Raw genomic sequence first — 461,373 nt, 5'->3', positions numbered from 1 at the left:
GATCGCCTCTGCGCGCTCGACCGTCGCCGCGAGCCCCTCCTCGTCGACGTCGGTAGCGAGGACCGACAGGCCGTTCACCGCGGCAGCGAGCGCGGTCGCACGTCCGATGCCCGAGGCCGCGCCCGTGACGACGGCAACCCGGTCGCGGACGAAGCGCTCGTCGTCGATCGTGTGGACGTCCTCGCGAGCGAGTTCGGGCGGCGAAACCTCGGGCGACATGATTCACTAGACGATCTTTCGTACCGAAACAGGCCGGGTTGACATGCGAACCCGTGGCGGTGGCGACTGTCGAGCGCTCGGATCGGCTCGCTCACTCGTCCTGGTTCCGTCGGCGCTGCAGGTCGCGAGCGCCGGAGTGGCCGCGGAACGTGTCCACGACCCAGCCACCGGCGACGATGACGACCTGCCAGACGCGCCGCAGTGGTCCCGTCTGCGCGGTTTCTGACTCGCTCTCCACCGTTCCTGCGTGGCTCTCTGGGACCGCCGTTTCGTTCGCTCCCCGGTCCGCGCGGTCCTCGCTCACGGCGCTCCTCCTATCGGGTGCGACCCGCAGGCGAACTGTCGAGGGATTCCAGCGCGTTGACGACCCGGCGGAGCACCTTGCGCTCGCCGCGCCGGAGGTTCTTCGAAACGGCGGTGTCGGACACCTCGAACTCGTCGGCGAGCGTCTGGAGCGTCGCGTCGCGGGGCTGCTCGAAGTAGCCCGAGTCGGCGGCGACGGAGAGGGTCTGTCGCTCGACGTCCGAGAGGTCCCGGCACCCCTCGAGTAGCTCCGCGGCGGCGTCGGCGTTCTCCAGCAGGTCGAAGCAGTCGTCGAGCGCGAGCACGTCGCGGGACTCGACGGTGAACTCGTTGTTCCGGTCGAGTTCGGAGAGGGCGTCGCCGGCGATGCGCTTGTCGTCGAAGCCGACCTCCCACGTCTCCGAGCCCTCGGCGATGCGGAACGGGCCGGTGATGTAGCCGTCGTTGGCACGGATGACGCCCATCGCGTCGGTCTCCTCGATGACGGTCCGGATGAAGGCGGTGTCACCGCGCTTGCGGAAGAGGTCGCACTGGTTCATTCCCGGGTGGGACTGCAGCGCGTCGAGCCCGTTCTCCAGCGTCGGCTGCGAGGACCCCTCCACGACGAGCCGCGTCTCCAGTTCCCGCGCTCCCTCGTCGAACTCCCAGTGGACGGCCGCGAAAGAGACCTCGTAGTCGTCCGTCGTCGCGATGAACGGGCAGTCGTACTGCTCCATGTCCATCGTGAGGTCGATCATGATCGTCCATTCGCAACAGCCATGCTTAACCTTGGCGCACCCCGATATTTGGGAATCGGGAGGCGAGCGAGCGTAGGCGGTTGCTACTAGAGGTCGCAGGAACGAACTATTGCGGCCCGCCGAAGCGCTCCTCGACCGCCTGCCGATCGATCTTCGAGGGCCCGCTCGTCGGGAGTTCCTCGACGAACGCCAGCGCTCTGGGCACCTCGAAGCGGGCGAGTCGATCCTCGAGGAACGCTTCCAGCGCCGCCAGATCGAACGGCTCGCCGTCCACCCCGGCCGCCGGCTCCACGACCGCCTTTCCCACCGTGCCCCAGGTCTCGTCGTCGATCCCGATCACGATCACGTCGCCTACGTCGGGGTGTTCGGCGATCGCGTCCTCGACGGCGGGCGGGTAGACGTTCTCGCCGCCACTGACGAACATGTTCTTCTTCCGCCCCTCGATGGAGACGAAGCCGTCGTCGTCGACGCGAGCCAGGTCGCCCGTCGAGACCCAGCGCTGGCCGTCGGGCGCCTCGCCGAACGCTGCCTCGGTCTCCTCGGGGTTACGCCAGTAACCCGCGGCGGCGTGCTGCCCTGCCAGTTCCAGTTCGCCGATCTCGCCGTCCGGCAGTGGCTCGCCGTCCTCGCCGACGACGCGTGCGTCGACGTGGAGCGCCGGCTTCCCGACGCTGGCGACCCGGTCGCGGACCTGCTCTTCCGGCCCGTCCGCCCAGCCGTCGGGCATCGCGAAGTTGTTGGGGCCACACTCGGTGAGGCCGTAGCCCTGCGAGAGGTCGACGCCGTCGTCCCCGTCCGTCGGGCCGTCGCGCTCGCGCCACGCCCGGATGACGGACTCGCGGCAGGGCCCGCCGCCGCTCTTGACGAACCGCAAACTGGAGAGGTCCGTCTCGGCCCAGTCGTCGTGGTCGGCCATCATCCGGAGGACCGCGGGGACGGCGACGAGCAGGGTCGCCGATTCTGATTCGATCTGTTCGAGCACGCGACCCGGCTCCACCTCCCGATCGATGACGATCGTGCCGCCCATGTGGAACAGTGGGATGGAGATGACGTTCCAGCCGCCGGTGTGGAACGTCGGGAACACCATCGGCGTCACGTCGTCCGGGCGGAGGCCCCAGGACGCGATCGTGTTGAAGGAGTTCCAGGCGATCGAGCCGTGGGTGACGATCGTCTCCTTGGGCGTCCCCGTCGAGCCGCCGGTGTGCAACAGGAGGTGGGGATCGTCGAGTGCGACGGCGGCGGTCTCGACCGGCGAGTCGTCGGCCGGGAGCGCCTCGCCGTAGTCCGCGGCAGCCAGCGAGCCGAACTCCGAGTCGGGTGCGCTCGCGACGTCCCCGGCCGTGTCGTCCGGCAGCCCGAGCACCGGCGGATCGACCGCCGCAGCGTCCAGCGCGTCGGCGACCCGCTCGGCGAAGGGTTCCTCGACGACGAGGAGCCGGGGATCCACGAGTTCGAGCAGCTCCCCGAGTTCTCGGGGCGCGAGCCGGTGGGACAGCGGGGCGAGCACCCCTCCTGTCTTCCCGGTCGCGAAAAAGAGGTCGAACACCTCGATCCGGTTCCGGGAGACGACTGCCACGCGCTCTCCGCCAGCGTCGGCGCCGGGGGCGTTCTCGCCGGTGTCGTCCGTCACGGGATCGTCGTCTGCGGCGGTGACGCCGTGATCCTCGAGGAGCCGCGCAGTGCGGTTCCCGCGCCGATCGAGGTCGGCGTAGGTGTAGCGCTCGCCAGTCGTCGCGTCGACGATCGCCTCGCGATCGGGCGAGAGCGACCGCCGGCGGGCGCTCCAGTCGCCGACCCACTCGTAGGGGCGGGCGTTCCAGTCCATCAGTTGCCTCCGGCGGCCGAGGAGTCAGCGTCGGCCGCCCCGCCCTCGGCGTCCGTCTCGATCGGATTCGCTTCGAGGTGCTCCCGCGTCCGCTCCCCGGCGAGATCCGGCTGCTCGACGAAGAAGAGGTGCGGGCCGTCCTCGACCTCGACCAGCTCGGCATTCGGGAGCTTCTCGTCGAGCATGCGGCCGTTCTCGACGGGCACCACGCGGTCGGCGTCGCCGTGGAGGAGCCGCACCGGCAGTTCGATCTCGTCGACGCGGTCGCTCACGTCGAACGCCTGGACCGCCGCGGCCTGGGCGTTCCGCCCCGCCTCCGTCGCGTCGCCGGCGAGGCGCCAGTCCACGATCGACTCGACGAGGTCGGGGTTCGCCTCGTAGAAGCCGTCGGAGACGGCGGGCTCCATCCGGTGCTTGATCGTCTCGCGCTCGTCGTACCCCTCGGGGACCTCCAAGATCTGTTGGGCGGTGTCTTCGGGGATCGGCACGGACTCCTCGCCGCCGTGGCTCGTACAGAGGAGGGTGAGCGTCGCGGCGCGGTCGTAGTCGAACGCGTACTGCTGGGCGATCATCCCGCCCATGCTCGCGCCGACGACGTGGACGGCGTCGAGGCCGGCGGTGCCGTCCGCTGCTTCGACGTCCGCCAGCACGGCCTCCAGATCGGCGGCCATGTCGGCCATCGAGTACGGTCCCTCGGGAACGTCCGAGTCGCCGGTGCCGCGGTTGTCAGGGAGGACGACGCGGTACTCGTCGTTGAGACGCTCGCGCTGCCAGCGCCACATCCAGCGACCGTAGCCCAGCCCCTCGAGCAGGACCACGGGCTCGCCGTCGTCGGGCCCGTCGAGTTCGTAGTGAATCCCGACGTCACCGTTGTGCGCAGTGGGCATAGGTTCTAATTGGCCTCCAGCGCCATGTACGGTGGCGTTCGCATATCAACGGGGGACGGTGCGATAGCGCGTGGCAGTAGTCCTCCGTCGGACGGGGTGCTCGGACGGCACTCCGCTCTGCTTCGACGTGATCAGACTGCACTCCGCTCTGCTTCGATCGCCTCGACGTAGGCGTCGACGACCGTCTGGACGATCGTCTCGCCGGCCTCGGCGGTCGCTTCCCGTGGATCGCCGAGGACGCCGTTCTCCGTGATCGCGTCGAACCCCTCGCTGAGGAGCCGGGCCGTGGAGAACTCGCCTTCGGGACCGGGTTCCATCTCCTCGGTCCGGACGAGCCCCTCGTCGATCGCCAGCACGATCGCGGTCTCCGCCGCACCGGCGTGGATCACGTCCTGCTGGTAGTCGATTCCGGCCTTGGCGAGCCCGTCGTTCAGGAGCTGCATGTGCTCGTCGAGGTCCGCGAGCGGAATCACGGTCGCGTCGACCTCGCGGGCGATCTCGGGTGCGACGGTTTTGACGGGGCCGAAGTTACCGCCGTGGGTCGGCACCAGTACGACGTGCTCGAACCCGTGCTCGTCGAGCGACCGACAGTAGCCCCTGATCACGTCCATCAGGGTCTCGGGCGGGATCGTGATGGTCCCCGGGAATGCCATGTGGTGGCCGGAGCAGCCGGGCCGGATCGTCGGTGCGGCGAGCGCGTCGCCCAGTTCCACGGCGATCCGCCGGGCGAGTTCGTCGCCGTCGAGCGTGTCCATGTTCACCGGGAGGTGGGGACCGTGCTGTTCGATCGAGCCGACGGCGACGACCGCCGTGCGCGTGCCGTCTTCGATCGCTGCCTCGATTTCGGGCGATACCATCTCCTCAAGGAGTACTGACCTGCGAGAAGACACGACTGGAGATCGTCGGTTCTGGGACGAAAATCTTCCGAGCGTCCGGTATCGGTTCCACGGTCCCAGTGCCGGGCCGATCCCCAGCGTACGATCCTGGGGCGTAGCCCTCGATTACGTGCTCCTGCGTACACGGCAGTCCGACCGTCCGAAACCCGTGACTTCAGTAGGCCCCGGACAGAATCCTGTCGTATCCCACGAGGTTATTCATGACCGGCCACGACACCGGCACTCCTTTCGCCCCACATACGCCCGAAGAGACGGCAGCGATGCTCGACGCCGTCGGCGCCGAGACCGTCGAGGACCTCTTCGACGTCCCCGACTCGGTCCGCTTCGACGGCGAGTTCGGGATCGAATCGCGCGACGAGCAGACCGTCCGCGCCGAGTTCACCGAACAGCTCGACGACACCGACGAGCAGATCGAGTTCCTCGGCCGCGGCCACTACGACCACTACGTTCCCTCGGCGGTCGAGCACCTCGCCGACCGCTCGGAGTTCCTCACGAGCTACACGCAGTACCAGCCCGAGGTCGCGCAGGGCTTCCTGCAGGCGCTCTTCGAGTACCAGTCGATCGTCGTCGAACTCACCGGGCTCGACGTCGCGAACTGCTCGCTGTACGACGCCGCGACCGCGCTCGGCGAGGCCGCCCTGCTCGCGAAACGCGTCCGGGCGACCAGCGGCGACGTGGTGCTCGTTCCGGAACTGCTCCGCGAGGAACGGCGGTCGGTCCTCGAGAACTACGTCGGCGGGACCGACCTCCGCGTCGAGGCCTATCCCCACGACGACGGCGTTGCGGACGTCGAAGCCCTCCGCGGGCGGGTCGATGCGGACGTCGCGATGGTCTACGCCGAGTCGCCGACGGTCCGCGGGACGCTCGATCCACACCTCGCGGCGATCGGTGACCTCGCCGACGAGCACGACGCGCTGTTCACGCTCGGCTCGGATCCGATCGCGCTCTCGGTGCTCGAACGGCCGGCCGTCCTCGGCGCCGACGTCGTCGTCGGCGACGCGAGCGTGCTCGGCCTGCCCGCGAGCTTCGGGACTGGCCTCGGCCTCTTCGCCACACGGGACGAGTTCCTCCGGCAGGTTCCCGGGCGACTCGTCGGGGCGAGCGAGGACGCCGACGGCAACCGGGCGTACACGCTCACGCTCCAGACTCGGGAGCAACACATCCGCAAGGAGCGCGCGACCTCGAACGTCTGTACGAACCAGGCGTGGGTCGCGCTGCGCTCGGCGATGCACGCCGTCTCGCTCGGACCCGAGGGGCTCGTCGAGCTAGCCCAGACGTGCATCGAGGAGCCGGCATCCCTCGCCGCGACGATCGACGATCTTCCGGGGTACGCGGCCCCGGTCCACGACAAGGCGCACTTCCGCGAGTTCGTCGTCGAGACCGATGCCTCCGCGGCGACGATCGGTGCTGGTCTCCGCGAGGAAGGCTTCGCCGTCCACGTGCTGGATGAGGACCGGTTGCAACTCTGCGTGACGGACACGAATCGGGAGCACGTCGGTGACCTCGTCGAGGCCATGGAGGTGGTTCGATGAACTGGGACTGCGATAACCGCGACCGCAGCCGCAAACGCCTCGAAAGCCCTCGGCGCTCTCGCGCGCGCTCAGCCGGATATCCTCGCTTCGCTCGGATAGGGCCGGCTGACCGCGCGCGAGCCCGCCTCGCCCTTTCATTCCGCCAGGGCGGGGTGGCTGGTCGAATTGGCCTTTGCCCACCTGGCCCCAGCGAGCTTCGAGGCCCGGGAAGTCCCAGCTTCCACAGCAACCACCGCCTGGCGGACTTCCAAAGGGCGAGGCCGTTCGACGCGGCCTCGCGACGAAAGCACCGCAGGCCGGAGGCCGAGGAGCGCAGCGAGCGAGGGCGTTCGAACGGCCGAGGGCTTTGGGAGACGGCTGCGGTCGCAGTCTCTCCAACTGCTGCGCCGTTTCGAGGTGATTTCCAATGAAGTTCGATCAGGCCAGATGGTCGCGAGACGACGCGCCGGTGTACGAGCCCCTGCTCTCGGAATCCGACGATCGGACGGTGGAGGTCGACGTCGACCTGCCGGACGACCTTACCCGGAACGAACTCACGCTCCCGGATCCCGCGGAACCCCAGCTCGCACGGCACTACACCCGGCTCTCGGAGATGACCTACGGCGTCGAGCACGGCCCGTACCCGCTGGGCTCCTGCACGATGAAGTACAACCCGTGGTACGTCGAGGACCTCGCTGCCGATCCGAACGCGCTGGTCCATCCGGACCGCTCCGACGAGGCCGCACAGGGGATCCTCGCGGTCATGCACCGCCTCCAGGAGGACCTCGCAGCCATCGGCGGCATGGACGCCGTCACGCTCCAGCCGCCCGCAGGGGCCGCCGGCGAGTTCGCTGGCATCCTGATCGCGAAGGCCTACCACGAGGCCAACGGCGACGACCGCTCGGAGGTCATCGTCCCCGACACTGCTCACGGCACGAACTTCGCCTCGGCGGCGATGGGCGGCTACGAGGTCGTCGAGTTGCCCAGCGGCGAGGACGGCCGCGTCGACGTCGACGCGCTGGAAGGGGCGCTCTCGGAGGACACCGCCGCCCTCATGCTCACGAACCCGAACACGCTCGGGCTCTTCGAGCGCGACATCGAGGAGATCGCCGATCTCGTCCACGACGTTGGCGGGCTGCTCTACTACGACGGCGCGAACCTCAACGCACTGTTGGGCCGCGCTCGCCCCGGCGACATGGGCTTCGACGTGATGCACTACAACGTCCACAAGACGTTCGCGACGCCCCACGGCGGCGGTGGCCCGGGCGCGGGCCCGGTCGGCGTCGCGGAGCGCCTCGCCGAGTTCCTGCCCGATCCGCACGTCCGGAAGACCACCGGCGCCGGCGAAGACAGCGAGCGTGCCGGCGAAGACAGCGAGCGCGCCGGCGCCACGATCCCGACGTTCGAGCGCTACACGCCCGAGCACTCCATCGGCAAGGTCCACGGCTTCGACGGCAACTGGCTGGTGCTCCTGAAAGCAGCCGCGTACATCGCGCGGCTCGGCGACGAGGGCCTGAGCGACGCCAGCGCGAAGGCCGTACTCAACGCGAACTACCTCGCGAGCCAACTGCACTACGACGTGCCGTACGGCCCGTTCCACCACGAGTTCGTGGCCTCCGCCGGCGACCGCGACGCCGCGGAGGTGGCCAAGCGCATGCTCGACCACGGCGTCCACCCACCGACGACGAAGTGGCCCGAGATCGTGCCGGAGGCGCTGATGACCGAGCCGACGGAGGTCGAGTCGCGAGACTCGCTCGACCAGCTCGCCGCGGCCTTCGACGCCGTCCAGGCCGAGGACGACGAGACCCTGGCGAACGCGCCCGAGCGGACCGCCGCGAAGCGGATCGACCAGACGAGTGCGGCGCGGAACCCTCGGCTGTGCTGGCAGGATCTGGACGGCGAGGAGTAGCGTAACCTGTTCTAGAATTCTCCTCCATACGCTTCAAAAGTCCCCGAAACAGAGACGGACCCTAGTTGGAATCCGGGGGCGACTCCGGGATCTCGAAGTCGTCGTCCACGCCCTCGTCCGTCTCCTCGGCGATCTCGTCGACGAGTGCCCACTCTAGCTCGGCGAGTTCTTTGGAAACTCGGTTCTCCTTGTCGATCTGATACAGTGGGCTTCCGCCGATCTCCCGCGTCTTCTCGACGACGCCGAGCTCGATCAGATCGTCCAGATGGCGATAGACGGAGCTCCGGCTCATGCCCCCGACGTCCGCAATCGTGCTGACGTTCGTGTCACGGCCCTGCTGGAGCAATACGGCGAGGATCTTCGTCCGGGGACTGTCGCCGAATAGGCGGGTGAGGGCTGCGTTATCCGTGTAATGCTGGCTTTCTTCGTTTTCCATTCCGGACATAGCTATCACTGGGCACGGTATCTTGCCCGAACACGACACACCAGCATTGCTGATGCGCCTCTGTTCTTACAGTAGTGTACTGTCCTTCAGTACATAGTGTTAACGGTTTGTGCGGAATCGCATCTATGATGGAGGTATAGAACACTGTATTAGAACGGACTTGTGCTGCATCGAAACACTTTTGTCAGTCGAACCAGCATTTACAGATGAGGACTACGTATGGAATCTTGGAACGATACTCATCTGCAGGTGGTCTCTACGATGGTCCGTGAGCCCGTCGCGAAGACTCGTCATGTGCAGCGTCAGACGCTAAAAGGCTGGTGTGGAGGCTACGATGGTGACCAGTTGGACGAAGCGATCGACGATCTCGTTGCGATCGGACTCGTGCGTGAGAAGGGCCGAGGCACCATCACGCTACGAAGCGTCCAGGCAGGGAAACGATTTCTAGAAAAGCACGATGAGGGGGGCGACTACGTGTGGTTCTACTGACCCCGGACCTCATCTAATTCGTCTGCCAGCGTCGTACCTTCCGTGACCGGTCGATTTCCACAGATGGATGACTGGCGAATTTGTTAATCGAGTCCTCTATCTCTCGCTATATTAGCAAGCCTTAGGTAATCGTCACACTCTCCAGTAACACATGGCAGTCGTCTCCGTCTCGATGCCCGACGAATTGCTCGATCGCCTCGACGAGTTCTCCGAGGAACACGGCTACACCGGCCGCAGCGAGGTCGTCCGGGAGGCCAGCCGAAATCTGCTCGGCGAGTTCGAGGACGCGAGCCTCGAGGACAAGGAGCTGATGGGCGTCGTCACCGTCGTCTTCGACTACGAGACCACCAACGTCGAGCAGCGCATGACCGAACTCCGCCACGAGCACGAGCACCTCGTCGCCTCCAACTTCCACAGCCACGTCGCGGAGCGCTACTGCATGGAACTGTTCGTCCTGGAGGGTACCCTGCCGGAGATCTCGACCTTCGTCGGGAAGATTCGCGCGACCCACGACACGCTGTCGGTGGACTACTCGGTCCACCCGATCGAGGAGTTCTCGCAGACGCTGGAGGCCGCGGAGGAGGCGTCTGACTAGGTCTCGCGACGGTCTTCAGCAACCACAAACCGCCCGGAAGCCCCCTCCCGCTCGCGCACTCTCACTCGCTGTCGCCGAAAGACGCGACGCGTCTTTCGAGATGACGAGAGAGCTCGCTCTCTCAATCCACGCGCTTTCGCTCAGTCGCTAGCGCTCCTTCGCTGCAGTGCTTGCTTCGTGGGAGCACGCGAGCGGTCGGCCCCTTCCAGTCCCACCCGGAGTGATTTTGTCGCCGAACTACGTCTCCGGCTGTCCAGGCCCACTACGTCCGTTACTCGTGCAGCTTCTCCCCTCGATGCAGCCGCGTCGCGATCGAGAACGTCTGCTCGGCCTCGCGTCGCGTCGGGAAGTGGGCCGCCTGGTAGCGGGCGACGGCTACCAGTGCTCTGCGCCGCTCGCTACCGCTCGCGGCTCTGTGGAACTGCCGCCAGCCGGCCTCGTAGTTCTGGAGCGTGTGGAACCCGGCGTCTTCCCGGAGCAGCGTCTCGCCGAGCGTGGTCCAGACCGCCTCGGGCCCGTCGGCGACGGCGAGCCACTCGACCGCGGCCCGTCCGGCCTCGTTCACAGCGCCCTCGCGATCCATCGCGTCGAGCAGGTCTTCGCGGAGTGATTCGGGGTCTCCATCGCCGTCCGGTTCGGGGATCGTTGCGGGCGGGCTGTTGAGGAACCGATCCAGGTAGACGGAGATCGCCGTGTCGAAGACGCCGCGGTACAGTGCGTCGGCTTCAGTCCGTAGCGCTGCCTCCCGGACGGCGTTGGCGTAGGTGAACGTGTGGTGGACGGTGTTCCAATCGTTGAACTCGTTGGAGGTGCCGAACTGCGCGACGCGGGTCGCGGCGGCGTCGACGACCGGCGCCGCGAGGTCGCTCGGCGCTGCGCCGTCCCGGACGCCGGCGAGCAGTGCGTCGACGATTGCCTGGGGGTCGTCCGACAGCAGCGTCTCGCGGAACTGGTCGTCCGGCGTCCACCGCCAGCCGTTCGATTCGTCGGCGGCGTTCCGCCGCTCGGCCCGGAGGTTAGCACCCTGGGCCGCTGCTTCCTCCAGTTCGTCGAACGCGTCGAAGCACATGCCCGCGACGTCGACGGGCTGGCGCCACTGGGAGCGCTCCTCCATGCGAGTCGCCTCGGTCAGCCGGGGAACGAGACTCGCGAGAATGGGTTCGGCGTTGGCCCACTGCGTCCGATCGAGCGCCTCGATCGCCTTGTTGATCATGTCGAGGCTGTGGCCCGAATCGAGGTACAGATGGTCGGTGGCGGCGCCGAACAGCATCCGCTCGATCGTCTCGCGCCCGTGCTCCTCGCTCTCGACGGCGTCCTCAGGAGCCTGCGAGTGAGGGCCCGTCGAGCTTTGCTCGACGGCGGTCCGGAGGCAGCGCTCGACGCCGTCGCGGTCGCGGACTTCCACGGCGTCCCGGAACCACCGGACGAGCCGGTCGGGCTCGACGTCGGCGTCGAACGCGGGCTGGGAGAAGTTCGGCGGTTCGCCCGAACAGTCGCTCGCGACGTGGCGGAGTCCGGTGTAGAGCGCGCGACGGTGATCGTGCCCGGTGAGCGTGGGGAGGACGTTCCCCATCGCGGCGAGGATGGTGAGCCCGGAGCTCCAGCCCGATTCGCGGTAGGTCGCACCGAATTCGAGCCCGCGCTCGAGTGGCTCCTCGTCGGGGACGCCGGCGGCATCGAGCCCGATGACAGACTTCGCGATCACGAGCCGGAGGTTCTCCTCGAGGCCGGTGTCGAGGCGGTCGCGCCAGCGTTCTTCCGGCGGTCGATCGGTGGCTGGCTCGGGGCGGACGTAGACGCGGCCGTCCTCGATCCTGGTGGGGTAGCTCGCCACGTCGTCGGCCCAGGGGTCGAACGTGTCGCCACAGGAGAGTTCGAAGCGGGCGTGGTGCCAGTGGCAGGTGAGGATGCCGTCGTCGACGCTGCCCTCGATCAGCGGGAAGCCCATGTGCGGACAGGCGTTGTCGACCGCGTGGACCTCGCCGTCGTGGTAGAAGAGCGCGATCGGCGTCCCGTCCGCGGCCGCGACGGCGGCGCCGTCGTCCTGGAGCGTCTGGAGGTCGGTGGCCTCGACGTAGCCCTCGGGAGCGGGGGCGGAGTCGTCGGCTGCCATGTTACAGAGTAGCGCACTCGGACGGATAATCGTTCCCTGGAGCGAATTCTTGTAAGCGACCCGCTACGATATTCGGGTGATATTCGGCACGTAGCTGGCAACCACTTTCACCCCGCTGCCGGGAGGTTTTTCTTCGATCGGGTGAACCACCCGGGTAGATGGACCTCGAGGCGATCCCGGGCGTCGGCGCCAAGACGGCCGAGTCCCTCGAAACGCTCGACGACCCCGAGCGCGCGCTGCGGGAGGGCGACGTCGCCCGCATCGCGGAGGCACCGGACGTCACGCCGGGCCGCGCGGCGCGGATCGCCCGCGGCGCGATCCGGGCCGAGCACGACGATCCCGGCGGCTTCCTCGGGACGAGTCGCGCCAGAGAGATCCACTCCGAACTGCTCGGCTTGCTCCAGGAGCGAACCGTCACGGACTACGCCGCCCACAGGCTCGAGACGTTCTACCCCTCACCCGCAGCCTCGCGCATCGCCGAGGCCCGCTCGATCGCCACCGCGGCGATGGAGCGCGACCCCGAGGAAGCGGTGCTGGAGGCGCTGGAGGGCGTCGAGCCGCTCTCTGCCCCTTCCGACGTCCGGGTCCGGGATCGCTGCCTCGCGACGACCGACGCCGAGCGCTACGCCGAGGCGCAAGAGGCGATCCCGGAGGTCGCCATCGAGGTCGTCGACGACGCCCGTGGATTGGCGGAACTCGCGCGGGGCTACGCCACCGTCGTCGCGCTCGACGAGTCCTTCGCGGGCGTGGACGTCGACGGCGACGTTCGCGTCGAACCGGACGCGCTCGATCGACCGCAGGACGTGGTGCCCGAGCGGACACTCGCCTTCTTCGCGGCGAACCGGGAGGCGCTCGCCGCTGCGATCGACGTCCACCGCGCGGCGGCCCTCGACGCGCCGCTGGACCTCGACGAACTGGAGGACGCCCTCGACCGGCTCGGCGAGGACGGCGAACCCGTCGGGGACGAGGAACTCCAGCGGCTCCAGACCGCTCTCGACGACCTCGACGCGACGGTGTCGACCGCCGAGAGCGTCGCGACGGATCACCTCCGGGACTCGCTCCGGGAGCGCGACGTGACCGTCGAGGGCGCGGACCTCCTCTCGCTCGTCGAGCAGGGCGCCGGCGTCGACTCGATCCTCGATCGCGAACTGGCCGACGAGCACGCCGAGGCCGTCGAGGCTGCCCGGGAACACCTTGTCGACGCGCTCGAACTGGGCCCCGCCGAGGCAGAGCGCGCCCACCGGATCATCCCCGACGACCCGACGTTCCCCGTCGAGCGCAATGAGGATGCGATGTCTCGGCTGCGCGAGTCCCTTCGGGCGGATGCGGAGCGGCGGGCTGCGAAGCGGAAACGGGAGCTGGCCGACGACCTCGCGGGGATGCGGGAGGACGCCCGGGCGCTGGTGCGGGCCGCGCTGGAACTCGACGTGGAACTCGCGATCGCCCGGTTCGCCCGCGACTTCGAGTGTACGATGCCCCGCTTTGCCGATCCGGAGCTCGCCGCCGCGGCGGACTCGGCCGGTGAGCCCGCCGCGGCGCCCGACGGCATCGGCGTCGACCCCGAGGCGGACGCTGCGACCGCCGAGCGCACCGGCCCCGGCTGGATCGCGATCGAGGGCGGCCGCTCGCCGTTGCTCGACGAGCCGCCCGACGCCATCGAGCCGGTGGACTACGCCGTCGGCGGGGTCGCGCTGCTCTCCGGCGTCAACAGCGGCGGGAAGACCTCCACGCTCGACCTCGTCGCGGCGACGGTCGTCCTCGCGCAGATGGGGCTGCCCGTTCCCGCGGACGAGGTCGCGCTCACCCGGTTCGACGCGCTGCACTACCACGCCAAGACCCAGGGCACGCTCGACGCCGGCGCGTTCGAGGCGACCGTCCGCGAGTTCGGGGACCTGGCCGCCGGCGGCGAGGGCGCCCTCGTGCTCGTCGACGAGCTCGAATCGATCACGGAGCCGGGCGCCTCCGCGAAGATCGTCGCCGGCGTGCTCGAAGCGCTCGACGACCAGGGCGCGACCGGCATCTTCGTCTCTCACCTCGCTGGGGAAATTGCAGAGACGGCCTCCTTCGACGTGGCCGTCGACGGGATTCAGGCGGAGGGCCTCGAGGACGGGGAGCTGGTCGTCGATCGCTCGCCGCGGAAGGACCATCTCGCGCGGTCGACGCCGGAGCTGATCGTCGAGAAGCTGGCCGAGGAGCAGGGCGAGGACTTCTACGAGGACCTGCTAGCGAAGTTCTGATTGACGAAAGTTGCGGCAGGTCTGCGTCGTGAGAGTGCTGGTGGGGTTGCGCCCTCCGAAAGCCCCCGAACGCTCGGAATCCCGGGGCTCGCTGCGCTCCTCGCCTCCCGTTGGTCGGCTGCGGTGCTTGCGTCGCCCGGGGACCGCCGAGAGTCCGGCCCCTTTCGAAGTCCCACCCGACCGCATCCTCAGTCCTCCCCAACCTCCTGCGCTGCTCGGGTTCGCTTCGCTCACCACTGCGCTGCTCGTCCCTCGCACGCTACGCGGCTGTTGACACAGCCGCGAAACGCGCGCCACGGCACCTCCACCGGGGTTTCTGAGGATTAGGGAAGCTCCCCGGGTGGGGCTCCGGAAGGGGCCGACCGGTCGACCCGGCCCCGGCGACGTAAGCTCTGGACCGAGCGACCATCGGTAGCGAGGGAAGCGCGCAGCGAGCCGCGGCCGGTCGAGCGGGAGGGGGCTTCCGATCGCTGTCGTCGCGGTCGAACTGCCCATCACAATCACTCCAGAACAACCACCAACACCAGCAAACACTGCGTTCAGTGGCGGTCCATTTTTGAGGGATGGGCGTGTCCCCACCATCGAATGGAGTTCGAGTGGCAGGGAGCGGTCGTCGACGAGGTCGGGGGCGAGGGACCGCCGGAGCCGGCGTCCTGGGAGCGCGTGGCGGTGCCGGGGCGGCCCTCCTCGCTTGCAGGAGCGGACGCGGTCGCCTACCGGACGCGCTTCGCCGATCCGCGATCGGCGGACGTCGAGCGCGGATTGTTGACGATCGAGGGCGTGTACGCGACGGCGACGGTGTATTTGAACGGCCAGCAGCTGGTCCGCGGCGATTGGGCGGCGCCGATCCGGGCGCCGTTCTCGCCGATGGAGGAGAACGAACTGGTCGTGGTCTGCCGGTCGGCAGAGGATCGCTTCGGCGGGATCGAGGACACGGGCCGGGTGCCTGCGAGCGCCCGCGTCCCGTCGATCCGCGGCGGCGTCGAGGTCGAGGCCGTGCCGCCCGTCTACGTCCACGATCTCACGGTGCGGGGCGACCTCGACGGCGAGGAGCCCACGATCGAGGTCTCCGCGCTGATCGACGCGGCGAAACCGATCGACGATCGGCTGACGCTCTCGTTGCGACCCGAAGGCTTCCGCGCCAGCGGGTCGATGGAGCGGTTGGCGGTCTCGGCCGACGCTGGCGAGCGGGTCCGCGCGGAGGGTTCCGTCCAGGTTCGGAACGAGCAGCGCTGGTGGCCCTACGACCTCGGCGAGCAGCCCCGCTATACCGTCCGCGCGAAACTGGACGCCCACGAGCGGAGCGCGACGACCGGCCTCGTCGACGTCGAGCGCGAGGGCGGCGAGTTCCTGCTCAACGGCGCCCGGCACCGACCCCGGGGGGTCACGGTCCCACCCAACGCGGATCCAGAGACCGTCGTCGAGAACGCGCTCGACGCGAACGCGACGCTCGTGAGAGCACGGGGCCACGTCCCCACGAAGCGACTCGCCGAGGCCTGTGACGAGGCCGGCCTCCTCTACTGGCAGGACCTCCCGATCGTCGGGCCCGACGGCTCCGGCCCGGACGCTGCGGGGCCGATCGACGTGGAGCGCGGGCGGAACCTCGCTCGTGCGCTCGCGGCCTCGCGCGGGAACCACCCGAGCCTGGTCGCCTGGGGCGTCCACGACGATCCGGCCGATCCCTACGGCGGGCTCGGCGGCGGCACGCTCGACAAGCTGAAGTTCCGCTGGCGGGCCTGGCGATCGGACTACGATTCGGCGGGTGCCGAGGCCCTCGCGGGCTCGCTGCCCGCCGATTCGATCGTCTTCCCGGTCACCGGACCGCCCGGCACCGACGCGGACGCCGTCCACGCCTACCCCGGGTGGGAGTACCTAGAGGCGACGGACGCGGAGTGGCTCCTCGAGCAGTTCCCCGAGGTCGGCGACGTCGTCGGGAGTTTCGGGGCGGGCTCGCTCTCGCGCCCCGGCGACGGCCACGCCGCGGGGCTCGACCGCGGCCACTTCTCGGCGGGCGCGGCGGGCGATCCCGACGCCACCCAGGCCGAGCAGGCGCGGACCGTCCGCACGGTGCTCGACGCGCTCCGGCGGAACGGCGTCGGCACGCTCGTCCTCGATTCGCTGCAGGACGCCGACGTCTCCGGCGGCATGGGGATCCTCGACGCCGAGGGCGAGCGGAAGGCCGGGTTCCACGGCGTCGCCCGCGGGTTCATGCCGCTGCAGGCGGTGCTCGACGGCCCGCCACGCGGCGGCAGCTCCGTCGGGATCACGCTCTGTAACGACACGGCGACGGAGTACACCGGCGAACTCGCCTGGACCGCGGGCGGGCGCAACGGTGCGACGGACGTGACCGTCGGCCCCTGGGAGCGCGCCGACGGCGGGGCAGTCGACGTGCCCGACGCCGCGGATCGCCTGACGCTGGAGTTCCGGATCGACGAGGGGACGGTGACGAACTCCTACGATCTCACGATCTGGTGACCTGCCGTGGGCGGCCCGCCGGGGGTCTCGAGTGTCGATTACGTACACTCGCGCCGAATGGGTGCTTTCGAGCGCCGATTTTCTGCTTTCGAGGGCCGAATACGTGCTCTCGAGTGCCGAGCACGTGCTCATCGGGGGACGACGCGGGTGCTGTCGCAGCCAGCCGGTGTGATGACGCCGGCCACGACGACCGTGCCTGCTCGGGTCGCTCCGGGGGCATGACGTACGTCAAGCACGACCGTGTGTCGGCCTAACACGGCGGTAGCGGGCCCGTGCTAGCCGTTTTCACGCGAATTCACCGGTACCTTTACAAATGGCCCCACGATAGGTGTGGGTACCCAGAACGTCACTGGCGCATCGGTGGTATCGCTCGCGGAAGAACGACACGAACTCCTTGTGGTGGGTCGTTACCTTCCGGAGCGCCGCCACCTCCCAGTGCAGTATGGCACAGAGGCACGATCGAACACATGGCAGACGTAGACACACTCGACGACGCGGATAACATCGAACTTACCGACGAGGACCTCGAGTCCGAGTCGAAGGGCGAACTGATCAAACGAGCCGGACAGCTGCGAGACCGGCGCAACGAACTCAACCAGATGGCCTCCGAGCGGGCCGGCAAGCGCGACGACCTCAACGCGGCCACGCGTGAGAAGGTCGACGAGGCCCAGGAACACCGCGAGCGCCGCGACGAGCTCAACGAGCTGGTCCAGTCCCACAAGGAACAGCGCAACGAGCTCAACGCCAAGGCCAACGAGCTCTTCGACAAGGTCGACGACGAGAAGGAGGACCTCGAACTCGAGGACGGCAAGTCCCTCGACCAGCTCGAAGAGGAGATCGAGGACCTCGAGTTCAAGCAGCAGACCGAGGTACTCAGCTCCGAGGACGAGCGCGAACTCATCGAGCAGATCGAGGAGAAGCGCGAGGAGTACCAGGCGCGCAAGGAGAAGCTCGAGAACTCCGGCGACCTCGAGGAGCTCAAGGAGCGCGCCGAACAGGTCCGTTCCGAGGCCTCCAAGCACCACCGCAAGGTGACCACCCTGGCCGACGAGGCCCAGGAGCACCACAACGAGATGATCGAGGCCTACCGCGAGGCCGACGACATCCGCGACGAGGCCGACGAGATGCACGAGCTGTTCGTCGAGGCCCAGGAAGCCGCCGACCGCCACCACGAGGACTTCGTCCGCGTCCAGAAGCGTCTGCGCGAGCTCGACAAGGAAGAGGAGGAGGAGCGCAAGACCGAGCGCCAGGAGAAGAAGGAGGACGCCAAGGAGGAGGCCGAAGAGATCTACCAGAAGTTCAAGGACGGCGAGACCCTCGACACCGAGGACCTGATGAAGCTCCAGAAGACGGGGCTGCTCTGAACGCGGTTACGTAATCTGCGGTTTCGGTTTCTTCTGCTTTCTGCGCCCGAAGAGCGGTTGGTCTATCGAGTGGTGTATCGAAGGCCTCCGAAAGCCCAGGTCGCTCCGGGAAGCCCGGTGAAGTAAGCACTGCAACGAGCGAACGCAGTGAGCGAGTGAACCGCGAAGCGAGTCGCGCGAGCGGAGCGAACTGCCCCTTTCGAAGTCCCACCCACCGCACCTCGGCCCTCCCCAACCGCTTGTGCTGCTCACTCAGTCGCTAGCGCTCCCTCGCTGCGCTGCTCATCCCTCGCGCGTAGCTCGCTCGGCTGCTCGCCCGTGGGAGGGCTCGCAGCCTGCGCAGCGCGCGCCGACGTGGTCCACCGAGGCTTCGAGATCTATCAGAAGATCACCGGGTGGGACTGGAAGGCGCAATCCGCTCGTGTCTTGAAGCAGAATATATTGAATCACATACTTACAAATAGGGGAGATTCATGTTCATTGACAGCACCAATGGATCGACGAACCTTCCTTGCCACGACAGTTACCGGTACGACAGCAGCACTTGCAGGATGCTCCGGTATCATTGGTTCGAACGATACCGACGACAGTGACGCCGGCAACGGTGACAGTGACGGTAGTTCCGGAACCACCGATTCCAGTACCGACGGTAGTTCCGACACCGGAACTGATAGCGGTGGACAGGAGGGTTCCGGAGGCGAGACTGGTGGCGGACCGTTCACGACGGTGGAACCACCTGCGAGCGATCTGTTGCTCGAACCAAGTGAGGTCGGTGAGCAGTGGGAAGAAGACACAAGGCGAACGACCGATGGAAGCAACTCGGGGTTCGACCAGGAAAATCTGCACGGCATTACTCACTGGCAATTCATCAACGGCGAGGACCTGTTCTTCAAACAGATTGCGGTCCTATTCAAAGAGCCCGAGCTAGCAGCAGACGGGTATCAGCTAACCCGTAACTCGATCGAGCCGGCCGGTGAAGAGTACCTGAACTTCCAAGAACTGTCCTACGGGGAGGAAGGCATCGCTGCTCTCGGAGCAGAACCGGTCGCTAACCGGGCGAACACGCTTCTACTCCAAGGCAACCTAATGGTGAACGTTGTCGTCGAGCCGTACGACGACTCCGCAGAACCGCAAGAACAGCACTTCGAGATGGTGCTCGATTATACGGAACAGTTGTACAACAGTTGGGGCTGACTCTCAGCCTGAATCTTAGCGTAGCCCGAGGGTTCTTCCGAGTCACTCCCCTCGCCCGTGTTACTTAATCGCTCCGTGTGTGAAGCCGCACTGCAAGGCAGGGTGACCCGGTTTCAAGAGACACAGCCCGCGCAGCGTAGCGAGCAGAAATGTCTCTTGGCGAGTTAGATCGGTCGGCGGGAGGTGGCTGTCGTAGCGGAAGCCGCGACGGCGGAAATCTTTGATCTCCCGGAATCCGAAGGTGGTTGCAGTGCCGGACCAGCCAACAACTCCAACGCTCGACCTCGACCCGTCACTGCGTAACCTTAACCCGGATCACGAGCGGAGTTCTAGGCATGACCACCTTCGACGCCGACGGGATCACCCTGGAGCAGGTCGAGGAGTACGTCTGGGAGATCCCGCAGTCCGGCGACATGCGGGTCCCCGCACGGGTCTTCGCCAGCGAGGCGCTGCTCGAGGAGATCTCCGACGACAAGACCCTCCAGCAGCTCACAAACACGACCAACCTCCCCGGGATCACGAGCCACGCGATCTGCATGCCCGACGGACACCAGGGCTACGGCTTCCCGGTCGGTGGCGTGGGCGCGATGGACGCCGAGGACGGCTGCATCTCGCCGGGAGCGGTGGGCTACGACATCAACTGCTTGCCGGGCGATACGGAAGTGCTCCTGGAGTACGGTCGGAGCGTGCCGATCGAGGAGCTACGCGACCGGTTCGAGGAGGAGCGTGCAATTGTGGCCGACGGCAACCTCGAATCCGCCGACATCAGGCTGTTTACCGAGCGCGACGGGGCCACAGTCTACGAGATCGAGACCGACACGGGCGACGTGATCGAGGCGACGGCCGACCACCCGATCTCCACGCATGATGGCATGGTCGATGTCGAGGATCTCGCCGTCGGCGACGAGGTTCGACTCCAGCCGTTCCGTGGTATCGAGGACAAGGAGCCCGAGGCGTTCACGCTTCTCGACGAGTCCGACTTCGAAGACGATAACCCCCAGCTCGTACGGGCGCTCACGGACAGGGATCTCCTCCCGCTTCGATCGACCGACGACGCGTTTCACCGACTGCTCAAGCTCGTGGGCTTTCACACCGGCGACGGAGCGATCGGTGCCGGCGGACAGACGTGGTTCTACGGCGATCCGGAGGACCTTGCGTCGATTCAGGACGACATTCGCGCGATCGGATTCACGCCGTCGAAGATCTACGAGCGCGATCGCTCCCACGAGGTGAACGGGAACCAGTTCGAGGCGACGGAGTACAGTGTCCGTGGCTCCTCGAAGGCGTTCCAGCAGCTCCTGTTGAAGCTTGGTGCACCCGACGGCCGGAAGATCGAGTCGGACTTCACCACTCCCGAGTACTTCGACCGCCTCGCCACGTGGCAACAGGCGCTCTACGCGTCAGCGTACTTCGGGGCAGAGATGAACGCGCCCGCTGCCCAGCACGACAAGAATCTATACTGCCCGAAAGTTTCCCAGACGAGGGTCGCCGAGCACGCAGATGCCGCCGAGCAGTTCCTGATCGACCTCGCGAGCTTCCTCGCGGACCTCGGTATCGAGACGAACCCGATCGAACGGTTCGAGACGGACTCCAGTGCAGACCGAGAAACCGAACGACTCCGCCTGGGGATCAAGAACGACTCCCAGAATCTGATCCAGTTCTTCTCCACGGTCGGCTACCGCTACAATCGATCGAAGCGACGGAAATCGATCAAGGCGTTGCAGTACTGCAAGCGGAAGGAACGCGAGATCGAGCGTCGCGTCGACATCGCCGACCAGGCCAGGGCGATGGCCGACGGGGGCACGCCCGTCCCGGAGATCAAGACAGAGTTCGAGATCAACGATCGGTTCATCGAGCGGAGCGTCTGGAGTGGCCGCGACGGTCGCCCACGTCCGCCTCTCGATTTTCCCGACTTCGACGACTACTGTGATGCCCTATCCGTCGGCGACGACCTCTCGGTCGATGCTACCATCGAATCGATCGAGCCGGCCGGCGAACGAACGGTCTACGATATCGGTGTCGATCATCCGGCACACAACTTCGTTGCGAACGGGTTCGTCGTCTCGAACTGCGGCGTCAGGATGATGACGACGGACCTCACCTACGAGGACATCCAGGGGAACGAACAGGAACTCGTCGAGAGCCTGTTCGCGAACGTCCCCTGCGGCCTCGGCGGCGGTGGGATCGTCGAGACCGACGTCGACACGATCGACGAGATTCTCGATCGGGGGGTCGAGTGGGCCGTCGAGAACGGCTTCGGCGTCGAGGACGACCTGCTGCACTGCGAGGACGAGGGCCGACGGCCCGACGCGGATCCCAGCGCGATCACGCAGAAGGCGAAAAACCGGGGGAAGAACCAGGTCGGAAGCCTCGGCAGTGGCAACCACTTCCTCGAGGTCCAGCGCGTCACCGACGTCTACCGCGAGGACGTGGCCGATTCTTTCGACCTCGAGGAGAACCAGATCGTCGTCCTGATCCACTGTGGCTCCCGCGGCCTCGGCCACCAGACCTGCAACGACTACCTCCGGAAGATCGAGCAGACGCACGAGGGCCTGCTCGACCAGCTGCCGGACAGGGAGCTCGCCGCCGCGCCCGCCGGCTCCCAGCTCGCCGAGGAGTACTACGGCGCGATGTGCGCGGCGATCAACTTCGCGTGGGTGAACCGCCAACTGATCATGCACCGGGTGCGGCAGGTCTTCGAGAAGACCTTCGATCGCTCCTGGGAGGACATGGAGATGGAGCTCCTCTACGACGTCGCCCACAACATCGCGAAGAAGGAGGTCCACGAGGTCGGCCTCGACGAGCACGGCGCCGCGGTCCCTCGCGACCGCGCGGAATCCACCGAAGAACGCGAACTGTACGTCCACCGCAAGGGCGCGACCCGCGCGTTCCCGGCGGGTCGCGAGGAGGTCCCCGCCGCGTACCGCGACGTGGGCCAGCCGATCATCATCCCCGGGAGCATGGGCGCGGGCTCCTACGTCCTCCGGGGCGGCGAGGAGTCGATGGCGCGTACCTTCGGCTCGACGGCCCACGGCGCCGGACGATTGATGAGCCGGACGCAGGCGAAGAAGGACTACTGGGGCGGCGACGTGCAGACGGACCTCCGCGAACAGCAGCACGTCTACGTCAAAGCCGACAGCGGCGCCACGATCGCGGAGGAGGCGCCGGGCGTCTACAAGGACGTCGACGAGGTCGTCCGGGTCTCGGATGCGCTGGGCATCGGCGATCGGGTCGCGCGGACGTTCCCGGTCTGCAACGTCAAGGGGTAGCCGTCGGCACGGGTCCGCGTCGGCCCCATCGACGGCGAGGATCCGACGGGCACGGTCGCCGAAAGCCGGGCGTTGAAGCCGCTGGCGCGTCGACCGTGTATCGTGCCCCTCCACTGGCACCGCCGGGACCTCCGCCCGGCGGACAACGTCGGGCTCGCGGCGGCCGCGGACGCCGCGACGGACGACGCGGGAACCGACGCACCGGACGAGCGCGCAGACGGCGACCTCCTGGCGCTGTTCGTCCTCGACGACGCGCTGCTCGCCCACGCCGGCCCGCCACGGGTCGCGTTCATGCTGGAAGCGCTCGCGGAACTCCGCGGGTGGTACCGCGACCATGGCAGCGACCTCCTCCTGGCCCACGGTGACCCACGCGAGGTCGTCCCCGAGGTCGCAGTGGCGTCCGACGTCGACCTCGTCACGTGGAACCGCGACTACTCGAAGATCGCTCGCGAGCGCGACAGTGCAGTCCGCCGAGAACTCGCCGACCGCGAGATCGACCGGGCGTCCTACGACGACGCCGTCTGTCACGCACCCGGTTCGATCCTCACGAGCGAGGGCGAGCACTACTCCGTGTTCAGCTACTACTGGCGGAAGTGGGCAGAACGCGACCCCGGCGAGCCGCCGGCCGCGCCCGACGCCGATCGCCTCGCGAGCCCCGACCGGCTGGCGGCCGTCGAGGCTGCGAAACTTCGGAATCTCGACGATCCCATCCCGGGTCTCGACGACCTCGGCGTTCCCGAGCCGACTGCCGACGTCCAGCCCGGCACCCGCGCCGACGGACTCGACCGGCTCCACCAGTTCTGCGACGGCCCGATCTACGAATACGACGACAGGCGGGACGATCCGGCAGCCGCAGCCACCTCCAGGCTCTCGCCGCACCTTTCCTTCGGCACGCTCGGACCGCGGGAGGTCCACGCCGCCGTCGAGGCGGCCAAGGCCGACGCGCCGGACGACGACGCTCGGGAGAACTCTGAGGAGTACCGCCGCCAACTGTGCTGGCGGGAGTTCTACGCCCAGGTGCTCGCGGACAATCCCGACATGCCGACGACGCCGCTCAAGGACTTCCAGAATCCCATCGAGTGGCGGGACGACCCCGAGGCGCTCCAGGCCTGGAAGGACGGGAAGACCGGCTTTCCGATCGTCGACGCGGGCATGCGACAGCTCCGCGAGGAGGCGTTCATGCACAACCGCCTGCGGATGATCGTCGCCTCCTTCCTCACCAAGGACCTCCTGCTCGACTGGCGCGAGGGGCTGGCCTGGTTCCGCGAGCGCCTCGTCGACCACGATCCGGCCAACGACGCCGGCGGCTGGCAGTGGGCCGCGTCGGTCGGCGTCGACGCCCAGCCGTACTTCCGGGTGTTCAACCCCGTTACGCAGGGCGAGCGCCACGACCCCGACGCCGAGTACATCAGACGGTACGTCCCCGAACTCCGCGACGTCGAGCCAGACGTGATCCACGACTGGTCGGAGCTCTCACCGACCCAGCGCCAGCGGACGGCGCCGGCGTACCCCGCGCCGATCGTCGACCACGCCGAGCGCCGGGAGGAAGCGATCGCGACGTTCGAACGAGCCCGCGGCGACGAGTAGGCGGGCTATCCTGGGAGTTGCGACCCGGAGTTACTGTGCGATCGCGACGAGGAGGAACGTCTCCGGCCGCTCGGCGGCGTGCTCGACCGCGAAGCCGTGGTCCTCGAGCGCTGCCGTGGTCTCCGCGGCGCTGAAGCGCTCCTCGACTGGCGGTCCCGCCTCGCCGGATCCCCGTGCGCTCCAATCGAGGATCGCGAGTCGGCCGCTCTCGGTGAGCACCCGCCCGAGTTCGGTGAGCGCCTCGTCGCTCGCGAACTCGTGGTAGGTCATCGTCGAGAAGGCGCCGTCGAGTGCGTCGTCCTCGAAGGGCAGGTCGGCGACGCCGCTGGTCACCAGTTCGACGTTCTCCGGGACCCCCTTCTCGCGGTAGTACTCGTGCATCGCCGCCTGGACGTCGACGGCGTGGCAGGTCTCGACGTGCGGTGCGACCACGTCGGTGAAGAAACCGGTGCCGCTGCCGAGGTCGGCGACCGTGGCGTCGGCGTCGGCACCGAGCGCCCAGCGCAGCTCTTCGGCAGAACAGAATCGGAAGCGACGCTCCGCCCGCTCGAGTTTGTCGGCGCGGGAGGCGTCGAACGTGTGGTAGCCCATCGGTGCGCCGTTCGGCCTGCGGCCGGGAGTGTCCTCCGGTCCCGGCGATCAGGCGCGATCCGCGGGGCAGGTGCTCATCCCCAGTACTCTGTACAGGCCGCAGAACTGCGTGGCCGCGGTGACGAGCAAGACGACGCCGACGACGCCGGCGACGGCAGCCAGGGCGGTGCTCCCGCTCGAGAACGTGACCGCTGCCGCGACCAGCAGGAGTGCGCCAACGATACCTCGGACGATCCGGTCCGTCTTTCCGACGTTCGGCGTGAGTGCCATACCGTACCAAAGGTCATCGAGAACGGTAAGCGTTCGGCCACTTCTCGCGTCCCAAGAATTATGCGTGGGTAGCGATCCGCGACAGCGCCGCCGGCACGCGGGATGCACCCATTCGGCCGCCCAGGCTCCGCGTCCCGCCGTCGGCATCAAAGTGCGGCCATCCACCGTCCACGATCCGCATCAGGCTTGCCGGCGGCCGTCGCGTCAGCGGTCCTCACCGGGCGGCTGGTCCGCCGTCGACCGATCGGTGGCCGTGATCTGCGTCATTCGCTCGCCGTGTTTCTCGAGCGCGTACTCGACGAGGTCGACGTCGACCGCTTCGGGGATCGCTCCCTCGGTCTGCTCCATGGTGGCCGCGAGCGATCCCTGGACGAGCGTCGCGAGCTCGCCGACGGTCTCCTCGATCAGACTGGGGTCGACGCCACGTTCGTGGACGAGCTCCCGGAGCTTCGCGATCCCGAAGCCGACGTGCCGTCCCTCGTCGCCCTGGATCAGGCGGACCCCCTCGACCAGCCCGGGGAGCGTCGGCGTCTCGTCGGACTCGTCGCCGTAGACCGTCCGCAGCCCGTAGTACCCCGTCCGGGCGAAGATCCCCTCGACGACGAGGTGGTAGACGCTGTAGGCACGGGCTCTCGTTTCCGGGGTATCCTCGTCCAGGAGCGCGTGCAGGTACGTCTCCTGGCGATCGAACAGCGTCTCGTAGTCCGGGTCGAACCACCGCTCGTCGGTCGGCGACGAGACGGCGACGTCGCGCTCGCGCTCGACCTGCCGGATCACCTCCCGCCAGTACCGGTCGAAGAAGTCGGCGTGTTTCGCCTCCTCGTAACACTGCGTCGCGAGAAAGGACTGGTCCTCGATGCCGTCGAGCACGACGCCGAGTGGCGCGAGGTCGGCAGTCACCGACTGCTCGCCCGCCCCGAACTTGGCGAGCGCGTCGCGCAGTCCGTCCAGCACCGCCGCAGGGGCGTCCACGAGCGCCTCGACGTCGTCCTCGAGCGCGACGTCGGCCGGGTCCCAGTGGCGCTCGACCTCGGTCCGATAGTACTGGTAGCTCCGGTGGTCGCGGTCGATACCGGTCGGTGGGCTCGCGACGTTACTCATGTGGTACCAATCCGCACGCGAGCCGTATAAATCGACTCGTGGGGCGGATCCAGGAGCGAGCATTCCCTGACCGAGCGGCGGGTCGACGCGTCGCCGGACGTGTCGACTACGCGTCGGACTCGAGGCGTTCCCGCCGTTCCTCGAACTCCTCGTCGGTGATGTCGCCGCGGGCGTACGCCATGCGCAGTTCCTCGATCGCCGGGTCCGTGGACGTCCGCTTCGGACCGCGGAGGGCCCGCGCGATGGCGTACCCGATCAGGCCGATCACGGCGAGCATCACGAGCCAGGATCCGACCCACGCCCAGCCGGCGCCGTCGGACATTCCGCCGCCGTCCCACATGTGGCCGCCGCTCATCCCCAGCATCGGGACGGCGAACAGCAACATGAGGAACGGGATCAGGAGAAAGGCCGCAACCACGATCACTGCTGCCCGGAGGATGGTGTCGTCCGTGGCCATACGTCTGGGTACGGTCCGTGCGTGGATAAACGTCCGTCCGAATCCCTTCGCGGTGTTCGGTCATCGGGACTGTTGCTCACGATCGCGTCGCCTTTTCGATGCCCGGGCCGCTGGGGACGATGACGCCACGCACCGCTAAGAACGCCGACGCCTCGCTATCGCTCGGCGTTGTGCTCGACAGAAGTGGGTTAGGGCGGAGTTGAACTCGAGGAAGACAGTCCGGGGTGCTCGCTGGCGCTGCGCTCCCGGGCTGTGACTTCCAGCGTTCAACTCCGCCCGCCCTACTTCGACGCCACGGACCGCTCGCTGCGCTCGCGGTTGCGGTGTCGTTAGAAGTGGGTTGGGGCGGAGTTGAACCGCCGATCTCCTCCATGTCAAGGAGGTGTCATAACCGGACTAGACTACCAACCCGCCTTGCAATCACGAGTTTGCCACGGCACCAATAAAGGGTTTCGATGTGGGGGACGGCGGGCGACTCCGACCGCCTGGATCTCCCCACCCTGGCCGTCCGGACGGCGATTCGTTCCTCCGAAACCGTTGTATCGATCGCGCTCTCACCCTGTTGCAGATGCCAGACTGCGACTACTGCGAGCAGTCCTTCCCCGACGAGGGGTCGCTCCTCGAGCACATGGGCGAGGCCCACGAGGGCGAACTCGGTCGGATCGACCAGCGCCGCGTGGCGGACCACTATGGCGGTGACGGCGAGGGACTCTCGACGACGATCGTCTACGCAATCGTGGGAATCGTCGTGGTCGGAGTGATCGGCGGTGCGGTCTACGCGGCGGTCGGGGCGTTCAGCGGCGGCCCGGCACAGCCCGTCCACGAGCACGGGACGATCAACATGACGGTGAACGGCGAGCGGCTGGCGTTCGACGAGCCCCAGCACACCGCCAGCGGCGCCTTCCACTTCCACGACAGCGGCCCGACGTGGCACATGCACCCCAGCGAGCCCGGCCGCCTGACCCTCGCCGAGGCGATGCAGGACGTCGGCATCGACCTCACCGAGTCGACGGTCACCGTCGACGGCACAACCTACAGGGCGAGCGACGACGGGACCACGGTGACGATCCGCGTCAACGGCGAGCCCGTCGATCCGACGGCGTACGAACTCCACGAGGACGATCACGTCCGCATCGTCGTCGATTCGGAGAACTGACGGTCGGCGGTTCGACCCCTCGACGTTGCCGCCGGGGTATCACTTGCTCAGTCCAGGGGCTCCGGACTCGGCGGCGTCGCTCGCTTGTGCGCACTCTGGGCGTGCAGTTCGCGCACGCGATCCACCGTCTCGCGCTCGACGTCGAGCTCCCGCGCCGTGGCGTCGGCCGACAGCGGCCCGTCGACGTGCAGCGCGAGGATCGGATCGAGCGTCTCGTAGCGCAGGCCCAGCTCCTCCTCGTCGGTCTGGTCTGCCCACAGCCCCGCCGTCGGGGGCTTCTCGACGATCGCCTCGGGCACGCCGAGGGCCCGCGCGAGCTGGCGGACCTGCACCTTGTACAGGTTCCCGATCGGGTGGCAGTCCACGGCGCCGTCGCCGTACTTCGTGAAGTAGCCCACCTGCGCCTCCGAGCGGTTGCCCGTCCCGATCACGAGGCGCTCGTCGTGGTTCGCGATGAGGTACGTACAGACCGCCCGCATCCGGGCGCGAGCGTTCCCGATCGCGACTTTGTCGTCGCTGATCTCGGGGAAGCCGTCGAGTACCGAGTCCACCATCCCGCCGATCGGCACGAGGTCGTAGGCGATCCCGAGTTCCTCGGCGACGAGTTCGGCGTGGCTCATGTTCTGGTCGGTGCTGACCGTTCCGGGGAGGACCAGTGCCCGCACGGCGTTGGCGCCTAGCGCTTCCACGGCGAGGGAGGCCGCCGTCGCGCTGTCGATGCCGCCGGAGAGCCCGATCACCGCGCCCTCCGCCCCGGCAGCGGCGACCTGTTCCTGGAGAAAGCTCCCGATGTGCTCGCGCCGTCGCGCCAGCTCCGCCTCTGAGAACCGAAGGTCGATCATTGCTGCCTCGTTGGGTGCGGGCCACCAAATAGCCGTCCGTCGGCATCAATTTCTGCACGCACGTTGCCCGGTCGCTCGACTGCGGTCCGGAGCGCTACGTTCAAGTGCGCCACGGCGATACCTTCGAGTGAACCTCACCGCCGTTCCCGAGCGCCGGTGTCCTGCCGGGCGAGGCGAGGCAGGCATCGGCCCGGATATCGTGCGCCGGTGGTGAGCAAATCCGGAGGATTTGCGAACCTCGGCGCACGAGCGAACGGAGTGAGCGAGTGCGCCGGTGGTCTAGTGGTAGGACATGAGCTTCCCAAGCTCATAGCGCGGGTTCAATTCCCGCCCGGCGCATTCTGCGACGAACGGACGGAGGAGCGAATGCGCAATGAAGGGATTGAAGCCTGGAAGTCGCAGTCCCGGAACGGCCGAGCACAGCGAGGCCGCACGCCCGGAACGTCTTCCTCTGGTCCAATTCCCGCCCGGCGTCCTGGCGAGCAAAGCGAGCCAGGGCTCGGGAGACGAGCGGAGTGAGTCTCCCGGCGCATTCGAGGCGCGAGCGAAGTGAGCGCATCCGTCCCGAACCTGATCGCGGAGCGACAGCGACGAGCGGATCGTGCGGGAAGCATGCTTCCGGAACTGAATCGGTGACCGATAGCGACCAGCGTGGGCAGGGATCGGCGCCCAACACGCCACCGGACGGCCTCCGACGTGCTACCCTCGGCCGTTCCCGATCCGGAACTCGAAAACGTCCGGAGACCGTTCGTCGTCGTATCGAACGAATGCGACGCCAGCCCACAGCACGGCAGTCCGCGGTGATCCCAACGGACGCTACGTCGGGCAGCGACGATTCCTCGCGTGTGATACCAGGCCCCCACCAGTCGGCCGACGGGTGGACGATCGAGTGGGGGCCGAACGCGTGACTGCCCGACTGCCCTCGTCGGACCTCGAGTGGTGTCACGACGCCGTCCAGGACGTCTCTCGAACGTTCGCACTCACCGTCGACGTGCTCGAGGAACCGATGTCCTCCCAGATCTGCCTGGGCTACCTCCTCTGTCGCGTCGCCGACACGATCGAGGACGCCAGCCACCTTCCGCCGGCCGAACAGGTCGCGCTGCTGGATCGCTACGACGCCGCGCTCTCGTCCGACACGGACGTCACGATGGCGCAGTTTCGCTCGGAGGTCGACGAGTGGCTCCCGTCGCCGGCCGAGCGGAATGCGGACTGGTCGGTCGTGGCGAACGTCCCGACCGTGTGGGCGACGTTCGAGGAACGCCCCGAAGCCGTCCGCTGCGCCGTCGTGCCGCCGGTCCGGGAGATGGTCACCGGGATGGGGCAGTTCATCGAGCGCTACGAAGACGCGGGCGGGCTCCGGATCGCCGACCGCGCCGAACTCGAGTCCTACTGTCACTACGCCGCTGGAACGGTCGGGACCCTCATTACGAACCTCCTCACCCGGGGCGACGTCGGCCAGGACAGATCACGGCAGCTCTACGACACTGCCGGCGCCTTCGGGCTCCTCCTGCAGCTCGTGAACGTCTCGAAGGACGTCTACGCCGACTTCCACGAAGAGAACAACGTCTACCTCCCCGCGGAGTGGCTCGACGCTGCTGGCGTCGAGCAGGATGCCGTCCTCGATCCCGACAATCGGGACGCGGTCGCCACGGTCGTCGACCGGACGGCAGCGTTCGCCCAGACGTTCCTCGACGACGCACAGTCCTACCTCGAAACCGCCCCGATGGCCTTCGGCAACACGATCGCTGCCTGGTCGATCCCCTATCTCCTGAGTGTGGGGACGCTCCGGGAACTGCGCGATCGGCCGAAGGACGCGCTCACGGACGGTGGTGTGAAAGTGTCCCGGCAGGAGGTCCTCGCCGTGGTCCACGCTGCAAACGGTACGAGTCCGGCTGGACTCTCGGACCTCCGCGAGACGATCGCCCGCGAGCCGTTCCACCTCGCGAGCACCTACCGCTGAACAGCGTACCGGCAGCCGCCTCACTCGAGGATGGGGTCAGCTTCCTCGGTGTCATCGAGCGAGCGGAACAGCGCCTCGAAGTCGCGGTGTTCGAACCGGTCGACGCAGTGTTCGAGGTCGGCCTCGAGGTCGTCGATCTGCTCGGAGAACTCCCGATAGCGGTCGTCGTCGAGTTCGGCGCTTGACTTGTGCTCTTCGAGGACGGATCGCTTGGCCACGAGCGCGAAGTACCGCTGGAGGGAGTCCGCGTAGTTGTCGCGGGCGAGGAGCCGCTCGATGGTCCCGATGAGTTCACCACGGGTGAGCGGCTTCACGACGTACTCGTCGAACCCCATCTCGAGGATGTCGAAGTCCGGCTCGACGGCGGTCGCCATCGCGACGCTGCAGTCGCTCACGTCGCGGATAGCCTGGAGCACTTCGTCACCGGGGCGGCCGGGGAGCCGCCGGTCGAGGACGACGACGTCGACGCTCTGGTCGAAGGTGTCGACCGCGTCGTCGCCGTCGTGGGACACGGAGACGTCGTAGTCCTCGGAGAGCCAGCTCTCGTAGAGCCGGGCGATCTCCGGCCGGTCCTCGACGATCAGGACGTGTGCTCGTGTGCCAGGTGCCATCGTGGGACTCCAGACTGCGTGGTACTTCCTAACGAAAAGCCGTGAGTAAAGTGTTGTGGCCATTGGCAACGGTAGGAAAATACGAGGAATGAGCGGCTCTATTCGGTGTTTTGGCCAACGTTCGACGAGTCCGGTCGTAGTTTCAGCGTCGGCAGCGAGTGCAGATATAATGTGAACTATTCACACGCCCCGAGCGTTTCCCAGGTCGGTCGCTCCGGGTTACGTCCCGCCCAGCGCGTCGAGACACTCGATCATTGCGCGGCCGTTGTGGTAGGCGCCCTTGTAGAGCGCGCCCTTCCGGCCGACCGGCTCGAGGTCGTCGGTAACCCCGGAGTGCCACTCGCCGACCTCGTCGTCGAACTGGTAGGACTCGAGGAAGTCCCAGGTCTCCTCAAACACCTCGGCGTAGCGCTCCTCCCCGGTCAGGTCGAACATTCGCAGCGCGCTCGTCAGGACCTCGGCCTGGACCCACCACGCCTTCACGCGGTTGGTCGCGGGCTCCCCGATCGGGCCGAAGAAGTAGAAGCCCCCGTGTTCGTCGTCGTAGCCGTACTCCAGGGAGTAGTCCCAGAGCGTTTCGTAGAAGTCCTCGAAGAGCTCCTGGGAGAGCCCGAGCGCCTCGACGGCGTCCATGACGAGCCAGACGCTCTCGAGGTCGTGGCCGTAGGAGGCCAGCGCGAGGTCGCCGAGCTGGGGTGTCCAGTCGGGCGCGTACTTGTCGGTGCAGGCGCCCACGTCCTTGCGAAGGACGGTGTTCGTACAGATGTGCAACAGCTCCTCGAGCTGATCGCGGCCGGCCCCCGTCGCCCGGTGGTACTCCGTAACGGACTCCAGCAGGTGAATGTGGGTGTTCATCAGCTTGAACGAGGCGTCGAGTTCCTCGTCGTCGGACTCCTTCGTCGACCAGTCGGGCTCGATGCCGTCGAGGTAGGTCCGCCCCTCGAGGATCGGCGTCCAGTCGGGCTCGAAGTACTCGACGTAGCCGCCGTTCTCGTCGTCGTGCGCCTCCTCGTCGAACAGTGCGACGAGGCGCTCGGCGTACTCGCGTGCCTGATTCCCGCCCGTGGAGAGGCCACTGTCGAAGGCGCGGTCGAACTCCGAGAGCGCGTACAGCCCGAACGACTGGCCGTACATGTGCTTGTTCGGCTTGGTGACCGTGCCGTCGCGCTCGACCTGCCAGTAGAACCCGCCGTGCTCGTCGTCCCACATCTCCTCGATGAGGAACTCGAGGCCCTGCTCGGCGGCTTCGCGATAGTCGCCGTGGCCCTCCCGATCGAGTCGGGCGAAGAACCAGACGAAGCGGGCCTGCGTGACGATCTGCTTCTCGGACGTGCCGGCGAACTCGCCGTCGGCGTCGTAGCTGGTGATGTAGCCGCCGTGCTCCTCGTCGATGCAGCGGGGGTACCAGAAGTCCAGGATCGAGTCCTCGAGGTTCGCCGCGACTTTCGGCGCGTACTCCGCCCCGAGCGCATCCATGTCTGCCATACACACGCTCGCGCTCGGCGGGAGGTAGTCGTTTCGCTCGCGGTGGCCCTGGCCAGCCAGGATCGCTGGCCCGAACCGGATCGGCTGCCGCGAGCGGCGCGCACGTCGGCAACGGCCGGATAGCTGCCGGGCCGCGGTCAGGGCCTACCGCTCCGCCGCCAGGTCGACCCGGGCGTCGAGTTCGCCCGCGTCGAGGCCGTCGGCCGTCATCGCTGCGACGGCGTCGTGGAACGCGGTCCGGTAGCTCGCGGGGCCGTTCCAGTCGCCCTCCTCGGCCGCGTCTTCGCCGGCGACGCCGAAGGCGGCCGTGCCTGCGAGGGCGGCCTCGAGAGCGCGGTCCTCGCCGAGCGCGCCGGCGAAGACGGCTTCGGTGACGCCGAGCATGCAGCCGGTGCCGACGAAGCGGCCCATCATCGGGTCCCCCGACTCGACCTCGTAAGCAGCGTCGGCGTCTGCGACCACGTCGACCTCGCCGGAGGCGACGACCACGGCGTCGGTGTCCGCCGCGAGGGACATCGCTGTCTCGGCGATCTCGGCGTACTCGCCGACGGACTCGACGCCCTGGACCTCGGCGTCCTCGCCGGCGAGCGCGGTGACCTCGCCGTAGTTGCCCTTGACGATCGAGACGTCGACCTGTTCGAGGATCTCCGCCGCGACCTCGTCGCGGGTCGGCGTCGCGCCGACGCCGACGGGATCGAACGCGACGGGCGTGCCGGCCTCGTTGGCGGCCTGCCCGGCGGCGATCATCTCCTCTTCGTCCTCGTCGACGGTCCCCATGTTGAGGTAGAGGCCGGCCGCTGCGCCGGCCATCGTCTCGACCTCTCGCGGATCGACCGCCATGACGGGGAGGGCGCCCCAGTGCAGGGTGACGTTCGCGACGTCGTTGACGGTGACGTCGTTGGTGATGCAGTGGACCAGCGGGGGCTGCTCGGCGATCGCGTCGAGCGCCGACGGGAGCGTGACCTCGCCGTCGAAGGGGGAGGCGTCCGTCCCACCGTCGGCGACGAGGCGGTCGTCGCTCATCGGGCACGCACCCCCTGGGCGACGGCGTCGCCGAGGTCACGCGTCGCGGCCGCCGGGTCGTCGGCCTGCGTGATCGCCGTGATCACCGCGACGCCCGCCGCGCCAGCGGCGGTCACGTCCGCGGCGTTGTCGGAGGTGACCCCGCCGATGCCGACGATCGGAATCGACACCGCCTCGCGCACCGCGGCGATCCCTTCGGCCCCGAGATCGGACTCCTCGGGCGGCTTCTCCTTCGAGTCCGTCGGGTAGATCGCGCCGACGCCGAGGTAGTCCGCGCCCGCCTCCTCGGCGGCGACGGCTGCCTCGGGCGTCGCGACCGAGCGGCCGACGATCACGTCGGGGCCGAGCTGCTCGCGGGCGACGGCGATCGGCAGGTCCTCGTCGCCGAGGTGCACGCCGTCGGCGTCGATCGCACTCGCGAGGTCGATGCGGTCGTTGACGATCAGCGGGACGCCGGCGTCGGCGGTCAGCTCGCGGAGCTCCCGTCCGAGTTCGTACCGGTCGCTCGCGGGACTGTCCTTCTCGCGCAACTGGACGACGTCGACGCCGCCCTCGATCGCGGCCTCGACGATCTCGACCGTCGAGCGGCCGGCCGAGGCGTCGGCCTGCGTGACCAGGTACACCACGCCGTCGGTTGGGAAGTCGGTCATCGTTCGAGGATTTTTCGCCGAACGTAAGATTCCGTCGGGTGAGCGTCACCGACGGGTTCGGACGCCGACGCGCGTCACGACGGGGCTCCGAGCTGTCCGCGTCGCTGGTCGCCACTCGCTGCCCACGGCCCGGCCAGTGGCGAACCGCCCAATTGCCTGGAGCGTCGGCGTCGCCGCTCGCTCGTCGCCGGTTCGTCACCGGATTCCTGTCCAGAAATCGCCCTCCGAAGGCAGGTTCAAACGTTTCTGTGTCATAGAGTAACACGCAATGTCCTCCACATCGTCAACGGAGAGCGAGTCCCACGAGGTGGACCGCACGTCCGTCCGCCCCGTTCCGGCGGTCGTCGACTGGCTGGTCGGCGCACTGCTGATCATCGTGGGCTTCGCGTTCACACTCGGCGGCGGAGCGCTGTTCACCGTGATCGACCGCTCGGAGATCCGCGAGGCGCTCGTCGACGCCGAGACCGATCCGGATCCCCTCACGCTCCAGGAACTCGTCGACGTGTCGGCGACGACCGGGACGTGGTCGAGCGTCGGCCTGATCGTCTTCGGCGTGCTCGTCGTGCTCGTCGGCCTGGGCTACGTGTTCCGGCGTGGCCGAGCACGGCGCAGGGCCAAGGCGGGCGAAGCAGTCAGCAGCTACGGCGCGAACGCGCTTCTCGGCGCGATCGTCGCCGTCGTGCTCTCCTTCGTCCCGTTCTCGCAGGTGCTCGGCGGCATCGTCGCCGGCTACCTCGAGCGCGCGACGTCGCCGCGTGACGTCAGCGCCGGCGCGCTCTCGGGGTTCCTGACCGTGGTCCCACTGTTGTTCGTGTCGATCTTCGTGCTCGTCGGCGGCGTGATCGGCCTGCTGGACATCGGCGAGGCGGGCCTCGCGCTCGCCGCGAGCGCAGGACTCCTGTTGTCGCTCGCGATCGTGGCGACGCTCAGCGCCGCCCTCGGCGCCATCGGGGGCTGGCTCGGCGGCAAGCTCCGCGGCACCGGCACCCGCCGCGAGGTGAGCGAGCCCGGAACGACGACCTGAGCCGGATCCCAGCGCGCCGACGCGTCGCTCCCGCCTCGCGCCGGTCCGACGGTCGCACGCGCTTGCGGGGTAATCGCCAGTTCTCTGGTCCTTACAGCACGGGTAAAAGGCAGATTCAAGCCTCCAGCAGACGTATCTGTACCTGCTATGGTATCCACACCAACCACGGAGAGCGGGTCGTTCGACGCCGACCGAACCGCCCTCCGACCGGTCCCCGAGGTCGTCGACTGGGTCCTCGGCGCCCTCCTCGTCCTCGTCGGCCTCGCGAGCGCGCTCGCCGGTTCGGCGTTGTTCTTCGCGATCGATCGCTCGGAGATCCGGTAGGCCGTCGCCGACGAGGAGATCCAGTCCGACGTGCTCTCGAACGCCGAACTCGTCGACGTGACCCAGGCGCTCGCGACCTGGACAGCCGTCGGACTGATCGCCATCGGCGCGATCCTGTTCGTGCTCGGGTTCGCGTACGTCGCCGTCCGTCGTCGTACCCACAGCCGGGCCGCCGCAGGCGAGCAGGTGAGCAACTTCGGTGCGAACGCACTGCTGGGCGCGATCCTCGCGATCGTCCTCTCCTTCGTCCCCTTCTCCCAGGCGCTGGGCGGGATCGTCGCGGGCTACCTCGAGTCGGGGAGCTCCGAACGCGTCGTCGGCGTCGGCGCGTTCTCCGGGTTCCTGTCGGTTGCGCCGCTGCTCGCACTCCTGGTCTTCGTCTTGGCCGGCATCGTTGCCGGGCTCCTCGAGGTCGGCGAGGGCGCACTCGCGCTCGTCGTCGGCGCAGCGTTGCTCCTGTCGCTGGCGCTCCTCGCGACGGTCGGCGCCGGGCTTGGCGCCATCGGCGGCTTCCTCGGCGGCAAACTCGCCGACCGGGAGCGGAATGGCGGGTCCTCGGCGAACGAGTCGGACCAGACGCCCTGAGACGATTGCGCCGTCCGATCACGTCCGTCCACGGGCCGAGACCCGTACGACCGTGGAAGCGCTACCGACGATCCTCCGCGAACCGACGAACCTGGCGGACATGGAATAACTATTTGCTTATGTATTTCGAGATCTAACGATTCGCAGTAACTATTCTGGGGCTCACATCGATAGTTCATAAATTGGTGGAAATTTTCGGTCTTTAGCGCACTGTTTGCCGTCACTTCTCCTGTTCTGTCTGGACTATCCGCATATCAATGGACGTTATTTCACTAATATTGCCTCTCTTCACTGCCCGCGAGTCTCGCACCGGACTCCCGTCAGAAGCAAGGGTTTTATTCGCATTTAATAGGCGCTAACTTCCGATTCGTCCCCGATCGCCGCAGCGAAATCCGGCCGATCGGCATCGGCCTGCCTATCGATCGTATCTGAAAATAGTAATATTTCTCGAATAGGTAGGATCGTCAACCGACGGTTCGCTCCGACCACGATTGCGTTCCTGAGCACCTCCGACACGGTGACCGTCGGCCGGGCGTCCAGCCTATCCGGCACCCTCGGGGAGCCGGCGGACGTCGCCGGGCGTCTTCGGCTCGCCGTCCTCCGCGCTCGCGACCGCCGCGAAGGTCAGTTCCAGCGTCGCGAGGTTGTCCCGGCCGCTGTTGGTGGGCTCCCGGTCCGCCTCGATCGCGCTGAGCAACTCGGCCATCGCGCCGTGGAAGCCGTCGGGGAACCACGCGCCGTCGAGCTCCGGCGTCGCGTAGCCATCCTCGGTGAAGACGGTCACCTCCTGCTCCTCGAGGTCCGGCCCCTCGCTCTTGAGCGTGCCCTCACCACCGGTGACTACGGTGCGGTCCTCCGGCCCGAGCTTGGTGTCCGCGTCGAAGGCGAGCGTCACCTGCGCGCCGTCGAACTCGACGATCGCGCTGCCGAGCAGCGGCGGCGAGGCGGTCTGGCTGGGCGAGGGCTCGTAGTTCGCGTACACTCGCTCGGGCGGGTCCTCGACGAGTTGCGTGACCATATCGAACCAGTGGATCGCGAAGTCGTAGAGCACGATGTGCTCGACGTCGTCCAGGGGCGTGTCGCCGATCCAGTTGTGGTCCCAGTGGACGTTGCAGGCGACGCCGTGGACGTCGCCGATGAGGCCGTCCGCGACGGCCTGACGGAGGTAGGCGAAGTGCGGCGCCCACCGGCCGTTCTGGTTGACTGCCAGTTTGACGTCGTACTCGTCGGCGAGCTCCACGAGTCGCTCGGCGTCGTCGAGGTCGGTCGCGAACGGCTTCTGGCTCAGGACGTGCTTGCCGGCGCGAATGGCGTCCTCGACGATCGGCACGCGCTGTTCGGGGTGTGGTGTGACGTCGACGACCTCGACCGCGTCCAGTTCGAGGACCTCCTCGTAGTCGGCGTAGACGTCGGCGTCGAGGTCGAACTCTTCCCGGCGGTCCTCGGCCTTCTCGACCGTCCGATTGCACAGGGCGACGACGTCGTAGCCCGCCGCGGTGTAGGCTTTCAGGTGCTGTTCGCTGATGCCGCCGGTGCCGATCAGGGCGATCCCGGGGTCGTAGTCGTCCGGGTCCTGCGGCTGGTAGGGGTAGGTCGGGGCGGTCGTCTCCTCGAGGTCGACGATCTCCGCGAGCCCGTAGTCGTCTTCGTCACCCCCTCCGGCGCCATCCTCCGTCCCGTCCCCGCTCATAGGAACACTTCTTCGCCGCGCTCGGCGCTCTCGACGGCGGCGTCAGCGATGCGCTGGGCGTCGCGACAGAGGTCCGGACGCAGCGGGCCGAACTCGACTGGCTCCTCGGTCTCCATCCGATCGACCATGTACTGGATCGGGCCCTGCTTGGGCGGCGCGAGGTCGTCGACCTCGACCTCGTAGCCCTCGGGGTGGTCCTCGTCCTGCACGCGGACGGTCTCCTCGTAGTCGTAACAGGAGATCGTTCCTTCGGTGCCCACGAGGACGAACCCGCACTTCGGCTGGGGCTGGTCGATCCAGGGGTCAGTGAAGGTCCCCCACCGGGACTCGAACTTCGAGAGTCCTTCCTCGTACTTCGCCACGGCGATGCAGTGGGTGTCGACGTCCATATGGTCGGGGACGAAGGTGTTCGCCGTCACCGAGATCGGCAGGTCGCCGCCGCGGAACCAGGTGCCGAACGTCGTCCCGTAGCCGAGGTAGTCGTGGAGCGATCCGCCGCCGGAGTCGGGGTCGTGCCACCAGGCCTGCTCGTCGCGCTGGCGCGGCTCGACGTTCTCGATCGGGCCGCCGCCCTCGAGGTCGCCCATGAAGTGCATCTCCCCCTCGTCGCCGTACTCGACCTCCGTGAACCGCTGGCCGCCGCGGTTGCCATCGTAGTAGTGGACCTCGATCACCTCGCCGATGCGGCCCTCCTCGACGAGGCGCTTCGTCGTCCGGTGCGTGGGGTACCACGCCAGCGGCCAGTTGATCGCGAGTTCGCCCGCCGAGTCCTCCATGGCGGCCATCGCCCGCTCGCAGTCCTCCACGGAGGTGGCGAAGGGCTTCTCGAGCTGGACGTGGACGTCGTACTCGGCGAGGTGCTCGACCCAGTCGGCGTGCTCGGTCGGCACCGGACAGGTGACCACGAGGTCGACGTCGTTCTCCTCGAGGCAGCGCTCGTGGTCGCGATAGACTTGCTCGTCGTCGAGGTCGAACTGTTCGGCCGTCGTCTCCAGGGAGAGCGTCGCGCGCTCGGGATCCTCGTCGCAGATCGCGACGAGTTCCGTGTCTGGGTTGTCCACGACGTTGCCGAGCTGGTCGCCCATGTGGAAGTGTGCGAAGTTGATGCCGGCGACTGTCCAGGTCATGCGAATCGGTCGCTAGGTCACCTGCGCGGAGCAAAAAGGTTCGGCCAGAGGAACCGGGTGGCGTTTGGAAATGTGCGAATCGCTTCCGCAGCAGCCTCGAAAGCCCTCGGCCGTCTCGGCTCCCGCGACTCGCTGCGCGCTTCGCTCGTTCGCTACGCTCACTCGCTGCAGTGCTTGCGTCGTCGAGGTTTGCCGAGACGGCCTCGCCCTTTCATTCCGCCAGGTCGCGGTAGATCAGACGGCCGTTTCCGTGCGGTTGGTACTCTACCCGAATACGTGACGGGGAATCAACGCCGACGCGTGTCGCCCCGTCCGGCCGCGAGACGGCGAATCGGCCCGCCGCCGATCGCCCGCTCCCGCACCCACTCAGTCCTCGGCCGCGACCGCTCCCTCCGATTCCACGTCCTCCAGGATCTCCTGCATGTAGCCAAGCGACATCTCGTTTGCCTCGTCGATCGCCTCGATGCCCTGCACCTCGTGGTCCTCCATGACCGGGACGCAGTACTCCGAGACGAGGTAGCCGTCGTAGCCGACGTCGTCGAGGGCGCGGACGAACGCCTCGTTGTTGATCAGCTCGCCCGACAGCGGCGACGGCGTCTGGACGACCTCGCCGTCCTCGCGGGCGAAGTTCCAGGCGCCGTAGTGGGAGAGTTCGATGTGCTCGGCGCAGGCTTCGACGGCCTCCCGAACGTACTCGTCGCTCTGGCGCTCGTAGAACAGGACGGCGTCGAGGCAGAGCCCGACGTTGTCGCGGTCGATCTCCTGGACCATCTGCAGGGCGTCCTCGTAGCCGCCCGCGAGCACCGGCGGGTGGTTCTGCAGCGCGAGCGTGATGTCCATCTCCGCCGCCCAGTCGGCGACCTCGCGGATCCCCTCGACGCAGCGGCTCCACTTGGCGTACTGCTCGGTGCCGGGATACTGCTGCTCCCAGTGGGCGCGCATCGGGATCTCGCCGTAGATCGCGGTCTCGGCCTGGTCGTCCTTGATGCCGGGCCACGCCGGGAACACCTTCACGAGGTCGACCCCGAGGTCGTCGGCGAACTCGAGGACGTCGTGCATCATCGCGAGGTTGTTCTCCCGCTCCTCGTGGAACTCGCTCGCGAAGTTCGACATAGACTCGACGGCGCAGATCTCGATGCCCGCCTCGTCGGCGGTCTCGCGGATCCGCTGGCGATCGTCGGCGTCGAAATCCAGCGGGAACGCCGTCGGTCGCTTCGTCTCGATCGAGATCGCGTCGTAGCCCAGTTCGTCGGCGCGCTCGATCTGTTCTTCGATCGATAGCCCTGGCCCGTCGTGCCAGAGGCCGCTATAGGATACCGTGAGGAGGCCTAACTTCATGGTCGAACACCACAGAACAGTTTGTCACCCGTTACCATAAAATCGGTGGGTGATCTCCTCGTAGTCGTCCCTCGGACCCAAATCGGCGTCCAGCGACAGCTACCGGCCCGCCGGATCCGGGGCCTGCCGCCCCGTCCCGTGGGGGTTCGTCCGGTTACTCCGCGTGCTCCTGCGAGCCGTAGGTGTCCTTGAACTCGCTGGAGAGGAAGTTGTGGTCGGGCATCGGGTTACAGTCGTGCTCCTCGGCGAGGTCCGCGTCGAACTCGATGCCGAGGCCGGGCTCCTCGGGCACGTCGATGGTTCCGTCCTCGATGGAGATCGGATCCTCGATGACGTCGGTCACCCAGTCCGGGCGCGTGAACTCGTTGAACCCCTCCTGGATCTTGAAGTTCGGGAGCACGGCGTCCAGGTGCACGGTGGCGGTCATCGCCACTGGACCGCCCGCGGCATGCGGTGCGATCGAGATCGAGGCCGCGTCGGCCATCTGCGCGATGTACTGGACCTCCCGGAGGCCGCCGACGTTCGCGGCGTCGGGCTGGATGACGTCGATCGCGCGCTCGGAGATGAACTCGAAGGCCTCGAACTTGTTCTCGATGCTCGCGAGGTCGTCCGAGATGGGGATCGACAGCGCCTCCCGGACCTCCCGGAACGCGTCCGGTCCCTGGTGGGCCTGGATCGGCGCCTCGAACCAGGTCGGGTTGTACTCCTCGAGACGGGAGCCGATCTTGATCGCCTCGCCTGGCGTCAGGCGGGCGTGCCCCTCGATCATGAGCGAGGGCTCCTCGCCGACCTCCTCTCTGATTGCGGCGATGCGGTCGAGCGCCAGCTGCATCTCGTCGTTCTCGATGTCGCGCACGGAGTTCTCGTAGGGGTCGAACTTCAGCGCGTCGTACCCCCGATCGATCACGTCGGCAGCTCCCTCGGCCCACTCCTCGGGCGTCTCCAGCCCGTCGTACCAGCCGTTCGCGTAGGCGGGCAGTTCGGTTCGGATCGCGCCGCCGAGCAGTTTGTGAACAGGCTCGCCGTAATGCTTGCCGGCGATGTCCCAGCAGGCCATCTCGATGCCCGAGAGCATCGCCTGGGAGATGCGCGACTGCCCCCACGCGGTCTCCTGGGCCTTCACGCGGAGCGACTCGATGTTGAGCGGGTCCATCCCCTCGAACCACTCGTCGAACTTCTTCGCGTACTCGACCTTCGCGTAGAGGTCGGTGTTGGCCCAGAGGCCGCCGGCTTCGCCGACGCCGCGAAGGCCGTCGTCGGTCTCGACCGTGACGATACACCAGGGGTTCCACAGGTCGTCCTGCAGGGGGTACGCAGTAATGTCTCTGATCTGCATTGGCTTCCCCTAGTGAGATTCACGACGGTCTTCATAAATGATGGGGCCACGGTGCGTCGAACGCGGGGTACCAGCCGTGATCGTGCGATCCGGGGCGTCGACCGTCCGCCACGACAGCGGTCGTCGCCCACGCTCCAGCGGCGACCGGCCACAGTCCAGCGGTGACCGGCCCCTCGCGCTCAAACGGAGACGACGCCCGCCCGGTTCGCCAGCGCAACTGCGACGTAGTAGTCCGTCCAGACGAGTTCGTTTGCGTCGGCGTACCCCGCGGGCCCGTTGTAGCATCCCTCGATGACCATTCCCGGCTGCCGATCGTCCTCGGCCCCGGTCGGGGTCTGGTAGTTTTCCACCAGCGAGTCAAGGATCGCGTCGCCGGTCTCGCGGAGGTCGGCCGTCTCGGGCGAGTCGTCGAGTCGCGTGAGTCCGTAGGCCGCCAGCCCCGCGGCACTGGTGTCGCGGGGGACGTCGGGCGCGTCGGGGTGTTCGAAGTCCCAGTAGGGAACGAGGTCGGCGGGCGCGTGCGTCTCGTAGTAGCCGACCGTCCGCTCCAGGGCGTCCAGGTAGCGCTCCGCACCGGTCTCGTCGTAGGCCCGGGCGAGTCCGGCGATCGCCCAGCCCTGCCCCCGCGCCCAGCAGGTGTCGTCGCTGTAGGCGAGTTCGTTGTACTGGCGGACGAGTTCGCCGGTCTCCGGGTCGAACTCTGCGTGATGCCAGGTCCGCCCGTCCTCGCGAACGAACCAGTCCAGCGTCCGATCGGCGTGGGAGACCGCCGTGTCGCGGTAGGTCGGATCGCCGGTCTCGCGGTAGGCCCGCCACAGGACCGGCAGGGCGGTGTAGACCGAGTCCACGGCGCCGAGGACGTCGCCGGAGGGTCCCTCGTCGGCCTCCGGGCCGCGAAAGTTCGTCGCTGGGGCCTCGATGGGCTGGGTGCCGAGTGGCACCTGTCGGGCGCCCTGGTGGAAGTAGTCGACCGTCCGGTCGGCGCCGTCGATCCCGATCTCGCGGAAGCGCTGCTCGCCTGTCAGATCGAATGCCCGGAAGCCACAGTAGTTCGCGTTCATCCCGTAGAACATCGACCGCGGCTCGACCGACGCCACGACGGTCTCCGTCGCACGCTCGGCAGCCGTCCGAAACCGATCCTCGCCGGTGTACTCGTGGGCGAGCCACAGCAGGCCGACCCAGTGGCCGCCACACCAGTTGCCGTCGTCGGTCGTCGTCCACGCCCCCGTGTCGGGCTCCGCGACGTAGGGAAACGCCTCGCCCACCGCGTCGAGCGTCGTGTCGACGCGGGCTACCATCTGCTCGAAGGCACGCTCTGCGTCGGGCTGCATACCGGCTGGTCGTCCGTTGCCCTCTTAAGTATCTCGGCGAGCGACCCGCTCGACCACGACTCGACGCGGAGTGCGAGGAGGCAGGATTCGCGGAGAGCGTTTATTGTCCCTCGCGTGGGTCACTCCCACATGGCCGCAGGCACACACCTCCGTGTCGACGACGCCTACGCGTACAGGGGAATCGACGCGGTCCTCCTCGAGAACCGCCACCTCCAGCTCCTCGTCCTCTCCGGCAAGGGCGGCGACGTCCTCGAGTTCCGCGACAAGCGCACCGACGTCGACGTCCTCTGGCACGCCGACCACGACTGGCAGGCGCCGGGCGACGGCCGACTCCCGATCACGGAGCCCGACGCATATCACGATCACTACCCCGGCGGGTGGCAACTCCACCTGCCGATGGCCGGCGAGACCGACGACTTCGACGGGACGCCCTACGGGCTCCACGGCGAGAGCGCACTCCTGGCGTGGGACGCCACGTCTGAGCGACGCGAGGAGGCAGTCACGCTCCACCTCGAGACCGACCTGCTCCGGTATCCCTTCGCGATCGAACGCGACCTGACGCTCCGCCGAGACGAGCCGACGCTGTTCGTCGAGGAGACGGTCACGAACGAGGGTGGCGTCGCGGTTCCGTTCGTCTGGCAACAGCACCTCGCGCTCGGGCCGCCGCTCGTCGGGCCGGACGCGCGCCTCGAACTTCCCGCGGAGACCGGCCACGTCGAGGACTACGGCGACGGCCACGAGAACGCGCGCCTCGCCGGCGGGGAACGCTTCGCCTGGCCCGACGCACCGGGCGCTGACGGCGAGACCGTCGACCTCCGGGAGTTCCCGCCGTACGACGCGACGATCCACGACCTCGCGTACGCGACCGACCTGCGGGAGGGCCGCTACGCCGTGTCCAACGAGGAAATCGACCTCCGCTTCGAGTTCTCGTTCCCGCTCGATCCCTTCGAGCACGTCTGGTACTGGCAGCCCTTCGGCGGGCACGCGGCCTACCCCTACTGGAACCGGAACTACAACGTCGGCCTCGAGCCCACCTCCGCCTACCCAGCAGGCGACGTCCCCGACGCACAGCGCGCGAACGGAACGCTCGACCACCTCGCCCCTGGCGAGGAGCGCTCGGCGTCCTACGAAGCGACGGTCGGTCCCTCCTGAGGAGCCGGCAGCAGATCAACGGACCCCGTCGACAGCGGCGATCCGTGTCACGCGATTCCCTCTACCAGTCCCTGCGCGGCAACCGTTTCCGACGCAGGTGGTGACGCCGGGGAGCAGCAAAATCGGGACGACGGCGGTGAGCGTCTACTCGCTCTCGGTCTCGTAGGGCTCGCCGGCCGCGGACGGAATGCGGGTGCCTCCGACGAACGCGAGGACGATCAGCACCGCGATGTAGGGGAACAGCCCCGAGAGGCGGTTCGGGATGCTGACGCCGATCGTCTGCAACTGGATCTGGAGCGCGTTGACCCCGCCGAACAGCAGGGAGGCGCCGAACGCGCCCAGCGGGTTGTAGTTCCCGAACAGGTAGGCGACGATCGCGATCCAGCCACGGCCGTCGACCATCGTGACGCCCCGGCCGACGAACCCCTCGGAGAAGCCGATCGAGAGTGCTGCGCCGCCGAGGCCACAGAGGACCCCGGAGAAGATGACGGAGGCGTAGCGGACCCGGTTGACGCTCACGCCGGCCGTGTCGAGCGCCTCGGGGTTCTCGCCCGCCGCCTGCACCCAGTAGCCCCACCGGGTGTAGTAGAGGACGAGGTAGGCGAGGATCACGATCCCCACGGTGATCGGCACGAACGGCGACGCCTCGAAGAGCACCGGACCGAGGAGCGGGATCTCCGAGAGCCCGGGCACGACGATCGTGTCGATACCGTTGAGCGACGGGCTGTTGACCCGGTCCCAGAGCACGATCGCGGCGAAGGGCGCGAAGCCCAGCCCGAGGAACCAGATCGCCAGTCCCGCGACGATCTGGTTCGCCTTGTACCGGATCGTGAACACCGCGAAGATGGCCGCGATGGCGGCGGAGACGGCCATCGCCACGAGCACGGCGATCCAGAGGTCGAGCTGGCTGATCTGACTTCCACCGAGTTCCCACGAGACGGCCGCTGCCGTGAACGCCCCGAAGATGAGCAGTCCCTCGAGCCCGATGTTGAACACGCCGCTCTTCTCGGCGTAGAGCCCGCCGACGGCGGCGAGCGCGATCGGCACGGAGAGCCGTAGCGACCGTGCGACCATTCCGGTCGTGAAGATCTCGCCGACGACCGTCTCCGGGAAGAGCCTCCCGACGAACCACAGCACGACGACGCCGAGCACGCTCGCGAGCGCCATCAGTCGCTGGTTCGTCATCGAGAGGTACTTCATTCCCGATCACCCCGGCGACGGCCAGCCATCCGGAAGAGCTCCGGCGTGGCAACGAAGAGGACGATCAGTCCGACGATGCCGTCGACGAGCTCCTGGGGCACGTTCTGGTTGATCTCCACGAACTGCTTGCCAGAGGAGAGGCTCCCGAAGAGGAGACTCGACGGCACGACCCCGATCGGGTTGTTCGCCGCGAGCAGGCTCACCGCGATCGCGTCGAAGCCGAACGTCGGCGTGACGCCCGGATCCTGGTAGTAGCCGAGCACCATGATCGTGTAGACCGCACCGCACAGACCGGCGACGATCCCGGAGAAGACCATCGTCGAGACGATCATTCGCTCCGGGATCACGCCGCTGTAGGCCGCTGCCTCGGCCTGTTCGCCGCTCGTGCGGAGGTCGTAGCCGAAGGCGGTCCGGTTCATCACGACCGAGACGACAACGACGGCCGCGAGCGCGATGAGCAGCCCGTAAAGCGAGAACCGGCTCGAGTCGAGGACCACGGAGGGGAACTCGACGCTGTCCGGGAAGTCGACGGTCTTCGGCGCGGGCGAGTCGGGGTCCTTGAGCGGACCGTCGACGAGGACGAACAGGACGCCGGTCGCGATGAAGTTCAACATCAACGTCGTGATGACCTCGTTCGCGTCGGCGTAGGCCTTCATCACGCCGGGAATGGCGGCGTAGAGGCCGCCACAGACCATCCCGATCGGAATCCCGATCAGCATCAGGACGATCCCGCCGAGCGTACCCGAGGGCACGTACGGTGCGAGCCAGATGATCGACATCGCGGTCCCGAACCCGCCGACGACCAGCTGTCCCTGGACCCCGATGTTGAAGATGTTCGCACGGAACGCCAGCGCGACCGCGACGCCGGCGAGGATCAACAGCGTGGTCTTGCGCAGGGTGAACGCGACGTCACCCGCACTGCCGAACGCGCCCCAGAAGAGGAACAGGAGGAAGGTGATCGGGTCGTACCCCGCCGCGAAGACGATGATCGAGCCGATGAACAGCGCGAGCAGGACCGACCCGATCCCGATCAGCAGCCGCTCGCCGCCTGAGGCCGTCGCCATCCGATCGGCGACCCCGCGCAGTCTGCCGAGGGCGTTCATGGGTCACCCCCTTCCGCTGCCGCGTTGGCACCGGCAGCCGCGTCGTCGCTAGAGGACGTGGGCACGTCCGCGTCGGCCTGGCCAGGTCGCTGGCCGGCCATCATGAGACCGAGCTCCTGCTCGTTCACGGCCTCGGGCTCGACGACGTCGGTGAACTCGCCCTCGTAGAGCACGCCGATGCGATCGGAGAGCTTCTGCACCTCGTCGAGTTTCGAGGAGACGAGCAACACCGCGGCGCCCTCGTCGCGGATCTCGAGGAGCCGGTCGTGGATGAACTCGATGCTCCCGACGTCGACACCGCGCGTCGGGTGGGCGGCGACGATCAGGGTCGGGTCGTGCTCGAACTCGCGACCGACGATGAACTTCTGCTGGTTGCCACCCGAGAGGTCCGCCGACCGCGTGGCGACGTTCCGCGGCTCCACGTCGTACTCCTCGACGATTCGTTCGGCCTGTCGCTCCACTTCGTCCCAGTCGAGGAAGCGACCGTTCTGGAACACTTCCGCGGTCTGGTTCCCGAGGAGCGCGTTCTGGACGAGGTCGTAGTTCATCACGATGCCCTCCTCCTGGCGGTCCTCGGGCACGTAGGCGATGCCGGCTTCGATTCGCTCGCGGCGCGATAGGTCGGAGATGTCCGCTTCCTCGTAGACGACCGTTCCCCGGGAGGCCTCTCGCAGGCCGGTGATGGCCTCGACGAGTTCGCGCTGTCCGTTGCCCTCGACGCCGGCGATGCCGAAGATCTCGCCCTCCTTGATCGTGAAGTCGAGCCCGCTGACTTTCTCGATGTCCCGGTCGTCGTTCACGTGGAGTCCCGCGACGTCGAGGACTTCGGCACCGACGTCGTGTTCGTGCTGCTCGACCTCGAAGAGGACCTCGCGCCCGACCATCAGTTCGGCGAGTTGCTCCTGCGTCGCCTCCTCGGCGTCGACGGTCCCGACCGTGTGGCCGTCGCGCAGGACGGTGATCTCGTCGGCGGCACGCATCGCCTCCTCGAGCTTGTGCGTGATGAAGATGATCGAGTGGCCCTGTGCCGTCAGCTCATCCATCACCTGGTAGAGCGACTCGACCTCCTGTGGGGTCAACACGGCCGTCGGCTCGTCGAGCACGATCGTGTCCGCGTCGCGGTAGAGCGTCTTGAGGATCTCGACGCGCTGTTGCACGCCGACGCCGACGTCTTCGATCCGGTCGTCGAGGTACTCGTCGACGTCGAAGCCGTACTCCTCGCAGATCTCTGTGATCTCGCGGCGCGCCCGCTCGGTGTCGACCCTGCCGAATCGGTCCGTGGGTTCGTTCCCGAGCACGACGTTCTGGAGGACGGTCAACGTGTCGATCAGCATGAAGTGCTGGTGGATCATGCCGATCCCCGCGTCGATCGCGTCGCGCGACGACTCGAACGATCGCTCCTCGCCGTCGACGTAGATCCGCCCAGCGTCCGGCGTGTACTGGCCGTAGAGGATCTTCATCAGCGTCGTCTTTCCCGCCCCGTTCTCTCCGATGAGTGCGTGCACGGAGCCTCGCTCGAGGTCGAAGTTGACGTCGTCGTTCGCGACGACGTCGCCGAAGTGCTTCGAGATGCCCTCGAGCCTGACCGCCGGCGGTCGTGACCCACTCATGCGTCTCTCCCCTGTCTCTGTGTGATCATGTGACGAAGAAACTGCGGTGCGGATAAAAAACCTACTGACAGCCCGTCGCCGAGCACGGGACGGTGATGTCGCCGTTGACGATGCCCTCCGTCGCCTCCTGGAGGTTCTCGTCGACGACGCTGGGCAGCTCCCCACCAACGTCTGCACCCTTGTTGAACCGGACTGCCTCCTGCTCGAGTCCGTACGTCTTGAAGCCGGACACGTCTCCCCAGTTGCCGTTGTAGGCGGCCGTCGACACGTCGTACGTGCCGACGTTGATGTCCTTGACCGCACTGCCGACGATGACGTCGCTGTAGTCGGGCAGCGCGAGGGACTGCTCGCCGTCCACGCCGATGGCGAACCGGCTCTCTTCCTGGGCCGCCTGGAAGATGCCCGGTCCCGTCCCCGCTGCGGCGTGGTAGACGATGTCCGCGCCCGCCTCGTACTGCGAGAGGGCGACCTCCCGACCTGCAGCCGGGTCCTGGAAGGACCCGGCGTACCCGACCGTGACGTCGACGTTGGAGTCCGCCCACTGTGCGCCAGCCACGTAGGCCTCCTCGAACGCGTTGATGAGTGCGCTGTCGACGCCCCCGACGAAGCCGACGGTCGAGCCGCTCGGGTCGTTGCTGTTGCCCTCGTAGGTCAGCTCCCGGGTCGTCATCGTTCCGGCGACGACGCCGGCGAGGTACGACATCTCGTGGTTGCCCCACACGTACCCGGCGACGTTCTCGTAGTGGTCGCCGCTTTCACGGTAGAGGCCCTGGTTGATGAGCATCCAGTTCTGGTCGGAGTACTCGTCGGCGCTCTGTTTGAGCGCCTCGGCCTGGTAGAACCCGACGCAGACGATCACGTCGTAGTCGTCGGAGCTCTCCGCGAGCTGGCTCTGGAGACTGCGGTACTCGCCACCCGCACCCTGCACCTGGTTGACCGATCCGTCGTTCTCTTCGGCGGCCTGCTCGAGTCCCTGGAGCGCACTGTCGTTGTACGCGTTGTCTCCGAACCCACCCGGTCCGGAGATGATCGCAGCGGAGAAGTCGTCGCTTCCCCCGCCACCACCCGGGAGTCGGTCCAGGCAGCCGGCGAGGCCCGTGAGGGCGACGCCGCCACCTGCAGCTTTGATAAACGATCGTCGTCGAATGTCAGTGCTATCCCGCATCAACGAAGCATATAAAATCGCCTGCATATATAATTTGTGTATGTTAACCAACATCACGGTGCGATCTGCACCTCTCGCCTGAGGATTCGCGGCAACACCTGCCGCGTCACCGCGGTCTCCACGCCGGCCCCTGCACCTCCCGGCGATGGCAACCTATCCGGCAATCCGTCCGGCGATCGGCAATCCGCCCGGGGATCGGCAACCTGCCCAGCGATCGGTGACACATCCGTCGATCGGCCGACCGCATCTCCCGCTCCGGCCCCGGGCCGTTCTCAGCCCGGTACCACGATCCGGTGGAGAACGCCCCGACCGCACCATTAACTACGCTCGGCGGCAGTCTGGACGTATGGAGCTAGCTTTCCCGAGCAGGGAGCGCCTCGAAGGGAGTGCGGACGTGACGCCGGCGGACTTCCCCCGGTTCGCACGGGCCACGCGCTCTCGCGACGATCCTCGCGTCTCGGACGTCGCCGACGCCACGCGGCGTGCACTCGACGCGATCGACGGCCTCGACTCGCTCGCCGACGGTGCCGAGGTCGCCGTGACCGCCGGGAGCCGGGGGATCCACGACGTCCCCGAGGTGCTCGCGACGACCGTCTCGGCGCTGGACGAACGCGGCCTCTCCCCGTTCGTCATGCCCGCGATGGGGAGCCACGGCGGCGCGACGGCGGCGGGCCAACTCGAGACACTGGAGTCACTCGGCATCACGGAGGAGACGATCGGCTGTGAGTTCCGGTCCTCGATGGCCGTCGAGCAGGTGGGGGAGGACGAGGACGGTCGGCCCGTGTTCGCCGCACGAGACGCCCTCGACGCCGAGGCCGTCCTCCTCGTGAATCGCGTCAAGCCCCACACCGACTACGCCGGCCCCTACGAGAGCGGCCTCGCGAAGATGGCCGTGGTCGGCCTCGGCAAGCACCGCGGCGCGGAGGCGATGCACAACGCTGCGCTCGCCCGCGGCTTTCAGGAGGTGATTCCCGAGCGCGCGGAGATTCTCATCGAGGAGACGCCCGTGGTCGGCGGGCTCGCACTGCTCGAAAACGCGAACGAGCGAGCGGCCGATATCGTCGGGCTCGACGCCGGGGAAATCATGGAGCGCGAACCGGCGCTCCTCGAGCGCGCGGCCGACCTCCTCCCGACGCTCCCGGTCGACGACCTCGACTTCCTGCTCGTCGAGGAGATGGGCAAGGAGGTCAGCGGCACGGGGCTGGACACGAACGTCGTCGGCCGACAGCTCTTCCACGGCCAGCCCGAACCCGCCGACGCCATCGACGTCACGCGGATCTACGTCCGGTCGCTCACCCCGGCCTCCCACGGCAACGCCCTCGGGATGGGGCTCGCGGACTTCGTCCACCGGGACCTCGTCGCCGACGTCGACTTCGGCGACACCTACGTCAACATCGCCACGAGCGGTGAACCCGTCCGCGCGAAGCTTCCGTTCGTCGTCCCCTCGGACGCGACCGCCCTCACACTCGCGAACTCGACGACCGGCGTCCAGTCGATCGGTGACCTGCGGGCCGCCGTGATCGAGAACACGCTCGAACCCGACGATCTGCTCGTCTCTGCGCCGGTTGCCGAGGAGCTCGCGGAGCATCCGGACGTCGAGGTCGGACCGCTGGAGCCGCTCTCCTTCGACGAAAACGGGGACCTCGAGCTGCCCTGGTAACGGATCCGGCGGGGGACACTGGGTCGGCCGTCGACCCAGCGCAGTCCAGTCGACGTCGACCCAGCGCAGTTCAGTCGACGTCGACCCAGGCGCCGGTCTCGTCGCTCTCCTCGATCGCCCCCAGGACCTGCTGGACCTGGAGCCCGCTCTGGAAGTCGGGCTGGAACTGCTCGCCCGCTTCGAGCGCCGTGAGGAACTCGTAGTTCTCGTGGACGAACGTGTGCTCCCAGCCGATGATGTGGCCGGGGGGCCACCAGCGGTCGACGTAGGGATCGTCGGCGTCGGTGACCAGGATCGTCTCGTAGCCGCGGTCGTCCTCCCGGAGCACCTCGAGTTCGTTGAGGCGCTCGTGGTCGTACCGGAGGCTCCCCTTCGAGCCCTCGATCTCGATGGTGTGGTCGTTCTTCCGACCGTTCGCGAACCGCGACGCCTCGATCGTCCCGATCGCGCCGTTCTCGAGTTCGACGTTGGCGGTGTAGGCGTCGTCGACGGTGACGGGCTTGGTCTCCGTCTCGGCGCCCTCCTCGTGGCCGACGGAGTCGCCGCGGGCGTCCTGTCCCTCGACGGGCCGCTCGTCGACGAACGTCTTGAGCTGGCCACTGACGCGAGCGACGTCGTCCACGAGCCACTGGATCGCGTCGACGGTGTGAGCGCCGAGGTCGCCGAGCGCGCCGCTGCCGGCCATCTCCTCGTCGTTGCGCCAGGACCACGGCGCATCGGGGTCGACGAGCCAGTCCTGCAGGTACTGTGCCCGGACGTGGTGGATCTCGCCGAGGACGCCGTCGTCGATCAGCTGTTTGGCGTAGATCAGCGCCGGCACCGCGCGGAAGTTGAAGGCGACGCCCGCCATCGCGTCGCTGGCTTCGGCGGCCTGGGCGACGCGCGCCGCGTCCTCGGCCGTCGGGGCGAGCGGTTTCTCCGAGAACACGTGGATCCCGCGGTCCAGTGCCTCGATCGTCGGCTCGACGTGGAGCCAGTTCGGACCGAGGTTGTACAGGACGTCGATCTCGTCGAGCGCGGCCTCCCAGTCGGTGCTCGTCGTCTCGAACCCGAACCGGTCGGCGGCGTCGGCGAGCGCTTCCTCGTCCCGGCCGATCAGGACGTGGCGATTCGTCTCGGGGGCTTCGGGGAAGAACATCGGCAGACGCGCCAGCGCGTTGCCGTGGGCCTTCCCCATGAACTTGTAGCCGAGGAATCCTACGTCGTACATGGTCACACGTCGGAGTCGACCCAGTAGGCCTCGCCGGGCTGGGTCTCGAAGATCGCTTCGTCGAGCGTGCCGATGGCCTTCTCGAGGCCCTCACGTGCGGAGGTGAGGGAGTCCTCGTGCTCGACGGAGAGCGTGCCGTCGTAGCCGACCATCCGCAGCGTCGAGACGAGGTCCTTCCAGTAGTCCATGTCGTGGCCGTAGCCGATCGAGCGGAAGATCCAGGACCGATCGATCTCCTCGGTGTAGGGCTTCGTGTCGAGCGCGCCGGTGACGTCCTTGTTGGACTCGTAGGTGCGGAGGTCCTTCGCGTGGACGTGGTGGATGGCGTCCTCCTCGCCGAGGTAGCGGATCGCCTCGGGCACGTCGATGCCCTGCCAGACGATGTTCGCGGGGTCGAGGTTCGTCCCGATCCGCTCGTTCGTCGCCTCCCGGAGCTTCAGCATCGACGGCGGGTTGTACACCAGGAAGTTCGGGTGCATCTCGATGGCGACGTCGACTCCGTGGTCGTCGGCGAACTCGGCCATGTCCTGCCAGTACGGAATCGCCACCTCTTCCCACTGGTACTCCAGCGCGTCGAGGTGCTCGTTCGGCCACGGTGCTGTGACCCAGTTCGGGACCTCGTCGTTCGGACCGCCCGCTGGCAGGCCGGAGAAGCAGGTGATCGTGTTCGCGTCGAGCTGGTCGGCCAGCCGGATCGCGTTCCGGAGCTGTTCGTCGGCCGCCTCGGCCCGCTCCTCGTCGGGGTGGAGCGGGTTGTTGTGCGTCGCGAGCGCGCTGATCCCGACGCCGTGCTCGTCGAGGAGCGCCTGCAGTTCGGCCTGTGCCTCCTCGTCGTCGAGGTACTCGTCCATCGGCAGGTGGTCGTCGCCCGGGTCGCCGCCGCAGCCTAGTTCGACCATCTCGACGCCGAGGCCGGTCAGGTACTCGAGTGCTTCGTCCAGCGACTGTCCGCCGAGCGGAACAGTCAATACTCCGACTTGCATAGCGGATTGCTGTTCTCTTTTTTCATTATTAATACTTTGTGCGCAGGCAGTCTGCCAGTGGCGTGGTCCCCCAGTTGTGGGGACCACAGAGTGTGGGAATGACAGGGCCTCGCGGTGCCCTCACAACACCCTGCGCGGCCCGCCACTGTACGCCGTCGCAGTTGAAACCGGCAAGCTGTACGCACTGGGGCCACCACAATCTATTTACAACGAAATTCGCTATTCAGCTACCAGATGCGCAGTCTCGACAAGATGATCGTCTCCTGTGCAGTGACGGGAGCGATCCACACGCCGACGATGTCTCCGCACCTCCCGGTGACGCCAGCGGAGATCGCGACCGCCGCGATCGAGGCCTCGGAGGCCGGAGCCAGTATCGTCCACGTCCACGTCCGGGATCCCGAGACGGGGCAGCCGGTCAACGACTGGGACCTCTTTCGCGAGGTCGCAGAACGGATCGCCGCCGAGACGGACGTGATCGTCCAGCCGACGACCGGCGGGGCGCCGATGGACCCGCCGGAGGAGCGCGTCGGCGTCGTCCCCGAACTCGAACCGGAGATGGCCTCCTGCAACATGGGGTCGATCAACTTCGGGCTCTACCAGCTGCTCGATAAGTACGACGACTGGGAGTACGACTGGGAGCCCGAGTACCTGGCTGGCACTCGCGACCTGATCTTCCAGAACACGTTCGCGGACCTCGAAACCGTCCTCCCGATCTTCAACGAGCACGACACCAAGCCCGAACTCGAGTGCTACGACGTCGGCCACCTCTACAATGCCAAGCACTTCGTCGACCGCGGGCTGATCGAGACGCCGATCCACCTCCAGTTCGTCACGGGCATCCACGGCGGCATCGCCTCGACGGCCGCGAACCTCACGCACATGGTCCGGATCGCCGACGAACTGTTCGGCGAGGACTACTCCTTCTCGGTCATCGGCGCCGGCCGGAACGAGTTCAGCATGGCCACCCAGGCGATCTCGATGGGCGGCAACCCCCGCGTCGGCCTGGAGGACAACCTCTACCTCGGCCCCGGCGAACTCGCCGAGTCCAACGCCGCGATGGTCGAGAAGATCGTCCGCCTCGGCGACGAACTGACCGGCCGCGAGCCTGCCGAACCCGACGAGGTCCGCGAGTTCCTCGGGCTGAAGGGACTCGAGAACACGGCGATCGTCTGAGCCCATGAGCGATACCCCCGACGCAGACGCCTCGGAACCAGCCGATGCAACCGACCACGACGCGCCGGACCACGACGTCGACGCGCCGGATCACGACGTCGACGGGATCGCCGTCGTCGGCGCGGGCAGGATGGGCCACGGCATCGCGCTGACCTACGCGCTCGCCGGGCACCCGGTCCGCCTGTTCGACGTCGACGAGGAGACGCTCGCGTCCAGCCCCGACCGCATCGCAGACGCCCTCGACACGTTCACCGAGCGCGGACGGTACTCCGAATCGGCGGCGACCGACGCGCTCGATCGGATCTCGCTGCACACCGACGTCGCCGAGGCCGTCGACGGCGTCGACTTCGTGACGGAGGCCGTCGCTGAGGACGCCGCGATCAAGCAGGCCGTGTTCGAGGACCTCGACGAGCACGCCCCCGCCGACGCGATCCTCGCGACGAACACCTCCGGCATCTCCATCGACGAGATCGCCGGGCCGGTCGAGGACGCGAGTCGCGTGCTCGGCACCCACTGGTTCAACCCGCCCCACCTCGTGCCGCTGGTGGAGGTCGTCAAGGGCTCGGCGACGACGGACGCGGCGGCGCAGCGAATCCGTGCGCTCCTCGAGGACGCGGACAAAACCCCGATCGTCGTCCAGAAGGACGTCCCCGGGTTCATCGGCAACCGGATCCAGGCGGCGATGTCCTACGAGGCGTTCTCGCTGCTCGCCCGCGGCGTCGCGACGCCCCAGGACATCGACCGGGCGGTCAAGGCAGGGTTCGGCTTCCGCCTCCCGATCATGGGTATCTTCGAGAAGATGGACCAGTCCGGCCTCGCGATCCACCACGAAGTCGAGAAGCGCCTCATGGGCGACCTCGACCGCGGCACCGATCCCAACCCCGTCATCGAGGAACTCCTCGAAGAGGGCTACACCGGCACGGAGACGGGCAAGGGCATCTACGACTGGACGGACGTCGACCTCGAGTCGGTGCGGGAGCGCCGCGACGGCGCGTTGCTCGACATGCTCGACCTCTACGAGGAGAGCGACGCCGAATCGTCGCCGCCGGCGTACTACGATCGGACCTGAGGCGGGCGAGCGGGCACGCCTCCTCGCTGCGCCGTCGTTCCTGGCGATGCGTGGCACGTGCTCGGTATTGGTGCATCTGGCGTGCACATCTCGCTGCATCGCACCCCTGACTGCCCGGGACACACAGTACAATTATTAGGATCGTCCGTCCACTTCCAGTGACGATGACACGCGAGGACGCCCAGCGGAGCGAATCGTTCGCGTTCGAACCCGAGGAGTCGTTCGTCGAGTCGACCAACGTCTGGCAGTTTATGCAGGAGTACGGCATCGATGACTACGACGAACTGATCGAGCGCACCACGAGCGAGGTCCCCGGCGAACCGGACTCGGGCGTCGAGTGGTTCTGGGACGAACTGGTCGACTACCTCGGGATCGAGTTCTACGAGGACTACGAGCGGGTTCGGGACGATTCCGACGGGCCGCAGTTCACCGACTGGTACCCCGGGGGCGAGCTCAACGTCGCCCACAACGTGCTCGACAGGCACGCCGCGGTGGACGCCGAGGCTCGCAACTCGGTCGCACTCATCTGGGAGGGCGAGCCGGGCGACGTGCGCGAGGTGACCTACCACGAACTGCACCGCGAGGCGAACCGGGTCGCGAACTACCTGGAGTCCGTCGGGATCGAGACCGGCGACACGGTCGGGCTGTACATGCCGATGGTCCCCGAGGTCGTCTCGATCCTCTACGGCTGCCTCAAGGTCGGGGCGATCGCGGTGCCGATCTTCTCGGGGTTCGGCGTCGACGCGACCGCGACCCGGATCGCCGACAGCGAGTGCAGCGTCCTGTTCACCGGCGACGGCTTCTACCGGCGTGGGAGCGAGGTGGTGCTCAAGGACACCGCCGACGAGGCCATCGAGGCCGCGGGGCACGTCGAGCACACCGTCGTCGTCGACCGGATCGGTGCGAGCGACGGCGCGGTCGACGTCGGCTGGGACGACGAGCGCGACGCCTGGTGGGCCGACGCGATCGGCCCACAGCCCGACGAGTACGCGACCAAACACCTCCCGTCCGACCAGGAGTCGATGCTGCTGTACTCCTCCGGGACGACCGGCGAACCGAAGGGGATCGTCCACACGCACGCCGGGATCCTCACGCAGTGCGCCAAGGAGATCCACTTCGGGTTCGACCAGCAACCGGCCGACCGCTTCTTTTGGGTGTCGGACATCGGCTGGATGATGGGCCCCTGGACGCTCGTCGGGAACCACACCTTCGGCGGGACCGTGTTCATGTACGAGGGAGCGCCCGACCACCCGGAGCCCGACCGGTTCTGGCGCATGATCGACCGGCACGGACTCACGCAGTTCGGCATCTCGCCGACGGCGATCCGCGCCCTCCGGAAGCACGGCGAGGAGTGGCTGGAGGGCCACGACCTCTCCTCGCTCCGGCTCCTCGGCTCGACGGGCGAGCCCTGGGACCCCGAGTCCTGGCAGTGGTTCCTCGAGCACGTCGGCGGCGGCGAGTGTCCGATCGTCAATATCTCCGGCGGCACGGAGATCTGTGGCTGCTTCCTGATGCCGATGCCGATCCAGTCGCTGAAGCCCTGCACGCTCGGCGGCCCCGGCCTCGGGATGGACATCGACGTCGTCGACGCCGAGGGCAACTCCGTCGCCGACGAGCACGAACGGGGGTACCTCGTCGCCAAGGACTCCTGCCCGTCGATGACGAAGTCGCTGTGGTCCGGCGACGAGCGCTACCTCGAGGAGTACTGGTCGACCTGGGAGGACCTGTGGGACCACGGCGACTGGGCGCAGGTCGACGAGGACGGCCTGTGGTTCCTCCACGGCCGGGCCGACGACGCGCTCAACGTCGCCGGTCGGAAGGTCGGCCCGGCGGAGGTCGAAGGCGCCGCGATGGAGCACGACGCGGTCAACCAGGCGGCGGCCATCGGCGTCCCCGACGACACCACGGGAACCGCGGTGGTCCTCTACGTCGTCCCCGAACCGGACGTCGATCCAGACTCGGACCTGGCCGAAGGGATCATGGAAACCGTCGGCGAGGAGCAGGGCAAACCGTTCCGTCCCCGCGAGGTGCTGTTCGTCGACGCGTTCCCGAAGACGCAGAGCGGCAAGATCGTCCGCCGTGCGGTCCAGGCCGCCTACACGGGCGAGGAACTCGGCGACCTGAGCAGCGTCGAGAACCCCGAGGCACTGGACGCGATCGAAGCGGCGAGGTGAGGCGCTCGGCCGGTACGGTTCCGTCGACCTACCGAGCGTTCCTGAGCGCACTGGCGCAGTTGTCGTTTCCGCGAACTCTCCTCGCGGCCTCACGCCGTGACCGCTACCGCGCAGCCCTGACGGCGACCTCGACGGCGTCGATCAGACTCGTCGGGTCGGCCTGGCACGTGCCAGCGATATCGAAAGCAGTCCCGTGGTCGACGCTGGTGCGGACGATCGGCAGCCCGATCGTCACGTTGACGCCGGTGACGGCGCCGTCGCCGAAGCCGAGCATCTTGATCGGGATGTGGCCCTGGTCGTGGTACATCGAGACGACGCAATCGGCGGCGCCGCCAGCGGCCTGCGGATAGACGGTGTCCGGCGGTTCCGGGCCAACCGCGTCGATGCCCTCCTCGCGAGCTCGCTCGACGGCGGGTTCGATCTCCGCGGCCTCCTCGTCGCCGAGCAGGCCACCGTCGCTGGCGTGGGGATTGAGTCCCGCGACGGCGATGATTGGCTCCTCGACGCCGAGCTGGCGGAGCCCCTCGTCGGTCACGCGGATCGTGTCGAGGACGGCCTCCGTCGTGACCAGGTCGCAGGCCTCTCGGAGCGGGACGTGCGTGCTCACGTGGGAGACGCGGAGGTCGTCGTGGACGAGCATCATCGAGTAGACGTCGGTGTCGGTGCGGGCGGCGAGCAGGCCGGTGTGGCCAGCGTGCTCGCTGCCGGCCATGCGGGTCGCCTGCTTGTGGATGGGCGCGGTCGTGATCGCGTCGATCGTGCCGGCCTTCGCCAGTTCGATCGCCTTCTCGACGTAGGCGAGGCTCGCCGCGCCGTACTCCTCGCGGATGACCCCGTACTCGAGGTCGTCGACGAGGTCGAGGTCGAGGACGCTGACGGCGTCGTCGGCGAAGGACGCCTCGGCGACGTCGTCGACCGCCTCGACGGACAGCGACGAGTCACAGCACTCCACGGCGGCGCGAAGGACCGACGCGTCGCCGATCACGACGACGTCGGCGAGCGCGGCGATTTCGTCGTGCCCCTCGACGACGATTTCGGCCCCGATCCCCGCCGGATCGCCCATCGTGACGCCCACGACTGGCAGGTCAGTCATCGTACCTCGCGAGGAAGCGGAGTCCATTAACGATTGCCGTTTCGCCGCCGAACGCGCCCGCTTTCGTGACGACCGCCAGGCCGTCGGCCCGTCCGCCCTGGATCCGTCCCAGCGGAATACCGGCCTCGACCTGGTGGCCCGTCAGGCGGACGCCCATCGCGTCGAACGCGTCGAAGGTCGCCGTGGCCACGGCGCCGCCCGTCGCGAACAGCCCGTCGATCCCGTGGTCCCGTTCGACGGTGAGGGCCGTCTTCCCCAGAGCCTCGGCGACGTGGTCGCGGATCTCCTCGTCGTCGAGCCCCGTGGCCCGACCGGCGGCGAGCGTCGCTTCGACGTCCTCCCGGTCGGTCGCGGCGGTCACGACGGCCGGCTGGTCGTCGTCGAGCCGTTGCCCGAGCGCCTCGGCGGCGTCGGCGACCGCGGCCGCCGGCTCGGTGACGACCAGTTCGGAGTCGAGTAGAACGACCTGGTCGTCCGGGACCGCCTCGAGTTGCTCGAACGTCTCGGGGGCGACGCTCCCGACGACGCCGAGGACGGCGCTCGATCCACCGCTTCCCACGTGGGCCGCCAGCCCGCCGCTCCCGACGAACAGCACGTCGATGCCCGCCGCTTCCCTCGCCGCGGCCGCGGCGTCGGCCACGCGTTCGAGGTGCTCGTCGGTGGTCGCGTCGGCGACGACGAGGGCGCCGTCGCCGGAGGCCGCCAGTTCCTCGAAGGACGCCCGGAGCGCCACAGACTCGCCGAGGTCGTCGAGCGACCGGTGGACGACCGGGTACGACGACGCCTCGAGGAGCGTCGGCACGTGGGACGTCGTCGGCCCCTTGGCGTCGCGGCCAGCCGCGGTCTCAGCCACCGGCGTCTCCTCGACGAGGTGGTAGCCGCCGACAGTGATCCGGCCGGTCGCCGGGAACGCCGGGGCCACGATCGCGAGGTCCGCACCGCTGGCCGCCATCGCCGCGTCGATCTCGGCGACGAGGTTCCCCCGGAGCGTCGAATCGACCTTCTTGTAGACGTCGGCGTCGGGCGCACGCTCGACGGCCGATCGGACTCGCTCGGCGGCGGTCGCCGGATCGCTGTAGCGTGAGTCGGTGTTGACGACCCGAACGGCAGCATCGCTAGCGTCCTCGCGTCCATCTCCACCGCCCTCGATCTCGATCACCGTCTCCTGGCCCGTGGCGGCGAACGCGGCACCGGTGTCGTTCGCACCGGTGAGGTCGTCGGCGACGACGAGGTAGGACACGGTCAGACCCGGTGGGCTGCCCACCCGCCGTCGACGTAGATGTCGGCGCCGTGGACGTAGCTCGCCTCCTCGCTAGCGAGGAAGGTCACGACGGTCGCGACCTCCTCTGGCTCGCCGAGTTCGGGGAGGAGCGTCTGCTCCCGGGAGATCTGGATGCTCTCCTCGTCCTGGTAGTCCTGGATCGGCGTCTTGATGTAGCCCGGCGAGAGGCAGTTGACGTTGACGTCGTGGGGACCGAGTTCGACCGCGAGGTCGCGGGTGAGGTTGACCTGCCCGGCGTTCGCCGCCGCATAGGCGGGTCCGGAGCCGCCTTCGGTCGCGTTCACCGAGGCGATGTTGACGATGTGGCCCGAGGACTCCTTGAGGTGCGGGATCGCGAACTTGCAGCAGTAGAACGTGCCGTCGAGGTCGACGGAGAGCATGAACTGCCAGTCGTCGACGGAGGTCTCCTGGGAGTCGCCCTCGACGAAGACGCCGGCGTTGTTGACGAGCACGTCGATGCCGCCGAAGCGATCGACGGTCTCGTCGACGAGATTCCGGACCTCGTCGGGGTCGCTCACGTCCGTCGAGACGAAGATGGCGTCGCCGTCGTAGTCCTCCCGAATCACCTGCTCGGTGGGCCTCGCGACGTCGGTGTCGTGGTGTACCCCCTGGTGGGGTTCGTTGCTCCGGGAGGCACAGACGACGTTCGCGCCCTCTTCGGCGAACTGGAGTGCGATGCGACGACCGATCCCGCTGGATGCGCCGGTGACGATCGCAGTCCGCTCGGCGTGTCTCTTGGTAGCCATCGTGTGGCCTGAATCGGTAATGCGGTACGATAAATGTTGGTCCGGCGGCAGCGCCGTCCCGGGTCACCGCGCTGGCCAGTGACCGCCCCGCCCGGTCAGCGCTCCGCCCGGCCACAGGTTTATGCCCGCGAGCGTGGTGACGCCGGGTATGGTCGAACCAGTCGCCGTGAGTCCCGAGACGTACGTCGTCGACACCCACGAGATGGGGATTCCCGAGCGGACCGCCGCCTACGTCGTCGACGACGAACAGCCCACGATCGTGGACACCGGACTCTCGACGGGTGCGCCGCACATTCTCGACGCCCTCGACGAGATCGGCCTCGATCCCGCGGACGTGGAGTACGTCGCGCTCACGCACATCCACATGGATCACGCGGGGGGTGCCGCCGAGATCGTCGAGGCCTGTGCGAACGCGACCGTGCTCTGTCACGAGTACGGCGTGGACTTCATCTCCGACCCGGAGGTCGTTCCGAAACTCGTCGAGGGCGTCCACGAAGCGGTCGGCGATCTCGCAAACGACTACGGGACGATGCGGCCGATCCCTCGCGACCGAATCCGCGTCCTCGAGGGCGGCGAGACGATCGACCTCGGCGCACGGTCGCTGGAGGTCGTCCACGCCCCGGGTCACGCACCCCACCAGGTCGCGTACTACGACGGCGACAACGGTTGTCTGTTCCCCGGTGACGAGTGCGGCGAGTACGTAGACGACACGGTCGTCCCGAGCACGCCCCCACCGGACTTCGATCCCGACGCGATCGAGGAGAGCCTCGACGGCTTCGCCGACAGCGAACTCGACGCCATCTACTTCCCGCACTACGGCGAACACACGGCTCCCCAGCAGGCGATCGCCGAGTATCGCACGGTGCTCGATGAGTGGGTCGAGGCGGTCGCCGAACTGCACGAGCGCCACGACGACACCGCGGCCATCGTCGACGCGCTGCTCGAGGACCACCTGTACGCCGATCTGTACGAGGAGCGCGTCGCGTGGGAACTCGTCCGGCTCAACGTCGACGGCGTACTGACGTACCTCGACGAGTAACTCTCCCGACGATCGCGGATACCGATCGCCAGGGCGTTCGGAATAGCGGAACACGCCCCGACGTCCTCGGAGTACTCTCGTGCCCGCGGGCCCGTGGATAGCGTCTCTGCCTCCTGAGAGCTGGAACTCCGTCTCCAGCGAACTGGAACGAACTCCGAGATTGCCGATCGTTCGTTATTACGGAACGTCCTGACGTCAACTCGGCCTCCTTCGCTGCCAACGGTTGCGCTACGAACGGCGGTTAGCAGCGCTACAACGCCAGATTCTGGCGCAATGAGAAGCGAGTTCGTTACCCGTTACCACACAACGGGTTCGCCGGGCGCTCGCTGGCGCGATCGTTCGGTGATGGGGAACAGAACTAAGGGGAACCGGACCGAAGACCGTCGTATGCACGGGCGCGAGACCGACCGGGTGAAGGCGATCGGGACGGCGCTGGAGATCCTGGAGATCCTGCGGGACGCCAACGGCGCCAGGGTCACCGAGGTCGCCGACGAACTCGGCGTCTCGAAGAGTACCGTCCACGACCACCTCGCGACCCTCCGGGAGCGCGGGTTCGTCGAACGGGACGGCGACCGGTACGTCGTCGGGCTGCGGTGGCTCCGCTTCGGCGGTCACGCTCGCGACGACCTCGAACTGTTCCAGCACGGCCAGATCCCGGCGACGAACCTCGCCCGGGAGACCGAGGAGCTCTCCGTCCTCTCGGCCTTCTACGGGACCAACTCCGTTCCGGTCTACCAGGCGCGGGGGTCGAAGGCCGTGACTACGGACTCCTACCCCGGCCTGGAACTCCCGATCCACGCCACCGCGACCGGCAAGGCGATGCTCGCGAACTTGTCGACGGAGACCTTCGAGGCGGTGCTCGACGAGATCGACCTCGATCGACACGCCAAGAACACGATCGTCGACGAGGACGAACTCCGCGAGGACGTTCAGCGTACCCGCGAGCGTGGGTTCTCGCTCGACGACGAGGAGCGCATCGACGGGATGCGCGGGATCGGCGCCCCGATCACGCACGAGGGGTCCGGCGAGGTCCTCGGCGCACTCGCGATGACCGGCCCGACCCACCGCGTCCGCGGGGAGCGGTTCAGGGAGGAGTACCCCCAGCTCGTCTCGAACGTGGCTCGCGAGATCGAGATCAACGTCACGCACCAGCGCGCCCAGCACGACTGACTGGAGCCGACGGGCGCCAATCCGTTACACCGGTACGGCTGTAACGGCGACCTGCTTCGCCAGTCGTCCCCGAGCCATTCACTCTCTGCTGTCGTAGCAACGTCCACAGAGGCGTCGAGGAACGCGGCGCTCGACGGGCCTTGGGTCACTCCGCGGCGAGGAACTGCAGGCAGGTCGGCGAGGGAATCGCCTCGACGTCGTCGGTCGGCTCGAGGGTCCCGTCCTCGGAATCGATCGCGAACGTGACGACCTCGTCGGTGTGGGCGTTCTCCGCGAGCAGGTAGTCGCCGCCGGGCGTGAGCGCGACGTTCCGAGGCCACTCCCCGCCCGTCGAGACGACCTGGGTACGCGAGAGCGACCGGCCGTCCTCGCCCACGGCGAAGACCGCGACGCTGTCGTGGCCCCGATTCGAGGCGTACACCCACTCGCCGGAGTCGTGGACGTGAACGTCGGCTGTGAGGTTGTCGTCGACGCCATCGGGAAGCGTCGAGGCGGCGTCGAGGACCTCGAGCGCGCCGGTGTCGGGATCGCGCTCCAGGACGGTCAGCGTCGAGTCCAGTTCGTTCAGCAGGTAGACGAGTGGCTCCTCCGGGTGGAAGGCCATGTGCCGTGGGCCAGCACCGCCGGGGAGTTCGACGGCGGGCTGCTCGGCCGGTTCGAGTCGGCCGGCGTCGACGTCGAACTCGTAGACGAACACGCGGTCGGCGCCGAGGTCGGGGGCGTAGACGAACCGGTTGGCCGGCCCCGCACGGATGCTGTGGGGATGGGCGGCCTCCTGTCGCTCCTCGTTCGGGCCGGAGCCCTCGTGCTCGACCAGGTGCGTCGGATCGTCGACGCGGCCGTCCTCGCCGATGGGGACGACCGCGACGCTGCCGCCGGTGTAGTGGGCGACGAGGAGATGCTCGCCAGTGGCGTCGACCTCGCAGTAACACGGGTCCGCGCCGCCCCCGGTGACGACCCGGTTGAGCACGGAGAGGTCGCCGGATTCCCGGTCGATCTCCATGGCCGTGACGGCGCCGTCGTCGACCTCGTTCACGGCGTAGAGGTAGTCGCCGCTCGGGTGGACCGCGACGAACGACGGGTCATCGCCCGCGTCGGTGACGCCGACGCGTTCGAGCACGCCGGTCGTCGGATCGAGCGAGCAGGTGTAGATGCCGTCGCTGTCGCCATCGGTGTACGTCCCAACGAACGCGTGGTACCGCGAGGCGTCGGTGTCCATGCGTCTGGTGAGTGTGCGCCCGTCCCTTAGCTTCCCCGATTCCCGTCGTTCACTGCCGCCTCGAGGCGCTCCCGTGCGCTTCGCCGAATCGCACGAGGCGGATCACTGGGTGCCTGGAGGCGTCCACGTCGTCCGGACGTCCGCCTAGAACTCACAGATCGTCACGTCCTCGGCGTCCTCGAAGACCGCCGCGTCCTCTTCGAGGAGTGCGATCACCAGCGAATCGACGTACTCCTCGAGGTAGTCCACGAGCGCTTCGATGCGCTCGCTGTCGAGCGCCTCGAGGGAGTCCAGGAGCATCAGCGGCATCTCCTCGTACACCTCGTGGGTCAGGTGGCCCGCGAGCGCGAACACGAGGCCGATCACTTCCCGCTCGCTCTCGCTCAGGTGCTCCAGGGTGTCCTCGTAGGCTTCGCCGGACTCGGTCTCCCGCACGACGTGGAGTTCGAACGTGCTCCTGGCGACGGTGCGACGGCCCTCCCGCACCTCGCGTTCTCGCTGTTCGATCCAGACGCGCTCGACGTTCTCGTACTCCAGGGCGTTCAGCACGTCGTCCATGTGATGGTTGAAGGACTCGACGGCGCGCTGTTCGGTCCGGTCGATCTGCGTCCGGCGGTCGCGCAGCCGGGCGACGACGTCCGCTCGCTCGTCTTCGAGGTCGGCTCGCCGGTCGAGGCGCTCCTCGATCGACTCGATCTCCCCGGTGGTCGCGGCCAGTTCGTCCTCCAGGCGGTCGATCTCGAACTCTAGCTGGTTGGCCTCCGTGTGTAGCTCCAGCAGTTCGCTGTACTCCTCCCGTTCGAGCGCTTCGATCTCCGCCTCGAGCGATCCGATCTCGTCGGCGAGTTCCTCGCTCCGCGCCTCGAGGGATTCGATCCGCTCCTCGGTGTCCTCGATCTCCTCGGTCCGTCGATCGAGGGTCCGCTGGAGCTTCTCGTGGCGCTGTTGCTGGCGCTCGAGCTCCTGCTTCTCGGACTGGAGGTCGCCGATCTCCTCGTCGACGTCGCTGCGCTCCGCCAGTTTCTCACGGCGGAGCTCCTCGATGCCGTCGACGACCGACTCGACGTGCGCCCGCTCGACGGTGTTGCCGCACGTCCAGCAGGTGAGTTGCTCGGCGTCATCGACGAGTCTGTCGGTGGGGGACCTCGACTCGGCACCGTCCGCGGCGTCCCCTTCGGTGACGGCCTCGACCAGGTCGTTGTCCGCACCGTCGAGCAGTTCCTCGTTGAACTGGACGATGGTCTGGAGCTGTGAGAGGTCCGACGAGATCGATTGTTTGCGGTCCCGGAGCGCTTCGAGGCGCGCCTCGATCTCCCCGTGCTCGCCCGCCGGCATCTCGGGCAGCGACGCGAGTTCCGCCTCGAGGTCCTCGCGTTCCGTCCGCAACGACGCGAGGCTCTCGCGCTCGGTCTCGAGGTCGTAGCGGACGTCCTCCCGCTCGGATCTGACCGCCCGCAGTTCCGCGAGTTTCCCCTCCAGTTCGTCCTTCGTCTCTCGCGTCTCCTCGATCCCGCCGTCGGCCTCGTCGATCTCGGCTTCCGCGTCAGCCAGCGCGTCGCGCTTCTCCTCGATGGCGTCCTCCAGCCGGGACCGTTCCGCCTCGAGCTCGGGCAGTCGGCGCTTCGCCTCGTCGAGGTCGGCGATCTCGTCGTCGAGTCGCTCCTTCTCGGCGGTGAGTTCGTCGATCTCCGCGTGGATCGCGTCCGTGTCGACCGGCCGCATGATCACCTCGCGCAGGTCGCCGTTCTGCTCGACGGCCTGTCTGGCCTCGTTGTCCTCCAGCAAAAACGCGAAGAGGTCGGCAATGTCGGGCTCTTCGAGATACGGTTCTCCGTCCGTCAACACGGCGTCGCCCTCGCGCCACAGTTCGCGGTCGTACGTCTCGCCGTCCACGGTCAGCGAGACGGTACCCGCCTCCGCGTCGGCCTTGAGCGAGGCTCGATCGCTTCCCAGGGCGGCCATGATCGCCTGTAGAAAGGAGGTTCGGTTGGTCGCGTTTCGGCCCGAGAGGATCGTGATCCCCGGCGCGAACCGCAGGTGGGACTCCTCGATGCCCCCGATATTTTCGACCTCGACGTCGTAGTACGCGTTCGAGGCTCCCTGCGAACTCATTGTATATTCCACGTCGGTTCTCGGCATAAAACCTACCGGTCCGGGACGATCCGGCGGCCACCCGGGGCGTCAGTCGCCGCAGCTACAGCCGCCTGCCTCGATCAGTTCGCCGAACGTGAACGAGTCGCCACAGTCGGTGCAGACGACGTCGATCGTCACGATCACGTCGACCTCCCCGACGTCGACGTTCCCCGCCGCCCGCTGTCGCTCGACGTTCGACTTCGTGACCGTCGCGGTCTTGCTCTGGAGCCGATCGATGGCCTCCTCGACGTCTTCCAGGCTCGACGAGCGCACGTCGTCCTCGAGCGACGCGTCCCGGTAGGACGTCAGGTACGTGTGGATCGCCTGGTGGGAGACGAAGTCGGCTTCGAGGTCGTCGACGTCGATCCCCTTCCGTTCGAGGTCGCGCCTGGTCTGTGTCTGCGCCGTCGGGCCGACCTCGTCGTCGGTGAGGAGCCGATAGGTCGTCTCGGTCGTTTCCGCGGCAGGCTGCCGGTCGTGCTCGGCCAGGACTGCCTCCAGCACCCGCTGGTTGAACCAGTCGGCCAGATCGCGCAGACTCGCGCGTTCGCCAGCCTCGCCGGTCCACCGGCGCTCCAGCGTCTCACCGGCGCCGGACAGGTCGTTCTCCGCGATCAGGCGGCCCACTTTGCTCCGTTCGGCCGGCGGCAGATCGTCACTCATCGTTCCTGGGCGTCGGCCGTCGGCGTTCGTCCGTCGGTCGCATGGCCATTACACCGGTACCGCTGTAAATAGGTCTACCGAATTTCGTGGCCGGGTGATCAGCGCAGCGTCTGCTGAGCGCTGCACTGGTGCCGAAATATGACAATAGTAAATAACTCATATACCACTGATGTTTAGTACCGGCGCTATTATTGCGATACGAATTATAATCGGGCGAATACGAATCAATCGTGGATAATGGCTCCGAAATCCGGTGATATTACTATATATCTCTGCGATTCCCGAAGAAACTGTGTAAATTTCGGTATTGGTCAATATACGAGATTCCGCGGTCCAAACCCATCTCGACACCAGATTCTACGGTATCTCGAATCCGACTCGCCCTTTCAAAGATTACAGACTACTGATGGAATACCGTATTAGTAAGCCTGCTTCTATAATCACTGTCGTCAGGTGGACGCTCTGTAACTCGACGCGACCGCCGGGCTCCTCGAAGCGCTCCGGGGCCAGTTGATCGGGGCAGCGCCGCTGCCTCGTTGCGGGTGCGTCTCGTCAGTAGGCGGGCCGGACGCCGCCAGTCCCGTCGCTCGGCGCCGACCGCACTCGCCTCGGACTGGGCGTCACTCGTGGTGACGAATCCACTGCTCCATCGGGACGAACTCCTCGCCCTCGCAGGCACCGCAGGCCGGTGGCTCCTCCCAGGAGTGAGTGCCGTCCGCTTGGTGAATCGGCGTGCCGGCGTGGACGACGTTACAACTCGAACAGACGAACTGTTTGACGTTCTCGGGGACGTGCGCCATGCCGTGCTAGTTCGTGGCAGCTTTCAATAAGTGTTGGTCGTGCAGGGTCATAATCTGGGAAGGAGTTGGGAACAATGCACATTGGCTCGACCCGGACGCTGCACTGCTACAGCACGCGCTCCAATAACTCCGGAATCGCAGTATCGAGTTCGGAGGCTTGGAGAATTCGGATGGTTTCCTGCTCGTGCAGAGATGCAGTGTCTTGCTCTTCCATGTCCTGAACCACGAGGACACCGTTCCAGCCCGTGCCGAATGGGGTCTCTTCTTCGTAGACGAGTTGGTCGTCCCGTCGAAGGAATGCAAGATACTCCAGCGTCTCGGTGATTCCATTCCGGATCGTTCGCCTTCCAATCGAGTTTTTCACCTCGGTCACCAGATATTCGTACTGGTCGTCTCGCTGAATCTCGAGGACGATGACGTCCGGCCGATTCGACCGCACCTGAAAGTCGCTGTCTTTGAAGTATCGGTTGGTGATTTTCTGGGTCTCGTGGTAGATTCGCTCCGATCGCGTGAGGTCGCTCTCGGCCTTCTCCCGCGGATGCGTGATGAAAGAAATGTCGTCGCGCCCCGAGTTATCGTGATAGAGGACCACGTCGGAGCCGTCCTCGCTCTCAATTCGGGCCACCTCTTGCCGATCTGTCTGGATCGTCGAGACGGTTGCATCACCGTCTTTGTGGTCTTCGATGGCGTTGACGTACTGGAAGAGGACGTACAGTTCGAAGAGCGTCTCCTCGTCTCCCGGCGTGATCGCCGTGTCTGCGAGTAGTGTTCGAATTGCATCCACGTCCCCACGACGGCTCGCTTGGTGATCCCGAAGCAAGGCCGCAGCCTCCCGGTAGATTTCATTCCGTGCTCCATCGGCACGCTGCAACATACGATCCGTCGGTTCGTACCGCTCCGGTGCACGAATTCTCGTGACGTGGACGTTCCGCTCGAAGAGATCACGCATTCGATCGACGAGTTCGAGATTCTCTTGCCAACGATCCGTCACCCAGTCATATTCCTGCTTGAGGTAGTATTCGGCGTCGTCGAGCGTCGTGTAGATCAACGAGAGGAGCCGCTTGAGCACGACGTTCTCGTCGACGTCGTAGCTCTCGTGACGCGTATCGCAGACGAACAGTGATCGATCGCCGGGCGCACTCGACGCTCGAGTGGTCATCGTGGACTCCCAGTCGATCCGGCCGTCGATCTCGCCTCGACTCGCCGTCGAGACGTTCTTCGTCTGCGTCTTGATGCTTCGAATTCGATGCGGTAGGGCCTCGACGAAGTCGATCACTTCCGGTTTGAGGATAAAATGGAGGTCGACGAGGGCGTCGAAGTCCTCGAACCGCTCGTCCAGACCGTTCGGTTTGATCTGCTCGGCGACGTGCGTTTCGGGCATCGTGCCGTGCATCACGTAGGCGAAGAGGTCCTCCGCCACCGAGTCGATCAGTTCGGCCCTATCCATCGATCTCGACCTGCAGTACGTCCTCCGAGAGATCGATCAGGCGCGTTCGATCGACCGCTTCGACTCTCGAAAGCCGATTGACGATTGTCTCTTGACGACGGGTCCCTTCCAGCTGCGGCAGTACGTAATTGGCGACGGCTGCAGTGATTGCAGTACGTTCGTCTCTGTGCGGCCCGTGTTCGATCCCTCTGAGGATGTCCTGGACGATTGCCGGCCCGATTTTCCGGTCCTCGTTCCCGCTGTTGAGCACACGCCAGATCTCTGCGACTGCGTCGAGGATCGCCTCGTCTGGATCGAGGTCCCACGCAGCGGTGTACTCGGCGAGGAGTGCGAGGCGATCCTCGCGATCCTCTGGGACGGTCGGCGCGTCGACGTGTACGAACGAGAAGCGCCGCATGAACGCGTAGGAGAGTTCGTATAGCGAGGTCTTGTCGTACGTGTTCATCGTCGCGATGAGACGCCATGACGCCGGCATGACGTACTCGTGATCCGCGGCTTCGCCGTCGTCAGCGTCTGCAGGTCGAACGACAATCTCCTCCCCCTGTTTGCGGTAGGGGAGTTGGACCGATTGACCGGAAAGCAGCGTGAACAACTGACCGAATGCCTTGTCGATGTCGGCGCGATTGATCTCGTCGATGACGAGCAGTTCGTTGCGTTGCTGTCCGTCTTGCTTGAACCGGCGGAGAACCTGTCCCGGTTCGAACGAGAGGTTCTCGCCGTCGGATTCTGTGGGCATGTAGCCGCCGACAGTCTCGAAGGTGGACCAGTCGGCCGTAGCGGTCGTTATCTGGTGCCCCGAGTATACGTCGGGGTGGTCTTCGACAAGTTCGCTGCAGACTCGGCGTGCGAGTTCGGTCTTTCCGGTCCCCGGCGGTCCGGTGAAGATAACGTGCTTTCCACTGTCGAAGGCCGATGCCACCTGGTCGAGAATTTCTTCGCCTCGACCGTCTGGGAAGTAGAGCCCATCGAGGAGGTTGTCCCCGAAATCGACTTCGGGTTCCCTATGAACGTCGATCGCGCTGTCGGCATCGCTAACACCAGCTCGTACCGCCGACCGTCGTTCGATAGGATCCCCTCCGTTGGCGAACGCTTCGACCGAACCGTACTGTCCGCGAATGCCGCCGACGCCCAGATCGTGGAGCGAGCTAAATCCTTGTGGGTGGTCCCGATCGTACCCAGCGAGTTCGTGGACGTTCTCCGACGGAACGTCGATCGCTACTGGGGCCTCCAGATAGATGATCTGACTCCAGGGTTCTTCGTCGAAATTTGGCCAGATATCGCGACCTAGCTCTTCGTTCTCCTCGGTTCCCAGAACCTCCGCGGAGTGCGTATAGCTTCCATCGAGGTAGAATAGGAGGTAGTCACCGGGCTCTATTTTTCTCCACGATCCTTTGACCGTCGACTTCGTCCCCCACAACCGGACGACGTCGGTCTCTTCGTTGGGGAAATCAGTAAACGAAGCTATACGTTCGGCCGAAATGCCTTCCAGAACTGTCTTCTGGAAGTTCTCCTGCGCCGCGTTGCTTCCGTAGGGCGCCAGAAAGATTTTCGGCCCATCGTATGCCATATCCCGTTGATTTGAAGATCGCCTTCAAATAACTACTGGGCCCGCAGGTTGAAATTCTAAGCCGGGGCGAGCTATCGTTGTGCTGGTACGTCGAGTCGACGATCGAAGCTGTCCTCGTTGTGGTAGTGCTGTCGGCGTTGGACTGAAAGAGGAGCCAACGGGCTGGAAGGTTTACCGTGTGTGCCAAGCAGGCAACAGTTCTTGCCCTACTGTCAGGGTCGGCACCGTCTCACGCGAGTCCGTCTCTCACCTCGACGAAGTCGTACAACGCGCCGAGTCGTATCTCTGAGTCCCTTCGATGTATGTCAGAAGACGTCGCAGGTCGGATCCTCCTCCAGAGGAACCAATTCGAACTCCCGATCTACACCGACCTTCGCTCAGACCAGCGCGATCGCCAGACTCCGCATCGCCTCCGTCTCGTCGATCGCCACTAGCCACTCGCGGTCGAGGTCCACCGCGCCGAACCGGGCGCCGGCGACGGCACCCGCCACGGCGCCGATCGTGTCCGCGTCGCCGCCGCGATTCACGGCGGTGACGATCGCGTCGCTGGCCGAGTCTGCGGCGATGGCGTCGTGGAGCGCCGTCTGGAGCGTGTCGACGACGTAGCCCGACGTGGACAGCGAGTCGGGCGTCTCGCCGGCGGCGATGGGGTCGAGCGCGTCGACCAGCTCGTCGGGGGCGTCCGATCGAATCCGGTCGAGCGCCCACTGCAGTGGCGCCTCTCGATCCGTGAGATACCCGGCGATCGTGAGGTTCAGCGCCGCACAGCCCCAGGTGCACCGTGGATCGGCGTGGGTGATCTGCGAGGACTGCTTGCTCGCCTCGACGAGCCGTTCGGGCTCGTTCCGGAGGGGAATCGTGAGCGGCGGACACCGCATCACGCTCCCGTTGCCGGCGTTCTGTCCCTCGGGGCTGTCCTCCCAGACGGACTGGCCCGCCTCGTCCCAGGCCGCCCCGCGGTCGAGCGCTTCGAGCGATCGCCGGGTCATGACGCCGACGTCGAAGGGCTCCGACTCGTACCAGGTGCGGAAGCGCTCCGCGACGTCTGCGGGGTCGAAGGAGCCGTGTTCGGCGACGCTGCTGGCGATGCACAGCGCCTGTTCGGTGTCGTCGGTGAGCGTGCCGGCCGGCTGGTTCCAGGTTCCGAAGCCGACCATATCGGTGAGCGTCCCGTGCTCGTCGGCGATCTGCTCGGGCGAGTCGAACTCGACCGGTCGTCCGAGGGCGTCGCCACAGGCCAGCCCCAGGAGCACGCCCTCGGCTCGATTCGGGTTCATACACCTCCTTGTCGCGCCCTCGCCGATAAACGTGGCTGCAGCCGAATACGCAGGCTTCGAGGAGCTTTCGCTGGTGGGCCTGGCGACGCACGAAGCGATGTCGACGACGTCGGATTCGATTGATCGGGCCGGGAATCCGTGATCCGTCGCCGCCGGTCAGGTCGTGTGGTCCGCTGCGTCCGTGCGTTCGCCCAGCAGATACCCACCCAGCCCCGCCACCCACACCAGCAGCGGGTAGACCACCCAGCGCTCGATGCCGCCGAGTTCCAGGTCGCCGAGCGGTCCGGTGTCGCCGAGGAAGATCGCGTACACCAGCGACGCCAGCGAGAAGCCGCCGAAGAGCAGACAGACGTACGCGAAGGGCTTGGACACCGCTCGGGCGGAGAGGGCCGCCGCGATGCCGCCGCTCGTGAACGTCAGCAGCGCGAAGATACCGTGCCAGGGCGTGACGTCGCCGGGGAACACGCCGACGCCGAAGATGCCGAGTCCGAACACGCCGAGTGGCAGCCAGAGCGCTCGCCGGCGGCCGTCGCGATACAGGAAGAACGCGGCCGTGAGCACCAGCGCCCCCGAGACCAGCATGGTCGCGTTGAAGATCGTGGCGGTCGGCTCGTAGCTGACCGGATCCGGCGGCCTGGTCGAGCCGAGGTCGCTGATCTCCTGGGTCGTGGCGTAGTCGGGGTGGAGCGCCTCCGCGGTGATGATCCCGAGTAGCGAGACGCCGCCGGTGAGCAGCAGGGCGACGCCAGCGAGTGCCGCGTCGGCGATGCCGTCGACGAGGGAGTCCGATTCCGTGGCCATGGATGGACTGTCGACGTACCAGCGGGTAAACCTAGGCCGGATCCGGGCGGCCCAGCCGCTATCACCGGATCGCTCGGTCCCAGCACGCCGGCGGCAACTCGTCCGCGTCGATCCTGCACCGATTCGTCGCGCCGCTGGCGGGCGACTCGACCATTCCCCCGCTTCGATTGCTCCAGCCTAAAATCTCAAGAGCGTCGAGGAATGCGACGCGGCATGGCCAGATCGATTTCGATCCTCCACGTCGAGGACGATTCGAGTTTTGCGTCCTTGGCGGCGGAGTTCCTCGAGCGGGAGGACGACCGGTTCGAGGTGGAACCGGCCGCCTCGGCTAGCGAGGGGCTCGAGTTGCTCGATGCGGGCGACTACGACTGCGTCGTCTCCGATTACGACATGCCCGGTCGAAACGGCATCGAACTGCTCGAGGCCGTTCGCGAGGACTACCCGTCGCTGCCGTTCGTCCTGTTCACAGGCAAGGGGAGCGAGGAGGTCGCCAGCGAAGCCATCTCTGCCGGCGTCTCCGACTACCTCCAGAAGGGAACCGGGACGGAACGGTACGAGCTACTCGCGAACCGCATCGCCACGCACGTCGAACGAACCCGGACCCAGCGCGACCTCGAGCGCCGCGAATCGCAGCTCCGAACCGCACAGGAGATGGCGGACCTCGGGCGATGGCACTACGACCTCGTCGAGGACGACCTCGTGTGGTCGGATGCAGTCGCCGACATCTTCGACCTCCCGGACGACGTGTCGATGACCTTCGAGTCGTTCCTGGAGTACGTCCATCCCGACGATAGAGACCACGTCCTGGAGTCCTGGGACCGCGCCCTCAAGGGCGACACCTACGACATCGAACACCGGATCCTGACCGGGAGCGGCGAGACCCGCTGGGTCCGGGAGCGGGCAGAGGTCGATTTCGACGATGACGGCGAGCCGGTCCACGCGCTCGGCGTCGTCCAGGACGTCACGGATCGCAAGCAGCGCGAACAGCGACTCCGCGAGGAGCGCGACCGTCGCGAGGCGCTCTTCGAGAATCCCACCGACCCGGTCATCGAGATCGAGTTCGACGACCGGACGCCGATCATTCAGGACGTGAACGACACGTTCGAGACGCTGTTCGGCCACGACCGGGAGGCGGTGATCGGGGAACCAGTTTCGGAGGCGATCGTCCCGCCCGATTCGGAATCACAGCGTCACCACGACGAGATCACTGCGCAGGTCCTTCAGGGCGAACCGGTCGTCTCCGAAGTGCGTCGCCAGACCCACGACGGGCCCCGCCAGTTTCTCCTCCGCGTGTTCCCCTTCGAGGTCTCCGATACCTCCACCGGAACCTACGCCATCTACGCCGATCTCGCCGATCGGAAGCAGGAGCAAGAACGACTCCGCCGCTATCAGCGGGCCGTCGAGGCGTCCGGGCACTCGATCTACTGGACCGAGCCGAACGGCACGATCACGTACGTGAATCCGGCGTTCGAGGAGAAGACGGGATACACCGCCGAGGAGGCCATCGGGCAGACCCCGAGCATTCTCAAATCGGGCGAGCACGACAGCGAGTACTACCGGGATCTGTGGCAGACGATTCTCTCCGGCGACGTCTGGCAATCCGAGATCGTGAACACGACGAAATCGGGCGAGCGGTACGTGGCACACCAGACGATCGCGCCCGTCACGAACGACGGCGAGATCGAACACTTCGTCGCCGTCAACGCGGACGTCACCGAACGGAAGCAGTACGAACAGGAGATCGCCGACCTCCACCGCACCGCGACCGAACTCGTCGGAGCCGACTCGCGGCAGGCGATCTACGACCGGACGATCGAGGCGGCCGAGGTGCTCCTGGACTTCGGCAGCGCCGCAATCGCGACCGAAGCGGACGGCAAGCTCCACGTGCGATCGATGTCCGAGAACGTCCCGCTGGAGGAACGGCCGTCGCTGCCCGTCGAGGAGGGGCTGGCCGGCAAGACGTACCGAACGGGCGAATCCTACCTCGTCGACGACGCAGCTGTCGACGAGACGGCCGCCCCACAGTCCGAGGCCATTCGCGCGGCGCTGAGCGTTCCGGTCGGTGACTACGGCGTCTTCCAGGTCACGGACGATCGCCCTGGCGCCTTCGACGAGCGCGACCTCGAGCTCGCCCAGCTGCTCGTCCTCCACACCCGGACGGCGCTCCGGACGCTCGACCGAGAACGGGAGCTAGAACGACGGAACGACCGACTCGACCAGTTCGCGAGAGCCGTCTCTCACGACGTCACGAACCCGCTGGCGCTGGCAACCGGCCGCGTGGAGCTCCTCCAGGAGCGGTACGACGACGCCGACCTCGACGACGTTCAGTACGCACTCGATCGCATCCGACAGCTGCTGGACGACCTCTTCGTCCTGTCGAAGACCGGCGAGGCCGTGATCGATACGGAACCGGTGGCGCTGTCGACGGTCGCGGAGACCTGCTTTCGCACGATCCGGGACACCGATGCGACCCTCGACTTCGACGGGAGCTGCGAGATTCTGGCGGATCGAACCAGGCTGCGCCAGCTCCTGGAGAACCTCTTCCACAACGCGGTCGAGCACGGCGACGGCAGCGCTCGGATCACCGTCGGCGTCCTCGACGACCGCCAGGGACTGTACGTGGCGGACGACGGGCCCGGTGTTCCCGAGACGGATCGGGATCGGATCTTCGAGGAGGGCCACTCCGGATCCGACGGTGGCACTGGACTCGGACTCGCGATCGTTCGGGAGATTGCCGCCGCCCACGGGTGGGAGGTCACGGTCTGTGAGAGCGCCGACGGCGGCGCCTGCTTCGAGCTCACCGGCGTCGAATTCGTGGACTGAGGAACCGATTGGATTGGTGTGGACTGGCTCCCTGGGCCAATTCGCGTCCGCAACTACGTGTCACGTCGTCGTGGTCGGCGTAGCGGTACGGCTCGTACAGGGGCTGTTGTAGCGTGTCGAAATTGTTGCAGTACTCGTCTGCGTCGAACCCATCGTATAGGGCCCCAGTGGACTGCTGGAGACTGTCCTCGTCGAAGTCGTCGACGTGGCTGTGACCGTCTTCGAGAACGAACAGCTCGCGGTAGAGCCCACCGAACCGATCGTTGCTCTCGTTCCGGAGCGATCGATCGACAGCGGCCCGATCGTCCACGTTCATCAGGAAGCTCTTGGTGTCCTCGAGTGACGAGAGCGGTTTCCCCCGATCGTCGGTGCTCTCGAAAATCGACGCCGCTCCGGCGTCGTCGTCGACCTCGACGACGTCGATCTCGAAGTCGTAGAGCAGCCGGCTGGTCAGCTTGGAAACGTCGCTCTCGGACCCCGACTCTCGGAACTCGTCGCGGAGGTCCCTGTGCGCTCGCTCGAGTCGAGTCTGCGACGGCGTATCGGCCGTCAGCGATCGATCGCCCAGCACGCTGTCGCGGAAGAACGCCCGATCTTGATCCTGGGGAAGCAGTCGAGGCCGATCGTTCGGAACTCGGACCGCGTTCGATTCCTCGAGAGTGGTCTCGACTGCAGCATCCAACCCGTCGCGACAGCCAGCAGGATGCGAACGGTCGTCAGTCGCTGTTGGCCGTCGACGACGGTGGACGCGTCGGGCCGCCGACCAGATGCGGTGGTGTACCGTTCGTCCTGCTTTTTCGAATACTATTTCCAACGAAGTGTGTTCGGTCCTCCGGGAGATACCGAATGTCGTCGAGTAGCTCTCCGCACTGGCAGGCTTCCCACGAGTAACGTCGTTGCTATTCTGGACTATCGAAGACGCCGTCAGTGCGGAGAGATTCGACGCGTTCGGTTACGGGCTTGTATGTGACTCACCGGGTCAGCAGTTCCATTGTACCTTGGAGGATCGAACTCGCCTACTCGATCGGGTGGGCCGATGATGGTGGGGAACCGATTCCCCCGGTAGCTCACACTGGGAGCGCGAGGCAGATACTTTCGACTTCGGGTGCAAGGGAGATGACCTGTGCTTTCCGCTCGAGTTCCTCCCGACGGTCCTCGATCCGCTGTTCGAGTTTGCTGAGTCGATCTCGCTGTCCTCGGATGGCGATGTCCATGTCCGTGCCAGCGTCGGCCTTCCGCTCGTACTCGTCGATGAACGCTCGAATCCGCTCGCGCTCGGTGTCGGCGTATGCTTCCAGATCGTCGAGTTCCTGCTGCGTCTCCGATCGTCGTCGTTCGTGTAGCTCCTCACGGAGGGAGCGAACCGTCTGACTACTGTAGCGATCCGCGGCCGATCGCAACTGTTCCTGGCTCTGAATGAGCGATCGGACACGGTCCGCGTCGTGAGTGCCTGTCACGCTATCGCCCGCTACGATACGCTCTCCCAATCGCTGTCGGGTGTCCTGGTGGCGAGCATCGACGTACACCGGGAGCAATTCTTCTCGGATGACCGCCCCAGTACCGTCTTCGAACCTCAGGCGATACGTGTAGACGATCCCCGGTTCGTCGACGAAGGGGAGCAGCTTCAGCCCAACGTCCCCCCGGTCGCTTTCGAGCACCTCCTGCATGAGGCGCTGGACGAGGTCGTCGTCCGGCGATACGTACTCGATCCCGTCGTGGTCCATCGCGAAGTCACGGCTGAACGTGAACGGCCCGTACTCCTCCTCCATTCCCGTCCGGAGCGATGCGGGGAGTTCCGCCCGGAAGAGATCGGTACCGGTCGTCTCCACGCTGCCACCGAGGGCCTCCACACCCCGTTCCACGAACTCGCGAATATCGGCCTCCGAGCCGTAGACGTCCTCGGATTGATCCATCACTTCCTGGATCTTCTCGCGGCTCTCCTGGTCGAACGTGCTCGTGTCGATGAGGCTGCGTTCGTACCACTCCTGGAGCGTCCGCTGTCGCTCGTCGATGAGCTCCTCGAGTTCCTCCTTCGTCGCCCCCGGCGGCTCCTCGTTCCGGATCGATTCCATGATCAGGGAGTCGACGTCGACGTCGTCGAGCATCCCTAGCACGTCGGCGGTGTTCCCGAGTTTGCCGCGGATGCTCTCGACCTTGTTCTGGAGCATCTCGAAGATCTCGCCCTCGCGAGTGTCCTCGAAGGAGAAGTTCCAGACCTTGACCTCCTTGTCCTGTCCGTATCGATGGATTCGGCCGATCCGTTGCTCGAGGCGGTTCGGATTCCACGGCAGTTCGTAGTTCACCATGATGTGGCAGCTGTGCTGCAGGTCGATCCCTTCGCTGGCAGCGTCGGTGGCGAACAGCAGCCGTGACTCGCCGTGGTTGAACTCGTCCTCGATACGGGCGCGGTCCGCTTTGTCGACGTCGCCGTGGATGACCAGGATTTCGTCGGCCCAGGGTTCGTCCTCGACCAGTTCGAGGAGGTAGTCGAGCGTGTCGCGGTACTCCGTGAACAGCAGGAGCTTCTCGTCGGGCTGCTCCTCGAGCAACTGCTGGACGTAGCGGCGAACTTTCTGGCCCTTGGAGTCGACCGAGATGTTCTCGGCGAGGCCAACCAGGTCGCGGAGCGTCTCGATCTCCTCCTCGAGCTGGGCGTCGCTCTCGGTGACGGTCAGCGCCGACAGTTCGTCCTCTGCGGCCTGCTTGTCCGCCTCGTCGAGATCTTCGCCGTCGAGATACGCCGTGGCTTCCGCAGACAGACTGGTGGCGGTCGATTGCTCCTCGACCAGGTCGCCCAGCCGCCGGCTGAGCGTGGCCTGGATCGCGCCGACGCTGCTGACGAGGCGCTTTTGCATCAGCGCCATGGCGAACCCGACTGCGGGCTCGTTGAGCTGCTCGGAGCGGTTGTAGACGTGCTGGACGTACTCCGTGACGGCCTGGTAGAACTGCCGCTCCTCGTGGGTCATCTCCACGGGAACGGTGTTGACCGTCCGATCCGGGAAGATCCGCTCGCCGTCGTCGTCGTAGATCGTCTGCTTCCCGCGGCGGATCATCACCCGGTCGACCGCCTCCCTCGAGAGCTCCCGATCCTCGGCGACGAGGAACGGGTCGACGTACTCGACGAGCGAGCGGAACGCCTCGCCCTTGCCGTCGTGTGGCGTCGCGCTGAGCAGGAGGCAGGAATCGGAGTTGCCCGCGACCCGCTCGACCATCTTCGAGGTCTCGCTGGGCGACTCGCCCCGCTTGGCGGCCTTGTGGGCCTCGTCGACGATCACGACGTCCCAGAAGGCCTCATCGAGCGCGGGCTGGAACTCGTCCTGGCGGAGGAAGGCCTGGCTGGCAACCATCCGCTGGTGGTCCTGGTCCCAGATGTTGGCCTCCTCGCCGAGCCGTCGACGCTCGCCCTCGACCCACTGGCGATCGGCGGGCGTCAGGTCGACGTCGAAGAAGCGGTCCATATCTCGAATCCACTTCTTCTGGAGGTGCGCGGGGACGACGAACAGGACGCGATCGGCCCGATTTCGAGCGGTAAGTTCCTTGAGGATCAGGCCGGCCTCGATGGTCTTCCCGAGCCCGACGTCGTCGGCGATCAGGGCGCGCTGCCGGAGTTTCTGCATCACCCAGTTGACGGCGGCGAGCTGGTAGGGCTCGAGGCGAACCCGTGAATTCGAGATGCTGAGCAGTTGCCCCTGCTCGTGGGCGATCTGGAGCTGGAGGGCCTGAGAACGGAGATCGAACCACTCGGCGGAGACGGCGTCGTGGTCGGGGTGGAGGTCGTCGGCAGTGGCGGGGTCCAGCGCAGCGAGCTGGTCCGGCTTCGGCTCGATCTCGACGTCGTCGATGCAGACGGTCTTCACGCCGTCTCCATCGACGTATGCTCGGATGTACTCGAGATCGCCAACAGCGTACGTTTTGATGACCTCGGCTGGGGTCCCATTGAGGCGCACGGCGTCGCCAGGGTTGAGTGAATCCATCTGTGGCTACTCCCGTTCCAGTTCCGTCACGGCCCGTTCGAACGTGAAGTCATCGAGCAGCTTCGCTTGGCTCCGGTTTTCGGGTATCAACTGCTCGCGTGATTTGGTGTTGATCCTGAACCTGGATCCCGCGTCTTCGAACGTCGTGTAGAACGTTTCCTCCAGCGCAGGAATGTATCCGGCGAAGAGGTCGACGTCCCCTTCTTCGTACCGGTCGGTGAAGATCCTGTACTTCCAGGGCTTGTCGTTGTCCTGGTTGGCCTTCTTGACCTGGACTCGCAGCAACTCATCGTCCCTGTCTGCGATCAGGTCGTACTTGTACTGGCCGTGGGTGTACGACACCCGACACCCCTTCGCCACGAGATCGGCGGCGACGGCGAACTCCGCCAGTTCCCCGTCGACGTGCCCCGCGTTCCGACTCATTACCAACTGCAAACGACAGCCATGATCAATAAGGCCACTGGCGGCTCGCGCGGGAGGATGGAACCCTGCTCCGCCATCACCGTCCTCAGAGCACGTCTTCGTTCACGGTCTTCGGGACGATCTCCACCTCGGCGAGCGGCGTGATGTTGATCTCGACGCCGTGTTTGTGGTTTGGCTGGTAGCCGGCGGTCGTGATCTCGGAGAGTGCGCGATCGGACCACTCGTCGGGAATCCGCTGATCGATCGTCTGGCACCGATCGTCGATCTCCTCGGCCAGGGCCTTGAACTGGGCAAGTGGCGGGAGGTCGTCTACGTGTTCGACTCCTTCCTCTTCGGCCATCTCTTCGAGGTATTCATCGTCCACGATCGACGGGTCGTCGAGGCCCATCGCAAGCGTAGCAAGGTTCCGTTCTTCGTCGGTCAGGTTGTCGAACGGCTGGCCGTCCTCGTCGAGCAAGGGCGCGCCCTCCCGCTCGAAGTAGTACGTCATGAACAGAATGCCCGTGCTTGAGTAGTGGTCCGAGCCCTTGAGTCGCCAGTTGAAGTAGTCGAAGAGATCGGCAAGATGGGCTTCGACAGGCTCGTCGGCGGGCTCGGCATACTGCTCGCAGGCGTACGCCAGGTCTTCCAAGGCGTCGATCCACTCGTCTCGCCACTCGTCTACGGCCTCCCAGAAGTTGTCGGAGAACGTGTCCTGGAACCATTCTTCGCCGTTGCGATCCCGGAGCGCTGCAAGTGTTTCTACCCGCTCTTTGGTCGCTTCGCGGAAGGAGGCGACCTTCGGCGCCAGCTCCTCGACGAGACGGCGGTCCTTCTGGTCGAACTCCCGCTCGTCAGTGCTGCCGAGGTCCTGGAGGACGTCCTCGAAGACGGTGATCTGGTCAAGGCCACTCGCACATCGCTCGTACAGCTCGGCGGCTTGGGCTTGCTCACTCGCCGACAGCGAGTCGTCATTTCGACGGCGATTTGCGGCGCTACGACGCTCCCGAAGCTCGGCCTTCCGCGGTTCGAGGTACTGGTTCGAGAGGCGGTCGAACAGCCCTGCGTCGAGACTGTGGTAGTCGACGAAGCACGCGAAGCCCTCGCCGGTTGAGTCCGCGAGCAGGCGCCCGGTGGTGAGCTCCCAGACGATAGGCGAGTTCTCCATCCGGCTCACGTGGTAATCGAACAAATCCTCGGCGATCCAACGGCTGAGGTTGGGGTAGGCCTCCTCGGTGGCGGACTCGGCGCCGAGAATTTCGTCAACCTCGATTAATCGGTCCTCGGCGAGCTCGCCGTAGGCATGCTTGAACCGGTCGACGATGCGGTCCAGCATACCCGGCTGACCATTGACGCCCTGGAGTGGAACGATGCCGTCGTCCTCCTCCCGGACGACCTCCATCGCGAAGTGGTGGACGAGGTCCTTGACATCCTGCTCGAAATCGTCTGGTATCTCCTGCACCTCAGCAGGGTCTGGAACGTTCCGACTCCGGGGGTCTTCGTTCGTTCGCAGCGCGATCTCGGTGAGGACATCCTGCTGAGCAGTATCTTCTATTCCGAATATCTCGAACACGGTTTCGTCAATCTCCCGTGCCATCGTCTCAAGTGACGCCTCGATCTCCGCCCTATGTTTGGCTAGCGCAATCCCCATTTCCCAGAGAGAGTCTGCGCGCGACGTACTCGCCTCCGTCTGATAGCTCGCCACTTCCGAGAGGAGTGTTCTGTGTGGGTGGTCAAACGGCGATTCTGAAGAGTACTCCTGTAGCACACGGAGAAGCCCCGGCGCTTCGTAGTGGGGTGAGTCGGGCATCTCCTTCCGCCGTGCGAGCATGACCCCCAGCATCGCCTTGGCCTGTTCAGCTAGCGTCTCCTCCTCCCCTACCTCGGCGGCCCAGGGTAGTTTGGCAACTTCACCGGCGTTCCAGTGACGCCCGGTCGTCTGTGCGATCATCAGATAGGTCAGCAGACTGCTGTTGGTGTAGGAGAGGAGGTGCCAGAGACTGTGTTTGGGGAGGAAGACGAACCCCGTGTTGCTAAACACTGACTCTTCGTGTAGGAATCCGAACCGGCGCCCTCCCTCTTTGATGTACGTGTACGTCAACCCCTCCGTGAAGTAATCTTCCTCGTTCGGAGTACCGTTCCCGGACTCGCATCTTTTGAGCTCGCTGCCTTCGTTCCCCCAGATCAGCATCTCGTTCAGCTTGGGGAGGATCCACGCGTCTTTTCCACCCATCGCGAACGGCACCCAGTCTTCGTTCGGCGTCTCCCAGAACCGCCGCACAAATCGGTCGTTGTTCCCGGAAGCGATTCCCTGGTTCACTGAGCCCAAGCTTTCTGCTCCGACCTTCGCGTTTCCTTCGTCGAATACGGTGTTTGCCCCGTAAATTTCTCGAATGTCCCGTGATACCCAGTAGGAGAGCGGGGCGCCGGGGATTACGTTGAACTCCGACATCTCGCGAGTGTATTTCCTCGTCACACCGTCTCCGTCAACGCGGGCCTCGAAGGCGGCTCGGAGGAAGAATTCCTCTTTTTTACCTTTTAAGACGTCGTGGAGCCGAATGAATGTTCCATCCCTAGCCGTATTTGCGCTGTCCCCAGAACGAACAACGGTTCCAACGGTTCGAACGGTCGCGTTGTCCAGAATCCCGATTCCGAACTCGGCGAGGAACTCGAAATTTCCTCGGCTGCCCACGAAATCCTCGCGGAATCCTTCGAAGCTCGTCTTGAACATGAACGTCCGAGGAATTAGCATCCCGATTCGGCCTTCGCGAGTAACGAGCGTGTCACACACTTCGAAGAAGTTGATGTAGAACTCCGGTTTGTACGTGTAGTGCTCGGACACGTACTCCTTCACCGAATCCGGCATTCGGTTCCGTGACCCATACGGCGGGTTCATCAGCGCAACGTCGTATTCTTGGGCCAAAATGTCCAGCAACCGAACGAAGCTTCGGAGATCTTGGGCCAAAAACGAGTCTGCATCGCGGTGCTCCTCCACTGCCCCGCGAAGGCTGTGCAGCACCTGGGAGAGCGTATGGCTCTCGCGGGGGTCGTCGCCGAGGGTCAGCTGCGTGCCACCGATCTCGGCATCGTCCTCGAAGAGGTCGCCGAGGGTGCCGCGCACATCGAGCAAACTACCGAGACCGTGGACCTCCTCGAAGGCGTCGAGGATACGCTCTAGCGCCTGCTGGACCTCGGGATCGTCGCCGGCAACCTCCTCGAACACCGCCTCGACGCCGTCGATATCGGCGATCGTTGCGTCAGCACAGACGATGCCGATTTCGGGCATGTCGAAGCCGTCGGCGCCCTCGGCTTCGGTTCGCGTTCGGCCCTTGAGGTAGAGGTTGAATGCCGCGAGCTGACAGGCGCGCATGTCGAGGTCGACGCCGTAGAGGTTGTGCTCGAGGATCTTCCGCGGGATCGTCTCGGGAGCGAGATCGGTCTCGGCCCGCCAGATGCGCTCGAGGACGTCGAAGGCGTAGAGCAGGAAGTGACCGCTCCCACAGGCGGGGTCGATGACGCGGAGTTCTCGCGGATGGTCGAAGTCCGTCGGCTCGCCCTCTTCTTCGGAGGGAACGAGGTAGGTGCAGAAGTCCGCAATATCCGGTGACTCGTCGGGAGACAGCGGCCGGTTCTTGCGCTCGTCGGGTGAGAGGGCTTCCTGCGTCTCGACGACGTCCTGGAGTTCGCCGGTGTGTTCGAGATAGAGCTTCCCCAGCGAGTTGTCCGTGAGCATCCGGACCACCCAGTGGGGCGTGTAGAACTGATTCGCCGGCGGGACGTCCTCCGGATCCAGACCCGTGCGGTCTCCCTTCCGCCGGAGGTCGTCGAGGAGCTTGACGTTGTAGTATTCATAGACCCAGCCGAGCACGTCGTCGGCTCGCCAGACCTCGTCGGGGACTGAATCGAGCATCCGACAGAGGTCCTCGAACGTGTCGTCGTCGGGATCGACCTGGCTGTACGCCGTTTCTCGATCGAAGAGGATCTCGATCTCCGCGGCGAGCTCGTCGCAGGCGTCGTGGTAGGCCTGGAGGATCGCCTCGTCCTCCAGCAGGAACTCCTCGGTGACGAGCGTCTCGGCTGCGGGCGTGAGCCCGTTGTCCTTGAAGACGGTGACCTCCTCGTCGACGAAGTCCCGGACCTCCATGCAGCGCAGGGCGGCGAGGCGGTTGACGATGGTGTAGCCGACGCCGGTGACGTACTGCTCGAAGGCCTCTCCCCAGGTGTTGCCGTCGACGGCCTCGAGTTCGATCGCCTCGACGAGTTGCTCGGCCTCCTCGTCGAGGGCCGAGCGATCCTCTGGCTCGTCGTCGAGTGCGTGCTGGGTGAGCTGGAAGCGGACGTTGTCCTCGACGCGCTCTCGCATGTCGGCGACGACGTCCTCGAGGTGCTCGCGCTCTTCCTTGTCGAGTTGGGCCTTCCGTGGTACTGTAGGTGCAGACATGAGTTACTCCTGTGTGATCGTCACGAAGTTCAGCACGAACTCCTGGGGGAGCACGCCCCCGTGATAGAACCGGGCATCCGGGAGGCCCTGGTTCCGGAACCGCTGGATCGGATCTGCGAGCGCCCGGATCTTCGTCTCGCCGTCGAGGTACCCGAGGTGGGCGTTCTCGTCGAGCAGCACGCCGGGACCGTCGTCGTCGAGGTCTTCGCCGGCGACCCACCGCCTGGTGACGTGCTCGGCTCCGTCAGGAGGATGGATGTCGTCGATGTCGATCTGGCGGGGCAGGGAGACGAATCCGTGGTCCGCCAGAATGTAGGCGCGATCCCACTCGCCCTTCTGTAACTTCTCGCAGATGATCTCGGAGATCGTCTCGATGCGATCGCTGAAGACGTGCTCGAAGTCGGTGAGTTCCTCCTCGCCGGCCTTGTCGAGGTCGTTCCAGTAGTACGCGACGCGGTTCTCGCCCCAGCCCACTTTTTCGTCATCGCTCTGCATGATGTAACTCCAGCCGTCGTCCGTGAGCAGTTTCTCGCGCTGATAGTTCGTGATCTTGCGGCCGTTGCGCTCCGGGACGAGTTCCCCGTCGTCGAGCGTGACGTTGAAGCTGAACTTGCTTCCCGGGGTGAGCGCCGCCTTTCCGAAGTCAGTGTCGGAGGGGAGCGTGCCGACCCAGGCGCTCTCGTCGACCTCGAGGCCCGGCAGTGCCCGCCGGACGGACTCGGCCAGTTCGTGGGCGAGATCGAACCGGAGCGCGTCGACGACGAACAGCGCGACGCTCTGCCCGCTCTGGAGGTGCTCTTGCTCCTGATCGAAGAACTGGTGGGCGAAGTTCTCGCCGACGAAGGGCGATCCGGTCTCGATCTGGTCGACGACGAGATCGCCGAGGTCGCCGAGGTACTCGAGGTAGCGGGACTCCACGAGCGAGGTCCGGAGGTCGTCGAGCGACGCCGTCGCCGGATGCTCTTCCGGCAGGTCGGACTCGGGCTCGCCCGAGGTGATGAGGTTGAAGACCGCGTTGTCGATCTGCCAGGTGCCATCCTCGACGTCGCCGTACACCTCGACGACGTCGTCGACGTCGGTGCTCTCCGCCCAGTCCTGGAGCTCCGCGGCGAGGTTTGCGACGTCGATCGCCTGCTCCCAGACGACGGTCCAGGGGACGTCGTCGTAGGTCGCTTCGAGGCGCTCGTGGCGCCGGGTCGCCCGGTCCGCACAGGTATCGTACTCGCCGTCGTTGAAGGCTCGCGTCCAGGCGTCCCAGAGTTCGTGCTCGAGCGCGGCGTCGACGGGACAGTCCGCGAGTTCCCAGGGATCGTCGAGCGTCCGGAGTACGTCGTGCCAGTAGCGAGCGCCCGGATCGAGATAGGTTTCGGCCAGCTCCGCTTTGCGCTCGGTCTTGCTCAGCATCGACTGGAGCTCGGGTCGCGACACGCCGAGGCCGGAATCGGGTTCGGGCCGATAGCCGGACTCGAGGAGCGAAGGGTCGAGCCCCTCGTCGACGAGCCACTCCGCGACGGCCCAGCGTCGCGTTCGCTCGACGAGGGCCCCCGCTTCGGTGACGCCCTCGACGGCGGTGACGCCGTCGTCGACCAGGAGGTCGCGGATCTCCAGCAGGTCGTCGGTATCCTCGGGGAGGTTCGCCTCGCCGTGCTCGAGGACGAACGCCACGGGATCGTCGTGGCCGTCGAGGACGATCTGGGTCTGGAGGCTCTGGAGCGTCGGCAGGCCGCCCTCGCCGTCGAGCGCGTCGTAGAGCGTCCGCGCGATCTGCTCGCGGTCCCTCTCGTCAGAACTCTCGTAGGCCGTCCGGATCGAGGCGGCGTTGATGCGGTCGTTCTGGAAGCAGCGGGCCGCGAGCTTCCCGATGTGAGCCTCGACGACGCCACCGGTATTCTCGACGTCCCGGAACCAGTCCACGTCGTCGTCGGGTGCCTGGGGAACGTACCAGACGGTTCGATCGCGGGGCGCATCGGCGCGAAGTTCGAGGGGCGTCGTCTCGGCGGCGTGGAACTCACAGCCGAGCGAGTCGCTCACGCTCTCGACGATCTCGCGAAGGTGCCCGCCATCGTCCCACCACAGCACGACCGGCTCCTCGTCGGGCGCCCCCTCGATTCTGGTCTGGATCGCGTCCTCGGCGGCCTGGGGGATCGTCTTCGTTGCTGGCATGGTTAGAGGACCTGTTCCTCGACAGTCTCCGGAACGATCTCCGCCTCGGCGAGCGGTGTGATATTGATCTCGACGCCGTGCTTGTGGTTTGGCTGGTAGCCAGCGGCCGTGATTTCGGAGAGTGCGCGGTCTTCCCAGTCCGAGGAGATCTCCGACGAGAGTTCCTCACAGTCCTCAGCAATGGCCTCGCCGAGGTCGATGTACTCGTCCAGGTCACGTGCGAGCTGTGAGATCAGCCGCTGTCGCCGCGCAACGCCGGCGTCGCCGAGGCGGCCCTGATCGGCCTGCTCGAACTCGTCGAAGTAGTAGGTCATGTAGAGGATGCCGTTGCTCGCGAAGTGCGAACTCCCGAGGAGGTCGTCGGTGTAATAGTCGAACAGATCGTACAGGTGCGCTCCCACGGGCTGTTCCGAGTCCGCAGCGTAGGCATCGAACGCCGCTTCGAGGTCTCCCAGCGCGTCGATCCATTCCTCGCGCTGGTTTTCGATCTTCTCGTAGAAGTTCCCGGTGAACAGCTCACCCACGTCGACGTCGTCCATCGCGGCAAGTTCGTCGACGATCTCGAGGCGCTTCTCGGTTCGCCGGCGGAACTCAGCGACACGTTTGGCGGCCGCATCAGCGGCCGCCTGTTCCTCCGTCGACCACTGTCGGGGCTCGGGCTGCGCCAGCTCGGCGAGTCGGTCCTCGAGCACCGAGATCTGTTCTAGCCCGCTCTCACAGCGGGCGTACTCCTCGGCAGCCTCGGCCTGCTTGCTCGCCGAGAGCGAGTCGTCGCTTCGGCGCCGGTTCGCGGCGCTGCGGCGCTCCCGCAAGCGGTTCTTCCGTGGTTCGAGGTAGCGGTTCTGCAGCCCATCGAAGGCTCCCCCGTCCAGTTGGTGGTAGTCGACCAGACAGCCGAACCCCTCGCCCTCGGAGTCCGAAACGAGGCGCTCGGTCGTGAACCGCCAGAGAATGGGCACACGGTCGAACTTCGAGACGTGGTAGTCGAAGAGATCCTCCTCGAGCCACGTCCGAAGGTTGGGATAGGCCGCTTCGCCAGCGCTCTTCCTCCCGAGCACGTCGTCGACTTCGGCGAGCCGCGCGTCGGCGTGGTCGCCCCATACGCGCTCGAACTCGGCCGTGATATGTGTCAGGAGGTCGTCCTCACCCTCGACGTCGGAGACAGGGATGATGCCGTCGTCAGCCCTCCGGACGGCGCAGAGTGCGAGGTGGAGAATGAGGTCCTTGATCTGTTTGGGGAATATTTCAGGATACTCCGGAACTTCGTCAGGGCTGGGTACCTCGCGATCGGACTTCTCTTCCACGGTCCGAAGCCAGATTTCTTCTTTGACCTGGTTTCTCGTCGCGCTATCCACTCCTAACGCTTGGAATATCTCCTGGTCAATCTCGTCTGCGAGCGTCTCTATCCGCTTTTGCCGTCGTCGATCTAAGACAACTGCTTGCCGGGAACGTTCCAAGAGCGTCTCATCGGTCTGCCCAGTCTCGAACAGCGTGTCAGGTTCTGCTGCAATTGCTCGCTGGTGATCGTGTTCAGTATAGAAAAACGTCGGCCGACGTGACTCGGGAAGCAGTACAGGGCCGATATAGTACGGACTCCCGAAGTTGTGGACACTCTGTTTGATCATCGTCCGGTACTGCTCTTTGACCTTCTCGGCCAGGTCCGCTCGACCTTCTAACTTCTTGAACCACGGTAGCTTCCCGACGTATCCCGCCTCCCACTTCCGTTCCGGGGTGAGGCACAGCATCAATCCGTGATACGCATCGGAATTTAGCACACCCAGCAGTGACCAGAGAGAAATATCCGAGATCGGGAATATCATGTTGCTTGCATGACCGAAGAGGCCTCCGTCTGGGTAGTATCCGAACCGCCGCCCTGTCCGCTTGATATACGCCCACGTCAGCCCTTCACGATGGTAGTATTGGGTGTTCTGGAATCGAGAACCGGAATACCGACGAATTCGGCTTCCGCTATCGGTCCAATCGATCACCTCGTCGACCTCTGGGAGAACCCACACCTTCCCGCCAGCGTTTGTGAACGGCTGAAAGTCGCTGGAGGACGTTTCCCAGTGCGCTCGCAAGAATCGACTATTATCTCCGGTAGCAAGCCCCTGTTTTACATCTGCGATACGTTCGACGCCGCCTGTATCGTCTTCTACACCGATCTTTCTATCCGACGAATGAAGGTCCCTGATCTTTTCGGGGAGCGAGTAACAGAGCGTACGTCCGGGGATCTCGTTGAATTCATCGATAGCGATTTCGAAGTGCCTGACAATCTCGTCGTCTTCTCGCGAAGTGAATGCCGTTCTCAGGTAGGTCGCTTCCTTGTCGCCTTTTTCGACGTCGTGAAGCCGAATGAAGCTTCCCACGGTGTCCTGCGACGAGCCGCTCCGAACTACCGTTCCGGCCGTTCCAACTGTCGCGTTATCCAGGATTCCGTACCCGAACTCTGCCAAGAAATCAAACGAACCTCGATTTCCGATGAAGTCGGCTCTAAAGGGCTCTAAGGTTTGATTGAACAGGAATGATCTCGGGACCAACATCCCCACCCGGCCCCCGTCACGCGCTAAGCGATCACATGCCTCGAAGAAGTTGGCATAATATTCGGTCATGTACTCGTAGTGTTCCTCAACGTACGCTTGCACGCTGCTGGGCATCCGCCCACCTGACCCATACGGTGGATTCATCAGAGCGACGTCGTAGTCCTGCGTGAGCACCGCCAATAAATGTAGGAAACTCCGCAGGTTCTGTTCACGAAACGAATCGTTCGTCTGGTCCGCTACTGCTCGCCGGAGCGCTTTCAGGAAAGAATGCAGCGACTGGTGAGCGCCCCCGTTGTAGTCACTAAGCTCCGCTTGCATCTTACTCGAGTCGAAGGCTTCTTCGAGCGTTCCACCCACATCCAGCAGGCTCCCGAGTGCTTCGGTATGCTGGAACGTTTCGGTCACGTCGTCCAGCTCCTCCCGAAGATCGCTCCCCTCACCAGTGATATCGTCCAGGACGTCGGTAGCCTCATCGACCTCGGCGACGCGGGCGTCCGCGCAGACGATGCCGACGTTTGGCATCTCGAACTGTCCGTCTTGCGCCTCGGCGCGCGTCCTGGCTTTGAGATAGAGGTTGAACGCTGAGAGCTGACAGGAGCGCAGGTCGATGTCGACGCCGTAGAGGTTGTGCTCCAGTACCTTCTCGGGGATCGCTGCTCGATCCAGATCAGTTTCGGCCCACCAGATGCGCTCCAGGACGTCGAAGGCGTACAGCAGGAAGTGCCCGCTTCCACAGGCAGGATCGATGACACGTAGTTCCCGCGGATGGTCGAACTCCGGGGCCTCGCCGGGCTCCTCATCCGGAATGAGGTACGTACAGAGGTCCGTAACGCTGGGAGCGTCCGCTGGCGTGACCAGACGGTCTTTTCGCTCCTCGGGAGAGAGGGCTTCGGGTTCCGGGATAGCGTCCGTCTGGTCAGTCGCCTCGAGATAGAGCTTCCCCAGCGAGTTGTCGGTGAGCATCCGCACGACCCAGTGGGGCGTGTAGAACTGGTTCGCAGGCCCGACGTCCTCCGGCGCAAGCGTGTTCTTCGCGTCGAGTGCTTCGACGACGGGGCGATTGTAGTACTCGTAGACCCAGCCGAGCACGTCGTCGGCGCGCCAGACCTCGTCGGGGACCGAATCGAGCATCCCGCAAAGATCGTCGAAGGTGTCGTCGTCGGGATCGACCTGGCTGTAGGCCGAGGAGCGATCGAAGAGGATCTCGATCTCCGCGGCGAGGTCGTCGCAGGCGTCGTGGTAGGCCTGGAGGATGGCCTCCTCTTCGAGGAGGAACTCCTCGGTGACGAGCGTCTCGGCGGCGGGCGTGAGCCCGTTGTCCTTGAAGACGGTGACCTCCTCGTCGACGAAGTCCCGGACCTCCATGCAGCGCAGGGCGGCGAGGCGGTTGACGATGGTGTAGCCGACGCCGGTGACGTACTGCTCGAAGGCCTCTCCCCAGGTGTTGCCGTCGACGGCCTCGAGTTCGATCGCCTCGACGAGTTGCTCGGCCTCCTCGTCGAGGGCCGAGCGATCCTCTGGCTCGTCGCCGAGTCCGTGCTGGGTGAGCTGGAAGCGGACGTTGTCCTCGACGCGCTCTCGCATGTCGGCGACGACGTCCTCGAGGTGCTCGCGCTCTTCCTTGTCGAGTTGGGCCTTGTGGTGGGAGAGAGAATCGCTTGCCATTGGAAACTCGGAATAGGACCGAAAATGCGCAGGGACCACTTGAAGATTGGCAAGAAGACACAAGTCGAACCACGGGGCGGAGATACGCTTCCCGCGTCCGGTGTCTCATACTGGCTGCACGACGATCGAAACCGGTGCATCGATCGGTTGCACTTCGACAGGTGCGTGACGATCACCAGAAATCGTGATGGGACGCGCCACCGAGGTAACGCGTGTTCGACAGAAAGCCACTCGGACGAGCATCTACTCACGGTCTACGCCGTGATCCAGCGATGACCGACGAGAAGATACAGATTGGGAGACTTGAAATATAACACAAAAATATTTTGCATTACCGGGAAACTGGCTGCTTGTCTCCATGAATGACCGGCCTGTGATCGAGCATCTAACTGAAGTCAAACTCCACGGTGACTACGCCACGAAAGAGGTCATGGCAAAGTGTGACAGTGGATCTGAAAGCACGTCGATTCATTACGATCTCATCGTAGAGATCGGGGGCGCCGAACGTCTCGGCCAACGCGAGGTCTATTCCGCTCTCGGCAGTGAAAAACGCGATACCGTCCAAACCTCAATCGAACTGGCGGGCAAACGGTTCGACACCAAGGTGGATATCGGGGACCGGAGCGGGATGGATCACAAAGTATTGATCGGCTGTGATATCCTGAAAAACTTTCTCATCGCTGTTACATAGCGGTCGGGGTGGCAACGCACTCGCCATCGGGTGTCTCACGTCGTCCCCGACGCTCCTAGCCGATGGGCACTCGTGTTCCGTCCCACGCGACAGATACCTTCTCTTGTATGGCTCGTTCGAATTCCGCCCCGCTCTCGAAATTGCCGCGTCGAACACGGCCTCGCATGCTCGGCCGTTGCTGACTGCCCTAGCCACTTCCCGAATCAACGAACCTTGGGTTACCGGTCCTCGATAAGCACGATACTTCCATCTTCGAGCTCGTCGAGGCGCTCTGTGACACGGTTAATCCGCTCCAGAACCGGCCGAGCCCCTTCCAGCAGTTCCGTGACGCGCTCCGCGTCAGGCCGCTCGTTACCGTCGACGGCCGCAGTCACCTCGTCAGTGATCTCCGCGGCCGGGTGATTCTGCCGGAGCTCCTCGGTGATCCGGAGCAGCGCTGCCCAGTCGTCGTCATCCGGACGAGGCGGTCTGGGATCCTCGGCACGCTCGAGGAGCTGGCGAACGCGTCGCTCGGTCGGCGGTCGGGAGGAGTCGAGTGCGGTCTCGACGGCGTCCGTCGTCGGCGAATCAGGATGGTCCGACCGCAGGTGGTCACCGGCATCCTGTAACTGCGACCAGAGGCTCTGACCGTCCGCGTCGTCGAGCAATTGACGCAGCCGTTCGTAGGTTTCCACCTGCTGAACCGCGGTCGCGTCGACGATTGTAGCTTCCGTCACTGCTTTTCCCTCCCAGACCGCTTCGAAGAGCGTCTCGAGATCGGCCAGCGTGGCCGCCTCGAATTCGTCCGCTGCAGCTTCGAGGATGCTCCGAACGCGCTCCTCGTTCGACCCCAGCCACTCCATCAGTTCGTTACAGGCACCGGCTGGAGTAGCTGCGTCAGTGGTCGTGCCGGTGATCCGCCGGAACTGTGCTGCGACCGCTTCGACGCGATGAGATCTCGCCTCATCGAGGCGCGACTCGACGGTGGAGACGCTCGGGACGGTCTCGCTCGCTGCCGTCGCTTGCATGCTGTCGGTGGTCGACGAGTCTGGGTACAGCGACGTCATCACCTCCAACTCCTCGGTGAACTGTTCCCAGAGCGGCGTCTCGCCCTCGTCCGATTCGAAGAGTTCCCGCGCTGTCGCGAAGGTCTCGGCCTCCTCGATCGCGTCGTCGAGTAGCGACTCGCTCCCGAAGGCGGACATCGAGAGTTCTCCACCGGTGAGCGCGGGCTCGATCAGCGATTCGAACGTATCCATCGACGCGTCGAACTCCCGAGAAACGTCCTTGAGAGTGCGCTTGATCGAGGCGCTGTTCGCGTCGGCCCACCCAGCGAGTTCGTGCAGCCACTCGTCGGGCCCGTCGCCGTCCGGTCCCGATCCCTGGACGGTCGTGACGAACTCTCGGACCTTTTTGGGCGGGATAATCGGCTCGAAGCGAACCGTCAGGGACGTCAATCCCCCTTTCGTCCTCACCTGGCGGCCGATGGCAGCTGGATCGCTCAATTGGTCCGTATCCTGCTTGAGGACGACGTCCTCGTTCGAGGTCGCGAGCGTGATCAGCAGGGCGGCGATCGATTCCCGCGGCGATCCGCGATAGGCACCGTTAGCGGTTCTGGTCTGCTGGAGGAGCGTCTCGACGTCCACAGCCTGTTGGCCCTCGTAGTTCTCGATGAATTCCGCACACCAGCCGGTCTCGGCGACGGCCCCATTGGCAGTATCCACGCCGAGGGTCGCGGCGTCCGCGTTCGATAGTGGCCACTCGCCGCTCCCTCGGAAGAAGGACGCCATCGCTTTCGCATCGTCGACCTCAGCAAGTGGCCTGGAGAGCGTCCGGCGAGACGAGCCGAAGACCTCCTCCACCTGCTCCGCGACGACGGTTTCGAGGACGCTATCACGTTGCCCTCGCTCGCCTTCGATCGTGTGGACGGTGGCCTCCTCCAGCACCTCGGTCACGTCCGCCTCGAGACGGCGCTTGTCGGTGCGGTGCTCCCGCTCGAGCTCCTCGTGGGACTCGGTCTCCTCGTCGAGGACCTGTCCCATCCCGATGACGTTCTGAATCCGCTCGAGCATCGTGCTGGCGACGTCCATCGTGACGAGGACGTGCTCGCCTCCGTCGCGCCCGTCGTTCACGTCCCGCCACGTCGAGACCTGGTCGGAGACGGTCTCGCCCTCGTCGGCGAGGACGCGAACCTGGATCGCGTCGTACTCCGGCGACGGCGCTCTGTCCACGGGCTCGAGGATCGAGTACTCGTATCGGAGCGGAACCAGTCGCTCGTCGCCGACGTCGGTCTCGTGGCGGGTGCCCTCTCTCCGGAGGAACGAGTCGTTCTCTCGGAGCCGGGTTTCCAGCCACGCAGATAGCTGGTGTGGGGAGATCTGTGCAGCTTTGTCCTGTGCCCGGCTGAGAACGCTCTCCTGTTCTTCTGAGACGAGCGTGTAGACCTCGTCGCCCTCGTCGTTCGTCTCGGTCAGGACCTTCTGTTTGTCGACGAGCGTCTGGAGTCCCGACTCGGCACGTTCGACGACCGCCTCGACGTCGGCCGTGACGTCGTCGACCAGCAGCCGGCCGAGGTTCTCGGGCGTCGCCGGAACCGCTGGCGTCTGATTCAGCAGGTAGAGGGCCTTCGCGAGTCTGACTTCCCAGGCATCCTCGTCCCCGTCGAAAGTGGGAACCAGGGTGTTGTCGATCATCTCCTGGACCCACAGCGGGAGGTAGGTGGTCTCCTCGACCAGCAAATCGAACAGGACGTCCCACGTGACGAGCGCCCCGGGTTCCCGGGAAGCCCAGTCGAACGTCGTGAACAGCGATCTGACCAGCACGAGCAGCGCACGCCCCTGGATGTACTCCCGGTCCGTCGAACGGCCCTGCGTGATCAGCTCCTGCATCACCGCCCGAAGCAAGGTCAGGTCGTACTCGCGGAACGGGTAGGACTCGATCGGATCGGGGTCCATGCTCGCCACTGACGAGTACGTGTCGAGGGACAAGTCGGAGAGATCAGACAGCAGCGTTTCGACGCTGTCTCCTCCGTCTTCGGACTTCCGGAGCCATCGTTTCCGGACGATGATCTCGGTGTCCGCGCCCTCGAGCTCGACTTGCTTGTACGTCCAGTGATCGGTTGGCGGTTCTCCGATGAGACTCTCTCGCGTGATCGGGAGCGAGTACTGTCCGGTCGAGACGACCACCGGATTCGGCCCACGCTGCAGGGCCTCCATCGTCTCCTCGAACTCCCTGTATCGATGGCTGCTGTCACCGACGAACAGCGCAACTTCGTCGAGCCCGAGGAGCAACTCGGTCCGCGAACCGTCGTCGTTCAATGCCTCGGTGGCGGTTTGGACGCGTGAGACCAGTTCGTCGGGATCGAACGACTCCGGATCGACCTCGGCTACCGCTCGCTCGATCGAGTCCTTCACGCCGGCAACTGAATCGAGGTCAGTGCCGTCCGTTTCCGCCAATGCCGGCACCGCTTCGTATAGCCATTTCCGTAACGAGGCGCGCTCCTCGAGAACGTCCTCGAAGGTCTGCCTATCGTGCTCGCCGGCCTGGAGCGCTTCCCAGACGCCGTCGTACTCCATATCGACGGTCCAGGCCCACTCGAGCAGCCAGTTCGGATCCGTGGGATACCCAAGCTCCCGGCCGATCGCCTCGAAGATTAGGAACGGTAGCGGGGGTTCCTTGGAGGCGTCACGGTCCAAGAGATTCAGGAACACGGGGACGAGCCGATCCACGTGTGACGCACCGATTGATTGCTGCAGCGCGTGGAATCCGCCCCACTGATCGGCGAGACGGTCACCCAGGTACGCGTAATCGGACTGATCGTCCGTGAGGAGTCCGACGAGTTTCAACAGGTGCGTCTTCCCCGATCCGAACGTCGCGTGAATGTACAGGAACCGTGCCGCTTCACCGGGATGGGTCTCGATCGTATCGCCGAGTTCGCTGAGGACTTGCTCTGCGCTCTCCGTCTGGTGGAACTCCGCGACGTCAGTCTCCGCCTGCTCGCTGGCGTTGATCTTCTGGACTTCCTCGAGCTGTCTCGTAGGGTCGCGTTCGAAGAGATCGGCGATCGTCATTGCTGGAGATGCACCTCCGTGATCGGCCGATCGATCTGATGCGCCGGGTAGTAGTGACGGGAGTCTCCTCCGAAGAAACTGAGCTTCCCGCCGATGACGTCGCCCGGGAACGGAATTCCGATGGTGGATTTCACGTTCCGGCGATCGAGTTCGTCGAGGAGTTCCGACGCTCGCGTGAACGGGTAGAGGCTCCCGAGATTGAGCAAGAGTACCACGTGTTGCTGACTCGTGAGCTGCTCCTCTGATAGCTCTTCCTCGATCATTTCCTCGACGAGTTCGGTGGCGAGTTGATCCTGCATCGTCTCCGTGATTCGCTCGCCCGCAGAAGCGTCGCCCTCGAGCTCGGTCAGTGACTCGCCGAGGTCGACGAGCAGGTTGTATACGTCGGTGCGGGGGAGCAACTCGTCGAGCCAGATCGGCTGGACGGTGACCTCGTCGGGAATCGCGGGCGCTTCTGATCCGCCAGTTGCCCACTCTTCGAGCCGCTTCGTCGTGCGGTGTTCGACCGGGGGATCGACGGCAACGATCACGAACGGATTCCGGATCCCGTGCTGCCCCTCGGCGAACGTACAGAGCCGGTCCTTGAACGCTCGCAACGGCGAGGAACTGCTGTCGCTCATCGAATGATCACCCCTTGGCCGCTGTCCTCGACGTCGAGGTCACCGTCCTCGGCGAGTCGTTCCAGTCTCCGCTGGAGCTTGTCTCGATCCGAGGGCACGATGCCGATCTGATCGACGTCGTCCGGCGTTCGCTCACCGACGATCGCCGATAGACCGTCGAGTTTCGCCGCGAGATCCTCTGGTCCGTCGTCGAATGCGTCGGCCATCGGTTCCAGCGCCATTGTGTCGTCGGCGATTTCGACGTACGCTCCAGCGTCGGAATCGCTCGGAAGCGTCGTGAGTGCTTCGTCGAGCGTCTCGAACCAGCGTACGAACTGGCGCATCGGCGTGATGTAGGTTCGCTCGAAGGAGGCATGGACGCCCGTCGGCAGGGAAGTGGCTGGGAGAATCCACGGATTGTCGTCGATCCGTTCGACGAGTGCATCGATATCTCCTTGGTCGACGAACTCCTGCCATGCCCGACCGAGTTCGGGTGCGAGATCCGGAACCAACTGCTCCGAGAACGTTTTCCACCCCTCGGCAGTCCACCATTCGCCGTCGTAGCTCGCTACAGACTCCGATCGCGTCTCGATCGCCCGTTGGGCATCGTCGTCGATCCACTCGAAGTCGCGATCCCCGATCGTCAGGACGGCGTCGAGCTGCTGGAGTTGCGACAGCCGCCGGTTCCACACGTCGGTAACGTCGCTGAGCCACTCTCCAACCTCGTTCGTGCCTTCGATCACGCCCTCGAGGTCGCCGCTCTGTGATTTCACGACGGCGATGCGTCCCTTCGTGTCCTCCATCCGCTCGGCGAGTTCGTCGGCGAACGCGTCGAGTAATGCTCCGACCTCGTCGGCGCGCACATCGGTTTCAGCAATCAGCGTAACGTCCTCGTGGAGTCCCCGGAGCGTCGAGTGAATCCGACGATTTTCCTCCTGAAGATTAATCAGCCCCTCGGCGACGGTGTCAGTCGTCTCCTTGAATCCGCCAGTTTCGAGGAGGTTGCCGAGTTGATCGCTGGACAGAAGTTGGAGTCGAGTGGTGGCAGTTGTGTCGATATCGAGCACTGCCTCGTCGTCGAGGGTGTTACCGGCTTCGTCGACAGCGACGAGTCGCCCTCGCCTGCAGAGGCCCCAGATGATCGCACACAGCGCCGGCCGGGCGTCGCTATAGAACGGCTTCTTCTCGACGATCCCGTCGAGAATCGTCTCGAGCGTGAGCCCTTCGTCTCGCCCGTGCAACTGCCGCCCGGTCAACGACATCACGTTCCGTCGAATCGTCTGGTTTCGGTCGTCACCACCGTGATCGGCGGTGGGTACCTGGATCGCTTCGGCCCACTGAGGAAGCACCGCATCGCTGTCCAGTTCCCGAAGCTCTCGCAACCGGCTCTCGTCGACCTGGAGGAGCATCGGGTGGAAATCGTCTGGATACGATACGTCGACCGTTTCCTGTACCGCCGTACTGAGCCCTGAAATATCCGTTCGATCGTTGACGGAGTACGATCCGCCCGACATCGCACTGACGAGCTTACTTCGGACCGACGCACTCCGTCGGTCGAGGTCCTGTTCTACGGCTGGCGGGACGTCATGGGACGCTATCGCGTTTCGCAGTGCCCACCAGTCGACGATGCTCTCGCGGAGATCCTGGAGGCCGTCCGAATCGATCTCCCAATGCAGGACGTCTGGATCATCCTGGTCGGTTGTCACGTCCGGGCGGATCCCGTGGATGGCGATATCGACGTCCAATCCACCATCCGCAGTCTGCGACGTCGAAAACGCCACTCCATCCACTTCGAAGTGGTACGAGACCGGATACTCTGCTCCGGACTCTTTATACGGAGCCGAATCCGGCAGCGAAAGCTCTCGGGCGATGTCCGCCCAGAGGTGCTCGTCGAGCGCCTCGACGATCTCGTCCCAGTTCGGGTTCGCCTCGTTTTCCTCGGCATCGTGGTAGATCAGCCGCTCTTCCTGGGTGGCGAATCGATATCTGGGACTGCTTCCATCCTCCGTTGGCCGGATGTACTTCTCGAGCCGATCCAGCGAGTCCTCGACCCGATTAGTGGTGCTGATCCAGGACCGTCCGTTCAGGTCGGACATCACAGCTACCGCGATGTTCCCCTCGTTCAGCGGAACGATCTCGTTTACCTGTCGGAGCAACAGGACGGCTTTTGCGACTTTCAGGTCGAATTCCCGGATCTCTCTCTCCGTGTCGTTTACTTCTGCAACGATACTGGTGGCAATCTCGCCGGTGGAAGCGGCGTGTGAACCGTCTTCTGCGTCCGGCGACGGGTTGCTCCCTTCGATCACTCGCATATCCGAGGAGAGAATCTCGCGAAGCTCGGGCTCGATCAGGTCGAAGAAATCGACGAGGGTGACGATCGTATCGTCCTCTCCTTCTTCGATCCACTCTTCGAGCAATCCGTGCATGAGTGCGAGGATTGCCCGCGCCGTTCCCGAGAAGATGGATTTGGCCGGGTCGTTCGCCTCTCGTCGGAGGTTGAACAGGATCTCCAGGAACAGTGGGGCGTGATATGGGAGGAACGGGTAATACTCGACGAGTGCCTCCTCGTCGATCTCGTCCAGGGGCGGTTTCGTATTCTGCCTGATATCGTTGTAGACGAGCGATTCGCCGGGCTTCACGTCCGCTTCGTCGAGGACCTGTCTAACGCTTGCCTCCCCGGTTTCGGACTTGGCGAACAGCCGTCTTTTGGCGATGTCGCCGACGTGTTTGCTCGGCAGCTGGTATCGGTGGGGGAACCGGTCTTTGACGATGCTGAAGTCGGCACCGTGGGCGGCGAACTTCGGTTGGACGTCCTCGATCTTCGCCTGGGCCGTCGCCACGAGTTGGATGTTCCCGTCACCGATGTCGTCGACGTTTTCGGCGAGCGTCTGGAGTTCGGTCAACCGCTCAAAGTCGGTGCCGATGAAGAGACTCACCTCGTCAAGCAGCAGTACGAGCTTGACCGGCGTTCCCATCGTCTCCTCGCGTTCTTGCCGTAGCGATTCGAGCCGGCTCACCACCTCGTTCGGATCGATGTCGGACGGCTGAAGGTCCGTATAGCCGTCCCTTGTTCCCTGCACTCCTTCGAAGAGTGCTGGGAGCACGACGTCAGAGAGCGCACTGTATTGCTGGATGTCCTTCCAAAGTTGCTCCTCAGGCCAGTCGTAACGAGGGGTGTCGGGGACGACCTCCTCAACAACGTCGGCAGCGAGCGCTTGGCGGTCGTCCCAGGCTGGGGTCGTTCGATACCAATCTTCGAAATAGGCGACGCCGAGCTGCGCCGACAACCCGGTGGAAATCCCGTTATCCACGCCAGTGAGTGTCGGGTGTTGGTGGGCGTGGCGCAGCACGATCTCGCTGAAGCTGCGTTTCTTCTGTCCCTGGTACTTGAGGAGGTTCACTGAAACCGGAATCACGTGATAGTCCGCGTGTACGTCTTCCCACCGTTCACGGAGCGTCTCGAGATTCCTTCCCTCGGCAGCAGCTGGAACGAGGTCTGACCAGACCTCCTCGTACTGGCCAGCTACCCAGGAAGAATCCATCAGCCCCTCGAGCACTGTCAGCAGGTGGCTCTTTCCGCTTCCGTAGTAGCCGTAGAGCCAGTAGTTCGACCCGGTGCGCATGTCCTCCGCTTCGTCGAGCGTCCGCTCGACGACGTCTTCGAGGAACGCTTGGGAATCCGAAGTGACGTGGTACGATTCGATCGCCTGCGTGCGGTGTCTGAATGACTCCTCCGATCGATCCTGTCGATCGATCCGCACCGACTCTTCGAACTCATCGGGGAGGTCCGAAAACCAGGTCGAATCAACCATCAGTCACCACCCCCAACCCAATCGTACGTTCCGTCGACGGGTCGAAGCTCGAGCGATCCGTGTAACTCGACGAACTCCCAGTCGTCTGTCGCTCCGACTCTGTCGAACTGTTCCTCCCATCGGCTACCCGCTTGAAACAGATAGCAGAGCCCGATCGGGCATTCCAGCCAATCGTCCCCGCCTTCCTCGTAGGAGTATCCCATCGCAACGAGGAGCGGCACGTCGCCAGTGGATGGGGAAGAGCCAGTGACGGCCTGTTGATCTTCGAGGACACCGATCTCCCGCATCACGGAGCGGAACCCTTCACACCAACGTACCGTCGTCGAATCTGCGTAATCGAAACTGGATCCATCCTCGTACTCGAGTCGATCGAGAACCTCGGTCAGTGTGGAATTCGAGAAGTCGAGAGAATTCGTGACGTCTTCCGTGAGATAGCGGCTGTACGCTTCGACGACGTAGCGAACGAGGGGATCGTCGGCGACGAGATAGAGGTAGACGACCTGCGCTTTGTCACGTGTAGTTGCACAGGCATCGAGCACGTCGGGAAGCTCACTCGGTGCGGGGAGACTCCCCGGCGGATTCTGCAAACGAGACGTCAGTACGCGGAAAATCTTCTGAGCGCTCCCGCGTGTGCTACGATTCGAGCGCCATTCGTCGAACCAGACCTGCTTGACCTGATTCCAGCTACCGTGTTCCCGATAGAGTCGCGCGAGCTCCTCCGTGCGATCGACGAGTAGACCGCACATCGTCAGATCCATCGTCACGTCACCGGCTGAGATCTGGCGAGAAGAGGAGGGCAGTAGTGGTGAACCGCCATCCGGATGGACCTCCATGGAACCCCGATGCCTGTCGATCCACTTTACTGTTCGTCATCCTCTGGATCTGGATCCGTTCAGACTCACAACGAGTCCGTCAGAAGCGGTCATTCGAAACCATACTATCTTCGCCACTCCCGCAGTCGACCGTGCTCATTTTTGGGTGATGGGTCGAATCCACCCGGGAACTGCTTCGCTCCTCACGTCCGTTCACCGAAGCGGCGGAGCCGCTTCGAGTATTCGCTCACTCCGTTCCGGAATACCTCGCAGAAGCAGTGGGTTGGGGCGGACTCAGTATGCCCCTCGTCTTCACCCTTCGGCCCCGAAATCGAGCGGTTCACGGCGTCTAACGGGGCTCCATGAGACACCATGGCAACCCGAAACGACGACCTCGAACCGATCGAACCGCGCACCGCGCAGCAACTGTTCCTCGACCACAAGGAGACCCACTGCTCCGACGCCACCGTGCAGGCGCATCGCTACAAGACGAACCACTTCATGGAGTGGTGCGAGGAGAACGACGTCGACAACCTCAACGAGATCTCCGGCCGCGACGTGCAGACCTACCGGCTCTGGCTCCAGGAGAAGAGCGATATGAAGAAGATCACCATGCGGATCCATATGTCGACGATGCGCGTCTTCTTCAAGTGGGCCGGGAGCGTCGAAGCGGTCCCCGAGAACCTCTACGACAAGGTGATGGTCCCGAGCGTCAGCCGGGAGGATCGCAAGCGCGACGAGACGCTGGACACCGAACGAGCCGAGGAGATCCTCGAGTACCTCTCGACGTACGAGTACGCCTCGGACAGGCACGTCGTCATGGCGCTGCTCTGGAACACCGGCATCCGCATCGGCTCGGCGAAGTCGATAGATATCGAGGATATCGACTTCAAGAACGGACACCTGGAACTGCAGCATCGGCCCGATGAGGGGACCGAGCTGAAGAACGGGGAAGGCGGCGAGCGGCTGATTGCAATCTCCTCTGACCTCGCGAAGCTGTTCGGGGACTACATCGACGACATTCGGATTCCGATCGAGGACGATCACGGCCGACGGCCGCTGCTGACGACGCGACGCGGCCGCATGTCGCGGGCCACGATGCGCCGGCTCGTGTACGACGTCACGGCCCCGTGCTTCTTCGACGACCCGTGTGAGGATTGCAAGGCGGACATCAAAGGCGCTCGTTGTGGCGGCGCAGTCAGTCCCCACTCGATCAGGCGCGGCAGCATCACGCACTACCTCTCCGAGGACGTGCCGGTCGACGTGGTGAGTGAGCGGATGAACGTCAGCAGGAAGACGCTGGAGCAGCACTACGACAAGCGTTCAGAGGAGGTGAAGGTCGAGCAGCGGCGGGCGCATCTCGAAGAAATGTGATGTGATCTCTGGATGAATCAGTAACCTAACAGCAGTTCAGCGGTTTTGTCACCGCTGCTGCTTTCTACGTGGCACCACGAGGTCGCAACTGACCGATGGATCGTCTCGTACACTACCACCATCCCTGCGACGATACATTCTCACTCGCATATTGTGGTGAATCTCCTGCAGATCTTGACGACTATCGAAGCGACGCAGATGGTCCCACGAAGAGCCTCGGGTATCCCTTCGAGACGCCGGTCTATCTCCTCTTCGAGGGAACTCATTCGGCCAAGACTGCGAGCGATCTCGAGTACGATTCTGACTTCGTGGAAGACCAAATTGCAGGGCAACCCCGACCGACGCAGATCGTCGCCTTTCGGCTCATCGAACTCCTGGAAGCAGCCGTCGACGTACGCGAGGAAGACGAGTTTCGCCTCTACAAGGAGTTCGAACCGGAGCAAATTCACGAGGCCCTCCAGAACGTTTCCTGGGGTGAGGTGCTCCCGACTGTTGCGGGAGAGTTGCTCTCAAACCTCGTTCTCAGGCATTCGCTCCCGAACGCCAACCACCGGACCGGCATTGCACTCGCCCAGCTCTGCATCGAGACCGTCGATCCCTCTTTCAAGATGCCCAGCACGCACGTTGACGACGAAACGTGGAAGGAGTGGATCGACCCCTACATTGTCGAGTCAAAGCGCATCATTACTGTCAGGCGGAACAACGTCCGATTCAAACATCTCGCCGAGCTCGACGTGGATCTCGTCGAACGAAAGGGCGGCATTCGGATTCGGCTCTCTGACTACGAGCTGGACATGTATCCGAGAGAGGCTCTGAGAAAATACGCGAAGATACACGAGGAGCACTGTGTCGATTTGATCACAGAACTTCTCAAACGGGCAGATCGGTCAGATCTCATCACGCAATCTGGACCGACGAAAGAGGAATTCGTGGAGTATCTAGATACTGGCGTCGACAGAGACTTCAGAGAACTCTTCTGACTAGTCGCGAAGCTCCGCAACGGATTCGCCAACCTCACGCACGTGCTCGCTCCGTTCGATGTCGAGCTCTTCGGCGAGGTAATCGACGGTCTCTTCGAGGCTCATATCGCTAGAAAGCTACTCTGTAGTCATAAGCCTAGTGCTCGCTAGCGAGGGAAATCATTGCTAGAAAGGAATCTTCTAGCTGGACTAGGATCGTTTTGGGGTAATCTTTATCCGGGATGGTGGTGCCACCGTCCTTGTGCTACTAGACCATCTCCCACCGCTATTAGTACAGAACCTGTCGGTGTTCGGCCTCATTGTAGTGGGCTTTCTCGTAGAGAAGCGGTATGTGAGCCGGCCGTCGATATTCGCAAACGCAATAGCGATAAATGTTCACGTGAATCAGAAGACTCTCCCTCCCGAGTGGTTGGTGTGGTACGCCAACATCGCCTTTATCGCAGGGATGATTGCAATATGCTTCTACGCCGTAGATGAGTCTCTACCGAGCGAATTCTATGGACTCGCGCTTCTTACCTATTCGTCACTACCAGTTGCGGGAGTGGTCATCATCTCTTCCCTGTATGTCTGAATAGCAAATGAGATAGGTGCCGGTGCTGAGCCGGCTCCGGATATGAGGACTTTCCTCATTCCTTATCGACTGTTTGGCCGCCATCCGTCACCGCGTACTGCTGCATATTCTCCTCTAGAACCTCCAGCCTCCGCCGCGATTTCTGTTCCTCTGTCCGGTGGTCGTAGTGTTTGTCCAGCACGGGAACGGAGACGTCGACGCGATCGCTCAGGAGTTCCTTCGAAATCCCCTCGTCGAGCTGGTTCATGATGGCCCATTTCCGCAGCGGATGCGTGCTGAACCGTGACGGGCACTCTGCGGCCTTGGAGTTCGTCGCCGCATCGCAGTCATCGATGTCCCGATCGTGCGGGCACTCGTTCGAGTAAACGCAGGGGCGACTCATCTTGTAGAAGTCCCGCCGAATAGTTGCTTTCGTCGGCCTGCCATCGGAGGTCGTAAACAGCGGCTCCCTGCCGTACTGGTCGGTCACGTCGATCCGACGATGGTCGATGTAGGCGACGATGAGATTTCGCAGTTCCGGCGAGACGTTGACGATCCGCTCGCCCTTGGCGTCGTTCTTGAGCGGCGTTCCATACTCGTCGGTCCCCTCCGGCCGATCGCGAATGTAGATCGTCTTCTCCTCTGGGTCGAAGTCCTCCAAGTCCATGCCCCGAACGGCGCCCAGCCGCATCCCGACCTCCGCGATGAGCTCGAATTCGAGGTGCCGCCGGGAGGCTCGATCGAACTGCCGGGAGTACGATTTGATCCCTTCGACCTCCTCGTCGGACGGCACCTCGTAGTTGACCTCTTCCGCCTCGGGTACGTTGGGCATGGGCACGCGCTCGGCGAGCCCCTCGGGCACCGCGTCGATGTTCTCACAGAAGCGGAGGAAGCGCTGCAGGATCGCGAGGTTTCCGTTGAGGGACACCGTCGCCAGACCGGCCTCCTGCTTCCGCCACGTCTTGAACTGCATGAGCTGACGGCCCTTCACGTCGTTCATGTCGTCGATGTCGGCCTCGTCGGTCCAGTCGACGAAGATGCTCAATGCCGACTCGTACTTCCGGAGCGTCGCAGTCCGAAGGTCGTCCTCCCGGTGCTCGAGGTACCAGTCCAGCGCGTCCTGCGGTGAGATCGGATCGAGTGTGTCCATCGTCATGTCATCCTCTCAGTCGCCGAAGCTCTCCTGCGTTGGATCGTAGGGGTCGGTCCCTCCGATCGGACGGTTGTTCTTGGACTCCGTACGCAACGCGGGGATGTCCTTCGGGTTCTTCTCCAGGTAGTAGCGGAGTGCCCTTTCGACGAACTCCGATTGTGTAACTCCCATCTGTTCGCGTGCTGCTTCGATCGCCCTGGCTCGCTCGCGGGAAACCCGCGTCGCGTAGGCCGTTGATTCCTCGCCCATCGTCAGTCACTCCCAGAAGTTCCAGCCTTAAATAAAAAGGCGAAAAATAGGGAAAGGCGTGGATGGACAATGGGGTTGCCCGGATTTAGGAATTCAATTGTAGTATTCTTTCACCTTTGCTGCCTTCATTTGGAAAATTCGTAAAGGCGACCGGAAGTCATCCGATCGCCCCCGGTCCATTTCGAGCACCCGGATGTGCAGAATGGAATAAAGGCGATAATGGGGAATTTGGCCTTTGGAGCGGCCAGGTATTGAATGGAACAATGTTGGGTTCTCAGACAAAGCGCCGAAAATTATACTGGGTGCTCTCGGGCGCATATTGCCAGGTGAAAATTTAGAGTAGATTTCCCAATTCGGCCGAATTCGCCTATAGCTGGCCAATTAATTGGGGGAATTCGGCGTTTCGACCTCCGCGGTGCCGGTTGGATAGGCCTGGACGCTCACGGGAGAAGGATCGAGGCCAGCCGTCGCAGAGTCCGATCCATATCACCGGCATCCGTTTCTGCCGGCCGACTAATCGCAAATCCGCCGGGCCCGATGAGGCCGGGCACATTTGATCGCGAGAGGCGCTGTAACACTCTGTTACGTCACGGATTGGATGGCGACCGATCAGCCGCCAACTCCGAGACTGGTGCTGTAACGGACTGTTACACCGGAATTCGCTACTCAAGCGAATTGCCAGATTTGGATCCCCCGAACAAGCTGGGGCCAAGCAGATTGATATGGGTGGCTCGACGTAACCATGTCGTGACCGAGGCCGCCTCCCTCCTCGCGGGCCCAGATCCCGACGCCGCCACCCGGAGGGCCTTCCACTGGGCCGACGCGGAGGCCGACGACGCACCCGACGCTGTCCTCTGCCTCACCCAGAGTACCGACCGCGCAGACGAGCTCGAACGGCGTTGGGCCGAGGACCGCAATCCGCTCCGCTTCACTGCGACGACGCTCGACCGGTTCGTCAGCGGTTGCTACGAGCGAGCAACGGGGTCGCTGGCGGACACGACGCTCAGCAAGCCCGAGCGACTCCGCCTTGTAGAAGCCGCTATCGAGCGATTCGATGGCGGCGATGGCCCCTTTGGAGCGATCGAGCAGCCCACGAACGCCCTCGTCGACCAGGTCCAGGGGCTCTTCTCGCTTCTCGAGTACGCGGGGTACGCGACGCCAGACGAAATGGAACAGGCGCTTCGGTCGGCCGGCGCCGTCGGGGACGACGCCCTGGATCCCGACCTTTTCGCCTCCTTTCGCTCGACGGAGATCACTGACGGCGACGGGACACTCGAGTCCCAGGCCGCCATAATCCCAGAGCTGTATGCCGAATATCAATCGCTCCGTGAGGAGCTTCATCCCGACTGGAAGACGGTCAATTCCGAGCAGTATCTGGCGTTGCTCGACGGCGACCAATTACTCGACGCCGTCCCGGCTTCCGTCGACGCCGTCGTCCTCGATGGACTGACCCGACTCGCCCCAGCCGAACGGGAGACCATCGCCCGAATTGGTCGGAACCTCCCGACGGTCGCCGTCCTGTCGCTCGTCCACGACTCGATGGGTGGGAATGGACTCGACTTCGGCGTCCAACAGGAGCTCACGGTCTACCAGGCGATCGGCTTCCAGCTCGATTACAAGCCCCCCGAGTCCGTCGACGACCGACGGCTGGACGCCGTTCGGAGCCTCCACGTCGCCTCCCGCGATCCGCGGTCGTACGCCCCGTCGGAGGTAGGCATCGAGTGGCTCGAACCGTCGACGGAGCGCGAGGAAGTACGGACGATCGCCCGTCGGATTCGCGGGCTGCTCGCCCGGAACGACGTCGACCCGTCCGACGTCGGCGTCGTCGTCACTGACCGGACGACGTACCGGGGGATCCTCGCCGAGACGCTCGGGGGCTACGACGTCCCGTTCACGTTCACGAACGACATCGGGATCGAGCAGACCCTCGTCGGTGACGCCGTCGAGGGGCTCCTGGATCTCGCCGACGGGGAATCCGGCGTAACTCCACTCAGATCGCTCTGTTCGAACGCACTCGTCTCGCTGGAGGCGTTCGGCGTCGACCCGGCCGCGGTCCGTCGGGCGAAGGAGTCGGCTGACGGGGACTCAATCGAGGCCCTGCTCGACGCGCTCGAGGACGACGAGGCCGCGACGACGGCCGTCGGGATCGAAGACCTCCGCGACCGGGTGGATCCCGACGGCGCGTCCCTGGCGGGCTACGTGAAGGAGCTCGGGGACCTCCTGGAAGACCTCACCGTCGGCGAAGCCGTCGAGGAGCACGGATCGCCGTCGACGGCGACGGGCTCCCATCGACCCGCCTACGAGCGGTCGGCCTGGGAGTCGGTCGAAGGGGTGCTCGACTCCCTCGAGGCCATCGCTCCGAAAGTCTCCGACGAGGAGCCCGTCGGTCGGGGCCGACGGGCGTTACGCGCCGAACTGGTCGGCGGACCGAGCCAGCGCGACGGCTACGTCCGGGTGCTCCCGATGGCGGAAGCCGAGATGGCCTCCTTCGAGCACACCTTCGTGCTCGGGCTGACGTCGGGCTACTTCCCGACGGAACAGGACACGATGGCCTTCTTCGGCGCCGTTAACGACGCCGACGAGGAGTTCAGTCGGGCCCATACCGGCCGACGGGCCCGGTACATTCTCGGAACGTTGCTCACGGGCTCCGGCCAGGTGGTGCTATCCACCCCACGGCACTCCGTCGATGGCGTCGAGCACGTTCCGGCGCCCGTCGTCACCGAACTCCGACGGTACGTCGACGGGCCGTCCGACGGAGATGAGGCCGGCCGATCCGTCTGGCCAACCGACGGCGCTCCCGACGGAGCCCCGTCGGTGACGAGCGAAGACGTCCAGCGGCGGTACGCCAAGTGGGCCGGTCCCCAGTCGTTCGACTCCGTCGACGAGCCCGTCGCAGCCCTCGACGGGGCCGACGGGCTCACCGACGACGGACGGACCTTCGCTGAGAGGGGCCTCACGACTGCCTGGCGACGGGCCCAGCCCCATCACACGGCTCACGACGGGCATATCGGCGAGCTACTCGAGGAGATCTACCCGAGTTGGCGACGGGAGCCCTACAGCCCGAGTGCCCTGGAGAACTACGCCCGCTGTCCGTTCCTCTACCTCGCTAACAACGTCCTGGGGTTCGACGAGGACTACGGCGAGGAGAACGACGTCAGTCGGGCCGACCGAGGAATCTTCATCCACGAGGTCCTCGCGGACTTCTATCGCGAGCTCCGCGAAGAGGCCCATTCCCCGGTCGCCCTCTCCGAGTTTGATCGAGAACACCTCGAGTCAGAGCTACTCTCGAAATCGCTTGCCCGCGTCGACGAATTGGGATCGATCGAGACGCCCTTCGCCCGGCGGACCGTCACCCGGATCCTCGCGGGACTGGGGTCCCCCTCGGAGAACCCCTATTACGGCCCATCACACGACGGGGCTGATGGGCTCTTCGTCCGCTTCCTCGATGCCGAACTCGAGTCGGCCGACGGCGCCCATGCACGCCCGACCTATTTCGAGGGGGCGATCGGCATCGACTATCTTGACGACGTCGAGCTGCTGGCCGAGGAGCCGGTGACCGTCGAGACACCCGACGGGCCTGTCGACGTGTCGGGGATCGCCGACCGCATCGACGTCGTTCCCGATGGGGCGTCGCCCCATCTTCCCGACGGGGTCCGCGGGATCTACGTTCGAGACTACAAGACCGGGAATACTCCGGCCAGGGCCGACGTCACCGACGGGACGAAGCTCCAGCTTCCCCTTTACGGCCTCGCCCTCGAGGAGATTCTTGAGGACGCGACTGGCATTCCCCACGAGGCCATCGGTGGCTCCTACTATGGGCTCAAATCACCGACCGACGTCGATCCGACTGCCGGGCAGGTAACCTCGAAAGCGGCCGTCGGGTCAGACGACGGGCTCCCGCTCGTCACGCCGACGGGCCAGACCTGGCGGCTCCCGTTCGACGACGTCGAGCAGCACCGACGGTTCATTCGCGATGTGACCTCGTCGCGGCTCGGTCGGATCGCGTCGGCCATCGACGACGGCGCGTTCCACACGACCTTGTTGAGCGCGGACCACGCCGATTGCGAGGATTGCACGTTCCGGAATTCCTGCGACGTGCGCCATCACCTCCGACAGGACCAACTCGACGAGATCGACGAAGGCGAGCACTACGTCTCCGAGCGAGCCCGGGACGCGGAGCTCGATTTGGACGCCTACGGCGCCGGAGGTGGTAACTGATGGTCGACTTCGAGGACCTGGAGGAGCCCCAGCAGCTCGCCGCCCTCGCCCACGACCGGAACTACGCCGTTACGGCCGGCGCCGGGAGCGGGAAGACGACGACGTTCGCGATGCGGTATCTGAAGCTGCTGGAGCAGACCGACGCCGACCCCCACTCTATCGCCGCAATCACCTTCACGGAGAGCGGTGCAACGGAGCTCGAGGAGCGGGTGCGGTCGTCGGTGGGTGACCGGCTCTCCGGCCTCGATGGCGAGGAGTACGACCGGTGGCGCGAGTACCACGACGCGCTCCCGGAGGCCTACGTCCACACGATCCACGGCTTCTGCTCGCGACTGCTTCGTGAGTACGCCCTGGAGGCCGACGTCCCCGTGGGCTTCGACGTGATCGAGGAGACGGCCGCCAGAGGGCATCAGCTCGAGACCGTCGAGCGGTTCGTCGAGGAGAACCTCGAGGATCCCCGCATCGAGCGCCTCACCGAGCTCTACTATCGGGACCGGCTTGATGAGCTCCTCGGCGATCTGCTGGCCGAGCACCACGACGCCCGCCAGTGGGCCGACGAGTGGGCCGACCGAGACGCTGCGGAGTATCTCGAATTCGTCCAGAAGCGATACTCACCGATCGATCCCGACGATGCGCGGGATCGGTTGGGCCGGACGTCAGTCCAGAACGCGCTCGGCGACCTGCAGCAGGTGGCTGCCGAGGAGGATGCTGGCCAGAACCGCATCGGAATCGCGAGGAACGTCGCGGAGGCCGTCGAGACGTACGGCGGCGACGAGCGCCCCGGGCTCCCTGTGGATGCCCTGGAGACGTGGAGATCCATGACGCCGCTGCAGCGATCTGTGAGGCCCTCACAGCGGACGGCACGCCCTACAACGGCGGCTGGGACAGCTGGGCCTACGATCGACACGGCGATTGGGCCGGCGCGAACGGGAACCGCTACGAAGCAGCCACGACGGAGCTCGTCGACGCCTTCTCCGTCGAAGAGTGGGCGATCCCGGATCGGCTCGGCGTCGACCGGAACGCTGGCGAGTATTACGTCGCGCTCGCCTCGCTCTTCCAAGACCTGCACGACGCCTACGAGGAGCGCAAGCGCCGGGAGAACGTCCTGGACTTCGCCGACCTCATCGACGGCGCCATCGAGCTGTTACAGTCGTCTCCGGACGTTCGCGAGGACCTCCGCGAGACGTTCGACCACGTCATGCTCGACGAGGTCCAGGACACCGATCCGCGCCAGTGGGAACTGGTCGAGTTGCTCACCTCTCTCGATGACGAATACGATCGGCTGAACGTCTTCGTCGTCGGTGACGAGAAGCAGAGCATCTTCCGCTTCCGGGGCGCCGACGTCACGCAGTACCGGGCGGAGCGGATGCGACTTGCCGGGGCAAACGAGCGGGCCGGAACGCCCCCGCTGGACTCGGTGTACGAGAACGCTGGCGAGCGAGATCTGTCGGTGAACTTCCGGTCGCTTCCGTCGGTCCTCGAGCCGATCAACGGGCTCTTCGATGAGGTGTTCGGGAGCGTCCCCGAGATCCACAGAGACGCACCGCCCGGGATCGACGGCGACGCGACGGAGTTCGAGCCCGATCCCCAGGCGCTCCAGCCCGATCGATCGGATCACGACGGCGTCGGCACAGAGACGACGTTCGTAGCGGTGCCCGAGGAGGAAGAAGTGAGAGAAGGGGTGCTCGATGCGGAGCATCCGCTCCGGGATTTACCGGACGATTCCGTCGAACTCGACGCCAGGGCGCTCGCCGGTGAGGTGGCATCGCTGCTCGACGGGGATACCCAACGATACGAGCAAGAGGAAGACGGCGAGGTAGACGACAGGCCGACTGATCTCGACCCGTCCGACGTCGCGATCTTGCTCCGCAAGCGGACGCACCTCGAGACATACGAGCGGGCACTTGCATCGCTGAACGTGCCCTACACCGTCGCCTCCGGCATCGGCTTCTACGACAGCCCCGAGATCGTGGCACTGCGGAATCTCTTCAGCGTTCTCCAGGATCCGGACGACGACCTCGCGCTGTTCGGCGTGTTGCGCTCGCCGCTTTTCGGCTTCGACGATCCGACGGTCGTCGGGCTCTGGGAGGACGTAGACCGCAAGGAGGTCGGCAGCGGGGAGCTCTGGGCTGCGCTGGAGAGAACCGATCACGAGGAACTCTCCGCCGCTCGTGAGGCCATCGAGCGCTGGCGGGGGCTGGCTGGGGCCGACGGACCGACGACCGTCGTCGAGTCGTGGGACTCTCTGCTGGGCCGGATCATCGAGGACACCGGCTTCCTCGCGAGCCTGGCCGTCGGCGAGCGAGGTCAGCAGGCCGTCGCGAACGTCGAGAAGTTCCGCTCGCGGCTCCGTGGCTGGAGCGAGGACGGCCTGCAAACGCTGCCGGCGCTCGTCGAGCGAATCGAGCGGGAGGTCGAACTCTCCACGCGGGAGGGTGAGGCGACGGTGCCGGAGGACGCCGACGGCGTCCGGATCATGACGATCCACGACGCGAAGGGGCGGGAGTTCCCGGCGGTGTTCGTGCCGGGGATCTCGAAGGATTTCAATCTCAAAGCGAGCCATGGCGAGGGCATCGCGGAGTTCGAGACGGTTGAGGATCTTGTATCAAGCGAGCGGACGACGCTGTTGGGGATCAAGGGGCTCTCAGTTGGTGACGCGTTCGAGGAAGCCAACACGACACTCAAGCGGCGCCTGGAGTTCCAGCGCAAGCGCGAGGCAGTGGCCGAGGAGAAGCGGATTCTCTACGTTGCGATGACGCGGGCTCGGGATCACCTGCGGCTTGTCGGGACGGTCGGGTGTGACGGCGATGGGATCGAATCACTCGACACTGGTGATGAAGCGGACCCCTCGAACTGGCACGACCTAATCGGGCCGGTGCTCTTCGACGACGATGCTATCGCCAATCTGGCGGCGAAAGGGGAGGCGACGGCGCTTCGGAACGGGATGGGGCGAGCGACGGTCCGACTTCCTTTGGAGGGAACCGAACTACAGCAATCTGGATCGGAGGAGTCACCGGAGCTGACTCTCGACGTCGAAACGTCGGGGTTGGACCCGGAGTATTCGATACCGGCCTCGTACCTTGGCTCGTTGATCGAGGATGGCGCCCCCGGCGACGTCACGATGGATCACACGGGGCGCTACGTCAGCTACACGCCGCCGGATTACGAGGGACCGGTGGGCGATGGCGGGGCAGGCTCGATGCCGCGGAACGTCTTTGGCGACGTCGTCCACAAAGCGGTTGAGCTTGGTGTGACTCCAGAAGACGAGATGACGATTCGGCGGATGGCCGAGCAGTTCGCAACCGAGGACGACGAGTTCGTGAGAATCGAGGATTCGGACATCTCCGAGCTGCAGGCACACGTCCGGACAGCTGTCGAGTTCGTCGAAGGGATCCAGGGGACCGCAGTGGACGAGAAGCCCGTGCGGGCAACGCTCGAATCGGGCGAGGTCTATAAGGACATCGACCGGCTGGTGGTCACCGAGGATGCGTTCCACGTCGTCGACTACAAGACGAGCGCTGTAGAGGACCGGGCTCGAATTCAGGAGAAGGCGGAGCACCATGCCTGGCAGATGCGAGCGTACGCGGTCGCGCTTCACCAGGCCGATCCCGAGCGAGAGGTAGAGGCGACGTTACTCTTCACGACCTCGGATCACCCGGAACGGTTCCACTGGATACCCGAGGACCTCGAGAGTCTGACCGAAGAACTGGATGCGCGGATCGCATCGACTGTCGCCGAGCGTCGCGAAAATGAATAGCCGAATCGGTGGGGCGACGCGTGTTTCATCGGTCCACGAAACTTAGGACCTGTAACTGGCCTATTCTTCCCTACTACCACCGTCCGTCATGTGATATTGCCTGTGGTTGGACTCGAGGACCTCCCGTCGCCGCTGTGATTTCCGCTCTTCGCTCCGCTGGTCGTAGTGCTTGTCGAGGATCGGAACGGAGACGTCCACCCTGTCACTGAGGATTTCCTTGGGAACGCCGTCGTTCAGTTGCTGCATGATCGACCACTTTCGGAGCGGATGGGTGGTGAACGAGGACGGACAAGTCGTCGCCTGTACGGGAGCCGTCGCCTCACAATCGCTGATGTCGCGATCGTGCGGACAGTCGTTCGAGTACTCGCAGGGTCGCGTGAGTTTATAGAAGTCCCTCCGGATCGTGGTCGTCGACGCCCGGCCTTTTGACGTCGTGAACAGTGGCTCGCGACCAACGTCGTCTTCGACGTCGTGGCGATTGTGCTGGACGTAATCCTCCAGTAGTCCGGTGAACGACGGCGAGAGGTTGACGATTCGCTCTCCACCGGCCCCGTTCTTCAGGGGCGTCTCTCCCTCGGACTCCATGGGTCGATGTCTGATCTGTATGGCTTCCCGATCCCACTGAATGTCGTCGAGATCGATCGCGATGGCTGTGCCGAGCCTCACGCCTATTTCAGCAATCAGTTCGAACTGGGTGTGGCGGCGCGACGCATACTCGAATTGCTGGTAGTACGACCGAATCGCTTCGACGGCCTCGTCCTCCGGGGCGTCGTCCTTGACTTCCGCGTCCGGTGGGACGTTGGGCAACGGAACGCGCTCGTGGAAGTCAGGCTCGACGGCTTCGATGATCTCACAAAAGCGGAAGAACCGCTTGAGAATCCCGAGGGCCCCGTTGAGCGTGACCGTCGAGATGTCCGTCTCCTTCTTTCGCCAGTTCTTGAACGCGATGAGGTCGCGCCCACTGAGGTCGTTGAGGTTGGTGAGGCCGTATTCCGCTGCCCACTCTTCGAAGATGCCGAGTGCAGACCGATGGGCGCGTTGCGTTGCGGTCCTGAGCTCGTCGCTTCGATCCTCGAGGTACAGTTCAATCGCTCGCTCCGGTTCGATCGGTTCGAGGGCGTCTTGAGACATGCCCATCTGCCCTTTGAGGATCCCCTGACTTCGTTGTCGCACGGCGTCTCGAAAACGTGCGGAATTCCTCTGTCCGCTGTATCGGATCTTCTACTGTAGAGCAGTCTCTGTAACCGAGAAGAGCCGGTTTCCGGCACCGACAATCGAAATGCCGGAAGTTTCGCGATTCAACCCCTCCTTGCACAGTATCAATGTGACGTATCCCTAGGTGTTTACTGACGCCCCACATGGAACCGAACGAGATGAGCGACGGAACCGGCCAACTTCGGTCCGAACTGGAGGGCATTCTTCAGCCTCCGATCGACGTACTTCTCGATCCTTCCTTACTCGTCGCCAAAGCATCGGCCGAGAAGGTAGAAGGGTCGCAACTCTTCGAGGCACAAACGCAGGCTACGCTGGGTGCAGCTCCAACAGAACCTCGATTAGGCGATCTACATATTCCCGCTTCATTTGCGGAACTCGTGAACGGAGGTTCTGAGGTACCAGTCAGTGAATCTGCCTCACTGGAGTTCTTTCGAGGAAAGGCCGCACCAGCAACTGAAGAACAAATCGCTGACATTGTGGGCAATTCACTCATTTCGCCATTCGCTTCGAGCGATTTCGAGTCGTCGCCCCTGGAGGAGAATCTCGCGGGTCGAACGAGGCAGATCCTTTCCGAAGAGATGTCCTTCCTCCAGGAGGGAGGTATCGTCCTCGCTCGGACGCCTACTTTTCTCGAGGCCATCAGGGACTCCGGGACGCCGACGATCGACGTTGGGTCTAGTTCGCTCGCATCCGATACTGAAGTGACGCTTTCGGACGTCGGATATCAGCACCCGGCACCGGTCTGTGCGTTCGCTGTATCTGGAGCGGATGCAGTCGTGGATGCCCTGGCATCCGGAATACTATCTTCCGATCCGGCGATGCTCGTGTACCGGATCGGGCGATAGCTTCACCTCTCACAACAGGAGTTCCCGACGACTTCACCGTCCTCGATTGTCAATGCGCTCTCCCCGTCTAACGTCCGTCCACAGCGGGAGCAAGTGGGCGCCTCCATGACCCCAATTCCGACGGCATATGGACAGGTAACGGTCGTTCTCGCCCCGTCGATTTCCAGTTGGTATTCGATATCGCCTCTTTCGTAGGTCACCGTCGTCAGGATGGACGGTTGAACGCGGACGGTTAGCGCGTGCCGATCGCGGATTTCCCGTCGCTGCTCTGGGAACCCGGCTTCGATCTTCTCGACGAGCTCGTCGCGTTCGGCAGCGAGTTCCTCACGATCTGCACGAAGCTGTTTTCGCGTCCTGAGTGCCTCGACCCGATCGTGTTGCTCGTCCGCGGAATCGATTTCCTTACTAATCTCGGCGATCCGTTCGTCTAGTCGGTCAATCTCGTCGTCGAGTTCCTGCCGGCGCTGTCGAACAACTTCTCGGTACTCTTCTAGTTCCACGTCCGCTGCTCGAGTCGCCCGTTCTCGGATTTCTTCGACAGTGGGAGCGATTTCTTGCTCGATCTGCTCCTTCGCAGCATCCAGCGTGGTCTCAAGGGCTTGAGCGTCCAGCTCTTTCCCTTCTTCGAGCGGCGGGGAATCAGCCCCGGTGACCTCCAGATACGTCTCTGCCAGACGCGGCAACGGCTCAGCGTTCTTCGCGTCGACAGCAACCGCTCTGAGCTCTTCGGATTGGAACTGGCTCACGGTCTCGATCCCGACATCGAACAGTACACAGAGGGCGCGCCGATCGTAGTACGGAGAAAACGAGGTCTCGAGTACCTGCGCGGGGCCACCGGTGATCCATGAAGGAAGTCGATTCTGCAGGTCGAAGGTGCCGGCAGTCAGCGAGAACGAACCGACGGGTGCCAGCTTCCCGGCTTCTTCGAGCAGGCGGTTCACGAAATCGCTATCGGGGGCGATAGCGAGGGCGCCATCCGGAACCTCTTCGGGATCACTCGCCACGACCAGGTCGGTCCCCTCGATGTCGAGCTCCGTCGGCGCAGCATCGGGCAACGTAACTGACCACGTTCGGTCCCGCTTCTGGATCTCCCCGCCGATCGATGTGAGATATTCCTCGACGAACTGCTCGACTGCGCGTTCGGTTACCGGCAGAGCCGCGTCAGTCATCGTCTGCCCCCAGATCGAAGCCCTCGAAGACGCCGGTGTTGAAGTCGCTCACCTTGTCAGCGAGTTCGCGTTGTTCCTGGAGATCAACGGCCATTGCGTCGAAGTCGTTCTCGAGCTCGATGTCGGAGTCGGCGTCGACGAGGCGCTCGAAGACTTCGTCCTCGAAGTTTCGGCCGGTCTCCTCGAGCCGGGTGAGGATCTCGCTGAGCTCGCCGACGGATTGTTGGAAGAGATCGATCTTGTGATAGAGCTTTTCCAAGACGTACTCCTCGATGGTATCCTCCAGAGCGACGTTGAAGACGTAGACCTCGCGGTCCTGGCCGATGCGGTGGATGCGGCCGATCCGCTGTTCGACCTTCATCGGGTTCCAGGGGAGATCGTAGTTCACCATCACATTACAAAACTGGAGGTTTCGCCCCTCGTTCATGGCGTCCGTCGAGACGAGCACGCCCCCCTCGTCCTCGAACCGCTCGACGATTGCTTCCTTCTCGTCGCTGGAGTGTCCACCGTGGAATGCGTGAACAGTGTAGCCTTCCTCTCGGAGCGTTTCCAGGATCAAGGACTGGGTGGCCCGGAACTGAGTAAAAACAACCACTCGCCCTTTCTTGACTCGTTCTGCGGCTTCTTCGGTGATTTCCCGGAGATGCTTAAGCTTGGTTGGCGTCTCGACGGCGTCGGCACACTCGAGAATGTATTCGAGCTCGTCGGAGTGGGCCGGTGGTTCGTCTTCATCGTCGTCGAGGCGCTTCTCGATCGTGCCCCTGAGGGCGGCTGGACTGCTGACGACTTCCTTCTGGAGCGTCATCAGGACGAGCTTCTGTCCTTGACTTTCGCGATATGCACCCCGGACGTAGTTCGTTACAGCTTCGTAGAGGTCGCGCTCGGTGGGAGAGGGCTCGAAGGTTGTCGTCGTGACGTTCCGCTCCGTGAAGTCGATATCCGTCTCCTCGCGCCGGTTGCGGATCATGACGTTGCGGAGCCGTTGCTGGAGGTCGTCGCGATTGACCAGCGTGTCCTGACCGTTCTCGACGAAGTAGTTGTGGAAGGCCTCCCGCGTTCCGAAGAGCCCGGGTCGGAGGAGCGAGACGACGTTGTAGAGGTCGGTGACGTCGTTTTGGATCGGCGTCGCCGTGAGGAAGAACGCGTAGTCGTAGGAGAGCCTGTCGACGAGATCGTAGCGATCCGTCTCCTCGTTTTTAACGTAGTGGGCCTCGTCGAGGACGAGGACATCCCAGTCCCGGGCGAGGACCGTCGATCGGTGGCGATCGCTCTTGGCGGTGTCGATGCTGGCGATGATCCGGTCGTGCACGCCGAACCCCTCGAACTCGTCGTCGTAGTTGCAGACGAACTCCAGGCCAAACTTCTCGAGGAGTTCGGCCTGCCACTGCTGAGCGAGCTGGGCCGGCGTGAGGATGAGCACTGCTTCGTCAGTCCCTCGGTGGTGCATCTCTGCGAGGATCATCCCGACCTCGATTGTCTTCCCGAGGCCCACTTCGTCGGCGAGGAGCGCCTTGCCATCCATCTCGAAGAGGGCGCGATGAGCCGCGTCGACCTGGTGCTCGAGGAGCTTGACAGCTTCTTGATCGAGGTGGGAGAGGGAGCGGAGCTCTGTGTCGGGCTTGCCGGCTTTTAGTCGGTTGGCCTCTATAGAAATTCGATGGTTTTTGAGCTTACCTGAAGCCCTATCTCTCTCCACCGGCCGGTCAGCCTCCTCGTGGTTGAAGGCCACCTCCACGAGGTTTCTCTCCTTCATCTAAAGGCAAATTAGAGGGAGGTCACTTGTATCTCCGGACCTCGTTATAACGTTCTAATCCTGGACCTCTTGAGGGACTTTGATAGTTGTACTTCGCACAGCGAATTACTATCTCTGAACTGATGAGTGCCAATTAATCCCTTTGGAAATCACTTTAGAGAACTGGTTTGGGGGAAACGCTAATGGTAATTGCGTTTGTTGCTCCATTTAAACATGAATTCGGAAATACATTCGATGACCTATTCTCCGGTCTCTCCTAGCCTTGACAATGCAAACCAATGGAAGGAATCTGTAGGCGGAGATATTGACGAAGATCTGGAGCTGTTTGAACGGTATATCGAGCAAGTTGTAGTGAAGGCGGATATCTCCGACGTCACCCGTGGAGATTTCGTGACCTCGGATACAGAGGCAGAGGAATGGTTGGAAACCGCAAGGACGACAGATTTCAACTCCTCTCCAGACGAATTTGAAGCAGCTGGAAAAGCGCTGGCAGAGGAGTTGAATTCTCAGATTCATCCCCGGGCAAATGATGGCGTATTATTTATTATCCAGGCAACAGTTGAGGGAGAGCCACTTCTTGATAACGAGGAACATGAGATTGTCTCAGTCCTCAAACTGGATCTAGTCGAGGAAGAACGGCTAAGACTCGCAGACGATAGAGGGATTGAAGAGTTAGACTTGGAAGATATTTTCCCAGAGCCAAACGAACTTCAGAAGGGTTTAATTTATCCGATCGTTCAAGCCGAGGGCTATCGGCTTCCGGGAGATGTAAAATTCTATCAGTCTGGGTCTGTTTCAGACTACTTCCATGAATTTCTCCAGTGTGAGGTCGAAGAAGGATCTCTCGAGCAAGCAAAGAACGTATTCGAAGTAGTGAGCGAGTTGAAGAAGGAACACACTGGCCAAAGCGCCGACGGAGCAGATACCTCGCGCTTTAGAGAGCTGAAAGAACAATCAGATTCAGGGATCGTGGGGATCGATGAGGTGACGGCCGTTGCCAGTGATATCGTTGGACGGCAGGTTACCCGAGAAGAACTAGGAGACCGCTTGGGAGTGGAGAATCCAGATGCGCTGGCAATCGATACTGAGAACCTTCCAAGTACAGTAAAGTACGAGGTGGACAAGGAGATTCGGGTCAAATTCCCCTCAACGGCGGAAGACAGGGTTGAAAAAGAAGAGAGCGAAGATGATGTACGTGTGACGATACGCGGAACAGAACTTGATACCGAAGTACTTGATAGTTGATGATATCGGACTTTGAGAGATATATTGATCGCCTTGAGGCAGATTGGGAAATAGAGGTTGTAGGTCGACGCCTGAGGATTGAGGACGATCTCTCTTCTGAGGATGTTGAGTCAATTTTCGAGACCGTTGAGGATATTCGTGAATTGTTCGACGGGCGCAATCTGATTATTGAACTCGAACATCAAGCATCTGCGTTCGTTTACCGAATTCTCTGGGAGATTTCCGGTGACGTAACAATTGAGCGGAGATCAGACAATGAGGCGGAGATTGACCGTCTATTTGGCCAGGAACGATCGAAGTCCGCTTTTCGATCGGTACGTAACGATACTCTCTCATCGAAAGATCATCTAGTGGAGTGTATTTCTGCGCTTTTAGAATCAGGCGAGGTCGATTCGAATTTTCAGTATGTAATCGACGGGGCGAGCGTTGACGAATATCTTCAGAATCAACTCGACCTAGATTGTTGCGTTAGTTACCATTTTGAGAAGTCTGAGGTTGTCGACAGTGTCAACGGGTTATCCTTCGATGAATTGAAAGAGTACTATTACTGTTCTGGAGGGAAGCGGCTGTTTGTCATTCGAGATCTCGTCCAAGCAATTTCAGGCCCCGAAGTGGGGTACTTCCCTCCCGACCGACTCGGTGAAAACGACTTCCATTCGTTCTTACAGAGAGAATCGTACGTCGAAGATCAGTTACAGCGAATTAGGCGAGAATGTGCAATTGATCGCTTTGAGGATCAGTATCTCCCGCCGGATTATACGAAACTCGATGCCTCTGAACGCTCTGATTTCGCAGAGCAAATTCAATCCTCTTTACAACCGCACCGGATAATTTCTGGAATTTTAGGTGTATCGAACGTCAGCCGGATGACAGAAAGTGGGTGGCAAGTTCGCATCAACGGGCGCCGGGTCATCGAGTCGAATCTTGTTCTGAACGACGACGATGGATTGGTTCTTGTAGAGGAGGGTGGGGACAGTTTAACGGATATTGATAAAGAGACCGTGGAGAACTTCGTCGATCTTTTCAACTGGATATACCGGTCACGATCGACGGATCGAATCTCTGTATTTAGGAACATTGCCACCTTGTATTCGACGTCGATATCAGGAATGTTCACCGAAATTGAGGATATCGGTGAGAGTGTCAAATCGAATTTCGAGTTTTACATCCGAGATAGCATTGAGGAATTTGTTGAAGTACAACAGGATGTCACGGAATACGTTCTAAATACTCACAGGGAGCTTTCCGACATTCGGAGGGGCCTGGCCAATAACCTGAATCGAGATTTGTTTCGAATGGTAGCTTACGTGGCGATCACGTGGGCGGGAATACTCTCTCAGGTATCGGGTGTTACAGCGATTCAAACTGCACTGATTGTGTCGTTGGTGCCTGTTGGTGTTTACGTCCTTCTTGGTCTCCGGACAACCTACAGCTTGAGTCAGCAGTTCCAAGCCGTCGAGGACGGTCGCAACCAGTACTATTCCATGTACGAAAACCGGATTGACGAGAATACTTTTTCAGAAATCAAGGACGCCGACGGTAGTGAAAACATGAAGCATCAATTCAAGATCGATCTGTGGATTTACTACGTCCTATTCACACTCATGCTGATCCTCTGTTTACTCGCGGTCCTGGACCTCGCGATCCTGGAAGGTCCTCTTACAGGATTCATCGAATCTATCGAGAACTGAGGGAATTGATGCCGCATTTCCAGAACCGGCAATCTGTGTGGGTAATCGTTTATAATACTCTCGGATGACTGTACTCTTAGGAGGCGTTCACCGCCCCGGTTTCGGGGAATGAGCGAATATCCACGATGTCAGGTAACCCCTCGGACGATAGTGGCTACACTATCCAACGTTGGTCACCTCTCGAGCTGGCGACGGTCCTATCCACGACGGTGGGATCTGCTGCCTCGATCACAGCGGTCGCCACGCGATCGATGGGTGACTTCTTGATCTTTCTCTCTGTGGCCATCGCGATCCTCAGTAGTCTGATTCTGCTATCCGAGAAGGACCCAAGCTAATATAGGCATTACACCATCTAGGCACTTCTCATTTTACTGCTCCTCGAGATCAAATTTTTAATCCTCTATCACAAAGGTCCAACATGAGTATTGAAACCGCCGGGGATGCGTTTATTGCGGGTGTTGCGGCAGCAGGAAGTCTCCTAATGCTGCTCTATCTCCTCCTTCTGTTGAATTCCGATTCTGTCGATCAGTCAAGCGAGATCTTTGCTCGCACCTTCTATACATTCATGATGGCGTTTTTCCCGACGAATGAGGTTGCATTGATACTCGACGTAATTATGGGAACGCTCGGTGCGTCGGTCGCTGCCTCGGAACTTCGAGCGAAAACAGTCGGTATCCTCATCGCATTTGGCTTCTGCTGGTCTGCAACGAATATCCTGATTAACTGGTTTACGGCGCCAATTTAGCGGTCAAGCATCGATAATCCGCTTGACCTCGTCAAAGAAATCTTCGACTGGTTCGATGCATTGCCCTTGATCGTACATTGCTGCAACAACATCCTTCCCCTTTGATTTGTGATATCCCTTGCCTGGGTGTTCAATGCGGCCACATTCGTCACACGTACGATCTGCTTGCGGTGGAACTGATTCACCGGCATGGTGACGCCGTACTTCGGCACCCAATTTATCCGGGATGTCCTCAAAGTCGCCAATGAAATCTGAGTCGACTTCGAGTCTGAGGGCTTCGTTCACTCCCTCTGGGGTAAAGTAGTTCTCAATCTCGCGTTTTTCGAGTACCTCGATCACGACCTCAGGTTCGATACTTTCGTTCTCTTCGCGTAAATCGTCGATATAGTCTTTCTCAGTGTCTTCGGGATCCGATTTATCGCTATCGAGCAAAAATCCGAAGGTCCGATTAATCTCTGACAGGTCCGAAAGGCTACACTGTTGAATATTCCCTCCACCTCCTAAGTGTTGGATAGTAATTCTGGCCCTCTCGGTTTCGTTGAGGTAGTTATCCGCAACAATCTCAACCATCTGAACGTCTGTGATCCCCTCAACGTAAACTACGAAATCGCTCTGGAGGATATCACTGTTTCTAGCACCTAATTCCTCGACGATGGTCAGGTAATTCTCCTCAATCTCTCGGACCGAGGTCTTCCCCTCGTGCCGTTGTACGAGGAACACATCTCCATGGCCCCTCCGGTCAATGAAAATCGGTGAGTGGGTGGACAGCATCACCTGGCCACCATTTTCAGAAATCCGTTTGAGAGCTCCCAGCATCCGCCGTTTCGCCTCAGGATGCAGCCAGTTTCCTGGCTCTTCGAACAGCATCACGTACCCTTCTCCGACTTGGCGTTCTCGGTATGTTTCAACGAGTGATAGCACAAGCAAACTCCCAACTCCAGACCCTCGTTCCGCAATTGGCACAGATATTTCTGAGAATTCGTCTGTTACCTGAATCGAGGGTGAAAACGCCTTTCCAAGGTTGATGTCGCCAGTTACGAGTTCGAGTTGGCTGATCGAGTCTACGTGATCTGTGAGTCGATCCTCGATATCGGTCTGTAATCCATCAACCCCGTCGTTCAGCTCGCTTTCCAGTTCGTTCCTTTTCGATCGGATGTCGTCATTCTCTTCCAGTAGTGGCGTGAGCAGCTGGTCGATCAACGTATCCGATTTGAATTTGGTTTCCTCCGCAATGTTGCGCTCAGCTGGAATGTAAATCGGGTCCGGGAGCAACTTCCAGAGATACTGCCTCGTGTCCCTCTTCCCATCTGATTCATGGTCTCCGACAAGAGTGCCAGCGCCCAATTGTTCCTCGTCGGGGCCGAGATATGTATCGGCCATGCTTCGCGAGTCTTCCGGGTATTCCCACCGCCGGCTAATTTTGAGTCTGCCGTTGGTGAGTTCGATTGAGTCGTTCAGACAATCTGCAAGCTCGGCAGGAACGTCCTCGAAGAACGCCGTGATGACGATGTCGTCATCACATTCCATGTGAAATTGGTCGCGTTCCGGTTTTCCTTTCTCTTCCAAAAACATCTTCACCGCCTCCAAGACAGATGATTTCCCGGCGTCGTTTTTCCCAACGAGCACGGAAAGATCGTCAACCGAGTCGATATGGGTCTCCTCGATTGATTTGAAATTCTCTACGTGGAGTTCGGAAAGCTGCATATGGGTCATTGGTAGTCACCCAGCCGCGATTCCAGAATGTTCCGATAGGTCTCGTCGCCGGTTGCGTCGGCCAGTCCTTCACACAGTTCTCTGAGATCGTCGGTGATCTCCCACTGCTCGAGGTACTCGGTGACGGACTTGCCCTGCTCCCATCGCCATCGGAGGAACTGCGCTCTATCGAGGTCCGTGAGCTCGTCACCACTGTCGACGCGTGACTGGATGTATGCGATGCGCTTCTCGTCGTCCCAGGTCCCGAGCGTGAAACCATCCTCCATTCGATAGAGGCGCATGTCTTCCATGCGCTCGGGCGTGGCGTCGGTCCCTCGTGTGAGCTTGTTGAGGTCGTCGTAGGTCGCGTTCGGAGTTTCCAATAGGTCAACAAACACGTCGATCTCACCGACGTCGGCGCCGTGTTGAATGACGCCGTAGATCTCGTCGACGACATCTTTGGCGCTCATGGGCTCGCCGGCGCGTTTAACCTCGCCGTGGTGCTTCGAATACTCGTGGAAACACCGTCCCATCTCGACGACACCAATGTCACCCCGAGAGAGATTGCGATTTTCTTCAAGGCGGGTTCGTGTCTTTTGCGCCGTACGGTAGATATTGCGCCGGAGACTATTCCATGAGATTGGCTCCCTGTCTTGTGCAGGCCGAGCAACGATGATAATGTCAAAGTCTACAGATTCTCCCTCGGTGAGTTTGTAGGTTGCTCGATTTGTATCTGCGGTCACCGGATATGTGGCAGTTACTTCGAAGCCAACCTCACAGAGTGCTTCGAGGAGCTCTCCCCACGATTCAGCGTCGCTATGATGGTAGGTAAAGGCGAGAACTCCGTCCTGCTTGAGTGCTTGATGAATCTTCGAGAATGACTGATGAAGTTCTTCCTCGAAGTCGGTTTCGTCCTTCCCTTCGGCAGGATTGGCAACGATACTCTCTGCCCGTGGAGTCGTCTCAGTTTCGAACGGCTCGTACTCATCTTGCAGGACGATCCGGAGCCATACGTAGAAGAAATTGGACAACTCTGAATAGATCACGTTATTGTAATATGGGGGATCTGTCAGAACAGCATCAAACTCGTCCTCGTATTCCAACTGGCGGGCATCCCCACAGTGTACCTCATGGTCATCCCCTACAGCCTTGTTGAAGGGTGGGGTCTTCTGAGTGGATCCATCTTCGATATATCGCTCCACAGGGGCAGCTGCCCATTCAACACCGGCGAGGACCTTTTTCCAACTTTTGACGAATGTTCCCCGGCCGAATTCTGTACCCCATACGTTATTTTCAACAAACTCCTTCTGGGGCTTGAATGAGTTTGTCTTAAAGATCCCCTCGACCTTGTGGCCTTGGAGATTATATATCGTGAATGTATTATTAAACATCAACGAGTCTGAGAGCGCCAACAACAGATACTCCTTAGCATTCTGGTTCTCGACATCATCGATTGCCTCCAGCAGTTTTGACAGACAGAGAAGCTGCCGCTCGTCGAATATGTCCGTCCACTGTTCGTAGCCGTGTCCGAGTAGATTATGTCCTCCACCAATGCTTCCCTCGAACGCTGTGCTATCGGTTAGAATTCCTAGAGGGACGTCCTGCGAAGGAACAAACTCCCTCAAATCATCGGCATCTTCCCACTCCCGAACTGCTGCTTCGTATTTCTCAATATCGACCTCTTCGGCCTGCTTATACCCTTTATACACTGCCCGGTCACGCCCTTCTTCGTCGCAGTGGGGACAATAGTACTCGATGGCATACATTCGGGATCCATAGCCACCCTGCTCACGGCCAGCATCCATAACGCCGTACTGTTGACCGCAACTCGTGCAGGAGTATTCTGCACCGCTTGCCGGCCCTTCAGCGGGCACGAAGTTGTTCCCACAGTCACATTCGCACTCGCTTCGCCAATCCTCTACGTGAAAAATCGACTCACAATCTGGGCAGAGTACATTGTACTTGTCTTTATCACCGTATCTGCCCTTTGCCACTCTGTAATCTTTGAAGAGAGAGACGGTTTCGGAACAAGAAGTACAATCCAACTCCGTCACCCAGAGATAGTACATCACGTCAGCCGTACGCTCACAGTTCGGACACTCTGTGCTGTAGTGTTCAGTGAGTTCCTTCTTCACTTGCTCCTCGACTCTACTGAACGCTTCTTCTAGCTCTGAAATGTCTGTCTGACCGGCTTCTAACTCTTTCTTAGTCACAAACCATGCGACTGGGTTCAAGTCGTTGCCAACGACAGATGCACCGAACCGTGAAGCCTCAATTAGCGAGGTACCTCCTCCCATAAACGGGTCCAGAACTCGTTTATCCTCTACTCTGACGTCCTTGCTATAGAGTTGCCAGAGCGAATCGGGATCACCCAAATCAACATTATCTACTAGATTTTCAATTGACTCTCCGTCATCCAAAAAATCGCCGAGTTTCTGGTTGTCACTGCCCGGGTTGTGGATGGAAATTGACTGTGGATCGTCGAGGAGTGTATAGAGTGAAATTGTCCGGAATACAGACCCGAGACGTCGGGCCCACCATTTGTGCATGGTGTAAAGTGGGCGATAGTACCGTTTAGATTGATTTTCTCTGCTAACAATTTCGTTCACTTGCTCAATGGGATACCCTTTCTCAATAGGGAGGGTTGGCCGATCGTCTTCATCCGACTCGCTGATTTCCTGAGACATAGACGTATGCTCACCCCTGTCGGCGGGAGCGTTGTATAGCTTTCCGCTGTCGGGGGCGATCCACCATCGCTCCTCACATAGAACTATGGGCCTCGTCATTCGGAATGGACGTATGGCTGGTCTCTGGACTGCTCCCCTGCGGCTCCTTGCGAAGATGTCGTCTCACGTGGATACACAAGCTGAGGTTGAGGACGAGCTGAATGAGCAATTCGCAGGAAAGGAATGGGAGCTAGAGACGTATTCCGGCCAATCAGTTACGTTGACGATCTATTCGATCAAGGTACGGGCCCCTGTTGATCTGGGGGATCGAGGATCACTTGAGGAGCCGGAGATGTTCGACGGCCTCAATTGGCGTGATGAACCAACGTTATCGGAGCGAGCGAAGGCAAGTCTGAAGAATCGCTGGATGACGATAGTCAAGTTCGACGTATCAGAAGACCCAGAGTGTCTGCGGCCACCTGGTCTCAACCTCGGATTTGCTTCGAGTATTTCCAGCTCGGCCGTTGCCCTCGAAGAGCGAAATATCGTCACTCGAATGGTTCGGATCACTGACGAGCCAGCAATGCACTCCAACAAACTCGCCACCAAAATCATCTACGACGGGTCAAAGGCTGAGTACAAAGAATCGATTGACAAGGTCGTCGACAACGTGGAGTACATGCAAGAGAACATGAAACAGGTGGCGGGGAATTTCCTGGTGAATCTCTATAATCCGACGAAAGAGGAGTGGGGTGACGAGGAGATGGCTCGAGACCTCTCGCGGTACCTTCTCGAGGAGGACGTAAACATCGGCGTTGTAGAATTGGTCGTGAAAGACCTCTGGGAGAATCCTCCAGCGGAGAACGAGGATTCTGTTCAAAGCGATGGTGGGTCAGCCGGTACCCGCTGAAACAGAGGTGCATGGACGCCTGAAACGGACTCGGAATTCTGGGGTATTCGTCGTCATTTGAATGGGAACAGCAGTCGAATTCGGACATTGGTCGCCAGTGGATCTTTAGGGGTGGCGGATACAGCAGTCGACCATGGAATCTGGCAAGAAGTCGCTTGAGGAATTAACTACTGCTGGCGTATTCCACGTCCCCCAGTACCAGCGATACTACTCTTGGACGGAGCCCGAATGGGATGATCTCTGGACGGATCTCTCGACGCTTCCGGAAGGGAAGCAACACTACTTCGGGACGGTCATTATTCAAGAGACACAGCGGACGGTGACGGCACATCGAGACGGATACGGGAGTGACACCGAGAAGGATGTGAACTTGCTCATCGACGGCCAGCAGCGATTGACGTCCCTGACACTACTGGTCAAGTCGATGACTGAGGCGCTTCGAGAAATCGCACCTGAGACCGAGCACGAGGACCAGATCCTCGAAGAGGTCGCGGATATGCGTCAGCAGTTCATCGAGGAGGATAACGTCTACTTCTTGAAGCTCCTTGACGAGGATGACAGCGAGTTTCTCGAACGTATTGTCGACGGCCGATACCAGCGCGACCCGGAACGACCGTCACAACGGAAGCTCGTAGACGCAAAGTCGTTCTTCGACGAGAAGATTGCCGAGCTTCGTAATCGACCCGATCTCGAACCACTCGACGTCGCCAACCAACTCAATCGGATTTGGGAGACGATCCTCGACCTCGAGTTGATGGTCTACGTTGTCGAAGCGGGTAATCCGGAGAAGGCAACGCTCATTTTCGACAGCGTCAACGACCGAGGCAGGGCCCTCTCGACGTTCGACAAGACGAAGTCGTTCCTGATGCGGATGGCCTACTTAGCTGCTGACGACGAATCGGAAGGCCAGGCGACGATCGACTCTATTCGTCAAGCCTTCGGGGAGATGTATGACGACCATCAGAAGATTCTCGACTCCCCTTACGTCGACGATATCAGTGACGACGCGATCCAACGATACCACTTCATTACCTTCTTCGATTGGACCGAACGACAGGATCACCAGACCCCGACGTTTCTGGATCTCCTCAAGGCGCGCATACGCTCGTTGCGAGAGGAGGACCCGGAGGCCTGTCTAGCATACATCAGAGAGTACACTGAAGGACTCGAGGCGGGCTTCGACAATCTCGCCGACGTACTCTCCCAGACGGGCGATGGCGATATTGCCAATCTCGTCCACCGAATCCACAAACTTCGGCACGCGACGAAATTTTATCCGATCTTGCTCAAGGCGTGGCCCGATCTTGACCAAGCGGAACAGGAGGACCTTTTAGATGTTATTGAGACCTACATCTTCCGCGTTTACGCGATTGGCAATCATCCGACTTACACAGGCCGGTCATCCCTTCAGACCCTCGCGAGAGACACTGAACAAGGGAGTGATGCCGAAGCTTGGATCAATGGGATTGTCGACGTGATGAATAACTACCAGGATGACGACCAGTTCACACGAACGCTTTCTCGGTCTGATCTGTACACGAGTGTATCCTCACAGGATCTCCGCTACCTCTTCTACTTCTACAACGAGTATCGAGCTCGTGAGGAGAAGGAAGAGGGATCAATCACACTCGACGAGGCAATGGGCGAGGAGTATACTGTGGAACACATCTGGCCTCAGACGGTCGACGAGATCCCCTTTGAGGATACAGGATCCTATCCCAACCTCGAACAGCGATACAATGCATACAAGCACCGACTTGGGAACCTCACACTAGCAAGCAAATCTTGGAACTCCGAGTGGGGCAACGATGACTTTGAGACGAAGCGGACTGAGGGGTATGAGGAGTCAACTCTCTGGGTGCAGAAGGACATCCGCGACTACGAGGATTGGTCTATCGATAACATCCAGGATCGAGAGGAGATTCTGATCCAGTTCGTCATGGAATTCTGGGATGCACCGAGCACTCGCTTCGGCGACATTGACGAGCCGGAAAATGCAATCTCTGAACTCTCCAGTAGAGAAAACACCGTTCTTCACGCTCTGTGTGATGCCTCAAGTGGAGGCGCCAGGCGGTACATCCATCGAAAGGCTTGCGAAAGGGCGGATTCGTCTTTCGAGAACCCCGATTCGAACGACGAACGGAACGAAGTTGGGTCGATCCTGTCTAGGCTCGCGAGAGTCGGCTTAGCGGATCGGGAGAAGCGTACTTGGTACGCGACGGACGAAGCAAGAGCAGCAGTATCCGACTGAAGCCCTGCCTTGGGACATTTCTCGAAGCGGTCTCATCTACCACAGTACTTAAGCGAGTTACCCACCGTCATCGGCATACGCAATGGCCAGCACGGAACCGCTGTCACGAACGATCGCGGACACGGTGACCATCAGCCGTGAACTCCGCGAGGAGGGGGAGATCGACGGGCAGGTCAAACTCTACAACGTCGAGGACGACGAGGAGTTCGAATCTGACGCGACGACGTTCTTCGACCGGACGCTCATGACGCAGGGACTCCGGGAGGGCTTCGTCGATCTTCGAGACACCCTTCGCGGAGACGCGAACTACGGAACGCACATTCTCTACGGGCCGTACGGGAGCGGGAAGTCCCACCAGATGGTCGCGATGTACCACTGCTTTGCCGATCCTGATGGAGCCGGAGCATTCGGCGACCAGCACATCGATGGATTCAGCGATGCGCTACCGGCTTCCGAGGAGTCCGAAGCCATCACCGTCTCCCTCCAACAGAGCCAGCCCGAATTTCTCTGGGAGCCCTTCTTCGACGTTCTCGACTACGAACCGAGCGAGAGCGATCTCGAACCGTATCCCGAGATGGACGTCATCCAGGAGGCCGTCGATGGCCGGACGGTCGCGTACCTGATGGACGAGCTTGAGGACTGGTTCGAGCCGCTGAGCGGTGACCGTAAGAAGCGAAACCGTGGATTCCTGCAGGCCCTCCTCGAGACCGCAGATCTCGACGATAGCGGCGTGTTCGCGATCGTCTCGGTTCTCCGCAAGGGCTCGGACGTTCACCGGATCCTCGACCGCGAGAACGCCTCCGAGGTCAACATGAGCAGCAAGGTGAGCAAGCAGGAGGTCATTCGCCACCGGCTCATCGACGAGGTCGACGAAGCAGCCGTCGCGGACATCGTCGACGGGTACGTAGAAGCTTACGCTGGCAACGACCACGTTCCGGACTCGGAACTCCCGACGGACCTCGCGGACGATATGCGCGACTCCTATCCGTTCCACCCCGTCCTCCTCCAGGCCTTGGAGACGCGATACTACGCGGACGAGGGGAACCAGAACACTCGCGGGATGATCTACCTCTTCTCGAAGATTCTGACCACTGCTGCCGATCCCGAGGCTGACCCGGACGACCCCGATGCCGCGAAGCTCATCGAAGAGACGGATCTCGTCACCCACGGCGATATCGACGCTGTTCTGTTCGACGACGAACTGACGCGGATCAACATTGACCGCCCAGGCGTCTGCGTGGACGACATAAGAAACCGGGTCGACCCCGACGAGATTCCCTACGGCAGACGGATTCTCAACACGATTCTCCTCTACAGCCTGAAGCCCGACGAGGGAGAGGGAGCGAGCAAGGCCGAGATCGTGATGGGGACCTACGAGACGAACGACCTCGTCTCCGACATCGTCCTCAATTTGGAGCAGCTCTACGGCGTGGCGTGGTATCTCCACAAGCTGAACGGGAAGTACGCGATCCGGGATCGCCAGAACCCTAACGCGCTCATCCAGAACAAGGCCAGTGACGTCGACGAGCAGCTCGCACTCGAACAGATTGCGCAGACTGTCCAGACCGTCTTCGGTGACAACGCGTATCCAGTCGGATTCACTGGAAGCGATCTCAAAGACGTCCCCGACAACCGGGACGTCAAGGTCGTTGTCAGCGCCAGTGACTGGACTCGGGACGACGTCGAGAAGGTAATCAAGAACGCCGACAGGAGCCCCGGCCGGGAGTGGCGCAATACCCTCGTTTTCGTCCAGCCGAGTGGGGACAAGGAGATCGAATCCGGGACCGGTTTCATCGAGAAGGCCCGCTACATCGAGGGTGCCGAGCGCGTTCTCAAGGACGAATCACTCGACGACGAGATTCGGTCGTCAGTCAAACGCCAGCGCGAGGACGAGCGACGGGAACTCCAGGATCGTGTCGAGCTCGCGTACGGTGAGATCATTGACGGGGACGATCTGCTGAACGAGTTCGATCTGGCGGCAGAAATGGATCTCGACGTGTTCGTTTCTGAGGGAGACCCCCTCAACGCCGCAGATCTCACGGAGAACGTCGCAGCGGAAGGGATCGATCTCCAGCAGCACGTTTGGGAAATCGTCGATGACCTGTTGGATCGTCGTGGCGAGGCGAGCATTGAGGACATCTACGAGCAGTTCCTCCGTCAGCCGACCTATCCGATTCCGGGCGGTCCGAGTGACGTCCTGGAGGCGACGGTTCAGACTCTGGAGGACAAGCCGGTCGTCACGCACGGGTCCAACGGCTTCTCGGAGTCACTCAAAGGCAGTTCGTTGGATACGACGATTCTCCACGAACGCGACGTCGAGCAGTGGACTGTCGAAGACGTCGAACAGGAACTCCGGAGGCGATTCGGCAGTGGTTCCGACTCCATCGACGTAGGGAACTTTGAACTCGAGCTGCTCGAGGATACCGAGATCTGGCTGGAGGGAGATGGCCACGACACCGTCATGACGGCGGTCGGCCGCGTCGGCAAGGACGACCAGTACGTCCTCTACAGCGGAACGGATATCGTAAGCAAAGCCCAGTCCGACGCGACGATCCGGGATATCTCTGAAGCAGAGCGGATCGGAGTCGCCGAGGTGCGAGATCGGATTCGAGCCCAGCTCGAAGAGCAGGGTCGAGCGAACACGTACCGCATTCTCGAAGAGATCCGGTCCGACGGGACCATCTACCTCCCCGGTAGTCAGACTGAGCAAGCGTTCCGCGAGGCCGTGACCGATTTCCTCGTCGACGATTACGTCATCGACGTCGAGAGGCGGTACTACGATTCGCTGGGCGATCGGGATCCGACTGACCTCGTCCTCGTTCCGGACGTATCCGACGACGTAGGCGACGAGATTCTGGACTACCTCGACGACCTTGATGGCGGGGAAGAATTCACTGTCGGTAGCGTAGCCGACCGGTTCGATTCGACGGTGTCGGATGACGCTGTCCAGACGTTCCTCCTCCGGAACCTTGGTCGAGGCGAGGATCCGGAGTACGTGATCGGAACCGACGGCTCAGGTGATCCGACCCGGTGGTCGAAGGGCTATCAGTTCCGCATTCCGAGTGGCGGCTGGCGTTTCCAGTTTGATGGGGACGATCCGGCGGAACTCCGACGCAAGTGGCGACAGGAGGAAGATTCGGGTGAGGTGACCTTCGGCGAAGTCAGATTCACTCTGATGGACAAACGAGGAATTCCAGGCCCGCTCCAGGGGACCGCGAGGATCCAAGAGACGATGACCAAATTGACGATTGCGTCGGGGGAGGACTTTACGAAGGTCCGGGAACTCTTCGAGGAGATGCCGTCCGATGCGTCGAATATCTCGGTGGAGATCAACTTCGAATGACCATGGTCGAGAAAGGAAAACTCCCCGGCAAGTACAACATCGTCCTCGAGGATGCGATCGATCTGTTCGATCATCGTGTCCCCGTCGAAGAGTTCGAGGAACGCCTCGAGGAGAATGATCTCCCCGATGAACTCTGCGTGGTCGGTCTGAGCGACGTATTCGGAGAAGATGAAGCCGTAAGCGACCTCCGTTCGAGTATGGACCGGCGAGCGAACAGTCTCGAAAACCGATCGAGCCTCCCGACAATCCAGTTCGCCGTTGAGGGGTCATTCCAACGCAGGCAGAGAGACTACGAGCTGCAAGTCGGTGACGAACTGTATCGTCTGAGTCGGATTTTCGGACCCCAGATCGATCGGGAGAGCAGCGATTGGTTGACTGCGCCCTTCTAGAGGAGCCGGAATCCGCCTTCGACCGTCACCGCTGTTGGCACGTCGTTTTCATCACGTTCGATGAAGTAGAGGTAGATGTGCTCCTCCCCGTCTTCACGACGGAACACCGGGACACAGGTGGTCGATTCGGCTTCCCTGGCATTGCATTGCGTTTCGATCCGCCGTCGGGTCCATTTGCCTTGCTGTTCGAGATCCGAACGCGATCGGTGTCGATTAGAGAGCGTATCTGCGGCTGCGTTTACGACTCGAAGAGAGAATTCGGGGACATTGCTGAAGTCAAACGGTCCACCGGCTTCGACGACGCGATCGAGATCCTCAGCGTCGTGCTGCTCGAGGCACAGGGCGTGGTCTTCAACAGCACGAAATACTGATAGTGTCGGATAGGTCCCTTCGAGGACGTGCTGAAGGTACTCTCGTACGCTCTTATGATACGCTTCGAGCGAAAATCCGGATCCGCTGGGTGAAATCACCTGCAGCTCAGCCCCCGTTTGTTTGACCGTTCGTACCATCGACTCGTTGAGTGGCGTCAGAAATCCCATGTGCCGAGTGTCGAGGAGATACGCGTAACTGAACAAACGGGACCTAGATCCGCCGCTCTTCACTGGGTCCTTGTCCTCGCTGTAGTATTTCGAGTCGAGAACCGCGAGTGTGTCCTCTCCTTCCTCGACGGCGTGATCCGGCTGGTGGTAGATTTGCCCTTCGTCCTCGAAAGGTTTGAGCGTCGGAGACCGTACCGCACTTACGTTCTTGGTGTGGCCCAACCGATCGGACTCTCTCACTGCTTCCAGCTCCTCCTCGATCGCGACTTGAGAGTACTGCTCGAAGAGCGACTCCATGTTGAGCACGTAATCGACGGTCAGCTCCCAGCCACCTTCCACCGAAGGAGTGCCGAGAGACGACGCAGTGATGGCTTTCGACACGTCCACTGCTTGCTCGTAGTAGTGACGCTGTTTCGGGAGGTCGTGAAGTGAGAAGTTCCTGTACTCCGGGATGCGACGACGGTCACACGTTACGTCAAGGCTCTCGAGGTTCCTGACTTCCTGATGTACCTTCGAAAAGATGGTGTAGTACATGCCCTGCGAGTACTTCTCCTCATACTCTCTGAACAGGCGAAGTAGGTGCTTGCCAGCGTACAAAAGAAGCGAGTTGGCCGCATTATCGTACTCGACTTCTTTCAACAGACAGTTCTGCTGAGCTCGCCCTTCCGCTTGATTGACGAGTGACTGCTCGATGTCGATAACGCCTCTCGGTTGATCGAGATCGGCCCGCCGAGTCACTAACTCTCGGACGAACCCGTTACGGTGGACTGCCTCGAGCGCGTCGAGGTAGTTGATCGCCAGGATCAGGAACACGTCTTCGAGGTCCACATCCTCCGATTGGACGTCCGAAAGCGGAATCCCGTGATATTCGACGGAGCGTTTGCGGCCGTGAACCGCGAGAAGCATGTCGAAGATGTGGTCCCAATCGATCTTGGGTTCGATCCGAAGCTTCGATCTGGGTGTAAAGCTGATGATCCCGACGTTGTCCCTGACATCTATATGGGCAGTGGGGCCGTCGATCCGTACGCGCACCACGCGGTACTCCTCGTCGCTATCGTCGAGCGAAGCCTGGGACTTGACGAAGACGTTCGCAGCTTCCTGTTCGAAGGAAGCCCGCCGAAGTTGCTCGCCGATAGACGGGGGACAGCCCTCGATGCGCGCGGATCCACGCTCAGGCACGCTAAACGTGCCCGGTTCGTACTGATACGTTACGTCCGGATCGGAGGCGCTCATCACTCGTACGAGCCCATCTGGCGCTGCTCGGCTTCGAGCTCTCGACCCGCCAGCTCAACGGCCGGTGAGAGGTCGAAGTCGTCGAACTCCTTATCGAGGTATCGGTAGTGTTGTTCGATCTGCTCGATCTGAGGGAATGCGGCGGAGTTGAGCAGACGTGGAACGATAAACGTCTGAAAGGCTTGTCCGACTGCTTCCTCGGGTTCGTCCATGTAGAGCTCCTCGTCTTGGAGCGCCTCGCGGAGGAACACCGTCACGTCTCGGTAGTGCATCGGCCCGAACCGCATGATTCTGCCCCGAGACGCTTGCTCGCTCCCGTGATTGATGCCCTGGTAATCGGCCTCGAACAGATCGAGCAAATCCCCAGAATCGACAAGCGGGATGTCTCCGAGCTCTTCCTCGATCCATCCCGTGAAGAGTGACTCTCGGTCGTCGTCCTCGTACTCGTCGAGTTCGACCATCGCGAACCGACGAGTGATTGCGTTGTCGAGTTCGTTGACGGTCCGGTCCGACATGTTCATCGTGCAGATGATGGAGACGTCCTCGTCGAGTTCGATCGGTTCGCCATCATCAGTCTCGATCAACGTCTGATTCCGGTTTTCGATGGCAGTATAGAGCGGACCGAAGATTTGCGAGATGTCTGCTCGGGTGATCTCGTCGAGGATGACGGCATAGGAAATATCGAAATCACGAGCGCGCTTGACACCGTCCGAAACTGCGCCGAGTTCAGTGTGATAGTTCAATGAACGTCGGCCTGAAGAACCCGTGAGCTGGGGACCGATGCCCCCGATGATGTCCTTCGCCGTCCATGACGGGGTCGCGGTGTGGAGAGAATAGCCGGTGCAGTGATTGAGTGCGAGTTGCTTGGCGAACGTGGTCTTACCGGTCCCGGTCGGGCCGTATAGGACCACGGGCTTCCCAGTTCGAAGCGCAGTCTTCGCGTTGCGCAGGACGTCGTCCGGGACCAGTACTTCAGGGGGAGTATCGTCTCCGCGGGTGATCACGTCGCGTTTCAGCGAGGGAGTGGCTTTGTCGGACTCGAGTACTGCCCGTCGGATCGGACCGACCCCTCGCTCCCCCTCGTGGTGGATATCTAGCTTTTGGTCACGAACGAGAAACTCGAGAACCTCTTGATTGGCCGCGTTTTCGACTGCTTGAACGACCCGGTTCGGGACTTCATGGAGGATCTCGAGTTTTTCCTGGACGTCCTCAAGTGAATAGCCCTCATCCATGGTTAGTGATAACTGATGTATTTTCCCGCAGTATTGAAAAGCGTACCTGCTGGCAGCTAGTCCCTCGTTGACCGTCTCGACTCCAGTCGCGAAGAGTGACTTTGTATATCGAGATGCAGCCGCGACTATTGAATCAATCTGATAATATGTCTTCTGGACATTGGGGCTCGGTTCCTATACACGGATTCACGTAGATTCCATTCAACCAATCAACCGACGGTACCTTTATTGCAATTCACGATTTCCAATATGGCGAGTCCCAGACGGCGTCGGGCCGCGCTCACAGGGTGAATGGGTTACACCGGCTCCGGTCGGTATTCCGAAGACTCCGAAACCGGAATTCCCCGGCCTAGAGGGCCTGAGGAGCAAGATCCCGATCGGTTACTCACCGTTCGGACCTCGAATGGGTTGGGGCGGATTCGAACCGCCGACCCGCTCCGTGTGAAGGAGCTGTCATAACCGGGCTAGACCACCAACCCGTATCCCGACCTACCCGAGTGCCAGCCTTAAGGGTTACTTTGTCCCGCATCACCACTCTATTCCATGCCCACCGACACCGAAGCCAACCGTGTCAAACAGCCACAAACGGCCGTCTGACGCCCGTCAGACCTGCCAATGGACTTAACAGTACGTACCGTTACTGAGGGCGTATGGTGGGAGTTCGTGGTGGGGTCGACCAGCCGTTGGCCCCGGAGGTGCGCCCGTGATCGAGAACCCACGGGTGCGCCTGGCGCTGGCCGAACACGGCCGGCGCATCGCGCTGGCGCTGGCGATCCTGGGGGCGGTGCTCCTCGTCCTCGCGATCTGGACGGTCGTCACGCCGGCGTCGGAAACCGTCCGCCAGCCGGCGGACAGTCAGACGATCGAGACGGAAGTGAGTCACTCGGCAGTGGTGCAGTCGGCGGACTCGCCGTGGGAGCAGGGAACGACGCTGCAGGACCATCCGGCGTACCTCCTGAACGCGTCGCCGACGCTCGACGTGGCGGTGCGGACCGACGCGCCGCCGGGATCGACGGTGGTCCACGACGCGCGTCTCCAGTTGCGGGTCGTTCGAAACGGCGACGTCGTCTGGGAAGAGACCCGCGCGCTGGCCGCCGAGGAGCAGACGGCGACCAACGGCACGGCGATCTCGACCGCCGCAATCGACGTCGAGCGGCTGCAGGCCCAGCGCCGCGACCTCCAGGAGCAGTTCGCGGGCGTCGGGACGGTCCAGACGCGGATCGTCGCGGACGCACGCTACGAGACGGATACCTACGAGGGCACGCTGAGCGCGACGGGGCCGCTGACGGTCACGAACCGTGCGTACTGGATCGACGGCGACCCGAGCGATAGCGCGGCCCGGAGCCGGACCGTCACCGTCGAGCGCACCGCCCCTGTCGACTGGGGCACGGTTGCGCTGTTCGTCGTGCTCGGGCTCCTCGCCGTCGGCGGCGCCGCGGCAGCAGCGACGTACCGCGTCGAAGCGGACATCGACTGGCTACAGCAGGAGGTCCACCGCCAGCGCTACGACGACTGGATCTCCGACGGCAACCTCCCGATGGGCGTCGGCAGCGAGTACGTCGCGCTCGACTCGCTGAAGGACGTCGTCGACGTCGCGATCGACACGAACCAGCGGGTCGTCTACGACGACCGCCGGAACGTCTTCGCGGTGATCAGCGGCGAGGTCGTCTACTACTACAGCAAAGACGGCGACTGGAACCGCGTCGCGTGGCCCCAGACCCAATCCGACGACAGCGGGCCGTCCTTCCTCGAGGCGTTCGGGATGGGCGACGAGGACGTCCCGGGGGCCGAAGCGACCCCGCCCGGCGACGGCGGGTTCGGTGGGGGTCCCGACGCGGGGGATGGCCCAGGATTCGCCAGCGGCGGTGCGGACGCTGTTCCCGCCGACGCTGCCAGCGATTCGAGTGCCGATGAGTCCGACGACGCCGACGCGACCGACGCGGACGACGCTCCCGAGGCGGTGTTCGGAACCGACGAGGACGCGGCCGACCCACCGGACGACGCCGGCGGCGACGGATCGGTCGGCCCGGCGGAACGCCCGCCGGAGGATCGGCCGTTCGGTGGCGACGACGAAGAGTGAGTACCGGCCGATCGCCTCGCACCCGTTCGATCCGTCCGTTTGCTCGATCGAGCACGGTAGCGAGCGACGCTGCTCCCCTCTTGATAGTCGGCGAGAACTGAACACCGCGACGCCTGCCAGTGAACCGCCTCAGCAGTTGCCGGCGGCCGAGATGTCGGCCTCGCCCGCGTTCCGCTCGTCGCGAGCGGTCGCCAGGTCGCCGGACTGGGCGGCCACCGCGGAGGCCTCGAAGTGGGCTGCGGCGTTCGTGAGCGCCTGCGAGCGACAGAGTGCGGTGTCGATCTGGGACTGGAGTTCACCGTCCGTCTCCTGACGAGCGGTCTGGAAGTGCCCGGTGGCGGTCTGGAAGGCGGATTTGGCGGCCTGGAACTCCGACTCCGCGGTGGCGAAGTTCCCCTGCTGGACGGCCACCTGGCCCGACTCGAGGTGACCGCGGCCGGTGAGTATCGCGTCGTAGCCGCCGGTCAACTCGTCGGCGCCGACGGCGATGTTCTGCACCGTGGTGAGGCCGTCGGTCAACTCGCCCATCTTCGCACCGTAGGGATCGAGCACCGCGGGGTCGATGGCGTTCGCCGTCGACTCGGCGTCCGTGACGGTGGATCGGGCGTCGCCGACGACCGGCTGGATCGAGTTCAGGGTCTGCCCGGCGGCCTGGTAGTCGCCGTTGGCGATGCTCGATTCCACGCGCTGGAGTTCGCCCGCTGCGTCGGCGAGCGACGCCGATCCGGTGAGCAGCCCGGCGACGACGTCGACGTAGCTCCGGGCTGCCGGAATCTCGGCCTCGTAGTCGTCGGCGGCCTCGCGCTGGGCCGCCTCGTCCAGGGCCTGCCGGCTCGTCGCGAGGCCGGATTCCAGCGCCTCGCGGTCGAAGGACACGTCCGCGGGCGTCGCCGCGTCCTCTCTGGCGGTCGCCAGCTGCAACGCGACGGTGTTCGCTTCGCCGATGGCGGTCCGGAGGTCGTCGACGACGGCGTTCTCCGGCGGTCGCTCGGCGAGCGTTTCGCGTGCGCTTCCCAGACAGCCCGCGAGCGCCGACAGGGCGAGTCCGCCAGTGCCGACGAGGAGGTCTCGACGCCGCATATGCCTCCCATGTGAGGGCAGGGCATTTCACCGTTCCGGGCGCTGCGGTAGGCCGTCGCTACCGCTCGTCGGTGCCTGCGGAAGCCGTAACTGCGCTGCGAAGGGCGATCGGCCGCGAAAAACGCTGCGCGACGAAGCACCCGCGCCACTCTGCCCCGAAGGGTCCTACTCAGTCCCCGAACGGGTTGCCGCCAGGGCCACCGCCGCCCATGCCGCCCATCCCGCCGCCGGGGCCGCCACCGCCCTCCATCTGCTTCATCATCCGCTGCATGTCGGCGTCGCCCATGCCCTGGAACTGCTTGATGGTCTGCTCCATCATCTTGTGTTGCTGGAGCAGTTCGCGGACTCGCTCCTCGCTCGTCCCCGAGCCCCGCGCGATGCGCTCGGTGCGGCTCTGCCCGACGCTCCGGGGGTTCTCGAGTTCGCCGTCGGTCATCGAGTCCATGATGACTTCGAACTCGCGCATCCGCTCCTCGGTGACGCCCATCGCGTCGTCGGGAAGCTGGTCCATCATCCCGCCGCCCATCCCGGGGATCATGTCCATCACCTGGTCGAGCGGCCCCATCTTGTTCATCGCCTCCATCTGCTTTTGCATGTCCCGGAGGGTGAACTGCCCCTCGAGCATGTCCTCGGGGTCCCAGTCGTCGTCCTCCTCGAGCCCGGTCTCCTCCATCGCGCGCTCGACGCGCTCGGCGAGCTGCTTGAGGTCGCCCATCCCGAGCAGCCGGGAGATGAAGCCGTCGGGCTCGAAGCGCTCGACGTCCTTCACGCCCTCGCCGGTCCCGAGGAAGGCGATCGAGGAGTCGGTCTGGTCGACGGCCGCTAGCGCACCGCCACCTTTCGCGGTCCCGTCGAGCTTCGTGATCACGACGCCGTCGATGCCGATCGACTCGTCGAACTGCCTGGCCTGGTCCTTCGCGCCCTGTCCGATCGCCGCGTCGAGCACGAGCAGCGAGCGGTCGGGATCGACGGCCGCCTCGATCTCCTCGATCTCGGCGATCAGGTCGTCCTCGAGCGCGTGGCGACCGGCGGTGTCGACGATGTGGACGTCCGCATCAGCGGTCTCTTCGAGGCCGTCGCGGGCGATCTTGACCGGGTCGTCGCCGTCGGGGTCGCCGTAGAAGTCGACCTCCGCGCGGGAGGCCATCTCCTTCCCCTGGTCGTAGGCGCCGGGCCGGAAGGTGTCGGTCTGGATGACTGCGGGCTGGAGCCCCTTCGTCTGGAACCACCAGGCCATCTTCGCGGCGCTCGTCGTCTTCCCCGACCCCTGGAGGCCGGCCAGCAGGATCGTCTGGTCCTCCAGCGGGAGGTCGGTGGATTCGCCGACGAGGCCCACCAGTTCCTCGTAGACGATGCGCAGCACGTGCTCGCGAGCGGAGGTGCCGGCCGGCGGCTCCTCCTCCAGCGACCGCTCCTTGATCGAGTCCGATAGCTCCTGGACGAGCGCGACGTCGACGTCGCCCTGGAGCAGCGAGCGCTGGATCTCCCGGACGACCTCGTCGACGTCCTCCTCGGAGATCCGGCCCTTGCCCCGGAGATTGTCGAGGGTAGACCGCAGGGAACTCCCCAGATCGTCGAGTACCATTGTTGTCCTTCGGTAGGCAGTCACCCCGGGAAAGCCTTTTCGTCGCGTTCGAATCCGGCATCCGGCCGCGATTCGGTGGCCGGGTAGCCCGAGTGGTCCGAGGAAGACGGCCGACGGCGTCTGTTTCGCTTGCTCGACGGGGGCTTGATCTGAGTATTCCAGTCGGGGAGAGTTGTACTACCTCGTGTACCGAGGAATGGTGGAGCAGAAGGAACGTCCCGTGAGGTCCGATGGACTCGGTAGATCCGGAACGTCCTCGTCCGGTCGAAGGTACGTACTGTCAAACAGGATCGTGTAGTGAGTTTGGCAATGATAGACACCAGATTTAATGAATGTGTCAGGAGAATCAGTGCACATGGTATCCACGCTGACCATCGGAGCGATCCTCACGCTACTTGCGTGGGTTTGGCTCCAGGTCGCAGTCATTCACGGGAAATACGTCGTGGATAAGATCGCAGAAGGGGAGTACAATAAGGGGCCGCTCCAAGGACGAGACGGCGGTGATTCCTCGTGAGTGACGGTGAAGGACTCCCGGGCCATAGCCACGACGACGAGCTTGCTCGGGACCTATCGGTGTTCGACATCACGATGATCGGCATCGGCGCGATGATTGGCGCTGGGATATTCGTCTTGACCGGTCTTGCAGCCGGTCAGGCCGGTCCCGGTCTCGTGATGGCCTTCGCGTTCAACGGCTTCATCACCATTTTCACCGGGATGGTGTACGCGGAGCTCGGGTCCGCCATCCCGGAAGCGGGTGGCGGCTATCTCTGGGTACGGGAAGCCCTGGGACGGTCTCAGGCGTTCCTCGCTGGCTGGATGTCGTGGTTCGCCCACGCTGTCGCAGGTTCACTGTACGTGCTCGGCTTCGGTGCGTTCGTGCATCTCCTGTTGACGGACTACTTCGGAATCCAGCTCTTCCAGCCGATTGATCTCCTGTTCATCACGTTCGGCCCCGAGAAGCTATTCGCAGTGTTTGCTGGCGCACTGTTCGCGTACATCAACTACCGTGGCGCGAAGGAGACCGGCCTCGCCGGGAACATCGTGACGATGGTCAAGGTCACGGTGATCGTCGTTCTTATCGCCTTCGGGTTCGGGTACATTTTGGGGAATCCGGGGCAATCCACCGAGCGGTTCCGCCCCTTCCTCCCCCGTGACTTCGGCGGGGTCTTCATCGCCATGGGGCTGACCTTCATCGCATTCGAGGGCTACGAGATCATCGTGCAGTCCGGCGAGGAAGTCGTCAATCCCAAGAAAGCGGTTCCGAAGGCAGTGTTCTACTCGATGTCCGTGGTGGTCACCATCTACATGCTGGTAGCGATCGTTCTCATCGGCGCCGTCTCTGTCACGCCGGAACTATTCTCGCTCGCACAGGAGGGTGCGGCCTCGGGGGGTCACGGTGCGACGAACCTGCCACCGGTTCCTGACGACATCGCGGACGCGGCGGTCTGGGAGATTCTCGGCCACCTCGGCGAACTGGGGCTCGCCCGGGCGGCCGGTCAGATTATGCCCTACGGGACGCTCGTCATTCTGGTCGCGGGTATCTTCTCGACGCTCTCTGCGCTCAACGCCACGACGTACTCCTCGACACGCGTCTCCTTCGCCATGGGGCGTGACCACGTCCTTCCGGACGCGTTCAGTGCGGTCCATCCCGAGAAGAAGACGCCACACATCGCGACGGCTCTTTCCGGCGCGCTCATCGTCTTCATGGCGGTCGCACTTCCCATCGAGGCAGTCGCTGCCGCGACTGACGTCATGTTCCTCCTGCTGTTCTTGCAGGTCAACTACGCTGCCATCGTGATCCGCCGTGAGTGGGGCGATCAAATCGACTACGGTTACGTGATGCCGTTCTTCCCGTACGTCCCCATCATCGGCATTCTGACCAAACTCGCGCTTGCAGTCTACCTGTTCAACTACAGTCCGCTCGCGTGGTACGGGGCAATCGCCTGGATTCTCGTCGGGGTCGGAATCTTCTTCCTCTACTCCCGGAGTCGCGTCCGTGAGACCGAAGCAAAAGAGGAGACCCGCCTTATCGCGGAAGAACGGTCTCCCGAAGAACGTGGGTATCAGGTTCTCGTTCCGATTGCGAACCCCGACCACGCCGAACAGCTGATTCGTGCGGGTAGTGCTATCGCTCGACGCCAGGATGGCGAAGTCCTGCTAACGAGCGTTGCGACCGTCCCTGATCAGACGCCGCTGTCGGAGGGGAGTCGGTACGCCGACGAACAGCGGGAGTTGCTCGACGAAGCGATGCAGTACGCGCCCGAGGACGTCCCGGTTCACCAGACCGTGACCATCGGCCACGACATCGCCAAAAGCATCAACAACGTCGCCTATCAGCGTGACAGCGACCTCGTGTTGCTCGGATGGCGTGGTCAGCGCAAACGGATGTCCGATTACGCGCTGGGGTCCAACATCGACACGGTCGTCGAGAACGCCGAGTGTGACGTCGCCGTGCTCAAGACGGACGGGACGACGGACTCGAGGCGCGTCCTCGTTCCGACTGCGGGGGGATCGAACTCCGATCTCGCCGAGATGGTCGCCGCCGCGTACGTGGAGGCTGGTAGCGAGGTCACACTGTTCCACGTGGCGACCGACCGCGACGTCGAGAGCGCGCAGTCGTTCCTCGAGCAGAGGCAGGCAGCACTCGCCGAGTCCGACATCGACGTCGACATCACCGTCGAAGCGGGCGAGGACATCTCGGAGGGAATCCTCGAATACGCGCGCAACGGCGACTTCGACTCGATCATCGTCGGTGCGGCGGGCGAGGGCATCCTTCGCCGCGTGTTATTCGGTGAAGTCCCCGAGACTGTGGGCGCCGAGTTCGAAGGGGAGGTCGTAATGGTACGGAAACATCGCCCGGTCCAGTCGGCCGTCAAACGACTGGTCGGGAAATGGGTCGGCAAGGGGGCAAAGGCGACGAACCTGGGTGAGTGACCCCGCACGGCCCTCGGATCCAAAGACGACGGGTTCTCCCCGCCGCCTGTGACGGCTTCGTCGAAAAACGAGCGCCACGAGGGAACACAGTGCATGCCGACCTCGAAGAGCATTCTGGGGGTTCTTTGGCCGAAACTGACGGAGAACCCATCGACTTTGGTGCCTCTAAAGAGCCTAGGTCCGAATGCGTTCGCTCTCCTGCTGTTGGAAACGATGGATCGGCACCATGGAAGAATCCGACGGGCGCGCCGGTGCCGCTGATTGTGTTGCCGCCGCCGGAGCGGTAGGCTCGAGAGCGCCGAGGCGGAGCTTTAATTTCGCGACGATCTATCCGCGATTTCGTGCAATCGGAGACCCAGTAGCTCCTCTACGCCGTCGGTATGGTCACCTACGGGGTCGTGGCGGTGATCCTCCCGCAGATCCCGGCAATGATCGGTCGGCTCGGCTACGCGCTGCTCACGCCCGGGGAGAGCATCTCGCCGGAGTACCCCGAGATCTGGCTGGCGCGCGTGCTCGGTGTCGTCTCGCTCGCGTTCGGGACGCTCACGCTGTACGAGGTTCTGGGCTGAGCGTCGTTCGCGCCGGATTCAGGTTTCAGGGTCGAAGGATCCGCCACGGCGTCGCTCCAGCACTCCGTCGCCGGCCGATTCCTTCAGGTGTGGAGCATCTCGCGGATGTCGCTCTCCTCGACGGTCGTGTCGTGGGCGCTCCGGCCGTGGATCTGCACGAAGTCCACGAGTTCGTCCTCGTTCTCGTCGACGATGTGGAAGTCACACTCGAACCCTGCGTCCTGATGGCAGTCGAACTCTGTTGCCATGCCCGGGCGTTCGGCGCTCGGTGGCATTGTTAGGCGGCCCGGGGTCGTCGGTAACGACGGGAGAGTTCCGTCCGCCGCTGTTCGTCGGGGCCGCTATGGAAAACTTACCGTGCCGCTTCCTGCGGAATTTCTCCGCCCATCCGTTCATGCACGCCCCGAGTGGACGGTGATAGTCGCAGACTGCTCGAACGAACCACCGCCGTCACAGCCCTCGTCGAGCCTGTCGCGAAGGTCGCACTCGAACGCTTCCGCGTCGGCACCGAACTGCTCCGGCGACGCGAACGACAGGGAGAACACGTAGTCCACGATCTGGTCGGTCGCCCAGTCGCGCTCGACGTCGAACGTCGCCGTCTCGACGTCGTGGAAGCCCCGCTCGACCAACAGCTCGTCCCACGGATCGTCGTCGCCCAATAGGCTCCGAGTGCATTCCCGCACTGGAGAAATCGCTTGCGGTCCGCTCCGAACCGCCCATGCGATCCCGTGGGCGAGCACCGCACCCCGATCGGTGGCACACGACTGAAACCGGAGATCTGACAACCTCGTCCAAACGGGGCCCTCCCGCACGAATTCGGCGGTACTGGTGTGGTGGCGAGTCGCGATCGCAGCCTGCTATGGCCCCGTCGACGCGCTCTGCTCGGCGCTGCGATCCTCGGCGTGGACGACGTCGGCCGAGGGCAGGCGCGAAGCGGCGGGGCGGGCGGTCAGTCGGCTCAACTCGCGATCGATCGTGGCCTCGGCGTCGATCCGGAACCGGACCGTGCGACCGTCGAGCAACTGGAGCCCCACGACGCGTTCGCGGCGGCGCGCCCGGTCTCCTCGCTGGAGGTCGCGGTGCCTGTCGAGGCCGACGGCACCGGCGCCGACGCCGATCGTCACGCCCGCGGCGAGGAGGAGTGCGGTCCAGGCACCGAGGGCGGCGAGGCCGCCGGCCCCGATCGTGCCGAGGCCCGCTGCAGCCCACTGGAGCACCGGTCGCTCGTCGACGAACCCCGTCAGGCGCTCCCGCTGCTCACCATCGAGGGAGAACGCCGGCGGTACGTCGAACCGTTCTAGCGCCTCGTCGCCTCGCTGGAGCACCTCGTCGATTCGATCGAGTGCACCCGTGGCGTCCGATTCCGAGAGCCCGCCGCCGCGGGTCACGAGCGCGGCCGTCGCGAGCGTCCCGATCGTGCCCAGCAACGCGAGGACTGGCACCAGGAGGGTCCCGGCGCCAGCGAGCACCGCGGCGCCGGCCAGCCCGGCGAGCGCGACGCCGGTCGCCAGCAGGCCGAGCGAGGCGATCTCCGCCCTTGTCCGGCGGCTTCGCGGCCGGCTTCGGATCGAGAGTACCTGTCCGCGGGGCACGTCGACGAAGCCGCCGTCGGTCGGGACGAACAGGATCCGCCGGTCGGTGACGCAGATCGACGCTGGCGTCCACGCGGGCTCCTGGAACAGCGTCCCCGAGCCGACGAGTTCCGAGGACTCCCCGGCGGCCAGGTAGTCGTCGAACGGTGTCGAACTGGTCATCGAATCACCAGTTCCGCTCGCCCAGTCTTTGTAAGGTGTCGCTTATGTCGGCGCCCGCCAGACGGCGCGATGGCCGCGACAGCCCGTCTGCTGGCGATTTCTGCGAACTGGGCGGATGGAGCGTGGTCGGGCTAGCCGTTCGCGTGCTCAGGCGTTCAGGACGCCCTCGTAGAACTCGCGGACGGTGAGGTGCTGTTGCTGGACCTGGGTGCGGATCCGGCGGTAGTACTGCTCGAGTTCGCGCACGAGGTCGTTGCTCACGGTGAAGTCGTTGGTGTCGTAGAACACGGAGCTCGCACCGAGCGGCCGCATCATTGCGTAGAAGTCCGGCACTGTGAACACGGAGAGCTCCTGGAGGCCGTCCTCGTTGGCGCGCTCGACCTGCCAGTCGTAGCCGTAGCGGTCGAACTCCTCGGCGATCCGGTCGAGTCGGGGGCTGTACTCCCGCGTCGCCATCTCGCGCCAGAACTCCGTGTCGTCGTAGGAGTACTTGTAGTGGACCGCGATGAAGTCGTAGATGGTCTCCCACGTGCGCTCGGCGGCGCGGTTGTACGCCATCCGAACGTCGTCGTCGGCGATCCGGCCGTGGGCGGAGAGAAGCTTCGCGAACTGCATCGCCAGCGACGCGTTCGCGGTGAGCGCCGTCGACTGCAGCGGCTCGACGAACCCCTCGGCGTTCCCGATCGCGAGGCAGTTGTCGACCCACGCTCGCTCGTAGTACCCCGAGGTGAACTCGTACTTGTCGACGTCGTCGACGTCGCCGACGGGATCCGGGTCGGCGTCGGCGGTCGCCACCTCGTCGACGTACTCGCGGAACTCCTCGAGAGCGTCCTCGTCGTCGACGTACTCGGAAGCGAAGACGTAGCCGAGGTCGCGGTTGTCGTAGGTGTCGATGTGCCAGAACCAGCCGTAGTCGCCCGACTCGACGACGGTCGCGGGGATCACGTCGTCGAGCGAGCGGTCGATCCGGACGTTGAACGCCGAGTCGAGCGGGAACTCGAAGTCGCGGAACTCGGCCTCGTCCTGCTCGCTCCGGAGGATCCGGTTGAACCCCGTCGCGTCGACGAACAGGTCGGCGTCGTAGGAGTCGCTCCCGCTGTGGACGGCGTCGACGTGCGAGCCGGTCGTCTCGACGTCGGTGATCTCGTCGTTCACGAGTTCGACGCCGCGCTGCCGGCAGAGCTTCCGGAGGTAGCCGTTGAACCGCGCGGTGTTGAGGTGGTAGGCGCACTTGGTGTACTTGCTCAGGTCGCCGTTCTGCTCGTGGTACCACGGGGACTTGCCCTGGCTGACGATCTGCTCACAGCGGGTCAGGTGGTCATCGCTGTCGTAGAGGTTGTCGTAGTAGTAGACGAGATGCTCGGAGGAGTTGCGGGTGTCGGGCTGCTTGAACGTGTCTGAGACGTCGAAGGGGTAGTGGAACGCGTCGGTGTCACACCAGTCCCGGAAGAAGACCGACGCCTTCCAGATCGGCTTGACCTCGTCGATGAACTCCGGTTCCTCGATCTCTAGCTGTCCGTGGAGGATGTTCTGGATGTCGAGGTAGGTGCTCTTGCCGACCTGTGGCACCTCGGTCCCGAAGTCGTCCACGACCCGGACGTCGACGGCGGGCAGCTGCTTCTGAATTCCCAGCGCCGTCAACAGCCCGATGTCGCCGCCCCCGACGACGAGCACGTCATCGATTGTCCCGCTCATGACTTTTCGAGCCTTCAGAGCCGTCGCGGCAAGAATGCATCGTTAAGGCCGGCACGTGGCCCCAATTGGTGGGGGAATCGCGCAGCTGCTCTCTCCGGACGCCCTTCAGGCGGACCGGATCCCGCCGGTCGCTCCGGGCCGCCCGCTCAGTGCCCCGCGTCGTGGGGGTTCAGCTCCGTCCCGTAGTGCTCGGCGTGGTCGGTGTAGTCGATGAAGCGCGGGGCGTCCGGGTCGAACTCGCGTTCGAGCGACTCGAAGGCCTGCTTCTTGTCCCAGCCCTGGAGCTTGCCGATCGCGGAGCGGTCCTCGAGGTCGTGGAAGTCCAGATCGTCCTTCGTCAGGTTCCAGGCCTTCATTCCCTGCTCGGTCCGGACGATGACGCTGGAGTACTCATCCGAGGAGCCGACGGAGCCGACGGTGAGGTCGGCGGTGAAGCCGGTGAAGTCCGCGCACTCGTCACAGCCCTTCAGCGCGGCGTCGTGGAAGTGCTCGATCTCCTCCTGGAGCACCATCTCGCCGTCGGTGTCCCAGACCATCAGGTCGCCGTGGAGGACGTCGAGCTTGCCGATCGACTCGATCGGAATCCCGCGTTCCTCCTCGACCAGCTCGCCGAGGAGCCGCTCGTAGTTGAAGTTCTTCGTGCACATTAGCGCGATCGTGTAGTCGATCGCCCGGACGCCGGTCTCGTGGGCGGCGTAGTCCCACTCGAAGTCCTGCAGCGCGCGGATGCCCTCGATCTCGCAGGGCGTGCCGACGAGCGCCAGCGAGAGGTCCTCGGGGTCGACGTCGGGGAGCTTGTGCTCCCACTGGCCGAAATCGACGTTGCCCAGCGCCATCGTCTGGTTGTAGAAGCTGCCCGCGTTCGCGATCAACTCCTCGGGCGTCGTCGCGAGAAAGGCCTCGGCCTTCCAGGGCGCTTCCTCGGACTCAGTAGCGACGAGTGCGCCGTGGATTTCTCCCGCTTCCAGCAGGTGAATCAGGACGGACGTGACGACCCCGCCGTCCTGGGCGTTCTCGCGAACGTCGTGAGCGAGAGCTCGAGACGGCTCCGCCGTCTCGGCGTTCTCGCGCCAGTCCTCCTGGACCGTCGCGGAGAACTCGGTGATCGGGTCGCCGGCGCCCTTCACGTTGTCATCCCCACCGGTGAGCTTCCACTGGCGTTCGTAGCGCAGGCCGCCGCGGGGACAGAAGTCCCAGCACAGCGAGCAGCCGGTGCACATCTTCACGAGCTCGGGGAGGTCGTCATCGCCGATCCCGATGGAGTCGGAGGGACAGGCGGCGACGCAGGTCCCACACTGGATGCAGCGGTCCTCGTCGATGACGGCCTCGTCGAGCTCCATGAACCACGTCTTCTCGTCGGGCGTCTCGATGTCGTTCATCCGGTCGCGGATCTCGTAGCCGGGGGTGTCGAGGTCGACGCCATCGGGGAGGCCGACGCGCTCGTCGGGGGGATCTTCGTGCTCGATGTCCTGGCTGACGCCCTCCGCGGGCTCGGTCATCTCGCCGAGGTCGAGCTGACCGTCGGGCGTGACGTTGGATGGGGTGGCGCCTCCATCGGCGGCCACGGCCGGCTGTCCGCCGGTATCGTCCGAGCAGCCACAGGTATCGCCACAGCCGCACCTGCCCTCGCTGCCGTCGTCGCCGTGATCGTGCCCGTGGTCGTGGCTGTGATCGTCTTCGGGCGCGGCGGGCACCGGACCGTCCGGATCCGCCGGACCGATCTGTTCGGCCGGGATCGTGCCGTGCTCGCTGGCGGGGCGGTGCGTGCGGATGCCCTCGGCGCGCGGGACGGAGTGGCCGTCATCGTTCTCACCGACCTCGGGGACCGCTGGATGACAGAGCTGCTCGGTCTCCTCGTTAGGGTGCTCTGCGATCTCTGGCGCGGCGTCTGCAGGTGCTTCTGATTGCTCGGCTCGCGGCTCGCTCCGCTCACCGCTCGCTCTTTCCGAGGCGCCCGTCGTCGGCTTCGCCTCCTCGGTTGCCTCGTTAGTCATCCCCGGCCACCCCTTTGGCAACCGGTGCGTCCGCGCCCTGCATGACGCGTCGGAGCCGCTCGTTGTCCGTCCGGCGGCACCACTCGTAAAAGCGCTCGCCCTCCTCGTGTTCGCGAGCGAAGGCGGCGAACAGTTCCTCCAGCGCCGGAATCACGGCGTCTGCGGGGACGGCGGTCTCGACCCAGTCGAGGAACTCGTTGTCGCTGCCGAGCGCGCCGCCGAGGCCGAAGTCCATCCCCTCGACCATGTCGCTCTCTTCGTTCTCGGCTTCGGGCGACTGCGGTGCGTCCGACTCGCTCTCGCCGGTCATCTTGACCGTCTCGCCGCGGAAGCCGATGTCCGCGATCTGGGGCTGGGCACAGGACGCCGAGCAGCCCGACATGTGCATCCGGACGACCTCGAGGTCGTCGGGCGTGTCGATCCGCTCGTCGAGTTCGCGGGCCCAGCGCTTGACGCGCTTCTTCGTCTCGATGATGCCGTAGTTGCAGAACTCCGAGCCGGTGCAGCCGACCGCGCCGCGCTCGAAGGGGCCGGGGTCGGGCTTGTACTCCTGGGCGAAGTCCTCGGCGAGCAGGTCGTCGAGGTTCTCGTCCGGGATGTGCGTGATCAGGAAGTTCTGGTCGGTCGCGAGGCGAATCGAGGCGTCCTCGGTGCCATACTGCTTCGCGGCGCGGGCCACTTCGGCGAACTCCTCGCCGCCCATCCGGCCGGTGATGACGTTGAAGCCGACGTAGTTCAGGCCGTCCTGCTTCTGCTCGTGGACGCCGACGTGGTCGCCCTTGTACCCCTCGGTGAGATCGGTGCCACGCGAGCGGAGGTCGACCTCGCAGCGGTCGCGGATTGCCTCCTCGAATGTCTCGGGGCCGAGCTGCTCGACGAGGTAGCGCATCCGGCACACGCCGCGGTTGTTGCGGTCGCCGATCTCCTTGAACGTCTGCGCGACGGCGCGGCAGAACTCGACGGCGTCCTCCGGGCGGACGAACACGTCGAGCGGGGACGCCATTCGCGGGCCGTCGGAGAGCCCGCCGCCGACCTTGGCGTGGAAGCCGTAGATCTCCTCGGTGCTCTGGCCTGCGCCGTCGGTCTCGATCTCCTTGCGCGCCGGCGTCAGCCCGACGTCGTTGATCTGGGACTGCGCGCAGTCCTCCCGGCAGCCGGTGATCGTCATCTTGTACTTCCGCGGGAGGTTCGCGTACTCGCGATTCTCCGTGAAGTACTCGGAGACAGCGTCGATGACCGGCTGGGCATCGAAGCACTCGTGGTCGTCGAGCCCGGCAGCGGGACAGCCCAGCACGTTCCGGGCGGAGTCCCCACAGCCCTGGATCGTCGTCAGCCCGACCTCCTCGTACTTCTCCCAGATCTCGGGGACGTCTTCGACCTCGATCCAGTGTGACTGGGTGTCCTGTCGGGTCGTGATGTCGAGGTAGGCGTCGCCCCAGTGTTCGTTCTGGTGCTCGCCGCCGTACTTCTCCGGCGCGGTCGCGTACTCGTCGGCGACCTCGCCGACGACCTCGGCCTGCTCGGGCGTGAGCTTGCCGCCGGGGACCTTCGTTCGCATCATGAAGTAGCCGTCCTGGACCCCGTGACTGTACATGCCGGCCCACTTGAGGCGCTCCCACTCGCCGCCGCCGGCGCGCTCCTCGATCTCCTCGAAGGAGAGGCCCTTCTCGGCGTACTCCTTGACGTCCTCGATCACGTCGAGTGGGTGCTTGTTCTGCTTGTACTGCTCGACCGAATTCATGCTGCCCCCCAGCCCGAACGCCTGGCGGGCCAGCCGCCGCTTCGAGACGTATCGCTCATACAGCGTGCGAGCGCTCCCGAACCTATAGGGCCGCTCGTACGGGCGAACGGTGACGGGGCTCCCCACAACTGGACACGCTTGCCGGTACCTGTGTCGGATCGGTCGTCTCCGGGACCGACAGTACCCGCGGGCGGGGCAGAGCGCCAGTCGCCTGCCCCGGAGTGACACGCCAGCTACCGGACAATGTTTCCTACATCGGCCACTGGCGGCGTGCCGGGGATTTCGGGTAGAACGTTGAAGGTGCTGGGGTTGCGACCTGCAGTAATGAATGGGGACCGGCGGTCGTCCCGTCTGCCTGCGGTCCCGCCTGGCTGGGGCTTCTACGCGCTCGGCATCGCCGGGGTGGCGGTCGCGATCGGTCACCTCCTCACCGAAGGCGAGGGGCTGGGCACCGGTCTCGAGGGGCTGATCCTGTTCACGCTCTCCACGACCGTCCTGTACACGGGCTACGAACTGCCGGATCGCTCGCTCTCGCGGGCCGGTGCCGTCGACGCCCTCCGCAACACCGCCGTGTTCGTCGTGGCCTTCGTCCTGCTGGCGAACGCCATCGTCCTCATCTGGCACTACGAGCAGGGGCACGTCGAGGACGCCCAGTTCGTCGTCATCTTCGCCGGCGTCCTCGGTGCCGCTGTCGGCGGTCAAGCGAACGTGTACGCCGTCGAGTTCCGGGAGGCCTTCGACCGCAACCAGGCACTCACCAAGCTACTCACGGTCAACCAGCGCGTCCTCCGACACAACCTCCGGAACGAGGTCACGATCGTCCTCGGTCACCTCGAGGACGGCTCCGACGGGGCGGGCGCCAGCGCGGAGGACGTCCGGATCGCGCGGGAGCACCTCGAACACCTCCTCGAGACGAGCCGTGAGGCCCAGCAAATCTCCGACGTCTGGGAGCAGGACGCGACCGAGGAGTTCGATCTCCCCCGGTTCCTCGCCGAGCGCGTCGAAGCGTTCGAGACCGAGTACCCGGATGCGACGCCCACGATCGAGTGTACCGATCCACCGCTGGCGGTCGCTCACGTCGCCCTCCCGCTCGCCGTCGACGAACTCCTCGAGAACGCCGCCGTCCACAACGGCGCCGACGTCGAGATCACCGTCTCGTGTCGCGAGGTCGCCGGTGGCGTCGCGATCGAGGTCGCCGACGACGGCGAGGGCATCCCCGCCGTGGAAACCGACGTCCTGTTCAATCCCGCCGAGACCACCCTCGAACACGGCACCGGGCTGGGGCTCTGGCTCGTCTACTGGATCGCGATGCAGTCCGACGGGGAACTCCGGTTCGCGTCGAACCAGCCGAGCGGGACGATCGCCTCGATCGTGATGCCCACCGCGACCTGACCGTCACGCCTCGGGATAGAACAGGTCGCGATAGAGCCGGTTGAACGCCTGCCGGCGCAGCGTCGCCACGGCCGCGTCGCGCTCCTCGTGGAACGTCGCTGCGACGCCCTCGCCGTCGAAAGCGTGCCAGACGACGCTGTCCACGTTCTCGTTCCCCGCCTCGAACACCTCGCCGTCGAACTCATCGCGCCACGCTTCGAACTCCTCGCGCGTGCCCACCGTCACCGCGAGCGTCGAGGCGAAGATCGCGTCCCGAGCGGTCACGATCACCTCCGGCGACACGCGCTCCTGGATGTCCTCGACGTCGAGCGCTCGGGCGACCTCCTTGGTCACGACGGAGGCCGGCGTCGCCAGTTCCTCGTAGGCCGCCCGGGCGTCCTCGGGGTCCGTCGGCGTGAGCCGTCCGATCGTCTCCATGCGCGAGGCTGGCAGGTCGTGCTACTCGTCGGTGTCGGTTTCCGCCGGACCCTCGCCTCGCTCGTCGTCGTTTTCCTCGTTGCCCGACGTCTCGCCGTTGGGCTTCTCGCTTCCGGACGCCTCGTCCTCGCCGAGCATCCGCTGGGTGATCTCCCGTGCCTCGGCCAGGACGGCAGCCGTCTCCTCGTTGTCTGCGGCCGGGGGTTCCGCGCCGCCGATCTGGCTCACCCTATCCGCGTGGCCCGCTCCGCCGGTCTGACCGTGATCGTGTCCGACGTCGGGGTGCTCGCCCGCGCTCTCGTCGGCGAGTTCGTGCTCGACGGTCTCGGCGTACTCCGTCGCTGTCGCGGCGAGTGCCTCGGGTCCCTCCTCGCGCCAGCCAGCGGCGTGGTCGTCGAGCCAGCGTTCGTGGTCGCCGCCCCGGGTCATTGCGACGATCGCTAGGTGGTGTGCGAGGTGCTCGCCGTCCGGCGCGAGGGTCTCACAGACCGGGCAGGCGTAGGCCATGTCAGGTCGTCCGAGTCCAGCGGTGAAAAGGCTACAGCTCCGGGGCGGTCACTCGGTCCAGCCAGGAGCGGGCTACAGCTCCCGGGCCATCACGAGCGCGTCCGTGCCGTCCTCGTAGTAGCCAGCGCGGCGGCGCATCGGCGCGAACCCGAACTCGCGATAGAGGGCCTGAGCGGCCTCGTTGTCCTCCCGGACTTCGAGTTTCACGGAGGTCGCGCCCTCGCCGGCGAGCGTGACGAGCGCGCGCTCGAGGAGCGTGCTCGCGATCCCGCGGCGCCGGTGCTCCGGGTGGACGGCGAGGTCCTTGACGTGCCCGAAGGCGCGGCCGTGGTTCGGCGTCACCTCCGCGACGACGTAGCCGATCACGCCGCCGTCGCCGATCACGCCCTCACGGTCGGCCGCCCCGTCCCCGACGCCCGTCGCCTCGCCGCCCTCGGCGCTGGCTGCTACCGCGCCCTCGGGCTCCTCGACGGCGACGAGAAAGCCCGGCGCGTCCACGAACCGCTCGAACGCCTCGAAGGGCCAGGGCGTGGAGAACGCCGCCCGCTCGATCCGGTGGACGGCGAGCAGGTCCGCCCGCTCGACGGGACGGATGCGGACTCCCTGGTCCTCGGGCGTGACGGTCACGGCGAGGCGTACGGCGTCGCGGAGTAAAGAGCCAGCGGTGAGCGAACTGAGCGCTCGCGCGTCACCGTCGTCTCAGTCGTCGGTCACCGCGGCGCGCTCGCTCGGATCCGGTGCGTTCCAGAACTCGGCGCCGGCCTGGAGCTTCGGCACCCAGGTGTCCTCCTCGCGGGAGATCAGGGTGACCCGCGACGGCGGTCGGTCTTTCAGCACGTCGTGCTCGGGCATGTGCTCCATCACGTCCTCCGTGAACGCCACCACGTCCTCGTGCTCGGGCATGTTCGAGCGATCCAGCCGGCCGCGGGAGTGCCCGACGTGCATGTAGGCCTTGAGTTCGACGTAGTCCGGATCCGCTCGCTGGTAGAAGGCGGCGTACCAGTCCGGATCGCGCATGTTGTGGCCGTCGACGAGCGTCGTCCGGAGGACCGTCCGCGTCTCGTCCTTTTCAGCGAGGACGTCCATCGTGTCGATCAACTGCTCCCAGGCGCCGTCCTCGACGGCCTTGACGGTCTGGTCGAAGGTCCAGCGATCCGGCGCGTCCACGGAGACGTAGAGCTGCGTCGGGTCGCACTCCGCGAGCACCTCCGGACGGGTGCCGTTCGAGACGAGGAACGTGGTGAGGCCGCGGTCGTGGAACGCCTCGATCAGTTCGGGGAGGTAGGGATACAGCGTCGGCTCGCCGTCGAGCGAGATCGCGACGTGGCGGGGTTCGACCGCCTCCTCGAAGCGGTCGTCGGGCACGTTGTCGTTGCCCTTGTAGCCGCTGAGGAGTTCTCGCTGGAGTTCGATCGAGGCGTCGACGACCGCCTCGGGGTCGTCCCACTCGACGCCCTCGAGTTCGTAGGCGTGGCCGGCGTGATCGCGCCAGCAGAAGACGCAGCGCTCGTTGCACTTGACGACAGGCGTCATCTGGATGCATCGGTGCGAGCGGATGCCGTAGAAGGCGTGCTTGTAACACGTTCCATCTCCTGTAAGTGCGTTCTTCGTCCACCCACAGGTCTGCGCTGCCGTGTGGTTGACGTTGTGATAGTCGGGGTCGTCGACCTGCTTGGGCCCGTCCGCGTCGCTCATAGCCCATCATTGACCGCAGCCGGCAAAAGCAGCGGGTTTGGGCTGGCTATTTTTTTTAACTGAACTTTCCTCCCGTGGATACAGCTTTTCCAATAGTAATTGCGATAATTGATGGCAGTTTTCATAGGTCCACGCTGAGCTCTTCTTCGACGTAAGTATTGGCGTCTGGGTGGGTGTTGGTGACAATTTTGCAGAGCTCGCGGTTAACGAGGAGGCCGCGGCGGGTGATGTTGGCGGAGCCGGCGTAGACCCAGTCGTCAGTGATGACGGCTTTGGCGTGGAGGTCGGGGACGTCAACGACTTCGGCGTTCCGTTCGACACGGGATTTGATGTAGTCGTTGTGGTCTTCGTTGCCGTTGATGAGGAAAGTGATGTCAGTGTCGGTGAGTTCGGCGACGGCTTTGGAGAGCAGGAGTTCGCGGCTGGAAGTCTGGTCGTTCACCGGGAAGCGGAGTTCGACGTCGCTCAGCCACGGCGAGACGAGAACGACCCTGTCGGCGTGGATCAGGGTGTACCCGATGAAGTAGGCGAGTTCGTTAGAAGGTAAAGTAAATGCTCGTGTCATTGATTTCTCCTGCGGGAACTTGCTCACGGTCAAACATTTCATCGACAGCGTCGTCGGTGTCCACGAAGTCAACGAGGTGGTGGCGGAGTTCCTGCAACAAGACGTGGCTCAGGACTTCCTCTTGATCGTGGCCAGAGATGCATTCCCCGGTGTGCAGGTTTTCGACACAGCCGTCGATATCCGGGGAGAAGAACAGTGATTCGATACGGTGCAGCTCATCCAGGTCAACGTTGAGTGCATCAACGCGTCCCTCAGGGAACGTATCGGCGCCATCCAGCTGGGCATCCGCCACGGTGTGCTTCACGGTGTAGGCGTCACGGAGAGGGATGCTTTCCTCGTCGCTGAGCTGGGCGGCCCGGTCACAGGTCGACAACACCTCCTGCACCACTTCGTCCCGGATTTCGGGAAAGACCATGTCAAGCTGCTCGTCGAGATGCGTGTCTACACAGTGTTGGACAGCGTCTTCATCGACGCCGCGCTCAGGTAGGTCCTCGACGAAATCGGGATTTGCCCAGAGTTGTTCGTTGATGACCTGCGTGTTGTAGGTAATACGGACCAGTGATTCGAGCAGAGTGCCGGGATCGTTCTCCAGTTCGTCATAAACGAGGTCGACGATCCCTTGGCCACCTTCCGTCCGTTCGAAGATGAACACGATCCCTTCCTCGGGATCCAGGCCGTAGAACAGCATGGACGGGTTGACACCACCGACGTCCGCGACCAAGTGGAGGAAGAAGTGAGCGGCTGTATGGTACGCTAATTCGTCGATCGGGACCCCGTCCAGGTTCTTGTACCGGGCGACGTCAGCGATGAGGTCCTCGTTGTCCTCGACGTAGTCGATGAAGTCGGTGAGATCGTAGATTAGGCCGCGGGTCTTCAGGTCGAAGCCGAGCGGCGTGTCCGGGCTGTCGATTTCGCGTTGGATGCGGTCGTCACCGGTGAACTGGATGCCCATGTCACCCATCGGCCGGGCCGGTGTGATGTCGAGAGAGACTCCATCCAGGGTGACTTGGCCGCGGAGTCCGGCGAGCGCGAGGCTGCCGGTCGCGGCCTCGACGTCGGTGTCGCGGGCGACGGTCCGGACCTGGGGTTCGGCATGGACCTTGCCCCACGCAATCTCGTTGTGCCGGACGCACCGTTGATCATCAAGCAAGGTGAGGCACTGCGGGCAGTAGGCAACGATGTTGAGCGCGCGTTGCCCGGTGACGTCAGGGATTTCTGTGAGCTGGATGGAGTCCGGGACCAGCATCCCGTTCCGCTGGTCGCCGGGGATGTCGCTGAAGTCGAACTGGACCTCATTGCCCGTCGGCTGTTCCCCGTAGCTCTCGACCTCGGTCTCAGGGAGGAAGACGTGGAGATTGGTGGATTCGTTTTGGAATTCACTGCGGTACGGTGCATTAGTGTGGACGAGACTATCGATGGTTTCCTCGTCGTCGAATCCATCAGGATCAACAACGGTGAAGAACTGGCCGCTGTTGTCGAAGTACGACGGAGGCACGTACCAAATTTCGTCACTGTAGGTTCGGTCGGTGACCTGGAGGTAGCGGTGGAGGTAATAGGCCGCACGGAGCAAATGCTTCACGTAGTGGAGGCTCATATGCGGCCGGTTCACCCGGTTGTCAGGGTCTCGTTCAAGATCGCGGTACTCTCCGAGTTGGTCGAGGACGCGGCGTAGGTAGTTGATCTGGTAGCGTTCGTCGATGTTCTCCTCGAGTCGGCCGTCACCGGCGATTGAACCTAGGATCTCGACGGCGTCACTGAGATCAGTGATCCGGTCAAGGGAGACATCCTCGGGCCGGTCATCGATGTGGATGTTGACCTGTGCGCGAAGCCCCGTGAGGTCGCCGACTGCGGAGATGATCCTGCCGAAGAGCTGTTCATACTGTTCGACGCGTTCGGTCTCAGCACCGCGGTAGCCGTCACGGGCCTCCTCGCGTAGCTCCTCGAATTCGTCGTAGAGCTCGTTCAGGTCGTCAACGAGGTCAGGGGCATCGCCACCGTCGACGTGGTCTTGGTACTGATCGACAATCTCGACGTAGTGGCTGATGACTTCGAGGGTGCGTTGCCTGACTTCGTCGACGTACTGTTCGAATGCATTATCGCTGCGGGTGATGTCACCGCTGTCGATATTGATCAGGTCTTCGACCTCCGCGAACTCCTCTTCCAGCTCGGCTTCCCGTCGGTTGATAATGTCACGGAAGGTTTCGATTCCTGCCTCCGTGGTAAGGGGTTCGACGGTTTCGTCGATGCCGAATTCAGCGAGGAGGAAGTCGCTGGGATTGAGCAGCAACTGGTAGAACTCCTGGTATTGCTTGTCCTGGGTGAGGAATTCCTCAAGGAAAGTTGCTTCTTCACCGCGGCGGATACGACGATCATCGATGTCGCTGGCTCGAGTGTAGTAGGTGTTGAGGGTAGTATGGATCCACTCGATAACGTCGTTGTCTGGTTTGAGGGGGGTGCGGAGTTCGGAGCTGAGGAAGCGGTCCGCCCGGTAGAACATGTTGGCATCGTTCGTCAGATTGGAGAGGAAGACGAAGATGTGGGCGTCCATGCCTTCTTCCCGGGCGGCGCGGCCGGTCCGCTGGACGAAGGAGGACAGGTTCTGCGGGGTCCGGTACTGGGTGACGTGCTTGATCTCCCCGATGTCGATACCGACTTCGAGGAACGAGGTTGATAGGAAGATATCGCTGTCAGCGGCGTCCTCCGCGTCGAACCCGATTTGGGAGTAGACGGGGAGGAAGTCGAGGGCGCGATCCTCGATGAAGTCGTAGCCCATGGCGTCGGCGATGTCGGCCCAATCGGCTTCCGGATTAGCCGGTTGCTGGCCGCGCGGCGACCGATCGGTATGGTGGTGCCACAAGGGTGGCTCGCCTTGGCCGTCGCCGCGTTCGGCGTCGTCGAGCTGGTCGTTCTTCTGATTGACCTGACTGATGCTGTCGATGAAGGACAGGGCTTTGCCCTCGTTGCCGTCGGTGTCGCGAAGGAGGCCGTGCCCGATCAACAACAGTTGCTGGATCATCATGGAGGAGGCACCCGGCCCATCCTCCGGTGATAACAGGAAGTAGTAGTGCTCCTGGTCGTCGTGGTCCTGTTTGAGGTCGGACTCAGGAACGTCGACCGTCGCTAAACGGCCGGAGGGGAAGTCGAAGAGTTTCCGGATGAACCGGTCGGCGTTATCGATGGTGGCGCTCGCCCCGATCCAGAGCAGGGGCTGTTCCGTGATGTCGTTAATGTTACCAATGATCTTCGCTGCGTGCGCGCCACGAAGCCGGGTGTACAGGTGGACCTCGTCCAGGACGAACGTGTCAACGTCGTCGACGATGTCGTAGTTGGGTTTGAGCGCAAAGAGTTCCAGCGCTTCCAACGTGGTTAACAGGATGTCCGGGGTTTCCCCATCCTTAATCTGCTGGCGGCTTAAGACGAGTTCGTTGTTGGTGAAACTGTGGGTATCGTCCGCTTCACAGCGAATGGTGTAGGAGTTCGAACTCCCGTCATAGGTGAACGCGTTTGTCGTTGTTTCATCGCCGCACCAGCAGTGCGCTAATTGGAACGTCTCCCGTCCGTTCTCGGATTCGAAATAGTCATCGCGGACGTCCTCCACGTTGTAGGGCATACCACCCATGTAGACACCAACGGAGAGCGGTGCCTGCTCGCCGGCGGGACGCATGGAGTGGATGTGCTGCAGGATGCGGCCGAGCTGGTCTTGGAGGAGTGCCCGGCGTGGATAGACAATGACCGTGGTGTCCTGCTCACCGTTCCGCAGCTGTTGGTACAGCGGGCCGAGAAATGCTTCTGTCTTCCCAAACCCGGTCGGAGCCGATAGGATGGCGGCATGTGGCTCCCCAGTGTCGTGTCGTTGCTGATGGAAGTCGTTGATCAGCTGCCAGCTGTCGACCTGAAAATCGAGCGGGTTGAAGCCAAAAATATCGATAATCTCGTCGACGAACGGGTCATCGCCGTCATATGGGGTGGCCAACCGCCGTTTCTGCGCTTCGCTCGTGTATTTGACAGCATCGGTCACAGGAGCGCCGTCGTGATCAGTGCCGAGCAGCTGGCGATTGAACAACATCCCGCGGACTAAAGGACGGACCTCGTCCGGGATACGGTCAGGGTTCGTTGTATCGTCGCTATATTGCATTCGTGGCTTGGGAGATGATCCGCCAGCCAGTTGGAGAACGTGTCATCGATTCGTATGCTGAAGAGATACAGGGGTCAATTTGAATAACTTTGCCTCTCGACGAAAGACTCATCGGCAACTGAATTGTGTGGGAGGAATGACGCAAAGTCTTATTGAGGGGTCGCCATCTCTCCCTTCGTACGGTCAATGCCATCCCCGTTGAACGCGTTTGCCACCGCCACTGATCGCGCCTCCGAGATCACGTGGTGGAATCGAAAACTTACCAAGCTCAACCGTATTTCAGGCGTTACCAACGCTACTTCCTTCGTTTCAAACGAACTGGTGGATACCAAAGGCCCGTATCTCGAATTTGTCTCACCGCCAGCCACAGCGGAGCGGCCAGCTGCCGAGCTACTGGAGCAGTATGGCTACGATGAACGGGTTGTCGACGCGGTCGTCGACGAGTTGTTCGGTGGGGACCGTGCCGGGTCGCTCTATCAGCACCAGGTAGACACGATCGAGGCTATCGAGACGGATCCTGACGACAACATCTTGGCTGTGCCGACAGCGACCGGGAAAACGGAGTCGTTCTTCCTCCCAGTACTCAATGACTGTGTGGCGACGGACGACAACGGGTTGAAAGCGATCGTCATTTATCCGATGAAGACGCTGGGTGTCGACCAGCTCAATCGGTTCCTCCGTTACATTGACACGGTGAACCAGGAACTACCACGCGAAGACCGCGTTACCATCGGGATCTGGGACCGGGATACGCCGGCGGCAGTCGGACCGCGTGACTACGACCTGGATATCGGTGCCAACGTCCGTGGCCTCGAGTGTCCCCGCACCCAGGACGATTTACGGGTGACCAGCGATGGGACACCGGGCAGCGATGACTGGACGTATCCGTGGCTCAAGATCACTCGCGAGCAGATCCGTGACGGGGTCGACATCCTCCTGACGAACCCGGATGCGCTCGACTATATGTTCGTCAGCGACAACGAGGCCACCCGTGATATCCTAGGTCAAGGCCCGGAGAAAAGCCCAGTTCAACACGTGGTTTTCGACGAAGCCCACGTGTGGAGCGGGATATCCGGGTCAAGTATCGGATTGCTCACTCGCCGTCTCAAACAGTTTTACGCAGCACATGATCCACAGGTTACGCTGGTCTCCGCCACCATCGAGAACCCCAGCGACCTGGCATCCGCCCTGACCGGGACGGATAGAGACGATGTCAACGAGCTCGGGTTCACCGCCCGCGACTTCCCGGTCACCGGGGCGACTGATTTCGACCGGTTTGCGGAGTGTTCACTCCGCGACGTCGTGGAAACACTCGTCCTCACCGAACGCCACGACGTTGACCGGGAGACGTTCTGCGGCAGCTATCCACAGTTGACCGGTGCCGTCACCACGTTGGAGGAGATTGGACTCTTGGCAGGGCCAGACCCGTTGACGGTGCCAGACCAGCACCGAGACTGGGTGTTCGCCCCCATAGCTGACAGCATCGACACCGAACAGGAAGACAACACCGCGGGAGCTGTCCAGAACGGAGGGACTGCGCCCGGGATAGCCCCCGAGGAACTGGATACCTTGACGGAACAGGTGGTCGAGCACGGCGATCTCGGCGGCAGATGGTTCCAGTTTATCCGTGATACGGTTCCGGAAGTCGCGACTGTTGCATCGTGGTTCATGGACGAGTCGACCACCGAGGTTGAGTTCGAACACTACGCTGACCTCGTGAACCGGATTGAGAAAGCAGGTGCGTCGAACCCGGATGAAGCGGTGTCAGCATTGCTTGCCTTGGGCCGGGCAGCCGGGATGGTGACGGCGAAGTACCACATGTTCGCCAAACCGCCGCGGAAGGTCTACTGGTGCCAGACATGCGAGGAAGTGACCCGTGGCCGGTCCTGTCCCGAGGGCCACCAGACACGGGAACTCCGGTTCTGCAGGACCTGCCACCACCCGTTCGTCGAAGCCGACACCGAAAACGAAGACGAGGACGACGAGGTGTTTCAACCGGTCTACGGCGGCGGGACGGACGGTCCGTGTCCTGGCTGTACGACGTTGCGGCTCCGGTTGACCGATATCACGGTGCCGACGCCGACCCTGCTTTCGTTCATGTTGACGTCGCTGTGCCGGTCGATGCCGTCCGAGAAGACGTTGGTCTTCTCTGATTCACGGTCGACAGCTGAATCGGTCAGCAACGAAATCATCGGGACGGAGTACGGGTTAACCGCTGAGACGCTGTACGTGAAGCAGTTGATCGAGGAAGGTGGCCGAGCTGAGGCCCGGTCACTGTTTTACCCGGTATTGGATACACTGCGGGAGAAGTACTGGCAGCCACTGCGACAGAACACACCGGACCGGGAAACGGATGCGAACGATATTCTCGTTGAGCTGTGGAACGAAATCGAGCCGAACGCACGGCTCTCCCAGTGCCAGCATCTCCGTGAAGCAGCGCTTGTCACCCCTGCATGGGTCCACACCTGTCCCGATCCGAAGACCGCGGCAATCGGCCACGAGGTGTTCAATCTCTTCGTCAGCCGGTTCCCGCCCCAGTTCCAGAAACACGGAATCAAGTTCCAGGGATACACCCGGGAGCGGTTGGTCAACAAGCTCGAGTCTGAGACACGATTCACCGAAGAGGAAATCGACGAGGTTGTCGACGACGTGTTGCAGGGGTTGCTAGACGGCGACGTGTTTGAACTCAAAACGTGGGATGGCGTACGGGACACGATACTCAACGCGGGGAAGGATGAAGCAACTGAGGACGATGTCTTCGAGTACATCGAAGACCAAATTGACGGTCTGGAAGCACGTGACGGCTATAGTGATGTCGGCGGCGGTATCTTCACCGTCCACGACTACGCGAGTAAGACGGACCTCCAACTGGTTCCCCAGGTAACGTTCTGCAACGACTGTTACACGGCGTCACCTGTTCCCCGTCACGATGACGGCCTTGACCATTGCCCGACCTGCGGAAATACGGTCGACGTCCACCAACGGTTCCGTGTCGAGGACGACGGCTCAATGACCCTCCTCGGCTGGGCAGACGTCGAGACAGACTGGGAGTACCCGGTCGATCACTGGGGCCACGATATCCTTGCGCCTCTCATCCCGAGTGAAGGGCCACCGGTACCGCGCGACACGGTCGAGATGATGGAGTTGGACTTCATCACGGTAGGAATCCACAAGGGGGACGTCCCACCGACACTTCGGAGCGCCATTGAGGAGGGGTTCCGGAAATCAGATCCGGACATCAACATCGTCAGCGCGACTCCGACGATGGAACTCGGTGTGGACATCGGCACCTTGGATTCAGTGGCACAGGTCGGGATACCGCCGACTTTGACTAACTACGTGCAACGCAGCGGCCGCACCGGGCGGACGCGCGGCAGCGAATCCTTGGTAGCCACCACGGTCCGCGGCACCCATCCTGTCGACGCACACTACTACGACGACCTGGATCGCTTCTTCGGCAGCTTCGACCCTGTCCGTGTTCCGGACCCGTTCGACTTCGACGAAGTCCTGGCCGGCCACGTAGTGACCGAAGTCGTCGCCTATCTCGCCCGCAACCCGCATCCCAGTGACACGTTCGAGGAGACCTACCAGATTAATCAGTCGGTCGACTCTGTGGCCGAGTTCGCCGACCGTGTGGAAGCCAACCTTGACGAGCTACGCACCTTTGTCCGCGACGACGTGACGGACCGGTTACGGGACCATATCGGGGCCGTGTTCGGGCAACGTGGTTTGGAGGTCTTCGACGCGGTTTTCAACAGTGACGGCCCGGTGAGTTTCCGGCAACGGACACAGCAAACCTGTGGCCAGTTCCGCAGCTTCAGTGACAGCACCGATCTCGACGACGTGCGAAACGGGAATGACCGATTGGATTCCTGGCTCAACCGACTGGGCTACTTGGCGAACTATCGCGAGTTCGGCCAACAGTTCCCTGTCCAGTTCGAAGGCAGCAGTGAAAGCATCTCGTTCCAAGGTGACGGCCGCCTCTACGACTTCTACCCTGGTGAGGAAAATGAGCGAGGGGCAGTGATGACCCTGTACGGCTCAACCTACTTGGTGTCGGACGTCGAAGGCACGAAGGAACCGTTACAGACGGTGGCGATTTGCACCAACGAGGACTGTACCCGGCCGTTCGAAAGCTACCGGACAGCAGCAGAGCAATGTCCACACTGCGGCAACCCGTTAGATGCGATTTCAGTCCACGGCGTTCAGGCAGTCAACTGTCGGAAAGCCCACCAGTTCGAAGATTTATACAGTACCTCGCCCATCATGACGACCCACGTCACGAGTCGTGGCGAAAGAACCGCAGGCGAAGAAACCACGGTATTCGGCCTCTCCTGTGACGTAGCGGTCGGCGGCTACGATGTGATTGACTTTATCCCGGTATTCGAGCGGCGGCACACGATGGGATCCGGGAAAGAGATCAAACGGTCTGAAGCACGGATTCCTGACAGCGACGATGCCCGGTACGCGCCTGTCGGGAAGCAGTACGTAACACAGGGGATCTGTCTCACGTTCGACCAGGCAGCGGTGGCTGATCGACTTCCGGATGAGGCGTTGGAACAGGAAGACGAGGCAGTGTGGCCCCAACTGTTCATCAGCTTAGAACAAGCGTTAACGAAAGCGGTTGCCGTCGAAACCCAGAGTGATCAAGACGATTTCCGCGTGAAGGTGACGGCGACGGGCGACGAGATTCGCGTCTACATCGTCGATAATCGGCAGGGTGGCAACGGGATTGCGACACAGGTCGACCGACACTTGGACGCTATCGTCGACGAGGTCCGAAACGTGATTGATTGTGACGAATGTAGCGGCTATTGTGAGAACTGTCTCTTGATCGAGCGGACACCAGCTACGTATCTGGACAACGACCTGCTGAACAGGACGCTGCTCGCGGAGGCAGTAGGACAAACGCCATGACCGTTGTTCCCCAGTTACAGATGATGAGGCAGTATCGATGAAGTGGGAGACGCTCCAATCGTTCCTCTCTAAGCAGGGCGTGTTTCTCATCCACGACACGACTGAGCAACGGTCACAGTTTGGGCTTCTCCGCTGTCTGCCAGCGCTCAATCGGCTTGGTATAGAAGAATTCACATATCCCTGGAGGTGGCGGCAGCTTCAGAGCGGCGATGGACGGGGCTTGTTCTCCTATGAGTACAGTTTGCTCCAGAACATCGAGTACGAGGAGCAAATGTTGGCGGCCTTGACGACGCAGTACTACGAGGATGAAACGCAGCATTCGATCGGCGGCCTGATCAACCGATGGCAGGAGATGGGGACGATGGTCGTCGTTGCGGATGAGAAACAGTTCCAAACCCAGCAAGGTCTGCGCCCGCTCTACCACGAACCCTTCGCCATCGCACAACGCCCCTATGACGATGTGTATGATGCCTTGAACCAGTGGTACAACGACCAGGGCTTCGATTTCCCGCTTACCGACACACAGAACGTCTTCCTCCAAGACAACGCCATCCTGTATGAACGTGTAGCCGGTGAAACCGTGACACAGACGACCGAACTCTTCTCGCTGTTGAACGATGCACCGTATCTCCCACTGTACGACGCGATTGCAGCTGCTTTCCAAAGCCACGACGGGCCTGGCACCAGCCCCAAGAAAGATGACGCGTTGCAGAACCTGGCCTCGTGGCTGCGCCGCCGTATCGAATGGGACTCCTCGACAGCGATGAGAGTGGTACGTTCTCTGAATTCTACGGTTGCGGACAACACGCGTGCATTCGATCCAGCCGCTGTCGCCCAAGATGCGTCGATGAGCGATGCGCGGCGCGAAGCACGTAACCTCGATTCGACTCCTCTAGGGCAAACTTACAAAGCGTGGCTACAACGGAGTCCATAATGACAGATCCTGACCAGGGATATCTTCTCAACACCATCCAGAATCCCAGGTCACTCAAACCGGTCTACGAATCAGTCAACCGCGGCAATACGACTGAGGATGAAATTGTCGACGATACCGGGCTGAGTGCTGATGCCGTTGATGAAGGAGCAAAGGGGTTACTGCGGTTAGGGCTGCTTGATTCCAAAGACGAAGAGTACACCGTCCGTGACTACACGTGGTCGACGGGCGATGAGATACTGGACTTCCAGTTGACCGCGTTAGAAAATCTTGCGTCATCTCTTACACCGCCTGATTGGGGGAAGCAAGCCGTCCTCCACTTGAACTACGCGTACCTCATCAAGGAAGACTACCAGCGGATTAACGACAAAGACGAAGCGGTCAGGAAGCAGATGGACCGCTGGGAACGCGACACCTTGGAGTACTACCCGACGTACCGTGGTGACCGGCTCGACCTGAACCCGAACAAGATGGAAAACTGGGGCCGCCTCGCCACTTACCTTGGCCTGCTCCACCAGTATGAAACGCACGAGTTCACCGTCTACCCCGACCCGTCGCTCATCTACCACTCGATCAAACGGGCACATAACGCCGCTGGCCGAACGGTCGACGGCAACCCCGTCATCGAGGTACCGACGTATCTGGATTGGCTGTCGAACAACCTGCTCTACCTTCCAGAAGACACTGGCGGTGTGCCTGCCATCCTCAGCCGTTCTCTCTACCAACTGATGAACGAGGAACGGATCCGCCTGGCAGAGATCGGTGATCAAGGTGCTGTCGCCTTTGACCGGATGCCGACGCACGACCGCCGCGAACAATCGGCGAACTCCATCGTTATCACGTCATGAGTAGCGAAACTGCATCCTCCTCTCCCGACGATCTGTTTTGCCCACACTTCCACGAAAAGGACGAGTCCGACCTGCGTAGCCTGTTCAGCCGGGTTGCTGCCGTCCGCGCCGAGAATCCGGACCTGTTCTGGTTTACCCATCGCCCGATCGAACTCTTCCAGATCGAAGGCGGTGTCGAAGGCCCATCGCTGGAAACCGATGAGGAACGAGTCGTCACGGAGGACGATGTCTACCAGGATTTCTCCGGAAGCCGCAACAAGAACTTCGCCGTCGTCATCGAGGGCGAGGTCGGAACCGGGAAATCGGAACTCTGCGTTGCGCTCAACCACCGATTAGAGAACGACGCTGACCGTCCGATCCTCCGCGTCAACAAAGACACGGACTTAATGTCGATGCTGACCGAGGACATCCCGGACTTCTACCAGGACCACTTCGACGAGACGTTGGAGACCTCGTCCCGGTTCAAGCGGCTTGAAGATGATATCAAACAGCGGCCGCGGATGGTCGCAAGCCAGGCCGTCTACACTGCGTTGCTGGAGATTGGATGGGACGGCTATGCTACCTCGACGACACCGGACCAAGAGGACGCTATCGTCGAATTCGTGGCGGAACGGATCCGCGACCGATTAGTCGAGCCTCGGCAGTACGGCGATGAACCGAACTTGGTGACCGAGCAAGAATACGAACAGAATAGCTACCTGCAGGTCTTCGACGAGGGCGCCGACGCCTTCGAGGGGCATCCAGCGGAGAAACTGAGCAGCGGGTTCTGGCAGGCACTACTCGACCAGTACGATACCCCACCGTTGACGGATCTGCTGGAAGAAGTCGGTGAGAAATTCAAAGAGGAATACGGTGACAAACGGCCGGTCGCTGTCTTCGAGGACTTCTCGATCACAGGGATGCAGGCGCGGCAGCTCCGCAACTTCATGGAACGCGACAACCCCGGTGATAACTGGGATTTCATCGTCGCTGGCACCCGTGATTCAACGGCCATCCTCCACAAACGGACTGCTGAGGACCGGTTCCGGTTCTACCGGACGAACAAACAGAACTCCAACCAGGTCCTCTTTCTTGACGACGAGACGGCTGTTGACTTCATCCGTCCGTACCTCGGCTACATCAAGCACCACGATGGCAGCGTCCGCTACGACCGTGACGCCGGCGACTTCACCTTGCTGGACCCGGAGCCGGACTCCCTGTGCGCAAGGTGTGGACTGTGCGACGACAGCTTCCGCGACCTGTTCCCCTTCAACCAGCAGTTTATCGAACGGATCTACACCGGCCTTGATGAGAGCGAGCAGTCCCCTCGTGAACTGATCATCGTCGTCTTCGAGACCGTGCTCGAATACTTCAACGGGACAGCCACGTGTCCCGCCACGGCAAGCCCGCTGAACCATGTGACAAACCGGGTCGCAGCCCACGACGACGTCTACCAGGAAGCCGAAGTCTTCGCCCACGTCGCCAAATGGTACGGCGATACCGACCGATACGACGAATACATCGCCGTTGACCGGGCCTTCCTCGAAGCATTCGGGCTGCTCCCCGAGAACCCGGCAGCGGACGAGCTTCCGGCAAACATCGAATTGCTGGATGATCACGTCAAGATTCCCGGTGTCGAGTATATTCCACCAAATGATGAAGAGACGGAGCCGGGTGAAACCGGCGAAGACGAGGAGGAGACAGGTGGAGACGATGAGGAAACTGAAGGAGGCGGTGATGGCGGAGGGTTGAGTCGTATCGAGCGCCTCATCAACGAGCAGAGCGGCTACGTGGACAACTGGTACGCCAACCCGCAGGACGAATCATACGTCGAGACGGACACTTACCTGCGAACTGCATTTGCCGACCTCATCAATACGTTGACGCAGGATTACTCGCTGTGGACGGACTGCGATCTCAGGTACAACCTCAGCCGGTCGGATGACCCGTTCGTATACCCCTCTGCTGAATCATCGCCTGCTCCGGGCCAAATCGTGCTTGGTCCACAGGATTTTCAGCGGTCTGATATCCGCGAACTACTGAAATACGGGATCCGAATAGACGAGGCGGATGCCAGCGCTGACGAGCAACGGGTCCTCACGTTGGTCGGTGGCCAGTTGACGGAGTATGCCCGGCAGTGGCGGGCCAAAGTCAGGGAGCAGTATATCGAGGACACCTCGGTCTACTACAAGTACGATCCACCGTACGGATTCGACGACTACGTCCTAGCAGCATATGCCTGGATCGTCGTGCTGGACGATCCGTGGCAAGAGGTGACGGCACCAACCTTGAACGAGCGGTTCGCCAGCGGTGAAGACTACGCCTTGGACACGACATTAGAGACAGCACTGACCGAGGAACTGGCTCCTGAAGCACTGGATCACATTCAGGAGTTCATGGAGTATGCGGAGGCGTTCGATGCACTTGTCGCAGAGCGTCATGCCATTAATGACACCACATTGGATCTCCCCCGTCTCCGTCGGTGGTTCTCCAATAATGAGCCACAGGACGTGTTGAGCCGACTCCGTGCTGACCCGGAGGGATTGAGCTCGCGTGTCCGGTTTGATTCCGACACGAAACTGGTCGAGATGGTGACCAAGGCGTATCGGATGCAGAAGTCACTGGATCAGCAGGAAGACCAGATACAGGATTACACGACGGCCCGGACGGCTCAAAATGAACTGGGAGGTATCGATATGGAGCGGATCCACGACAATGTCGACGTCTTGGATAACTACGAGGTGGACCGCTCGTTGTACGAGTCGCTACTACAGTTTGATTCGTATAGCCAGGCCGAGGTGGACGAGGTGGTCGCTGCCAGCCGGCTATGTCTCGACACCTTAGGCACGTCGACACAGGACGCGATCCACAAAATGCTGGTCGAGTACAAACTTATCGAGCACGAGGTTATCGAGTCGTTCAACGAAATCGATTTCGAGACAGAGGAATCGTCGTCTTCCTTTGCCCCGTATTTTCAGGAGGTGAGTCAGTACTATGTCGGAGACCAGTGATCAGTCTCTATTCGAGCAGGAACTCGAGACGGTCCACCAACAGTACCTCCGGCGGGACTTGGAGGATCGATTAGAGAAGGTAGCTACCGAGATGGAGGAAACTATGCTACAAGCGATCATCGCGCGAGACTTCCTCGATCTGGAGGTCAAGGTCGTTGATGAAGCCAAGGAGAAAGTCCAAGAGGCGGGTGGGTACGCCGACGAACGTGATTTCGATGCCTTGGACGATATTATCGACAATGTCGAGGACCAGGTCAGCCAGGAAGCCCACCAGATTGAGAACAAGATCCACGAAGAACGTACTGAGGAAAGAGACCGTGTCAGAGCGATGCGGAAATTGAACGAGCACGTCGAGGCCGCTGACATGGGTAAACTCAATGCACTCGAGTCGCTGCTCGACGACTGGAACTGGAAAGCCCAGGTCTATACTGACGAAGCCGAGGAGTCATTCGAGGCGAAACAACAGGAAGCCCGCGACGTTGCAGCCACCATGTCTAACGCCCTGCAACAGGTCCAGAAAGATTTGCTCGGCAGCTACAGCGGCACCACCCTTGAAGACGTGATGGACCAACTGCTGTCGGATGAACCGCCTTGCTTCAACGACCTCTCCGAGGAGGAACGTGAGGCACTAACCGGGTCAAACCTCGCTAACTACCTTGAAATTCGGCTTGGATGACCTCTCTCCGTCAAAATGTTACAAACGGCGAGTAACCCTCCCGGTCACCAACGTTCATACATTTAGTGCATGTCAGTTGAACATACTTGATGTCAGTTACATTTCCCCAAACACGGCTTGTGGCAGCGCTCGCACTACTCGTTCTCGTCCCTACAGCACTCCTCTATGCATGCTACTACTCCTTGAGCAGTGTAGCAGTCGTCGTTACAGGATTATTGATCGATGTGGTCGGTGCGATTGTTCTTGTGGTGCCTGACTGGCCGGCGTTGAACCGACGGTTTGAGAGTGGCCGGCTGAAGCAAAGCCAAGACGAGATACTCAAGCCATTTCCTGGGTGGGTCGTTGCGGATCCCGATTTAGATGAAGAACACCTGCTCGCTCCAGCTCGGTCACCCACCTTCGACGACCTCTTACATCTTATTCGAGAGCAATATGAGGAGTCAGACAATGTGTCCACGGAGATCGCTTGGGATAGTTTCGACACCATCAGCCCGGAGAAATATGAGTTTCACGAGAATGATCTGCGAAAAGCGCTACATCTGACTGGAGAGGGCGTCGACAACGATGTCTATTTTGAGCTAGAAGCCGTCCAGTACTTTATTCGAGAGCGCATCCAAAAACTTGACTCCCGGTTTCGCCGAAGCGGCGTATTCCTCATCCTACTTGGGTTCAGCATCCAAGCCCTCGGCACTGCTTTCATTTCACCATAAAACCTTCCCGTGCATCCAGTTTCTTCTGTATCTGCTTCCGGAACCCCTGGAAAGTCGCTGTGGCGCTATTTGTAACGCCCGATACAGACCCAACAGTGTTGTCTCCAGTGTTGTCGGTCATCGTCACGGTTGCTGGTGCGCCTTTCCAGTTCGCTTTGAGTGGCAGCGTTTACTGACATATCGGCTCCATCGGCATCTCAGTATTGATAGAATTTTTACGCTTTCTGGAGCGAGAGGTTAATTGAGGTGTCGCATAGAGTTACTACACAGGTTCTTTGATGCCTCCATTCAGGACGCTCGCAAAGGCCAGATACGGTCGGCGGGGCGAGATAGACACGCCTGCCGGCCAGATTCAGACACCTGCCCTTCTCCCAGTTGCGAATCTTATCGGAGGAACCACCCCAGAATCAGGTGGCATCTGGCGGTATACGCGGCGCTATCTCTTCCAGAGCGACACTGTCCAGGGATTCATGTTCCAGACGATGACGTTTCTCGACTACAATCTCACCCCGGACAACCTGGTGGAGTGGCGGGAGAAACCGCTGAAGCAGCACTTCGAGGAGAGCGATGCCGAACCCGGGTTCACGCAGCCATTGTTTGTCGATTCCGGCGGATTCAAGCTGATGAACTCGACGACATTCGGCCAGCCGCCGGAAGAAGGTGGGAGCGAGAACGACTGGGGCATCTACACGAATCCGGAGAGCATTCTGAAGCTGCAGCTGGATTATGGTGCTGACATCGTCGCCACCTTGGACTTCCCGATTCCTCAGAACCTGAACAAGGCGGAAGCCACCGAGCGAATGAAGCGGAGTATCGATAACGCAGTCGAATGTCTACAGCTGCTCAATGACGATGAGAAGCTCGAGGAATGGGGTGTCGACAAGTCCCCATCCGTCTACGTGGCGATTCACGGCCACAGCTACGAGGACGTCAATTGGTACGTGAGCCGATTTCTGGACCGGGCTGAGGAACTGGATGAAGCGTTTGAGGGCTTTGCGCTCGGATCACTTGTCCCGCTCAGCAACTCACCGGACGTCCTCGTCGACATCGTCCAAGGTGCGAGGGATGCGATACCGGAGGAACGGTACGATGACATCGCACTCCACGTGTTCGGCATCAGCGGCCGGCTCTGTCCGCTACTCTCCCTCCTCGGCGTCGACACGTTCGACTCCTCGAACTACTTGAAAGCAGCCCGGAACAAGAGCTTCATCCACCCGGAGACGTGGCAGCGGACCAAGTTGAGCGACTGGGACGAGGAGTACTGCGATTGTCAGGCATGCCAGAACATCTACTTCGCCGATATGCGGCACGCCCTTCTAGAGTCCGATGTCAGCTACAAACGTATCGAGGGGGAGCACGGGAAGCGTTTCAAGAGCGAATACTACGCACAGATAGCCCAGCACAACTTCGAATTGTACAGTCGCCAGATGCAGGCTGTGCGGGACGCCATCGATAACGACGAACTGCTCGAACTCGTGGCGGAGTTCGCCCAGGGGAAGAACATCGTCGAGAAAGGGCTGAAGCGGGCACAGCTCCACAACCCGGAGCTCCGCGAACAGTTGGCCGACATCGGCTACGAGGAACTCGTTGCGGGACCGGACGCTGGAACGTTCCAAACTAAACTCTCCGGCTTCCTCGAGGGGGTTGAAGACACGACACGGGAGAAACGGACCATCTCATTGGAGCACGGTCCTAACGATTTCAACATTCTCCAGCAGGATGGCTACCAGCCACCATCTGAGGCTGATGTCCTCCTAATTCTGCCGTGCAGCCAGGAGAAGCCCTACTCCGACTCGCGGACACATCAGGCAGTGCTCTCCCCGATTGAAGAGTATCGGGACCAGTTCCACAAGATATCCCTCTCAGGGTTGTACGGTCCTGTGCCAGAGGAGTTCGAGGAGGCGGACCCTGTAATGAGCTACGAGTATGTCCTCACCACTGCGGACGATGATCAAGTCGAACTCGTTGCGAACCGGCTCGCCCAGTACCTGGACCGATTCGGTGAACAGTTTGACCACATCTTGGCCTACACGACGAGCAAAGCGTATCGCCGAGCTATCGACCAGGCATTCACCCGATATGGCCGAGGTGAGATATTCCCGTCCAACCCGCGAGCCCTTCAGCTGACCGAGCATTTCCGTGGCGAGAATATCGACGAGCTTGTGGAACGATTTACCACCTCGTTGTAAAGAGTGACAGGCTGTCCGCCTGACCTCCGGTGGTTCTCCATAAAGACTAAGGTCCCCTCACGTGATCAGCAGTTAGATGACGTCACTATTAGTCCAATCATGTTCCGCGACAAAGGAATCGGTGGATACACCGGTGCCTGCCCTCGATTTGTACGATGGATACTTCTTTAGAATCATCAAGAAGGCGCTGCGCGCGGACCAGTTTCAACCTGGACTTGACATGATTATTATATCTGCTGAGCATGGAGTCGTTGAAACCGATGATAAGATCGGATATTATGATCGTCAGATGGACACAGACCGTGCTAACGAATTGAACGACGAGGTGGTCGGGGAAATTGCGGAGAAAGTCGCTGGGAATGAGTATGACAAAGTGTGGGTCAATCTGGGAGCGGATTATCTGCCGGCTGTTGACGGGATCGAGGCTGCTGTTGATATTCCGGTCCACTATATCGAGGGCTGTGGTATTGGGATGAAGGGCAAGCGGTTGAAGCACTTGGTGTCTAGCGGTCGACCAGATCCGGTACACGGTGACTGACAGTATGGCGTCATTCGAGATTGTTGCTGAGGCAGGCGAGGCTCGACGTGGCCAGCTCCAGATCAACGACCGGACATTGGAAACCCCGCACCTATTCCCGGTCATCAACTTCTACGGCGGCGGCAACGAGGGCGCTCTCTTCGGTGGCGGGGTACACCGCACAGTCAAGGAATTCCTGGCTCATGACAACGAGGTCACTGGTGGTAAAGAGTACAGTGACCTGTTCCGCGGCGTGATGACCTCCATCGCCTCGTTGACCGACTATGGGATCCGAGAGAAGAAGCTGGAATGGTATCTTGGCAACGAAATTCGCGAGTGGGAGTGCTTCAGCGACTACGACGGCATGATATTCGCGGACTCCGGTGGTTACAAGATCCTAGAGCAGGGCGGCGGACTCGAAGGTGAAGACTTCGAGAAAGAAATCGACCAGGACAAAGCGTTGGATATGCAGCTGGACCTGGGTCCGGATATCGTCGTCAATCTGGACCACCCGATTCACCCCGACGATGAGTTCGAGGAACGGTTGGAAAAGATGGAGCAGACCGCAGCAAATGCCGCCAGGTTCGCAGAACGGCGCGAGGAAGTCGAGGGAGCCTGCTATCTGACAGTGCACGGCTACTACGATGCGATGCTCGAACGGTCTTTCGACTTGGTCGAGGCCGAACTCTCGGAACCGATTCCTGAGGCGTTCGACGGAATCGCGCTTGGCAGCCTGGTCCCACGGAAGGACAACGTCGAGGTTCTGGTCGAGGCAGTCTCCGACTGCAAGCATGTGATGCAGCAACGGGGGTACGATGACCTCCCTCTACACGTGTTCGGGATTTCAGGGAAAGCTATGCCGTTGCTCGTCGCGGTCGGGGCCGACTCCTTTGACTCCGCCTCCTACTTGCATCAGGCGATCAACGGCAAGTACTCCGTCAGCCTGTTCGATTACGTCCCAATCGACGAGGCCGATTTCGACGCCTGTGATTGCCGGGTCTGTAACGACGATTTCCACCGGGCACGGATGCGGAACGAGATGGACGACCTGTATCAGAAGGACATCCTTGGTTCGGTCGCCGCACACAATCTGGCGATCCAGCAACGGGAGTTGCGTCAATTCCGCCAGTTGATCGCTGAGGGTGACCAGGATCAGGTCGCTGGGTACCTTGAAGAAGCCGCTAAAGATCAGAAAGGCTTCCGCAAGTTCGTCTACCAGCTGATCAACGAACGAATGAACCCGTACTTCGAGGAGACGGACACGACCTATGCATAAGACACCACAAGTCAACGAGGTCAACGAGTTTATCGAGATAGCAAGCGACTTCGAGGACCCGTTGGAAGTCATCAGAGAAGCACTGTCGAATTCCTACGATGCGAAAGCAACGCAGGTCGATATCAAAATCGAGCAGGATGATGAAGGACGGAACACTTTGATCATCGAGGACGACGGCCACGGAATGGACGAAGACAACCTCTCGTCGTTCTTCGACCTTGGAAACTCGAACAAAGACGATGCGATTGGGTACAAAGGCCACGGTACCAAAATCTACTACAAGAGCGACAAGATCCAGGTCGAGACAGTCAAGGACGGGACGCAGATCGAATCGGTGATGGATCAGCCGTGGGCAAAACTCAACAACCGCGAACTCCCCACGTACTCGGTTGATAGAAGGGACGTAGACGAGCCGTCACGCACCCGGATCGAGGTCCACGGGTTTCAGGCGGGACAAGGGTTCGACCCACAGCAGCTCACATATAATAAGATTGAACATTATATCAGGTGGAAGACAATCGGCGGTTCAACGGCATGGCACTTCAGCAACGATTTTCACGCGATGGAGATAAATGTCGAGCTCTCTCCCACGATCGACGACACCCGGCAGCCAATCGAGACCGATAACCGATTGAAATTCCCTGCTGAAAACGTTGATCCGGACGGGGAGTTCGTCGCTGAAGCGATGTGCAAGCACTATCCGCCGAGGGAGCTGACCGTTTCGCTCGATGACGGCCGTGAATTGACAATCGAGATTGTCGGGATGGTCGGAGGGAAAGAAGCACGGAACAAATTGCCGACCTACGGGAAGCACTCTGCACAATTCGGCATTTGGCTTGCAAAAGACCACATCAAGGTCGAACGGTACAACGATGCCATTGGAGCCGACAACGAGTTCTTCCACTTCTTCTTCATCGCGAACTGCCAGGAACTCGAACTTTCCGCGAACCGGGAGAAAATCCGCAATAAGTCCGGGGATGTCTATCAAGCCATTACGGACGAGCTGGACCGATACATGACTAAAGTGTGCCAAGAGACCTGGTATCGCGATTACATCGAGCGCCGAAAGCTCGAGGACAAGAAACGGAGCATCCAGTCGCAGGAAAGCTCGCTAGAGGAACGATTAGAACGTACCCGGGGCGCGGACGGGCTGTCGCCGTCAAATCCAGCCGAGGTCATAGCTCTCTTAGAACGATACAGTGCCAATGGTGCTCCGGAGTCGCTCCAGATTGCTGATTTCCAGATGAATGACGAAGTCAATGCGATCCTCGATACAGCTAATGGATACGAACATGCTTCCGTGCAGGTGAAACTTAGCGACTTCTTCGAGGAGGAGACTCCGCTCTCCAACATTGATCGGTTCGTCTGCTGGAAACTCGGCGACTTAGACGCGCTAACCCGAATCGAGCGTACTTCCTATCTCGGCGAGCCAATCCGCTTTGATTTCCAGAAAGGGGAGATACAGTACGGGAGTGAGGAACCAGAATTGATTCCGGTTCTCGAGCTTGACGGCAAAGTTACGTAATCCGCCCATCACCCGGGCATCTCATCGACACCGAGGAATTCCTGAAGATTCTCTTCCAAAATGCGTTTGTGCTCGTACAGCGTCCGACGGGTGTCGTCGCTGTGATCGGCGTATTTAATCTTATCTACCATCCGGTTGATGTGCTCCATTTTCTGTTTGACTCGGTTATACGGCTGCCTCCGGAACTCCTGCTCTTGATCAGACATGAGGGCAAAGGTCCCATCAGGTGAATCAAGACTGATATCGGTTGACAACGGTGGTGTATCGCTCTCCGCAGAGAAGTTCAGATAGGGTTGGAACGTAGTCAGCAATTCTTGTTCCGCTGGATCGCACCGCTCAGTTGTCCACCAACTTACGGAGGCAATGTCCCATGGATCGAGACGACCGTAACTGGAAACGCTCGAGTCCTGGCGTATGAAGTGTTGTCGTAATCGACTCCTGATGTTACTGGTCTGTCCGGCATAAGCTGGCGCGCCGTCAAGATCAAACATACAGTATACGCCGGATTCGGTAGGGATAGATGACAAATTCATGAGTGTTCAACTCTCTTCGATCCTCCCCTGCCGCTCATCGATGTCGTCGAAGATGTCCAGCGTCTTCCGGATAGATCCTCGAATTGCTTCGCTTCGGTTGACGAATTTCTTTCCCTCACCAACGTGTTCATCGAGGTCCTCTAACAGTTCATCGGGGATCTCGACGCTCACTTTCGCCATGGATATTCTTGGAGGAAGGAGACCAAAAGAGTGGGTGCCAGCGCTGGGCATTCTCCAGGCTGTGAACGAACGCGCTTCTATCCGCCGTTCAACAGGTCGCGGTACCTTTATTGGACTGCTAGATGATCCTGGGATATGCCCCGAGGATTATCCGAAGCGGCCTCAAGTAATATCGAACTGGCCGAAGCCGGGGAGCGTACTCTCCGAATCGGGGGCGATTCCCCGATCAGAATCAGTACCGGCCACCGGATTCGCCACCACGATGGCAAGTGCTCGCGTCCGCACGGGCACAACTACGAGATCACGATCGAGGTGACTGGAACGCTCACCATGGAAGGGTGGGTCGTCGACAAGGGGATCGTCACCGACATCATCGACGAGTGGGACCACCGGTTCTTGCTCGAGAAATCCGATCCGTTGGCGAAAGCGTTCGAAGAAGCCGGCGAAGGGGAGAGCCTCCTACTCCTGGATCATCCACCCACGGCGGAGGTGATGTCCCTCGAGCTCGAACGGGAACTCGAAGAGGAACTCCCCGAGAACGTCTCGAATGCCTCGGTCACCGTTCGAGAGACCGGCGAACTCTGTGCCACATACTGATGCCGGTCGCTACGGACGTCAGTGACGTCGGTTCGGAGGACACGCCCGAGGCAGCAGCACTCCCTATCAACGAGCTCTTCTACTCCCTCCAGGGCGAGGGTAAGCTCGCGGGCGTCCCCTCCGTCTTCGTGCGGACGTCGGGGTGTAACCTCCGCTGTTGGTTCTGTGACTCCTACCACACTTCCTGGGAACCCACCGGTGCCTGGTTGACGATCGATAAACTCGTCGAGCAGATCGCGGAGTTTGACGCGGCAGAACACGTCGTCGTTACTGGCGGCGAGCCGATGATCCACGACGACACAGAGGAACTGCTAGAGGAACTCGCCGATCGCGGCTTCCATACGACCGTGGAGACAAATGGCACGATCTACCGTGACGCGCCCATCGATCTCGCGAGCATTAGCCCGAAACTCGCCAGTTCCACGCCCACCGAGGAACTGGATCCGAAGGGAGCGGGCGAGTGGGCGGAGCGCCACGAGAACCGTCGGATCGACGTGGACACGTTGTCCGACCTCGTCGACGCCTACGACAGCCAACTCAAGTTCGTGGTTACCGGGCCCGACGACATGGCCGAGATCGAGGACCTGCTCGTTCGGCTCCGGGAGACGGCGGATACAGAGATCGAGAACAACGACGTTCTGCTCATGCCGGAAGGAATGACACGCGAGGAACTCGACGAGCGGCGGGGAACGGTGGCGGAGCTCGCACAGGACCACGGCTACCGATACACGCCACGGTTGCACGTCGACCTCTGGAACGACGCGCCGGGGACATAGATGACCGACAATCAGCTTCAGTACGAGGAGACGACGGCCGATCCGGTGGAGGACAGCGAGATCGACCTCGAGAAGGCTCGGCGGGGGACGAGACTCCTGCTTGAGGCAATCGGCGAGGAACCCGAAAAGGCCCCCTTGGCGGAAACGTGGGATCGCCGCGTCCCTGCGATGATGGAGACACTGACTGAGGGAACGCGCGAGACCGCCAAACCCGACCTTCGAACGTTCGGGGCCGATACCGACGAACTCGTCGTCAAGACGGAGATCCCCATCTACAGCCTCTGTGAACACCACATGCTCCCGTTCTTCGGCGTGGCCCACATCGGCTACCGCCCCGGCGAGGAGATCGTCGGTCTCTCGAAACTCCCACGGTACGTCCGCTGGCAGTCACGGCGACTCGCCACCCAAGAGGGCCTGACGGCGGACATCGCCGAAGGGCTACAGGACGAACTCGACCCGGAATCCGTGATCGTCGAGGTGTCCGCGACGCATCTCTGCGAAGCGATGCGAGGCGTCGAGACCCGAACGGAGACGACCTCGCGAGCGACTGCAGGGGATCCCAACGACTGTGACCGAACGCAGTTCGACAACGTACTCAGTAACCTATGAGCGAGAACGCAGTCATCCTGGTTTCTGGCGGAATGGACAGCGCGACGGCCGTCTACGAGGCGATCCATCGGGGGTACGAACCCTACTTCCTACACACCTCCTACGGCCAGGAGACCGAAGACAAAGAACTCGAGTGTGCTCGGGCGCTCGCAGAAGAGGTCGAAGCTGCCGACTTCCTCCACGTTGCCACCGAACATCTCTCGGCGATCGGCGACTCCAGTCTGACTGACGACGAAATCGACGTCGCCGAAGCCGATCCCGACGCCGAGGGGATTCCAACATCGTACGTCCCCTTCCGGAACGCGAACCTGCTCTCGATGGCAGTCTCCTACGCCGAGGCCAGCGACTGTAGGGCCCTGTTCATCGGCGCTCACTCCGAGGATTTCGCCGGCTATCCGGACTGCCGGCCGGAATTCTTCGAGGCGTTCCAGCAGGTCATAGATGTCGGAACGAAACCCGAGACGAAAATCGACCTCATCGCGCCGTTCGTCGAGTGGTCGAAGACGGATATCGCCGAACGCGGCCTCGAACTGGGCGTGCCCTATGAGCTGACTTGGAGTTGCTACCGAAGCGAGGAGCCGGCATGTGGCACCTGTGATTCATGCGCGTTCAGGCTAGAGGCGTTCCAGAACGTAGGGGCTGAAGATCCAATAGAGTACGAGAGCCGGGTGGATCGTCAATGAAGTTGAGGAATCCGCAGATATTATGTTGGTCCTGTGATGGAAGCGCACTGGCATGGGACAATGTTGGACGTGTAAAGATAAAATTGCAGTACAATAATGAATGTGTAAATCCGTCTGTTTCTTTTTCCCCATACGTCACCACCAGTCGATCAGGAAACGACTTTTACCAGGTACTGGGGACCTGAATCGGCTCACGTCGAGCGTTCGATCGAGCCCACTCCGCGAGCGCCAGCGCGTCCACGCAGTCATCGTGGAAGCCTGATGGAGCCGTGTACCGGATCTGACCACTCTCGGTCGCCTCGTACTCGTACACCTCGAGTTCGTTCACCAGAGGGGTCGCGTCTGACGAGAGCGTCAACTCGTCGATCTCGAGAGCCGTCGCCAGATTCTCGACGAGTGTGCGCTTCTTCGCCGGGGTGAAACGCACTGGCTCCGTCGCCAAGCCGGCGTCCGCGAGGTCCTGGACGATCTTGTTGTCCCGCGATGCGTCGAGGGCGACCGTCGCCGGGTCGTAGCGCCCAGCGAGCTGCTCGATGGTCTGCTGGATTCGCGACCACGTCGTCTGCTGGAGCCGCTCGAACGCTACCACCGTCCCCCGGTCGTCCAGTACCACGGCGACGGTCCAGTTCTGGAGGCGCGCAAGGTCCACGCCGATCGCGAAGGGCGCCTCACAGTCGGCGGGGGCGACCGGCAGGTCGTAGTCCTCGACCTGCTCGCGGACGTTCCGAAACACGCCGCCGGTGTCGTCGACGAACTGCGCGCGGTACTCCTGCTCGAACACGCGCTCGGGCATGTCCTCCCGGGCGGCCTCGACCTCCTCGTCGGGGACGTGGGGGTTCTGGATAGTCGGCGCCTGCCAGCTCGCCACCTCGGGGTGGTCTGCGGACTGGCCCCGCTGGAACCACTGGTGGAACCAATTCCGTCCCTTCGGCGTGCCGACGAACACGGCGTCGCCTTCCGTATCGGAGAGCGCCGGGCGGAGTTCGTCGGTCCAGGCTCGATCAGGGACGCTCCCGCTCTCGTCGATCACCAAGAAGTCGACACCACCCCCGCGCAGACTGTCCTCGCGCTCCGCGCTCCGGAACGACACGGTGCTGCCGTTGGTCAGTACGAACTCCCGGGGCTTGGTGCGCTTGGGATCGTCCGCGAGCACTGTCGTCGAGAGCAGCGGCTTGACCTTGTCGAAGCCGAACTCGTTGGCCTGATCGTACGTGGGCGCGACCCACCAGACGGTGCTCCCCGGGTGCTCCAGGGCGTGTTCGAGCGCGAGGTGGGCGCACATCTCGGACTTGCCCCACCGGCGGCCACAGGCGACCACGCGGAACCGCGCCGGGTGGGCCATGATGGCGCGTTGCCCCGGGTGAGGCTCCCACAGCGACCGGAGGATTCGCCGCTGGACGGCGGTGTCGTCCTCTCCGGTCTCACTCATCGCACGCCTCCTGGCCCGTCTCCTCGGGCACCGCCGGTGCCGCGGTGAACCCCAGCGCCGCGTGGTCCGGCGAGCCGTCAGCCGTCGTCGGCAGGTCGTCGTCGCCCTCCCGGACGACCGTGTACTCGACATCGACCGCTCGCGAGCGCATGTCCACGTCGACCTCGGAGCGGTCGGGTTCCCGGCGCTGCTCGCCGATCTCCGCCAGCCACTCGTTCCAGTCCATGGCAACGTCCCAGGCCGCCTTGGTCGCCCTCCAGTCGTCGGCGGCAAGGAGCTCCTCGACGACGTGGTAGTACAGCGTTCGCGTCGTAAACTTCGCCTCCGTCCCGAGGTGCTCGCCGACGGACTCCCGCAGCCGGTCCATGTCACGCGAGATCGTCGACTCGTGGACGCCGTATCGCTCCGCGAGGCGAGCCTGCGTCACGCCAGCTGGTGAGCCCACCTCGATCAGGTGGCGCAAGATTGCCGCCCGCCGTTCGTGGTGCGTGTACTCCTGTGGCGCCTTCCCGTCCGGCGGTTCCAGTGCGCTGTAGTCGGGAGTGTCGTCGGTCATGAGTTGCGTTGAGTTGCTCCGTGGCGGGTGCCGCTCCCACCCAGGCCACTGCGGGAGATTCGGATGCTCCCTGCTCCATTCGGCCACGGGCTGGTGGTCGGAGTCGGCAAACAGCTGGTCACGGAGTGCTGCGTGGTTTCCGATCCGCAAGCGAGGTTCGACCGGCGTACGCTAGCCGAGGTGGTACGCGTGGTACGGGCCATTAGGGAGAAGTTCTCCCAATCGGCAGTACTGAGTTCGCGCGCGTCACGCGAAGGTCCGTAGATGCCCGTACCTCGCGTACCGCAGCAGCCTCGGTGAAACGACCCGGCGTGTGTCGAGGTGGCCGTTCCGGACTGCGTTGGAGCGGATGATCCGATCACTCGCCGCGTGTGACGACTGGAGGAAGGCCGCATCAGCTAGTGCCCTCCCAGTCCGCGCTGGTCGCCCTCGCGCTCTGCCGTCACGCGGCGTTCGTCTAACTCGATGCCGGTGTAGACCCGGACGCGACGTCCATCCTTTCGTGCGTTCTTCTCGCCGACCCCTGGCTTGCCCATGATCTCCCGTCCGAACTTCTGTTTGGACTCCGCGGGGATGCCCTCCTCCTCGCAGAACCGTACGTACGCGTCGTAGAGGTCGCCCTTGGGGACGGTGGCGGTCGCGGCCACGTCGGTGTCGACGCACTGGTGGAGGAACCGCTGGATGGACTCGCCCCAGGTCTGCCACTTCTCGTGCGTCTCTGCCGGTGGAAGGTCGCCGGAGAAGTGCCCCTGGTCGCGTAGCCGGTCGAGGCCGTCGAGCGCCCAGTTCAAGATGCCGGGGAGTTCGTCCGCGAGGGCATCGATCAGGTGGGGATCTCGCTCGGAGCGGGGGACGGTGCGGGGGAAGGAAACCATGAGGATCCGCCGGAAGAACGCGTCGTCGTCGATCTCCGCGGAGGGCAGGGTGTTCGCGGCGAAGAAGTGCTTGGCCGTCGGCTCGATGGTGATCGGGTCCTTGTGCTTCTGCTCGACCTTGATCGGGTCGCCCGCGGTCACCTCCTTGAACTTACCCGTGTTCTGGATGAGCTCCGCGGGGATGTCCGACCGGATGTTCGCCCAGGCGCCCCAGAGGTCGTACCCGGCGAAGCGCTCGCTCGTAATCTCCTGGGGCGCGAGCGAGCAGGTCGTCTCCGGACCGAGCAGGCGCCGGACCACGTCGAGGAACGTCGACTTGCCGCTGGCCTGGGGCCCCGCGACGAACAGCGCCTTGTGGTAGGGCAGCGCCCAGTGCATGAGCGCGTAGCCGACGAACTCCTGGAGCTTCTGGCGATCCACCGACCGCGGGCACACCTCTTCGAGGAACGCCTCGAACGTCGGGCAGTCCGCGTCGGGATCGTACGTGATGGGGAGGGTCGCGAGCGCGTAGTCGGTCGGCTCCAGGGGCCCGAGCTCCCGGCCGCCGATCTCCAGGAGTCCGTTCGCGACGGGGAGGCTTTCCACTGGCGCACCGAACTCGTCAACGTCGACCTGCCCGTTCGGTTCGTCGATCGCGCGGGTCGTCCGGACGCGCTCTTCGAGTTCGTCGCCGACACATCTGGAGTACGCGGATCCGAGCGCTTCGTTGGCGATAGTACGGAGCTTTGGAGCGCCCGTCTCGGACCAGGTCCCCGTGTCCGGATCGTGACTGAAGAGGCTGCCGTCGCCGCGCTCACCGACGCGAGCGACTACGTGGACGTCGTCCCGGCGCCGAACGCGCGTCCAGACGTGGTGGGCCAGTTCCCGCGCCGGCAGCCCGCCGAGATTCTCGGGGTCCACGTCCGCGTCCGCCGCGATGGCCCCGGGATCGAGCGCGCCGGGATCGAAGTAGCGCGCCACCTCGACGTCCCACTCGTCGGGTTTTCGGTTCCACGCTGTGAACGCCGCCCCGATCTCGTCGGGGAAGTTGCCGGCCATGACCGCGCTGGCGATGGCGTCATCGGCGTCGCCCGGGAGCTCGCCCTTTCGAACTGCGCTGGCGATTTCTGAGGCGCCGAAGTCCTCGGTTGCCCGGACACTCCACGCCTGCGCGTCCGGATCGATCCAGTCGGTCGGCGCTTCTCGGATCGCGTCGAGGAGCGGTTCCGAGACGTGGTCGGCCGGTCCGCTCACCGGTGAACCCGTACTCCCGTCGCGGGGCTCGTAGAACTCCGTGTTCCCCTGCAGCGTCTTCACGATCGTTTGCTGGCCGTACGTCCGGTCGCCTCGCTGTTCGTCCCACTTCTCTCGGTACAGTCCCGACTGCCGGAACAGCCGGTCCATCTGCTCCCGGTCGCCGCCAGTCCAGAACGCGAGTAGGCCGCACAGCGCGAGGTCGGCCTCGCTCTGGCTGGGATAGCCGGCTGTGCCACCGTTCCAGAGCCGCTCGAACTTCTCGCCGTTACTGGCCGCTTTCGCCCGTTCGAGGAGGTCCTCGTCGTCGAGGCTGTTGTCCCTGCCCGGTGTGGGCTGGTCGATCGGGCCGTCGGGTGCGTCGGCGGCCCCGAGGTACTCGTCGTAGAGCGACCTCGTCACCTCGTGGCGCGGCTCGACAGTTTCGGGAGTGCCGCAGACGTGCTGCCCCGTTACCGTGATGTAGCGGCCGGAGCTGCCGTCGTACAGTTCGAGGTGCGGTGTCTCGCCTTCTACCACTGGGTCGATGGGGAGGTCCGAACGGCAGGCCTCGCCCGGCTTCTCGCCCTCGACCCAGACGTGGTAGCCCGTCTGCGAGGGGGAGTACTCGGTGTAGGTGTCCAGCTCCTCGACGATCTCTCGGACGAGGTCCGGGAGTGACTCGTGGCGCCGTTCGGGATCGACGACGTCGTCGAGGTCGAATACGAGGTGCGGATCGTCCGGATCTGTGATCACGCCCAGCCCGTCGTACGTCCCGCGTTTGTAGGTCGCCAGGGCGACCGGGAAGTCGACGCCGTTCGCGGGGTCGGTGGCGTCGACGCGGTGCTCCCCATCGGCGTGGTAGGGGACCTTGGCCCACTGCTCGCGGTCCTCCTGCCAGACGTAGCGCCAGACGAGCCACGCGCCGTCCTCGCGGAGGGCGGTCGGGATTCCGTCGGGTTCGACCGATAGGGCGTGGGGCTTTGGCGGCCGCTCGTCGGTCATCGCGACTCCCCCTGCGGTACGTGATTTGACCGCTCACCACGCGTTTCTGCCGGTAGTAACGCGGTGGGGGCAACCTCGGGACCGACTGCGATGTCGGTCACCCTCCCCATCGGGTCGGGAGTGTAGTAGTGGACACGCCCACGTCGAAACACCGGTCCTGGAATTAGAAGGTCGACAAAGCCTTCCTCGTTCTGCGCCAGTCCTGGAGTCGTGTTGTATTCTGAGCGACGACCGCGGCGTACCTCCGTGGGCGGGCCGTGGTCGAGGCTGTCCAACTCCATCCGTTCGATGGTGTCCGGAGCGCCGATACTCCATCGCCAGCCACAGCCAGGGTGAATCACGCACAACCACGGACTCCCAGTTTCGCACATCTCGATTCGCCCGCCAAGGACGACCCGGCTCCGGTAGGGTTCGCGGGCCGTCCGGACGGCGATCGCCTGGCCTTCGTGGAGCTGCTCGCGGACCTCCTCAGCGGTCCGAGTGGCTACGCAAGCTGCGGGGTAGCTCGGTCCCTCGCCCGTCGTCATTCCCGACCGCCCTCCTCGTCGAGTTCCAGTAGTGTGCGTGCGATCCAGTCGACGTGGAGGTCGCTCTGAGCGAGCGCTTCGAGGTCCTCGCGATGCTGCTGCACGACCTTCGTCATGCGTTCTCCTCCCGCTCGTCCACTGGAGCGACGTCGACTTCCACGAAATCGCCGTCTTCCAAACCGTACTCCTCCCGGATCGCAGCCGGGATCGTAATCTTTCCTCGGCCGACGAGTCGCTTTGTAATCTTCATGATTACAGTCAAGCTTATGCGAGTGTGGAACAGACCCCTTGCTAGAAACAGAATCTGTTTCATATCCATTTATGACAAATCGTTATGGTCTGAACGAGAACGAGCGGGGCTTTCTCGAGGTGGTTGCAGAGGGCAAGCCCGTCGAACCTCGCGATGAGCGACTGAAGCGCCGTGATGTTGGAAAGACGTATACAAACCGCCCGGACATGGCACGATCCAACATCGTCGATCGGAAGGTCCAGCCGCTCCCCGAGCGAATCGACTCCCTATTGAGCGACGTAGAACTTCTCTCTCGTGCCGGATTCTTCAGCCAAGACGTGCGTGAGGAGGCCGGACACGAGGTACGTCGCTATTCCAAGATCTACGGTGTCGAAGACCTAGACGAGATCCCGTTTATCCGAGAGCGGTCGAGACTGTCCGGTGAAGAGACGGTCCCGGAACGGTTTGGGCAACGACTAGGCCACTTCGCAACCGCATTTCCACTCGTCCCAGCGGTAGAACCGTTCGGCACTGGTGACTCAGACGCTGTAAAACTGGACCTGGTGGTGGGCTTCATTAATGCTGTATTTGGTGTGAATGTAAGTCGTTCCTCGGCGATCTCGGATCTCCAAAACTTGTCGGATCTGATTGATGCAGAGATGGAAGCACAGGAGAGGTTCGACGAGATGATCGCCGACGGATTCGTCCCCGAGTCGATCAGCGAGAGACACGAGGCGATCGAGGAGCATCTCGAACAAGTGCTCGAGAATAACGGCATCGATCCGGTCGATCCGGTGGTCCGCGACGTGATCTCAGCGCTCGGAGGAAGTAGCGAGCTCTACGGAAAAGTGGCGGAATCATCGGGTAGTAGCGCTCCAGAGGAATGGGATCCCTCCGATGCAGTCTCGGAGCAGGAGATTCTGGAGATCGTCGAAGCGAATCGGTTGGTAGAGAAACAGCATTTACGCGAGCAGTTGAAATGCGACCTCGATGAACTTCCGGGTACAACGTTCAGCGACTTGCCAGCGACAGAGGTAATCATTCACGCTGATGCTGATGTGAAGACGGTCGAAGAACTCGCGGAGAGCGTCACGGAGGGGTACCCTGGAGTCAACAGACGGGCAGAAGTACTCCCAGCCGTCGGTGTCCACGGCAAGTATCTGTCAGGGGAGCATCACAGCACGCTGGGGACACGCGACCGTCCCGCCGTGTTCCAACTTGATTCTTCACCAGCCGACGTTCGCGACTGGACGCTCCAACTAACGCAGTATGGGAGCGCGCTGAATCACCTTCTGCCGAGATCTACAGCAGGTGCGCTCAGGCCACTGTCAGTCGTCCCAGACGACGTCATCTCGACAGCCCTCGATGAACTCTAAATCAGCACTACGACACACCACAGTCAGTCCACGCGCTCGAACAGTGCCTCCTTGACTTCGGGATCGTCGAGGAGCTCGTCGAGCGTCTCGAGCCGTTCCATCGTCTCCTCGTCGCTGGGGTCGGTCTCGCGATAGTCCGCCTTCACGTCCTCCTCGATCTGTGCCTGCGTCGCCTGTGCGTCTGGGGCGAATACGGTCCCACAGCCGGGGCATGCCTTGGCCTCTGGAGCCAGCGACTCCGAGCAGGTCGGACAGATCTTGGGCGTCAGTGGCGAACCGGCGTCGGGTTCGCGGAGTCCCGCTGCGACCTCGGCCGCTTCGACGTGGTCGTTGTCGCTCAGGTGTTGGTATGTCGTCTCCATGATGCGCGACCCCTGGCCATGGCCGATCAGGTGCTTGATCGTGCTCTCGTCCATCTCGTAGTCGCGCTTGCACGCGGTCACGAAGTAGTGCCGGAAGTTGTGCGGGTTCGGCGGTTTGTCGACGCCGGCGTCGTCGGCGATCCCGCGGAGCCGATCGCGGATGTTGCTCTGGGAGAGTTTGTCCCCGGGCGTGCCCCGCGCGGCCGTGGGCAGGCACGTGATCAGGTAGTCGTCCGGCTCGCCTGTCGGGTGGTCCTTGAGCCAGTCGTACACCGCACGTTTCGCGCCGAGCAGCGGCCGCTTCTTGCCGTTCTTGTCCGCTCCTTTGAGCCCACCGTCTGCCGTGTTGAGGTAGTAGACGCCCGCGTCGGTGTTGACGTCCTTGACGCGGAGCGTCTGGACGGCCCGAATGCGCTGACCCGTGTTGAGCAGGAGTTCGAGAATGCACCGGTCCCGGGTGTTGGTCACGGCCTCGCGTAGCTGTTGGACTTGGTCGGGCGTGTACATGTCGCGCTCGTCGACGGTCGACTTCTCCTGGCGGTCGATCACGATCGCTTCGTGGTCGACGCCGAGGCTGTCATGGTGCTCGAAGAACTTCGACACGGCGCTCTCCCACTGCGCCATCGTCGACTTGCCGTAGCCGCCCTCCTTCACGTCAGGATGCTCGCCGCTCCCGAGATCGTCGAAGAGCGCGTTCACCGCGCGGGCGTTCTCGAACTCACAGAGCGGCTGCTCGGCCAGTTCGGCCACGCGCTTGAGCGCCTGGGCGTACGCCGCCAGCGTGCCGTAGGACTTGGTCTCGCGGACGCCGTCGTCGGAGTAGAAGTTGATCGTCGACGTGTCGGGGTTCAGGGCGTCGAGGAACTCGAGGCTGGCCTCCTTGTCCCGGTCGGGTATCGAAGCGTCTCGAAGTCGGTTTCGGGCTTGGAGATACCGGTGGTCGGGATCGTCTGTCCGGGCCATGTAGACCCGACGTGCTCGTACTTATAGAGCGTATTTACCACTCGAAGGCGTGCTTGTAGCAGGTACCCTCGCCGTTGAGGGCGTTCTTGGTCCAGCCGCAGGTCTGGGCCGCGGTGTGGTTGACGTTGTGGTAGTTCGGATCGTCAACCTGTTTTGGCCCGTCCGCGTCGCTCATACCCCAGCGTTGGGGTCGAGCGGGAAAAGCTGGCGGGTTGGGCTCCCTATTCAACGGCCTCCTTTTTCTCCCCTCCTCCCAAACGTGGTAGCATGTACCGCATACTGCTCCCCGTCGACATCGAGGAATCGCGGGCGCTCGCACAGGCCGACTACGTCGCGGAGCTGCCCGGAGCCGCCGATGCCGTCGAGGTATTCATCCTGTTCGTGTTCGACGAGTCCGACGACGACATCCCTGACGAGTACAAGCGATTCAACACCGCGACCCGAATCGGTGCCGTCCGTCGTGCGAGCGAACGGCTCGAGGAGGCCGGCGTCGAGATGCACGTGCTCGACGAGAGCGGCGACGCGGCGACGCGAATCCTCGAGGAAGCCGAGGAACGTGAGGTGGATTCGATCGTGATCGGGGGGCGCAAGCGCTCGGCGGTCGGCAAGGCGATCTTCGGCTCGGTGACGATGGACGTCATCCGGGACACGTCGCTGCCGGTGACGGTGACCGGGAAGCGAGCGGAGTGAGCCGCGGTGCGGCCGGGCCGATTGCTCCCGTCCGGGCCATCCCGACAGCCTGAAACCACCACCTCGTATACTCGCGTTCATGTTCAGACAGCTTCGCGCGGAGGCCGCCGACGCCATCGAGGCGGCCCTCGACGCCGAGGGCTACCCGACGGGCGACCTCGGACTGGAGGAGCCGCCAGAGGACGTCGACGCCGTGCTCGCCTCCAGCGTTGCCTTCCGCCTCGCGAGCGAGGCCGGCGCGCCGCCACCGCAGGTCGCCGGCGAGATCGTCGCGACCATCGAGGAACAGACCGACGACTGCGCCGCCCTCGACCTCGTCGACCGCGTCGAGCCCGCAGGCCCCTACGTCAACGTCTTCCCCTCGAACGCCTACCTCGCGGGGACCATCGAGGCCGCCGCGGACGACGACTACGGCCACCTGCCCGACCGCGACACGTCGATGGTCGTCGAGCACACCTCGGCGAACCCGACGGGGCCGGTCCACGTCGGTCGCGCGCGGAACCCGATCATCGGCGACTCCGTTGCGCGCCTGCTCGACTACGCAGGCTACGACGTCGACATTCACTACTACGTCAACGACGCCGGCCGCCAGATCGCGACGTTCACCTGGGCCTACGAGACCTTCGACGAGGCCGACCTCGCTGCGGCGGGCTACGGCGCACCCGAGCGGATCAAGCCCGACTACGACCTGGTGCGCTACTACCGCCTCGGCAACGAGTTTCTCGAGGGCGAACACCCCGACGCCGACGAGGCCGCCATCGAGGCCGCCGAGGACGAGATCCAGGCGATCATGCAGGGCCTCGAGGAGGCCGACGAGGCGACCTACGAGCGCACGACCGAGGTCGTCGACGCAGTGCTCTCGGGGATGCAGGACTCGCTGAACCGGCTCCCCGCGGAGTTCGACGAGTTCGTCAAGGAGACGAAGTTCATGTTCGACGGCTCGGTCGAGGAACTGATGGAGCGCATGCAGGCCCTCGACGAGGCGGTCTACGAGGACGACGCCTGGCAACTCGACCTCTCCGCGTTCGGCATCGAGAAGGAGTTCGTCTTCCAGCGCTCCGACGGCACCAGTCTCTATGCTACCCGCGACATCGCCCACCACGAGTGGAAGTTCGAGGAGTACGACCGCGCCGTCACGGTGCTCGGCGAGGACCACAAGCTCCAGGCCCAGCAGCTCCAGGCCACCCTCGACCTGCTGGGCAACGACACCGACCGCCTCGACTCCATCCACTACTCGTGGGTCAACCTCCCCGGCGGCGAGGGGATGAGCACCCGCGAGGGCACCGGCATCGACCTCGACGACCTGCTCGACGAGGCCGTCGACCGCGCCCGCGAGGAGTACGAGTCCCGCGCCGCCGACCGCCTCCGCGACGACGACCTCGACGACTCTGACGTCGAGCGGATCGCCCGCCAGGTCGGCATCGGCGCGGTGCGCTACGACATCATCGCCAAGCAGCCCACCAAGGCGATCACCTTCGAGTGGGAGCGCGCCCTGGACTTCGAGGCCCAGTCCGCACCCTACCTCCAGTACGCCCACGCCCGCTGCTGTGGGATCCTCGGCGAGGCCGAATCCGCAGGGATCGCGGTGCCCGAGGGCGACGCGCTGGCGTCGGTCGACGTCGACGCGCTCGAGGAGCCCGAGGCCCGCGACCTCCTCCTGACGATCGCCCGCTTCCCGGCCGTGATCGAGGCGGCGGCCGACGACCTCGAACCCCACGTCGTCGCAACGTACGTGCGCCTGCTCGCCGACCGCTTCAACGCCTTCTACCGGTCCTGCCCGGTGCTCGACGCGGATGGCGACCTGCAGCAGGCCCGCCTCGGAACGGTCGTCGCCGCGCGGACGGCGCTCGCGAACGCGCTCGACGTGCTCGGCGTCGCCGCTCCGGAGTCGATGTAAGCCCGGCGAGCGTCGAGCCGTCTCAGTCCTCTCCCGTCGCGGCCTTCGGCTGCGTCGCACCGGTGCGATCCGCGAGCCGTGCTGCGATCCGTCGGTAGCCGATCGAGGCCTTGCTCTCGGGGTTCTGGACGACGAGCGGGACGCCAGCGTAGAGGCTCCCCCGGACGGCGCCGTCCTCGGGCACCGTGCCGAGGAGGTCGACACCGAGGTCCGCGGCGACCTCCTCGGGGTCCATGGCGTCGGTCGCTCGCGTCCGGGTCATCACCAGCCCCGCGACCTCGCCGTCGGCGCGCTCGACGAGGTCCCGGGTCTTCGCCACGTCGTTGACGGCAGCGGGTTCGGGCGTCGCGACGAGGATGACGCCGTCGGCGACGCCGAGCGGGAGCACCGTCTCGTGGCTGATCCCGGCGCCGACGTCGAGGAAGACGTAGTCGAATCTCCCTTCGAGGTCGTCGAGCACGTCGCCGAGGCCGCGGGCGTCCGTCTTCGCGTAGGTGTCGAGTTCCTCGCCGGAGGGAATCGCGAAGATGCCGCGTGCGACCTCGTAGGTCGCCTCACCGACCTCGGCCTCCCCGGCGAGCACGTCGTGCAAGGTGGCGTCGCCGGGGTCGAGGCTCAGGAGGCCGGACATGTTGGCCATCCCGAGGTCGGCGTCGACCACGGCGACCCGGTAGCCGCCGCCGGCGATCGCCGTGGCGACGTTGACGGCGGTCGTGGTCTTGCCGACGCCGCCTTTCCCGCTCGCGACGGCGAAGACGTGCTGTTCGGTCATCGGTCGTTAATTGGTTCGGGCGGTCCTTCCTAATAAATGGCGGCCTGTCTGGACGGTCGTTCCGGTTCCTGTCGCGTGCCGCGTCGCGCTGGCGGCAACTGTTCCCGCGCAGCTGGTGCCAACTGTTACCGCGCTGCAGGCTGAAGGGGGACTCGTGCGCTCACCGCGCCGGGGGTCTCCACCATGAGTCTCTACCGTCCCCGGGCGCGACCGAAAGCCAGCGTCTACGACGCCGCCTACACCGGCGCCCCGAACTGGGACATCGGCCGGCCGCAGTCGGCGTTCGTCCGGCTGGAGGAGGCCGGCCTGATCGAGGATCCGGTGCTCGACGCCGGCTGCGGAACGGGCGAACTCGCCTGTTTCCTCGCGCGGCGCGGCCACCGCGTGCTCGGTGTCGACCTCTCGACGCTGGCGGTCCGCCAGGCCCGCGAGAAGGCGCGCTGGCGGCGGATCGACGCGCGATTTCTGGTCTGGGACGCGCTCCAGCTGGAGCGACTCGCCACCGCCGGCTTCTCGTTTCGCACCGTCGTCGACTCGGGACTGTTCCACGTCCTGGGGCCGGCCGAGCGCGACCGGCTCGCCGACGGACTCGCCGCGGTGCTCGAGCCGGGTGGGCTCTACGCCGTGCTCGGGGACGCCCGGCATCCGGATCGGGAGTTCTACGGGGTCACGCCCGGCGAGTTCGCCGACCGGTTCCCGGAACGCAGTGGCTGGGAACGGATCTTCGCCGTCGAGACGACGTTCGAGCGGCGCTGGGGCGGCAGTCCTGCGTTCTTCGTCGGCCTCCGACGGCGCGAGTAGCCCGCGTCGAATCACCGCTTCCATCGCCGGAAGCCCAACGACTATGCGGATTCCAGAGCCACATCGAAGCGATGAACCAGACCGTCGTCTTTCCAGACGCTCGTGAGGTTGCCGTGGAGGATCGGGACCGGCCGGAGCCGTCCGCCGACGAGGTCCTGATCGAGACGGACACCTCGCTGATCAGCGCCGGTACGGAGTGCACCGTCCTCTCCGGAGACTTCCCCGAGGGCTCCTTCTGGGACGACTACGCAGAGTTCCCGTTCGACCCGGGCTACGCCAACGTCGGGACGATCGCCGAGGTCGGCGACGACGCGACGACCGGCGCCACCGGCGAGGAGCTGGAGGTCGGCACCCGCGTCGCGACGTGGACTCCCCACGCCGAGTACGTCACCGCCGCGGCCGGGGACTGCGTCGTCGTGCCCGACGACGTCGACGACGAGCAGGCCTCGCTGTTCGCGATCGCCCAGATCGTCATGAACGGGGTTCGCCGCGGCCGCGTGGACTGGGGCGAGACGGTCGTCGTCTACGGGCTCGGCATCCTCGGCCAGCTCGCCGTCCGCTTCGCCCGGCTCGCCGGCGCCGACGTCGTCGTCGGCGTCGACCTCGCCGACCAGCGCCTCGAGTACCTCCCCGACGCGCCGGAGGTCGTCGGCGTGAACCCCACGGAGGAGGACCCGGCCGAGGCAGTCGAACGCGCCACCGGCGGCGACCTCGCCGACGTCTGCTTCGAGGTGACCGGCAACCCGGACGTCATTCCACAGGAGTTCGACGTGCTCCGCGAGCAGGCCCGACTCGTCCTGCTCTCGAGTCCACACGGCAAGACGACGCTGGACTTCCACGACCACGTGAACGCCCCGAGTCACGAGATTATCGGGGCCCACCAGTTGAGCCACGCGCCGGTGGCGACGCCCCGCGATCCCTGGACGAAGCCCGCCCACGCCGAACTGTTCTTCTCCTACCTGGAGCAGGGCCGGCTCTCGGTCGCGGACCTCTTCTCGCACGTCGAGGACGCCGCGGACGCCCCGGCCGTCTACGACTCGCTGCTGGGGGACCGCTCCGACGCGATGGCGGTTCGGCTGGAGTGGTAGGGCTGCGAGCGGAGTTCCCGGGAGTCGTCCGGGACGGAGCCCCGTTCTGATCGAGGCGCCCTCGGCCGGACGATCCCGGGTCGATTCCGGCGGGCTGACCCGGAGCAGTCAGCTACAAGGCCCAGGGTGAGCGCCTTCTCGTATGGCCGACCAGCTCACCAGCACGTCACTCGCCGGCGAGTGGTCCGTCCGGCAGGCCAGCGACGCGCCTGCCGACGCCCCCACCGACGCCGGCCTCGACGGCGACCTCGCCGCCGAGGTACCGGGCGACGTCTATCACGACCTGCTGCGCGCCGAGGCAATTCCCGATCCGTTCGTCGAGGACAACGAACTCGACGTGCAGTGGGTCGGCGAGACCGACTGGACCTACTCGCGAACGATCGAGGTCGACGGCGACCGACTGACCCACGACGAGCACCGCCTCGTCTTCGAGGGGCTCGACACCGTCGCCGAGGTGTTCGTCAACGGCGACTCGGTCGGACGCAGCGACAACATGTTCCAGCGGTACGAGTTCGATGTCGGGTCGGCGCTGTCGCCCGGCGAGAACGAGATCGAGGTGGCCTTCGAGTCGCCGGTCGAGTACGCTGCCGAGCGCGCCGGCGCCTACCCCTACGACGTCCGCTCGATCGAGTTCCCCGTCGAGCAGCCCCACCGGAACTTCATCCGCAAGGCGCAGTGTCACTTCGGCTGGGACTGGGGCACCTGCCTCCCGACGGTGGGTATCTGGCGGGACGCATTCCTCGTGTCCTTTTCCGCGCCGCGGATCACAGACGTCGCGGTGGGCCAGGAGCACGGCGAGAACGGAGCGGTGGATCTCGACGTGGACCTCCGCGTCGAATCTCCCGATGCAGGTGATTACGACGTCACCCTCGCCTTCGAGGACGACGATATCGACGCCGCAGCGACCGAGTCCGTCGCCCTCGGCTCAGGCGTCGACGAGGCCACCGTCTCGGTGTCCGTCGACGACCCAGACCTCTGGTGGCCCGCTGGTCACGGCGATCAGCCGCTCTACGATCTCCACGTCGAGATCGCGCCCGACGCGAGCGGCGAGACGGTCGCCGATGCGGCCTCCGAGCGGATCGGCTTCCGCGAGATCGAACTCGTCCGCGAACCCGACCAGGCGGGCGAGTCCTTCGGCTTCGAGGTCAACGGCCAGCCCGTCTACTCGAAGGGCGCGAACTGGATCCCGACCGACGGCATCCCGACGCGCGTCGACGACGCGGACTACGAGCGCCTCCTGTCCGACGCCGTCGACGCCAACATGAACACCATCCGGATCTGGGGCGGCGGCATCTACGAGCGCGACGCCTTCTACGAGGCCTGCGACGAGCAGGGCCTCCTCGTCTGGCAGGACTTCATGTTCGCCTGCGCGCTCTACCCCAGCGACGACGAGTTCCTCGACTCCGTCGCTGCCGAGGCCGAGTACCAGGTCCGCCGGCTGTCCTCCCATCCCTCGATCGCGCTGTGGTGTGGGAACAACGAGAACGAGGAGATGCTCCGGGAGTGGATCGGCGAGGGCGCCGACGACTACGACACCTACGCCGACGACTACGACTCGCTCTACCTCGACACGCTCGAACCGATCGTCGAGTCCGTCGACCCCGACGGCCGCGCGTACTGGCCGGCCTCACCGCACAGCACCTCCCCCGACGTGCTTCCCAACGACAACAGCGAGGGCGACGTCCACTTCTGGGACGTCTGGCACTCCGGCAAGCCCTTCTCGGCGTACCTCGACGCCGAGCCACGCTTCGCCTCCGAGTTCGGTTACCAGTCCTTCCCCTCGATCGAAACCCTCTCGGACGTCCTCGAACCCGCGGACATGAACCCGACCGCTCCGTTGATGGAGCACCACCAGCGCAACCCCGGCGGCAACGGCCGGATCCTCCAGCGGATGGTCGACCACTTCCGCGTCCCCTTCTCGATGGAGGACTTCGTCTACCTCAGCCAGGTCCAGCAGGGCCTCGCCATCGAGACCGCCATCGAGCACTGGCGTCGCCTGAAGCCCCACTGCGGCGGCACCATCTACTGGCAGCTCAACGACATGTGGCAGGTCGCCTCCTGGTCGTCGATCGAGTACGGCGGCCGCTGGAAGGCGCTCCAGCACATGGCGCGGCGGTTCTACGCGCCGGTGCTGGTCTCGATCACGCCCGTCGACGAGGACGGCGATCCGATCGGGCGCGACGAGGACCCCGGCGCGGCGCAGGTCTGGGTCACGAGCGACGAACCTCACGCCCTGGACGGCGACGTGGAGATCACTGCCGAGACGTTCGACGGCGAGATCCTCCACGAGGAGACGGTGGCGGCGGACCTCGACGCCCAGGAGAGCGCGGTCGTGGCGACGCTCGATCCCGACGCGCTCGGCGCGGAGGGTCTCGACGCCGACCTGTCCGATCTCCTGGTCCGAGCGGAGTACACCGGCGAGGAGGACTCGTACGTCGCAATCGAGGTCCTGAACGTCTACAAACAGCTCGAACTCCCCGAGGTCGACCTCGACGTCAGCGTCGACGGCGACGAGGTGACGGTCGCGGCCGACGGCGCCGCGCTCTACGTCCGGCTGGACCCCGGCGCGCTCGCCGGGCACTTCACGGACAACTTCTTCCACCTCGCTGCCGGCGAGGAGCGGACGGTAACGTTCGACCGCCAGGAGGGCGAGGACGGATCGGTCGCCGAGGCGCTCTCGGTGACGCACCTCCGCGAGACGTACTGAGCGGCCGGTTTCTCTTCGCGATTCGTCTCGGATCACGCCACGGCCTTCGGCAATCCGCCGGTGTCAGCACTCCCCGACAATTTCCACGGGGTGGGACTGGAAGGGGCCGACCGGTCGCGGCGTCTACCGATGTAAGCACTGCAGGGAAGGAGCGAAAGCGACTGAGCGAAGCGCGTCGTTCGAAAGGCGCTGCGCACCTTTCGTGATCACGAGAGATCGAAGATCTCTCGGACGACAGCGAGATAGACGCCGCGAGCGGGAGGGGGCTTCCTGGTGGTTTGCTGTTTCGCTGTTCCTGTCTGCAGTACTCGCCGATCGATCCAGCGAGGATCCGAAAAACCAACCGCTACGTCCCCCGATCAGACGCCCGTCGAATACCGCAACAGCCCGGCGATGCCGCCGAAGGCGTCCATCAGCTGTTCGCCCTTCTCGAAGTCCGTGGAGATGAAGGCCGTCTCCGTGCCGCGCTGCTCGGCGATGGCCATCAGGTGTTCGATGACGTCCTCGCGGTCCTCCTCGCTCACCTCGACCGTCTCGCCGCAGTCCTCGCAGTCGACCGACCCCGGCGTCGCGTGGCGGCGATCGACGAGTTCGTAGGTCGTGTTGCCGCAGGCGTCGCAGTCCGCGACGACGACGTCCTGGCGGAGATCCTCCGAGAGCAGAAGCGTCTCGACGGAGCCCATCATCAGGTTCTGGCGTGTCGCGTCGAACCCGTAGGTGGCCTCCTCGCCCTCGTGGAGCTGCTTGAAGAAGGTCTCCATGTGCTCCTTGTCTTGCATGATCTCCGCGTCGGCCAGGGCCTCAGACGCGTTGTCGACGAGGTCGTGGAGCCCGGACTCGTCGGTGTAGGAGACGTCGAACTTGCCGAGGACGAGGTCCTGCAGTTCGTGGTGGAGGTAGTCGCCGTCGAGGAACTCGTCCTTCGTGGGCGATGGGCCACCCACCAGGATGCCGTCCATCTCGTGGCGGTCGGGGACGAACAGTTCGTTGGCCATCCCAGCGACCTCCTGATAGAAGTTGTCGATGGCCTCGAGGCGCAGCCGGGCGAATCGCTGGGCGGACTGGCCACCTTTGCGCTGCTTGCCCGGGACCAACGACGAGGCGCTCTTGACGGGCTCGACCCGCTTACCCTTGAGCCAGCCGACGTTTGCCTCGCGGCGGTCGAGGACGATCAGGCCGTAGAGGCCCTTGTCCGCGAGCATGTACTCGAGGGGTCCGGTGAGGAAGTTCGAGTCGCAGTGATAGCGGAAGGACTCGATGGGATCCGGCGGGCTCTCGAGCACCTTCGTGACCATGTCGGTCTGGCCACCGCCGGCGTCGATGGCCCCCGAGAAGAGGACCATCCCGTTCTCCGGCGCCTCCTCGTAGTACTGCAGCCGCGACTTGATCGAGGACAGCGCGTCCTGGACGTTCGTCCGCGTCTGCTTGGACTTGATGTTGGAGGCCTCGCTGTGCTCCTGGGTGACGTGGGCCTGCACCTCGCTGATGCGGGTGCCGCCCGGGATGTAGATCGAGACGAGCTGGGTCCCGGAGCCCTCGTACTCCTCGAGCTCCTCGATGACCTTCTTGAACTCGTACTTCTGCCTGTCTCCGTAATCTTCCGTATTACTTTTCTCGGTGGACCCCATGGTGGCTCTTATGCCAGAAACAACGACCAAGACGGTAAAGGTCCCCGATTCACGGGCCGAGAAGTGGGACGAGTACGTGCAGGAGAACCCGGAAGTGGATTCCATCAGCCACCTCATCCGGCTCGCAGTGCAACGGGAGATCGACAACGACCGGCCCAGCGCACAACCTGTCGCCGACCCCACGGAAGACACTTCCTCGGGGGAAATCCTCACCGCCGTGCAGGGAATTCAGACGGCTGTCAGTGATCTGGAGGAGCGCATGTCTGCCCTCGAAGAAGTAGAGAAGGCAGAGGCCAGCTACGATCTCCAGAAGGCGATCTACGCAGTTCTGCCAGAAGATCCTGATTGCGTGATCGATGACGAGATACCTGGCCCTGAGAACGTGGAGGAGGCTGACCCTATCACTGCACGGGAAATCGCCCAACTGCTTGGTGCCGACTACCCCGAAGTTGAGGGGACCATTGATGGCATGGTGGAGGCCACGGCAGAAGTTCAGCGTAGCGACGTGAATCACGACGGGCGTTACTACTGGAAGCGAGGGGCTGGGCAATGAACGACGCCGAATTTAATCGTGTTATCAAGAGGGTAAAAAATAGCAAGACTGAGGCGACTGCTAACCAGTATGTTCCCAAGATCCGCGAGTTCCGAACGTGGCTTACAGAGGGAGAGAAAGATGACGAGGGAAACGTATTGCGTGAGCAGAAGCCCTTTGAGGAGGCTGACGTGATCGACGTAGAGGATTGGCTTGGAGAGCAGGATGAGAAGTACAGCAACGCCTCCAGTGTGGGGAAGGCCGATGCAGCGTTGGTCGCTGCCTTCGATGAACTAAACAAGCTCATAACATCGGGGAGAATCGACGGTGAGCCGTGGCCTCGGGATACCCCTGCCGACCGCGCCGACTACACCCCTAACGATACATCTACCATCAAGAGCCGGGAGTTGAAGCAAGACCTGCATTACTTGAAGCCCGACGAGGTAGATCAGATGGTCGAAGAGACGGACAAGCTCCGAGATGGACTGATAATTCGCCTTTTGTTCCAAACTGGCCTTAGAGTTTCTGAGCTAACTGATATCCGTCTTTCTGATCTTGACGAGGAATCCCGTTCTATCGCAGTCAGGGGGAAGGGTCGGAAGAACCGTACTGTGTTCTATCAGCCCTCTCTTGCACTTCCCATGCACATCTGGTTGACCGATAGACGGCCAGCGGTCTTCTACGCCGAAGAGAGTGAGTATCTTTTCCCGACGTCTCACTCCGAATGTATCACTCGGGCCGCTGTAACCGAGATGGTCAGAGAAGTGGCTGAGCAAGCCGGGATTCAAGAGGTATACGGCACGACCACAGATGGTGTCGAACGACACTCTGTTACTCCTCACGTTCTGCGCCACTCGTTCGCTATGGCGGCTCTCGATAACGGGTGGGACGTGTACACTCTCTCCCAAGCACTCGGGCACGCCTCAACCGAGATCACTACGTCCACCTATCTCCACGATGACGAGGAGCAGGTTAGGGAGGCGTACCAGCTACGTGGGCCTTCCAACTGACTCTTTGCCTGCATGGGGTCCGAATGCCCATTAGACGGGCTGAATCGGCTGATATCGGCACCCTAAGACCCATACAAGGGGTGTTTCAGATATATAGGGAATGTGATATTATTCGAGTCATCCCCGGCGAATTTCCATCAGTTCCTCTTGCTTCTGCGCAATCGCTTCCTCCGTCTCCAGTGAATCGACGGACTCGCTGGAAAGGTGCTCTTCCGCAAGCGTTCGAATGATCTCCTCCAGGGATGCACCCTCCGACAGCTCTGGGTGACGACGGGCCACGTGCTTGGCGAGTTGAACGGTGTTCTCCGATAGATGCTCGACGTCGTTCATTCACCGACCACTCCATTGCACCAGTTACGGAGCAAGAGTCTGATTCGCTGCGCGGTCTCACCATTGCGGCGGAAGGACTTTGCTGGCGATTGAGTGGAGATGTTGGCCTTGCGTAGTGCTGCGAATTCATCGCGGGTAACCGTCATCTCCACTGGCCAGTACGCATCACTATCGATCGCTTCCGGCTCGCTGGCCTGCACGTCGTCAGGTGAAACCTCACCACGCAGCACGGACCGAAGCCAATCCACCACGGCAGCATTGTGCGAGAGCGTAACGCCCTCTTGCGGTTCCGGTTCCCCGACGCTTTCGTAAGCCTCGCGCAAGATTGCAGTCTCGCGAGCAGGCAGATTCACAACAGCTGTATAAGTATTGGTAGCTCTGGGATTCTCGAAAGTAGCAGACATTAGCCGTCACCATCGAGATATTCTTCGGCCAGGAGACGCACGAACACGCCTCGTGGCACCTGTCTTCCCTCACCGAATCGCTCGTTAGACGCTTCGGCAAGAGTATCAAGCTCTTCCTCAGTCAGTCGCAGCATTGTATAGTTATCAGTAGTAGACATAGTTTAGCTAACGAGGAAATCAGGGCTTCCTCGCAAAGCCCGCAAGGTGCCGTCGTTCGAAGGGAGTTGCACCACGCTCCCTACAACTTACCGCGATCCATGAGCACGCTAGCAGTGAGCCTGCGGACACACTACGAGCAAAGACGTACCCCGTCAGGGGAAACGTTGGACAGTAGGTTTATCGGAGGCAGCAGGGGCAAAGATCGGAGGGTCCGAAAACCCTGCTACCTCCATTTATATAGTATATGCGCCGGACAACTTAAAAGAATTGATATAACATTTGCAATATGACTCGAACAGTGCGCACCCACAAAAATTTTCTTGGTAGGACACTTTCAACCGATAACGAAAATCGCCATATGCCTGCACAATTTCACGCCCAATCTTTGCGACCGACCGGGCAGCATTTAAATGGGCATGCAGAATCGTTATATTTAAAAACAAAGTTGACATGTAGTACAATTGAAGAGAATATCTATACAAGCTGTTACATCGAATAGAGTGAACTTTCAGAACTTTTAAGTAGCTGGAGCTACAATTAGTAGTAAGGAGATTGATATTACGGACTAGCGTCTATGCGATCTAAGAGCATGAAAGCAAGGGAGAAGGACCTTACCAAAGCCTCTCACTCTTTAGTACGGGCTGGAAACACTTAAATCTTCCGATAGCTCTGCCCTTGCTTGCATCCGTCTTCTCCTTGATATGCGATGCAAGAAAGCGAGATATACAATACTGACAGTACAGCAACTGAACCGAACCAATCTGCTGCATACCTGCAGCTTAGTTCGGACAAACACCTTTGCAAATTATCTGGACAAACGTGGGCGCAACAGAGCGCCAACTTCTGCGATTGGCTCCAGCAGGAAGGGCCTCACCAGAACAAGGGCCAGTACACTGCTCGATTCACTCACTCGAAGGCCCGATACCGATTCGCCAAGGTAGCTGACTGCGAGCGTTACTGCATCCGAGAGTATGACGATCTCCACACCGTATGGCTCTCGCTGAATGCACGAGCCAAGGCAGATACTGGCCTCTGGTACGACCCTCTCGACCACTACGATGGTTTCCAATCAGGGGCAGTGAGCAAGGCGCTAAGGCGATGCATCCCGTCAGATGACTACGTGGGCGTCTCCCTCCACTCGCCCCGTCAGACCGGCTACACGCACCGCCACGTGGCTCTCTGGATTGACGGCACCGTTGCGCAAGATGACTTCCAGGCCTTTATAAACTCATTCGTCAGGAATCACCCGACTGCGCGGGAATCGGACAATTCACCGGAGAAAGCAATCAGGGTGAATCGGGTAACCGGTAACGATCTCTCCCACTTGCCAGAGGGAGCGGACTCGGAGACTGAAGCGCAGAGGGGAAGGACCACCGCCTTGCCGCGAGAGATTGCGAGCAATCTGCCAGCCATGCAGGTGGACAACGATCTACAGCAAGCGCCGTGCCACGTTCGACTCTGGGCCTCGCTCCTCTGGGCAACGGACAAGCGAGCGTGGCAACCCTTGGGCGGATACGGTGGCTCTCGCTTGGATGAGTACGCCTCAAGAGAGAGAATGGACAGAAGATAGGTTTCAAGACTAGTAGCCAACCCAAACAGCCAATCAAAGCAACTCTTCTTTTTTCTCTTGGAATTCTTCGTCAGTTAGTGCACCTCTTTCATTCAGATCAGCAAGTTTCTCGATCTCGTCTGCAACACTTTGGGGAGAATCCAATTCTTGGTTCGCAGACTTCGAGTCACTGCCCCTACCCATTTGTTTTTTAATTTCTTTTACAGGATCCTTTCTAGTATTTTTTCCAGAGAACCCGCTGACTTTATAATCGTTAGATTCAGTTACAACAGTTAGCTTCCCAAGGGTCGATTGGGATATGCTCTTGATTTCCGAATATGGGATAGTGATCCATCCCTTCGAGAAAACATTTCCTCTTTGCTGGATTTCCATTCGATCATCGAATATCTTGATCTTGCCGCAAAAAGTGCGTTCGTTTGTATTCCCTGAGATTCTCACTTTACCCCCTCTTGCTTTCATGATCAACTCAGACATGATCCAGAGAACACTTCGCTAGATTGATAAAGATTTTCGCCGTTAGCAGTGGCAATCATTTTCGAAGAAGGGTAATCCGATAGAGCGGCAAGGGCGTGACTAGCTGCATACCTACAGTTTAGTTCGGACAAATGTACTTCAATACCAAGTCCTTCTTCGATTAACCGTCGCCACCGGGGCAACATATTTGTACGCTTCAGCCACTACAGGAAGCATGAGACGATCGAGAGCCGGCTCGGGAAACTACGGCAGCATCCTTGCTCTGATCGGAGTAGTGAGTTACATCGGTGCAGCCCTATCCCTGCTCGCGATCTTCATGCAGGGGTACCCCGTCGCACTGAGCGGAGGGAGTGTCTCAGAGATTCAACCGTACATCGTAGCCATGCTGTTGCTGATGGTCTCAGTTTCGATTCCGACGGGGGTTGCAGCGCTCTCCGACGCGGATTTCTGATTTTGCGGAACTATCGGCAGATATTTCCGCGTTTTGAGCCGTGCTGCCAGCACTCGCCACTCTCAAGCAAATTTTGCCAACTCGAAATACAAAATATTACTGTGGAGGAATTAACTCGTACTTTTGTCGATCGCTCTGTTCGGCCTCCTGCTCGCTCATTGTGGGAAAAGAGGTCCCGCGCGGTGTAAGTACCTGTTGAAGGTCGACTCGACGGGCTGTGGTGTGGTTTCGCGTGTGAATCGTCGGCGTGGTGGTAGGGTTGGTCGAGGAATCGAGACGGCCGTTCGCAGGGCAACAAACCGCTTGGAAGCCCCCGACCGCTCGCGCCCGCTCACTCGTTGCGCTCCTCGACTCAGTCGCTCCGCTCCTTCGTCTGCGGTGCTTATTCCGAAAGACTTCGCTTCGCTCGTCTTTCGACGTTCGCCTCGCTCCGCTCGGCTCACCTTCGTGAGCGAACGCGAGCAGTCGGCCCCTTCCAGTCCCACCCGATGGTGGTCGGTGAAATCCCGCGAAACCCCGGTGGTTTGCGAAGGCTCGCGGTAGCCGGCGGCGGCTGGTGCCGCTGCTGTCCTCGGTGCCGGTGTGGCAAAATGTGAATCAGGTGGTGCGAAATGGGTGTATTAAAGGCGTCGGGGGCGGGCGTAGCCAGTATGGACCGGTACGACGTGGCGATCGTCGGTGGGGGACCGGCGGGCGCCGCAGCAGCCTACGAGGCCGCCAGCCGGGGCGCCGAAGCGGTCGTCCTGGAGAAGGGCGTTCCGCGCGCCGACCGCGATGGGCTGGGGCCGGACTCGACGGACGCCGCGGGCATGCTCGACTACTGGATCGAGATCATGGGCATCGACCCCGACGAGCTCCCCGACGACGTCATCTTGCAGGAGCTCTCGGGCACGGAGTTCGAGGGGCCCACCGAATCGCTCCGCCTCGAACGCACCGGCATGGAGGCCGACTACCCGCACTTCGGGTACACCTTCCAGCGTGCCCGGATGGACGACTGGCTCATCGAGCGCGCGGAGGACGCTGGCGCGGAGTACCGCGTCGAGGCGAGCGTGACCGGCGTGGACTCCGATCTGACGGGCGATCCCGAGCACACCGTCTCGTTGCGTAACGGCGAGGAGATCCAGGCTGACCGCCTCGTCCTCTCCGACGGCCCGCAGCGCCAGGTCACGAATCGCGTACTCGATCCGCTCCTCCCCGACGGGCAGGACATTACGGACTACGTCGGCACCACGAAAGCGAACCACATCGCCTACCAGGAGCACCGCGAGTTCCCCGAGGACGCGATCGAGAAAGACATGTTGCGGTTCTGGTGGGGCGCGATGCCCGGCGAGACGGCGTACCCGTGGGTCTTTCCCAACGACGGCACCGTCGCCCGCGTCGGGCTGACGATGCCGATCGGGCTCGACATCGACGACTTTCCGAACCAGGAGGAGTACCTCCTGCTCGACGCCGATGACGACTCGATTCCGTCGGGCTCGGAGTACATCGAGCGCCTGCTCGAACGCGCTTACCCCGAGTACGATCTCGAGGACTTCCCGCTCGTGGAGGACCGCGGGAAGCGCGACGGCACCGAGACCTACGCCATCTCCTCGACGCGCCCGATCGACTCGCCGACGGGCGCGGGAATCGCCATCGCGGGCGGTGCGATGGGCACGACCTCCGCCTTCCACGAGGGCGGGTATCACGTCGCCGTGCGCTCGGGCGCCATCGCGGGCGAACTCGCCGCCACCCGCCGGCTCGAAGCCTACAACGAGGCCTGGAAAGAGGCCATCGGGGACGAGATCCTCCGGAACGTCTCCTTCGCGGACATCGTCGCCGACTACGAGCCCGCGGACTGGGACCGCGCGTTCAGCACCGCTCGGAAACTCATGCAGCGGGAGGGCTCGCTGATTGGGTTCTCCCCGCGAGCGGGGTTCTCTGGCCTCAAACTCTTCGCGCAGTACTGGTGGACGAAGCGAAAATTCCGCGACGGCGGGTACGTGCAGCTCCACGAGGACGAGTTCGAGGTCTGAGCGCTCCGCTTCGTCGCTCCACACGCTGCAGCCGGCCAGCTACGCCGACGCGCCCCTCGCCCCCGAAACGTGGCCCTTATATGGCGAACGGCAGTCGGTATCCGTATGACCGAGGACGACGCCGAGGCTGCAGAGGACGCAGCCGAGGAGGCCGCAGAGGCTGAGGCCGAAGACAACGGCGACGAGGAGTCGGGACTACAGGAGGGCGACTTCGTCCGCCTGTCCTACACCGCTCGCGAGACCCAGGACGGCGGCCTCGTCGACACGACCTCCCAGGAGGTCGCCGAGGAGGAGGGCGTCGCGGACGAGGACCAGACGTTCGAGCCCCGCATCATCGTGCTGGGCGAGGGCCACCTCTTCGAGCCAGTCGAGGAGGCGATCAAGGGGCAGGAGGAGGGTGACTCCGGCACCGTCACCGTTCCCGCCGAGGAGGCCTTCGGCGAGAAGGACCCCGAGCAGGTCCGCACCGTCGCGGCCGACAAGGTCCCCGAGGACGAGCGCTACCCCGGCGCGCACGTCCAGATCGACGGCGAGCACGGCCACGTCGAGGCGATCATCGGCGGCCGCGCACGCGTCGACTTCAACCACGCACTCGCGGGCCGTGACATCGAGTACGAGTACGAGATCCTCGACGTCGTCGACGACCGCCTGGAACGCGCCCAGGGCCTCGTCAACGCCTTCCTCGACATCGACCTCGAGATGTGGTTCGAGACCGACGAGGTCGAGGAGGAGACCTACGTCAGCCCGAGCGAGGAAGAGGGCGAAGACGAGGACACTGAGGGCGACGAGGACGAAGACGTCGAGGGCCACTTCGAGACCGAACTCGTCGAGAAGGAGTCCCTCTACATCGAGGCGACCCCGCAGCTCACGATGAACCAGCAGTGGATGATGGGCAAGCAGCAGATCGCCCAGCAGCTCATCGACCGCCTCGGCATCGACCGCGTCGTCGTGCAGGAAACCATCGACGGCATGGGCGCGGGCCCGATGGGCGGCATGATGGGCGGCATGGGTGGCGGTGGCGAGGGCGACATCGAGGACGCCCTCGAGGACGCCGACGTCGACGCGGACGAACTCGTCGAAGAACTCGAAGACGACGCGTAACGCGGTCGAATTTGGCGGCTTCGCGGCTTTTCCGGTCTCGTTTCGCGGAGCGACCGCTGGACCTGGAGCGCAGACCGGTCTGGACACCTGGATCGCTCCGACCGTCGGGCAACTGGGCGGGCTGGCGTCGAGGGCGCTAGAAAGCGACAGCGAGCGGTCTGGGGTCGACGCTGCAACCGGCAGCACCGCCAGCCGACGTCACGCGATGTCGCGGCTCGTGTCGATGTCGACCTCGCCAGTCAACTGTAGCTTGATGGTCTCGGTGAGCGGCTGTCCGCCGCGGAACTTCGGCACGGCGAGGAAGTTGACGAGGTCGGAGCCTCGGGTCGTGGTATCGAGGTCGAACACGACATCCGCCATGTGCTCGGTGGTGTCGCGGTTGTCGGGTGGGTTCTGGCCGTCGAGACAGTGGAGGAAGGCGATCGAACCGGTGTTGACCATGTGGGTCTGGAGCTCGTTGAGGAAGTTCGTATAGCGGGCGTCCTCGCGGTGTTCGAGCACGTCCACGGGGTCGATGATCAGGTTCGCGCCCTCCGGGAGCGCCCGGATCAGGCGGTTGGCCTGATCGAGGGGTTCGCTGCCGGCGATGTCCCGCACCGTCGGGCTGCCGACCGGGGCCTCCGTCGAGTCGATGGCGTCGCGGACGGCCTGATCGGAGCGCTTGGTCGTGATGTAGAGCGTCCCGCGGGTGTTCGTCAACTGGTAGAGTAACAGCTCGGACTGGCTCGCGGGGTCGGCACTGACGGCCACCAGGCTCCCGGCGGGGATCCCGCCAGCGAGCTTCCTGTCGAGGACATCGATCCCCGTTTCGAGCCGAGCAGGCATTCGGAATTGATGTAGCAGCGGGATGGGGTATAAGGCTTCGGCCGTAACAGTCAAGCAGCACCGACCTGCGTCCGGCGCGACGATGGCGCGTGGCGGACGCCCTCGCCCGGGACGAACCACCCGCGCAACCCCGCTTTGGCTTCTCTCTGCCCGTTGCAGGTCCGATGACTGACCGTTGGTCCATAGCACGCCACCAGTTCGCAATAGTATAGTATCCACGTCCCTCTTCGATTATCCCAGATAGCGACCGAGAACTAGCGTGGTACTCCGTTTCACCCGTCGTTTCATTTATAGGCGTGCTCGGGGAATGGGTGTCCATGAGTACCGAGGGCGCCCCCGACGACGAGATCACCGTCTCCGACAACGGAATCACGGTGGAAAAGGAGTTCAGCGCCGACGACTTCCCGGTGCCGGCCATCCGATTTCTGATTCGCTCCGAGCGATCCGAGACGGTCTCCGTCCGTCTCTCCGAGTCCATTCCGGAGGAGTTTCCGATGGACGGCGTCGGCTTCCACCCCGACTACGAGAGCGACAACTGGGCTGCGTTCCAGGACCACCACGTCGAGTACGAGCGCGAACTCGACCCCGACGAGGAGATCGAGACGGTGTACGCGATCCGGATCGACGACCCCTCCGAAGCCGATCCGTTCCTGACTCCGCCCGAGATCGCGGAGGTCAGCCCTGCCGGCGACGCCGTCTCGCTCGAGCCCGGCGCCGGCGAGTCCATCGACGGCACGACCATCGACGACATCGCGCCCGCCGAGGACGACGAGGCGGTCAAGGACATGATCGCCGGCGAGGCCGAAGACGGTGCGGACGCGGCGGCGGACGCCACTGCGGACTCCCCCGAGGGGGACGACGCCGCAGCGGACCCGCTGGCGGACGACGCAACGGACCCGCTGGCGGACGACGCAACGGACCCGCTGGCAGGGGACGACGCCGGCGAGGATCTCGATCTCGACCTCGGGGACGTCGACACGGAGCCCGAGGACCTGGCCGCCGACGCCGACGACGATCCGACGGACGATGTCCCCGACATCGATCTCGGCTTCGACGAGGCCGATCCGGCGGAGGGTGACGCCGCCGACGCCGACGCGAGCGATCTCGACCTCGGGCTGGATGACGACGATCTCGGCGCGATCGACGAGGAGGCGCCTGCCGAAACGGATGCAGTCGAGGGAGAGGACGCGGACGTGACGGACGAGGCTGCGGCCGAAGCAGTTGAACCGGGCGAGGAGGCAGCTGAACCGGAGGGGGCGGCCGACGACCCCGACGAAACGACAGCCGAATCGGACGACGCCGAGGCGGACGACGAGTCCGCTGCCGACGCGCCGGAGATCGAAATCGACGTGGACGCCGCCGAGGAGAAAGTCGAGGGTACCGGGGAGGATGCGGAAGGCGAGGCGGACGAGCCGGCGGCCGACGAACCGGACGAAGCGGCGGCCGAGGCAGCCGATGCCGACGACGAGTCCGGCCCCGTGGACGACGAGCCGATTCTCGACCTCGCCGACGCCGAGGACGCTGCCGCCGAGGAGCCCGACGCTGACGAAGGGGAGGCAGACGAGGGTGCGGCCGACGAGGATGCGGCCGACGACGCGGACGCCATCGCCGTCGAGGAACCAGCCGACGACGTCGACGCCACCGAGGTAGCCGCAGCCGAGAGCGACGACGCACCGGCCGACGAGGAAGCGGACGACGAGGCCGAGGAGACTGCCGAGGAAGCTGGGCCCGAGGACGACGAGGAAACGGCCGACGAACCTGCATCGGCCGACGACGTCGAGGACGAAACGGACGAGTCCGCCCCCGAGAGCGGCATCGAGGCCGCCGTCGACGAGGCCGTCGCCGGCGCGGAGGCTGCCGAGCCCGCCGCTTCCGCAGCGGACGAACCCGACGCCGACGAGGAAGCCGATGCCGAGGCGGACGCCGAAGCGGAGGAAGCAGCCGAAACCGAGGAGGCGGCCGGTGCGAAAGCAGATGCCGAGGAAGCCGTCGTCGAGGACGACGAAGTGGCCGAGGCTGCAGACGCCGACGGTGTAGACGCAGCGGATGTAGCTGCCGAGGAAGCTGACGACGCGGAAGCGGCCGAGGAGGAACCCGCCCCGGAGCCAGTCGCGACCGGGCCCGCCGTCGAGGCGCTCGACGAACACGACTCGCTGGCGGGCGCCCTCGCCGCGGAGCTCGAATCCGGCGACGTGCCCGAGGAAGACCGCGAGGCCCTCGAGGACGCCCTCGATGTCGAAGCCGAGGACGCTGGTGGCGCAGGCGGCGCTGCAGCGGGCGGCGCCTTCGAGGCCAAGCTGAACCACCTCCAGGGTCGCGTGGACGACGTGGCGGCCTACGCCGACGCGATGGAGGCGTTCCTCGACGAGGAGGGTACCGGCCAGCAGCTCATCGAGGAGTTCCGCGAGGAGGTCGAGGCGCTGGACGCGGAGGTGAGCGGCTTCGCCGAGCAGATCGACGCGATCGAGGCCGACGTGGACGATGTCGAGGCGGACGTCGACGCGGTTGAGGCCGAGGTCGACGACGCCGCGACCGACCTCGACGACCTCACCGACTGGGTCGGCGACCTCGACGACGACGTTTCGGAGGTCTTCGCGGAGGTCGACAACGTCGCCGACGATGTGGCGACCGTCGAGGAGGAGGTCGCGACGATCGAGGACGACCTCGAGTCGACCGACGCGGCCGTCGACGCCGTCGAGAGCGACGTGGACGCCGTGGAGACGGACGTCGACTCGATGGAGACCGACGTCGACGAGCTCCAGGCGACGCTCGACGAGGTCGAGGCAGCCGTCGACGACGTGGAGGCGGACCTCCAGGACGACGTCGAGGACCTGCGCAGCCGCCTCGACGAACTCTCGTCAGTCGAGGACGAGGTCGAGGACCTCGCAGCCGACGTCGAGGACATCAAGCAGTGGCGCAGCCAGCTCGGCGAGATGTTCACCGACTGAGCGTCCGGATCGTCGGTCGTTCTCGATTTTCTCGTCTGCTCGACGGCTCCCCAGCGGCAGCGCCGAAACGCAACGAATAACCTCGGCCGCGGCCCGATTCCTGTCATGACCGAGCCGGTCGACGTCGCAGTGCCTCGCAAGGGACGCCCCCTGGAGGCCGTTCTCGGACGTCTCGCGGATCGAGCGGGAGACGCGAGTGCTGCCCCGACCGGCCACCATCGCGACGTCGCGAGCACCGGCGAGGACGGGACTCCCAGCGCTGGTGGGACGCCGTCCGACGCCCCGACCGTCGCCGAGGTCGCGGACGACGTCATCTCGACGCTGCGCTACGAGAAAGCCGTCACCAAGGACGCCGCCGAGGACGATCCCGACGCCACCGTCTACGACCGGCTCGCCGAGTACAGCGACCTCGAAGCGCCCTACCGCCCCGAGTACACGCTGCTGCGGGACGACCGCGCGGGGCGTCCACGCCGGATCGTCTTCGACGCCCTGACGCTGTGGATCGACGGCACGCCGATCCGGCTCGTCGGCCGCGAGGAGCCGTTCCGCGCCGTCCGGACCCACGAAGTGCCGCTGGCGTTCGACAGCGCGGACCTCGTCCTCGAGGAGGTCGTCGAACTCCGCCCCGAGCCGCTCACCTCCATCGACGACGTCAACGCCCGGATCGATCCCCAGGACACCGACGTTCGGGTCGCCACCGGCCTCGGCGACACCGTGCACCACACCCTCCTCGGCACCCCGGAACTCCGGACCGCGGGCGACGGTCCCCCGGACGAACTCGACAGATCGTTCGTCGCGGACTACGAGGGCCCGCTCTGCGTCTCGCCGCGCTACGAGCGCCTCGTCGCCGCCGTCCTCGGCACGGACGCCATCGAGGGCGTCGAGTTCGTCCACCCAGAGAACGGCCGCGATGAGGAGGCCGCCATCGCCGACGCCGGCCTCGGCGTCTACCTCACCGTCACCGGTTCGACCGCGCGCGAGCACGGCCTCGAACTCGGCTCGAAGCTGTTCCCCAGCGAGACGGTCCTGATGGAGAACGTCGTCGAGACCGGGTCGCCGGAGGATCGCGTCCGCTCGCTGATCGCGGGCGAGGACATCGAGACCGCGCTCTCCGTGCCCTGATCCAGCGCGCGGTTTTTCTCGGCGGTCCCGGGTCCCGACGGCGGCGCTCCACCGGGATCCCTCGGTACCGCAGCCGCGTCCTTCCACGCGCTCAGGTGGTCTGCTCAATCACAGGGTGGGACTGGAAGGGGCCGACCGCTCGCCGGTATCTGACGAAGCAAGCACCGCGACGAGGGAGCGAAGCGACCGAGTGAGGAGCGTCGTTCGAAAGAGCGGAGCTCTTTCGTGATCACGAGAGATCTTCGATCTCTCGGACGACAGCGAGTCAGGATCGGCGAGCAGGAGGGGCTTCCGAGCGGCCCGCTGCCTCTGCCGTACGACAGGATATCCGTCTGAAATTCCGCTCCCAACGCATTCAAACGACCACCGGTCTTACCCCCGAGCAACCGTGAATTCGGAGGATCGACGGGTGGTGGGGACGGCCGCGTCAGCCCACGCGCTCGTCCACGCTCACGAACTGTCGATCCCGATTCTCATCTCGGTCTGGCTCGCGGAGTACTCCGTCACGCCGGCGCTGCTTGGCGTCGTCGCGACGGTCGCGTACGGTTTCTTCGGCGCGGGGGCGCTTCCCGCCGGGGTCCTCGCGGATCGAGTCGGCGCGAGCAGATTGATCGGCGCGAGCCTGCTCGGTGCCGGCGGCGCCTTCCTCCTCGTCGGCGGTGCGGGCTGGCTCCCGATCGACGACGTGGCGCCGCTCGGCGTGCCGGGTCCGATCTGGGCGATCGCGCTGGCCCTCGCGCTCTGGGGCGTCGCCGCGAGCGCCTACCATCCCTCGGGGCTCACCCTCCTGAGCACCGCCGTCGAGCAGCGGGGCCGCGGGTTCGCCCTCCACGGTGCGGCCGGTAACCTCGGCATCGCAACGGGCCCGCTCGTGACGATCCTCCTGCTCGAGGTGCTCGCCTGGCAGACCGTCGCGCTCGTCCTCGGGATCGGCGGGATCGTCGTCGGGGCGACGGCGACTATCCTCGACGTCGATACGACTGTCGACGCCGCTGGCGACTCGCCAGTTGACGACCCCGACGCAGAGGCGACCCCCGACGGCGGCGAAAGCAGGGATGAGTCGGCCGGCGACGGGGCGACCGACTCCCCCTCCCTCCGCGACGAGCTCTCGACCATCCGCTCCGTGCTCGGCGGCCCCTTCCTCGTCGTCCTTGCGATCGTGATCGCTTCCGGCCTGTACTACCGCGGCGCGCTCACCTTCCTCCCCGAGATCCTCGCGGACCTCGAGTGGCTCGGGCCGATCGACCTCGGGAGTAGGGAGCTCCCCGCATCCCGACTCGTCTACGTCGGCGTGCTCGCCGTCGGCGTCGTCGGCCAGCTGATCGGCGGCCGACTCTCCGACACGCTCGAACCGGCCCGCGGGATCGCCGCTGCCTTCCTGGGCCTCACGGCGCTCGCGGTCGTCTTCCCGATCGCTGCGGCCGCTGGGGCGGCGCCGTTGCTCGTCGTCGCCGCGCTCCTCGGCGGCGCGCTGTTCGTCGTCCAGCCGCTCTACCAGGCAGCCGTCGCCGAGTTCACGCCCGAGGCAGCCCGCGGCGCGTCCTACGGCCTCACCTACCTCTGCGTGTTCGGCATCGGTGCGCTCGGCGGCGCGCTCGCTGGTGGACTGCTCACGATCGCGACTGCAGAAGCACTCTTCCTCGGGCTCGCCGGCATCGCGGCTGTCGCGGCCCTACTCGCCGGCGGGCTCGCGACCGGCCGACTCGGCCGCGCCTGAGCGGTAGCGGGTGACGGTGATCGCGGCGGATCGCCAGAACAGGAGTCCCAGCGTGATCGTGCCGAGCATCACGAGTCCGAACGGCCACGCGGCGCCGCCCTCGATCGCGGGCGACGTTCGGATCACGAGGCCGACGCCGACCGCGCCGATCGCCGCCGCGGCGACCGACCGGAGCTGCGCGGCTGCGGTGGCGGTGTGCGCTGGTTCGTAGGTCCCCACGAGCACCGTGGCGACGGCGATCCCCACCAGGAACGGGCCGATCGTCTCGACGACCTCCTGGAGGTCGGTGAGGCCCTCGAGTCCGTGGTGGTCGACGATCCCCCAGCCGACGATCGCGATCACCGCGAGGTGGTCGCCGGCCGCGAGGGCGAGGCCGTTTCGATCCGGCGCCTCGAACATGGTCGGCCGTACGTGGCGGGATCGAAAGTGCCTGCTGATTCGCGGTCGATCGCTGGTGGCAAGACTACTCTCCGGAACGACCCCGCGGGAAGCTTCTAGGAAGCCCCCGACCGCTCGACCGGTTACACTCGCTGTGCTCCTCGCTCCCTTCGGTCGCTGCGGTGCTTACTTCGTCTAACCGGTCGAGCGGCCGGCCCCTTCCAATCCCACCCGATGGTAGCGTTCAGGGATCGCGAACACCCGGTGGAGGGTTCGGTTGCCCGAAACTCTGGTGGACGGAACTCTGTCGCGTCTTCGACGGCGGCCGGCGCGCCAACTAGGGTTCCCGGGACTCCAGCGCCGCGGCGCGGAGGTTCTCCCCGCGCTCGGTCTCGACCATGAGGTCGGGTACTTTGGTGGGTTTCATGTTCTCGTCGACGGCGACGAAGACGGCGTGGGAGGTGGTGGTCCGCTCGCGCTCGCCGGTGCGGGGATTCTCGCGGTCGGCGGTCAGGCGGACGCGGACGCTCGTGTTCCCGGTATCGTAGACGTAGGACTCGATGACGGCGATGTCGCCGACGCCGATCGGCCGGTGGAACTCGATGGGGTCCATGCGCGCGGTGACGCAGGTCTCGCCAGCGAAACGCATCGCCGACATTGCGCTGACCTCGTCGAGCCACTTCATCACGTCGCCACCGTGGGCCGTCCCGACGGTGTTGGCGTGGTTGGGCTGGACGCGGTGGCGGTTCTCGATGTAGCTGTCCAGGAGCGTTGGCATGTGAGCACTGTCGCTCGGTCGCGTGATGAGGGTTTGGGGTCGGCTGGCGATCCGACCGCCGCCAGCGACTGGATCCAATACTCGTCGGAGAGAAAGAGAGCAACCGGCACGCACGGATCGGTTTCCGAACCCTTTTGACTGACCGGTTGGTCAGGTTATCGTGATGGACGATCCGGCAGCAGACATCATGGGCGCGACCTTTCGCGCCCTCTGCGATCACGGGTATGCGGAGCTGACGATGCGGGACATCGCCGAGGAGTCCGACCGGAGCAAGGCCGCCCTCCACTACCACTACGACGACAAGGAGGGGCTGCTCGTGGCCTTCCTCGACCACATGTACGACCGGTTCACCGACCGCGTCGGCGGCTACGGCGTCGACGGCGACGCGGCGCTACCGGACGACGTGGACGCCAGCGATCCGGACGAGCGGCTCCGCGCCTTCCTCTCGGCCGTGCTCCACCCACCGAAGGACAGCGACGACGTCCGCGAGTTCCGGACGGCGATGCTGGAGATCAAGGCTCAGGCGCCCTACAGCGACGCCTTCCGGGAACGGATCGCACGCTTCGACGCGTTCGTCACGGAGACCGTCACGGAACTGGTCGAGGCGGGCCAGGAGGCCGGGATCTACCGAGACTCGGCCGATCCCGCCCACGTCGCGCAGTTCGTCCTCGTGACTCACGACGGGGCGGACGCGCGACACGTGATCGCAGACGCGCCGGTCGACTGTGCGCTCGCCTCGCTCGAGGACTACCTCGACGGCTACCTGGTCGACGACGGGGCCGACCGGACGGAGAGCGGCTCCGAGGCACCGACGAGCGAGCAACTCACCGACGGCGGACGATCGGAGGCGGGTGAGGAGTGAGCGGTCCGGACGACGACTCGCCCGAGAGCGGCGGATCCGGGCCTCCAGAGCCTGCCAGCGATGAGCCCGACTCGCTCCTGGGCAAACTCGGCGCGATGTTCGGCGATCAGGAGAACCTCGAACTGACCGATGGCCCGATCGGGAAGCCACTGCTCTACCTCTCGGCGCCGATCATCGTCACGAACCTCCTGCAGGTCGCCTACAACCTCGCGGACACCTTCTGGCTCGGCCAGTACAGCACGGAAGCGCTCGCCGCGGTCACCTTCGGGTTCCCGCTGGTCTTCTTCCTCATCTCGCTGGGGATGGGCGTCGCCGTCGCGGGGAGCGTCCTCGTCGCCCAGCACACCGGCGCGGAGGAGTACGAGCAGGCGGAGTTCGCGGCCTCCCAGACCGTGACCTACGCCGTCCTCTTCTCGGTCGTCCTCGGGTCGATCGGCTACTTCTTCGTCGGCGACTTCGTCCGCGCGCTCGGCGCGGGGCCGGACGTCGCACCGCAGGCCGCGAACTACCTCGAGGTCATGTCGCTGGGGCTGTTCGCGATGTTCGGCTTCATCGTGTTCATCGACCTCATGCGCGGGGCCGGCGACACGGTCACGCCGATGCTCGTGATGTTCGGGACGGTGTTCCTCAACGTCGTGCTGGACCCGTTCCTGATCTTCGGCGTCGGGCCCTTCCCCGAACTCGGCGTCCAGGGCGCGGCGATCGCGACCGTCTTCTCCCGCGTCGTCGCGATGGGCGTCGGCGTCGCGATCATGTTCCGGGGCTACCACGGCATCCAGATCCGGCTCGGCGAGATGGTGCCCGATCCGACCTACGCCCGCCGACTGGTCAGGATCGGCGGCCCGGCGACCGTCGAGGGGACCGGCCGCTCGATCTCGGTGAACATGATGCTGTTCGTCGTCGGGACGTTCTCGACGCCGATCGTCGCGGCCTTCGGGGTCGGCGTCCGGGTCTTCTCGCTGATCTTCATGCCGGCGATCGCGCTGGACCGCGGCGTGGAGACGATGACCGGGCAGAACATCGGCGCCGGCAAGCCCGACCGCGCTGCGGTCGCCAACCACGTCGCCGCGAGGATCTCCTTCCTGATCCTGGCGGGCGTCGGCGTCGTGGTGTTCGTCTTCGCGCCGCAGATCGTCGCGGTCTTCGACAGCGATCCGGAGGTCGTTCGCGTCGGCTCGGATTTCCTGCGCTGGGTCGCGCCGACCTTCGGCTTCATCGGGATCGTGCGCGCCTACTCCGGCGGGTTCCGCGGTGCGGGGAAGACGCTCACCGCTGCCGCGCTCGCGATCATCATGCTCGGCGTCATCCGCGTCCCGCTGGCGTGGGTCGCCTCGCGCTCGATCGACGTCTCGACGATCGGCGTCGACGTCCCCGGCTTCGGCCGCCTGAGCGCCGACGTCCTCGCGGGCACGGCGATCGCCGACCTGCTCGCCGGTTCGATGAGCGAGACCGGCATCTGGCTGGCGTTCGCGGTCTCGAACGTCGCCGCCGCGGCGCTCGCCTACGCGTGGTTCACCCGGGGCACGTGGCGCGACGCCGACCTGACTGGCGAGCCGTCGCCTGCACCGGCGGACGACTGACGCCGACGCCAGGCCGACTTGGCCAGGTACCGGGCGCTCGCCGTTCCCCCAGCACGGTTCCGCAGCGAACCGTCCAGCTTTCTCGCCGGTAGGAACTGCCTTCGTTCTCGACAGCTGTCGGTAAGTTCTGCCGAATGATTAATGAGTCGAGAATCAAACAGTGCCCCTGTATGCCAACTGTCACCGATCCCTCGGCGTTCGAGGAAGGATCGCTCGGCCTCCAGATCGTCCTCTTCATCGTCACCTTCGGCATCTACGGGCTCTACTGGTACTACTCCACGAACGCCCAGCTCGCGGCGGGGACCGACGCGGAGTTCAGCCCGGTGGCGCGAACGCTCCTCTCGCTGCTCCCGTTCCTGGGGCTCTACTGGAGCTGGCAGTTCTGCAACGACGCCGAGGCCGTCACTGACCAGAGCGGTCCCCTGCTGTTCGTCCTGTTCATCGTCTTCGCGCCGATCTCCTGGTTCCTGATCCAGTCCGGCGTGAACTCGACGGCCGCGAGCGCCTGAACCCGGGCGGCGACGGGCCGCCCCGCCCCGCAGCGCTGCGCCGCGACACGAGTTTCTTTGGTCGATCGGGCGCGAGTAGCACCCGTATGAGCTACGACAGCGTCAACTACGAAGACGTCGAGCCCGCAGCACCGGGGATGCACTTCCTCCGGGACGCGCTCGACGCCGAGCAGGTCGGGGTCACGGTGCTCGACGCCGACGAGGGCTGGAGCGGTCTGGAGCACGACCACGCCGAGGACGGGCAAGAAGAGGTCTACGTGCTCGTCGAGGGATCGGCCACCGTCACGGTCGAGGGCGAAGCCGTGTCGATGGAGGCGGGGGACGTCCTCCGGATCGATCCCGAGGCGACGCGATCGATCGACGTCGAGGAAGAGAGCCAGTTCGTCCTCGTGGGTGCGCCCTGAGCCCGTGTCCGAGGACGACGCTCCCAACGACGAGATCGTCATCCGACGTGCCGAACCCGCCGACGCTCCGCGGATTCGCGAACTGAACGAGGTCGCCCTCCGGCAGGTCGACGCCTACGCGGAGGACGCCGTCGAGGAGGGCATGGACGAGGACCTCGAGGACGTCGAGGCGAACTACGTCGCCGTCGGCGGCGACTTCCTCGTCGCGGAGATCGACGGCGACAGCCAGGCGGAGGCGGACGCTCCCTCGATCGTCGGGATGGGCGCGCTCGAGCCGGTCGGCGACGCGACGTTCCAGGCCGACGCGATCGTCCGCCCGGGGGACGAGCCCGCGGGCGAGATCACCCGAATGCGCGTCGATCCCGAGTTCCAGCGCCGCGGTATCGCCACCCGACTCGTCGACCGCCTGGAGGAGCGCGCTCGCGAACTCGGCTACGCGACGCTCGTGCTCGACACGACCGCACGGCAGGAAGGCGCCCAGCGCCTCTACGAGGGCTTCGGGTTCGAGCACGAGGACACGGTGCAGTGGCGCGAGTACGAGGTGCTGCTGTACAGGAAGTCCCTGTAACCCGCTTCTCGCTCGGGGTCTCCGTCGCGGTCGGCGACCGGTCGGAGCCCGGCACCGGCGCTTCCCAACATGGATTGGGTCGAAGCGACGGTGGAACTGCCCGGGGTCGGCTGTGGCAGCGGCTCCTCGTTCGGTTCGACGGAAAATGGCCGACCAGCGTGGTCGGCCGACGGAAATTCGTATCGGGTGTGATCCGCGCCGACGCGCAGTGGGGAGACGCTCGGCGCGGCTGCAGTTAGTGTGCGGTGCGTGGCGGGTGGCGTCGAGGTGGTGAGGCGTGGGCAGTGACCGACTTCACATCGCGCCGCCCATGCCGCCCATACCACCCATGCCGCCCATGCCGCCGCCCATACCGCCGGGGCCGCCGGGACCGCCTGCCGCGTCGTCGTCATCGTCGCCGGTCTGGCCGCCCTTCAGGTCGCCAGCGGCGATCACGTCGTCGATGCGCAGGATCATCACGGCCGCCTCGGTGGCGGACTCGATGGCCTGGGTCTTGACTCGCAGCGGCTCGACGACGCCGTCCTCGGAGAGGTCGGCGACATCGCCGGTGTAGGCGTCGAGGCCCGCGTTGGAGTCGCCGTCGGCGTGCTCGCTACGGAGCTCGACGATGGAGTCGATCGGGTCGAGACCGGCGTTCTCGGCGAGGGTGCGCGGGATGACGTCCAGCGCCTCGGCGAAGGCTTCGACGGCGATCTGCTCGCGGCCGCCGACGGAGTCGGCGAAGTCCTGCAGTGCGAGGCCGACCGCGATCTCGGGTGCACCGCCGCCGGGGACGACCTTGCCGTCCTCGAGCGTGGTGCGGACGACGCCGAGCGCGTCCTCGATGGCGCGCTCGACCTCGTCGACGACGTGCTCGGTGCCGCCCCGCAGGATCAGCGTGACGGACTTGGCCTCCTCGACGTCCTCGACGAAGATCTGCTGGTCGCCGCCGACGTCCTTCTGGGCGATCGAGCCCGCGAAGCCGAGGTCGTCGGCCTCGACGTCGGAGACGTTCGAGACGACGTTGGCGCCCGTCGCGCGGGCGAGCTTCGAAGCGTCACTGGACTTCGTGCGGCGGACCGCGAGGATGCCCTCCTGTGCGAGGAAGTGCTGGGCCATGTCGTCGATGCCGTCCTGTGCGAAGACGGCGTCGGCGCCGGCCTCGGCGAGCTGGTCGACCATCTCCTTGAGCTGCTCTTCCTCCTGGTCGAGGAACTCCTGGAGCTGGTCGGGGTCGGTGACGTTGACCTCGGCGTCGATCTCGGTCTCGCGAACCTCCAGCGCGTCGTCGAGCACGGCGACGTTGGCGTCCTCGACGGCGTAGGGCATGTCGTCGTGGACGCGCTCCTTCGAGATCAGCACGCCCTCGACGAGCTCGGACTCCTCGATGGCGCCGCCGACGACGTCCTCGACCTTGATGTTCTCAGTGTCGATGCCCTCCTCGTCGGCGACGGAGCGGACAGCCTGCACGACGAGGGAGGCGAGGTGGTCGCGGGCGTTCTCCGCGCCCTTGCCGGTCATCGCCGTCGCGGCGATGTTCTCGAGGATCTCCGTGTCGGACTCCTCGACGTCGATCGCGATGCCCTCGAGGGCGTCCTTGGCCTCCTCGGCGGCCTGGCGGTAGCCCTGCGCGAGCGTGGTGGCGTGGATCTCCTGGTCGAGCTGGTCCTCGGCCTTCTTGAGGAGCTCACCGGCGACGACCACGGCCGTGGTCGTCCCGTCGCCGACCTCGCTCTCCTGGGTTTCCGCGACCTCGACGATCATGTTGGCCGCGGGGTGCTCGATCTCCATCTCCTTGAGGATCGTGACGCCGTCGTTCGTGACGACGACGTTCCCCGTGGAGTCGACGAGCATCTTGTCCATCCCTTTCGGACCGAGTGTGGTCCGAACGGACTCGGAGACGGCCTTGCCGGCCGTGATGTTCATCGACTGAGCGTCCTTCCCCGACGTGCGCTGGCTGTCGTCGGAGAGTACGATCAGCGGCTGGTTGCCCATCTGCTGTGACATAGGTATCGCGTTGATTGATTGTGATTCTATATAAACCTTTTGCACGGGTCCCGCCGATCGCCGGACGGTACCACTATCGCCTGGTGTGTTACACCGTGACGGACTGGGTTTAAATATCAGAAATCGCTTTGAATCTGGATTAACGTCGACCGCCTCGGAAGCCTCCGAGCGGTCGGCCCGTTCCGGTCCCGAGGGACTCGCTCCGCTCGCCTCCCGACCGTCGCGGAATCACGGATTCCGCTCAGTCCCGCCCTGCTGATTTCCTACGTGCACGCCACTCCTGTGGACCACGTCGGCGCGCGCTTTGCGATGGCTGCGAGCCCCGAAGCGGGCGAGCAGCCAATCGCCGACACCGTGCGAGGGCCGAGCACCGGAGGCGAGCGAAGCGAAGCCGAGGAGCGCAGAAGGCTGGGGAGGAATGAGGCTGTCTGGGTGGACATCGAAGGGGGCCGATCGCTCCGGGAAGCCGGGCGAAGTAAGCACTGGACTGAACGAACGAATGTGAGTGAAGGAAGCGCACAGCGAGCCCCGCGAGCCCCGCGAGTCACGCGAGCGAAGCGAGCGTGACGTCGTCGGAGCTTGCTCCGACGGAACTGGAGCGATCGGGGGCTTTCGGATACGTTTAGCGTGCGACCTGTGCCACCGACGTCGCTGAATCCTGGTCTCCCAAGAGAAGCATTCGAATTCGACCGTCAGAACCAGCGAAAGACGGCCCGCCGCACCTGCTCGGTCAGCGGCCGCCCGCTCCCACCGGGCCGCACCCGGATGTCGTCGGTCCCCAGCAACGCGACCCCCGCGAGCACCACCAGCCCGCCGACCACGAGATCGATCAGCACGATGGCGAACACCGGATGGACGTCGTGGGCGGCCTCGATCATCCCGGGCGGGAGCACCATGATGTAGCGGTGCTCGGAGACGTGCCGGTAGTGGATCCCCTCCTGTTCGGCGGCCTGGATCGTCGCGGTCGCGGTCTCCGTCGAGCGACCGCCGACGGTCACGCGGTCGGGCTGGACGTCGACGTCGCTGGAGTGGGGCTCCACGATCGCGACGGTCGGAACGAGGCCGGCGTTGTTGACCGGATACTCGATCTCGGCGGTCCCACCCGGCTCCACGGAGAGCGGATCGCTGGACGGGTCCCCCTGGCTGGCGACGCCGAACTCCTGCACGCCACCCGGAATCACCATCGCCGCGGTCGCGAGCAACACGACGACGATCGCGACCGCGCCGACGGCCGACCAGAGTTTGATGACGTGCTCGCGGTCGGTCCGGCGGTCGGTCACCCGGACGCCGCGGCCGCCCCCGCCGGAGGCCAGCGCCACCAGCGCGAGCCCGAGGCCGACGAGTAGGAGGCCGAAACCGCGCGGGCTCGTCGCCGCCCCGAGGCCGAGGGTGTTCGCGAGCCCGCTACGGACGCCGCCTGCGACCGAGCCGATACCACCGACCACGGTGCCGAGGTGGGGGATGGTTACGACGGTACCGCCGATCCGGAGGGCCTCCGCCTCGACCTGCTCGTCCCTGACGATGGGTTCGGGCCCGTCCTGGTCGGTGAACGGATTGTTGTCGCCTTTGGTGACGTATCCCTCGTCGGTCACCTCGACCACGCGGTGGGTGGTCAGCCCGCCGCCGTCGAGTTCGCGTGCGCGATAGACGACGACGTCCCCTTCCTCGACGTCGCCGGCGAGGGGCTGTGGGATCGAGACGAACCCGTCGCCCTGGTCGATCGTCGGCTCCATGCTGTTGGAGCTAACGTAGCCCAAGAGAATCGGCGTGCCGAGCAGGTGGCCGACGACCAGCGAGAGGATCACGACGATCAGGACCGCGGAGGCGATCCTCCCGGCCCACTCGCGGGCCGTCACTGCCGGACCCCTCCAGCGGCCCTCACGCGGCGCATTACTGTCACCTAACGATGGGGTTCGATGTTATACCTGTTGGGCCCGTCCGTTCGCCGCCCGGTCGACCACAGCGTCGTCCCGAGAACCCCTACGCGAGCACTGCCGACCCGTCGCGATAGCCGTCGCAGGGTCGCGAGCACCGTCGCACCGATCGAGCACCGCGCTCCGGCGGTTACCGAGCGATGTCGTGTATCTCGCCGAGCAGCGACGCCAGTTCCTCCGTCAGCAACTCGAAGATCGCCCCACCGGCTTTGGCGCTCGCGTACTCGGGCTCGCCGATCGCGCCGCTCTCGGAGAAGGCGTCGAACGATCGGTACGTCGAGACGGGTCCACCCTCCAGCAGGTCCGTTCCGCCACGCTCGTAGGGCGTTTCCAGCGGTTCCGCGGGCTGGTCCTCGCCGACGAGGTCCGGGTGGAGGTGCAGCATGAGGGAGGTCTCGAACTCCCCGCCGTGGGCCATCCCGCCCGGATCGCTCTCTCGGACGTCCTCGAGGAGGCCTGCCGCCAGCTCGAAGTACGTCACGCCCACGACCTCCGCGTCCGGGTTGGCGACGCCGATGGTGCTCACCGCGCCGTCGACGAGCGAAGCGTTGCCGCCGTGACCGTTGACGAGGAGGATCGCGTCGAACCCCTCGTCGTCTCCGGCACCGAGCCCACTCTCCGCGAGGTCCTCGAGGACGCCGAGGAGCCGCTGGAAGCCGAGCGTCAGCGTGCCGCCGAACGGCAGGTGGTGAGGCGAGTAGCCGGTCCAGACCGCCGGCGCGACGAGTGCCGGGACGGTGGCCTCCTCACCGGCGCCGTCCGCATCACCATCGGCGCCGGTCGCCTCAGCGACGCCACCGTTCGCCTCAGCGACGCCGCCGTGGGCGATGGCTTCCGCCAGCAGGCTGTCGGTTGCGACCGGGAGGTGCTCGCCGTGTTGCTCGACGCTCCCGACGGGAACGACGAGGATCGATCCCGGCTCGGCGGCGACGGCCCGGATCTTCGGGGCGGGCCGTGCCGCGAGGCTGGTGGCTGGATCGAGGTGCATACCCGGGGATCCGTTGGTGGCGAGCAAATGGCTTTCGACGGCGATGAACTGGCAACGGAAACCGCGTTCGTTCGACGGTTCGCTGCGGTTCGACGGCCGAGCGGGTCGGGGCCCGCGCTTACTCGTGGCCGACGGCTTCCTTGATCTCGACGGCGAGGGCGTCGCCGATGCCCTCGACCTGTGCGAGCTGGGCCTGAGTGGCCGCCCGGAGGTCGGCGACGGTCTCGTAGCCGGCGGCGCGGAGCGCCTCGGCCTTGGCGTCGCCGACGCCGGAGACGTCGGTCAGCGCGCCTTCGGCGACGTCAGCACTGTCGTCGCCCGCGCCGTCGTCCTCGCCGGGATCGCTGCCGGCGTCGCTTCGTTCGGCCTGGCCGAAGTCGAAGACGTCCTCACCGGTCTGGTCGGTCGCCTCGTCGGTCTGGTCGGTCGCAGTGCCGACGTCCTCGTCGCCCCGTGCCTCGTCCGCTGGCTCCGCCGCTGGCGAGGCAGCCGGCTCGTCGGCACCGCCTTCCGGCTCCGTAGCGGCGTCGGCCCCGAAGTCCTCGACAGCAACGTCGTGATCGAAGGCGTCGACGTCGTCGTCGACGCCGTCGTCGTCGGCCTCCCCAGCCGGCTCCTCGCCTTCCCCGGTGCCCTCGAGCGCCTCACCTTCGAGCATGCGGGTCTCGGCGCCCTCGACCTCCGCGTCGGTGTCGAAGCGATCGAGCGCCTCCGACAGGCGGGCCGCCTGCTCGGAGAGGTCGCTGGCGGAACTCGACACTTCGGTGAGCGCCGTGGTCTGCTCTTCGGCGGCCGCAGCGACGGACTCGGACTCCGCGGTGGTCTCTTCGCTGATCGTCGCGGCCTCGTCGACCATGGCGACGACCTCCTCGGTCGTGGCAGCCTGCTCCTCCGTCGCAGCCGAAATTTCCTGGACGCCGGTGTTGGTCTCGCCTGCGTACTCGGCGATCTCTTCGAGTGCCTCGACGGCGTTGGCCACCTGCGTGCTGGCCTCGTCGACGTCCTCGCTGGTCTGTTCGACCTCCTCCGCGGAGCGCTGGGTCTGCTCGCGAATCGACTCGAGGCGGTGTTCGATCTCCTCGGCAGCGTCCTTGGCGTCCTGGGAGAGCTCCTTGACCTCCTGGGCCACGACGCCGAAGCCGCCATCCTCTTCGCCGCCGGTGGTGCGAGAGGCCTCGATGTTGGCGTTGAGCGCGAGCATGTTGGTCTGGTCTGAGATCTCCTGAATCCGCTCGATCAGTTCGTCGATCTGGGAGACCTCCTGTTCGAGCTGCGCGATCTCCTCGACCGCCCGGCTGGACTCGTCCTCGATCTCGCGCATGGAGGCGATCGCGGCCTGTGCGGCGTCGCGACCAGCCCTGCCGGTCTCGGCCGTCTGTTCCGCGATGTCGGCGACCTCGTTCGACGAGGCGGCGATCTCCTCGGTGGTCGTCGAGAGGTCGGACATCTCCTGGTTGACGGTCTGGAGGGAGTCGTTCTGGCGTTCGGCGCCGGCGGAGATCTCCTGGACGGAGTCGCTGATCTGCTCGCTGGCAGAGCGGACCTCCTCGCTGGAGGCGGTGACCTGCTCGGAGGCGGTCGCGACTTCCGCGGCGAACGCGTTCAGGCCCTCCACCGTCTCTTCAATCTCGGCGAGCATCTCGTTGTACTCCTCCGCGATGGCCGCCATCGCGTCGTTGTCCGTCGAGGTCTCCATCCGTGCGGTGAGGTCGCCGTCGGCGGCCTGCTGCATCACCGTGGAGTAGTCGTCCGCCGTCGATTCGAGCTCCATGTTGATCCGCTGGATGCGCTCGCGCTCGGCCTCGGCCTCTTCGCGTGCGGACTGGGCCTCCTGGATCTGCTCGCGCAGCGACCGTCGCATGTCGTCGAAGGCGCTGTAGAGCTGCCCGATCTCGTCCTTGCGGCCGGTCTCGAGGTCCACGTCGAGTTTGCCCTCCTCCATGGACTGGGCCTTCGACTGGAGCCGTCGGAGCGGCGTCACGGTCTGACGACCGAGGACGAAGCCCATGATGCCCAGCGAGAGGAAGGCGACGGCGAGGATCATCAGGACGCTCTGCCCGACGGTGTCCCGGACTACGTACGCGTCGCTCTTGGGGATGCTCGTCACGGCGACCCAGTCGTCGGCCGTCCCCGGACCGTTGACTGGTGCGTAGGCGCGCAGTTCGCCCCCGTTGGAGGTGAACTGAACGTTCCTGGTCTCGAGGGCGGCGTCGATCGCCTCCCGCTGGTTCTGGTCGTCGATCGTGCCGTCGGCCGTCTCGGAATTTTGGCTGAGTACGTACTGGTAGTCGGCGTTGACGATGTCTGTCGACTGCGTCGAGTGCTGCTGGGTAAGCTGGTCGATTCGCGTCTGGATCGCCGCGTCGATCACGACGACCCGCTCGGAGTTCGTCGAGGTGGGCGTCGCGAACGCGATCGCCTGCGTTCCCGAGAGCGCGTTGGACTCGTAGCTCCCCTCGGACATCCACATGGTGCCACCGAAGAACTCCTCCTGAAGCGATTCCGACGCCCAGGGATCGTCGACGGATTCGAAATCGTTCCCCTCGATGGTGTCGACCGTCGAGAATACGACGGTGTCGTTCGAGAAGTCGATCACGTGTATCGCGACGTAGTCGTCGAGGTGCGCCTCGTAGGAGGTGATCGCTTCGCCGTCACCGTTGGCGACGTTCTCGAGGTTCCCGATCGCGCGGGACTGCTGTTCCATCAACTGGGACCACTCGTCGAGCGAGTCGGCCTGCATCTCGGCGCTGGATCTGAGTGTATCCTGTCTGCTGTCCTCGATCGTCGTGTTGACCTGTGCGTACCCCACGTATCCCACGATCCCGATTGCCAGGACGACGAACAGAATCGAGACGACGAACTTCGCGGTGTACCGACGCTGTATAAATGACGGAAGCAGATACGACGTGAGTTTCGGTGTCATACGCTCGTTCGACCCCCTACTACTGACATAGGTAAGCCCTCCTACCCTCCTCTATTAAAATTGTTGGATTGCTGAACTGATGGGGAGTTTCTACCAATTTATCACAACCATGTTCATCGTCGATGAAGGATGGTCTACAGCCGCCTCACACGCTCTTGCGTGCGATTGTTCCACTCGCTGGTTTCTCGATGGCGGGGAGGCCCGGTTCGACCGATCGAACTGTCCCGATGACGGGATCGTTATATGTTCTCGTTCGCCCCGGATCGGGCCTTCGGTGTGGGCGGCGATCCATCGGTGCCGGCAGTACGACGCCACGTCACGTCGTCCGCCGCGAGGAGAAACAGCTCGAACGGTCGCGCCCGCCGACGCTTACTCGTGGCCGACGTCGTCCTTGATCTCGACGGCGAGAGCGTCGCCGATGCCCTCGACCTGTGCGAGCTGGGCCTGGCTGGCCGCCCGGAGGTCGGCGACGGTCTCGTAGCCGGCGGCGCGGAGCGCCTCGGCCTTGGCGTCGCCGACGCCGGAGACGTCGGTCAGCGCGAGGTCGGCGACGTCGCCGGCTGCTTCGGCTGCGTCGTCACCGGCGCCCGCGGACTCGTCGTCGAGGTCGCCGACGACCTCGCTGCCCTCGGACTGGCCGAAGTCGAAGACGTCCTCGCCGGTCTGGTCGGTCTCCTCCGCGGCGGTGTCGGCGTCCGGTTCTGCGTCGTCGACGCCCTCGGCATCGTCAGTATCCATCGGCTCCACGGGCTCGGCGTCGTCGGGCTCCGCTGCCGGCGACGCTGCGGGCTCGTCCGCACCGCCTTCCGGGCCAGCAGCGGTGTCGGCACCGAACTCGTCGGCCTCGACGCCAGGCTGGAAGGCGTCGATGTCCTCGTCGACGTCGTCGGCGGATTCAGCGGGGGTGCCGTCGTCGAGTTCGTCGCCCTCGGGTAGCTCCTCCTCGGTGAGGTCGCCGTCGGGCAGCTCTTCGTCGCCCAGACCGCCCGCTGGTGACTCCTCGTCGATTTGCTCGCCTTCGAGCATGCGAGTCTCGGCGCCCTCTAGCTCTGCGTCGGTGTCGAAGCGATCCAGGGCTTCGGAGAGGCGTGCTGCCTGCTCGGAGAGGTCGCTCGCGGAGTTCGACACTTCCGTCAGTGCGGTCGTCTGCTGCTCGGCGGCCGCGGCGACGGACTCGGACTCCGCGGTGGTCTCTTCGCTGATCGTCGCGGCCTCGTCGACCATGGCGACGACCTCCTGGGTGGAGGCGGCCTGCTCCTCGGTGGCTGCGGAAATCTCCTGGACGCCGGTGTTGGTCTCGCCTGCGTACTCGGCGATCTCTTCGAGTGCCTCGACGGCGTTGGCCACCTGCGTGCTGGCCTCGTCGACGTCCTCGCTGGTCTGTTCGACCTCCTCCGCGGAGCGCTGGGTCTGGTGCCGGATCGACTCGAGCCTGTCCTCGATCTCCTCGGCAGCGTCCTTGGCGTCCTGGGAGAGCTCCTTGACCTCCTGTGCGACGACGCCGAAGCCGCCGTCGCCCTCGCCGCTGGTGGAACGAGAGGCTTCGATGTTGGCGTTGAGCGCGAGCATGTTGGTCTGGTCGGAGATCTCCTGAATGCGCTCGATCAGTTCGTCGATCTGGCCGACTTCCGTCTCGAGCTGGTTGATCTCCTCGACTGCCCGGCTGGACTCGTCCTCGATCTCGCGCATGGAGGCGATCGCTGCCTGTGCGGCGTCGCGACCTGCCTTCCCGGTCTCGGCGGTCCGCTCTGCGATGTCGGCGACCTCGTTGGAGGAGGCGGCGATCTCCTCGGTGGTCGTCGAGAGGTCGGACATCTCCTGATTGACGGATTGCAGCGAGTCGTTCTGTCGCTCGGCGCCAGCCGAAATCTCCTGGACGGAGTCGCTGATCTGCTCGCTGGCGGAGCGGACCTCCTCGCTGGAAGCGGTGACCTGCTCGGAGGCCGTCGCGACCTCGGCGGCGAAGGCGTTGAGTTCCTCGATGGTCTGTTCGATCTCGGCGAGCATCTCGTTGTACTCGTCGGCGATCGCTGCCATCGCCTCGTTCTCCGTCGTGGTCGCCATCCGCGCGGTGAGGTCGCCCTCGGCGGCGCGTTGCATGACGTCGCTGTAGTCGTCGGCGGTCGCCTCCAGTTGCTTGTTGATGCGCTGGATGCGCTCGCGCTCGGCCTCGGCCTCTTCGCGTGCGGACTGGGCCTCCTGGATCTGCTCGCGGAGGGAGAGACGCATGCTGTCGAAGGCGCGGTAGAGCTGGCCGATCTCGTCCTTGCGGCCGGTCTCGAGGTCGACGTCGAGGTTCCCTTCCTCCATGGACTGGGCCTTCGACTGGAGCCGTCGGAGCGGCGTCACGGTCTGACGACCGAGGATGAAGCCCATAATGCCCAGCGAGAGGAAGGCCACGGCGACGATGGCGAGGAGGAGCTGTCCGACGGACTCGCGGACCTCCTGTCCGACCGTGTCACGGACCGCGTACGCCTCCTCTTTGGGGACGCTGGTGACGGCGACCCAGTCGGTGGCCTGGGACGGCCCGTCGACCGGCGCGTACGCCTGCAGCGAATCGCCGTGGTCGCTGAACGCCACCGTATCGTCGGCGAGAGCCTGCTCGACCTGGGAGAGCTCTTCCTCGTGGAGGTGGACCGCCCCACTGGCGTTATCCTGGAGCACGAATGCTCCCTCTTCGTTGACGATCTGTGTGGTGCGTGCCGAGCCCTCTCTCGAGAGCTGCTCGAGCCGGATGTCGATGGACGCCGTCAGCACGACCGCGCGATCGGGGTTCTGTGTCGGCGCGGCGAAGGCGATCACGCGTCGGCCCGGCACCGAGACGGAGGGGTAGGCACCGTCGGAGACCCAGACCTGGCCACCGGAGATGTTCCGGGCGAGCCCGTCAGTCGCCCAGGGCTCGTCGATTTCGCTGAAACTGGTCCCCGAGTCGAGTTCGCTCGTCCCCGCCGTGGACGTCAGGACTTCCTGATCCTCGAGGTGGACGAGGTGGATCGACGAGAACCCGTCGAGCGTCGACGCGTACGCGCTCAACCGTCCCCTGGCGTTCTGTGGCGACCCGTCGGACACGTCGGGGAGTTGTCCGACGAGCCGTGCCTGGTACTCCATCCTGGTGGTCCACTCGTTCAGAGAACCGGCCTGGAGTTCGGACGTTTCGCGGAGGTTGTTCTCGGTTTCCTCCCCGATCTGTCCCTCGATGCTATTCTCGATGGTCGAAACCTGTGCGTACCCGACGTACCCCACGATCCCGATCGCCACCAAGACGAAGAGAATCGAGACGACGAACTTCGCGGTGTACCGGCGCTGGATGAACGACGGGACCAGGTAGGAAGAGATGTTTGGTGTCATTTTTGTGTTACGACCCTCCCGCGTATGGCATGTGGTAGACGAACCCTCCTCCGGATATTAAAGGTGTTGGCTCGCTAAATCTACGGAACCGGACGTCCGTGGACGCTCACGCCCTCTGGACTCAGTTCTCCGGACGGCATTTCATATGGAAGATAGTTCCTTCTTCTTATAGATTGCTGCCAGGACTGCTGGTATGACGGGCCTAGTGTCACCTCGAACGAGGGTACGTTTTCGAATCGAAAGCAAATCGCGCCGGCCGCCGAAGGGTGTGGAGCCCACGCCGTTTCACCCTCCCTGGCACCTGGGTGGCTCCGAACGACGCTCGCCCACGGCGCGAATCGCTCCCTGGTGATCGGTGCCTCGTCGCGACGGCCTGTCCGCGCCTTTATTACGCGCCGTCGATCACGTGGTGGCATGTCGAGCGATCGGTCGCAGGCGACGCCTGGCCCTTCACAGCCAGACGAGTTCTGGCCGCGATTCTGGTTCAACGTCTGCTCGTACTCGGAGTACTACTTCATGCTCCTGATCGCCGTGACGATCATGGCCGTGCTCAACGCCGTGGCGATGCTCCTCGCCGAGCAGTCGACGGCCTCCTTCGTGATCGCGACCATGGTGTTCGTGATCCTCGGCCTCACGGCGCTCGCCGTCGGATTCGTCCTCTGGCAGTGCAAGCAGCTGCGCGGCCCCGACCGGGAGAAGCTTGAAGGCGTGGAGCCCACCGATCGGTCGCAGGAGGAGTGACGCGCCGCTGCTCGAACCGCTGGCCCATGCGTTCGAGCCGCTGCCTCCGGGGTCGCTCCCCTCACGCGTCGGGGGAATACTGGCACGACACGCATTTATTCGTCGCATACTAGCCTGTGGGCATGTCACCAGATCCCTCACGGGCGATCCCCCGACGTGAGTTCGTCCGGAGCGCGGTCGCCATCGGCGGTGCCAGCGCGCTCGCCGCCTGTCTGGAAGCAGAATCGAACAGCGACGATCCCGGCGAACCGCAGTTCCCACAGGGTCCCGAGGACCTCTCGATGCTCCCCGAGCGCCAGCACGCCTGGAACGCCTATCTCCGACGATCGCCGAGCGGGAACACGAACTTGCCCGAACAGCAGCTCGTTCTGTTCTACCGGTACACCGGTTCGGTGCCGCCGGCGGAGGACGAGCGGACCGCCGTCGAGGAGACGCTCCGATCGATCGAGCGGGCCTACCAGCGCGGGACGGGCGGCGACACGAGCGCCACGTTCTCCCGTGGACTCCTCTTCATGCTCGGCTATTCTCCCTCGTACTTCGATCGCTTCGACGAGTCGCTGCCCGAGGACGTCGGCCTCCAGCGACCCGAGGACGTGATCGACCAGCTCGACGAGGACGCCACGCCCGAGGAGGCCGACGTCGCAATCTTGCTCAACAGCGACTTCGGCTCGATCCCGCTGGCCGTCGAGGAGGCGCTCGCCGGCGAGGTCGATCGGATCAACGGCATCGACGTCGGCGGCGACTTCTCCTCGGTCTTCGAGCAGATCGGCCGTCGCCCCGCCGTCGTCGGCCGCGGGAACCCCGCCGAGGAACTCGACCACCCCGAGATCGAGGAGGAGTCACCGCTCTCGATGGGGTACAAATCCGGCTTCGACGACTCGAACCCGCCCGAGGACGCGGTCACGATCGAGGACGGCCCGTTCGATCAGGGCACCACCCAGTTGGTCAGCCGGATGGGGATCGACCTCGACGGCTGGTACGACATGAGCGAAGAGGAACGGGTCACCCAGATGTTCGGTACCAGCTACGACACGGAGGACGTCGGGGACACTGGCGAGAACCTCGGCGGCCACAGCCGCATCACCCCTGACGACACCGAAAACCTCGAGGAGAAGGCTGCCGAACACGGACGGCTCGGCCACTCACAGAAGACGGCTCGTGCGCGAGACGATTCGTTCCAGACGAAGATCCTCCGGCGGTCGGAAGGCAACGTCTCCGACCCCGAGTTCGACGCCGGGATGAACTTCACCTCCGTCCAGCGCGACCTCGCGAACTTCGTCGAGGTCCGCGAGGCGATGAACGACCTCGGGAGCGACGACATCGACGCCCACCACAGCGGGATCGTCGACTTCCTCACCGTCGTTCGGCGGGGCACCTACCTCGTGCCGCCCCGCTCGAAGCGGGCGCTCCCGTCGCCGCGCCCCGACGACTGATCGTCGCGGCACTCGAGGAGCCGCCGATCGTGCTGCTGGGGAGCGCGAGTTGCATAGCAGACTGCACGGTTCGCCTGGCCGGAAGGCACCGTTTCTCGCGCCGGACAGCGGAGAGCGTTGCCCCGGCTTACTCGTCGTCGTAGGCGAGTCGCTCCTGGATCCCGGCGGGCGTGACGCGGATCCGCTGTCCCGTCTCGACGTCTTCGAACGTCCGTTCGGTCCCGTCTGGCCAGACGATCCGGAGTTCCTCGACGACGGAATCGCTGCCGGTCCCGACGTGGATCACGGGGCTGTCCTGTGACTGGAAGTCCGTGCGACCGTTGGCGAAGTAGTGCTGGGTGTCGCCGTCGACGGTCGCGTACACGGTTGCCCCGACGGCCGTTCGCTCCTCCCCCGCGCCGACCAGGACCTGCAGTGAGGCCCCCTGCTCGCCGTCGTTTCGATAGAGGCGGTAGGACTCGTCGTACGTCGCGACGCCGACGTCGACGTCGCCGTCCACGTCGTAGTCGATCTGTCCGACGCCGCGACCGTTGGCAACCTCGAGGCCGATTTCGTCGGCGTCCTGTCGGTAGAACTGGCCGTCCTGCTGCACCCAGACGCCGGGCAGCGGGTAGACCGGTTCGTCGTCGTCGAAGGTGACGACGGTCTGGGTGCTGTGGAAGGCGTCCTGCTCGCCGTCGCTGTCGAGGTCCGCGACCACGGTACCCCAGCCCCAGCCGCCTTCGGCGATGCCGACCTCGCGGCCGACGCCGTCGTAGCTCGATCCGTTGGCGACGAGAATGTTGTTGCCCTGGAGGCGCTTCCCGAGCCTGTTGTTGAGGAAGTTGCTGAACAGCCGTCGCTCCATGGCTGGCAGTTCCACGATCCGCTCTTCGGGGAAGAAGATGTTCGTGACGAAGATCTCCGGTCGGCCGTCGCCCTGCAGGTCCGCGATCTCCGAGGACATCCCGTTGCGATCCGTGACGCCGGCCATCGTTCGCTTGGTGAAGGTGCCGTCGCCATCGTTCACGTACAGCGTGTCGTTGAAGTAGTCGTTCGCGGCGTGGATGTCCGGATGGCCGTCACCGGTGAGGTCGACGAAGCTAGTCGCCAGCGTCCAGTGCGGGCCGCGGCCGTCGGGGCCGATTCCCGCGTCGGTCGCACGCTCGAAGCCGTCGCCACAGCTCCCCCGGTAGAGGACGTTGGGGTTCCCGTTGTCTTCCTGCCAGTCTTCGCCGTGCCAGCCTGCCGGACTGCCATCGTACCAGAGCCCGTACTGGGCGACGAACACGTCGAGACAGCCGTCACCGTCGTAGTCGGCGGTCGAGGCACCGACGGGATTCGTGTACCGCGTTTCGAAACCAGCGTTCTCGTGCACCAGCTGCCCCTCCTCGTTGTCGAGGTAGACCGCCGTCCCGTTCCGGGGGAAGAGCAGCAGTTCGTCGTAGCCGTCGCCGTCGTCCTCCAGCCAGAGGGCGCTCTGGATTCGTCCGGCCCCGTCCTCGGTCAGTCGCGTCACGTTGGGCAGGGCGTCCGACCGTTCGAGACCGTCCTCGGTGTTCCGGTAGAGCGCAGGTTGCTCCCCACCGATCACGAAGACGTCCTGTCGGAGGTCGCCGTCGAGATTGCCCACGTAGATCCCGTCGTTTCCGTTCCCGGCGCCGCCTTCGACTGAGGCGTAGGACAGTCCTACTTCCTCGGAGACTTCGGTGAATGCGAGCTCGGTCTCGCTGGGCGGCGGCGAGTCGGTCGCCGGCGCGACGCTCACGATACAGCCGGCCGTGAGTACGACGAGGAAGAGCACTGCGACCCCGGTCCCGACGCGCATACCTCATCAATCTTCCTCCCGTGAATAAGTGTGTCGGACGCCAGCAGGGGCCGTAACGGGCGACGCGACAGTGGCCTATCGCGGGTCGATACGCACGTGGGGACCGAGGCCATCACGTTTCGGCCGTCCGATGCTCGAAACCGTCGACACCGGCTGATATAGGCCGGAGCTACGGAACCGTGAGGTACTTCAGCGTGTGCACGTTCCACACTATCCATGACCGAACAATCGCCCCCCGAACCCCCCGAGGACGAACAGATTCTCACCACAGCCCGGGAGCGACCGGGGCAGGTCGACGTGGAAGCACTCGTCGAGGTTCTCGACGCCGACGAGGGCCAGGCACGCAACGAGGCGCTCATGGCCCTCGGCCGCGTCGCCGATTACGACGCCGACATGGTCGTCGAGTACACCGACGAGTTCATCGAGTCGCTGAACGACGGCTTCCCGGTCGCGGAAAGCTCCGCGGCCCAGGTCCTCTCTCGCATCGCCAACGAGTACCCCGAGGAGGTTCGTCCCGCCATTCCACGGCTGATCGAGATGCTCGATCAGATTCCGCCGCTGACGGGGTATCGCGCCGGCCGGACGCTCGCTCCACTCCTCGCCGAGTTCCCGGAGGACTTCGTCTCCGAGGCCGATCAGCTGATCGACGTGGTCAACGATCCACAGGACGCGTCCGTGCCGACCGAAGAGGACTACGAGCGCATGGACAACGAGGAGCGTGCGAAGACGGAGGACCGGCTCCAGTCACGCGCCCAGCAGGCCCGCGCCGACGTCGCCAGGAGCTTCGGTATCAGGGAGATCGCGGCGAACTCCCTCGTCGAAGTAAGTGAACGTGCCCCCGAGGCCGTTGCACCTCGCATCGAGGACCTTACACCGGCCCTCTTCACCGACCCGCCGATCGCACAGGCAGCGACGATAGACACGATCGCGAACATCGCCCAGCACGATCCGGACGCCGTCGATCCGGTCGTCGACGATCTGATCGAGGTCACCCAGACGCAAGTCAATTCCATTCGTGCGCACGCAATCCAGGCCCTCGGGCACGCGGGGGCCACCGAAGCGGCCGATCCCCTCCGGGAGCTTGCAGCATCGGACGATCCGGAACTGACCGAGGAACTGCAGGACCTCGCGGCCGAGACGGCCGACTTCCTCGAAGCGCAGGACTAGCGCGATCGTTCGCGAGTGGTTTTTCGCCGATTGGAGGTCGTCGTCGTATCGTTTACGAACAGTCGACGGACTCGCGTTCGGACGATCGACTGCTACGGCGTCGATAAATTTGAACGCTGCCAGATTTACTCGCTCACGAGCGATTTTATATCCAACGGGGATGCGACGCCCCGACGAATCGCCCATCGATCGCTCGAATGTCGCATTTACCCCGCTGCCATCCGTCGATTTTTCCCGGGCCGCTTCGACGGTAGCCCCTCGTTCTGGCCGACGATCCGAGCAGCGGTATCCCGTCACTTTCCCGGTCGCATGCGACCGCATCCCGACATATGAAACATTTATGTATGTGTAACCATGACTGAGTGACCGTATGGCAGATAGCCATTCAAGTGGGGACTATAGCGACGTGGTCTCCCGACGGAAATTCGTATCGCTCGCTGGCACCACAGGAGCGGCAGCCGTCGCCGGCTGTATCGGTGGCGACGGAGACGGTGATGACAGTGACAGTGACTCTGGTTCGTCCGACGGTGGCGACTCCGGATCCGACACCGGTGGCGACGACACCGGCGGTGACGACTCCGACGGTTCCAGCAGTGGACCGACCTACCCCGACACGAACCGCTGGTTCGTCACGTTCTCGGGGTCGTTCACTCCGGACCAGTTCCAGTACAACCCCCTCGTCGGCTGGTTCATCCCGCACGACCAGTTCGGCCTGTTCGCGCCGTGGGTCAAGTACCTGAACGGCCTCGACGAGTGGGTGCCCCACCTCGTCACGGACTGGGAGCACGACGGGAACGAGTTCGTGCTCACCGTCTCCGACCAGTTCACCTGGGGCACCAGTGGTGAGACCGTCACTGCCGAGGACCTCAAGCTCCAGCTCGAAATCCAGAAGAATGCCAACGACGCTGCCTGGGACTTCATCGTCGACGGTGGCGTCAACGCCGCGAGCGACACGGAGCTCCGCATCGAGTACGCCGAGGGTACCCGCCCGTCCTTCGTCACCTACTCGGTCCTGCCCAAGGTTGCGGCCTACGCCCCGTCCATCTGGTCGGGGGAGGAGGACAACGAGTCGCCGGCCGAAGTCGAAGTCAACACGCCCGACCCGTCCGGACCGATTGCGCTCACCGAGGCGACGTCCAACTACAACCGGACGCGACCTCGCGACGGCCTCGACGACTACGAGGACCACTTCCTCGCGGATCACTACAACTGGAATGGCTACAAGATGGAGTACCGGTCCTCCAACAACGCAGCCCACCAGTCCATGATCGCCAACGAGGTCGACGGGATTCACAGCATGTTCGTGAAGCCCGGGACGCTCGAGAACTTCCCGGACACCTGGAGCCAGTTCCAGATCCCCGGCAACTTCGGGATGGCGATCTGGCCGTGGCACGGTGACGGTCCGTTCAGCGAGCGCAACGTCCGGCAGGCCTTCTACTACTCGCTGGACCGCGGTTCGATCATCCAGAACGTCGGTGAGACCACGAAGGTCAGCCACCACCCGGCCCCGACTGGGCTCACGTGGGCGTCCGTGGACTCCTACCTCGGCGACAAGGAGCCCGAGGGCTTCAACGTCTACGACCTCGACCTCGACCAGGCCGAGTCCCTGCTGAGCGAGGCAGGCTACTCCTTCGGTGACATCGACGCTACCATCGCGTTCCCGTCCGGCTGGTCCGACTGGGCCGTCGCGGCGCAGTCCGCCATCGACCAGCTCAACAACGCCGGCTGGAACGCCTCCAGTGACGCCCGTTCGGGCGGTCCCGGTGGCTACATCAACCAGCTGGGCGAGGAGTTCCCGCTCGGCGTCGACCAGCACACCCCCGGTGGGCAGCCCCGTCAGAACCTGCCGTACTTCGGGTTCCGGTACATCCTCCGGAACGTGCTGCGTGACCCCGAGGGTCACTTCGCAGGGTACACGAAGGACGAGGTCGAGCTCCCCGAGGTCGGCACCGTCAACATCGACGACACCCTCGACGCCCTGTCGACTGCAACCGACGAGGCGGAGCAGGAAGAGCTGATCCGGCAGCTCGCACTCGTCGTCAACAAGGACGTGCCCGTCTTCTACATGATGGAGAAGTACGAGCAGTCCTTCATCAACACCCGGAAGTTCTCGATTCCGGAGTCCTCGAAGCACTTCAACGCCTTCTGGCCGCTCTGGTGGCTGCCGAAGCTGGACGAGAAGCTCGAGGACGCCACGGAAGAGGACACCCCCGGCCTGCTGAAGGCAAAGCCGGAATAACCGCCGCAGAGCGTTTTCATTCTTTATGAACTGGTACGTAAAACGGACCGGGCAGGCGCTGTTTACGCTCTGGTCAGTCGTGACGCTGGCGTTCATCCTCGTGCAGCAGATGCCGGGGAACATGGTCCAGCGATACGTCGACCAGGTTCTGAGGAACCGTCCCAACGCGAACCCCGAGCAGGTTCGACAGAGCATCGAGAACCAGCTGGTGTACGATCCGGACGCACCGCTGTGGGAGTCGTACCTGACGTACATGGAGAACCTCATCATCGAACAGAACCTGGGGTACTCCATCGAAGCCGGTGAGAATCTGAACTCGGTGATGGCCGACGCCGTCCCGTGGACGCTGTTCGTGATGTCCATCGCGACGTTCGGGCTGTTCGGATTCTCTCTCATGCTCGGTGCCATCATGGCATACAAGGAGGGATCGATCTTCGACCTCTCGAACACCGTCCTCGGCATCGTGACGACTTCCGTTCCCTACTACGTTGCAGGGATCCTCCTGATCATCTACGTCGGGTACGGAGACGGCCTCATCCTCGACTGGTTCCCCGTACGGAACCGGCTGCCGGCCGACGTGGATCCGGGATTCACGCTCGCGTTCGTCGTCGGGGCATTCCAGCACGCAATACTGCCTGCACTGTCCTACATCCTCACAGCGTACGGACTCCTCGCGCTGTCGATGCGAGGCAACAGCATTCAGACGCTGGGTGAAGACTACGTTCGGGTCGCGGAGCTCCGTGGACTCCCGTCCCGTCGGATCGCACTGCGGTACGTCGGTCGGAACGCCGTCCTGCCGCTATACACCAGCCTCCTGATCTCGATCGGGTTCATGCTCGGGGCGTCGGTCATTCTCGAGCAGATCTTCCAGTATCAGGGGGTCGGCTTCTGGATGTTCCGGGGCATCGAGAACAGGGACATCCCACTGATGATGTCGGTGTTCCTGCTGATTACGATCACCGTCGTTATCGCGACGTTCTTCGCCGACCTGAGTTACGGGTGGCTGGATCCGCGGATCAAATCGGGTGATGAAGGTGAAGCCTACTGAACGAGACGAGGTCATGACGGACGGCGGCAACGCCATGTTCGAGGACGCCGAGGCCACCGACGTCGGCCCGGCCCAGCAGTTCAAGGAAGTCCTCTACGAGGGCGTGGTCGCTCCCGCGAAGATCGCCTGGTCGGACTGGCGGACGAAGACCGGGATCGTGATCCTCGGGAGTTTCGTGGTCATCGCGCTGCTGGTGATGTCGCACCGGAACGGGATCGACATCCTGAACACCCTCATCGGCCCCGTCTCACCGTGGGAGCTCGCCGAACCGACGAGTTCCTACGGCTGCAGTGGGGGCAAGGGTGGCGAGTGTGCGGTCGGCTATCCCAACTCGCGGCAGCCGTTCACGTACTGGGACACGCCACTCGGCACCGACGGCAGTGGACGTGACCTGCTATCCGCGGTCATCTGGAGCACGCCGCGCATGCTCAAGATGATCGTCGCAGGCGGCGTGTTCTCGATCGCGATGGCGACGATCGTCGGCACGGTCGCGGGCTACAAGGGTGGCACCACGAACACGGTGCTGATGACCCTGACCGACATCGGGATGTCGATCCCCGGCCTTCCGCTGGTGATCGTCCTGATCGCGGTCATCGACCCGCAGTCGCCGTACGTGATCGGCACGCTGATCGTGATCAACGTCTGGGCGGGGCTCGCCCGAACGATCCAATCACAGGTGCTCTCGGTTCGCGAACAGTCCTACGTCGAAGCGTCCAGGACGATGGGCGTCAGTACGCCCAGGATCATCCAGAAGGATATCTTGCCGAATCTGATGCCGTACATCATGGTCAACTTCGTCTACGCGGCACGGCGAGTGATCTACGACAGCGTCGCGCTGTTCTTCCTGGGCTTCCTGACGTTCGAGACTATCGCGAACTGGGGGCTGATGATGCAGTGGGCCCGTGCGAACGGCAACGCGTTGACCGTTCCGGAAGCCCGCTACCAGATCCTCGTCCCGATGGTACCGATCGTCGTCCTGTCGTTCGGTCTGATCCTGCTCTCGCAGGGAACCGATCGACTCTTCAACCCGCGCGTTCGCACGCGACACGAAGGTGAAACCGTGGAGGAGGAGGGCGAGGACGAAGAGATCCAGCCCGCCATGATGTAAGATGAGCACGCACAACACATCCACCGAGGACACGACAATGCACAACACGTCGGATCCGATCCTCGAGCTCCGGAACACCGAGGTCGTCTTCGAGATGAGTCGCGGGGTCTCCCGCGTGCTCGACAACGTCGACCTGGACATCCAGCGCGGGGAGATCCTCGGCATCGTCGGCGAGAGTGGCTCCGGAAAGTCCATGCTCGCCTCCGCGATGCTCGATGCGGTCGTCGATCCCGGCGTGCTCTCGGGCCAGATCACCTACTATCCCGACGACAGGGATCCGGTGAACGTCCTGGGGCTGAGCGACGAGGAGCTCCGAAAGCTTCGCTGGGAGGACATCTCGATGGTCTTCCAGGGAGCGATGAGTTCGTTCAACCCGACGATGTCGATCAAGGGCCACTTCGTCGAGACGCTCGAGGCCCACGACTACGACCGAGAGGAGGGGATGGACCGGGCCAGACAGCTCCTGGCCGACCTCTACCTCGACCCCGAACGCGTACTCAAGTCGTACCCCCACGAGCTGAGTGGCGGGATGCGACAGCGGGCGCTCATCGCACTGTCGGTCGTGCTCGAGCCCGACGTGCTCGTCATGGACGAGCCGACGGCCGCGCTCGACCTGCTGATGCAGCGTTCGATCCTCTCCCTGCTGCAGGGACTCAAGGACAAGTACGACCTGACGATGGTGTTCATCACCCACGACCTGCCGCTCGTCGCCGAGCTGGCGGATCGGATGTCGGTGATGTACGCCTTCGAACTCGTCGAGAAGGGATCGACGGAGGAGATCCTTCGAAACGCGGCCCACCCGTACACGCGGGCACTGCTGAACTCAACGCCGAACCTCGACGCGCCGCTCTCAGAGATGCGTTCGATCGACGGTTCCGCGCCGGACCCGGTGAACGTGCCGGAGGGCTGTTCCTACCACCCGCGGTGCCCGCTCGCCGACGAGCAGTGCACGGCGGAGGCTCCGGACTTCCACGAGGTCAGCGACACCCACAGAGTGGAGTGCTTCCACTGGGAGGACGCGTCGGAGGCGATTCCGTTCAACATCGACCAACAGCAAGCGACCCCTGAGGAGGAAGCACAATGAGCGTAGAGAACACCCGACAGACCGGTGACGAGGCTCTCATCTCGCTGGAAGACGTCGAAGTCCACTTCGAGGAGAGTCAGGGTATCTTCGACTTCAGCGATCCGGACGTCGTTCGCGCAGTCGACGGTGTCAGTCTCGATATCTTCGAGGAGGACGTCGTCGCACTGGTCGGCGAGTCCGGCTGTGGGAAGACGACGCTCGGCAAGACCTGCATCGGGCTACAACGCCCGACGGGTGGCAGCGTCAAGTACCGCGGCCAGGACATCTGGGACGCCAAGGACGGCAAGGGCGACGTCGAGATTCCCTACAAGGACATCCGGCGTTCCCTGCAGATTATCCACCAGGACCCCGGTTCGTCGCTGAACCCGAACCGCCGGGTCATGAAGATTCTCGAAGCTCCGCTCAAGCGCTGGCAGAGCCAGATGAGCGCGGGCGACCGCCGCGGGCAGGTGCTCGCCATGCTCGAGGAGGTCGGGATGACGCCGCCGGACGACTACGCCGGTCGGTATCCCCACCAGCTCTCGGGCGGCGAGAAGCAGCGCGTCGCGCTGGTTCGCGCCCTGCTGATGGACCCGGACCTGATCCTGGCCGACGAGGCCGTCAGCGCACTCGACGTGTCGCTTCGGGTCGAGATGATGGACCTCATGCTGGATCTGCAGGACAAGTTCGACACGTCGTTCGTGTTCGTCTCGCACGACCTGTCGAACGCGCGCTACTTCGCGGCCCACAGCGGCGGCCGCATCGGCGTGATGTACCTCGGCGAGCTCGTCGAGATCGGTCCCGCCGAGAAGATCATCAACAACCCCCAGCATCCCTACACCAAGGTGTTGCGCTGGGCGACGCCGGACCTCGCGCCCGGCAGCCAGGGCAGCGAGAAACCGCCGGTGCGCAAGATCGACATCCCGGACCCGCAGAACCCGCCGCCGGGCTGTCGGTTCCACACGCGCTGTCCGGAAGCGCGGCAGGTCTGCATGGAGCAGACGCCGCCGGAGTACTCCACCGAGGAGCTCCACGAGACGAAGTGTTTCCGAGAGGACGACTCACACGAGTACTGGTCGAGTCCGCAGATCACCGACGACTCGGACGAAACCAGCGGCCTCTACTCCGAGGCCGACGACTGAGTCGACCCTTCTCTTCGCTCGCTACTGTTCGGTAGCTGTCGGTGTAGCGGTCGCAGTGGCTCGACACCTGTGCGAACGCATCTCACCGGAACTGCCGTCGGATGCGAACGAGAACGCGTTCGGCGTTCGCAGCTGGCGGGTCGGCCCGGGTCTCTCGACCCCCTATCAGACCGTCGGTTCGACGGTGGGCACGGGGACGCTGTCGAGCACGTCCTCGACGATCTCGTCGGTGTCCACGCCCTCGACGGCAGCTTCGGGCGTGAGGACCAGCCGATGGGAGAGGACGGGAAGTGCGACGCGGCGGACGTCGTCCGGCGTGACGAAGTCCCGCCCGTCGATCACCGCGTGGGCCCGGGCAGCCTCGAAGAGGCGCTGGGTTCCACGCGGGGAGACGCCGGTCTGGACCTGCGGGCGAATCCTGGTTGCCCGTCCGACCGCGGCGATGTACTCGAGGACGTCCGGTTCGACGTGGACGCCCTCGGGGACCTCACGGAGCTCCCGGACGGCGTCGGCGTCCAGCACCGAGCCGACGGTCGGCGCGCGGTCGCTCCGACCCGCGCGGCGACGGAGGAGTTCGAGTTCGCCGGCCTCCTCGGGGTAGCCGAGCGTCGTCTTCACGAGGAATCGGTCGACCTGGGCCTCCGGCAACTCGAAGGTTCCCTCCTGCTCGACGGGGTTCTGCGTCGCGATGACGAAGAAGGGATCGGGTAGCTGGTGGGTGTCGCCGTCGACGGTGACCTGTTCTTCCTCCATCGCCTCGAGGAGGGCGGCCTGGGTCTTCGGCGGCGCCCGGTTGATCTCGTCGGCGAGGACGACGTTCGCGAAGATCGGACCCTCGGTAAACTCGAAGCTACGATCCGCTTCGTTGAACACGTGGGTCCCGGTGACGTCGGCGGGCAGGAGGTCCGGCGTGAACTGGATCCGGGAGAACTCCAGCCCGAGCGCCGTCGCGAGGGAGTTCGCGGTGAGCGTCTTCCCCGTTCCGGGCACGTCTTCGAGCAGGACGTGCCCCCGTGCGAGGACGCCGGTCAGCACTGTCTCCACGAACTCTCGATCGGCGATGACCGCCTCGAGCACCTCGTCCACGACCGCACTGCTCCGATCGCTGGCAGCAGAAACGTCCATACCCGCATCGGGGGCTGGGGGGAGTTGATTCTTTCTCCGCGTTCGGGCGTTTGAATCGAAACGATTACACCCACGAGCGAGGTATCCCGAATCGAGCCGAGGTAGCCTAGCCCGGCCAAGGCGGTTGCCTCGAGAGCAACTGTCCGCAAGGACTCGGGAGTTCAAATCTCCCCCTCGGCGTTCCTGCTGGTATCTGACGACGAGCGTAGCGAGGAGTCTGCGTCAGCAGGAACGCCGTCGGTGATTTGAACGAGACCGGACGCGCGCAGCGAAGCGAGCACGTCCGGCCGTTGTTCAAATCTCCCCCTCGGCGCTTCTCCGACGTTCTGACCGCGAGCGTAGCGAGCGGCACGTGTCTGAGAGGCGTCTTCGGGAACCGCCCTTTTCACCACCCGAACCCTACCACCGATCGATGGGTTCCAGGCTCGCGACCGCGGCGGTCGGCGTCGTCGTCAGTCTCCTGCTCAGCGCTGCCCTCTGGTACTACTTCGACTCGTTCGTCTTCTTCCTGTTCGTGCCGTTCGTCCCCTTCCTCTTCCGCCGGTCCGCTGGATCGGGACCCGAACCGCCGGTCTCGGAGTGTCCGCAGTGTGGCTTCCGGACGACGGACGACTCCTTCGAGTACTGCCCGAGGGACGGCACGCGACTCGAACCCTGATCCCCGATGGCGCCCGCTCGGAGTCGGGTTCCGGTCGACACCAGTCGATCACCAGCGGTTTGTCGCTCGCCGCCCGACCGACCGGCATGGAGGATCGACGCCGAACCGTCGTCGGTGTAATCTGGCTGTTCGTGGCCGTGCTCGCGTTCGCTGCGGCTGATCCGGGGGAATCCCTGCTCCGGACCGCCGTCGGGCTCTTTGCGGTGGCGCTGGCGCTGTGGCTCGCGGTCCTGTACCTGTTCGATCCCTGGGATATCCTCGAACGCTACCATCCCTGAGGGTGGATCGGCGAAAAACGGGCCGACCCAACGCCGACCGACGCCGCGCAGGCCGTCCCCGCGGAATCAGTCGTCCGCGAGCAGCGCCTCGGTGTCCTCGTCGCTCGCGAGGAGTCGATCGAGCGCCTCGACCATCGCCTCGACGCTCGCGGTCGTGATGTCGGCGTCCGACGATCGAACGGACACGGACCGATCACCACGGGACATCTCGACCTCGACGGTCACGACGGCGTCGTGGCCGCCGGTGATCGCGTCGACCTCGTAGGAATCGAGGCTCGCGGTCTTCTCACCCAGGACCGCTCGAACCGCGGAGATCGCGGCGTCGACGGGCCCCGACCCGGTCGCCGCGGCCTGGTGCTCCTCGCCGTCGACGAGGAGCCGGACGCTCGCGGTGGGCGTTCCGCCGCCGCTTGCTGCAGTCATGTCCACCAGTTCGACGAGGCGCTCGCGCTCGCCGTCGGTGACCTCCTCGGCGATCGTCATGAGGTCGGCGTCGGTGACGCGCTTCCCACGATCACCGATCGCCTTGACGCGCTCGACGATCTTGTCCAGTTCCTCGCCGTCGACGTCGATCCCGTGCTCTTCCAGTGCCGCCTTCGCTCCAGCGCGGCCGGTGTGTTTGCCGGCGACGATCCGGCGCTCGCGACCCACGGTCTCGGGCGCGTAGGGCTCGTACATCGCGTCGTCCTTGAGCGTGCCGTCGGTGTGGATGCCGGACTCGTGGGTGAAGGCGTTCTCGCCGAGAACGGCCTTGTTCGGCGGCAGTTCGATGCCGGTCGCGTTCGCGACGGTCTGGCCGAGTTCGTAGAGCTGTTCGGTTTCGACGGTCTCGATGCCGTAGACGTGCTCGAGCGCGATGACGATCTCCTCGAGAGCAGCATTGCCTGCCCGCTCGCCGACGCCGTTGACCGTGGCGTGTACCATGTCGGCACCGGCGTCGATCGCGGCGAGGGCGTTCGTGACGCCCAGTCCCAGGTCGTCGTGCGTGTGCGCACTCGTGGGGCCCAGGTCGGACAGCGCGGACACTACCTCGTAGGCCCGCTCGGGGCCGGCGTGGCCGACCGTGTCCGCGTAGCAGACCCGATCGGCGCCGGCGTCGAGTGCGGTGGCCATCAGCTCCTCGAGGAATTCCAGGTCCGCTCGCGAGCCGTCCTCGCCGATGACCTCGACCCAGAGCCCCTGGTCGACGGCGAACTCGACGAGTTCCTCCGTCGACGCGATGACGTCCTCCCGCGTCGAGTCGACCTTCGTCTCGACGTGGCGGTCGCTGGCGGGGACGACCAGGTTGATCCCGTCGACGCCGCAGTCGAGCGCCAGTTCGACGTCGCGCTTGATCCCCCGAGAGAAGCTCGTGACCGTGGCGTCGAGGTCGAGGTCCGCGACTCTGCGGATCGTCCGTCGCTCGCCCTCGCCGGTGCAGGCCGATCCGGCCTCGATGACGTCGACCTGGGCCCGGTCGAGCGCCTGCGCGATCTCGGCCTTTTCCTCGGGGGTCAGGGAGACGCCCGGCGCCTGCTCGCCGTCGCGCAGCGTCGTGTCCAGCAGCGATACCTCGGTCTGGTCGTCGATCGGCGTATCGGAGAATCCCACGGGAGAATCAGTTGGCTGAGTGCCGGCGAATTTCGCGTCCAGCCGCCTCGCGGCGACTTCCTCTATCCTCGTACGTCATAGACACGCCGAGGTAGCACACGCGGATAAAGTTCACGAAAGCGCAGTTCCGCACACCGACGGACGTGTTCGGCGTCCGCAGACCGGCCTCCCCGCAACGTAGCAACTCGGGCAGCCGCCTCACTCCTCGACCACGACCCGATCACCGGGTTCGACGTCGCTCGCTGCCCCTGGTGCGAGTTCGATAAATCGGTCACTTCGCGCACGCGCGTGCCCCGTCCAGGGCGCGAGCGTCTCCACCCGCTCGACCCGATCGTTCTCCGTCCAGACCACGTCTATCGGCGTCCGGACGAACAGCATGTGGACGCTCCGGGTCGTCGGCGTGCCGAAGTCGAAGATCATCGCGTAGTCCTCGGGGATCGAGGATCGGCCCATCAGCCCGATCGCTTTCGGGAGCAGCCAGTCGGCCGTGTCGACGTCCGTCGCCAGCGGCCGCGGGCTTCCATCCGCCGGCTCGTGTACCACGCGCACGGCGCAGCCAACGACGACCGAGCGCAAAACGGTTGTGCCCGGGATTCGCGCTCACCGGACCGATCCGGGGGCCAGCGACCGATTTCATTTCCCACACCCGTCGGGCGAACGTTTACGTGAGCCCGGATCACACACCAGCACAATGCCCTCACTCACCTCGTGTTACTTCTGTGGCGAGGCCGTCGGTGCCTCGCTCGCGGAGTACGCGATTCCCGACGACGCGCCGACCGACGAGCAGGTTTCGCTCACGCTCTGTGCGCAGTGTCAGGGCAAGCTTTCCGCACTACTCGAGGAGTTACCACAGCACGGCGACCTCCCGGCGGACGCTCCTGAGGAGTCTGCTGGCGACGCGACCGATACCGACGATACCCCGGGAACGAATCCGGTCGACGACCCCGGTGCGAATGACGAAGCGGGCCGGGATCGGGCCGCCGAAGCGTTGACGCCAGCGAGCGAGGATCTTACTGCGACCGACACTCAGTCGGCCGACCAGACTGCTGGAGACGACGGGACCGCTGACGAGTCCGATCCAGATCCAGTGACAGGCGATCGCGAACCGATCTTCGCGGACGACGAGGGTGCGCTGCTCGACGACGACCTCCCTGTGGATGCCGACGACGAGCAAGCGGCTGACCAGCCCTTTACCGACGCCTCGGCCGAGGAAGACGGCACCGACGACTCGGCACCGGAGCCCGTCGTTTCCGCCAGTGCACGCGAGTCCGCACCACCGGCGGACGCCGGAAAGCCTGAAGCCGACGGTGCGGATACCGGCAAAACCGGCGGAGCCGGGCCCCGCGATTCGACGAACGCTGACGAGTCGCCGAGTGACAGTTCCCCGGGCGACGAACCACCGACGACTGACGAGCGAACTGGCACCACGATTGCCACGGGGCAGACGGAGACTGCAACCGAGTCCGCAAGCACGAACGAGTCCGCGGCCGAGGATCCGCTCGCCGACGTCTCGCCGCGCACCTACAACCGTGTAGTCCGACTCCTCCAGAATCGCGAGTTCCCCGTCGACCGCGCCGACTTCGAGGCGCTTGCCACGAGCGCGTACGAACTCGACCACGGGGAGTGCAGTGCAGCACTCGACGGGGCGATCGAGAAGGGCCTGCTCGTAGAGCGCGACGGGTCGTTGCACCGCCCCGAGTGAACGCCGACTCGAGACCGCGCTTCGTCGAGATACTGTCGGGATATATCCACTGCCGAACCCGTCTTTAATCGGTTCCTAATCGCAAGATGGAATGGAGAATTTTCCGATCAATTTCGTCGAAACGCACTGTCGCAATCACACAAAGTATTTAACGTAACCCCATATACATCTTCTCTGTACCCCTACCAAAGGGTAGCATCAGCGAGTACCTCCGTCTCGGATGAAAGCTGGTGGTGCCGAACACACAACACAACTATGACAAACGATACATCATATCGCCAAAAGGGACGCGCAGTGTTCCTGGCAGCGATTATGGTCCTTTCCGTCGTTGCGGCATCTGCAGCGCTCACCGGGGGCGTTGCGGCGTCGCACGCCGGATCGAGCTACGACGTGGAGGTTCAGGAGAACCAGAACCCCCGCGTCTGGGATGGCCAAACGATCAGATTCAATTTCACAACTGACGATACTTACACCGTAACCGGTCCGGATGGTTCCGACCTCGGTGACTTCGACACCGATGCCAGCGGGAACCACACCCTGGACTCCTCGACTCTCCCCGCGACGGGCGAGTACACTGTTGAGGACTCCAGCGGTTCCACCGTGACGAACTTCACCCTCACGACGCAGACGCTCTCTGCCTCGTTCGGTGACAGTTCGATCAACTCGGGTCAGAACACCACTGTAACTCTGGACACCAACCGAGCAGAGAACTTCACCGTCGTCGCCAGCTCCGATGGCGCTGACGTCTCGACGGTGTTCGGTGACCAGAACATCACTGAAGTGAAGGGTGGCCTTGGCACGTCGACGACTGTCAACGCCACAACTGCTGGCCTTGCTGCTGGCACGTACAACTTCACGTTCGAGGCTCACGACTCTGACGCGAGCGCAACGGCGACCATTACGGTCGAGGAAGGCACCGACGAGGACGCCACGTTCGACTCTCAGAGCTACTCGACGGTTGTCGGTGACACGACGTCCTTCGACCTCGAGACGATGGGTCAGCCGGACGAGGTCTGGCTGAACATCTCTGACGACGAGGGCTACTACACGGCCACCGTCCTCCTGAACAATACGAACTACGACGACGACAACACGCTCTCGCTCACGTGGAACACCCACAACGCGAGCCAGAACGGCAGCACGCTCGGCCTCACTGAGACTAACGGTGACGCCACCGTCAACGTCGTGAACGCCGAAGGCGCTGCCATCATGGCAGACAACCTGCTGAACCGCAGCAGCACCTACACCTTCGAGTCCTTCGTCGACGACCCGATGGGTAGCGGCGAATTCCGCGACGTCTCGTCCGTCCGCGTCAACGAGCGCTCGAACGGTCCGGTCACGGTCTGGACCGCTCCCTCGAGCACGAACTACGGTACGCTGAACGCGTCCGAACTGGTCGGCGCGTCCACGCAGGACAACACGATCGCGAACGACGACCTCCTCGTGCTGCAGGTCGAGACGAACGGCGTCTACGGCTACATGGCCGACGACCTGGCGAACTTCAACACGACCGGTGGTCTCAACCTGACGCTGACCGAGACCAACACCGGACCGTACAGCGACGGCGCTACGGTCAACATTCAGGACATCTCTGGTAACTCGACGCTGATCAAGCAGCCCGGCGAGGGTCAGTTCTTGGTCGCGATCGACACGGCTCAGGTTGGCAGCATCTCGGCTGGTTCCAGCTGGGACGCCGCATTCTCGATCCACGAGTCCAACCCGTACGTCGACTCCACTATCTCGTCCACTGCGTCCCTCAGCGTCGAGGAGCGCAGTCTCGAGATCACGGGTGACTTCTCGGACGGTACCCTCCAGCTGCCCAACTCGGACAGCGCGGAGGTCACTGCAGAGTCCAACGTGGCACCCGGTACGGCAGTCAACGTCCGGATGAACTTCCCGTTCCAGTTCGTCACGACCTCCGGTGAGATCGCCGACGACGGGACGTTCTCCTCGGCAGTCAACCTCTCGCAGTTCGAGGCTGGCACGCAGTTCGACACGCGGGTGAGTCTTGGCACCGGTCTTTCCAAGACCGTCGGCTCCGTGATCACGGAGTCCGGTGACGGCCCGACCAACGCGACGGCTTCCTTCAGCGTGTCCGCAAACGCGCCGTCCGAAGTCGAGCAGGGCGCGCAGGCCCAGCTCGGGTACTCGTTCACCAACGACGGCGACGCTGACGGTACGGTGGAGTACACGGTCACGGTCAACGGTGAGGAGGTCGACTCCGGCACCGCGAACCTGAGCGCTGGCTCGTCCACCTCGCCGATGGTCTACGAGTTCGACACCAGCTCCGCTGGTGACGTCGAGTGGTCCGTCTCCACCCAGCACGACAGTGCGTCCGGTACGCTCACTGTCGCCGAGAGCGGTGGCGACGACACCGGCGGTGACGACACCGGCGGCGACGACACTGGTGGCGACGACACCGGCGGCGACACCGGTGGCGACGACACTGGTGGCGACGGCGACGGTGACTCCGACGGCGACGGCGGCGGGCAGCCCGGCTTCGGGCTGGTCGTTGCTCTCTTCGCCCTGATCGGCGCTGCGCTGCTGGCGCTCCGCCGTCAGAACTAAGCGGACGAATCCGCTGTCAGCGGGACTTCCATTCTTTCGGACGCAACCTCGACCAGCTACGGCACCCGCGTCGAAACCAACATATTCAGTAGCGGGTGGTGGTAAGCGGCGGTTATGAGTGAGCAGGACGCCGCGACGCTCGACCGCCGCAGCCTGTTGCGCGCCGGTGCCGGGGGAACGGCTGCCGCCCTCGGTGGCGCCGCTGCCACCGGCTCGGCAGCTGCACAGTCACAGGAGATCATGGCCGGAACGGGCGACGCGCCGCTCGCCTTCTCGCCGGACTCCGTCACGGTCGAACCGGGCACGACCGTGACCTGGTCCTGGGGGACCGACGGCCACAACATCGTCGTCGACAGTCAGCCCGACGGCGCGAACTGGGAAGGTCACACCACGGTCGAGAACACCGGCTTCGAGTACCAGCACACGTTCGAGGTCGAGGGGACCTACGAGTACTACTGCGAACCGCACCTCAGCGCCGGCATGGAGGGAACGATCGAGGTCGCGGCAGGCGGCGGTGGAGGTGGCGGGGGTAGCTCCGGCCCGCCCAAGGTGTCCTCGTCGGCGCTCAATCTCTCCCTCGGCGCCATGGGTACGATGGCTTCCGTCGTCGCACTCGTCTTTTACTTCATCAAGTACGGCGGAAGCGACGAGGAGTAGCCGTCACTTCCGGAGTGTTGCGTTCGGGTCAGTCCGTCGAGTGGCGAACCTCGAGCTCCACGTCGCGAGGTTCGCCTTCGAGGTCCGCCACGACCCGTTCGACCACGCGGGTGGCTTCGTCTTCGATGAGCGGGGTCACGCGGTCGACGAGGCCATCGAACGACAGCAACGCGGGGAGGCCGAGCACGTCGCCGTCCGCACTCTCGGGGTCGTACTCCACGACGAACCGGACGCGCGTCACTGGATCCCCGGTGGAGGCAGTGCCGTGGATCGGTTCGGCCGCTTCTTCGATTTCCCAGCGTCCCTGGGCCGCGATCCGGGACACGAGGCGCCAGTTGATCACGTTTGGGGGGTCGACGTCGGTCACTCGCGAGCGGGTCGTGTGAGCGAGACGCCACCAACTGAAGGAGAGTTCGTACTCGGTTCCGGGGCTTCCGTCGCCGTGGCGGGTGACCTCGTCGAGGTACTCGGAGTACTGTGCGTACTCGGTGAAGGAGACGAGCAGGTCGTAGACGCGTTCGGGTTCGACGTACACGTCCGTCGCCACTTCGAGGCGCTGCACGGTCGATACAGGTGCCGCGCAGGGATATGGCTGCGGGCAGGGAACGATTGGTGCGGGCGGCCCACGCCGCTGATTGCGAGCGCGGCCAGGTATTCTCTCACGTGGTCCTCAGGCAGTCGGGGTCGAAACGCGACGGTCGTCGACGATCGCGAGGAAGTTCTCGAAGAGCCGTTTCGTCTCGCAAGCGGCTGCGTATGCATCGGAGTCGATGGATGCGAGGGCCTGATCGACGCGTTCGTCGCTGGCCTCCCCGTCGCGTTTGCCCTCCGTGACCCGGCGTGCCGTGCCGCGATCGTACTCGGGGTGGAACTGGACGCCGAAGACGTCGCCCGAGCGGAATGCGTGGATCGATCGGTCGTTCTCGGCGAGTAATTCGGCGCCATGCGGAAGGGAGACGACCTCGTCGGAGTGGGTCGCGAAGGCCGTGAACGACTCGTCGATGCCGTCGAGGAGGCGGGAGTCGTCCGTCGTCCGTACGATCGTGACGTACCCGAGTTCGTAGGCGTCCATGGCGGCGACTTCGCCACCGAGGACGTCCGCGAGCAGCTGGTGGCCCCAGCAGACCCCGAGGATCGCCAGCCCGCGATCGGCGGCCTCCGCAGCCCAGTCCTTGACGTCCGGGATCCAGGGCTCGTCCCAGTAGACCGACGCGCGGGAGCCGGTGACGACGACGCCGTCGACGTCGGGGAACTCGGCTCCCGACGCGGGGACGTCGCCGGCCGTGACGTCGTACTCCACGAGATCGGCGTCGAGTTCGCGCCGGAAGTTTCGGCGGGTGTCCTCGTTCCCGTGGGAGGCGTCCAGGACGACGAGGCGCGGTCGCGTCATCGGCGTGAGCAAGGCGATCGCCGGGAATGGGCGTTTCGTTCGAGACGAGTCTAGCTGGCGTCTACCGCCGGCTCCTCGACGTCGTCGAGGGCGGGCCGCCTGTAGAGGTAGAGAAAGACGCCGAGTCCGAGCGTGAGCGCGAGCACGCCAGCCCACTGATCACCGTCCATCCCGCGGCGCGGCGCGTCGCGATAGACGTAGGTGATCGATCCCCAGACGAACGCGACGATCAGGGCGACCGTGCCCGCGACGAGTGGGTACGACACGGCTCGAACCGAGTGCCCGTCGGCCAAAACGCTTCCGCGTCGGACGTCTCCGTCGACTCTGCTGCCCCGACCGGCAACGCTTTTCGGTGCCGCCCGATTTTCCGCGAGCATGGAGGTCATCGAAGGCGGCGTTCGGATCGAGGTGCCGAGCACCTCCGAGGAGGAAGTGGGCGACGACGTCTTCTACAATCCGAATCAGGAACTCAACCGCGACTGCACGATCGCGGTGCTCCGTGCCTACCGCGAGCGCGAGTCCCGCGCGTCGACCTACTGCGACGCGATGGCGGCGAGTGGGATCCGCGGCGTCCGCGCGGCCGCCGACGGCTGGGACGTCACCGCCTGCGATCTGGATCCGGACGCCATCGACCTCTGTGAACGCAATTTCGAACGGAACGGCCTCGACGCGGACGTTCGCCAGCGGGACGCCAACGTCGCCCTCCACGAGTCCGTCCACGACGTGGTCGACGTCGATCCCTACGGCTCGCCCATTCCGTTCGCCGACGCCGCCCTCTCGAACGCCCGCGACCTCGTCTGCGTGACCGCGACCGACACCGCGCCGCTGTGTGGCGCGCACTTCCGGGCCGGCATCCGTCGGTACAGCACGGTTCCACAGAACACCGAGTACCACCGCGAGATGGGGCTACGGGTGCTCGTCTCGGCGCTCGTCCGGACGGCAGCGCGGTACGACCGCGCAGCGAGACCGATCCTCGCCCACGCCACGCGCCACTACGTCCGCTGTTACCTCGAACTCGAGGGCGGTGCGGGAACCGCCGACGACTGCGTCGACGAACTCGGCCACGTCGCGCACTGCGAGGACTGTCTCCACCGCGTCGCGGAGCGGGGTTTCCACGCGACCGTCCCAGAGACCTGCCCGGCCTGTGGTAGCGAGCGCGTCCTCGTCGCGGGGCCAATCTGGCTCGGGTCGCTCCGAGATCCCGAGTTCGTCGCGGCGACCCGTGCGGCCATCACCCCCAACATGGGCACGGCGGATCGAGCCCGCGACCTCCTCGAAGAGATCGAGGGGGAGCTCGACCAGCCGACCCACTACGATCAGCACCGCCTCTGCAAGGCGTGGGGACGGCCGGCAAGCGGAATGGACGAGTTCCTGGACCGGTTGCGCGACGCCGGATTCGACGCGACGAGGGCTCACTACGCGGGCACTGCCTTCAAGACCGACGCGACAGTGGAACAGATCCGCGACGCGACCGAGGTCTAGCCACGACCAACGTCTCGCCACGATCATCGTCTTGCCTCGACCGAGGTATCTCCACGGTCGACGTCTCGCCGCGATCAACGTCTCGCGGCGATCGACGTCTCGCGAGCCACCGACGGGCCCTGGAGGCGAGCGCCCCGTGGAACTGTAGATTGCCAGTCGCGTTTGTTCCCTCTTTCTTACAGTCCGGTAGCACGAACGATTCTGCGTGAACGACGTCGCGCGTCGCGGCTGGGCCACAGCAGCTGCTGTGTTCGAGACGGCGAGGAACGCACAGTTGACGTTTCTGGCTGCAGCCATTGCCTACTACGCGTTCGTGTCCATCGTGCCGCTACTCGCGCTCGTAGTCGTGCTCTCGACGGCGATCGGTGGCGAGGCACTCGTCCAGGAGGCCCTCGACCGAACGGACACCGTCCTGACCGACCAGACGCAGGAGCTCCTCTTCAACGCCCTCCTGAACCAGCAGGGGCGCATCGGAGCGACCGCCTTCGGTACCGTCGCCGTCTCCTGGAGCGCTCTCAGGGTCTTCCGCGGACTCGACATCGCCTTCTCGGAGATCTACGGCTCGGCGGAGGAGGCGACGTTCCTGAGCACCGTCCGGGACGGGTTGACCGTCACGGTCGCGATCTTCGTGGGCCTCATCGCCATGACCGGCATCGTGTTCGGCGTCGGCCTGCTCCCGCTCGGCCCCTTCGCCCCGCTGGTGGCGGTGTTGCTCGGCGTGCTCACGCTGACCGTGCTCTTCCTCCCGATGTACTACGTCTTCCCGGACCGTCCAATCGACGTCGGCGAGGCCGCGCCCGGCGCCGTCACCGCGGCGCTCGGCTGGATGCTCCTGGCAGCCGGCTTCTCGGTCTACGTCGACGTCGCCACCGGCGTCACGGTCTACGGCGTCCTCGGAGGCGTCTTCTTGCTCGTCACCTTCCTCTACTTCGGCGCGTTGATCGTCGTCGTGGGCGCCGTGGTGAACGTCACGCTCGGATCGGACCGGCAGCTACAACAGGGTAGCAGTCCTGGCCCAGGATTAACGCGGACGATGCCAGCTTCCAAGGACGACACGCCGGCAGACGAGGAGGCCAGCCCCGAGTCGGGCGGCGCCGACGGCGAGGACGATGCCACCCAGGAGGCGGTGGGCCCGGAGGCCGCCGAGTTCGACCCCGGCGAGCGGACGCCCGAGGAGGCTCGCCTGCGCGAGGAGGTCGCCGAACTCCGCGCCGAACTCGACGACTTCCGCGACGACGTCGAGGGCCGCACCGTCGACCGCGACGAGGTCGAGGGCGACCTCAAACGCTACGTACGCCGACGCGTCCGCCGCGGCCACGCTCGCGGCTGGGGCCCCTACCTCGTGCTCCTCTACGGCACCGCGATGACGATCGGTGCGTTCTACTACCTCTCCAGCGGCTGGGCTATCCTCGCTATGTTCGTCGTCTGGCTGTCGACGCTGGGACTGTACGTGCTGATGGTGCTCGTCGGTGCGGGACTCAGTTTGCTGGGGCTGCCGGGTCGGCTGCGCGATCGGATCGGGGAGTGGCGTAGTTGATGCGGCGCTGCGCGATTCTGTTTGCCTGCTAGCAGTCCCAACTAGTGTGCAAAAACGTCCGCGAGCGACCGTAGGGAGCGAGCGGCTCCAGCCGGCAAGCGATCCGACCCGCGGCGAGTGAGCGAAGCGAGCGAGCCGCGGTCTTTTTTTGGCGGAGATTTTTTGCGCGAGCGGTTCCCGCAGGCCGATCGAAGATCGGACGAGGAAACCCGAGCGGAAAAAGGTCCTTTTAGAATTTCTCGAGGTAGCGGTCGGTCTCCCACTCGGAGACCTCGGCGATGTACTCGTTGTACTCCGCCGTCTTCGCCTCGATGAACTTCTCGGAGACGTGCGGGCCGAGGGCGCTCTGGACGACCTCGTCCTCCTCGAGAGCCTCGACGGCCTGGCCGAGGTTGGCGGGCAGGGTCTCGATGCCGTACTCCTCGCGCTTGGCCTCGTCGAACTCGTAGATGTTCTCCCGGACGGGGTCGGGCGCTTCGAGGTCGCGCTCGATGCCGTCGAGGCCGGCCTGGAGCATGACGGCGAGGGCGAGGTAGGGGTTACACGACGGGTCGGGCGAGCGCAGTTCGATGCGGCTCGCTGCCGGGACGCGCGCCGCGGGCTTGCGCACCAGCGCCGAGCGGTTGACGTCGGACCAGGCGACGTAGATCGGCGCCTCGTAGCCGGGGACGAGGCGCTTGTAGGAGTTGACCGTGGGGTTGCAGATCGCGGTGATCGCCGGTGCGTGTTCGAGGATTCCCGCGAGGAAGCTGTAGGCCTCGTCGGAGAGGTCGAACTCGTCGTCGGCGTCGTGGAAGGCGTTCTCGCCGTCCTCGAACAGGGAGAGGTGCGTGTGCATCCCCGAGCCGTTGATGTGGGCGATCGGCTTGGGCATGAACGTCGCGTGGACGTCGTTCTGCGCGGCGGTCGCGCGGACGACCGAGCGGAAGGTCGCGATGTTGTCTGCGGTGGTCAGGCCGTCGTCGTACTTGAAGTCGATCTCGTGCTGGCCCTCGGCGACCTCGTGGTGGGAGGCCTCGACCTCGAAGTCCATGGACTCGAGGTTGTAGATGATCTCGCGGCGGAGATCCGAGGCGAGGTCCTTGGGGGCGAGGTCGAAGTACCCACCGGCGTCGTGCGTGATCGTCGTCGCGCGGCCGTCCTCGTCCTCCTCGAAGGCGAAGAACTCGGGCTCGGGACCCGCGTTGAGCGAGTAGCCCATCTCCTTGGCCTCTGCGAGGACGCTCTTGAGGACCGTCCGCGGGTCGCCGACGAACGGCTCGCCGGTCGTGGTGTTGATGACGTCGCAGATCAGGCGGCCCGCGGCACCGGTCTCGCTGTCCCGCCACGGCAGAACGGCGAACGTCGCCGGGTCGGGCTCGAGGCGCATGTCCGATTCCTGGATGCGGACGAACCCCTCGATGGAGGAGCCGTCGAAGTAGATGCCCTCCTCGAAGGCCTTCTCGGCCTGGCTGGCGGGAATTGAGACGTTCTTGACCGTTCCGAGGATGTCGGTGAACTGCAGGCGAAGGAAGTCGATGCCCTCCTCCTCGATCTCCTCGAGAACCGCTTCTTCTTCGGGGGTGAGATTTCCGGTTGTCATAGCGATCTACGAGTGACCAATAGAGTCAGGGTATTAAGCTACTGACTGAGTGTGCAATTCTTCCGAACTGCGACGAAACAGTGGACGAACGTCACGTACGGCTGGCGACGCGCGCTCAGTTCTTCGACGCCTCTCGAACTGGCGGGGATATTGCGGCCGTTCGTCCATTCGGTGGGTGCTGAGCGCCGGTCGGTCGGCCGCTCGTCGGGACTCTCGTGGTCGTTCGACTATTGCCGAATGGCTGCTCGATACGCGAGATACTACGATGGGATCTGCTCGGCCCCACTGCGGTGCCTGTCTGCTGTCCCGTCGTTTGAGTCGTCCGCGAGCGACCGCAGGGAGCGAGCGGTTCTCCGCAGGCGAGGCTTGCCGAGCCTGCGGCCTTTTTTGGCGGAGATTTCTTGGACCGGGGTTCCCGCAACGAGCGACCGCAGGGAGCGAGTGAGGAAACCCCGGTCGAAAAAAGGTCCTTGTTAGAACGTCTCGAGGTACCGGTCGGTCTCCCACTCGGTGACCTCGGCGACGTACTCGGCGTACTCCGCGCGCTTGGCCTGCACGAACTTCTCGGAGACGTGCGGGCCGAGGGCGTCGGTGATCACGTCGTCGGCTTCGAGAGCGTCGACGGCCTGGCCGAGGTTGGCGGGCAGGGTCTCGATGCCGTAGTCCTCGCGCTTGGCCTCGTCGAACTCGTAGATGTTCTCCCGGACGGGGTCGGGCGCTTCGAGGTCGCGCTCGATGCCGTCGAGGCCGGCCTGGAGCATGACGGCGAGGGCGAGGTAGGGGTTACACGACGGGTCGGGCGAGCGCAGTTCGATGCGGCTGGCGGCCGGCGTCCGGGCGGCCGGCTTCCGGATGAGCGCCGAACGGTTGACGTCGGACCAGGCGACGTACACCGGTGCCTCGTAGCCGGGGACGAGGCGCTTGTAGGAGTTGACCGTCGGGTTGCAGATCGCCGTGATGGCGGGAGCGTGCTCGAGAATACCGGCGACGAACTGCTTCGCGGTCTCGGAGAGGTTGAACTCGTCGTCGGCGTCGTGGAAGGCGTTCTCGCCGTCCTCGAACAGGGAGAGGTGCGAGTGCATGCCGGAGCCGTTGATGTGCGCGATCGGCTTGGGCATGAACGTCGCGTGGACGCCGTGTTTCTGGGCCGTGGCGCGGACGACCGCGCGGAACGTGGCGATGTTGTCCGCGGTCGAGAGGCCGTCGTCGTACTTGAAGGCGATCTCGTGTTGTCCCTCCGCAACCTCGTGATGGGAGGCTTCGACGTCGAAGTCCATCTCCTCGAGGTTGTAGATCATCTCGCGGCGGAGGTCCGAGGCGAGGTCCTTGGGTGCGAGGTCGAAGTAGCCGCCGGCGTCGTGGGTCGTGGTGGTCGCGCGACCGTCCTCGTCCTGCTCGAAGACGAAGAACTCGGGTTCGGGACCGACGTTCAGACTGTAGCCGAGTTCGGCGGCGTCGTCGAGCGCGCTCTTGAGGACCGTCCGCGGGTCGCCGACGAACGGCTCGCCGGTGGAGGTATCGACGATGTCACAGATCAGGCGACCGGCGGCGCCGTCTTCGGACTCTCGCCATGGGAGGATGGCGAAGGTCGAGGGGTCGGGATCGAGGCGCATGTCCGATTCCTGGATGCGGACGAACCCCTCGATGGAGGAGCCGTCGAAGTAGATGCCCTCTTCGAAGGCCTTCTCGGCCTGGCTGGCGGGGATGGAGACGTTCTTGACCGTTCCGAGGATGTCGGTGAACTGCAGGCGAAGGAAGTCGATGCCCTCCTCCTCGATCTCCTCGAGGACGGCTTCCTCCTCGGCAGTGAGCGTGTCGGTTGTCATCGATGAGTCACCCGGATCGACGACCCACGGTACCAAAGGGCTGCTGATACGCGATATCTTCCCTGACGACCACTAAACTGGATGTTCGTAAAGCTATTGTACGTTGCTTTCGTCGTTCCGGTTGATGACCTACGAAAATCTCGATGCCAAGTTGGTGAATGAACTTCTCGGCGACGGGCGTGCGAGTCTCCGGAGTCTCGCGGAGGAACTCGACGTGTCGGTCACGACGGTCTCCAACCACCTCGGCGACCTCGAGGAGGACGGTGTCGTGCGCGGCTACACGCCGATCATCGACTACTCGAAGATGGGCTTCGACGTCACCGCGATCCTCCAGCTCAAGGTCGAGGGAGACGCACTCCCCGAGATCACCGACCGCCTCGACGCCGAGAAGCAGATGGTCTCCGTCTACGAGGTCACGGGTAACTACGACATCATCGCGATCGGCAAGTTCGCCGACACCGACGACATGAACGCCCAGATCAAGACGCTGCTCACGGATCCAGACATCAAGGAGTCCAACACCTCCGTCGTGCTCAACGCGGCATCGGAGAACGAGCAGTTCGAACTGGAGACCGAGTAACGCTCACTCTCGCTCGCTGCGCCGTACCGTTGGATCGTCCCGGACGAGTTCCATCTCGTATGATCAGTTAGGTACCGGCACGGCTCGACCGGCGATCCAGGCACCTCTGGGTCTGGTCGTCGATCTCACGCGTAGCTCCGAGGCTCACGATCGCGACGTACTGCGAGAGAATTGCAACCGACCGGCTTGCTGGCGGCGTTACTCGACGAGGACGGCGTTGACCTGCCCGTCCTGGCCGGGTCGGGAGACGACGCGGGCGGTGCCGGCGTCGGTCTCGATCAGCGCACCCTTCGTGACGATGTTCCGGCGCACGTAGTTCGGGTTGGCGTCGTTCTCGACGACGTCCTCGATCGTGGCAGCGACTGTCTCGTCGCCGTCGGCGACGCTCGCGACGTCGGTCGCGAGCGCGCGGACCTTCTCGGAGTTGCCGCGGGCGTCGACGGCCTTCAGTTTCTGCTCGCCGACCTCGGTCTCGGTCGGCTCGTTTCCGATCTCGTGCTTGCGCCGCTTGCGCTTGGGACGGCGTCGGCCGCCGGTCCGGCTGCGGGTAGAGCGTCCGTGTTCGACCATACCGAGTTGCTGGGGCGAGCGCACACTTGAACCTCTCGAAAGGGCGACGTGACGGATTTCGGCCCGAACGGCTCCAGGAACAGGACTTCACCGCCTGCCGCGTGCGCTGCAGCAGATCGCTACTCCAGCGTCGCTTCGGTGTCGATCCCGTAGACTGCAGCGGGCGTGTCGACGTGCGCCGTCCGGATCGCGTCGGCGTGCCCCTGCTCCAGGAGCCACTCGACGCGACGCGGGACGGTCTTCGGGCCCATCACCGCGCCGGGCCGGTCGGGGTCGTCGAGGAAGTCCGTCTCCATGAGGAACGGCTCGTCCTCGGTCTCGGCGCGCTCGGCAGCGGTTTCGAGGCGATCCTTCTGGCAGATGACGCTCGGCACTGGTCCCTCGAGCCGCCCCTCGGCGTAGTGTTTGACCACTCGTCCGCGCGGGAGGCCGGCGTCCTCGGCCCACTCCGCGACCTGGGAGAAGTCCTCGCCCGCCTCGGCGTGGAGCTGCACGGCACAGCCCAGTTCGGCGGCGGTCTCGAAGGCGTGGCGCATGACCGCGTTCGAGGCCGCCCAGACCGGGTCGGGGACGTCGTAGTGTGGTCGGCCGGACTTGAGCGCCAGCGCGGGGCCGTCGGCGACGTAGTCGGCTGCGACGTCGATGCCGGCCTGCAGCAGGTCGCGGGCTTCCTCGGGTTCGAAGTCGCGGTCGTCGACGAGGCGCGAGAGCAGCCCCGGATGGACGCCGAGGACGGGCCAAGCGCGGCCGGAGAGGACCTCGCTCGCGTCTTCGACGACGCCGATCGTGGACTCGAAGCCAACCCGGAAGTCCTCGGGCGCCTCGATTTCGACGCCGTAGTGCCAGGAGGGCAGGTTGACGACGAGCATGTGGGTGCCGCCGGCCTCGGCGAAGGTCTCGACGGCGTCGACGCCGCGGCCTCGCTCGGGCGAGAGGTGGAGGTGGTCGTCGAGAATCGCTCCGTCGTACTCGGGCATGGTCGTGGGTTGTGCCGGTCGGACGAAAAGCGCCGGGGTTCGGCCGATGCGGTCCGGGGGAATCGCTTCGGCCGAGGGCGAACTATCGCTCCTCGAGCACCACCGCTACGTCGGCGGCGTTGGCCAGGGCGTCGGAGTTCCCGTACTGCCCCGGCGGGAGGGCGACGGTCCGGATCCCCGCGCGCCTGGCGGCCTCCAGGACGGGTTTGAAGTCGGTGTCCCGCGAGGCGAGCGCGAGCACGTCGATCGCACCGTCCCCGATGGCGGCGGTCGCGTCGACGGCGAGGCGAACGTCGACGTCACCGCTGGTCACGACGACCTCGAAACCTCGCGCTTCAGCGGCCTGGATGAGTCTCGCCGGCGCGTTCTCGTCGAGGTAACAGCGCGAGATCGCGAGTGATCCCTCCTCGCTCGCGGCGTCGCGAGCGTCGTCGAGGTCGACGGAGAAGTCCTCTCGGAGTACGTTCGGCCCGTCGACGAACAGGCCGACGCGAGGCGCGGTCTTGGCTCCGGTTTCGAGGCCCGTCGCCTCGGCCGCTGTCGCGTCCTCGTCGTGCGAGCCGTCGCCCCGTGACTCGTTCGAGGTGGCCCCGAGTAGCTCGCGAAGCCAGCGCATGCCTCGCCGTCTGCGCGGCCGGCGAATCAACGTGTCGATGCTGTTCGGCTCGACGTCAGCGTGTCGATGCTGCTCGACCCCAGGGCGCCGTCTTCCCCACGACTGTCCGCCGTACCGGCACGTCGGCCACCCGATGAAAAGACATTACCCCGCGGCGGTGGACGTTCCTGTATGGCCGAGCGGACCCCGCCGTTACACGACGAGCACCGCGCAGCCGACGCCGACTTCACCGACTTCGGCGGCTGGTCGATGCCCGTCGAGTTCGACGGGATTCGCACGGAACACGAGGCCGTCCGGGAGTCGGTCGGACGCTTCGACGTCTCCCACATGGGCCAGGTCGTCGTCTCGGGGCCAGGCGCCACGGAGCTGATGGACCGACTGACGACGAACGACGTCGAGGCGCTCTCCGTCGGCGACGCCCAGTACGCCGCGATCACGGACGAACGCGGCGTCATGCTCGACGACACCGTTGTCTACCGGCTCCCCGACCGGCAGGCACAGCCGGCCTACCGGTTCGTGCCGAACGCCGGCCACGACGAGCAGATGGCCGAGCGCTGGCGGTCCCATCGCGACCGGTGGGGCCTCGCAGCGGAGGTCGACGACAGGACCGGCGAGGACGCGATGCTCGCGATCCAGGGGCCCGAGGCGATGGCAGCGATGGCCGAGATCGGCGAGGACGTCTCCGACCTCGGTCGGTTCGAGGCCCGCTGGGCGGACGTGGCGGGCGTCGAGTGCTGGGTCGCCCGGACGGGCTACACCGGCGAGGACGGCGTGGAACTGATCTGTCCGGCGGGCGTCGTCGACACGGTCTGGAACGAACTCGACTGCCAGCGCTGTGGCCTCGGCGCGCGCGACACGCTCCGACTCGAGGCAGGACTCCTCCTCTCCGGGCAGGACTTCGACGCCGAAGACAACCCCCGGACGCCCTACGAGGCCGACCTCGGCTTCGTCGTCGAGTTCGACAGCGACTTCGTCGGCCTCGACGCCCTCGCCGAGCAGGCCGAGGAAGGGGTTGCCGAGCGGATCGTCGGCTTCGAACTCGAGGAGCGGGGCGTCCCCCGCCACGGCTACTCGATCGAGTCGGCCGACGGCGAGACGATCGGCGAGGTGACCAGCGGCACCATGAGCCCGACGCTCGACGAGGCGATCGGCCTCGGCTACGTTCCGATCGACTACACCGAGCCGGGGACCGACCTCCGGATCGTCGTCCGGGACGATCCCAAAGTGGCGACCGTCCGGGAACTGCCGTTCCTGGAGTAGCCGTCGACCCGGTGCCGCCGGCACGACGCCGACGACACGGTCCCGCCGCGACCGACTCCGTACACGCGGATTTACTATCCACCAGCCACGAGACACCACCAAGCGAGGATTTCCAACGCATGAGCTTCGACGTACCCGACGACAGGCGCTATCTCGACTCGCACGAATGGGCAGCCCAGGACGACGGCGTCGTCCGGATCGGCATCAGCGACTTCGCACAGGACGAACTCGGCGACGTCGTGTTCGTCGAGTTCCCCGACGAAGGGGAGTCGATTACGGCCGGCGAGGCCTTCGGCGTCGTCGAATCGATCAAGGCCGTCTCGGACCTCTACGCGCCCGTCAGTGGCGAGGTCGTCGAGGTGAACGAGACGCTGTTCGACCGTCCGGAACTCGTCAACGACGACCCCTACGAGGAGGGCTGGATGCTCGCCGTCGAACCGTCCGAGGAAAGCGAACTGGCGGAACTGCTCGACGCCGACACGTACCGCGAGCAGGTCGAGTGACTGACGTCGGCGGTCCGCTTCGACGGACTGCACCAGTCTCGTGTAACAAGACACATTGCTCGGCGCTGTGTGACTGCTCGATATGACCACCGCTGTACTCGTTGGCCCGGACGCGGACGGCCTCGGTGACGCACTCGAAGACGTCGGCGTAACCGTCACCCGCGTCGGCGACGTCGCGACCCGGCCCGACCTCGAGGAGGCCGGCATCCTCGACGCCGACCTGCTCGTCGTCACCGACGTCGAGGAGGCGACGACGATCCCGATCGCGACGGATCTGAACCCGGACGTCCGCGCCGTCGTGTACGACCGCGCGGCGCTGCCGGAGTTCGTCAGCGCCCAGACCGACCTCGCCGTGGATCCGGAGCTGCTCGGTCCGGCGGACGTCGCCGAGGCGCTCGTTGAAGACTGACTCCGGGATCGTCGGTGGCCGCATCCGTCGGCGCGTTCGCTCCCCGCCGAACTGTGGATCGATCGCCGCCCATGTCCAGCCGTCAGTTCTCGCGATTCGGCCCGGAGTCACGGCTGATCTCGTCGAACATCTCGGAGACTCGTTCCTCGACCTCGTCGCGAATCTCACGAACGCGCTCGGGATCCTTGCCGTCGGGATCCTCGAGCGCCCAGTCCCGAACGTTCACGGTATCGTCGACCTTGCCGACGTCGAGCGTCGAGCAGCCCATCGTCGCGACGTGGTCACAGGAGCGCAACTCCTCGCTCGTGATCTCTCGGGGCGTCCGATCGGCGACGTCGAACCCGGCGTCGGCCATCGCGTCGACGACCTCGTCGTGGACCCGATCGGCCGGGTGCGTGCCCCCGGTCAGGATCTCGACGGCGTCCTCGAGGCCGCGGCGCTCACGTTCGTGTTCGGCGAACGCGGTCGACATCTGGGAGCGTCCGGCGTTCTGGACGCACACGAAGGCGATGCGAATCGGATCGTCCGCGTCGGTGTCGGGTGTCATGGTTCAGTATCTGTGGTCGTCCTCAGTCGTCGGCTGCCGATTCGGCAGTCGCTCCGTCGAGACGTCCGGCGTCGAACCCGCCCCAGTCGTAGCGCCGCTGGAAGTACAGTGCGACGTGGACCAGCGCCAGCAGTACCGGGACCTCGATGAGCGGGCCGACGACGGTCGCGAACGCGACGCCGGAGCCGACGCCGAAGACCGCGACGGCGACGGCGATCGCGAGTTCGAAGTTGTTCGAGGCCGCGGTGAAGCCGATCGCGGTCGTCGTCGAGTAGTCCGCGCCGATCGACCGGCCCATCCTGAAACTCACGAGGAACATGACGACGAAGTAGATCGTCAGCGGGACCGCGATCAACAGGACGTCGCCCGGCGAGGCGACGATGGCGTCTCCCTGGGTCGCGAACATGACGACGACGGTAAAGAGGAGTGCGACGAGCGTCAGCGGGTCGATTCTCGGGACGAACGCCTCGTCGTACCACGTCTCGCCCTTCGTGCGCGTCCCGACGTAGCGCGTCAGGAAGCCGCCGGCGAAGGGAATGCCGAGGAAGATCACGATGGCCTCGAACACCTGCCCCGGCGTGACGTCGAACGTCGTGATCCCGTCTGCGAGCGCGGTCATGCCGAGCTGATCGGGGAGGACGAGCGCGAAGAACCAAACGTAGACGCCGTAGGTGAGGATCTGGAAGAGGCTGTTGAAGGCCACTAGCCCCGTGACGTACTCCGTCGATCCCTCGGCGAGTTCGTTCCAGACGAGTACCATCGCGATACAGCGGGCCATCCCGATGAACACGAGCCCGAGGAAGTACTCCGGACGCGCGGGCAACCCGGGAACGAGGCCGCTGAAGAAGAAAACGGCGAGGCCGAACATCAGCGTCGGCCCGATGAGCCAGTTCTGGACGAGGCTCAGACCGAGCACGCGCCAGTTGCTGAACACTGCCCGGAGCTGTGAGTAGTCCGCCTTCGCCAGTGGCGGATACATCATCGCGATCAGGCCGATCTCGACGAGGTGCAGATTCTGGATCGGCTCCGTCACCGACGGTGCCACGTGGCCGAGCCCGACGCCGAGCGCCATCGCACCGAAGATCCACAGGGTGAGGTACTTGTCGAGGAAGTCCATCGACCGCGGGTCGCCACAGGACTCGCAGTCGCAGTTCGGGCCGTGCTCGTGGGCCTCGGTCGTGCTCATCGAGCGTCACCGCCTGTTCGATCGCTTTCACCGTTCTGTTGCTCGCTTTCACCGTCAGCTCGCGCTTCCCCGTCGTCTCCCCGCTCCTCGACGGCGCCGACGCTCCCCTCGATCACGGTGACGAGTGCGACCGCTCTGTTGGTCGCACTGTACTTCTTCCACCGGCCGTCCTTTCGCCCCTCGAGGAGGCCCGCGTCGACCAGCGCGGACAGCGCGTGACTCAACCCGCTCTCGCTGACGTCGACGACCGCGTTCAGCTCACAGACGCAGAGCTCCTCCTCGGCAGCGACGAGGACGCGGACGAGCGTGTAGCGCGTCTCGTTGGCGAGGGCCGAGAGGACGTCGAGTTCGGCGTCCACTCGCGCCGTGCCGAGTGCCGCTTCGAGCGTCCCGAGTTCGTCGAGGCGGCGCTCGACGTCTTCGTCCCGACACTCCCCGAGTTCGTCGTCGAGATAGCGGCGAAGTCGATCGCTCGCAGTTGCCATCGCGAGTCAGTTGAATAGAATATCAATTAATTGTTCCGATATGGTGCAATGCTGAGGCGCGTATTGATGGCAAGGAGTACTGTATTGGTACCGAGATATATCGAGACGTGATGTACTGGTAACGATGCATACTTACTTGATCAATTTCTAAATTCGGCTGTGGAAGCCGAACCGATGCAGCAGCCCAGTCCGGACCGTGCCAGTGCACCAGACAGGCAGCAACGCGACGGAACGGCGTTCGTCGGCGCGTTCGGCAAGACGACCGGCGAATCTGATCTCTGCTTCGTCGAGGGGCAGCTCCCCGAGGACGGCGACGGCGTCGTCGACGACCCGCCGGCGAAGCAGCTGGAACGCTGCCTCCAGAATCTCGACGCACAGCTGGACCGCCACGGGCGGGATCCGAGCGACGTCCTCCAGCTCACGCTCTACCTCACCGACTTGGACGCCTACGAGGAGGTCAACGACGCCTACGAGGCGTACTTCGACGACACGTACCCGGCACGCACCACCGTAGGCGTTTCCGAACTCCTCGGCGGTGCCGCGGTGACCGTCGACGCCGTCGTCGCGCTGGAGTAGCCTCGGCCACAGGTGGCGGGCGCTATCGCCCGGGTCGGTTGTTCGACCCGTCTTCACTCCCAACCGGGCGTGTCTGGGGCGCCCCGCTCGACCTCGACCTGCTCGCCCAGCGTCGGAGCCGCGTCGCCGCCCTCCAGTTCCGTCCACTCGTCGATCGATCCGCTGACCCACGAGTCGCCGGCGTCGAATTCCTCGCGTGCGCGCTCGCGCCAGTCCTCGCTCACGGCGAGTGTCCCGGGACTCGACGATGCGGCGACGGTGACGAACGCGCGCCGATCCGCTCGCGTTCCGTTCCCGTTGGCCAGCCGCTCGATGCGGCCCGTCAGCGACTCCGGTTCCGGGTGCGCGAACAGCTTCGCGCCGAGCGCCTGCGGCCCCAGCCCGACGCCGGGTGGGTCAGCCGGCGGCTCATCGTCGAGCAGGCGCTTCCCGCCGCCGGATTCCTCTACGCGCTCGCACTCGGTCGGCTGGTCGAGCAGGAGGTTGAAGCCGGGGTACGCGGCACAGGCGTTTGGATAGAGCTCCGAGTCGTGAATGCGGCACTGGAGCGTCTCGGGATCGAGAAACGTGCAGGTCGGCAGCCACACCGCCTCGTCGCGCCCGGCCGGCGCGACGGGCTTCGGTGGTTTGCGGAGCCCTACGTAGAACACCGGTCGGCCCCGAATGCCGGCGAGCGGGTACCCGTCGACCTCGACCGGGGCGTCCGGTCGATCGGCCGCCTCGGCGCTCGCCGAATCGGCGTCGCCGGCGGTCGTCTCGGCCCCGTCGATCGTCCAGAGCCGGGGGCGAAGCGCGTCGCCGTGACCCGCGGCGAGCATGGCCCGCACCTCGTCGCGTTCCAGCGGTACGAAGTTCGTGGACGCGTCGAGTGGTTGGCGCTCTCCCTCGCGTTCGGGGTCCTCGATGCCGGGCGCGAGCGCGTGCCAGTCGACGCAACAGCCGGCACAGCCCTCGCAGTCGACGTCCATACCGAACCAACGCTCCGGTCGACCAAAAGCTCCAGCACGGATCGCCCCAGCGATCGCGCTCGCCGCCGAAATCGGGCGTCGCTCGTAGTTGAATAGAGTGATATATAGCTCTCTGGGCCACTCGAATTCGGGGCATAGCGGGGTGGAGCGGGGCGTAGGCACCCGGACAACTATTATAAAGTGTCTTACTATTAACTGGGTTTGATCCACGTGATGGCACGCGAGTCAGCGGCCAACTCCGACCTCGTATCACGGCGGAAGATCATCCTGACCACTGGCGCTGCGGGTGCGGCAGCGCTGGCGGGCTGTTCGAGCGGCGACGGTGACGACTCCGACGACGGTGGCTCGGACTCGGGTTCGGACTCCGGCTCCGATTCCGGTTCCGACTCGGGCTCGGACAACGAGAACACCGACGGCAACGAGTCCGGCAGCATGGACACCAGCGTCCTGACCGCCGACGGGTCCTCGACGGTCTACCCGATCACGAACACCGGCGGTAGCTACTGGAACTCCAATCCCGAGGCCGGCGACGAGGACTACTGGCCGAACTCGTGGGCGCAGGAGGAGTACGACACCCAGATGCGCCTCGCCGACTTCTTCGCACAGGACTACGGGTACGAGGCCACCGAGGAGCGCTCGAACCCGCCGTTCCGCGCGTCCATCGCCCTGTCCCACTCCGGGACGGGCGTCGAGGGCGTCATGGAGGAGCGCATCGACATCGGCGACTCCTCCGCCCCCGCGGAGGCCGAACTCGCCGGGACGGACCCCAGCGAGGAGACGCTGAACAACTTCGTCGACCACGTCGTCGGCGTCGACGGCCAGCCGATCGTCGTCTCCCGCGAGATCGCGGACGCGGGCGTCGAGCAGATCACGATCGAGGAGCTCCGCGGCATCTACCGCCAGGAAATCACCAACTGGAGCGAGGTCGGCGGTCCGGACCGCGACATCCTCGCGCTCGGTCGCTCCGCTGGCTCCGGGACTGACACCGCCTTCCGCGCCAACGTCTACGGCGACCCCGAGGCCTCGATCAGCCCCGACCAGCGCTTCGGGCAGAACCAGCAGCTCCAGCAGGCAGTCACGCAGGCCGACAACGCGATCGCCTACATCGCCCTGGCCTTCGTCGAGCCCGACGGCGGCACGCCTCCGATCGGCCTCGAGATCGACGGCACCCTCTACGAGTACGGCACGAACCTCGGTGCGCAGGACTACCCGCTCTCGCGAGACCTCCACGCCTACACCTGGGAGGACACCTCCCGGAAGGAGGCCTGCTTCATCAACTTCCTCCTCTCCGACTTCGGGCAGGAGATCTTCGTTGCGGGTAACAACTACTTCAAGCTCCCCCAGGACCGCCTGGAGACCCAGCGCGAGATGGTCGCTGCCTCGAACTACGAGTAACTCCCCGTCTGCAGTTTCTTTTCGAGTACACGCATGGACAATACTCCCGACGACCCCGACGATACCGACATGAGTGGGACGATTCAGCGGCGGATGCAGGCAGTACGCGACTGGATCGACGCGAAGATCGCGGCCATCGTGACGTGGTTCCGCAAGCTGCCGGACCGAATCCGGGACTTCCTCGACCGGACGCCTGCGGACGCACAGGCGATTCTCCTTCTCGGGGTCGTCTCGTTCGCGGCTGCCGCCTACTTCTTCTGGCGGAGCCCGGGCCAGGCCGCGACGCCGCTCACCCTGTTCGCCGGCGCGACCGCTGTCGGCTGGATCCGCCACAGGGGCAGGACGGCGAAGGCGCTCACGATGCTCGCGAGCGTCGTGACCGTGGCCATCCTCCTGCTCATCATCTCGTTCCTGGTCCTCCACTCCCGGGACGCCTTCGAGCACATGGGGACAGAGCTTCTCTGGCGGCTCGAGCCGCCGTTCTGGGAGGCGCCGAGCCCCGACGGCACCTACTCGCTGACCCCGCTGATGGTCGGGACGGCGCTGACGACCGTCATCGCGACGATGATCGCCGCCCCGCTCGGTATCGCCGGCGCGGTGTTCATCAGCGAGATGGCGCCCCGGCGCGTCCGCGAGGTCGTCAAGCCGGGCATCGAACTGCTCGCTGGCATCCCATCGATCACGTACGGGTTCGTCGGACTCACGATCGTCAACCAGTACTTCTACACCGAGTTCCAGACGCCGACGATCGCCTCGTACTTCGCGGCCGGCGTCATGATCGGTCTGATGGCGCTGCCGACCGTCGTCAGCGTCGCCGAAGACGCCCTCGCCTCGGTTCCGGAGTCGATGAAGAGCGGCTCGCTGGCGATGGGGTCGACCGAGTGGCAGACCACGAAGAGCGTCACGATCCCCGCTGCCTTCTCGGGCGTCTCCGCTGCGGTCCTCCTCGGCGTCGGCCGCGCGATGGGCGAGACCATGGCGGCGACGGTCATGCTCTCACACACGAAGGGCGTCCCCGATCCCTTCTTCGACGTCTTCAGCCGGTACGGAGAGACCCTGACGACGGTGATCGCGAGCGAGGCGCCGAACGCGATCGGTGGCATGCACGAGAGCGCGCTGTTCGCGGCCGGTGTCGTCCTGTTCGTCTCAGTCATGCTGTTGAGCATCACGGCGCAGTACGTCGAGTGGCGGATGCACCGCAAGCTGGGTGGTCAGTCGTGAGCACGATCGATCGTCACGACCTCGTCACCGGCGACGGCGGTCTCCGCAACGGGATCGCCGTCGGCCTCCTCACCGCAGCCCTGCTCACCTTCCTCGCGAGCTGGCTCGTCCTCTTCGGACAGGTCGGTGACGGCATCGACCTCCTGGGCGTCCCGCTGGTCGACGTCCTCGCACTGTCGCTGGTCGTGCAGGGAGCCGGGCTCGGCCTGCTCGGCCTCGGAAGCTACTACGGCTACTTCCCGTCGAATCCCTCGCCCTCCTCGGGCCTCCTGACGGGCTTCCTGGTCGGATTCCTCTGGACCGGCACGCTCGGGGGAATCGGGTCGGTCCAGCTCGGTCTCGGCACGATCGGCTGGGTCGGGGTGGCCATCCTGGGCGGGATCGCCGCCTTCGTCGCCGTCGTGTTGCCCAGCGAGGACGTCGGCTCGACGGTACCGCTCGCCGCGCTGATCGCACCGCTCGGTCTCGCGATCCTCGTCGGTCCGCTCTCGCCACCCTGGGTCTGGGAGCCCAACTGGACGGACGCCATCTTCCCCGGCAGCGAGGTGCTTCCCCTCCTGTTCATCGCCGTGTCGGTGGTCAGCGCCTGGAGCGTCGCGAAGGCACAGGAGGGCTTCGGCGCCCGCGGTCGCCAGCGCGGCGCCTACTACCTCATCGGGACGAGCGTCGCCGGGATGCTCGGGACGCTGGGCCTGATCATCTGGTTCATCGTCGACAACGGCCACGAGGTCTTCCTCACGGGCGCGGAGATCGGCGGGCTCGACGGGGAGTTCACGATCCCGTTCCTCGGGGTCACGATCCCGTGGCTCCACGTCAAACTCCCGTTCGTCACGAACGTCCCCGGTGGGCTGTTCGTGGAGATCCCCGGGGTCTGGCCGGCGGTGCTCGGGACGATCTGGCTCGTGATCGGCGCGGTGGTCGTCGCCGTGCCGCTGGGGATCGGCTCCGCGATCTTCCTCACCGAGTACGTCGAGCGCGGCCGGATCACGCAGGTGGTCGAGGTCGTCACCAACGGCCTCTGGAGCACCCCGAGCATCGTGTTCGGACTCTTCGGCCTGGCCTTCCTGATGCCCCGGCTCAGCGGCGGCGGTCGCTCGCTGATCGTCGGCCAGATCGTCCTCGGGTTCATGCTCCTCCCGCTGGTCATGATCACGAGCCGCGAGGCCATCCTCTCGGTACCCGACGAGTACCGGGACGCGAGCGCGGCGCTCGGCGTGACCCGCTGGCAGACGATCCGGAGCGTCGTGCTCCCGGCGGCGATGCCGGGCGTCATCACCGGCGTCATCCTCGGCGTCGGCCGGATCGCGGGCGAGACCGCGCCGCTCCTCCTCGTGTTCGGTGGACCGCCGTTCCCGTCGGACAATCCGGCAGTGATGAAATCCTTCGAGTTCAGCCTGCAGCCACCGTTCATCACGAACGAGGCGCTGACGCAAGCTGGCACGGCGTTGCCCTACCAGCTCTACACCTCGATCACGGCGGGCGTCTGGAACAAGGAGATCTACACCACGACCGAGTTCGGCTGGGGAACCGCCCTCGTGCTCCTGGGCGTCGTCTTGCTGTTCTACGGCATCGGCGTCGGGGGCCGAATGTACTTCGAGCGGAAGCTGAGCGACAGGTGATGACAATGAGTGAAGCAGACCTCACGCGGACCGACGACGAGACGCACAGCGCGACCACCGCCGGCGAGACCCACGAGCGCGTTCAGGAGGAGTGGCGCAACTACGAGTTCGCCGGGGAGCCGAAGTTCGCCGTCGAGGACCTCGACGTCTACTACGGCGACGAACGGGCGCTCCAGGGGGTCTCCATGGAGATCCCCGAGCAGAGCGTCACGGCGCTGATCGGCCCCTCCGGCTGTGGCAAGTCCACCTACCTGCGGTGCCTCAACCGCATGAACGACCGCATCAAGGCGGCCGAGATCGACGGCTCCGTCGAACTCGACGGCCAGGAGATCTACCAGGACAACGTCGACCTCGTGGAGCTTCGCCGGCGCGTCGGCATGGTGTTCCAGGCGCCGAACCCGTTCCCGAAGTCGATCCGGGACAACATCTCCTATGGACCGCGCAAGCACGGCGACATCTCGACCGGGCTGCTGCCGAAGCTGCTCGGCCGCGACGACACCGAAGAGCGCGACGACCTCGTCGAGCGGTGCCTGCGTCAGGCCGCACTCTGGGACGAGGTCGAGGACCGCCTCGACGACAACGCCCTCGGCCTCTCCGGTGGGCAACAGCAGCGACTCTGCATCGCGCGCTGTCTCGCCGTCGACCCGGAGGTCATCCTCATGGACGAGCCCGCGAGCGCGCTCGACCCGATTGCGACCGCGAAGATCGAGGACCTCATCGAGGAGCTCGCCGAGGACTACACCGTCGTCGTCGTCACCCACAACATGCAGCAGGCCGCGCGGATCTCCGACCAGACCGCCGTCTTCCTCACGGGTGGCGAACTCGTCGAGTACGGCGAGACCGACCAGGTGTTCGAGGATCCCCAGAGCCAGCGCGTCGAGGACTACATCACCGGGAAGTTCGGGTGAGCACGCCCGTGCCCCGAGAGTCATTCCAGGCCGAACTCGAGGCGCTCCAGGCCGACGTGGTCGGGATGGGCGAGCACGTGCTCGCGCAGCTCGACGACGCCCTGACGGCCTTGGAGACGGCCGACGCCGAGCTAGCGAGCGACGTGATCGACGGCGACGACGCCGTCAACGAGCGCTACCTCGACCTGGAGGCACGCTGCGTCGACCTGTTCGCCCTCCAGCAGCCCGTCGCCAGCGACCTCCGGTTCGTCGCGGCCGCGTTCAAGATCCTCACCGATCTCGAGCGGGTCGGCGACCTCGCGACGAACCTCGGCCAGTACGCGCTGGCAGCGGGCGACGGGACCGTCGCCGCGGACGGCGCCGCCGGCACCGCATCGTCCGCCGTCGACGTGCCGCCCGAGAGCGTCACCGAGATCGGCCGCGATGCCGAGGCCATGCTTCAGGACGCTCTGGACGCCTTCGAGACAGAGAACGCCGAGGTCTGCCCCGAAATCGCGGCGCGCGACGACGAACTCGACGTGCTCTGCCAGCACGCGGGCGAGGACGTCGTCCGGCAGCTCCTCTCGGCTGGCACCGCCGCGACCGATACCGACCCACCGACGGAGTGGGACGTCGAGCAGGCCCTCGACGACGTGTCGCGGGTCCTGCTGACGATCCGCGACCTCGAGCGCGTCGGCGACCACGCCGTGAACGTCGCCGCTCGAACGCTCTACATGGTCGAACACGACCCGACCCTCGTCGTCTAATCATGGCTCGTGAAACGCGCAAGATCCAGAAAGTCGGCGGCTCTACCTTCAGCGTCTCGCTCCCCAAGGACTGGGCCCGAGCCCGCGGCCTCGACGCCGGCTCGCTGGTCACGCTGTTCGCCCACCCGGACGACGTGCTCGTCGTCCAGCCCGGCGACGACGACCGCGAGACCGAACGTACCGTCACCGTCGCCCACGAGTCACCCCAACGACTGGAGCGACTGCTCCGATCGGCCTACGCCGCGGGGGTCGACGCGATCCGATTCGAGGCGACCGAGAGCCTGACCCGCGAGCAGCGCCGCGCGGTCGGCCGCGTCACCGACGACCTCCCCGGGACGACCGTCGTCCAGGAGCGCGAGGACCTGCTCGCGATCCGCGTACTGCTGGACGGGTCGGAGGTCTCGATCCAGCAGTCGGTGCGCCAGCTCGCCTTCGTCGCGTCCTCGACCCACCGCGATGCCGTCGGCGCGCTCGTCGGCGAGGCGGATCCGGACGCGATCGACCGCGGCGCCGAGGCAGATCGACTGTTCGCGCTCGTGGACCGCCACTTCCAGCGTGGCTGCTCGGAGATCGGCACGCTCGACGCGCTCGATTCCTCCCGGCCCGAACTCGCGGTGCTCCGGGCGACCGCCCGCGAACTGCAGGCCGTGGCCGCCGACGCCCGCCGGCTCGGCAACCTCGTCGAGACGCACGGCCAGGGACAGGACGTCGACGACGCCCGGCACCAGTCCGGTACGGACGCCGACCACACCGCGCCGCTCGCGGACGACGATCTGGCCGAGGCGTTCGAGCGACTCGGCGAGCGCGCCCGGACGGTGCTCGAACGGGCGACCGACGCGCTCGTCGCCGAGGACGGCACCGACGACGCCCGCTCGGCGCTGGCACGACACGCGGCCCTCGAGGATGCCCTCGACGAGACCGAACGAGCGCTTTTCGCCGCCGAGCCGGACGTCTGGCAGGGTCGGGCGCTCGAGCACTGCCGCCGCACCGCCGACCACGGCGCGACCGTCGCCCAACTCGCCCTCCGCGGTGCGCTCCGGCGCGGTGACCTCGACGCTGCTGCGCCGCCCGATCCGGCCGACGGCTCGGTCGGTGCTGCCGGGGTCCCCGGCGTGATCGACGGCGAGTCGACGGAGGACGGCGTCAGCGTCGACGGCCCCGACGTTGCGCCGGACGCCGACGACTGAGGTCGGCGTCGATCCGCCGTCACCGCCCGCCGCCGTCGGTCCGTGCCACGACCAGGTCCGCGAACGCCGCTGCTTCGCTCGCTTCTTGCGTCGCTCGATCCGCGTCGTCGCGGAGTCGCCGCTTGACCGTCCGGAGCGCGTCGGGATCGACGCTCGCGAGTTCCTCGGCGACCTCGACGATTCCCTGTTCTCCGTCGACGATCCGAGAGACCAGTCCGATCCGCAGGGCGTCCTCGGCGTCGAGCACCCGCCCGGAGCACGCGAGGTCCATCGCGTCGCCGAGTCCGCAGACCTCCCGGAGCCGGATCGTGCCGCCCCACGCGCCGAACAGGCCGAGTTCGACGCCCGGCTCTCCCAGGGTGGCTGTCGGCGTCGCGATCCGGAGATCGCAGGCGAGTGCGAGTTCGAGCCCACCGCCCCTGGCCGCTCCGTCGATACCCGCCACGACCAGCGGATCGGCCGCGGCAATCGCGGTCGCGACGCGCTGGCCGTGCTCGGCGAAGGCCTTCGCCGCGTCGCGATCCGGCAGCGCGTCGACGACATCGAGGTCCGCGCCGGCGCAGAAGGCGTCGCCGTCGCCGCGAAGGAGGACGACCGGTTCGGTCGCGTCGGTGACTGCGGCTTCGAGCTGGTCCAGCCCCTTCGGCGTCAGCGCGTTCCGGCGTTCCGGCCGGTCGAAGGTGACGGTACGGATCGTCGCACCGTCCGCCACGGTCCGGGTTCCAGTCCTGATCATACGCCCGCTGTGATCGCCGCGTGCTTCGGTCTTTCCCGGCGACGACCGCCCGGAGCCCAGGAGGTCGATCGCGTCCGCTGTCGGGGGTCTTTACGTGCACGCCGCCGAAGGTCGAACAACGATGGTCGTAGAGGTCGAGCGGGTCGTCGAGGTGGACGCCGGAATCGACGCCGTCTGGGACGTGCTCGCCGACCCGGCTCGCCGGGGGCGAGCGATCAGCGTCGTCGACTCCTTTCGCGTCGAGGGCCAGGAGTTCGTCTGGCAGGTGTCGCTCCCGATCCCGGTGATCAACCGGACCATCGCGGTGCGCACCCGCGACGAGGTCCGCGAGGAGCCGACGTTCGTCCGCTTCACCGGCGACTCGAAGGCGTTCGGCGTCGAGGGCGAACACGAGTTGACCGAACTCGACGACGGCGGCACCAGGGTGCGATCGTCGTTCGCCGTCGACGGGAAGCTGCCCGGCGTCGAGCGGTACTTCGAGCGCAACATCGACGAGGAGCTGTCGAACCTCTTGGATTCGATCGAGACCGCCTGAACGGTCGCTCGCCGTCGGCACGCACGCAGTTACCGCGTCCGCCTCGCCGCGACCCCCTCTTTTAGGGCGTTGGCGGTCGAGCACCCGCCCATGACGGACGATCCCGTGCTTCGCGAGTCGAGCGAGCCACCGGCCGTCGGCGAACTGACGCCGCCGGATCGCACGCTGATGGGGCCAGGACCGAGCGACGTGCACCCGAGAGTCCTCCGTGCGATGAGCACGCCGCTGGTGGGCCACCTGGATCCCTCCTTCGTCGAGATCATGGACGAAGTCCAGGAGCTCCTGCGCTACACGTTCCGCACCGACAACGAGTGGTCGATCCCGGTCTCGGGCACCGGTTCGGCGGCGATGGAGGCCGCGATCGGCAACGTCGTCGCGCCGGGCGACACGATGCTCGTCCCGACGAACGGCTACTTCGGCGGCCGGATGGCCGAGATGGCCCGCCGCGCCGGCGGCGACGTCGTCGAGGTCGACGCACCGTGGGGCGAGCCGCTGGATCCGGCCGACGTCGAAGACGCTCTGGCGACACACGAACCGGACGTCTTCGGCTTCGTCCACGCCGAGACCTCGACCGGTGCGAAACAGATCGACGTCCCCGCGCTGACCGAGGCGGCCCACGACCACGGGGCGCTCGTGATCGCGGACAGCGTCACCTCGATCGGTGGCGTCGAATTGCGGGTCGACGAGTGGGGCATCGACGTGGCCTACGCCGGCCCGCAAAAGTGCCTCTCCTGCCCGCCGGGTGCCAGTCCGCTCACGCTCAACGATCGCGCGATGGAGAAAGTCCGCGCCCGCGAGGAACCCGCCCGCTCGTGGTACCTCGATCTCTCCCTCCTCGACGACTACTGGGGCGACGAGCGCGCTTACCACCACACCGCCCCGATCACGAACGTCTACGCGCTCAGAGAGGCCCTCCGACTCGTCGCCGAGGAGGGCATCGAGTCGCGCTGGGAGCGCCACCTCGAGATGGCAGGCGCCCTCAAGGCCGGGATGGAGGCGATGGGCCTCGGACTCAACCCCGCCGACGAGTACTGGCTCCCGAGCCTCAACGCGGTTCGCGTGCCCGACGGCGTCGACGACGGTGCGGTCATCTCGACGCTCCTCGAGGACTACGACATCGAGATCGCCAGCGGGCTCGGCGATCTGGAGGGCGACATCTTCCGCATCGGCTGCATGGGCTACTCCGCTCGCCCGGAGAACGTGATCTACGTCGTGAACGCGCTGGGCGAGACGCTGGAGCGCCTCGGCGCGGAGGTCGACGCCGAGGCCGGCCGGACTGCGACGCTCGACGCGCTCTGAGTTCGGGTTCGCGCGATTCTCTCTTTCACGCCAGTCCGTGCGACGGCATTGGCTATCGCCCAGTGCGAGCTTTCGCGTTCCTCCGGGTATCGTGCGATTGCACACTCCACCGAACCGCCGGAGTTCGACCAACCACGTCCGGGGGGCTAGGAGGGGCTTCCGGGCCGTTTGCTGTCGCCGTCGCTCCGTCACTCCTCGATCGCCGTCCCTTCCCTGCGGCGTTTCCAAAGGTCTTTGCCCGCTTACCCCCAACTCCACGGTCATGGAGGAGGCCCCGCGCGTCCGCGAGGCGCTACGGGAGTCGCTACGCGAGATCGACCCCGACCCGTTCCGGGCCAGGCTGGAGCGGACGCTCGAGGGCCGGCCGCTCACGCCGGGTATTCTGACGGTCCGAACGGCCAGTGCGATCGACGGCGCGGTCGCCTCGGAGGCCGCCGCTCAGCGCGCAGCCGGGGTTCAGTTGATCTACGAGGGCCTGCGGCTCACGCGCCGACTCGTCGAAACCGAGCCGTGGCCGCCCGCTGGCGAGGGCGACCCCGACGTCGACGTCGTTGCGGCGGAGGTGCTGGTCGCAAGCGGCCTGAACCAGCTCGCCCACACCGGCGTGCGCGACCGGGTCGTCGAGATCATCCGGCGGTTCGGTCGCACGCACTCGCGGGACGCCGACGGCCAGCCCCACGAGGGCGATGCGTCGGACCTCGACGCCGGTGATTCGCCACTCGACGTCGACGACGAGCCGTCGCTGGAGGCGGACGTCGTCGTCCTCGCGATCGCCGCGGGCGCGGACCTCGCTGCCCAGACGGTACCGCCGGGCCTCATCGAGTACGCCAGGGAACTGGCCGCGGAGATCGACGCGGATCCGCTCCCCGACGGCGAGCCGATCGACGACGTTGCAGAGACCGTCGAACGGATCGTCGCGGCTGCCGAGTCGCCCGCGGAGGACCGCTCGCGATCCTCGACCCTGGATCCCTGAGCCTCGGCCGCTTTCACCGCCCGCGGCAGCGGGCACCGTTTCACTGTCGGCAGCCGTCGGTCAGGTTTTTGTCTCCAGGGTGCCACTGTGTCACGTATGGGCATCCTATCACGCGCGTCGTACGTCGTTCGCTCGAAAGTCAACGCGGCGATCGGTCGCGCGGAGGACCCCGCGCAGACGCTGGATTACTCCTACGAGCAACTGCAGGACGAACTCCAGTCAGTCAAGCGCGGCATCGCAGACCTGACGACCCAGAAGAAGCGCCTCGAAACCCAGCGTCGGCGGCTCGAGGAGAACGTCGAGAAGCACGAGGACCAGGCGCGACGCGCGGTCGAGCAGGACCGCGACGACCTCGCGCGGCGTGCTCTCGAGAAGAAGCGGACGAAGTCCGCCCAGATCGACCAGTTGGACGACCGGATCGAGGAACTGGGGATGACCCAGGACGACCTCGTCGAGAAGAAGGAGGCGCTCCAGGAGCGCGTCGATCAGTTCCGCACGCGCAAGGAGACGCTGAAGGCTCGCCACCAGGCCGCGGAGGCCAGCACTCGCGTGTCCGAGGCGGTCACCGGCGCCGGCGACGAACTCGCCGACGTCAACCGGGCGATCGAGCGAGCGGAGGACCAGACCAGGGAGATGGAGGCCAGATCCGCCGCGCTCGACGAACTCGAGGAGGAGGGCGTCCTCGAAGATCAGTTGCGCGAGGAGTCGTCGCTGGAGCGCGAACTGTCCGAACTCACGGAAACTGACGAGATCGACGAGGAACTCGCCGAGATCAAGTCGTCTGTCGAGGGCGAACCCGTCGACGGCGGCGCCTAATCCTGGGCGTCAGGAGGATGCGTCGCGGCGGCCGGCACCCCGGCCTGCTCAGGGCTCGATCTGCAGAAGCACGTCTCGTTAGCGTTCGATCTGTTGGAGCAGGTCTCGATCGGGTGTCCGTCTACTGAAGCAGGGCCAATCAGGTCTCGATCTCTTGGAGTTCGTCCGACCAGATCCAGGCGTGTTCGTTCTCCGGGTCGGAGATGACGCCGACGACCGACTCGCCGACCTCGTACTCGTCGTAGCGTTCTCTGATCTGTGCGTCGCGATCCGTCGGGCTGTACGACTCTGGCACCGTTTCAGTGCACCTCGACATCCTCGCCGTCGATGGTGACGTGCCCGTCACTGCCGACCTCGATCGCGTGGCCCTGGTACTCGAAGACGACTTCGAGGACGGTATCGGAAGCGAGGAGCCGATCCAGCGCCTCGGTGTCGACGGTACGGAACAGCGGTGCCATCGTCGCGGGGTCGGTCCCGATGGTATCCGCGATGGCGGCGACGATGCGGAGACTCGGAGAGAGGTCGTCGGCGGCGACAGAGAGCGAACGAAGGTCGTCGGTCTGAACCGTCTGGACGTCGTGATCGTTTGGTGCAATACCCATTGTCAGTCTTCTTTAGCGGTACGATCGGTATCGGTTTGTTCCGTACGTGTATTAACCCGCGTTTGACCGGGGGATATGTGTATTCACGCGACGGGTCTGACTCGAGCACCGCGTGGGGTGAAACCGAATCGCCTCGACGCAGTCGGTCGATTTCACTCGAGGGGCTCCTCCCGGGACCTCGGATCCGGCCGCGGCGGTGATCCGACGGTCACGACCAGTGGCTGCTGACCGTGGTCCTGCCCGCAGATCGCGACGTCAGCCGTACCCAGCTGGTACGTACCTCGCCGGCAGCCGTCTGCAGGTGGCCCGGAAAACGATGGTTACTCCTCTCGGATACGCCCGAACGAAGCCCACTCGTAATGGTGCCGTGGGCCCTGTTCGGGTGACATGACTGGGTCGTCCGCGCCGCCGGCACAGCGTCACGCCACCAGGACTCGAGAACGACGACTCCGATTCGTCTCGCTCGCGGTGGGGATCGCCGTGGTCCTGTCTTTCGCCATCGCAGCATCGCCCCGGGGGAGTGTGCCACCCTCCGCACTGGGCAGCACGGACTGGCACGTCCTCGTCAGTGTGGTCTCACTCGGTGGGATGGCGGCAACGAGCGACGTCGAGCGGCTCATCGAGGGCGTCGAACGGGTTGCGGCGGGGGACTACGACGTGGCGTTCGAACTGGAGCGCGACGACGAACTGGGACGGCTTGCGAGCGCGCTCGAAGAGATGACCGCGGCGATCGCGACGCGCAAGGCGGATCCGACCGACGCCGACGAGCCCGATCCAGCGGACCGCGAGGACGAACTCCACCGGTACGCGCGGCACTTCGAGGCGGTGTTCAACGACCCGAACCTGCTCGCGGTGATCCTCGATCCCGACGGGACGCTCCGGGAGATCAACGACCGGGCCATGGGGATGATCGACGCCGACCGGGAGTCCGTCCTCGGCGAACCGTTCTGGGAGACGCCCTGGTGGGAGGGTGACGAAGCGCTGCAAGCCGAGATCCGCTCTGGAATCGAGCGTGCGGCCACGCACGACGAGTACGTCGAGTACGTCGCCGACCACGACGAGACAGAGACGGCCGCCTACACGTCCGAGGGCGTGATCCGCCCGGTGTCGGACGCGTCGGGGAACGTCGAGTCACTCGTCGTGTCGGCCCGGGACATCACCGAACGCCGGGAGCGAGAGGAGGAACTCCGGGAAGCCCGCGACCGCCTCACGAAGACGAACCGGGCGCTCGAGCGACTCTACCAGATCGGCGCCGACCGCGACGCGTCTCTCGAGGAGAAGATCCAGACGCTGCTGGACCTCGGCCGCGAACGCCTCGACCTTTCCGGCGGGTACCTCTCGTCCATCGACCCCGAGGACGACCGGTTCGAGTTCGTGCAAACGAGCGGTCTCGACACGATGTCTCCGGGGACGGTCACCTCGTTGACGGAGACGTACTGCAACGAGACGATCACCACTGGCGAGGTGTTCGCGATCGCCGACGCCCCGGCCGAGGGCTGGGGGGAGCACCCGGCGTACCAGCGCTGGGGCTCGGCCGCGTACATCGGCGGGCGGGTGTACGTCGAGGGCGAACTCGCCGGCACGCTGGCCTTCGTCGACGACGATCCTGCGCCGTCGGGGTTCACCGCCGAACAGTACACGTTCGTCGACCTCGCGACGCAGTGGGTCGGCTACGAACTCGAACGACGCCGCAAGTCCGATCGCCTCGTGGAGTACACCTCGTTCATCGACGACGTCCTCGACACGATCGAGGACGTCTTCTACGTCGTCGGTCCGGACTCGGCGTTCGAGCGCTGGAATCAGTCGCTCGGCGAGGCCACGGGCTTCTCCGAGGAGGAGATCGAAGGGATGGAGCCACTCGACTTCATCGCCCCGGAGGATCGGGACGCCCTCGCATCCGCGCTCGACGAGGCGTACGAAACTGGCTCCGCCCGGATGGAGGCGCGCGTCCTGACGAAGGACGGCGAGAAGGTCCGCTACGACTTCCTGGGGTCGGTGCTCGAGGATCCCGACGGAAACGAGGTGCTCGTGGGCATCGGACGGGACGTCAGCGAGCGCGCCGAGCGCCAGTACGAACTCAAACGGACGAAGTACCTGCTCGACCTGGCACAGCGGATCGCCCACGTCGGCGGGTGGGAACTCGACGTTCGATCCAAACCGTACGTCTTCGAGGCGACCGACGAGTTCTACCGGATTCACGGCGCGACGCCCGCGGACCACGTCGACGTCGAGACCGTTCGCGAGTTCTACCACTCCGACGAGCGCCGGGGCATCGACCGCGTGATGGCGGACGCGATCGAGAACGGCGAGAGCTACGACATGGAGGTGCGGCTCGCGACCGACGGTCGCGGCCGTCGGTGGGTCCGGGCGATCGGCGAGCCGGTCACGTCCGACGGCGAGATCGTCGCCGTCCGCGGCTCCGTGCAGGACATCACGGAGCAAAAAGAACAGGAGCTAACTCTCGAATCGCTCCACGAACTCTCCCGCGGGCTCCTCGAAGTCGACTCGCGTCCGGCAGTGGCCGCGCGGGTCCGCGACGCGGCCGTCGGCGTCCTCGACATGCCTTGCGTCGCCGTCTATCTCTTCGAGGAGTCCACGGGCCGGCTCGAACCCGCCGCGGTGTCGGAGGCCTTCGAGACGGTCTGTCGCGACGAGGGGGTCGGCTTCGACGCCGAGGACGACTCGCTGGTGTGGGAGAGCTACGTCAGCGGCGAGGCGATCGAGATCGACGACCCGGCGCAGGACAACTCGCCGATTCTCGAAGCCTCCGACCACGCCGGGATGCTCGTACCGATCGGAGAGTACGGCGTCTTGCTCCTCGCCTCGGGCAGAGACGCGCCCGACGCCGACGACCGCCGGCTCGCCGAGACGCTCGTCGCGACGATGGAGACCGCGCTCCAGCGGCTCGACAACGAGGTCGCGCTCCGGAGCCAGCAGTCCCAGCTCGAGACACAGAACCGGCGGCTCCGCCGACAGATACAGATCACCGAGATCATCCGGCGCGTCGATCGCTCGCTGGTCGGCGCGAGCAGCCGCGACGAGGTGGAGTCGGCAGTGTGCGAGCGACTCGTCGAGAGCGACGACGCCGCCTTCGCCTGGATCGGCGCACTCGACGAGCAGGGAGCCGAACTCGTTCCGCGGACCTGGGCCGGCATCGGTCACGAGTACCTCGACGCGATTTCGCTCTCGACGTCATCGGAGACACCGGATCCGGCGGTCCAGACCGCGGTGTCCGGCGACCCCACCGTCGTCGAGTCGATCGTCGAAGGCGTCACCACCGAGCACTGGCGCAAGCACGCGCTCGTCTGGCAGTTCTCCTCGGCGATCGCGGTTCCCCTGGAGCTCGACGAGTACAGCTACGGCGTCCTCGCGGTCTACGGTACCGAGCCGGGCGCGTTCGGCGACCTCGAACGCTCCGTGTTGCAGGACCTCGGCGGCACGATCGCCAACGCCATCAACGCCGTCGAGGCCCGTCGCGCCCTCTACGCCGACGAGTTCGTCGAACTCCGGCTGCGCCTCGAGGAGGAGGCGGACTTCCTGGGCCAGCTCGCGGCGGCGTCCGGCGCCCGCGTGGAGTACGTCGGGCTGGCGACCCACGGGGAGCACGAATCGCGACTGTTCTTCGAGACGTCGGGTGTGGCGGCGGAGACCGTTCGGGACGCGCTCGAGGACCTCCACTCGGTCGTCGAGTTCCGTCGGATCGGCGAGGCCGAGGAGCCGACGCTGTTCGAGGCGACGGTCGCGGGGACGGTGCTCGCCGCGAGCCTCGTCGGTCGCGGCGGCGTGCCCAGATCGATGGTCGCCAGCGGTGGCGATCTCTCCGTCGTCGTGGACGTTCCGACGACGACCGAGGTCCGCGAGTTCCTCGACATGCTCCGCGAACGGTACAGCTCCGTCCAGTTGATCGGGCGCCGGAACGTCCGTCGGGACGTCCAGACCCGGCAGGAGCTGGTCGCCGGCCTGTTCGACGAACTGACCGAGCGGCAGCTCGAGGTCCTCAGGACGGCCTTCTTCGCTGGCTTCTTCGAGTGGCCCCGGGAGTCCACCGGCGAGGACGTCGCGGAACTGCTCGACGTCTCACAGCCGACGGTGAACCGGCACCTGCGCCACGCGCTCGCGGCACTGCTCCAGGTGATGTTCGAGGAGGAGCCGACGGCGATCGCACCGGCGTAGCTCTCTTCGCGGTTCGTCGCGGATGGGGTGGATCGGCGGACTCTTGGCCTTCGCTCCGCTCGAGCCCGTATGGACGACGATCTCATCGACGATCGCGATCTCTCGCCGGAGCGCCGCTCCCTGCTCCCCGGCGAGGGCTTCTTCGTACCCGACTCCTTCGAGGAGGAACTCGAGGCCCAGGAGGCGGCCGAGGCGCTCGCCGGCGTCTCCGTCGCCGTCGTCGCCGACCCCGACGCCGACGGACTCGCCTGCGTCGCGTTGCTCCGGGAGGTCTACGGCGAGGCGGCGTTGATCCCGACCGGTCCCCACGACCTCGAGGACGGCATGGAGTACGTCGCCGAGTACGGCGAGGACGACCTCCGCGCGTTCGTCTGTGACCTCTCCCCCGACCGCTTCGAGTACGTCGAGGAGGAACTCGCCGCGCTCGTCGAGACCGCGAGCGAGGTCCGGTGGTTCGACCACCACCAGTGGGACGAATCGGTCGCCGACGCCGTCCGCGAGACCGGCGTGGACCTCGTCGTCGGCGACTCGGAGGAGGAGTGCACCGCGGACGTCGCGCTGCGTTCCCTCGATTACGAGTTCCCCGCGCACCTCCACGAACTCGCCGCAGTGACGCGGGATCACGACCTCTGGATCAAGGACGATCCCCGTAGCGACGACATCTCCGATTACTCCTACTGGGTCGAGGACGAGGAGACCTACGTCGAGGTCGTTCGCGAGCACGGTCCCGACCTCCCCGAGGAGACGATGGCGATGCTCGAGGAGCGTCGCGTCGAGAAGACCGACCGCATCGAGCGCGCGCTCCGTCGCGCGGAGTTCCGGGAGATCGGCCCCTGGACCGTCGGGATCACCTACGGCCGCTGCTCCCAGAACGAGGTCGCCGAAGGGATGCGCGAGGAGGGCGCCGACGCCTCCGTCATCGTCAAGCCCTCCGGCCCGGCCTCGATTCGTGGCACCGACGACTTCGAGCGTGCCCACGAAGTTGCGGGGAAGGTCAACGGCGGCGGCCACCCGAAGGCGGCGGGCTGCAAACCCGACGTCTACGAAGACATGCTGGACTACGCGCACCACTGGACGACGCAAGGAGCCGTCTGCAAGCAGGCGATTATCGACGCGTTCCGGACGGTCGCGGCGGAGGTCGACCACGATCCCGACTCCCCCGAGGAGTAGCGCGATTTTCGCACGCTATTTCGCGGCGTGCGATCGAGCGAAGTGAGGCGACGGAGGGCACGGCGAGTCCCGGATGGAGAACGGGGGCCTCCACGGCCGTTCGCACCGTTCCGGATCGAATACCTATCAATCTCTCTGCAAAACCATTATGCGGAATGGCGTTGCATTTCTTCGTTGAGATGACCCGAAACCGCACCCACGTCTCGGAGTGGGCGTCGTTCGTCGGCGAGCGGGTCCCGCCGGAGTACGAAGAGGGCGAGGCGTCGGGCCGACGCGCAGAGTAATCGATCCCCCACGAAGCCACGAGCGAGTCCGCTCAGCGACACCGAGTCCGCGCTACGCGATTTCGTCGTACTGCTCGGAGAGTTTCTCGGCAGCGTCGTCCATCAGCTCTTCCTCGTACTCGTCGAGTTCCCACTCGACGACCTCCTCGACGCCGTTGGAACCGAGCTTGACGGGAACGCCGAAGGCGGTGTCCTCGTACCCGAACTCGCCGTCGAGGACGACGGAGCAGGGCAGGACCTCGCCGGTGTCCTCGAGGATGGCCTCGACGGTGTGAGCGACGCCGGTCGCCGGGCCCCACTGCGTCGCGCCCTTGCGCTCGATGACGTCCATCGCGGACTCCTGGAGTTCGCCCAGGATCGCCTCCTTCTCGTCGGCGTCGTACTCGGGGTCCGTGCCGTCGACGCGGAGCTTCGAGAACACGGGGACCTGCGCGTCGCCGTGCTCGCCGAGGATCGTGGCCTCGACGTTCTTGACGGGCGTCTCGAAGCGCTCGGAGAGGACGTAGCGGAATCGTGCGGAGTCGAGGCGGCCGCCGAAGCCGATCACTTTCTCCCGAGCGCGCTCGCCCGTCTCGTAGAGGTGGCGGTTGAGCAGGTCGACGGGGTTCGAGGTCGTCACCGTGACGAAGTCGTCGTTGTGCTCGGCGAGCGACGAGCCGATGTCGTCCATGATCGGCGCGTTATCGCCCGCGAGGTCGATGCGGGTCTGGCCGGGCTGTCGCGGGATGCCGGCCGTGATGACGACGACGTCGGAGCCAGCGGTGTCGGCGTAGTCGCCCTGCCGCACGCGCGTGTTCGAGTCGTAGGCGATGCCGTGGTTGGTGTCGGCCGCCTGGCCGATCGTCGTGTCTTCCTGGTCGGGGATGTCCACGAAGACGAGTTCGTCCACCACGTCCCGGAGCGCGAGGTTGTAGCCTGCGGCGGCGCCGACCGTCCCGGCCGCGCCGACCACGCTAACTTTCGTCATACCACGTGGAACTCCCCCACGTTCGCAGTTAACGGTGTCGGAGTGGGGTCTGTGGGCCGTCGTACGCCGATTTTCGGGATCGACGATCGTCGAATTGTTCGCGGGCCGATCCACCCGCGCCCGGTCGTTCCCCACCGCCTATCGGCCGAGCAGCGTCTCGGTTAGGTACGCCTCGAAGCCGTCGAGGTCCGCCCACTCCAGGGCCACCCGTGCCTCGAACTCGCCGCCCTCGCCGGGCACCGTGAGCCCGTCGTCGGTGACGTCGAAGCGTGCGCGCTCGACCTCGACGAACGACTCGGTCCGAGCGAGGTCCACGGCGACCGAGTCGAACAGCGTCGAGGAGCGTCGCGTAAAGTCCTCGTAGGGCATCCACGGGACGCGCGGCGCGAAGATGCAGACGTTCTCGATCACGCTCCGGAGCAGCGGATCGTCGGTCGCCGACCAGATCGCGTTGTACCGCTCTCCGTCCAGGGTGAGCAGCCCGCAGGTGTCCAGCGGCGTCAGGAGGACGTCCCGCCAGTCCGCGGCGAGGACCCGGCGGAACGCGGCTGGATCGACCCGGACGTTCGTCTCGGCGTCGCGCTCGGGGGTACCGTCGTAGCCGATGTAGAAGCTGCCGTGCATTCCGACGAACCGGCAGGACTCGGCGAGTTCCGGGTCGCGGTCGAGCGCTGCCGCGACGCTCGGCGTCGGCGCGATCGAGATCACCGTCACGGGCGACTCCGTAGCCGCGACCAGGTCGACGAACGCGCCCACGCCGTCCTCGTGGACCGTGCCCGGGTAGGACTCGAGGTCGTAGTCGTCGACCCACGGGCCCTGATGCCGGTCGTCCGCCGCCATCGCGCCGTCTTCGACGCCGAGGCCGATCGGCACGTCGGTCCGGTCGGCGCGCTCGAGAAGCTTCGCGGCGACCTCGCCACGGTAGCGCGCTTCGCCGGTCTCGGTGAGCACGAGCTGGAGGTCCAACTCCGGGGTCCGGAGGAGCTGTGCGAGCGCCCAGGTGTCGTCCACGTCGCTGCCGATGTCCGTCGCGAGCACGACCGGGATCGGCTCCTCGACCGTTCCAGTGGGCGCCCGCCCGTCAGCGTCGTCGCGTCGCAATCGATCGTCGGTCGTCACTGTGGCTGCACCTCGTGTAGGACGCCGGTTCAACGTTGCTCCCCCGGAACCGCTCGCGCTCCCGCCGGACTTTTCGCCCCGCGGCTCCTCCGCTCGCCCATGAGCGACGCCGACGACTCCGGATTCGACAAAGAGGCCGAGCGGGAACGCCTCCGCGAGAAGTACGAGCGCGAGAAGGAAGATCGCGCGGCCGCCGAGCAGATGAGCGACCTCTTGCTCAAGGGCGCGACGATGACGAACGCCCACTGCGGCGAGTGTGGCTCACCGATCTTCCGCGTCGACGGTCAGGAGTTCTGCCCGAACTGCAACGTGGAAACCGAGGAGTCCGCTGCGACCCACGAACCGGCAGCGGACGAGGCCCCCGCAGACGCAGCGGGCACCGAGGACGACGCCACTGCGGAGCCGTCCCCCGACGAACAGCTCGCAGACGTCATCTCCAGCGGTGCGGACGCCGAGCCCGAACCGACCGGCGGCACCTCGATCGCCGAGCGCGCTGCTGCCTCGGTCCAATCCGACGATGCGGGGACGGCGTCGAGCCAGCCGAGTGGCGAATCATCTGGCTCGGACGAGCCGCCAGCACAGCCGACCGACCCCGCCCCACAGCCCGCCGCCGACGCGAGCCTCGCCGACGCCCAGCAGTCGCTGTTGAACGCGATCACCCACCACGCCCGCGCGGCGACCGACGCCGATCCCCGGGCGGCGAAGGACCACCTCGAAGCCGCCAGTGAGGCCGCCGAGGCGCTCGCGGAGATCAGCCCGGAGAACTGACCGCCGCCGTGTCCGTCCCCGACAGCTGTGGACTCAGGGGCACTTCGCGTCCCCGAATCCGCTCGGCTCGCTTCCTTGTCGCCGCGGGTCTGTCGCACCGCTCTCGATCGTCACCAGCATCGCCTGTCCACCGTAGCCGTGCGTCTGATCGTGGCCGCGGACGACGACGCAGGACTCCTCTGCCGGCACTGTGACCGTCTCCGAACGGGTGAACTCCTCGGTGCCGTGGGCGTGGAGCAGTTCGCGACGACCGAGTCGCTCGCCGTCGGGCGTCTCGACCTGCCACCAGTTCGCGTAGCCGTCTTCGCCATCGTCGTCGTGGAGGAGGGTAACGTCGAAGCGGTAAGCGCCGTCGCCCTCGGTCTCGACGGCGACCGCCGTGACGTTCGCCTCGCGGAGGTCGAGGTCGTCGCTCCCGCCGTCCGTGCCCGAATCTTCCACGTCGTCGTCGGAATTCGATTCGTCCGATTCACCGCCGTCTGCCGTGGTCGAGCGGTCGTCGCCGTCCGATCCGTCTCCGTTTTCGCCGCCCGACCCGTCACCGTCTCCGGCGTCCGAATCGTCGCCCAGACAGCCCGCGAACCCGCCGATCGCCGCGGTTCCGCTCGCGAGCAGTCGCCGTCGCGTCCACCGGCGGATCATAGGTACTGCTTGGGTTGGCACCTGCAAGAGAATCGGGGTTCAACCAGTCGGTTGTCTCTGCCTACTGCCCCGTGTACTCGCTCGTCACGACCTCGAGAATCCGCTCCACCGTCACCTGCCCGACGCCGTCGACTTCCAGCAGTTCCTCTTCGTCGGCGGTCATCACGTCGCGGACGCTCCCGAAGTGTGCGAGCAGGGCCCGCGCCGTCACGGGGCCGATCTCGGCGATCGAGGCGACGACGTACTCCTGCTGTTCGCCGAGCGTCTTCGATTGCTTCTCGCCGTGGACGGACACCTCGCGATCCCGATCGGCCTGCTCGCGACCGGCGATCGTCGCGAGCAGCTCCACCGTCTCGTCGGGGTCGTCGCTGTGCATGATCGAGAGTCCGTAGTCCACGGCGAGTGAGGTGAGCGCACCGCGGATCGCGTTCGGGTGGACGTCCCGGCGCTCGTAGACGCCCTCGCCCTCTAAGATTACGACGGAGCGTTCGTAGTGCCGCGTCAGGTCGCCGGCCTGCTCGAAGAGCGAGCGATCGCCGCCCAGCAAGGTATCGAGGAAGTCCTCCACGGTCTTGCGCTCGACCGCGACGCGATCGGAGCAGACGTAGTCGCCGACGGCCAGCGTCTCGAGGCGCGTCTCGATCTCGTCCTTGCGGGAGAGATCTCTCGCGATCGAGGACTCCAACTCGCGCTGGTCGATGACGACCTCGATCGCGTCGGCTTCGGGATCGGGGGCCGCGACGGTGCCCTCGCGCTCGTCCTCGTCTCCCTCGGTTTCGTCGACTGCAGCCTCGCTACCGGCCACTGCTTCGAACCCCTCTGTTTCGGCTGTAGCATGTGGTGTGGTATCGTCTGGCACGGAACCGTCCTCCGCGTCGTCGCTCGCGTCGAACGAGCCGAGGTCCGCCTGGCCCTCGGCCTCTCCCCCATCGCTTGCTTGCGATTTCCCGTCGCTTCCGGCTCCGTCAGACGCGCGTCTGACGCCGTCTGCAGCCGGTTTCTCGGCGGTTTCGTCCGTCAGACCCTCCGTCGAAGACGGTCCAGTCGAAACGGGGGTTTCGTCACTTCCCTCCTCACTTCCATCGTCGCTCCCGTCACCGGTCCTCGACTCGGCGATTTCGGGGGTCGCTCCAGCGCCACCCGCTGGTACCGCCTCCGGCGCGTCGCCGGTCGCGAACGCGTCGAGCCCGGCCTGTTCGAGCCGGGCGTCGAGTTCGTCGGTCATCGCCTTGAGCTCGGCCAGCTCGTCTGCCATCTCCTCCTCGCGACGCTTCGCGATCCAGAAGAAGGCCTCGTCGCGGGTGTCCTCGGCCATCAACACCACGACCTTTCCCTTCGCCTGTCGGCCCGTTCGGCCCTTGCGCTGGATCGAGCGGATCGCCGTGGGCACGGGCTCGTAGAAGAGGACGAGGTCGACTTCGGGGACGTCGAGGCCTTCCTCGGCGACGGACGTCGAAACGAGCACCTCGAACTCTCCCGCGCGGAACGCGTCGAGGGTCTCCTGTTGCTCCTTTTGGGTCATCCCGTCGGAGCCATCCTTGTCCCCCTGACCGACGAACCGCCGCGTGTCGAAGTGCTCGCCCAGGAACTCGGTGAGTACCTCCGCAGTGTCCCTGGATTCGGTAAAGACGATCGCGCGCTCGCCGTCCTCGATGCCGAGCGTCTCGGCCAGACGGAGGTGTGCCTCCCGGAACTTGGGATGCCGCTCGTCGAAGTCCTCGACGCGTCGGATCGCCTCGCGTATGGTGGGATCGGAGACGAACCGCTGGCTCGCCTTCGAAGCCCCCGACGACCTGGCCTGCTGGCGCTGGCGCTCGAAGTAGCGCTCGACGGCCTCGATGGACTGCGTCTCGACGACCTCCAGCGCGCGCCGGAGCTTCATGATCTCCGCGTGGATCGACATCCCCTCGTAGCCCTCCGACTTGTCCTGGTCGATGAGGTTCTGGAGCTTCCCCCGCAGTTCGTTCAGGTCGCGCTGGGAGAGGTCCGCGCTGCGCTTCTTCGTCACGCCGAGTTCGCGCAGCCGCTCGAGGCGTTCCTCGATCACGTCCGCGAGCGCATCCCTGATCTCGATCAGCTCCTCGGGCAGTTCGACGGTGTCCCACTCGACGTCGGTGTCGTGCGTGAACCGATCGACGTCGGCGTCGTCCTCGGTCATCACCTCGACCTGTCGGAGCCCGAGATTGGCGCAGACCGTCAGGATCTCCTCCTCGTCGCCGCCGGGCGAGGCGCTCATCCCCGTGACCAGCGGCTGCTCGGCGTCTTCGTGGTACCGTTCGGCGATGTAAACGTAGGCGTAGTCGCCGGTGCCGCGGTGGCACTCGTCGAAGGTGAGGTGGGTGACGTCCGCGAGGTCGATCCGGTTGCCGATCAGGTCGTTCTCGACGACCTGCGGCGTGGCGATCACGACCCGCGCGTCCTCCCAGAGTTCCGCGCGATCGTCGGGCCGAACCTTGCCGGTGAACACGACGATCTCCTCGTCGGGAATCTCCAGGGCCTCCCGGTAGAACTCGGCGTGTTGCTCGACGAGCGGCTTCGTCGGCGCGAGGAGGAGCGCCTTCCCGCCGACCTCATGGAGCCGCCGGGCCGTCACGACCAGCGAGACTGCGGTCTTGCCCAGGCCCGTCGGCAGGCAGACCAGCGTGTGCCCGTCCATCGCGCGGCCCGCGAGCTGGAGCTGGTAGCGCCGCCGCTCGAGCATCCCGTCGACGAGCATCGGGTGCTCGATCGTCGCCACCGACTCGCCGTCTGTCATCGGCGTGGATTCGCCGTCGGCGCGCAAAAGGGTTCCCGTACCTCGGTGAAAGTGGTCGGTCTCCGTGGCCCTCGCTGCGGCCGCCGGTCGGACCGGGACCACCTACAAGGGCGTCCGCCGCGAAGCGGGGCTGTGCCACCCTCCCACGTCCTGGTCGTCCTCGACGGCTCGCCGCGGGCCGAGGCCGCCCTGGAGCACGCCCTCGTGGAGTACGACTGCACGATCACGGTCCTGAACGTGATCACGCCGGTCGACGCGGGGATGAGCGAGGGATCGATCCTCGACCCGGACGACGAGCGCGAGCGAGAGGCCCGCGAGCGCGCCGAACGACTCGCCGCGGAAGCCGACGCGACCGCGCCGACCGTCGAACCGGTCGTCGTCGCCGACACGCCAGTCGACGCCGTCCTCGACTATCTCTCCGAGCACGACGTCGACCACGTCGTCATGGGCGGTCACGGCGGGCCGCGTCACGAGATCGTCGAGCGGATCCTCGGGACGGTCGCGACGGAGGTCGCTGACGCCGCGGAGGTACCGGTGACGATCGTGCGCTAGGGCGCCGGACCGTTCGAAGCCAGCCCCGATCGCTCCGATTACTCCACGCCGAGCACCGTCGTCAACAGCTTGTAGAGCCCGAAGCCGACTCCGATCGAGCCCGCGAGCGTGATCAGCCAGAACGCGATCGTCACGCCGATCTTGCGCCGGGACACGCCCGCGCTCCCCGCGGCGAGACCGCCGCCGATCACGCCGGAGATCACGATGTTGTTGAACGAGATCGGGATGCCCAGCGCGATGGCGAGCTGGGCGATAATGAACCCCGGCACGAGCGCAGCGATCGATCGACGGACGCCCAGTTGTGCGTACTCGCGGGAGGTGGCCTGCAGGAGGCGCGGTGCGCCCATCCACGCGCCGGCGAGGATGCCGAGCGCGCCGAGGCCGAGCAGGACGATCGCCGGGAGGCCGAGTTCGACGCCGTAGAGGTACTCGAGCGGCCCCGTCGCGAGCCCGACCTGGCTGCCGCCACTGGAGAAGGCGACGAGGCTGCCGAGCAGGACGAGGAACGTGCGGATCCCGCCCTCGACCGAGTCCTGGATCCGCTTGCGGACGAACGCGAAGGCCACTGCTGCGAGCACGACCGTCGCGAGGAGCCCGACGACGTCGACGTCACCCACGACTGGCCCACCGACGGCACGCGCGGCGAACCCCGCGAGCGACCCTTGGCTCTCGCCCGGCGCGGACGGAATCACGCCGAGTCGAATCCGGCTCACGATCCCGCCGACCACCGCTGCCAGTAGCGGGACGCCGACGGTTTCGGGCACCTCGTCTCTGCGGAGCATCGTCGCCGTCCCGAACGCCAGTCCGCCGGACATCGGCGGCACCAGTAGCCAGAAGGTGACGATCTCCCGGTAGGTGTCGGTCGCGGGATCGCCGCCCAGCGAGAGCCCGACCCCGATCATCGCGCCGGTCGTCGCGAACGCCGCCGGGACCGGGTAGCCCGAGTAGACGCCGAAGCCCATGAACGCCGCCGCAGTCAGGAGCCCGGCCGTGGCCGCCAGGGGCGTGATGTCTACGCCCAGGATCAGTCCGGAGCCGACCGTCTCGGAGATGCTCCCGCCCTGGGTCAGGGCGCCGAGAGCGGCGAGGATGCCGATGAGGAACGCCGCTCGCATCGTCGAGACCGCGTTGGCGCCGATCGCCGGCGCGAACGGCGGCGAGTTGCTGTTCGCCCCGAGCGCCCAGGCCATCGAGAGCCCCGCGATCGTCGCGAGCCCGACGAGGGCCCAGAAGGTGACTGCCATGTGTACAACCGGCAGAGCACTCGCGGCTGCCAGCGATGGAACATCGTTCTCCCGTCGGACCAATCAAGCTACCGCCGTGACCGGCGGGTCGCTTCGCACTCGGACGGTGGGCGCGCTGCTGGGCGAACGCTGCAGCGACTCACCCGATCCAGCCCGGGCCGTACGCGAGCATCAGCGCGATAGCGGCGGCCGCGCCGATCGGAATCGTGAGGTTGTCGTCGATCACGTAGCCGCGAAACTCCGCGAAGACGCCGTCGGCGACGCTCGCGGCGACGCCGCCCGCAGCGGCGACCAGCGGCGGGAGGAAGGGCAGGCCGACGAGCAGACAGACGACGAAGGCGCCGACGAAGGCGCGGGCCGGTTTCACGGGCGTCGGATCGGCACCGCCGAGCACGCCGCCGACGGGGTCGGCGACAGCGAGCATGAACATCGAGGGGATCGCGATCTGGGGATCGAACGCAACGGCGACGACGGCCATCCCGACCACGTAGAGGGCGTAGCCCGCGATCGTCTCGGACTCGTACTCCCTGGTCAGGTGCTCGAAGATCCACCAGTCCGCGAGGCCGGCACGCAGGCGGAGCAGCTCGAGGCCGCCGACGATGGCCACGCCGCCGACGAGCAGGATCTGCAGCCAGGCGTAGGGCAAGCCGAGCACGTACAACAGTGGGATCCCCGCGCCGCTGACGTGGACGAGCCGGCGGCCGAGTTCGCCCTCCAGGCGCTCGCGAACGGCGGCCAGTCCGCTACCGATCCGGCCGTCCTCGCCGACCTGTCCCTCCGTGCGCTGGTCGGGCATCGATCACTCCGCCGGCTGGCCCTCGGCGAGCGCCGAGAACTCCCGGACGCCGTCCCGCAGGTCCCGACAGATACGGGGGAGGTCGTCGGCGGGGACGCGCACCTGGGCAGTCGAGTCGCGTTCCCGGATCGTCACGGTGCCGTCCTCGAGCGTGTCGTGATCGACGGTGACGCAGAACGGCGTCCCGACCTCGTCCTGGCGGCGGTAGCGCCGACCGATGGCGCCGGAGTCGTCGTACTCCACGGAGAGGCCGATCTCGCGAAGGTCGTCGGCGAGGTCGCGAGCGCGCTCGCCCATGCCGTCCCTGTCCATCAGCGGGAAGACGCCGACGGTCGTCGGTGCGACCTCGGGGTCGAGCGTGAGGTAGGCCCGCTCCTCGCCGTCGACCTCGTCCTCGCGGTAGGCGTGCTCGATGAGCGTGTAGACGAGCCGGTCGACGCCGAAGGACGGCTCGACGACGTGGGGTCGGAGGTGCTCGCCGGCTTCGGTGACCTCCTCGACGGCGTAGCCCGTGTGTTCGAAGGGGACGTCGTAGGTGTCCGCGTCGTCGCCCTCGCCCACGGTCACTTCGACGGTGCCAGCGGGCGCTGCGGCAGCGGCGTCGAAGCGGTCCGGGTCGGTCGCCGCGATGGCTTCGAGCGCCTCGGCGATATCGGCGGCCGCCCCGCCGAAGGTGGGACCGAGTTCGCTCATGTCCGGATCGACGGTGGCACGCTTCGTCGTCCGCGGCTCGTCGTACTGCTTGAAGACGGTGAAGTCGTCGTCCGCGTACTCGGCGTGCTTGCGGAGGTCGTAGTCGGAGCGATAGGAGAAGCCCGCCATCTCGATCCAGTCGCCGGCGGCGTAGCCCTCCGCGTCCCAGCAGTCGCTGGAGTAGTGGGCGAGTTCGCCCGGGAGGTGCTGGCGGAACCGGAAGCGGTCCATGTCGACGCCGACGCGGTCGTACCACCGTTTCGTGACGCCGAGGTAGTACGCGATCCAGTCGCTCTCGACGACCTCGTCCTCGACGGCGGAACCGATCGTCGTCTCGATCGGTTCGCCGTCCTCGGCCTGCTGGGCGTCCGCGGAGTAGAGCGTGACCTCGACGTCTGCGACGGCCTCGACGTCGGGCTCGTCCAGTTCGGGGTCGATGAAGTGCTCGAGTTCGGCCTGGGTGAACTCCCGCGTCCTGACGATGGACTTCCGGGGGCTGATCTCGTTGCGGTAGGCGCGGCCGATCTGCGTGACGCCGAAGGGAAGCTGGCCGCGTGCGTACTGCTTGAGCCGCGGGAACTCGACGAAGATGCCCTGGGCGGTCTCCGGGCGGAGGTAGCCCGGCGACGCGTCGCCGGGGCCGATGTTCGTGCCGAACATGAGGTTGAAGTCCTCGACCGGCTCGCCGGCGAGGGGTTCGCCGCAGTTCGGGCAGGTGATCTCGTACTCCCGGAGCAGTTCCTCAACCTCGGGGATCGGGAGCGCCTCGGCGTCCTCGACCGTCGAGCCGGGGGCGTCCTCGATCAGGTGATCGGCGCGGTGGCTCTCGGCGCACTCCGCACACGAGACGAGCATGTCGTCGAAGGTGTCGAGGTGGCCGGAGGCCTCGAAGACCGGCTCGGGCATGATCGTCGGCGCGTCGACCTCCTGGTGACCCTCCGCAATCGCGTACCGCTCGCGCCAGGCGTCCTCGACGTTCTGCTTGAGCCCCGCGCCCTGCGGGCCGTAGGTGTAGAAGCCGGCGACGCCGCCGTAGGCCTCCGAACTCTGGAAGAAGTAGCCCCGGCGCTTGGCTAGCTCGACGACCTCCTCGGCGAGATCTGCCGGTGCGTTGGCAGGCGCGACCATCTACTCCTCCTCGGCGATCGCCGCCAGCAGGTCGACGTCGCGCACGATGCCCGCGAGATCACCGCCGCTGACGAGCGGAATCTGTTCGACGTCGTGGGTGATCATCGCCTGTGCTGCGTCCTGGGCGGTCTTGGACTGGGAGATCGTGACGACGTCCCCGGTCATGAAGTCGGCGACTGTGCCCTCGGGGAGTTCGACGTCCCGCGTCGTGACGGACCGACTGCCGACGCCCTTGATGCCCTCCCACATCCAGTCGTCGTCCTGGTCGGCGAAGGAGTTGCCCGTCTTCGTCTCGCCCTCGACGACCTCGGCGACCTCGATGACGTCCTGCTCGGTGAACACGCCCGCCATGCCGCCCTCGTCGTCGAGGACGACGGCGTAGGGCATGTCGGCGTGGAAGAGCTGACGCTCAGCGACGGCGAGCGGAGTGCCCTGGTAGGCCGTGATCACGGAGCGCGTGGCGATGTCGCCGGCGTTCGCGTCCCCGGGAACGTTCCCCTTCGCGATGGCGTCGACGACGTCGGTGATCGTGACGATGCCCTCGAGTTCGCCGTCGACGACGGGGATCCGTCGGGCCTGCTCGCTGACCATCAGCGCCGCGGCGGCGCGGAGGTCGGCGTTGGCGGTGATCGTCGGGACTTCCTCCATCAGGAGGGCGAGCTGGTCCTCGTCGGGCTGTTCGATCAGCGTCTCCCGCGAGACGAGCCCGCGGTACCGCTCGTGGCCGTCTTCGACCTTTACGACTGGCACGGAGGAGAAGGCACCTTCGCGGAGGTGTTCCAGCGCGTCGTCGCGACTGCCCGGCAGCTCGACGGTCACCAGTGCCGAGCGCGGCGTCATTGCGTCCGAGACGTTCATGCCCCGCCGTAGGTCCAATCCCGGCATAAACCCCGTGCTTTGCGGGGCCATCTGGTGCGTCCGCCCTCGCGGCCGGTGGTTCGCGTCGTTCCGTTTCTGGGACCGCTCGGTACGGCCCTCGATACCCGCTCACGGTTCGCGGTCTCGGTTCGGCTGTCGGTACGTGTTTACGTTCCGGATGCTCGCTGCCCACCAGCTGTGGTCGACTGGCCAGTGCCGTCGGCACCCGTCCTCCTCGTGGGACTCTCGGTGCACCGTGGCTCTTGGAGAACGCAACGATCACGATCAATCACTGCCGATTTCGGCGGTAGGATCCCTCGAGCACTTTCGATTGCTGGGCCGGGCTGACTATTTTTGACGGTACTTCCAGCGGATTAGAACTGCTGGACCTAACGATTGTTCATGTCTTACTCCGCCGGGAAAAGTGGTCAATATATAGGTGTAATCGGTGCAAGTGACGGAATGTTTAGCTATATTGTCGAATATAGGACGATCGTACTCCAATGATCGAGGGGCCACTCCGATCCGGAGCGTTTATCAGTTACCGTTCGGTAGGTACTCACATGGCAGTCGCACCAGGCCACGCTGACGACGGCCCCGACCGAGAGGTGATCGGGTCGCTGGACGACGCCGACGACCGCGAATCCTACGTCATAGCGGACATCGCAACAGAGGAGGCCTGGGTATCCATCGACGCAGAGGAGGCGCCGGACCTCGAAGACATGCGGTGAGATCCTCGGAGTCGGCCGCTGTGGCTCTCGGGGACGTGTGGTAGGACGGTCGTACCGTACGCCCGTCACTGCCCCCGTTTCGTCCGTTTTCTCCTCGATACTGCAACAGTTCTGACAGTTGTGTCCCGTCCGTGATCGAGTCGTGGCGGCACCGCCGGCGGTGGCCGGCTCCTGTCGGTCGAAGTAGCCCTGCTCGTGACCGACGGCACTGGCCGGCCGGTCGGTCGACGCGGAAGAACAACGTTTTATGAGTCGGCGCGGAACGAACACGTCACCATGAGCAAGAAGTCGAAGGCCCAGAAGAAGCGCCTCGGGAAGCTGGAGCGACAGAACTCCCGCATCCCGGCGTGGGTCATGCTGAAGACGGATCGCGAGGTCACCCGCAACCCCAAGCGTCGTAACTGGCGGCGCTCCTCCACTGACGAATGAGCGCGAGTGACTTCGAGGAGCGCGTCGTGACGGTTCCGCTGCGGGACGCCGCCGCGGCGCCGAGCCACCAGCGCTCCGACAAGGCGATGAAGCTGATCCGGGGCCACCTCGCGAAGCACTTCTCCGTCGAGGAGGACGCCGTTCGCCTGGACCCCTCGATCAACGAGGCCGTCTGGAACGCCGGGAACGCGAGCCCGCCACGAAAGCTCCGCGTTCGCGCCGCCCGATTCCAGGAAGAGGGCGAAGGCGTCGTGGAAGCCGAACACGCGGAGTAACGGGAGCCACACTTGCTCCGGGCCTCCTTCTCCGGCTCGTCGTACGTCGGCGTCTTCGCTCGGGCGGCCGCCGGCCACCTGCTGGTCCGCCCCGACGTCGACGTGTCCCTCCAGCAGTCGATCGCCGACGAACTCGGCCTCGAGCCCCTCCCGACGACCGTCGGGGGCTCCGGGACCGTCGGCTCGCTCGCCGTCGGGAACGATAACGGCATCCTCGTGAGCAGCCGCGCGCTCGACCGGGAACTTGACCGCATCCGGGATGCCGTCTCCGTCCCCGTGGCCGAGCTACCGGGTCGGATCAACGCCGCTGGCAACGTCGTCCTCGCGAACGACACGGGCGCCTACGTCCACCGCGAACTCGGTGACGAGGCCGTCGAGGTGATCGAGGAGACACTCGGCGTCCCCGTCGACCGCGGCGACGTCGCGAGCGTCCGTACCGTCGGGACGGCGGCCGTCGCCAACGACCGCGGGGTGCTCTGTCACCCGAAGGCGACCGACGAACAGCTCGACCACCTCGCCGAGCACCTCGACGTCCACGCCGACATCGGGACGATCAACTACGGCGCCCCGCTCGTCGGTTCCGGGCTCATCGCCAGCGAGGACGGCTACGTCGTCGGCGAAGACACCACGGGTCCCGAACTCGGCCGCATCGAGGACGCGCTGGGCTACATCGAGTAGACGCCGCCAGACCCCGCTGGATTCCATCGAGTAGACGCCGCTACACCCGCTGGACTCCATCGGCTGTCACCACCGAACCGGCCGAACTCCATCGGCTGATGCTACCTGAGGCGATCCTCCGACCGTCGGCGGTTCTCCACCTCGTCGGATCACCGATCCGTACTGCGACGAGCGTCGTCGCCCTACCCCAGGTAGCCGTGGATGACGGCACCGAAGCCGGCGGCGCCGATCAGGAAGGACACGAAGCCGCCGATCCCCGTCAGGACGAGGACGCCGTTGATCGCGCTGCCCACCACGAGCGCGGCGGTCCAGCCGCCCTCGTGCCCGACCAGGCGGTCGCCGATCGTGATGAAGGCGATCGCAGCACCGACGGCCCACAGGATGTACGCCAGGAACGCGAGCGGGATCACGACGAGGATGCCGACGATCGTGAGCACCAGCAGCACCGTCAGTACGATCAACGCGACGAGCGTGAGGAGTCCGTAGAGTAACGACGGCCCCGGATCTCGACGGAGCGTCCGTACCGTGCGCTCCGTGTAGTCGGGGAACACGAGGATCATGATTCCGCCGACGATCAGCGTGCCGAGGAACGCACCGACGGCGCTGCCGAGGAGATTCGTCCCGACGTCGGTCGCGCTCTGGGCGACGGTGCGACTCGCGACCAGGACCACGAGCGTGAACTGCGTGAGCACGCGTTCAGGAACGGCATCCGCCGCCAATAGCAACACGTGCGTACCCAGAACGAAGGCGTTGCGTACCGGCTTTGACGCCCGAAGCCAGCGTCTGTCGTCCTCTCCGAGTTTCTCACGGCGCGCCACTGTCGTGGCGTGCGATCCGTACCGTGCAACGAGGCTGGCGGACGCGCACCGGCACAGCGGTTTTGTCGGACGGGCACCTCGCCGATGATATGGACGGGAGCGGCGGTCTCGACGAGCGGTACGTCTCGGCGTTCGACGTGGTTCGAAGTCCGGCGCGCGTCGACATCCTGCTCGCGCTCGCCGAACAGGCAAGCGCCGATCCCGACGCGCCGGCGCTCACCTTCTCGACTCTCCACGATCGCGTCGACATCGACGATTCCGGCCAGTTCAATTACCACCTCGACAAGCTCCGGGGCCACCTCGTTCGCTCGACGGAGGATGGGTACCGGCTCTCGCCGCGCGGCCACGAGGTGGCCGGCGCGATCCTCTCGGGCGCGTTCGCGGAGGGGGAAGATCGCGGTCCGGAGCCCCTCGACGGCGACTGTCCGCACTGTGGCGCGCCTCTCGAAGCGGCCTACGAGCACGGTCAGATCGTGGTCTCGTGTGGTGACGGCCACGAGATCTTCACGAGCAGCGTGCCCCACGACCTCGCGACGGAGGAGTCACTCGCCGACGTGCTGGAATCGGTCCGGGCCCGCGCCAGGTACAAACTCCAGATCGTGCTCGAGGGCACGTGCACGTACTGCTACGGTGACGTCGAGTGGTCGGTCGATCGCGACGCCGACGGTCCCGCGCCAGTGCTCTACACCGGTCGGTGCACTCGCTGTGGCGTCGGCTACTCCACGCCACCGACCTACGCCGTGTTCTTCCACCCCGCCGTCGTCTCCTTCTTCTGGGAGCGAGGGGTCGACGTCCGCGAGGTCGTGGCCTGGGAGATCGACGACTGGACGGGCGAACAGCGGATCGTCTCCGAATCGCCGTTCCGTGTCGCCGTCACGTTCGAGACCGAGGACGCTCGGCTCACCGTGACGCTCGACGAGACCGCGACGGTCGTCGACGCAGTCGAGGAATCGCTCGTCGTCGACGAGGCTGGACCAGAGTAGTCGCCCGTCGCCCGCGATCAGGTAGTGAGAACTGCAGACTGGCCGCTCGAACTACGGAGCTCCCCGGCAGCTCAGGCTGCGTAGCGGCGCTTGTGCCGTCGCCGCGCCGCGATGGCGGTGCCGAGGACGTGGGCGCTGATCGCACCGAGGGCCGTTGCAGTCGCGAGTGCGGGGTACGCCGCCGCGAGCAGCAGGGCGGCGAGCACTGCGACGAAGACGATCGTGCCGCCGATCGAGCGGTGGTCGGTCACTGAGCTCTTGTAGCCGGACGTGGGGATCGTTTGCTCCATTGTAGTTAGTAGTCGGAGCCCCGTCCCCATAAGCATAATCTGAACTACATTTCTGTAGTGCGGTTTACTGAAATTCGCTTCTGTAGCGATCGACGGGCGCGGATCGGCACCTGGTGGTGCGCACGGCCTGCGATCGGGCGGGAACGAAGCCCGTTTACCGTCGCCAGTGCTACATTGGCCAAGAATGCCCGGGAAGGACGAGTACTACAACAGGGCCAAAGTCGAGGGCTACCGCGCTCGCTCGGCCTTCAAGCTCAGACAGCTCGACGAGACCGCGGGTCTGTTCGGTCCCGGGAACGTCGTCGTGGACCTCGGCGCGGCGCCCGGGGGCTGGCTCCAGGTCGCCGCCGAGCGCGTCGGTCCCGACGGGGCCGTGATCGGCGTCGACAGACAGCGCATCGACGACCTCGAGGACCCGGAACCACGCGTCGAACTCCTCAGGGGCGACGTCACGGAGGCGGACACGCGGGAACGTATCCGCGAGATCGCAGCCGAGGTTGCGGGGGCTGACCCCTCCGCTGACACCGCTACAGGCGCCGTCGACGTCGTGCTCTCCGACATGGCGCCGAACGTCTCCGGCGAGTACGAACTCGACCACGCCCGGTCGGTCCACCTCGCGCGCCAGGCCTTCGAGACCGCCAAGAGCGTGTTGGCGCCCGGCGGCGACTTCGTCGCGAAGGTCTTCCAGGGGCAGGACCTTGAGGCATTCAAGGCCGACGTGGACGAGGCGTTCGACTACGCCCGGACGGTCGTCCCGGACGCGACCCGCGACAGCTCCTCGGAGGTCTACGTCGTCGGCAAGCACCGCATTACGGCACCCGTCGCCGCTGGCGAGACCTACACCGTCGATGTCACCGACGAGGGCTCGGAAGGAGACGGCGTCGCTCACGTCGACGGGTTCACGCTATTCGTTCCCGACGCCGAAGTCGGCGAGTCGCTCGAGGTGCGGATCGACGAGGTCAAGCCGCGGTTCGCGTTCGCGGAACGCGTCGACTGACGCCGCTCTGGTCGCGTCGTCTCCGTCGCGTTCGACGCATCGAACCTTCCTTTCCGTCGCGCTCCTCGCAGCGTGGGTCCCACGCTCCGGCCACACCAGTCTACTTAGCGGAGACCCGAACGCTCGACGGGCTACGACGCCCGCAACGCTCGGCGCCGAACCCCTCGACGTTCGACGCTCAGAACCCCACGAGATCGGTGCTCAGAAACCTACGAGGATCGGCGCTACGACGTCCTGGAGGCCCGCCCTCGGCCGAACAGCCGCCACGGTGCCGTGAGCAGCCACAGGAGCAGGAGGCCGAGCACGTACGCGACCGCCACCGGGATGGCGAAGACGAGCATCGTGAGGATGCCGCCGGGCGTGATCAGCGCCGCGACCACGAAGGTGACCAGGACGAAGTGTCGCCAGTACTTGCGCATGCTCTCGAAGTAGACGAGGTCCGAGAGGTGGAGGAGGATCATCCCGATCGGGATGTTGAGGAAGAACCCGAAGCCGATCGTCATGAAGAAGACGATCCACAGCAGGCTCTTGATGCGGTAGGAGACGACCATCCCGGACTGGACGGCGTCGGTGACGAGATAGGAGATCACCGTCGGCGCGACGCCGAAGAAGCCGACGACCGCGCCGGTGAGCGTCCCCATCAGGAGGACGTAGCCCCACATCAGGAACGCGCGTCGGTCGCCGGACCCGGGGGCCAGCCCGCGCTGCTGGAGCGCGGGCCAGGCGTAGTAGAGGATCACCGGCGTGGTGACGAGAATCGCCAGCACGCCGCTGAACTTCACGATGAAGATGAGCACCTCGACGGGGTGGAGGGCGATGATCACGTCCGTCGCGTCGGTGGCGCGCTGCCCCGGCGCGAGGGCCTCGTTTGGCACCTGCGAGATGAAGACGTCCATGATCTGCTTGATGCCGACCGTGTAGAGGTAGGCGAACGTCGCCGTGAACACGCCGATGAACACCGCGACGATGACGAACATTCGCGAACGCATCGAGTCCAGAATGAACCCGATGTCGTACATGTAGCCGCCGATCTCGTCCTCGTCGCGCTCTTCGTCGGCGAAGGCGCCGAGCATCCCGCCGGCGGTGTCACTGAACAGGTCGTCGAAGGCGCCGCCCTCCTCGTCGGTGGCTGCAGACTGCTCGGTCGTCTCGGCGCCAGCGCCGGCTTCGACGTCTGCGGTCGCGACAGCGTTCGGATCGCCCTCGCCGCCGTTCGGGGCGGCCGTGCCGGCCTCGTTGATCTCGTCCCAGCGCTGGAGGACGAGCTGGCCCTTCTCCTCGTCGCCGGCCTCCATCGCTTCGCCGGCGATGTCGATCGCCTCGTCCTCGCTGATCGCCGCGAACGCCTCCGTCGGCGCTGCCTCGACGCCGCCGGCGTCCAGTTCGCGGAGGTCGAGGTTCGCGGGATCACCGGTGACCGGCGGCTCGTCGACGTCTTCTGCCGCTTGCCAGCGCTGGAGGACGAGCCGTCCCTTCTCCTCGTCGCCGTTCTCCATCGCAGCGCCGGCAATCTCGACGGCCTGCTCCTCGGTGAGCGCGGCGAAGGCCGAGTCCGGCGCGTCTGCGACGCCCGCTGCGTCGAGGCCGCGGAGGTCGACGGCGTCTTCGGAATCGCCGTCCGCTCCGTCGCCATCGGCTGCCTGCTGAGCGTCCTCCCACCGTTCGAGGACGAGTCGTCCCTTCTCTTCGTCGCCGGCCTCCATCGCCTCGCCGGCGATGTCGACTGCTTCTGACTCCGAGAGGTCCGCGAACGCGGCAAGCGGCGCGCGACGAACGCCCTCGACGTCGAGAGAGGCGACGTCGACGGCTTCCGGATCCTCCTCCTCCTCGACGCCGACGTAGGCGCGGGGGACGACCGGCATCCGGAGCACCGCCACCAGCGCGTAAGCGAGTGCTACCGCCCCGCCGAGGACGCCCATCACCAGCCCCGAGCGAAGCCACACCGTCGGTCCGCCACGCTCGACAGTCGTCGGGAACGTGACCTCTCCCAGGAACGGGATCGAGGCCGATCGGGGTAGCTGTTCGAGCACTGCTTCCCCGATCACCTCGGCGTGACCGGTGTAGAGCGCGAGCGCTGTTGCACCACCGGAGAGCACGAATGCGCCGACCACGAGGTACCCTTTCCGCCGGAAGGTGCCGGGCTCGACCGGACTGTTCCGTACGCCGCCGCGGTGGACGTTCGTGACGACCTTCGCGACGCCGAGGCTGAACGCGTAGAGAGTGATCAGCGGGATCGCCCACATGATCTGGGTGAACGGGTCCGGTGGCGAGAAGACGGCGCCGAAGACGAAGATGCCGAGTACAGCGTAGCGCCACTTGTCCCGGAACGTCTCGTAGGGGACGATCTCTCCGTAGGACAGGACGCCCATGACGAGTGGAAGCTGCGCAGCGAGCGCGAACGAGATGGTCAGCAGGAGGAGGAACTCGGTGAATCGTACGATCCCGTAGCTCGGTTTCGCCCCCGCCGCGTAGGCCTGTTCGGCGAGGATCTTGAACATCAGCGGGAAGAAGACGGCGTACGCGTAGACCATCCCGACGACGGCGAGGCCGAGCGAGAGTCCGACGAAGCCGTAGACCTTGCCGGTCGTGACGTTCACGCCGGTGTCCTCGATGCGACCGAGGATGGCTTTCCGGGCCAGGTAGAGGCCGACGACCGATGCGAGGACGATGCCGACGATGACCCCGATTTTCACCTGCATCAGGATGACGTCGAACGGGGTCCGCGCGATGATGTCGACCTCCTGGGCGACCGACTCGTTCATCTGGGCCTTCGTCACCGCTTCGAGGTAGTCCCAGATCCACCAGCGCAATGCGAGAATCGTCCCGAGAAAGGCGAAGACGAAGACGAGGAACACCTTCTTCAGCTCGCGCTGGGCCTCCGAGAGCACGCCGCCGATCGTCTCTCGCCCAGCGTTGACGGCGCGAGCCGTGTCCTCGTCGACGACACTCATGTTCCCGAGGCTTGCAATCTGCTCGTTATCAATCTTCTTCCTTCACCCCGCGCGGGCACGGAGGCGAGTCGAAAAGGCCTATAATAACCCGGTTGCGAACTACGGGACGAATGCCCGACGAGCCGGACGAGGACGGCGATTCCGGGAGCGACGCCGAAGGAGCGTCGTCCACGTCCGGCCCCAAGGACGACGCGACGGACTCCGCGCCCTCCGCTGACCCCGAGGAGACGCCTACGTGGGACGGTGAATCCTGGTCCCGTCCCGGCGAGGAGGAATCGGATTCCGACGGTGGGGACGCCGAGGAGACGACGGCCGATGGAGCGGACGCATTGGCCGACGCCGAAGATGCACCTGTCAACGGCGAGGATTCTCCTGCCGACGCCGAGGATTCTCCTGCCGACGCCGAGGATTCCTCTATCGACGGAAATGGCGACGACGGCGAGGCCGATTCCGACGCTGCAGATCCGTCCGCCGAATCGGCCGGCGACGAGGCGGAGCCACCTGCGGATCGCCGCGGCAGCGGCCGTGCGCGCATGGGGTCCCGGCCACCTCCCGGTGATCGTCCGGCGAAGCGGCCGAGCGATGTGGCGGACGACGACGCGAACTCGGACGAGGACCGCGTCTCCCACCACGACCCCGACGATTTCGGCTCCACCACGAGTCAGCCCGACTACGCCACGGACAAACTCGACGACGATGCGACGGACGCACGAGACGAGGACGCCGAGCATCCGGACGCCCCCGGAACGCCGGACGACCAGCCTACCAGGAACCCCACGGAGCGGGCTCCACGAGGGACCGCTCACTCCCGGGCCGGTGCTGGGACGACGGATCAGACCGATGCCGCGCGTACCCAGTCCGACGCCGCGAGTACGCCGTCGACCTCGGTGACTGACGACGGTGGGAGCGGCGGGAGCAGCATCCTCTCCGGCGGCATCGGCGGCTCGGCGCCGCCCGACGACGAGGAGATGCCGCTCACCGAGCACATCGAGGAGATGCTCACGCGGCTCGCGATCGTCGTGGTCGTCGCCGCGTTCGCGACGCTGGCAGCCTTCCCCTTCGCCAACGACATCATCATCGAGATGTGGTACGACGTCCACACCGGTACCGTCGAGGCGTGCAAGACGGCTCCCCAGAGCGGCGACTGCGTGGCGCCCCACGTCTACGGGCCGCTGGAACTCGTCCTGACGCGGATCCGCGTCGCCGGGCTCGCCGGACTGCTCGCAGCGCTGCCCCTGGGCGTCTACCAGACCTACCGGTTCATGCGTCCGGGGCTGTACCCACACGAGCGTCGATACTACCTCGCGGCCGTTCCGTTCAGCCTCGTCCTCGCGATCATCGGGATGCTGTTCGCCTATTTCGTTCTCCTCCCGCTGTTGTTCGCGTACTTTATCGGCTACACGCAGGGCTCGGCGGACCTGGCTTTCCAGCTCGCCGAGACGATGAACCTCATCCTGCTGATGATGGGGATGCTCGCGATCATCTTCCAGATCCCGCTGTTGATCATGCTCGCGATCATGATGGGGATCACCACCCGCCGGTGGCTCGAACGCCGCCGCCTCTACTTCTGGGGGCTGTTCCTCGGCGTCGCCGTCATCTTCGGCCCCGACCCGACCGGGATGGCGCCGTTCCTCCTGATGGCGACGATGGTCGCGCTCTTCGAGGGGACGCTCCTGCTGTTGCGGTGGACCGGCCGGTAAGCGTCTCGCGTTTGCGTCCCCTCGGGTGCTGCGCCCGGACGCGACTCGTCCGACTGCTCCAGCGCGGATCGCTACAGGTCGACACCGACCGCGTCTTCGACTGATGCGAAGCCATCTCGTTCCAGCAACTCCAGCAGCCCGCGATTAATCTCGCTAGCGATCGTCGGTCCTTCGTAGACGAGGCCCGTGTAGAGTTGCACGACGCTCGCGCCGGCGCGGAGCTTCCGGTATGCGCCCTCCGCGGACGCGATTCCACCGACGCCGATCACCGGGACGTCCACGCGATCGGCGACGAAGCGGACGCGTTCCGTCGCGCGGTGTTCGAGCGGTGCGCCCGAGAGCCCGCCCGATTCCGCGGCGTTCTGGCTCCGGAGACTCTCGTCGCGCTCGGTGGTTGTGTTGACCGCGATGACACCGTCGAGATCCAGATCACGGACGACTTCGAGAGCGTCCTCGGTCGCGGCCTCCGAGAGGTCTGGCGAGAGTTTCACCAGCAGCGGCGAGGCACCCTCCTCCTGCAGGCGAGAGAGGATGTCGACCAGGGGCCCCCGGTCCTGAAGCTCTCGGAGTCCCGGCGTGTTCGGACTCGAGACGTTCACGGCGAAGTAATCGCCCGCGTCGGCGACCGCCTCGTAGGTGTACGCGTAGTCGTCGGCGGCGTCGGCCAGCGGCGTGGACTTCGACTTTCCGATGTTGATCCCGACCGGGACGTCTGGGAGCCGTGATTCATCGAGGCGTTTCCCGATCGCGTCCGCACCGTCGTTGTTGAACCCCATCCGGTTCACGAGCGCGCGGTCCTCCGGCAGCCGGAACAGGCGGGGCCGCGGGTTGCCTTCCTGGGCCTCTGCGGTCACGCCGCCGACCTCGACGTGGCCGAAGCCGAGTGCGGCGAGGGCGCGGGGGATGCGTGCGTTCTTGTCGAAGCCAGCAGCGACGCCTACCGGGGCCGGGAACTCGAGGCCGAACTCGTCGACCTCGAGCCGTTCGTCCTCGACGCAGTAGCGCCACCGGAGTAGTCGCTCCAGCGGCGTGGCCTGGGCGACCCGCAGTCCCCGGTGAACGACGTGGTGGGCCGCCTCCGGTGGGAGTCGAAAGAGCAACGGCTTCGCGATCGAGTACGCGTTCATTGGGGAGATACCGACGCCGCAACGTCAATAAACGCCCGGAAATCGGTGGCGATCGTCCGCCTCGGGCTTGGAATCGCCCATCTCACCCGGGTAGCAGTTCGAATCGGGGACCGTCCGTACTAGAACTCGTGCTCGACGTCGTCTTGATCGGCCTTCTGGATGATGATCTTGTCCTCGCGCACGCGGACGAAGACCTCGTCGCCGATCTCCATCCCAGCGACGGCGAGTTCGTCCTCGTGGAGGTTGATGTGGACGTTGTGGTACTCGCCGTCCTCGTCCTTCGCGCCACTCGGGCTGAGCTTCTTTTTGCGGACCATCGCGGTCTCTCGTCCCGAAGTTTCACCCCAGCACGTACTTAAGTGTTGTTGGACCGGTGACTCGCCGTCTGGCCGTCGGCTTGCGACTTCGCGTCCGCGCGCCGGCGCTCCGGTCGCTCGATTTTCGCCGTAATCCGCCGTCGTCCCCCGAATTTGCCCGTCGAGCCGTCGCAGCTGTGGGAAAGCTATATATATGGGGCGCTCCCGTCTGGCGATCTCGGGGATATCTTTATGTTGGGGAGTGTGTTCCATTCACACGGAGGTTTGGAACCCATGGTACGTGAAGACGGTAAACGGAACTTCGCACTGCGCGAGGACGGGGACGAATCGAGCGTCTTCTCCGGAAACACGCCGCGGCAGGCCGCTCTCAAGGCGGCGCGGCGTCTCGAACCAGCATCGTCGGAATCTGCAGCCAACGAGACGGAGCTGCGACTCCGCGAGAAAGGCACCGACAAGGTCCACATCTACGACGGGTGGGCCTGGGAGGAGAACGCCCCCGACGACAGCCCAGACTGGATGCCGGGGGACATCACCGAGGCGAACGTCTCGAAGAAGGGCATCGAGCACCTCGACGAGTGAATTCGGGGCGACAGTACCGATATTTTGTGCGATCGACTGCGCCGAGCCGTTGGCTTCTCTATCGTCGGGACTACCGCGACTCGACGTGAGTCGCCCTCTCTCGGGGCACGCTCGATACTGCGCAGTGCCATGAATACGTCCTCGCACTCCCACGGTTGCCCGCTCCGACGTTCTCACTCCCTTCGCACTCTCTCGTGCCTGACACCGCTCGCGCACGCACGTGCCCACGCGTGGGCGCGCTCCATTGTCCCATTGGCTCCGTCGTCCGTCCACCGCCAGCATCGTCCGTTCCGATACACGCATCGTCCCAGGGCTCCCGCCGTCGACTGTACAGCGGCCTACGTCGGTCAGGCCGACGACGCGCCTCGTCGGTTACTCCCGCGATTCGTGATCGAAGACAGTTCCGATGCCCGCGGTGGACTGGTATTGTCACCGCGTTTTCCCCGTCGCACTGCCCAGCGACGACGGGCTTTTCCGCGACACACGCCGACGCACAGGTGCGCGGATCCCACCCGGCCCGACGCCGCACGACGCGCGGGATGACCGGCCGGCCTCCGTCCGTGCAACACTCGAGGTCGTACCTGTGTAGTGGCTACTCGATGGTTACCCCGTGGAGTGGCTACGCTTCCCCGCTCGCCAGCCGCGCTGGTCGTTCGTGGGAGATCGGCGCATGGTACCGCGAATCGAACGTCGGTTCGTTCGACGGCCTTAAGTATAAACCCGGCATCCGGAAGAATGGAAACGCGGTGCGCCGCGCCGCGGCCTTCGGCTGTATTCCGGCTCGAAGGAAGCACGCCCCGGACCGGCGGCCAGGTCGATCTCGACCAGGCGGCTGTGGTGGACGATCGGCGTCCCTCGCGACCGCTGGCCGTTCCGGTTCACAGCCCTTAAGTACATACGGGCATTCGGAACAGAACGCGAAAACCGGCCGACGACGGCCGGATCACTCGCGGACACGATCCGAATGCCTTATATGTAAACGGGCATTGGGGTGTGAATGCGAACGACGCGACGTCGGCGGGGCGTTCAACCCGCTCCGTTGCACGGACTCGCGAAGGGTTCGAAGGGTTTATGCCCGGACGAAGCCCTACGTTGAAGTCCGAAGGAAATGAGGATCCCGCCCCTGCGGTCCGCCGTAACAGACGGGATCTGATGTTAGCCTTGGTAGTTCGGCGACATCCGGCCTGTTGGCCGATTGTCGTCGTTCTTGGACCATATGCAATGTTCACGCGACGTCATCGCGACGTCACGTGTTCCCGCCTAACCCGCCTCCATTACGGAGGCGACATTCCGGTTGATCCTGCCGGAGGCCATTGCTATCGGGGTCCGATTTAGCCATGCTAGTCGCACGAGTTCATACTCGTGGCGGAAAGCTCAGTAACACGTGGCCAAACTACCCTGTGGACCAGCATAACCTCGGGAAACTGAGGCTAATTCTGGATAACACCCACATCCTGGAGTGGAGTGGGTGTGAAACGTTCCGGCGCCACAGGATGTGGCTGCGGCCGATTAGGTAGACGGTGGGGTAACGGCCCACCGTGCCCATAATCGGTACGGGTGATGAGAGTCAGAGCCCGGAGACGGTATCTGAGACAAGATACCGGGCCCTACGGGGCGCAGCAGGCGCGAAACCTTTACACTGCACGAGAGTGCGATAGGGGGACCCCGAGTGCGAGGGCATACAGTCCTCGCTTTTCACCACTGTAAGGTGGTGGTGGAATAAGTGCTGGGCAAGACCGGTGCCAGCCGCCGCGGTAATACCGGCAGCACGAGTGATGGCCGATTTTATTGGGCCTAAAGCGTCCGTAGCCGGCCAGACAGGTCCATCGGGAAATCTGCACGCCCAACGTGCAGGCGTCCGGTGGAAACCAGCTGGCTTGGGGCCGGAAGATCCAGGGGGTACGTCCGGGGTAGGAGTGAAATCCCGTAATCCCGGACGGACCGCCGGTGGCGAAAGCGCCCTGGAAGGACGGACCCGACGGTGAGGGACGAAAGCTAAGGTCACGAACCGGATTAGATACCCGGGTAGTCTTAGCTGTAAACGATGTCCGCTAGGTGTGGCGCAGGCTACGAGCCTGCGCTGTGCCGCAGTGAAGGCGCTAAGCGGACCGCCTGGGAAGTACGTCTGCAAGGATGAAACTTAAAGGAATTGGCGGGGGAGCACTACAACCGGAGGAGCCTGCGGTTTAATTGGACTCAACGCCGGACATCTCACCGGCACCGACAGCAGTAATGACAGTCAGGCTGATGCCCTTACTCGATGCTGCTGAGAGGAGGTGCATGGCCGCCGTCAGCTCGTACCGTGAGGCGTCCTGTTAAGTCAGGCAACGAGCGAGATCCGTATTCCTAATTGCCAGCAACGCCGTGAGGCGGTTGGGTACATTAGGAAGACTGCCGCCGCTAAGGCGGAGGAAGGAGCGGGCAACGGTAGGTCAGTATGCCCCGAATGTGCCGGGCGACACGCGGGCTACAATGGCCGAGACAGTGGGATGCGACCCCGAGAGGGGAAGCTAATCTCCTAAACTCGGTCGTAGTTCGGATTGCGGGCTGAAACCCGCCCGCATGAAGCTGGATTCGGTAGTAATCGCCGTTCAGAAGACGGCGGTGAATACGTCCCTGCTCCTTGCACACACCGCCCGTCAAATCACCCGAGTGGGATCCGGATGAGGCCCGGTTCCCGGGTCGAATCTGGGTTCCGCAAGGGGGATTAAGTCGTAACAAGGTAGCCGTAGGGGAATCTGCGGCTGGATCACCTCCACAGACCGGGACCTGGCGATCAGCCAGGCCCACCTATCCGAGAACGCCGACGTCGTCTTTCAGGCCGGACGCTAACGAACTACCAAGGCTAACGTTCCCCGAGAGGGGTGGGCCCATAGCTCAGTGGTAGAGTGCCTCCTTTGCAAGGAGGATGCCCTGGGTTCGAATCCCAGTGGGTCCATGCCTCGTGGCCGATCGGAAACCGTCCCCTTAAGTGTGGGACGGCGATACGATGGGTCACGACTGACCGATGCACCGCCCCGCGCAAGCGCGGGTGGGAAGGGTCGATGCACGCACCGCTCACACTAGGGCGTGCAAATGACACCGTGTGTACGTGCGATCCAGACGTCCACTGGGTCCGTACAGCGATCGGACCCGACGTCAGCAGACTGCGTGGCTACTATGCCATCCGGTGGATAGCTCGGCTCGAGAGCCGACGAAGGGCGTGCCAAGCTGCGATAAGCTCGGGGGACCCGCACGGAGGGGAAGAACCCGAGATACCCGAATAGGAATCCTCATCGCAATTGCTTTGCGCAATGGGGAACGCCGTGAACTGAAACATCTCAGTAACGGCAGGAAGAGAAATCAATTACGAGACGTCGTTAGTAATCGCGAGTGAACGCGACACAGCCCAAACCGAAGCCCTCACGGGCAATGTGGTGTTGGGTCTGACTCTCATCGTCAGAAACGGTTCGTGAAGTCTCCTGGAACGGAGCACGATACAGGGTGAAAGTCCCGTAACGAGCTCGAGTACGACGTGCGTCAGCACCAGAGTAGCGGGGGTTGGATATCCCTCGCCAATATCCCAGGCATCGACTGGGAAGGCTAAGTACTCCTCGAGACCGATAGCGGACAAGTAGCGTGAGCGAACGCTGAAAAGCACCCCAAGAAGGGAGGTGCAATAGGCCTTGAAATTGGATGGCGATGGAGCGACGGGGCACGAAAGGTCCCCTGTGAAACGACAGTAGTGCGAACTACCAGTAGGAAGCAGGGGAAGCCGGTGTTCCGTCGTACGTTTTGAAAAACGGACCAGGGAGTGTGCTGGATTGGCGAGTCTAACCCGAGCATCGGGGAAGGCGTAGGGAAACCGACATGGCCGCAGCGCTTTGCGCGAGGGCCGCCGTGTTCAAGCGCGGGGAGTCAATCCGGCACGACCCGAATCCGGGCGATCTACGCGTGGGCAGGGTGAAGCGTGCCGAAAGGCACGTGGAGGCCCGCTAGGGTTGGTGTCTTACAATACCCTCCCGTGATCCACGTGTAGGGGTGAAAGGCCCATCGAGCCCGGCAACAGCTGGTTCCAATCGAAACATGTCGAAGCATGACCGTTACCGAGGTAGTCCGTGGGGTAGAGACACTGATTGGCGGCCCGGACCCCGAGAGGGGTCTGACCGCCTGTCAAACTCCGAACCTACGGACGCTGTCGACGTAGCGAGTCCGGTGTGCGGGGTAAGCCTGTGCACCATGAGGGAGACAACCCAGAGTCGGGTTAAGGTCCCCAAGTGTGGGTTAAGTGCGATCGAAGGTGGTCCCGAGCCACAGACAGCCGGGAGGTGAGCTTAGAAGCAGCTACCCTCTAAGAAAAGCGTAACAGCTTACCGGCCGAGGTTCGGGGCGCCCAAAATGATCGGGGCTCAAACCCACCACCGATACCTGACCGTGCCTGTCACAAGGCAACCGTGTAGATTGGCGCTCCGATCGGGTGGAAGCTCGGGATAGATCTCGAGTGGACCGATCGGTGACGAAAATCCTGGTCATAGTAGCAGCGTTAGTCGGGTGAGAATCCCGACGGCCTCAAGAGTAAGGGTTCCTCGGCACTGCTTATCAGCCGAGGGTTAGCCGGCCCTAAGTCCCGTCGCAACTCGAGCGGGACAAACAGGGAAACTGGTTAATATTCCAGTGCCGTCGTCCAGTGAAAACCGACGCTTTCGGATCGACCAAGCCGGGCCTTCGCCCGGTCGAATCGCCGAAATCCGTGGAAGCCGTCATGGCACGAAGCGGATGAATAGCGAGATAGCGCAAGTTGGTTCAACCGAGAGCCCGTGAAAAGGTGAGGACGACGTCCGTACCGAGATCCGACACAGGTACTCTGGCGGCGAAAGCCAAGGCCTGTCGGGAGCAACCGACGTTAGGGAATTCGGCAAGTTAGTCCCGTACCTTCGGAAGAAGGGATGCCTGCCCCGCAACGGGGCAGGCCGCAGTGACTCGGATGCTCCGACTGTCTACTAACAACATAGGTGACCGCAAATCCGCAAGGACTCGTACGGTCACTGAATCCTGCCCAGTGCAGGTATCTGAACACCTCGTACAGGAGGACGAAGGACCTGTTAACGGCGGGGGTAACTATGACCCTCTTAAGGTAGCGTAGTACCTTGCCGCTTCAGTAGCGGCTTGCATGAATGGATTAACGAGAGCATCACTGTCCCAACGTTGGGCCCGGTGAACTGTACGTTCCAGTGCGGAGTCTGGAGACCCCCAAGGGGAAGCGAAGACCCTATGGAGCTTTACTGCAGGCTGTCGCTGGGACACGGTCGCTAGTGTGCAGGGTAGGTAGGAGTCACTACACAGGTACGTGCGCCAGCACGCCACCGAGACACACATGAAACACTACCCACTAGTGACTGTGACCCTCACTCCGGGAGGAGGACACCGGTAGCCGGGCAGTTTGGCTGGGGCGGCACGCGCTTGAAAAGATATCGAGCGCGCCCCAAGATCACCTCACTCGGGTCGGAGACCCGAGGAAGAGCGCAAGAGCACAAGGTGGTCTGACAGTGACCGGCACAACAACGGTCGCTGACGCGAAAGCGTGGTCTAGCGAACCAATCAAGGTCCTCAATGGGCCGGATTGATGACAGAAAAGCTACCCTAGGGATAACAGAGTCGTCACTCGCAAGAGCTCATATCGACCGAGTGGCTTGCTACCTCGATGTCGGTTCCCTCCATCCTGCCCGTGCAGAAGCGGGCAAGGGTGAGGTTGTTCGCCTATTAAAGGAGGTCGTGAGCTGGGTTTAGACCGTCGTGAGACAGGTCGGCTGCTATCTATTGGGGGTGTTTTGGTGTCTGACGGGAACGATCGTATAGTACGAGAGGAACTACGATCGGTTGCCACTGGTGTACCGGTCGTCCGACAGGGCGAGTGCCGGGCAGCTACGCAACACGGGGTAAGGGCTGAACGCATCTAAGCCCGAAACCCACCTGGAAAAGAGACACCGTTGAGATCTCCCGTATAATACGGGGTCGATAGAGACGGGGTGTACGCGCCGAGGCAACGAGGCGTTGAGCCCGCGTCCACTAACAGATCGAAGCCACACATTCATACCGCATTGCTGACGTTCGTTCCATCGCTGAACGGACCCAGGCGTAAACTGGATCGCACGTACTACACGGATGACCGACGCAGGAGCCGTTCCGCGTCGCGGTTCGATTCCGCGAGTCGGCGTTAAGGCGGCCATAGCGGTGGGGTCACTCCCGTACCCATCCCGAACACGGAAGATAAGCCCACCTGCGTTCCGGCGAGTACTGGAGTGCGCGAGCCTCTGGGAAATCCGGTTCGCCGCCTACCACTCATTCACCCCTCGCACAGCAACAGCGCTGTGCGGGGGTTTTCGTATGTGTCTCGGTGTGGTACGTCGACACGTACCACCTTCTTATGCCCGTCCCACGCCTAGTGGCGACGCCATGGTTCGCGAGGTCCCCCTCAACGAGAGTGACGAGTTATTCGAGGAACTGTCCTACCCCACGGACACGGCGACCGTCCGGGAGCGCTTCGACGACGTCGTCTTCCAGTACGCCGACGGCGAGGAGGCGCTCCCAGACGTCCTTGATCGCGTCGGCACCGACGACTTCGCGTCCGCGGACGAACTCTCCATGGAACTCTACAGCGTGTTGCCCGTCGAGGCAGTTGGTGAGCCGGGGCAGTCCGAGGGCGAAGGGTAGGCGAGAGCTGTCGTCCCGGCTTTGCCGTGGGATGTGGTTGTCCGGTACCGCGCGCAAGTAGCGTCCGTCGGTGATCGCGCACGGGCAGCGGCTGCTCCGCGCGTCGTTTGGATGGACCTCTCGGGGCCGCACGCATGCTCGATCGGGGCAGTGAGCGTTCAGCGATCGCCGCCGAGGTGTTCGACGGAGAGTCGCCCGACGAGCCCACGGACCACGACCAGCGCGGACGCGCCAGCGACGAGGTAGCCCGCCAGCAGCGTCCAGGTCGCGTCGGTGGGGTTACCGATCGCGAGCTTCGCGACGGTGTTCGCGGGGTGTTCGGGCAGCAGCGAGGCGACGACGAACACGCTGAGGACGCCGACGGAGTAGACGAGCTGTGCCTGCCTGCGGTCGGGCGCGAGCAGCGCGATCGCGATCCCCAGCCCCACGATCGCGGCGGTGAGGGCAGCGACGAGACCGACGACGGGGAGCGCGTGCTCGATCGGGATGCCGTTGAACCGGAGGAGCGCGAGCCAGAGTGCCGCCTGGAGCGGTGCGAGTGAACCGGCGGCCAGGAGCTTGCCGTCCAGGATGTCGACGAGCGAAACCGGCGCCGCGCGCAGGAGCTCGAAGGTCCCCCGTTCGAGCTCCTCGCTGATGGAGTCCACGGCGATCGAGCCGCTGATGAACACCGGGAGAAAGCAGAGCAGCGGCACGAGGACGGTGTAGGTGAAGCCGACGTAGGGACTGCCGGCCGAGGACTCCGGGAGCGCGATCGGCTCGAAGTCGAGTCGATCGCTGAAAGACGCGCGACGATCGCGCTCGACCTGCTGGAGCCCCTCCCGTAAGCGGACGACGACCAGCGTGCTCCGGACGCCCGAATCGGGGACGGAGGCGCGTATCCGCAGTCGGCCGTCCTCGCTCTCGGTGACGACCAGGAGCGCGTCGAACCGCCCGTCCCGGAACCGCGTGTGCGCTTCGGTCACGTCGGCGAAGCTGGTCGGTTCGACGCCGTCGACGGACTCCAGCGAGTCGGCGACGTCCTCGTCGCCCTCGCCGACGATCGCGACGCCCACGGAGCCGCCCTCGACGGAGGAGGGATCGTACATCGAGACGAGGCCCACGACGAGAAACGAGGAGAAGCCGGCGACGAACAGCTGGATGAGCAGCGCGAGGACGATCGTCTTCTCGCTCTTGAGGGCGGCGAGCTCCCTGCGAGCGATCGTCAGCCGGGGATCACGCGACAAGGAGGATCACCCCCAGGTTGTAGCCGGCGTGGACCAGGATCGCGACGGCGAGGGCGCTCCCGTATGTCTTCGCGTTCTCGCTCGCGCCGACCGCGCTGATCGCGGCCGTGACGCCGTGGAGCACAAGCGGCGCGAGGAAGAGCGCGACTGCGAGTGCGGGGCCGACGCCCGTCGAGGGCGCGAACGCGGCCTGCCCGACCTCGAGCTGGTCGAGCCCGACGAGCTGGATCGCGTGCGTGGCCTTCTCCGCGAGGAAGAAGCCCGCGCCGCTGGCCAGGCCGAGGCCGAGCGCGGTGGGGAGGGCACGATCGAAGCGATCGTGCTCGAAGGCGGCGAACACGTGGAGACTCTTGGCGACCTCCTCGACCACGGCGACGAGGACGAGGATCGCGGGGAGCGAGACGGCGAGCGGGAGCGCGAACAGGACGGCGACGGCGAGGAGTTCGAGGACGAACACGAACGGGATGAACAGCGCGGTCATCGCGGCGACGTGACGCGGGCGGTGAATCCACGCCGCGAGCGCGTCGAGGGCCTTCCCGTGGACGGGCACCTGCGTGAACATGTCCTCCTCGCGGTAGATGCCGATGCCAAGGCCGAACAGCACGCCGCTCGCGAGCAGCGACGGGCCGGTCGCGAAGAGCACGCCGCCGGCGTCGACTGCGCTCCCTTTCAGGTCGATCACTACCAGGGTCAGCGGCGAGATCAGCGCGATCGGCGTCACGTCGGTGAAGATCGCCGGCACGAACACGAAGCTCGTGACGAAGACGCTGATCGAGACGGTGAGGAAGGTCAACTCCTTGTAGGAGCGAGCGAACATCGCGGCGACGAACGTGAGCCCGAGGAAGAGCAGGCCGATCGGCATGACGGCCAGGACGGAGAGCGGCCCGCCGCCGACCAGCGCGGCGATGGTCACGGTGACCGCGGCGATCCCGCCGACGTAGGGCAGGGTCTTCCCGCCGACGACGTCGGTGCGAGTGACCGGCGCGACGAGCAGGAGTTCGCCCCGACGGTTGCGCCGTTCGTCCATGATCGTCGAGCCGTAGGCCTGGATCACGAAGTTCATCGGGAGGACGAACAGGAAGGCGAGCACGAGCGAGGCGAAGGGGAACGGCGCCGAGATGTCCCCGGGCGTGCCGCTCTGGGCGCCGCTGCCGCCCACGCCGACGTCGGGCACGGGGAGTCGCCCGTCGCTGCTACCGGTGCTGCCTCCGATGCTGCCGTCGTCGGTGGTGCCGTCGCTGTCGTCGGCGGATCCGTCCGTTTCACCGGAGCCGCCACCATCGGTCCCGGAGCCGTCCCCGGTGGTATCGCCCGTTCCGTCGCTCGTTCCATCGCCCGTGGTGTCGCCGTCGCTGGTGCCGTCCTCGCCGATCGTCGTCCCGGCCTCCTCGACGAACTCGAGGTCGACGAACACGGGGAAGGCCGCTGCCTGATCGTCTTCCTCGCGGAGGTTGCGGTTGTTGTACGACCGGATCGCGTCCCGGAGTTCCGACAGCGCGGCGTCCCCGCTCGTGCCGTCGGCGACGCGGACGTCACCGTCGGTGACGACGAGGTCCGCGCGGTTCTCACTGTCGACGATTCGCAGAGAGTCTCGCGACTCGATCGCGTCCGAATAGGGGTGCTCGTCGTCGACGGCGACGGTGTAGAGGCCGGCGTCGAGCTGGCCGGCGCCGCTCGTGATCGCCGGTGCGCCCGCCGCGGCGGCGAGCAGCGCGACGAGCAGGACGGCGACCGTCTTGCGATCGATCGTGCCGGTGCTCGTTGCCACCTCCCAGCGCGCGATCCGGAGGAGCTTCCGTGCGCTCACTGCCGATCGTCCCTCCGCGTGGGTTCGCTGCGTGCTTGCGGCCTGCGCCGGTGGCCTGCGTCTCGTGTCTGCAGTCGATTCGGTCCGCTCGGCGCGGCGATCGGCCTCACGGCTCGGCCTCCTGGCTATCGCTCCCGATCGATCCCTCGTCGTCGCCGGCGAGGTCGAGGAAGATCTCCTCGAGGCTGGATCCCTCCGTCCGCACGTCGAGCACCCGGCCGCCCGCTGCGTCGGCGGCATCCCGAACCTGCTCGATGTCGTCGTAGGCCGTGACGACGCGCTTGTACCGCCCGTTCTCCCGGACGCTTCCCTCGATTGCCACGTCGGTGTAGACGTGGTAGGCGCTCCGGCCGTGTTCCTCCCGGATCGCGTCGAGCGTGCCACGGGCGACGATGTCGCCCTCGTTCATGATCGCGACGCGATCGCAGACGTCCTCGACGTGATAGAGGTTGTGCGCGGAGAAGACGACCGTCTTCCCGCGATCGGCGAGTTCGCCGACGAAGTCGTTGATGTAGTTCGTCGTCCGCGGGTCGAGGCCGCTCGCGGGTTCGTCGAAGATCAGGACGTCCGGATCGTTGACGAGCGCCCGGGCGATGGCGACCTTCCGGGTCATCCCCTTGGACATGTCCCCGATCTTCCGGTCGCGGTGCTCGAGTTCGAGGCGGTCGAGGCTGTCCTCGATCCGGTTGCTGGCGGTGTCTCGGTGCACGTCGTAGAGGTCGGCGAAGAAGGAGAGGTAGGAGCGGGCGGTCATCTCCTCGTAGAGCGGCGACTCTTCGGGGAGGAAGCCGAGGTTCCGGCGCATCTCGGGATCGCTGGCGTCCCGGCCGGCGACGGTCGCGGTGCCGTCGGTGGGCTCCAGGAGGCCGGCGAGCATCTTCAGCGTCGTCGTCTTGCCCGCTCCGTTCGGGCCGACGATGCCGAACACCTCGCCGGCGTCGACCGCGAACGTGCTCCCGGTCACGGCGACGAACCCCCCGTACTCCTTCCGGAGGGCCTCGACTTCGATCATCGTTGGAGCGGGGTTGGAGGGTGCGGTAGTAAAAACGCCCGGCCGGAATCGGAAGTGGGTCGATCGGTGGATCGCATCCGCTCCGGCCTCGAAAGCCCTCGGCCGGTTCGCGCACGCTCAGCCGGATATCCTCACTCGCAGTCGCTCGCTCGGATAGAGCCGGCTGAGGCGCACGCGACCCGACCTCGCCCTTTCAGTCCGCCAGGACAGCGGTTGTGTGGACTCCGTTGTACGGTGGACCGCCAGGGTCCGCATCACCGGTGCTTCCGGGCGATCGCGTACCGAGTAGTGGTCAGGCACGCCAGGGGTCCGCTTAGGTGGATTGACGAGGGGCCCATGGGCGATCGAAACGTAGCGCCATTCCCCGACTGGAGCGCCGTCCGTGCACTCGGACTGAACCACCGACCGGGTTTCTTTGTCGTTGGCGTCGTGTACTAGCTATGGCCGACTTCGACGTCCTCGTGATCGGCGGTGGCACGGGCAACAACGTGGCCGCGGCGGCGGCCGACGCCGGACTGGAGACGGCGCTGGTTGAACCGGGCCCGCTCGGTGGAACCTGTCTCAATCGAGGCTGTAACCCCTCGAAGATGCTCATCCAGGCGGCCAACGCAGTCCACGACGTGCGCGACGCCGAGCGCTTCCACGTCGACGCGACCTTCGAGGGCATCGACCACGCCGTCGTCGTCGACGAGATGGACGAGCTCCTCGGTGGCATTGCGGCGGACATGGAAACGCGCTACCGCGAGCGGGACCACCTGACGCTGTTCGACGAACGCACCGAGTTCGTCGACGAGCGGACGGTCGAGCTCGGCGGCGAGGCCGTCACCGCGGAGAAGATAGTCATCGCTGCGGGCAGCCGCCCCGTCGTGCCGCCGATCGACGGCCTCGCGGATGTGGACTACCTCACGAGTCAGGACGCCCTCTACCGCCGAACGACGCCCGAGAGCCTCGTGATCCTCGGAGGCGGGTACATCGCCGTCGAACTCGGCTACTTCTTCGACGCGATGGGGACGGACGTGAAAATCGTCGAGATGATGGACTCGCTCGTCCATCGCGAGGACGCCGACGTCGCCGGGGCGTTCACCGAACTCGCGGCCGACCGCCACGACGTCTACACCGGCCATCGGGTGACGGCGGTCGAGGAAGCGGACGAGAGCTACGCCGTCCACGCCGAGACCGAGGCCGGCGAGGCGACGACCGTCGAGGGGAGCGAGGTGTTGGTCGCACTGGGCCGCCGGCCCAACAGCGATACGCTCGCCCTCGAGACGGCAGGGATCGAGGTCGACGACAGGGGGTTCGTCGAGACGAACGAGTACCTGGAGACCACCGCCGAGGGCGTCTGGGCGCAGGGCGACGTCGCGGGAAACGCCCTGTTCAAACACTCCGGCGACTACGAGACTCGCCACACGATCGCGAACGTCGTCGACGAGGAGCGACGCACGCTCGACCTCTCGGCGATGCCCCACGCGATCTTCACCGAACCCCAGATCGCCGGCGTCGGCGCGACGGCGGATGACCTCGACGAGGAGGGATCCGAGTACGTGACGGGCCGGGCCGACTACGCCGACTCGGCGATGGGTCGGGCGAAGAAGCTCGACCACGGGTTCGTGAAAGTGCTCGCCGACCCCGACGGCGAGATTCTGGGCGCCCACGCCATCGGCTACGAGGCCGCGACGCTGCTACACGAGGCGGTCGTCGCGATGCGAACCGGCGCGACCGTCGAGGACGTCGGCGGCACGATCCACGCCCACCCGACGTTGAGCAAGGTGGTCGAGGCGGCGTTCCGGGACGTCCCGCGATGAGGCGGGCGATCCGCCCCGTCGGCGGGTCGCCCCGGTTGCCGACGAGCCGGATCGGCGTCCACCGACGGCCCCTGGCCTTGGCAGCAGCCGAGTCACTTCTCGGCCAGAAACGTCTGGGCCCGCGTCTCGCCGAGGTCCTGCAGTTCCTGGAGGAACGACGGGCTCCGGTCGACCTTCGTCGAGCAGTGGTACGCCCGATCCATCGCGATCCGTCGAATTCGGGTCTTCGAGAAGTCGCTCTCGGGCAGGTGGCCGGCGTCGATCCAGTCGTTGACGCGCTCGATCACGCGTAGCTCCTGGTTCAGGGAGATGTTCCCCGCGAGCTCGTTGCGACGATCGGCGATCTCCTCGAGCGACGTGGGTTCGCCCTCACGTTCCTGTGGGTTGATCTGGATCACCCACAGCTCCTCGGGTTTGCGGGCGGCGTCGCCGGTCATGAGGTCGTCGATCGGCGGGTTCTGGCTGAACAGTCCGTCCCAGTGGTAGTGGCCGTGGATTTCGACGGCCTCGAACAGCGTCGGCACCGCCGCGGAGGCGAGAACGGCCTCGGGCGTAACGTCCTCGTTGGTGAACGTCTCGAAGACGCCGGCGTTGACGTCGACCGTGCCGACAACGAGTTCCGGCGCCTCGCGGGTACAGTGGTCCGGAACTGCCTCGAAGTCGATGTGTCGCTCCAGTATCCGTCTGATCCGTGATTTCCCGAGCCGGGAGCCTGGCGTGAGATAGGGACTGACTCGGGGCAACGGGAGCCCGCTCGCCTCGATCCGTGAGAGCGCGACGCCCCAGTCGTTCGCCATCCGATCGGTGAGATCGTCGGCGGCGAGGTCGTCCCAGAGCGCGTCGAGCAGCTCGATCGCCCGCTCCTCGCCGTCGGTGACGAGCCCGTACCACGTCGCGAGGGCATTGAACGCGCCGCCGGACGTGCCGCTGATCCCGACGAGTTCGTACTCGTCCTCCCACTCCCGTAGGACTCCCTTCAGGACGCCGGCGGTGAACGCCGTGTGGCTGCCGCCGCCCTGGCAGGCGATGGCGACCTTCGTGGGCGCGTCCTCAGGCATAGGTGGTCGTGTAACCGCCGTCCCAGAGCAGGTCGCCGCCGTTGAGGTGGGTGCCGTGCTGAGAAAAGCCGAACACGAAGAGGTTCGCCACCTCCGCGGGTGTCATCATCTCCTTCGTGCGGGCCTGTCCGAGCATCACGTCCTCGACAACCGCTCGCTCGGAGATGCCCCGTTCCTCAGCGGTGTCCTCGATCTGGTTTACCATCAGTGGCGTGAGGACGTACCCGACGCTCACGGAGAAGCCCCGGAGCGTTCCCTCGCCCTCGGCGGCGATCGACCGCGTGAGCCCGTGGAGCCCGTGTTTGGCCGTCACGTAGGCCGGCTTGTCCTGGGTCGCTACGTGGCCGTGCACCGAGGACATGTTGCCGATCGCGCCGACGCCGTCGTCGGTGGCCCGGATGTGAGGCATCGCACGTTTGGCGATCAGGAACGGGGCGCGCAGCATGACGTCGAGCAGCAGATCGTAGCGCTCCATCGGGAACTCGGTGATCGACGCGATATGTTGCATCCCGGCGACGTTCGCGACGTACCGCAGGTTGCCGTAGTCGGCCGCGGCGTCGATCATCGCCTCGACGTCGCCGTCGTCGGTGAGATCGGTCGGGACGGGATGGATCGTGCCCGGTGCGTCGAGCTCGTCGGCGAGGTCGGCGGTCGTTTCGAGCCCGTCCTCGTCGACGTCGGCGCCGACAACGGCGAGCCCGTTGGCCGCGAGCGCGACCGACGTGGCCCGGCCGATGCCGGAGGCGGCGCCGGTGACGACCGCGACGGTGTCCGGGTCGAAGCGGGGATCGTCGAGCACGAGGAGGTCGGCGGCGGTGAGTTCGGGGACCGTGAGGTCGGCGGAGGTGGGTGACATTCGCACACAGTGGTACGTCGCCTGTCCGTAAAGTCGTGTCTCGGGCGCGTACTGCTGGCGCCACCCGGCGCAAAGGTCTCTCGGCGATCGAACGGTTTCGCGCGTCGACCGAGCGATCTCTCCGGGGACCGATCGTCCGCTACACGAGCAGCTCGCTCGCGAGCACGATCGCGCCGACGATCCCGAAGACGACGCCGAGGACCGGCTCCATCACGTCGCTGGGGACGTACTTCCCGACGCGGGTGCCGATCGTACTGCCGACGAGGACACCGGGGATCGACCACGCGACGACGAACCAGACTGGCGTGGCGGCGAGCGCGTGCACGGCCGCCCCGGCGATGGCGGCGATCCCGAGGACGAACACGCTCGTCGCGATCGCCACCCGGGGCGGGAGCCGACACCGGACGATCAGCTGGGTCGTCGTGATCTCGGGGAGCCCTGCGCTGATCAGCCCGGTGATGAACCCACCGGCGGTCGCCAGGCCCAGGCCGGGCGGGCGCCAGCAGGTGTCGTAGGTGTACGTCTCGCCGTCGGCCGTCTCGATCGTCGTCGTTCCGCGCCCCGTGTTCTTCCGTCGCAGGAACGCGCCCTCGCACTCGCCCGGGACGCACTCCTCTGGGGGATCGTAGTAGACCAGGAACGCGCCCAGCAGCAGGAGTCCGCCCCCGAACGCGAGCGTGAGTAGCGCCGTTGGCACGACGTGGGCGGCGAGCGCGCCGAGGACGACGGCCGGGACCGCGCCGAGCAGGAGCCATTTCGCCGTGGCATAGTCGACGACGCCCTGGCGCACGTAGTTCGCCAGCCCGTTGCCCATCCCGAAGACCTCCGTCAGGAGCCCGGCGCCGATCGCCTGTGCGGGTGCAAGCCCGACGAACAGCATGAAAAACGGGCTGAAAAAGAGCGCGCCGGAGACGCCCGACCCGATCGCGACCAGCGAGAAGACGATCGACGCCGGGAATACCCACCAGTGGGCGAGGAACCGATCGACCGGAAATCCGGCGGGAATGGACAGCGACTGGAGCGCGATCGTCCCCAAATCAGTCCCGGCTCCGAGCATCGGGAGGGTCATCGCTGCCGCGAGTACGAGGATTCCGCCGAGTGCAAGCACCTTCCGACGGGTCATGATCGAGTGATTCGATGGGAGCGGCGTTCGTCGGGCCGTCCGGTTCGGTCACGGGACGGTTCGATTCGAGTCGCGATTCGGTGCCCGCTCACGCAAGGATGCCCGCACCGAGGAAGGCGCCCAGCACGACCCCGTAGACGACGTGGACGGTCCCAAAGAGCGTGATCGTGTCGCGGTCCGGTTCGATCCCGATGATCGTCCGCATCCAGAACGCCATCCCGCCGATCATGAGGACGACGCCGTAGACGAGTCCGAGGCCGACGGCGACGCCGATGGAATCGAGGTCGAGGCCGAGCGCCGGGACGCCGACCGCGAAGACCGCCCCCGCGCCGATGCCGTACAGGAGGTGCAAGAGCATGCCGGGCATCGCGTAGTCCTCGGGATCGCCGCCGGCGAACTTTGCCACGAGTGCTGCCGTCGGCGGCGGGCCGCCGTCGCCCATCGTCATCATCACCATCGTCATGACGATCGTCGCGACGAGACCGCCTGCCAGACCGGCGAGTAGTGAAGCCATGTGTACGGTGCTATCAGATGCGCGATGGGTACAAAGTGGCGAGGCGGTCGGGGCACGCACTCGCACAGCCGCGAAACCGTCGAATCACCGCTTTTGTTGGTCTATACGCCCCTTCCGAACTGACGAATCGACGACGCGGGCGTCGCCGTCGCCGACCCGTCAGCGATCGGATCGCCACTCGTGACGGGCGGCACCCGGGTCACTGATTAGACGCTCCGGGCCGAAGTGGTGGGCGTGACGGGACAGGACGCCGACCCAGTACTCTATCCGAACCGTGGCAAGGCCTCGACCTCCACCTCGGGGGTCTCACGTCGCGACGTCCTCGCCGGCGGTGCCGCTGCGGGCGCCGTCGCGACGGCGGGCTGTACGGGCGACGGCGGCGAGAGTGCGCCCACCGATCGGCCGACGGTGTTCGTCTTCAACACCGGCGACGGCACGGTGAGTCTACTCGATTCCGAGAGCGACGAGCTCGTCGAGACGCGGGCGATCGATCTGTCGTCGTCCTTCCCGTCGAACCAGTACACGCCCGACCTGACCGACGCGCCCGAGGACTCGCTGTGGCTCAACGTCGGTCGCGGCGTCCGCGGCCTCGAGGTCGGCTCGCTCTCGGAGACGGCGGCCGTCGAGACGGGCTCGGGCGCGAACTGGCTCGAACGGACCCCCGACGGCGCTCACGTCGTCGTCAGTGCCAGGGAGCCCAGCCACGCGCAGTTCCGCATCGACGCCGATCGGACGACGGAAGCGTTCGGCGAGGTGACCGCCGAGATCGATCGGACGCCGGAGGGCGGCCTCGGTGACAGGGACGGGCCAGGGCCCTGCGACGTCACGATCCACCCCGACGGCGAGTACGCCTACGTCCCGGATCTCTTCGGGGACACCCTGACCGTGCTCTCGGTCGATCCCTTCGAGATCGTTACGCAGATCGACGTCGATCCGGTCGGAGACGGGCCCGCCCGCCCGTGGATGGGCACCGTGGCGCCGGACGGCGAGACGCTGCTCGTCGAACACGACGAGGGCGAGGCTGGCACCGAGAGCATCTGGAGCCTCGCGGACCCGGCCGAACCGAGACTGACGGCGCGGCTGACTACCGCGGACGGACTCGGACGGCGACCGCTGACCAGCGAGATCGGCCCGGATTCGGCGACCGGCTACGTGTTCACGCCGGGTTCGAACGACGTGACTCTCGTCGATCTCGCCGCGGGAACCGTGACCGAGCGACTCGACGTCGGCGGCGCGGCGTTCGCCGGAACGTGGGAGCCCGATCGGTCGAAGCTCTACGTTTCCGTCCAGACCGCCGACGAGGTGGCGGTCGTCGATCACGAGCGCGGAGCGGTGGTCGAGCGGATCGGCGTCGGACCGAGTCCGTATGGAGCGACCGCGGCCCGCGTCCGGCCGGGGAGCGACGCCGGGGCGTCGATGCAGCTAGCGGTCGCGCGACTCGGCATCGGGAGTGACCGAGCGGAGACGACCTACTGCATCGGGAACTGCGCCTGCGGCCATCGACTGTGAGAGCTGGTGCGAGACGATGGCCCCTGTCCGACGCCGGACGCCGCGTGCACGCCCGTCGACCACCCGCGAGTGATTAAGGTACGCGGGCCCTGTAGAAACGGGGCATGGACGAGGTCGATTTTCTGGTCATCGGATCGGGGTCCGGACTTGACGTAGCCAACGCGGCCGCGAATCAGGGGCAGTCGGTCGCCGTCGTCGAGAAAGGGCCGTTGGGCGGAACGTGTCTCAATCGCGGCTGTATCCCCTCGAAGCACCTGCTCTACCACGCTGACGTCCTGGAGACCGTCGAGCGCGCCGGCGAGTTCCACGTCGAGGCGACCGTCGAGGACGTCGACTTCTCCGAGATCGTCCAGAAGGTCAACGAGGAGGTCCAGGACGACGCTGCGTCGATACGGCAGGGGTTGCGGTCCTCTCCCCACCATGACCTCTTCGAGGGGGAAGGACGATTCGTCGACGATCGGACGGTCGAGATCGTGAGCGGCGAGGACGAGGGGGCGCGGATCCGCGCCGAGACGGTGCTGATCGCCGCCGGGACGCGGCCGGCGATCCCGGACGTCGACGGCATCGACGACGTCGACTACCTCACCAGCACCGAGGCGTTGCAGCTGGAGACCCCGCCCGAGCATCTCGTGATCGTCGGTGGCGGGTACATCGCCGCCGAACTCGGTCACTTCTTCGGCACCTTCGGGAGCGACGTGACGATCGTCGGCCGCCGACCGAACCTCCTCCCGGAGGCCGACCAGGAAGTCGCCGAGGCGTTCACCGACCGCTACGCCGAGCGCTTCACCGTCCATACGGGCCACGCGGCCACCGGCGTCTCCGAAACCGACGGAACGGTGACAGTCGAGGCACACCCCTACGAGTACGGCCCCGCCGGCGGCCTCAGCGAGGACGACGCAGTGACCGCGACGGGGGACGAACTGCTCGTGGCCGCCGGTCGCCGGCCGAACACGGATCTCCTCGATCTCGACGCGACGGGGGTCGATACGGACGACCGGGGCTTCGTCGAGACCGACGAATACCTCCGGACGACCGCCGAGGGGGTCTGGGCCCTCGGCGACATCGTCGGCGAGCACCTGCTGAAACACAGCGCGAACCACGAGGCGCAGGCCGTCGCCCGGAATCTCTTCGGCGACGAACTCCAGGCGGTCGACTACACCGCGATGCCCTTCGCGGTGTTCGCCTCGCCGGAGGTCGCGGGCGTGGGTGCACGCAAGGAGGAACTCGAGGCCGCCGGCCGGGAGTACGCGACCCGGACCTACCGGTACGAGGATACTGCGCGGGGGAGTGCGATGCAGGCCGAGGGGTTCGTCAAGGCCATCATCGACCTCGACGGCCAGATCCTGGGGTGCCACGTCATCGGTCCGGACGCGTCCAACCTGATCCAGGAGGTCGTCGTCGCGATGAAAGCGGGGTCCGGGTCCGTCCAGGACATCCGCGAGTCAGTCCACATCCATCCTGCCCTGTCCGAGGTCGTGCAGCGGGCGTTCTCGGGACAGTTCACCCGGGGCGGACACGCCCACTGATCCGGACTGTCGCTGCTTGCTCCACCGCGGATCGGAGCCGGCCGCGCAGTTGCTTATAAATCTCGCCCGGGGGCGCACCGCCGCTGCACGGCCGCACACGCACTATACCCGCCCGCGGGCTACCGACGGTTGCAATGACGAAAGCAGCTGTCGTGATCCTCGCTGGAACGGAGGGCCACGCGAACCTGGGGCGTATCGTGAACGGGCTCGAAACGGCGAAGGAGTTCGCCGAAACGGACGGGGACGAGGTCGAACTCATCTTCGACGGCGCTGGCACACAGTGGATCGCCGAACTCGAAGATCCGGACAGCGACCAGCACGAACTCTACCAGGCCGTCCGGGACGACGCGTCCGCCTGTGACTACTGCTCCGGAGCGTTCGGCGTCGACGACGCAGTGAACGATTCCGGCGTGGTGCGCCTCGACGACAACGGCGGCCACCCCAGCATCCAGTCGCTCGTCGACGACGGCTACGAGGTCCTCACGTACTGAGGGTCGAGCCGTTCGGACGGTCGAAGTCGTTCGGACGGACCTGCGCTCCCGGAGAGACCGCTTTCAGCGGCGAGGTTCCGGTGTGCGCGCTGTGGGAATTCGCCGAGACGGTACGCAGCCGACGTGCAGACTATGCACAACGAACGACTGCGAGCGACGGCCAGTTGCCGCCTGTCGGGTGCATCTGGGTCGTGACACTCCGAAGACTGCTTCGGGCCGGTGACGGCGACCGCGAGGAGCGCGCGACGGTACTACCCGGTCTCACTACGCCGGTGCTCGTCAGCGAACGATCGTCACGGGCATCGGTGCCTGCCGCATCACCCGTTCCGCGACGCTCCCGAGCACGAGCCGCGACACCCCTTCACGCCCGTGGCTTCCCATGACGATGTGGTCGACGTCGTGGTCGTCGGCGTACGATACGATGGTCCGGGCTGGACGGCCGTTTTCGGTGGCCTTCGTGATTTCACGGCCGTGTTCACTGGCTCGCTCTGCCGCGTCGGCACAGATTTCGTCGGCCCGCTCGGTCATTCGGTCGTGCAACGTACTCGCCGCTGGCGCGCCCTTCGCCTCCGCTTCGTACACCGCGAGCACCGGATCGAGCACGTAGAGGACGGTGATTCGATCGTCGGGGTGTTTCGTGAGCGCTCGTTCGAGCGCCCGCTGGGACAGTGGCGACCCGTCGTACGGAACGAGTAGGTGCTCCTGCATGACTGGGATTGGGGTCCGAAGCACGAAATGGATGTTCCCGCGCTGGACCGCTCGCACGGGTACTTAGTCGATAGCGGCCGAAGACTCACGGACGAGATGATCGGGAAACTCCTCGGTGACGACGTCGAATCGTCCGGGCGCTATCTCGCCGAAGTGATCTACGGTGCCAACGACGGGATCGTCACCACCTTCGCCGTTGTCTCCGGCGTCGCGGGAGCGGCGCTGAACCCCTCGATCGTGCTCATCCTGGGTGCGGCCAATCTGTTCGCCGACGGCTTCTCGATGGGGATGAGCAACTATCTCAGCCGCCGGTCGGAACTCGATTACGAGCGCTCCGTGCAAGGTGACGAACCGGGTCCACCGAGCGCGCCGTCCGACGCGAAGTCTCCCCGTCGAACGGCGTTCGTCACGTTTCTCGCCTTCGTCGTCGCTGGATGGGCACCCCTTATCCCCTACATCCTCGCGCTCGAGCCCTCCTTCCCACTCTCGATTGCCTTTACCGGACTCGCGTTCTTCGCCGTCGGATCGAGTCGGAGCGTGGTGACGCGGCGACGGTGGTACGTCAACGGTGCCGAGATGTTCGTCGTCGGAATGGCTGCGGCTGTCGTCGCGTACACCGTCGGGAACCTTCTTGGCGGGGCCGCCTGAGCGCTCGCGACGGCGCCCCCTCGACGTCGGGATGGGCGGGGCAAGGACCGACGTCGCGCTCTGCATCGCCTGTGCCGGAATAGGGGCCGCCGTTGCGGGCAGGAGTCGCCAGTATCGTTGCTGCGTCCGTGACGTACTGGTTACGTCGGTGAGGGTAGGAAGTGGCTTGTCCCTCCACGGTCGCTCACTCAATCCAATACTGCCACGTTTCTCCCGAGTAAGGCCACGCGGCGTCGCCGAAGTAGCTCTCCGGCCGACCGATCTCGCGATCTCTACTCGGTCGCCGATCCTGGTCGACCCTCGCGGACGCCGTCGTTCGGTGGCCACTCCCGGCAGGATCGTCGTACCGTCGACGGACGCGAATTCACGCGATCGTACCGCAGAAACGATCTCCGGTTCCTAACTGTGTGGCCGTTGACCATTCGCGTTGGTGCAACCCATGCCAATCGATCCCACGATGGGTGAGCGTATCCCAGCGGACGACTCCGGGCGGACCGACGCGATCGAACCGTATCGACCGACGCGCCGGCGCCTCCTCCAGGGAACCGTCGCGGCGACGGCACTCGGGGCCCTGGGTGGCGTCCCCGCTGCAAGCGGCCAGGAGGACGACGACGGTGAGGACGACGGCGAGGCTGGCGGCGAACCGATCGATCCGGCCGAGACGATCGTCCTCGGCGGGATCACCGAAGGGTGGGAGGGTCGCGAGCCAGAGGCGATCGCCGGCGCGACGAACCCCACGCTGCAACTGGTCGCCGGGGAGACCTACGAACTCACATGGATCAACGTGGACGGACTGCCCCACAACATTGCCTTCCTCGACGCCGACGGGAACGCCCTGCTGCAAACGGAGATCGTCGACGAGCAGGACGCAGAACAGACTGTCTCCGTTTCGGTGACCGAGGAGCTGGCGACCTACGTCTGTGAGGTCCATCCGTCGTCGATGCGCGGGTCGATCACGGTCGGCGAGGCCGGGGACGAACCGGCCCAGGACGCAGCGGAACCGCTCGTCCCGCAGGGGCAGGAGGTCGGCCTCCAGAAGATCGCCGGCGACCCGATCTCCCAGCCGGTGGGCATGGAGACGGTAACCGTCGACGACGCCGAGGAGCGATTCGTCGTCGACCAGACGGGCGAGATCTACCACGTCACCGACGACGGCGTCGAGGAGTTCCTGGACATCTCGCCCCGCATCGTCATGGACAACGACGGGTTCGACGAACGCGGCCTCCTCGGACTCGCGTTCCACCCGGACTACCAGGAGAACGGGCTGTTCTACGTCCGCTACAGCGGGTGGCCGGAGGGTGGCGAGGCACTGCCGGAGGACTACGATCACCTGTTCGTCCTCGCGGAGTTCCAGGCGAGCGAGGACGACGCGCTGCAGGGGGACCCCGAGTCCGAACGACGACTCGTCACCATTCCGGAGCCGCAGTTCAACCACAACGGCGGCGACATCGCGTTCGGCCCCGACGACTACCTCTACGTGAGCGTCGGTGACGGCGGCGGTGCGGACGACACCGGCCTCGGCCACGTCGAGGACTGGTACGATGCCAACGGCGGCGGGAACGGGCAGGACGTCACCGACAACCTCCTCGGAAGCATCCTCCGTATCGACGTCGACACCGAGGGCGAGGACAGGCCATACGGCGTCCCGGAGGACAACCCCTTCGTCGGCACCGAGGGCATGGACGAGATCTACGCCTACGGGTTCCGGAACCCCTGGCGATTTTCCTTCGACGTGTCCGCGGGTGAGGAAGAGGAGGAGACGGAGTGGGCATGGGGCGGCTCCGACAGCGGGTCCGACGGCGAGGGCGACCTGCTCGTCGCGGACGTCGGCCAGAACCTCTGGGAGGAGATCGACCGGGTCGAGGCCGGCGGGAACTACGGCTGGAACGTCTTCGAGAGCTTCCACTGTTTCAGCACGGAGAGCCCGAGCGACCCGCAGGCCATCACCGACTGTCCGACCGAGGAGCCCGATTCGGCGCCCTACGACGGGTCGGCGCTGCTCGATCCGGTCCTCGAGTACCCCCACCAGATCGGAGACCAGGTCGTCGGCATCTCGGTCACGGGCGGCTACGTTTACCGCGGCGGTGAACTGAGCGACCTCGACGGCCGCTACGTCTTCGGCGACTGGAGCGCGGGCTTCGAGCGACCGAACGGCCGACTGTTCGTCGCCGACCTGCCCGAACAGGGCGAGGCCGAGGGCTTCGACGTTCCCGTCACGGAAGACGCCGAGTTCCCCATGGAGGAGCTACAGGTCGCCGGCAGCGAGGACGGCACCCTCAACCGCACCGTCCTGGCCTTCGGTCGCGACCAGGCTGACGAACTCTACGTGCTGACGAGCCAGACGCCGAGCGTCGACGGTACCGGCGAGGTGTTCCGGATCGTGCCGCCGGGCGAGGGCGAGGAGATCCCGCCGCTGGAGGCGGCCGAGTAGCCGGCGTCAGTCCCAGCGGGGAAATCGCGGGCGTTCCTCGCTGTTCGGTGCGCATTACACGCATTCTGGCGGTGTTCGTTCGGTCACCTGCATGTGTGCTGGTGCAAATCACGACGGCGGGATGCGACGAGGTGACCGCCCGACGTAGAGGCAGTACGGATCGGACGGCCGACCCAGGTTACGTCTCGTGACTCTGCCGAATCCCCACGTTTCGGTCGTGTTGCCGTCCGAAATACACGGACCTGACGGGTCGCCTTCGCTCGACAGGTCGAGTAGCCGACCGGGCTGTGCCGTATCCGGGGAAGCGGCGTTCGACGGCGCCGTCGAGAGGTCCGATCGACTAGTTCTCGGCGGGCCGTTGCACCTCGTAGGTGAGAACCGCAAAGCCGTTCCCCTGTCTTTCCACGTCTGTTAGTTTCAGGGGCGGATCGGTAATCCTCCGTGGCAGTAGCGGCGCTCCCGAGGCGAGCGTGACAGGCGCAACGTTGAGAACGATTTCGTCCAGGAGCCCTCGATCGTGGAACTGCCCCACGAGCTCACCACCGCCGACGAGCCAGACGTTCTCGCCAGCTGCGGCCGCCACCATCTCCTCGTGGACGGGTCCGACGTCTCCCTGCACGAAGCGAATGTCCGCACCGTCGACTGCCGGCAACTCGCGCGTGCTGAACACCCACGCTGGACCCTCGTACGGCCACATTTCGGGATGCTTCAGGAGGTCTTCGTGCTCGATGATCCAGTCGTAGGTCGTCGAGCCCATGGCCAGGGCACCAACCCGCTCTACGAACTGGGAGTACCCGTCGTCCACGCCTTCTACCGCTCCGAACTGAAACAGCCACTCCAGTGAGTTCTCCTCGTCCGCGAGATACCCGTCGACGCTCGTTGCCGTGTAGTACTGGGTCTTCACCGATTCTATCGCCCCTAAAAAGGCGCGCTGACGGAATAAGCGTTGTACGCACCCCCAGATCCGTCGTATCCCCGCAGCTCCGGGTCGAGACACGTATCGTGCGCGGGGCACGTGACGGTCGCGATGCCCACGAACAGGGGTCGGAACTGTCGATCCGCTGCACGCAACCCCACAAACGTTCAGACCGCTATACGGCGTCACGGTAGGGAAGATGGCAGCCGACGCTTCGGCCCGCACAGAGGATATCTGGGAGAATGCTACGTTCGTCGGTGAGGACGATCGCGTGCAGATCCGGGGCAACGACGGTCGGCGTTGCGTTCGGTGTAGGTCTTCTCGAGGCCGTTCGCCCGAATAGGACCGCCGCTTCGTCCGTCGGCTCGCGGAGATCGTTCCGGGTTCCCACATGCGTACGAACGGCTGTCTCCTCGATCGACGTTCTGCTTCACGTCCACACGGTGCTGGGAGGGAACCAACGGCGTCGAAGTCCGTCTCCTCCAACACTCCGGGTACGGCTACAGTCGCCGGTGTTTCGAATCTACGGGGGCGGAGTGGACCACGAAGCGGACGCGAATCGGGACACTGAATCCGAACGCGTGCCAGCTCCCTCGGCAGCGTCCCACCTGCTACCCGTCGTCGCTTCCCTCCGCCCGCAACTGCTTCACGAGGTTCAGGTGGAGCAGGTGGAGGTGCATGCCGATCCCGAAGAGGAGGAACCCCATCGACGAAGATCAGCGGCAGCAGGATCGCATCGACGACGCTGGGGACGGAATCGAGGTTGTAGGGAAGCCGTCCGACGACGGCGATCGCGAACGCGCCCAGGATGGTCCAGAGCCCGATCGTACTGTACCGGGAGAAGCGGCCGATCTTCTCGAGCCGTTCGTCGATGGCGTCAGTGGTTGGGGTATCGTCGGGCACACCGTTTCTGTAGGCGTCGCAGCCTTACGTTCGTTTGGCAGCGGTGCGTGCGACGTCTCGCCACTCGGGCGTCCGTTCGGTGCCACCGACGTGAGCGGCCGGTCCGGGACGCTGCCGACTTCGTGACGACCACGGGCTCTCGGGCACTGGCCGTTGCTGGCCATAGTTCCATTATCTTCGGCAGCGAACTGTCGTTCCAACGGATCGAATGCATGGACGATCACGAACGTGAGTCGGCGGTGGGGCCGTCGCAGGACCACTCCCGGCACGGTGCAGGCGAACCGGCCGAGGATACGCCTCGCGAGCAGTCGATGCTCGAAAACCAGGCGCGCCACGCGGGAGCAGGTCGGCAGGGGCAGCACGACCAGGGCGGCCCAGGCGGTGACGGTGGTCATGGAGACCGCGGCAGCCACGGAGACGCCGGCGATCACGGAGGCCACGGCGGGATGCACGAGGGCCACGAGCAGCTGTTTCGTCGTCGCTTCTTCGTCGCGACGCTGCTCTCGATCCCAGTGTTGCTCTATAGCGAAACGCTCCAGGGGTGGCTGGGGTTCTCCGCGCCAGCGTTCCCGGGGAGCGAGTGGATCTCCCCCGTCTTCTCGGTGATCGTCTTCGCCGTCGGCGGGGTACCCTTCCTCCGGATGGCAGTCCCGGAGCTCCGCGATCGCGCACCCGGCATGATGACGCTCATCTCGATGGCGATCTCCGTCGCGTTCGTCTACAGTCTGGCGACGGTGGCCGTCGATTGGGGCGAGCCCTTCTTCTGGGAGCTGGTGACCCTGATCGACGTCATGCTACTGGGCCACTGGATCGAGATGCGGTCGGTCCGGCGGGCTTCCAGCGCCCTCGACGAACTCGCCAAACTCATGCCCGACACGGCCGAGCGCATCGTCGAGTCGGGGGAGACCGAGGAGGTCCCGGTCCACCAGCTCTCCGAAGGCGACCTCGTGCTGGTGCGGCCCGGGGCGAGCGTTCCCGCCGACGGGGTCGTCGAGGAGGGCGACTCCGACGTGAACGAGGCGATGATCACCGGCGAGTCGAGGCCGGTCTCGAAGACGCCCGGCGACGAGGTCATCGGCGGCACCGTCAACGGCGACGGAAGCCTCCGCGTTCGCGTCGACGCGATCGGCGAGGACACGACCCTCGCGGGGATCATGCGCCTCGTCGAGTCGGCCCAGCAGAGCAAGTCCAGGACCCAGGTGCTCGCCGACCGGGCGGCTGGCTGGCTGTTCTACGTCGCCGTCGCGGCCGCGGCCGTGACCGGCGTGGCCTGGACGGTCGCCGTCACGTTCGACGCCGAGGTGATCGCACGCGTCGTGACGGTGCTCGTCATCGCCTGCCCGCACGCGCTGGGGCTGGCGATCCCGCTCGTCGTCGCTATCAACACGTCCCTGGCCGCACGCAATGGGATGCTCATCCGGGATCGCATCGCGATGGAGGACGCCAGGAACCTCGATTCGATCGTCTTCGACAAGACCGGGACCCTCACCGAGGGCGAACACGGCGTCGTCGGGACGGCGACCGTCGAGGGCGTCGACGCTGACGAGGCGCTGGCGCTCGCGGCCGCGGTCGAGGGCGACTCCGAGCACGTGATCGCCCGCGCGATTCGCGAGGCGGCCAGCGAGCGAGGCGTCGACGTGCCCGAATCGAGGGCGTTCGAGGCGATCAAGGGACGGGGCGTTCGCGCACTCGTCGGTGGTGAGGAGCTCTACGTCGGCGGTCCGAACCTGCTGCACCAGCTCGAGAGCGGCGTACTGCCGGAACTGCAGTCGTTCGCCGACGAAGCCGGCGAGAACGCCCAGACAGTGGTCTATCTCGTCCGCGGGGCCGAGCGAATGGAGGTCCCGGAGGGAGGGAGCGGGGACGACGGCCCCGCGAGCCGCGAGGGCGAGCTGCTCGCCGCGTTCGCGATGGCGGACGTGATCCGAGAGGAGAGCTACGCTGTCGTCGACGCGCTCCACGAACTGGGCATCGAGGTCGCGATGCTGACCGGCGATTCACGGGACGTGGCCGATGCGGTGGCGGACGAACTGGGCATCGACACCGTGTTCGCCGAGGTACTGCCCGAGGACAAGGACGTGAAGATCCAGGAGCTCCAGGACCAGGGCAATCGCGTCGGGATGGTCGGCGACGGCGTCAACGACGCGCCGGCACTGACGCGGGCCGACGTCGGCATCGCCATCGGGAGCGGCACCGACGTCGCCGTCCAGTCGGCCGACGTGATCCTCGTCCAGAACAATCCGATGGACGTCGTCCGGCTCGTGAAGCTGAGCAAGGCCAGCTACCGGAAGATGCAGGAGAACATCGTCTGGGCGGCCGGCTACAACGTCTTCGCGATCCCACTTGCAGCGGGCGTCCTGGCGCCGATCGGCGTCGTGCTCTCGCCCGCGGTCGGTGCGGTGTTGATGTCGCTTTCTACCGTGATCGTCGCGATCAACGCCCAGTTGCTCCGGCGCGTCGACCTGTCGGTGCCGGGCCCTCTCGGCGTGTCCGCACGAGGACGGACGAGCCCAGCCGACTGACGCGTCTCGCCACCCGGGCGTTCGCTCGGGTTGGCCATCGGCCCGCTTCGATCCGGCCCCGGTCTGATCCCCTGGGACTCGCGCCGCGTTTCCCGAATCGGTCCCGTCAGCCTCGATACGTCGATCGCCGTCTCGACTCCCGTCGCCTCGCCTGCCACGGTCGCGACCGAACCGGCTATTCTGCGTCCGAAGAGTGGCCGGTGAACGCTTCGAGCGTTGCGTCGGTCACGCCCGTCCGCGAGTGAATCGTGACGAAATCGCCTTCTCTGATTGCCGTCTCCCCCGTTGGCGTGATCGAGTCGTCGTCTCTATTGATCCGGACGACCAACACGTCCGGCGGCACGATATCGCGTTCGTTCGCTTCCTGCAGCGTTCGACCGGCGATGGGTGCGCTCTCTCGAACGAGCACCTCGACGACGTCGGCGTCTCCAGCGAGACCGGCGACGCCGGTCACGGGCGAAACCAGGTCCGCGTCGCGTGGCCCAAACGGGGCGAACGGGCGGAGATACTCTCGGTGAACGAGGTCTTCGTCGTCGATCTCGATGTCGAGCGCGGTGATGTCCTGCGCGATCCGCGTGAGGTCCTGCGTATCGGACCCCACCACCGAAATTCGGAGATCCCCCTTGCCGGACATGATCTCTCTGACGTTGATGACTCCGGGAATGTCGAGCACTCGCTGCGCCATTTCCTGCCGGTCGCGATTCCCAGTACTACAGACGTAGTGGTTCGTCAGTCGTCCACCGACCTTCTGATAGTCGATGTTGGCGTGATAGCCCCGGATGACCCCTTCCTCCTCGAGTCGGCGGATCCGATTTCGCACCGTCGGCGGTGAGACGTCGACGTTCTCGGCGATGTCGGGCGCGGACGTGTGTCGAGCCTCTTGTGCCAGATAGTAGAGGATACGTTCGTCGATCGAATCGATCTCAAGGCTCATATTTATACGACGGAGATGGTCCTCCGGTAGTATTGATGTTTTGATCACGCATCTGTTTGCAGCGAGGCCCGATCGCCGGCATACAGGCGAATACGTGAACCGTGCTTCACCGGTTCAGGGCAGTGAGACGCCAGAACGATTGGAAAAAACGATTAGAAAATTCTTCTCTCTATAAGTTCGCTATCGTTCGCAGACCCTAGGTATTTTTATCATTCCGTTCCATCTGTCCCTCCATGCCCGTACCGCCATCCGTCTCGACGCCGCCCCCAGTTCTGGCGCGCACGCACATCCGAATCCGAGCGACTGACAGCGGAGTGCCGTCTGTTCGACCGTTCCAAGAGGTACGTAGCGAACGTACGACGACCAACTCGCCGAGGGGCGGTTCCGATACGGAGGCGTAAGATGACTGAATCAGGGGAGGCACCGAATCCATCAGACCAGCTTTCAGACGCCCTGATCGAACGGCTCGACGGCCTCGAGATATCCGAGTTGAAAGCAGTGGTCTCCTATGCACAGCGGCGCATCGAATCGATTCGGACCCCGCTCGAAGACGAAATCAGAGCGACTGCCAGTGGCGACGTACTCGAGATCGAAAATCACGGCGCCTACGCAATCGTTCGTAAGCATCCAGACGATCCGGATGGAGACGGCGCGGCAACGCACGTGACTTCCATGTACCACGTTCAGCGGACACCGCATCCCGATGGGGAGGAAACCCTGGAGTGGCGGTTTTTGGGCGACGTCCACGATTCGGAGCAGGCCCGGTGTGATTCCTGTGGCGGAACGATCGTTGGCGACACGGCGGTCTGTCCGCATTGCGGGAGTGAACAAACCGAGGAATCGGGTGAGGACTAACGATATGCCGACTTCGATCACGGACCATCTGCTCGTCCCGGTCGCGAACGAAGAAGATGCACGCGCCACGGCAGCGATCCTCGGTGGGTACGAGTGCGACCGCGTGACTGTCGTTCACGTCGTCGAGAAGGCAGGCGGTGCACCGGACAAGCTCTCCGTCGAGCAAGCCGAACAGCGGGCCGAGGACGCCTTCGCTGCGTTTCGAGAAACCATCCCGAACGCAGCGACGGAGCTGGTCTACCACCGAGACGTCGTCGGAGCGACTGTCGACACTGCCGCCGACGTCCAGGCGAGCGCGATCGCGTTCCGCCCGCGAGGCGGTAGCCGGATCGTCCAGTTCCTCTCCGGCGACACGGCTCTCAAGCTCGTCACCGAAGCGGATCGGCCGGTAATCGCCCTTCCCGAAGGGGACGACGAAGCATGAAAGAAACGACCGTTCGATCATCGGGGAAGGCGAGCCGTCGACGACGAGAGGTGACGATCGATGAGTGAAGCGGATCAGGAACTCGCCCGCGACCTCGGGTTCCTGGAGGCCTACACGATCGGCCTCGGGACGATGATCGGTGCGGGCATCTTCGTCCTCCCGAGTATCGCTGCCGAACAGGCTGGCCCAGCGAGCATGGTTTCGTTCTTTGCTGGCGGACTGGTGTCGCTCCTGGCCGCGCTCTCGCTGTCGGAGCTAGCGACCGGAATGCCGAAAGCCGGCGGAAGCTACTACTACGTCAACCGGGCGCTTGGCCCCTTTTTCGGAAGCATCGTCGGCTGGGGAATGTGGGCGGGATTGACGTTCGCGAGCGCCTTCTACATGATCGGGTTCGGCCAGTACCTCCTCCCGGGTCTCGGCCAGTACGTCGGGTTCCTGGCAGGGTGGGGAGAACTGGGGATCACGGTCGCCGCCCTCGTCATGGCAGCACTCCTGACGGCGGTCAACTACTACGGCGTAAAGGAGACGGGCGCACTGCAGAACGTCATCGTGCTCACGCTGGTCGGACTCATTTTCGCATTTCTGGCGCTCGGGTTTATCAGTGGCCCGAGCTATCAGGAGTTCAATCCGAACGGCTGGCCAGCGGTCGCCGCGACGATCGGTACGGTCTACGTGACGTTCATCGGATTCGAGGTCATCGCGACCAGCGCAGAAGAGATCAAGAATCCGAGCCGGAATCTCCCCCTTGCGATGATCGCCGCCGTGGTCACGCCGACGTTGATGTACGTCGGCGTGATGTTCGTGGCGACAGGAACGCTCTCGATCGACGCGCTCTCCTCCTCGCAGATTCCGGTGGCAGACGTAGCCGAGAATATCTTTTCGCCACTGGCAACGGGCGTCTCCCGGATTCCATTCGTCGATATCTCTCCATCAGCAGCCGAGTCCTTCGGCGCACTGTTGATGATCGTGGGAGCGGTGCTCGCAACGGTATCGAGTGCGAATGCCAGTATCCTGTCCGCGGCTCGCGTCAATTTCGCCATGGGACGCGATCGCATCCTCGTCGACTGGCTCAACGAAGTCCACGAGCGGTTCCGAACGCCCTACCGCGCGATCACCGCTACCGGGATCATCACGCTGCTGCTGATCGCGGTCGGTGTGGGAATCGATACGCTCGCAGAGGTGGCGAGTTTCATGTATCTCGTGACGTACGCGCTGGTTCACGTCGCCGTCGTGGTCCTCCGGCGCGCCGACCCGGAGGCGTACGATCCGGCCTTCAAAATTCCGCGGCTGCTCTACCCGATCGTCCCGATCGTGGGGTTCGTCGCCTGTTTGGCGATCCTGGTGCAGATGAGCGTCGTCGTGCAGGCCATCGGGGCCGTTATCGTCGCGTTCGGCGTCGTCTGGTACTTCGTCTATGCGAGTGACCGAGCGCCCAGCAGGAGTCTCGTCGGTGACGCAATCGCCCCGGAACCGACCGCAGTCGGCGACGGCACGGGACGCTATCGCGTCGTGGTTCCGATAGCAAATCCCGAGACGGAACGGGACCTGCTTCGGATGGCTGCCGCAAGCGCCCACGCCCACGAAGACGAGCAGGCGGAGTTGATCGCAGTGAACGTCATCGAGGTCCCTCGGCAGACGTCGCTGTCGCAGGACCTCGCGTTCGAGGAGGAGCGGGTCCAGCGCCAGCAGGAACTGCTGGAGACGGCACGGGACATCGCTGCCGACCTCGACGTCGGGTTGCAAACGCGGGCGATCGTCGGCCGGAACGCTGGCTCGGTGATCCTCGACGTCATCGAGGAGGAGAATGCGGATCACGTGCTCCTCGGCTGGCAAGGAACACAGAGCCGACGTGAGCACGTCCTCGGATCGACGATCGATCCGGTCGTCGGTCGCGCACCGTGTGACACGACGCTCGTCAAACTCGGGCCCGAGGGAGGCCGTGGACGTGGGGACATCATGGTCCTCGCGGGCGAAGGGCCACACGCGTCCGTCGCGGCTCGTCGTGCCGCGGAGTTCGCTGCAGCGGCGGAGGACGCCTCACTCACGCTCCTCAACGTCCAATCACCTGCGGAGGACGAGGCGGAATCGCCCACCGACCGAGGTGAGGCGATCATCGACGACGTCATCGAGGCCGCGGATATTGCGGACGCCACCGTCCGGACGGAGGTGATCGTCGCGGAGGACACTGAACGGGCGATTATCGACGCTGCCGACGAGTACGACACTGTCTGCGTCGGGGCGACGCGCTCCGGCGCAGTCTCACAGGCGGTGTTCGGATCACTGCCCGAGACGATCGGTGCCAACGTGAACCGAACCGTGGTGATGGCTCGCGGTCAGGAACGCTCACCAACGTCGATACGGCAGGCGATTTCACAGCGACTGGCGGTGTGATTATCCATGTACATCATTATCGTTGGAGCAGGCGACATCGGTACGCCACTGATCGACATCGCGACGCGATCCGGAAACGAGGTCGTCGTGATCGAGAAGGACGAGGCTCGTGCGAATCGAGCAGCAGACGATTTCGACTGCCTCGTTCTCAACGACAACGCGACGACGAAGGACACGCTCGAAGACGCAGGAGCGGACAGGGCAGACGCCCTCATCTCGACGACCGATCAGGACGCGACGAACATCATGGTCTGTCTGCTGGCCCAGGAGTTCGAGGTCCCGTCGATCCTCTCGGTCGTTCACAACCCCGAGCACATGGGCCTGTTCAAGCAGATCGGCGTCAATACCATGGAAAATCCACAGGAGCTCATCGCCGAGTACCTCTACCGGGCAGTCGCCCGCCCCGCGATCGTCGATTACATGCGAATCGGGGAAGACGCAGAGGTGTTCGAGATCACCGTCACGGAGAACGCGCCCATCGTTGGGAAGACGATAGAAGAAGCAGCCGCCGATGGCATCCTCACCGACGACATGCTCGTCGTAGCGATCGAACGATCGGGCGTCGATCAGCCGATCACGCCCCGTGGAGGGATCACGTTCGAATCGGGGGATCTCTTGACGGTGTATTCCGCCGTTGGGGCCGATCCAGAGATCACCGATATTTTCGGCCACTACGAGGACCACGCCGAGTGATCTGACAATGTCGAACGTGGGAACCCTCGACAGAATGCAGCGCGGTCGCTCGACAGGCGCATGAGCGGAGCAGCTGCGACGATCGGGAGAGACGTTGGACGGATACTGGAGGCGCTCGGCGGCCTCATGATCGTCTCGGTTCTCGTCACGCTCGCCTGGGGAGAGTACTTCGCCCTCCCCGCATTGCTCGTCTCTGCAGTCGTCCCACTGGGTATCGGCCGGTTCCTCTACCGCCGATACAGGAGCGCGGATGCACCGGGCCGGCTCCACGGCATGATCGTGGCCGCGGCGGGCTGGCTCTTCGTCGGCCTCTTCGGCTCACTTCCGTTCCTGCTCGTCGCGTGGAGCGTCGAACTCGGCGTGCCGATCGTCTCGACCCCACAGCAGACCGCAACGCTGGCGGCGTTCACGAATCCACTCAACGCGATCTTCGAGAGCATGAGCGGGTTCACCGGCACCGGACTCACGATGACAGACGACGAAAGTGCGCTGCCGCGGACGCTCCAGTGGTGGCGGACCTTCAGCGAGTGGGTCGGTGGCGTCGGCGTGATCGTGCTCACGACGGCGATCCTCTCACGGCCCGGCAGTGGGTCGCTGACGCTCTACGAAAGCGAGGCGCGATCGGAGAAGATCCATCCCAGCGTCGTTTCGACGGTCCGAACGATCTGGTGGATCTTCATCCTCTTCACCTTCGGCGCTATCCTCACGCTGTGGCTGGCGGGGATGCCGATCTGGGGCGCGATCAATCACGCGATGACGGGGCTCTCGACGGGCGGGTTCTCGATCACCGACAACTCGATCGCGACCTACGACAGCGTCGCCATCGACTTCGCGCTCATCCCCATCATGCTCCTCGGGAGCATCGCGTTCCCCGTCCACTACCTCATTCTCCAGGGAGACCTCCGCAACTTCTACAGCGATCTGCAGACGCGATGGGTCTTTCTCTACATGAGCACCGGGTCGGCGCTGCTGTGGGGCTTGCTCTACTTCGCGGGTCCCTACGAGACTCCCTTCGCAGCGCTCCGCTATGGCCTGTTCCAGTTCGTCTCGGCGGCCACGTGTACGGGCTTCCAGACGGCCGTCGACGCGACGAACGTGGCGATCGGCCGGTGGCCATCCTACGCCCAGCTTACGGTTACGTTCGGCATGTTCGTCGGCGGGGCCGCTGGATCGACCGTTGGCGGGATCAAGATCATCCGTGGACTGACGCTCGCGAAGGGCATCCGGTATCAGATCTCAGAGGTCTTCTACCCGGAGAGTGCAGTGCGCCGCTTGGTTATCAACGGCCGTCGGCTGAACGACGAAGCGTCGAGTCGAGAGTTCATGGAAGCAGCGATCGTCTTCGTCCTCTGGGTCACGTTCCTCGTCGTCGGCACGTTCGTGCTACTCCTCGCGCTTCCTGCGGACGACTATACGCTGCCAAACGTCTTCTTCGAGGTGGCCAGTGCGCAGGGGAACGTCGGGCTCTCCAGTGGCATTACTGGCCCCGATTCGCTGCCGACGATCGGGAAAGTCACGTTCCTCTTCCACATGTGGATCGGTCGACTCGAAATCATCCCGGTGCTCGTGATGCTCCGCACCGTGTTCCAGCGAGGTGGGTTGTACGCGTGAATCTCGACGATCTTCCGGTGGTTTCGCAGGTGTTCGAATCTGGTGCGGACGACCGCGTGTTCGACTCCCTCTTGCTCCTCGGGCCGGTCGTGATCGTGCTGATCGTCCTCCTGGGCCGATCGCTGCTGACGGCGGTGCTCGCGGTGTTCTATCTCGGCGTATTCTGTGGCTACGTGGTCTACCGTGGGGCGACGTTCGGATCCTGACGCTCCAGAGCCCGCTACAGCGCGTCTCGATCGAGGCTGGTGACGACCCAGCGTAGCTACGGTGCGGCGAGTCGGTATCGCGTCAGGGCGCGTCCACGCGCTGGAATCGAACTGTCGCGATTCCCAGGGCAACGCCGGCGATCGCGAGGAGCGCCGCGACGCCGACGAGGTCGTACGCGCCGTCGACCATGATCTCAGTGGGATCGTAGTACCGCATCGGGCTGATCGCCCCGATCCAGTCCTGCTCGGCGACGACCGACAGGGACTCGAGGAGGTAGAGTGCGAAGATCGCTGCGAGGGCGACCCGGCGCGCGAGGTCGCCGTCGAGGACGATCACGGACGCGAGGACGCCGATCGCCCCGCAAGCGAGGAAGAAGGGGACCGAGAGCGCGTGGACGGCGACGAGCGCCATGGGATCGATCGACTCGCCGAGGGCGAGGACGCCGACGTAGACGACCGGCGGAACGATGACGTTGGGGAGGACGATGACCGGCGCGAGCGCTGCCGATTTGCCGGCGAGGAGCCGGCTGCGCGAGACGGGCAGCGAGAGCAGGACGTCGAGCCGGTCGCGGTCGGCGTCCCCCGCGACGATCCCGGCGCCGAGGTAGGCGACGTACAGCGGGAGCAGGAGGACCCAGATGAACTGGTATACCTCGACGGCGAGGAACCCCTCGACCGAGGTCATCGCCTGGATGTTGAACAGCTCCCGGAACAGCTCCGGCATCGCCTCGGTGTACTCCTCGACGTCGATCTGCTCGACGGAGGGGAAGAAGGAGGTGAAGAGGAGCGCGAAGAAGGCGATCCCGACGGAGAGCGCGAACGAGCCCTTGAGGCGTCGGCCGGCGTCGAAGCGCGCGATCTCGAGCGTCGGACGAGTGGACCGATCGGTCGCGCGCTCAGACATCGTCGCCCTCCGTACCGGTGGCGGTCCCGGCAGGTGCTGGATCCGCAACGGTCGCGGCTTCTGCTCCGATCTCGTTCTCCTCGCCGTAGAAGTGCAAGAAGACGTCCTCGAGCGGCGGCTCCGCGATCTCGACGTCCTGGACGGAGTCGAGGGCGGCGAGGTGGTGGAGGAGCGCCTGGTAGTCCCCGGCGTAGGTGAACTGGACCTCGCCGTCGTGGACGGTCCGCTCGACGGCGCCGTCGAGGCCCGCGCCGACCCGATCGGGCTCGTCGGTCACGACGCGAACTCGCTTGCCGCCGCGGTGGAGCAGTTCGTCGACGGGCTCGACGGTGACGAGGCGGCCACCGCGCAAGATCCCCACGCGATCGCAGACCTGCCGGACCTCGCCGAGCACGTGCGAGGAGAAGAACACCGTGGTGCCGTCGGCGACCTCCCCCCGGACGAACGCGTTGAAGTGGGACTGCTTCAGCGGGTCGAGCCCGGAGGTGGGCTCGTCGAGGATCACGAGGTCGGGGTCGTGCATGAACGCCCGGACGATCCCGAGCATCCGCAGGTTCCCCGTCGAGTACTCCTCGATCGCCCGGTCGAGCGGCGGATCGAACAGTTCGAGGAGTTCGTCTCGTCGCTCGTCGCCGAGGATCCGGGCCTGGTGATCGAGGTAGCGCCGTCCGGTGACCTCCTCGGGAAAGCCCATCACCGAGGGGAGGAAGCCGACGTCGGCTCTGGCCTCGCGGAGGGCGGTGGGATCGGAGATGTCCGCGCCGAGGACCTCGCCGGAACCGCTCGTGGGCGTGATGAACCCGAGGAGGGCGCGGATCGTCGTGGTCTTGCCCGCGCCGTTCGGGCCGAGGTAGCCGAACACTTCGCCCTCCTCGACGGTGAGCGAGACGTCCTCGATGCCGACGACGTCTCCGTAGCGTTTGGTGAGGTCCTCGGTGCGGATTGCGGCCATAGTCGATGGTGGGGTGCGCTCGGGGGAAAAGTGTTCGCGGGGGTTCGTCCCCGGTTCGCTCGACCGCCCGTTCGTGACGACCCCGGGACGGCCCGAATCGTTTTCAGAAACTGGCCGATAGCAACCCGCGTGACTGGAGACCGTACCGGGGGACGTGGCGCTTCGAAGCGGCCGCTCCGTCGGCGTGCGTACCTCGCTGCCGTCGCCGCGACGGCACTCGCCGGCTGTAGCGGGAGCGACGGGGATTCGTCGACGGACGGCGAGGGATCGGCCCAGGAAGATTCGGGAGACGTGGCCGACGGCTCGACAGGCGACACCGGAAGCGGCGACGACGGGACGCCGGAACCACGTATCGCGTCGATCGACCTCGAGCCGGCAACGGTGCGCCAGACGCGCCCGGCGACGACGTCCGTCGACGTACGAAACGACGGCGACGCGACCGCGGACGTCGACGTCCAGGTGGCGGTCGACGGCGAGGTTCTCGATTCGAAGTCGGTGTCGGTCGCGCCGGGCGCCAGCGAGACGGTATCCGTCGAGCACGCGTTCGACGCCGTCGGCGACCACGAGGTCGCTGCGAGCGCGAGCACCGCCGGCGAGATCCGCGATCGGGGATCGACGACAGTCGCCGTCGAGCGGTATCCCGCGTCGTTCGTCGAGACCGAGGGAACGGACTTCGTCCTCGAGGGGTCGACGTACCGGTTCCTCGGCGCGAACTCGAATCACCTCCCGGTCGCGCAGTGGGGCGAGTCCTACGTCGACCGGTGGCTGGACTACGTCGCCGATCGCGGCGTCTCGGTCGTCAGGACCTGGGCCTTCACCCCCGGCTGGACCGACGCTTCCGTCCACGCCGGCCCCGGCAACCTGCGCGAGGAGTGGTTCGAGCACCTCGACTACGTGATCGCCGCCGCGAAGCGACGCGACGTCCGGTTGATCCTCCCGCTGATCCAGAACTGGGCGACGGCCGAGCAACCACCGAGCCCCGCGGCCTACGCCGACTGGTCGGACACCGCCGAGACGCGGAACGACTTCTTCACCGACGAGCAGGCCAACGGGTACTTCCGGAACTACGTCGAGCACGTCCTGACGCGAGAGAACCGGATCACGGGGCTGGCGTACCGCGACGACCCGACGATCTTCATGTGGGAGGTCGGTAACGAGATGGAGTACCACGGCGACCGTCGCGGCGAATCCCTCGCCGAATGGTACGACGCGACGGCGGCGCACGTCACGTCCATCGACGACGCGCACCTCGTCGGCTCCGGCATGCACGGCGCTACGGGCGACACGTACCAGGACTGGAACGTTCGCAACGCCTACGTCGAGAGCCACCGGTCCGAGCACGTCGACGCCTGCTCCTTCCACGACTACCCGGTGTACGAGTGGGATGGAATCAACGAACGCGGCCACGATGCCTTCGCCGAGTACGTCCGCGAGCACGTCCGGAAGGCCCACGAGCAGGTCGGGAAACCCGCGTACCTCGGCGAGTTCGGCGTCCACGTCGACACGGGCACCGAGTACGACCTCGCGAAGCGCAACGCCTACCTCGAGACGGGGTTCGAGGCCGCCGGGGAGACCGGTCTGAATGGGGTCGCGCTCTGGGCGCCCGACCTCCACGACCCGACGACCGGTACGACCTACACCCACGAGAACGACCCGCTCGCCATCTTCCCGGACGACGAGTCGACCTGGGCAGTCGTCGAGGAGTATCGGGCGTCGCTCTCCGAGTGACGATCCGCAGCAGTTGGTCAGGCCGTCGGTCCAGTCGCTGGCCGCAAGCCCCGCCTCGGAACGACTGCTGGGTCCTCCCGACGGATCACTCGAGCCCCGCCTCCTTGCGAAGGTCGGCCTCGAGGCGGTCGGTGGTCGCCGCGAGGCCGTCGCTGATCGCGACGGGATACTCCTCGGGGTCCTCGATGGCTCGTACCCCGGCTGGGACCTTCGCGAGCGTTCGGGCCGTCCTGTCTCGGATCGCCGCGAGGTCGGGACTGTCGTACACCACCTCGCCGTCCTGGACGACGTCGACGAGGAGTTCGCGACCACCGACGTCCTCGTCCCTGCGGGCGACGACGTCGCGTGCCAACCCGTCCTCGTCCTCGAACCGGTGGACGCTCTTGGCACACGGGTAGGACACTTTCCCGGCCGAGAGCTTCGTGCTCGGCGTCATCTCGCCGTCCTGCTCGACGGCCACGAGTTTGTACACCGGGTTGAGCGTCGGCGCGTCCTTGCTCGTCGTCAGCGACGTGCCCGGGCCGAAGCCGTCGGCGACGCCGTCCCGCTCGTAGAACTCGCGCAGGAAGAACTCGTCGACGCCGGAGGAGACGAAGACGTCCATCTCCGCCGGCAGGATCTCACGGACTGCGACGGAGAGCGCTGGGAGGTCCCCGGAGTCGAGGCGAACCCCGCGGACGTCCACGTCGCGTTCTCGCGCTACGTCGAGCGCGGTCTCAGCGCCGGCGACCGTATCGTAGGTGTCGATCAGGAGGACGGCGTCCTCGCCGTAGACGTCGACGAACGCCTCGAAGGCCGCCCGCTCGGTCTCGAAGCTCTGGACCCAGGAGTGGGCCATCGTCCCGTACGCGGGGAGGTCGAACGCTTCCGCTGCCGCCTCGTTCGACGTTCCGTCGAAGCCGCCGACGAACGCGGCGCGTGCGGCCTTCACTCCGGCGTCGGTGCCGTGGGCACGACGGGAGCCGAAGTCGACGAGCGTGACGTCCTCGTCGTGACGGTCCACGGTGTCGCGCATTCTCGCAGCCTTCGTCGCGATCAGGCTCTGGAAGCCGACCTGGTTGAGCACGAGCGTCTCGAACAGCTGTGCCTGTTCGATCGGTGCGGTGACTTCGAGCAGCGGCTCGTTCGGGAACACCGCGGTCCCCTCCGGGACGGCACGCACGTCGCCGGTGAACTCGAAGTCGGCGAGGACGTCGAGGAATCCCTCGGGGAACCCCTCCGCCCGGAGGTGGGGCAGGGCACGCTCGCCGAACTCGATGGAATCGAGGTACGCGAGGACCTGTTCGAGTCCCGCGGCGATCACGTACCCGCGGTTCGTCGGTAGCGAACGGTAGTACAGTGAGAACGTCGCCTCGGGCGTGTGGTCGTTCTCGCCGTAGCCCCGCATCATGGTCAGTTCGTACCGATCGGTGAACAGGCCGAGGGTCTGGGGCGTGAGGTAGCCGAATCGTTCGCTGGTCATGGTGTCTCTTGGTCACAGGAGGGGATAGTGATACGGGGCCGATCTGTCACTCCGCCAGTACCGGCTGCGGCGAGGACGTCCCGTCTTCGCGGCGAGCGGGGACCGTTCCAGTGGACCAAGAACTATGGGGAACGTTCGCTACAGACCACGTATGGACACCCTCGAGGACATCGACGAGGTCGTCCACGAGCCCGACCGGGAGTTCGTGGAGTCGACGAACGTCTGGCAGTTCATGCAGCGGTACGGCATCGACGACCACGAGGAACTGATCGAGCGGACGACGACAGAGGTCGAGGGCGAACCGGACTCCGGCGTCGAGTGGTTCTGGGACGTCCTGCCCGACGAACTCGGCATCGAGTTCGACGAGGACTACGACCGGGTTCGCGACGATTCCGACGGACCGCAGTTCACCGACTGGTACCCCGGCGGGAAGATCAACGCCGCGCACAACGTCCTGGATCGCCACGCCGCACGCGACACGGGCGCGCGTAATCACGTCGCCTGCATCTGGGAGGGCGAACCCGGCGACGTCCGCCGGATCACGTTCCAGGACCTCCGGAAACAGGCCGATCGCGTGGCGAACGCCCTGGAAGATCGCGGGATCGAGACGGGCGACACGGTCGGGCTGTACATGCCGATGGTCCCGGAGGTCATCTCGATCCTCTACGGCTGCCTCAAGGTCGGGGCGATCGCGGTGCCGATCTTCTCCGGCTTCGGCGTCGACGCCGTCGAGACGCGGCTGTCCGACGCCGGTTGCTCCGTGCTGTTCACGGCGGACGGCTTCTACCGACGGGGCGACGAGGTGTATCTGAAGGACACCGCCGACGAGGCGATCGCGGCTGCCCGCGAGGCGGCCGACGAGTCGGTCGTCGAGCACACTATCGTCTACGACCGCCTCGGTGCGAGCGATCCCGACAGCGGCGTCGACGTACTTTGGCACGAGGACCGCGACGAATGGTGGGCAGATTCTGTCGCCGAGGCCGACGACCACTACGAGACGAAATCGCTCCCGAGCCAGCACCCGGCGATGTTGCTGTACTCCTCGGGGACCACCGGTCAGCCGAAGGGGATCGTCCAGCCCCACGCCGGCGCGTTGCTCCAGTCGGCCAAGGAGATCTACTTCGGCTTCGACCACCAGCCCTCGGACCGCTTCTTCTGGGTGTCGGACATCGGCTGGATGATGGGCCCCTGGACCCTCCTCGGCAACCACGCCTTCGGCGGCACGATCTTCATGTACGAGGGCGCGCCGGACCACCCGGAGCCCGATCGGTTCTGGCGGATGATCGACGAGCACGAACTCTCGGTGTTCGGCATCTCGCCGACGGCGATCCGCGCGCTCAAAAAGCAGGGCGAGGAGTGGCTGGAGGGCCACGACCTCTCCTCGCTCCGGTTGCTCGGATCGACCGGCGAACCCTGGGACCCCGAGTCCTGGAAGTGGTTCTACGACGAGGTCGGGGGCGGCGAGTGCCCCATCGTCAACATCTCCGGCGGGACGGAGATTTTCGGGTGCTTCCTGATGCCGATGCCGATCCAGTCGCTCAAGCCCTGCACGCTCGGCGCCCCCGGCCTCGGGATGGACGTCGACGTCGTCGACCCGGACGGCGAGTCGATCGTCGACACGACCGACCGCGGATTCCTCGTCGCGCGGGATTCCTGTCCCTCCATGACCCAGTCGCTGTGGTCCGGCGACGAGCGCTACCTCGCGGAGTATTGGTCGACCTGGGACGACCTGTGGGACCACGGCGACTTCGCACAACGCGACGCCGACGGCTTCTGGTTCCTCCACGGCCGCGCGGACGACGCGATCAACGTCGCGGGGCGGAAGGTCGGCCCCGCGGAGGTCGAGGGCGCGCTGATCGACCACGCGGACGTCAATCAGGCCGCAGCGGTCGGCGTCGACGACGAGACGACCGGGCAGGCCGTCGTCGCCTACGTCGTCGTCGAACCCGGCGTCGCGGAGACAGAGGATCTACGAGACGCGCTCGTCGGGTGGGTCGGCGAGGAGATCGGGAAGCCGTTCCGTCCCCGGGAGCTGTTCTTCGTCGACGCGTTCCCGAAGACGCAGTCGGGGAAGATCATCCGCCGCGCGATCGCGGGCACCTACGAGGGCGAGGAACTGGGGGACATGTCCTCGATCGAGAACCCCGAGGCGCTCGACGCCATCGAGGACGCGCGGTAGCCACGCTCCCAGGGGCGACGCTCGATCGGTGCCGAAGCGTCTCTTCGCCGGCAACCGGTGCGCCCTGCAGACGCGATTTCTGTCGTGTCCTCTGAGACACAATAGCCGTGCCGGCCCGATCGTTCCGACGTGGTGGCTCCTGGCAACTGCTATCACGCCTGATAATCGCGTAGCTCGGCCGTTCTCGCCGCTGTTTTCGCCAAGTGCGTAACGGACGCCATCTGCGATTCTCGCGGTCGGTCGGTGCGTCAGACGATGCTCCGACGGTCGTCTGGCTTAATCATTCGCGTCAATCGACGCACAGAAGTTTTTTTGCCGTATGGTTAGCACACTGCTACCAATGGTAATCCTGGCACTACCCAGCCGGTCCGGGGGTCGACCGGCACCGACGAGCCGTCGCGGCGGGGTGACGGACCGATGAATCCGATATCACGACGCGGCTTGCTCCAGACTGGTGCTGCGCTCGGCACCGTGGCTGGGCTCCCACTCGCTGCCGCGTCCGAGGAAAGCGATGGCGACCACCACGCGTCCTGGGACGGGTCGCCCGACCTCGAGAAGTTCGCCCAGCCACTCCCGATTCCCGAGACGCGTGAACCCGACGGACGGGATCGCGGTGCGCCCTATCACGAGGTCAGCGTCGAGGCGGGGACCCACTCGTTCCACCCCGACATCCCCGACTCGAAGATTCTGGGCTTCGACGGGCAGTTCCCCGGCCCGATCATCGAGAGCTGGCAGTACCGCCGGCTCCGCGTTCACTTCGACACCTCCGACCTGCCCACCGAGCACGTCTTCGAGGTCGACGAGGAGATCCGGGGGACGACCACGGAGAACTACCACGACTACGACGGGCCGGTGCCGGAGGTCCGTCAGGTCACGCACTTCCACGGGCTGAACACGCCGACGGCCAGCGACGGCCAGGCGGACATGTGGACCTCGCCCGAGGGCGTGACTGGCCCGCGGTTCTCGGAGCCCGTCCAGGAGATCCCCAACCGCAACGCCCGGATGTCCACGGTCTACCACGACCACGCCCGCGGCATCAGCCGACTCAACAACTACGCCGGCCTCGTCGGTCCGTACATCGTCAAGGGCTGGCGCGAGCGCCACATGGGGCTCCCCGAGGACGAGCACGACGTGCCGCTCGTCCTCGCCGACCGGGCCTTCCACGAGGACGGCTTGCTGTACTACCCCGACGAGTTCGTCGCGAACTTCGCCGGCGACGTCGCGACCGTCAACGGCGCCGCGTGGCCGACCTTCGAGGTCGAGCCGCGCCGGTACCGTTTCCGGATTCTCAACCCCTCGAACGGGCGAACGTACGGACTCAACCTCGCCAGCGAGGGCGACGGACACGACGGCGATAGCGGCGACCACGACGACGGCGGCGAGGGCCTCTCGATGTACCAGATCGCCACCGGCCACGGCTTCCTCGAGGAGGTCGTCGAGATCGGTCACGGCGGCGACATGGAGACGCTCGTGATCGCGCCGTTCGAGCGCGCGGAGGTCGTCGTCGACTTCTCGGATCACGCCGGGGAGACGATCACCATGACGAACGACGCCCAGTTCCCCTACTCCGGTGGCAGCCACGGCGACGGTCACGACGGCGGGATGGGGAACATGGACAGCGATGGCGAGATGGGCGGCGACGACGGCCACGGCGGCGGCGACCACCCCCAGATCCACGAGATCATGCAGTTCGAGGTCGCCGAGGAGAGCGACGGCTGGGACCGGACCCGCCACCCGACGGATCTCAGGATGCCGTACCGCCACACCCCCACCGAGCGGGCCGCCCAGGAGACCCGCCAGATCTCGATGGAGATGCAGATGGGCTCGGATCCGGGACTCCACACCCTCAATGACAAGCGCTGGGGCGATCCGATCGAGATCGAACCCCAGCTCGGCACGACCGAGGTCTGGGAGATCTCGAACACCTCGATGCACACCCACCCGCTACACCTCCACCTCGTCGAGTTCACCGTGATCGGTCGCGGCCAGGACGGCACCGAACCGCCCCACCCGAACGAGCGCGGTGGGAAGGACGTCGTCCGCGTCAATCCCGACGAGACGGTCCGCATCGCCGTGAAGTTCGGCGACTTCGCGGGCAAGTACCCCTTCCACTGCCACGTCCTCGAGCACGAGGAACACGAGATGATGCGGATGTTCGAGGTCGTGAACGGCCACGACCGCGGGAACGGCCGTGGACGCGGTCACGACAGGGAGGATGACGACGATGACGACCGCGAATGGGGCGACGACGATGACGACGACGGTCGCGGCTGGGGCTGACGCAGCTGGCGAGCCCGAGCCCGCGCCAGGCTGAAACCCCCCGATTTTCGGCCATCGGTTCGAACGACGTCGCATGGACGACCCACAGCAACGCGTCGCCGCCTTCGTCGCGGACAAGGACCTCTCGGCGCCGCCGGCCTACCGCCTGCTCGATCTCGTGAGCGAGACAGGCGAACTCGCGAAGGAGGCGAACGAATCGACGGGCTACGGCACCGATCCCGATGCGATCGACCTGTCGGCCGACGAGCTCGGCGACGTCTACTTCTCGCTGCTCGCGCTCGCCGAGGCGGCGGACGTCGACGCGGAGGCCGCACTTTCGGGCGCGCTCGCGAAGTACGAGCGGCGGCTGGAGGAGGGTGACACCGCGGGAAGCGGCGGGTAGAGCGCTACGCCCGGTATCCTCTGCGACCTCCGGATCCAGCGGGTACGCCGTTCACAGAGGCAACGCCCGAGACTCGCCGATCGGCACCACGTCTCTCGACGGTTCGCCATCGCTACCGCTCGTCGATCTCGACGGTCTCGGCGGGCTCCGAACCGATGGACGAACGTAAGGCAGTGACGGTCGTGGTGATTCTCGATGCCCGACAACGTACAGCCGACCCCACAGCGCGAGTACTTCGACTTTGAGAACGAGGTCGCGTTCGTCTCCGGCGCGGCGGGCGGGATCGGCCGCGCGACGGCGCTGGCATTCGCTCAGGAGGGTGCCGCCGTCGTCGTCGCCGACATCGACGAAGCGGGCAACCGAGAGACAGCCGAGCGGATCGACGCGCTCGGGAGCGACGCACTCGCCGTCACGTGCGACCTTCGGGAACCCGCGGAAGTCCAGGCGGCGATCGAGCGAACGATCGACGAGTTCGGCCGGCTGGACTACGCCTGCAACAACGCCGGCGTCGAACAGCGCTCGGTGAAGACGGCGGACCTGGACGTCGAGGAATGGGACCGGCTCCTGGACACCGACCTGCGTGGCGTCTTCCTCTCGATGAAGTACCAGATCCCACCGATTCGAGAGCATGGCGGTGCGATCGTCAATATCTCCTCGGGTGCTGGCATTCGAGGCTTCCCCGAATCCGGGTACGTCGCCGCGAAACACGGCGTCGTCGGCCTCACGAAGTCGGCAGCCCTCGAGTACGCGGACACGGATCTCCGCATCAACGCCGTCTGTCCGGGCATTATCGACACGTCGATGATGGATCGCGTCACCGACGACAGGGAGGGCGGCCGCCAGTCGGTGGTCGAACAGGAGCCGATCGGACGGATGGGCGAGCCCGCGGAGATCGCCAACGCGGTGCTCTGGCTGTGCTCGGACGCGGCGTCGTTCGTCCTCGGGCACGCCATGGTCGTCGACGGCGGCCAGACGGTGTAGCGGGACGTCGATCGGGGCAGCGCTCGAGCGCTGGAACGGCTTCGACGTCGACCTGAGGGTGGACAAACCGCGATCGAGGTCACTCGAACGCGCTTTGCAGCGAGAACCACGCTCAAACCCCTCGGCCGCATACGTTCGAGCAATGGGAGCCGATTCGGACGCCGCGTTCGACGGCGACGTCTGGTTCGTCACAGGAACGAGTCGTGGGATGGGCCGCGAATTCGCCGCCGCCGCACTCGACGCCGGCCACGCGGTCGTGGCCACCGGTCGGGACACGGGCGCCGTGACCGAGGCCGTCGGCGAGCACGAGGCGCTGCTGGTCGCGGAACTCGACGTCACGAACCCTGCCGACGCCGAAGCGGCCGCGGCGGCCGCCGTCGATCGGTTCGGCCGCATCGACGTACTGGTCAACAACGCCGGAATATCGTACAAAGGCTTCTTCGAGGAGATGACGATGGCGGAGATCGAGCACCAGCTCGAGGCGAACCTCCTCGGACAGATGCATGTCACCCGCGCCGTGCTTCCGGTCATGCGCGACCAGCGCTCGGGACACGTCGTCTCGATTTCGTCGGGCGCCGGGCTCTCCGGGTTCGCGTTCAGTTCAGCCTACGCGGCCTCGAAGTTCGCTGTCGAAGGCTGGATGGACGCGCTGGCCGAGGAGGTCGCGCCCTTCGGCATCGACACGACGATCGTCAATCCGGGGTTCTTCCGCACGACGCTCACGTCCCGGGAGTCGATGCCCTTCACCGATCCGTCGATCGACGACTACGCCGAGCGGCGAGCGGAGCAGATGGAGTGGTGGACCGAGCAGCGCGGCGAGCAGCCGAACGATCCGGCGAGGCTCGCCGACGCGCTGGTCGAGATCGCCGGCGAGGACGATCCGCCGCGGCGCTTCATCGCCGGCGAGGACGCGATCGAACTCGCCGAAGAACGAGTCGCCGAACTCTCCGAGCAGATCGAGGCCTACCCCGAGCTCTCGCGGTCGATGGCCTACGACGATGCGTAGCGGCCGTTCGGGGCCCGACGGTGCGAGTCAAAGATACGGAGACTGGTCGATCCACGGCGCATGAAGACGCCCTCAACTCTGCGCGGGGATGGCTGCTTGTCGTGCTGGGCGTCGTCACCCCGGTCCACCTCGCGCTCTTCTACTGGGGTACTGCACAGGCCGGGGAGCGCGCGCCCGTAGCGCCGCGCTCCGGATGGTATCGAATCGTCGAGGGGGTACCGGTGCAGGTTCGCTCCGCAAAAACGAGGATTTCGATTCGGCGACGGAAGGAGTGGTTGCCGACCGCGCTCAGTCGTCGTCAGCGGCGGCGGTCTGGGGTTCTCCGTGTTCGACGTCGGTACCGAGCACGTCGAGGAACTGCGCGAGCCACTCGGGGTGGTCCGGCCACGCCTGTGCGGTCACGAGGTTGCCGTCGGTGACGACCCCGTCGACCCAGGAGCAGCCGGCGCGTTCACACTCGGGCCGGACCGCCGGGTAGGAGGTGATCTCCCGGCCGTCGAGGACGCCAGCGGCGGCGAGGATCTGCGGCCCGTGACAGAGCGTCGCGACGGGCTTGTCTTCCTCGAAGAAGTGCTGGACGGTCTCGATCACCTCGTCGTAGGTCCGGAGGTACTCCGGCGCACGCCCGCCCGGGACGACCAGGGCGTCGTAGTCCGCGGGGTCGATCTCGACGAGGGACGCCGTGATCTCGAAGTCGTGGCCGCGCGTTTCGAGGTAGGTCTGGTCGCCCCGGAAGTCGTGGATGGCCGTCTTTACGGTGTCGCCCGCTTCCTTCTCCGGGCAGACGGCGTGGACGTCGTGGCCGACCATCTGCAGAGCCTGGAAGGGAACCATGTTCTCGTAGTCTTCGACGAAGTCACCGGCGATCTGGAGGATTTTCTTGCCACTCATTGGCATACACCGGGTGGAACTACGATCGGCAGGGGAATAAATCTAGCTTCGCCGGTCGTGTCACGGCGGCGGGCGCTCCGGTTCGGCACCGACGCCACGGGTTTCGGAGAGGACCTCGCCAGGAACCCTGGAGGAACAAGGTACTTGTAGCCAAGTCGACTCACCACTTCGTATGGACAGCGACATGCAGGCGGTCGTCATCGCGGCGGGGGAGGGAACGCGCCTCCGCCCGTTGACGGAGGACAAGCCGAAGGGCATGGTCGAGGTCGCGGACAAGCCCATCCTCACCCACTGCTTCGAGAAGCTCGTCGACCTCGGGGCGTCGGAGCTCCTCGTCGTCGTCGGCTACCGCAAGCAGGACATCATCGAGCACTACGGCGACGAGTTCCAGGGCGTCCCGATCACCTACGCCCACCAGCGCGAACCCCTCGGCATCGCCCACGCACTGCTGACCGTCGAGGAGCACGTCGACGACGACTTCATGATGATGCTCGGCGACAACATCTTCCGAGCGAACCTCGCTGACGTGGTTCGCCGGCAGATGGAGGACCGCGCGGACGCCGCCTTCCTCGTCGAGGAGGTGCCCTGGGAGGACGCCTCCCGTTACGGCGTCTGCGACACCAACAAGTACGGCGAAATCACCGAGGTCGTCGAGAAGCCCGAGGACCCGCCGAGCAACCTCGTGATGACCGGCTTCTACACGTTCACGCCGGCGATCTTCCACGCCGCCCACCTCACCCAGCCCTCCAACCGCGGCGAGTACGAGATCTCCGAGGCGATCGACCTGCTGCTCCAGTCCGGTCGCACCATCGACGCCGTCGAACTCGACGGCTGGCGGATGGACATCGGCTACCCCGAGGATCGCGACGAAGCCGAGGAGCGGATCCTCGAGGAGGAGGGGGACGTCGCGGAGTCGGCTGCGGAGTAGTCGCCGGGGCGTTCAGTCGTCGCCGTGGCGTTCAGTCGTCGCCGTGGCGCTCAGTCGTCTCCGGACGCTCAATTGTCGCCGAGTGCTCAGTACACGTACGCCTCGTCGAAACGACCGCCGTACGCGTCGTCGTTGGGGTGGGTCGCCTCCATGCCGGGAAAGCCGATGCGGTCGATCTTCTTCCAGGTGTTCTCCCAGGCGAGGTGTCCGATCTCGCTGATCGAACGAAGTCGCGGGCCCACCCCCGAGCGCCGCGAGACGCGGTTGCCGTCGGCGGCGAACGCGCTGGCGACTGCGTCCGCGTCGTCGACCGTCCGGTTCGTCTCGGTCCAGACGTCGCCGATGGTCCAGCCGAGGTGGGCGTAGGAGGAGCCGAAAGCGGGGAGGTCGAACTCGCCCGCGAGCGATCGCGACCGCCCGGCGTCGCCGGGGAGGTACTTCGGGTTGTACACCTCGATGGCGTCGATCTGCTCGACGTAGGTCCGGACGTCCGCGTTCGTGAGGCCGACGGTGAGGTACTCGGGATGGGGCGCGAGGACGGTCGCGTCCTGGCGCTCGAACTCGGCCATCGCGGCATCGAGGGAGATGAAGTCGGGCACCGGTTCCTGGAGGCCAAGCGCGAGCACGTGCTTGCGATTCCGGTAGGTACCGGTGAACACCTCCCGGGCGGGGACGACGAGGAGGTCCTCCGTCGAGAGTTCGCGGGCCCGCCGCTCGATTTCGGGGAGTCGGGTGAAGTGCGGCGCGTAGACCACGACGTCGAGGCCCCGACGCGTCGCTCGCTCGACGAGCGATTCGTCGAGCACTTTCACGTGCGGGTCGATCCGACTCCTCGACACGCTCGACCCGTCACCGCGGGACGGTTTCATTCTCCCGGTTTCTCGCTCTGGACCGTCCACAGACTCGTCGTCGCAACGCAGCCCTACTCCTCGAAGCGCTTCCGGACGCTCTCGGCGTGAGCGTCGAGGCCCTCCGCCTCCGCGAGCGTCTCGATCGTACCCCGGAGGTCGGCGAGGGCGTCGCGGTCGAGGCGCTGGACGGTGGAAGCGCGGAGGAAGGTGTCGACGGAGAGTCCGCCGGTCACCCGCGCCAGGCCGTTCGTCGGAAGGACGTGGTTCGTCCCGGAGGCGTAGTCGCCCGCGGCGACGGGGGTGTACTCGCCGAGGAAGACGCTGCCGGCGGAGGGGACGCGGTCGGCCAGTTCCGCTGGCTCGTCGGCGTAGATCGCGAGGTGCTCGGCGGCGAACTCCTCGGCGACCGCGACGGCCTCGGACTGCGATCGGGCGAGGAGGATGCCGCTGGCGTCGTTATCCAGCGCCGCCTGGATCGTCTCGGTGCGGTCGCGCTCGGCCGCCTGTGACTCGACACTTTCCGCGACAGCCTCTGCGAGGGCCTCGTCGTCGGTGACTGCCACGACCGCGGCGTTCGGGGAATGCTCGGCCTGTGCGACGAGTTCTGCGGCGACGAGCGTCGGGTCCGCCGTCTCGTCGGCGAGCACGAGCACTTCGCTCGGCCCGGCGACGAAGTCGATCTCGACGTCACCACGGACCTCCGCCTTCGCGGCGCTGACCCACCGGTTGCCCGGCCCGACGATCTTCTGGACGCGATCGACGGTCTCGGTGCCGTAGGCGAGCGCGCCGATGGCCTGGGCGCCGCCGGCGGCGTAGACCCGATCGGCTCTGGCGGCGTGGATCGCGCCGAGCGTGGCGTCGGAGAACTCCTCGGCGGGCGGCGTCGCGACGGCGATCTGCTCGACGCCCGCGACGGCCGCCGGGATCACGCCCATGATCGCGCTGGAGGGGTAGGCGGCGGTGCCGCCGGGGACGTAGACGCCGGCGCGCTCGATCGGCCGGAACCGGCGGCCGAGTTCGCGGCCTTCGAACTCCTCGGTCCAGTCCTCGGGCACCTGGCGTTCGTGGAAGGCCCGGACGTTCTCGATGGCGTCCTCGATCGCGGTCCGGAGGTCGCCGTCGAGACGCTCCCAGGCGCGCTCGGCCTCGTCGGTGACGTCGAGGTTGCCGACGGCGACGCCGTCGAGGTCCTCGGCGTACTCGCGCAACGCGACGTCGCCCTCGTCTCGAACGCGCTCGACGATCTCCCGGGCGTCGGCCCGTGCATCCCCGATCCCGGCGTCGCGCTCGAAGAGGGCCGCCCGCTCGTCGGGCGGCAGGTCGGCGATGGCCCGTACGTTCATGGAGCGAAATTGACCACGACCGCACAAACCCGTTTCCTTCCGCTGGTAGCCGGAGCGCTGGGGGCGCAGGCTGGTCGTCGGGGTGTGCTGTTCCGTCGGCGTCCGTGCAGGAGCGCTAACAGTAGTAACCCATTTACGGGCCCGCCGTGCAGTCCCGTCCGATGACCGAGGACGTCACGGTGATGATCCCGACGCTCGACGAGGCAGCCACGATCGGCGACGTGGTCGAGGGATTCGTCGAGCGCGGCTACGAACACGTCCTCGTGATCGACGGCGGTTCGTCCGACGACACCCAGGAGATCGCCCGCGAGGCGGGCGCTCGCGTGATCGAGCAGTCCGGCACCGGGAAGGGCGACGCGATGATGCAGGGGTTCGCCCAGATCGATACCGAGTACGTCCTCGTGCTCGACGGCGACGGCACCTACCTCCCGAAGGACGCCGAGGCCCTGCTGGAGCCGCTCCGGTCGGGCGAGGCCGAGCACGTCGTCGGCAACCGGTTCGCGGACATCCAGTCCGGCGCGATGCCGCGACTCAACCAGGTCGGGAACAAACTAATCAACTGGGCCTACCGCACGATCCACCAGCGCGAGCACTACGACATCCTCTCGGGCTATCGCGCGATGACGGTGGACTCCCTCGACCGGATGAACCTCTCGGCGGAGGGCTTCGGCATCGAGACGGAGATGTGCGTCGAGTGCGTCCGCCACGGCATCGACTCGATGGAGGTACCGATCACCTACGAGACGCGACCCGCCGGTTCGGAGACCAACCTCCACCCGATCAAGGACGGCGGGACGATCATCGTCACGCTCTATCGCCTCGCGAAGACGAACAATCCCCTCTTTTACTTCGGGAGCTTCGGCACCGTCGCGTTGCTGACCGGTCTTGCGATCGCGTCATACGTCGGCTACGACTGGTTCGTCAACAGGGTCCCCCACGAGGTGCTCGCGGTCGTCGCGGCCGCTGGCATTCTCGTGGGGATCCAGTTGATCATGTTCGGGTTCCTCTCGGACATGATCGTCGCGCTGCACCGCGATCAGCGCCGCCGGATCGAGCGCGTGGAGCGTCGGTTCGACGACGAAGACTGATCGGCGCGCTGTATCGGGAGGAGCAGCGTCGGCGCTTCGAGCGCTCCGCTCCTGTTCGGTCGCACAACCGATTTGTACCGTCCCGTCCGACACTCGGTCGTGACCGAGTACACCACCGTCTCGATCCCTGCCGACCTCGCCGAGCGCGTCGACGAGACGATCGAGGGGACGAGCTTCTCCTCGACGAGCGACCTCGTGCGCTTCCTGCTGCGCTCGATCGTGATCCAGCACGAGCGCCGCGGCGAGCTGACGGAGGCCGAGTTCCAGGAGATCGCCGAGCAGTTGCAGGACCTGGGGTACCTGCAGGAGTAGGACTACGGAAATACGTGTTCGTGAGCAAGGCGGGCTTATCCGTTCCAGTGGCCACCGAAAGCCCCCGAACGCTCGACGCACCTCACTCGCTGCGCTCCTCAGTCAGTCGCTTCGCTTCCTTCCCTGCGGTGCTTACGTCGTGACGAACGCCGAGCGATCGGCCCCTTTCGTAGTCCGCCCAAACAGTCCACGTCCTCCCCAACCGATTGCGCGCCTCGCTGCGCTCGGTGCTCATCCCTCGCGCGATGAGTCCGCACCGGCCGCTCGCCCGCTTCGGGGCTCACGGCCTCCGCGAGCACGCGCCGACGTAGTCCACCGGGGTTTCGCGTATCTCCGATGGACAGGGTGGGACTGGAAGGGGCCGAACGCTCGACCCTGCCCCGACGAAGCAAGCACTGCAGCGAGGCCGAAGGCCGAGCGAAGCGCGCAGCGAGTCGCGGCAGGTCGAGCGGGAGGGGGCTTCCACCTGCTGCGGCAGTGCGCGCAAAATGTCCCTTTCTCACGCCGACTACGATTCTCTCACCCCTCGAACGGCTGCTCTGGTGGTGCGGCGGCTACAATCCGGAGCTCCAATCGCCGGCCGCTCCGGTCGAAGGCGGCGACGTCTTCGCGCGTCCAGGGCGGCACGGCGACGAGCACGACTTCGTGGAGGTCGTCGGTGTTCGAGACCGACAGTTCGCCGAGCGGGTGGGAGACGAAGCGGCCCTGGGCCTGCCCGTGGGGCACGGAGACGTCCATGCCGAACACCGCGTCGACGGAGCGACCGGCGGAAGGGAAGTAGAGGTCGGTGAACACCGGCGTCTCCGGATCGAGGTCGTCGTCCTCGCTCGCGGGCAGTTCGTCGAGCTCGCCAGCCCGCGAGACGACGAGCAGCGTCGAGACGGCGTCCGGTTCGCGGTCGCCGGCGATAGCCAGCAGCGCGTCGAGCAGCCCACCGGTGACGTAGCAGGTCTCGACCATGCTCAGACCGGGAGCGCCGCGCGGACGGTCCTGGCGTAGAGGCCGGGCGCGCCGCTCCGGGAGTTCGAGAGGGCGGTCCCGAGGGCCTCGCTCGCGTCCTCGAGGACGGGCGCACCGTGGCCGACGAGGATCCGGTCGGGGTCGATGCTCCCCAGCGCTCCCCGTGGCGGGAACATCCGGAGTGCGGGGTGGACGCCCAGGCGCTCGCTGGCGGTGCAGAAGTACTCGGCCGTGCCGAGTGCTTCGGGGACGACGAGCGTGGCGCTGTCGGGATCGAAGAGGGCGACCTCGTGCCAGAAGAACCGATCGAGGACCTCGATCGTGCGATAGCCGGTGTCCGCGAGCCGTCCCTCGAACGTCTCGAACGGGGCGTCGAGCGTCGCACCCTCGGCTGCGAGCTGTTCCGGAAGGTGGACGGCGACGTCGTGGCGGCGCGCGATTTCGGCGGCGTCGCGCTTGTGCCGATCGAGGAGGAGCACGATCCCGGCGACGGTCCCCAGCTCGGCGAGCCACTGATCGAGGTCGTCGGCGTCGACGGGATCGACGAGCCACAGCTCCTCGTCCTCGACGAGCACGTGGCTCGCCCGCTGCATCTGCTCGTCGGGATAGGCGATCCAGCTTGCACCGCCCTCGAACTCGCCGACCGTCTCGAGCGTCGTCACTCCCTCGCCTTTCATGCAGGGTCCTACGGGCTGGGAGCGGAAAAACGCACGTGAGCCGGTCGGGGAAGACGCGCACCCGGGCTGTCCACGAAACGAGGTGCCGCCGCGACGAAAGGGGGGCGACTCCCGGAGTGGCCAATCGTGGACTCTCGGGCCGCTGAGCACCGATCGCTGGCCGAATCGACGCCCGCTGGTGGCCGGTACGTAAGCCTAAAGAGTCGAACGGTCCTGTATTCGCCTAACATGAACGAGTACACGCTTTCGTCGAGGTGGTTCGGTGGGGGTTGAAATCAAGGAGCGCCGCGTCTCCGAAGAGGAGTTCGCGGCCATGGAGGAGTTCGTCTTCGAGTATCTCGCCGCCAGCGTCGAGCGCGAGGAGGAGGGCGGCCGGATGCGGTGGTACCCCTGGCACTCCGCGGAGTACCGCTACAACCACATCCGGAACGTCGTCGATCTCGCCGCCGAGATCGCGCGGAAGGAGGGCGCCGACGTCGACGTGACCCGGGTCGCCGCGCTGTTTCACGACGTCGCGAAACTCGACGCCGAACAGGACGTCCACGCCGAGGAGGGTGCCCGGGTAGCCCGACAGTACCTCGAGACGCACTGCGATTACCCCGAGTCGTTCCTGGACGAGGTCTGCCGGTCGATCGAGGACCACTCCTACCAGGGACCACTCGAGGACCTCTCCCTGGAGACCCAGTGCCTCATCGAGGCCGACCTGCTCGACAAGGTCGGGGCCAACGGCGCCGTGTTGATGATGCTCCGGATGGGCTACGAGGCCCGGACCCACATGGACGCCGCGGAGATGGTCGAACGGGTGCTGGAGCGCGGCCACGAGGCCGAGGAACGCATCCGCAGCGACGCCGCCGAGAGCGTCGTCCACCGGCGCCTCAAGCGAGTGCGGTGGCTCCGAGAGTGGCTGACCGAGGAACTCTCGAACGTCGACCCCCGGTCCGCGGAGGGCCCGGTCGACTTCGATCGCTGAGGCCCGGTCGACTCCGGTCGTTGCAGCCCGAGGGGCCTTCGATAATCGTAGCTCGGACGGCCTTCGATCGTTGCAGCCCGGGCGGCCTTCGATAGTCCTAGCTCGAACGGTCTTCGGTCGATGAAGTCTGCGCGGCCTTCGATCAGTGTCGCTCGCGGGGACCGTCGGTGGGCCCGTCGGATCGTCAGACCAGTCCGGTCACGCCGTCGATCAGGAAGAGGATTCCGAACCCGCCGAGCACGAGCGCCGAGATGCCCGCGACGACGGGGCCGGCCCGCTCGCTCCGCCGGTCGACGGCCACGAGCGTCGCAGGATAGCCGGTGATCCAGAGCCCGATGCCGCCGAAGAAGCCGACCAGCAACGCGAGGCTCCCGGTCTCGATCACGAGCGACTCGCCGAGTCCGAGCGTGCCGAGCAGTTCGCCGAGCCACGGCGCCTGGGTGACCAGGTCGAGGGTGCCGGCACGGAGCAGCCCCACGCCGACGGTCAGCCAGAAGACGATCTGGTAGGGATTGGTGAGCGCGAGGACGAGCGCCTTCCGGAACCCGGTGGTCCGGTCGAGCGCACCGCTGGCGACGGTTTCGTCGGCTGCTTCCGTCCCCTCGACGTCCTTCGTCGTCGTTCCGGGCGCCTCCATTCCCGCCGCGCTTTTGACGCCCGTGGCGGCGTCGACTGCGAAGACGAGCATCAGGGCGCCCCCGACGCCGACCATCGCGGCCCGAAGCCTCGGCGCGTGCTGGACCACCTCGACGACGCCCACGAACGCGAGGACGCAGAAGATTGCGTCGCCGGTCATTGCGCCGAGTCCGGCCCGAAAGCCCGCTGTCCACCCGCGGCGGACGCTCTCTTCGGCGATGACGGCGTTCATCGGCCCCGGCGGCGCGGCCATCGCGAGCCCGAATGCGACGCCGCCGAGGAGGGAGAGTGCGACCGACACAGTCCCCGCGACGAAGCGCCCGCACGTAAGCCCGTCGTCAGTGTCGTGAGAGGCGTCGGTGTCGCGCGACGCATCGGAGTCGTGCGACGCTTCGGTGGACTGGAGGCGTCTCGCGGTCCGTTCGGCCGGTAACCACCGACTACACGGGGACCGATCTCGCTGGCTATCCGCACCGCGGTCGCCCGGTGCTGCCACCTGACTCGTTCGTCAGCGGTGCACTTCCGTGGCGCGTTCGGGCACCACCGCCACACACAGCCATCAATTATACACCCGTTCCGTGACAACGCGCCAGTATGTCCCTCCAGGCTGCTGATGGCACGCCTATCGCGACGACGACCGTCGAGCAGACCGACTCGGCGTCAGTCGTCATCTCCCAGATCGTCACCGACGTCGCGGACGAGACGATAGACGATCTCCCAACGCTCGCGAACTCCGTTGACCCCGACGCACTCGACGCCGTCTTCGCGAGCGAGGGCGCGATCGGCAGGCTCACGTTCGTCTTTGCGGGGTACGACATCCTGCTGGATTCGTCGGGCGCAGTCGAGGTCCACCAGTCCGGGACTATCACGCCCTGAATCGGCAGAGGGCGGGGCCGTCGGCCCGGTCTCCGACCTCGTCTGACGACTGGCACACGAACAGTTTAGGCTATTCATTTGGTATCAATGGATATGTCCCGGGGCACCGAGTCACACGACGGCCGCGTTGTCGAGGTCGAGTTCGCCGTCACTGCCCCTGCCTACCCGTTCGTCAGCATCGCTCGCGAGGAAGACTGTCGGATGGTCCTCGAAAAGCAGCTTCCTCGTGGCGACGGCCTCCAGGCGGAGTACTTCAGTGTGCACGATGCGCCGACAGCGGGCGTCCTCGACACCGCCGATTGCGACGCCTGCCACAGCGCCAACGTACTCGCCGACGGCGAGGGCCGTTGTCTGGTCGAGTTCGTCGTCGGCGAGGGCTGCCCCGCGCGCTACCTCGCAGAGCGTGGCGCGGTCCCCACGACCGTCGAAGGGACGCCCGACGGTGGCACGATCGTCGCAGAGATCATGCCCCGGCACGATCCAGGAGAGATCGTAACGGCGTTCGAGCGGGATCACGCCGTCGAACTGGTCGCCAAGCGCGCACGCGACCGGCCGACGCCGCTGCTCAGCGAGGGCGAACTCCAGGCGTCGGTGCTCGATCGGCTCACCGATCGCCAGCGGGAGGTGCTCCACGCTGCCTTCGAGGCCGGCTACTACGAGCGCCCACGGCGGAAGACGGGCGAGGAGATCGCCGAGGAACTCGACATCAGTCCGACGACGTTCCAGCAGCACGTCCGCGCCGCCGAGCGGAAACTCGTCACCTTCCTCGTGGAGACGTAGCCCGCCGTTCAGCCCCCGGCCGCAGTTCCCGCCCGCCCCGCCTGCAGTTTCAGCCCGTCCACGCCTGCAGTTTCAGCCCGTCCTTCCCGGACTGTGGTCTCGCCCACGGTCGGGATCACTTCCGCCCCGGAACCCACATCGTTTTGCCGCCGAGTCGTTTTCCCACGGGCATGGACGCAGCGGAGGGGATCGTCGGCGAGTTCGCCGCCCTGAAACGGGAGTCGGGAGCGGACGTGCTCGCCATGCAGGTCGGCGACTTCTACGAGTTCTTCGGCGAGGACGCGGAGCTGGTCTGTCGCGAACTGGACCTCAAGCAGACCTCGAAGTCCTCCGGCGGCGAGTCCTACGCGATGGCGGGCGTGCCGCTCTCGGAGCTATCGCCGTACCTCCAGGCGCTCGTCGAACGTGGCTACCGCGTCGCCGTCGCCGATCAGCGCGACGAGGGCGGCGATCACTCCCGCGAACTGACCCGGGTCGTCTCGCCAGGCACGCTCCTCTCGACGACGGACGCCGACGCACGATACCTCGCGACCGTGGTCGCGGAGACCGACCGCTACGGCGTGGCGCTTGCGGACGTGACCACGGGGCGGTTCTACGTGACTGGCGTCGGCGGCACCCTCGGCGACCTGCTCGCCGAACTCGCCCGGTTCGACCCCGTCGAGGTGCTACCCGGGCCCGACCTCCGCGAGGACGACGACGCCATCGCGACGCTCCGGGGCGATCTGGACGCCACGCTCACCCTCCACGAGGCCGAGGCGTTCGCACCCGGTGCGGCCGCCCACCGCCTCCGCGAGCAGTTCGGCGAAGGAGCGGTCGAGAGCGTCGGCCTCGAAGCGGCCGCGCCCGCCGTGCAGGCCGCCGGCGCGACGCTCGATTACGTCGAGACGACCGGCGCTGGGGTACTCGCTTCCTTCACCCGGCTCCAGCGCTACCGCGACCGCGAGCACGTCGCCCTCGACGCAACGACCCAGCGCAACCTCGAACTGACCGAGACGATGCAGGGCGATCGAGACGGTTCCCTGCTCGCGACCATCGACGAGACCGTGACGAGCCCGGGCAGACGACGGCTCGGCGAGTGGCTCGCCCGGCCGCGGCGGGATCGCGAGACGATCGCAACGCGGCTCGATTCGGTCGACGCTCTCGGATCCTCCGCCCTGGCGCGGGAGCGGCTCCGGGAGGAGCTATCCGAAGCCGCCGACCTCGCCAGGCTCGCGAGCAAGGCGACCCACGGCAGCGCCGATGCGGGGGACCTGTTGCGGGTCAGGGACGCCCTCGACGTCCTCCCCGCCGCGGAGGCGGTGATCGAGGACGACGCGACGCTCGCCGAGTCGCCCCTTCCCGAGATCCTCCAGCGCCCGGACCGCCGCGCGGCCGCCGAACTCCGCGCCGAACTCGACGCGGCGCTTGCGGAGGAACCGCCTGCGTCGCTTTCGGAGGGCGGTCTGATCGCCCGCGGCTACGACGACGAACTCGACGCGATCGTGGAGCGCCACGAGGCCGCGCTGGAGTGGATCGAAGGCCTGGACGATCGCGTCTCCTCGGAACTGGGGATCACCCACGTCTCCGTCGATCGCAACGCCACCGACGGCTACTACGTGCAGGTCGGAAACTCCGAGGCCGACCAGGTGCCCGACCACTTCCGCCAGATCAAGTCGCTGAAGAACCACGAGCGGTTCGTCACCGAGGAGCTGGAGGAACGCGAGCGGGAGATCCTGCGACTGGAGGAGGAACGGTCGGAGATCGAGCGCGAGCTGTTCGAGGAAATTCGGGAGACCGTCGCTAGCCAGGCGGCGCTCCTGCAGGACGCCGGCCGCGCGATCGCGACGGTGGACGCGCTCGCGTCGCTGGCCACCCACGCCGCCGAGCAGGGCTGGGTCCGGCCCGAACTCGGACCCGCCGGCGGCCCGGTCGAAATTGAGCGCGGGCGCCATCCGGTCGTCGAGACCACGACGACGTTCGTGCCCAACGACGCACGACTCGGCGACGACCGCAGGTTCGTGATCGTGACGGGGCCGAACATGAGCGGGAAGTCGACGTACATGCGCCAGACGGCGCTGATCGTCCTGCTCGCGCAGGTCGGGAGCTTCGTGCCCGCCGACGCCGCGCGGATCGGGCTCGTCGACAGCATCTACACCCGCGTCGGCGCGCTCGACGAGCTGGCCCAGGGCCGCTCGACGTTCATGGTCGAGATGCAGGAGCTCGCGAACATCCTCCACTCCGCGACGGAGGAGTCCCTCGTCATTCTGGACGAGGTCGGCCGCGGCACCGCGACCTACGACGGCATCTCCATCGCGTGGGCGGCGACGGAGTACCTCCACAACGAGGTCGGCGCGAAGACGCTGTTCGCGACGCACTACCACGAGCTCACGACGCTCGCCGACCACCTCGATCGCGTCGCGAACGTCCACGTCGCCGCCGAGGAGACCGACGGCGAAGTAACGTTCTTGCGGACCGTTCGCGAGGGGCCGACCGATCGTAGCTACGGGATCCACGTCGCGGATCTCGCCGGGGTGCCCGAGCCGGTCGTCGATCGCTCGGAGGGCGTGCTGGATCGGCTGCGACAGGAGAAAGCGATCGAGGCCCGCGGCGGGAGTTCCGGCGACGGCGAGCCGCAGCAGGTGGTCTTCGACGTCGGGAGTGGAGAGCTCCGGACGGCGAGTGCCGATGGCGGGGTCGGCGCGCAGCGTCCACGGAAGTCCGGACCGGAATCGAGCGACGATGACGCAAGCGAGCAACTCGATCCCGAGACGAAGGCAGTGCTCGAGGAGCTAGCCGACCTCGACGTGAACGAGACACCGCCCGTCGAACTGCTCGCGAAGGTCCAGGAGTGGCAGGAGTCACTCGACGGTGAGTGACGGCGAGACGACCGGCTCATTTTCCCTCCCGGCGGGCACGAGTCCTCCGAATCCGGCGAACTCCGTTCGAAGGGCGGCGCGTTGGGTCTCCGATTCATTCGGTGAACGGTCGCCGCAGAAAAGCTGATGCGGCCCCGGCCGCTCCAGTGCCGTATGCGGACGGTACACTTCGGTGTCCTCGCTTTCTTGGTCAGTTTGCTGGCGATCCCTCTCGTCAGCCTCGCCGATAGCTCGTCCCTCTGCGTGCCGTCTGCCGTCGCAATCGCAGGGTCCACGCGATCACGATGTACGTCTTCCGCAGGTCCGAGCGCCAGTGACTGCCGTCACAGGTCGTTCGTAGTGACGCGCCAGTCGTCTCAGGGGATGGTGACCTCACGAAGAGGAGACGAAACGCGTCGTCGACGTCGAGGAGTACTGAGCGGACTCTATGATGTCGCGACGGTCGGGAAGCGACTGGTCAGCGCCGTCCAGATGCTGGCGCTACGTTCAGAAGCGACAGTTGGTGGTATAGTAGATGGCCAGTTCAGGATTCTCGACGTCACTTCCGAACGTCCCAATCTGGACTGACGCGCCGAGACACTCGGTATCGAACGATGCGAAGTCGAGGGTCATTGCTTCTGCTTCTGGGTGGTCGTCCCGCCACGCGGACAGGACGTAGGGTTCGGCTGCTGTCGGATAGTCGGAGAACACCGCTGCTCGCGAGTCTCTCGATCCGCCAGCAGCGATCTGCTTGGACTTTCGATAGACGGTTTCATCGTCTAGCTCAAGTCGGACGTGTGCGGTATGCGGCGCGTCGTGGTGGTTGATTGCGGTCAAACCGACAAACTCCGGCATCTGGGACGCTGACTGGCTCCCGAACGTCGTACAGCCGGCAAGGCCGGCGATTCCGACTGACGCCGACTGGAGGAAGGAACGTCGGGGGACGCGTTGGGGCATACGTACGAAGGTCTGATCGCGCAGATAAATATCTGGCCATGCATCACACTAATCCCAAGTATCATTGGAGAGTGATAAAACCGCTGCCTAGTGTGAAATGGCCGCACTTGATAGCTTCAGCCGGCTGCTCTTCTACACGCCGTTTTCGTATCACTGTCTTCGAGTCGTGTGCTTTCCCGATGAATCCAATAATGATACAAAGATGATAACTATAATCACGAGGGCAACACGGAGCGCCTTCCGAACAATATATTAAATGAATATTCTAATAATTTATTTTTATTAGTCAGTAGTTTTATTATGCCATCGGCAATGGTGGATGGTTGCAATGTCTGAAAACAGAGAACATCGACGGGGTAGCAAATACAACCGGCGGAATATCCTCCGGAGTGCGGGTGCAGCCGGTGCTTCGATGACGCTTGCTGGCGTCCTTGGCACAGCGAGCGCAGCAACGTCGTGTCAGCTCCCAGATCAGAGCCAGCAGGACAGCCTGGAGGACTATGAGTGGGAACGTTCGAACTCTGACTATTACGAATCATCCAACACGAACCCTCTCACCCGCCTGACGGAAATCCAGTCCGGACTTGTTTATTTAGGATCTAAATTTTTAGAAATAACGGGTAAATGGCACCACTTTTTCCGGTCGTTCGGTGCTGGCTATACGCTACAAGAGACCTATTCTGAGGGGGAATACGAACCTACCTCTTCCATGTCTCACCAAGAACTCAAGATATCTAACGACAATGAGGATGTGGCTTCAATCTTTGTGAGTCCTAATTCGAAGGAAGTAGGTGCTGCTCCATCGCCCAACAACGGGGACGATCTCAACTACGGCTCGGCAGCTTGGACCGCCGCGACCGCAGCACTTTCTGGGACGAGTACCTTTGCAGCAGTCGCTATCCCCACGGTCCAGGCTTTTGCCGCCCTCCTCGACAACGGTGAGTCCGGTTCCAGTAGTTCCGTCACCTACAATTGGTCCTACGGGACGAGTGACGCTCCGTGCGAATCTGTACACTTTGCCAAATACCAGTTCAAAAGTCACGAAGGGTCCCATCACTGCAACTTCACCGTCCGGCAAGAAATCGGTCAGTATTCGGGCCTCTGGGTGATGAATGAATACGACGTGTTCGTAAAAGCGGCTCCTTATATTAGAACCGCGAGTGCTGAAAGCCGCCCCGAACCAGGCACCCAGGAATACATCGATTTCCTTGAACGAACCAACGTGGCCACGAAGGTCCCTGCAGATGATCTCGAGAGTCCTCGGGTCCAGGAATTGGCTGGCGATGGTGCCGTCTACCGCGCTCAAAACCCGCAAATTCATATCACGAAAAGATCCGGTGGTGGCGAGTCGGCCGAGAATTAGGCATTCGTACAAAGAGCGGTACTCGAGTGCATCTCGAGTGAATCGGCGCGTCGAACTCACCCTACCCAACGATTTCGCAACGTACCCCCCACGTCCGACAGCACCTCGTAACACTCCGCTTCCAGCTCTCTGTCCAATTCGCGCCGAGTCTTCTTTCGGCGATATCTTCGGACCTCTGTTTGCAGGGAGACAGAGATACCAACGACGGGATGGTTGGGATTTGGGAATGAACAAGGCTGATGAGAGCGCCCAAATAGCAGCGGTCAAGCCTGGTATTCGTTTACATTGTCTGGATCGCTGCGTTCAATGGCTTCGATCCGGAAACTGTCGATGGACTTTTTCTAGTCGCTTCCCAGTTAAGAAACTGGTTCCCTGGGTGGGGCCCCTTTGCGGGATTTTCACCGGAGAATGACAAATGCGGGAATGAGTTAGTAAGCTGACGAATAATCAGTCAATTCTGGCGATTAAAACCTTACATTTGCCAGCGATCCAATTCGTCTACTCAGCACCATTCCCTCCCGCGGGAGTTTTGGTCCCTGGGAGCCAGGCACGTGACGTGACCGAGGACGCCGACGAGCAAAGCTCGTCGAGCCCTGGCTCGCAAACTCGCCAGGACGCCGACGAGCCGGACTCGCCCGCCGACACCGAGATCCGGCCACTCGACGACGACACCATCGCGAAGATCGCGGCCGGAGAGGTCGTCGAGCGCCCGGCGTCCGTCGCCAAGGAACTGGTCGAAAACGCCCTCGACGCTGGCGCCACACGCATCGAAATCGCCGTCGAGGAGGGCGGCCTCGATCTCGTCGAGGTCCGGGACGACGGCGTCGGTATGACCGAGGCAGATTGCCGCGCCGCCGTCCGCGAGCACACGACGAGCAAGCTGTCCGATGCGGGCGAGCTCCACGCCGTCGAAACGCTGGGCTTCCGCGGCGAGGCGCTCCACACGATCGGCGCCGTCGCCGACCTCGAGATCACCGCGAAATCCAATCCCGATCGCCGTGAGGCCGACGCCGCTACGGAATCCGACTCCGGTACCCGCCTCGTCTACCGCGGCGGCGACGTCGAGACCGTCGAGCATGCTGCCCACCCCGGCGGCACCACCGTCGCCGTCACCGACCTCTTCCACAACACGCCCGCTCGGCGGAAGTACCTCTCCGAGCCCGCCACCGAGTTCCGGCACGTCTCGCGGGTCGTCGGCCGCTACGCGCTCGCCAATCCGGACGTCGCGATCTCGTTCTCCCACGACGGCCGCGAGGTGTTCGCGACCACCGGCGACGGCGACCGCGTCGCGGCGATCATGGCGGTCTACGGCCGCGAAGTGGCGGAGTCGATGATCGAGGTCGACGCCGACCCGGACACCGACGCCGTCGACCGGATCGTCGGCCACGTGAGCGACCCCGAGACGACTCGAGCGAGCCGGGAGTACCTCGCGACGTACGTGAACGACCGGGCCGTGGCGAGCGACACGGTCCGGGGTGCGATCGTCGAGGCCTATAGCGGGCAGCTCTCCGCCGAGCGGTACCCCTTCGCCGTCCTGTTCGTCGAGGTGCCACCCGAGCGGGTCGACGTGAACGTCCATCCGCGGAAACAGGCCGTGCGCTTCGACGATGCGGGCGCCGTGGAGGACGCGGTGATCGACGCCGTTCGCGACGCGCTGCTGGAGGACGGGATCATCCGCGCGTCGGCTCCACGCGGCGTCTCCAAGCCCGCGGAGGCGAGGGTCGATCCGGGCGACGGCGATCAGTCCGACGCTGCCGATTCTGACGCTGCCGACCCCGACCCTGCGGAGTCCGACGCAACGGACTCCGACGCCGACGATTCGGCTGCAGCCGCGGCCGGATCCGCACCGCCGTCGACGGGGTCGACCGACGCTCCGACCACGCCCTCGGCCGAAGAAGGGTCGACGACTGCCGAGGGGGCCGAGTCCGACGGCAGTCGCTCCGCCCCGCGATCGACGGGTGCGACCGACCCCGAGCGGTCAGATGCCGCGGACCGCACCCATGCCGCGGACCGCACCGATGCCGTCGACCGCTCCGATACCGCCGAGTCGTCGGATCCAGCGTCGGGGAGCGGGTCCGGATCCGCACCGCTCGGCGATCCCAGCCACTCGGCGACGCCAGAGGCCGGGGACTGGACCGCCCGACTTGGGTCGCCGATCGACTCCAGCGTCACCGCGACCGACCAGCAGACCCTCGATGGCGAGTCCGTCTCGGCGTCGAGCACCGAATTCGACTCGCTGCCGCCACTGCGCGTCCTCGGCCAGCACGCCGAGACCTACGTCGTCGCCGCCGCGCCAGACGGTCTCGTCCTGATCGACCAGCACGCCGCCGACGAGCGGATTCACTACGAGCGGCTGCGCGACGCGGTCGATTCGGGAACGGCACAGGCCCTCGCGACGCCGGTCGAACTCTCGTTGACGCCGACGGAGGCCGAGACCTACGACACCTACGCGCCCGCCCTCAAGCGGCTCGGCTTCCACGCCGACCGCGAGGACCGCACCCTCACTGTCCGGAGCGTGCCGACCGTCCTCGGAGAGACGCTCGATCCGGACGCGATTCGCGACGTGTTCGGCGCGCTCCTCTCCGGCGGCGACGGCGAGGGGACCGTGGAGGCGATGGCGGACGAACTGCTCGGGGATCTGGCCTGCGCGCCGGCAGTGAAGGGGAACACCTCGCTGACGGAAGGCTCGGTGACGGCGCTGCTCGAGGCGCTGGACGCGTGTGAGAACCCCTACGCCTGTCCGCACGGACGCCCGACGCTGATTCGGATCGACGGCGACGAATTGGCCGAGCGGTTCGAGCGGGACTACCCCGGCCACGGTACTCGGCGGGACTGACTGGCCTGACGGAGCCACCCCACTTCACTTTCCCAGCAGCCCGACCGGTGTTCAGCGAGGCGTCCGATCCACGAACGCGACGATCTCCTCGGCAATCTCCTCGCCGGCGTCTTCCTGGAGGAAGTGCGCCGCGTCCTCGATCCAGACGTCCGGCTCCTCGCTGGCCGTCGGAATCAGTTCCCGGAGCGGGTCACGGGCGGGGCCAGTGATCGGATCGGAGTCGCCGAACAGCACGAATGCGGGCTTCTCCCACTCGCCCAGTTTCTCCCGGGCCGGGGCAGTGATCTCGGCACCGTCTCCGCCGTCGGCACGGGGAACCATGTCCGGCCACTCCCGGGCACCGGCCTTCAGCTCCTCGTCGGGGAACGGTGCCTCGTAGGCGGCCAGGACCTCCTCGTCCAGGTCGGACACCGTTGCATTGGCGATCAGCATCCCGATCGGGAGTTCGTCGACGGACTCGACGAAGTCCCGGAACTCGTACCACTCCTCGGCCATCTCGTCCGCGCCAGTGGGACAGCCGGTGTTCATCGGCACGAGCCGTGCGAAGCGCTCCTCGTTGTTGACGGCGACCGGGAGGCCGAGGATGCCGCCCCAGTCCTGGCAGACGAGCGTGACGTCCTGCAGGTCCAGGGCCGCGACGAACTGCTCCAGCGCGTCGTAGTGCAGGCGGTAGGTGTATGCTTCGCGCTCGGTATACTTGTCCGAGCGCCCGAAGCCGATGAAGTCCGGCACGACGACGCGGCCGCGCTCGGCCAGCGTGGGGAGCATCGTCCGGTAGAGGAATCCCCAGGTGGGCTCGCCGTGCAGACAGAGGAACGTCTCCGCGGCATCGCCTGCGGGATCCGTATCCACGTAGGCCATCTCGGGCGATTCCGGGGCGTCGATGGACACGTACCGAGGCTCGTAGTCGTAGTTCGGGACGCCGTCGAAGGCGTCTTCGGGTGTGCTCCGGAGTGCCATACGTTCACAACGGGGATGATGGCCATAAGCGCTGGTGCATCCGGGGTCCGTACGCCGCCTTCGACAGTGCCGACTGGCGGACTCCGGCCGCCCAGCGACCTGATTACCTCGCACCGTCCCGCCGCGCCATCGGCTCCCGCGCCCACCAAATATTCATACGCGCCGGAGTGCTACCATTCCGCATGTACGTCCGGGACGCGAAAAACAGGGAGGAGGTGTGGCTGCTGGATCACATCGAGGAGTTCGGCCTGGACGACGCGGCCTTCCGCTCGCGGGACTACGTCGTCGCCATCGACGAGTCCGGCGGCGGGAAGGCGGGCTTCGGTCGGATCCGAATCCACAAGACCGAGGGCGGTGAGCGATCCGGTGGATCGCGATCCTCGTCGGACCGGAGGTCCGACGGTGGGGAGTTCTGCGAACTGACGAGCGTCGGCGTCCTCCCCGAGTGGCGCGGCCAGGGCGTCGGCGCCCACGTGATGGAGCGGCTGATCGAGCACGCTCGCGACGAGGGGTTCGAGACCGTCTTCCTCTTTACCCCCGCAGCGGAGTACGCGACCCAGTTCGGCTTCGAGCCGGTCGAGAGCAGTTCGCTCCCAGATCCGATGGCCGATCGCATGGACACGGTCGTCGCGGAGGAGGGCGAGGACACCGTCGCGCTCGTCGTCGACGTCGACGAGTTCGTGGTGCCCGATCGGCTCCGCCGGCGGTTCAAGGACGCCGCTCCCAGGGGCGACGACGGCGACGGCGATAGCGAGCCAGAGGAGACGGCCGAGGACTTTGGGATCGACCCCGACGAGGCAACGTACAAGTACGACGTCTAAACGCCGACGGTAGCTGCCGCTTCCCCGGCGAAGCGACTCGACCGGCGGGTGCCGCTCCGGACGAATTCCCGAGCGACGTAACTGCCAGCGGTTGCGTTTCTGTGCATACTAACCACAATCTTAACCGCGCGGTCGCTGAACTACCAGCAATCGGATGCTCGAAGACGAGTTCGGTCGCGAGGTCAGCGGCGTTCGCGTCTCGCTGACCGACCGGTGCAACTTCGACTGCGTCTACTGCCACAACGAGGGTCTCGGCGACGTCCGGGGACCGATGGAGCCCACCGACGAGGAACTGGGCACCGACGAAGTCGTACGCTTTCTGGAGGTCGCGGCGGAGTTCGACGTCGAAGCGGTGAAGTTCACCGGCGGCGAGCCGCTCCTCCGGGCGGATCTCGAGGAGATCGTCCGCCGGACCCCGGACTCGATGGCTGTCTCGCTGACGACGAACGGGACGATGCTCCCCGATCGGGCCGCCGCCCTCGCCGCCGCCGGCGTCGGGCGGGTGAACGTCTCCCAGGACGCGATCGATCCCGACGCCTTCGCCGCGGTGACGAACTCCGGTGCGTACGATCGCGTGATCGAGGGCGTCGAGGCGGCCCTCGACGCCGGACTGGCGCCGGTCAAACTGAACATGGTCGTCTTCGAGGCGACCGCGGGCCACGTGCCGGCGATGGTCGAACACGTCGCGGCGAACGACGGCCTCCAGCTCCAGCTCATCGAGTACATGCCGGAGATCGCCGGCAACCCGGAGTGGGCGATCGACATCGAGCGGGTGCACGACTGGCTCGCCGAGCAGGCCCATCGGGTCGAACGCCGCGAGATGCACGGCCGCCGCCGGTACTTCCTCCGCGAGGGTGCGACCGCCGCCGAGGTTTCCGAGGCTGCAGCCGGAGAGCCGGTCGCCGAGGTCGCCGCGGACGGCGGCGGTGCCGCGAGCCGAGGCGGGGCCGACGCCGTGCCCGGCGAGGGGATGGTCGAGATCGTCGATCCCGTCGCGAACGAATCCTTCTGTGCGAACTGCCACCGCGTCCGGCTCACCCACGACGGGAAGCTCAAGGGCTGTCTCAACCGGAACGACGACCTGCGCTCGATGGGCGAGACGAAGGACGAGATCAGGGCGACGTTCCGCGAGACCGTCGCCAATCGGGTGCCCTACTACGGCGAGTACCTGGTGAAAGCCGACGCCGAAGGCGACGACGGAGAGGGTAGTGGGGTCGAGGCTGCGGGCAGCGGGGCCGACGGTGAGAGTAGCGAGGCCAACGCTGCGAGCAGCGGAACCGACGCTACGGGCAGCGGAGTCGATGCCGAGTGGGTCGTCAACGAGGCGTACCTCGACGACTGAGGACCGACCTACTCCTCCCGGTCGACGCCGCTGACCCCGAGTTCTGCGCCGAGCGCGCCGAGCGCACCGCCGAGAGCGACTAACAGCGCGACGAGTCCGGCGGTGATCGCGAGAAACAGTGCCAGCTCGGCGCCGGCCGGATCGGTCGGGACCGAGAGCGGGTACGGGCTCGGGAGCGCGGAGACGCTGGCGAGGGCGAACTGCAGCGGCGCCGCCAGCGCGAGCGTCGCGACGCCGGCCGTGGCACCGGCGCGCGGTCCGGCGTTGTGGAGGTACCCCGCGACGAGCGGGCCGAGGAGGGCCATCGCGGCGAACGCCTCTGGAAGGAGCGTCCAGGCGAGCATCGATACCGCGGCGCCGAAGACGACTGCGAGCGGGAGGGCACGACCCCCGGTCGGGCCGAGCAGGCGGGCCTGGATGCCCCCGGCCGATCGGGCGTCGGAGGTGGGCGTGTGCATCTGTGTGCGATGTCACATTGGGTCCCGTCGGAAAAGAGGCCACTGGTGGGTGCCAGAAGGTGAGAAGGACCTTGGTGCCAGAACGTGGGACGGACGTGCGATCCAGCCGGCCGCTCGGCTTCGGTGCGCTTAAGTAGCCAAACCGGGAAGCCAACACCGCGACACACCTGCAGGGGAGCCGGTCCCCGAGTCCGCGAGGGCGCGAGTGACAGAGAGGCAGGTCGTGGTAGCCTAGCCTGGCCCAAGGCGCAGGGTTGCTAACTCTGTGGCGCAAGCCTCCGGGGTTCAAATCCCCGCCACGACGCTCAGTGACTCGCCGCCCGCAGTCCCCCGGATCGCCGGGGCGCGGTCGGCAGGCCTCGCCGCGACGCACGCCGCACCCAGCGGGAACCGCCCACGGTGCGACGCTCGCCTCGCGGTTCGCGGTCAACACACCGAAGCGAGACGCGCGATGCGTCCAACCGCTTCACCCAACACATGAGCGCAGAAGACACACCAGACGACGAAGACGAGGACCTTCGATACTTCGTCCGCATCGGGCAGACGGACCTCGATGGGACGAAGTCCGTCGAGCGGTCCCTCACGGAGATGAACGGCATCGGCCGTCGAACGGCTCGCATCATCGCCGAGGAGGCCGGCGTCGACCGCCGCGCCACCTTCGGTGCTCTCGACGACGACGTCATCGAATCGGTCGTCGAACTCGTCGAGTCCATCGAGGACGAGATTCCCGAGTGGATGGTCAACCGCCCCAGCGACTACTACACGGGCGAGGCCACCCACGAGACCGGGAACGACCTCTCGATGACTCGACAGCACGACATCAACCGCATGAAGAAGATCGACTCCTACAAGGGCGTCCGCCATCGCGGCGGCCACAAGGTCCGCGGACAGCGCACCAAGTCCACCGGCCGTACCGAGGGGACGATCGGCGTCAACGTCGAGGAGATCAAGGAGGACATGGCGGCGGAGGCCGCCGAAGAGGCCGAGGAAGAAGACGACGAGGGTGGTCTCTAAATGCCGCTTGGTAGTTCCACCAAGCAGTACGAGACGCCGAACCACCCCTGGCAGGGCGAGCGCATCGCCGGCGAGCACAACCTCGTCGAGCGCTACGGCCTCGCCAACAAGGAAGAACTCTGGCGCGCCCAGTCCGAGCTACGCGACCTCCGCCGGGAGGCCCGCGAACTGCTCGGTCGCGCTGGCGGCGACGCCGACGCAGCGACCCAGGAGGGCGCTGAGTTCCTCGCCCGCCTCAAGCGCTACGGCGTCCTCGACGAGTCCGAGGCGCTGGACGACGTCCTGTCCCTGGAGATCACCGACGTACTCGAGCGTCGCCTCCAGACCGTCGCCTACCGCAAGGGGCTGGCGAATACGCCTCAGCAGGCGCGACAGTTCATCGTCCACGGCCACGTGACGATCGACGGCCAGCGCGTCCAGCGACCGTCCTACACCGTGGAGGTCGACGAGGCGGCGGACATCGAGTTCGACGAGTCCAGCCCCCTCGCGGACGAGCTCCACCCCGAACGAGCGGAGGACCAGTAACATGGCAGACAACGACGACAAGTGGGGCATCGCCCACGTGCACGCATCGTTCAACAACACGATCCTGACGGTGACCGACCTCACCGGCGCGGAGACGATCGCGAAGTCCTCCGGTGGGGCCGTCGTCAAGCAGAACCGCGACGAGGCGTCGCCGTACGCGGCCATGCAGATGGCCGAGGAGATCGGCGAGGAGGTCCAGGAGGCCGGCTTCGAGGGCGTCCACGTTCGCGTCCGCGGCCCCGGCGGTAACCTCCAGAAGAGCCCCGGTCCGGGCGCACAGGCGACGATCCGCGCGCTCGCCCGTGCCGGCCTCGAGATCGGCCGCATCGAGGACGTCACCCCGATCCCACACGACGGATCGCGACCCCCGAAGGGCAAGAGCGGCTTCTAACACGATGACACAGGACTACGAGGTCGAGTACATCGAACGCGAGGAACGCGCCGCGCGCGTCCTCGTCCGGGGCATCAGCCCCGCCTTCGCCAACGGCATCCGCCGCGCGATGATCGCCGACGTGCCGACGATGGCGATCGAGACCGTGCGGATGATCGAGAACGAGTCGGTGATGTTCGACGAGCAGATCGGCCACCGCCTCGGACTCGTGCCGCTGACGACGCCGGTCGACGACTTCGAGATCGGCGAGGGCGTCACGCTGTCCCTGGACGTCGAGGGGCCCGACACGGCCTACTCCGGCGACATCGTCTCCAGCGACGAGCTGGTCCAGCCCGCCGAGGACAACGTGCCCATCATCGACCTCAAGGAGGACCAGCGCCTCGAACTCGAGGCCGACGCGGTCCTCGATCGCGGGCGCGAGCACGCGAAGCACCAGGGCGGCGTCTCCGTCGGCTACCGACACCTCCAGTACGTCGAGGTGCTCGGCGACCGCGGCGAGTACGAGGACGACGAACCCCACGTCCTGCGCGGCGTCATCGAGGAGCGTGCACCCGAGCACGCTGCCGACGACGACGCCGAGGAGGGCGACCTCGTCGCGACCGACGCGTTCGACAACGACCTCACGAACCGGTACCCCGGCAAGGAGCTCGAAGTGCACGACGTCCCCGAGGCGTTCGTGTTCCACGTCGAGACCGACGGGTCGCTGGACGTCGAGACGCTCGTGACGGAGGCCATCGGCTCGCTCGGCGACCGCGCCGACGAGCTCGAGGAAGCCGTCCAGCTCTAACGGACCGCATCGAACGACCACACAACCGACACAGCACAGATGACCCTTCGAACCCACCACACGCGGCTCGCACGCGGCTCGCCTGAAGCCGCTGCCACCGGGAGCGCTCGCGCCGGCCGAACGGCCGGCGGTGTCGCTGCCATCGCCGGGAACGTCCCGACAGATCGCCGCACCGAAAGGGGTTTGAAGGCCTGCGATCAACGGACGGATGCGCGCAGGGATAGCCAAGTCAGGTCAACGGCGCAGCGTTCAGGGCGCTGTCCCGTAGGGGTTCGCAGGTTCAAATCCTGCTCCCTGCATCCGTCCGCTTCTCACCGAATTCATCCATGAGCAAGACGAATCCACGTCTCACCAGTCTCGTCGCCGACCTCAAGTCGGCGGCTCGCGAGACCGACGCCGACGTGTGGAGCGACGTCGCCGACCGTCTCCAGAAGCCTCGACGTACCCACGCCGAGGTCAACCTCGGCCGCATCGAGCGGTACGCCGACGAGGACGAGACCGTCGTCGTGCCGGGCAAGGTGCTCGGCAGCGGCTCGCTGCGCAAGGCGGTCACGGTCGCCGCGGTCGACTTTAGTTCGTCCGCACAGACCAAGATCGAGCAGGTCGGCGAGACTACGACACTCGAACAGGCAATCCAGAACAACCCCGAAGGATCCAACGTCCGGGTGATCCGATGAGCGCCGCCGAGTTCGAGGCGGACCTCGTCGTCGACGCCCGCGACGCCATCCTCGGTCGCGTCGCCAGCCAGGTCGCGCAGGCGGCCCTGGACGGCGACTCGGTCGCGATCGTCAACGCGGAAGGCGCCGTCATCACCGGCGATCGCGAGGACATCTTCGCGAAGTATCGCAAGCGACGCGAGATCGGGAGCGACCGTGGCCCGGCCTACCCCAAGCGCCCGGACACGATCATGAAGCGCACCGTGCGCGGCATGCTCCCCCACAAGAAGCAGCGAGGCCGAGAGGCCCTCGGACGGGTTCGCGCCTACGTCGGGAACCCGAACGACCAGGAGGCCGAACACCTCCCGGACACCTCGCTGGATCGACTCTCGAACATCCGCTTCGTCCACCTGGGCGAGGTCAGCGAGCAACTCGGAGCCAACGTCACATGGTAACGAACACTAGCGGCAAGAAGAAGACCGCCATCGCTCGCGCGACCGTTCGCGAGGGCGAGGGTCGCGTTCGCATCAACTCGGAGCCCGTCGAACTGCTCGAGCCGGAGACGGCGCGCCTGAAGGTCCTCGAACCCTTCCGCGTCGTCGACGGCATCCGCGACGACGTCGACATCGAGGTCGACGTCGAGGGCGGCGGCGTGATCGGGCAGGCCGACGCGGCCCGGACCGCGATCGCACGGGGCATCGTCGAGCACAGCGGCGACGCCGAACTCCGCGACGCGTACATGGAGTTCGACCGGACGCTGCTCGTCAACGACGTCCGTCGCTCCGAACCCAAGAAGTGGGGCGGCCCCGGCGCACGGGCCCGCTACCAGAAGTCCTACCGGTGATCTAACCATGATGGTCCCAGTTCGCTGTTTCACGTGCGGCAACGTCGTCGGCGAGCACTGGGAGGAGTTCAAGGCTCGGACGCGCGAGGCCGAGGAGCCCGAGGACCCGGAGAAGGTCCTCGACGACCTCGGCGTGGACCGCCACTGCTGCCGGCGGATGCTCGTCTCGCACAAGGACCTCGTCGACATCGTGGCTCCCTACCAATGACACAGCGCTTCACCCGCTACGAGCGGGCACGGATCCTCGGCGCGCGAGCGCTGCAGGTCTCCTACGGCGCGCCGGTGCTCATCGACACCGACCAGACGGAACCGATCCTCGTCGCTGCCGAAGAGTACGACGCGGGCGTGCTCCCGTTCACGGTCGATCGGGGTGACGCGTAGGTGGTGCTGATCACCGACGTCCGGCTCCGCCGGATCCTCGACTCCCGCGGCAATGCGACGGTCGAGGCCGACGTACTCACCGAGACCGGCGGCTTCGGCCGCGCGGCGGCGCCATCCGGCGCTTCCACGGGCGAGTACGAGGCCATCGAACTGCCCGCTGCCGAGGCCATCGCCGCGGCACGCGAACACGCGATCCCGCGACTCGTCGGTGAGGTCCACGTCGGCGACCAGCGCTCTGTCGACCGGACGCTGCGCGCTGCTGACGGCACCGACGACTTCTCCGAGATCGGCGCGAACTCCGCGGTCGCCATCTCGATGGCCGCCGCGAAGGCCGCCGCCGACACGCTCGGTGCGCCGCTGTACCAGCACCTCGGCGGTGCGTTCCGCGGCGACTCCTTCCCGACGCCGCTCGGCAACGTCGTGGGCGGCGGCGAGCACGCTGCCGACGCGACGCACATCCAGGAGTTCCTCTCCGCACCCGTCGGCGCCCCGAACGTCCAGGAGGCAGTGTTCGCGAACGCGGCGGTCCACGCCCGCGTCGCGGAGCTACTCCACGAGGACGGCATCGCGGCCGGCAAGGGCGACGAGGGCGCCTGGGCGCCGTCGATCGACGACGCCGAGGCGTTCGACCTGGTCGAGCAGGCCGTCGACGACGTCGAGGACGAGGTCGGCTTCGAGATCCGCTTCGGCCTCGACGTCGCCGGCGCCGAACTCTACGAGGACGGCGAGTACCACTACGGCGAGGAGACCCGCTCCACCGAGGAGCAGATCGACTACATGGTCGACCTCATCGAGGAGTACGACCTCGTCTACGTCGAGGACCCACTCGACGAGAACGACTACGAGGCCTTCGCCAACCTCACAGACCGAGTGGACGGCGACCGGACGCTGATCTGTGGCGACGACCTCTTCGTGACGAACGTCGAGCGCCTCCAGACCGGCATCGACACCGGCGCCGCCAACTCCATCCTGATCAAGCCCAACCAGATCGGCACGCTGACCGACGCGGTCGACGCGATCGAACTGGCTCGCGAGAACGGGCTCGCCTCGGTCGTCTCCCACCGCTCGGGCGAGACCGAGGACGCGACGATCGCACACCTCGCCGTCGCGACGGACGTCCCCTTCATCAAGACGGGCGCCGTCGGCGGCGAGCGGACCGCGAAGCTCAACGAACTCATCCGGATCGACGACGACGCAACATGAGTAACAACGACAACGAAATGGAGGGGCTCGACGCCGAGGAAGCGGAGGCCGACGAGGCGTCCGCCGCCGAGGCAACCGAAGAGCCCACCGACGCACCGGACGCGGCAGACGCCGACGCCGAGGCCGCCGAGGCCGAGGACGAGGCGGCCGCCGACGAACCACAGCTCGACGACGACGTGCTCGGCGACGAGGAGGCCGACCTGCTGATCCCCGTCGAGGAGTACCTCGGCGCTGGCGTCCACATCGGGACCCAGCAGAAGACCTCGGACATGGAGCGGTTCATCCACCGCGTCCGGACCGACGGCCTCTACGTGCTGGACGTCGCCCAGACCGACGGGCGCATCCGCACCGCCGCGGACTTCCTCTCGGGCTACGACCCCGAGCAGGTCCTCGTCGCGTCGTCCCGCCAGTACGGCCAGTTCCCCGCCGAGAAGTTCGCCGAGGCGATCGGCGCGCGGGCCCGCACCGGCCGCTTCATCCCGGGAACGCTGACGAACCCGAAGTACGACGGCTACATCGAGCCGGACGTCGTGGTCGTCACCGACCCGATCGGCGACGCCCAGGCCGTCAAGGAGGCCATCACCGTCGGGATCCCCGTGATCGCGATGTGTGACTCCAACAACGCCACGAGCAACGTCGACCTCGTCATCCCGACGAACAACAAGGGTCGCAAGGCCCTCTCCGTCGTCTACTGGCTGCTCGCCAACGAGACGCTCGACCGCCGCGGCGCGGAGCCGACCTACGCCCTCGACGACTTCGAGGGCGGCATCTGAACGCGGCATTCGAATTTCGTCACGGGCGCGATCGTTTGCGCGGACTTCTTCGAGGGTCGATTCGACTGGAAGCGGCTGCCACGTCGTTCGCGTACGAACTCCAGATTGCGCTACGCTCCAATCGCCACAGCCCTAAATACGATTGCGGCCCAACCTTCGTCCACTATGGCACAGGCGTCCCGCCGGATCGTCGCTGGGCAGGATTCGGAGCTCCACGACGAGCCCCACATCACTGACAGCCGAGTCACGGTCCGCTTCGTTCACGAGCGCGTGGAGGAGGGTGACCTGGGGCCGGCGAGTTTCGCAGAGCAGTACGGGGTCGACCTCGCAGACGTTTACCACGCCCTCGCGTACTATCACGACCACCCCGAGGAGATGCGCACCGTCGAGGAGCGCCGTTCGGAGACGATCGAGACGCATCGGGCTGACGCGATTACTGGTCCGGACGACGTGTGAGCTACCGGATCCTCGCGGACGAGACTATCGACCGCCAAGCCGTTGCTGGACTCCGGGCCGACGGTCACGACGTCGAGCACGTCGACGCGATTTCAAGCGACCTCCCGCAGGAGTAGATCGAGCGCCCTGTCTACGTGAACAGGAATTGGCGCTAACTATACCACGAACGGCAGCCACTCGAACCACCCGGCCGTCGTCTCGGGATCGAGCAGCGGATCGTGCAGGACCAGCCAGTCCAGCAGGATCAGTCCGAACCCGTGTGCCACGACGGAGGGCAACAGCGAGTTGGCGTGGTAGTCGGTCAGCCCGAAGAGGACGTCCGTCGGCCCCGAGAGCAGGAGTTCGACGGGCGGCTTGCTGGCGTGCAACAGCGCGTAGATCACGGGGCTGACGAACGCCACCCACGGGCCCTTCTCGCGCAGGCCCACACACAGGAGGCCACGGAAGAACGTCTCGCCGGCGATCACGAGGAAGAGCTGTTTGATCGCGTGAGTGAGGAACGGAACGGGCGCGGCGCTGTCGAGGCCCCACATCGGGTAGAACTCGCGAACGCCGGGGAGCGTCGAGCCGACGACGTAGAACGGGAGGACGAACGCCGACAGCAGGAGGGCGTCCTTGACGGCGCGACGGTCGACGCGCCAGCCCAGCCGGTTGCCGTGGGCCAGCGCGAACGCCATCGGGATCGCCAGGAACAGGAGCCCGTCTCGCAGGAGCCGCGCGTCGATTCCCTGGAGGGGAACGTTCATCCAGGCGATGGTCACGGCGCCGCCCAGGAGGACGGAGCGCTGGTACCAGGAGAGGGTGGCCAGCCGGTCCCGGAGGGCAGCCGTCCGGGCGTCGGCGGCCGTCGACACGGCGCTACTCCGTCGGGACTGGGCCGGTCCCGATCACGTCCTCGACCGTGCTCCGGAACTCGTCGTCGGTGGCGAAGTAGGTCGTCTCGACGTCGGCGAGCACGTCGGTGACGGTCCGCGGGCCGGAGGGCGTTCGGATCGTCGACCCGCCCTCGCGGCGCTGGATCTCGCTCTTCTGGAGGGGGAAGTGCAGCCGTGCGGTCACGCGGGCCAGCGGCGCGCCCTCGACGGGCGTCTGCTCGCCGAGTTCGACGGCGGGCTCTTCGGCCTCCTCGTCTTCGGCGTCGTCCTCGCTCATGCCCCGTGATTCTCCGGGACGGCAATTGTGCCTTTCGTTTCGGCGGGTCGCGATCGAGTGTCGCTCGCGATCGGACCTTACGGGTCCGGTGACGACCGAACGCAGAGCGAGACCGACTCGAAGGTGGCCGTGCAGTGCTCGCCAGGGATCGTACTGCAGACGGCGATCCCGGCGTGTATCGGGCCCTCGAGGGCGACCCGGCGCTGATCGACTGGCGTCCAGTCAGTCCCGTCGCGCGAGACGGACGCCGTGACTGTTCCGTCTGCAACCTCGAGTCTGGCCCAGTCGTGGGTGTCTGCGGCGTCGGCCACCGCCTGGCCGACGCCCAGTTCGTCGGGCGCGGGCCGCCACAACAGCGTGGTGCCCCGGCCCACTGATGGCCCGATCCCGGCGTACGCCGCGTCGGGGTCGACCGCGGAGCGCACCATGACGCCGCCGAAGCTCCACTCCGAGACGGCCTCGAGGTCCGCGATGCGAGCCTCGATCCGCACTGGCGGTTCCACAGTCCCGTAGGCGAACTGGAACTCGTTGACGTCCTCGATGATCGACCGGCCAGCGCCGGTGACGGTCCACTGGCCGGCGGTCCCGGTCGTGCTCGCCTCGCTCTGCTCGTCGTCGTATCCGATCGTCGCCGTCGAATCGAGGTTTCGTTGCGTCCACTCGCCCGCCGTCGACGGCGGGTCCTGGACCGTCGGGCAGTTCGCCAGTTCGATGCGGGCGCCGCCGCTCTCGCTCTCCGTGACGCGAACGTCCCACTCGAGACGGTCGGCGATCTCCGAGACCAGCCCGAGGCCGACCCCGGTGCCGGTATCGCTCGTACTGAAACCACGCTCGAGCACGGCGTCCCGGTCCGCTGCGGGGATGCCGGGGCCGTCGTCTTCGACGGCGAACCCGCCGTCCTCATCGAGGCACGTCACTTGTACGGTCACGTCGTCGCCGGCGTGCTGTACTGCATTCTTGAACAGGTTCTCGAGGACCGTTCGGAGCGTCCCGGGTGCGACCTGCACGACGGTCGACTCGGGGAAATCGAGGTCGAGCGTCGCGGCGTCGGTGCCAGTGAGTCGCCACACGTCACGTGCGACCGACGCGAGCGACGTCGAGGGAAGCGGGTCCTCCGCCTCCCTCGTCTCGGCGACGTCCTCGTCCTCGCTGGTCGCCACGGCTTTGAGATCGTCGAGCATCTCGTCGATGCGTTCGAGTGCGTCTTCGACCTCGTCGAGGAACTCCTCCTCGCCGGTCATGCGGGCCTGTTCGAGGTACCCCGTCGCCAGCGAGAGCGGCGTTCGGAGGTCGTGCGTGTAGCTCTCCGCGACGGCCTCGAGTCGGCGCTGCTGGTCGGCGATGCGTTCCTGGCGCTCGACGGAGTCTGTCACGTCCTCCGTATAGCCGACGAGGCCAGCGATCTCGCCGTCGTCGTCCCGCCAGACGTGTTTCGAGGTCTCGAGCCAGTGGGTGCCGTCAGTCGTCTCGAAGCTCTCGGACTTGGCGTCGAACCCTTCGCCCGTCCGGAGCACGTCGAGGTCCTCCTGGTAGGTCGCCTCGTCGTAGATCTCTGCGTCCGTCTTGCCGATGGCCTCCTCAGGCGGGATGTCACCTTGCTCGCGAGACTTCCGGAGGTGGCGCGCCTCGGCGTCTTTGACGTAGACCGATCCCTGGACCGTGGCGAGCAGCGCCTCGAGCGCCGCGCTGTCGGCCGCTTCCCACCGGCGGCGTTCGTACGCCTCGATGCGTTCGTCGACGGTCTCGCGCAGCGCCTCGGGGGGCTCCCTCGGCACGAAGCCGTCTGCGCCTGCCGCCGTGGCACGCCACGCGTCCCGGGCGTCGTCCCCGACGACGAGAATCGGCAGCCGCCCGTTACTGCCCCGGAGTTCGGCGACGACGTCCGGAGGCGACTCGGCTGCGATCGCGTCGGTGACGAGCACGCAGCCGACGGGCTGGGCTGCCTCGGCGTCGATCGACTGCAACGCTGCGGCCGCGTCGGACGCGACGTCGATCTGGTCGAGTCGACCGCCGAGCAGCGCGGCTTCGAGCGCGTCGGCAAGCGCCTCGTCGGTCGTGACGACGAGGCCGCGGGACGGACTGTGCAGCGGTGACGACAAAGGTAGGGACCGGTTGTCGGTTCCGACGTGAATACGTGACGGCCGGATGCCGACGGCAGCGGCGGTTGGCGATTGGCCGTATGCCCGCCGTTTCACGGCCGACCCGACTCGATCTTATCATCGACTGGACGCGGACGAAGGTCGATCGATCGCCGGCCGGTCGACGGCGTTACTGCGGTAGCGCGGGAAGCGGGTAGGCCCGCCGCGGTCGGAATACTCAAGCGACGCAGGCGTCCGACTGTCGAGATAGTTGATGACGACGGGACAGGCTGGCAGCGCCGCGGGGTCGGCAGCGACGGCCGTGGATGTGGCGCCGGGAGTGATCGCCCGATGGTGAGCGAGGAGCGCGGGTTCAAACTGTTCTACTTCATCCTCTTTGCCTCCTTCTCCGGCTACGTGATGTTCCGGAACGTGTTCCTCGACGAGATCGGACTCACGGGGACACAGATGGGGATCGTCGGCTTCCTCTTCCCGCTGTGTGGAATGATCGCCCAGCCGATCTGGGGGCTGATCGCCGACTGGAAGGGTGCGAGCAAGCCGATTCTCTACGTCTCGACGATCGTCGCCGCCCTCGCAGCCCTGCTCTACCCGCTTGCGCCGTTCGTCGGCGCGACGTTCGCGGCGGTCCTCGTCGCGACGGTGGTGTTCGCGACGTTTCGCGCGCCGGCGGTGCCGATCGCGAACGCGCTGGTGCTCTCCTCGGGAATGTCCTACGAGGGCGTCCGGGCCTACGGCTCGATCGCCTTCGGCCTCGCCGGCCTCGGCTTCGGCTTCCTGATCGGCATCACGGCGACGGAGGCCGTCTTCTACGCCTACACCGTTGGCACGCTGTTGCTCGCATTGTTGCTCACGCGACTCCCCGCCGACGATCCGGAGGCGCTCGGGGACGACCTCGACCTGGAGTCGATCCGACGGCTGCTCTCACGGCAGTTCTTCCTGCTGCTCGGCGCTGCCTTCTTCCTCGGCGTGATGACACCCGCGACGGCCGCCTTCTTCTCCGTCTACGTCCGCGCGATCGACCAGCCCGACACCATCACGGGGTTCGCGTGGTTCATCAAGACGGTCGCGGAGGCAGTCGCCTTCGTCTACGTCGCGCGGCGGGGCGGTGGCTCCTACCGCTGGTTGATGGCCGCTGCCGGCGTGTTCTACATGAGCACCTACCTCCTGCTGGCGACGACCGGTTCGATCGTCGTGGTCGTCTCCTCGCAGGTCATGCTCGGCCTCGGCTATGCACTCTTCAACCTCGCGTCGGTGAACCTGGCGCACTCGATCTCCCCGGCGGCGCTGAAGTCGACCGCCCAGAGTCTCCTGATGGTCGGCGGCGTCAGTGCCGGTCGGGCGATCGGGGAGCTGGTGACCGGCGTGCTCGTCGACGCCGTCGGCGTCCAGGCGATGTACGGCTACGTCGCGGTGCTCGGCGTGCTCGTCGTCGCCTTCTCGCTGGCGATCTCGGCCTCGACGGCGGCGGACGCGGAGCGGCAGGCCGCGGCGGAGGGCTAGTCGCAGGCGTGATCGACGTAGCAGCCAATCGAGGAACCACTCATGGCTGGTGCAGTATCCGCTCAACGCACTGGGTGGCGTCCACTCACGAAAAATCGGCGACTGTGGGGGATAGCGACGTGGTGGGATCGATTAGCCGCGCACTTCGATCTCCGTTCCCCGCGCGGTCGCACCGCTCTCCACGGGGAGCGTGATCTCGAGGACGCCGTTGGTGTACTCGGCGTCGATCTCCTCCTCGACGATCCGTTTCGGGAAGCGGAACCGTCGGTGATACGTCTTCTGCCGGCCGCGCTGTTCGTCCTCGTGCTCGGCAGAGACGTTGAGGACGCCGTCGTCCCAGCTGACGGCGATGTCCTCGAGGTCGAAGCCCGGAAGCTCGACGGTGAGCACGAACTCGTCGTCGGCCTCGTAGAGTTCGTAGTCGTCGCTTCCGGTCTCGAAGAGCTGGTTTGGCAGGTCGATACCACGGGTCCACGAGGTGGATGGTCGCATGGGAAGTGCCATGAGTCTCACCTCGAATACAGATAGTGCTATGGTTGCGATTCTACAAATATCTTTTCTTACCGGCCACCTCGTGGACCGCTCGGGGGATCCGTTCACCTCGAATTTGCGAACGGCGGTCCGTCGGGCAGGCCGAACGCGATCGGATAGCGGAGCGACACACTGGAGACGACTGCCGTTGCTGTCCGATAGCAAGCAACGCGATCCGCCACGTTCGAGGGAGCGACCGCTGCTCCCCTCCGATATTCCTTTACCACGCGACTGCCTATAGCCGTCAAATGCCAGTCGAAGCGACTAGCGCCGGCGCCATCCTCTATCGGGATACGCGCGGCCGGCGGGAGTACCTGCTCCTCAAATCTCGCCCGGGGGACTGGGAGTTCCCCAAGGGCGGGGTGGAGGGGGCAGAAGAGCTCCAGCAGACGGCGATCCGCGAGGTCGAGGAGGAGGCGGGCATCGAAGACTTCCGTCTCCTCGACGGCTTCCGCGACGAGTACGACTACGTGTTCGAAGCGAACGGCAACACGATCCACAAGACCGTCCACCTGTTCGTGGCGAAGTCCTTCGAGGCCTCCGCCGAACTCTCCCACGAGCACCGCGACCACCAGTGGCGCGACTACGAGCAGGCGATCAACACGATCACCCAGGACGGCCCCCGCGAAATCCTCGAAGACGCCCACGAGTTCATCGACGAACTCGAAGCGGAAGCCGAGGCCGAGTAGCGCGGCGGCGCGGATCGGACCCGTGTCGGGCACGACGAGCCGCTGCTCCGCGTGCCGACACCGAACGGGCCGCCAGCTGGTAGCTGTGATGGCCAACACGACGGCCTTTTGCACGGCCGTGGCGGACCCTGAGCTATGCTGCTGGTTCGGGGTAGGGCCGGCGGGACCGAGTTGACCGGGACGATCTACGAGCGCGGCGAGCGGGCGCCGACCTTCCGGGGTGCGCCCGAAGACGACGCCGCCTACGTCTGGGTCTGCGACGAGTTCTACGAGGTCGAGAGCGGCGGCTCCATCCAGGAGATCGACGGCCGAGAGATCCACGTCGCCTTCGAGTCGCCGATGCCCCGCGGGTTCGACACCCGCGACCAGGCCCTGGCGGCCGCTCGCGAGCACGTCCGGACGCAGTTCTCGCGCGTCGGCGTCGCGACGACCGACGTCGAGATCGAGGTCGTGGAGGACGCCGAGGTCGCCGCCGACGAGGGCGCGCCCGCCGAGCAGGACTCCTGAGTTGCCGTTCCCGGCGGACTGCTTCTAGCCGACCTCGCCGCCCCAGCGCCGGTCGTCGTAGTCCCGCATCCGGTCTGTGCCGAAGGCTTCGGCGAGGGCGTCTCTGAGGTCGTTCGTGCTGCGCTGTCCGATCCTCGCCAGCGAATCCGCCTTCGCGACCGCGGTCGGTGGACCGCGCTCCGCGGCGACCTCCCGGAGGACGAAGTCGGTGAGCGCGCTGCGGCAGTCCTCGTCCTCCGTGAGCGCGAGCGGCGCCTCGATCCGGTAGAGGAGGTCGTCGCGAGGGTCATAAAGCGCGAAGAAGGTGACCTCGTAGGCCTCGGGGTCGAGTTCGCGGTCGATGCCGAAGGCGCCCGGATCGGTCGTCCCCGTTCCGGGGTCGCCATTGCCGGCGAGGAGTCGGTCCGCGCCGCCGCGGGAGCGGAACCAGGAGGTGTAGGTCAGCGCGTCGGTGTCCCGCCGGCGTTCGCGGTGGGTCTCCCCGTGCTCGTCGACGGTCTCGACGAACTCGCCGCGTTCGAGCAGCCGGGTGAACAGCGCAGTGTCGCCGACCCACGGCGCCTGCTCCCCGCGCTCGCGGAGGGTACGGGTGATCGCCTTCGTCGCGGGGTTCTTCACGAAGCCGATGACTGGCACCTCGCGATCGACGGCTCGCTCGACCAGGTGGACGTAGTTCTCGATGACGTCACGCGGCTCGGGTTCGTCGTAGAGGAGGTCCCGGAGTTCCGGCGCGCGATCGGCCCAGTTGAGCATCCCCTTCGGGTAGATCGGTCCGTCGAGGACGAGCAGGTCCTCTACGGCGTCGAAGTGTGCGAGTGCGTGTTGGCTCTCCGCGAGGTACAGGGAGAGTTCGTGCACCACGCTCTCCTCGAAGCGCGGGACCTGGGGCGCGCGGAGGAGCTGGCTGTGGGTGTTGCCCTCGTCGAGGCGCTCCTCGATCTCCTCGACGCTCGCGAGGTCGCCGGAGTGGACCGTCGTGATGAGGGATCGCTGGCGGTGGAGGTCGAGATCCGACGGCTCGGCTGCCATCGCGGCCTGTGCGACGTCGAGCACGAGCCCGTTCTTGTAGGAGGTCGGGTTGATCGTGCCCGAGTCGAGGCCGTGGGCGGTCTCGAAGACCGGGTCTCGCAACGCGGCGACCTCGAGGTCGATCTCGCGAAGCTCCTGGTCGTCGAGTGGCCGCAGGACTGCGCGGCCGTCGTCGTCGCGGAGCGGGTCGAGGAACTCCTTCCAGACCGTCTCGGCGAACCGCTGGTGTTCGCGCTCGTCGATGCCGCGGCTGATCCGCCGGGCGTGCCTGGCGATGCCGCGGAAGTGGACCCGATCCAGCGTCATGGCCGACCGTTGCGCGGAATCGGTGAAAAGTGCGTGGGGTCGCAGCGAGGCGGGTCCTATCCGATGTACCGCAGGTCGTCCTCGGTCGGCGCCGGCGCCTGCTGCTGTTGTTCCATCTCGCGGATCTTCCCGACGACCTCCTCCATCTCGTCGGCACGGTCCTCGAGGTCCTCGTCGTCGACCTCGACGTCGAGGACGGCCTCCAGAACCTCCAGCACGGCCTGGGCGGACTTCGGATCGACGAGGTAGCCAGACGTCTCGCCCATCAGGCACGCGGCGTCGAGGCCGCGGCGGGCGCCCATGCCCAGCAGCAGGCCGCTGACGCCGACGATCCCGCCGGCGGGCTCGTCCTCGCGGAACTCGACGCCGTGTTCTTCGAGCGTCTCGACGATTTCCTCGCCGCTAGCGGCGCCGAGCACGTCGTACTCCTCGATCAGTTCGCCCGTGGGAACGCCGCCGAGCGCGTACACCTCGGACACGTCGAAGTCGTCGGCGACGTCGAGGATCGCGTCGGTGAGGTGGTAGTGGCCCTCGTTGCTCTGGGCCTGGTGGTCGCCCGTCAGCAGGAGGAGGTCGCGGCCCTCCGTCGAGACGGCGTGGAACTCCGCCGCCGCGAGGCTGGCGACGCCGTCGTCCCCGACGGTGACCTGCGGCGGGAAGTGTTCGGAGTGGATCCGACGCACCGTCTCCGCGTCGAGTTCGTCGCGGAGGTGCTCGGCCGCGAGTTTGCCCACGTGGCCGACGCCAGGGAGCCCCTCGACCAGCACCGCGTCCTCGAGGTCGACCTCGGCGGGTCGCTCGATCTCGAATTCGTCCATATTGGGGCGGAGGGGCCGCGACGTATCAACGCGTCGGTAGCAGGAGCCGATCCAGCGGCGACCGCCCCCGAGACCGGTCGATTCGCGCGATCACTCCCGCTCGACGTCCACCAGCGACATCAGCGGGTAGTCGCCCTCCGTCGCCATCTCGGCCCGGACCTTCGTGTCGGCCCGCTCGACCTCGACGATGGCGTCGAAGAGGGTTCCCGTGAGTTCGGTGTAGTCGGCCTCGTCGGTCGCGTCGCCGGCGGGTTCCTCGGCGTCGAGCGGTCCTGCGTCGGGAGATTCCGAACCGGCATCGCTGCTCGCCGGATCGGCCGTCTCGTCGAGGGGATTCAGGCCGGCGACGGCGCGTTCGATTCGCTCCTCCAGTGGCTGGACCTCGACGTTCTCACAGAACGGCTGGTTCTCGATCGACTCCGCCATCGCCGTGGCCAGGCTCTCCGCGCTCTCGGGGCTCACCGGCGTCCCCGCGAACTGGTGGTAGAGCGCGCCGAACTTGATGCCCGCCTCGAAGGCGGCCCGTTCGGCGTCCGTGGGCTCGGTCATGGCGTGCTGTGTGACCCCCTGTGGCAAGTCACTGCCGGAATCGGGTCTGGACGGTGCAATACCGATCGCGGGCAATCGTCACCCTCTACCCACCGTGCTGTCACTCAGCTGCTCACACGTTGACTACCGAAGCGTAACCCCCTTATCGGGTCCCTCCGTGGCTCCGACCGAGCGATGGACGAACCGGTCGTACTGACGGGGGCAGGTGGTCGCGTAGGTGCGGCCATTCTGGAGGGGATCGGCGAGGACTACGACTGGCGGCTGTTCTACCACAGCCACCCTGACGAGGTGCTCGCCGACGGCGAGGTGATCGTCGGCGACGTCGTCGAGGAGGAGAAGGTCCGGGACCTCGTCGAGGGCGCCGGCGCCGTCATCCACCTCGCGGGCGACCCCCGGCCGGAAGCGCCGTGGGACAGCGTCCTCGAGAACAACATCCACGGCACGAAGGTGATCATGGAGGCGGCCGCCGACGCGGGCGTCGAGAAGTTCGTCTACGCCTCCTCGAACCACGCCGTCGGCGCCTTCGAGACGAGCGAGCGAACGCCCGAGATGTACCGCCCGGGGGACGACTTCCGGCTCGACGGTACAGAGCTCCCACGCCCTTCGAACCTCTACGGCGTCTCCAAGGCTACCGGCGAGATCCTGGGCCGCTACTACTACGACCACTCCGAGATGGACGTCTGCTCCATCCGGATCGGGAACCTCACCAGGAACCACCCGCCGAAGGAGTACGAGCGCGGCCAGGCGATGTGGCTCTCCTACCGCGACTGCGCGCACCTCTTCGAGCGGAGTCTCGAGGCCGACTACGGGCACGCGATCGTTTACGGCATCTCCGACAACGAGCGGAAGTACTACTCGCTGGAGGGCGCGCGGGAGATCCTGGGGTACGAACCCCAGGACGACTCGGCCGATTTCACGTTCGAGGGCGAGCCGATCGAGGAGTGACTGCGCGCGCCGTCAGTCGTCGGTTAGCTGTGGATACGCGACCTCCCAGACGTGTCCGTCCGGATCCGCGAAGTAGCCGGAGTAGCCGCCCCAGAAGACTTCCTGTGCCGGCTTGACGAGGCGACCGCCGGCGTCCACTGCTTCCTGCAGCGTCTCGTCGACTTCCGCCTTCGTCTCGACGTTGTGCGCGATGGTCACGCCTGAAAACCCCGGCCCTTCGTCGGGAACGGTTGCGTCTTCCGCGAGTAGTTCCCGCGGATACAGCGAGAGCCAGGTTCCTTCGAGCGTGAAGAAGGCGACGTCACTGTCGGCTTCGCGATCCTGTAGCGGGAGTCCGAGTCCGTCCCGGTAGAACCGGATCGATTCTTCGAGGTCGTCGACGCCGAGGGTGACGAGCGAGATCGAGGGATCCATTTTCGAGAGAGACGGTGCACCGTTTGATAAAACTGCGCTCGGGTTACTCGAACAGCCCCTCGACGTCCCGATCGCGCGCTTCCTCCCGTTCGACGTGCCCGCGCAGCCGCTGGTGGACGATCCCCCGTGACTCCGCCGACGTGACGAAATCTTCCAGCAGCGCCTTCAGCCGCCCCTCGTTTTCGGTCGTGCCGTCCGCGACGCGCTCGGCCGCTCGCTCGCACACTGATTCGTCGAGTTCGTCGTCCTCGGCCACCGTCGCAGCAGCGATCCCCAGTTCAGTCGCCGACAGCTCCCCGACCGAAATCACCGCGCCGTCGATCGCCAGCGGCCAGGCCGGCGCGCGCTCGATGCGCTCGGGATCGGCGGCGAGCAGGTCGAGGTACTCCCGCGCTCGGACGAGGTCGACGCCGCGATAGTCCGCGGGGAGTTCGGCGAGGTAGTCCAGTGCGCTCTCCGCGAGGCCGACGGCGCCAGCCCAGTTCCGGTTCGTCGCGTGGTGGACCGCGGCGGTGTACTGGATCAGGCCGTGGAGCAGGCGCTCGTCGTCGGTACCGTCCTGGAGGTCCAGCCAGCGCTCCTCCCAGGCGTCGTGGGCGGCGTGGTACTCGCCGGCGTTGTAGACGGCGGCGCCGGCGCGGAGGCGCTGGTGCATGGCCGTGTGGACGCGTCGGCGCCTGAAAAATGCCGCCCGCTCAGAGGAGCGGTATCGCCACGATCGCTGCGCCGATCGCGAGCACGACGACGCCGATTCCGCGGAGGAGCCAGAGCCACTTCGCGTCGAACTGCCGCGGCTCGTCGTTCCCCCACTCGCCCCGGCGCCCCGAGGTCGGATCGAACGTGAACCACTGGAGTCGGAGAACCGCGCCGGGCGCGACGACGAGCGCGAGGCCGAGCACCGCGGCGAGTACGATCGCGAGGAGGTCCCGAGTCGTGTACATGGACGAAAACTGGGTGCGGCATCTGGAAAAAGGCTGCCGAACGCTCGCGGCGCGGGGCTGCCTGCGGCTTCAGCGATCGAGGTCGGTGACGAACCGGTAGATCGCGGTGTTGAACGCCTCTGGCTGTTCGAGCATCGCGAGGTGGCCGGCGTTCTCGAGGATCGCCAGCGCGGCGTCGGGGATTTCGCTCGCGAGGTAGTCGTGATAGCGCGGCGGCGTGAGCTGATCGCCTCCGCCGGCGATGGCGAGCGTGGGCACGTCGATCTCGTCGAGGCGGTCCCGCACATCGAACTCGTGGCAGGTCAGGAAGTCTCGCTCGGTGACCGCGCGCCCCGTTTCGCGCATGACGGTCTCGGAGGCGTCGACCAGTTCCGGGCTGGGATCGACGAAGAGCCGGCCCGGTGCGTGGAGGAACTCGATCGCGCGATCGAAGTCCTCGGCCAGCCACTCCCGGAGCGATTCGAGGACGGCGAGGCGGGCACCGGTGCCAGCCAGAATCAGGCCGTCGAGGTCGATCTCGTCGGTCCGTTCGAGCGCGACGTGCAGGGCGACGGCGCCGCCCAGCGAGTTCCCCGCAAGAATCCGGGCGTCCGTGGCGTCCGCAACAGCGATCACGTCGTCCGCGTACGCAGAGAGCGTCTCGTAGCCCGCGTTCGCGTCGACGTCGTCGGACTCGCCGTGCCCGCTCAGGTCGAGCGTCGTGATCGGGTGGTCGTCGGCGAGCCGGAACTGCGAGCGCCAGACGGCGTGTGAACCGCCGCTACCGTGGACGAAGAGCAGGGGCGAGCCCGAACCGCCGCGATCGGACTCGCGGTAGGCCGTGGTCCGCCCGTAGTGGCTAACCGTCTCCATACCGGTCATAGGTCGCGCCGTGGGATAAATCGCACCACGTTTCGATAGCGTCGCGATAGCATTCGTCCGGTGCAGGGGTGGCACGCGATCAATCAGGGGACGGTATTCGATCGGACCGGAGATGGTTTTTGATCGGGTCGGCGATGGTATTCGATCGGATCGGAGACGGTCCTCGATCGGGTCGGAGATCGTATTCGCTCGGTACGGCGACGTCGAATCCCCTGGGCCGTTCGTCCGGCGGCACCGAACGGTGCCGACTCCGGGTGGATGCTCCGTCCGGAATCCGGACGAAGTCACGACTTCCGTTCCGGCCTCGACGGTGTCTCGCGGCGATCGGAGTCCGTGAACTACAAATCCACTCCAGACCAAGATTAGATCGCGAATCGACCGACGCACCGGGGGTACATTGGCGTTAAGCTTAAATACTTATCGCACTTACGTATGGTTAGTCGAATGGAGCTACAACAGTTCATCAACGACGACGATCGGTCGGTCCACTCCGTCCGTCGAGACGGCGGTCAGACCGTCGTCGCGGACTTCGGCCCTGGCGCGGGGGACGCGTCGGTGGACGTGGTCGGCGACACTGCGATCGTCATGCACGGCGAGGAACAGACCGACATCGACCTCCCCGAGCCCGTCGCACGTGCGTTTATGGAAAACGGCGTGCTAACCATCGAACTGGAGGCCGACGAGTAATGAGACTGACTGTCAAACCCCTCAAACAGAAAGACGCAGGACGCGGACTCGCCGCGATCGACCGGCTCGCGATGGACGAGCTCGATCTCGAGAACGGCGACTACGTGCTGCTGGAAGGCCCTGGCGACGGGAAGGCCGTCGCTCGCGTCTGGCCCGGCTACCCCGAGGACCGCGGCAAGGACGTCGTGCGCGTCGACGGCCGCATCCGCAAGCAGGCCGGCGTTAGCGTCGACGACCGCGTGGACCTCGAGCCCGCGGACGTCCAGCCCGCCGACTCCGTGACGGTGGCGCTGCCCCAGAACCTCCGCATTCGGGGCAACATCGGCCCGCTCGTGCGCGACAAGCTGAGCGGCCGCGCCGTCGCGGAGGGACAGACGGTCCCCTTCCCGCTCTCCTTCGGTCCCCTCTCGGATTCCAGCCAGGCGGTCCCCGTGAAGGTCGCAGAGACCCAGCCCACCGGTACCGTCGTCATCACCGACTCCACGGAGGTCGTCGTCAGCGAGACGCCCGCCGAGCAGCTCACCGAGACCGGTGCGGATGCCGGCGACGGCGTCCCGGACGTGACCTACGAGGACATCGGTGGCCTCGACGACGAACTCGAGCAGGTCCGCGAGATGATCGAGCTGCCGATGCGCCACCCCGAGCTGTTCCGCCAGCTCGGCATCGATCCCCCGAAGGGCGTGTTGCTCCATGGCCCGCCGGGCACCGGCAAGACGCTGATGGCCCGCGCAGTCGCCAGCGAAATCGACGCCCATTTCGAGACGATCTCCGGCCCGGAGATCATGTCGAAGTACTACGGGGAAAGCGAGGAGCAGCTGCGTGACATCTTCGAGGAGGCCGAGGAGAACGAGCCCGCCATCGTCTTCATCGACGAACTCGACTCCATCGCGCCCAAGCGCGGTGAGGCCCAGGGCGACGTGGAGCGCCGCGTCGTCGCACAGCTCCTCAGCCTGATGGACGGCCTCGAGGAGCGGGGCCAGGTCACCGTCATCGCCGCGACCAACCGCGTGGACGACATCGACCCCGCGCTCCGGCGCGGTGGCCGCTTCGACCGCGAGATCGAGGTCGGCGTGCCAGACCGCGAGGGTCGCCGCGAGATCCTGCAGGTCCACACCCGCGGGATGCCCCTCGCCGACGGCATCGACCTCGACGAGTACGCCGAGAGCACGCACGGATTCGTCGGCGCGGACCTCGAGTCCCTGACGAAGGAGGCCGCGATGAACGCCCTCCGGCGCATCCGCCCCGAGATCGACCTCGAGGAGGAGGAGATCGACGCCGAGGTGCTCGACTCGTTGCAGGTCACCGAACGAGACCTCCGAGAGGCACAGAAGGGCATCGAGCCCTCCGCACTGCGGGAGGTCTTCGTCGAGGTTCCCGACATCACCTGGAACGACGTCGGCGGCCTCGAGGACACCAAGGAGCGCCTCCGCGAGACGATCCAGTGGCCACTCGAATACCCCGAGGTCTTCGAGGAGTTGGACATGCAGGCCGCCAAGGGCGTCCTGATGTACGGCCCGCCCGGGACGGGGAAGACCCTGCTCGCGAAGGCCGTCGCCAACGAGGCCCAGTCCAACTTCATCTCGGTGAAGGGACCGGAGCTGCTGAACAAGTTCGTCGGGGAGTCGGAGAAGGGCGTTCGCGAGGTCTTCAGCAAGGCCCGCGAGAACGCCCCGACCGTCGTGTTCTTCGACGAGATCGACTCAATCGCCGGCGAACGAGGACAGTCCGCCGGTGACTCTCAGGTCGGCGAGCGCGTCGTCTCACAGCTCCTGACGGAACTGGACGGCGTCGAGGCCATGGAGGACGTCGTCGTCATCGCGACGACCAACCGTCCGGACCTCATCGACAACGCCCTGCTCCGGCCCGGTCGCCTGGACCGCCACGTCCACGTGCCCGTGCCCGACGAGGAGGCCCGCCGCAAGATCTTCGAGGTCCACACGCGGAACAAGCCCATCGCCGACGACGTCGACCTCAACTGGCTGGCCCGCGAGACCGAGGGCTACGTCGGCGCCGACGTCGAAGCCGTCGCCCGCGAGGCCGCGATGGCCGCCAGCCGCGAGTTCGTCAACTCCGTCGACAAGTCCGAAGTCGCCGAGTCCGTCGGCAACGTCCGGATCAGCAAAGAGCACTTCGAGCACGCGCTCGAAGAGGTCAACCCCAGCGTGACCGACGACGTCCGGGAGCGCTACGAGGAGATCGAACAGCAGTTCGACCGGGACGAGCCGACCGAGCCCGCTGGACGGGACGCCGGCAGAACGTTCCAATAGAACCTTTTTCCAGGGCGCGGGTCGCCCGGCGACCCGCCCCCTCGAAAAACGTTCATGAAAAAGGCCCGCCGACTCGGGGCTTCGCCCCTCGCCGTCGGTGAACTGCGTTCCTGCAACCGCAACCGCCCAACTACTGACCACTGGCCTAGCCGTTCTGAAGCCCGCTATTCGCCCTCGCACGTCATCGACACCGAGTTTTCGGAGCAGCGTGTATGGGTGGCCTCTGAGGGTCTCGGCTCCAATATCTGGCCGCGGTCATCGTTCTCACGCAGATCGCCGAATCCCCGGCGAAACATCGTACTGGCGCCGGCGTTCCGCTGCCTTTACCAAGATACTTTACTCGGTGGTTTCTATAATTATTCACGTGATTTCTACAACGCTTCGTGGACGACGAACCGCGCTCGTCCCAGCAGTATCTGCGACGATCACGGGTGGGCAGCGTGAACCCTAATCGCGTCGACTCGATCGTCGATCTCGTATACGGTCTCCTGATCGCAATCTCGGTGGGGCTGATCCTCGTCGCCGGAACCTCCGTCGGAGTGGCGTTCGGATTCGGCGTCTTGCTCTCCTACGTGATCCACGTCGGCTGGAAGATGGCCAGGTTCGACCCGGACTGGATGACCACGGCAGTCAAGGAGACCGTCGAGGAGACGGTCGAGGAGACGGTCGAGGAGACGGTCGATAAAACGGTGGACGAGAAGGTCGGCGAAACGGTGGAAGAGACCGTCAGTGAAACCGTCGAAGAGACCGTCGACCAGACGGTCAGTCAGTCGGTCGAGGAAACCGTCGAGGCGAAAGTGGGCGAGTCGGTCGAACCGACGGTCGACGATACGGTCGGCGAGACCGTCGAGGAGACGGTCGACAAAACGGTGGACGAGAAGGTCGGCGAAACGGTGGAAGAGACCGTCAGTGAAACCGTCGAAGAGACCGTCGAACAGACGGTCAGCGATACGGTGGAGGAGACGGTCGAGGAAACCGTCGAGGAGGCGGTCGAAGCGAAGGTCGGCGAGACGGTCAGTGACACGGTCGAACAGACGGTCAGCGACACGGTGGAGGAGACTGTCGAGGAAACCGTCGAGCAGACGGTGAACGATACCGTCGAGGAGACGGTCAGTGATACGGTCGAAGAGACCGTCGAGGAGAAGTTGGAGGGTGAACTGCAGTCCCAGGCTGGCGACGAGCAGCGGGACGACGAGGGCGAGTCCGACGCACAAGACGACGAGGACGCTGCCGGGAACGAGAGCGACTGATGGTCGGGATCCTCCTCGTCGTCGGCGTCGTCGTCGCCATGTTCGTCGCGTACAACATCGGCGGCTCGACGACCGGCCCGGCGTTCGGGCCGGCCGTCGGCGCCGACGCGATATCGAAAACGACGGCTGCAGCGCTGATGGGCGTCTTCTTCTTCATCGGCGCCTGGACGCTCGGCCGGAACGTCGTGACGAAGCTCGGCTCGGAACTCGTCGTCGATCCCGGGGTCTTCACGCTCGAAACGTCGATCGCGGTGCTGTTTTTCATCGGCGTCGCGCTCCTCATGGGCAACCTTTTCGGCGTCCCGGCCTCGACGTCGATGACTGCCGTCGGGGCGATCGCAGGGCTGGCACTGGCCGGTGGCGTCCTGGACGTCGCCGTCATGGGCGAGATCCTCACGTGGTGGATCGTCTCGCCGGTCATCGGCTTCTGGGTATCGTTGATCATCGGCCGGTACTTCTACGCACGACTCAACCGCATGGTGGCAATCGAACGAAGTTCGGGCCCGCTCATCGAGGTCGATCGCTCCGGCGCCGTTCCGCTCCCGAAGCTCCACCGGACGACGAACCGTCGCGAACTGATCGGGACGGTGACGGTCGTCGCGATCGGCTGCCTGATGGCCTTCAGCTCCGGTACGTCCAACATCGCCAACGCCGTCGCGCCGCTGGTCGGCAGCGGTGAAGTGGCGATGAATCCGGCGATAATCGTCGGGGGCATCGCCGTCACGATCGGCGCGTTCACGATCGCCAGGCGGACCCTGGAGACGATGGGAAGCGACATTACGGAACTCCCGTTGACGGCTGCAATCGTCGTCGCCTCCGTTAGTTCGACGCTCGTGATCTTCCTCTCGGCGCTGGGCATTCCCGCGAGTTTCGTCATCATCGCGACGATGTCGATCGTCGGGCTCGGCTGGGGACGTGCGACCCGACCGGTGACCGTCCCCGAAGCCGTTTCGGGCGGGGAATCCCCACCGGTGACTGTCGACGCGTTGGCCGCCGACGAAGCGGGCGAAGAGTTGCCCCCGATCGGCGAGGAGGACGTCGAGGACATCCCCAGTCCGGGGAGCCTGTTCAACCCGGCGACGACGGCTCGGGTCGTCCTGATGCAGAATATCGTGCCGGCGATCGCGACGGTTGGGTCGTATCTCACCTTCCGGTTCGTGCCGCTGTTCGGGCTGTAACCGGCCCTCGTGACTGGCGGTGTCAGCGGTCACTGATCCCCGCCGGCCCTGCACTACCGATTCACTCCTCGGGCGGGATGAACCGCCGCACCAGTGGAATCTCGACGCCGGTCGTCTGCTCGAGGAACTCCAGCACGATCTCGTCCTCGGGCTGGAGGCAACCGGTCAGTGCGACCACGGCGATGCTCAGGAGGCCGACGGCGACGAGCCACGGGAGCAGCGTCACGATCGAGAGGGAGACGTACTGGGAGACGACGTAGGCGGGCGGGAGGAGCGTCAGCGGGAGGACCAGGAACGTTCGAACGGACCAGCGGGAGAAGGGAGTAATCCCGTACTTCCGCCAGAGGATCGCGCAGGCGGTTGCGTTGAGGATGCCGTAGGCGATCGCGCTCGCGACGGCCGCGCCCACGAGGCCGTACTCGGGAATGAGCCAGAGATTGAGCACGACGTTGATGCCAAAGGCAGCGCCGTTCACGACCAGCAGGTAGGAGGTGACGCCGAGCGCGGAGATCGTCTCGCGGTTGCGGCCGCCGACGGCGTTCGTGAAAAAGCCTACCGAGAGGATCGCGAGTGCGATCGGCGCCTCGGAGTACGCGCTACCGAAGAAGATCTCGACGACGTCGCCGCCGAACAACACGAACGTCAGCAGGGCCGGGAACGTGACGAGGTAGATCCACTTTGTCGTCGTCTCGTAGATCGAATCGATCTCGTCGTGCTCGTCGTCGGCGTCGAGCCGGGAGGCCAGCGGGAGGTAGAGGAAGCCGAAGGAGGAGATCACGATGATCAGTCCGTTCGCGATCGGGTACGCCGCGGCGTATTGCCCGACCTCGTAGGTGGTGCGGAAGTAGGAGAGCATCAGGGTGTCTGTCCGCGTCAGCAGGACCGTCAGGACGCCGGAGATCACGATCGGGAGTGAGAACCGCCCGATCTCCTTCACGTGCGTTCGGACCTCACCGCGCAGGGCGGTGAGCCGGTGGAGGAGGACGAGCGAGACCGCGAAGGACAGCACCGCGGCGACGAGGTAGGCGTAGCCGGCCGCGAGGACGTTGAACCCGGCAAACAGGAGGGCGACCAGGAGGACGATGCGCGTCAGCGGGTAGGTGAGGTCCTGCGCGTAGATGCGGTAGATGGCGTTGTTGTGCCCGCGGATCGCGGCAACGGTGATCTTCATCCCGACGACGAAGGGAAGCGCGAGCACGAACAGCGCGAGCATCGCCGGCGAGTCCGCGCGAGCGAGCAGCGTCTCGGTCAGCCACTCGACGGAGAGCAACAGGACTGCAGTGAGCACGAGCGCGACAGCGCCGGTCACGAGAATGCCGCTGACCCAGACGCCCCGTCGGTCCACCTCGTCGTCGAACCGGGAGATGTACCGCGGGACGCCCTGGGAGAAGCCGACGAGCGCGCCAGTGGTCGCGAAGGCCAGCAGCGCCAGCCCGACGGACACCTCGCCGTAGGCCTCTGGCGAAAGCACTCGGCCGATGAGCACGCGCTCACCGAGCGTCGTGAACGAGCCGACGAGCTTCCCGACGGTGACGAGCCCAGCGCCCGTGAGCAGGGTCGTGAGGTGTTTCTCTCGCGCGGTGGTCACGCGTCGAGTTCACTCCGGACTCGCACCGATCGACACTCGGCGACGCTCATGCAGTCCGACCTCGCCGGCAAATACGCATTGTAATAGTCGGGCTACCGTCGGTAGGACGGTCGTACCGCTCCGAGAACGTGGCGTTTCCACTCGCGATCCGGCAGGACGCCGATCCATGCGTCGTGATCGCTCAGAACCGGTTGTTCCGTTGCCGGAGCTCGGACTCTTCGAGGACGACCGGTTCGCCAGTCACCTCGATGTTCGAGTCGCGGAGGACCGAGTCGGTCGTCCGGACGAGGTAGACGCCGTTCCGGTCCGGTCCCGACTGTTCGATGTCGAAGGCGTTCAGCCGGCAGTCGTGGCGGTCGGAGATCTGGACGGCCGACCCCTGGCCGGCCTCCCCCGTCACCTGGACGCGTTCGAACTCGATCTCTGCATCGGGCTGCTCGTGGTTGGGTGACTTGACGTGAATCGCCGGGATGCCGTCGACCGACGAGTCGATCTCGAGGTCACGAATCGTCGCCGACTCCATCTGCTGCTCGATGACGAGTCCGCCGTCCGAGTAGGTGAGATCACGCATGACGATCCGACAGTTCTCGACGAGCACGGATTCACCGTGCCGGAGCCGGATGCCTCGCATGTTGCGGAAGCCCTGTGGTGCCTCGTCGCACCGGACCTCGACGTTGCGGATGGTCGCTGGACTGCTGACGCGGACGCTCGCGATCCCGTTGTTCGCGAACAGACCGCCGCTGACTTCGATCGGGCCGTTCGACGGCGAGGCGTAGAGGCCGTTGCCCGGGAACCCCTCGACGTGACAGTCTTCGAATCGGAGACGTCCACGGTTGGCAGGTCCCACGAGGACGCCGACGCCGTCGGGGTTGCCGCCGTTCTCGGGGATATCGAGGGTCTCCACGATCTCCATGCCGTCGGGCATCGTCAGGTTGCTGACGACGCCCGAGCCCTGGGGAGTCGTCACGTCGAACCGCGCCGTGCCACTGGTCCCCTCGACCGTGACGTTCCGGACGGTGATGCCGTCGTCGACCTGTGCCTGGAGCGGTCGCGGGGCGGTGTTGGCAGCGGTGAAGTCGAAGTCGATGCCCTCGAACAGGACGTCGGATGCGCCGCTGTCCTGGAGACCGAAGATGAACAGGTAGCCGAAGTAGTCGCGCGGAGGACGGATCGTCGCCTCGTCGCCGACGAGTCCAAGGTGTTCGAAGGAGGGGAGCAACCACCGTCCGTCCATCAGGTACTCACCTGGTGGGAAGAACAACAGCGTGTCGCTGCTTGCGTTCGCTTCCAGCACCGGGATGATAGACTCCTCGCCGTCGGGGTTTGCGCCAGCGTCCGCGACGACGTCCACGACGGTGTCGTACTCGTCCGCGTACGGAATCGACTCGGGGCCGTCGTCTGCATCGTCGTCCGCCGACGGCGGAGCATCCGGGCTCGGCTCCGTCCCCCCGTCGTCGCCGTCTCCTTCGGAACAGCCGGCGATCGCGGTCGCCGCGCCCGCTGCACCGATTCTGAGCAGGTCGCGCCGGCCCATGCGTTGCCAGGGAGCGTCGTCGCGACCCCGATGGGCGAACGAATCACTCGTGGTGTCGTCGCTGTCGTCGTCGGTCATCGTTCGGCCCGGGCCGATCGGGGCCCGGGTGTGGGTTGCTCGTCGGCGGGGTCGGCGTCGGGCATCCGATCGCCGTCGGACGTGGTCGAATGGCCCCCTGCTCCCTCGGCGCCAGCCCCCTGCACGCTCGTCGCTGGGGTAGCGGCCGCCTCGGGGGGTGACTCACTCTCCGCGTCGGTCACCACGGCTCGGGCGAGCGCGGTGACCGTCGAGAGGTACTGGAACTGGATCCTGGAGTGTGCCTCCGGCGATTCGAGGACGCCGGCCGTCGCAGCGGCGGAGAGTCCGGCGCGGTCCAGCCAGGGGAGGTCGCCACGGATCGCCTCGGTAGCGAGCCCCGGTGTAGCGCCGTCGCCCGTGACGAGGTCGACGACCCGACCGCGGATCGCCGGATAGCGCTCCAGCGCGTCGTAGACGAACTGCTTCGCGCGGTACCGCCGCGTGGAGATCGGTGCGCCGTAGTTGGGGTAGGGCAGGTCGACGAGCCCCGGATCGAACCGTTCGAGGATCGCCGCCACGAGCCCGCGGTAGGCCTTCTGGTCGTCCGGACAGTTCATCGCGTACTCGAACACGGGGAGCGCGTAGAACGGCGAGACGCTCCAGGCGTAGTACCGGTTGCGGTCCTCTCCCTGAACGAGGAAGTTGACGCCTCGCTCTCGCACGAGGAAGTGGACGTACCGGCGTGCGAGATCGGACTCCGGGTAGCTCCCGATCCGCTGGGCGACCGACGCGCGAATCGCGTCGGCGTCGACGTTCGCGACGTCCGCGGCCGTTTCCAGCGACAGTCGGCTGTTGGCGGCGATCGCGTGGTCGACGAGTTCGGACTCGGAGCCGGGCGTCGTCGCTGGCTCGAGGTCGACCAGCACTTTGTCGCCACCGTCACCGGTGACGTAGGTCGCCGTGCCGTGGCGGTTCCGGAGCTGTTCGAAGAAGTCGAGGATGAACGCCATTCCGAGGTAGTTCGTCCCCTGTTTCGTCTCGAGGAGGGTCCGTCTGCGTTCGGGGGAGGACTCGACGTCGTAGACGCGCCAGTCGAGGCCGAGGCGCTTCGCGACCGCGCCGGCAGCCCCGACCTCCGCGTCGCTGCCGCCGCCCCGCTGGAAGGTTGTTGCCGTCGCCGGCAGGTCGCTCGCGTCGTACGCGGCGGCGGCGATCCGAGAATCGAGTCCACCGCTGAGCGAGACGACGGTCGGTCGATCCGGGGACGCGCGACGCTGGCAGGCCGTCGCGATGCGGTCGGCCAGTTCGTCCGCGTTGGTCTCGACGTCCCTGTCGTCGTTGGTGCAGTCGTCGAAGTCGTGTTCGTAGAGGGATTCGATCCGCGGACCGGCGTCCGCGGTGGATTCGCAGGCCGAATCGGTCGCGTCGCCGAATCGAACCAGCGAGCCCGGTGGCACGGTCCGGACCTCGGCGAACGGCGTGCGATTGCCGAGGGGATAGCCGAAGGACAGTAGCTGTGCGAGGGCGAGCCGATCGAGTTCGAGCGGGTCGTCCCGCCCGCTCGCCAACGCGCGGACGAATCCGAGTTCGCGGGAACACACCGTCGCGCCGCCGATCGTCGCGGTGTAGGCGGGGAGGCGGCCGAAGGGGTCGTTGAGCATTGCGACGGCGTCGCCGTCGGCGACGGCGAGCAGGTAGTCGCCGTCCCGCGCGCCGACCCACGCGCGAAGCCCCTCGAGGTCGTCGTCGGCGATCATCGCAGCCACGCGTTCGAGGTGCGCATCCGGATCCTCGACGTCGTAGAGTTCCCCCTCCAGGAACGCGGTTCCGTGCTCGGTTTCGGCCCGCCGGATCGGATAGCCGTCGTACTCGGTGCTGCCGACGGCGACGCCGTCTCCCTCCAGATCGATCGTCGTTGCGTAGTGGTCGAGGACCGCCGTGGCGTCGAGTGCGTCCTCGAACGCGTGCTCGTCCCCACTGGAGTCGTCGCTCCCGCCGACCGCGTCGCCACACGCAACGCTGAGTCCTGGCATCGGTACCTGCCTTCAAGCAGAGTATCTCCTTTGTAACCCCGCGCGTATCCCCACGACAGGCAAATCGTACCGGGCGACGACGCCCCGGCGAATCGTGGGGCATGCCGGGATCTGGATGGCGTCTCTCCCCTAATACGCTCGTCGTACCTCCGGCATACACCCCACCACAGGGGGTACGCCCGTCCTACACGCACGTCTCCAGGAAGCGCAGACGCACCACCGAAACCACACGCCGCTAACGCCCGGTTCGTCAGAACTGCGGTCAGTGGCTCCCATCCCCGTCGTGGGCCGTCCTGCTATCGCCGTAGTATCGTCCTACTATCGATCTCGACGGCTCTGGGCGCGTGGCACTGGTGCTGCTGGTTCGAATGTAGGGCTTACTGGGAGGGCAGCCCCAGCCCCGAACCGACGGGTCATCGCGGTTCCGTTGCCGCAGGAAATCGCGGAATTAACTCGCTCTTACTGCCAAGTATGCCCGGCAGGTGGATAGCTGGTCACCGAGTGGTACGTACGAGGCTTCAAACGGCCCGTAAGGCGGCGTAGAGCGCCCGAGGTGGTCAGAACGGTTATTATACTAACTCCGTCCTACCCGGCCATGGCACACACGCCAGATCCGGATGGTGGGGACACACACGAACCTACTGCAGATAGCGGCGGCGCGGACGAGGAGAAGGCCGAGGATACTCGGCGTATCGACCTCGTTACTGACGGAACGACCGATCCGAACGACGGCACGGCCGATCCTGCGGAGAGGGGCACCAGCGACGTGGCCAACGACGACCCGTCGGCAGACCCCGCTGCTGGGTCGACGCTCGTCGACCGCCGCGACTACATGCGCGTCCTGGGTGGCGCCGCAGCGGCAGCGGCCGGACTCGGCGCGCTGACTGGCTCGGGCGCGGCGGCGGAGTACGAAACGATTACCGTCGATGCAGGCGGTTCCTACACCGCGAATCTCGGCAGTGGCGACACGCTCGAGAACGTCCTGATCGACGTGACTGCCGACGGCGCCGACGTCCACATCGGCGCCGACGGTGACGGCTGGGTGATCCGCAACGTGGGCATCCGCGGCGCCATCGACATCGGGGACGACAGCCCTGGCGGGGACGATCCGTCCTACGAGGGCGGCTACAACTCCGTGTTCACGGTCGACGCCAGTTCCGGTGGGAGCGGCCTCATCGAGAACGTCTATCTCGGCGACGGGATCGAGCCCGGCGTCGACAAGTCCGCCCTCATCACGGCGACGAACCACGACGGCCACATCGACGTACGGAACTTCAACTGCGGCGGCTTCTCGACGACTGCATTCTACGTCTCCGGCTTCGGCCGGGAGCGCACTGGTGGGACGATGACGATCGAGGATTCGTACTTCGCCAACTCCGCGGGCACGGCCCACATCCGCCCCGCAGGGAACGTCACGATCCGCAACTGTACGATCACGAACACGAACGAGGCCGTCTACATCCCGCGCACCTTCGGTGGGCTCGACCAGGCGATGACCGCTCGAGGAATCTGGACGAGCTACAGCGGCTCGACGACGCGCGTCGAGAACTGCGACATCGACGTTCGTGAGGAGAACACGTGCGACGCGCCCTGGGACTACGACGGTCCGTGTCAGGCCACGTCCGTCTGGGCCGGTGAGGCGCCGATCGACCTCGTCGACTCCGAGGTCCGTGGCACGGTCGGCGGCAACGTCAATCAGTCGAACGTCGGGTCCGCCCCCGATCTGTCCCTTCCGTCGGGCGTTCCCGACTCCGCCGAGGTGGCGGCCAGCGGAGGAACTGCCTCGGGATCGGACGACTCCACGTCTGGTGATTCGGGAAATGGGTCTGGGGGCTCGGCCGGTAACGTCATCGAGATCGCCGGCGGCAGCCCCACGAACGCGGTGACGTACACGTTCGAGGTCACCGAGACCGTCGAACTCGGCAGCCAGGCGAACGACGAGGACTCCGTCTCCGGTACGACGGCGGCCGGCGTCCTCGCTGGCGGCACTGATAGCTTCACCTACACTGGAGAGATCGCCGACTTCTCCGCGTCGGGCACGGTGTCCGTCCTGATCGACGGGTCGACCGTCGATCCCGCGACGCTCGCGAGCGACGGCGACTACCTCGACGACGACTCGACGGACGGCTCCGGCGACGAGACCACCGACTCGCAGACGCTCTCACGATCGATCACCGTCTCCGGTGGGATGCCGTCCGACGTCGTCGAGTACTCCTTTTCCGTCAGCGAAGCGGTCGCGCTCGGCGACCTCGCCAATAGCGAGGACGAGGTGTCGGGCACGGACGCGTCCGGAGTCCTGGCCGGCGGCAGCGACAGCTACTCGTTCGCTGGCGAGATCACGAGCTTCCAGGCGGACGGCGTGGTCGGCGTCCTCGTGGACGGCGAGACCGTCGATCCCGAGACGCTCGGCGACAGCACGGACGGCTCGACGAGCGAGCCGACGTCCGAGCCCACGGAGACCATTGCGCTCTCGGGCGGCAGCCCGTCGGATCCCGATAGCTACGCCTTCGCCGTGGACGAGGTCGTCGAGAAGGGTGAGGATGCTAACAGCGAGGACACCGTCTCCGGGACGACCGCCGACGGCGTCCTCGCCGGCGGTACCGACGACTACGTCTTCGCGAGCACCGTCACGTCCTTCGAGGCCACCGGCGACGTGGCGGTCACGATCAACGGCGAGGCGGTCGATCCGGCACAGCTCGGCGACGACGGCTCCAGCGGAACCGACGACGGGACCGACGACACCACCGAGGAACCACCGGAGCCGACGCGATCACTCGCCGTCTCCGGCGGCAGCCCCTCGAACAAGATCGACTACTCGCTGACGGTAACTGAGGTCGTCGAAGAGGGCTCGAACGCCAACAGCGAGGACTCCGCTTCCGGCACGAGCGCGAGCGGCGTGGTCGCCGGCGGCACCGACGACTACGCGTTCGCCGGCGAGCTGGTGAGCTTCGACGCGACCGGCGACGTCACGCTGACCGTCGACGGCGAGACGGTCGATCCGGCGAACTACAGCGATTCCACCGAGCAGACGTCGACCGATGAGCCGCCCGAACTCACCGAGACGCTGGTCGTCTCCGGCGGCACCTTCGCGAACGTCGTCGACTACTCGTTCACCGTCACCGAGGCGGTCGAGACCGGCGAGCAGGCCAACAGCGAGGACAGCGCCTCCGGCACGACCGCGAGCGGCGCACTCGCCGGCGGCAGCGACTCCTACGAGTTCGCCGGCGACCTCGTCAGCTTCGAGGCCGACGGCGACGTGACGCTCACGGTCAACGGCGAGACGGTCGATCCGGCCACGCTCGGCTGACCGCCCTCGCCGCGGTTTCAGTCGTTGCTCCAGTTCGTTCAGTTTTCAGCCTGGTTTGCAGTTCGGTTTTCAGCCCGGTTTGCAGTTCGGTTTTCAGCCCGTTTTTCCAGTTCGTCGCGCTGGGCCCATTCCGCGCCGTCGCTCCGGCAGCCCCTGCCAATTACTCCATGTAGCCCAGCCCCTTCAGGCGATCCTCGACGGCGCCCATGTCCTCCGCGACCGACGCCTCGGTGCCGTCGGCTGCGTACGCCGCCGTCTCCACCGGGGCCGTCGCCGGCTCGCTGCCCGGCTCGAACAGTTCGGTGAGCACGCGGCCGTCGACCCGATCAGGCACCGGTTCACCGAGGTCGTGGAGGAGCGTCGGCGCGAGGTCGTAGACGCTCGCGTCCTCCGGCGTCGCGCCGGCCCGGATCGAGGGACCCCAGGCGAGCACGATCCCGTCCATGCGGTGGCCGGCGGCCATGCGTCCCGCCTCCGAGAGGACGTCGGTGTCCTGCCAGCTGTTGACGACCTCGTAGCCGTCCCGCCCCTCGATCGCGATGTCGGGCGAGGCGTCGTCGGCCGGGAACGCCCCGTCGCCGTCGAGCACCTCGAGGACTGGCTCTCCGGTCGCCGGATCGGTGATACCACTGAGCACGTCGGCGACGGCGGCTCTGACGTCGGGGACGTCGGCCGGAGCGACGACGCCGGACTCGAAGCGCTCGGTGTCGTTGATGTAGACGTTGCCCGGGCCGTGAGCGAACGCCTGGGTCTGCTCGAAGTCGACGTCGTAGAGCACGTTGTTCCCCGGGATGCGCTCCGCGACGGAGTCGACCACCGACCGAGGCAGGTGGGAGAGGAGCGTCTGCTGGTCGACGCCGACCCGATCGAGCGCGCCGAGCACTCGCTCGCGGGTTACCCCGAACCGCTCAAGGGCACCACGCCCACCGGAGCCCTCGCGTCCGGTGAGGAAGCCGGCGTCCGCGAGCGCCCGGTTCGGCGCGACGGTGGTCTCGACGGGGCCGAAGCCGTGGTCGGAGACGACGTAGAGCGTCGCGTCGTTCGCCTCGGCGGCGGCGATCGCCTCTCCGACGATCTCGTCGAGGTAGCGATAGTGTTCGAGGAGCACGGCCTCGTCCCAGACGAGGTGCTGGAGACGGTCCGGCGCAGTGTAGACGAAGAAGAACAGCCGCCAGGGCTCCCGCTCCAACAGGTGGTGCATGAGCCGTCGCCTGTTCTCGACGAGGGACTGGAGGTCGGCCCGGAACTCCGGCGTGTCGCCCTCGTAGTCCTCCCAGTACAGCCCGATCTCGTAGTCGGGGATCTCGGATCGGATCTCCGCCGCCAGCGAGTCCGGCGCGGTGAACCCCTCGTCCTCGAGATCGGGCGTCATCAACCCCGCGACCATCGCGCCGTCGATCGATCTCGCCGGATAGGTCATCGGGACGTTGCCGACGACCGCCGGCGAGAGCACGTCCCAGAGGAAGGGTCCGGCGACGTCGTTGGCGGTGTACATCCGGTGGCTATAGGACGGGGAGAGGTCGCGCCAGCCGTAGATGCCGTGTTTGTCCGGGCCGACACCTGTCGCGATCGAGGGCCAGGCAAGCGGCGTCGTCGCGGGCGTCGTGCTCTCCAGCGGCCCGGCGGCGCCCTCCTCGATCAACCGGGCGACGTTCGGCAGGTCGCCGTCGGCCGCCCACTCGCTGAGGAGGTCCCAGGGAACGCCGTCCAGTCCGAGCACGAAGGCCCGCTCGGCACCGCCCGCTCCGTCGTCACCGCCGGTCAGGTCGGCCCGCTCCGCGTCCGCTGTCATCGGGACGATCCTCCCCCACTGGCGGCGACGGTAGTGACTGCGCTCGTGGTGATTGCACGCATCGGGTGATCTCGTCCCGGGATGGTCGGGAACCGGCTATTGTTATGCTGCGATTAGCCCCGTCGTCGGTGCTGTAGCCGGGACGTGTGAGTGGCTCCTCTGGCACCGGACCGATGGCCTGGTCGGTCGCCTACTCCACCTTCGTCGCGGCGTCCTTCTCGACCAGCGGCATCGCGTTCTCCTCGGGCAACGTGACGACGTCGTCGGCGTGGAGGTCGTAGGCCGTGCCGTCGATGCCGACGATCTCGCCGACCTCCGCGGTGATCCGCACCGTGACGCGATCCGGATCGCCCATCGCCGCTGCGGCGTCGGTCGTAAGGGCGCCGTCGCCGTCGCCGCTCGCGTCGCCGGCTCCCTCGGCCGCCGCGCTTCCCCCACTGCTCACCGCCGATCCGCCGCTGCTGCCCGCCGATCCCCCGCTGCTGCTCGCCGATCCCCCACTGCTGGCGCTACCCGCGCCGCCGTTTCCATCGTCCGGTGCGGTCGCTGCGAGCGCCTCCGCGGCGGGACGGTCCCCGTCGTCGCCGTCGGCGGTTCCGTCGCCGTCTGCGCCGTCAGCGGCTGTAGCACCGTCGCTCCCGTCACCGGAGGGCGGACTCGGCGGCGCGGGCGGGGCGTCCGCACCGTTTGCACCGCCGTCGGCCGCATCGAGAGCCGCCTCGGCGTCGCCCGGCGGCTCGACGGCGTCGTCCCCGGCGAGGACGTCGAGGACGGTGGACTGGTTGGCCTCGATCCGGTCGACGAGGTCGTCGAACAGCTCCGATTCCTCCGCGGTCAGGCCCTCCGTCTCCGCGCGGTAGCCCGCGGCGGCGAGGCTCGCGGTCTTGACGACCTTCCCCATCCGGCGCTCGTAGATCGACTCGGCGACCTCCTCGGCGGTCTCGATCTCGTCGGTGAGCTGGCGGACCTCCGCGTCGGCGAAGGGATCCTCCGCGCGGTCGGCCTGGCGTTCCCGTTCGGCGCGCAGGTCGCCGATGTACTGACCGACTTCGGAGTAGAACGAGTCCCGCAGGTGCTGGAGACTGTCCTTCTCTCGCTCGCGATCCTGGACGGCGCGTAGCTCGTCGAGATTCACGGTGGACACCTCCGCACGGGCGGGTCGCTCGGCAGCGGCGAGCACCGGCATCGCACGTTCCGGATCATTCTTTCTCCTTCTCCGCACGATCCCTGGTCATCAGGAAGATCGCGACTGGCTCTGGAAGCAGTTGTGTGCCGGGACCCACACTAAAGCTGTCGCCACCGACCTCCACGATGCCGAGCTGGTCGTCCTCGAACGGCGCGAGACCCGAGAGGTCCGTCACCTCGACGTGGATCTCGTTGCCCCGGAACGTCTCCGGGACGGCGTCGACCATCGGGTCGAAGTCGGCGAGATCCTCGCGGTCGATCCGCGTGACGGCGAGGCCGCTGCCGCCGTGGAGGCTCCCCGGCAGGCGGATGAGCCGGTGGGTGTCCGTGGTGACCGGTTCGTCGATCGGCGCGCTCTCCTCGGCGACGGTCTCCTCGACCAGCGCCTCGACGAGGCCCTTGAAGGAACCGTGGACGTCGACGTTGCCGGCCCGCACGGCACCGGCGTTCTCGGCGATGGCGTTGGCGATCGCCTCCGAACGGCCCGCGCCGATCCCCTCGAAGGACTGGAGGCGCTCCTTTGCCGTTGCTTCGTCCACGGCCTCGAGTTCCTCGACGAGATCGACGACCCGGCGGTGGACGCGCGCGCTCCAGCCGCCGCTGGTGTCGAGCGTGCGCTTGTCCGCCGGGGAGGTGCGCCCCGCCTCCCCGACGACGGTCTCGGTGTCGACGACGCGGTCGGCGGTGACGTCCACGCCGCGAACGTAGTCGACGATCTCGCGGCGCGCCTCCCGATCGAGCGTCCGGACGCCGTCGTCCCGGACATGTACGTGGTACCCGCGTCCGCCGGAGAAAGCGATCGTGAGGTCCTCGAAGCCGAAGTCGTCCTCGAGGAAGGAGAGGAGCTTGAACAGTGCGTCCTTGCACGCTTCCAGCATGTCCGCGTAGCTCGTGGTGTCTGGATCGACTCCTGGCAGGTGGTCGGCGTCGAGGTCGAAGACGAGGTCCGAGCCCCGCCAGCCCTTCGCCTCCATCGCGTTCGCGCCCGGATCGTGGTAGACGCCCGCCGAGAAGTAGACGTGGCGGGGCCGCTCGCGCTCGAGGAAGCTCTCGACCGCGCCGAGTTCCAGCAGCGACTGGTGACGCACCATCGTCGTCCCACCCGAGGACCACGGGATGTAGCCCCACTCGCGGCGCTCCGCGAGGGGCGGCATCGTCAGCTCCGCCCGTCGATAGTGGTCGCGAAAGCGCCCGCGAAGGTAGGCTCGGGTGCGCTCCTCCATCTCGCTTGCCCAGTATGCAAGACGGTCCTAAAACGCTGCCGACCCTCCACTACGCTGTAGGGATGAACTACGTTCTTGGCAGCTACCGGGCAGTCGCCTTCCGGTCGGTGCACCTAGCGCCTGCCCTGTGGGTTCGCCGTACAGCCAACTTCAGTTAGCACTCACGAACGCGCCAGCAGCGCTCGTCGCGAGAACTCGCTCACCGAAGCGCGTCGGTGATCTTGCTCGTCAGCCCGGTGTCCTCGCCGAGTTTCAGGTAATAGGCGTCCCCGCCGTCCTCGTAGTAGTTGTCGATGCGGCGGCGGATCTCGAAGCCGAGATTCTCGTAGAAGCCGAGTGCGCCCTCGTTCGAGGCGCGGGCGTGGCAGGTGATCGAATCGTGTTCCTCCGCGACGCGCGCGATCAGGCGTTCGCCGAACCCCTGGCCGCGGTACTCGGAGGCGATCGCGAGGAAGAGCACGTAGCCGTCGCGGCGGACGGCCGCGAACCCCACGACCTCTTCGTCCGCCAGCAGGACGTGCACGCGTGACCGTCGGTACGCGTCCGCGAAGAAGCCGCGTCGCTGTTTCAGCACGCCTTCCGAGCGGCGAATGCGCTCTTTGAGCTCCCAGGCCGCCTCGAGGTACTCGTCGCTCCCCGGGCCCACTGACCTGGTCTCGACGGTGACGCTCACTGTCGTTCTGTAGCGGAGTGGCGATTATAACTCCACCGGCAGTACGGCAGTTGCCGAACGTTCGACGCATTCTCGCGTGGTACCGTCGCCGTATCGGGTCCGGCCGATCGGCACGGTTTTCCCGGGCGCAATCGAGCACAGACGTATGAGCGGCGACGCTGCGGATTTGAGCGGCGATTCGGGGGACCAGACGACGGCGGTCGCGGCGACGGCAGCGGCAGCGGCCGACGAACCGGCACGCGTCGGCGTCCTGAGTCTCCACACGAGCAAGGAGACGAAGGCGATCTGCAACGCGATCGAGGCGCTCGGCCACGAGCCAGTCTGGCTGCGTGCGGAGAACCTCGCGGTCTCGATCGAGGACGGCGAGGTCGCGCTGGAGCCGGAGGTCGACGCGATCTGCAACCGTCTGCTCCTCTCGAACACCGAGGAGCCCGCGGAGGGGCTCGGCCTCGCGATGACGCTCAACCGGATCCGTCCGATGTGCAACGAGCCAGGTCCGGTCCTCGCCGCGCTTCACAAGTTCGCGACCGCCACGACGCTCGCGGACTGGAAAGTGCAGGTGCCCGACGCCCTGCTCGCGCTCTCGAACGAGCGCCTGAACCGCGAGCGCGATCGCTTCGGCGACGTCGGCGTCTACAAGACCGCGATCGGCACCCACGGCGGCGGGACGTGGAAGGTGAACCTCGACGAACCCGTCAACCCGATGGTCGGCCGCCGGATGGCGTTCCTCCAGGACCTCATCGAGCGCGACGACGAGGCCCACCGCGACGCGCGGGTCTACGTCGTCGACGACGAGATCGTCGGCGCGATGTACCGCTACGCGCCCGAGGGCGAGTGGCGCACGAACGTCGCGCTCGGCGGCGACGTTCAGGACGCGACCGAGGACCTCCCCGAGGAGGCCCGCGACACCGCGCTCTACGCCGCCGAGGTCATGGAACTGGACTACGCTGGCGTCGACCTGATTCAGGGCCACGACGGCTGGTTCGTCCTCGAGGTCAACCCCACGGCGGGCTTCAAGGGCCTCTTCGAGGCGACCGGCCACAGCCCCGCACCGTACATCGCGAAGCTGGGGATCGAGCGCGCCGGCGGCGAGGTCGACGAGGAGCGCGTCCAGGAACTCTCCAACACTCTCGACGACTCGCGACCGAGCTGTGCGCCACGGCCGGATCCCACCGCCGGGAACGCCCCTGCCCCGACGATTGGCTACACCGAGGAGGTCGTCGTCTCGGGCACCAGCGGCTCGACCACGACGCTCGCGAAGTCCGACACCGGCGCGACCAGATCGAGCATCGACACCGCACTCGCCGCCGAGATCGGAGCTGGCCCGATCAAGTCCATGACCCGGGTCAAGTCCGGAAGCGTCAAAGAGGGCAAGGCCCGTCCCGTCGTCGACCTCGTCGTCGGGATCGGGGGCACCCAGCACACCGTCACCGCGAGCGTCGAGGACCGCAGTCACATGAGCTACCCACTGCTGCTCGGCCGGGACATCCTCCAGCACTATCAGGTCGACGTCCGTCGTCGGGTCGATAAGGACGAGCCCGACGAACAGGAACTCGAAGAGGAGTAGCGATCCCTCGCTCGTTTTCGGGGGCCTGGAACCGAACTGCCAGACGGCCGATTCAGTCCACCGCGTTCCAGAGCAGCAGGCTCGCGTACGAGCGATGCGGCGCCCACGCCTCGGCGTGGTCGCGCATCTCCGCTCGCGTCAACTCGGGATCGACGACCTCACTCATTCCGGCTCGAATCCCGAGATCCTCGACGGGAAAGACGTCCTCGCGGCCCAGTCCAAACATGAGGAACATCTTCGCGGACCACGGCCCGACGCCAGCGATCTCGGTCAGTTCGTCGGCGACGGCGTCGTCGGGCATTCCCTCGAAGTAGGCGTGGTCGTAGCCGTGCTCCTCGAACGCCCTCGCGACGTTCCGTACGTACTCGACCTTGCTCCCGGAGAGCCCGGTCTCCCGGAGTGTCGATTCCTCGGCGGCGAGCACGCCGGCCGGCGTGATCTCGACGGCGTCGAACAGGCGTTCCTGGATGGCTGCCGCAGAATCGACAGACAGCTGCTGGTTCACGATCGAGACTATCGTCCGCTCGAAGAGGTCCTCGGCCGGTTCGATCGCCACCGGGCCGTGGGTCTCCCAGAGCGGTCCGAGGTGTGGATCCGATTCCAGGGTGTCACTCGGCGAAGGCACGCCGGGGAGTGAGCGGCCGAGCGCCCTGTGTCTGTCGGTGGGGAGCGGCCGTGCGACGGCTCCGTTGCCACCGTCGAAACGCCCATCCCCGCCAAACCCCCAACCAGATCCAATGCCAACGGTCAGCGCCGGCGCGCGTCTCCACGTCGGCTTCTGCAACCTCTCCCTGGCCCACGAGCGTCTTTACGGCGGCATCGGTGTGGCGCTCGACGAGCCCCGCGTCTCGGTCACGGCCGAGCCCGCCGACGCGATCAACGCCGAATCTGCCGACACCGGCGACCCCGACGACCTCGCGGCGGAGTACGCGGCCCTGGCCACCGAACTGCTCGACGTTCCCGGCGCGCACGTCACGGTCGAGGACCGGCTCCCGCGGCACGTCGGGCTCGGCAGCGGTACCCAGCTCGCGCTGACGATCTACGCGGCGATCGCGCGGGCCTACGACGAGCCGGTCGACGTCCGAGAGGCTGCGCCCGACCTCGGCCGCGGCGGCCGGAGTGGCGTCGGCGTCGCGGCCTTCCAGCGAGGCGGCTTCGTCGTCGACGGTGGCCACCCGACGGCGCGGTTCACGACTGAACGACCGCCCCGTGGCGAGTGGACCGTTCCGCCGATCGTCGCCCGCCACGAACTCCCCGAGGACTGGCGGTTCGTCCTCGCGATGCCCGCCGTCGCTGGCGAGGACGGCCAGACGGCCGAGTGCCAGGGAACCGAACCGAACCGCGGTCGGCACGGCGAGGACGAGGACGCCGCGATGCGCACCGTCGTCGAGCAGGCGACGCCGGCGGTCGCCGACCAGGTATCGGCGGTCCTCACCCGGAAGCTGCTCCCCGCCGCAGCGCAGGGCGACCGCGCCGCGTTCGGCGACGCCGTCGCCGAGATCGAGCGGTTGAACGGGAGCTGGTACGCCGACGCACAGGGCGGCGTGTTCCGGCCGCCAGCCGGTGCGATCGTCGAATCCATGCAGGCGAGCGACGCGATCGACGCGGCCGGACAGTCCTCCTGGGGCCCGACCGTCTACGGGCTGAGCAGCGCCGAGCACGCCGCGGCGGCCCGCGACGCCGCTGCCGCCGCCCTCGACGCGGCTGGCTGTGATGGCACCGTTCGCGTCGTGTCGCCGACCAACGAGGGCGCGACGGTCGGTGGCGCGTAGCCCGGAGACCTCGCCGCTCCCACGCGAAGGATTTTCTGCGGGCACGGCGACGGTTCGATCATGGCCCGTATCGCGCTCATCGCACACGACGAGGAGAAGCCCGCGATCATCGCCTTCGCCGAGCGCCACAGCGACGCCCTCGCCGAGTGCGAACTCGTCTGTACCGGGACGACCGGCAAGCGCATCCAGGAGGAGACCGGCCTCGACGTCGAGCGCAAGCAGTCCGGCCCGCTAGGCGGCGACCTCCAGATCGGCGCGGAGGTCGCCGACGACGAACTCGACGCCATCTGCTTCTTCCGTGATCCGCTGACCGCCCAGCCCCACGAACCCGACATCTCCGCCCTCCTGCGGATCTGCGACGTCCACGACACCCCTCTGGCGACGAACGACGCCTCTGCGGAGCTGCTGCTGGAAGGATTGCTGGATCTCTAGTCGTCGGGTGCAGGAGCGTACCGGGTGCGACCGAGCGGGTCCAACGCGGACGAGTGCAGAGCGGACGTGTACAGTACGAGCGGGTGTCGCAGGCCGGCGGTGCGACCGTCGGCGGCACGGCGCCCCTCGATCAGTCGTGCGGGTGGAGGATCTTCAGGGCCTGGCGCACGTCCTCGGTCCGACCGAGCACGGTGAGGTGATCGCCACACTCGATCTCGAAGTCGGGATCGGGAATCTCGTTCTCGTCACCACGGGAGACCAGTGCGAGGATGCAGCCGTTGGGTAGCTCCTCGTCGAGTTCGCGGATCGTTCGGCCCTCGAGGGACCGGTCCGTCACCTCGATCTCCTGGACGTCGCCTGCTCTGCCGAGTTCGTTCATCCAGTTCGAGAGCGCCGGCCGCTCGATCGAGTTGTCGATCGCCCACGCGGTGGCCATCGACGCGTCGACGGTCTCGACCTCGAGTTCGCGGAAGGCGTCGACGTTCTCGGGCTGGTTCACCCGCGTGATCACCGTCTCGACGTCGAACTTCGAACTCGCGAGCTGGGCGACGAGCAGGTTGGTGTCGTCGTCGCCCGTCGCGGCCACGAGGATCTTCGCGTTGCCCGCACCGGAAGCCTCGAGGAACTCGATGTCGGTACCGTCGCCCTGTCGGACGGTGTACCCGTCGGCCCGCAACTGGTCGATCTTTTCCTCGTCCTCCTCGAGGAGGACGATGTTCTCTCCACGTTCTTCGAGGCGTTCGGCGAGCGCGAGGCCCACGCGACCGCCTCCGATGATGAGTACGCGCATTGGAACCACGTTGAGTTTCTCCGCGATCTGTCTGGCGAGGCCAGCCTGGAAGACGACCGTCAGCAAGATTGCGAGGAAGACCGTCCCCGCGAGCACCTCTCCGCCGTAGACGTCCGTCGGCGCGACCGTCGGATCCTGCAACTGGATCGCGAACAGCGTCGCGACGCTCGCGGGGATGATCCCCCGCGGCCCGACGAAACTGATGAACAGGCGCTCCTGGAAGGTGAACCGGTCCCCGATCGTCGAGAGGAAGACGAGCAGCGGTCGGAGCACCAGCGTCACCACGAGCACGACGAGCAGCCCGGCGATCCCGATGTCGACGAGGACGTCGAACTCGATCAGCGCCGCGAGCGCGATGAAGACGAAGGAGAGCACGATCAGCGTAATGTCGCCCTTGAACTCCTCGATCTCCTCCTCGAAGGGAAGATCGAGGTTCCCGAGCAGGACCCCTGCCGCGGCGACGGCTGCGACGCCGGCCTCCGTGGATATCTGGTCGGCCGCCGCGAACGCGAGGACAGCTCCGGCGAGGGTCATCAGCCGGGCGCTCTGAGGCGTCCAGCCGGTGCCCACGTCGACGTGTTCGAGCAGGTACCAGATGACCAGCGCCGTCGCGATCCCCACGACCAGGCCGACGCTAAGGCGCTCGAGGAACTCGTAGAGGAAGTCTGTGGGGTAGGTCTCCTGGCTCGCGAGCAGCTCGAAGATGACGACCGCGAGGATCGCTGCGGTGACGTCGTTGACGATCCCCTCCGTCTCGAGGACGGCCGCCACGCGATCCCGGACCGGAACGACGGAGAGGATCGGCGTGATGACGGTGGGGCCGGTCGCGATGAGCAACGCGCCCACCGTCGCGGCGATCCCCCACCCCGGCTCGAGGAGGAACTGGACTGCCACGGTCGTCCCGACGAAGGAGATGGCGGCGCCGAGGGTGACCATTAGCAGCGCCGCGGACGGCGCCTCCCGGACCTTCTCGAGCTTCAGGTGGAAGGCGCCCTCGAAGACGATGATCGCGACGCTGACCCCGACGATCGTCCGGAGCGCGGGCTCGAGGTCGGCGAAGGTGACGAGGCCGATCACTTCCGGCCCCACGAGGATGCCCGCGATGATCAGGAACAGCACGCTCGGCACCTGGAACGCGTCCCCGAGCAGCTGTGCGGTGACGCCGAGCGCGAGGATGATCGCGACGAGGATGAGCGTGTTTCCGCCGCTCGCGGCGAGGGGCGTGGCGGCGATCGCGGACAGCACTGTTGGGATCACGTGCAGCGTGTGGGTCCTGCGACGGCGTTCCGAGCAGCCTGCGTCACGCTGCCCGCGATCACGGCTGGTGATACCATCGACAACCGACGGCTCGACGGCCGGCTACGTAAAACGCGGCGGTCGCGGCCAGGCGTGTGCGGTACTGGCTGCCGGCCTCGGCGAGGAGGCACCGGGCGCGCCCGATTCACACGATGAGGTCGCCGCCCTTCGTCCGCACCTCGACCGCGGAGTCCTCGACGCGCTCGACGTCGAGCCAGTGGGGGACGAAGTCCCGCTCGACGTACGTCTGACGCTCGTCCTCGGTGCCGACGACGCACCATAGCTGGACGCGGTCCGGCCCGTGCCAGTCGCCGTTCCGGGTGACCTGGAAGGCCACCAGCTCCTCGCCGTCGACCGTGATCTCGGCGTCCTTCCGGAACCCCGGGTCCCCGTTCACGATGAGCCGCTTCATGCAAGCGGCTTGGTGGGACCGTCAATTAAGGGCTTCGAGACCGGGCTCCGTCGGTGATCGATCCCGTGCATCCGTTCTCAGTCCGCGACGGTGGGCGCGTTCGCACCGTCACCGGCCTCCTCGGCCGACCCATGCTCGGTGGCGTCCGCCACGTCGATCCCGAGCACCGGCACGTCGGTCCGTCCGATCACTCGCTCGGCGAGGTCTGTCGGAGCGAGCATTCGTGAGAGCCCGCGCCGAGTCGTCGACGGGACGACGACCAGGTCCACCTCGTGGGCTGCCGCGTAGTCCACGATCTCCTCGTGAGTGCGACCGTACCGGAAGTGCTTGACGACCGGGACGTCCCGTTCCGCGCCGCGGTTCGCGACGAACTCGACCGCCGCTTCGCCCTCGGCCTCGCGTCGCTCGACGGCCATATCCCAGTCCTTGGCCACGTCGACGACGTACAGCGCGTGCAGTTCGGCGTCGTGCGTCTCGGCGAGCGCTACAGCACGCTCGGCGGGCCGGGATCCGGGGTCGGTGCCGTTCGTCACCACGAGTATCGAGTCGAACATGTCGGTGGGTGCGTCTCCGTCGATCGTTGGTATCACTGCCAGTAAGTTAACAATTCTGCCGATAATAACCGTTACAGTTCGTGTATGACCGATAATATGCCGAATATGCCGAATATATGAATTCTGTAGGAACGTCTCTTGCCTTCGCCCTTCCTCCTGCTCTTGCCACGACGGGGGCGGACGCTGCCAACGGCGAACCGTAGCGGGTTTAAGCCGCCCCACGTAACTCACCATCCAAGGTGACCACGGATGGAGATGCCGCGCCGCTTTAACACGTACTGTCCGCACTGCAAAGCACACCACGAACACGAGGTCGAGAAGGTCCGAACGGGCCGCACGACCGGCCTCAAGTGGATGGCCCGCCGCGAGCGCGCCGGTCGAAAGGGCATCGGGAACCGCGGTCGGTTCTCGAAGGTGCCCGGTGGCGACAAGCCCACCAAGAAGACTGATCTCAAGTACCGCTGTGGCGACTGCGGGAAGGCCCACCTCCGCGAGGGATGGCGCGCCGGTCGACTGGAGTTCCAGGAGTAACGATGGCAGGAGATTTCATCCGCGTCGAGTGCCCCGACTGTGAGAACGAACAGGTAATCTTCGGCAAGGCCGCCAGCGACGTCGTCTGTGCGGTCTGTGGCCACACGCTCGCGACGCCGACCGGCGGGCTCGCCACGCTCGAGTCCGACGTCGTCGAGGTCGTCGAGTCCCGACAGGCAGACGCACTATGAAGTACAGCGGCTGGCCCGAGCCCGGCGAGCTCGTCGTCGGCGAGATCGACGAGATCGAGGACTTCGGCGTGTTCGTCGACCTCAAGGAGTACGAGGACAAGCGCGGGCTGGTCCACATCAGCGAGGTCGCCTCCGGCTGGATCAAGAACGTCCGCGACCACGTTCAGGAGGGGCAGACCGTCGTCGCGAAGGTGCTGGACGTCGACGAGTCCAGCCAGCAGATCGACCTCTCGATCAAGGACGTCAACGACCACCAGCGCTCGGACACCATTCAGGAGTGGAAGAACGAGCAGAAGGCCGACAACTGGATGGAGATCGCGTTCCCCGACGGCGACGACGAGGACCTCACCGCGATCGCGAACGCGCTCCTCGCGGAGTACGGCACCCTCTACGCCGCCTTCGAGGAGTCCGCGATCCACGGCCACGAAGCCCTCGACGGCGTGGACCTCGAGGACGACGAGATCGACGCGATCGTCGAGGCCGCCCGCGACAACGTCTCGGTGCCCTACGTCACCGTCACGGGCTACGTCGACCTCGAATCCCCCGGTACGAACGGCGTCGACGACGTCAAGGAAGCGCTCCAGGCCGCGGAAGGGAACGGCGAGGTCCCCGACGAGGTCGACCTCGAGGTGACGTACGTCGGCTCCCCCGAGTACCGCCTCCGCGTCAAGGCGCCCAACTACAAGACTGCCGAACGCGAACTCGAGGAGAGCGGTGCCCGCGCGGTCGAGGCCATCGAGGGCATCGGCGGTGCCGGCGAGTTCCACCGCGACCGACGCACCGAGGACGAGTAAGCGGTTCGCGGCACCTCGATCCCACTTTTCGGACCGCATCGCCATGAAATCCGACATCCACGTCTGCTCGGCCTGGAAGGACGAACACGAGCGGCCGGTCTACACCCTCGGCGACGCCTGCCCGGAGTGCGGGGCCGAGGCCGTGAACAGCGCGCCGGCTCCGTTCTCGCCGGAGGATCCCCACGGCGAGTACCGGCGACGCGCTCGCCGTCGGGACTGACGGCTGCCGGCTTTTCTATGGAGCGACGTTCTAGTATGCGTACCACCGGCTATCGCTCAACGCGAATATGAACGGGGTGGGACTGGAAGGGGCCGACCGCTCGTCGATCGTAACGACGCAAGCGCTGCAGCGAGGCCGAAGGCCGAGCGAAGCGCACAGCGAGTGAGGATCATCGAGCGGGAGGGGCTGTCGCGGCGCAAGCCGCGACGTCGGGAGATCTCTGATCTCCCGGTATCCAAGCGGTCTACAGTACGGTCGACATCAGCAACTGAACGTACAGCAACTGATGCTAGACGTAGTCGAGGTCGTGGGTGACGTAGTCGAACGCCGTCACCACGACTGCGCCGACGACGGCGATCACCACTGCAGCCGCCGCCTGCGTCAGCGATCCCGTCGCCGAGTTCACCGCCATTCGCCCCGGCGGATACAGTCCGCCGGCCATCAACCCGACGAGCACGGCGATCGTCGTCGCGCGGTCGCGTTCGAGCGCACGGTCGACGACCCGCCCGAGGGTCAGCACCCCGAGCACCGCGCCCGAGAGGAACGCCACGACGACCGCGCCCGGTTCGACGACGTCCGCGATCGAGTCGCTCCCGGTCGCGACGCCGGCCAGCGCCGAGAGCAGGGCGTCGAGCTGGTCGAGGAGGTACTCGTACTGGCCGAGGATCAAGAGGAGGAGGGCTCCGGACAGCCCCGGTAGCAACATCGCCGAGATGGCGATGGCGCCGGCGGCGAAGACGAACGCGATCGACGGGTCGGCGAGGTTCACCGTGATCGTCGCGACGAGGACGACGAGCGCGACGGCACCCAGTGCGAGGGCCGTCCGCACCCGCGTCCAGGGCACGTCGCGACCGATCAGGACGACGGAGGCCGCGATCAGGCCGACGAAGAACGCGCCGGTGAGGGCGCGGTACTCCTCCAGCGCGATCGGGATGAGCTGGGAGAGCACGATCACTGCGGTGACCATCCCGCTGCCGAGCACGAGGAGGAAGGTGATGTCCATCTCCTGCCACGCCTCGGCGAAGGCCGCACGCTCGGCAGCGTCGTAGGGGCGCAGCAGGTGGAGCAGCGGCGAGGGGTGCAGTTCGGCGATCGCACCCACGAGGCGGTCGTAGATCCCCGCGATCAGCGCGATCGTGCCGCCGGAGACGCCGGGCACGATGTCGGCGGTGCCCATCGCCGCGCCTTTCAGGAACGTGACGATCGCGGCGCGCAACTGCACGGTTAGCCTGCGATCTCGGCAGCGAACGATTCGAAGAGCGAGCGAACCGGTGCGGTGAGAGCGTTCCCGGGCGCGGCGAGGGCGCCGAATGCGCCGGTCGAGATCGCGCTGGAGCCGACGTCGCTCGTGGTCTCTGGTTCGGCGGCCGATCCACTCGCCGACGTCTCGCTCGTCGCGCTCGCTTCCGACATCGAACCGCTGGCGTTGCCGTCGGTCGAGTCGTTGCCGGTGCCGCCCTCGACGGGTTCGAGGTCGACCGGTATCTCACTCCCGTCGTAGATCGCAGGCTCGGGAACGCTGACGTCGGACGCCTGGGCCCGCGGGTTCTGGAAGCCGCCAGCGCGGACGGTGTACGTGCCGTTCGCGACGGCGCTCGCGTTGGTGTAGCCGTCCTCGGGGCCGAGTTCGTTGTTCGTCGGATACGGCACCGTGATCTCGAAGCTGCCGTCGGCGTCGGCGGTCGTCTGCTGGGAGTACGTGAACGTCCGGTTCGTCCCCGTCTGGACCGGCACCGTCACGATCACGGACTCGTTGGGCTCGGCCTGGCCGGTGAGCGTCGCCCCCTCGACGCGCTCGAAGGTCTTGACCGTCGACTCGACGCTCGCGTCGTAAATGTAGGCGTTCTGGCCGGCCTGCAGCGCCTGGCCGAAGAAGCTCGCCTGGCGGAGCTGTGCCGCGGTCTGCTGGGCGTCGGCCCAGTCGAAGCCGTAGCGGAGCGTCGTGAACGGCCCGGCGCGGTTCGGACTGACGTACCCGCCGACCACGGAGTAGCTGTCCACCTCGTGGACGAGGCGATAGTGGGAGAGGCCAGCGGCGTCACCGAAGTACAGCTCTGCGAGCATGGTGTCTCGGTAGGTTTCCGAGGGCACCGTCAGCGTGGTGTTCTGGCCACCGAGCTGGTAGCGCTCGCCGGTGTAGTAGTCGCTGAAGTCCGCGCCGGCCCACTGCGTGATCGCGTAGAACTTGTCGCCGACCATCTGGTCGTCGATGACGACGTAGCGGGTGTCCTCGCCGGCCTCCTGCTCGCTCTGGGCCTCGATGGCCTCGCGGAGTTCGGCGTTGGACATGTCGTCGAGCTGGCCGCCGGAGACGTTCGAGGACGACAGCGCCTCGAGCATGAGGTTCGCGCGCGTCTCGTTGGTGGCTTGGAAGTAGGCGCTCGCACCTCTGGCACCGGACTGGAACGGATTCGCGTTTGGGATGCGTTCCCCTTCGACGGTTATCCAGTGGCCGTAGTCCCACCACGACATCACGCCGTAAGCTCCCGCAGGATACTCGTAATTGCCTTCGACTGCATCGAACGGCCCATAATAATTCATTTCGTTCTCCTCTCCTCCGTACGTCCCGGGTTCGGGTGTGTTCTCGCTCATCCAGTCCAGACTGTCGTCCCACGTAGTCACGCTGCTACCTGGGCGCGTATCGCTGGAGAGATCGGCTGCGGTCGCGGCCGCGATGGGCGACGCGATCGGTACGAACAGCAACATAAGGATCGCAAAGACGGTCAGGACGTGGTATGCCTGGAGGTCCTCGAAGTCCTCGAGGGAGGGGAAGGCCGCAATTCGAAGGACCTGCGCGACGAGCCAGCCGTTCAGGACGGCGACGGGGATCACGAGGTAGTAATGAAATCGTACCTGGGTCAGCGTCATCATGAGGAGGAAGGCAGTCCAGACGGTGATCAGGAGATACTCCGATCGGGTCCGCTTTGCGAGGAGCCCTCGGGCAACCATCCAAATGCCTGCGATCATTGCGGTGAAGAAGGCGAAGCCGTAGCCATCCCAGAACTGTTCAGTAACAGGCGGCCTATCGTCCGCCAGCATTGACTGTGCCTCACTGATCGTCAGGGTGGTGTCGGACTGACCGAGGAACAAGATTCGCTGGAGGTTCCCCCAGACAGCTTGTGCTACTTCGGGAAGTAGCACCCAAATTGCACCAACTGCTACTAGTCCAATGGCGGCGACAATAAGGGGATAAAGCCCGGGATCCAGTTCCCGATTTTCCCACTCTCGTGCGATTGCAGCGAGGATGGTACAGCCGACGACGATTCCGATGATGGGCAAGAGCTGCAGCAGCGATAGCGTAGTAGTTTCGATCGTGAACGATTGGATGAAGGGGAGGACGACCAGGAAAGCAACGAGGTGAGTGATCACACCGGCAAAGGCGAGGTGTTCCGGGCTTTCGCCACGTATAACCGCGACGGACATGGCGACGACGAAGAAAACGCCGAAGATTCCGACGAGCACCACACCGGCGGCCCAGGTGAGCAGGTACGCGGCGAGCGCCACGCCAGCGAGGACGCTCGCGACGAGCGTCGGACGAAGTCCATCCCAATCGCGATCTTGTACCTGTTCGAACACAGGCCGCTCGCGCCCGACGACTACCAGTGCGTTCACCATAGCGAGCATGGCGATCGACATCGTCAGCGTTTCGGCGACGTGGTGATCGTAGTAGCCGACGCTGGTGCGCGTGATCCACGAAGCCTGTGGAACCAGCGCGACGAGACCGGCCGCGGTCAGGCCACTGATCCGATTACCGCCGAGCTTCTTTGCCAGGAAATAGGCTGGGATCGTCGTGAGGGCCCCGAAAATCGCCGGGGCGAGAAGGGATATCTTCGCAACTTGCTGGGCAGAGGGGTCGCCGAGACCGGCGACCAACGCCACCGTCGCGACGACTTGGTCCATCAGCGTCCCGAAGTTGCCCACGTTCTGGCCCTCGGGAAAGAGCGTCCACGGTTCACCGTACACGCGGCTCGGCCAGTTCTTGACGCTGTACATTGTCGCACGGTAGTGGTAGTATGGGTCGTTACCGCTAAACAGGACCTCGCCATCGCGAACGAACTTGTCGTAGGCACGCGTTCGCGTCCAGAGCATGTAGATGAGTATCGCCGCGAGCGCCGGCACGTGGTACCATCGCTGGAGGGGCTCGACAATCGCCTCCGACTCGGGGAGTTGATCGTCTTCGGTCTCGGTGCTCATTGTTTTAGCGGGTAGCGGAAACGGCGAATAAGCCTTGTGAAAGACGGCTCGACCCAAGAGCCAGGAGTCACAATTGAATCCGTTTGGTCAGTGGGCGTCGGGCCCTATTGTACTTGCAGCCGAGGCGCTGACTTAGCGGTACGTATGACTGGGGCGCCGAGTTGTCGTTACTTGTATCCGAGGGCGTCGAGTCGGTTCTCGACGACGCCAGAGACGTTAGTGGATCCGATATCACTGTCTGGCCAGGGCGGGAGCTTCGACCGAAGCGTTTCGGTGCTCGCCGAATCGAACTCGACCGGCGTCTCGTCGGGCAGGTCGAACGTGAGCGTAGTACCGGACTCCGATGCGATCAGTTTGTCTCCATCGCTATAGACCGCTTTTCGCTCCTCGGGGCCTAGACAGCCCTCGACGAGGAGTGACCGAGGGTTATGATCGTCGGCGTGGAGATCGAGGCCGCTCGTGCCCTCTGGGGCGTCCACTCCGATCGAGGACAGCAGCGTCGGTGCAAGATCGATTAGTGAGGCAGGCGAACCGTCGTTCGGCGCGGTTGGCAGTTCGTCTGAAAGGAGCGGCACTCGTGCGAGTGCTTCGTACGGCGTCCCACCGTGATCGACGCATCCGTCGCCGAAGAACTGCTCCTGGTCCAGCGCGACGTGGTCCCAGAGAAGTTCGCCGTGATCGGCGGTGACGACGATCGTCACGTCGTCGAGTATCGACCTGATCGACTCGATGTGTGCCGAGATGCAGTCGTCGACATACTCGGCGGCAGCTCGGTAGAGCCGCCACCGGTGCTCCCGATAGCGCTCGGCGGCCTCGTCGGGCTCGAGAGTTCGTTCGTACTCCCAGTTCTCGAGATTCTCGATCGAGCTGTCGACGTCGTACTTTTGCCAGTACTCGTTGGGTGGCGTCACCGGAATGTGTGGATCTGCGAGGTGGACGTAGGAGAACGTCGGTGAGTTCGATCGGTCAGTAATCCATTGCTCGTGGTCAGCAAGCACGTCTGCGGCAGATGCGTCGAGCTGGTGACTGAGATCGTGCGTGGCGAATCTGCCAGAGAGCGCGACGAACGGAGTGTCATGGCCGAAGCCACCGTAGGTGTGGTAACCAGCTGCAGCGAAATAGTCGCTGAGCGTCAACCGATCGTCCGGAATCCGTTCTGGCAGGACAAAGCCCTCGTCTGCGACGTTCGGAGCTCTGATCGCTCCGTGTTCGTGGGGGTACGCACCAGTCAGCATCGAGGAGACCGCAGGAAAGGTCCATGGACTCGGTGTGAGCGCTGACGTCGTCCCGTCCATCGACGCGAGAAATGGCATCGTCTCTTCCGTGACGACGTCGCTACGGAGTGCGTCGACGACGAGGAGGACAACGTGCTGGGGTGCGTCTGGGTCGGGGTCGATCGACGGCCGGTCCCGGGCCCGAAAGGTCCGGTTCGCTCGCTTTGTCTGTACGAGATCGTACGGACGAGCCAGCAGCCGCTTCACCGTCGGAGGCAAGGCCGCGACGAGGCGACGTTTAACGTTCATGCGAGCCTCCATGATAGCCCGCGCCCGATGGAGCAGTGAGCCTGCGGTCGGAACGGCCCCCTCGACGTCATTGAACGGGTGTTGGGACCGGCGTTGTCTTCTACCTTGTCGTTCTCGGGCTTCGACTGAGCGAGTTGGCTCCTGATGGCGACGAGCCGATGCGATGGATGTCGACACACGGGCGAATGATGTTTACCGGGACTCCCACCAGTCGACGAACCGCTCGATGCCCTCCTCGAAGTCGACATCTGGCGACCAGTCGAGTTCGTTGCACGCCCTCGATACGTCGGATACGTACACTTTCTGGTCGCCTTCGCGCCAGTCGTCGAAGGCGACGTCAGGCCGGTTGCCGACTACCGATTCGAGTGCGTCGAGGAATTCGACGAGGCTCGTGGTGTTGTGGGGACCACCGCCGACGTTGTAGATCGCGGGCTTGCCGTCGGGGTCGGAAAGGAATGCGTCATAGGCCCGGATCAGGTCGTCGACGTAGAGGACGTCGCGGACCTGTTTGCCGTCGCCGAAGATCGTGAGCGGCTCGTCGCGGAGCGCGGAGATCGCGAAGTGCGCGACCCACCCCTGATCCTCGTTTCCGAACTGGCGCGGGCCGTAGATGCACGACATCCGGAACGCGGCCGCTTCAACGACGCCCCGATCCGCGTAGTCCTGGACGTAGAGGTCGCCGGCGAGCTTCGAGACGCCGTAGGGCGTGTGCTCACAGTCGTCGATCGAGAGGGTTTCCGGGACGCCGTCCTCGTACTCGGGGTCGTCGTACCAGTATCGCGTCTCCTCCTCGCGGACGGGAATTTCGTTGACGTTGTCTCCGTAGACTTTGTTTGTCGACGCCATGACGACCGCCGGATCGCTTTCGGCAGCGCGCGCGGCTTCGAGGACGTTGAACGTCCCCTCGGCGTTGACCTCGAAGTCGGTGCGGGGGTCCTCGAGCGAGGCCGTCACCGCGACCTGCCCTGCCGTGTGGACGATCCCATCGTGGCCCTCGACGATCGTTTCGAGTCGATCCTCGTCACGGACGTCAGCTTCGACGAGCTCGACCGAGGGATACTCCTCTCGGATGTACTCCCAGTTGTAAGCGGCAGTGTTGCGGCTATCGTCAGCGGTCTCGAGCGTTTCGACGCGGCTCAGGTTGTCGAGTGCAGTGACTTCGACGCCGCGATCGGCGTAGTACTCCACCGCGTGACTCCCGACGAAGCCGGCGCCACCAGTGACGAGAACGCTGTCCAGACTGGTCATGCAAGCACCCTTCGAGGCGATGGACGTATGCTTTCCCAATCGGCCCGTTGAGTCCAGTTCGAACTCGGAGCTTACTGCGTCCCGAGTTGTCACCGGATCTCCCTTGGCGTCGAAGGGGACCGGAGCTCCTACGTTTCGAGATCGAGCTCGGCGGCGAGCTCCTCGGCGGTTCGCCGGAGCCCCTCCTTGAGGGACACACGTGGATCCCAGTCGAGAGCGGCGTCGGTCTTGGACAGGTCTGGGTGACGAACCTTCGGATCATCCTCCGGTAGCTCTCGGTAGGCGATTTCGCTGTCGGTGTCGAGGACTTCGAGGACAGTCTTTGCGAGCGTCTCGATCGTGATTTCCTCGGTGCTACCGAGATTGAACGCCTCACCGGAGACGACGTCCGCGTCTGCCTCCATGATCGTCCTGAAGCCGCGAACGAGGTCCGAGACGTAGCAAAAGCACCGTGTCTGTGAGCCGTCGCCGTACACCGTAAGATCCTCGCCACGGAGCGCTTGCGAAAGGAAGTTCGGCACTGCGCGGCCGTCGTCGGGTCGCATGCGGGGGCCGTAGGTGTTGAAGATGCGGACGGTTCGAACGTCGAGATCGTACTGTTGATCGTAGGCGATTGCGAGCGCCTCGGAGAACCGCTTGCTCTCGTCGTACGGAGCGCGCGGACCGCGCACGTTAACGTTCCCAGTATAGGATTCGGGCTGCGGATTGACGTCCGGGTCGCCGTACACCTCGCTGGTCGAGGCGAGCAATACCGGTGCGTCGTGTTCCAGCCCGCACTCGTAGGCGTTGTGCGTTCCCTCGCTGTTCGTCAGGGCGATCTCGACTGCGTGATCGACGAAGTCATCTGGGCTCGCGCGGGACGCGAGGTGGTAGACCTCGTCGACGCGGTCGAAGACGGGGAACGGCTCGCGAACGTCGTGGCGGCGACTCTCGAAGTGGTCGCTCTCGACGTGCTCGAGATTCGACTCGCGGCCGCTTCCGAAGTTGTCCAACGAGGTCACCCTGTACCCGTCGTCGAGGAGGGCGTCGACGAGGTGGCTCCCGAGGAACCCGGCTCCACCGGTTACGACGGCGTGTGGTCGGGACATGGCTCAGGCTCGGCCCTCCATCGAGTTGCAACGGGGACGAGCGGGTAACGACCCCGCGATTGGACCGTACATGGGGGCGGATTACTGACCAGGGGGTAAAAATACCCCGAGTCCGTCTCTCGACTCCACCACAGGTAAATAGGGGTCGTTTCTTAGATTGGCCCATGCCAAACACCGTCGTCGTCGGTCTCGACGGAGCGAACTGGGACCTGCTCCAGCCGTGGCTCGACGACGGGGACCTTCCGAACATCGCGTCGTTGCGAAATTCTGGAGTGGACGCAGATTTACAGAGCTGCCTCCCGCCGGTGACCTGTCCGAACTGGCGCTGTTACTCGACCGGGAAGAACCCCGGCAAACTCGGTGTCTACTGGTGGGAGAAGATCGACGCCGAGAACCGAACGCTCTCGACGCCGAACTCTCGCTCGTTCAAGAGTGCGAACTTCTGGGACTACCTTAACGAAGACGGGCAGACTGCCGGTGTCGTGAACCTCCCGATGAGCTACCCACCGTTCGAACTGGATGGCTTCATGGTCGCCGGTGGCCCCGGGAGCGAGCAGACCGACTACACGACGCCGCCGGATCTTGGCGACGAACTCGACGCGGCGGGGTACGATGTCCATCCCGATGTGGCGGTGACATCCTCCGAGGACACAGACGCCGCAGACGCCGTTGTTGACCTGATCGACCAGCGGCTGGAAACCTACCGCCGACTGCTCGATGAACGGGAAGTCGACGTTGCCCACTGCACGGTCTTCTACGTCAACGTGCTCCAGCACTACTTCTGGCGTGACGAACCGACTTACCGGGCGTGGCAGGTCATCGACGAACATCTCGGTGCGATCCGTCAAGAACACCCTGACGCGACGCTCGTCCTCCTCTCGGACCACGGCTGTGATGAGATCGACACGATGTTCTACGCCAATACCTGGCTCGAGCAGGAAGGCTTCCTGCACACCAAGACTGACGCAACCTCAGCCTTCGAACGCCTCGGTATCAACAAGAAGCGCGTCCTGAAGATCGCCGAGCGCTTCGGAGCCCAGGATTTGATCGCGAAGATTACGCCCGAGTTCGTCAAGAGTCAGGTCCCGATGGACGAAGAGGGTGCCAAGCGCGAGCACAAACTCGACCGGGTGGACTGGTCGAAGAGCCGGGCGATTGCAAGCGGGCAGGGCCTGATATACGTACTCGACGGCGCCGAGTCGACGCGCGACGAGATTATGGACCGCCTTGCCGACCTCGAGAGCGACGTCTCCGGGACGCCGATCGCCCGGGAGGTCCTCACCCGCGAGGAGGCGTACGACGGCCCCTACGTCGAGGACGCACCCGAGATCGTCTTCGATCAGACGCCGGGGATTCACACCAGCGGCGCGATCGGTGACAACCCCGTCTTTGAGGACGTCAGTCACTGGCGTGCGGAGAACGTTCGGACCGGTCTGTTCCTCGCCGACGGTCCCGACGTGACTGCGTCGGCGGTCGAGGAACCGGTCCCGATCACTGCCGTCGCCCCGACCGTCCTCCACTCGGTCGGCTGCCCGATTCCCGAAGACGTCGACGGAATGCCGTTGGCCCTCTTTGACGGTGAGGAACCGATATTCCGCGATCCTATCACACCGGAGTTCTTGAATCGGCAGGGTAGTGATGGAGTTGAGGACCGTCTTGAGGATCTGGGCTATTTGCAGTGATATATATGTTTACAATTCTGGTTGATGTGGCCCATATATTTCCAATCCAATAATAAATGCCCGAAACGGTTTTAGACGGAAATAACGAAGGCTGGCGGGAATGTATCTGATCTATAAAGAATCAAATAAAATAGGCAGTGTTCGATCATCTGGTGCTTTCTCATCAAATTATTATTAAATGATCACAATGGGCCCCCGGCCGTTTAACCGATTCATCCCGGAGGCATATATCCCTGAAGCTTTTAGGATAGTTCATGACTCTCCCAAATCACATTGTGTTCTCTGTCGATCTTGAACCCAATCTGGATGGCGGACTTCGGGGGATTCGAGAGGTAATGGATTGGTTTAGCAACACAATCCCCCAAGGAACCGTTTTCACGACTCACAGAATTGCAACAGAAATACCTGGATTAATATCGGAGCTAGCAGATCAACATGAGATAGGTGTTCATGTACATCCAAAGGAATTCGGTTACGATCATGACCAATTAGCGGAACTGCCACCGAACGTTCAATCTGAGGTGATTAGTTCGACGCGTGGGGCAATAGCCGACGCTATCGGTGTGGACCCAGATTCCATTCGCTCTTTTCGCGCGGGTCGCCACAGTGCCTCCGAAGCGACTATTGAAATCTTGAGGGATCTCGGATTCTTGGTCGATGCTTCTGTGAACATGAGATATACTCAGCATCTCCCTTCATCCATAACTCAACGATCGAAACCTTTCAATTGGGATGGGATATTCGAAATACCAACGACATTTGATAAGATTCCTTTATTTTCTCGTTACGGATTGCGCGGAACGGTGACAGCTACTGCAAATACATTGAAAACAGACCGCTTGCTTTGTTCAGGAACAAAGGCGATCAAATATCTCCTTTCAGCCACCGACTTTGTTTCTTTTTACATGCACCCATTCGATGCAATATCTAATAATAATCAGGGCGGTGCCGAATTTCGGCAGCGTGTCGAAAGGTTATTTTCAACATCTGATGATAAGATACAATACATCACCGCCTCCGAATATGCCCGCTTGCGACTAGATTCGTTATCTTCTGAACATTAATCTTCGACGTACCCAAGTTGTCTCAATCGTTCACTTACTTCTCCTCCAATATCCGTTTGCTCGTCAATTGAGTCTGCCCACAATGATACTGTCTCACATACTGAATGAAGTTTCTTTTCGTCAATCTCATTATGTGAAACTCGCTCTTCCCCATTGTCTCGGTGATAATACTCGGTGGGGGTTTCGTTACTCCACCATAGGATTGTTTCTTGGTCCGAACGAACGCTAATATGAACAAAGTCCTCTGAGATGGTTACACCTTTTTCACGTTGATGCATGGAAGAGGAGACAGCCACTGGACATTCGAATAGTTCATCGCGATCCCACTCTGGTGGGATTTCAGCTCCAAATAAATCACAAATTAGCGGCGAAACATCTTCAGCACTTGTAACTTTAGAAATTGAGTTGTTTGGTATTCCTCCTCCAGCGATGACAAGAGGAACGTGAATAAGCTCTTCACAGCAGTAACTTGGATGTGTGATATCTTCCATTCCGCTAGGAGGTGTCTTGTCTCGGAATAATTCACCGTGATCTGCAGTTATTACTAATGCGGTTGAATCCCACTCGCCAGACGAACGTAGATAATCTACGAACTCTGCTATCCTATCGTCTACGTAGGAGACCTCTTGTAGATACGTTGAACGTAATATCTCCAATTCTGAATGATCAATTTGACTCGGATCGTCCTGTATCAGTTGATTGAGGTTATACAAAGTCTTTGAGTTCTCCTTGCGGTATGAAGCCGGGGGAAAGTATGGAAAGTGAGGGTCCATAAGATGTATGTAATGGAATTCTTGCTCACCGGTGTTCATCCATGACATCGACTTATCGAAAAATTCCTCGGCATCCGGTTGGTTGGTCCATTGGATAAGGCCTTGTCGTTTCAGAGCATCCAAAACACTCTCTGCGACACTTTGGAGATTGAGGCGAGCTAAGATTTCACTGATATCCCCTCTGTTTGATCTCTCTTCATCATTCTCGGTGCCGGTTTCGCCCAAGTCGACGTATGAATCAAATCCTCGAGAATATCCGGATTCAGCAGACACGTATGTATTCGAGTGCCACCCTGCGGTGTTCACACCTTCTCTGGAAAGAACCTCAGCAATCGATGGAATGTCTTCACGTAGGGCCATTCCGGCCCCTCCATGTTCGATGGGCTGACGTGATTGAAATAGGGCCGGTACGCTGGCGGGAGTCATTGGGCCGAGAGAGTGGTGATCGGAAAATTCGATATGTTCATTAGCAAGTCTCCGGAGGTTAGGCATCGATGACTGATAAGCATCAAATCGCAAACAGTCTACGAGTACCAATACAACACGATCAACTCGAACGTCATCCACTATGTCGTTGTTAAGAAGTTGAGACATCATACGTTATTTCGGTTTCCTCCAAGTAGCTCGAACGCGTCCACCGCCGAAAGGTAATTTTATCAACTCATCCGCCACTTCATGGCTCACCCAATCAATCAGAATCCCAAAAAGCCATGAAGGCGGGCGAATCCACCAACGTTCCGGACGTAGCCAGCCTACTACGTCTACCTCTTCGAGCTGTAATTCGGTATCACTATAGTATGCCCATTCACTGTCGATGTCGTACCATCCTGGTGTGGTTGAGGTCCAACTCCATGAATAGTGATCCGGATCCGCAACAATACCAGTACTATTTGCATGTGTTGCGGCGAGTTCAAGCTCACCTCCTTCAGTGAGCACTCGCGACCATTCATCCATGGCAGCATTGAGATTGTCGATGTGAGGGACAAGAGAGTTTGCATGGATCCGGTCGACGGTACAATCAGCGAACGGTAGATCATCCGCAGTTGCGACGATATCTACTTCTGGCAACTTTCTCAAATCTACATTAATGTGGTCGTCGAGTGGATTTTTACCTCCACCAAGATCTACTTTGACATTCTCAGCTTCGTTGGGTTTCTCGTCCTTCATTTGATCCATGCATGGTTAGATGGGTCACGTCCCAAGTACCTAACTATAGGCCTCAGTGCAAAGGAAGTCTCTCGTATAATTTTCTATCACTTTTCCAATTCCGATATCCAATTGGGTTTCAGGCCCAGGTATCCAGATCAATTTATAGACTTTTTCAATAGAGAATATGATTGTCGATAATTGTTCGATAAAAAAATCCCGGCCCGAACTTATACTCCATTGGGTTGTGATATTTCCAATTAGCAAAATATATCTGACTATCTATGGAATCTTCCAAGAACATACATTATATGAGTCCTTGCACATAGTGCCGATATGGATAATTCAGTTCGCGTAGGACTCGTTGGAGGATATCGTTTGCCTGGTAACGTCCGAACTCTCCTTTATAATATACGAAAAGCACTTGATATTGCAAAAACTTCATTTAATTGTGATTTAATTGGGGGGTCTGGAATCGATGATGTAGATGGCTACCGAATGATCAACCCCGGTCTTGGGAACCCGGGGAGTGCACGAAAGAAGATAATCGATCTGGCTCAAGGCCTCCGAAGATATGTCAAAAATCGGTCTCCTGACGTTCTATTCCAATTAACCCGTTTCCCAACACATGGAACGGCGGCGGCAATTGCCGGTTCGCTGACAAGAACAAGAACCGTAGTTAGAGTGGCGGGAATGGACTTCGAAGAATTCCGGTTTGCTTCAACACTTTCTAAGCAGCTGCAGCTATTTGGCCTCAAGAATTGCATCAGCATGATTCCAACACATCTCGGCGATGATGTTGTTGCCCTTGGCCCAGAAGGGCGTGAGGCACTCGCTCACAGGCTCCGACATAGGAACGTCCATGAAGTCCCACAGCCAGTAGACACCGAATCTTTCTCCCCAGTATCAGAATCAACGCGAGCTAAAATCCGGTCGAAACTAGGGATGCCCTTGATTAACGAAGGACGAGTGTTTCTTACAGTGGGCCGCGTGTCCCGGAGAAAAGGTGCAAAGACTATCCAGCGAACCGCTGCCGAACTAGCAAAAGGCCAAGACCCTATACGCTGGTACGTCATCGGGGACGGACCACTGCTGGATGAATTAGAAGCGACGCCGTGTGTTGAACCTTTAGGCAGATTGGACCATGAATCACTCCCCGATTACTATCGTGCGGCAGATATTTATGTTCATCCATCGCTACATGAAGGTCTTCCGAATGTGCTTTTAGAGGCTACAGCGTGTGGCACTCCGTCAATTGCGCGTGATGTTGGTGAATGCTCGCTCATCGCAACAGAGACATTTGATCAAGACAACCAGCTTTCAAAACTACTCCGAAGAAATTACAGTTCAGTCACGCTTGATCGCCAGTTTACTATCGAGGGGCTGGCGAACGCATATGAAACGCTACTTTTGGGGGACCTAGCTTGAATTCACATAATGAAATTTTAATCATAATAATATATCTACAGAAAATTCTATTTTATCTTAGCAAGGTCCACTTTAGTGCCGATGTGATATATTTCGTATGTGCGCTTGAAACGAAACAAATCGACTCACTGAAATCCTTGAGTTTTTGGGAGCGTCGAACCTGAATCCACTAATGAAGTGTCAGAACGCCCTTTTAATCACGATCGATAGTCTCAGAGCAGATGCAGTTGGGTCTACCCGATATGGCGAATCCGTAACTCCTCGTTTAGACGAGGTTATCGAGAGTGGCGTTCAATTCACAAATGCAGCTGCAAACGGTTCGAGCACGCCTTCGAGCTTCCCAAGCATCCTCACCAGCACATATCCATTGATGTATGGTGGGTATCAGTATCTCAATGAGTCTCGACCGTTTTTAGCTGAACATCTTTCCAATGAAGGATTTGTGACTGTAGCATACCACTCAAATCCGCATCTTGGTCCAAATATGAACTACGACCGGGGATTCGACAGTTTCAACGATATCGGGGGTGATACCAATGATTCTGATATGGGATTAATAAATCGGGCCAAAAACTATATCGAGGAACGGATCGATAACAATAGTTTGCTATATTCATGGCTCCGTCGAGGGTGGCACCTATTCTCTATGTCTACAGGAACAGCCGCTTATGCTAATGCCACGACGATTACCGATAATGCAATTGACTGGCTAGAAGAACGTGACAGAGATCGGCGATTCTTCTTGTGGTTACATTATATGGACGTACACTATCCATTCATGCCGCCGCGTCGGCATCTACAAGATCTCGTGGCAGATCTTCCTAAGAACCGACAAATAGCGAGAATTAATGGCCAAATGCACGAGAATCCGGAAGGGCTGTCGGATCGTGACCTGCTCCTCGACTTGTATCACGGTGAAGTAAAATATACTGACTATGAAATCGGTCGGCTACTTGATAAGCTCTCTGAACAGGGGGTGCTCAATGAGACTCATGTTACAATCACTGCTGACCACGGTGAGTCATTTGGTGAACACGGCTATTATGGTCATCATCCTAACCCCTACGATGAACTAGTCCGGGTCCCCCTCATTATGAATAATCCTAACTCCTCTCACATGGGGACCGTTTCCGACCAAGTCGAGCTGGCTGATATTGGGCCAACGATCTATGATTCTCTAAATGTGTCAACTCCAGATGCCGTGCAAGGTGATACAGTGAATAAGTTGCTCAGTGACGCGGGTGGCCGTGATGACGATGATAGGGTGGCAATCTGTACTGGCAGTCCGACCACTTTAGCAAGTAGAACGAACCGGTGGAAATTAATTTGGTGGATGGATTCCGATGAACTTGAATTGTTTGATCTGCGCAATGATCCTAAGGAGTCCGAGGATGTCTCCACGGGAAACCCTGAAGTAGTGGATAGAATGAAATCTATATTGGATGATCATTTAGAGGAAGTAGAGGCTAGCGAGGCTGATAACCCGAATGTTTCGGTATCCCGCGACACGAAGGATAGGCTCCGAGATTTGGGATACGTTGAGTAACGGTTGCCGATCGGTAATATAGACTGATTAGATGTAACAATATTGCTTGCTCAAACTTTATAACCGAGATCGCGGAGTCTATCGTTTATCACTCCGCTTTCTGCGCTTCGAACTGAATCAGTACTCGTTTCACGTCGTTCCCCATTGATCACGGCCCAAGGGACGACAACCAATCCAGGGTGGCGGAGTTTTGGCCGGTGACAATCAATACCCAACGTACTCAGAATTTTTCCTGTATTTAGTTCTCCATGGTCTGCAGTAAAAACGGTGCGACCAGAGAGCTCCTCGGCAAGATCGATCGCATTGGATAGCCCGTACTCAAGAGTATCGCGATATGCCTTCCAATAGTTCTCTGGATCATCTATATCGGTGATTTCCGTACCTACGAAGGGCGCATGTGGTTGCATGAAATGAACGATAAGTCTCTTTTGAGGATACTTTTCGGAAGCTTCGAGAGCTGCCTCAACGACATCCTCAGGGAGGACGGTCCCCTCTTCGTCGTCAAACGCCACCTCCCAGAGTGGTATGATATCGTGGAAAGAGTTACCAGCCACTTTCGCAGTATGAGGATTCGCAGAAACCACAACCGTATCACCAAATTCGTCATTCGCGAAATTCCGGCGTGTCCACTCGCTAGAGTGGCTCCCTAGGCTAACGACTCTTTCATAACTGTCAAACTGATCAAGGTTAGCAACTTTCTCAAATTCGTCCGCTCTACAAGCGTCAAGGACGATCAAGTTGTCCCATTCTTCATCCATTACATGAATTGCATCCTGATAACTTGGCCATTGTGGGTTTAATCTGGTCACCGGTCCGACGATGTGTGGGACGAACACTCGGTTTCGCCACCAATTAAGAGAATTATAATTCTTCTTAATCTCGGGGATTGCGTGTGCGAGTGAAGGGCTCATTGTATCTCATATCTAGTTCTGTCGCTTAATGATTGACGGATCAACAATCAAGCCATTCCACCCGTATGGGTTTTAAATTACTCAAATGAATCTCTGGAGTATCTTATTAATAATGGTGTTATCAGATACATATTTATCTTGAATTGAATGCAGAATCATTACCTCGGTTGGAGTGAACCCCAATATACCGATGATTGCGGCGCCATAGCATCCAGCGAAGCCAACTCCAAATATAGTAATCCATAGGATGGTCGCAGGTATCTGTGAGGAGACAATGAATGCTATAATACCTATGGGGATGGCCAGGACAACCGGTGCTATCACATTCCAACCAATTGCCGTTGAACCGGAATAATATGCAATCTCAATCACTGGTAGAAGGCCGAGTACGAAGAGTGAAATTGTCGTCGCAATTGCAGCTCCAGTAAAGCTATACCGTGGTATGAGCCATAGATTGAGTCCGAAGTTGACTAAGGCGGCTGACGTGGTATTAACTGCAGATAGCTTGGAAAGTCCCAGTGCTTCTAACAGTGGGCCATGCGTCAATAGTACATTTTTTAACGCGAACCCGACCGCTAGAATCGCAAGAGCTAGGCCTCCTTCGGAGTATCCTGAACGATAGATGATTCTAATTAGGTCATCAGCAAAGAGGACCATCGGTATAAGCGCAGTAGTGCTCGCAATGGCCAACCACCGAGCGACACCCCGTTGAACTGTGATCGCCTCGTCAAGTCGATTCTCGCTTTCAAGTTCGCTCGACACGGGCGTCCCGAGGTAATTGAATGCGGTTGAAAACATACCCATCATCTGTGCCATCGCATAGGCGACGCCGTAGATCCCGACGGCGGTGCTCCCGACGAAGTACAGTAAGAGGAAGATGTCGATGGACCGGTAAACGAAAGATGCGAGCCCTGAGACGGTGAATGGTAGGGAGTAACGAATGATCTCGGATAGCCGCTCTCGTCCGCCGTCCCAGTCACTGGCCTCGGGCAACGTTCGCTCGAAAAGTACCGAAGCGATGGCTGCCCCGACCACAAATGGTATCGCATAGGCAAACGCGAAACCCGCTTGGTCGGCACCCACAAAAACTGCGACGATGATGAGGGCAAACCGGGACGCCGGGTGGAGGAGGTTCCGCACGTAGACGCGGAAGCGGGAGATCTTTTGACCGCGAATTCCGCCGATCGCGAGGTTCATTATCGCGGCGAAGGGGATGGCCGCACCGAAGACCTGGATGCTTACCGCGACGCCGGCATCACCGAACATCTCAGCCGCGATGAAGTCTGCATAGAGTACCGTAACTGCGGCGAGGCCGACGCCGATGGGGATCGTGAGTGCAAACAGGTACGTCACGATCGGCCGCTTCTCCTCTTCTTCGACACGAGGAAGGTACCGCGTCAGTCCGGAGGACAACCCGAGGCCGGCGACGATCCCGCCGAGGTTCAACAGCGCCGTTCCTGTTGTGAGTCCGCCGAAGCCGCTAATCGAAAGATGCACCGCTGCGAAGCGCTGGGCGAGGAAGGCCAGCGCCATCTGCGCCACCAGCCCGCCGTAGACCACGCCAGCGCCCTTGACGACATCCCGGACGGCCTGATCCTTCGTGAGCGAGGACTTGGTCGTATCCGCAGAAGCTGGCGCCTCGCCAGGGATCCGATTCTCGTCCACGTCGTTGAGGTCGTCGGTTGGTTGTTTCTCATTCATGCTATCTAACGATCTGTTTGAGAAACTTCTCGTATCGATCGTAGAGTTGAACCCACGACCACTTTTCAACGACGTTCGCACGGCCACGTTGCCCGATGCGTCGCCGGAGATCCTCTCCCGAGGCGACTTGGTCAATGGCGTCACTGAGTCCCACAGCGTCACCCGGCTCGTAGAGGAAGCCCGTCTCACCGTCCTCCACGACCTCCGGTACTCCTCCAACTCGGGATGCGATCACCGGCGTCGCCATCGCCTGCGCTTCGAGCACCACACGTGGGAGCCCCTCCGTGTAGGAAGGCAACACGAGAGCGTCCATCGCGTCGTAGACGGCCGGCATCGAATCGTACGGAACGGACCCAAGGAACGATCCCCGCCCCTTGAGTTCGGCTTCGAGCCACCCGCGTTGTGGGCCGTCGCCGGCGATGAATATCTGTACATCATCGTCCGATCGCCTGATCGCCGGCATCAAGTCCCGAATGCCTTTATACACTTGGAGACCGCCGACGTAGCCGACGACGAATCTCTCGCCAGCGCCCGCAACAGTGTTTTCGAGCCAGTCGGGATACTCCGACACCGCGTCGGGTGAGAAGACCTCCGTGTCGACGGCGTTTTTGATGTCGTAGATGCGGTCATTACGGACGCCCAGACCACGGAGGACGCCAGCGACGGCCTCGCAGACGACGAAATATCCGTCGTGCGGTGCTCGCAGACGTGCCTGGAGCGACGCAGTATCGAGTCGCTCGACGAACCCCGCTCGCGTCGCCTCTGGCAACACGCCCACGTGCACGACGTGGGGCACACCGACCCGCCTGGCAGCGACAAGTCCCGGGAGGTACGTCTTCCGGGTCTTCGAGAGTATCACGTCCACGTCTTCGGCCCGTGCGACTTGCATCGCCCTGCGTGCCGTCCGGAGGGGTCCATCCACGAACCGCGTTCGTGGATGGATCGAATGCTGAAACGACCGTTCAGGAGCGTCGTTCCAGTCGACGAGATGCACCTCGTGACCACGCTCTCGCAGCCCCTCAACGACGTTTCGGACGTGGATTGCACCTCCCCTCACCATCGCGTCGCGAAAGGATATGGCCTCTTCGGTGAGGTAGAGGATGCGCATGCCAGTACTCCCGACCCCGCACAGTAAATGCTGTTCGCTCTCGGGTGGGCTATTCGAGAGCTGAATCGAATCTGAAGCGCTGCCTCAATAATATCGACCCGCTACATCCGCTCACAATCGGGCACTGTGGAGTTACTCACTCTCGATCGTCGCTCGATAGCGGTCCTCGTATCGATCGGCGGTGTCCTCCCAGGTCGCGATACTCGCCGAGGGCGCATCCCGACCGATCACGTCCTCGATGGCGCCTGCCACGGCTTCCGTGTCCACGTTCGATACTCCGACGACGTCCGATCGCTTCGTCCAGTCGGCCAGTGCGGTCGCTTCGAGAACAACCGCCGGCGTCTCGCTCGCCAGCGCTTCGGCGACGGTAATCCCGAAACTCTCGAACTCAGAGAAGGAGCAGTACGCAGCGGCACCGGCGTAGTATCCGGGGAGAACGTCGTGATCGAGATTGCCGAGGAACTCCACCCGGTCGGCGACGCCGACCTCGCTCGCGATCGACTTGAGGTCGTCCCGATAGGGGCCGTCGCCAGCGACGAGCAGGTCGTACTCCGGTAGCTCGGTAAGTGCTCTGATAGCGTGCTGGACCCCTTTGTACTCCTCCAGCCGGGATACGGTGAGGAGGTACGGTCGGTCGCGGTCGATCGGCGTTGCATTCCTGAACTTGGCCGTCTCGAGCCCGATCGGGATTACCTCGGGATCGACGCCGAAGTCGTCTCGAATCGTTCGGCGCTCCCACTCGCTAACGGCAGTCACCGTACGTGCATGACGGAGCGCCCGGCGAGCAACCGGACGGTACGGAACCCAGAGGGCGTTTCGCCACCGACTCGAACTCGCTCCGTGATAGTACGCCGTTGCTATGACCGGGGCGTTTGCACTGAAGGACGCGATCGGCAGTGGGAGCGAGTGGACGTTGTGGGCGTGGACGAGATTTGCGTCACGCTGCTGGACGGCGCGCCGAATTCCTGGCGCGAAGTGAATCGCTCCCTCGGGTGTGAGCGAGCCGTGGCGCCGAACGATCACGCCGTTGCGGGTCTCCCGCCTCTCGACGTCGTCGCTCGCGTCTGCGGTCACGACCGTCACCTCGTGTCCGCGATCGACCAGACGTTCGCTCAGCTCCTGAACTTGCTTTTCGACGCCACCTGTGTGTGGCGGGTACCGCGGTGAGACCTGCAGGATATTCACTCGTACGCCTCCCGGAGTTCCGAGTCGATCTCCCAGACGGCACTCCCCTTGCCGGCGAGGAGCTTGATTGCCGCGCGCAAGAGCGACACCTGTGTGTCGAACACCGCGTACAGTGCCTGAAGCGGTCCGAGCATATCTCGCGATCCTGCGAAGACGAACCCACCGACTGCGAGCGGCAGGACCAGTCCCGCCGGACCGAAGACGGACACACCTGCAACTGTTCCCGTCAACAGCGTCGCCGCGAGGAGCCACGGCGAGACGATCATGAACCACCAGTTAAATGGCAGCACGACGCGGCCGTACCGTCCGTACCGTCCCAGGGCGTCCCGGTTGCGGACCAGCAAGCGAAGTAGACCCATCGCCCGTCGGTCCTTCTGCTTGCGTCGCTTTCGAAACGCCGAGTGTGCCGCCTCTCGGTACCGGATGGCGGGGTCGAACAGTACCCGTTGGCCGCCACGACGAATCTTTAGCGCGAGCTCGGTGTCATCGGCGATCGAGTCTTCGTCGATCGGGACGATTGCGTCGTTCTCGAACGCGGAGAAGGGGCCGTGAAAGATCAGTGTCGAATCAAGGTGTGACTCGAGCGTCTGGATGTACGATTGGACGCCACGATACCCGGACTCGACGTCGCTACCACCTAGCACCTCTGCGTTTCGACCGGTCACAGCAGCGACATGGGGGTCGGCGAGATTGGCGACGGCCTCCCGAAGAGCGCCATCGGCTACTTCCGAATCACAGTCTGTTTTGACGACTACTTCGTTGCTCGCGGCGGCGTACGCGTCGTTGAGCGCCAGGGCGAGACCCCGACGGGTCTCTTCCTCAATCAGGGTCAATTCGGGTGACTCCCTGTTCGCGAAAAAATCACGAATTCGATCCGGTGTCTCGTCATCGCTGGCGTCGACGACCACAACCTCTACCTTATCCATCGGATAGTCGAGCGAGCAGATCCGCTCTAGTTTGCCTTCGACGATTCGCTCTTCGTTGAACGTCGGCAGGACGATGCTCAACGTCGGCTCCTGGGCCTCTTTATTCGCAGGTGAGCCCGATGGCCGAATCAGGGCATAGAATCCAAGATAGAGCACGTAGGGCACTGCAGCGACAGCGAGCATACCGACTGTCGCGGCCACCAGGAGGTTCATACCTTCGAGCAACAGTCCGACCGTTAAAATGCCTGCGGGGTCGCTTTTCACCCACGTCTCGGGTGTGACGGTTCAGCGCCTCCCGTACGGCTTAGCCCGATCTCGACACGTCATCCCTGCTTTCATACTCCCACACCAGATCGAAGTACCGCTTCATCCCCGCCACGAACGATCCGTTCTCCGTAATCGCCGCCTGCCGCCGGTGATTGGGCACGTCGGGCTCCTCGGTCAGGAAAATCGCCTGTCCGCTCTCGTAGTCCCCTCCCGGATCGACGAACGTCCCCCGCCAGGGTAATCGCTCCTCACTGAATCGATACTCCACTCCGGGATACTCCGCCGAAATCCGCTCGACGATCGCTGACTGCACCTCGGCCTTCTCCTCTGGCAGATGCGCCGGATCCAGCAACAGCACCGACACCGCTACCCCACGATCCAGCGCATCCCGCACCGCCGGCTCCACTGCGTCGAAGTACGCGAAGCTGTTCGTGATCACGTAGACCGTCTCCTCTGCGACGTTGTACAATCTCCGCGTTTCCGTCTCGCTCGGCTCCCCGACGTCGACGACGTGGAACAGCTCCGCCGTCGGCGTCACGTCCTCGTCGGCCTGCTCGAAGAGCGGCCCGAACGTCTCGAGAACGTCCTCCCGCAGCGACTCCACCTCGCCGACGTAGTCCTCGTAGGCCTGCCGGCGGTTCTCCTTTGCCCGCTCCAGTACCGCCTCGGGCGATTTGGGCTGGTACTCCTTCGGACGGCCCGGAATCACCTTGACGTACCCCTGCTCCCCCAGCGACGCGAGTACGTCGTAGACTCGGGCCTTCGGAATACCGGTCGCCTCGGCGACGTCGGGCGCGGTGGTCCGGCCCGCCGACAGGAGGTGCGCGAGCGCCGTGGCCTCGTACTCCTTCAGGTCGAGGGACTGCAGGAGTTCGATTCGCTCGTCCTCGGTCCTCATTGCACCAGGCTCACGCGGGGAGGCCTATCAATGCTCCTCCCGAGCGAGCAGTTCGCGGACCGACTCGGCCACGTCGTGGCGAGCCTCCCAGCCCAATTCCTCGCGAATCCGCGAGGTATCCACCGCGAAGTCCTCGACCATCGTCTCCGCGGAGCGGGGGTTCTCGACGAGTTCGACCGGTGGTTCGGTGCCGGTCTCCTCGGCTGCGATCGACTGGACCTGCTCCGCGACCGACATCACCGAGGGGTCCTCGTCGCTGGCGACCTCGAAGGTCTCGGCGCCGGTCTCCCCATCGGCGAGCCGTTCGAGCAACCGCTCCGTGCTGTGGAGGTAGACCCTCGCGACGTCCTTGACGTGGACGAAGTTCCGGGACTGCGTGCCCGGCTCGTACACCGTCAGCGTCTCGCCGGAGAGCGCCCGGTCGACGAAGAAGTTGATCACGGTGGGCTTCGAGACGACCGTGTCGTCGACGAGATGATCGCCGTAGAGGTTGGACTTCATGAACAGGTGCGCGGGGAAGGCACCGTCGGCGAAAGCCTGAATGTCGCCCTCGCTGATCGCCTTCGTCCGGCCGTACCAGTTCATGGGGTCCCGCGGCAGGTCGGCCGTGATCGGGAACGTCTCCGGATCGCCGAGTACCGCCATCGAGAACGGGAACGCCATCGCCGCGCCGGTCTTGCGGCAGAACCACGCGACGTTGCTCGTTCCGGTGACGTTGACCTCGTAGGCGAGGTCGGCGTTCTCGTCGCAGTCGTCGACGCCGCTGACCGCCGCGAGGTGGACGACGACGTCCGCCCCCGAGAGTGCGTCTTCGAGCCGCCCCCGGTCCCGGATGTCGACGTGATCGATGTCGACGTCGCCGACCGACCAGACCTGCGAGCGGTAGCCGTTGTCGATCGCCGTGAGCTCCCACTCGGGATGCTCGCGCTGGAAGATCTGGAGGACCCGGCTACCGATGTAGCCGCCGGCGCCGGTCACCGCGACGGTCGGCGTGTCGCCGACGTCGTGGTCGTCGGCGGTGGGCGTCGCCGTCACGCCACCACCTCCTCGGCCTCGGACCCTTCGAGGTGCGCGGCGACGTCGCGAACGCCCTCCCGGAGCGTCCACTCGGGCTCGTAGCCGGTCTCGGCGAGCCGATCGAAGTTCACGTGGTAGGACGGACCCGGATGTTCCTCCTCGAGGTAGGTGACGTCGAGGCTTCGATCGAGTTCCTCGCGAACGACCCCTGCCACGGTCTCGATCCGGTAGTTCTGGTCGTTCCGGCCGACGTTGTAGACCTGCTGCGACCAGGTGTCGGGATTGAGCGCGGCCTCCGCGTAGGCCCGTGCGGCGTCCTCGACGTGGACGAACGGCCGCCAGTTCGAGCCGTCGCCGTAGACCGTCAGCGGCCGCCCGGTCAGTCCGCGGAACACGAAGTGGTTCACGACGAGGTTGAACCGGATCCCCGGCGCCCAGCCGTAGACGGTGCTCATCCGGAGTGCCGTGCCGTCGAAGCCGTGCTCGTTGATGGCGTCGGCGAGCAGCTCCTCCGACGCGACCTTCGACTCCGCGTAGGGGTTCAGCGGGTTCTGCTCGGCGGTTTCGTCGATGTCCGTGCTCGCGACGCGGCCGTAGTTGTTGCACGACGATGCAACCACGACGCTCTCGACGTCGAACTTCCCCGCGGCGGTGAGGACGTTCTCGGTGCCGTCGCGGTTCACCGCGAACGTCTCCTCGCGCCGATCGTGCGTCGACGCCGCGCCGGTGATCGCCGCGAGGTGGATCACCGCGTCCGCACCGCGCGTGGCGCTCTCGACGTCGCCATACTCGCGCACGTCGCCGCGCCGGAACTCGAGCCCCTCGCCGACCGATCCCGCGAGGTTCGCGGGCGACCCGGAGGCGAGCGAATCGAGCACGACGACGTCGGCAACCCGGTCGTCGTCGAGGAGCTGTGGCACGAGCGCGCTCCCGATGTAGCCACAGCCGCCGGTCACGAGGACGCGCTGGCCGGCGCCCACGCCCCCGTCGGCGTCGACCCCCGCCACCCCGTCACTCATCGTCGGTCAGCACGCCCGGCAGGAACCGGTCCTCGTGCGCCGCGACGGTGTCCTGGTACTCGACGAGGTCGCCGAGGATCTGCCGGACGCCTTCCTCGTAGTCCGTCGACTGCCCGCCGATCAGGTCGGCGTAGCGGTCGTTCTCGATCTCCATCTTGTGCGTCTCGTCCTCGTCGCGGGGGTTCTCGAAGTGCTCGACGGCGACGTCGAGGTCGAACTCCCCGGAGACGTCGGCGATCGTCTGGGCGACCTCGACGATGCTGATCGCGCGGGTGACCTGGTTGTAGACGACGTGGTCGTCGGGCCGCTCGGCGGGATCGTCGTCGGCGTCCGCGCCGACCGCGAGCCGCGCGAGCCCCTCGACGGCGTCCTCCAGGGCGATGAAGGGCTTGCGCTGCTCGCCCTTGCCGTAGACGGTCATCGGGTAGCCGGCGACGGCCTGGGCGCAGAAGCGGTGGGCGACGACGCCGAAGTAGTAGTCGAAGTCGAAGCGCGTCGCGAGGTCGGGGTGGGCCTCGGTCTCCTCGGTGCCCGTGCCGTACGTGATCGCGGTCCGGACGTCCGAGATCGGAATCCCGAACTGGTCGTGGGCGAGCCGGAGGTTCGCCGCGTCGTGGGACTTCGTGAGGTGGTACCAGCTGCCCGCCATCGCGGGGAAGGGCACGTCGTCGCGATCGCCATCGTTCTCCATGACGGCGCCGCCTTCGGGGATCGGGAACTCCGGCGCGCCGTAGACGCCGGTGGTCGTGGTCTCGATGAGGTGCGTGTCCGTCATGCCGGCCTCCTCGAGCCCCCAGACGAGGTTCCGCGTGGCCTGCATGTTGTTGTGCTGCGTGAAGTTCGCCCGCTCGCCGTTGATCTGGGAGTACGGCGCGGAGGGCTGGGCCGCGGCGTGGACGATCGTATCCGGCTCGTGGACCGAGAGGAGCTGGTCGATCGCGGCGCGATCGGTCAGGTCCGCCTCGACGTACGAGAGGTTCGCGAGGCCGAGTTCCTCCTCCGCGGCCGCGAGGCGGTCTTCCATCGAGGCGATGGGTACCGCGCTCGTCGAGCCGACGGACTCGACCCACTCGCGGCGGCCGCCGTTGTCCACGAGGACGACGCGTTCGTCGGTACGATCCGCGATCCGGAGGGCGGTTGGCCACCCGAGGTAGCCGTCCGCACCGGTTACGATGACAGACATGGTTACTCAGCTCGTGAGTTACTAACCTCGGGGCATAAATCTTCTCACCCGGTTGGCGGACTCTCGGGGGAGCATCCGCTACGAATCGACCTATCCGATCAGTCCACCCCGAAGCAATTCGACCCTCTGGCACAGGACAGCAAACCTGGCTGGCGACGGCGGCGCTCCGCTGCCAGCCCACGGAACCAGTCTCCCAACCGACCGCTCCTCCTGGCGGACTGAAAGGGCGAGGCGCGTCTGGCGGCCGCTGCGTGACCCCTATCCGAGCGAGCAGAGCGAGCGAGGATATGTCGCGCAGCGGCCGCGAGCGCGCCGAGGGCTTTCGAGGTCGAAACGGCGAGCTGTGAACGGTCTGGTATGCGACCATCCCCTCCGTTCAACCTCACTCCATGTAGCCGAGCTGCTTCAGCCGGTCCTCCACGTCGCCCGCCTCGCTCCCACGATCGTCGTCGAGATCGATCGGCTCGCGCGTGCCGGGATCGCGCGGCTCTGAGAAGATGTCCAACACCTCGCCGTCGACGTCGGTCGGGATCGCGACGTCGTAGGTCGCCAGCAGCGTCGGCGCGACGTCGACCATGTCGATCTCGTCCATGTGGCCCCGCGGCTCGAAGTCCGGCCCCGTCGCGAGGAAGATGCCGGTCATCGTGTTCTCTGCGGCCCAGCGATCCGGCTCCGTCACGACCTCACCGCCGCCGAGCCCGTCGTTGACGTGGATTCCGGGTCGCTGCTCCACGACGACGTCCGGGCCGTCCTCGACGTACTCGCCCGAATAGACCTCCTCGCCGCGGTACACCGCGGGGAAGTACGGCTCGCCCTGGTCGTCCGTGACGGCGCGGAGGTCCTCGATCAACTGTTCGCGGGTCTCTTCCGTCGCGACGTCAGGATTCAGGTAGATCGGCCCCTGGCTGCTCGCGACGGCCGCGGTCTCGGCGAGGTCGATCGCCTCCAGCTTCCGCCCGCGCTTCGCGCCGGCCTCCTGGGGCACCATCCGCTGGATGCGCTCGGGGACGACCTTCGCGAGCAGGTCGACTGCCCCGGCACGCTTCGCGAGTGCCAGGGCTCGCTCGCGGGTCAGGCCCAGGCGCTGGAAGTAGTACTCCGCGGAGCGGGCCTTCGTGAGGTAGCCGTTCTCGGCGAGCCACTCGTTGATGTAGAACTCTGCCTCGGTCTCCATGCTGCCGTGATCGGAGGTGATCACGAGGTTGACGCCCTCCATCGCGTCGATCTCCGCGAGGCGCTCGTCGACGAGCTGCCAGGCCCGCAGGCTTGGCTCGGCGTCCCAGAAGAAGTGGTGGATGACGTTGAGGTAAAAGAGTGTGACGTGGACGAAGTCGAGGTCGCGCTCCTGCAACGCGTCGATCGCCACGTCGAAGCGCAGGTCGAGCAGACGCAGGATCTCGTCGACCTCCGCGCCGGTTTCCTCGTTCGAAGAGAGGAGCGGATCGGGGTGAACGTCGTAGTCGAAGCGCTCGTGGAGTTCCTCGGCGAGTTCCGGCGGGTACGTGTACCCCGAGTCGATCGAGCGATACTCGCCCTCGACGGCGTCGGGCCCGCCGGCGATCATCACCCCGTCGACCTCGCGGGGCGGGTAGGTCGAGGGCATGTTCACGACGCCGGTCGAGTGGCCTTCGTCGTTGAGGTAGTCCCACAGCTCCGCGGTGTCGAAGTCCGCGCCCTCCATCACGTCGATCGTGCCGTTCGCGAGGTCCACGCGCTCGAACCAGAACACGCCGAACTGGCCGGGATTCTTCCCCGACGCGTACACCTTCCAGTTCGGGAAGGTCACCGGCGGGTAACAGCTGCGGTTCGTCGCCCAGCTCCCCTCCTCGCGGAGCCGCTCGATCGTGGGGAGGTGGCCAGCCTCGATCCAGGGATCGAGGAGGTCCCAGCTCGCCCCGTCGAGCCCGACGACGATCGTCTTGGTCATTGCCTGCCGGTTTCGGGTCCCGCCGAAATACCGTTTCGCTTCCGAATTGATCAGCACCCGAGATCGGAGCCGCATCAGCGCTTGCAAGGACGCCGAAAGCCCTCGGCCGGCTCCGCTTCCGTCGGAGCAAGCTCCGACGACGTCACACTCGCTTCGCTCGCGTGACTCGCGCGACTCGTTGCGGTCCTCGGTCGCTCCGCTCCCTCCGGTCCTTACTTCGTCGGGCTTCCCGGAGCCGGCCTCGCCCTTTCAGTCCGCCAGGAGCGTGGTTCGAGAAGCCGCTACTGGAACGTGGATCCCTCGGGTGCTGATAATCGTGGAATGTAACGCCAGCATCAGCACGGTGGTCCCTCGCCCGAGCTACGACCCTTCCCCGCCTGCCGGCTCGCCGCGCACCAGACTCCCGAAGTCCACGTTCATCATCGGGAGCCAGCCGATGAACGCCGGGAGGTAGACGCCGAGGAAGCGGTCGATCACGATCGCCGAGACGATCGCCGTCTCGGGCACGCCGAGCGCGACGAACACGTAGAGCGCGGAGAACTCCGCGACGCCGACGCCGCCGGGCGTGATCGGCATGATCGTCAGGCTGTAGGCGGTGACGAGCGCGATCGGCAGGAGGACGACGGGCTCGAACGGCTCGCCGAAGGCTGCGAGCAGGAGCCCGACCCTGATCGCGGGGAAGACTGCGATCGTGCCCGCCATCGCGAGCGCGTACTCGACGATGCCCCGGGGGTTCGTGACGGTGACCTGGAACGTCTCGCGCGCCGGGCCGGCGATCGCGGGGAGCGCGCCGGCCGCGCGAGCGACGACCGAACCGACGAGCGGCACCGATGCGCCGATCGCGAGGAGCCGCTGGCCGTACCGCCTGCCGGCACCGAACCCGGTCCCCCAGATCGCGACTGCGGCGAGGAGATAGAGCCCCGTCGATGCGGCGATCCCGACGAGCAGCCAGAGCGGCAGATCGAGTGCGAAGACCGCGAGCCCGACGATCGCCGTGAGTCCGTATATCAGGCTGTAGAGCGCGGTGTTCGAGCCCGCGATCCCGACGGCGTCGCTCCACTCAAGATCCGCGAAGTGCCGGAGGACGAGCGGGGCGACGGCGTGGCCGGCGGCCTTCGAGGGCACGACGTGATTGATGAACTTGATGCTGAGATCGACCTCGGCGACGGTCCGCGTCGAGCGCCGGCCGACGCTCCGCAGGAGGGCGTGCCACATCGCGAACCGCGTCCCGAACTCGAGCGCGGTGACGGCGAGGACGGCGAGCAGCACCCACGCGTCGAGGCGAGCGAGGTCGTCCTGGAGGGTGCCCCAGTCGACGCTCGAGAGGACCCACCCGAGCAGCGCGACGCCGACCAGGAATTTCGCCGCCGTCACCAGGCGCTTCCGGTTCACGATCGACCCTCCACGTCGTTGGGTTGGGGTGGCGACTCGCTTGCCGCGCCGTCCATCGCGAGCGTTCGAGCCGTGACGAACTCGACGTCCTGTTGCAGGATCCGCTCGAGCGCTCGCCACGTCCAGTCGCCGGTCCGGACCGTCACCCGCCGCGGGACGCCCTCGACGTCGGGCAGGTCCGCCAGTTCCCAGGGATGGACGTACAGCACGGGCGCGCGCCCCTGCCGGGCCTGCAGCATCATGCCGGCGAGCGCGTAGTGGATCCCGAACAGGCGGAGCCAGGCGCCGGTGAGCGGCAATCGGAGCCCGGGCATCACCGAGACGGGGAGTTCGCGGAGGTCGGCCGGGGCGTCCGGATCGACGGCCGTCGCGGGACAGGGGTCGTGGAGCTTCGGCCCGCCGCCGTACCACCCGATCGAGCGAGCGGCGACGACACTCGAGTCGTACTCGTAGCCCGCGTCGGCGAGCAGTTCGAGGGAATCGTCGGTTCGCTGAAAAGAGGGCGCCCGGAAGCCCGAGACGTCGGTGCCGGCCGCGTGTTCGAGGATGGAACGGGACTCGGTGATCTCTTCCCGGCGCTCGTCGGGAGCGAGGTCGGGCAGATGCCGGTGCGAGCGGGTGTGCGAGGCAATTTCGTGACCGCGGTCGGCAATCTCGGCGATCAGGTCGGAATGGTCCTCGGCGATGCTGGCCACCGTGAAGAACGTGCAGGTGGCGCCGTGGCGGTCGAGCAGTGCGAGGAGGTCGTCGAGCACCTCGAGGCCGACGTCGGTCCGATCGGTCGTTCCGTTCGCGTCGCGGTAGGCCGGTAGCTGCTCGAAGGTCTCCAGGTCGACCGTGAGCGCCGCCCGACCTCGCGTCATCGTCTACCCAGAAGGGTTCGTTGACGAGTACTTGGGTCTGTTGACGCGGCGTGCGGCGCTGGGCTGCCGCTCGCCATCGGCTCCCCACTCTCTCGCAGTTAGCTTCCGAAATGACTAACTCGCCAGCCATTCGGATTTCGAGGTGATTACAGTGACGCCCTCGTCGCTCGCGATCGGCCTGCCCGGGCTGAGCAACACCGTCCTGCAGCTCTTCCTCGTCGCCGTCGCAGTGCTCGTCTTCGCGTGGGGGTTCGAGCGCTACCGGACGAACTTCTCGCGCACGGAGCTGGCAGTCGCGACCGCGATCTCGCTGGGGCTGCTCACCGTCGGCGTGCTCCCTGGCATCTTCGGCGCGATCGGTGGCGTCCTCAACGTCGAGCGCCGATCGCTCGTCGTCTCCCTGCTGGCGAACGTCGCCTTCGCGTTCCTGTTGCTCTACGCGCTGGCGATGATCCGGAACAACCAGCTGTCGATCAGCGAACTCACCCGACAGCTCGCGATCCGGAACGTCGACGGTCGGGCGCACGACGAGCCGACCGTCGGCGTCGTCATCCCAGCCTACAACGAGGCCGAGAGCGTCCGCGGCGTCGTCGAGTCGCTGCCCGGGCGCGTGCTGGGCCACCGCGTCGAGGCGATCGTCGTCTCGGACGGATCCAAAGACGACACGCGCGCCGCGGCGGCCGACGCCGACGCGATCGTCACCGAACACCCGATCAACCAGGGGCAGGGCGGCGCGCTCAAGACCGGGTTCGCGATCGCCCAGCAACACGGCGCCGACGTCGTCGTGACGATGGACGCCGACGGCCAGCACCGCGCCGCCGACCTCGAGTCCCTGATCGAGCCGATCCTCGAGGACCGCGCGGACTACGTCCTCGGCTCCCGGTATCTCGGCGAGGACGACTCGGGTAACAGCCCGACGCGCCGGTTCGGCATCCGCGCGTTCACCTGGTTCATCAATCTCGTCTCGAAGGCCGACGTGACGGACTGTACGAACGGCTATCGTGCGATCCGGGGCTCCCGGCTCGACGAACTCACGCTGACCGAGGAGCGCTTCAGCGCCCCGGAGCTCATCATCGAGGCCCGCAAGAACGGGCTCCGTATCGAGGAGGTCCCCGTCACGATCCGTAGTCGCGACGCCGGCGAGACGAAGAAGCCGAAGCTCGGGTACGCCCTCGGGCTCACGCGGACGATCCTCGTGACGGTCGTTCGGTAACTCATACTGGTCGTTCCGGAACTCGTAATCGTCGTTCGGCAATCGGCTGTCGTCGCCTCTCCGCCGTTCGGAAATGCCGACACCCGGCCGTGATACTCGACGCGCTATCACAACCCTGATACTACCCGCACGCACAGGCTCGGGTAGCCGACGGATGCGGGACGGTCGGCACCGACCCGCCGACGCCCGCAACGATCATCGACATGACGGGAGCACATCTACGCCGGCGGTCGCCCGACGCGCTGGGGGTCGCCGGACAGCGAAGTGCCGGAGGGTCTCGGCCATGAGAGACGTCGTCCTCGTCACGGCCGACTCCGTCCGCTACGATTTCGCGGAAGAGATGGCGTTCGTCGACTCGCTGGATCCGATGCTCGGCATCACCGCCGGCCACTACACCCGGCCGAGTCTCGGCGGGCTTCACTCCGCGCGCCTCACTGGTTCGATCCAGTCCAAGGCCGTCTCGCCGACGATCGCGGAGGTCTTCGACGACGCGGGGTACACCTGCCTCGGCGTCGCTGCCAGCGCGCAGGCTGACCCCGCGTTCGACTTCGACGCAGGCTTCGACCACTACGAGAACTTCATGGACGGCGGCGGGAACGCCGTCGAGAACCGCCGGAGTTCCCTGCGTGAGTACCTCGGCCAGTTCGAGGTCGTCCGGGCGGTCTACCACCGTCTCTTCCCGATGGAGGCGGTCCTCTCCGGCCTCCCGCCGGACGACGACGTGGTCGACCACGCAATCGAGCACTTCAACGACGCCGAGGGCCCGCGCTTCCTCTGGGTCCACCTGATGGAGAGCCACCGCCCCTACGGCCGCGGCGACGATGCGCTCCCGACCGAACTCGATCGGAAGGCCGAAGCGAGCGGCCGCGACTCGCTCCTCCCCGATCCCGAGTTGACCGACGCCGAGCACGAGGAACTCGTCGACACGTACCGCGACGCCCTCGCCCAAACCGACGAGCGCGTCGAGCGCCTCTACGAGGAGATCGACGCCGAGGATCCGATCTTCGCGTTCACCTCAGACCACGGCGACGAACTCGGCGAGGAGGGCTACTACTACCACCAGGGGTACCGCCGGCGCGTCCCGGATCCGATCGTCCAGGTCCCGCTGGCGATCGACGGGGTCGACGTCGCCGCGGATCGGGCGAGCCTGCTCGACGTCGGGCCGACGCTCGCGAGCGCCGCCGGCGTCGAACCCCCCGCGGAGTGGCCGGGGCACGACCTCCGGGAGTCTGGCACCGAAAAGGCCGTGACGGTCGCCCCGTGGCACGAGGATGCGACCGTCGCGATCCGCGATCGGGAGTCGACGCTGATCGCCGCGGACGCGGACGTCTCCTTCGAGGAGGGCGGCGAGGAAGCGTCGGTCGGCCGCGCCGACGTGGACGAATCGGTCGAGCAGCGCCTGCAGGAACTCGGCTACAAGGATGCCGGGTGAGGAGATGAGCAACGGCGGATCCGAGGATCCGCCAGCTGAGCGTCCGAACGTCCTCTTCGTCTGCGTCGACTGCCTCCGCTCGGACTTCGTGGGCACCGACCACGCGGACACCCCTTTCATCGATTCGCTCGTCGAGCGCGGTGCCAGCTACCCGTCGACGTTCGCGACTGCGACCACGACCACCCCCGCGGTCGCGAGCTTCATGACCGGTCGCTACTCCGAGGGCAACGGCATCCACTCGCTGGACGAGGGCCGCCTTCGCGAGGACGTCGACACCCTCGCCGAGCGATTCTCGGAGGCGGGCTACGAGACGACCGCGATGGTCACCGGCCCCCTCGTCGAGGACACCGGGCTCGATCGCGGCTTCGACGAGTATCACTACCGCGATCGGACCGAGAAGCTGACCGAAGAGTGGGAGGCCGAAGCCGCCGATGCGATCGAGTCCCTCGCCGAGTCCGACGCTGACGATCCGTTCTTCTGCTACCTCCACCTGTGGGCCATCCACAAGCCGATCGAGGTCCCGCCCGACTTCGACGACCCGCAGTACGGCGAGACGCCCTACGCCCGCACGCTGTCGGCGCTGGACCGATCGCTGGAGCGCGTCTGCGACCGACTGCCGGATGATACGGTGATCGCGCTGCACGGCGACCACGGCGAGGCCATTACCTGGATCCACAATCCCGTTCACAAGCTCGGGAAGTACGCTCGCACCGGCCTGCGGTACTACCTCGGCCTCGACACCCGCCCGATCGAGCGCCGGATCGACCGGTTCGTCGCGGAGCGGTGGCCGCGTTCCGTTCCGGATCGCTTCCTCGACGACCGCCACGGCGAGAACGTCGCCGACCCCGTCGCGAACGTGCCTTTCGTACTGTCGGGGCCGGGGATTCCCGAGGCCGAGGTCGACGCGCAGGTCCGGCAGGTCGACGTTTTTCCGACGCTGCTCGACCTGCTCGACGGCGACGATCGATCGGCTACTGAGGAAGGCACCGAGTCGATCGACGGCGAATCGCTGCTGTCGCCCGAGCGCGTCACGGATCGCGACGCCTACATGCGTGCCTGCGGTGCCTCGCTCCTCAAACGGGAGAGTTGGGCCCGCGGGCTGCGTGCCGACGGCAAGAAGCTCGTGGTCTATCCGGACCGCGACTGGTCGCCGGAGTTCTACGACCTGGAGGAGGATCCCCTGGAGCTGTACCCGATCGACGACGAGGACGCCATCGAGCAGTATCGCGCTCGGTTCCCCGACCGGGAACTCACCGAGGGCGAACGGCTGGAGATCGACGGCTTGCTCGAGGATCTCGGGTACAAGTAAGCACGTGTCGACGTCGCGGAGGACCTCGCAGCGCAGCAACTGCCTCGAAAGCCCTCGACCCGCACGCCCACGCTCAGCCAGATATCCTCATTCGCTTCGCTCATTCGGATAGGGCCGGCTGAGCGTGGGCGAGACGGGCCTCGCCCTTTCAGTCCGCCAGGTGGAGAGTGGTCTCAGTATCGCGATACCGCTCGGACGTTCGCCTGCAGTCCGAGGAAGCTCGCGGCATCAGTCTCCGCAGTTCGCGCCCTCACCTTCCGGCACCGTCGGCTCCATCACGATAATCCGCGGGTTGTTGGTGTTCCGCGAGGGCGGCTCCAGCCGAAGCGCGCGCTCGAAGTTCGCCTCGGCGTCGCGCTGGAGGTTCGGATCGGACGGGCCGAACTCCGCGACGACCCGGTAGCCTTCCTCGCCCGCGAGCAGCGAGTCGAAGAAGGCCGTGCGGTTCGGCGAGATCACCGGGTCCTCGACGTAGCGCTCGTAGTGGAAACTCGAGAGCACGAGGTAGTCCGTCTCGTGACAGCGCACCCGCTCGAGGACGCGCTCCTTCCGGGCGTCGGTGTGCCTGTCGTAGAGCGGGTCGACGGACGCGCGGGTGACGTTCACAGTCTCGGGGAAGGCGGGCAGGTACACCGGCTTCGTGAGGACGGTGACCTCCGCCCCGTCTTCCAGGTTCCCGTCGAGCCATTCGGTGGCCTCACCGCGGGACGTGCTCCAGACCATCGCGCCGCTGGCGGTGTAGAACAGCGAGAGCAGGAGGACGATCGCGAGGGCTGCGCGGGCGACCGTGTGGAACTCGCGGGGTCGCTCGGCGTCGATCGCCCAGGCGCCGACCAGTCCGACGAACACTGCGAGCAGCGGGACGATCAACAGGATCCGGTTGTACTGCGTACTGGAGGTGAACGAGTCGACCAGGAAGAACGCGACCGCGAAACCCAGGGGGTAGAGGGTGAATCGGCTCACCCGATCCGTCACGGCGAGCACCGCCACGCCAATCGTCGCGAGGATCACCAGGGCGAGCAGCGGCACGCCGAGTGCGGTGACGAGGTGGCCGAGGTGGGCGATCCACCCCGGCTCGTTGGCGGCGTAGAAGGTTGCGCCGCCGGATTTCACCGTGAAGTAACGCGCGATCTCGTCGACGTAGCGGCCGGGGTGGACGAGCAACGACGGTGTCGTCGCCACGTACGTCGCGATCGCCGCCACGGGGTAGCGGACGAGATCGCGGATCGCGTCGGCTGAGAGGAGTTCGGCAGGCTCGTACCGGCGGAAGGCGAGGATCGCGACGACGAACACGAGCACGCCCGCGGTGGCCTTCGTCGAGATGGCGAGGCCCGTCGCGGCGGCGCCGTAGAGCAGGTAACGGTCCTCGCCGGTGTCGTGGTGCCAGACGAGCAGCAGGAACGTCCAGACGGCGAAGCACGCGACGACGACGTCCTCGGTGGCGTACTTCGCCGTGAGCACGAAGCCGAGACTCACCGACAGCGTCGTCCCGGCGATGACGCCAGCCGGTTTCCCGCCGAGCCTGCGGGCGAGGAGGGCGACGCCCAGCACCGTCAGCAGCCCCGCAGTCGCGGAGACGAGACGCCCCGTCCGCACGAGCAGGTGGTAGGTCTCGAGGAGCTGCTGGTTCGCCTCGGCCCACTGGCCGCCGTCGGTGTACTGCGAGACGCGATTGGCCTCGTCGAGCACGGCCTGGATCTGCCCGGTCGCGAACCAGTAGGCGCCGACGGGCAGCATGACGACGACGTAGGCGAGCGCGAGCAGCCAGATGTGGAGGTTCCCGCCCTTCTTGAACTCCGTCATCCCGTAGGGCTCCCGGGCGATCGTCAGCGGCTGGGTCGTCGCCGCGACCTCGTCGGGGATCATCTGGTAGGGCGCGATCCGCCAGATGCCGAAGTACAGGAGAACGGCGGCCAGAACCAGCACGCCGGTGAGCCAGGGATTCGCCTGGATCTCCCGGCGGATCCGGTCGCGGTTCATCTACCGCGAGCGAACTCCCTACAGGCGTTTCAACGGTTCGGTTCCCCGTCTCTCCTCCCGTCACCGTCGGTAAAATGTGGAGCGCCCCGACGTCCAGCGCCTCGAAACCCCTCACCATAGGGGCCTTCCCACAGGACTTATTACGGATGGCAAAGATGAGTGACTCAGACAATGAGTAACTCCAGCGAGGTCAGCGACGACGCCGCCTGTGACGTCTCACACGTCGACGACGTCGAGGACGGCTGTGGCTGCGTGGAAGTCTGGGAACACCTCTCCGAGCAGCGCACGGCCGACGACTGACCGTTCGAGAACAGCGTGCCGAACGTCGGCTACTCGACGGTAACGCTCTTCGCCAGGTTCCGCGGCTTGTCGATCGACCGATCCTTGGACTCCGCCACGTAGTACGCGAAGAGCTGCCAGTAGACGTTGGCGACGAGCGGTTCGAGGACGCCGACGTCGGGCACCGGCCACTCGACGTCGAGATATCGATCCGCTCCCTCGTGGGACGACGCCCCGATGACTGGTGCGCCGCGCGCCTGCACCTCCTTCACGTTGTTGAGCGTGGCATCCGGGCGGGAGCCATCGGTCATGATCGCGAGAACCGGGGTGTCGGGCGTTACCAGCGCGAGCGGGCCGTGCTTGAGTTCTCCAGCAGCGAACCCCTCGGCGTGATCGTACGAGATTTCCTTGAGCTTCAGTGCTCCCTCGAGTGCGACCGGACACCCGTACTGTCGACCGACGAAGAAGAAGGCGTCCGCGTCGGCGTGCTCGCGTGCGACCTCGCCGACGTCGTCCGCCCGATCGAGCACCTGCTGGACGGCGCCCGGAACGCCACGGAGCGAGGACAGCACCTCGCTCGCGCGGTCGGAGGAGAGCGTGCCGCGCTGTCGACCGAGCGCGACCGAGAGCATCGTCATCGTCGCGACCTGCGAGGCGAAGGTCTTCGTCGCCGCGACCCCGATCTCGGGGCCAGCGCGGATGAAGAGGCTGTCGTCGGTCTCCCTCGTCACAGTGCTGCCGAGCGTGTTCGTCACGGAGAGGGTTCGGGCGCCGGCGCGACTCGCCGAACGGATCGCCGAGAGCGTGTCAGCAGTCTCGCCGCTCTGGGTCACCGCGACCGTGAGCGTTCGCCAGGGATCCCGGCCCCCGGAGAACTCGTACTCGCTGGCGATCTCGACGGTTGCGCGCACGTCTGCCAGCTCCTCGACGAGTTCGGCGGCGTACCGCGCAGCGTAGTTCGAGGTCCCCGCCGCCACGAACTGGACCTCCTCGAGCGATGAGACGTACTCCGCTGGGAGATCGAGGTCGAGGTCCACCGTTCCGGCGTCGGGATCGATCCGCCCGGAGAGCGTCTGCCGGAGCGCAGCGGGCTGTTCGTGGATCTCCTTGAGCATGTAGTGCTCGTAGCCGCCCTTCTCGGCGGCGTCGGCCTCCCAGTCGAGCGTCTCTCGGTCGGGATCGGCCGTTTCGCCGTCGCGCTCGATCGTCACACCTCCGGCAGCAAGGATCGCGAGGTCGCCATCCTCGAGGTACGTGACCTCGCGCGTCTGTTCGAGGAAGGCAGTCACGTCGCTCGCGAGGAACTGTTCGCCGTCGCCGTGCCCCACGACGAGCGGGCTGTCCCGGCGCGTCGCGTAGAGTTCGTCGTCGCCTGCGATCGTCACGACGATCGCGAAGCTCCCTTCGAGCCGTTCGACGGCGGAGCGGACCGCCTCGCGGGGCGACGCCCCTGTCTCGAGTTCGGCCTCGATCAAGTGGGGGACGACTTCGGTGTCGGTCTCGCTGGTGAAGGTGTGCCCGTCCGCGTCGAGTTCCGCTCGCAGCGCGTCGTAGTTCTCGATGATTCCGTTGTGCACGACCGCGACGTCGCCCGAGCAGCCGGTGTGTGGGTGAGCGTTCGCGTCCGTCGGTGGCCCGTGGGTCGACCAGCGAGTGTGGCCGATTCCACGGTGCTGCGGGGCGGACTCGGGCAGCGCAGCACGAAGCGCGTCGACCTCACCCGAGCGCTTGTACACGTCGAGATCGCCGTCGGCGAGCGCGACGCCCGCCGAGTCGTAGCCGCGATACTCGAGGTTCGAGAGGCCGGTTGCCAAAACCGGAAGGGCGGCGCCAGTGCCGACGTAGCCCACGATTCCACACATGTTAGCCCCTCCGAATCACGGTGCCCTCGCCGACGGTCCCCGACGCGCTCGCACCGGGGGCGACCTCGGCGTCGTCGTACAGGATCGCACCCGGATCGAGGACGGCACCGCCGCCGATGCTGGCGTTATCGCCGATCACGCCACCCAGCCTGACGTCTTCGTGTACGGTTCCCTCGACGATCACCGTCGCCTCGCCACCGGGGACCGTCGCGTTCGCTCCAATCGTGGCGTTTGCGCCGACGATGCAGTCCCGGAGCACCGCACCGGGACCGACCGTCGCGTCGGGGAAGACGACGGAGCGTTCGACGACGGCGTTCGCACCGACGCTCGCGTTGTCGGCGAGCGTCGTGCCGCGACCGATCGTGGCGTTTGCCCCGACGCGGGAGCCGCTCGCGAGGTGCGTCGCGTCCGCGACCGTCGCACTCTCGGCGACGGACCCCGCCACGGCGCCGCCGTCTCGATCCAGCATTCGGCCAGTGACCGACGGGAGGTCCCAGAGGTGTGACACGTCGAGCCAGAGCCCGTCGTTGCGGACTGCCCGCACCGTCCCGTCGGCGAGCAGCCGATCGATCGTCGCGGTGATCGACTGCTCGCCGTCGTCGTCGGTCGGCGTTCCGCGAATGGCCTCGAACACCGCCTGTGTGAACCCGTACACGCCGGCGTTAATGAGATCTGACGCCGGTTCGCGTGGTTTTTCCACGAGGTCGACGACGCGGTCGCCCTGCACGTTGACGACGCCGTACTCCGACGGCGTGGCGGAGCGCGTGACTGCCATCGCCGGCCCGTCGTCGCCCGATTGCAAGGCCGATCGGACCGACTGCACGGTCTCGGTGTCGATGATGCGGTCGCCATTCAGCACGAGGAACGGCCCGTCGACGAGGGATTCGGCCTGCACTACGGCGTGGCCCGTCCCGAGTTGCGTCTCCTGGAGTGCGTAGCTGATCTCGACGTCCCAGTCGTCGCCGTCGCCGAAGTGGGTCTGGATCCGATCGCGCTCGTACCCGACCACGAACACCACGTGCTCGATCCCCGCGTCGACGACCGCCTCCAGCACG

At 65.0% G+C, this 461,373-nt stretch carries 374 protein-coding genes, 7 tRNA genes, 3 rRNA genes and 4 pseudogenes (2 of these 388 running past the window's edge); 195 read left to right on the top strand and 193 right to left on the bottom strand.

Annotation, left to right across the window (positions count from 1 at the left end; all coding sequences use genetic code 11):
- The 6 genes from L593_RS06685 to L593_RS06660 all read right to left on the bottom strand — a co-directional run.
- Window positions 1-222, bottom strand: partial view of an SDR family oxidoreductase gene (locus L593_RS06685; RefSeq protein WP_144060722.1) — the start only. 630 nt of this gene lie to the left of the window's left edge; only the first 222 of its 852 coding nucleotides appear in the window; the start codon lies at window positions 220-222; the stop codon falls past the left edge of the window.
- A gap of 88 nt (window positions 223-310) precedes the next feature.
- Window positions 311-523 (bottom strand): hypothetical protein, encoded by a 213-nt coding sequence (locus L593_RS06680; protein ID WP_020446177.1) that lies wholly within the window; start codon window positions 521-523, stop codon window positions 311-313.
- Between the two features lie 10 nt (window positions 524-533).
- Window positions 534-1,259, bottom strand: a complete 726-nt coding sequence (locus L593_RS06675; protein ID WP_020446176.1) for a helix-turn-helix domain-containing protein — start codon at window positions 1,257-1,259, stop codon at window positions 534-536.
- A gap of 106 nt (window positions 1,260-1,365) precedes the next feature.
- On the bottom strand, window positions 1,366-3,084 hold the full coding sequence (locus tag L593_RS06670) for an AMP-binding protein (protein WP_020446175.1): 1,719 nt from the start codon (window positions 3,082-3,084) through the stop codon (window positions 1,366-1,368).
- A complete protein-coding gene (locus tag L593_RS06665) occupies window positions 3,084-3,971 on the bottom strand; it encodes an alpha/beta fold hydrolase (RefSeq protein WP_020446174.1) in 888 nt (295 codons plus the stop codon). The genes L593_RS06670 and L593_RS06665 overlap by 1 nt, the downstream gene beginning before the upstream one ends.
- 131 nt (window positions 3,972-4,102) lie before the next feature.
- Entirely contained in the window at window positions 4,103-4,861 is a 759-nt protein-coding gene (locus L593_RS06660; RefSeq protein WP_049893939.1) for a creatininase family protein, read from the bottom strand.
- A gap of 206 nt (window positions 4,862-5,067) precedes the next feature.
- On the opposite strand from L593_RS06660, the gene gcvPA reads away from it, so the two are divergent.
- Both gcvPA and gcvPB read left to right on the top strand, forming a co-directional pair.
- Window positions 5,068-6,399, top strand: coding sequence for an aminomethyl-transferring glycine dehydrogenase subunit GcvPA (gcvPA, locus tag L593_RS06655; protein WP_020446172.1), 1,332 nt, complete (start codon window positions 5,068-5,070; stop codon window positions 6,397-6,399).
- A 406-nt stretch (window positions 6,400-6,805) separates the two neighbouring features.
- The gene (gcvPB, locus tag L593_RS06650; protein ID WP_020446171.1) at window positions 6,806-8,287 is read left to right on the top strand and encodes an aminomethyl-transferring glycine dehydrogenase subunit GcvPB; all 1,482 of its coding nucleotides are present in this window, start codon (window positions 6,806-6,808) and stop codon (window positions 8,285-8,287) included.
- A 61-nt stretch (window positions 8,288-8,348) separates the two neighbouring features.
- On the opposite strand, the gene L593_RS06645 is transcribed toward gcvPB, so the two are convergent.
- Window positions 8,349-8,723 carry a helix-turn-helix transcriptional regulator gene (locus tag L593_RS06645; protein WP_020446170.1) on the bottom strand — a complete coding sequence of 125 codons (375 nt, stop codon included), beginning with the start codon at window positions 8,721-8,723 and terminating at the stop codon, window positions 8,349-8,351.
- Between the two features lie 228 nt (window positions 8,724-8,951).
- On the opposite strand from L593_RS06645, the gene L593_RS06640 reads away from it, so the two are divergent.
- Both L593_RS06640 and nikR read left to right on the top strand, forming a co-directional pair.
- Window positions 8,952-9,221 (top strand): hypothetical protein, encoded by a 270-nt coding sequence (locus L593_RS06640; RefSeq protein WP_049893937.1) that lies wholly within the window; start codon window positions 8,952-8,954, stop codon window positions 9,219-9,221.
- Window positions 9,222-9,372: 151 nt separating this feature from the next.
- A complete protein-coding gene (nikR, locus tag L593_RS06635; RefSeq protein WP_020446169.1) occupies window positions 9,373-9,816 on the top strand; it encodes a nickel-responsive transcriptional regulator NikR in 444 nt (147 codons plus the stop codon).
- A gap of 271 nt (window positions 9,817-10,087) precedes the next feature.
- On the opposite strand, the gene L593_RS06630 is transcribed toward nikR, so the two are convergent.
- Entirely contained in the window at window positions 10,088-11,929 is a 1,842-nt protein-coding gene (locus L593_RS06630) for a Rieske (2Fe-2S) protein (protein ID WP_020446168.1), read from the bottom strand.
- Window positions 11,930-12,087: 158 nt separating this feature from the next.
- Between L593_RS06630 and L593_RS06625 the strand changes: the two genes are divergently transcribed.
- The 6 genes from L593_RS06625 to L593_RS06600 all read left to right on the top strand — a co-directional run bounded on the left by L593_RS06625 (window position 12,088) and on the right by L593_RS06600 (window position 24,055).
- On the top strand, window positions 12,088-14,166 hold the full coding sequence (locus L593_RS06625; protein WP_020446167.1) for a DNA mismatch repair protein MutS: 2,079 nt from the start codon (window positions 12,088-12,090) through the stop codon (window positions 14,164-14,166).
- 585 nt (window positions 14,167-14,751) lie between these two features.
- A complete protein-coding gene (locus L593_RS15940) occupies window positions 14,752-16,641 on the top strand; it encodes a beta-galactosidase/beta-glucuronidase (RefSeq protein WP_020446166.1) in 1,890 nt (629 codons plus the stop codon).
- Window positions 16,642-17,108: 467 nt separating this feature from the next.
- Window positions 17,109-18,005, top strand: coding sequence for a coiled-coil protein (locus L593_RS06615; RefSeq protein WP_020446165.1), 897 nt, complete (start codon window positions 17,109-17,111; stop codon window positions 18,003-18,005).
- 492 nt (window positions 18,006-18,497) lie between these two features.
- Window positions 18,498-19,199, top strand: coding sequence for a hypothetical protein (locus tag L593_RS06610; protein WP_144060720.1), 702 nt, complete (start codon window positions 18,498-18,500; stop codon window positions 19,197-19,199).
- Window positions 19,200-19,534: 335 nt separating this feature from the next.
- Entirely contained in the window at window positions 19,535-22,468 is a 2,934-nt protein-coding gene (locus L593_RS06605) for an RtcB family protein (protein WP_020446163.1), read from the top strand.
- 102 nt (window positions 22,469-22,570) lie between these two features.
- The gene (locus L593_RS06600; protein WP_020446162.1) at window positions 22,571-24,055 is read left to right on the top strand and encodes a deoxyribodipyrimidine photo-lyase; all 1,485 of its coding nucleotides are present in this window, start codon (window positions 22,571-22,573) and stop codon (window positions 24,053-24,055) included.
- 30 nt (window positions 24,056-24,085) lie between these two features.
- On the opposite strand, the gene L593_RS06595 is transcribed toward L593_RS06600, so the two are convergent.
- The 5 genes from L593_RS06595 to L593_RS06575 all read right to left on the bottom strand — a co-directional run bounded on the left by L593_RS06595 (window position 24,086) and on the right by L593_RS06575 (window position 26,885).
- Window positions 24,086-24,646, bottom strand: coding sequence for a class I SAM-dependent methyltransferase (locus L593_RS06595; RefSeq protein WP_020446161.1), 561 nt, complete (start codon window positions 24,644-24,646; stop codon window positions 24,086-24,088).
- Window positions 24,647-24,694: 48 nt separating this feature from the next.
- Entirely contained in the window at window positions 24,695-24,916 is a 222-nt protein-coding gene (locus tag L593_RS06590) for a DUF2892 domain-containing protein (RefSeq protein WP_020446160.1), read from the bottom strand.
- Window positions 24,917-25,120: 204 nt separating this feature from the next.
- Entirely contained in the window at window positions 25,121-26,017 is an 897-nt protein-coding gene (locus L593_RS06585; protein ID WP_020446159.1) for a ribonucleotide-diphosphate reductase subunit beta, read from the bottom strand.
- 106 nt (window positions 26,018-26,123) lie between these two features.
- Complete coding sequence (locus L593_RS06580; RefSeq protein ID WP_020446158.1) at window positions 26,124-26,474, bottom strand: SHOCT domain-containing protein; 351 nt, start codon at window positions 26,472-26,474, stop codon at window positions 26,124-26,126.
- A gap of 336 nt (window positions 26,475-26,810) precedes the next feature.
- A tRNA-Val gene (locus L593_RS06575) sits at window positions 26,811-26,885 on the bottom strand.
- A gap of 157 nt (window positions 26,886-27,042) precedes the next feature.
- Between L593_RS06575 and L593_RS06570 the strand changes: the two genes are divergently transcribed.
- Window positions 27,043-27,630 carry a hypothetical protein gene (locus tag L593_RS06570; RefSeq protein ID WP_020446157.1) on the top strand — a complete coding sequence of 196 codons (588 nt, stop codon included), beginning with the start codon at window positions 27,043-27,045 and terminating at the stop codon, window positions 27,628-27,630.
- A 47-nt stretch (window positions 27,631-27,677) separates the two neighbouring features.
- Here the strand turns inward: L593_RS06570 and L593_RS06565 are convergent, their stop codons facing one another.
- The gene (locus L593_RS06565; RefSeq protein ID WP_020446156.1) at window positions 27,678-28,472 is read right to left on the bottom strand and encodes an NAD+ synthase; all 795 of its coding nucleotides are present in this window, start codon (window positions 28,470-28,472) and stop codon (window positions 27,678-27,680) included.
- A 268-nt stretch (window positions 28,473-28,740) separates the two neighbouring features.
- Here L593_RS06565 and L593_RS06560 point away from each other — a divergent pair.
- Window positions 28,741-28,811, top strand: a tRNA-Gly gene (locus tag L593_RS06560).
- Window positions 28,812-29,376: 565 nt separating this feature from the next.
- Window positions 29,377-30,432, top strand: coding sequence for a phytoene/squalene synthase family protein (locus L593_RS06555; protein ID WP_049894360.1), 1,056 nt, complete (start codon window positions 29,377-29,379; stop codon window positions 30,430-30,432).
- A 20-nt stretch (window positions 30,433-30,452) separates the two neighbouring features.
- Here L593_RS06555 and L593_RS06550 read toward each other — a convergent pair whose 3' ends face one another.
- The 4 genes from L593_RS06550 to thiE all read right to left on the bottom strand — a co-directional run bounded on the left by L593_RS06550 (window position 30,453) and on the right by thiE (window position 34,201).
- Window positions 30,453-31,043, bottom strand: a complete 591-nt coding sequence (locus L593_RS06550) for a HalX domain-containing protein (RefSeq protein WP_020446154.1) — start codon at window positions 31,041-31,043, stop codon at window positions 30,453-30,455.
- 219 nt (window positions 31,044-31,262) lie between these two features.
- Window positions 31,263-32,528: an AGE family epimerase/isomerase gene (locus L593_RS06545; RefSeq protein ID WP_049893934.1), complete on the bottom strand. Its 1,266-nt coding sequence runs from the start codon at window positions 32,526-32,528 to the stop codon at window positions 31,263-31,265.
- Between the two features lie 144 nt (window positions 32,529-32,672).
- Window positions 32,673-33,551 (bottom strand): hydroxyethylthiazole kinase, encoded by an 879-nt coding sequence (gene thiM, locus L593_RS06540; RefSeq protein WP_020446152.1) that lies wholly within the window; start codon window positions 33,549-33,551, stop codon window positions 32,673-32,675.
- Window positions 33,548-34,201, bottom strand: a complete 654-nt coding sequence (gene thiE, locus L593_RS06535; protein WP_020446151.1) for a thiamine phosphate synthase — start codon at window positions 34,199-34,201, stop codon at window positions 33,548-33,550. Before thiE ends, thiM begins: the two co-directional genes overlap by 4 nt.
- Before the next feature lie 268 nt (window positions 34,202-34,469).
- Between thiE and L593_RS15935 the strand changes: the two genes are divergently transcribed.
- From L593_RS15935 to L593_RS06525, 3 genes are all read left to right on the top strand, one after another.
- Entirely contained in the window at window positions 34,470-35,225 is a 756-nt protein-coding gene (locus tag L593_RS15935) for a DUF5518 domain-containing protein (RefSeq protein ID WP_049893933.1), read from the top strand.
- A 147-nt stretch (window positions 35,226-35,372) separates the two neighbouring features.
- Window positions 35,373-35,549 (top strand): hypothetical protein, encoded by a 177-nt coding sequence (locus tag L593_RS15930; RefSeq protein WP_187292649.1) that lies wholly within the window; start codon window positions 35,373-35,375, stop codon window positions 35,547-35,549.
- Window positions 35,550-35,579: 30 nt separating this feature from the next.
- Complete coding sequence (locus L593_RS06525) at window positions 35,580-36,134, top strand: DUF5518 domain-containing protein (protein ID WP_020446149.1); 555 nt, start codon at window positions 35,580-35,582, stop codon at window positions 36,132-36,134.
- 541 nt (window positions 36,135-36,675) lie between these two features.
- Here the strand turns inward: L593_RS06525 and L593_RS06520 are convergent.
- The 5 genes from L593_RS06520 to L593_RS06500 all read right to left on the bottom strand — a co-directional run bounded on the left by L593_RS06520 (window position 36,676) and on the right by L593_RS06500 (window position 42,956).
- Complete coding sequence (locus tag L593_RS06520) at window positions 36,676-37,824, bottom strand: Gfo/Idh/MocA family protein (RefSeq protein ID WP_020446147.1); 1,149 nt, start codon at window positions 37,822-37,824, stop codon at window positions 36,676-36,678.
- Entirely contained in the window at window positions 37,821-38,951 is a 1,131-nt protein-coding gene (locus tag L593_RS06515; RefSeq protein WP_020446146.1) for a Gfo/Idh/MocA family protein, read from the bottom strand. The genes L593_RS06520 and L593_RS06515 overlap by 4 nt, the downstream gene beginning before the upstream one ends.
- A gap of 366 nt (window positions 38,952-39,317) precedes the next feature.
- Complete coding sequence (locus L593_RS06510; protein ID WP_020446145.1) at window positions 39,318-40,289, bottom strand: sugar phosphate isomerase/epimerase; 972 nt, start codon at window positions 40,287-40,289, stop codon at window positions 39,318-39,320.
- Window positions 40,290-40,443: 154 nt separating this feature from the next.
- Complete coding sequence (locus L593_RS06505) at window positions 40,444-41,625, bottom strand: mandelate racemase/muconate lactonizing enzyme family protein (RefSeq protein ID WP_020446144.1); 1,182 nt, start codon at window positions 41,623-41,625, stop codon at window positions 40,444-40,446.
- A 179-nt stretch (window positions 41,626-41,804) separates the two neighbouring features.
- Window positions 41,805-42,956, bottom strand: a complete 1,152-nt coding sequence (locus L593_RS06500) for a glycoside hydrolase family 88 protein (RefSeq protein WP_020446143.1) — start codon at window positions 42,954-42,956, stop codon at window positions 41,805-41,807.
- A gap of 129 nt (window positions 42,957-43,085) precedes the next feature.
- On the opposite strand from L593_RS06500, the gene L593_RS06495 reads away from it, so the two are divergent.
- A complete protein-coding gene (locus L593_RS06495) occupies window positions 43,086-44,108 on the top strand; it encodes a DUF4432 family protein (RefSeq protein ID WP_020446142.1) in 1,023 nt (340 codons plus the stop codon).
- Window positions 44,109-44,252: 144 nt separating this feature from the next.
- Here the strand turns inward: L593_RS06495 and L593_RS06490 are convergent, their stop codons facing one another.
- From L593_RS06490 to L593_RS06475, 4 genes are all read right to left on the bottom strand, one after another.
- Window positions 44,253-45,308 (bottom strand): ABC transporter permease, encoded by a 1,056-nt coding sequence (locus L593_RS06490; RefSeq protein ID WP_020446141.1) that lies wholly within the window; start codon window positions 45,306-45,308, stop codon window positions 44,253-44,255.
- Window positions 45,305-46,411 carry an ABC transporter permease gene (locus L593_RS06485; RefSeq protein WP_020446140.1) on the bottom strand — a complete coding sequence of 369 codons (1,107 nt, stop codon included), beginning with the start codon at window positions 46,409-46,411 and terminating at the stop codon, window positions 45,305-45,307. The genes L593_RS06490 and L593_RS06485 overlap by 4 nt, the downstream gene beginning before the upstream one ends.
- Window positions 46,408-48,021 (bottom strand): ABC transporter ATP-binding protein, encoded by a 1,614-nt coding sequence (locus L593_RS06480; RefSeq protein ID WP_020446139.1) that lies wholly within the window; start codon window positions 48,019-48,021, stop codon window positions 46,408-46,410. The genes L593_RS06485 and L593_RS06480 overlap by 4 nt, the downstream gene beginning before the upstream one ends.
- A gap of 61 nt (window positions 48,022-48,082) precedes the next feature.
- Window positions 48,083-49,186 (bottom strand): BMP family protein, encoded by a 1,104-nt coding sequence (locus tag L593_RS06475; RefSeq protein ID WP_020446138.1) that lies wholly within the window; start codon window positions 49,184-49,186, stop codon window positions 48,083-48,085.
- Between the two features lie 346 nt (window positions 49,187-49,532).
- Between L593_RS06475 and L593_RS06470 the strand changes: the two genes are divergently transcribed.
- On the top strand, window positions 49,533-50,846 hold the full coding sequence (locus L593_RS06470) for a lactate racemase domain-containing protein (RefSeq protein ID WP_049893931.1): 1,314 nt from the start codon (window positions 49,533-49,535) through the stop codon (window positions 50,844-50,846).
- A gap of 70 nt (window positions 50,847-50,916) precedes the next feature.
- Here L593_RS06470 and L593_RS06465 read toward each other — a convergent pair whose 3' ends face one another.
- Together L593_RS06465 and L593_RS06460 are read right to left on the bottom strand one after the other, a co-directional pair.
- Window positions 50,917-52,056, bottom strand: coding sequence for a Gfo/Idh/MocA family protein (locus tag L593_RS06465; protein WP_020446136.1), 1,140 nt, complete (start codon window positions 52,054-52,056; stop codon window positions 50,917-50,919).
- A gap of 2 nt (window positions 52,057-52,058) precedes the next feature.
- The gene (locus L593_RS06460) at window positions 52,059-53,039 is read right to left on the bottom strand and encodes a sugar phosphate isomerase/epimerase (RefSeq protein WP_020446135.1); all 981 of its coding nucleotides are present in this window, start codon (window positions 53,037-53,039) and stop codon (window positions 52,059-52,061) included.
- 234 nt (window positions 53,040-53,273) lie between these two features.
- On the opposite strand from L593_RS06460, the gene L593_RS06455 reads away from it, so the two are divergent.
- The 3 genes from L593_RS06455 (at window position 53,274) to L593_RS06445 (ending at window position 57,455) form a co-directional block, all read left to right on the top strand.
- Entirely contained in the window at window positions 53,274-54,212 is a 939-nt protein-coding gene (locus tag L593_RS06455) for a 3-keto-5-aminohexanoate cleavage protein (protein WP_020446134.1), read from the top strand.
- Window positions 54,213-54,216: 4 nt separating this feature from the next.
- Entirely contained in the window at window positions 54,217-55,281 is a 1,065-nt protein-coding gene (locus L593_RS06450; protein WP_020446133.1) for a 3-hydroxyacyl-CoA dehydrogenase family protein, read from the top strand.
- Window positions 55,282-55,445: 164 nt separating this feature from the next.
- On the top strand, window positions 55,446-57,455 hold the full coding sequence (locus L593_RS06445; RefSeq protein ID WP_049893930.1) for an AMP-binding protein: 2,010 nt from the start codon (window positions 55,446-55,448) through the stop codon (window positions 57,453-57,455).
- 103 nt (window positions 57,456-57,558) lie between these two features.
- On the opposite strand, the gene pdxA is transcribed toward L593_RS06445, so the two are convergent.
- From pdxA to L593_RS06430, 3 genes are read right to left on the bottom strand one after another with little or no spacing between them, the layout of a single operon-like run.
- Window positions 57,559-58,548, bottom strand: coding sequence for a 4-hydroxythreonine-4-phosphate dehydrogenase PdxA (gene pdxA / locus L593_RS06440; RefSeq protein ID WP_049893928.1), 990 nt, complete (start codon window positions 58,546-58,548; stop codon window positions 57,559-57,561).
- On the bottom strand, window positions 58,541-59,788 hold the full coding sequence (locus L593_RS06435; protein WP_049894355.1) for a four-carbon acid sugar kinase family protein: 1,248 nt from the start codon (window positions 59,786-59,788) through the stop codon (window positions 58,541-58,543). The genes pdxA and L593_RS06435 overlap by 8 nt, the downstream gene beginning before the upstream one ends.
- A 2-nt stretch (window positions 59,789-59,790) precedes the next feature.
- Entirely contained in the window at window positions 59,791-60,576 is a 786-nt protein-coding gene (locus L593_RS06430) for an SDR family NAD(P)-dependent oxidoreductase (RefSeq protein ID WP_020446129.1), read from the bottom strand.
- A 148-nt stretch (window positions 60,577-60,724) separates the two neighbouring features.
- Here L593_RS06430 and L593_RS06425 point away from each other — a divergent pair, with 148 nt between their 5' ends.
- Complete coding sequence (locus tag L593_RS06425; RefSeq protein WP_020446128.1) at window positions 60,725-61,615, top strand: MBL fold metallo-hydrolase; 891 nt, start codon at window positions 60,725-60,727, stop codon at window positions 61,613-61,615.
- Window positions 61,616-62,002: 387 nt separating this feature from the next.
- Window positions 62,003-62,785 carry an IclR family transcriptional regulator gene (locus L593_RS06420; protein ID WP_020446127.1) on the top strand — a complete coding sequence of 261 codons (783 nt, stop codon included), beginning with the start codon at window positions 62,003-62,005 and terminating at the stop codon, window positions 62,783-62,785.
- Window positions 62,786-62,930: 145 nt separating this feature from the next.
- Here L593_RS06420 and L593_RS06415 read toward each other — a convergent pair whose 3' ends face one another.
- From L593_RS06415 to L593_RS15925, 6 genes are all read right to left on the bottom strand, one after another.
- Entirely contained in the window at window positions 62,931-64,004 is a 1,074-nt protein-coding gene (locus L593_RS06415) for a lactonase family protein (protein WP_020446126.1), read from the bottom strand.
- Between the two features lie 144 nt (window positions 64,005-64,148).
- Window positions 64,149-66,116 carry an archaea-specific SMC-related protein gene (locus L593_RS06410; RefSeq protein ID WP_020446125.1) on the bottom strand — a complete coding sequence of 656 codons (1,968 nt, stop codon included), beginning with the start codon at window positions 66,114-66,116 and terminating at the stop codon, window positions 64,149-64,151.
- 69 nt (window positions 66,117-66,185) lie between these two features.
- Window positions 66,186-66,800 carry a rod-determining factor RdfA gene (rdfA, locus tag L593_RS06405; protein WP_020446124.1) on the bottom strand — a complete coding sequence of 205 codons (615 nt, stop codon included), beginning with the start codon at window positions 66,798-66,800 and terminating at the stop codon, window positions 66,186-66,188.
- A gap of 620 nt (window positions 66,801-67,420) precedes the next feature.
- A complete protein-coding gene (locus L593_RS06400; RefSeq protein WP_020446123.1) occupies window positions 67,421-67,600 on the bottom strand; it encodes a hypothetical protein in 180 nt (59 codons plus the stop codon).
- 106 nt (window positions 67,601-67,706) lie between these two features.
- Complete coding sequence (locus tag L593_RS06395; protein ID WP_020446122.1) at window positions 67,707-69,047, bottom strand: hypothetical protein; 1,341 nt, start codon at window positions 69,045-69,047, stop codon at window positions 67,707-67,709.
- Window positions 69,040-69,966, bottom strand: coding sequence for an AAA family ATPase (locus tag L593_RS15925; protein WP_187292648.1), 927 nt, complete (start codon window positions 69,964-69,966; stop codon window positions 69,040-69,042). Before L593_RS15925 ends, L593_RS06395 begins: the two co-directional genes overlap by 8 nt.
- Here L593_RS15925 and L593_RS15920 point away from each other — a divergent pair.
- Window positions 69,859-70,335 (top strand): hypothetical protein, encoded by a 477-nt coding sequence (locus L593_RS15920; RefSeq protein ID WP_187292663.1) that lies wholly within the window; start codon window positions 69,859-69,861, stop codon window positions 70,333-70,335. The genes L593_RS15925 and L593_RS15920 overlap by 108 nt on opposite strands.
- A gap of 656 nt (window positions 70,336-70,991) precedes the next feature.
- On the opposite strand, the gene L593_RS06385 is transcribed toward L593_RS15920, so the two are convergent.
- Both L593_RS06385 and L593_RS06380 read right to left on the bottom strand, forming a co-directional pair.
- Entirely contained in the window at window positions 70,992-71,891 is a 900-nt protein-coding gene (locus tag L593_RS06385) for an ADP-ribosylglycohydrolase family protein (RefSeq protein ID WP_020446120.1), read from the bottom strand.
- 156 nt (window positions 71,892-72,047) lie between these two features.
- The gene (locus L593_RS06380) at window positions 72,048-72,692 is read right to left on the bottom strand and encodes a DUF998 domain-containing protein (RefSeq protein WP_020446119.1); all 645 of its coding nucleotides are present in this window, start codon (window positions 72,690-72,692) and stop codon (window positions 72,048-72,050) included.
- Between the two features lie 213 nt (window positions 72,693-72,905).
- Here L593_RS06380 and L593_RS06375 point away from each other — a divergent pair, with 213 nt between their 5' ends.
- Window positions 72,906-75,515, top strand: a complete 2,610-nt coding sequence (locus L593_RS06375; RefSeq protein WP_020446118.1) for a PAS domain S-box protein — start codon at window positions 72,906-72,908, stop codon at window positions 75,513-75,515.
- Here L593_RS06375 and L593_RS06370 read toward each other — a convergent pair.
- From L593_RS06370 to pglX (L593_RS06345), 6 genes are all read right to left on the bottom strand, one after another.
- Entirely contained in the window at window positions 75,490-76,086 is a 597-nt protein-coding gene (locus L593_RS06370; protein ID WP_144060719.1) for a hypothetical protein, read from the bottom strand. The two genes, L593_RS06375 and L593_RS06370, sit on opposite strands and share 26 nt — an antisense overlap.
- Window positions 76,087-76,582: 496 nt before the next feature.
- Complete coding sequence (locus L593_RS06365) at window positions 76,583-79,489, bottom strand: helicase-related protein (RefSeq protein ID WP_020446116.1); 2,907 nt, start codon at window positions 79,487-79,489, stop codon at window positions 76,583-76,585.
- 6 nt (window positions 79,490-79,495) lie between these two features.
- Window positions 79,496-79,912 carry a group I intron-associated PD-(D/E)XK endonuclease gene (locus L593_RS06360; protein ID WP_020446115.1) on the bottom strand — a complete coding sequence of 139 codons (417 nt, stop codon included), beginning with the start codon at window positions 79,910-79,912 and terminating at the stop codon, window positions 79,496-79,498.
- Window positions 79,913-79,997: 85 nt separating this feature from the next.
- Window positions 79,998-84,332 (bottom strand): BREX-5 system adenine-specific DNA-methyltransferase PglX, encoded by a 4,335-nt coding sequence (pglX, locus tag L593_RS06355; protein ID WP_020446114.1) that lies wholly within the window; start codon window positions 84,330-84,332, stop codon window positions 79,998-80,000.
- A 3-nt stretch (window positions 84,333-84,335) separates the two neighbouring features.
- Window positions 84,336-86,495 (bottom strand): BREX-5 system phosphatase PglZ, encoded by a 2,160-nt coding sequence (pglZ, locus tag L593_RS06350; RefSeq protein WP_020446113.1) that lies wholly within the window; start codon window positions 86,493-86,495, stop codon window positions 84,336-84,338.
- 2 nt (window positions 86,496-86,497) lie between these two features.
- Window positions 86,498-90,700, bottom strand: a complete 4,203-nt coding sequence (gene pglX / locus L593_RS06345; RefSeq protein WP_020446112.1) for a BREX-5 system adenine-specific DNA-methyltransferase PglX — start codon at window positions 90,698-90,700, stop codon at window positions 86,498-86,500.
- A 358-nt stretch (window positions 90,701-91,058) separates the two neighbouring features.
- On the opposite strand from pglX (L593_RS06345), the gene L593_RS06340 reads away from it, so the two are divergent.
- Window positions 91,059-91,391, top strand: a complete 333-nt coding sequence (locus L593_RS06340; RefSeq protein WP_049893924.1) for a hypothetical protein — start codon at window positions 91,059-91,061, stop codon at window positions 91,389-91,391.
- A gap of 218 nt (window positions 91,392-91,609) precedes the next feature.
- Here the strand turns inward: L593_RS06340 and L593_RS06335 are convergent, their stop codons facing one another.
- From L593_RS06335 to L593_RS06320, 4 genes are read right to left on the bottom strand one after another with little or no spacing between them, the layout of a single operon-like run.
- The gene (locus L593_RS06335; protein ID WP_020446110.1) at window positions 91,610-95,440 is read right to left on the bottom strand and encodes a hypothetical protein; all 3,831 of its coding nucleotides are present in this window, start codon (window positions 95,438-95,440) and stop codon (window positions 91,610-91,612) included.
- Window positions 95,437-96,060 carry a BREX protein BrxB domain-containing protein gene (locus L593_RS06330; RefSeq protein WP_020446109.1) on the bottom strand — a complete coding sequence of 208 codons (624 nt, stop codon included), beginning with the start codon at window positions 96,058-96,060 and terminating at the stop codon, window positions 95,437-95,439. Before L593_RS06330 ends, L593_RS06335 begins: the two co-directional genes overlap by 4 nt.
- Window positions 96,057-99,851 (bottom strand): hypothetical protein, encoded by a 3,795-nt coding sequence (locus tag L593_RS06325; RefSeq protein ID WP_020446108.1) that lies wholly within the window; start codon window positions 99,849-99,851, stop codon window positions 96,057-96,059. Before L593_RS06325 ends, L593_RS06330 begins: the two co-directional genes overlap by 4 nt.
- Window positions 99,851-100,684, bottom strand: a complete 834-nt coding sequence (locus L593_RS06320) for a BrxA family protein (protein WP_081638664.1) — start codon at window positions 100,682-100,684, stop codon at window positions 99,851-99,853. The genes L593_RS06325 and L593_RS06320 overlap by 1 nt, the downstream gene beginning before the upstream one ends.
- A gap of 351 nt (window positions 100,685-101,035) precedes the next feature.
- Between L593_RS06320 and L593_RS06315 the strand changes: the two genes are divergently transcribed.
- The 3 genes from L593_RS06315 to L593_RS06305 all read left to right on the top strand — a co-directional run bounded on the left by L593_RS06315 (window position 101,036) and on the right by L593_RS06305 (window position 103,588).
- The gene (locus tag L593_RS06315) at window positions 101,036-102,037 is read left to right on the top strand and encodes a site-specific integrase (RefSeq protein ID WP_020446106.1); all 1,002 of its coding nucleotides are present in this window, start codon (window positions 101,036-101,038) and stop codon (window positions 102,035-102,037) included.
- Window positions 102,038-102,132: 95 nt separating this feature from the next.
- On the top strand, window positions 102,133-103,017 hold the full coding sequence (locus L593_RS06310) for a hypothetical protein (protein WP_020446105.1): 885 nt from the start codon (window positions 102,133-102,135) through the stop codon (window positions 103,015-103,017).
- A 241-nt stretch (window positions 103,018-103,258) separates the two neighbouring features.
- Window positions 103,259-103,588, top strand: coding sequence for a hypothetical protein (locus L593_RS06305; RefSeq protein WP_049893921.1), 330 nt, complete (start codon window positions 103,259-103,261; stop codon window positions 103,586-103,588).
- A 55-nt stretch (window positions 103,589-103,643) separates the two neighbouring features.
- Here L593_RS06305 and L593_RS06300 read toward each other — a convergent pair whose 3' ends face one another.
- The gene (locus L593_RS06300) at window positions 103,644-104,723 is read right to left on the bottom strand and encodes a site-specific integrase (RefSeq protein ID WP_020446103.1); all 1,080 of its coding nucleotides are present in this window, start codon (window positions 104,721-104,723) and stop codon (window positions 103,644-103,646) included.
- 9 nt (window positions 104,724-104,732) lie between these two features.
- On the bottom strand, window positions 104,733-104,969 hold the full coding sequence (locus L593_RS06295; RefSeq protein WP_020446102.1) for a ribbon-helix-helix domain-containing protein: 237 nt from the start codon (window positions 104,967-104,969) through the stop codon (window positions 104,733-104,735).
- Window positions 104,970-105,716: 747 nt separating this feature from the next.
- On the opposite strand from L593_RS06295, the gene L593_RS06290 reads away from it, so the two are divergent.
- The 3 genes and pseudogenes from L593_RS06290 (at window position 105,717) to L593_RS06280 (ending at window position 112,944) form a co-directional block, all read left to right on the top strand.
- Window positions 105,717-109,187: a PD-(D/E)XK nuclease family protein gene (locus L593_RS06290; RefSeq protein ID WP_020446101.1), complete on the top strand. Its 3,471-nt coding sequence runs from the start codon at window positions 105,717-105,719 to the stop codon at window positions 109,185-109,187.
- Window positions 109,187-109,774: pseudogene (locus L593_RS16520) on the top strand (UvrD-helicase domain-containing protein); the annotation flags it as partial. The gene L593_RS06290 and the pseudogene L593_RS16520, both read left to right, overlap by 1 nt.
- Window positions 109,775-109,995: 221 nt before the next feature.
- The gene (locus L593_RS06280; RefSeq protein ID WP_049893917.1) at window positions 109,996-112,944 is read left to right on the top strand and encodes an exodeoxyribonuclease V subunit beta; all 2,949 of its coding nucleotides are present in this window, start codon (window positions 109,996-109,998) and stop codon (window positions 112,942-112,944) included.
- Window positions 112,945-113,004: 60 nt separating this feature from the next.
- Here the strand turns inward: L593_RS06280 and L593_RS06275 are convergent, their stop codons facing one another.
- Window positions 113,005-114,117, bottom strand: coding sequence for a site-specific integrase (locus tag L593_RS06275; protein WP_144060718.1), 1,113 nt, complete (start codon window positions 114,115-114,117; stop codon window positions 113,005-113,007).
- A 200-nt stretch (window positions 114,118-114,317) separates the two neighbouring features.
- Between L593_RS06275 and L593_RS15605 the strand changes: the two genes are divergently transcribed.
- Window positions 114,318-115,004 carry a hypothetical protein gene (locus L593_RS15605; protein WP_187292647.1) on the top strand — a complete coding sequence of 229 codons (687 nt, stop codon included), beginning with the start codon at window positions 114,318-114,320 and terminating at the stop codon, window positions 115,002-115,004.
- A 2-nt stretch (window positions 115,005-115,006) separates the two neighbouring features.
- On the opposite strand, the gene L593_RS06265 is transcribed toward L593_RS15605, so the two are convergent.
- Window positions 115,007-116,173 carry a hypothetical protein gene (locus L593_RS06265; protein ID WP_020446099.1) on the bottom strand — a complete coding sequence of 389 codons (1,167 nt, stop codon included), beginning with the start codon at window positions 116,171-116,173 and terminating at the stop codon, window positions 115,007-115,009.
- Window positions 116,166-117,926 (bottom strand): DEAD/DEAH box helicase, encoded by a 1,761-nt coding sequence (locus L593_RS06260; protein WP_049893911.1) that lies wholly within the window; start codon window positions 117,924-117,926, stop codon window positions 116,166-116,168. Before L593_RS06260 ends, L593_RS06265 begins: the two co-directional genes overlap by 8 nt.
- Before the next feature lie 234 nt (window positions 117,927-118,160).
- Between L593_RS06260 and L593_RS15600 the strand changes: the two genes are divergently transcribed.
- The 3 genes from L593_RS15600 (at window position 118,161) to L593_RS06245 (ending at window position 121,607) form a co-directional block, all read left to right on the top strand.
- On the top strand, window positions 118,161-119,171 hold the full coding sequence (locus L593_RS15600) for a nucleoid-associated protein (RefSeq protein WP_187292646.1): 1,011 nt from the start codon (window positions 118,161-118,163) through the stop codon (window positions 119,169-119,171).
- Window positions 119,171-120,862, top strand: a complete 1,692-nt coding sequence (locus tag L593_RS15595; protein WP_144060715.1) for a hypothetical protein — start codon at window positions 119,171-119,173, stop codon at window positions 120,860-120,862. Before L593_RS15600 ends, L593_RS15595 begins: the two co-directional genes overlap by 1 nt.
- A gap of 418 nt (window positions 120,863-121,280) precedes the next feature.
- Window positions 121,281-121,607, top strand: coding sequence for a hypothetical protein (locus tag L593_RS06245; RefSeq protein WP_144060714.1), 327 nt, complete (start codon window positions 121,281-121,283; stop codon window positions 121,605-121,607).
- A gap of 3 nt (window positions 121,608-121,610) precedes the next feature.
- Here the strand turns inward: L593_RS06245 and L593_RS06240 are convergent, their stop codons facing one another.
- Together L593_RS06240 and L593_RS06235 are read right to left on the bottom strand one after the other, a co-directional pair.
- On the bottom strand, window positions 121,611-123,320 hold the full coding sequence (locus L593_RS06240) for an ATP-dependent endonuclease (RefSeq protein WP_020446095.1): 1,710 nt from the start codon (window positions 123,318-123,320) through the stop codon (window positions 121,611-121,613).
- Window positions 123,317-125,986, bottom strand: coding sequence for a DUF1156 domain-containing protein (locus tag L593_RS06235; protein WP_049893908.1), 2,670 nt, complete (start codon window positions 125,984-125,986; stop codon window positions 123,317-123,319). The genes L593_RS06240 and L593_RS06235 overlap by 4 nt, the downstream gene beginning before the upstream one ends.
- Window positions 125,987-126,098: 112 nt before the next feature.
- On the opposite strand from L593_RS06235, the gene L593_RS06230 reads away from it, so the two are divergent.
- The 4 genes from L593_RS06230 (at window position 126,099) to L593_RS06215 (ending at window position 132,858) form a co-directional block, all read left to right on the top strand.
- Window positions 126,099-126,875 carry a hypothetical protein gene (locus L593_RS06230; RefSeq protein WP_144060713.1) on the top strand — a complete coding sequence of 259 codons (777 nt, stop codon included), beginning with the start codon at window positions 126,099-126,101 and terminating at the stop codon, window positions 126,873-126,875.
- Between the two features lie 133 nt (window positions 126,876-127,008).
- Window positions 127,009-129,126, top strand: a complete 2,118-nt coding sequence (locus tag L593_RS06225) for a DUF262 domain-containing protein (protein ID WP_020446092.1) — start codon at window positions 127,009-127,011, stop codon at window positions 129,124-129,126.
- Between the two features lie 82 nt (window positions 129,127-129,208).
- On the top strand, window positions 129,209-132,469 hold the full coding sequence (locus L593_RS06220) for a DUF499 domain-containing protein (protein WP_020446091.1): 3,261 nt from the start codon (window positions 129,209-129,211) through the stop codon (window positions 132,467-132,469).
- The gene (locus tag L593_RS06215) at window positions 132,466-132,858 is read left to right on the top strand and encodes a hypothetical protein (RefSeq protein WP_236608603.1); all 393 of its coding nucleotides are present in this window, start codon (window positions 132,466-132,468) and stop codon (window positions 132,856-132,858) included. Before L593_RS06220 ends, L593_RS06215 begins: the two co-directional genes overlap by 4 nt.
- Here L593_RS06215 and L593_RS06210 read toward each other — a convergent pair.
- The 3 genes from L593_RS06210 to L593_RS06200 form a co-directional block, all read right to left on the bottom strand.
- Window positions 132,855-134,630: an McrC family protein gene (locus L593_RS06210; RefSeq protein WP_020446089.1), complete on the bottom strand. Its 1,776-nt coding sequence runs from the start codon at window positions 134,628-134,630 to the stop codon at window positions 132,855-132,857. The two genes, L593_RS06215 and L593_RS06210, sit on opposite strands and share 4 nt — an antisense overlap.
- Window positions 134,630-135,862 (bottom strand): AAA family ATPase, encoded by a 1,233-nt coding sequence (locus tag L593_RS06205; RefSeq protein WP_049893904.1) that lies wholly within the window; start codon window positions 135,860-135,862, stop codon window positions 134,630-134,632. Before L593_RS06205 ends, L593_RS06210 begins: the two co-directional genes overlap by 1 nt.
- Window positions 135,863-136,266: 404 nt before the next feature.
- Window positions 136,267-136,341, bottom strand: a tRNA-Val gene (locus L593_RS06200).
- A 224-nt stretch (window positions 136,342-136,565) separates the two neighbouring features.
- On the opposite strand from L593_RS06200, the gene L593_RS06195 reads away from it, so the two are divergent.
- Window positions 136,566-137,942: a DUF5305 domain-containing protein gene (locus L593_RS06195; RefSeq protein WP_020446087.1), complete on the top strand. Its 1,377-nt coding sequence runs from the start codon at window positions 136,566-136,568 to the stop codon at window positions 137,940-137,942.
- A 129-nt stretch (window positions 137,943-138,071) separates the two neighbouring features.
- On the opposite strand, the gene L593_RS06190 is transcribed toward L593_RS06195, so the two are convergent.
- Together L593_RS06190 and L593_RS06185 are read right to left on the bottom strand one after the other, a co-directional pair.
- Entirely contained in the window at window positions 138,072-139,022 is a 951-nt protein-coding gene (locus tag L593_RS06190) for a hypothetical protein (RefSeq protein ID WP_020446086.1), read from the bottom strand.
- 169 nt (window positions 139,023-139,191) lie between these two features.
- Complete coding sequence (locus L593_RS06185; RefSeq protein ID WP_020446085.1) at window positions 139,192-140,607, bottom strand: signal recognition particle protein Srp54; 1,416 nt, start codon at window positions 140,605-140,607, stop codon at window positions 139,192-139,194.
- Between the two features lie 355 nt (window positions 140,608-140,962).
- Between L593_RS06185 and L593_RS15910 the strand changes: the two genes are divergently transcribed.
- From L593_RS15910 to L593_RS06175, 3 genes are all read left to right on the top strand, one after another.
- Window positions 140,963-141,121: a hypothetical protein gene (locus L593_RS15910; RefSeq protein WP_187292645.1), complete on the top strand. Its 159-nt coding sequence runs from the start codon at window positions 140,963-140,965 to the stop codon at window positions 141,119-141,121.
- On the top strand, window positions 141,118-143,541 hold the full coding sequence (locus tag L593_RS06180) for an amino acid permease (RefSeq protein ID WP_081638661.1): 2,424 nt from the start codon (window positions 141,118-141,120) through the stop codon (window positions 143,539-143,541). Before L593_RS15910 ends, L593_RS06180 begins: the two co-directional genes overlap by 4 nt.
- A 380-nt stretch (window positions 143,542-143,921) precedes the next feature.
- Window positions 143,922-144,110, top strand: coding sequence for a hypothetical protein (locus L593_RS06175; protein WP_020446083.1), 189 nt, complete (start codon window positions 143,922-143,924; stop codon window positions 144,108-144,110).
- Window positions 144,111-144,193: 83 nt separating this feature from the next.
- Here L593_RS06175 and L593_RS15300 read toward each other — a convergent pair whose 3' ends face one another.
- The 6 genes from L593_RS15300 to L593_RS06150 all read right to left on the bottom strand — a co-directional run bounded on the left by L593_RS15300 (window position 144,194) and on the right by L593_RS06150 (window position 151,294).
- A complete protein-coding gene (locus tag L593_RS15300; protein WP_020446082.1) occupies window positions 144,194-144,358 on the bottom strand; it encodes a DUF1059 domain-containing protein in 165 nt (54 codons plus the stop codon).
- Window positions 144,359-144,502: 144 nt separating this feature from the next.
- The gene (locus tag L593_RS06170) at window positions 144,503-144,769 is read right to left on the bottom strand and encodes a hypothetical protein (protein ID WP_020446081.1); all 267 of its coding nucleotides are present in this window, start codon (window positions 144,767-144,769) and stop codon (window positions 144,503-144,505) included.
- Window positions 144,770-144,967: 198 nt separating this feature from the next.
- Window positions 144,968-145,864 (bottom strand): hypothetical protein, encoded by an 897-nt coding sequence (locus tag L593_RS06165; protein ID WP_020446080.1) that lies wholly within the window; start codon window positions 145,862-145,864, stop codon window positions 144,968-144,970.
- A 147-nt stretch (window positions 145,865-146,011) separates the two neighbouring features.
- Window positions 146,012-147,559 (bottom strand): FAD-dependent oxidoreductase, encoded by a 1,548-nt coding sequence (locus L593_RS06160; RefSeq protein ID WP_020446079.1) that lies wholly within the window; start codon window positions 147,557-147,559, stop codon window positions 146,012-146,014.
- A 146-nt stretch (window positions 147,560-147,705) separates the two neighbouring features.
- Window positions 147,706-149,553 carry a Coenzyme F420 hydrogenase/dehydrogenase, beta subunit C-terminal domain gene (locus tag L593_RS06155; RefSeq protein ID WP_020446078.1) on the bottom strand — a complete coding sequence of 616 codons (1,848 nt, stop codon included), beginning with the start codon at window positions 149,551-149,553 and terminating at the stop codon, window positions 147,706-147,708.
- On the bottom strand, window positions 149,546-151,294 hold the full coding sequence (locus L593_RS06150) for a nitrite/sulfite reductase (RefSeq protein ID WP_020446077.1): 1,749 nt from the start codon (window positions 151,292-151,294) through the stop codon (window positions 149,546-149,548). The genes L593_RS06155 and L593_RS06150 overlap by 8 nt, the downstream gene beginning before the upstream one ends.
- Window positions 151,295-151,618: 324 nt before the next feature.
- Here L593_RS06150 and L593_RS06145 point away from each other — a divergent pair, with 324 nt between their 5' ends.
- Window positions 151,619-152,686: a sensor histidine kinase KdpD gene (locus tag L593_RS06145; protein WP_187292644.1), complete on the top strand. Its 1,068-nt coding sequence runs from the start codon at window positions 151,619-151,621 to the stop codon at window positions 152,684-152,686.
- A gap of 3 nt (window positions 152,687-152,689) precedes the next feature.
- Here the strand turns inward: L593_RS06145 and L593_RS06140 are convergent, their stop codons facing one another.
- From L593_RS06140 to L593_RS06115, 6 genes are all read right to left on the bottom strand, one after another.
- Window positions 152,690-153,103 (bottom strand): DUF5809 family protein, encoded by a 414-nt coding sequence (locus L593_RS06140; protein ID WP_020446075.1) that lies wholly within the window; start codon window positions 153,101-153,103, stop codon window positions 152,690-152,692.
- Window positions 153,104-153,124: 21 nt separating this feature from the next.
- On the bottom strand, window positions 153,125-153,610 hold the full coding sequence (locus L593_RS06135; protein ID WP_020446074.1) for a DUF5810 domain-containing protein: 486 nt from the start codon (window positions 153,608-153,610) through the stop codon (window positions 153,125-153,127).
- Between the two features lie 72 nt (window positions 153,611-153,682).
- Window positions 153,683-154,237: a GNAT family N-acetyltransferase gene (locus tag L593_RS06130; protein ID WP_020446073.1), complete on the bottom strand. Its 555-nt coding sequence runs from the start codon at window positions 154,235-154,237 to the stop codon at window positions 153,683-153,685.
- Between the two features lie 72 nt (window positions 154,238-154,309).
- Window positions 154,310-155,305, bottom strand: coding sequence for a 4-demethylwyosine synthase TYW1 (twy1, locus tag L593_RS06125; RefSeq protein WP_020446072.1), 996 nt, complete (start codon window positions 155,303-155,305; stop codon window positions 154,310-154,312).
- A 121-nt stretch (window positions 155,306-155,426) separates the two neighbouring features.
- Entirely contained in the window at window positions 155,427-155,897 is a 471-nt protein-coding gene (locus L593_RS06120) for a phospholipase D-like domain-containing protein (RefSeq protein ID WP_187292643.1), read from the bottom strand.
- Window positions 155,842-160,005 carry a DEAD/DEAH box helicase gene (locus tag L593_RS06115; RefSeq protein WP_081638657.1) on the bottom strand — a complete coding sequence of 1,388 codons (4,164 nt, stop codon included), beginning with the start codon at window positions 160,003-160,005 and terminating at the stop codon, window positions 155,842-155,844. The genes L593_RS06120 and L593_RS06115 overlap by 56 nt, the downstream gene beginning before the upstream one ends.
- A 186-nt stretch (window positions 160,006-160,191) precedes the next feature.
- Here L593_RS06115 and L593_RS06110 point away from each other — a divergent pair, with 186 nt between their 5' ends.
- The 10 genes from L593_RS06110 (at window position 160,192) to L593_RS06065 (ending at window position 176,587) form a co-directional block, all read left to right on the top strand.
- Window positions 160,192-164,922 (top strand): DEAD/DEAH box helicase, encoded by a 4,731-nt coding sequence (locus tag L593_RS06110; RefSeq protein ID WP_081638656.1) that lies wholly within the window; start codon window positions 160,192-160,194, stop codon window positions 164,920-164,922.
- 37 nt (window positions 164,923-164,959) lie between these two features.
- Window positions 164,960-165,856, top strand: a complete 897-nt coding sequence (locus L593_RS06105; RefSeq protein ID WP_020446068.1) for a hypothetical protein — start codon at window positions 164,960-164,962, stop codon at window positions 165,854-165,856.
- Window positions 165,856-166,704 (top strand): hypothetical protein, encoded by an 849-nt coding sequence (locus L593_RS06100; RefSeq protein ID WP_020446067.1) that lies wholly within the window; start codon window positions 165,856-165,858, stop codon window positions 166,702-166,704. Before L593_RS06105 ends, L593_RS06100 begins: the two co-directional genes overlap by 1 nt.
- Complete coding sequence (locus L593_RS06095) at window positions 166,701-169,694, top strand: hypothetical protein (protein WP_020446066.1); 2,994 nt, start codon at window positions 166,701-166,703, stop codon at window positions 169,692-169,694. Before L593_RS06100 ends, L593_RS06095 begins: the two co-directional genes overlap by 4 nt.
- Window positions 169,678-170,370: a hypothetical protein gene (locus L593_RS06090; protein ID WP_020446065.1), complete on the top strand. Its 693-nt coding sequence runs from the start codon at window positions 169,678-169,680 to the stop codon at window positions 170,368-170,370. The genes L593_RS06095 and L593_RS06090 overlap by 17 nt, the downstream gene beginning before the upstream one ends.
- 119 nt (window positions 170,371-170,489) lie before the next feature.
- A complete protein-coding gene (locus tag L593_RS15590) occupies window positions 170,490-171,080 on the top strand; it encodes a hypothetical protein (RefSeq protein ID WP_144060712.1) in 591 nt (196 codons plus the stop codon).
- A gap of 278 nt (window positions 171,081-171,358) precedes the next feature.
- A complete protein-coding gene (locus L593_RS06080; RefSeq protein ID WP_187292642.1) occupies window positions 171,359-173,269 on the top strand; it encodes a tRNA-guanine transglycosylase in 1,911 nt (636 codons plus the stop codon).
- A 76-nt stretch (window positions 173,270-173,345) separates the two neighbouring features.
- The gene (locus L593_RS06075; protein WP_394296463.1) at window positions 173,346-173,807 is read left to right on the top strand and encodes a DUF6884 domain-containing protein; all 462 of its coding nucleotides are present in this window, start codon (window positions 173,346-173,348) and stop codon (window positions 173,805-173,807) included.
- Between the two features lie 4 nt (window positions 173,808-173,811).
- Window positions 173,812-175,062: a tRNA-guanine transglycosylase gene (locus tag L593_RS06070; RefSeq protein ID WP_020446061.1), complete on the top strand. Its 1,251-nt coding sequence runs from the start codon at window positions 173,812-173,814 to the stop codon at window positions 175,060-175,062.
- The gene (locus L593_RS06065; RefSeq protein ID WP_020446060.1) at window positions 175,055-176,587 is read left to right on the top strand and encodes an ATP-binding protein; all 1,533 of its coding nucleotides are present in this window, start codon (window positions 175,055-175,057) and stop codon (window positions 176,585-176,587) included. The genes L593_RS06070 and L593_RS06065 overlap by 8 nt, the downstream gene beginning before the upstream one ends.
- Before the next feature lie 8 nt (window positions 176,588-176,595).
- Here L593_RS06065 and L593_RS15295 read toward each other — a convergent pair whose 3' ends face one another.
- Window positions 176,596-177,120 carry a GIY-YIG nuclease family protein gene (locus L593_RS15295; RefSeq protein WP_081638655.1) on the bottom strand — a complete coding sequence of 175 codons (525 nt, stop codon included), beginning with the start codon at window positions 177,118-177,120 and terminating at the stop codon, window positions 176,596-176,598.
- Between the two features lie 6 nt (window positions 177,121-177,126).
- The gene (locus L593_RS06055) at window positions 177,127-177,300 is read right to left on the bottom strand and encodes a ribbon-helix-helix domain-containing protein (RefSeq protein ID WP_020446058.1); all 174 of its coding nucleotides are present in this window, start codon (window positions 177,298-177,300) and stop codon (window positions 177,127-177,129) included.
- Between the two features lie 135 nt (window positions 177,301-177,435).
- On the opposite strand from L593_RS06055, the gene L593_RS06050 reads away from it, so the two are divergent.
- Genes L593_RS06050 through queC form a run of 4 tightly spaced genes read left to right on the top strand, consistent with a single transcriptional unit; the run spans window position 177,436 to window position 179,965 of the window.
- Entirely contained in the window at window positions 177,436-177,897 is a 462-nt protein-coding gene (locus L593_RS06050) for a 6-pyruvoyl tetrahydropterin synthase family protein (protein ID WP_049893896.1), read from the top strand.
- Window positions 177,897-178,673, top strand: a complete 777-nt coding sequence (locus L593_RS06045; RefSeq protein ID WP_020446056.1) for a 7-carboxy-7-deazaguanine synthase QueE — start codon at window positions 177,897-177,899, stop codon at window positions 178,671-178,673. Before L593_RS06050 ends, L593_RS06045 begins: the two co-directional genes overlap by 1 nt.
- Window positions 178,674-179,282, top strand: coding sequence for a GTP cyclohydrolase I (folE, locus tag L593_RS06040; protein ID WP_020446055.1), 609 nt, complete (start codon window positions 178,674-178,676; stop codon window positions 179,280-179,282). It abuts the gene before it with no gap.
- Entirely contained in the window at window positions 179,279-179,965 is a 687-nt protein-coding gene (gene queC, locus L593_RS06035; RefSeq protein ID WP_020446054.1) for a 7-cyano-7-deazaguanine synthase QueC, read from the top strand. Before folE ends, queC begins: the two co-directional genes overlap by 4 nt.
- Window positions 179,966-180,128: 163 nt before the next feature.
- Here the strand turns inward: queC and L593_RS06030 are convergent, their stop codons facing one another.
- From L593_RS06030 to L593_RS06015, 4 genes are all read right to left on the bottom strand, one after another.
- Window positions 180,129-181,394: a terminase large subunit domain-containing protein gene (locus L593_RS06030; protein WP_020446053.1), complete on the bottom strand. Its 1,266-nt coding sequence runs from the start codon at window positions 181,392-181,394 to the stop codon at window positions 180,129-180,131.
- A complete protein-coding gene (locus L593_RS15585) occupies window positions 181,387-181,950 on the bottom strand; it encodes an HTH domain-containing protein (RefSeq protein WP_020446052.1) in 564 nt (187 codons plus the stop codon). The genes L593_RS06030 and L593_RS15585 overlap by 8 nt, the downstream gene beginning before the upstream one ends.
- Before the next feature lie 398 nt (window positions 181,951-182,348).
- The gene (locus L593_RS06020; protein ID WP_020446051.1) at window positions 182,349-185,042 is read right to left on the bottom strand and encodes a phage/plasmid primase, P4 family; all 2,694 of its coding nucleotides are present in this window, start codon (window positions 185,040-185,042) and stop codon (window positions 182,349-182,351) included.
- Between the two features lie 639 nt (window positions 185,043-185,681).
- Entirely contained in the window at window positions 185,682-185,882 is a 201-nt protein-coding gene (locus tag L593_RS06015; protein WP_201764641.1) for an AbrB/MazE/SpoVT family DNA-binding domain-containing protein, read from the bottom strand.
- A gap of 8 nt (window positions 185,883-185,890) precedes the next feature.
- Here L593_RS06015 and L593_RS06010 point away from each other — a divergent pair, with 8 nt between their 5' ends.
- Window positions 185,891-187,174 carry a hypothetical protein gene (locus L593_RS06010; protein ID WP_049893893.1) on the top strand — a complete coding sequence of 428 codons (1,284 nt, stop codon included), beginning with the start codon at window positions 185,891-185,893 and terminating at the stop codon, window positions 187,172-187,174.
- Between the two features lie 23 nt (window positions 187,175-187,197).
- On the opposite strand, the gene L593_RS06005 is transcribed toward L593_RS06010, so the two are convergent.
- Complete coding sequence (locus tag L593_RS06005) at window positions 187,198-188,499, bottom strand: site-specific integrase (RefSeq protein WP_020446048.1); 1,302 nt, start codon at window positions 188,497-188,499, stop codon at window positions 187,198-187,200.
- A gap of 43 nt (window positions 188,500-188,542) precedes the next feature.
- Window positions 188,543-188,674: pseudogene (locus tag L593_RS15580) on the bottom strand (4-demethylwyosine synthase TYW1); the annotation flags it as partial.
- Between the two features lie 92 nt (window positions 188,675-188,766).
- Between L593_RS15580 and L593_RS06000 the strand changes: the two are divergent.
- Window positions 188,767-189,189, top strand: coding sequence for a universal stress protein (locus L593_RS06000; RefSeq protein ID WP_020446046.1), 423 nt, complete (start codon window positions 188,767-188,769; stop codon window positions 189,187-189,189).
- 79 nt (window positions 189,190-189,268) lie between these two features.
- Window positions 189,269-191,086, top strand: a complete 1,818-nt coding sequence (argS, locus tag L593_RS05995) for an arginine--tRNA ligase (RefSeq protein WP_020446045.1) — start codon at window positions 189,269-189,271, stop codon at window positions 191,084-191,086.
- A 22-nt stretch (window positions 191,087-191,108) separates the two neighbouring features.
- On the opposite strand, the gene minD is transcribed toward argS, so the two are convergent.
- On the bottom strand, window positions 191,109-191,858 hold the full coding sequence (gene minD / locus L593_RS05990; RefSeq protein ID WP_020446044.1) for a MinD/ParA family protein: 750 nt from the start codon (window positions 191,856-191,858) through the stop codon (window positions 191,109-191,111).
- A 183-nt stretch (window positions 191,859-192,041) separates the two neighbouring features.
- Here minD and L593_RS05985 point away from each other — a divergent pair, with 183 nt between their 5' ends.
- The 3 genes from L593_RS05985 (at window position 192,042) to L593_RS05975 (ending at window position 196,454) form a co-directional block, all read left to right on the top strand.
- Window positions 192,042-192,659 carry a class I SAM-dependent methyltransferase gene (locus L593_RS05985; RefSeq protein WP_020446043.1) on the top strand — a complete coding sequence of 206 codons (618 nt, stop codon included), beginning with the start codon at window positions 192,042-192,044 and terminating at the stop codon, window positions 192,657-192,659.
- 71 nt (window positions 192,660-192,730) lie between these two features.
- Window positions 192,731-193,747, top strand: a complete 1,017-nt coding sequence (locus tag L593_RS05980) for a zinc-binding alcohol dehydrogenase (protein ID WP_020446042.1) — start codon at window positions 192,731-192,733, stop codon at window positions 193,745-193,747.
- A gap of 142 nt (window positions 193,748-193,889) precedes the next feature.
- Window positions 193,890-196,454: a glycoside hydrolase family 2 protein gene (locus tag L593_RS05975; protein ID WP_020446041.1), complete on the top strand. Its 2,565-nt coding sequence runs from the start codon at window positions 193,890-193,892 to the stop codon at window positions 196,452-196,454.
- A gap of 359 nt (window positions 196,455-196,813) precedes the next feature.
- On the opposite strand, the gene prf1 is transcribed toward L593_RS05975, so the two are convergent.
- Complete coding sequence (prf1, locus tag L593_RS05970; protein ID WP_020446040.1) at window positions 196,814-198,082, bottom strand: peptide chain release factor aRF-1; 1,269 nt, start codon at window positions 198,080-198,082, stop codon at window positions 196,814-196,816.
- Window positions 198,083-198,092: 10 nt separating this feature from the next.
- On the opposite strand from prf1, the gene L593_RS05965 reads away from it, so the two are divergent.
- Entirely contained in the window at window positions 198,093-198,635 is a 543-nt protein-coding gene (locus L593_RS05965; RefSeq protein WP_144060709.1) for a hypothetical protein, read from the top strand.
- Window positions 198,632-199,624, top strand: coding sequence for a tyrosine-type recombinase/integrase (locus L593_RS05960; RefSeq protein ID WP_020446038.1), 993 nt, complete (start codon window positions 198,632-198,634; stop codon window positions 199,622-199,624). Before L593_RS05965 ends, L593_RS05960 begins: the two co-directional genes overlap by 4 nt.
- A gap of 117 nt (window positions 199,625-199,741) precedes the next feature.
- On the opposite strand, the gene L593_RS05955 is transcribed toward L593_RS05960, so the two are convergent.
- Window positions 199,742-199,954, bottom strand: coding sequence for a hypothetical protein (locus L593_RS05955; protein WP_020446037.1), 213 nt, complete (start codon window positions 199,952-199,954; stop codon window positions 199,742-199,744).
- Window positions 199,951-200,358, bottom strand: a complete 408-nt coding sequence (locus L593_RS15575) for a hypothetical protein (protein WP_144060708.1) — start codon at window positions 200,356-200,358, stop codon at window positions 199,951-199,953. Before L593_RS15575 ends, L593_RS05955 begins: the two co-directional genes overlap by 4 nt.
- Before the next feature lie 865 nt (window positions 200,359-201,223).
- On the opposite strand from L593_RS15575, the gene L593_RS16515 reads away from it, so the two are divergent.
- Window positions 201,224-202,087, top strand: coding sequence for a hypothetical protein (locus L593_RS16515; RefSeq protein ID WP_144060707.1), 864 nt, complete (start codon window positions 201,224-201,226; stop codon window positions 202,085-202,087).
- Window positions 202,088-202,120: 33 nt separating this feature from the next.
- Here the strand turns inward: L593_RS16515 and L593_RS15565 are convergent, their stop codons facing one another.
- Window positions 202,121-202,561, bottom strand: a complete 441-nt coding sequence (locus L593_RS15565; protein ID WP_144060706.1) for an SHOCT domain-containing protein — start codon at window positions 202,559-202,561, stop codon at window positions 202,121-202,123.
- A gap of 214 nt (window positions 202,562-202,775) precedes the next feature.
- Between L593_RS15565 and L593_RS05950 the strand changes: the two genes are divergently transcribed.
- The 3 genes from L593_RS05950 (at window position 202,776) to L593_RS05940 (ending at window position 206,125) form a co-directional block, all read left to right on the top strand.
- A complete protein-coding gene (locus tag L593_RS05950; protein WP_049893890.1) occupies window positions 202,776-203,012 on the top strand; it encodes a hypothetical protein in 237 nt (78 codons plus the stop codon).
- Window positions 203,013-203,662: 650 nt separating this feature from the next.
- A complete protein-coding gene (locus tag L593_RS05945) occupies window positions 203,663-205,024 on the top strand; it encodes an NAD(P)/FAD-dependent oxidoreductase (protein WP_020446036.1) in 1,362 nt (453 codons plus the stop codon).
- Window positions 205,025-205,129: 105 nt separating this feature from the next.
- The gene (locus L593_RS05940; protein WP_020446035.1) at window positions 205,130-206,125 is read left to right on the top strand and encodes a peptidylprolyl isomerase; all 996 of its coding nucleotides are present in this window, start codon (window positions 205,130-205,132) and stop codon (window positions 206,123-206,125) included.
- A gap of 198 nt (window positions 206,126-206,323) precedes the next feature.
- Here L593_RS05940 and L593_RS05935 read toward each other — a convergent pair whose 3' ends face one another.
- On the bottom strand, window positions 206,324-206,950 hold the full coding sequence (locus L593_RS05935) for a hypothetical protein (RefSeq protein WP_020446034.1): 627 nt from the start codon (window positions 206,948-206,950) through the stop codon (window positions 206,324-206,326).
- Between the two features lie 317 nt (window positions 206,951-207,267).
- Here L593_RS05935 and L593_RS05930 point away from each other — a divergent pair, with 317 nt between their 5' ends.
- From L593_RS05930 to L593_RS05920, 3 genes are all read left to right on the top strand, one after another.
- Complete coding sequence (locus L593_RS05930; RefSeq protein WP_020446033.1) at window positions 207,268-209,898, top strand: hypothetical protein; 2,631 nt, start codon at window positions 207,268-207,270, stop codon at window positions 209,896-209,898.
- Window positions 209,899-210,003: 105 nt separating this feature from the next.
- Window positions 210,004-211,020 (top strand): hypothetical protein, encoded by a 1,017-nt coding sequence (locus L593_RS05925; protein ID WP_020446032.1) that lies wholly within the window; start codon window positions 210,004-210,006, stop codon window positions 211,018-211,020.
- Window positions 211,021-211,408: 388 nt separating this feature from the next.
- Window positions 211,409-212,737 carry an MFS transporter gene (locus L593_RS05920; RefSeq protein ID WP_049893888.1) on the top strand — a complete coding sequence of 443 codons (1,329 nt, stop codon included), beginning with the start codon at window positions 211,409-211,411 and terminating at the stop codon, window positions 212,735-212,737.
- Here the strand turns inward: L593_RS05920 and L593_RS05915 are convergent.
- Window positions 212,693-213,136, bottom strand: coding sequence for a DUF3054 domain-containing protein (locus tag L593_RS05915; protein WP_020446030.1), 444 nt, complete (start codon window positions 213,134-213,136; stop codon window positions 212,693-212,695). The two genes, L593_RS05920 and L593_RS05915, sit on opposite strands and share 45 nt — an antisense overlap.
- 316 nt (window positions 213,137-213,452) lie before the next feature.
- A complete protein-coding gene (locus L593_RS05910; protein ID WP_020446029.1) occupies window positions 213,453-213,893 on the bottom strand; it encodes an acyl-CoA thioesterase in 441 nt (146 codons plus the stop codon).
- A gap of 163 nt (window positions 213,894-214,056) precedes the next feature.
- Between L593_RS05910 and L593_RS05905 the strand changes: the two genes are divergently transcribed.
- The 5 genes from L593_RS05905 to L593_RS05885 all read left to right on the top strand — a co-directional run bounded on the left by L593_RS05905 (window position 214,057) and on the right by L593_RS05885 (window position 217,816).
- A complete protein-coding gene (locus L593_RS05905) occupies window positions 214,057-214,755 on the top strand; it encodes a TetR/AcrR family transcriptional regulator (protein ID WP_020446028.1) in 699 nt (232 codons plus the stop codon).
- Window positions 214,756-214,850: 95 nt separating this feature from the next.
- Window positions 214,851-216,335 carry an MATE family efflux transporter gene (locus L593_RS05900; RefSeq protein WP_049894345.1) on the top strand — a complete coding sequence of 495 codons (1,485 nt, stop codon included), beginning with the start codon at window positions 214,851-214,853 and terminating at the stop codon, window positions 216,333-216,335.
- A 170-nt stretch (window positions 216,336-216,505) separates the two neighbouring features.
- On the top strand, window positions 216,506-216,844 hold the full coding sequence (locus tag L593_RS05895) for a DUF4234 domain-containing protein (protein WP_020446026.1): 339 nt from the start codon (window positions 216,506-216,508) through the stop codon (window positions 216,842-216,844).
- Between the two features lie 86 nt (window positions 216,845-216,930).
- Window positions 216,931-217,248: a cupin domain-containing protein gene (locus L593_RS05890; RefSeq protein ID WP_020446025.1), complete on the top strand. Its 318-nt coding sequence runs from the start codon at window positions 216,931-216,933 to the stop codon at window positions 217,246-217,248.
- Between the two features lie 4 nt (window positions 217,249-217,252).
- Window positions 217,253-217,816: a GNAT family N-acetyltransferase gene (locus L593_RS05885; RefSeq protein WP_020446024.1), complete on the top strand. Its 564-nt coding sequence runs from the start codon at window positions 217,253-217,255 to the stop codon at window positions 217,814-217,816.
- A gap of 294 nt (window positions 217,817-218,110) precedes the next feature.
- Here L593_RS05885 and thsA read toward each other — a convergent pair whose 3' ends face one another.
- From thsA to L593_RS05860, 5 genes are all read right to left on the bottom strand, one after another.
- Window positions 218,111-219,802: a thermosome subunit alpha gene (gene thsA, locus L593_RS05880; RefSeq protein WP_394296462.1), complete on the bottom strand. Its 1,692-nt coding sequence runs from the start codon at window positions 219,800-219,802 to the stop codon at window positions 218,111-218,113.
- Between the two features lie 692 nt (window positions 219,803-220,494).
- On the bottom strand, window positions 220,495-221,658 hold the full coding sequence (locus L593_RS05875; RefSeq protein ID WP_020446022.1) for a signal peptidase I: 1,164 nt from the start codon (window positions 221,656-221,658) through the stop codon (window positions 220,495-220,497).
- 208 nt (window positions 221,659-221,866) lie between these two features.
- Window positions 221,867-222,724, bottom strand: a complete 858-nt coding sequence (locus L593_RS05870; RefSeq protein ID WP_020446021.1) for a creatininase family protein — start codon at window positions 222,722-222,724, stop codon at window positions 221,867-221,869.
- A gap of 118 nt (window positions 222,725-222,842) precedes the next feature.
- On the bottom strand, window positions 222,843-225,647 hold the full coding sequence (locus tag L593_RS05865; RefSeq protein ID WP_020446020.1) for a methyl-accepting chemotaxis protein: 2,805 nt from the start codon (window positions 225,645-225,647) through the stop codon (window positions 222,843-222,845).
- Between the two features lie 369 nt (window positions 225,648-226,016).
- Window positions 226,017-228,995: a methyl-accepting chemotaxis protein gene (locus tag L593_RS05860; protein ID WP_020446019.1), complete on the bottom strand. Its 2,979-nt coding sequence runs from the start codon at window positions 228,993-228,995 to the stop codon at window positions 226,017-226,019.
- 414 nt (window positions 228,996-229,409) lie between these two features.
- On the opposite strand from L593_RS05860, the gene L593_RS05855 reads away from it, so the two are divergent.
- Both L593_RS05855 and L593_RS05850 read left to right on the top strand, forming a co-directional pair.
- Window positions 229,410-229,736: a hypothetical protein gene (locus tag L593_RS05855; protein ID WP_020446018.1), complete on the top strand. Its 327-nt coding sequence runs from the start codon at window positions 229,410-229,412 to the stop codon at window positions 229,734-229,736.
- A gap of 122 nt (window positions 229,737-229,858) precedes the next feature.
- Window positions 229,859-231,169, top strand: coding sequence for a hypothetical protein (locus L593_RS05850; protein WP_020446017.1), 1,311 nt, complete (start codon window positions 229,859-229,861; stop codon window positions 231,167-231,169).
- A 127-nt stretch (window positions 231,170-231,296) separates the two neighbouring features.
- On the opposite strand, the gene L593_RS05845 is transcribed toward L593_RS05850, so the two are convergent.
- Window positions 231,297-232,976 (bottom strand): CRTAC1 family protein, encoded by a 1,680-nt coding sequence (locus tag L593_RS05845; RefSeq protein WP_020446016.1) that lies wholly within the window; start codon window positions 232,974-232,976, stop codon window positions 231,297-231,299.
- 216 nt (window positions 232,977-233,192) lie between these two features.
- On the opposite strand from L593_RS05845, the gene L593_RS05840 reads away from it, so the two are divergent.
- The 6 genes from L593_RS05840 to L593_RS05815 all read left to right on the top strand — a co-directional run bounded on the left by L593_RS05840 (window position 233,193) and on the right by L593_RS05815 (window position 240,743).
- Window positions 233,193-234,143 (top strand): HEAT repeat domain-containing protein, encoded by a 951-nt coding sequence (locus L593_RS05840; RefSeq protein WP_020446015.1) that lies wholly within the window; start codon window positions 233,193-233,195, stop codon window positions 234,141-234,143.
- 370 nt (window positions 234,144-234,513) lie between these two features.
- Complete coding sequence (locus L593_RS05835; protein ID WP_144060705.1) at window positions 234,514-236,382, top strand: ABC transporter substrate-binding protein; 1,869 nt, start codon at window positions 234,514-234,516, stop codon at window positions 236,380-236,382.
- A gap of 25 nt (window positions 236,383-236,407) precedes the next feature.
- Complete coding sequence (locus L593_RS05830; protein ID WP_020446013.1) at window positions 236,408-237,430, top strand: ABC transporter permease; 1,023 nt, start codon at window positions 236,408-236,410, stop codon at window positions 237,428-237,430.
- The gene (locus L593_RS05825) at window positions 237,411-238,538 is read left to right on the top strand and encodes an ABC transporter permease (RefSeq protein ID WP_236608602.1); all 1,128 of its coding nucleotides are present in this window, start codon (window positions 237,411-237,413) and stop codon (window positions 238,536-238,538) included. Before L593_RS05830 ends, L593_RS05825 begins: the two co-directional genes overlap by 20 nt.
- Before the next feature lie 37 nt (window positions 238,539-238,575).
- A complete protein-coding gene (locus L593_RS05820) occupies window positions 238,576-239,622 on the top strand; it encodes an ABC transporter ATP-binding protein (RefSeq protein WP_144060704.1) in 1,047 nt (348 codons plus the stop codon).
- The gene (locus L593_RS05815) at window positions 239,619-240,743 is read left to right on the top strand and encodes an ABC transporter ATP-binding protein (RefSeq protein WP_020446010.1); all 1,125 of its coding nucleotides are present in this window, start codon (window positions 239,619-239,621) and stop codon (window positions 240,741-240,743) included. Before L593_RS05820 ends, L593_RS05815 begins: the two co-directional genes overlap by 4 nt.
- Window positions 240,744-240,908: 165 nt before the next feature.
- Here L593_RS05815 and L593_RS05810 read toward each other — a convergent pair whose 3' ends face one another.
- A complete protein-coding gene (locus L593_RS05810) occupies window positions 240,909-241,868 on the bottom strand; it encodes a MoxR family ATPase (protein WP_020446009.1) in 960 nt (319 codons plus the stop codon).
- Window positions 241,869-241,963: 95 nt separating this feature from the next.
- Here L593_RS05810 and L593_RS05805 point away from each other — a divergent pair.
- From L593_RS05805 to L593_RS05795, 3 genes are all read left to right on the top strand, one after another.
- Window positions 241,964-242,048, top strand: a tRNA-Ser gene (locus tag L593_RS05805).
- A 232-nt stretch (window positions 242,049-242,280) separates the two neighbouring features.
- The gene (locus L593_RS05800) at window positions 242,281-242,526 is read left to right on the top strand and encodes a hypothetical protein (RefSeq protein ID WP_020446008.1); all 246 of its coding nucleotides are present in this window, start codon (window positions 242,281-242,283) and stop codon (window positions 242,524-242,526) included.
- An 86-nt stretch (window positions 242,527-242,612) separates the two neighbouring features.
- Entirely contained in the window at window positions 242,613-242,804 is a 192-nt protein-coding gene (locus L593_RS05795) for a hypothetical protein (RefSeq protein WP_049893887.1), read from the top strand.
- Between the two features lie 66 nt (window positions 242,805-242,870).
- On the opposite strand, the gene L593_RS05790 is transcribed toward L593_RS05795, so the two are convergent.
- Both L593_RS05790 and L593_RS05785 read right to left on the bottom strand, forming a co-directional pair.
- Entirely contained in the window at window positions 242,871-244,394 is a 1,524-nt protein-coding gene (locus L593_RS05790) for a 2-isopropylmalate synthase (RefSeq protein WP_020446006.1), read from the bottom strand.
- A gap of 198 nt (window positions 244,395-244,592) precedes the next feature.
- Window positions 244,593-244,943 carry a DUF192 domain-containing protein gene (locus L593_RS05785; RefSeq protein WP_049893885.1) on the bottom strand — a complete coding sequence of 117 codons (351 nt, stop codon included), beginning with the start codon at window positions 244,941-244,943 and terminating at the stop codon, window positions 244,593-244,595.
- Window positions 244,944-245,085: 142 nt separating this feature from the next.
- Between L593_RS05785 and L593_RS05780 the strand changes: the two genes are divergently transcribed.
- The 3 genes from L593_RS05780 (at window position 245,086) to L593_RS05770 (ending at window position 249,321) form a co-directional block, all read left to right on the top strand.
- Window positions 245,086-246,096: a hypothetical protein gene (locus L593_RS05780; protein ID WP_020446004.1), complete on the top strand. Its 1,011-nt coding sequence runs from the start codon at window positions 245,086-245,088 to the stop codon at window positions 246,094-246,096.
- 255 nt (window positions 246,097-246,351) lie between these two features.
- Window positions 246,352-248,664 carry a surface glycoprotein gene (locus tag L593_RS05775; protein ID WP_081638653.1) on the top strand — a complete coding sequence of 771 codons (2,313 nt, stop codon included), beginning with the start codon at window positions 246,352-246,354 and terminating at the stop codon, window positions 248,662-248,664.
- A 114-nt stretch (window positions 248,665-248,778) separates the two neighbouring features.
- Complete coding sequence (locus tag L593_RS05770) at window positions 248,779-249,321, top strand: plastocyanin/azurin family copper-binding protein (protein ID WP_020446002.1); 543 nt, start codon at window positions 248,779-248,781, stop codon at window positions 249,319-249,321.
- A gap of 28 nt (window positions 249,322-249,349) precedes the next feature.
- Here L593_RS05770 and L593_RS05765 read toward each other — a convergent pair whose 3' ends face one another.
- From L593_RS05765 to L593_RS05755, 3 genes are all read right to left on the bottom strand, one after another.
- Entirely contained in the window at window positions 249,350-249,883 is a 534-nt protein-coding gene (locus L593_RS05765; protein WP_049893882.1) for an SRPBCC family protein, read from the bottom strand.
- Between the two features lie 108 nt (window positions 249,884-249,991).
- Window positions 249,992-250,711, bottom strand: a complete 720-nt coding sequence (locus L593_RS05760; protein WP_020446000.1) for a type 1 glutamine amidotransferase — start codon at window positions 250,709-250,711, stop codon at window positions 249,992-249,994.
- Between the two features lie 50 nt (window positions 250,712-250,761).
- Window positions 250,762-250,977 (bottom strand): hypothetical protein, encoded by a 216-nt coding sequence (locus L593_RS05755; protein WP_020445999.1) that lies wholly within the window; start codon window positions 250,975-250,977, stop codon window positions 250,762-250,764.
- Between the two features lie 109 nt (window positions 250,978-251,086).
- Between L593_RS05755 and L593_RS05750 the strand changes: the two genes are divergently transcribed.
- Window positions 251,087-252,193 carry a tRNA (guanine(26)-N(2))-dimethyltransferase gene (locus L593_RS05750; protein ID WP_020445998.1) on the top strand — a complete coding sequence of 369 codons (1,107 nt, stop codon included), beginning with the start codon at window positions 251,087-251,089 and terminating at the stop codon, window positions 252,191-252,193.
- A 205-nt stretch (window positions 252,194-252,398) separates the two neighbouring features.
- Window positions 252,399-253,730: a YihY/virulence factor BrkB family protein gene (locus tag L593_RS05745; protein ID WP_020445997.1), complete on the top strand. Its 1,332-nt coding sequence runs from the start codon at window positions 252,399-252,401 to the stop codon at window positions 253,728-253,730.
- A gap of 229 nt (window positions 253,731-253,959) precedes the next feature.
- Here L593_RS05745 and glnA (L593_RS05740) read toward each other — a convergent pair whose 3' ends face one another.
- Complete coding sequence (gene glnA / locus L593_RS05740) at window positions 253,960-255,312, bottom strand: type I glutamate--ammonia ligase (protein ID WP_020445996.1); 1,353 nt, start codon at window positions 255,310-255,312, stop codon at window positions 253,960-253,962.
- A 473-nt stretch (window positions 255,313-255,785) separates the two neighbouring features.
- Window positions 255,786-257,138 (bottom strand): type I glutamate--ammonia ligase, encoded by a 1,353-nt coding sequence (gene glnA / locus L593_RS05735; RefSeq protein WP_020445995.1) that lies wholly within the window; start codon window positions 257,136-257,138, stop codon window positions 255,786-255,788.
- A 124-nt stretch (window positions 257,139-257,262) separates the two neighbouring features.
- Between glnA (L593_RS05735) and lrp the strand changes: the two genes are divergently transcribed.
- On the top strand, window positions 257,263-257,718 hold the full coding sequence (gene lrp / locus L593_RS05730; protein WP_020445994.1) for an HTH-type transcriptional regulator Lrp: 456 nt from the start codon (window positions 257,263-257,265) through the stop codon (window positions 257,716-257,718).
- Between the two features lie 198 nt (window positions 257,719-257,916).
- On the opposite strand, the gene L593_RS05725 is transcribed toward lrp, so the two are convergent.
- The 3 genes from L593_RS05725 to L593_RS05715 form a co-directional block, all read right to left on the bottom strand.
- Window positions 257,917-258,288, bottom strand: a complete 372-nt coding sequence (locus tag L593_RS05725; protein ID WP_020445993.1) for a 30S ribosomal protein S8e — start codon at window positions 258,286-258,288, stop codon at window positions 257,917-257,919.
- A gap of 119 nt (window positions 258,289-258,407) precedes the next feature.
- Entirely contained in the window at window positions 258,408-259,265 is an 858-nt protein-coding gene (locus L593_RS05720) for a TatD family hydrolase (RefSeq protein WP_020445992.1), read from the bottom strand.
- An 82-nt stretch (window positions 259,266-259,347) separates the two neighbouring features.
- The gene (locus L593_RS05715) at window positions 259,348-259,881 is read right to left on the bottom strand and encodes an NYN domain-containing protein (protein ID WP_020445991.1); all 534 of its coding nucleotides are present in this window, start codon (window positions 259,879-259,881) and stop codon (window positions 259,348-259,350) included.
- A gap of 171 nt (window positions 259,882-260,052) precedes the next feature.
- Here L593_RS05715 and gcvT point away from each other — a divergent pair, with 171 nt between their 5' ends.
- The 3 genes from gcvT (at window position 260,053) to L593_RS05700 (ending at window position 262,053) form a co-directional block, all read left to right on the top strand.
- The gene (gcvT, locus tag L593_RS05710) at window positions 260,053-261,141 is read left to right on the top strand and encodes a glycine cleavage system aminomethyltransferase GcvT (protein ID WP_020445990.1); all 1,089 of its coding nucleotides are present in this window, start codon (window positions 260,053-260,055) and stop codon (window positions 261,139-261,141) included.
- A gap of 119 nt (window positions 261,142-261,260) precedes the next feature.
- On the top strand, window positions 261,261-261,644 hold the full coding sequence (gene gcvH, locus L593_RS05705) for a glycine cleavage system protein GcvH (RefSeq protein ID WP_020445989.1): 384 nt from the start codon (window positions 261,261-261,263) through the stop codon (window positions 261,642-261,644).
- Window positions 261,645-261,726: 82 nt separating this feature from the next.
- A complete protein-coding gene (locus L593_RS05700) occupies window positions 261,727-262,053 on the top strand; it encodes a hypothetical protein (RefSeq protein ID WP_020445988.1) in 327 nt (108 codons plus the stop codon).
- 82 nt (window positions 262,054-262,135) lie between these two features.
- Here L593_RS05700 and L593_RS05695 read toward each other — a convergent pair whose 3' ends face one another.
- The 3 genes and pseudogenes from L593_RS05695 to L593_RS05685 form a co-directional block, all read right to left on the bottom strand.
- The gene (locus L593_RS05695) at window positions 262,136-262,600 is read right to left on the bottom strand and encodes a low molecular weight phosphatase family protein (RefSeq protein WP_020445987.1); all 465 of its coding nucleotides are present in this window, start codon (window positions 262,598-262,600) and stop codon (window positions 262,136-262,138) included.
- 22 nt (window positions 262,601-262,622) lie between these two features.
- Window positions 262,623-263,786: an ACR3 family arsenite efflux transporter gene (gene arsB / locus L593_RS05690; protein ID WP_020445986.1), complete on the bottom strand. Its 1,164-nt coding sequence runs from the start codon at window positions 263,784-263,786 to the stop codon at window positions 262,623-262,625.
- Between the two features lie 98 nt (window positions 263,787-263,884).
- A pseudogene (locus L593_RS05685) lies at window positions 263,885-264,271 on the bottom strand (ArsR/SmtB family transcription factor); the annotation flags it as partial.
- A 174-nt stretch (window positions 264,272-264,445) separates the two neighbouring features.
- Between L593_RS05685 and L593_RS05680 the strand changes: the two are divergent.
- Window positions 264,446-264,847, top strand: a complete 402-nt coding sequence (locus L593_RS05680; RefSeq protein WP_049894339.1) for a RidA family protein — start codon at window positions 264,446-264,448, stop codon at window positions 264,845-264,847.
- 53 nt (window positions 264,848-264,900) lie between these two features.
- Here the strand turns inward: L593_RS05680 and L593_RS05675 are convergent, their stop codons facing one another.
- Window positions 264,901-265,815 (bottom strand): YkgJ family cysteine cluster protein, encoded by a 915-nt coding sequence (locus tag L593_RS05675; RefSeq protein ID WP_020445983.1) that lies wholly within the window; start codon window positions 265,813-265,815, stop codon window positions 264,901-264,903.
- 213 nt (window positions 265,816-266,028) lie between these two features.
- Between L593_RS05675 and L593_RS05670 the strand changes: the two genes are divergently transcribed.
- From L593_RS05670 to L593_RS05645, 6 genes are read left to right on the top strand one after another with little or no spacing between them, the layout of a single operon-like run.
- The gene (locus tag L593_RS05670; RefSeq protein ID WP_020445982.1) at window positions 266,029-267,210 is read left to right on the top strand and encodes a PstS family phosphate ABC transporter substrate-binding protein; all 1,182 of its coding nucleotides are present in this window, start codon (window positions 266,029-266,031) and stop codon (window positions 267,208-267,210) included.
- 33 nt (window positions 267,211-267,243) lie between these two features.
- Entirely contained in the window at window positions 267,244-268,431 is a 1,188-nt protein-coding gene (gene pstC, locus L593_RS05665; protein WP_020445981.1) for a phosphate ABC transporter permease subunit PstC, read from the top strand.
- Complete coding sequence (gene pstA / locus L593_RS05660) at window positions 268,428-270,050, top strand: phosphate ABC transporter permease PstA (protein WP_020445980.1); 1,623 nt, start codon at window positions 268,428-268,430, stop codon at window positions 270,048-270,050. The genes pstC and pstA overlap by 4 nt, the downstream gene beginning before the upstream one ends.
- Window positions 270,051-270,055: 5 nt before the next feature.
- Complete coding sequence (pstB, locus tag L593_RS05655; protein ID WP_049894334.1) at window positions 270,056-270,958, top strand: phosphate ABC transporter ATP-binding protein PstB; 903 nt, start codon at window positions 270,056-270,058, stop codon at window positions 270,956-270,958.
- 8 nt (window positions 270,959-270,966) lie between these two features.
- Entirely contained in the window at window positions 270,967-271,704 is a 738-nt protein-coding gene (phoU, locus tag L593_RS05650; protein WP_049894332.1) for a phosphate signaling complex protein PhoU, read from the top strand.
- 2 nt (window positions 271,705-271,706) lie between these two features.
- Window positions 271,707-272,891: an AbrB/MazE/SpoVT family DNA-binding domain-containing protein gene (locus L593_RS05645; RefSeq protein ID WP_020445977.1), complete on the top strand. Its 1,185-nt coding sequence runs from the start codon at window positions 271,707-271,709 to the stop codon at window positions 272,889-272,891.
- Between the two features lie 19 nt (window positions 272,892-272,910).
- Here L593_RS05645 and L593_RS05640 read toward each other — a convergent pair whose 3' ends face one another.
- Window positions 272,911-273,627, bottom strand: a complete 717-nt coding sequence (locus tag L593_RS05640) for an enoyl-CoA hydratase/isomerase family protein (protein WP_020445976.1) — start codon at window positions 273,625-273,627, stop codon at window positions 272,911-272,913.
- 121 nt (window positions 273,628-273,748) lie between these two features.
- Between L593_RS05640 and L593_RS05635 the strand changes: the two genes are divergently transcribed.
- The 4 genes and pseudogenes from L593_RS05635 to L593_RS05620 form a co-directional block, all read left to right on the top strand.
- On the top strand, window positions 273,749-274,162 hold the full coding sequence (locus L593_RS05635; protein ID WP_020445975.1) for an SRPBCC family protein: 414 nt from the start codon (window positions 273,749-273,751) through the stop codon (window positions 274,160-274,162).
- Window positions 274,163-274,252: 90 nt separating this feature from the next.
- Window positions 274,253-275,461, top strand: a complete 1,209-nt coding sequence (locus L593_RS05630; RefSeq protein WP_020445974.1) for an alanine--glyoxylate aminotransferase family protein — start codon at window positions 274,253-274,255, stop codon at window positions 275,459-275,461.
- Window positions 275,462-275,723: 262 nt separating this feature from the next.
- On the top strand, window positions 275,724-276,434 hold the full coding sequence (locus L593_RS05625) for a hypothetical protein (RefSeq protein WP_020445973.1): 711 nt from the start codon (window positions 275,724-275,726) through the stop codon (window positions 276,432-276,434).
- 96 nt (window positions 276,435-276,530) lie between these two features.
- Window positions 276,531-277,241, top strand: a pseudogene (locus tag L593_RS05620) (PspA/IM30 family protein); the annotation flags it as partial.
- Window positions 277,242-277,389: 148 nt separating this feature from the next.
- On the opposite strand, the gene L593_RS15905 reads toward L593_RS05620, so the two are convergent.
- A complete protein-coding gene (locus L593_RS15905; RefSeq protein WP_187292662.1) occupies window positions 277,390-277,545 on the bottom strand; it encodes a hypothetical protein in 156 nt (51 codons plus the stop codon).
- 4 nt (window positions 277,546-277,549) lie between these two features.
- On the bottom strand, window positions 277,550-277,852 hold the full coding sequence (locus L593_RS05615; protein WP_020445971.1) for a HalOD1 output domain-containing protein: 303 nt from the start codon (window positions 277,850-277,852) through the stop codon (window positions 277,550-277,552).
- 522 nt (window positions 277,853-278,374) lie between these two features.
- Between L593_RS05615 and L593_RS05610 the strand changes: the two genes are divergently transcribed.
- The gene (locus L593_RS05610; RefSeq protein ID WP_020445970.1) at window positions 278,375-282,025 is read left to right on the top strand and encodes a bacterio-opsin activator domain-containing protein; all 3,651 of its coding nucleotides are present in this window, start codon (window positions 278,375-278,377) and stop codon (window positions 282,023-282,025) included.
- A gap of 69 nt (window positions 282,026-282,094) precedes the next feature.
- A complete protein-coding gene (locus tag L593_RS05605; protein ID WP_020445969.1) occupies window positions 282,095-283,195 on the top strand; it encodes a DHH family phosphoesterase in 1,101 nt (366 codons plus the stop codon).
- A gap of 336 nt (window positions 283,196-283,531) precedes the next feature.
- On the opposite strand, the gene mdh is transcribed toward L593_RS05605, so the two are convergent.
- Window positions 283,532-284,446 (bottom strand): malate dehydrogenase, encoded by a 915-nt coding sequence (mdh, locus tag L593_RS05600; protein WP_020445968.1) that lies wholly within the window; start codon window positions 284,444-284,446, stop codon window positions 283,532-283,534.
- Between the two features lie 138 nt (window positions 284,447-284,584).
- Entirely contained in the window at window positions 284,585-285,565 is a 981-nt protein-coding gene (locus L593_RS05595) for a nucleoside hydrolase (RefSeq protein ID WP_020445967.1), read from the bottom strand.
- 99 nt (window positions 285,566-285,664) lie between these two features.
- Here L593_RS05595 and L593_RS05590 point away from each other — a divergent pair, with 99 nt between their 5' ends.
- Complete coding sequence (locus tag L593_RS05590; protein WP_020445966.1) at window positions 285,665-286,333, top strand: Sjogren's syndrome/scleroderma autoantigen 1 family protein; 669 nt, start codon at window positions 285,665-285,667, stop codon at window positions 286,331-286,333.
- Window positions 286,334-286,366: 33 nt separating this feature from the next.
- On the opposite strand, the gene L593_RS05585 is transcribed toward L593_RS05590, so the two are convergent.
- Together L593_RS05585 and L593_RS05580 are read right to left on the bottom strand one after the other, a co-directional pair.
- Window positions 286,367-286,975, bottom strand: coding sequence for a hypothetical protein (locus L593_RS05585; protein ID WP_020445965.1), 609 nt, complete (start codon window positions 286,973-286,975; stop codon window positions 286,367-286,369).
- Window positions 286,976-287,036: 61 nt separating this feature from the next.
- Window positions 287,037-289,730 carry an ERCC4 domain-containing protein gene (locus tag L593_RS05580; protein ID WP_020445964.1) on the bottom strand — a complete coding sequence of 898 codons (2,694 nt, stop codon included), beginning with the start codon at window positions 289,728-289,730 and terminating at the stop codon, window positions 287,037-287,039.
- Between the two features lie 132 nt (window positions 289,731-289,862).
- On the opposite strand from L593_RS05580, the gene L593_RS05575 reads away from it, so the two are divergent.
- Window positions 289,863-290,282 (top strand): universal stress protein, encoded by a 420-nt coding sequence (locus L593_RS05575; protein WP_020445963.1) that lies wholly within the window; start codon window positions 289,863-289,865, stop codon window positions 290,280-290,282.
- A gap of 38 nt (window positions 290,283-290,320) precedes the next feature.
- On the opposite strand, the gene L593_RS05570 is transcribed toward L593_RS05575, so the two are convergent.
- The 4 genes from L593_RS05570 to L593_RS05555 form a co-directional block, all read right to left on the bottom strand.
- On the bottom strand, window positions 290,321-291,526 hold the full coding sequence (locus L593_RS05570; protein WP_020445962.1) for an inorganic phosphate transporter: 1,206 nt from the start codon (window positions 291,524-291,526) through the stop codon (window positions 290,321-290,323).
- 139 nt (window positions 291,527-291,665) lie between these two features.
- A complete protein-coding gene (locus tag L593_RS05565) occupies window positions 291,666-292,322 on the bottom strand; it encodes a hypothetical protein (RefSeq protein ID WP_020445961.1) in 657 nt (218 codons plus the stop codon).
- A 3-nt stretch (window positions 292,323-292,325) separates the two neighbouring features.
- Window positions 292,326-294,143, bottom strand: a complete 1,818-nt coding sequence (glyS, locus tag L593_RS05560) for a glycine--tRNA ligase (RefSeq protein WP_020445960.1) — start codon at window positions 294,141-294,143, stop codon at window positions 292,326-292,328.
- Window positions 294,144-295,001 carry a CBS domain-containing protein gene (locus L593_RS05555; protein WP_020445959.1) on the bottom strand — a complete coding sequence of 286 codons (858 nt, stop codon included), beginning with the start codon at window positions 294,999-295,001 and terminating at the stop codon, window positions 294,144-294,146. It lies immediately after the preceding gene.
- A 563-nt stretch (window positions 295,002-295,564) separates the two neighbouring features.
- On the opposite strand from L593_RS05555, the gene L593_RS15900 reads away from it, so the two are divergent.
- The 4 genes from L593_RS15900 to L593_RS05540 all read left to right on the top strand — a co-directional run bounded on the left by L593_RS15900 (window position 295,565) and on the right by L593_RS05540 (window position 297,114).
- The gene (locus L593_RS15900; RefSeq protein ID WP_187292640.1) at window positions 295,565-295,732 is read left to right on the top strand and encodes a hypothetical protein; all 168 of its coding nucleotides are present in this window, start codon (window positions 295,565-295,567) and stop codon (window positions 295,730-295,732) included.
- A 276-nt stretch (window positions 295,733-296,008) separates the two neighbouring features.
- Window positions 296,009-296,161, top strand: coding sequence for a 50S ribosomal protein L39e (locus L593_RS05550; protein ID WP_020445958.1), 153 nt, complete (start codon window positions 296,009-296,011; stop codon window positions 296,159-296,161).
- A complete protein-coding gene (locus L593_RS05545; RefSeq protein WP_020445957.1) occupies window positions 296,158-296,436 on the top strand; it encodes a 50S ribosomal protein L31e in 279 nt (92 codons plus the stop codon). The genes L593_RS05550 and L593_RS05545 overlap by 4 nt, the downstream gene beginning before the upstream one ends.
- A 12-nt stretch (window positions 296,437-296,448) precedes the next feature.
- Window positions 296,449-297,114, top strand: a complete 666-nt coding sequence (locus L593_RS05540) for a translation initiation factor IF-6 (protein WP_020445956.1) — start codon at window positions 296,449-296,451, stop codon at window positions 297,112-297,114.
- Window positions 297,115-297,296: 182 nt separating this feature from the next.
- On the opposite strand, the gene L593_RS05535 is transcribed toward L593_RS05540, so the two are convergent.
- Window positions 297,297-297,806, bottom strand: a complete 510-nt coding sequence (locus tag L593_RS05535) for a hypothetical protein (RefSeq protein ID WP_020445955.1) — start codon at window positions 297,804-297,806, stop codon at window positions 297,297-297,299.
- Window positions 297,807-298,021: 215 nt separating this feature from the next.
- Here L593_RS05535 and L593_RS05530 point away from each other — a divergent pair, with 215 nt between their 5' ends.
- On the top strand, window positions 298,022-298,915 hold the full coding sequence (locus L593_RS05530; protein ID WP_020445954.1) for a helix-turn-helix domain-containing protein: 894 nt from the start codon (window positions 298,022-298,024) through the stop codon (window positions 298,913-298,915).
- A gap of 71 nt (window positions 298,916-298,986) precedes the next feature.
- Here the strand turns inward: L593_RS05530 and L593_RS05525 are convergent, their stop codons facing one another.
- The gene (locus tag L593_RS05525; protein WP_020445953.1) at window positions 298,987-299,205 is read right to left on the bottom strand and encodes a hypothetical protein; all 219 of its coding nucleotides are present in this window, start codon (window positions 299,203-299,205) and stop codon (window positions 298,987-298,989) included.
- 184 nt (window positions 299,206-299,389) lie between these two features.
- Here L593_RS05525 and L593_RS05520 point away from each other — a divergent pair, with 184 nt between their 5' ends.
- A complete protein-coding gene (locus L593_RS05520) occupies window positions 299,390-300,202 on the top strand; it encodes a 23S rRNA (uridine(2552)-2'-O)-methyltransferase (protein WP_020445952.1) in 813 nt (270 codons plus the stop codon).
- 224 nt (window positions 300,203-300,426) lie between these two features.
- Here L593_RS05520 and L593_RS15895 read toward each other — a convergent pair whose 3' ends face one another.
- Window positions 300,427-303,153 carry a twin-arginine translocase subunit TatC gene (locus L593_RS15895; protein ID WP_020445951.1) on the bottom strand — a complete coding sequence of 909 codons (2,727 nt, stop codon included), beginning with the start codon at window positions 303,151-303,153 and terminating at the stop codon, window positions 300,427-300,429.
- Between the two features lie 110 nt (window positions 303,154-303,263).
- On the opposite strand from L593_RS15895, the gene L593_RS05510 reads away from it, so the two are divergent.
- Window positions 303,264-304,853 carry a twin-arginine translocase subunit TatC gene (locus tag L593_RS05510; RefSeq protein WP_020445950.1) on the top strand — a complete coding sequence of 530 codons (1,590 nt, stop codon included), beginning with the start codon at window positions 303,264-303,266 and terminating at the stop codon, window positions 304,851-304,853.
- 71 nt (window positions 304,854-304,924) lie between these two features.
- Here L593_RS05510 and L593_RS05505 read toward each other — a convergent pair whose 3' ends face one another.
- Together L593_RS05505 and L593_RS05500 are read right to left on the bottom strand one after the other, a co-directional pair.
- Entirely contained in the window at window positions 304,925-305,980 is a 1,056-nt protein-coding gene (locus L593_RS05505; protein ID WP_020445949.1) for a quinone-dependent dihydroorotate dehydrogenase, read from the bottom strand.
- A 119-nt stretch (window positions 305,981-306,099) separates the two neighbouring features.
- Complete coding sequence (locus tag L593_RS05500) at window positions 306,100-306,297, bottom strand: hypothetical protein (RefSeq protein ID WP_020445948.1); 198 nt, start codon at window positions 306,295-306,297, stop codon at window positions 306,100-306,102.
- A gap of 273 nt (window positions 306,298-306,570) precedes the next feature.
- Here L593_RS05500 and L593_RS05495 point away from each other — a divergent pair, with 273 nt between their 5' ends.
- The 6 genes from L593_RS05495 to L593_RS05470 all read left to right on the top strand — a co-directional run bounded on the left by L593_RS05495 (window position 306,571) and on the right by L593_RS05470 (window position 313,566).
- Complete coding sequence (locus L593_RS05495; RefSeq protein ID WP_020445947.1) at window positions 306,571-306,876, top strand: non-histone chromosomal MC1 family protein; 306 nt, start codon at window positions 306,571-306,573, stop codon at window positions 306,874-306,876.
- A gap of 1,287 nt (window positions 306,877-308,163) precedes the next feature.
- Window positions 308,164-309,634: ribosomal RNA gene (locus L593_RS05490) — 16S ribosomal RNA — on the top strand.
- 108 nt (window positions 309,635-309,742) lie between these two features.
- Window positions 309,743-309,814, top strand: a tRNA-Ala gene (locus tag L593_RS05485).
- 207 nt (window positions 309,815-310,021) lie between these two features.
- Window positions 310,022-312,944: ribosomal RNA gene (locus L593_RS05480) — 23S ribosomal RNA — on the top strand.
- A 126-nt stretch (window positions 312,945-313,070) separates the two neighbouring features.
- A 5S ribosomal RNA gene (gene rrf / locus L593_RS05475) occupies window positions 313,071-313,192 on the top strand.
- The 16S, 23S and 5S rRNA genes sit together here with 1 tRNA gene alongside, the layout of an rRNA operon.
- A 116-nt stretch (window positions 313,193-313,308) precedes the next feature.
- Window positions 313,309-313,566: a hypothetical protein gene (locus L593_RS05470; protein WP_020445946.1), complete on the top strand. Its 258-nt coding sequence runs from the start codon at window positions 313,309-313,311 to the stop codon at window positions 313,564-313,566.
- A 158-nt stretch (window positions 313,567-313,724) separates the two neighbouring features.
- On the opposite strand, the gene L593_RS05465 is transcribed toward L593_RS05470, so the two are convergent.
- From L593_RS05465 to L593_RS05455, 3 genes are all read right to left on the bottom strand, one after another.
- Window positions 313,725-314,792, bottom strand: a complete 1,068-nt coding sequence (locus tag L593_RS05465) for an ABC transporter permease (protein ID WP_020445945.1) — start codon at window positions 314,790-314,792, stop codon at window positions 313,725-313,727.
- Window positions 314,782-316,599 carry an ABC transporter permease gene (locus L593_RS05460; protein ID WP_020445944.1) on the bottom strand — a complete coding sequence of 606 codons (1,818 nt, stop codon included), beginning with the start codon at window positions 316,597-316,599 and terminating at the stop codon, window positions 314,782-314,784. Before L593_RS05460 ends, L593_RS05465 begins: the two co-directional genes overlap by 11 nt.
- A 106-nt stretch (window positions 316,600-316,705) precedes the next feature.
- Window positions 316,706-317,611: an ABC transporter ATP-binding protein gene (locus L593_RS05455; protein WP_020445943.1), complete on the bottom strand. Its 906-nt coding sequence runs from the start codon at window positions 317,609-317,611 to the stop codon at window positions 316,706-316,708.
- 440 nt (window positions 317,612-318,051) lie between these two features.
- On the opposite strand from L593_RS05455, the gene L593_RS05450 reads away from it, so the two are divergent.
- A complete protein-coding gene (locus L593_RS05450; protein WP_020445942.1) occupies window positions 318,052-319,413 on the top strand; it encodes an NAD(P)/FAD-dependent oxidoreductase in 1,362 nt (453 codons plus the stop codon).
- A 92-nt stretch (window positions 319,414-319,505) separates the two neighbouring features.
- On the opposite strand, the gene L593_RS05445 is transcribed toward L593_RS05450, so the two are convergent.
- From L593_RS05445 to L593_RS05430, 4 genes are all read right to left on the bottom strand, one after another.
- On the bottom strand, window positions 319,506-320,471 hold the full coding sequence (locus tag L593_RS05445; protein ID WP_020445941.1) for a patatin-like phospholipase family protein: 966 nt from the start codon (window positions 320,469-320,471) through the stop codon (window positions 319,506-319,508).
- Entirely contained in the window at window positions 320,464-321,327 is an 864-nt protein-coding gene (locus tag L593_RS05440; protein ID WP_020445940.1) for an SDR family oxidoreductase, read from the bottom strand. Before L593_RS05440 ends, L593_RS05445 begins: the two co-directional genes overlap by 8 nt.
- Window positions 321,328-321,466: 139 nt before the next feature.
- Window positions 321,467-322,384 carry a sulfite exporter TauE/SafE family protein gene (locus tag L593_RS05435; RefSeq protein WP_144060798.1) on the bottom strand — a complete coding sequence of 306 codons (918 nt, stop codon included), beginning with the start codon at window positions 322,382-322,384 and terminating at the stop codon, window positions 321,467-321,469.
- Window positions 322,385-322,538: 154 nt separating this feature from the next.
- Window positions 322,539-322,964 carry a hypothetical protein gene (locus L593_RS05430; protein ID WP_201764640.1) on the bottom strand — a complete coding sequence of 142 codons (426 nt, stop codon included), beginning with the start codon at window positions 322,962-322,964 and terminating at the stop codon, window positions 322,539-322,541.
- A gap of 234 nt (window positions 322,965-323,198) precedes the next feature.
- On the opposite strand from L593_RS05430, the gene L593_RS05425 reads away from it, so the two are divergent.
- The 3 genes from L593_RS05425 (at window position 323,199) to L593_RS05415 (ending at window position 326,490) form a co-directional block, all read left to right on the top strand.
- Window positions 323,199-324,473, top strand: a complete 1,275-nt coding sequence (locus L593_RS05425; protein WP_049893878.1) for a hypothetical protein — start codon at window positions 323,199-323,201, stop codon at window positions 324,471-324,473.
- Between the two features lie 104 nt (window positions 324,474-324,577).
- Window positions 324,578-325,999, top strand: coding sequence for a dihydrolipoyl dehydrogenase (locus tag L593_RS05420; protein ID WP_020445936.1), 1,422 nt, complete (start codon window positions 324,578-324,580; stop codon window positions 325,997-325,999).
- Window positions 326,000-326,133: 134 nt separating this feature from the next.
- A complete protein-coding gene (locus L593_RS05415) occupies window positions 326,134-326,490 on the top strand; it encodes a DsrE family protein (RefSeq protein ID WP_020445935.1) in 357 nt (118 codons plus the stop codon).
- Window positions 326,491-326,769: 279 nt separating this feature from the next.
- Here the strand turns inward: L593_RS05415 and L593_RS05410 are convergent, their stop codons facing one another.
- Window positions 326,770-327,198 carry a universal stress protein gene (locus L593_RS05410; RefSeq protein WP_020445934.1) on the bottom strand — a complete coding sequence of 143 codons (429 nt, stop codon included), beginning with the start codon at window positions 327,196-327,198 and terminating at the stop codon, window positions 326,770-326,772.
- 96 nt (window positions 327,199-327,294) lie between these two features.
- On the opposite strand from L593_RS05410, the gene L593_RS05405 reads away from it, so the two are divergent.
- Both L593_RS05405 and L593_RS05400 read left to right on the top strand, forming a co-directional pair.
- On the top strand, window positions 327,295-327,846 hold the full coding sequence (locus tag L593_RS05405; protein ID WP_049893876.1) for a VIT1/CCC1 transporter family protein: 552 nt from the start codon (window positions 327,295-327,297) through the stop codon (window positions 327,844-327,846).
- A gap of 439 nt (window positions 327,847-328,285) precedes the next feature.
- On the top strand, window positions 328,286-330,277 hold the full coding sequence (locus L593_RS05400) for a PQQ-dependent sugar dehydrogenase (RefSeq protein WP_049893875.1): 1,992 nt from the start codon (window positions 328,286-328,288) through the stop codon (window positions 330,275-330,277).
- A 340-nt stretch (window positions 330,278-330,617) separates the two neighbouring features.
- On the opposite strand, the gene L593_RS16270 is transcribed toward L593_RS05400, so the two are convergent.
- Window positions 330,618-331,181: a dihydrofolate reductase family protein gene (locus tag L593_RS16270; RefSeq protein ID WP_020445931.1), complete on the bottom strand. Its 564-nt coding sequence runs from the start codon at window positions 331,179-331,181 to the stop codon at window positions 330,618-330,620.
- 1,127 nt (window positions 331,182-332,308) lie between these two features.
- Here L593_RS16270 and L593_RS05385 point away from each other — a divergent pair.
- A complete protein-coding gene (locus L593_RS05385) occupies window positions 332,309-334,618 on the top strand; it encodes a heavy metal translocating P-type ATPase (protein WP_020445929.1) in 2,310 nt (769 codons plus the stop codon).
- A gap of 175 nt (window positions 334,619-334,793) precedes the next feature.
- On the opposite strand, the gene L593_RS05380 is transcribed toward L593_RS05385, so the two are convergent.
- Complete coding sequence (locus L593_RS05380; RefSeq protein WP_020445928.1) at window positions 334,794-335,552, bottom strand: Lrp/AsnC family transcriptional regulator; 759 nt, start codon at window positions 335,550-335,552, stop codon at window positions 334,794-334,796.
- 402 nt (window positions 335,553-335,954) lie between these two features.
- Between L593_RS05380 and L593_RS05375 the strand changes: the two genes are divergently transcribed.
- From L593_RS05375 to L593_RS05350, 6 genes are read left to right on the top strand one after another with little or no spacing between them, the layout of a single operon-like run.
- The gene (locus L593_RS05375) at window positions 335,955-336,407 is read left to right on the top strand and encodes a hypothetical protein (RefSeq protein WP_020445927.1); all 453 of its coding nucleotides are present in this window, start codon (window positions 335,955-335,957) and stop codon (window positions 336,405-336,407) included.
- A 4-nt stretch (window positions 336,408-336,411) separates the two neighbouring features.
- The gene (locus L593_RS05370) at window positions 336,412-336,831 is read left to right on the top strand and encodes a universal stress protein (protein ID WP_020445926.1); all 420 of its coding nucleotides are present in this window, start codon (window positions 336,412-336,414) and stop codon (window positions 336,829-336,831) included.
- A 60-nt stretch (window positions 336,832-336,891) separates the two neighbouring features.
- Complete coding sequence (locus tag L593_RS05365) at window positions 336,892-339,222, top strand: amino acid permease (RefSeq protein ID WP_020445925.1); 2,331 nt, start codon at window positions 336,892-336,894, stop codon at window positions 339,220-339,222.
- 6 nt (window positions 339,223-339,228) lie between these two features.
- The gene (locus tag L593_RS05360; protein ID WP_020445924.1) at window positions 339,229-339,915 is read left to right on the top strand and encodes a TrkA family potassium uptake protein; all 687 of its coding nucleotides are present in this window, start codon (window positions 339,229-339,231) and stop codon (window positions 339,913-339,915) included.
- Between the two features lie 60 nt (window positions 339,916-339,975).
- The gene (locus tag L593_RS05355) at window positions 339,976-341,526 is read left to right on the top strand and encodes a TrkH family potassium uptake protein (protein ID WP_020445923.1); all 1,551 of its coding nucleotides are present in this window, start codon (window positions 339,976-339,978) and stop codon (window positions 341,524-341,526) included.
- Window positions 341,523-341,732, top strand: coding sequence for a hypothetical protein (locus L593_RS05350; protein ID WP_020445922.1), 210 nt, complete (start codon window positions 341,523-341,525; stop codon window positions 341,730-341,732). The genes L593_RS05355 and L593_RS05350 overlap by 4 nt, the downstream gene beginning before the upstream one ends.
- 82 nt (window positions 341,733-341,814) lie before the next feature.
- Here L593_RS05350 and L593_RS05345 read toward each other — a convergent pair whose 3' ends face one another.
- On the bottom strand, window positions 341,815-342,636 hold the full coding sequence (locus L593_RS05345; protein WP_020445921.1) for an ABC transporter permease subunit: 822 nt from the start codon (window positions 342,634-342,636) through the stop codon (window positions 341,815-341,817).
- The gene (locus L593_RS05340; RefSeq protein WP_020445920.1) at window positions 342,629-343,588 is read right to left on the bottom strand and encodes an ABC transporter ATP-binding protein; all 960 of its coding nucleotides are present in this window, start codon (window positions 343,586-343,588) and stop codon (window positions 342,629-342,631) included. The genes L593_RS05345 and L593_RS05340 overlap by 8 nt, the downstream gene beginning before the upstream one ends.
- A 129-nt stretch (window positions 343,589-343,717) precedes the next feature.
- Between L593_RS05340 and L593_RS05335 the strand changes: the two genes are divergently transcribed.
- Window positions 343,718-345,316 carry a cellulase family glycosylhydrolase gene (locus L593_RS05335; protein ID WP_020445919.1) on the top strand — a complete coding sequence of 533 codons (1,599 nt, stop codon included), beginning with the start codon at window positions 343,718-343,720 and terminating at the stop codon, window positions 345,314-345,316.
- An 85-nt stretch (window positions 345,317-345,401) separates the two neighbouring features.
- Here the strand turns inward: L593_RS05335 and L593_RS05330 are convergent, their stop codons facing one another.
- The gene (locus L593_RS05330; RefSeq protein WP_020445918.1) at window positions 345,402-346,778 is read right to left on the bottom strand and encodes a nicotinate phosphoribosyltransferase; all 1,377 of its coding nucleotides are present in this window, start codon (window positions 346,776-346,778) and stop codon (window positions 345,402-345,404) included.
- Between the two features lie 151 nt (window positions 346,779-346,929).
- Here L593_RS05330 and L593_RS05325 point away from each other — a divergent pair, with 151 nt between their 5' ends.
- From L593_RS05325 to L593_RS05305, 5 genes are all read left to right on the top strand, one after another.
- Window positions 346,930-348,957 carry an AMP-binding protein gene (locus tag L593_RS05325; protein WP_020445917.1) on the top strand — a complete coding sequence of 676 codons (2,028 nt, stop codon included), beginning with the start codon at window positions 346,930-346,932 and terminating at the stop codon, window positions 348,955-348,957.
- A gap of 417 nt (window positions 348,958-349,374) precedes the next feature.
- Window positions 349,375-351,237 carry a multicopper oxidase family protein gene (locus L593_RS05320; RefSeq protein WP_020445916.1) on the top strand — a complete coding sequence of 621 codons (1,863 nt, stop codon included), beginning with the start codon at window positions 349,375-349,377 and terminating at the stop codon, window positions 351,235-351,237.
- Window positions 351,238-351,310: 73 nt separating this feature from the next.
- Window positions 351,311-351,619, top strand: coding sequence for a MazG-like family protein (locus L593_RS05315; protein WP_020445915.1), 309 nt, complete (start codon window positions 351,311-351,313; stop codon window positions 351,617-351,619).
- A gap of 195 nt (window positions 351,620-351,814) precedes the next feature.
- A complete protein-coding gene (locus L593_RS05310) occupies window positions 351,815-352,600 on the top strand; it encodes a glucose 1-dehydrogenase (RefSeq protein WP_020445914.1) in 786 nt (261 codons plus the stop codon).
- 142 nt (window positions 352,601-352,742) lie between these two features.
- Window positions 352,743-353,606, top strand: coding sequence for an SDR family NAD(P)-dependent oxidoreductase (locus L593_RS05305; protein WP_020445913.1), 864 nt, complete (start codon window positions 352,743-352,745; stop codon window positions 353,604-353,606).
- Between the two features lie 288 nt (window positions 353,607-353,894).
- On the opposite strand, the gene L593_RS05300 is transcribed toward L593_RS05305, so the two are convergent.
- Window positions 353,895-354,497 carry a DJ-1/PfpI family protein gene (locus L593_RS05300; RefSeq protein WP_020445912.1) on the bottom strand — a complete coding sequence of 201 codons (603 nt, stop codon included), beginning with the start codon at window positions 354,495-354,497 and terminating at the stop codon, window positions 353,895-353,897.
- 184 nt (window positions 354,498-354,681) lie between these two features.
- Here L593_RS05300 and aglF point away from each other — a divergent pair, with 184 nt between their 5' ends.
- A complete protein-coding gene (aglF, locus tag L593_RS05295; protein WP_020445911.1) occupies window positions 354,682-355,425 on the top strand; it encodes a UTP--glucose-1-phosphate uridylyltransferase AglF in 744 nt (247 codons plus the stop codon).
- Window positions 355,426-355,511: 86 nt separating this feature from the next.
- Here aglF and L593_RS05290 read toward each other — a convergent pair whose 3' ends face one another.
- Both L593_RS05290 and hisD read right to left on the bottom strand, forming a co-directional pair.
- Window positions 355,512-356,294, bottom strand: a complete 783-nt coding sequence (locus L593_RS05290) for a PHP domain-containing protein (RefSeq protein WP_020445910.1) — start codon at window positions 356,292-356,294, stop codon at window positions 355,512-355,514.
- Between the two features lie 53 nt (window positions 356,295-356,347).
- Window positions 356,348-357,619 (bottom strand): histidinol dehydrogenase, encoded by a 1,272-nt coding sequence (hisD, locus tag L593_RS05285; RefSeq protein ID WP_020445909.1) that lies wholly within the window; start codon window positions 357,617-357,619, stop codon window positions 356,348-356,350.
- 161 nt (window positions 357,620-357,780) lie between these two features.
- On the opposite strand from hisD, the gene aglJ reads away from it, so the two are divergent.
- Both aglJ and L593_RS05275 read left to right on the top strand, forming a co-directional pair.
- On the top strand, window positions 357,781-358,707 hold the full coding sequence (gene aglJ, locus L593_RS05280) for an S-layer glycoprotein N-glycosyltransferase AglJ (RefSeq protein ID WP_020445908.1): 927 nt from the start codon (window positions 357,781-357,783) through the stop codon (window positions 358,705-358,707).
- Between the two features lie 99 nt (window positions 358,708-358,806).
- Window positions 358,807-359,019: a ribbon-helix-helix domain-containing protein gene (locus L593_RS05275; RefSeq protein ID WP_020445907.1), complete on the top strand. Its 213-nt coding sequence runs from the start codon at window positions 358,807-358,809 to the stop codon at window positions 359,017-359,019.
- 519 nt (window positions 359,020-359,538) lie between these two features.
- Here the strand turns inward: L593_RS05275 and L593_RS05270 are convergent.
- Window positions 359,539-359,979, bottom strand: a complete 441-nt coding sequence (locus tag L593_RS05270; RefSeq protein ID WP_020445906.1) for a hypothetical protein — start codon at window positions 359,977-359,979, stop codon at window positions 359,539-359,541.
- 2 nt (window positions 359,980-359,981) lie between these two features.
- Window positions 359,982-360,656: a hypothetical protein gene (locus tag L593_RS05265; protein WP_020445905.1), complete on the bottom strand. Its 675-nt coding sequence runs from the start codon at window positions 360,654-360,656 to the stop codon at window positions 359,982-359,984.
- Between the two features lie 262 nt (window positions 360,657-360,918).
- On the opposite strand from L593_RS05265, the gene L593_RS05260 reads away from it, so the two are divergent.
- Window positions 360,919-361,626 (top strand): HD domain-containing protein, encoded by a 708-nt coding sequence (locus L593_RS05260; protein WP_020445904.1) that lies wholly within the window; start codon window positions 360,919-360,921, stop codon window positions 361,624-361,626.
- A gap of 184 nt (window positions 361,627-361,810) precedes the next feature.
- Here the strand turns inward: L593_RS05260 and L593_RS05255 are convergent, their stop codons facing one another.
- Window positions 361,811-362,515: a LysE family translocator gene (locus L593_RS05255; protein WP_081638758.1), complete on the bottom strand. Its 705-nt coding sequence runs from the start codon at window positions 362,513-362,515 to the stop codon at window positions 361,811-361,813.
- 341 nt (window positions 362,516-362,856) lie between these two features.
- Between L593_RS05255 and L593_RS05250 the strand changes: the two genes are divergently transcribed.
- The 3 genes from L593_RS05250 (at window position 362,857) to mutS (ending at window position 366,773) form a co-directional block, all read left to right on the top strand.
- Window positions 362,857-363,138 (top strand): HalOD1 output domain-containing protein, encoded by a 282-nt coding sequence (locus L593_RS05250; RefSeq protein ID WP_020445902.1) that lies wholly within the window; start codon window positions 362,857-362,859, stop codon window positions 363,136-363,138.
- A 93-nt stretch (window positions 363,139-363,231) separates the two neighbouring features.
- Window positions 363,232-363,918: a bacterio-opsin activator domain-containing protein gene (locus L593_RS05245; protein WP_020445901.1), complete on the top strand. Its 687-nt coding sequence runs from the start codon at window positions 363,232-363,234 to the stop codon at window positions 363,916-363,918.
- Between the two features lie 170 nt (window positions 363,919-364,088).
- Window positions 364,089-366,773: a DNA mismatch repair protein MutS gene (gene mutS / locus L593_RS05240; protein WP_020445900.1), complete on the top strand. Its 2,685-nt coding sequence runs from the start codon at window positions 364,089-364,091 to the stop codon at window positions 366,771-366,773.
- A 486-nt stretch (window positions 366,774-367,259) separates the two neighbouring features.
- On the opposite strand, the gene L593_RS05235 is transcribed toward mutS, so the two are convergent.
- On the bottom strand, window positions 367,260-367,709 hold the full coding sequence (locus L593_RS05235; RefSeq protein ID WP_049893872.1) for a hypothetical protein: 450 nt from the start codon (window positions 367,707-367,709) through the stop codon (window positions 367,260-367,262).
- Window positions 367,710-368,037: 328 nt separating this feature from the next.
- On the opposite strand from L593_RS05235, the gene L593_RS15555 reads away from it, so the two are divergent.
- Together L593_RS15555 and mutL are read left to right on the top strand one after the other, a co-directional pair.
- The gene (locus tag L593_RS15555) at window positions 368,038-369,072 is read left to right on the top strand and encodes a twin-arginine translocation signal domain-containing protein (RefSeq protein WP_144060703.1); all 1,035 of its coding nucleotides are present in this window, start codon (window positions 368,038-368,040) and stop codon (window positions 369,070-369,072) included.
- A 556-nt stretch (window positions 369,073-369,628) separates the two neighbouring features.
- The gene (mutL, locus tag L593_RS05230; protein ID WP_020445898.1) at window positions 369,629-371,908 is read left to right on the top strand and encodes a DNA mismatch repair endonuclease MutL; all 2,280 of its coding nucleotides are present in this window, start codon (window positions 369,629-369,631) and stop codon (window positions 371,906-371,908) included.
- Window positions 371,909-371,959: 51 nt separating this feature from the next.
- On the opposite strand, the gene L593_RS05225 is transcribed toward mutL, so the two are convergent.
- Complete coding sequence (locus L593_RS05225; protein WP_020445897.1) at window positions 371,960-372,868, bottom strand: haloalkane dehalogenase; 909 nt, start codon at window positions 372,866-372,868, stop codon at window positions 371,960-371,962.
- Between the two features lie 182 nt (window positions 372,869-373,050).
- On the opposite strand from L593_RS05225, the gene L593_RS05220 reads away from it, so the two are divergent.
- On the top strand, window positions 373,051-373,689 hold the full coding sequence (locus L593_RS05220) for a GNAT family N-acetyltransferase (protein WP_020445896.1): 639 nt from the start codon (window positions 373,051-373,053) through the stop codon (window positions 373,687-373,689).
- Window positions 373,690-373,843: 154 nt separating this feature from the next.
- Window positions 373,844-375,031 (top strand): GTP 3',8-cyclase MoaA, encoded by a 1,188-nt coding sequence (gene moaA / locus L593_RS05215; protein WP_020445895.1) that lies wholly within the window; start codon window positions 373,844-373,846, stop codon window positions 375,029-375,031.
- Window positions 375,032-375,039: 8 nt separating this feature from the next.
- Here the strand turns inward: moaA and L593_RS05210 are convergent, their stop codons facing one another.
- Entirely contained in the window at window positions 375,040-375,489 is a 450-nt protein-coding gene (locus L593_RS05210) for a hypothetical protein (RefSeq protein WP_020445894.1), read from the bottom strand.
- 220 nt (window positions 375,490-375,709) lie between these two features.
- Between L593_RS05210 and L593_RS05205 the strand changes: the two genes are divergently transcribed.
- The 14 genes from L593_RS05205 (at window position 375,710) to L593_RS05140 (ending at window position 382,519) form a co-directional block, all read left to right on the top strand.
- Window positions 375,710-375,793: transfer RNA gene (locus L593_RS05205), tRNA-Ser, on the top strand.
- Window positions 375,794-375,966: 173 nt separating this feature from the next.
- Complete coding sequence (locus L593_RS05200; protein WP_020445893.1) at window positions 375,967-376,503, top strand: 30S ribosomal protein S13; 537 nt, start codon at window positions 375,967-375,969, stop codon at window positions 376,501-376,503.
- Window positions 376,504-377,028, top strand: coding sequence for a 30S ribosomal protein S4 (locus L593_RS05195; protein WP_020445892.1), 525 nt, complete (start codon window positions 376,504-376,506; stop codon window positions 377,026-377,028).
- Between the two features lies 1 nt (window position 377,029).
- On the top strand, window positions 377,030-377,419 hold the full coding sequence (locus tag L593_RS05190) for a 30S ribosomal protein S11 (RefSeq protein ID WP_020445891.1): 390 nt from the start codon (window positions 377,030-377,032) through the stop codon (window positions 377,417-377,419).
- Between the two features lie 4 nt (window positions 377,420-377,423).
- On the top strand, window positions 377,424-378,206 hold the full coding sequence (locus L593_RS05185; RefSeq protein ID WP_020445890.1) for a DNA-directed RNA polymerase subunit D: 783 nt from the start codon (window positions 377,424-377,426) through the stop codon (window positions 378,204-378,206).
- A gap of 214 nt (window positions 378,207-378,420) precedes the next feature.
- Window positions 378,421-378,505: transfer RNA gene (locus L593_RS05180), tRNA-Leu, on the top strand.
- A gap of 27 nt (window positions 378,506-378,532) precedes the next feature.
- On the top strand, window positions 378,533-378,883 hold the full coding sequence (locus tag L593_RS05175) for a 50S ribosomal protein L18e (protein WP_020445889.1): 351 nt from the start codon (window positions 378,533-378,535) through the stop codon (window positions 378,881-378,883).
- On the top strand, window positions 378,880-379,317 hold the full coding sequence (locus L593_RS05170) for a 50S ribosomal protein L13 (RefSeq protein ID WP_020445888.1): 438 nt from the start codon (window positions 378,880-378,882) through the stop codon (window positions 379,315-379,317). The genes L593_RS05175 and L593_RS05170 overlap by 4 nt, the downstream gene beginning before the upstream one ends.
- Window positions 379,311-379,706, top strand: a complete 396-nt coding sequence (locus L593_RS05165) for a 30S ribosomal protein S9 (protein ID WP_020445887.1) — start codon at window positions 379,311-379,313, stop codon at window positions 379,704-379,706. The genes L593_RS05170 and L593_RS05165 overlap by 7 nt, the downstream gene beginning before the upstream one ends.
- 7 nt (window positions 379,707-379,713) lie before the next feature.
- Window positions 379,714-379,914 carry a DNA-directed RNA polymerase subunit N gene (locus L593_RS05160; protein ID WP_020445886.1) on the top strand — a complete coding sequence of 67 codons (201 nt, stop codon included), beginning with the start codon at window positions 379,714-379,716 and terminating at the stop codon, window positions 379,912-379,914.
- Window positions 379,911-380,087 carry a DNA-directed RNA polymerase subunit K gene (locus tag L593_RS05155; RefSeq protein WP_020445885.1) on the top strand — a complete coding sequence of 59 codons (177 nt, stop codon included), beginning with the start codon at window positions 379,911-379,913 and terminating at the stop codon, window positions 380,085-380,087. The genes L593_RS05160 and L593_RS05155 overlap by 4 nt, the downstream gene beginning before the upstream one ends.
- Entirely contained in the window at window positions 380,088-381,290 is a 1,203-nt protein-coding gene (gene eno / locus L593_RS05150; protein ID WP_020445884.1) for a phosphopyruvate hydratase, read from the top strand.
- On the top strand, window positions 381,287-382,063 hold the full coding sequence (gene rpsB, locus L593_RS05145; protein ID WP_020445883.1) for a 30S ribosomal protein S2: 777 nt from the start codon (window positions 381,287-381,289) through the stop codon (window positions 382,061-382,063). Before eno ends, rpsB begins: the two co-directional genes overlap by 4 nt.
- 165 nt (window positions 382,064-382,228) lie before the next feature.
- On the top strand, window positions 382,229-382,519 hold the full coding sequence (locus L593_RS05140) for a DUF433 domain-containing protein (protein ID WP_020445882.1): 291 nt from the start codon (window positions 382,229-382,231) through the stop codon (window positions 382,517-382,519).
- Between the two features lie 155 nt (window positions 382,520-382,674).
- Here the strand turns inward: L593_RS05140 and L593_RS05135 are convergent, their stop codons facing one another.
- From L593_RS05135 to L593_RS05125, 3 genes are all read right to left on the bottom strand, one after another.
- Entirely contained in the window at window positions 382,675-383,373 is a 699-nt protein-coding gene (locus L593_RS05135) for a CPBP family intramembrane glutamic endopeptidase (RefSeq protein WP_020445881.1), read from the bottom strand.
- A 4-nt stretch (window positions 383,374-383,377) separates the two neighbouring features.
- Window positions 383,378-383,671 carry a DUF5789 family protein gene (locus tag L593_RS05130; protein ID WP_020445880.1) on the bottom strand — a complete coding sequence of 98 codons (294 nt, stop codon included), beginning with the start codon at window positions 383,669-383,671 and terminating at the stop codon, window positions 383,378-383,380.
- Between the two features lie 77 nt (window positions 383,672-383,748).
- On the bottom strand, window positions 383,749-385,770 hold the full coding sequence (locus tag L593_RS05125) for an ATP-binding protein (protein WP_020445879.1): 2,022 nt from the start codon (window positions 385,768-385,770) through the stop codon (window positions 383,749-383,751).
- A gap of 330 nt (window positions 385,771-386,100) precedes the next feature.
- Between L593_RS05125 and L593_RS05120 the strand changes: the two genes are divergently transcribed.
- Entirely contained in the window at window positions 386,101-387,270 is a 1,170-nt protein-coding gene (locus L593_RS05120) for an MFS transporter (protein WP_020445878.1), read from the top strand.
- A 132-nt stretch (window positions 387,271-387,402) separates the two neighbouring features.
- Here L593_RS05120 and L593_RS05115 read toward each other — a convergent pair whose 3' ends face one another.
- The gene (locus tag L593_RS05115) at window positions 387,403-387,774 is read right to left on the bottom strand and encodes an Hsp20/alpha crystallin family protein (RefSeq protein WP_049893869.1); all 372 of its coding nucleotides are present in this window, start codon (window positions 387,772-387,774) and stop codon (window positions 387,403-387,405) included.
- Window positions 387,775-388,049: 275 nt separating this feature from the next.
- Here L593_RS05115 and L593_RS05110 point away from each other — a divergent pair, with 275 nt between their 5' ends.
- Both L593_RS05110 and L593_RS05105 read left to right on the top strand, forming a co-directional pair.
- The gene (locus L593_RS05110) at window positions 388,050-388,490 is read left to right on the top strand and encodes a bis(5'-nucleosyl)-tetraphosphatase (protein WP_020445876.1); all 441 of its coding nucleotides are present in this window, start codon (window positions 388,050-388,052) and stop codon (window positions 388,488-388,490) included.
- Window positions 388,491-388,625: 135 nt separating this feature from the next.
- Window positions 388,626-388,997 (top strand): hypothetical protein, encoded by a 372-nt coding sequence (locus tag L593_RS05105; RefSeq protein WP_020445875.1) that lies wholly within the window; start codon window positions 388,626-388,628, stop codon window positions 388,995-388,997.
- A 24-nt stretch (window positions 388,998-389,021) separates the two neighbouring features.
- On the opposite strand, the gene L593_RS05100 is transcribed toward L593_RS05105, so the two are convergent.
- The 3 genes from L593_RS05100 to L593_RS15890 all read right to left on the bottom strand — a co-directional run bounded on the left by L593_RS05100 (window position 389,022) and on the right by L593_RS15890 (window position 391,699).
- A complete protein-coding gene (locus tag L593_RS05100) occupies window positions 389,022-390,332 on the bottom strand; it encodes a DNA double-strand break repair nuclease NurA (RefSeq protein ID WP_020445874.1) in 1,311 nt (436 codons plus the stop codon).
- A gap of 56 nt (window positions 390,333-390,388) precedes the next feature.
- Window positions 390,389-391,150, bottom strand: a complete 762-nt coding sequence (locus L593_RS05095) for a proteasome assembly chaperone family protein (protein WP_020445873.1) — start codon at window positions 391,148-391,150, stop codon at window positions 390,389-390,391.
- Window positions 391,151-391,240: 90 nt separating this feature from the next.
- On the bottom strand, window positions 391,241-391,699 hold the full coding sequence (locus L593_RS15890) for a dihydroneopterin aldolase family protein (protein WP_020445872.1): 459 nt from the start codon (window positions 391,697-391,699) through the stop codon (window positions 391,241-391,243).
- 174 nt (window positions 391,700-391,873) lie between these two features.
- On the opposite strand from L593_RS15890, the gene azf reads away from it, so the two are divergent.
- Window positions 391,874-392,644, top strand: coding sequence for an NAD-dependent glucose-6-phosphate dehydrogenase Azf (azf, locus tag L593_RS05085; protein WP_020445871.1), 771 nt, complete (start codon window positions 391,874-391,876; stop codon window positions 392,642-392,644).
- 12 nt (window positions 392,645-392,656) lie between these two features.
- Here the strand turns inward: azf and L593_RS05080 are convergent, their stop codons facing one another.
- The 4 genes from L593_RS05080 to L593_RS05065 all read right to left on the bottom strand — a co-directional run bounded on the left by L593_RS05080 (window position 392,657) and on the right by L593_RS05065 (window position 394,851).
- A complete protein-coding gene (locus L593_RS05080) occupies window positions 392,657-393,058 on the bottom strand; it encodes a VOC family protein (protein ID WP_020445870.1) in 402 nt (133 codons plus the stop codon).
- A gap of 43 nt (window positions 393,059-393,101) precedes the next feature.
- The gene (locus tag L593_RS05075) at window positions 393,102-393,713 is read right to left on the bottom strand and encodes a DUF309 domain-containing protein (protein ID WP_020445869.1); all 612 of its coding nucleotides are present in this window, start codon (window positions 393,711-393,713) and stop codon (window positions 393,102-393,104) included.
- 40 nt (window positions 393,714-393,753) lie between these two features.
- A complete protein-coding gene (locus L593_RS05070) occupies window positions 393,754-393,999 on the bottom strand; it encodes a hypothetical protein (protein ID WP_020445868.1) in 246 nt (81 codons plus the stop codon).
- 69 nt (window positions 394,000-394,068) lie between these two features.
- Window positions 394,069-394,851, bottom strand: a complete 783-nt coding sequence (locus tag L593_RS05065; protein ID WP_020445867.1) for an alpha/beta fold hydrolase — start codon at window positions 394,849-394,851, stop codon at window positions 394,069-394,071.
- 453 nt (window positions 394,852-395,304) lie between these two features.
- Here L593_RS05065 and L593_RS05055 point away from each other — a divergent pair, with 453 nt between their 5' ends.
- The 4 genes from L593_RS05055 (at window position 395,305) to L593_RS05040 (ending at window position 400,242) form a co-directional block, all read left to right on the top strand.
- On the top strand, window positions 395,305-395,547 hold the full coding sequence (locus L593_RS05055; RefSeq protein ID WP_020445865.1) for a hypothetical protein: 243 nt from the start codon (window positions 395,305-395,307) through the stop codon (window positions 395,545-395,547).
- Window positions 395,547-397,814 (top strand): CDC48 family AAA ATPase, encoded by a 2,268-nt coding sequence (locus L593_RS05050; RefSeq protein WP_020445864.1) that lies wholly within the window; start codon window positions 395,547-395,549, stop codon window positions 397,812-397,814. Before L593_RS05055 ends, L593_RS05050 begins: the two co-directional genes overlap by 1 nt.
- A 440-nt stretch (window positions 397,815-398,254) precedes the next feature.
- Window positions 398,255-399,064: a hypothetical protein gene (locus L593_RS05045; protein ID WP_049894313.1), complete on the top strand. Its 810-nt coding sequence runs from the start codon at window positions 398,255-398,257 to the stop codon at window positions 399,062-399,064.
- Window positions 399,064-400,242, top strand: coding sequence for an inorganic phosphate transporter (locus L593_RS05040; RefSeq protein ID WP_020445862.1), 1,179 nt, complete (start codon window positions 399,064-399,066; stop codon window positions 400,240-400,242). Before L593_RS05045 ends, L593_RS05040 begins: the two co-directional genes overlap by 1 nt.
- A 61-nt stretch (window positions 400,243-400,303) precedes the next feature.
- Here L593_RS05040 and L593_RS05035 read toward each other — a convergent pair whose 3' ends face one another.
- The 3 genes from L593_RS05035 to L593_RS05025 form a co-directional block, all read right to left on the bottom strand.
- Window positions 400,304-401,830 (bottom strand): flippase, encoded by a 1,527-nt coding sequence (locus L593_RS05035; RefSeq protein ID WP_020445861.1) that lies wholly within the window; start codon window positions 401,828-401,830, stop codon window positions 400,304-400,306.
- A gap of 181 nt (window positions 401,831-402,011) precedes the next feature.
- Entirely contained in the window at window positions 402,012-403,442 is a 1,431-nt protein-coding gene (locus L593_RS05030) for a right-handed parallel beta-helix repeat-containing protein (RefSeq protein ID WP_020445860.1), read from the bottom strand.
- Complete coding sequence (locus tag L593_RS05025) at window positions 403,439-405,415, bottom strand: asparagine synthase-related protein (RefSeq protein ID WP_020445859.1); 1,977 nt, start codon at window positions 405,413-405,415, stop codon at window positions 403,439-403,441. The genes L593_RS05030 and L593_RS05025 overlap by 4 nt, the downstream gene beginning before the upstream one ends.
- 595 nt (window positions 405,416-406,010) lie before the next feature.
- Between L593_RS05025 and L593_RS05020 the strand changes: the two genes are divergently transcribed.
- Window positions 406,011-408,722 carry a right-handed parallel beta-helix repeat-containing protein gene (locus tag L593_RS05020; protein WP_020445858.1) on the top strand — a complete coding sequence of 904 codons (2,712 nt, stop codon included), beginning with the start codon at window positions 406,011-406,013 and terminating at the stop codon, window positions 408,720-408,722.
- A gap of 160 nt (window positions 408,723-408,882) precedes the next feature.
- On the opposite strand, the gene L593_RS05015 is transcribed toward L593_RS05020, so the two are convergent.
- From L593_RS05015 to L593_RS05000, 4 genes are all read right to left on the bottom strand, one after another.
- Complete coding sequence (locus L593_RS05015) at window positions 408,883-410,514, bottom strand: alkaline phosphatase family protein (protein WP_020445857.1); 1,632 nt, start codon at window positions 410,512-410,514, stop codon at window positions 408,883-408,885.
- 190 nt (window positions 410,515-410,704) lie between these two features.
- Complete coding sequence (locus L593_RS05010; RefSeq protein WP_081638756.1) at window positions 410,705-411,649, bottom strand: hypothetical protein; 945 nt, start codon at window positions 411,647-411,649, stop codon at window positions 410,705-410,707.
- Window positions 411,650-411,713: 64 nt separating this feature from the next.
- Window positions 411,714-412,922: a DNA primase small subunit PriS gene (gene priS, locus L593_RS05005; protein WP_020445855.1), complete on the bottom strand. Its 1,209-nt coding sequence runs from the start codon at window positions 412,920-412,922 to the stop codon at window positions 411,714-411,716.
- Between the two features lie 199 nt (window positions 412,923-413,121).
- Complete coding sequence (locus tag L593_RS05000; protein WP_020445854.1) at window positions 413,122-413,595, bottom strand: GNAT family N-acetyltransferase; 474 nt, start codon at window positions 413,593-413,595, stop codon at window positions 413,122-413,124.
- 145 nt (window positions 413,596-413,740) lie between these two features.
- On the opposite strand from L593_RS05000, the gene L593_RS04995 reads away from it, so the two are divergent.
- Complete coding sequence (locus L593_RS04995) at window positions 413,741-415,162, top strand: RimK/LysX family protein (protein WP_020445853.1); 1,422 nt, start codon at window positions 413,741-413,743, stop codon at window positions 415,160-415,162.
- A 52-nt stretch (window positions 415,163-415,214) separates the two neighbouring features.
- On the opposite strand, the gene L593_RS04990 is transcribed toward L593_RS04995, so the two are convergent.
- Window positions 415,215-415,787 (bottom strand): DNA-3-methyladenine glycosylase, encoded by a 573-nt coding sequence (locus tag L593_RS04990; RefSeq protein ID WP_020445852.1) that lies wholly within the window; start codon window positions 415,785-415,787, stop codon window positions 415,215-415,217.
- Between the two features lie 112 nt (window positions 415,788-415,899).
- Here L593_RS04990 and L593_RS04985 point away from each other — a divergent pair, with 112 nt between their 5' ends.
- Together L593_RS04985 and L593_RS04980 are read left to right on the top strand one after the other, a co-directional pair.
- Entirely contained in the window at window positions 415,900-416,934 is a 1,035-nt protein-coding gene (locus L593_RS04985) for a beta-ribofuranosylaminobenzene 5'-phosphate synthase family protein (protein ID WP_020445851.1), read from the top strand.
- 60 nt (window positions 416,935-416,994) lie between these two features.
- Window positions 416,995-417,366, top strand: coding sequence for a methylglyoxal synthase (locus tag L593_RS04980; protein WP_020445850.1), 372 nt, complete (start codon window positions 416,995-416,997; stop codon window positions 417,364-417,366).
- A 130-nt stretch (window positions 417,367-417,496) separates the two neighbouring features.
- Here L593_RS04980 and L593_RS04975 read toward each other — a convergent pair whose 3' ends face one another.
- The 3 genes from L593_RS04975 to L593_RS04965 form a co-directional block, all read right to left on the bottom strand.
- On the bottom strand, window positions 417,497-419,413 hold the full coding sequence (locus L593_RS04975) for a cation:proton antiporter (RefSeq protein WP_049893866.1): 1,917 nt from the start codon (window positions 419,411-419,413) through the stop codon (window positions 417,497-417,499).
- 184 nt (window positions 419,414-419,597) lie between these two features.
- Window positions 419,598-419,864 (bottom strand): HAH_0734 family protein, encoded by a 267-nt coding sequence (locus tag L593_RS04970; protein WP_020445848.1) that lies wholly within the window; start codon window positions 419,862-419,864, stop codon window positions 419,598-419,600.
- 77 nt (window positions 419,865-419,941) lie between these two features.
- The gene (locus L593_RS04965; RefSeq protein ID WP_049893865.1) at window positions 419,942-420,454 is read right to left on the bottom strand and encodes a universal stress protein; all 513 of its coding nucleotides are present in this window, start codon (window positions 420,452-420,454) and stop codon (window positions 419,942-419,944) included.
- Between the two features lie 213 nt (window positions 420,455-420,667).
- Between L593_RS04965 and L593_RS04960 the strand changes: the two genes are divergently transcribed.
- The 4 genes from L593_RS04960 to L593_RS15285 are packed head-to-tail and all read left to right on the top strand — an operon-like array spanning window position 420,668 to window position 422,154.
- The gene (locus L593_RS04960) at window positions 420,668-420,949 is read left to right on the top strand and encodes a 50S ribosomal protein L44e (protein WP_020445846.1); all 282 of its coding nucleotides are present in this window, start codon (window positions 420,668-420,670) and stop codon (window positions 420,947-420,949) included.
- Window positions 420,950-420,951: 2 nt separating this feature from the next.
- Entirely contained in the window at window positions 420,952-421,140 is a 189-nt protein-coding gene (locus tag L593_RS04955; protein ID WP_020445845.1) for a 30S ribosomal protein S27e, read from the top strand.
- On the top strand, window positions 421,137-421,934 hold the full coding sequence (locus L593_RS04950) for a translation initiation factor IF-2 subunit alpha (protein ID WP_020445844.1): 798 nt from the start codon (window positions 421,137-421,139) through the stop codon (window positions 421,932-421,934). Before L593_RS04955 ends, L593_RS04950 begins: the two co-directional genes overlap by 4 nt.
- Window positions 421,935-421,977: 43 nt before the next feature.
- Window positions 421,978-422,154, top strand: coding sequence for an RNA-protein complex protein Nop10 (locus L593_RS15285; protein ID WP_020445843.1), 177 nt, complete (start codon window positions 421,978-421,980; stop codon window positions 422,152-422,154).
- Between the two features lie 289 nt (window positions 422,155-422,443).
- Here L593_RS15285 and L593_RS04945 read toward each other — a convergent pair whose 3' ends face one another.
- The 5 genes from L593_RS04945 to L593_RS04925 all read right to left on the bottom strand — a co-directional run bounded on the left by L593_RS04945 (window position 422,444) and on the right by L593_RS04925 (window position 430,207).
- Window positions 422,444-423,376, bottom strand: coding sequence for a DUF368 domain-containing protein (locus L593_RS04945; protein ID WP_020445842.1), 933 nt, complete (start codon window positions 423,374-423,376; stop codon window positions 422,444-422,446).
- Window positions 423,377-423,378: 2 nt separating this feature from the next.
- A complete protein-coding gene (locus tag L593_RS04940; RefSeq protein WP_020445841.1) occupies window positions 423,379-426,348 on the bottom strand; it encodes an oligosaccharyl transferase, archaeosortase A system-associated in 2,970 nt (989 codons plus the stop codon).
- 167 nt (window positions 426,349-426,515) lie between these two features.
- Window positions 426,516-427,871, bottom strand: a complete 1,356-nt coding sequence (locus L593_RS04935; protein ID WP_049893863.1) for a sulfatase-like hydrolase/transferase — start codon at window positions 427,869-427,871, stop codon at window positions 426,516-426,518.
- A 192-nt stretch (window positions 427,872-428,063) separates the two neighbouring features.
- Entirely contained in the window at window positions 428,064-429,119 is a 1,056-nt protein-coding gene (locus L593_RS04930; RefSeq protein WP_020445839.1) for an NAD-dependent epimerase/dehydratase family protein, read from the bottom strand.
- A 128-nt stretch (window positions 429,120-429,247) separates the two neighbouring features.
- The gene (locus L593_RS04925; protein ID WP_020445838.1) at window positions 429,248-430,207 is read right to left on the bottom strand and encodes an NAD-dependent epimerase/dehydratase family protein; all 960 of its coding nucleotides are present in this window, start codon (window positions 430,205-430,207) and stop codon (window positions 429,248-429,250) included.
- 164 nt (window positions 430,208-430,371) lie between these two features.
- On the opposite strand from L593_RS04925, the gene L593_RS04920 reads away from it, so the two are divergent.
- Together L593_RS04920 and L593_RS15540 are read left to right on the top strand one after the other, a co-directional pair.
- Window positions 430,372-431,889 (top strand): alkaline phosphatase family protein, encoded by a 1,518-nt coding sequence (locus L593_RS04920; RefSeq protein ID WP_020445837.1) that lies wholly within the window; start codon window positions 430,372-430,374, stop codon window positions 431,887-431,889.
- 275 nt (window positions 431,890-432,164) lie between these two features.
- Window positions 432,165-432,953: a polysaccharide deacetylase family protein gene (locus L593_RS15540; RefSeq protein WP_187292639.1), complete on the top strand. Its 789-nt coding sequence runs from the start codon at window positions 432,165-432,167 to the stop codon at window positions 432,951-432,953.
- On the opposite strand, the gene L593_RS15280 is transcribed toward L593_RS15540, so the two are convergent.
- Window positions 432,950-434,320, bottom strand: coding sequence for a sulfatase-like hydrolase/transferase (locus L593_RS15280; RefSeq protein ID WP_255347068.1), 1,371 nt, complete (start codon window positions 434,318-434,320; stop codon window positions 432,950-432,952). The two genes, L593_RS15540 and L593_RS15280, sit on opposite strands and share 4 nt — an antisense overlap.
- A 6-nt stretch (window positions 434,321-434,326) precedes the next feature.
- Window positions 434,327-434,902 (bottom strand): methyltransferase domain-containing protein, encoded by a 576-nt coding sequence (locus L593_RS15275; RefSeq protein WP_081638646.1) that lies wholly within the window; start codon window positions 434,900-434,902, stop codon window positions 434,327-434,329.
- Between the two features lie 306 nt (window positions 434,903-435,208).
- On the opposite strand from L593_RS15275, the gene L593_RS15270 reads away from it, so the two are divergent.
- Both L593_RS15270 and L593_RS15265 read left to right on the top strand, forming a co-directional pair.
- Window positions 435,209-436,300: a glycosyltransferase gene (locus L593_RS15270; RefSeq protein WP_081638645.1), complete on the top strand. Its 1,092-nt coding sequence runs from the start codon at window positions 435,209-435,211 to the stop codon at window positions 436,298-436,300.
- A 172-nt stretch (window positions 436,301-436,472) separates the two neighbouring features.
- On the top strand, window positions 436,473-437,846 hold the full coding sequence (locus L593_RS15265) for a sulfatase (RefSeq protein WP_020445835.1): 1,374 nt from the start codon (window positions 436,473-436,475) through the stop codon (window positions 437,844-437,846).
- A 50-nt stretch (window positions 437,847-437,896) separates the two neighbouring features.
- Here the strand turns inward: L593_RS15265 and L593_RS15535 are convergent, their stop codons facing one another.
- From L593_RS15535 to L593_RS15880, 12 genes are all read right to left on the bottom strand, one after another.
- Entirely contained in the window at window positions 437,897-438,757 is an 861-nt protein-coding gene (locus L593_RS15535; protein WP_144060699.1) for a hypothetical protein, read from the bottom strand.
- A gap of 81 nt (window positions 438,758-438,838) precedes the next feature.
- Window positions 438,839-440,458, bottom strand: a complete 1,620-nt coding sequence (locus L593_RS04910) for a flippase (protein WP_020445833.1) — start codon at window positions 440,456-440,458, stop codon at window positions 438,839-438,841.
- Between the two features lies 1 nt (window position 440,459).
- Window positions 440,460-441,566: a glycosyltransferase family 4 protein gene (locus L593_RS04905; RefSeq protein WP_144060698.1), complete on the bottom strand. Its 1,107-nt coding sequence runs from the start codon at window positions 441,564-441,566 to the stop codon at window positions 440,460-440,462.
- Window positions 441,567-441,698: 132 nt separating this feature from the next.
- Window positions 441,699-442,751 carry a glycosyltransferase family 4 protein gene (locus tag L593_RS04900; RefSeq protein ID WP_049893861.1) on the bottom strand — a complete coding sequence of 351 codons (1,053 nt, stop codon included), beginning with the start codon at window positions 442,749-442,751 and terminating at the stop codon, window positions 441,699-441,701.
- Entirely contained in the window at window positions 442,748-443,890 is a 1,143-nt protein-coding gene (locus tag L593_RS04895; protein ID WP_020445829.1) for a glycosyltransferase, read from the bottom strand. Before L593_RS04895 ends, L593_RS04900 begins: the two co-directional genes overlap by 4 nt.
- Before the next feature lie 91 nt (window positions 443,891-443,981).
- Window positions 443,982-444,842 carry a TrmB family transcriptional regulator gene (locus L593_RS04890; protein WP_020445828.1) on the bottom strand — a complete coding sequence of 287 codons (861 nt, stop codon included), beginning with the start codon at window positions 444,840-444,842 and terminating at the stop codon, window positions 443,982-443,984.
- A 27-nt stretch (window positions 444,843-444,869) separates the two neighbouring features.
- Complete coding sequence (locus tag L593_RS04885; protein WP_020445827.1) at window positions 444,870-445,877, bottom strand: NAD(P)-dependent oxidoreductase; 1,008 nt, start codon at window positions 445,875-445,877, stop codon at window positions 444,870-444,872.
- Window positions 445,874-446,878 (bottom strand): NAD(P)-dependent oxidoreductase, encoded by a 1,005-nt coding sequence (locus L593_RS04880; RefSeq protein ID WP_049893860.1) that lies wholly within the window; start codon window positions 446,876-446,878, stop codon window positions 445,874-445,876. The genes L593_RS04885 and L593_RS04880 overlap by 4 nt, the downstream gene beginning before the upstream one ends.
- Complete coding sequence (locus L593_RS04875) at window positions 446,871-448,061, bottom strand: NAD-dependent epimerase/dehydratase family protein (RefSeq protein ID WP_020445825.1); 1,191 nt, start codon at window positions 448,059-448,061, stop codon at window positions 446,871-446,873. The genes L593_RS04880 and L593_RS04875 overlap by 8 nt, the downstream gene beginning before the upstream one ends.
- Before the next feature lie 382 nt (window positions 448,062-448,443).
- Window positions 448,444-449,988 carry an alkaline phosphatase family protein gene (locus tag L593_RS04870; RefSeq protein WP_020445824.1) on the bottom strand — a complete coding sequence of 515 codons (1,545 nt, stop codon included), beginning with the start codon at window positions 449,986-449,988 and terminating at the stop codon, window positions 448,444-448,446.
- A 360-nt stretch (window positions 449,989-450,348) separates the two neighbouring features.
- Window positions 450,349-451,380: a lysylphosphatidylglycerol synthase transmembrane domain-containing protein gene (locus L593_RS15885; RefSeq protein WP_020445823.1), complete on the bottom strand. Its 1,032-nt coding sequence runs from the start codon at window positions 451,378-451,380 to the stop codon at window positions 450,349-450,351.
- Window positions 451,377-452,243: a polysaccharide deacetylase family protein gene (locus L593_RS15880; protein WP_020445822.1), complete on the bottom strand. Its 867-nt coding sequence runs from the start codon at window positions 452,241-452,243 to the stop codon at window positions 451,377-451,379. The genes L593_RS15885 and L593_RS15880 overlap by 4 nt, the downstream gene beginning before the upstream one ends.
- Window positions 452,244-452,394: 151 nt before the next feature.
- On the opposite strand from L593_RS15880, the gene L593_RS04855 reads away from it, so the two are divergent.
- The 3 genes from L593_RS04855 (at window position 452,395) to L593_RS04845 (ending at window position 456,197) form a co-directional block, all read left to right on the top strand.
- Complete coding sequence (locus L593_RS04855; protein WP_020445821.1) at window positions 452,395-453,456, top strand: DUF2304 family protein; 1,062 nt, start codon at window positions 452,395-452,397, stop codon at window positions 453,454-453,456.
- A gap of 283 nt (window positions 453,457-453,739) precedes the next feature.
- The gene (locus tag L593_RS04850; protein ID WP_020445820.1) at window positions 453,740-454,888 is read left to right on the top strand and encodes a sulfatase-like hydrolase/transferase; all 1,149 of its coding nucleotides are present in this window, start codon (window positions 453,740-453,742) and stop codon (window positions 454,886-454,888) included.
- Between the two features lie 4 nt (window positions 454,889-454,892).
- Entirely contained in the window at window positions 454,893-456,197 is a 1,305-nt protein-coding gene (locus L593_RS04845; RefSeq protein WP_049894307.1) for a sulfatase-like hydrolase/transferase, read from the top strand.
- Between the two features lie 228 nt (window positions 456,198-456,425).
- Here L593_RS04845 and L593_RS04840 read toward each other — a convergent pair whose 3' ends face one another.
- Entirely contained in the window at window positions 456,426-458,177 is a 1,752-nt protein-coding gene (locus tag L593_RS04840) for a glycosyltransferase family 39 protein (RefSeq protein WP_020445818.1), read from the bottom strand.
- A gap of 171 nt (window positions 458,178-458,348) precedes the next feature.
- Between L593_RS04840 and L593_RS16390 the strand changes: the two genes are divergently transcribed.
- Complete coding sequence (locus L593_RS16390; protein WP_020445817.1) at window positions 458,349-458,477, top strand: hypothetical protein; 129 nt, start codon at window positions 458,349-458,351, stop codon at window positions 458,475-458,477.
- A gap of 29 nt (window positions 458,478-458,506) precedes the next feature.
- Here L593_RS16390 and glmS read toward each other — a convergent pair whose 3' ends face one another.
- Window positions 458,507-460,318 carry a glutamine--fructose-6-phosphate transaminase (isomerizing) gene (glmS, locus tag L593_RS04835; RefSeq protein WP_020445816.1) on the bottom strand — a complete coding sequence of 604 codons (1,812 nt, stop codon included), beginning with the start codon at window positions 460,316-460,318 and terminating at the stop codon, window positions 458,507-458,509.
- 1 nt (window position 460,319) lies between these two features.
- Window positions 460,320-461,373, bottom strand: the 3' portion of a protein-coding gene (locus tag L593_RS04830) for a sugar phosphate nucleotidyltransferase (protein ID WP_020445815.1). 119 nt of this gene lie beyond the right edge of the window; the window shows 1,054 of its 1,173 coding nt (coding positions 120-1,173); its start codon lies off the right edge, out of view; its stop codon occupies window positions 460,320-460,322.

Origin of the sequence: Salinarchaeum sp. Harcht-Bsk1 (genome assembly GCF_000403645.1) — an archaeon.
Classification (GTDB): domain Archaea; phylum Halobacteriota; class Halobacteria; order Halobacteriales; family Salinarchaeaceae; genus Salinarchaeum.
This window is presented reverse-complemented; position numbering and strand designations above follow the sequence as displayed.

Bases quoted from the DNA above. Each gene is read 5' to 3' on its own strand.
- L593_RS06675 (WP_020446176.1), bottom strand. From the start codon at position 1,259: ATGATCGACCTCACGATGGACATGGAGCAGTACGACTGCCCGTTCATC.
- L593_RS06670 (WP_020446175.1), bottom strand. From the start codon at position 3,084: ATGGACTGGAACGCCCGCCCCTACGAGTGGGTCGGCGACTGGAGCGCC.
- L593_RS06665 (WP_020446174.1), bottom strand. From the start codon at position 3,971: ATGCCCACTGCGCACAACGGTGACGTCGGGATTCACTACGAACTCGAC.
- gcvPA (WP_020446172.1), top strand. From the start codon at position 5,068: ATGACCGGCCACGACACCGGCACTCCTTTCGCCCCACATACGCCCGAA.
- gcvPB (WP_020446171.1), top strand. From the start codon at position 6,806: ATGAAGTTCGATCAGGCCAGATGGTCGCGAGACGACGCGCCGGTGTAC.
- L593_RS06645 (WP_020446170.1), bottom strand. From the start codon at position 8,723: ATGGAAAACGAAGAAAGCCAGCATTACACGGATAACGCAGCCCTCACC.
- L593_RS06640 (WP_049893937.1), top strand. From the start codon at position 8,952: ATGGAATCTTGGAACGATACTCATCTGCAGGTGGTCTCTACGATGGTC.
- nikR (WP_020446169.1), top strand. From the start codon at position 9,373: ATGGCAGTCGTCTCCGTCTCGATGCCCGACGAATTGCTCGATCGCCTC.
- L593_RS06630 (WP_020446168.1), bottom strand. From the start codon at position 11,929: ATGGCAGCCGACGACTCCGCCCCCGCTCCCGAGGGCTACGTCGAGGCC.
- L593_RS06625 (WP_020446167.1), top strand. From the start codon at position 12,088: ATGGACCTCGAGGCGATCCCGGGCGTCGGCGCCAAGACGGCCGAGTCC.
- L593_RS15940 (WP_020446166.1), top strand. From the start codon at position 14,752: ATGGAGTTCGAGTGGCAGGGAGCGGTCGTCGACGAGGTCGGGGGCGAG.
- L593_RS06615 (WP_020446165.1), top strand. From the start codon at position 17,109: ATGGCAGACGTAGACACACTCGACGACGCGGATAACATCGAACTTACC.
- L593_RS06610 (WP_144060720.1), top strand. From the start codon at position 18,498: ATGGATCGACGAACCTTCCTTGCCACGACAGTTACCGGTACGACAGCA.
- L593_RS06605 (WP_020446163.1), top strand. From the start codon at position 19,535: ATGACCACCTTCGACGCCGACGGGATCACCCTGGAGCAGGTCGAGGAG.
- L593_RS06595 (WP_020446161.1), bottom strand. From the start codon at position 24,646: ATGGGCTACCACACGTTCGACGCCTCCCGCGCCGACAAACTCGAGCGG.
- L593_RS06590 (WP_020446160.1), bottom strand. From the start codon at position 24,916: ATGGCACTCACGCCGAACGTCGGAAAGACGGACCGGATCGTCCGAGGT.
- L593_RS06585 (WP_020446159.1), bottom strand. From the start codon at position 26,017: ATGAGTAACGTCGCGAGCCCACCGACCGGTATCGACCGCGACCACCGG.
- L593_RS06580 (WP_020446158.1), bottom strand. From the start codon at position 26,474: ATGGCCACGGACGACACCATCCTCCGGGCAGCAGTGATCGTGGTTGCG.
- L593_RS06570 (WP_020446157.1), top strand. From the start codon at position 27,043: ATGCCAGACTGCGACTACTGCGAGCAGTCCTTCCCCGACGAGGGGTCG.
- L593_RS06565 (WP_020446156.1), bottom strand. From the start codon at position 28,472: ATGATCGACCTTCGGTTCTCAGAGGCGGAGCTGGCGCGACGGCGCGAG.
- L593_RS06550 (WP_020446154.1), bottom strand. From the start codon at position 31,043: ATGGCACCTGGCACACGAGCACACGTCCTGATCGTCGAGGACCGGCCG.
- L593_RS06545 (WP_049893934.1), bottom strand. From the start codon at position 32,528: ATGGCAGACATGGATGCGCTCGGGGCGGAGTACGCGCCGAAAGTCGCG.
- thiM (WP_020446152.1), bottom strand. From the start codon at position 33,551: ATGAGCGACGACCGCCTCGTCGCCGACGGTGGGACGGACGCCTCCCCC.
- thiE (WP_020446151.1), bottom strand. From the start codon at position 34,201: ATGACCGACTTCCCAACCGACGGCGTGGTGTACCTGGTCACGCAGGCC.
- L593_RS15935 (WP_049893933.1), top strand. From the start codon at position 34,470: ATGTCCTCCACATCGTCAACGGAGAGCGAGTCCCACGAGGTGGACCGC.
- L593_RS15930 (WP_187292649.1), top strand. From the start codon at position 35,373: ATGGTATCCACACCAACCACGGAGAGCGGGTCGTTCGACGCCGACCGA.
- L593_RS06520 (WP_020446147.1), bottom strand. From the start codon at position 37,824: ATGAGCGGGGACGGGACGGAGGATGGCGCCGGAGGGGGTGACGAAGAC.
- L593_RS06515 (WP_020446146.1), bottom strand. From the start codon at position 38,951: ATGACCTGGACAGTCGCCGGCATCAACTTCGCACACTTCCACATGGGC.
- L593_RS06510 (WP_020446145.1), bottom strand. From the start codon at position 40,289: ATGAAGTTAGGCCTCCTCACGGTATCCTATAGCGGCCTCTGGCACGAC.
- L593_RS06505 (WP_020446144.1), bottom strand. From the start codon at position 41,625: ATGCAGATCAGAGACATTACTGCGTACCCCCTGCAGGACGACCTGTGG.
- L593_RS06500 (WP_020446143.1), bottom strand. From the start codon at position 42,956: ATGCAGCCCGACGCAGAGCGTGCCTTCGAGCAGATGGTAGCCCGCGTC.
- L593_RS06495 (WP_020446142.1), top strand. From the start codon at position 43,086: ATGGCCGCAGGCACACACCTCCGTGTCGACGACGCCTACGCGTACAGG.
- L593_RS06490 (WP_020446141.1), bottom strand. From the start codon at position 45,308: ATGAAGTACCTCTCGATGACGAACCAGCGACTGATGGCGCTCGCGAGC.
- L593_RS06485 (WP_020446140.1), bottom strand. From the start codon at position 46,411: ATGAACGCCCTCGGCAGACTGCGCGGGGTCGCCGATCGGATGGCGACG.
- L593_RS06480 (WP_020446139.1), bottom strand. From the start codon at position 48,021: ATGAGTGGGTCACGACCGCCGGCGGTCAGGCTCGAGGGCATCTCGAAG.
- L593_RS06475 (WP_020446138.1), bottom strand. From the start codon at position 49,186: ATGCGGGATAGCACTGACATTCGACGACGATCGTTTATCAAAGCTGCA.
- L593_RS06470 (WP_049893931.1), top strand. From the start codon at position 49,533: ATGGAGCTAGCTTTCCCGAGCAGGGAGCGCCTCGAAGGGAGTGCGGAC.
- L593_RS06465 (WP_020446136.1), bottom strand. From the start codon at position 52,056: ATGTACGACGTAGGATTCCTCGGCTACAAGTTCATGGGGAAGGCCCAC.
- L593_RS06460 (WP_020446135.1), bottom strand. From the start codon at position 53,039: ATGCAAGTCGGAGTATTGACTGTTCCGCTCGGCGGACAGTCGCTGGAC.
- L593_RS06455 (WP_020446134.1), top strand. From the start codon at position 53,274: ATGCGCAGTCTCGACAAGATGATCGTCTCCTGTGCAGTGACGGGAGCG.
- L593_RS06450 (WP_020446133.1), top strand. From the start codon at position 54,217: ATGAGCGATACCCCCGACGCAGACGCCTCGGAACCAGCCGATGCAACC.
- L593_RS06445 (WP_049893930.1), top strand. From the start codon at position 55,446: ATGACACGCGAGGACGCCCAGCGGAGCGAATCGTTCGCGTTCGAACCC.
- pdxA (WP_049893928.1), bottom strand. From the start codon at position 58,548: ATGACTGACCTGCCAGTCGTGGGCGTCACGATGGGCGATCCGGCGGGG.
- L593_RS06430 (WP_020446129.1), bottom strand. From the start codon at position 60,576: ATGGCTACCAAGAGACACGCCGAGCGGACTGCGATCGTCACCGGCGCA.
- L593_RS06425 (WP_020446128.1), top strand. From the start codon at position 60,725: ATGGTCGAACCAGTCGCCGTGAGTCCCGAGACGTACGTCGTCGACACC.
- L593_RS06420 (WP_020446127.1), top strand. From the start codon at position 62,003: ATGCACGGGCGCGAGACCGACCGGGTGAAGGCGATCGGGACGGCGCTG.
- L593_RS06415 (WP_020446126.1), bottom strand. From the start codon at position 64,004: ATGGACACCGACGCCTCGCGGTACCACGCGTTCGTTGGGACGTACACC.
- L593_RS06410 (WP_020446125.1), bottom strand. From the start codon at position 66,116: ATGAGTTCGCAGGGAGCCTCGAACGCGTACTACGACGTCGAGGTCGAA.
- rdfA (WP_020446124.1), bottom strand. From the start codon at position 66,800: ATGAGTGACGATCTGCCGCCGGCCGAACGGAGCAAAGTGGGCCGCCTG.
- L593_RS06400 (WP_020446123.1), bottom strand. From the start codon at position 67,600: ATGGCGCACGTCCCCGAGAACGTCAAACAGTTCGTCTGTTCGAGTTGT.
- L593_RS06395 (WP_020446122.1), bottom strand. From the start codon at position 69,047: ATGGATAGGGCCGAACTGATCGACTCGGTGGCGGAGGACCTCTTCGCC.
- L593_RS06385 (WP_020446120.1), bottom strand. From the start codon at position 71,891: ATGAACCCGAATCGAGCCGAGGGCGTGCTCCTGGGGCTGGCCTGTGGC.
- L593_RS06380 (WP_020446119.1), bottom strand. From the start codon at position 72,692: ATGGCCACGGAATCGGACTCCCTCGTCGACGGCATCGCCGACGCGGCA.
- L593_RS06375 (WP_020446118.1), top strand. From the start codon at position 72,906: ATGGCCAGATCGATTTCGATCCTCCACGTCGAGGACGATTCGAGTTTT.
- L593_RS06365 (WP_020446116.1), bottom strand. From the start codon at position 79,489: ATGGATTCACTCAACCCTGGCGACGCCGTGCGCCTCAATGGGACCCCA.
- L593_RS06360 (WP_020446115.1), bottom strand. From the start codon at position 79,912: ATGAGTCGGAACGCGGGGCACGTCGACGGGGAACTGGCGGAGTTCGCC.
- pglX (WP_020446114.1), bottom strand. From the start codon at position 84,332: ATGTCTGCACCTACAGTACCACGGAAGGCCCAACTCGACAAGGAAGAG.
- pglZ (WP_020446113.1), bottom strand. From the start codon at position 86,495: ATGCCAGCAACGAAGACGATCCCCCAGGCCGCCGAGGACGCGATCCAG.
- pglX (WP_020446112.1), bottom strand. From the start codon at position 90,700: ATGGCAAGCGATTCTCTCTCCCACCACAAGGCCCAACTCGACAAGGAA.
- L593_RS06340 (WP_049893924.1), top strand. From the start codon at position 91,059: ATGAATGACCGGCCTGTGATCGAGCATCTAACTGAAGTCAAACTCCAC.
- L593_RS06335 (WP_020446110.1), bottom strand. From the start codon at position 95,440: ATGACGATCGCCGATCTCTTCGAACGCGACCCTACGAGACAGCTCGAG.
- L593_RS06330 (WP_020446109.1), bottom strand. From the start codon at position 96,060: ATGAGCGACAGCAGTTCCTCGCCGTTGCGAGCGTTCAAGGACCGGCTC.
- L593_RS06325 (WP_020446108.1), bottom strand. From the start codon at position 99,851: ATGGTTGATTCGACCTGGTTTTCGGACCTCCCCGATGAGTTCGAAGAG.
- L593_RS06320 (WP_081638664.1), bottom strand. From the start codon at position 100,684: ATGGAGGTCCATCCGGATGGCGGTTCACCACTACTGCCCTCCTCTTCT.
- L593_RS06315 (WP_020446106.1), top strand. From the start codon at position 101,036: ATGGCAACCCGAAACGACGACCTCGAACCGATCGAACCGCGCACCGCG.
- L593_RS06310 (WP_020446105.1), top strand. From the start codon at position 102,133: ATGGATCGTCTCGTACACTACCACCATCCCTGCGACGATACATTCTCA.
- L593_RS06300 (WP_020446103.1), bottom strand. From the start codon at position 104,723: ATGACGATGGACACACTCGATCCGATCTCACCGCAGGACGCGCTGGAC.
- L593_RS06295 (WP_020446102.1), bottom strand. From the start codon at position 104,969: ATGGGCGAGGAATCAACGGCCTACGCGACGCGGGTTTCCCGCGAGCGA.
- L593_RS15605 (WP_187292647.1), top strand. From the start codon at position 114,318: ATGAGCGACGGAACCGGCCAACTTCGGTCCGAACTGGAGGGCATTCTT.
- L593_RS06265 (WP_020446099.1), bottom strand. From the start codon at position 116,173: ATGACTGACGCGGCTCTGCCGGTAACCGAACGCGCAGTCGAGCAGTTC.
- L593_RS06260 (WP_049893911.1), bottom strand. From the start codon at position 117,926: ATGAAGGAGAGAAACCTCGTGGAGGTGGCCTTCAACCACGAGGAGGCT.
- L593_RS15600 (WP_187292646.1), top strand. From the start codon at position 118,161: ATGACCTATTCTCCGGTCTCTCCTAGCCTTGACAATGCAAACCAATGG.
- L593_RS15595 (WP_144060715.1), top strand. From the start codon at position 119,171: ATGATATCGGACTTTGAGAGATATATTGATCGCCTTGAGGCAGATTGG.
- L593_RS06245 (WP_144060714.1), top strand. From the start codon at position 121,281: ATGAGTATTGAAACCGCCGGGGATGCGTTTATTGCGGGTGTTGCGGCA.
- L593_RS06240 (WP_020446095.1), bottom strand. From the start codon at position 123,320: ATGACCCATATGCAGCTTTCCGAACTCCACGTAGAGAATTTCAAATCA.
- L593_RS06235 (WP_049893908.1), bottom strand. From the start codon at position 125,986: ATGTCTCAGGAAATCAGCGAGTCGGATGAAGACGATCGGCCAACCCTC.
- L593_RS06230 (WP_144060713.1), top strand. From the start codon at position 126,099: ATGGCTGGTCTCTGGACTGCTCCCCTGCGGCTCCTTGCGAAGATGTCG.
- L593_RS06225 (WP_020446092.1), top strand. From the start codon at position 127,009: ATGGAATCTGGCAAGAAGTCGCTTGAGGAATTAACTACTGCTGGCGTA.
- L593_RS06220 (WP_020446091.1), top strand. From the start codon at position 129,209: ATGGCCAGCACGGAACCGCTGTCACGAACGATCGCGGACACGGTGACC.
- L593_RS06215 (WP_236608603.1), top strand. From the start codon at position 132,466: ATGACCATGGTCGAGAAAGGAAAACTCCCCGGCAAGTACAACATCGTC.
- L593_RS06210 (WP_020446089.1), bottom strand. From the start codon at position 134,630: ATGAGCGCCTCCGATCCGGACGTAACGTATCAGTACGAACCGGGCACG.
- L593_RS06205 (WP_049893904.1), bottom strand. From the start codon at position 135,862: ATGGATGAGGGCTATTCACTTGAGGACGTCCAGGAAAAACTCGAGATC.
- L593_RS06190 (WP_020446086.1), bottom strand. From the start codon at position 139,022: ATGCGGCGTCGAGACCTCCTCGTCGGCACTGGCGGACTCGCCCTGTCG.
- L593_RS06185 (WP_020446085.1), bottom strand. From the start codon at position 140,607: ATGGTACTCGACGATCTGGGGAGTTCCCTGCGGTCTACCCTCGACAAT.
- L593_RS15910 (WP_187292645.1), top strand. From the start codon at position 140,963: ATGGTATCCACGCTGACCATCGGAGCGATCCTCACGCTACTTGCGTGG.
- L593_RS06175 (WP_020446083.1), top strand. From the start codon at position 143,922: ATGGTCACCTACGGGGTCGTGGCGGTGATCCTCCCGCAGATCCCGGCA.
- L593_RS15300 (WP_020446082.1), bottom strand. From the start codon at position 144,358: ATGGCAACAGAGTTCGACTGCCATCAGGACGCAGGGTTCGAGTGTGAC.
- L593_RS06165 (WP_020446080.1), bottom strand. From the start codon at position 145,864: ATGACCAGTTCGACACCGTTCGACGACTACCTGGCCGCCGGGGAGTCC.
- L593_RS06160 (WP_020446079.1), bottom strand. From the start codon at position 147,559: ATGAGCGGGACAATCGATGACGTGCTCGTCGTCGGGGGCGGCGACATC.
- L593_RS06155 (WP_020446078.1), bottom strand. From the start codon at position 149,553: ATGACTAACGAGGCAACCGAGGAGGCGAAGCCGACGACGGGCGCCTCG.
- L593_RS06150 (WP_020446077.1), bottom strand. From the start codon at position 151,294: ATGAATTCGGTCGAGCAGTACAAGCAGAACAAGCACCCACTCGACGTG.
- L593_RS06145 (WP_187292644.1), top strand. From the start codon at position 151,619: ATGAATGGGGACCGGCGGTCGTCCCGTCTGCCTGCGGTCCCGCCTGGC.
- L593_RS06140 (WP_020446075.1), bottom strand. From the start codon at position 153,103: ATGGAGACGATCGGACGGCTCACGCCGACGGACCCCGAGGACGCCCGG.
- L593_RS06135 (WP_020446074.1), bottom strand. From the start codon at position 153,610: ATGGCCTACGCCTGCCCGGTCTGTGAGACCCTCGCGCCGGACGGCGAG.
- twy1 (WP_020446072.1), bottom strand. From the start codon at position 155,305: ATGAGCGACGCGGACGGGCCCAAGCAGGTCGACGACCCCGACTATCAC.
- L593_RS06115 (WP_081638657.1), bottom strand. From the start codon at position 160,005: ATGCAATATAGCGACGATACAACGAACCCTGACCGTATCCCGGACGAG.
- L593_RS06110 (WP_081638656.1), top strand. From the start codon at position 160,192: ATGCCATCCCCGTTGAACGCGTTTGCCACCGCCACTGATCGCGCCTCC.
- L593_RS06105 (WP_020446068.1), top strand. From the start codon at position 164,960: ATGAAGTGGGAGACGCTCCAATCGTTCCTCTCTAAGCAGGGCGTGTTT.
- L593_RS06100 (WP_020446067.1), top strand. From the start codon at position 165,856: ATGACAGATCCTGACCAGGGATATCTTCTCAACACCATCCAGAATCCC.
- L593_RS06095 (WP_020446066.1), top strand. From the start codon at position 166,701: ATGAGTAGCGAAACTGCATCCTCCTCTCCCGACGATCTGTTTTGCCCA.
- L593_RS06090 (WP_020446065.1), top strand. From the start codon at position 169,678: ATGTCGGAGACCAGTGATCAGTCTCTATTCGAGCAGGAACTCGAGACG.
- L593_RS06080 (WP_187292642.1), top strand. From the start codon at position 171,359: ATGCCTCCATTCAGGACGCTCGCAAAGGCCAGATACGGTCGGCGGGGC.
- L593_RS06075 (WP_394296463.1), top strand. From the start codon at position 173,346: ATGACGTCACTATTAGTCCAATCATGTTCCGCGACAAAGGAATCGGTG.
- L593_RS06070 (WP_020446061.1), top strand. From the start codon at position 173,812: ATGGCGTCATTCGAGATTGTTGCTGAGGCAGGCGAGGCTCGACGTGGC.
- L593_RS06065 (WP_020446060.1), top strand. From the start codon at position 175,055: ATGCATAAGACACCACAAGTCAACGAGGTCAACGAGTTTATCGAGATA.
- L593_RS15295 (WP_081638655.1), bottom strand. From the start codon at position 177,120: ATGAATTTGTCATCTATCCCTACCGAATCCGGCGTATACTGTATGTTT.
- L593_RS06055 (WP_020446058.1), bottom strand. From the start codon at position 177,300: ATGGCGAAAGTGAGCGTCGAGATCCCCGATGAACTGTTAGAGGACCTC.
- L593_RS06050 (WP_049893896.1), top strand. From the start codon at position 177,436: ATGCCCCGAGGATTATCCGAAGCGGCCTCAAGTAATATCGAACTGGCC.
- L593_RS06045 (WP_020446056.1), top strand. From the start codon at position 177,897: ATGCCGGTCGCTACGGACGTCAGTGACGTCGGTTCGGAGGACACGCCC.
- folE (WP_020446055.1), top strand. From the start codon at position 178,674: ATGACCGACAATCAGCTTCAGTACGAGGAGACGACGGCCGATCCGGTG.
- queC (WP_020446054.1), top strand. From the start codon at position 179,279: ATGAGCGAGAACGCAGTCATCCTGGTTTCTGGCGGAATGGACAGCGCG.
- L593_RS06030 (WP_020446053.1), bottom strand. From the start codon at position 181,394: ATGAGTGAGACCGGAGAGGACGACACCGCCGTCCAGCGGCGAATCCTC.
- L593_RS15585 (WP_020446052.1), bottom strand. From the start codon at position 181,950: ATGACCGACGACACTCCCGACTACAGCGCACTGGAACCGCCGGACGGG.
- L593_RS06020 (WP_020446051.1), bottom strand. From the start codon at position 185,042: ATGACCGACGAGCGGCCGCCAAAGCCCCACGCCCTATCGGTCGAACCC.
- L593_RS06015 (WP_201764641.1), bottom strand. From the start codon at position 185,882: ATGAAACAGATTCTGTTTCTAGCAAGGGGTCTGTTCCACACTCGCATA.
- L593_RS06010 (WP_049893893.1), top strand. From the start codon at position 185,891: ATGACAAATCGTTATGGTCTGAACGAGAACGAGCGGGGCTTTCTCGAG.
- L593_RS06005 (WP_020446048.1), bottom strand. From the start codon at position 188,499: ATGGCCCGGACAGACGATCCCGACCACCGGTATCTCCAAGCCCGAAAC.
- L593_RS06000 (WP_020446046.1), top strand. From the start codon at position 188,767: ATGTACCGCATACTGCTCCCCGTCGACATCGAGGAATCGCGGGCGCTC.
- argS (WP_020446045.1), top strand. From the start codon at position 189,269: ATGTTCAGACAGCTTCGCGCGGAGGCCGCCGACGCCATCGAGGCGGCC.
- minD (WP_020446044.1), bottom strand. From the start codon at position 191,858: ATGACCGAACAGCACGTCTTCGCCGTCGCGAGCGGGAAAGGCGGCGTC.
- L593_RS05985 (WP_020446043.1), top strand. From the start codon at position 192,042: ATGAGTCTCTACCGTCCCCGGGCGCGACCGAAAGCCAGCGTCTACGAC.
- L593_RS05980 (WP_020446042.1), top strand. From the start codon at position 192,731: ATGAACCAGACCGTCGTCTTTCCAGACGCTCGTGAGGTTGCCGTGGAG.
- L593_RS05975 (WP_020446041.1), top strand. From the start codon at position 193,890: ATGGCCGACCAGCTCACCAGCACGTCACTCGCCGGCGAGTGGTCCGTC.
- prf1 (WP_020446040.1), bottom strand. From the start codon at position 198,082: ATGGGGTCCACCGAGAAAAGTAATACGGAAGATTACGGAGACAGGCAG.
- L593_RS05965 (WP_144060709.1), top strand. From the start codon at position 198,093: ATGCCAGAAACAACGACCAAGACGGTAAAGGTCCCCGATTCACGGGCC.
- L593_RS05960 (WP_020446038.1), top strand. From the start codon at position 198,632: ATGAACGACGCCGAATTTAATCGTGTTATCAAGAGGGTAAAAAATAGC.
- L593_RS05955 (WP_020446037.1), bottom strand. From the start codon at position 199,954: ATGAACGACGTCGAGCATCTATCGGAGAACACCGTTCAACTCGCCAAG.
- L593_RS15575 (WP_144060708.1), bottom strand. From the start codon at position 200,358: ATGTCTGCTACTTTCGAGAATCCCAGAGCTACCAATACTTATACAGCT.
- L593_RS16515 (WP_144060707.1), top strand. From the start codon at position 201,224: ATGCAAGAAAGCGAGATATACAATACTGACAGTACAGCAACTGAACCG.
- L593_RS15565 (WP_144060706.1), bottom strand. From the start codon at position 202,561: ATGTCTGAGTTGATCATGAAAGCAAGAGGGGGTAAAGTGAGAATCTCA.
- L593_RS05950 (WP_049893890.1), top strand. From the start codon at position 202,776: ATGAGACGATCGAGAGCCGGCTCGGGAAACTACGGCAGCATCCTTGCT.
- L593_RS05945 (WP_020446036.1), top strand. From the start codon at position 203,663: ATGGACCGGTACGACGTGGCGATCGTCGGTGGGGGACCGGCGGGCGCC.
- L593_RS05940 (WP_020446035.1), top strand. From the start codon at position 205,130: ATGACCGAGGACGACGCCGAGGCTGCAGAGGACGCAGCCGAGGAGGCC.
- L593_RS05935 (WP_020446034.1), bottom strand. From the start codon at position 206,950: ATGCCTGCTCGGCTCGAAACGGGGATCGATGTCCTCGACAGGAAGCTC.
- L593_RS05930 (WP_020446033.1), top strand. From the start codon at position 207,268: ATGAGTACCGAGGGCGCCCCCGACGACGAGATCACCGTCTCCGACAAC.
- L593_RS05925 (WP_020446032.1), top strand. From the start codon at position 210,004: ATGACCGAGCCGGTCGACGTCGCAGTGCCTCGCAAGGGACGCCCCCTG.
- L593_RS05915 (WP_020446030.1), bottom strand. From the start codon at position 213,136: ATGTTCGAGGCGCCGGATCGAAACGGCCTCGCCCTCGCGGCCGGCGAC.
- L593_RS05910 (WP_020446029.1), bottom strand. From the start codon at position 213,893: ATGCCAACGCTCCTGGACAGCTACATCGAGAACCGCCACCGCGTCCAG.
- L593_RS05905 (WP_020446028.1), top strand. From the start codon at position 214,057: ATGGACGATCCGGCAGCAGACATCATGGGCGCGACCTTTCGCGCCCTC.
- L593_RS05900 (WP_049894345.1), top strand. From the start codon at position 214,851: ATGTTCGGCGATCAGGAGAACCTCGAACTGACCGATGGCCCGATCGGG.
- L593_RS05895 (WP_020446026.1), top strand. From the start codon at position 216,506: ATGCCAACTGTCACCGATCCCTCGGCGTTCGAGGAAGGATCGCTCGGC.
- L593_RS05890 (WP_020446025.1), top strand. From the start codon at position 216,931: ATGAGCTACGACAGCGTCAACTACGAAGACGTCGAGCCCGCAGCACCG.
- thsA (WP_394296462.1), bottom strand. From the start codon at position 219,802: ATGTCACAGCAGATGGGCAACCAGCCGCTGATCGTACTCTCCGACGAC.
- L593_RS05870 (WP_020446021.1), bottom strand. From the start codon at position 222,724: ATGCACCTCGATCCAGCCACCAGCCTCGCGGCACGGCCCGCCCCGAAG.
- L593_RS05865 (WP_020446020.1), bottom strand. From the start codon at position 225,647: ATGACACCGAAACTCACGTCGTATCTGCTTCCGTCATTTATACAGCGT.
- L593_RS05860 (WP_020446019.1), bottom strand. From the start codon at position 228,995: ATGACACCAAACATCTCTTCCTACCTGGTCCCGTCGTTCATCCAGCGC.
- L593_RS05855 (WP_020446018.1), top strand. From the start codon at position 229,410: ATGTCGAGCGATCGGTCGCAGGCGACGCCTGGCCCTTCACAGCCAGAC.
- L593_RS05850 (WP_020446017.1), top strand. From the start codon at position 229,859: ATGTCACCAGATCCCTCACGGGCGATCCCCCGACGTGAGTTCGTCCGG.
- L593_RS05845 (WP_020446016.1), bottom strand. From the start codon at position 232,976: ATGCGCGTCGGGACCGGGGTCGCAGTGCTCTTCCTCGTCGTACTCACG.
- L593_RS05840 (WP_020446015.1), top strand. From the start codon at position 233,193: ATGACCGAACAATCGCCCCCCGAACCCCCCGAGGACGAACAGATTCTC.
- L593_RS05835 (WP_144060705.1), top strand. From the start codon at position 234,514: ATGGCAGATAGCCATTCAAGTGGGGACTATAGCGACGTGGTCTCCCGA.
- L593_RS05830 (WP_020446013.1), top strand. From the start codon at position 236,408: ATGAACTGGTACGTAAAACGGACCGGGCAGGCGCTGTTTACGCTCTGG.
- L593_RS05825 (WP_236608602.1), top strand. From the start codon at position 237,411: ATGAAGGTGAAGCCTACTGAACGAGACGAGGTCATGACGGACGGCGGC.
- L593_RS05820 (WP_144060704.1), top strand. From the start codon at position 238,576: ATGCACAACACGTCGGATCCGATCCTCGAGCTCCGGAACACCGAGGTC.
- L593_RS05815 (WP_020446010.1), top strand. From the start codon at position 239,619: ATGAGCGTAGAGAACACCCGACAGACCGGTGACGAGGCTCTCATCTCG.
- L593_RS05810 (WP_020446009.1), bottom strand. From the start codon at position 241,868: ATGGACGTTTCTGCTGCCAGCGATCGGAGCAGTGCGGTCGTGGACGAG.
- L593_RS05800 (WP_020446008.1), top strand. From the start codon at position 242,281: ATGGGTTCCAGGCTCGCGACCGCGGCGGTCGGCGTCGTCGTCAGTCTC.
- L593_RS05795 (WP_049893887.1), top strand. From the start codon at position 242,613: ATGGAGGATCGACGCCGAACCGTCGTCGGTGTAATCTGGCTGTTCGTG.
- L593_RS05780 (WP_020446004.1), top strand. From the start codon at position 245,086: ATGCCCTCACTCACCTCGTGTTACTTCTGTGGCGAGGCCGTCGGTGCC.
- L593_RS05775 (WP_081638653.1), top strand. From the start codon at position 246,352: ATGACAAACGATACATCATATCGCCAAAAGGGACGCGCAGTGTTCCTG.
- L593_RS05770 (WP_020446002.1), top strand. From the start codon at position 248,779: ATGAGTGAGCAGGACGCCGCGACGCTCGACCGCCGCAGCCTGTTGCGC.
- L593_RS05760 (WP_020446000.1), bottom strand. From the start codon at position 250,711: ATGACGCGACCGCGCCTCGTCGTCCTGGACGCCTCCCACGGGAACGAG.
- L593_RS05750 (WP_020445998.1), top strand. From the start codon at position 251,087: ATGGAGGTCATCGAAGGCGGCGTTCGGATCGAGGTGCCGAGCACCTCC.
- glnA (WP_020445996.1), bottom strand. From the start codon at position 255,312: ATGACAACCGGAAATCTCACCCCCGAAGAAGAAGCGGTTCTCGAGGAG.
- glnA (WP_020445995.1), bottom strand. From the start codon at position 257,138: ATGACAACCGACACGCTCACTGCCGAGGAGGAAGCCGTCCTCGAGGAG.
- lrp (WP_020445994.1), top strand. From the start codon at position 257,263: ATGACCTACGAAAATCTCGATGCCAAGTTGGTGAATGAACTTCTCGGC.
- L593_RS05725 (WP_020445993.1), bottom strand. From the start codon at position 258,288: ATGGTCGAACACGGACGCTCTACCCGCAGCCGGACCGGCGGCCGACGC.
- L593_RS05720 (WP_020445992.1), bottom strand. From the start codon at position 259,265: ATGCCCGAGTACGACGGAGCGATTCTCGACGACCACCTCCACCTCTCG.
- L593_RS05715 (WP_020445991.1), bottom strand. From the start codon at position 259,881: ATGCGCTGGCTTCGCGAGCTACTCGGGGCCACCTCGAACGAGTCACGG.
- gcvT (WP_020445990.1), top strand. From the start codon at position 260,053: ATGGCCGAGCGGACCCCGCCGTTACACGACGAGCACCGCGCAGCCGAC.
- gcvH (WP_020445989.1), top strand. From the start codon at position 261,261: ATGAGCTTCGACGTACCCGACGACAGGCGCTATCTCGACTCGCACGAA.
- L593_RS05700 (WP_020445988.1), top strand. From the start codon at position 261,727: ATGACCACCGCTGTACTCGTTGGCCCGGACGCGGACGGCCTCGGTGAC.
- L593_RS05695 (WP_020445987.1), bottom strand. From the start codon at position 262,600: ATGACACCCGACACCGACGCGGACGATCCGATTCGCATCGCCTTCGTG.
- arsB (WP_020445986.1), bottom strand. From the start codon at position 263,786: ATGAGCACGACCGAGGCCCACGAGCACGGCCCGAACTGCGACTGCGAG.
- L593_RS05680 (WP_049894339.1), top strand. From the start codon at position 264,446: ATGCAGCAGCCCAGTCCGGACCGTGCCAGTGCACCAGACAGGCAGCAA.
- L593_RS05675 (WP_020445983.1), bottom strand. From the start codon at position 265,815: ATGGACGTCGACTGCGAGGGCTGTGCCGGCTGTTGCGTCGACTGGCAC.
- L593_RS05670 (WP_020445982.1), top strand. From the start codon at position 266,029: ATGGCACGCGAGTCAGCGGCCAACTCCGACCTCGTATCACGGCGGAAG.
- pstC (WP_020445981.1), top strand. From the start codon at position 267,244: ATGGACAATACTCCCGACGACCCCGACGATACCGACATGAGTGGGACG.
- pstB (WP_049894334.1), top strand. From the start codon at position 270,056: ATGAGTGAAGCAGACCTCACGCGGACCGACGACGAGACGCACAGCGCG.
- L593_RS05645 (WP_020445977.1), top strand. From the start codon at position 271,707: ATGGCTCGTGAAACGCGCAAGATCCAGAAAGTCGGCGGCTCTACCTTC.
- L593_RS05640 (WP_020445976.1), bottom strand. From the start codon at position 273,627: ATGATCAGGACTGGAACCCGGACCGTGGCGGACGGTGCGACGATCCGT.
- L593_RS05635 (WP_020445975.1), top strand. From the start codon at position 273,749: ATGGTCGTAGAGGTCGAGCGGGTCGTCGAGGTGGACGCCGGAATCGAC.
- L593_RS05630 (WP_020445974.1), top strand. From the start codon at position 274,253: ATGACGGACGATCCCGTGCTTCGCGAGTCGAGCGAGCCACCGGCCGTC.
- L593_RS05625 (WP_020445973.1), top strand. From the start codon at position 275,724: ATGGAGGAGGCCCCGCGCGTCCGCGAGGCGCTACGGGAGTCGCTACGC.
- L593_RS05615 (WP_020445971.1), bottom strand. From the start codon at position 277,852: ATGGGTATTGCACCAAACGATCACGACGTCCAGACGGTTCAGACCGAC.
- L593_RS05605 (WP_020445969.1), top strand. From the start codon at position 282,095: ATGGACGACGATCTCATCGACGATCGCGATCTCTCGCCGGAGCGCCGC.
- mdh (WP_020445968.1), bottom strand. From the start codon at position 284,446: ATGACGAAAGTTAGCGTGGTCGGCGCGGCCGGGACGGTCGGCGCCGCC.
- L593_RS05590 (WP_020445966.1), top strand. From the start codon at position 285,665: ATGAGCGACGCCGACGACTCCGGATTCGACAAAGAGGCCGAGCGGGAA.
- L593_RS05585 (WP_020445965.1), bottom strand. From the start codon at position 286,975: ATGATCCGCCGGTGGACGCGACGGCGACTGCTCGCGAGCGGAACCGCG.
- L593_RS05580 (WP_020445964.1), bottom strand. From the start codon at position 289,730: ATGACAGACGGCGAGTCGGTGGCGACGATCGAGCACCCGATGCTCGTC.
- L593_RS05570 (WP_020445962.1), bottom strand. From the start codon at position 291,526: ATGGCAGTCACCTTCTGGGCCCTCGTCGGGCTCGCGACGATCGCGGGG.
- L593_RS05565 (WP_020445961.1), bottom strand. From the start codon at position 292,322: ATGCCCGACCAGCGCACGGAGGGACAGGTCGGCGAGGACGGCCGGATC.
- glyS (WP_020445960.1), bottom strand. From the start codon at position 294,143: ATGGTCGCGCCTGCCAACGCACCGGCAGATCTCGCCGAGGAGGTCGTC.
- L593_RS05555 (WP_020445959.1), bottom strand. From the start codon at position 295,001: ATGAACGTCTCGGACGCAATGACGCCGCGCTCGGCACTGGTGACCGTC.
- L593_RS15900 (WP_187292640.1), top strand. From the start codon at position 295,565: ATGGCAGTCGCACCAGGCCACGCTGACGACGGCCCCGACCGAGAGGTG.
- L593_RS05550 (WP_020445958.1), top strand. From the start codon at position 296,009: ATGAGCAAGAAGTCGAAGGCCCAGAAGAAGCGCCTCGGGAAGCTGGAG.
- L593_RS05545 (WP_020445957.1), top strand. From the start codon at position 296,158: ATGAGCGCGAGTGACTTCGAGGAGCGCGTCGTGACGGTTCCGCTGCGG.
- L593_RS05530 (WP_020445954.1), top strand. From the start codon at position 298,022: ATGGACGGGAGCGGCGGTCTCGACGAGCGGTACGTCTCGGCGTTCGAC.
- L593_RS05525 (WP_020445953.1), bottom strand. From the start codon at position 299,205: ATGGAGCAAACGATCCCCACGTCCGGCTACAAGAGCTCAGTGACCGAC.
- L593_RS05520 (WP_020445952.1), top strand. From the start codon at position 299,390: ATGCCCGGGAAGGACGAGTACTACAACAGGGCCAAAGTCGAGGGCTAC.
- L593_RS15895 (WP_020445951.1), bottom strand. From the start codon at position 303,153: ATGAGTGTCGTCGACGAGGACACGGCTCGCGCCGTCAACGCTGGGCGA.
- L593_RS05510 (WP_020445950.1), top strand. From the start codon at position 303,264: ATGCCCGACGAGCCGGACGAGGACGGCGATTCCGGGAGCGACGCCGAA.
- L593_RS05505 (WP_020445949.1), bottom strand. From the start codon at position 305,980: ATGAACGCGTACTCGATCGCGAAGCCGTTGCTCTTTCGACTCCCACCG.
- L593_RS05500 (WP_020445948.1), bottom strand. From the start codon at position 306,297: ATGGTCCGCAAAAAGAAGCTCAGCCCGAGTGGCGCGAAGGACGAGGAC.
- L593_RS05495 (WP_020445947.1), top strand. From the start codon at position 306,571: ATGGTACGTGAAGACGGTAAACGGAACTTCGCACTGCGCGAGGACGGG.
- L593_RS05470 (WP_020445946.1), top strand. From the start codon at position 313,309: ATGGTTCGCGAGGTCCCCCTCAACGAGAGTGACGAGTTATTCGAGGAA.
- L593_RS05455 (WP_020445943.1), bottom strand. From the start codon at position 317,611: ATGATCGAAGTCGAGGCCCTCCGGAAGGAGTACGGGGGGTTCGTCGCC.
- L593_RS05450 (WP_020445942.1), top strand. From the start codon at position 318,052: ATGGCCGACTTCGACGTCCTCGTGATCGGCGGTGGCACGGGCAACAAC.
- L593_RS05445 (WP_020445941.1), bottom strand. From the start codon at position 320,471: ATGCCTGAGGACGCGCCCACGAAGGTCGCCATCGCCTGCCAGGGCGGC.
- L593_RS05440 (WP_020445940.1), bottom strand. From the start codon at position 321,327: ATGTCACCCACCTCCGCCGACCTCACGGTCCCCGAACTCACCGCCGCC.
- L593_RS05435 (WP_144060798.1), bottom strand. From the start codon at position 322,384: ATGCTCGGAGCCGGGACTGATTTGGGGACGATCGCGCTCCAGTCGCTG.
- L593_RS05430 (WP_201764640.1), bottom strand. From the start codon at position 322,964: ATGGCTTCACTACTCGCCGGTCTGGCAGGCGGTCTCGTCGCGACGATC.
- L593_RS05420 (WP_020445936.1), top strand. From the start codon at position 324,578: ATGGACGAGGTCGATTTTCTGGTCATCGGATCGGGGTCCGGACTTGAC.
- L593_RS05415 (WP_020445935.1), top strand. From the start codon at position 326,134: ATGACGAAAGCAGCTGTCGTGATCCTCGCTGGAACGGAGGGCCACGCG.
- L593_RS05410 (WP_020445934.1), bottom strand. From the start codon at position 327,198: ATGCAGGAGCACCTACTCGTTCCGTACGACGGGTCGCCACTGTCCCAG.
- L593_RS05405 (WP_049893876.1), top strand. From the start codon at position 327,295: ATGATCGGGAAACTCCTCGGTGACGACGTCGAATCGTCCGGGCGCTAT.
- L593_RS05400 (WP_049893875.1), top strand. From the start codon at position 328,286: ATGCCAATCGATCCCACGATGGGTGAGCGTATCCCAGCGGACGACTCC.
- L593_RS05385 (WP_020445929.1), top strand. From the start codon at position 332,309: ATGGACGATCACGAACGTGAGTCGGCGGTGGGGCCGTCGCAGGACCAC.
- L593_RS05380 (WP_020445928.1), bottom strand. From the start codon at position 335,552: ATGAGCCTTGAGATCGATTCGATCGACGAACGTATCCTCTACTATCTG.
- L593_RS05375 (WP_020445927.1), top strand. From the start codon at position 335,955: ATGACTGAATCAGGGGAGGCACCGAATCCATCAGACCAGCTTTCAGAC.
- L593_RS05370 (WP_020445926.1), top strand. From the start codon at position 336,412: ATGCCGACTTCGATCACGGACCATCTGCTCGTCCCGGTCGCGAACGAA.
- L593_RS05365 (WP_020445925.1), top strand. From the start codon at position 336,892: ATGAGTGAAGCGGATCAGGAACTCGCCCGCGACCTCGGGTTCCTGGAG.
- L593_RS05360 (WP_020445924.1), top strand. From the start codon at position 339,229: ATGTACATCATTATCGTTGGAGCAGGCGACATCGGTACGCCACTGATC.
- L593_RS05355 (WP_020445923.1), top strand. From the start codon at position 339,976: ATGAGCGGAGCAGCTGCGACGATCGGGAGAGACGTTGGACGGATACTG.
- L593_RS05345 (WP_020445921.1), bottom strand. From the start codon at position 342,636: ATGTCTGAGCGCGCGACCGATCGGTCCACTCGTCCGACGCTCGAGATC.
- L593_RS05340 (WP_020445920.1), bottom strand. From the start codon at position 343,588: ATGGCCGCAATCCGCACCGAGGACCTCACCAAACGCTACGGAGACGTC.
- L593_RS05330 (WP_020445918.1), bottom strand. From the start codon at position 346,778: ATGACCAGCGAACGATTCGGCTACCTCACGCCCCAGACCCTCGGCCTG.
- L593_RS05325 (WP_020445917.1), top strand. From the start codon at position 346,930: ATGGACACCCTCGAGGACATCGACGAGGTCGTCCACGAGCCCGACCGG.
- L593_RS05320 (WP_020445916.1), top strand. From the start codon at position 349,375: ATGAATCCGATATCACGACGCGGCTTGCTCCAGACTGGTGCTGCGCTC.
- L593_RS05315 (WP_020445915.1), top strand. From the start codon at position 351,311: ATGGACGACCCACAGCAACGCGTCGCCGCCTTCGTCGCGGACAAGGAC.
- L593_RS05310 (WP_020445914.1), top strand. From the start codon at position 351,815: ATGCCCGACAACGTACAGCCGACCCCACAGCGCGAGTACTTCGACTTT.
- L593_RS05305 (WP_020445913.1), top strand. From the start codon at position 352,743: ATGGGAGCCGATTCGGACGCCGCGTTCGACGGCGACGTCTGGTTCGTC.
- L593_RS05300 (WP_020445912.1), bottom strand. From the start codon at position 354,497: ATGAGTGGCAAGAAAATCCTCCAGATCGCCGGTGACTTCGTCGAAGAC.
- aglF (WP_020445911.1), top strand. From the start codon at position 354,682: ATGCAGGCGGTCGTCATCGCGGCGGGGGAGGGAACGCGCCTCCGCCCG.
- L593_RS05290 (WP_020445910.1), bottom strand. From the start codon at position 356,294: ATGAAACCGTCCCGCGGTGACGGGTCGAGCGTGTCGAGGAGTCGGATC.
- hisD (WP_020445909.1), bottom strand. From the start codon at position 357,619: ATGAACGTACGGGCCATCGCCGACCTGCCGCCCGACGAGCGGGCGGCC.
- aglJ (WP_020445908.1), top strand. From the start codon at position 357,781: ATGACCGAGGACGTCACGGTGATGATCCCGACGCTCGACGAGGCAGCC.
- L593_RS05270 (WP_020445906.1), bottom strand. From the start codon at position 359,979: ATGGTCGAGACCTGCTACGTCACCGGTGGGCTGCTCGACGCGCTGCTG.
- L593_RS05265 (WP_020445905.1), bottom strand. From the start codon at position 360,656: ATGAAAGGCGAGGGAGTGACGACGCTCGAGACGGTCGGCGAGTTCGAG.
- L593_RS05255 (WP_081638758.1), bottom strand. From the start codon at position 362,515: ATGGCCGCGCCGCCGGGGCCGATGAACGCCGTCATCGCCGAAGAGAGC.
- L593_RS05250 (WP_020445902.1), top strand. From the start codon at position 362,857: ATGTCCCTCCAGGCTGCTGATGGCACGCCTATCGCGACGACGACCGTC.
- L593_RS05245 (WP_020445901.1), top strand. From the start codon at position 363,232: ATGTCCCGGGGCACCGAGTCACACGACGGCCGCGTTGTCGAGGTCGAG.
- mutS (WP_020445900.1), top strand. From the start codon at position 364,089: ATGGACGCAGCGGAGGGGATCGTCGGCGAGTTCGCCGCCCTGAAACGG.
- L593_RS05235 (WP_049893872.1), bottom strand. From the start codon at position 367,709: ATGCCCCAACGCGTCCCCCGACGTTCCTTCCTCCAGTCGGCGTCAGTC.
- L593_RS15555 (WP_144060703.1), top strand. From the start codon at position 368,038: ATGTCTGAAAACAGAGAACATCGACGGGGTAGCAAATACAACCGGCGG.
- L593_RS05225 (WP_020445897.1), bottom strand. From the start codon at position 372,868: ATGGCACTCCGGAGCACACCCGAAGACGCCTTCGACGGCGTCCCGAAC.
- L593_RS05220 (WP_020445896.1), top strand. From the start codon at position 373,051: ATGTACGTCCGGGACGCGAAAAACAGGGAGGAGGTGTGGCTGCTGGAT.
- moaA (WP_020445895.1), top strand. From the start codon at position 373,844: ATGCTCGAAGACGAGTTCGGTCGCGAGGTCAGCGGCGTTCGCGTCTCG.
- L593_RS05210 (WP_020445894.1), bottom strand. From the start codon at position 375,489: ATGCACACGCCCACCTCCGACGCCCGATCGGCCGGGGGCATCCAGGCC.
- L593_RS05200 (WP_020445893.1), top strand. From the start codon at position 375,967: ATGAGCGCAGAAGACACACCAGACGACGAAGACGAGGACCTTCGATAC.
- L593_RS05195 (WP_020445892.1), top strand. From the start codon at position 376,504: ATGCCGCTTGGTAGTTCCACCAAGCAGTACGAGACGCCGAACCACCCC.
- L593_RS05190 (WP_020445891.1), top strand. From the start codon at position 377,030: ATGGCAGACAACGACGACAAGTGGGGCATCGCCCACGTGCACGCATCG.
- L593_RS05185 (WP_020445890.1), top strand. From the start codon at position 377,424: ATGACACAGGACTACGAGGTCGAGTACATCGAACGCGAGGAACGCGCC.
- L593_RS05175 (WP_020445889.1), top strand. From the start codon at position 378,533: ATGAGCAAGACGAATCCACGTCTCACCAGTCTCGTCGCCGACCTCAAG.
- L593_RS05170 (WP_020445888.1), top strand. From the start codon at position 378,880: ATGAGCGCCGCCGAGTTCGAGGCGGACCTCGTCGTCGACGCCCGCGAC.
- L593_RS05165 (WP_020445887.1), top strand. From the start codon at position 379,311: ATGGTAACGAACACTAGCGGCAAGAAGAAGACCGCCATCGCTCGCGCG.
- L593_RS05160 (WP_020445886.1), top strand. From the start codon at position 379,714: ATGATGGTCCCAGTTCGCTGTTTCACGTGCGGCAACGTCGTCGGCGAG.
- L593_RS05155 (WP_020445885.1), top strand. From the start codon at position 379,911: ATGACACAGCGCTTCACCCGCTACGAGCGGGCACGGATCCTCGGCGCG.
- rpsB (WP_020445883.1), top strand. From the start codon at position 381,287: ATGAGTAACAACGACAACGAAATGGAGGGGCTCGACGCCGAGGAAGCG.
- L593_RS05140 (WP_020445882.1), top strand. From the start codon at position 382,229: ATGGCACAGGCGTCCCGCCGGATCGTCGCTGGGCAGGATTCGGAGCTC.
- L593_RS05130 (WP_020445880.1), bottom strand. From the start codon at position 383,671: ATGAGCGAGGACGACGCCGAAGACGAGGAGGCCGAAGAGCCCGCCGTC.
- L593_RS05120 (WP_020445878.1), top strand. From the start codon at position 386,101: ATGGTGAGCGAGGAGCGCGGGTTCAAACTGTTCTACTTCATCCTCTTT.
- L593_RS05115 (WP_049893869.1), bottom strand. From the start codon at position 387,774: ATGGCACTTCCCATGCGACCATCCACCTCGTGGACCCGTGGTATCGAC.
- L593_RS05110 (WP_020445876.1), top strand. From the start codon at position 388,050: ATGCCAGTCGAAGCGACTAGCGCCGGCGCCATCCTCTATCGGGATACG.
- L593_RS05105 (WP_020445875.1), top strand. From the start codon at position 388,626: ATGCTGCTGGTTCGGGGTAGGGCCGGCGGGACCGAGTTGACCGGGACG.
- L593_RS05100 (WP_020445874.1), bottom strand. From the start codon at position 390,332: ATGACGCTGGATCGGGTCCACTTCCGCGGCATCGCCAGGCACGCCCGG.
- L593_RS05095 (WP_020445873.1), bottom strand. From the start codon at position 391,150: ATGGACGAATTCGAGATCGAGCGACCCGCCGAGGTCGACCTCGAGGAC.
- L593_RS15890 (WP_020445872.1), bottom strand. From the start codon at position 391,699: ATGACCGAGCCCACGGACGCCGAACGGGCCGCCTTCGAGGCGGGCATC.
- azf (WP_020445871.1), top strand. From the start codon at position 391,874: ATGGACGAACCGGTCGTACTGACGGGGGCAGGTGGTCGCGTAGGTGCG.
- L593_RS05080 (WP_020445870.1), bottom strand. From the start codon at position 393,058: ATGGATCCCTCGATCTCGCTCGTCACCCTCGGCGTCGACGACCTCGAA.
- L593_RS05075 (WP_020445869.1), bottom strand. From the start codon at position 393,713: ATGCACCAGCGCCTCCGCGCCGGCGCCGCCGTCTACAACGCCGGCGAG.
- L593_RS05070 (WP_020445868.1), bottom strand. From the start codon at position 393,999: ATGTACACGACTCGGGACCTCCTCGCGATCGTACTCGCCGCGGTGCTC.
- L593_RS05065 (WP_020445867.1), bottom strand. From the start codon at position 394,851: ATGGAGACGGTTAGCCACTACGGGCGGACCACGGCCTACCGCGAGTCC.
- L593_RS05055 (WP_020445865.1), top strand. From the start codon at position 395,305: ATGGAGCTACAACAGTTCATCAACGACGACGATCGGTCGGTCCACTCC.
- L593_RS05050 (WP_020445864.1), top strand. From the start codon at position 395,547: ATGAGACTGACTGTCAAACCCCTCAAACAGAAAGACGCAGGACGCGGA.
- L593_RS05040 (WP_020445862.1), top strand. From the start codon at position 399,064: ATGGTCGGGATCCTCCTCGTCGTCGGCGTCGTCGTCGCCATGTTCGTC.
- L593_RS05030 (WP_020445860.1), bottom strand. From the start codon at position 403,442: ATGACCGACGACGACAGCGACGACACCACGAGTGATTCGTTCGCCCAT.
- L593_RS05025 (WP_020445859.1), bottom strand. From the start codon at position 405,415: ATGCCAGGACTCAGCGTTGCGTGTGGCGACGCGGTCGGCGGGAGCGAC.
- L593_RS05020 (WP_020445858.1), top strand. From the start codon at position 406,011: ATGGCACACACGCCAGATCCGGATGGTGGGGACACACACGAACCTACT.
- L593_RS05015 (WP_020445857.1), bottom strand. From the start codon at position 410,514: ATGACAGCGGACGCGGAGCGGGCCGACCTGACCGGCGGTGACGACGGA.
- priS (WP_020445855.1), bottom strand. From the start codon at position 412,922: ATGGAGGAGCGCACCCGAGCCTACCTTCGCGGGCGCTTTCGCGACCAC.
- L593_RS04995 (WP_020445853.1), top strand. From the start codon at position 413,741: ATGAGCGGCGACGCTGCGGATTTGAGCGGCGATTCGGGGGACCAGACG.
- L593_RS04985 (WP_020445851.1), top strand. From the start codon at position 415,900: ATGCCAACGGTCAGCGCCGGCGCGCGTCTCCACGTCGGCTTCTGCAAC.
- L593_RS04980 (WP_020445850.1), top strand. From the start codon at position 416,995: ATGGCCCGTATCGCGCTCATCGCACACGACGAGGAGAAGCCCGCGATC.
- L593_RS04970 (WP_020445848.1), bottom strand. From the start codon at position 419,864: ATGAAGCGGCTCATCGTGAACGGGGACCCGGGGTTCCGGAAGGACGCC.
- L593_RS04960 (WP_020445846.1), top strand. From the start codon at position 420,668: ATGGAGATGCCGCGCCGCTTTAACACGTACTGTCCGCACTGCAAAGCA.
- L593_RS04955 (WP_020445845.1), top strand. From the start codon at position 420,952: ATGGCAGGAGATTTCATCCGCGTCGAGTGCCCCGACTGTGAGAACGAA.
- L593_RS04950 (WP_020445844.1), top strand. From the start codon at position 421,137: ATGAAGTACAGCGGCTGGCCCGAGCCCGGCGAGCTCGTCGTCGGCGAG.
- L593_RS15285 (WP_020445843.1), top strand. From the start codon at position 421,978: ATGAAATCCGACATCCACGTCTGCTCGGCCTGGAAGGACGAACACGAG.
- L593_RS04940 (WP_020445841.1), bottom strand. From the start codon at position 426,348: ATGAGCACCGAGACCGAAGACGATCAACTCCCCGAGTCGGAGGCGATT.
- L593_RS04935 (WP_049893863.1), bottom strand. From the start codon at position 427,871: ATGAACGTTAAACGTCGCCTCGTCGCGGCCTTGCCTCCGACGGTGAAG.
- L593_RS04930 (WP_020445839.1), bottom strand. From the start codon at position 429,119: ATGACCAGTCTGGACAGCGTTCTCGTCACTGGTGGCGCCGGCTTCGTC.
- L593_RS04925 (WP_020445838.1), bottom strand. From the start codon at position 430,207: ATGTCCCGACCACACGCCGTCGTAACCGGTGGAGCCGGGTTCCTCGGG.
- L593_RS04920 (WP_020445837.1), top strand. From the start codon at position 430,372: ATGCCAAACACCGTCGTCGTCGGTCTCGACGGAGCGAACTGGGACCTG.
- L593_RS15280 (WP_255347068.1), bottom strand. From the start codon at position 434,320: ATGTCTCAACTTCTTAACAACGACATAGTGGATGACGTTCGAGTTGAT.
- L593_RS15275 (WP_081638646.1), bottom strand. From the start codon at position 434,902: ATGGATCAAATGAAGGACGAGAAACCCAACGAAGCTGAGAATGTCAAA.
- L593_RS15270 (WP_081638645.1), top strand. From the start codon at position 435,209: ATGGATAATTCAGTTCGCGTAGGACTCGTTGGAGGATATCGTTTGCCT.
- L593_RS15265 (WP_020445835.1), top strand. From the start codon at position 436,473: ATGAAGTGTCAGAACGCCCTTTTAATCACGATCGATAGTCTCAGAGCA.
- L593_RS15535 (WP_144060699.1), bottom strand. From the start codon at position 438,757: ATGAGCCCTTCACTCGCACACGCAATCCCCGAGATTAAGAAGAATTAT.
- L593_RS04910 (WP_020445833.1), bottom strand. From the start codon at position 440,458: ATGAATGAGAAACAACCAACCGACGACCTCAACGACGTGGACGAGAAT.
- L593_RS04905 (WP_144060698.1), bottom strand. From the start codon at position 441,566: ATGCGCATCCTCTACCTCACCGAAGAGGCCATATCCTTTCGCGACGCG.
- L593_RS04895 (WP_020445829.1), bottom strand. From the start codon at position 443,890: ATGAACCTCCTGGTGGCCGCGACAGTCGGTATGCTCGCTGTCGCTGCA.
- L593_RS04890 (WP_020445828.1), bottom strand. From the start codon at position 444,842: ATGAGGACCGAGGACGAGCGAATCGAACTCCTGCAGTCCCTCGACCTG.
- L593_RS04880 (WP_049893860.1), bottom strand. From the start codon at position 446,878: ATGAGTGACGGGGTGGCGGGGGTCGACGCCGACGGGGGCGTGGGCGCC.
- L593_RS04875 (WP_020445825.1), bottom strand. From the start codon at position 448,061: ATGTCTGTCATCGTAACCGGTGCGGACGGCTACCTCGGGTGGCCAACC.
- L593_RS04870 (WP_020445824.1), bottom strand. From the start codon at position 449,988: ATGACCAAGACGATCGTCGTCGGGCTCGACGGGGCGAGCTGGGACCTC.
- L593_RS15880 (WP_020445822.1), bottom strand. From the start codon at position 452,243: ATGACGCGAGGTCGGGCGGCGCTCACGGTCGACCTGGAGACCTTCGAG.
- L593_RS04850 (WP_020445820.1), top strand. From the start codon at position 453,740: ATGAGAGACGTCGTCCTCGTCACGGCCGACTCCGTCCGCTACGATTTC.
- L593_RS04845 (WP_049894307.1), top strand. From the start codon at position 454,893: ATGAGCAACGGCGGATCCGAGGATCCGCCAGCTGAGCGTCCGAACGTC.
- L593_RS04840 (WP_020445818.1), bottom strand. From the start codon at position 458,177: ATGAACCGCGACCGGATCCGCCGGGAGATCCAGGCGAATCCCTGGCTC.
- L593_RS16390 (WP_020445817.1), top strand. From the start codon at position 458,349: ATGAGTAACTCCAGCGAGGTCAGCGACGACGCCGCCTGTGACGTCTCA.
- glmS (WP_020445816.1), bottom strand. From the start codon at position 460,318: ATGTGTGGAATCGTGGGCTACGTCGGCACTGGCGCCGCCCTTCCGGTT.